The sequence below is a fragment of the Hephaestia caeni genome (assembly GCF_003550065.1).
GTDB classification, from domain to species: Bacteria; Pseudomonadota; Alphaproteobacteria; order Sphingomonadales; family Sphingomonadaceae; genus Sphingomonas; species Sphingomonas caeni_A.
In genome coordinates, this window is the sequence record NZ_QXDC01000003.1 from 741,796 (window position 1) to 1,192,272 (window position 450,477).

440 protein-coding genes, 4 tRNA genes and 1 riboswitch (1 of these 445 only partly in view) are annotated in these 450,477 nt (G+C 66.7%); of the genes, 219 read left to right on the forward strand and 225 right to left on the reverse strand.

The features are described 5' to 3' along the window. The first annotated feature begins 22 nt into the window (after positions 1-22). Together panC and DFR49_RS12020 are read left to right on the forward strand one after the other, a co-directional pair. Positions 23-877 (forward strand): pantoate--beta-alanine ligase, encoded by an 855-nt coding sequence (gene panC / locus DFR49_RS12015; RefSeq protein WP_119035893.1) that lies wholly within the window; start codon positions 23-25, stop codon positions 875-877. A gap of 70 nt (positions 878-947) precedes the next feature. Then, entirely contained in the window at positions 948-1,244 is a 297-nt protein-coding gene (locus tag DFR49_RS12020) for an SEL1-like repeat protein (RefSeq protein ID WP_119035894.1), read from the forward strand. Between the two features lie 130 nt (positions 1,245-1,374). Here the strand turns inward: DFR49_RS12020 and topA are convergent, their stop codons facing one another. The 3 genes from topA to plsY form a co-directional block, all read right to left on the reverse strand. Next, positions 1,375-3,954: a type I DNA topoisomerase gene (gene topA, locus DFR49_RS12025; RefSeq protein ID WP_119035895.1), complete on the reverse strand. Its 2,580-nt coding sequence runs from the start codon at positions 3,952-3,954 to the stop codon at positions 1,375-1,377. 74 nt (positions 3,955-4,028) lie between these two features. Continuing rightward, complete coding sequence (gene dprA, locus DFR49_RS12030; protein WP_119035896.1) at positions 4,029-5,111, reverse strand: DNA-processing protein DprA; 1,083 nt, start codon at positions 5,109-5,111, stop codon at positions 4,029-4,031. Beyond that, positions 5,104-5,697 (reverse strand): glycerol-3-phosphate 1-O-acyltransferase PlsY, encoded by a 594-nt coding sequence (plsY, locus tag DFR49_RS12035; protein ID WP_119035897.1) that lies wholly within the window; start codon positions 5,695-5,697, stop codon positions 5,104-5,106. Before plsY ends, dprA begins: the two co-directional genes overlap by 8 nt. 266 nt (positions 5,698-5,963) lie before the next feature. Here plsY and murI point away from each other — a divergent pair, with 266 nt between their 5' ends. Together murI and hemA are read left to right on the forward strand one after the other, a co-directional pair. After that, a complete protein-coding gene (gene murI / locus DFR49_RS12040; protein ID WP_119035898.1) occupies positions 5,964-6,758 on the forward strand; it encodes a glutamate racemase in 795 nt (264 codons plus the stop codon). Positions 6,759-7,068: 310 nt separating this feature from the next. Further along, positions 7,069-8,310, forward strand: coding sequence for a 5-aminolevulinate synthase (hemA, locus tag DFR49_RS12045; RefSeq protein ID WP_119035899.1), 1,242 nt, complete (start codon positions 7,069-7,071; stop codon positions 8,308-8,310). 46 nt (positions 8,311-8,356) lie between these two features. Here hemA and DFR49_RS12050 read toward each other — a convergent pair whose 3' ends face one another. Then, on the reverse strand, positions 8,357-8,962 hold the full coding sequence (locus DFR49_RS12050; RefSeq protein ID WP_245968393.1) for a DUF1579 domain-containing protein: 606 nt from the start codon (positions 8,960-8,962) through the stop codon (positions 8,357-8,359). Positions 8,963-9,092: 130 nt separating this feature from the next. Here DFR49_RS12050 and DFR49_RS12055 point away from each other — a divergent pair, with 130 nt between their 5' ends. From DFR49_RS12055 to nrdR, 4 genes are all read left to right on the forward strand, one after another. Continuing rightward, positions 9,093-9,836: a LytTR family DNA-binding domain-containing protein gene (locus DFR49_RS12055; protein ID WP_170151008.1), complete on the forward strand. Its 744-nt coding sequence runs from the start codon at positions 9,093-9,095 to the stop codon at positions 9,834-9,836. An 88-nt stretch (positions 9,837-9,924) separates the two neighbouring features. Then, positions 9,925-10,386: a ribose 5-phosphate isomerase B gene (rpiB, locus tag DFR49_RS12060; RefSeq protein ID WP_119035901.1), complete on the forward strand. Its 462-nt coding sequence runs from the start codon at positions 9,925-9,927 to the stop codon at positions 10,384-10,386. Continuing rightward, positions 10,383-11,690 (forward strand): serine hydroxymethyltransferase, encoded by a 1,308-nt coding sequence (gene glyA, locus DFR49_RS12065; RefSeq protein ID WP_119035902.1) that lies wholly within the window; start codon positions 10,383-10,385, stop codon positions 11,688-11,690. The genes rpiB and glyA overlap by 4 nt, the downstream gene beginning before the upstream one ends. 123 nt (positions 11,691-11,813) lie before the next feature. Further along, complete coding sequence (gene nrdR / locus DFR49_RS12070) at positions 11,814-12,275, forward strand: transcriptional regulator NrdR (RefSeq protein WP_119035903.1); 462 nt, start codon at positions 11,814-11,816, stop codon at positions 12,273-12,275. Between the two features lie 92 nt (positions 12,276-12,367). Here the strand turns inward: nrdR and DFR49_RS12075 are convergent, their stop codons facing one another. Further along, positions 12,368-13,192 carry a class I mannose-6-phosphate isomerase gene (locus tag DFR49_RS12075; protein WP_119036397.1) on the reverse strand — a complete coding sequence of 275 codons (825 nt, stop codon included), beginning with the start codon at positions 13,190-13,192 and terminating at the stop codon, positions 12,368-12,370. 141 nt (positions 13,193-13,333) lie between these two features. On the opposite strand from DFR49_RS12075, the gene DFR49_RS12080 reads away from it, so the two are divergent. From DFR49_RS12080 to DFR49_RS12090, 3 genes are read left to right on the forward strand one after another with little or no spacing between them, the layout of a single operon-like run. Next, positions 13,334-14,347, forward strand: coding sequence for an outer membrane protein assembly factor BamD (locus DFR49_RS12080; RefSeq protein WP_119035904.1), 1,014 nt, complete (start codon positions 13,334-13,336; stop codon positions 14,345-14,347). A gap of 27 nt (positions 14,348-14,374) precedes the next feature. Continuing rightward, a complete protein-coding gene (gene recN / locus DFR49_RS12085; protein WP_119035905.1) occupies positions 14,375-16,036 on the forward strand; it encodes a DNA repair protein RecN in 1,662 nt (553 codons plus the stop codon). A 34-nt stretch (positions 16,037-16,070) separates the two neighbouring features. Then, entirely contained in the window at positions 16,071-17,000 is a 930-nt protein-coding gene (locus tag DFR49_RS12090) for a cation diffusion facilitator family transporter (protein ID WP_119035906.1), read from the forward strand. A 23-nt stretch (positions 17,001-17,023) separates the two neighbouring features. On the opposite strand, the gene DFR49_RS12095 is transcribed toward DFR49_RS12090, so the two are convergent. The 3 genes from DFR49_RS12095 to hemC are packed head-to-tail and all read right to left on the reverse strand — an operon-like array spanning position 17,024 to position 19,577. Continuing rightward, positions 17,024-17,965 (reverse strand): hypothetical protein, encoded by a 942-nt coding sequence (locus DFR49_RS12095; protein ID WP_119035907.1) that lies wholly within the window; start codon positions 17,963-17,965, stop codon positions 17,024-17,026. 32 nt (positions 17,966-17,997) lie between these two features. Beyond that, the gene (locus DFR49_RS12100) at positions 17,998-18,666 is read right to left on the reverse strand and encodes a uroporphyrinogen-III synthase (RefSeq protein WP_245968398.1); all 669 of its coding nucleotides are present in this window, start codon (positions 18,664-18,666) and stop codon (positions 17,998-18,000) included. Beyond that, on the reverse strand, positions 18,663-19,577 hold the full coding sequence (gene hemC / locus DFR49_RS12105; RefSeq protein WP_119035908.1) for a hydroxymethylbilane synthase: 915 nt from the start codon (positions 19,575-19,577) through the stop codon (positions 18,663-18,665). Before hemC ends, DFR49_RS12100 begins: the two co-directional genes overlap by 4 nt. A 111-nt stretch (positions 19,578-19,688) precedes the next feature. Between hemC and tsaD the strand changes: the two genes are divergently transcribed. The 4 genes from tsaD to DFR49_RS12125 all read left to right on the forward strand — a co-directional run bounded on the left by tsaD (position 19,689) and on the right by DFR49_RS12125 (position 24,402). Beyond that, positions 19,689-20,720 carry a tRNA (adenosine(37)-N6)-threonylcarbamoyltransferase complex transferase subunit TsaD gene (tsaD, locus tag DFR49_RS12110; protein ID WP_119035909.1) on the forward strand — a complete coding sequence of 344 codons (1,032 nt, stop codon included), beginning with the start codon at positions 19,689-19,691 and terminating at the stop codon, positions 20,718-20,720. A gap of 11 nt (positions 20,721-20,731) precedes the next feature. Next, positions 20,732-21,709: an NAD(P)H-dependent glycerol-3-phosphate dehydrogenase gene (locus tag DFR49_RS12115; protein WP_119035910.1), complete on the forward strand. Its 978-nt coding sequence runs from the start codon at positions 20,732-20,734 to the stop codon at positions 21,707-21,709. Positions 21,710-21,862: 153 nt separating this feature from the next. Further along, positions 21,863-23,083, forward strand: a complete 1,221-nt coding sequence (locus DFR49_RS22260) for a parallel beta-helix domain-containing protein (RefSeq protein WP_245968404.1) — start codon at positions 21,863-21,865, stop codon at positions 23,081-23,083. A 71-nt stretch (positions 23,084-23,154) separates the two neighbouring features. After that, positions 23,155-24,402 (forward strand): SO2930 family diheme c-type cytochrome, encoded by a 1,248-nt coding sequence (locus tag DFR49_RS12125; protein WP_245968406.1) that lies wholly within the window; start codon positions 23,155-23,157, stop codon positions 24,400-24,402. A 239-nt stretch (positions 24,403-24,641) separates the two neighbouring features. Here DFR49_RS12125 and DFR49_RS12130 read toward each other — a convergent pair whose 3' ends face one another. Further along, positions 24,642-25,274, reverse strand: coding sequence for a TetR/AcrR family transcriptional regulator (locus DFR49_RS12130; protein WP_245968552.1), 633 nt, complete (start codon positions 25,272-25,274; stop codon positions 24,642-24,644). A gap of 216 nt (positions 25,275-25,490) precedes the next feature. Here DFR49_RS12130 and DFR49_RS12135 point away from each other — a divergent pair, with 216 nt between their 5' ends. Further along, positions 25,491-27,854, forward strand: a complete 2,364-nt coding sequence (locus tag DFR49_RS12135) for a TonB-dependent receptor (RefSeq protein ID WP_119035912.1) — start codon at positions 25,491-25,493, stop codon at positions 27,852-27,854. A gap of 97 nt (positions 27,855-27,951) precedes the next feature. Continuing rightward, complete coding sequence (locus tag DFR49_RS12140; protein WP_119035913.1) at positions 27,952-29,208, forward strand: spinster family MFS transporter; 1,257 nt, start codon at positions 27,952-27,954, stop codon at positions 29,206-29,208. Positions 29,209-29,214: 6 nt separating this feature from the next. Here the strand turns inward: DFR49_RS12140 and DFR49_RS22010 are convergent, their stop codons facing one another. Then, positions 29,215-29,358, reverse strand: coding sequence for a hypothetical protein (locus DFR49_RS22010; protein WP_170151009.1), 144 nt, complete (start codon positions 29,356-29,358; stop codon positions 29,215-29,217). A gap of 82 nt (positions 29,359-29,440) precedes the next feature. Here DFR49_RS22010 and DFR49_RS12145 point away from each other — a divergent pair. After that, positions 29,441-29,515, forward strand: a tRNA-Thr gene (locus DFR49_RS12145). A 116-nt stretch (positions 29,516-29,631) separates the two neighbouring features. Here DFR49_RS12145 and DFR49_RS12150 read toward each other — a convergent pair. Then, complete coding sequence (locus DFR49_RS12150) at positions 29,632-30,093, reverse strand: hypothetical protein (protein WP_119035914.1); 462 nt, start codon at positions 30,091-30,093, stop codon at positions 29,632-29,634. Further along, a complete protein-coding gene (locus DFR49_RS12155; RefSeq protein ID WP_119035915.1) occupies positions 30,090-30,728 on the reverse strand; it encodes a histidine phosphatase family protein in 639 nt (212 codons plus the stop codon). Before DFR49_RS12155 ends, DFR49_RS12150 begins: the two co-directional genes overlap by 4 nt. A 134-nt stretch (positions 30,729-30,862) precedes the next feature. Here DFR49_RS12155 and DFR49_RS12160 point away from each other — a divergent pair, with 134 nt between their 5' ends. The 4 genes from DFR49_RS12160 (at position 30,863) to recF (ending at position 34,771) form a co-directional block, all read left to right on the forward strand. Then, positions 30,863-31,522, forward strand: coding sequence for an outer membrane protein (locus DFR49_RS12160; RefSeq protein ID WP_119035916.1), 660 nt, complete (start codon positions 30,863-30,865; stop codon positions 31,520-31,522). Positions 31,523-31,663: 141 nt separating this feature from the next. Then, positions 31,664-32,776 carry a DNA polymerase III subunit beta gene (dnaN, locus tag DFR49_RS12165; RefSeq protein WP_119035917.1) on the forward strand — a complete coding sequence of 371 codons (1,113 nt, stop codon included), beginning with the start codon at positions 31,664-31,666 and terminating at the stop codon, positions 32,774-32,776. A gap of 65 nt (positions 32,777-32,841) precedes the next feature. Beyond that, the gene (locus tag DFR49_RS12170; RefSeq protein WP_119035918.1) at positions 32,842-33,621 is read left to right on the forward strand and encodes a Coq4 family protein; all 780 of its coding nucleotides are present in this window, start codon (positions 32,842-32,844) and stop codon (positions 33,619-33,621) included. A 79-nt stretch (positions 33,622-33,700) separates the two neighbouring features. After that, positions 33,701-34,771, forward strand: coding sequence for a DNA replication/repair protein RecF (gene recF, locus DFR49_RS12175; protein WP_119035919.1), 1,071 nt, complete (start codon positions 33,701-33,703; stop codon positions 34,769-34,771). Positions 34,772-34,784: 13 nt separating this feature from the next. Here recF and DFR49_RS12180 read toward each other — a convergent pair whose 3' ends face one another. After that, complete coding sequence (locus DFR49_RS12180) at positions 34,785-35,435, reverse strand: DUF4893 domain-containing protein (protein ID WP_119035920.1); 651 nt, start codon at positions 35,433-35,435, stop codon at positions 34,785-34,787. A 170-nt stretch (positions 35,436-35,605) separates the two neighbouring features. On the opposite strand from DFR49_RS12180, the gene DFR49_RS12185 reads away from it, so the two are divergent. After that, on the forward strand, positions 35,606-36,343 hold the full coding sequence (locus DFR49_RS12185; protein ID WP_119035921.1) for an RNA methyltransferase: 738 nt from the start codon (positions 35,606-35,608) through the stop codon (positions 36,341-36,343). Positions 36,344-36,388: 45 nt separating this feature from the next. Here DFR49_RS12185 and DFR49_RS12190 read toward each other — a convergent pair whose 3' ends face one another. Further along, entirely contained in the window at positions 36,389-36,694 is a 306-nt protein-coding gene (locus tag DFR49_RS12190) for a chorismate mutase (RefSeq protein WP_119035922.1), read from the reverse strand. A gap of 174 nt (positions 36,695-36,868) precedes the next feature. Here DFR49_RS12190 and rpsD point away from each other — a divergent pair, with 174 nt between their 5' ends. After that, entirely contained in the window at positions 36,869-37,483 is a 615-nt protein-coding gene (gene rpsD, locus DFR49_RS12195) for a 30S ribosomal protein S4 (protein ID WP_119035923.1), read from the forward strand. A gap of 55 nt (positions 37,484-37,538) precedes the next feature. Here rpsD and DFR49_RS12200 read toward each other — a convergent pair whose 3' ends face one another. Beyond that, the gene (locus DFR49_RS12200) at positions 37,539-39,527 is read right to left on the reverse strand and encodes an alpha/beta hydrolase family protein (RefSeq protein WP_170151010.1); all 1,989 of its coding nucleotides are present in this window, start codon (positions 39,525-39,527) and stop codon (positions 37,539-37,541) included. 184 nt (positions 39,528-39,711) lie between these two features. Between DFR49_RS12200 and DFR49_RS12205 the strand changes: the two genes are divergently transcribed. From DFR49_RS12205 to aguB, 4 genes are all read left to right on the forward strand, one after another. Next, positions 39,712-41,352, forward strand: a complete 1,641-nt coding sequence (locus DFR49_RS12205) for a M28 family metallopeptidase (protein WP_119035925.1) — start codon at positions 39,712-39,714, stop codon at positions 41,350-41,352. Between the two features lie 11 nt (positions 41,353-41,363). Beyond that, positions 41,364-42,335 carry an agmatine deiminase family protein gene (locus DFR49_RS12210; RefSeq protein WP_119035926.1) on the forward strand — a complete coding sequence of 324 codons (972 nt, stop codon included), beginning with the start codon at positions 41,364-41,366 and terminating at the stop codon, positions 42,333-42,335. Between the two features lie 477 nt (positions 42,336-42,812). Next, entirely contained in the window at positions 42,813-43,751 is a 939-nt protein-coding gene (locus DFR49_RS12215) for a cell wall hydrolase (protein ID WP_119035927.1), read from the forward strand. Between the two features lie 93 nt (positions 43,752-43,844). Beyond that, positions 43,845-44,693 (forward strand): N-carbamoylputrescine amidase, encoded by an 849-nt coding sequence (gene aguB / locus DFR49_RS12220; RefSeq protein WP_119035928.1) that lies wholly within the window; start codon positions 43,845-43,847, stop codon positions 44,691-44,693. 230 nt (positions 44,694-44,923) lie between these two features. Here aguB and DFR49_RS12225 read toward each other — a convergent pair whose 3' ends face one another. Further along, positions 44,924-45,712, reverse strand: coding sequence for a DUF72 domain-containing protein (locus tag DFR49_RS12225; protein ID WP_119035929.1), 789 nt, complete (start codon positions 45,710-45,712; stop codon positions 44,924-44,926). Between the two features lie 317 nt (positions 45,713-46,029). On the opposite strand from DFR49_RS12225, the gene DFR49_RS12230 reads away from it, so the two are divergent. The 4 genes from DFR49_RS12230 to DFR49_RS12245 all read left to right on the forward strand — a co-directional run bounded on the left by DFR49_RS12230 (position 46,030) and on the right by DFR49_RS12245 (position 48,848). Beyond that, positions 46,030-47,421 (forward strand): tyrosine-type recombinase/integrase, encoded by a 1,392-nt coding sequence (locus DFR49_RS12230; RefSeq protein WP_119035930.1) that lies wholly within the window; start codon positions 46,030-46,032, stop codon positions 47,419-47,421. Between the two features lie 265 nt (positions 47,422-47,686). Further along, positions 47,687-47,860 (forward strand): DUF465 domain-containing protein, encoded by a 174-nt coding sequence (locus DFR49_RS12235; protein WP_119035931.1) that lies wholly within the window; start codon positions 47,687-47,689, stop codon positions 47,858-47,860. 2 nt (positions 47,861-47,862) lie between these two features. Further along, positions 47,863-48,579, forward strand: coding sequence for a Bax inhibitor-1/YccA family protein (locus DFR49_RS12240; RefSeq protein WP_245968408.1), 717 nt, complete (start codon positions 47,863-47,865; stop codon positions 48,577-48,579). Between the two features lie 2 nt (positions 48,580-48,581). Further along, positions 48,582-48,848, forward strand: coding sequence for a TFIIB-type zinc ribbon-containing protein (locus tag DFR49_RS12245; protein WP_211325870.1), 267 nt, complete (start codon positions 48,582-48,584; stop codon positions 48,846-48,848). An 87-nt stretch (positions 48,849-48,935) separates the two neighbouring features. On the opposite strand, the gene DFR49_RS12250 is transcribed toward DFR49_RS12245, so the two are convergent. The 8 genes from DFR49_RS12250 to DFR49_RS12285 form a co-directional block, all read right to left on the reverse strand. Continuing rightward, complete coding sequence (locus DFR49_RS12250; protein ID WP_119036403.1) at positions 48,936-49,622, reverse strand: ZIP family metal transporter; 687 nt, start codon at positions 49,620-49,622, stop codon at positions 48,936-48,938. A gap of 296 nt (positions 49,623-49,918) precedes the next feature. Beyond that, entirely contained in the window at positions 49,919-50,881 is a 963-nt protein-coding gene (locus tag DFR49_RS12255; protein ID WP_119035932.1) for a cation diffusion facilitator family transporter, read from the reverse strand. Further along, complete coding sequence (locus tag DFR49_RS12260) at positions 50,878-51,213, reverse strand: DUF190 domain-containing protein (RefSeq protein ID WP_119036404.1); 336 nt, start codon at positions 51,211-51,213, stop codon at positions 50,878-50,880. The genes DFR49_RS12255 and DFR49_RS12260 overlap by 4 nt, the downstream gene beginning before the upstream one ends. A 10-nt stretch (positions 51,214-51,223) precedes the next feature. After that, positions 51,224-54,466 carry an efflux RND transporter permease subunit gene (locus tag DFR49_RS12265; RefSeq protein ID WP_147373684.1) on the reverse strand — a complete coding sequence of 1,081 codons (3,243 nt, stop codon included), beginning with the start codon at positions 54,464-54,466 and terminating at the stop codon, positions 51,224-51,226. Between the two features lie 3 nt (positions 54,467-54,469). After that, on the reverse strand, positions 54,470-55,636 hold the full coding sequence (locus DFR49_RS12270; protein WP_119035934.1) for an efflux RND transporter periplasmic adaptor subunit: 1,167 nt from the start codon (positions 55,634-55,636) through the stop codon (positions 54,470-54,472). Positions 55,637-55,724: 88 nt separating this feature from the next. Beyond that, the gene (locus tag DFR49_RS12275) at positions 55,725-56,987 is read right to left on the reverse strand and encodes a TolC family protein (protein ID WP_119035935.1); all 1,263 of its coding nucleotides are present in this window, start codon (positions 56,985-56,987) and stop codon (positions 55,725-55,727) included. Between the two features lie 71 nt (positions 56,988-57,058). After that, complete coding sequence (locus DFR49_RS12280) at positions 57,059-57,394, reverse strand: hypothetical protein (protein WP_147373685.1); 336 nt, start codon at positions 57,392-57,394, stop codon at positions 57,059-57,061. A gap of 11 nt (positions 57,395-57,405) precedes the next feature. Further along, positions 57,406-58,071 (reverse strand): cation efflux transmembrane domain-containing protein, encoded by a 666-nt coding sequence (locus DFR49_RS12285; protein WP_119035937.1) that lies wholly within the window; start codon positions 58,069-58,071, stop codon positions 57,406-57,408. 76 nt (positions 58,072-58,147) lie between these two features. Between DFR49_RS12285 and DFR49_RS12290 the strand changes: the two genes are divergently transcribed. Next, complete coding sequence (locus DFR49_RS12290) at positions 58,148-58,555, forward strand: MerR family transcriptional regulator (RefSeq protein WP_119035938.1); 408 nt, start codon at positions 58,148-58,150, stop codon at positions 58,553-58,555. A 56-nt stretch (positions 58,556-58,611) separates the two neighbouring features. Here DFR49_RS12290 and DFR49_RS12295 read toward each other — a convergent pair whose 3' ends face one another. The 3 genes from DFR49_RS12295 to DFR49_RS12305 are packed head-to-tail and all read right to left on the reverse strand — an operon-like array spanning position 58,612 to position 62,049. Next, complete coding sequence (locus tag DFR49_RS12295; protein WP_119035939.1) at positions 58,612-59,436, reverse strand: undecaprenyl-diphosphate phosphatase; 825 nt, start codon at positions 59,434-59,436, stop codon at positions 58,612-58,614. A gap of 10 nt (positions 59,437-59,446) precedes the next feature. After that, the gene (locus tag DFR49_RS12300) at positions 59,447-61,411 is read right to left on the reverse strand and encodes a cytochrome c/FTR1 family iron permease (RefSeq protein ID WP_119035940.1); all 1,965 of its coding nucleotides are present in this window, start codon (positions 61,409-61,411) and stop codon (positions 59,447-59,449) included. Beyond that, positions 61,411-62,049 (reverse strand): cation efflux transmembrane domain-containing protein, encoded by a 639-nt coding sequence (locus tag DFR49_RS12305; RefSeq protein WP_119035941.1) that lies wholly within the window; start codon positions 62,047-62,049, stop codon positions 61,411-61,413. Before DFR49_RS12305 ends, DFR49_RS12300 begins: the two co-directional genes overlap by 1 nt. A gap of 85 nt (positions 62,050-62,134) precedes the next feature. Here DFR49_RS12305 and DFR49_RS12310 point away from each other — a divergent pair, with 85 nt between their 5' ends. Next, on the forward strand, positions 62,135-62,542 hold the full coding sequence (locus DFR49_RS12310) for a MerR family transcriptional regulator (RefSeq protein ID WP_119035942.1): 408 nt from the start codon (positions 62,135-62,137) through the stop codon (positions 62,540-62,542). Here the strand turns inward: DFR49_RS12310 and DFR49_RS12315 are convergent. From DFR49_RS12315 to DFR49_RS12365, 11 genes are all read right to left on the reverse strand, one after another. Beyond that, entirely contained in the window at positions 62,511-65,684 is a 3,174-nt protein-coding gene (locus tag DFR49_RS12315) for an efflux RND transporter permease subunit (RefSeq protein WP_119035943.1), read from the reverse strand. The genes DFR49_RS12310 and DFR49_RS12315 overlap by 32 nt on opposite strands. Next, positions 65,681-67,180, reverse strand: coding sequence for an efflux RND transporter periplasmic adaptor subunit (locus tag DFR49_RS12320; protein ID WP_119035944.1), 1,500 nt, complete (start codon positions 67,178-67,180; stop codon positions 65,681-65,683). Before DFR49_RS12320 ends, DFR49_RS12315 begins: the two co-directional genes overlap by 4 nt. Beyond that, complete coding sequence (locus tag DFR49_RS12325) at positions 67,177-68,406, reverse strand: TolC family protein (RefSeq protein WP_119035945.1); 1,230 nt, start codon at positions 68,404-68,406, stop codon at positions 67,177-67,179. Before DFR49_RS12325 ends, DFR49_RS12320 begins: the two co-directional genes overlap by 4 nt. A gap of 96 nt (positions 68,407-68,502) precedes the next feature. Next, positions 68,503-68,832: a hypothetical protein gene (locus DFR49_RS12330; RefSeq protein ID WP_245968410.1), complete on the reverse strand. Its 330-nt coding sequence runs from the start codon at positions 68,830-68,832 to the stop codon at positions 68,503-68,505. 27 nt (positions 68,833-68,859) lie between these two features. Next, a complete protein-coding gene (locus DFR49_RS12335; RefSeq protein WP_147373686.1) occupies positions 68,860-69,300 on the reverse strand; it encodes a hypothetical protein in 441 nt (146 codons plus the stop codon). After that, entirely contained in the window at positions 69,257-69,898 is a 642-nt protein-coding gene (locus DFR49_RS12340; RefSeq protein ID WP_119035947.1) for a c-type cytochrome, read from the reverse strand. The genes DFR49_RS12335 and DFR49_RS12340 overlap by 44 nt, the downstream gene beginning before the upstream one ends. A gap of 13 nt (positions 69,899-69,911) precedes the next feature. Then, complete coding sequence (locus tag DFR49_RS12345) at positions 69,912-71,084, reverse strand: copper resistance protein B (protein ID WP_119035948.1); 1,173 nt, start codon at positions 71,082-71,084, stop codon at positions 69,912-69,914. Then, entirely contained in the window at positions 71,081-72,823 is a 1,743-nt protein-coding gene (locus DFR49_RS12350; RefSeq protein WP_119035949.1) for a copper resistance system multicopper oxidase, read from the reverse strand. Before DFR49_RS12350 ends, DFR49_RS12345 begins: the two co-directional genes overlap by 4 nt. Positions 72,824-72,934: 111 nt before the next feature. Next, positions 72,935-73,519 (reverse strand): RNA polymerase sigma factor, encoded by a 585-nt coding sequence (locus tag DFR49_RS12355; protein ID WP_119035950.1) that lies wholly within the window; start codon positions 73,517-73,519, stop codon positions 72,935-72,937. Beyond that, entirely contained in the window at positions 73,516-73,956 is a 441-nt protein-coding gene (locus DFR49_RS12360; RefSeq protein ID WP_119035951.1) for a periplasmic heavy metal sensor, read from the reverse strand. Before DFR49_RS12360 ends, DFR49_RS12355 begins: the two co-directional genes overlap by 4 nt. Continuing rightward, on the reverse strand, positions 73,953-74,231 hold the full coding sequence (locus DFR49_RS12365) for a hypothetical protein (protein WP_119035952.1): 279 nt from the start codon (positions 74,229-74,231) through the stop codon (positions 73,953-73,955). Before DFR49_RS12365 ends, DFR49_RS12360 begins: the two co-directional genes overlap by 4 nt. Positions 74,232-74,464: 233 nt before the next feature. Between DFR49_RS12365 and DFR49_RS12370 the strand changes: the two genes are divergently transcribed. From DFR49_RS12370 to DFR49_RS12440, 16 genes are all read left to right on the forward strand, one after another. Further along, complete coding sequence (locus DFR49_RS12370) at positions 74,465-76,825, forward strand: heavy metal translocating P-type ATPase (protein ID WP_119036406.1); 2,361 nt, start codon at positions 74,465-74,467, stop codon at positions 76,823-76,825. Beyond that, positions 76,822-77,208 carry a Cu(I)-responsive transcriptional regulator gene (gene cueR / locus DFR49_RS12375; RefSeq protein ID WP_119035953.1) on the forward strand — a complete coding sequence of 129 codons (387 nt, stop codon included), beginning with the start codon at positions 76,822-76,824 and terminating at the stop codon, positions 77,206-77,208. The genes DFR49_RS12370 and cueR overlap by 4 nt, the downstream gene beginning before the upstream one ends. Positions 77,209-77,797: 589 nt before the next feature. Further along, on the forward strand, positions 77,798-78,784 hold the full coding sequence (gene trbB, locus DFR49_RS12380) for a P-type conjugative transfer ATPase TrbB (protein ID WP_425454938.1): 987 nt from the start codon (positions 77,798-77,800) through the stop codon (positions 78,782-78,784). Continuing rightward, entirely contained in the window at positions 78,781-79,116 is a 336-nt protein-coding gene (locus tag DFR49_RS12385; protein WP_119035955.1) for a TrbC/VirB2 family type IV secretion system protein, read from the forward strand. Before trbB ends, DFR49_RS12385 begins: the two co-directional genes overlap by 4 nt. Beyond that, positions 79,116-79,388, forward strand: a complete 273-nt coding sequence (locus DFR49_RS12390) for a VirB3 family type IV secretion system protein (RefSeq protein WP_119035956.1) — start codon at positions 79,116-79,118, stop codon at positions 79,386-79,388. The genes DFR49_RS12385 and DFR49_RS12390 overlap by 1 nt, the downstream gene beginning before the upstream one ends. Further along, positions 79,385-81,859 (forward strand): conjugal transfer protein TrbE, encoded by a 2,475-nt coding sequence (gene trbE / locus DFR49_RS12395; RefSeq protein ID WP_119036407.1) that lies wholly within the window; start codon positions 79,385-79,387, stop codon positions 81,857-81,859. Before DFR49_RS12390 ends, trbE begins: the two co-directional genes overlap by 4 nt. Next, positions 81,856-82,572 (forward strand): P-type conjugative transfer protein TrbJ, encoded by a 717-nt coding sequence (trbJ, locus tag DFR49_RS12400; RefSeq protein ID WP_119035957.1) that lies wholly within the window; start codon positions 81,856-81,858, stop codon positions 82,570-82,572. The genes trbE and trbJ overlap by 4 nt, the downstream gene beginning before the upstream one ends. Positions 82,573-82,580: 8 nt before the next feature. After that, on the forward strand, positions 82,581-82,814 hold the full coding sequence (trbK-alt, locus tag DFR49_RS12405; RefSeq protein ID WP_170151011.1) for a putative entry exclusion protein TrbK-alt: 234 nt from the start codon (positions 82,581-82,583) through the stop codon (positions 82,812-82,814). Beyond that, on the forward strand, positions 82,811-84,106 hold the full coding sequence (gene trbL / locus DFR49_RS12410; protein ID WP_119035959.1) for a P-type conjugative transfer protein TrbL: 1,296 nt from the start codon (positions 82,811-82,813) through the stop codon (positions 84,104-84,106). Before trbK-alt ends, trbL begins: the two co-directional genes overlap by 4 nt. Positions 84,107-84,110: 4 nt before the next feature. Further along, on the forward strand, positions 84,111-84,794 hold the full coding sequence (trbF, locus tag DFR49_RS12415) for a conjugal transfer protein TrbF (RefSeq protein WP_119035960.1): 684 nt from the start codon (positions 84,111-84,113) through the stop codon (positions 84,792-84,794). Then, positions 84,791-85,798 carry a P-type conjugative transfer protein TrbG gene (gene trbG, locus DFR49_RS12420; protein ID WP_245968418.1) on the forward strand — a complete coding sequence of 336 codons (1,008 nt, stop codon included), beginning with the start codon at positions 84,791-84,793 and terminating at the stop codon, positions 85,796-85,798. Before trbF ends, trbG begins: the two co-directional genes overlap by 4 nt. Continuing rightward, positions 85,798-87,072, forward strand: a complete 1,275-nt coding sequence (locus DFR49_RS12425; RefSeq protein ID WP_119035961.1) for a TraB/TrbI/VirB10 family type IV secretion system protein — start codon at positions 85,798-85,800, stop codon at positions 87,070-87,072. Before trbG ends, DFR49_RS12425 begins: the two co-directional genes overlap by 1 nt. Further along, positions 87,065-87,280, forward strand: a complete 216-nt coding sequence (locus DFR49_RS12430) for a DUF2274 domain-containing protein (RefSeq protein WP_119035962.1) — start codon at positions 87,065-87,067, stop codon at positions 87,278-87,280. Before DFR49_RS12425 ends, DFR49_RS12430 begins: the two co-directional genes overlap by 8 nt. A 135-nt stretch (positions 87,281-87,415) precedes the next feature. After that, the gene (locus DFR49_RS22015; protein ID WP_170151012.1) at positions 87,416-87,553 is read left to right on the forward strand and encodes a hypothetical protein; all 138 of its coding nucleotides are present in this window, start codon (positions 87,416-87,418) and stop codon (positions 87,551-87,553) included. 27 nt (positions 87,554-87,580) lie between these two features. Then, positions 87,581-88,261, forward strand: a complete 681-nt coding sequence (locus tag DFR49_RS12435; RefSeq protein WP_147373687.1) for a lasso peptide biosynthesis B2 protein — start codon at positions 87,581-87,583, stop codon at positions 88,259-88,261. Positions 88,262-88,320: 59 nt separating this feature from the next. Continuing rightward, positions 88,321-89,985, forward strand: coding sequence for an asparagine synthase-related protein (locus DFR49_RS12440; RefSeq protein ID WP_211325871.1), 1,665 nt, complete (start codon positions 88,321-88,323; stop codon positions 89,983-89,985). On the opposite strand, the gene DFR49_RS12445 is transcribed toward DFR49_RS12440, so the two are convergent. From DFR49_RS12445 to DFR49_RS12565, 25 genes are all read right to left on the reverse strand, one after another. Further along, positions 89,982-92,159, reverse strand: coding sequence for a prolyl oligopeptidase family serine peptidase (locus tag DFR49_RS12445; RefSeq protein ID WP_119035965.1), 2,178 nt, complete (start codon positions 92,157-92,159; stop codon positions 89,982-89,984). The genes DFR49_RS12440 and DFR49_RS12445 overlap by 4 nt on opposite strands. Next, complete coding sequence (locus DFR49_RS12450; RefSeq protein WP_245968420.1) at positions 92,153-94,711, reverse strand: TonB-dependent receptor domain-containing protein; 2,559 nt, start codon at positions 94,709-94,711, stop codon at positions 92,153-92,155. The genes DFR49_RS12445 and DFR49_RS12450 overlap by 7 nt, the downstream gene beginning before the upstream one ends. A 93-nt stretch (positions 94,712-94,804) precedes the next feature. Continuing rightward, positions 94,805-95,896: a FecR family protein gene (locus DFR49_RS12455; RefSeq protein WP_119035966.1), complete on the reverse strand. Its 1,092-nt coding sequence runs from the start codon at positions 95,894-95,896 to the stop codon at positions 94,805-94,807. Then, positions 95,893-96,516, reverse strand: coding sequence for an RNA polymerase sigma factor (locus tag DFR49_RS12460; protein WP_119035967.1), 624 nt, complete (start codon positions 96,514-96,516; stop codon positions 95,893-95,895). Before DFR49_RS12460 ends, DFR49_RS12455 begins: the two co-directional genes overlap by 4 nt. Positions 96,517-96,737: 221 nt before the next feature. After that, positions 96,738-97,658 carry a nucleotidyltransferase and HEPN domain-containing protein gene (locus DFR49_RS12465; protein WP_119035968.1) on the reverse strand — a complete coding sequence of 307 codons (921 nt, stop codon included), beginning with the start codon at positions 97,656-97,658 and terminating at the stop codon, positions 96,738-96,740. 19 nt (positions 97,659-97,677) lie between these two features. Continuing rightward, complete coding sequence (locus tag DFR49_RS12470) at positions 97,678-98,115, reverse strand: type II toxin-antitoxin system VapC family toxin (RefSeq protein WP_119035969.1); 438 nt, start codon at positions 98,113-98,115, stop codon at positions 97,678-97,680. Next, on the reverse strand, positions 98,115-98,360 hold the full coding sequence (locus DFR49_RS12475; RefSeq protein ID WP_147373688.1) for a hypothetical protein: 246 nt from the start codon (positions 98,358-98,360) through the stop codon (positions 98,115-98,117). Before DFR49_RS12475 ends, DFR49_RS12470 begins: the two co-directional genes overlap by 1 nt. Positions 98,361-98,658: 298 nt before the next feature. Continuing rightward, positions 98,659-98,886, reverse strand: coding sequence for an EexN family lipoprotein (locus DFR49_RS12480; protein WP_119035971.1), 228 nt, complete (start codon positions 98,884-98,886; stop codon positions 98,659-98,661). Between the two features lie 78 nt (positions 98,887-98,964). Continuing rightward, positions 98,965-99,594, reverse strand: coding sequence for a GntR family transcriptional regulator (locus DFR49_RS12485; RefSeq protein WP_119035972.1), 630 nt, complete (start codon positions 99,592-99,594; stop codon positions 98,965-98,967). After that, positions 99,591-100,454, reverse strand: a complete 864-nt coding sequence (locus DFR49_RS12490) for a phytanoyl-CoA dioxygenase family protein (protein WP_119035973.1) — start codon at positions 100,452-100,454, stop codon at positions 99,591-99,593. The genes DFR49_RS12485 and DFR49_RS12490 overlap by 4 nt, the downstream gene beginning before the upstream one ends. Then, complete coding sequence (locus tag DFR49_RS12495) at positions 100,451-101,062, reverse strand: acyl-homoserine-lactone synthase (protein WP_425454939.1); 612 nt, start codon at positions 101,060-101,062, stop codon at positions 100,451-100,453. Before DFR49_RS12495 ends, DFR49_RS12490 begins: the two co-directional genes overlap by 4 nt. Before the next feature lie 111 nt (positions 101,063-101,173). Then, positions 101,174-101,947, reverse strand: a complete 774-nt coding sequence (locus tag DFR49_RS12500) for a helix-turn-helix transcriptional regulator (RefSeq protein ID WP_119035975.1) — start codon at positions 101,945-101,947, stop codon at positions 101,174-101,176. A gap of 144 nt (positions 101,948-102,091) precedes the next feature. Beyond that, positions 102,092-102,526, reverse strand: coding sequence for a ribbon-helix-helix domain-containing protein (locus tag DFR49_RS12505; RefSeq protein ID WP_119035976.1), 435 nt, complete (start codon positions 102,524-102,526; stop codon positions 102,092-102,094). Further along, the gene (locus DFR49_RS12510) at positions 102,523-104,577 is read right to left on the reverse strand and encodes a conjugal transfer protein TraG (protein WP_119035977.1); all 2,055 of its coding nucleotides are present in this window, start codon (positions 104,575-104,577) and stop codon (positions 102,523-102,525) included. The genes DFR49_RS12505 and DFR49_RS12510 overlap by 4 nt, the downstream gene beginning before the upstream one ends. A 31-nt stretch (positions 104,578-104,608) precedes the next feature. Next, positions 104,609-106,363, reverse strand: a complete 1,755-nt coding sequence (locus DFR49_RS12515) for a relaxase/mobilization nuclease domain-containing protein (protein ID WP_119036410.1) — start codon at positions 106,361-106,363, stop codon at positions 104,609-104,611. Positions 106,364-106,688: 325 nt separating this feature from the next. Then, positions 106,689-106,844: a hypothetical protein gene (locus DFR49_RS22020; protein WP_170151013.1), complete on the reverse strand. Its 156-nt coding sequence runs from the start codon at positions 106,842-106,844 to the stop codon at positions 106,689-106,691. 309 nt (positions 106,845-107,153) lie between these two features. Beyond that, complete coding sequence (locus DFR49_RS12520; RefSeq protein ID WP_119035978.1) at positions 107,154-107,942, reverse strand: lytic transglycosylase domain-containing protein; 789 nt, start codon at positions 107,940-107,942, stop codon at positions 107,154-107,156. Continuing rightward, complete coding sequence (locus tag DFR49_RS12525; protein ID WP_119035979.1) at positions 107,942-108,289, reverse strand: DUF736 domain-containing protein; 348 nt, start codon at positions 108,287-108,289, stop codon at positions 107,942-107,944. Before DFR49_RS12525 ends, DFR49_RS12520 begins: the two co-directional genes overlap by 1 nt. Then, a complete protein-coding gene (locus tag DFR49_RS12530) occupies positions 108,280-108,879 on the reverse strand; it encodes a S26 family signal peptidase (protein WP_119035980.1) in 600 nt (199 codons plus the stop codon). Before DFR49_RS12530 ends, DFR49_RS12525 begins: the two co-directional genes overlap by 10 nt. Next, positions 108,876-109,391 (reverse strand): DUF2840 domain-containing protein, encoded by a 516-nt coding sequence (locus DFR49_RS12535; protein WP_245968428.1) that lies wholly within the window; start codon positions 109,389-109,391, stop codon positions 108,876-108,878. The genes DFR49_RS12530 and DFR49_RS12535 overlap by 4 nt, the downstream gene beginning before the upstream one ends. Positions 109,392-109,599: 208 nt before the next feature. After that, the gene (locus tag DFR49_RS12545; protein ID WP_245968430.1) at positions 109,600-110,481 is read right to left on the reverse strand and encodes a replication initiator protein A; all 882 of its coding nucleotides are present in this window, start codon (positions 110,479-110,481) and stop codon (positions 109,600-109,602) included. A gap of 8 nt (positions 110,482-110,489) precedes the next feature. Next, complete coding sequence (locus tag DFR49_RS12550; RefSeq protein ID WP_119035983.1) at positions 110,490-110,747, reverse strand: helix-turn-helix transcriptional regulator; 258 nt, start codon at positions 110,745-110,747, stop codon at positions 110,490-110,492. Positions 110,748-110,860: 113 nt separating this feature from the next. Beyond that, positions 110,861-111,406, reverse strand: coding sequence for a DUF2285 domain-containing protein (locus DFR49_RS12555; protein ID WP_425454950.1), 546 nt, complete (start codon positions 111,404-111,406; stop codon positions 110,861-110,863). Beyond that, on the reverse strand, positions 111,357-111,668 hold the full coding sequence (locus DFR49_RS22545) for a transcriptional regulator domain-containing protein (RefSeq protein WP_119035985.1): 312 nt from the start codon (positions 111,666-111,668) through the stop codon (positions 111,357-111,359). Before DFR49_RS22545 ends, DFR49_RS12555 begins: the two co-directional genes overlap by 50 nt. A 92-nt stretch (positions 111,669-111,760) precedes the next feature. Next, entirely contained in the window at positions 111,761-112,078 is a 318-nt protein-coding gene (locus DFR49_RS12565) for a DUF736 domain-containing protein (protein ID WP_119036412.1), read from the reverse strand. 360 nt (positions 112,079-112,438) lie between these two features. On the opposite strand from DFR49_RS12565, the gene DFR49_RS21720 reads away from it, so the two are divergent. Beyond that, positions 112,439-112,618: a hypothetical protein gene (locus DFR49_RS21720; RefSeq protein ID WP_147373689.1), complete on the forward strand. Its 180-nt coding sequence runs from the start codon at positions 112,439-112,441 to the stop codon at positions 112,616-112,618. Between the two features lie 104 nt (positions 112,619-112,722). On the opposite strand, the gene DFR49_RS12570 is transcribed toward DFR49_RS21720, so the two are convergent. Further along, entirely contained in the window at positions 112,723-113,160 is a 438-nt protein-coding gene (locus DFR49_RS12570) for a hypothetical protein (RefSeq protein WP_147373690.1), read from the reverse strand. Positions 113,161-113,302: 142 nt separating this feature from the next. Next, positions 113,303-113,464, reverse strand: coding sequence for a hypothetical protein (locus DFR49_RS22025; RefSeq protein ID WP_170151014.1), 162 nt, complete (start codon positions 113,462-113,464; stop codon positions 113,303-113,305). A 442-nt stretch (positions 113,465-113,906) separates the two neighbouring features. On the opposite strand from DFR49_RS22025, the gene DFR49_RS12575 reads away from it, so the two are divergent. Further along, positions 113,907-114,182, forward strand: coding sequence for an HU family DNA-binding protein (locus DFR49_RS12575; RefSeq protein ID WP_119035987.1), 276 nt, complete (start codon positions 113,907-113,909; stop codon positions 114,180-114,182). 814 nt (positions 114,183-114,996) lie between these two features. Here the strand turns inward: DFR49_RS12575 and DFR49_RS12580 are convergent. The 16 genes from DFR49_RS12580 to DFR49_RS12655 form a co-directional block, all read right to left on the reverse strand. After that, positions 114,997-115,974, reverse strand: a complete 978-nt coding sequence (locus tag DFR49_RS12580) for a PDR/VanB family oxidoreductase (protein ID WP_245968435.1) — start codon at positions 115,972-115,974, stop codon at positions 114,997-114,999. Beyond that, positions 115,971-117,347 (reverse strand): NAD-dependent succinate-semialdehyde dehydrogenase, encoded by a 1,377-nt coding sequence (locus DFR49_RS12585; RefSeq protein WP_119035989.1) that lies wholly within the window; start codon positions 117,345-117,347, stop codon positions 115,971-115,973. Before DFR49_RS12585 ends, DFR49_RS12580 begins: the two co-directional genes overlap by 4 nt. 18 nt (positions 117,348-117,365) lie before the next feature. Next, on the reverse strand, positions 117,366-118,163 hold the full coding sequence (hpaI, locus tag DFR49_RS12590; protein WP_119036413.1) for a 4-hydroxy-2-oxoheptanedioate aldolase: 798 nt from the start codon (positions 118,161-118,163) through the stop codon (positions 117,366-117,368). A 23-nt stretch (positions 118,164-118,186) separates the two neighbouring features. Further along, positions 118,187-119,026: an FAA hydrolase family protein gene (locus DFR49_RS12595; RefSeq protein ID WP_119035990.1), complete on the reverse strand. Its 840-nt coding sequence runs from the start codon at positions 119,024-119,026 to the stop codon at positions 118,187-118,189. After that, complete coding sequence (locus tag DFR49_RS12600; RefSeq protein WP_119035991.1) at positions 119,026-120,126, reverse strand: cupin domain-containing protein; 1,101 nt, start codon at positions 120,124-120,126, stop codon at positions 119,026-119,028. Before DFR49_RS12600 ends, DFR49_RS12595 begins: the two co-directional genes overlap by 1 nt. A gap of 15 nt (positions 120,127-120,141) precedes the next feature. After that, positions 120,142-121,137, reverse strand: coding sequence for an ornithine cyclodeaminase family protein (locus tag DFR49_RS12605; RefSeq protein ID WP_119035992.1), 996 nt, complete (start codon positions 121,135-121,137; stop codon positions 120,142-120,144). After that, positions 121,134-121,691 carry a carboxymuconolactone decarboxylase family protein gene (locus DFR49_RS12610; protein WP_245968436.1) on the reverse strand — a complete coding sequence of 186 codons (558 nt, stop codon included), beginning with the start codon at positions 121,689-121,691 and terminating at the stop codon, positions 121,134-121,136. The genes DFR49_RS12605 and DFR49_RS12610 overlap by 4 nt, the downstream gene beginning before the upstream one ends. Positions 121,692-121,793: 102 nt before the next feature. Next, complete coding sequence (locus tag DFR49_RS12615; RefSeq protein ID WP_119035994.1) at positions 121,794-124,019, reverse strand: TonB-dependent receptor; 2,226 nt, start codon at positions 124,017-124,019, stop codon at positions 121,794-121,796. A 232-nt stretch (positions 124,020-124,251) separates the two neighbouring features. Further along, a complete protein-coding gene (locus DFR49_RS12620; protein ID WP_119035995.1) occupies positions 124,252-125,130 on the reverse strand; it encodes a VOC family protein in 879 nt (292 codons plus the stop codon). 216 nt (positions 125,131-125,346) lie between these two features. Beyond that, complete coding sequence (locus DFR49_RS12625) at positions 125,347-126,051, reverse strand: TetR/AcrR family transcriptional regulator (RefSeq protein WP_170151015.1); 705 nt, start codon at positions 126,049-126,051, stop codon at positions 125,347-125,349. 85 nt (positions 126,052-126,136) lie between these two features. Further along, positions 126,137-126,580: a nuclear transport factor 2 family protein gene (locus DFR49_RS12630; protein ID WP_119035997.1), complete on the reverse strand. Its 444-nt coding sequence runs from the start codon at positions 126,578-126,580 to the stop codon at positions 126,137-126,139. Further along, positions 126,577-127,572 (reverse strand): dihydrodipicolinate synthase family protein, encoded by a 996-nt coding sequence (locus DFR49_RS12635; RefSeq protein WP_119035998.1) that lies wholly within the window; start codon positions 127,570-127,572, stop codon positions 126,577-126,579. The genes DFR49_RS12630 and DFR49_RS12635 overlap by 4 nt, the downstream gene beginning before the upstream one ends. Then, entirely contained in the window at positions 127,572-128,792 is a 1,221-nt protein-coding gene (locus tag DFR49_RS12640) for a Gfo/Idh/MocA family protein (RefSeq protein WP_170151016.1), read from the reverse strand. Before DFR49_RS12640 ends, DFR49_RS12635 begins: the two co-directional genes overlap by 1 nt. After that, positions 128,789-129,778 (reverse strand): ABC transporter substrate-binding protein, encoded by a 990-nt coding sequence (locus DFR49_RS12645; RefSeq protein ID WP_170151017.1) that lies wholly within the window; start codon positions 129,776-129,778, stop codon positions 128,789-128,791. Before DFR49_RS12645 ends, DFR49_RS12640 begins: the two co-directional genes overlap by 4 nt. 7 nt (positions 129,779-129,785) lie before the next feature. Further along, positions 129,786-130,343 carry an aromatic-ring-hydroxylating dioxygenase subunit beta gene (locus tag DFR49_RS12650; protein WP_119036001.1) on the reverse strand — a complete coding sequence of 186 codons (558 nt, stop codon included), beginning with the start codon at positions 130,341-130,343 and terminating at the stop codon, positions 129,786-129,788. Continuing rightward, positions 130,336-131,694 carry an aromatic ring-hydroxylating oxygenase subunit alpha gene (locus tag DFR49_RS12655; protein ID WP_170151018.1) on the reverse strand — a complete coding sequence of 453 codons (1,359 nt, stop codon included), beginning with the start codon at positions 131,692-131,694 and terminating at the stop codon, positions 130,336-130,338. Before DFR49_RS12655 ends, DFR49_RS12650 begins: the two co-directional genes overlap by 8 nt. A gap of 300 nt (positions 131,695-131,994) precedes the next feature. Here DFR49_RS12655 and DFR49_RS12660 point away from each other — a divergent pair, with 300 nt between their 5' ends. The 3 genes from DFR49_RS12660 to DFR49_RS12670 all read left to right on the forward strand — a co-directional run bounded on the left by DFR49_RS12660 (position 131,995) and on the right by DFR49_RS12670 (position 136,692). Continuing rightward, positions 131,995-133,428 carry an MFS transporter gene (locus DFR49_RS12660; protein ID WP_119036003.1) on the forward strand — a complete coding sequence of 478 codons (1,434 nt, stop codon included), beginning with the start codon at positions 131,995-131,997 and terminating at the stop codon, positions 133,426-133,428. Between the two features lie 116 nt (positions 133,429-133,544). Next, positions 133,545-135,002, forward strand: coding sequence for an aldehyde dehydrogenase family protein (locus DFR49_RS12665; RefSeq protein ID WP_119036004.1), 1,458 nt, complete (start codon positions 133,545-133,547; stop codon positions 135,000-135,002). Positions 135,003-135,339: 337 nt separating this feature from the next. Continuing rightward, positions 135,340-136,692 carry an MFS transporter gene (locus DFR49_RS12670; protein WP_119036005.1) on the forward strand — a complete coding sequence of 451 codons (1,353 nt, stop codon included), beginning with the start codon at positions 135,340-135,342 and terminating at the stop codon, positions 136,690-136,692. 326 nt (positions 136,693-137,018) lie between these two features. Here the strand turns inward: DFR49_RS12670 and DFR49_RS22550 are convergent, their stop codons facing one another. Beyond that, positions 137,019-137,210 carry a DUF7668 domain-containing protein gene (locus tag DFR49_RS22550; protein WP_425454941.1) on the reverse strand — a complete coding sequence of 64 codons (192 nt, stop codon included), beginning with the start codon at positions 137,208-137,210 and terminating at the stop codon, positions 137,019-137,021. Positions 137,211-137,884: 674 nt separating this feature from the next. Further along, complete coding sequence (locus tag DFR49_RS12680; RefSeq protein ID WP_119036007.1) at positions 137,885-138,205, reverse strand: DUF736 domain-containing protein; 321 nt, start codon at positions 138,203-138,205, stop codon at positions 137,885-137,887. Between the two features lie 407 nt (positions 138,206-138,612). Between DFR49_RS12680 and pip the strand changes: the two genes are divergently transcribed. Then, positions 138,613-139,719: a prolyl aminopeptidase gene (gene pip, locus DFR49_RS12685; protein ID WP_119036008.1), complete on the forward strand. Its 1,107-nt coding sequence runs from the start codon at positions 138,613-138,615 to the stop codon at positions 139,717-139,719. Between the two features lie 68 nt (positions 139,720-139,787). Next, positions 139,788-140,069: a hypothetical protein gene (locus tag DFR49_RS12690; protein WP_119036009.1), complete on the forward strand. Its 282-nt coding sequence runs from the start codon at positions 139,788-139,790 to the stop codon at positions 140,067-140,069. 32 nt (positions 140,070-140,101) lie between these two features. Here DFR49_RS12690 and DFR49_RS12695 read toward each other — a convergent pair whose 3' ends face one another. The 3 genes from DFR49_RS12695 to DFR49_RS12705 all read right to left on the reverse strand — a co-directional run bounded on the left by DFR49_RS12695 (position 140,102) and on the right by DFR49_RS12705 (position 146,823). Continuing rightward, the gene (locus DFR49_RS12695) at positions 140,102-141,040 is read right to left on the reverse strand and encodes a DUF2493 domain-containing protein (protein ID WP_119036414.1); all 939 of its coding nucleotides are present in this window, start codon (positions 141,038-141,040) and stop codon (positions 140,102-140,104) included. A 362-nt stretch (positions 141,041-141,402) separates the two neighbouring features. Further along, on the reverse strand, positions 141,403-142,455 hold the full coding sequence (locus tag DFR49_RS12700) for a DUF7146 domain-containing protein (RefSeq protein WP_119036010.1): 1,053 nt from the start codon (positions 142,453-142,455) through the stop codon (positions 141,403-141,405). A 12-nt stretch (positions 142,456-142,467) separates the two neighbouring features. Next, a complete protein-coding gene (locus DFR49_RS12705; protein ID WP_119036011.1) occupies positions 142,468-146,823 on the reverse strand; it encodes a strawberry notch-like NTP hydrolase domain-containing protein in 4,356 nt (1,451 codons plus the stop codon). A gap of 185 nt (positions 146,824-147,008) precedes the next feature. On the opposite strand from DFR49_RS12705, the gene DFR49_RS12710 reads away from it, so the two are divergent. Together DFR49_RS12710 and DFR49_RS12715 are read left to right on the forward strand one after the other, a co-directional pair. Beyond that, entirely contained in the window at positions 147,009-147,278 is a 270-nt protein-coding gene (locus tag DFR49_RS12710; RefSeq protein ID WP_119036012.1) for an AbrB/MazE/SpoVT family DNA-binding domain-containing protein, read from the forward strand. Continuing rightward, on the forward strand, positions 147,244-147,651 hold the full coding sequence (locus DFR49_RS12715; protein WP_245968437.1) for a type II toxin-antitoxin system VapC family toxin: 408 nt from the start codon (positions 147,244-147,246) through the stop codon (positions 147,649-147,651). The genes DFR49_RS12710 and DFR49_RS12715 overlap by 35 nt, the downstream gene beginning before the upstream one ends. A gap of 61 nt (positions 147,652-147,712) precedes the next feature. On the opposite strand, the gene DFR49_RS12720 is transcribed toward DFR49_RS12715, so the two are convergent. From DFR49_RS12720 to groES, 10 genes are all read right to left on the reverse strand, one after another. Then, positions 147,713-148,591 (reverse strand): DUF7007 domain-containing protein, encoded by an 879-nt coding sequence (locus tag DFR49_RS12720; protein WP_245968440.1) that lies wholly within the window; start codon positions 148,589-148,591, stop codon positions 147,713-147,715. Continuing rightward, complete coding sequence (locus DFR49_RS12725) at positions 148,504-149,022, reverse strand: hypothetical protein (protein WP_119036014.1); 519 nt, start codon at positions 149,020-149,022, stop codon at positions 148,504-148,506. Before DFR49_RS12725 ends, DFR49_RS12720 begins: the two co-directional genes overlap by 88 nt. Before the next feature lie 113 nt (positions 149,023-149,135). Further along, positions 149,136-149,837 carry a hypothetical protein gene (locus tag DFR49_RS12730; RefSeq protein WP_147373692.1) on the reverse strand — a complete coding sequence of 234 codons (702 nt, stop codon included), beginning with the start codon at positions 149,835-149,837 and terminating at the stop codon, positions 149,136-149,138. A gap of 134 nt (positions 149,838-149,971) precedes the next feature. Then, entirely contained in the window at positions 149,972-150,349 is a 378-nt protein-coding gene (locus DFR49_RS12735) for a DUF6915 family protein (RefSeq protein WP_119036016.1), read from the reverse strand. Between the two features lie 10 nt (positions 150,350-150,359). After that, the gene (locus DFR49_RS12740; protein WP_119036017.1) at positions 150,360-150,830 is read right to left on the reverse strand and encodes a DUF6878 family protein; all 471 of its coding nucleotides are present in this window, start codon (positions 150,828-150,830) and stop codon (positions 150,360-150,362) included. Between the two features lie 98 nt (positions 150,831-150,928). Continuing rightward, entirely contained in the window at positions 150,929-153,040 is a 2,112-nt protein-coding gene (locus DFR49_RS12745; RefSeq protein ID WP_119036018.1) for a ParB/RepB/Spo0J family partition protein, read from the reverse strand. 85 nt (positions 153,041-153,125) lie between these two features. Then, positions 153,126-153,653, reverse strand: coding sequence for a hypothetical protein (locus DFR49_RS12750; protein ID WP_211325872.1), 528 nt, complete (start codon positions 153,651-153,653; stop codon positions 153,126-153,128). Continuing rightward, positions 153,646-154,521, reverse strand: coding sequence for a hypothetical protein (locus DFR49_RS12755; RefSeq protein WP_245968442.1), 876 nt, complete (start codon positions 154,519-154,521; stop codon positions 153,646-153,648). The genes DFR49_RS12750 and DFR49_RS12755 overlap by 8 nt, the downstream gene beginning before the upstream one ends. A gap of 488 nt (positions 154,522-155,009) precedes the next feature. After that, on the reverse strand, positions 155,010-156,629 hold the full coding sequence (gene groL, locus DFR49_RS12760; protein WP_119036020.1) for a chaperonin GroEL: 1,620 nt from the start codon (positions 156,627-156,629) through the stop codon (positions 155,010-155,012). Positions 156,630-156,683: 54 nt separating this feature from the next. Beyond that, a complete protein-coding gene (gene groES, locus DFR49_RS12765; protein ID WP_119036021.1) occupies positions 156,684-156,998 on the reverse strand; it encodes a co-chaperone GroES in 315 nt (104 codons plus the stop codon). A 269-nt stretch (positions 156,999-157,267) separates the two neighbouring features. On the opposite strand from groES, the gene DFR49_RS12770 reads away from it, so the two are divergent. The 3 genes from DFR49_RS12770 (at position 157,268) to DFR49_RS12780 (ending at position 158,126) form a co-directional block, all read left to right on the forward strand. Beyond that, a complete protein-coding gene (locus DFR49_RS12770) occupies positions 157,268-157,504 on the forward strand; it encodes a hypothetical protein (protein WP_119036022.1) in 237 nt (78 codons plus the stop codon). Continuing rightward, entirely contained in the window at positions 157,501-157,770 is a 270-nt protein-coding gene (locus DFR49_RS12775; RefSeq protein WP_119036023.1) for an usg protein, read from the forward strand. The genes DFR49_RS12770 and DFR49_RS12775 overlap by 4 nt, the downstream gene beginning before the upstream one ends. A gap of 74 nt (positions 157,771-157,844) precedes the next feature. Beyond that, positions 157,845-158,126, forward strand: a complete 282-nt coding sequence (locus tag DFR49_RS12780) for a hypothetical protein (protein WP_245968444.1) — start codon at positions 157,845-157,847, stop codon at positions 158,124-158,126. Positions 158,127-158,134: 8 nt separating this feature from the next. Here DFR49_RS12780 and DFR49_RS12785 read toward each other — a convergent pair whose 3' ends face one another. The 6 genes from DFR49_RS12785 to DFR49_RS12810 form a co-directional block, all read right to left on the reverse strand. Next, on the reverse strand, positions 158,135-158,767 hold the full coding sequence (locus DFR49_RS12785; protein ID WP_119036025.1) for a MarC family protein: 633 nt from the start codon (positions 158,765-158,767) through the stop codon (positions 158,135-158,137). A 104-nt stretch (positions 158,768-158,871) separates the two neighbouring features. After that, positions 158,872-159,474 carry a hypothetical protein gene (locus DFR49_RS12790; protein WP_170151019.1) on the reverse strand — a complete coding sequence of 201 codons (603 nt, stop codon included), beginning with the start codon at positions 159,472-159,474 and terminating at the stop codon, positions 158,872-158,874. Further along, entirely contained in the window at positions 159,437-159,826 is a 390-nt protein-coding gene (locus DFR49_RS12795) for an NADH dehydrogenase ubiquinone Fe-S protein 4 (protein WP_245968446.1), read from the reverse strand. The genes DFR49_RS12790 and DFR49_RS12795 overlap by 38 nt, the downstream gene beginning before the upstream one ends. A 106-nt stretch (positions 159,827-159,932) precedes the next feature. After that, positions 159,933-160,454, reverse strand: coding sequence for an Hsp20/alpha crystallin family protein (locus tag DFR49_RS12800; RefSeq protein ID WP_119036417.1), 522 nt, complete (start codon positions 160,452-160,454; stop codon positions 159,933-159,935). Between the two features lie 84 nt (positions 160,455-160,538). After that, positions 160,539-161,015, reverse strand: coding sequence for an Hsp20 family protein (locus DFR49_RS12805; protein WP_119036418.1), 477 nt, complete (start codon positions 161,013-161,015; stop codon positions 160,539-160,541). Between the two features lie 332 nt (positions 161,016-161,347). Beyond that, complete coding sequence (locus DFR49_RS12810) at positions 161,348-162,418, reverse strand: PAS domain S-box protein (RefSeq protein ID WP_245968447.1); 1,071 nt, start codon at positions 162,416-162,418, stop codon at positions 161,348-161,350. Between the two features lie 504 nt (positions 162,419-162,922). On the opposite strand from DFR49_RS12810, the gene DFR49_RS12815 reads away from it, so the two are divergent. The 7 genes from DFR49_RS12815 (at position 162,923) to arsB (ending at position 167,468) form a co-directional block, all read left to right on the forward strand. After that, a complete protein-coding gene (locus DFR49_RS12815; protein WP_211325873.1) occupies positions 162,923-164,155 on the forward strand; it encodes an IS1182 family transposase in 1,233 nt (410 codons plus the stop codon). Continuing rightward, positions 164,155-164,340, forward strand: a complete 186-nt coding sequence (locus DFR49_RS22555; protein WP_211325874.1) for a transposase — start codon at positions 164,155-164,157, stop codon at positions 164,338-164,340. The genes DFR49_RS12815 and DFR49_RS22555 overlap by 1 nt, the downstream gene beginning before the upstream one ends. A 215-nt stretch (positions 164,341-164,555) precedes the next feature. After that, positions 164,556-164,762 (forward strand): hypothetical protein, encoded by a 207-nt coding sequence (locus DFR49_RS12820; RefSeq protein WP_119036029.1) that lies wholly within the window; start codon positions 164,556-164,558, stop codon positions 164,760-164,762. A gap of 383 nt (positions 164,763-165,145) precedes the next feature. Continuing rightward, a complete protein-coding gene (locus tag DFR49_RS12825; RefSeq protein ID WP_119036030.1) occupies positions 165,146-165,496 on the forward strand; it encodes an ArsR/SmtB family transcription factor in 351 nt (116 codons plus the stop codon). Next, positions 165,493-165,963 carry an ArsI/CadI family heavy metal resistance metalloenzyme gene (locus DFR49_RS12830; protein WP_119036031.1) on the forward strand — a complete coding sequence of 157 codons (471 nt, stop codon included), beginning with the start codon at positions 165,493-165,495 and terminating at the stop codon, positions 165,961-165,963. The genes DFR49_RS12825 and DFR49_RS12830 overlap by 4 nt, the downstream gene beginning before the upstream one ends. Further along, positions 165,915-166,394 (forward strand): arsenate reductase (glutaredoxin), encoded by a 480-nt coding sequence (gene arsC / locus DFR49_RS12835; protein WP_425454942.1) that lies wholly within the window; start codon positions 165,915-165,917, stop codon positions 166,392-166,394. The genes DFR49_RS12830 and arsC overlap by 49 nt, the downstream gene beginning before the upstream one ends. A 15-nt stretch (positions 166,395-166,409) precedes the next feature. Then, on the forward strand, positions 166,410-167,468 hold the full coding sequence (gene arsB, locus DFR49_RS12840) for an ACR3 family arsenite efflux transporter (RefSeq protein WP_425454943.1): 1,059 nt from the start codon (positions 166,410-166,412) through the stop codon (positions 167,466-167,468). 5 nt (positions 167,469-167,473) lie between these two features. On the opposite strand, the gene DFR49_RS12845 is transcribed toward arsB, so the two are convergent. Both DFR49_RS12845 and DFR49_RS12850 read right to left on the reverse strand, forming a co-directional pair. After that, positions 167,474-167,698, reverse strand: coding sequence for a GDCCVxC domain-containing (seleno)protein (locus tag DFR49_RS12845; protein ID WP_119036033.1), 225 nt, complete (start codon positions 167,696-167,698; stop codon positions 167,474-167,476). Beyond that, positions 167,691-168,050: a mercuric reductase gene (locus DFR49_RS12850; protein ID WP_119036034.1), complete on the reverse strand. Its 360-nt coding sequence runs from the start codon at positions 168,048-168,050 to the stop codon at positions 167,691-167,693. The genes DFR49_RS12845 and DFR49_RS12850 overlap by 8 nt, the downstream gene beginning before the upstream one ends. A gap of 75 nt (positions 168,051-168,125) precedes the next feature. Here DFR49_RS12850 and DFR49_RS12855 point away from each other — a divergent pair, with 75 nt between their 5' ends. Continuing rightward, positions 168,126-168,554 carry a MerR family transcriptional regulator gene (locus tag DFR49_RS12855; RefSeq protein WP_119036035.1) on the forward strand — a complete coding sequence of 143 codons (429 nt, stop codon included), beginning with the start codon at positions 168,126-168,128 and terminating at the stop codon, positions 168,552-168,554. Between the two features lie 324 nt (positions 168,555-168,878). On the opposite strand, the gene DFR49_RS12860 is transcribed toward DFR49_RS12855, so the two are convergent. After that, a tRNA-Gly gene (locus tag DFR49_RS12860) sits at positions 168,879-168,953 on the reverse strand. 220 nt (positions 168,954-169,173) lie between these two features. Between DFR49_RS12860 and DFR49_RS12865 the strand changes: the two genes are divergently transcribed. The 4 genes from DFR49_RS12865 to DFR49_RS12880 are packed head-to-tail and all read left to right on the forward strand — an operon-like array spanning position 169,174 to position 171,249. After that, positions 169,174-170,067, forward strand: coding sequence for a tetratricopeptide repeat protein (locus DFR49_RS12865; RefSeq protein ID WP_119036036.1), 894 nt, complete (start codon positions 169,174-169,176; stop codon positions 170,065-170,067). Continuing rightward, entirely contained in the window at positions 170,064-170,693 is a 630-nt protein-coding gene (locus tag DFR49_RS12870) for an LON peptidase substrate-binding domain-containing protein (RefSeq protein ID WP_119036037.1), read from the forward strand. Before DFR49_RS12865 ends, DFR49_RS12870 begins: the two co-directional genes overlap by 4 nt. Next, a complete protein-coding gene (locus DFR49_RS12875; protein WP_119036038.1) occupies positions 170,690-170,869 on the forward strand; it encodes a Trm112 family protein in 180 nt (59 codons plus the stop codon). Before DFR49_RS12870 ends, DFR49_RS12875 begins: the two co-directional genes overlap by 4 nt. Continuing rightward, positions 170,866-171,249 (forward strand): hypothetical protein, encoded by a 384-nt coding sequence (locus DFR49_RS12880; RefSeq protein ID WP_119036039.1) that lies wholly within the window; start codon positions 170,866-170,868, stop codon positions 171,247-171,249. Before DFR49_RS12875 ends, DFR49_RS12880 begins: the two co-directional genes overlap by 4 nt. Here the strand turns inward: DFR49_RS12880 and DFR49_RS12885 are convergent. Beyond that, positions 171,246-172,463 carry a UbiH/UbiF/VisC/COQ6 family ubiquinone biosynthesis hydroxylase gene (locus DFR49_RS12885; RefSeq protein ID WP_119036040.1) on the reverse strand — a complete coding sequence of 406 codons (1,218 nt, stop codon included), beginning with the start codon at positions 172,461-172,463 and terminating at the stop codon, positions 171,246-171,248. The genes DFR49_RS12880 and DFR49_RS12885 overlap by 4 nt on opposite strands. 165 nt (positions 172,464-172,628) lie before the next feature. Between DFR49_RS12885 and DFR49_RS12890 the strand changes: the two genes are divergently transcribed. From DFR49_RS12890 to DFR49_RS12910, 5 genes are all read left to right on the forward strand, one after another. Beyond that, the gene (locus DFR49_RS12890) at positions 172,629-174,929 is read left to right on the forward strand and encodes an FtsK/SpoIIIE family DNA translocase (protein WP_119036041.1); all 2,301 of its coding nucleotides are present in this window, start codon (positions 172,629-172,631) and stop codon (positions 174,927-174,929) included. Positions 174,930-175,035: 106 nt separating this feature from the next. Continuing rightward, positions 175,036-175,668 carry a LolA family protein gene (locus DFR49_RS12895; protein ID WP_119036042.1) on the forward strand — a complete coding sequence of 211 codons (633 nt, stop codon included), beginning with the start codon at positions 175,036-175,038 and terminating at the stop codon, positions 175,666-175,668. A 258-nt stretch (positions 175,669-175,926) separates the two neighbouring features. Then, positions 175,927-176,721 carry an exodeoxyribonuclease III gene (locus DFR49_RS12900; protein ID WP_119036043.1) on the forward strand — a complete coding sequence of 265 codons (795 nt, stop codon included), beginning with the start codon at positions 175,927-175,929 and terminating at the stop codon, positions 176,719-176,721. After that, entirely contained in the window at positions 176,718-177,779 is a 1,062-nt protein-coding gene (gene ribA, locus DFR49_RS12905; RefSeq protein ID WP_119036044.1) for a GTP cyclohydrolase II, read from the forward strand. Before DFR49_RS12900 ends, ribA begins: the two co-directional genes overlap by 4 nt. A gap of 5 nt (positions 177,780-177,784) precedes the next feature. Further along, positions 177,785-178,459: a GNAT family N-acetyltransferase gene (locus DFR49_RS12910; protein WP_119036045.1), complete on the forward strand. Its 675-nt coding sequence runs from the start codon at positions 177,785-177,787 to the stop codon at positions 178,457-178,459. A gap of 7 nt (positions 178,460-178,466) precedes the next feature. Here DFR49_RS12910 and DFR49_RS12915 read toward each other — a convergent pair whose 3' ends face one another. Both DFR49_RS12915 and DFR49_RS12920 read right to left on the reverse strand, forming a co-directional pair. Next, complete coding sequence (locus DFR49_RS12915; protein WP_425454944.1) at positions 178,467-179,177, reverse strand: HAD family hydrolase; 711 nt, start codon at positions 179,175-179,177, stop codon at positions 178,467-178,469. Beyond that, the gene (locus DFR49_RS12920) at positions 179,174-179,842 is read right to left on the reverse strand and encodes a YggS family pyridoxal phosphate-dependent enzyme (RefSeq protein WP_119036046.1); all 669 of its coding nucleotides are present in this window, start codon (positions 179,840-179,842) and stop codon (positions 179,174-179,176) included. Before DFR49_RS12920 ends, DFR49_RS12915 begins: the two co-directional genes overlap by 4 nt. Here DFR49_RS12920 and DFR49_RS12925 point away from each other — a divergent pair. Further along, positions 179,841-180,395, forward strand: a complete 555-nt coding sequence (locus DFR49_RS12925; protein WP_119036047.1) for a thiamine phosphate synthase — start codon at positions 179,841-179,843, stop codon at positions 180,393-180,395. The genes DFR49_RS12920 and DFR49_RS12925 overlap by 2 nt on opposite strands. A gap of 12 nt (positions 180,396-180,407) precedes the next feature. On the opposite strand, the gene DFR49_RS12930 is transcribed toward DFR49_RS12925, so the two are convergent. Next, complete coding sequence (locus DFR49_RS12930) at positions 180,408-181,130, reverse strand: hypothetical protein (protein ID WP_342768472.1); 723 nt, start codon at positions 181,128-181,130, stop codon at positions 180,408-180,410. A gap of 174 nt (positions 181,131-181,304) precedes the next feature. Between DFR49_RS12930 and DFR49_RS12935 the strand changes: the two genes are divergently transcribed. The 4 genes from DFR49_RS12935 to holA are packed head-to-tail and all read left to right on the forward strand — an operon-like array spanning position 181,305 to position 185,766. Continuing rightward, the gene (locus tag DFR49_RS12935; protein WP_119036049.1) at positions 181,305-181,736 is read left to right on the forward strand and encodes a DUF3576 domain-containing protein; all 432 of its coding nucleotides are present in this window, start codon (positions 181,305-181,307) and stop codon (positions 181,734-181,736) included. Positions 181,737-181,754: 18 nt separating this feature from the next. Then, positions 181,755-184,259 (forward strand): leucine--tRNA ligase, encoded by a 2,505-nt coding sequence (gene leuS / locus DFR49_RS12940; RefSeq protein WP_119036050.1) that lies wholly within the window; start codon positions 181,755-181,757, stop codon positions 184,257-184,259. Then, entirely contained in the window at positions 184,256-184,750 is a 495-nt protein-coding gene (gene lptE, locus DFR49_RS12945; protein WP_119036051.1) for an LPS assembly lipoprotein LptE, read from the forward strand. The genes leuS and lptE overlap by 4 nt, the downstream gene beginning before the upstream one ends. Beyond that, on the forward strand, positions 184,747-185,766 hold the full coding sequence (gene holA / locus DFR49_RS12950) for a DNA polymerase III subunit delta (protein WP_119036052.1): 1,020 nt from the start codon (positions 184,747-184,749) through the stop codon (positions 185,764-185,766). Before lptE ends, holA begins: the two co-directional genes overlap by 4 nt. Positions 185,767-185,807: 41 nt before the next feature. Here the strand turns inward: holA and DFR49_RS12955 are convergent, their stop codons facing one another. From DFR49_RS12955 to DFR49_RS12980, 6 genes are read right to left on the reverse strand one after another with little or no spacing between them, the layout of a single operon-like run. Next, positions 185,808-186,704 (reverse strand): ParB/RepB/Spo0J family partition protein, encoded by an 897-nt coding sequence (locus tag DFR49_RS12955; RefSeq protein ID WP_119036053.1) that lies wholly within the window; start codon positions 186,702-186,704, stop codon positions 185,808-185,810. Then, positions 186,701-187,480, reverse strand: coding sequence for a ParA family protein (locus DFR49_RS12960; protein ID WP_119036054.1), 780 nt, complete (start codon positions 187,478-187,480; stop codon positions 186,701-186,703). The genes DFR49_RS12955 and DFR49_RS12960 overlap by 4 nt, the downstream gene beginning before the upstream one ends. Beyond that, a complete protein-coding gene (locus DFR49_RS12965) occupies positions 187,477-188,088 on the reverse strand; it encodes a 16S rRNA (guanine(527)-N(7))-methyltransferase RsmG (RefSeq protein ID WP_119036055.1) in 612 nt (203 codons plus the stop codon). Before DFR49_RS12965 ends, DFR49_RS12960 begins: the two co-directional genes overlap by 4 nt. After that, positions 188,085-189,926 carry a tRNA uridine-5-carboxymethylaminomethyl(34) synthesis enzyme MnmG gene (gene mnmG, locus DFR49_RS12970; RefSeq protein WP_119036056.1) on the reverse strand — a complete coding sequence of 614 codons (1,842 nt, stop codon included), beginning with the start codon at positions 189,924-189,926 and terminating at the stop codon, positions 188,085-188,087. Before mnmG ends, DFR49_RS12965 begins: the two co-directional genes overlap by 4 nt. Before the next feature lie 56 nt (positions 189,927-189,982). Continuing rightward, positions 189,983-191,269, reverse strand: coding sequence for a tRNA uridine-5-carboxymethylaminomethyl(34) synthesis GTPase MnmE (gene mnmE / locus DFR49_RS12975; RefSeq protein ID WP_119036057.1), 1,287 nt, complete (start codon positions 191,267-191,269; stop codon positions 189,983-189,985). Further along, positions 191,250-191,486 carry a DUF6489 family protein gene (locus DFR49_RS12980; RefSeq protein ID WP_119036058.1) on the reverse strand — a complete coding sequence of 79 codons (237 nt, stop codon included), beginning with the start codon at positions 191,484-191,486 and terminating at the stop codon, positions 191,250-191,252. The genes mnmE and DFR49_RS12980 overlap by 20 nt, the downstream gene beginning before the upstream one ends. 51 nt (positions 191,487-191,537) lie before the next feature. Between DFR49_RS12980 and DFR49_RS12985 the strand changes: the two genes are divergently transcribed. Further along, complete coding sequence (locus DFR49_RS12985) at positions 191,538-192,014, forward strand: methylated-DNA--[protein]-cysteine S-methyltransferase (protein WP_119036059.1); 477 nt, start codon at positions 191,538-191,540, stop codon at positions 192,012-192,014. After that, the gene (locus DFR49_RS12990) at positions 192,011-192,712 is read left to right on the forward strand and encodes a dienelactone hydrolase family protein (protein WP_119036060.1); all 702 of its coding nucleotides are present in this window, start codon (positions 192,011-192,013) and stop codon (positions 192,710-192,712) included. The genes DFR49_RS12985 and DFR49_RS12990 overlap by 4 nt, the downstream gene beginning before the upstream one ends. A 16-nt stretch (positions 192,713-192,728) precedes the next feature. Here DFR49_RS12990 and DFR49_RS12995 read toward each other — a convergent pair whose 3' ends face one another. Both DFR49_RS12995 and DFR49_RS13000 read right to left on the reverse strand, forming a co-directional pair. Further along, on the reverse strand, positions 192,729-193,352 hold the full coding sequence (locus DFR49_RS12995) for a YjbE family putative metal transport protein (protein ID WP_119036061.1): 624 nt from the start codon (positions 193,350-193,352) through the stop codon (positions 192,729-192,731). Continuing rightward, a complete protein-coding gene (locus DFR49_RS13000; RefSeq protein WP_119036062.1) occupies positions 193,343-194,005 on the reverse strand; it encodes a YjbE family putative metal transport protein in 663 nt (220 codons plus the stop codon). The genes DFR49_RS12995 and DFR49_RS13000 overlap by 10 nt, the downstream gene beginning before the upstream one ends. Before the next feature lie 100 nt (positions 194,006-194,105). Between DFR49_RS13000 and DFR49_RS13005 the strand changes: the two genes are divergently transcribed. After that, on the forward strand, positions 194,106-195,584 hold the full coding sequence (locus DFR49_RS13005; protein WP_170151020.1) for a serine hydrolase domain-containing protein: 1,479 nt from the start codon (positions 194,106-194,108) through the stop codon (positions 195,582-195,584). A 5-nt stretch (positions 195,585-195,589) separates the two neighbouring features. Here DFR49_RS13005 and rho read toward each other — a convergent pair whose 3' ends face one another. From rho to hemE, 3 genes are all read right to left on the reverse strand, one after another. Then, on the reverse strand, positions 195,590-196,846 hold the full coding sequence (gene rho / locus DFR49_RS13010) for a transcription termination factor Rho (protein ID WP_119036064.1): 1,257 nt from the start codon (positions 196,844-196,846) through the stop codon (positions 195,590-195,592). Between the two features lie 153 nt (positions 196,847-196,999). Further along, positions 197,000-197,455, reverse strand: a complete 456-nt coding sequence (locus tag DFR49_RS13015) for a CopD family protein (protein ID WP_119036065.1) — start codon at positions 197,453-197,455, stop codon at positions 197,000-197,002. Further along, complete coding sequence (gene hemE / locus DFR49_RS13020; RefSeq protein ID WP_425454951.1) at positions 197,452-198,411, reverse strand: uroporphyrinogen decarboxylase; 960 nt, start codon at positions 198,409-198,411, stop codon at positions 197,452-197,454. Before hemE ends, DFR49_RS13015 begins: the two co-directional genes overlap by 4 nt. Before the next feature lie 378 nt (positions 198,412-198,789). On the opposite strand from hemE, the gene DFR49_RS13025 reads away from it, so the two are divergent. The 11 genes from DFR49_RS13025 to DFR49_RS13075 all read left to right on the forward strand — a co-directional run bounded on the left by DFR49_RS13025 (position 198,790) and on the right by DFR49_RS13075 (position 205,739). Continuing rightward, entirely contained in the window at positions 198,790-199,608 is an 819-nt protein-coding gene (locus tag DFR49_RS13025; RefSeq protein ID WP_119036066.1) for a pyruvate, water dikinase regulatory protein, read from the forward strand. Beyond that, entirely contained in the window at positions 199,599-200,195 is a 597-nt protein-coding gene (locus DFR49_RS13030) for a Maf family protein (RefSeq protein ID WP_119036067.1), read from the forward strand. Before DFR49_RS13025 ends, DFR49_RS13030 begins: the two co-directional genes overlap by 10 nt. Next, complete coding sequence (locus DFR49_RS13035) at positions 200,192-200,998, forward strand: shikimate dehydrogenase family protein (protein ID WP_119036068.1); 807 nt, start codon at positions 200,192-200,194, stop codon at positions 200,996-200,998. Before DFR49_RS13030 ends, DFR49_RS13035 begins: the two co-directional genes overlap by 4 nt. After that, entirely contained in the window at positions 200,995-201,600 is a 606-nt protein-coding gene (gene coaE / locus DFR49_RS13040) for a dephospho-CoA kinase (protein ID WP_119036069.1), read from the forward strand. Before DFR49_RS13035 ends, coaE begins: the two co-directional genes overlap by 4 nt. Before the next feature lie 7 nt (positions 201,601-201,607). Continuing rightward, the gene (gene dnaQ / locus DFR49_RS13045; protein ID WP_119036070.1) at positions 201,608-202,300 is read left to right on the forward strand and encodes a DNA polymerase III subunit epsilon; all 693 of its coding nucleotides are present in this window, start codon (positions 201,608-201,610) and stop codon (positions 202,298-202,300) included. Positions 202,301-202,366: 66 nt separating this feature from the next. Beyond that, on the forward strand, positions 202,367-202,954 hold the full coding sequence (gene hpf / locus DFR49_RS13050) for a ribosome hibernation-promoting factor, HPF/YfiA family (protein WP_119036071.1): 588 nt from the start codon (positions 202,367-202,369) through the stop codon (positions 202,952-202,954). Positions 202,955-203,040: 86 nt separating this feature from the next. Then, the gene (locus DFR49_RS13055) at positions 203,041-203,508 is read left to right on the forward strand and encodes a PTS sugar transporter subunit IIA (protein ID WP_119036072.1); all 468 of its coding nucleotides are present in this window, start codon (positions 203,041-203,043) and stop codon (positions 203,506-203,508) included. Then, complete coding sequence (locus DFR49_RS13060) at positions 203,498-203,962, forward strand: PaaI family thioesterase (RefSeq protein ID WP_119036073.1); 465 nt, start codon at positions 203,498-203,500, stop codon at positions 203,960-203,962. The genes DFR49_RS13055 and DFR49_RS13060 overlap by 11 nt, the downstream gene beginning before the upstream one ends. Beyond that, positions 203,959-204,300: a DUF1491 family protein gene (locus DFR49_RS13065; RefSeq protein WP_119036074.1), complete on the forward strand. Its 342-nt coding sequence runs from the start codon at positions 203,959-203,961 to the stop codon at positions 204,298-204,300. The genes DFR49_RS13060 and DFR49_RS13065 overlap by 4 nt, the downstream gene beginning before the upstream one ends. Before the next feature lie 158 nt (positions 204,301-204,458). Then, positions 204,459-205,151 (forward strand): cell wall hydrolase, encoded by a 693-nt coding sequence (locus tag DFR49_RS13070; RefSeq protein ID WP_119036075.1) that lies wholly within the window; start codon positions 204,459-204,461, stop codon positions 205,149-205,151. A gap of 96 nt (positions 205,152-205,247) precedes the next feature. Continuing rightward, positions 205,248-205,739, forward strand: a complete 492-nt coding sequence (locus tag DFR49_RS13075) for an MmcB family DNA repair protein (protein ID WP_119036076.1) — start codon at positions 205,248-205,250, stop codon at positions 205,737-205,739. Positions 205,740-205,784: 45 nt separating this feature from the next. On the opposite strand, the gene DFR49_RS13080 is transcribed toward DFR49_RS13075, so the two are convergent. Next, positions 205,785-206,417: an ankyrin repeat domain-containing protein gene (locus DFR49_RS13080; protein ID WP_245968449.1), complete on the reverse strand. Its 633-nt coding sequence runs from the start codon at positions 206,415-206,417 to the stop codon at positions 205,785-205,787. 48 nt (positions 206,418-206,465) lie between these two features. On the opposite strand from DFR49_RS13080, the gene DFR49_RS13085 reads away from it, so the two are divergent. The 3 genes from DFR49_RS13085 to DFR49_RS13095 are packed head-to-tail and all read left to right on the forward strand — an operon-like array spanning position 206,466 to position 208,181. Then, complete coding sequence (locus DFR49_RS13085; RefSeq protein ID WP_119036077.1) at positions 206,466-207,071, forward strand: SCO family protein; 606 nt, start codon at positions 206,466-206,468, stop codon at positions 207,069-207,071. After that, a complete protein-coding gene (locus DFR49_RS13090) occupies positions 207,068-207,502 on the forward strand; it encodes a YcgN family cysteine cluster protein (RefSeq protein WP_119036078.1) in 435 nt (144 codons plus the stop codon). The genes DFR49_RS13085 and DFR49_RS13090 overlap by 4 nt, the downstream gene beginning before the upstream one ends. Further along, the gene (locus DFR49_RS13095) at positions 207,459-208,181 is read left to right on the forward strand and encodes a M48 family metallopeptidase (protein WP_119036079.1); all 723 of its coding nucleotides are present in this window, start codon (positions 207,459-207,461) and stop codon (positions 208,179-208,181) included. The genes DFR49_RS13090 and DFR49_RS13095 overlap by 44 nt, the downstream gene beginning before the upstream one ends. A 133-nt stretch (positions 208,182-208,314) precedes the next feature. Here DFR49_RS13095 and DFR49_RS13100 read toward each other — a convergent pair whose 3' ends face one another. The 6 genes from DFR49_RS13100 to DFR49_RS13125 all read right to left on the reverse strand — a co-directional run bounded on the left by DFR49_RS13100 (position 208,315) and on the right by DFR49_RS13125 (position 214,132). Beyond that, the gene (locus tag DFR49_RS13100; protein ID WP_119036080.1) at positions 208,315-210,486 is read right to left on the reverse strand and encodes a transglycosylase domain-containing protein; all 2,172 of its coding nucleotides are present in this window, start codon (positions 210,484-210,486) and stop codon (positions 208,315-208,317) included. Between the two features lie 88 nt (positions 210,487-210,574). Continuing rightward, positions 210,575-210,979 (reverse strand): peptide-methionine (R)-S-oxide reductase MsrB, encoded by a 405-nt coding sequence (msrB, locus tag DFR49_RS13105; RefSeq protein ID WP_119036081.1) that lies wholly within the window; start codon positions 210,977-210,979, stop codon positions 210,575-210,577. 32 nt (positions 210,980-211,011) lie between these two features. Next, positions 211,012-212,112, reverse strand: a complete 1,101-nt coding sequence (locus DFR49_RS13110) for an NAD(P)/FAD-dependent oxidoreductase (RefSeq protein ID WP_119036082.1) — start codon at positions 212,110-212,112, stop codon at positions 211,012-211,014. Then, on the reverse strand, positions 212,091-212,780 hold the full coding sequence (locus DFR49_RS13115; protein ID WP_119036083.1) for a methyltransferase domain-containing protein: 690 nt from the start codon (positions 212,778-212,780) through the stop codon (positions 212,091-212,093). Before DFR49_RS13115 ends, DFR49_RS13110 begins: the two co-directional genes overlap by 22 nt. Before the next feature lie 30 nt (positions 212,781-212,810). Continuing rightward, positions 212,811-213,881, reverse strand: a complete 1,071-nt coding sequence (locus DFR49_RS13120) for a type III polyketide synthase (RefSeq protein WP_119036084.1) — start codon at positions 213,879-213,881, stop codon at positions 212,811-212,813. Positions 213,882-214,045: 164 nt separating this feature from the next. Then, positions 214,046-214,132, reverse strand: a tRNA-Leu gene (locus DFR49_RS13125). A 278-nt stretch (positions 214,133-214,410) separates the two neighbouring features. Here DFR49_RS13125 and DFR49_RS13130 point away from each other — a divergent pair. Then, positions 214,411-215,769 carry an MATE family efflux transporter gene (locus DFR49_RS13130; protein WP_119036085.1) on the forward strand — a complete coding sequence of 453 codons (1,359 nt, stop codon included), beginning with the start codon at positions 214,411-214,413 and terminating at the stop codon, positions 215,767-215,769. On the opposite strand, the gene DFR49_RS13135 is transcribed toward DFR49_RS13130, so the two are convergent. After that, complete coding sequence (locus tag DFR49_RS13135; RefSeq protein ID WP_119036086.1) at positions 215,741-216,463, reverse strand: MJ0042-type zinc finger domain-containing protein; 723 nt, start codon at positions 216,461-216,463, stop codon at positions 215,741-215,743. The two genes, DFR49_RS13130 and DFR49_RS13135, sit on opposite strands and share 29 nt — an antisense overlap. A gap of 194 nt (positions 216,464-216,657) precedes the next feature. Here DFR49_RS13135 and ftsE point away from each other — a divergent pair, with 194 nt between their 5' ends. From ftsE to DFR49_RS13155, 4 genes are read left to right on the forward strand one after another with little or no spacing between them, the layout of a single operon-like run. Continuing rightward, the gene (gene ftsE, locus DFR49_RS13140) at positions 216,658-217,365 is read left to right on the forward strand and encodes a cell division ATP-binding protein FtsE (RefSeq protein ID WP_119036087.1); all 708 of its coding nucleotides are present in this window, start codon (positions 216,658-216,660) and stop codon (positions 217,363-217,365) included. After that, entirely contained in the window at positions 217,362-218,255 is an 894-nt protein-coding gene (locus DFR49_RS13145; RefSeq protein WP_119036088.1) for a cell division protein FtsX, read from the forward strand. Before ftsE ends, DFR49_RS13145 begins: the two co-directional genes overlap by 4 nt. Next, positions 218,252-218,794 carry a YdcF family protein gene (locus DFR49_RS13150; protein WP_119036089.1) on the forward strand — a complete coding sequence of 181 codons (543 nt, stop codon included), beginning with the start codon at positions 218,252-218,254 and terminating at the stop codon, positions 218,792-218,794. Before DFR49_RS13145 ends, DFR49_RS13150 begins: the two co-directional genes overlap by 4 nt. Then, positions 218,791-219,474, forward strand: a complete 684-nt coding sequence (locus DFR49_RS13155; RefSeq protein ID WP_211325875.1) for a lysophospholipid acyltransferase family protein — start codon at positions 218,791-218,793, stop codon at positions 219,472-219,474. The genes DFR49_RS13150 and DFR49_RS13155 overlap by 4 nt, the downstream gene beginning before the upstream one ends. 38 nt (positions 219,475-219,512) lie before the next feature. Here the strand turns inward: DFR49_RS13155 and DFR49_RS13160 are convergent, their stop codons facing one another. Together DFR49_RS13160 and hisC are read right to left on the reverse strand one after the other, a co-directional pair. Continuing rightward, complete coding sequence (locus tag DFR49_RS13160) at positions 219,513-220,421, reverse strand: prephenate/arogenate dehydrogenase family protein (RefSeq protein ID WP_119036424.1); 909 nt, start codon at positions 220,419-220,421, stop codon at positions 219,513-219,515. A 22-nt stretch (positions 220,422-220,443) separates the two neighbouring features. Then, positions 220,444-221,541 (reverse strand): histidinol-phosphate transaminase, encoded by a 1,098-nt coding sequence (gene hisC, locus DFR49_RS13165; protein ID WP_119036090.1) that lies wholly within the window; start codon positions 221,539-221,541, stop codon positions 220,444-220,446. Between the two features lie 68 nt (positions 221,542-221,609). On the opposite strand from hisC, the gene metX reads away from it, so the two are divergent. After that, the gene (gene metX, locus DFR49_RS13170; RefSeq protein ID WP_119036091.1) at positions 221,610-222,719 is read left to right on the forward strand and encodes a homoserine O-acetyltransferase MetX; all 1,110 of its coding nucleotides are present in this window, start codon (positions 221,610-221,612) and stop codon (positions 222,717-222,719) included. Further along, positions 222,716-223,303, forward strand: coding sequence for a methionine biosynthesis protein MetW (gene metW / locus DFR49_RS13175; RefSeq protein ID WP_119036092.1), 588 nt, complete (start codon positions 222,716-222,718; stop codon positions 223,301-223,303). Before metX ends, metW begins: the two co-directional genes overlap by 4 nt. A gap of 169 nt (positions 223,304-223,472) precedes the next feature. On the opposite strand, the gene ssb is transcribed toward metW, so the two are convergent. From ssb to DFR49_RS13200, 5 genes are all read right to left on the reverse strand, one after another. Next, complete coding sequence (ssb, locus tag DFR49_RS13180) at positions 223,473-223,994, reverse strand: single-stranded DNA-binding protein (protein WP_119036093.1); 522 nt, start codon at positions 223,992-223,994, stop codon at positions 223,473-223,475. A 16-nt stretch (positions 223,995-224,010) separates the two neighbouring features. Beyond that, positions 224,011-225,876 (reverse strand): ferrous iron transporter B, encoded by a 1,866-nt coding sequence (gene feoB / locus DFR49_RS13185; protein WP_119036094.1) that lies wholly within the window; start codon positions 225,874-225,876, stop codon positions 224,011-224,013. Continuing rightward, on the reverse strand, positions 225,876-226,142 hold the full coding sequence (locus tag DFR49_RS13190) for a FeoA family protein (protein WP_119036095.1): 267 nt from the start codon (positions 226,140-226,142) through the stop codon (positions 225,876-225,878). Before DFR49_RS13190 ends, feoB begins: the two co-directional genes overlap by 1 nt. 70 nt (positions 226,143-226,212) lie before the next feature. Continuing rightward, the gene (locus DFR49_RS13195) at positions 226,213-226,875 is read right to left on the reverse strand and encodes a COQ9 family protein (protein WP_119036096.1); all 663 of its coding nucleotides are present in this window, start codon (positions 226,873-226,875) and stop codon (positions 226,213-226,215) included. A gap of 61 nt (positions 226,876-226,936) precedes the next feature. Beyond that, positions 226,937-227,875 (reverse strand): DMT family transporter, encoded by a 939-nt coding sequence (locus DFR49_RS13200; protein ID WP_119036097.1) that lies wholly within the window; start codon positions 227,873-227,875, stop codon positions 226,937-226,939. A gap of 49 nt (positions 227,876-227,924) precedes the next feature. Between DFR49_RS13200 and DFR49_RS13205 the strand changes: the two genes are divergently transcribed. Continuing rightward, positions 227,925-229,016, forward strand: a complete 1,092-nt coding sequence (locus DFR49_RS13205) for an alkene reductase (RefSeq protein ID WP_119036098.1) — start codon at positions 227,925-227,927, stop codon at positions 229,014-229,016. A 98-nt stretch (positions 229,017-229,114) separates the two neighbouring features. Here DFR49_RS13205 and ribH read toward each other — a convergent pair whose 3' ends face one another. From ribH to gltX, 7 genes are all read right to left on the reverse strand, one after another. Continuing rightward, on the reverse strand, positions 229,115-229,534 hold the full coding sequence (gene ribH, locus DFR49_RS13210; protein WP_119036099.1) for a 6,7-dimethyl-8-ribityllumazine synthase: 420 nt from the start codon (positions 229,532-229,534) through the stop codon (positions 229,115-229,117). Between the two features lie 18 nt (positions 229,535-229,552). Further along, positions 229,553-230,692 carry a 3,4-dihydroxy-2-butanone-4-phosphate synthase gene (gene ribB, locus DFR49_RS13215; protein ID WP_245968452.1) on the reverse strand — a complete coding sequence of 380 codons (1,140 nt, stop codon included), beginning with the start codon at positions 230,690-230,692 and terminating at the stop codon, positions 229,553-229,555. Next, the gene (locus tag DFR49_RS13220; protein WP_119036100.1) at positions 230,679-231,287 is read right to left on the reverse strand and encodes a riboflavin synthase; all 609 of its coding nucleotides are present in this window, start codon (positions 231,285-231,287) and stop codon (positions 230,679-230,681) included. Before DFR49_RS13220 ends, ribB begins: the two co-directional genes overlap by 14 nt. After that, positions 231,288-232,289, reverse strand: coding sequence for a bifunctional diaminohydroxyphosphoribosylaminopyrimidine deaminase/5-amino-6-(5-phosphoribosylamino)uracil reductase RibD (ribD, locus tag DFR49_RS13225; RefSeq protein ID WP_245968458.1), 1,002 nt, complete (start codon positions 232,287-232,289; stop codon positions 231,288-231,290). Continuing rightward, positions 232,277-232,606, reverse strand: coding sequence for a hypothetical protein (locus tag DFR49_RS13230; protein ID WP_245968462.1), 330 nt, complete (start codon positions 232,604-232,606; stop codon positions 232,277-232,279). The genes ribD and DFR49_RS13230 overlap by 13 nt, the downstream gene beginning before the upstream one ends. Before the next feature lie 71 nt (positions 232,607-232,677). Then, complete coding sequence (locus tag DFR49_RS13235; protein ID WP_119036102.1) at positions 232,678-233,337, reverse strand: energy transducer TonB; 660 nt, start codon at positions 233,335-233,337, stop codon at positions 232,678-232,680. 137 nt (positions 233,338-233,474) lie between these two features. Beyond that, positions 233,475-234,806 (reverse strand): glutamate--tRNA ligase, encoded by a 1,332-nt coding sequence (gene gltX, locus DFR49_RS13240; protein ID WP_119036103.1) that lies wholly within the window; start codon positions 234,804-234,806, stop codon positions 233,475-233,477. A gap of 100 nt (positions 234,807-234,906) precedes the next feature. Here gltX and DFR49_RS13245 point away from each other — a divergent pair, with 100 nt between their 5' ends. Beyond that, positions 234,907-235,842 carry a ribose-phosphate pyrophosphokinase gene (locus DFR49_RS13245; protein ID WP_119036104.1) on the forward strand — a complete coding sequence of 312 codons (936 nt, stop codon included), beginning with the start codon at positions 234,907-234,909 and terminating at the stop codon, positions 235,840-235,842. Between the two features lie 54 nt (positions 235,843-235,896). On the opposite strand, the gene DFR49_RS13250 is transcribed toward DFR49_RS13245, so the two are convergent. From DFR49_RS13250 to DFR49_RS13260, 3 genes are read right to left on the reverse strand one after another with little or no spacing between them, the layout of a single operon-like run. Next, positions 235,897-236,211, reverse strand: a complete 315-nt coding sequence (locus DFR49_RS13250) for a PilZ domain-containing protein (protein WP_245968469.1) — start codon at positions 236,209-236,211, stop codon at positions 235,897-235,899. 18 nt (positions 236,212-236,229) lie between these two features. Continuing rightward, positions 236,230-236,643 carry a hypothetical protein gene (locus DFR49_RS13255; RefSeq protein WP_147373694.1) on the reverse strand — a complete coding sequence of 138 codons (414 nt, stop codon included), beginning with the start codon at positions 236,641-236,643 and terminating at the stop codon, positions 236,230-236,232. Then, positions 236,640-236,879, reverse strand: coding sequence for a hypothetical protein (locus DFR49_RS13260; RefSeq protein ID WP_147373695.1), 240 nt, complete (start codon positions 236,877-236,879; stop codon positions 236,640-236,642). Before DFR49_RS13260 ends, DFR49_RS13255 begins: the two co-directional genes overlap by 4 nt. Before the next feature lie 176 nt (positions 236,880-237,055). Here DFR49_RS13260 and sucC point away from each other — a divergent pair, with 176 nt between their 5' ends. The 4 genes from sucC to DFR49_RS13280 all read left to right on the forward strand — a co-directional run bounded on the left by sucC (position 237,056) and on the right by DFR49_RS13280 (position 241,012). After that, the gene (gene sucC, locus DFR49_RS13265; protein ID WP_119036108.1) at positions 237,056-238,270 is read left to right on the forward strand and encodes an ADP-forming succinate--CoA ligase subunit beta; all 1,215 of its coding nucleotides are present in this window, start codon (positions 237,056-237,058) and stop codon (positions 238,268-238,270) included. Positions 238,271-238,461: 191 nt separating this feature from the next. Beyond that, complete coding sequence (locus tag DFR49_RS13270; RefSeq protein WP_119036109.1) at positions 238,462-239,211, forward strand: electron transfer flavoprotein subunit beta/FixA family protein; 750 nt, start codon at positions 238,462-238,464, stop codon at positions 239,209-239,211. Further along, the gene (locus tag DFR49_RS13275; RefSeq protein WP_119036110.1) at positions 239,208-240,137 is read left to right on the forward strand and encodes an electron transfer flavoprotein subunit alpha/FixB family protein; all 930 of its coding nucleotides are present in this window, start codon (positions 239,208-239,210) and stop codon (positions 240,135-240,137) included. Before DFR49_RS13270 ends, DFR49_RS13275 begins: the two co-directional genes overlap by 4 nt. A 323-nt stretch (positions 240,138-240,460) precedes the next feature. Beyond that, complete coding sequence (locus DFR49_RS13280) at positions 240,461-241,012, forward strand: AAA family ATPase (RefSeq protein ID WP_119036111.1); 552 nt, start codon at positions 240,461-240,463, stop codon at positions 241,010-241,012. Between the two features lie 173 nt (positions 241,013-241,185). On the opposite strand, the gene DFR49_RS13285 is transcribed toward DFR49_RS13280, so the two are convergent. Together DFR49_RS13285 and DFR49_RS13290 are read right to left on the reverse strand one after the other, a co-directional pair. Continuing rightward, a complete protein-coding gene (locus tag DFR49_RS13285) occupies positions 241,186-241,713 on the reverse strand; it encodes a YceD family protein (RefSeq protein WP_119036112.1) in 528 nt (175 codons plus the stop codon). Continuing rightward, the gene (locus DFR49_RS13290; protein WP_119036427.1) at positions 241,710-242,219 is read right to left on the reverse strand and encodes a ubiquinol-cytochrome C chaperone family protein; all 510 of its coding nucleotides are present in this window, start codon (positions 242,217-242,219) and stop codon (positions 241,710-241,712) included. Before DFR49_RS13290 ends, DFR49_RS13285 begins: the two co-directional genes overlap by 4 nt. A gap of 114 nt (positions 242,220-242,333) precedes the next feature. On the opposite strand from DFR49_RS13290, the gene DFR49_RS13295 reads away from it, so the two are divergent. Continuing rightward, the gene (locus DFR49_RS13295; protein WP_119036113.1) at positions 242,334-242,816 is read left to right on the forward strand and encodes an outer membrane protein assembly factor BamE; all 483 of its coding nucleotides are present in this window, start codon (positions 242,334-242,336) and stop codon (positions 242,814-242,816) included. Between the two features lie 180 nt (positions 242,817-242,996). On the opposite strand, the gene pbpC is transcribed toward DFR49_RS13295, so the two are convergent. Both pbpC and DFR49_RS13305 read right to left on the reverse strand, forming a co-directional pair. Next, entirely contained in the window at positions 242,997-245,057 is a 2,061-nt protein-coding gene (gene pbpC / locus DFR49_RS13300) for a penicillin-binding protein 1C (protein ID WP_245968471.1), read from the reverse strand. A gap of 158 nt (positions 245,058-245,215) precedes the next feature. Next, positions 245,216-251,011, reverse strand: coding sequence for an alpha-2-macroglobulin family protein (locus tag DFR49_RS13305; RefSeq protein ID WP_211325876.1), 5,796 nt, complete (start codon positions 251,009-251,011; stop codon positions 245,216-245,218). 151 nt (positions 251,012-251,162) lie between these two features. On the opposite strand from DFR49_RS13305, the gene DFR49_RS13310 reads away from it, so the two are divergent. The 4 genes from DFR49_RS13310 to DFR49_RS13325 are packed head-to-tail and all read left to right on the forward strand — an operon-like array spanning position 251,163 to position 255,445. Beyond that, positions 251,163-252,572 carry a glycosyl transferase family protein gene (locus DFR49_RS13310; RefSeq protein WP_245968484.1) on the forward strand — a complete coding sequence of 470 codons (1,410 nt, stop codon included), beginning with the start codon at positions 251,163-251,165 and terminating at the stop codon, positions 252,570-252,572. Further along, complete coding sequence (locus DFR49_RS22265; RefSeq protein WP_245968486.1) at positions 252,569-253,711, forward strand: hypothetical protein; 1,143 nt, start codon at positions 252,569-252,571, stop codon at positions 253,709-253,711. The genes DFR49_RS13310 and DFR49_RS22265 overlap by 4 nt, the downstream gene beginning before the upstream one ends. Positions 253,712-253,766: 55 nt before the next feature. Then, entirely contained in the window at positions 253,767-254,681 is a 915-nt protein-coding gene (locus DFR49_RS13320) for a sulfite exporter TauE/SafE family protein (protein ID WP_119036114.1), read from the forward strand. After that, a complete protein-coding gene (locus tag DFR49_RS13325) occupies positions 254,678-255,445 on the forward strand; it encodes a TIGR02186 family protein (protein ID WP_119036115.1) in 768 nt (255 codons plus the stop codon). The genes DFR49_RS13320 and DFR49_RS13325 overlap by 4 nt, the downstream gene beginning before the upstream one ends. A gap of 287 nt (positions 255,446-255,732) precedes the next feature. Here DFR49_RS13325 and nagA read toward each other — a convergent pair whose 3' ends face one another. The 3 genes from nagA to DFR49_RS13340 are packed head-to-tail and all read right to left on the reverse strand — an operon-like array spanning position 255,733 to position 258,659. Continuing rightward, positions 255,733-256,863, reverse strand: a complete 1,131-nt coding sequence (gene nagA / locus DFR49_RS13330; protein WP_119036116.1) for an N-acetylglucosamine-6-phosphate deacetylase — start codon at positions 256,861-256,863, stop codon at positions 255,733-255,735. Then, positions 256,863-257,870, reverse strand: coding sequence for an SIS domain-containing protein (locus DFR49_RS13335; RefSeq protein ID WP_119036117.1), 1,008 nt, complete (start codon positions 257,868-257,870; stop codon positions 256,863-256,865). The genes nagA and DFR49_RS13335 overlap by 1 nt, the downstream gene beginning before the upstream one ends. A 54-nt stretch (positions 257,871-257,924) precedes the next feature. After that, positions 257,925-258,659, reverse strand: a complete 735-nt coding sequence (locus DFR49_RS13340; protein ID WP_119036118.1) for a GntR family transcriptional regulator — start codon at positions 258,657-258,659, stop codon at positions 257,925-257,927. A gap of 240 nt (positions 258,660-258,899) precedes the next feature. On the opposite strand from DFR49_RS13340, the gene DFR49_RS13345 reads away from it, so the two are divergent. The 5 genes from DFR49_RS13345 (at position 258,900) to DFR49_RS13365 (ending at position 268,704) form a co-directional block, all read left to right on the forward strand. Continuing rightward, on the forward strand, positions 258,900-261,644 hold the full coding sequence (locus tag DFR49_RS13345; protein WP_119036119.1) for a TonB-dependent receptor: 2,745 nt from the start codon (positions 258,900-258,902) through the stop codon (positions 261,642-261,644). A 158-nt stretch (positions 261,645-261,802) separates the two neighbouring features. Beyond that, positions 261,803-264,049 (forward strand): family 20 glycosylhydrolase, encoded by a 2,247-nt coding sequence (locus DFR49_RS13350; protein WP_119036120.1) that lies wholly within the window; start codon positions 261,803-261,805, stop codon positions 264,047-264,049. 130 nt (positions 264,050-264,179) lie between these two features. Continuing rightward, on the forward strand, positions 264,180-266,636 hold the full coding sequence (gene ptsP, locus DFR49_RS13355) for a phosphoenolpyruvate--protein phosphotransferase (protein WP_119036121.1): 2,457 nt from the start codon (positions 264,180-264,182) through the stop codon (positions 266,634-266,636). Continuing rightward, positions 266,633-268,330, forward strand: coding sequence for an N-acetylglucosamine-specific PTS transporter subunit IIBC (gene nagE, locus DFR49_RS13360; protein WP_119036122.1), 1,698 nt, complete (start codon positions 266,633-266,635; stop codon positions 268,328-268,330). Before ptsP ends, nagE begins: the two co-directional genes overlap by 4 nt. A 41-nt stretch (positions 268,331-268,371) precedes the next feature. Continuing rightward, the gene (locus tag DFR49_RS13365; RefSeq protein ID WP_211325877.1) at positions 268,372-268,704 is read left to right on the forward strand and encodes a hypothetical protein; all 333 of its coding nucleotides are present in this window, start codon (positions 268,372-268,374) and stop codon (positions 268,702-268,704) included. A 55-nt stretch (positions 268,705-268,759) separates the two neighbouring features. Here the strand turns inward: DFR49_RS13365 and galE are convergent, their stop codons facing one another. Further along, entirely contained in the window at positions 268,760-269,746 is a 987-nt protein-coding gene (gene galE / locus DFR49_RS13370; RefSeq protein WP_119036124.1) for a UDP-glucose 4-epimerase GalE, read from the reverse strand. Between the two features lie 59 nt (positions 269,747-269,805). Between galE and msrA the strand changes: the two genes are divergently transcribed. Next, positions 269,806-270,351 carry a peptide-methionine (S)-S-oxide reductase MsrA gene (msrA, locus tag DFR49_RS13375; RefSeq protein WP_119036125.1) on the forward strand — a complete coding sequence of 182 codons (546 nt, stop codon included), beginning with the start codon at positions 269,806-269,808 and terminating at the stop codon, positions 270,349-270,351. Between the two features lie 217 nt (positions 270,352-270,568). Here msrA and aqpZ read toward each other — a convergent pair whose 3' ends face one another. Beyond that, complete coding sequence (gene aqpZ / locus DFR49_RS13380; RefSeq protein WP_119036126.1) at positions 270,569-271,300, reverse strand: aquaporin Z; 732 nt, start codon at positions 271,298-271,300, stop codon at positions 270,569-270,571. Positions 271,301-271,380: 80 nt separating this feature from the next. Continuing rightward, on the reverse strand, positions 271,381-272,337 hold the full coding sequence (locus DFR49_RS13385; protein WP_119036127.1) for an L-threonylcarbamoyladenylate synthase: 957 nt from the start codon (positions 272,335-272,337) through the stop codon (positions 271,381-271,383). A gap of 47 nt (positions 272,338-272,384) precedes the next feature. On the opposite strand from DFR49_RS13385, the gene DFR49_RS13390 reads away from it, so the two are divergent. Next, a complete protein-coding gene (locus DFR49_RS13390) occupies positions 272,385-274,085 on the forward strand; it encodes an acyl-CoA dehydrogenase family protein (RefSeq protein WP_119036128.1) in 1,701 nt (566 codons plus the stop codon). Here the strand turns inward: DFR49_RS13390 and DFR49_RS13395 are convergent. The 3 genes from DFR49_RS13395 to DFR49_RS13405 form a co-directional block, all read right to left on the reverse strand. Continuing rightward, entirely contained in the window at positions 274,061-274,417 is a 357-nt protein-coding gene (locus tag DFR49_RS13395) for a Rap1a/Tai family immunity protein (protein ID WP_119036129.1), read from the reverse strand. The genes DFR49_RS13390 and DFR49_RS13395 overlap by 25 nt on opposite strands. A gap of 141 nt (positions 274,418-274,558) precedes the next feature. Beyond that, complete coding sequence (locus DFR49_RS13400; protein WP_119036130.1) at positions 274,559-275,251, reverse strand: histidine utilization transcriptional repressor HutC; 693 nt, start codon at positions 275,249-275,251, stop codon at positions 274,559-274,561. Continuing rightward, a complete protein-coding gene (locus DFR49_RS13405; protein WP_119036131.1) occupies positions 275,248-276,585 on the reverse strand; it encodes a formimidoylglutamate deiminase in 1,338 nt (445 codons plus the stop codon). The genes DFR49_RS13400 and DFR49_RS13405 overlap by 4 nt, the downstream gene beginning before the upstream one ends. Positions 276,586-276,646: 61 nt before the next feature. Here DFR49_RS13405 and hutI point away from each other — a divergent pair, with 61 nt between their 5' ends. From hutI to DFR49_RS13430, 5 genes are all read left to right on the forward strand, one after another. Further along, the gene (hutI, locus tag DFR49_RS13410) at positions 276,647-277,840 is read left to right on the forward strand and encodes an imidazolonepropionase (protein ID WP_119036132.1); all 1,194 of its coding nucleotides are present in this window, start codon (positions 276,647-276,649) and stop codon (positions 277,838-277,840) included. Then, positions 277,837-279,357, forward strand: coding sequence for a histidine ammonia-lyase (hutH, locus tag DFR49_RS13415; RefSeq protein WP_119036133.1), 1,521 nt, complete (start codon positions 277,837-277,839; stop codon positions 279,355-279,357). Before hutI ends, hutH begins: the two co-directional genes overlap by 4 nt. Beyond that, positions 279,354-280,142: an N-formylglutamate deformylase gene (gene hutG, locus DFR49_RS13420; RefSeq protein ID WP_119036134.1), complete on the forward strand. Its 789-nt coding sequence runs from the start codon at positions 279,354-279,356 to the stop codon at positions 280,140-280,142. Before hutH ends, hutG begins: the two co-directional genes overlap by 4 nt. After that, positions 280,139-281,788, forward strand: a complete 1,650-nt coding sequence (gene hutU, locus DFR49_RS13425) for a urocanate hydratase (RefSeq protein ID WP_119036135.1) — start codon at positions 280,139-280,141, stop codon at positions 281,786-281,788. Before hutG ends, hutU begins: the two co-directional genes overlap by 4 nt. A gap of 459 nt (positions 281,789-282,247) precedes the next feature. Then, positions 282,248-284,671, forward strand: coding sequence for a membrane-bound PQQ-dependent dehydrogenase, glucose/quinate/shikimate family (locus DFR49_RS13430; RefSeq protein WP_119036136.1), 2,424 nt, complete (start codon positions 282,248-282,250; stop codon positions 284,669-284,671). Between the two features lie 228 nt (positions 284,672-284,899). Here the strand turns inward: DFR49_RS13430 and DFR49_RS13435 are convergent, their stop codons facing one another. From DFR49_RS13435 to DFR49_RS13495, 13 genes are all read right to left on the reverse strand, one after another. Beyond that, positions 284,900-285,814, reverse strand: a complete 915-nt coding sequence (locus DFR49_RS13435) for a flagellar motor protein MotB (protein WP_119036137.1) — start codon at positions 285,812-285,814, stop codon at positions 284,900-284,902. 129 nt (positions 285,815-285,943) lie between these two features. After that, the gene (motA, locus tag DFR49_RS13440) at positions 285,944-286,807 is read right to left on the reverse strand and encodes a flagellar motor stator protein MotA (RefSeq protein ID WP_119036138.1); all 864 of its coding nucleotides are present in this window, start codon (positions 286,805-286,807) and stop codon (positions 285,944-285,946) included. Positions 286,808-286,913: 106 nt separating this feature from the next. Next, the gene (locus DFR49_RS13445; RefSeq protein ID WP_119036139.1) at positions 286,914-287,825 is read right to left on the reverse strand and encodes a flagellin N-terminal helical domain-containing protein; all 912 of its coding nucleotides are present in this window, start codon (positions 287,823-287,825) and stop codon (positions 286,914-286,916) included. A 4-nt stretch (positions 287,826-287,829) separates the two neighbouring features. Continuing rightward, complete coding sequence (gene flgK, locus DFR49_RS13450) at positions 287,830-289,179, reverse strand: flagellar hook-associated protein FlgK (protein WP_119036140.1); 1,350 nt, start codon at positions 289,177-289,179, stop codon at positions 287,830-287,832. Next, positions 289,176-289,535: a rod-binding protein gene (locus DFR49_RS13455; protein WP_119036141.1), complete on the reverse strand. Its 360-nt coding sequence runs from the start codon at positions 289,533-289,535 to the stop codon at positions 289,176-289,178. The genes flgK and DFR49_RS13455 overlap by 4 nt, the downstream gene beginning before the upstream one ends. Then, positions 289,535-290,629, reverse strand: coding sequence for a flagellar basal body P-ring protein FlgI (locus DFR49_RS13460; protein ID WP_119036142.1), 1,095 nt, complete (start codon positions 290,627-290,629; stop codon positions 289,535-289,537). Before DFR49_RS13460 ends, DFR49_RS13455 begins: the two co-directional genes overlap by 1 nt. Positions 290,630-290,646: 17 nt before the next feature. Then, the gene (locus tag DFR49_RS13465; RefSeq protein ID WP_119036143.1) at positions 290,647-291,312 is read right to left on the reverse strand and encodes a flagellar basal body L-ring protein FlgH; all 666 of its coding nucleotides are present in this window, start codon (positions 291,310-291,312) and stop codon (positions 290,647-290,649) included. Then, complete coding sequence (gene flgG, locus DFR49_RS13470) at positions 291,312-292,100, reverse strand: flagellar basal-body rod protein FlgG (RefSeq protein ID WP_119036144.1); 789 nt, start codon at positions 292,098-292,100, stop codon at positions 291,312-291,314. The genes DFR49_RS13465 and flgG overlap by 1 nt, the downstream gene beginning before the upstream one ends. 11 nt (positions 292,101-292,111) lie before the next feature. After that, positions 292,112-292,858, reverse strand: a complete 747-nt coding sequence (gene flgF / locus DFR49_RS13475) for a flagellar basal-body rod protein FlgF (RefSeq protein WP_119036145.1) — start codon at positions 292,856-292,858, stop codon at positions 292,112-292,114. 29 nt (positions 292,859-292,887) lie between these two features. Continuing rightward, the gene (locus DFR49_RS13480; protein ID WP_119036146.1) at positions 292,888-294,168 is read right to left on the reverse strand and encodes a flagellar hook protein FlgE; all 1,281 of its coding nucleotides are present in this window, start codon (positions 294,166-294,168) and stop codon (positions 292,888-292,890) included. A 24-nt stretch (positions 294,169-294,192) separates the two neighbouring features. Further along, positions 294,193-294,882 (reverse strand): flagellar hook assembly protein FlgD, encoded by a 690-nt coding sequence (locus DFR49_RS13485; protein WP_119036147.1) that lies wholly within the window; start codon positions 294,880-294,882, stop codon positions 294,193-294,195. 2 nt (positions 294,883-294,884) lie between these two features. Beyond that, positions 294,885-295,295, reverse strand: a complete 411-nt coding sequence (gene flgC, locus DFR49_RS13490; protein WP_119036148.1) for a flagellar basal body rod protein FlgC — start codon at positions 295,293-295,295, stop codon at positions 294,885-294,887. 3 nt (positions 295,296-295,298) lie between these two features. Next, positions 295,299-295,646, reverse strand: a complete 348-nt coding sequence (locus DFR49_RS13495) for a flagellar basal body rod protein FlgB (protein WP_119036149.1) — start codon at positions 295,644-295,646, stop codon at positions 295,299-295,301. 252 nt (positions 295,647-295,898) lie between these two features. Here DFR49_RS13495 and DFR49_RS13500 point away from each other — a divergent pair, with 252 nt between their 5' ends. The 8 genes from DFR49_RS13500 (at position 295,899) to fliA (ending at position 302,257) form a co-directional block, all read left to right on the forward strand. Further along, the gene (locus DFR49_RS13500) at positions 295,899-296,579 is read left to right on the forward strand and encodes a MotA/TolQ/ExbB proton channel family protein (protein ID WP_245968489.1); all 681 of its coding nucleotides are present in this window, start codon (positions 295,899-295,901) and stop codon (positions 296,577-296,579) included. Continuing rightward, entirely contained in the window at positions 296,576-297,103 is a 528-nt protein-coding gene (locus tag DFR49_RS13505) for a flagellar motor protein MotB (protein WP_211325878.1), read from the forward strand. Before DFR49_RS13500 ends, DFR49_RS13505 begins: the two co-directional genes overlap by 4 nt. Next, on the forward strand, positions 297,100-297,663 hold the full coding sequence (locus DFR49_RS13510; protein ID WP_245968491.1) for a hypothetical protein: 564 nt from the start codon (positions 297,100-297,102) through the stop codon (positions 297,661-297,663). The genes DFR49_RS13505 and DFR49_RS13510 overlap by 4 nt, the downstream gene beginning before the upstream one ends. A gap of 72 nt (positions 297,664-297,735) precedes the next feature. After that, positions 297,736-298,020 (forward strand): flagellar biosynthesis anti-sigma factor FlgM, encoded by a 285-nt coding sequence (flgM, locus tag DFR49_RS13515; protein WP_119036151.1) that lies wholly within the window; start codon positions 297,736-297,738, stop codon positions 298,018-298,020. Next, the gene (locus DFR49_RS13520) at positions 298,017-298,337 is read left to right on the forward strand and encodes a flagellar protein FlgN (RefSeq protein ID WP_211325879.1); all 321 of its coding nucleotides are present in this window, start codon (positions 298,017-298,019) and stop codon (positions 298,335-298,337) included. The genes flgM and DFR49_RS13520 overlap by 4 nt, the downstream gene beginning before the upstream one ends. A 200-nt stretch (positions 298,338-298,537) precedes the next feature. Further along, positions 298,538-299,407: a lysozyme family protein gene (locus DFR49_RS13525; protein ID WP_119036153.1), complete on the forward strand. Its 870-nt coding sequence runs from the start codon at positions 298,538-298,540 to the stop codon at positions 299,405-299,407. Positions 299,408-299,414: 7 nt separating this feature from the next. Further along, positions 299,415-301,496 (forward strand): flagellar biosynthesis protein FlhA, encoded by a 2,082-nt coding sequence (flhA, locus tag DFR49_RS13530; RefSeq protein ID WP_281271770.1) that lies wholly within the window; start codon positions 299,415-299,417, stop codon positions 301,494-301,496. Next, positions 301,493-302,257, forward strand: a complete 765-nt coding sequence (gene fliA / locus DFR49_RS13535) for an RNA polymerase sigma factor FliA (RefSeq protein ID WP_425454945.1) — start codon at positions 301,493-301,495, stop codon at positions 302,255-302,257. Before flhA ends, fliA begins: the two co-directional genes overlap by 4 nt. A 343-nt stretch (positions 302,258-302,600) precedes the next feature. Here fliA and DFR49_RS13540 read toward each other — a convergent pair whose 3' ends face one another. Beyond that, positions 302,601-303,413, reverse strand: a complete 813-nt coding sequence (locus DFR49_RS13540) for a flagellin N-terminal helical domain-containing protein (RefSeq protein WP_119036155.1) — start codon at positions 303,411-303,413, stop codon at positions 302,601-302,603. A gap of 261 nt (positions 303,414-303,674) precedes the next feature. Here DFR49_RS13540 and DFR49_RS13545 point away from each other — a divergent pair, with 261 nt between their 5' ends. From DFR49_RS13545 to DFR49_RS13630, 18 genes are all read left to right on the forward strand, one after another. Next, the gene (locus DFR49_RS13545) at positions 303,675-304,943 is read left to right on the forward strand and encodes a sigma-54 interaction domain-containing protein (protein ID WP_119036156.1); all 1,269 of its coding nucleotides are present in this window, start codon (positions 303,675-303,677) and stop codon (positions 304,941-304,943) included. Continuing rightward, positions 304,940-305,317: a flagellar hook-basal body complex protein FliE gene (gene fliE / locus DFR49_RS13550; protein ID WP_119036157.1), complete on the forward strand. Its 378-nt coding sequence runs from the start codon at positions 304,940-304,942 to the stop codon at positions 305,315-305,317. Before DFR49_RS13545 ends, fliE begins: the two co-directional genes overlap by 4 nt. 3 nt (positions 305,318-305,320) lie before the next feature. Next, the gene (gene fliF / locus DFR49_RS13555) at positions 305,321-307,018 is read left to right on the forward strand and encodes a flagellar basal-body MS-ring/collar protein FliF (RefSeq protein ID WP_119036158.1); all 1,698 of its coding nucleotides are present in this window, start codon (positions 305,321-305,323) and stop codon (positions 307,016-307,018) included. Continuing rightward, complete coding sequence (gene fliG / locus DFR49_RS13560) at positions 307,018-308,025, forward strand: flagellar motor switch protein FliG (RefSeq protein ID WP_119036159.1); 1,008 nt, start codon at positions 307,018-307,020, stop codon at positions 308,023-308,025. Before fliF ends, fliG begins: the two co-directional genes overlap by 1 nt. Next, the gene (locus DFR49_RS13565; protein ID WP_119036160.1) at positions 308,018-308,809 is read left to right on the forward strand and encodes a FliH/SctL family protein; all 792 of its coding nucleotides are present in this window, start codon (positions 308,018-308,020) and stop codon (positions 308,807-308,809) included. Before fliG ends, DFR49_RS13565 begins: the two co-directional genes overlap by 8 nt. After that, positions 308,803-310,137: a FliI/YscN family ATPase gene (locus DFR49_RS13570; protein WP_119036161.1), complete on the forward strand. Its 1,335-nt coding sequence runs from the start codon at positions 308,803-308,805 to the stop codon at positions 310,135-310,137. The genes DFR49_RS13565 and DFR49_RS13570 overlap by 7 nt, the downstream gene beginning before the upstream one ends. Before the next feature lie 44 nt (positions 310,138-310,181). Continuing rightward, positions 310,182-310,604, forward strand: coding sequence for a hypothetical protein (locus DFR49_RS13575; RefSeq protein ID WP_119036162.1), 423 nt, complete (start codon positions 310,182-310,184; stop codon positions 310,602-310,604). 39 nt (positions 310,605-310,643) lie between these two features. Further along, the gene (locus DFR49_RS13580) at positions 310,644-312,443 is read left to right on the forward strand and encodes a flagellar hook-length control protein FliK (protein WP_119036163.1); all 1,800 of its coding nucleotides are present in this window, start codon (positions 310,644-310,646) and stop codon (positions 312,441-312,443) included. 15 nt (positions 312,444-312,458) lie between these two features. Beyond that, positions 312,459-313,073 (forward strand): flagellar basal body-associated FliL family protein, encoded by a 615-nt coding sequence (locus DFR49_RS13585; RefSeq protein WP_119036164.1) that lies wholly within the window; start codon positions 312,459-312,461, stop codon positions 313,071-313,073. Positions 313,074-313,076: 3 nt separating this feature from the next. Next, positions 313,077-314,027 carry a flagellar motor switch protein FliM gene (locus DFR49_RS13590; RefSeq protein WP_119036165.1) on the forward strand — a complete coding sequence of 317 codons (951 nt, stop codon included), beginning with the start codon at positions 313,077-313,079 and terminating at the stop codon, positions 314,025-314,027. Further along, positions 314,024-314,320, forward strand: coding sequence for a flagellar motor switch protein FliN (gene fliN, locus DFR49_RS13595; RefSeq protein ID WP_119036166.1), 297 nt, complete (start codon positions 314,024-314,026; stop codon positions 314,318-314,320). The genes DFR49_RS13590 and fliN overlap by 4 nt, the downstream gene beginning before the upstream one ends. A gap of 7 nt (positions 314,321-314,327) precedes the next feature. Continuing rightward, positions 314,328-314,582, forward strand: coding sequence for a flagellar biosynthetic protein FliO (locus tag DFR49_RS13600; protein WP_119036167.1), 255 nt, complete (start codon positions 314,328-314,330; stop codon positions 314,580-314,582). After that, the gene (fliP, locus tag DFR49_RS13605; RefSeq protein WP_425454946.1) at positions 314,579-315,490 is read left to right on the forward strand and encodes a flagellar type III secretion system pore protein FliP; all 912 of its coding nucleotides are present in this window, start codon (positions 314,579-314,581) and stop codon (positions 315,488-315,490) included. The genes DFR49_RS13600 and fliP overlap by 4 nt, the downstream gene beginning before the upstream one ends. Positions 315,491-315,501: 11 nt before the next feature. After that, entirely contained in the window at positions 315,502-315,771 is a 270-nt protein-coding gene (locus DFR49_RS13610) for a flagellar biosynthetic protein FliQ (protein ID WP_119036168.1), read from the forward strand. Positions 315,772-315,911: 140 nt separating this feature from the next. Then, positions 315,912-316,685: a flagellar biosynthetic protein FliR gene (gene fliR, locus DFR49_RS13615; protein WP_119036169.1), complete on the forward strand. Its 774-nt coding sequence runs from the start codon at positions 315,912-315,914 to the stop codon at positions 316,683-316,685. Beyond that, a complete protein-coding gene (locus DFR49_RS13620) occupies positions 316,685-317,812 on the forward strand; it encodes an EscU/YscU/HrcU family type III secretion system export apparatus switch protein (protein ID WP_119036170.1) in 1,128 nt (375 codons plus the stop codon). The genes fliR and DFR49_RS13620 overlap by 1 nt, the downstream gene beginning before the upstream one ends. A 96-nt stretch (positions 317,813-317,908) precedes the next feature. Further along, complete coding sequence (fliD, locus tag DFR49_RS13625) at positions 317,909-319,372, forward strand: flagellar filament capping protein FliD (protein ID WP_119036171.1); 1,464 nt, start codon at positions 317,909-317,911, stop codon at positions 319,370-319,372. Between the two features lie 5 nt (positions 319,373-319,377). Then, the gene (locus DFR49_RS13630) at positions 319,378-319,779 is read left to right on the forward strand and encodes a flagellar export chaperone FliS (RefSeq protein WP_119036172.1); all 402 of its coding nucleotides are present in this window, start codon (positions 319,378-319,380) and stop codon (positions 319,777-319,779) included. 121 nt (positions 319,780-319,900) lie between these two features. On the opposite strand, the gene DFR49_RS13635 is transcribed toward DFR49_RS13630, so the two are convergent. After that, positions 319,901-321,463 (reverse strand): phytoene desaturase family protein, encoded by a 1,563-nt coding sequence (locus DFR49_RS13635; protein WP_119036173.1) that lies wholly within the window; start codon positions 321,461-321,463, stop codon positions 319,901-319,903. Positions 321,464-321,695: 232 nt separating this feature from the next. On the opposite strand from DFR49_RS13635, the gene DFR49_RS13640 reads away from it, so the two are divergent. After that, entirely contained in the window at positions 321,696-322,280 is a 585-nt protein-coding gene (locus DFR49_RS13640; RefSeq protein ID WP_245968493.1) for a response regulator, read from the forward strand. A 21-nt stretch (positions 322,281-322,301) separates the two neighbouring features. Here the strand turns inward: DFR49_RS13640 and DFR49_RS13645 are convergent, their stop codons facing one another. The 5 genes from DFR49_RS13645 to argH are packed head-to-tail and all read right to left on the reverse strand — an operon-like array spanning position 322,302 to position 326,908. Beyond that, on the reverse strand, positions 322,302-323,255 hold the full coding sequence (locus DFR49_RS13645; protein WP_119036174.1) for a CorA family divalent cation transporter: 954 nt from the start codon (positions 323,253-323,255) through the stop codon (positions 322,302-322,304). After that, positions 323,252-324,034, reverse strand: a complete 783-nt coding sequence (locus tag DFR49_RS13650; protein WP_119036175.1) for a precorrin-2 dehydrogenase/sirohydrochlorin ferrochelatase family protein — start codon at positions 324,032-324,034, stop codon at positions 323,252-323,254. Before DFR49_RS13650 ends, DFR49_RS13645 begins: the two co-directional genes overlap by 4 nt. After that, positions 324,031-325,293: a diaminopimelate decarboxylase gene (lysA, locus tag DFR49_RS13655; protein WP_119036176.1), complete on the reverse strand. Its 1,263-nt coding sequence runs from the start codon at positions 325,291-325,293 to the stop codon at positions 324,031-324,033. The genes DFR49_RS13650 and lysA overlap by 4 nt, the downstream gene beginning before the upstream one ends. After that, a complete protein-coding gene (locus tag DFR49_RS13660) occupies positions 325,293-325,529 on the reverse strand; it encodes a hypothetical protein (RefSeq protein WP_119036177.1) in 237 nt (78 codons plus the stop codon). Before DFR49_RS13660 ends, lysA begins: the two co-directional genes overlap by 1 nt. After that, on the reverse strand, positions 325,526-326,908 hold the full coding sequence (argH, locus tag DFR49_RS13665; RefSeq protein WP_119036178.1) for an argininosuccinate lyase: 1,383 nt from the start codon (positions 326,906-326,908) through the stop codon (positions 325,526-325,528). The genes DFR49_RS13660 and argH overlap by 4 nt, the downstream gene beginning before the upstream one ends. A 10-nt stretch (positions 326,909-326,918) precedes the next feature. On the opposite strand from argH, the gene DFR49_RS13670 reads away from it, so the two are divergent. Together DFR49_RS13670 and DFR49_RS21725 are read left to right on the forward strand one after the other, a co-directional pair. Beyond that, the gene (locus tag DFR49_RS13670) at positions 326,919-327,542 is read left to right on the forward strand and encodes a TlpA family protein disulfide reductase (protein WP_245968569.1); all 624 of its coding nucleotides are present in this window, start codon (positions 326,919-326,921) and stop codon (positions 327,540-327,542) included. 44 nt (positions 327,543-327,586) lie between these two features. Further along, entirely contained in the window at positions 327,587-328,012 is a 426-nt protein-coding gene (locus DFR49_RS21725) for a hypothetical protein (protein ID WP_147373697.1), read from the forward strand. A 55-nt stretch (positions 328,013-328,067) separates the two neighbouring features. Here the strand turns inward: DFR49_RS21725 and DFR49_RS13680 are convergent, their stop codons facing one another. Together DFR49_RS13680 and DFR49_RS13685 are read right to left on the reverse strand one after the other, a co-directional pair. Further along, on the reverse strand, positions 328,068-329,402 hold the full coding sequence (locus DFR49_RS13680) for a sensor histidine kinase (protein ID WP_119036181.1): 1,335 nt from the start codon (positions 329,400-329,402) through the stop codon (positions 328,068-328,070). Then, entirely contained in the window at positions 329,392-330,786 is a 1,395-nt protein-coding gene (locus DFR49_RS13685) for a sigma-54-dependent transcriptional regulator (protein WP_119036182.1), read from the reverse strand. Before DFR49_RS13685 ends, DFR49_RS13680 begins: the two co-directional genes overlap by 11 nt. Before the next feature lie 156 nt (positions 330,787-330,942). Between DFR49_RS13685 and DFR49_RS22390 the strand changes: the two genes are divergently transcribed. The 5 genes from DFR49_RS22390 (at position 330,943) to DFR49_RS13705 (ending at position 337,505) form a co-directional block, all read left to right on the forward strand. Continuing rightward, entirely contained in the window at positions 330,943-331,074 is a 132-nt protein-coding gene (locus DFR49_RS22390; RefSeq protein ID WP_281271771.1) for a hypothetical protein, read from the forward strand. 70 nt (positions 331,075-331,144) lie between these two features. Next, on the forward strand, positions 331,145-332,518 hold the full coding sequence (locus tag DFR49_RS13690) for an efflux RND transporter periplasmic adaptor subunit (protein WP_245968495.1): 1,374 nt from the start codon (positions 331,145-331,147) through the stop codon (positions 332,516-332,518). A 13-nt stretch (positions 332,519-332,531) separates the two neighbouring features. Next, positions 332,532-333,212 (forward strand): ABC transporter ATP-binding protein, encoded by a 681-nt coding sequence (locus DFR49_RS13695; RefSeq protein ID WP_119036184.1) that lies wholly within the window; start codon positions 332,532-332,534, stop codon positions 333,210-333,212. Between the two features lie 22 nt (positions 333,213-333,234). After that, positions 333,235-335,742, forward strand: a complete 2,508-nt coding sequence (locus DFR49_RS13700) for an ABC transporter permease (protein ID WP_119036185.1) — start codon at positions 333,235-333,237, stop codon at positions 335,740-335,742. An 83-nt stretch (positions 335,743-335,825) separates the two neighbouring features. Beyond that, positions 335,826-337,505, forward strand: a complete 1,680-nt coding sequence (locus DFR49_RS13705; protein ID WP_119036186.1) for an ATP-binding protein — start codon at positions 335,826-335,828, stop codon at positions 337,503-337,505. Positions 337,506-337,676: 171 nt separating this feature from the next. On the opposite strand, the gene DFR49_RS13710 is transcribed toward DFR49_RS13705, so the two are convergent. The 4 genes from DFR49_RS13710 to DFR49_RS13725 form a co-directional block, all read right to left on the reverse strand. Beyond that, complete coding sequence (locus tag DFR49_RS13710) at positions 337,677-338,216, reverse strand: SixA phosphatase family protein (protein WP_119036187.1); 540 nt, start codon at positions 338,214-338,216, stop codon at positions 337,677-337,679. 17 nt (positions 338,217-338,233) lie between these two features. Further along, positions 338,234-340,939: an ATP-dependent DNA helicase gene (locus DFR49_RS13715; protein WP_119036188.1), complete on the reverse strand. Its 2,706-nt coding sequence runs from the start codon at positions 340,937-340,939 to the stop codon at positions 338,234-338,236. An 82-nt stretch (positions 340,940-341,021) separates the two neighbouring features. Then, positions 341,022-341,720 carry a Crp/Fnr family transcriptional regulator gene (locus DFR49_RS13720; RefSeq protein WP_119036189.1) on the reverse strand — a complete coding sequence of 233 codons (699 nt, stop codon included), beginning with the start codon at positions 341,718-341,720 and terminating at the stop codon, positions 341,022-341,024. A gap of 9 nt (positions 341,721-341,729) precedes the next feature. Next, positions 341,730-342,050, reverse strand: a complete 321-nt coding sequence (locus DFR49_RS13725; RefSeq protein ID WP_211325880.1) for a DUF6522 family protein — start codon at positions 342,048-342,050, stop codon at positions 341,730-341,732. 105 nt (positions 342,051-342,155) lie between these two features. Here DFR49_RS13725 and DFR49_RS13730 point away from each other — a divergent pair, with 105 nt between their 5' ends. The 5 genes from DFR49_RS13730 (at position 342,156) to DFR49_RS13750 (ending at position 347,270) form a co-directional block, all read left to right on the forward strand. Beyond that, positions 342,156-342,632: a hypothetical protein gene (locus tag DFR49_RS13730; protein ID WP_119036190.1), complete on the forward strand. Its 477-nt coding sequence runs from the start codon at positions 342,156-342,158 to the stop codon at positions 342,630-342,632. A gap of 119 nt (positions 342,633-342,751) precedes the next feature. Then, positions 342,752-344,329 (forward strand): lysine--tRNA ligase, encoded by a 1,578-nt coding sequence (locus DFR49_RS13735; protein ID WP_119036191.1) that lies wholly within the window; start codon positions 342,752-342,754, stop codon positions 344,327-344,329. A gap of 133 nt (positions 344,330-344,462) precedes the next feature. Next, the gene (locus DFR49_RS13740) at positions 344,463-345,023 is read left to right on the forward strand and encodes a 2'-5' RNA ligase family protein (protein WP_119036192.1); all 561 of its coding nucleotides are present in this window, start codon (positions 344,463-344,465) and stop codon (positions 345,021-345,023) included. A gap of 37 nt (positions 345,024-345,060) precedes the next feature. Next, positions 345,061-346,266, forward strand: coding sequence for a Na+/H+ antiporter NhaA (nhaA, locus tag DFR49_RS13745; RefSeq protein WP_119036193.1), 1,206 nt, complete (start codon positions 345,061-345,063; stop codon positions 346,264-346,266). Next, positions 346,266-347,270, forward strand: a complete 1,005-nt coding sequence (locus DFR49_RS13750) for a histone deacetylase family protein (RefSeq protein ID WP_119036194.1) — start codon at positions 346,266-346,268, stop codon at positions 347,268-347,270. The genes nhaA and DFR49_RS13750 overlap by 1 nt, the downstream gene beginning before the upstream one ends. Before the next feature lie 15 nt (positions 347,271-347,285). On the opposite strand, the gene rpoZ is transcribed toward DFR49_RS13750, so the two are convergent. Further along, entirely contained in the window at positions 347,286-347,630 is a 345-nt protein-coding gene (rpoZ, locus tag DFR49_RS13755) for a DNA-directed RNA polymerase subunit omega (protein WP_119036195.1), read from the reverse strand. Between the two features lie 123 nt (positions 347,631-347,753). On the opposite strand from rpoZ, the gene DFR49_RS13760 reads away from it, so the two are divergent. Next, positions 347,754-348,932 carry a phospholipase D-like domain-containing protein gene (locus DFR49_RS13760; RefSeq protein ID WP_119036196.1) on the forward strand — a complete coding sequence of 393 codons (1,179 nt, stop codon included), beginning with the start codon at positions 347,754-347,756 and terminating at the stop codon, positions 348,930-348,932. Positions 348,933-349,047: 115 nt separating this feature from the next. Here DFR49_RS13760 and DFR49_RS13765 read toward each other — a convergent pair whose 3' ends face one another. Next, complete coding sequence (locus DFR49_RS13765) at positions 349,048-349,665, reverse strand: class I SAM-dependent methyltransferase (RefSeq protein ID WP_119036197.1); 618 nt, start codon at positions 349,663-349,665, stop codon at positions 349,048-349,050. A gap of 143 nt (positions 349,666-349,808) precedes the next feature. Here DFR49_RS13765 and DFR49_RS13770 point away from each other — a divergent pair, with 143 nt between their 5' ends. Then, the gene (locus tag DFR49_RS13770; RefSeq protein WP_119036198.1) at positions 349,809-350,129 is read left to right on the forward strand and encodes an antibiotic biosynthesis monooxygenase family protein; all 321 of its coding nucleotides are present in this window, start codon (positions 349,809-349,811) and stop codon (positions 350,127-350,129) included. Further along, positions 350,126-351,433: an MFS transporter gene (locus DFR49_RS13775; RefSeq protein ID WP_119036437.1), complete on the forward strand. Its 1,308-nt coding sequence runs from the start codon at positions 350,126-350,128 to the stop codon at positions 351,431-351,433. The genes DFR49_RS13770 and DFR49_RS13775 overlap by 4 nt, the downstream gene beginning before the upstream one ends. Before the next feature lie 147 nt (positions 351,434-351,580). Here the strand turns inward: DFR49_RS13775 and DFR49_RS13780 are convergent, their stop codons facing one another. Further along, entirely contained in the window at positions 351,581-353,869 is a 2,289-nt protein-coding gene (locus tag DFR49_RS13780; RefSeq protein ID WP_119036199.1) for a CDC48 family AAA ATPase, read from the reverse strand. 146 nt (positions 353,870-354,015) lie between these two features. Continuing rightward, a complete protein-coding gene (locus DFR49_RS21730) occupies positions 354,016-354,231 on the reverse strand; it encodes a hypothetical protein (RefSeq protein ID WP_147373698.1) in 216 nt (71 codons plus the stop codon). Here DFR49_RS21730 and DFR49_RS13785 point away from each other — a divergent pair. Continuing rightward, entirely contained in the window at positions 354,230-355,111 is an 882-nt protein-coding gene (locus DFR49_RS13785) for a LysR substrate-binding domain-containing protein (protein ID WP_119036200.1), read from the forward strand. The genes DFR49_RS21730 and DFR49_RS13785 overlap by 2 nt on opposite strands. Positions 355,112-355,206: 95 nt before the next feature. On the opposite strand, the gene DFR49_RS13790 is transcribed toward DFR49_RS13785, so the two are convergent. Continuing rightward, positions 355,207-355,662, reverse strand: a complete 456-nt coding sequence (locus tag DFR49_RS13790; RefSeq protein ID WP_119036201.1) for a peptidylprolyl isomerase — start codon at positions 355,660-355,662, stop codon at positions 355,207-355,209. 305 nt (positions 355,663-355,967) lie between these two features. On the opposite strand from DFR49_RS13790, the gene mgtE reads away from it, so the two are divergent. Next, a complete protein-coding gene (gene mgtE, locus DFR49_RS13795) occupies positions 355,968-357,368 on the forward strand; it encodes a magnesium transporter (RefSeq protein WP_119036202.1) in 1,401 nt (466 codons plus the stop codon). 31 nt (positions 357,369-357,399) lie between these two features. Beyond that, the gene (locus DFR49_RS13800; RefSeq protein WP_119036438.1) at positions 357,400-357,804 is read left to right on the forward strand and encodes a DUF1489 family protein; all 405 of its coding nucleotides are present in this window, start codon (positions 357,400-357,402) and stop codon (positions 357,802-357,804) included. Positions 357,805-357,844: 40 nt separating this feature from the next. Here DFR49_RS13800 and DFR49_RS13805 read toward each other — a convergent pair whose 3' ends face one another. From DFR49_RS13805 to DFR49_RS13820, 4 genes are all read right to left on the reverse strand, one after another. After that, positions 357,845-359,053, reverse strand: a complete 1,209-nt coding sequence (locus tag DFR49_RS13805; protein WP_119036203.1) for a DUF885 family protein — start codon at positions 359,051-359,053, stop codon at positions 357,845-357,847. Beyond that, the gene (locus DFR49_RS13810; RefSeq protein ID WP_119036204.1) at positions 359,034-362,867 is read right to left on the reverse strand and encodes a LamG-like jellyroll fold domain-containing protein; all 3,834 of its coding nucleotides are present in this window, start codon (positions 362,865-362,867) and stop codon (positions 359,034-359,036) included. The genes DFR49_RS13805 and DFR49_RS13810 overlap by 20 nt, the downstream gene beginning before the upstream one ends. Positions 362,868-362,966: 99 nt before the next feature. Then, on the reverse strand, positions 362,967-364,253 hold the full coding sequence (locus DFR49_RS13815) for an MFS transporter (RefSeq protein ID WP_119036205.1): 1,287 nt from the start codon (positions 364,251-364,253) through the stop codon (positions 362,967-362,969). A gap of 78 nt (positions 364,254-364,331) precedes the next feature. Further along, a complete protein-coding gene (locus DFR49_RS13820; protein WP_211325881.1) occupies positions 364,332-365,129 on the reverse strand; it encodes a 2-keto-4-pentenoate hydratase in 798 nt (265 codons plus the stop codon). 245 nt (positions 365,130-365,374) lie between these two features. On the opposite strand from DFR49_RS13820, the gene DFR49_RS13825 reads away from it, so the two are divergent. The 4 genes from DFR49_RS13825 (at position 365,375) to DFR49_RS13840 (ending at position 369,791) form a co-directional block, all read left to right on the forward strand. After that, a complete protein-coding gene (locus tag DFR49_RS13825) occupies positions 365,375-366,409 on the forward strand; it encodes a LacI family DNA-binding transcriptional regulator (RefSeq protein ID WP_119036206.1) in 1,035 nt (344 codons plus the stop codon). Between the two features lie 108 nt (positions 366,410-366,517). Beyond that, positions 366,518-367,360 carry a 5-dehydro-4-deoxy-D-glucuronate isomerase gene (kduI, locus tag DFR49_RS13830; RefSeq protein WP_119036207.1) on the forward strand — a complete coding sequence of 281 codons (843 nt, stop codon included), beginning with the start codon at positions 366,518-366,520 and terminating at the stop codon, positions 367,358-367,360. 113 nt (positions 367,361-367,473) lie between these two features. Next, positions 367,474-368,229: a 2-dehydro-3-deoxy-D-gluconate 5-dehydrogenase KduD gene (gene kduD, locus DFR49_RS13835; protein WP_119036208.1), complete on the forward strand. Its 756-nt coding sequence runs from the start codon at positions 367,474-367,476 to the stop codon at positions 368,227-368,229. Beyond that, on the forward strand, positions 368,226-369,791 hold the full coding sequence (locus DFR49_RS13840; protein WP_119036209.1) for a carboxylesterase/lipase family protein: 1,566 nt from the start codon (positions 368,226-368,228) through the stop codon (positions 369,789-369,791). Before kduD ends, DFR49_RS13840 begins: the two co-directional genes overlap by 4 nt. A 150-nt stretch (positions 369,792-369,941) precedes the next feature. Here DFR49_RS13840 and DFR49_RS13845 read toward each other — a convergent pair whose 3' ends face one another. Continuing rightward, positions 369,942-370,286: a cupin domain-containing protein gene (locus tag DFR49_RS13845; RefSeq protein ID WP_119036440.1), complete on the reverse strand. Its 345-nt coding sequence runs from the start codon at positions 370,284-370,286 to the stop codon at positions 369,942-369,944. Positions 370,287-370,682: 396 nt separating this feature from the next. Here DFR49_RS13845 and DFR49_RS13850 point away from each other — a divergent pair, with 396 nt between their 5' ends. The 3 genes from DFR49_RS13850 to DFR49_RS13860 all read left to right on the forward strand — a co-directional run bounded on the left by DFR49_RS13850 (position 370,683) and on the right by DFR49_RS13860 (position 376,121). After that, positions 370,683-373,451, forward strand: a complete 2,769-nt coding sequence (locus DFR49_RS13850; RefSeq protein ID WP_245968497.1) for a TonB-dependent receptor — start codon at positions 370,683-370,685, stop codon at positions 373,449-373,451. Positions 373,452-373,527: 76 nt separating this feature from the next. Continuing rightward, positions 373,528-375,144 carry a family 43 glycosylhydrolase gene (locus DFR49_RS13855; RefSeq protein WP_119036210.1) on the forward strand — a complete coding sequence of 539 codons (1,617 nt, stop codon included), beginning with the start codon at positions 373,528-373,530 and terminating at the stop codon, positions 375,142-375,144. Then, positions 375,141-376,121: an alpha/beta hydrolase gene (locus DFR49_RS13860; protein WP_119036211.1), complete on the forward strand. Its 981-nt coding sequence runs from the start codon at positions 375,141-375,143 to the stop codon at positions 376,119-376,121. The genes DFR49_RS13855 and DFR49_RS13860 overlap by 4 nt, the downstream gene beginning before the upstream one ends. A 215-nt stretch (positions 376,122-376,336) precedes the next feature. Here DFR49_RS13860 and DFR49_RS13865 read toward each other — a convergent pair whose 3' ends face one another. Further along, positions 376,337-376,807, reverse strand: coding sequence for an Lrp/AsnC family transcriptional regulator (locus tag DFR49_RS13865; protein ID WP_119036212.1), 471 nt, complete (start codon positions 376,805-376,807; stop codon positions 376,337-376,339). Between the two features lie 104 nt (positions 376,808-376,911). On the opposite strand from DFR49_RS13865, the gene alr reads away from it, so the two are divergent. The 3 genes from alr to DFR49_RS13880 are packed head-to-tail and all read left to right on the forward strand — an operon-like array spanning position 376,912 to position 379,660. Next, positions 376,912-378,042 (forward strand): alanine racemase, encoded by a 1,131-nt coding sequence (alr, locus tag DFR49_RS13870; protein ID WP_119036213.1) that lies wholly within the window; start codon positions 376,912-376,914, stop codon positions 378,040-378,042. Then, positions 378,039-379,295 carry a D-amino acid dehydrogenase gene (locus DFR49_RS13875; RefSeq protein ID WP_119036214.1) on the forward strand — a complete coding sequence of 419 codons (1,257 nt, stop codon included), beginning with the start codon at positions 378,039-378,041 and terminating at the stop codon, positions 379,293-379,295. The genes alr and DFR49_RS13875 overlap by 4 nt, the downstream gene beginning before the upstream one ends. Positions 379,296-379,306: 11 nt before the next feature. Further along, positions 379,307-379,660, forward strand: coding sequence for a RidA family protein (locus DFR49_RS13880; protein ID WP_119036215.1), 354 nt, complete (start codon positions 379,307-379,309; stop codon positions 379,658-379,660). Positions 379,661-379,934: 274 nt separating this feature from the next. On the opposite strand, the gene DFR49_RS13885 is transcribed toward DFR49_RS13880, so the two are convergent. After that, positions 379,935-380,021 (reverse strand) — tRNA-Leu (locus DFR49_RS13885). 93 nt (positions 380,022-380,114) lie between these two features. Here DFR49_RS13885 and DFR49_RS13890 point away from each other — a divergent pair. The 7 genes from DFR49_RS13890 (at position 380,115) to DFR49_RS13920 (ending at position 389,706) form a co-directional block, all read left to right on the forward strand. Further along, positions 380,115-381,056 (forward strand): complex I NDUFA9 subunit family protein, encoded by a 942-nt coding sequence (locus tag DFR49_RS13890; protein ID WP_119036216.1) that lies wholly within the window; start codon positions 380,115-380,117, stop codon positions 381,054-381,056. 49 nt (positions 381,057-381,105) lie between these two features. Then, positions 381,106-381,912: an undecaprenyl-diphosphate phosphatase gene (locus DFR49_RS13895; protein ID WP_119036217.1), complete on the forward strand. Its 807-nt coding sequence runs from the start codon at positions 381,106-381,108 to the stop codon at positions 381,910-381,912. A 164-nt stretch (positions 381,913-382,076) separates the two neighbouring features. Next, entirely contained in the window at positions 382,077-383,543 is a 1,467-nt protein-coding gene (locus DFR49_RS13900) for an NAD(P)-dependent oxidoreductase (protein ID WP_119036442.1), read from the forward strand. After that, positions 383,540-384,130 carry a DUF2059 domain-containing protein gene (locus DFR49_RS13905; protein ID WP_119036218.1) on the forward strand — a complete coding sequence of 197 codons (591 nt, stop codon included), beginning with the start codon at positions 383,540-383,542 and terminating at the stop codon, positions 384,128-384,130. The genes DFR49_RS13900 and DFR49_RS13905 overlap by 4 nt, the downstream gene beginning before the upstream one ends. Beyond that, on the forward strand, positions 384,127-388,647 hold the full coding sequence (gene gltB, locus DFR49_RS13910; protein WP_119036219.1) for a glutamate synthase large subunit: 4,521 nt from the start codon (positions 384,127-384,129) through the stop codon (positions 388,645-388,647). The genes DFR49_RS13905 and gltB overlap by 4 nt, the downstream gene beginning before the upstream one ends. A gap of 43 nt (positions 388,648-388,690) precedes the next feature. Beyond that, positions 388,691-389,362, forward strand: coding sequence for a glutathione S-transferase family protein (locus DFR49_RS13915; protein ID WP_119036220.1), 672 nt, complete (start codon positions 388,691-388,693; stop codon positions 389,360-389,362). Continuing rightward, positions 389,362-389,706 (forward strand): tRNA-binding protein, encoded by a 345-nt coding sequence (locus DFR49_RS13920; protein ID WP_119036221.1) that lies wholly within the window; start codon positions 389,362-389,364, stop codon positions 389,704-389,706. The genes DFR49_RS13915 and DFR49_RS13920 overlap by 1 nt, the downstream gene beginning before the upstream one ends. 36 nt (positions 389,707-389,742) lie before the next feature. Here the strand turns inward: DFR49_RS13920 and DFR49_RS21735 are convergent, their stop codons facing one another. The 5 genes from DFR49_RS21735 to DFR49_RS13940 all read right to left on the reverse strand — a co-directional run bounded on the left by DFR49_RS21735 (position 389,743) and on the right by DFR49_RS13940 (position 396,026). Then, on the reverse strand, positions 389,743-389,961 hold the full coding sequence (locus DFR49_RS21735; RefSeq protein ID WP_147373699.1) for a hypothetical protein: 219 nt from the start codon (positions 389,959-389,961) through the stop codon (positions 389,743-389,745). A gap of 148 nt (positions 389,962-390,109) precedes the next feature. Then, a complete protein-coding gene (phbB, locus tag DFR49_RS13925; protein WP_119036222.1) occupies positions 390,110-390,832 on the reverse strand; it encodes an acetoacetyl-CoA reductase in 723 nt (240 codons plus the stop codon). A gap of 53 nt (positions 390,833-390,885) precedes the next feature. After that, the gene (gene hemH, locus DFR49_RS13930) at positions 390,886-391,893 is read right to left on the reverse strand and encodes a ferrochelatase (RefSeq protein ID WP_119036223.1); all 1,008 of its coding nucleotides are present in this window, start codon (positions 391,891-391,893) and stop codon (positions 390,886-390,888) included. Next, positions 391,890-394,127, reverse strand: coding sequence for a xanthine dehydrogenase family protein molybdopterin-binding subunit (locus DFR49_RS13935; protein WP_119036224.1), 2,238 nt, complete (start codon positions 394,125-394,127; stop codon positions 391,890-391,892). The genes hemH and DFR49_RS13935 overlap by 4 nt, the downstream gene beginning before the upstream one ends. A gap of 183 nt (positions 394,128-394,310) precedes the next feature. Beyond that, positions 394,311-396,026, reverse strand: coding sequence for a class I adenylate-forming enzyme family protein (locus DFR49_RS13940; protein ID WP_119036225.1), 1,716 nt, complete (start codon positions 396,024-396,026; stop codon positions 394,311-394,313). Between the two features lie 64 nt (positions 396,027-396,090). Here DFR49_RS13940 and lgt point away from each other — a divergent pair, with 64 nt between their 5' ends. From lgt to DFR49_RS13965, 5 genes are all read left to right on the forward strand, one after another. Continuing rightward, positions 396,091-396,972 (forward strand): prolipoprotein diacylglyceryl transferase, encoded by an 882-nt coding sequence (gene lgt / locus DFR49_RS13945; protein ID WP_245968504.1) that lies wholly within the window; start codon positions 396,091-396,093, stop codon positions 396,970-396,972. A gap of 1 nt (position 396,973) precedes the next feature. Beyond that, positions 396,974-398,029 carry a class I SAM-dependent methyltransferase gene (locus DFR49_RS13950; protein WP_425454947.1) on the forward strand — a complete coding sequence of 352 codons (1,056 nt, stop codon included), beginning with the start codon at positions 396,974-396,976 and terminating at the stop codon, positions 398,027-398,029. Next, entirely contained in the window at positions 398,026-398,535 is a 510-nt protein-coding gene (locus DFR49_RS13955; protein WP_119036227.1) for a GNAT family N-acetyltransferase, read from the forward strand. Before DFR49_RS13950 ends, DFR49_RS13955 begins: the two co-directional genes overlap by 4 nt. Next, positions 398,532-399,296: a peptidoglycan editing factor PgeF gene (gene pgeF, locus DFR49_RS13960; protein ID WP_119036228.1), complete on the forward strand. Its 765-nt coding sequence runs from the start codon at positions 398,532-398,534 to the stop codon at positions 399,294-399,296. The genes DFR49_RS13955 and pgeF overlap by 4 nt, the downstream gene beginning before the upstream one ends. A 68-nt stretch (positions 399,297-399,364) precedes the next feature. Next, positions 399,365-400,684 carry a cystathionine gamma-synthase family protein gene (locus tag DFR49_RS13965; RefSeq protein ID WP_119036229.1) on the forward strand — a complete coding sequence of 440 codons (1,320 nt, stop codon included), beginning with the start codon at positions 399,365-399,367 and terminating at the stop codon, positions 400,682-400,684. Between the two features lie 114 nt (positions 400,685-400,798). On the opposite strand, the gene DFR49_RS13970 is transcribed toward DFR49_RS13965, so the two are convergent. After that, positions 400,799-402,511 carry an AcrB/AcrD/AcrF family protein gene (locus tag DFR49_RS13970; RefSeq protein WP_245968575.1) on the reverse strand — a complete coding sequence of 571 codons (1,713 nt, stop codon included), beginning with the start codon at positions 402,509-402,511 and terminating at the stop codon, positions 400,799-400,801. A 137-nt stretch (positions 402,512-402,648) separates the two neighbouring features. Between DFR49_RS13970 and DFR49_RS13975 the strand changes: the two genes are divergently transcribed. Beyond that, positions 402,649-403,071, forward strand: a complete 423-nt coding sequence (locus DFR49_RS13975) for a GtrA family protein (RefSeq protein WP_245968505.1) — start codon at positions 402,649-402,651, stop codon at positions 403,069-403,071. Between the two features lie 13 nt (positions 403,072-403,084). Continuing rightward, complete coding sequence (locus DFR49_RS13980) at positions 403,085-403,813, forward strand: class I SAM-dependent methyltransferase (protein ID WP_119036231.1); 729 nt, start codon at positions 403,085-403,087, stop codon at positions 403,811-403,813. Positions 403,814-403,864: 51 nt separating this feature from the next. Here DFR49_RS13980 and DFR49_RS13985 read toward each other — a convergent pair whose 3' ends face one another. Genes DFR49_RS13985 through crtY form a run of 4 tightly spaced genes read right to left on the reverse strand, consistent with a single transcriptional unit; the run spans position 403,865 to position 407,505 of the window. Further along, positions 403,865-404,257, reverse strand: coding sequence for an acyl-CoA thioesterase (locus DFR49_RS13985; protein WP_119036232.1), 393 nt, complete (start codon positions 404,255-404,257; stop codon positions 403,865-403,867). A gap of 34 nt (positions 404,258-404,291) precedes the next feature. Then, positions 404,292-404,876: an LOG family protein gene (locus tag DFR49_RS13990; RefSeq protein WP_119036233.1), complete on the reverse strand. Its 585-nt coding sequence runs from the start codon at positions 404,874-404,876 to the stop codon at positions 404,292-404,294. After that, the gene (locus tag DFR49_RS13995) at positions 404,876-406,348 is read right to left on the reverse strand and encodes a phytoene desaturase (RefSeq protein ID WP_119036234.1); all 1,473 of its coding nucleotides are present in this window, start codon (positions 406,346-406,348) and stop codon (positions 404,876-404,878) included. The genes DFR49_RS13990 and DFR49_RS13995 overlap by 1 nt, the downstream gene beginning before the upstream one ends. Beyond that, the gene (crtY, locus tag DFR49_RS14000; RefSeq protein WP_119036235.1) at positions 406,345-407,505 is read right to left on the reverse strand and encodes a lycopene beta-cyclase CrtY; all 1,161 of its coding nucleotides are present in this window, start codon (positions 407,503-407,505) and stop codon (positions 406,345-406,347) included. The genes DFR49_RS13995 and crtY overlap by 4 nt, the downstream gene beginning before the upstream one ends. Before the next feature lie 106 nt (positions 407,506-407,611). On the opposite strand from crtY, the gene DFR49_RS14005 reads away from it, so the two are divergent. The 3 genes from DFR49_RS14005 (at position 407,612) to thiC (ending at position 411,057) form a co-directional block, all read left to right on the forward strand. Beyond that, positions 407,612-407,797, forward strand: coding sequence for a hypothetical protein (locus tag DFR49_RS14005; protein WP_119036236.1), 186 nt, complete (start codon positions 407,612-407,614; stop codon positions 407,795-407,797). 100 nt (positions 407,798-407,897) lie between these two features. Next, positions 407,898-408,746, forward strand: coding sequence for a MipA/OmpV family protein (locus DFR49_RS14010; RefSeq protein ID WP_245968507.1), 849 nt, complete (start codon positions 407,898-407,900; stop codon positions 408,744-408,746). A gap of 160 nt (positions 408,747-408,906) precedes the next feature. Continuing rightward, positions 408,907-409,014: riboswitch (TPP riboswitch) on the forward strand. A 42-nt stretch (positions 409,015-409,056) separates the two neighbouring features. Beyond that, positions 409,057-411,057: a phosphomethylpyrimidine synthase ThiC gene (gene thiC / locus DFR49_RS14015; protein ID WP_119036238.1), complete on the forward strand. Its 2,001-nt coding sequence runs from the start codon at positions 409,057-409,059 to the stop codon at positions 411,055-411,057. Between the two features lie 360 nt (positions 411,058-411,417). Here the strand turns inward: thiC and DFR49_RS14020 are convergent, their stop codons facing one another. Then, positions 411,418-411,966, reverse strand: a complete 549-nt coding sequence (locus tag DFR49_RS14020) for a hypothetical protein (RefSeq protein WP_147373700.1) — start codon at positions 411,964-411,966, stop codon at positions 411,418-411,420. A gap of 280 nt (positions 411,967-412,246) precedes the next feature. Here DFR49_RS14020 and DFR49_RS14025 point away from each other — a divergent pair, with 280 nt between their 5' ends. Further along, positions 412,247-412,936 carry a DUF3108 domain-containing protein gene (locus DFR49_RS14025; RefSeq protein ID WP_119036240.1) on the forward strand — a complete coding sequence of 230 codons (690 nt, stop codon included), beginning with the start codon at positions 412,247-412,249 and terminating at the stop codon, positions 412,934-412,936. A gap of 11 nt (positions 412,937-412,947) precedes the next feature. Here the strand turns inward: DFR49_RS14025 and DFR49_RS14030 are convergent, their stop codons facing one another. Then, entirely contained in the window at positions 412,948-413,295 is a 348-nt protein-coding gene (locus DFR49_RS14030; protein WP_211325882.1) for an alkylphosphonate utilization protein, read from the reverse strand. A 126-nt stretch (positions 413,296-413,421) separates the two neighbouring features. On the opposite strand from DFR49_RS14030, the gene DFR49_RS14035 reads away from it, so the two are divergent. Next, positions 413,422-414,216 (forward strand): hypothetical protein, encoded by a 795-nt coding sequence (locus DFR49_RS14035; RefSeq protein ID WP_119036242.1) that lies wholly within the window; start codon positions 413,422-413,424, stop codon positions 414,214-414,216. A gap of 164 nt (positions 414,217-414,380) precedes the next feature. Beyond that, positions 414,381-414,608: a hypothetical protein gene (locus tag DFR49_RS14040; RefSeq protein WP_119036243.1), complete on the forward strand. Its 228-nt coding sequence runs from the start codon at positions 414,381-414,383 to the stop codon at positions 414,606-414,608. Positions 414,609-414,774: 166 nt separating this feature from the next. Here the strand turns inward: DFR49_RS14040 and DFR49_RS14045 are convergent, their stop codons facing one another. Beyond that, a complete protein-coding gene (locus DFR49_RS14045) occupies positions 414,775-416,838 on the reverse strand; it encodes a S9 family peptidase (RefSeq protein WP_119036244.1) in 2,064 nt (687 codons plus the stop codon). Between the two features lie 116 nt (positions 416,839-416,954). On the opposite strand from DFR49_RS14045, the gene DFR49_RS14050 reads away from it, so the two are divergent. Further along, the gene (locus tag DFR49_RS14050) at positions 416,955-419,330 is read left to right on the forward strand and encodes a GH92 family glycosyl hydrolase (RefSeq protein WP_119036245.1); all 2,376 of its coding nucleotides are present in this window, start codon (positions 416,955-416,957) and stop codon (positions 419,328-419,330) included. A gap of 3 nt (positions 419,331-419,333) precedes the next feature. Here the strand turns inward: DFR49_RS14050 and DFR49_RS14055 are convergent, their stop codons facing one another. After that, positions 419,334-420,434, reverse strand: coding sequence for an alpha/beta hydrolase (locus DFR49_RS14055; protein WP_211325883.1), 1,101 nt, complete (start codon positions 420,432-420,434; stop codon positions 419,334-419,336). Between the two features lie 256 nt (positions 420,435-420,690). Here DFR49_RS14055 and DFR49_RS14060 point away from each other — a divergent pair, with 256 nt between their 5' ends. Continuing rightward, positions 420,691-422,487 (forward strand): aminopeptidase P family protein, encoded by a 1,797-nt coding sequence (locus DFR49_RS14060; protein ID WP_119036246.1) that lies wholly within the window; start codon positions 420,691-420,693, stop codon positions 422,485-422,487. A 113-nt stretch (positions 422,488-422,600) separates the two neighbouring features. Here DFR49_RS14060 and DFR49_RS14065 read toward each other — a convergent pair whose 3' ends face one another. Beyond that, positions 422,601-424,133 (reverse strand): peptide chain release factor 3, encoded by a 1,533-nt coding sequence (locus DFR49_RS14065; protein ID WP_119036247.1) that lies wholly within the window; start codon positions 424,131-424,133, stop codon positions 422,601-422,603. A gap of 100 nt (positions 424,134-424,233) precedes the next feature. Here DFR49_RS14065 and DFR49_RS14070 point away from each other — a divergent pair, with 100 nt between their 5' ends. Then, the gene (locus DFR49_RS14070; RefSeq protein WP_119036248.1) at positions 424,234-425,325 is read left to right on the forward strand and encodes an alpha/beta fold hydrolase; all 1,092 of its coding nucleotides are present in this window, start codon (positions 424,234-424,236) and stop codon (positions 425,323-425,325) included. Here the strand turns inward: DFR49_RS14070 and DFR49_RS14075 are convergent, their stop codons facing one another. Both DFR49_RS14075 and DFR49_RS14080 read right to left on the reverse strand, forming a co-directional pair. Continuing rightward, complete coding sequence (locus DFR49_RS14075) at positions 425,326-426,201, reverse strand: aldose 1-epimerase family protein (protein ID WP_119036249.1); 876 nt, start codon at positions 426,199-426,201, stop codon at positions 425,326-425,328. Beyond that, positions 426,198-426,944: an SDR family NAD(P)-dependent oxidoreductase gene (locus tag DFR49_RS14080; protein ID WP_119036250.1), complete on the reverse strand. Its 747-nt coding sequence runs from the start codon at positions 426,942-426,944 to the stop codon at positions 426,198-426,200. Before DFR49_RS14080 ends, DFR49_RS14075 begins: the two co-directional genes overlap by 4 nt. Between DFR49_RS14080 and DFR49_RS14085 the strand changes: the two genes are divergently transcribed. Beyond that, positions 426,943-427,365 carry a GIY-YIG nuclease family protein gene (locus DFR49_RS14085; protein ID WP_342768473.1) on the forward strand — a complete coding sequence of 141 codons (423 nt, stop codon included), beginning with the start codon at positions 426,943-426,945 and terminating at the stop codon, positions 427,363-427,365. The two genes, DFR49_RS14080 and DFR49_RS14085, sit on opposite strands and share 2 nt — an antisense overlap. Positions 427,366-427,413: 48 nt before the next feature. On the opposite strand, the gene pheT is transcribed toward DFR49_RS14085, so the two are convergent. From pheT to purE, 6 genes are all read right to left on the reverse strand, one after another. After that, positions 427,414-429,786: a phenylalanine--tRNA ligase subunit beta gene (gene pheT / locus DFR49_RS14090; protein WP_119036252.1), complete on the reverse strand. Its 2,373-nt coding sequence runs from the start codon at positions 429,784-429,786 to the stop codon at positions 427,414-427,416. Continuing rightward, positions 429,783-430,859: a phenylalanine--tRNA ligase subunit alpha gene (gene pheS, locus DFR49_RS14095; protein ID WP_119036253.1), complete on the reverse strand. Its 1,077-nt coding sequence runs from the start codon at positions 430,857-430,859 to the stop codon at positions 429,783-429,785. The genes pheT and pheS overlap by 4 nt, the downstream gene beginning before the upstream one ends. A 201-nt stretch (positions 430,860-431,060) precedes the next feature. Further along, positions 431,061-431,426 carry a 50S ribosomal protein L20 gene (gene rplT / locus DFR49_RS14100; RefSeq protein ID WP_119036254.1) on the reverse strand — a complete coding sequence of 122 codons (366 nt, stop codon included), beginning with the start codon at positions 431,424-431,426 and terminating at the stop codon, positions 431,061-431,063. A 14-nt stretch (positions 431,427-431,440) separates the two neighbouring features. Next, positions 431,441-431,644, reverse strand: a complete 204-nt coding sequence (rpmI, locus tag DFR49_RS14105) for a 50S ribosomal protein L35 (protein ID WP_119036255.1) — start codon at positions 431,642-431,644, stop codon at positions 431,441-431,443. Between the two features lie 313 nt (positions 431,645-431,957). After that, positions 431,958-433,022, reverse strand: a complete 1,065-nt coding sequence (locus DFR49_RS14110) for a 5-(carboxyamino)imidazole ribonucleotide synthase (RefSeq protein ID WP_119036256.1) — start codon at positions 433,020-433,022, stop codon at positions 431,958-431,960. Beyond that, a complete protein-coding gene (gene purE, locus DFR49_RS14115) occupies positions 433,019-433,504 on the reverse strand; it encodes a 5-(carboxyamino)imidazole ribonucleotide mutase (RefSeq protein WP_119036446.1) in 486 nt (161 codons plus the stop codon). The genes DFR49_RS14110 and purE overlap by 4 nt, the downstream gene beginning before the upstream one ends. Before the next feature lie 131 nt (positions 433,505-433,635). On the opposite strand from purE, the gene DFR49_RS14120 reads away from it, so the two are divergent. After that, positions 433,636-434,031, forward strand: a complete 396-nt coding sequence (locus tag DFR49_RS14120) for a (R)-mandelonitrile lyase (protein WP_119036257.1) — start codon at positions 433,636-433,638, stop codon at positions 434,029-434,031. A gap of 7 nt (positions 434,032-434,038) precedes the next feature. Here DFR49_RS14120 and gpmA read toward each other — a convergent pair whose 3' ends face one another. From gpmA to DFR49_RS14140, 4 genes are read right to left on the reverse strand one after another with little or no spacing between them, the layout of a single operon-like run. Then, entirely contained in the window at positions 434,039-434,725 is a 687-nt protein-coding gene (gpmA, locus tag DFR49_RS14125) for a 2,3-diphosphoglycerate-dependent phosphoglycerate mutase (RefSeq protein ID WP_119036258.1), read from the reverse strand. After that, positions 434,707-435,186 carry a GNAT family N-acetyltransferase gene (locus tag DFR49_RS14130; protein ID WP_119036259.1) on the reverse strand — a complete coding sequence of 160 codons (480 nt, stop codon included), beginning with the start codon at positions 435,184-435,186 and terminating at the stop codon, positions 434,707-434,709. The genes gpmA and DFR49_RS14130 overlap by 19 nt, the downstream gene beginning before the upstream one ends. Then, on the reverse strand, positions 435,186-436,298 hold the full coding sequence (locus tag DFR49_RS14135; protein ID WP_119036260.1) for a M14 family metallopeptidase: 1,113 nt from the start codon (positions 436,296-436,298) through the stop codon (positions 435,186-435,188). The genes DFR49_RS14130 and DFR49_RS14135 overlap by 1 nt, the downstream gene beginning before the upstream one ends. Then, positions 436,295-436,897, reverse strand: a complete 603-nt coding sequence (locus tag DFR49_RS14140; protein WP_245968508.1) for a DUF4136 domain-containing protein — start codon at positions 436,895-436,897, stop codon at positions 436,295-436,297. The genes DFR49_RS14135 and DFR49_RS14140 overlap by 4 nt, the downstream gene beginning before the upstream one ends. A gap of 196 nt (positions 436,898-437,093) precedes the next feature. Here DFR49_RS14140 and ykgO point away from each other — a divergent pair, with 196 nt between their 5' ends. Then, a complete protein-coding gene (gene ykgO, locus DFR49_RS14145; protein ID WP_003046794.1) occupies positions 437,094-437,219 on the forward strand; it encodes a type B 50S ribosomal protein L36 in 126 nt (41 codons plus the stop codon). 1 nt (position 437,220) lies between these two features. Beyond that, positions 437,221-437,841, forward strand: coding sequence for an HAD-IA family hydrolase (locus DFR49_RS14150; RefSeq protein WP_245968510.1), 621 nt, complete (start codon positions 437,221-437,223; stop codon positions 437,839-437,841). A gap of 158 nt (positions 437,842-437,999) precedes the next feature. Here DFR49_RS14150 and pyk read toward each other — a convergent pair whose 3' ends face one another. Next, positions 438,000-439,457, reverse strand: coding sequence for a pyruvate kinase (pyk, locus tag DFR49_RS14155; protein WP_119036263.1), 1,458 nt, complete (start codon positions 439,455-439,457; stop codon positions 438,000-438,002). A gap of 127 nt (positions 439,458-439,584) precedes the next feature. On the opposite strand from pyk, the gene DFR49_RS14160 reads away from it, so the two are divergent. From DFR49_RS14160 to ruvC, 4 genes are all read left to right on the forward strand, one after another. Next, complete coding sequence (locus tag DFR49_RS14160) at positions 439,585-439,968, forward strand: DUF1244 domain-containing protein (protein ID WP_119036264.1); 384 nt, start codon at positions 439,585-439,587, stop codon at positions 439,966-439,968. Positions 439,969-440,107: 139 nt separating this feature from the next. Next, positions 440,108-440,350 (forward strand): DUF2312 domain-containing protein, encoded by a 243-nt coding sequence (locus DFR49_RS14165; protein ID WP_119036265.1) that lies wholly within the window; start codon positions 440,108-440,110, stop codon positions 440,348-440,350. 128 nt (positions 440,351-440,478) lie between these two features. After that, positions 440,479-441,219: a YebC/PmpR family DNA-binding transcriptional regulator gene (locus DFR49_RS14170; RefSeq protein ID WP_119036266.1), complete on the forward strand. Its 741-nt coding sequence runs from the start codon at positions 440,479-440,481 to the stop codon at positions 441,217-441,219. Positions 441,220-441,247: 28 nt separating this feature from the next. After that, the gene (gene ruvC, locus DFR49_RS14175; RefSeq protein ID WP_119036267.1) at positions 441,248-441,736 is read left to right on the forward strand and encodes a crossover junction endodeoxyribonuclease RuvC; all 489 of its coding nucleotides are present in this window, start codon (positions 441,248-441,250) and stop codon (positions 441,734-441,736) included. 83 nt (positions 441,737-441,819) lie between these two features. Here the strand turns inward: ruvC and DFR49_RS21740 are convergent, their stop codons facing one another. Next, entirely contained in the window at positions 441,820-443,028 is a 1,209-nt protein-coding gene (locus DFR49_RS21740; protein WP_147373701.1) for a hypothetical protein, read from the reverse strand. A gap of 361 nt (positions 443,029-443,389) precedes the next feature. Between DFR49_RS21740 and rpoB the strand changes: the two genes are divergently transcribed. Beyond that, complete coding sequence (gene rpoB / locus DFR49_RS14190) at positions 443,390-447,541, forward strand: DNA-directed RNA polymerase subunit beta (protein ID WP_119036270.1); 4,152 nt, start codon at positions 443,390-443,392, stop codon at positions 447,539-447,541. Between the two features lie 131 nt (positions 447,542-447,672). Beyond that, on the forward strand, positions 447,673-450,477 hold the 5' portion of the coding sequence (gene rpoC, locus DFR49_RS14195; RefSeq protein ID WP_119036271.1) for a DNA-directed RNA polymerase subunit beta'. The gene runs 1,476 nt beyond the window's last position; 2,805 of the gene's 4,281 nt are visible here — the first part of the coding sequence; the start codon lies at positions 447,673-447,675; its stop codon lies off the right edge, out of view.

Genomic DNA, 450,477 nt, shown 5'->3' on the forward strand with positions numbered 1-450,477 from the left:
TCTTGTCGAAGGATAGTGACGCGTGCTGACGATCCGTGACCTCCCCGCGCTGCGCGAAACGCTCGCCGCCTATGTTTCGGCCGGGGAGCGAATCGCGCTCGTACCGACGATGGGGGCGCTCCACGCCGGGCACATGGCGCTGATCGAGGCGGCCAAGCCGCTTGCAACCCGGATCGTCGTGTCGATCTTCGTCAACCCGACGCAATTCGGCGCGGGCGAGGATCTCGATCGCTATCCTCGCCGCGAGGGCGCCGACGTGCGGATGCTCAAGGCGGCGGGGATCGACCTGCTGTGGATGCCCGACGCCGAGACGATGTACCCCGCCGGCTTTTCCACGACGATCACCGTCTCGGGCGTCAGCGACGTGCTCGACGGCGCCGCGCGGCCCGGCCATTTCGATGGTGTCGCGACCGTCGTCGCCAAATTATTCAATCTGGTGCGCCCGGACGTCGCGCTGTTCGGCGAAAAGGATTTCCAGCAGCTCGCGGTGATTCGCCGGATGGCGGCCGATCTCGATACCGGGATCGAGATCGTCGGGGTGCCCACCCAGCGCGACGACGACGGTCTCGCGCTCTCATCGCGCAACGTCTATCTCGACGACGAGGACCGCCTGCGCGCGGTGGCGCTGCCGCGCGCGCTCGGCGTCGCGGCACGCGCGATCGGGCGCGGCGTCGACGCTGAGGATGCGCTCACCGCTGCGCGCGAGATGATCCTCGCCGCCGGGTATGAGACGATCGATTACGTGACGGTGGTCGATGCCGAAACGCTTCAGTCCTCGGCCGATCTCGCGCGGCCGCTGCGCGTGCTTGCCGCCGCGCGGATCGGCGGCACGCGGCTGATCGACAATGTTTCCGTGGACCTGCCCGAACAGGGTTAATCGCGTTAACCATTTGTTGAAACCATCCCGCCAGATTGCCGAGCAAGGGGTAATCCTGGGGGGTTTGATCATGGCCAACAGCCTGAAGACCGCACAATTTCTGGTGGAAAGCCGGTTGCGCGATGCGGCGCGTGGAGACAGCAACGCCTGTTTCGATCTCGGCATCCTTTATTCGACCGGCACCGGCGGCGAGACGATCGATCTCATCGAGGCGCACAAATGGTTCAATCTCGCTGCCGTCCACGGCAGTGAGGAAGCCCAGATGTGCCGCGCCGAAATCGCCGAGGACATGAGCGCGCGCGAGATCGCCGAAGCCCAGCGCCAGGCGCGCGCATGGCTGACCGCCACCGAGTGCCGCGCGGCCTGAGCCCGGTACCCATCGTCATGCCGGACTCGTTCCGGCATCCAACGTGCCGCAGAAAATAACGGTCGCGGTGTGCGGCACCTTGGACCCCGGAACAAGTCCGGGGTGACGGATATGGCGCTGATGTCTCCCTTTATTCCGCTGCGACCTTGTTGGGGGCGGCCTTCTTCTTCGCCGGCGCTTTCTTCTTCGCCGCGGGCTTTTTCGCGGCCTTGCGGCCCTTCTTCGCCGGCCCGGCCGCCGCGCGCGCATCGATCAGTTGCGCCGCTTCCTCGAGCGTCAGCGCTTCCTTCTCGATCGACTTGGGCAGCGTCGCGTTGGTCGTGCCGTCGGTGACATAGGCACCGTAGCGGCCTTCCATCAGCCTGATCTCCGCCTCGGTGCGCGGATGCTTGCCGAGCACCTTGAGCGGCTCGCGGCTGCCGCGCGCGCGCGGCCCCTTTTCGGCGGCCTCGGCGAGCTTGACGACGGCGGCGTTCATGCCGGTTTCAAACACCTCGGCGGTGGAGCCCAGTCGGGCATATTTGCCGTCATGCTTGAGATACGGCCCGTAGCGCCCGATCGCTGCCTCGATCGGCAGCCCCGTCTCGGGATGATTGCCGATCACGCGCGGCAGGCTGAGCAGCTTGAGCGCGATCTCGAGATCGAGGTCGCCCATATCCTTGGGGATCGAGGCGCGCTTGGCCTCCTTGCCCTCACCCAACTGGAGATACGGCCCGAACCGGCCGACCTTGCGCTCGACCGGCAGCCCGGTTTCGGGATCACTGCCGAGCGCTTCGGGGGTGCTGTCCTCCGCCCCCGGCCCGCCGGGCTGCGCGAAGGCGCGGGTATATTTGCACTCCGGGTAGTTCGAGCAGGCGACGAACGCGCCGTAGCGGCCGCCGCGCAGCGCCAGCCGGCCCTCGCCGCAATTGGGGCACAGGCGTGGATCGCTGCCGTCGGCATTGGCCGGAAACAGGTAGTTTTCGAGGAACTTATCGAGTTCGGCGGTCACTTCGGAGGGCTTGAAATCCATCACCTCGCTGGTGCGGGGCTTGAAATCGCGCCAGAACGATTCGAGCACCGCCTGCCATGCCGCACGCCCGCCCGAAACATCGTCGAGTTCGTCTTCGAGGTCGGCGGTGAAATCATACGCCACATATTTCTCGAAGAAGCGTTCGAGAAACGCCGTCAGCAGCCGGCCCGATTCCTCGGCGAAGAAACGGTTCTTCTCGATCCGCACATAGGCCCGATCCTTCAGGACCTGGATGATCGAGGCATAGGTCGACGGGCGGCCGATCCCCAGTTCTTCCAACCGCTTGACGAGGCTCGCTTCCGAAAAGCGCGGCGGCGGCTGGGTGAAATGCTGCTCGGCATCGACGCCCTTCTTCGCCGGCTTGTCGCCCTCGCGCAGCCGCGGCAGGCGCTTGCTGTCGTCATCCGCGGCGTCGGCCTGTTGGCCAGAGCCGCCAACAAAACCCTTGTCGTCGCTGCCCTCTTCGTAGAGCGCGAGATAGCCGGGGAAGAGCACGACCTGCCCGGTCGCGCGCAGCGCGGTGCGGCCGGTTCCCTCGGCAAGTTCGACGGTCGTGCGTTCCATCCGCGCCGACGCCATCTGGCTCGCCAGCGCGCGTTTCCAGATCAGATCGTAGAGCCGCGCATGGTCGCCCGACCCGGCGCGATCCTTGCCGAAATCGGTGGGGCGGATCGCCTCGTGCGCTTCCTGCGCATTCTTGGCCTTGGTCTGATATTGACGTGGCTTGTCGGGCACGTAGCTCGCGTCATAGCGATCGGCGACCGCGCGGCGTGCCGCGGAGATCGCGCTGCCGTCCATCTGGACGCCGTCGGTCCGCATATAGGTGATCGCGCCGTCCTCGTAGAGGCCCTGCGCGATCCGCATCGTGTGGCTGGCCGAGAAACCGAGCTTGCGCGCGGCCTCCTGCTGGAGTGTCGAGGTGGTGAAGGGCGGCGGCGGGTTGCGCGTCGCGGGCTTGGTCTCGACGCTCTCGACGGTGAAATTGCCGTCGAGCACCGCCTGTTTCGCGGCCTTTGCCTGCGCTTCGTCGCCGATCGTCAGCCGATCGATCCTGTCGCCGTTCCAGCGCACCAGCCGCGCGTCGAACCCTTGCCCGTCGGCTTCCAGATGCGCAGTGATCGACCAATATTCCTGGGGGCTGAACCCCTCGATCTCGCGCTCGCGCTCGACGATCAGCCGGAGCGCGACCGATTGGACGCGCCCCGCCGATTTGGCGCCCGGCAGCTTGCGCCACAGCACCGGCGAGAGCGTGAAGCCGACCAGATAATCGAGCGCGCGGCGCGCGCGATACGCATCGATCAGATCGGTATCGAGCGCGCGCGGCGCCTTCATCGCCTCGGTCACCGCCTGTTTGGTGATCGCGTTGAAGGTGACGCGATCGACCGTCTTGGGCAGCGCCTTCCTTTTGGCGAGGACTTCCTGGACGTGCCACGAAATCGCCTCGCCCTCGCGATCGGGGTCGGTCGCGAGGATCAGCCGATCGGCCTTCTTGGCCTCGTCGGTGATCGCCTTCAATTGCTTCGCCTTGTCGGCGTAATTTTCCCAATCCATCGCGAACCCGTCGTCGGGGTTCACCGAGCCGTCCTTGGCGGGCAGGTCGCGGACATGGCCGTAGGAGGCGAGGACGCGATAATCGCCGCCCAGGTATTTTTCGATCGTTTTGGCCTTGGCGGGCGATTCGACGATGACAAGCTGCATACGGGCTGGCTTTTCTCTCTCGTGTGTACGCGTGAAGATGGGGGGCGGCGCGCGAGATCGTCAAGCCGTGCTGATCAGCCGAGGCTCACGCGGCCGCCCGCATGGCGTTCGAGCCGCCCGGCAAGCTCGAGTTCGAGCAGCACCGTCTGCACCGCGGCAGGCGCGAGCCCGGCCTGGCGGATGATCTCGTCGACCGCCACCGGCACCGGCCCGAGCAACGCGCCGACGATGCGACGCTCGGCGTCATCGGCATCGACCGGCGGGGTGGGCACATAATCGCTGCCGGGCGCGCGGACCATGCGCGCGTCGATCGGCCGGATCGTCTCGAGCACGTCGGCCGCCGATTGTACCAAGGTCGCGCCGTCGCGGATCAGCCCGTTGCACCCCTGCGCACGCGGATCGAGCGGGCTGCCGGGCACCGCCATCACCTCGCGCCCCGCCTCGCCCGCCAGCCGCGCGGTGATCAGCGAGCCCGAGCGCGGCGCCGCCTCGACCACGACGGTGCCGAGCGCGAGCCCGGCGATGATCCGGTTGCGATAGGGAAAGTGGCGCGCGCGCGGCTCGATCCTCGGCGGCTGTTCGGCGATCAGCAGCCCGCCGTGCGCGATCCGTTCCTGCAATTCGGCGTTTTCAGGCGGATAGACGATATCGATCCCGCCCGCGATGACGGCGATCGTGCCGCCGGCGAGTGCGCCGACATGCGCGGCGGTGTCGATCCCGCGCGCCAGCCCCGAGATCACCGCCACCTCCTCGCGCGCCAATTCGCTCGCGAGCTGCCGCGCGAACCGGCAGGCGGCGGCTGAGGCGTTGCGCGCGCCGACCATCGCCACCGTGGTGCGCGCCGCCAGCCCCAGGTCGCCGCGCCAGGTGAGCGCCACGGGTGCGTCGTCGAGCGCGGCAAGCAGCGGCGGATAGGCGGGGTCGTCGAGGAAGAGATACGCCGCCCCAACCTTCTCCACGCGCGCCATTTCGCGCTCGATCGTGCGCGCGTCGGGGATGGCGGGGCCGGCGGCACCGCCGCGCCGGGCGAGATCGGGAAGCGCGTCGAGCGCCGATGCCGCATCGCCGAAGCGCGCGATCAACTGGCGATAGGTGACCGGTCCGATCCGGGGCGTGCGGAGGAGGCGGAGCCGCGCGACGTGCGCGGCGTCAGCCACGCGCGCGGCCGACGCGCGGCTCGGTGCCGTCGAGCAGGCGGCCGATATTCGCGCGGTGCTTCCACACCACGATCAGTGCGAGCGCGAGCAGCAGCAGCACGAGATCGAACCGACCGAGCAATGCCGCGCTGACCGGCGCACTGATCGCCGCGGCGATCCCGGCGACCGAGGAGATTCGCAGTCCTGCAAGCAGCCCCAGCCACACCAGCGCGTAGACCAGGGCGCACGGCCAATGGAGCGCAAGCACGATCCCCATCAGCGTCGCGACTCCCTTGCCGCCGCGAAAACCGAGCCAGACCGGATAGCAATGGCCGAGGAAGGCGGCGGCGGCGGCAAGCAGGCTGTCGCCCGGAAACAGCGCCGCGGCGATCGCGACCGCCGCCCATCCCTTGGCGAGATCGAGCAGCAACGTCGCCGCCGCCAGCCCCTTGCGGCCGGTGCGCAGCACGTTGGTGGCGCCGATATTGCCCGATCCGATCGCACGCAGGTCGCCCGCGCCCGCCAGCCGCGTCAGCAGCACGCCGAACGGGATCGAGCCCAACGCATAGCCGAGCAACAGGGCGCCGGTGGGCGCAACCCAGAGCATCTCACTACCCAAAAAAGGCCCCCTTTTCTCGACGGATCATAGCCGATGGTTGGCGAGGCGCAACAATCTGAGTCAAGGGTGCTGCCCCTTTGACTGGCGGCGGCGCGGCGGCTGCGATAGAGCCCGATTCAGCGGCGCTGAATCGGGTGCGACACCGGCCCGCTCCCCCACCCGACCACCCATAGGATAATCGCATTGGGTGGCCGGGTGGGGGAGTGGGCCGGTGCCGCTTCCACGTAAGTGCATCAAACTCTAGGAGCGCGGGAATGGCGGACGATCGGCCGATTCTGTTGTTCGATTCGGGCGTGGGCGGGCTCTCGGTGCTCGATGCCGCGCGCACGCTGCTGCCGCAGGCATCCTATGTCTATGTCGCCGACTCGGCGGGCTTTCCCTACGGCACCAAGAGCGAGCGCGAGATTGAGGCGCGCGTGCCCGCGCTGCTCGGGCGCCTCGCCGAACGCTATCGCCCGCGGCTGATCGTGATCGCATGCAACACCGCCTCGACGATCGCGCTGGCAAGCGTGCGCGCCGCACTCGATCTCGCCGTCGTCGGCACCGTGCCCGCGATCAAGCCCGCCGCCGCGCTGAGCACGACGCGCACGATCGGCGTGCTGGGCACCGAGGCGACGGTGCGCCAGCCCTATGTCGACGATCTCGCGGCGCGGTTCGCCGCTGATTGCACGGTGCTGCGCCACGGATCGGCCGCGCTGGTCGATCTCGCCGAGGCCAAGCTCCACGGCGCGGCGGTCGATCCGGCGGCAGTGCGCGCGGCGCTGTCCGGCCTGTTCGACCAGCCGGGCGGCGACGCGATCGATATCGTCGTCAACGCCTGCACGCATTTTCCGCTGCTCGCGCCCGAACTCGCCGCGGCGAGCCCGCATCGGGTGCGCTTCGTCGACGGCAGCGACGGCATCGCACGGCGCATTGCCGCGCTCACCGAGGGTCAGGAATGGCCGGCTTCGCGAGAGGGGATCGCCGTCTTCACCCGCCGCGACCCGTCGCTTCGGGCGCTGGCCCCCGCGCTTGCGGCACGCGGGCTCAACACAATCGAATCGCTCTGAACAGGCCATTCGACCCGAGGCGCCTCGCGCGCGAGATCGGCGTAGCAGCGCGCCATCTCGCGGTGCGCGTGGCGCGCGGTGCAATCGGCGGCGGCATCGGCGAGGCGGCGTTCCTGCGCCGCCCGACGCGAGAAATAGGCGCGATGATCGATCATGTTCATGGGGCGCTCCTCCTGCCGAAGTGCGCCGCGACTCGGAACCTTGGAGCCGTGGCAACCATCTATACCAGATCGCGCGCCAGCCGTCAGCGACGGCCCTGGGGCAAGATGTCCACTGGAATTCTGCCGCCCACGGCAGTAGGGGAACCCGTATGAGCCAGGAGTCGATCCCGCCCGCCATCGATTATTCGCGCGTTTTCTCGCAAGCGATCGATCGGTTGCACACCGAGGGGCGCTACCGCGTTTTCATCGATATCCTGCGCAACAAGGGCGCCTTTCCCAACGCGCGGTGCTTCGCCGGGCATAACGGACCGAAGCCGATCACCGTCTGGTGCTCGAACGATTATCTCTCGATGGGGCAGCATCCCGATGTGATCGCGGCGATGGAAGAGGCGCTGCACGATGTCGGCGCGGGCTCGGGCGGCACGCGCAACATCGGCGGCAACACGCATTACCACATCGATCTCGAAGGCGAGCTTGCCGATCTCCACGGCAAGGAAGCCGCGCTGCTCTTCACCTCGGGCTATGTCTCGAACGAGGCGACGCTGTCGACGCTGGCGCGGCTGTTCCCCGGCATGATCGTCTTTTCGGACGAGATGAATCATGCCTCGATGATCGCGGGCATCCGCCACGCGGGCTGCGAGAAGCGCATCTTCCGCCACAACGATCTCGCACATCTCGAACAATTGCTCAGCCAGGCCGATCCGGCCGCCCCCAAGCTGATCGCGTTCGAGAGCGTCTATTCGATGGACGCCGACATCGCGCCGATCGCGGCGATCTGCGACCTCGCCGACAAATATAATGCGCTCACCTATCTCGACGAAGTCCACGCCGTCGGCATGTACGGCCCGCGCGGCGGCGGCGTGTCGGAGCGCGACGGCCAGGCGCATCGCCTGACGGTGATCGAGGGCACGCTCGGCAAGGCGTTCGGCGTGATGGGGGGCTATATCGCCGCCGACCGCACCGTGATCGACGTCATCCGCAGCTACGCGCCGGGTTTCATCTTCACCACCTCGCTGTCGCCGGTGCTGGTCGCGGGCGCGCTGGCGAGCGTGAAGCATCTCAAGGCCTCGTCGGTCGAGCGCGAGGGCCAGCACGCCGCCGCCGCGACGCTCAAGGCGATGATGCGCGAGGCCGGGCTGCCGGTGATGGGATCGACCACGCACATCGTGCCGCTGATGGTCGGCGATCCGGTCAAGGCCAAGAAGATCAGCGACGTGCTGCTCGCCGAATACGGCGTCTACGTCCAGCCGATCAACTATCCCACGGTGCCGCGCGGCACCGAACGGCTGCGCTTCACGCCCGGCCCGACGCATGACGAAGCGATGATGCGCGATCTGGTTTCGGCGCTCGTCGAGATCTGGGACCGGCTCGACCTGCGCGCCGCCGCCTGACACGGCGCTGAAGGGACGTCAGGGGCGATCGCGCGCCCGCTGACGTTCATCGGACGCCGCCGACTTCCTTCCTCTCTTGCGCGCCCGGCCCGCCCGCCGTCGGCCAGGCGGTATCGCCCATCCGCGTCAGCCGCATCTCGAAGAAGCGCTGCGGCGCCTGTCCCGTGACGATCCGGTCGCCGACCTCGGTCCAGGTGCCGTCCGTGAGCGTCGCGGTATAGCGGATCGTCGCCGGACCCGCGGGAATCGTCCAGACATAGCCGGCGTCGGTGGGGGTCAGTGGGAAATCGCCCGCGCGGCCCTGCGCGTAGGAGTGCATCGTATAGGCCTCCGCCGCTGGATCGTAGGAGATGATGCCGAGCGCGTTGAAACCGACGCTGCCGTCGGCGTTGAACCCCTTGCCTTCGACCACGCGCACGTCGCCGTCGAGCATCGGCCCGATTCGCTCGGTCTGGGTGATGCGGCGTTCGCCGGCGGGGGTCTGCATCATCGCCTGCCCGCGCCAGACGCCGTCCATCCAGGCAAGTTTCGTCATCGCCGCGCGCTCGGCCGCCATCGCCTCGCGATCGGCGGTCTGCGCCTGCGCAGCGATCGGCAGCACAGCGACGAACAGCACCAGCGCGGCGCCGGATGGACGGAGGGCGATCGTCATTTCGGTTCTCCTTCGGGTTGCCCGCACGGGGCGCCGGTGGCAGCCTCTCCTCATGCAGGCTGCGGAAACGATCGTCGGAAAGCGTCGCCGCCACCGCAATGCGGTTTTCGCGAATCGTGTCCGGAACTTCGTGAATCGCGCGCTGGTGCGGCTGCCCGGCCTCGGGCCGCTGGCGGCGGCCTCGGCGGCGGCGATCGTCATCATGACAGTGGTCGGCGGGTTCGGCACCGGTGCGTTGCCGATCGCCGCGCGCGCGGGCCTCTGGGCGCTGTTGATCGGCTGGAACGCCGCCAAATGGCAACTCTGGTTCGCGATGCTGGTGCGCAAGCGCGCGGATTGGCCGCGCGCGGCGGCGATCGGCGCGATCGTGATCAATCTGCCGCTGCCGGCCGAGATCGCGCTGGCGCTTTCGCTGTTCGGCGCGGCGGGTCCGGTCCCCTCCGTCGAGATATGGGTGGAGGCACTTGCGATCAGCGCGGCGTTGTTCGCGCTGGTGATGCTCGCGCGTCGCAGCGCCGCTCCCGTCGCGGCCCCTTCGATGGCACTCCGCCCGGACGGCCTGCTCGATCGCGCCGGCCTGGCGTCGCCCGCCGATCTTCTCGCGGTCGAGGCGGAGGATCATTATTGCCGGATCCACGCCGTCGGGCGCGTGGCGGTGCTGGTCCACGGCCGCTTCGGCGACGCGCTCGACGAGGTGCGCGCGCTCGACGGCCTGCGGGTCCATCGGGGCGCCTGGGTCGCGGCAGGCGCGATTGCGGGGGCGGCGCGCGAGGGACGGCGCTGGCGGCTCGACCTCACCGGCCGACACCGCATCGTCGTCAGCGCCCGCTACCTGCCCGCGGTGCGCGATCGCGGCTGGCTGCGGCGCCGATGAAATCACAGTAGGATGCGTCGATCGGGTGTGGCGTTCGGCGCCGCCGTCGCCTAAAGAGCCCGCGTTCCCACAACCGAAAGGCGCCGCCATGCGCATCGCCATCGCGTCCGATCACGCCGCCTTCGCGCTCAAGGAGGCCCTGGCAGCCTGGCTGCGCGAAAACCACGAGGTGGTCGATCTCGGCACGCACGGCCCCGCCAGCGTCGATTACCCCGATTACGGTTACCGACTCGCAGCGGCGATCGCAGGGGGCGAGGCCGAGTACGGCGTCGCCTTGTGCGGCTCGGGCATCGGCATCTCGATCGCGGTCAACCGCAATCCGGCGTGCCGCTGCGCGCTCGTCAACGAACCGCTGTCGGCCGCGCTGGCGCGCGAGCATAACGACGCCAATGTCATCGCACTCGGCGCCCGCCTGATCGGCGAGGAGATGGCGCGCGCGTGCATCACTCGTTTCCTCGAGACCGATTTCGCGGGCGGCCGCCACCGCGCGCGCGTCGACAAGCTCGCCATCCCAGAAACCGTCCCGAAGACCGTCAAGGAATCCGCATGAGCACGAACCCGACCCAATTGTCCGACGTCCAGCCCGACGGCTTCTTCACGCGCGGTCTCGCCGATGCCGATCCAGCGGTGTTCGCGGGCGTCACCCACGAACTCGAACGCGAGCGCCATCAGATCGAACTGATCGCCAGCGAGAACATCGTCTCGAAGGCGGTGCTTGAGGCGCAGGGCTCTGTTTTCACGAACAAATATGCCGAGGGCTATCCCGGCAAGCGCTATTACCAGGGCTGCGCACCTTCGGACGAGGTCGAGCAGCTCGCGATCGACCGCGCCAAGCAGATCTTCAATTGCGGCTTCGCCAACGTCCAGCCGCATTCGGGCGCGCAGGCGAACGGCGCGGTGATGCTGGCGCTGACGAAGCCGGGCGACACGATCATGGGCCTCAGCCTCGATTCCGGCGGTCACCTGACCCACGGCGCGCGCGCAGCGATGTCGGGCAAGTGGTTCAACGCCGTCCCCTACGGCGTCGACCCCGAGACGCATCTGATCGACTTCGATCAGGTCGCGCGGCTGGCGAAGGAGCACAAGCCGACGCTGATCATCGCGGGCGGCTCGGCCTATCCGCGCATCATCGATTTCGCCAAATTCCGCCAAATCGCAGACGAAGTGGGTGCGACGTTCATGGTCGACATGGCCCATTTCGCCGGCCTCGTCGCCAGCGGCCACCACCCGACGCCCTTCGGCCACGCTCATGTCGTCACCACCACCACGCACAAAACGCTGCGCGGGCCGCGCGGCGGCATGGTGCTGACCGATGACGAGGCGATCGCCAAGAAGATCAATTCGGCGGTGTTCCCGGGGCTTCAGGGCGGCCCGCTGATGCACGTCATCGCCGCCAAGGCGGTCGCGTTCGGCGAAGCGCTCGATCCCTCGTACAAGAGCTACATCGCTGCGGTGGTCGAGAACGCCAAGGTGCTCGCCGCAACCTTGAAGGAGCGCGGCGCCAACCTCGTCTCGGGCGGCACCGACACGCACCTCGCATTGGTCGATCTCACCCCGCTCGGCGTCACCGGCCGCGACGCCGACGAGGCGCTCGAACGCTCGGGCATCACCTGCAACAAGAACGGCATCCCCAACGATCCGCTGCCCCCGGTCAAGACCAGCGGCATCCGCGTCGGCAGCCCCGCGGGCACCACGCGCGGCTTCGGGACGGCCGAATTCCGTGAGATCGGCAATATGGTCGCCGACGTGCTCGACGGCCTCGCCAAGAACGGCGAGGCCGGCGACGCGCAGGTTGAGGCCCAGGTCCGCGAGCGCGTCCGCGCGCTGTGCGAGCGATTCCCGATTTATGTGTAGTTTTGGGCGCTCACGCGCCAGCCGCACCGGCCCGCTCCCCCACCCGGCCACCCAACAGGGTATTCTATGGGTGGCCGGGTGGGGGAGCGGGCCGGTACGGCTCGTCCGTCAGGACAAAAAATAATGCGCTGCCCCTTCTGCGGCCATGAAGACAGCCAGGTGAAGGACAGCCGCCCCACCGAGGACGGGGCGGCGATTCGGCGGCGGCGCCAGTGCGAGGCGTGTGCGGCGCGCTTCACCACCTTCGAGCGCATCCAGCTTCGCGATCTCGTAGTGCTCAAGAGCGACGATCGCCGCGAGCCGTTCGAGCGCGACAAGCTCGTCCGCTCGGTCTCGACCGCGTGCCGCAAGCGCCCGATCGGCGCGGTGCAGATCGAAAAGCTCGTCTCGGGCATCCAGCGCCAGCTCGAGACGCTCGGCGACGGCGAAATCCCCTCGCAGCGCATCGGCGAACTGGTGATGGAGGGGCTAAAGGGCCTCGATTCGGTCGCCTATATCCGCTTCGCGAGCGTCTATAAGGACTTCCGCGAGGCCCGCGATTTCGAGGAATTCGCCGGCAGCGTCACCGAGGTCGGCAAGGGCTAGGCGTCAGCAGTGCTCCTGCGAAAGCAGGAGCCCAGTGCATCGAACGCCACCGCTTGCGACTCTGGGCTCCTGCTTTCGCAGGAGCACCCAGCTCAAATCCGCGCGTCGCCCGGATAGGCGAACAGGACGTCGCCGCCTTCCGCGATCTCGATCTCGGCGCTTCCCGTCACCGTCGCGCATTCGCCGGCACGAAACGCGACCCCGTCGGCGACGCCCTCACCCGTCACCGGCACCAGCCAGCCGGTCAGCCCCTCGGGCAGCGTTACCTTACGGTGCCCTGCGGGCCAGCGTTCGAGCACGAATTTGGGGCCTTCGGCGAGGATCATGCGGTCGCCCGATACCTTGCCCGGCGCAGGCTGCGCGATGAAGGGCGTGCCCTCGCTCACCGCGATCCCGGCATCGAGGTGCAGGTCGCGCGGCCGCCCGTAATCGTAGAGCCGGTAGGTCAGATCGACATTCTGCTGCACCTCGATCAGCGTGATCCCCGCGCCGATCGCATGCACCGTGCCCGCCGGCGAATAGAAGAAGTCGCCCGCCTTGACCGGTTTCCAGTCGAGCAGATCCTCGATCGACCCGTCGAGCGCGGCGTCGCGCAGTTCCTCGCGCCCCACCGGCCGCTTCGTCCCCAGCGCGATCGTCGACTCGGGTTCGGCGGCGAGGATCAGCCACGCCTCGTCCTTGCCCCTGGCATAGCCCGCCTTGCGCGCGGCCGCGTCGTTCGGATGGACCTGCACCGACAGCTTCTCGCTGGTGAAGAGATATTTGACGAGCAGGTCGGGATTGGCGTCGCCCGGTGTCTGGAACCATACTTCGCCCACCGGATCGGCGTCGGGCGCGGGATCGGGAAAACCCGGCCAGAGGATATGGCGGCCCCAGGGCTTGTCGACGCGGCGGGTGGCGAGCAGGGTGGCGGGCATAAGCGACTCCTTGGCCAGATAACGCAACCGGCCGCGCGATAGCTCCAATCGCGACATACCGCCAGCGTTGGGCCGGTGCCGGTCTCCATCAAGCGAAAAACCGTTGTTCGCACGAGGCAGGGTCGGCTAAGAACCGCAACCATGCGTACCCCTTCGTATCGCCGGGCGCTCGCCCGCCCGCTCGCGCTCACGCTGATTGCCGCGTTCGCGCTCCCGCTTGCCGGCTGCGCGCGCAACAAGACCAAGGCCGACATTCCCTATGTCGCGCGCGATGTGGGCACGCTCTACACCACCGCGCGCGAGCGGCTCGATCGTGATCAATACAAGCAGGCGGCGCTGCTGTTCGCCGAGGTCGAGCGCCAGCATCCCTATTCGATCTGGGCACGCCGCGCGCAGTTGATGAGCGCGTTCAGCTATTATCTCGATCGCGACTACACCAATTCGCTCCAGGCGGCGCAGCGCTTCATCTCGATCCATCCGGGCAGCCCCGATGCGCCTTATGCTTATTATCTGGTCGCGCTCGATTATTACGAGCAGATCTCGGATGTGACCCGCGACCAGAAGATCACCCAGCAGGCACTCGACGCGCTGGGCGAACTGACGCGGCGCTATCCCAACACCCGCTACGCCGCCGACGCGCGGCTCAAGATCGATCTCGTGCGCGATCACCTCGCGGGCAAGGAAATGGAGATCGGCCGCTTTTACCAGACGCGCGGCCAGTGGCTGGCGTCGACGCTGCGCTTCCGCCGCGTCGTCGACGAATATCAGCAGACGACACACGCCCCCGAAGCGCTGATGCGGCTGACCGAATCGTATCTCGCGCTCGGCATGCCGCGCGAGGCCGAACGGGCGGCCGCGGTGCTCGGCGCCAACTATGTCGGCACCGAATGGTACGAACACGCCTATGAGCTGATGCAGAAGCACCCGCCCAAGGAGGTCGCTGCCGCGACCCCGGGCCAGGTGCTCGCCCCCGGCGCGCCGGGCACCGGGACGACGGCGGAGGAAGCGGTGTTGCCCGATACCACCGACGCGCCCGACACGACCGACGCCACGCCCAGCGCCGAGGCGCCCGCACCGCCCACGCCGACCAGCCCCGGCGGCGATACGACGGGTGGCGCCACCGCTCCGGCGGGCGATCCCGATACCACCGGCTGATCCGATGGCCGATCGTCGGCGCGCGCGATGCTGAGCGCGCTCTCGATCCGCGACGTCGTGCTGATCGAGGCGCTCGACCTCGATTTCGAGGCCGGTCTCGGCGTGCTCACCGGTGAGACCGGGGCCGGCAAATCGATCCTGCTCGACGCGCTCGGCCTCGCGCTCGGCGCACGCGCCGATTCGGCGCTGGTCCGCGCAGGGGCAAGCCAGGCGGTGGTGACCGCGAGCTTCAATACCCCCGCGAGCGTCGGTGCAACGCTCGCCGACAACGGCATTACGATCGAGCCCGGCGAACCGTTGATGATCCGCCGCATCGTCAAGGCCGACGGTGGCAGCCGCGCTTTCGTCAACGATTCGCCCGCTTCGGCGGGGTTGCTGCGTGAACTCGGCGCGCAACTCGTCGAGATCCACGGCCAGCACGACGATCGCGGGCTGCTCAACCCGCGCGGGCATCGCGCACTGCTCGACGTATTCGGCCGGATCGACGCCGCGCCCGTCGCTGACGCCTGGCGCGGGTGGCGCACGGCCGAGGACGCGCTGGCCGAGGCGCGCGCCGAGCAGGATGCCGCCGCGCGCGACCACGATTTCCTCAGCCACGCCGTGGCCGAACTGCGCGCGCTGGCGCCCGAACCGGGCGAGGAAGAAACGCTCGCGGCACGCCGCGCGACGATGCAGCGCGGCGAGAAGATCGCGGGCGATCTCCAGGCGGTCGCCGATCTGCTCGACAGCGCCGAGGGCGGGCTGGCCCGGCTGCGGCAGGCCGCGCGCATCCTCGAACGCGTCGCGGGCGATCACGAAGCGCTGGCCGAGGCATTGGCCGCGATCGATCGCGCGATCATCGAAGGCGCCGCCGCCGAGGACAGGATCGACGCGGCGGCGAACGCGCTGGCATTCGATCCCGCCCGGCTCGACGCCGACGAGACGCGGCTGTTCGAGTTGCGCGGGCTCGCGCGCAAGCATCGCGTCCAGCCCGACGACCTCGCAGCGCTGACCGACGAACTGAGCGCGCGGCTCGATCGGATCGAAAGCGGTGACGAAGGCATCGCCCGGCTCGAACGCGAGGCGACCGAGGCGGCGCGGCGCTACGAAGACGCCGCCGATGCGCTGTCGCTGGCGCGCCGCGAGGCCGCGGCCCGGCTCGACGCGGCGGTGACCGGCGAACTCGCGCCGCTCAAGCTCGATGCCGCGCGGTTCCGCACCGCGGTCGCGCCGCTACCGGCCGAGCAATGGGGCGCCGCCGGGCGCGACCGCGTCGAATTCGAGGTTTCGACCAATCCCGGCGCACCCTTCGGGGCGCTGATCAGGATCGCCTCGGGGGGCGAATTGTCGCGCTTCATCCTCGCCTTGAAGGTCGCGCTTGCCGAACAGGGCGCGGCGGCGACGATGGTGTTCGACGAGATCGATCGCGGCGTCGGCGGCGCGGTGGCGAGCGCGATCGGCGAGCGGCTGGCGCGGCTGGCCGAGGGCGCGCAGGTGCTCGTCGTCACCCACAGCCCGCAGGTCGCCGCGCGCGGGCGCCAGCATCTGCTGATCGCCAAAAGCCATGACGGGTTCGTCACCCGCACCGACGTGCGCGCGCTCGACGAGACCGCGCGCCGCGAGGAGATCGCGCGGATGCTGTCGGGCATCGACATCACCCCCGAAGCGCGCGCGCAGGCCGATCGGCTGATCGCGCCCGCCATGTCCTAGTATCTCGCGGGCGTGCAATGATAGCGATCCGGCGATGAGCCACGATCATTCGCACGGCCACGCCCACGGCCACAATCATAGCCACGCCCCCGCGAGCTTCGATCGCGCGTTCGCGATCGGCATCGCGCTCAACCTCGGCTTCGTCGCGATCGAGGCGGGCTATGGCTTCGTCGCCGATTCGGTCGCGCTGCTGGCCGATGCCGGGCACAATCTGTCCGACGTGCTTGGGCTCGCGCTGGCGTGGGGCGGCGCGACGCTCGCCAAGGCGCCGCCCTCGAAGCGCTTCACCTATGGCTTGCGCGGATCGTCGATCCTCGCCGCGCTCGGCAATGCCGTGCTGCTGCTCGTGGCACTCGGCGCGATCGGGCTCGAGGCGGTCCAGCGCATCGGCGATCCGCCCCATGTCGCAGGGTTGACCGTATCGATCGTCGCCGGCGTCGGGATCGCCATCAACGGCGCCACCGCGTGGCTGTTCGCGCGCGGGCGCAAGGGCGACCTCAATATTCGCGGGGCGTACCTCCATATGGTCGCGGACGCGGCGGTATCGGCCGGGGTGGTGATCGCCGGGCTCGTGATCTGGCAGACCGGGCTGGGCTGGGTCGATCCGATCGTCAGCCTCGTCATCGCCGCACTGATCTTCTGGCAGACATGGGGGTTGCTGCGCGAATCGGTCGAGATGTCGCTGGCGGCGGTGCCGCGCGGGCTCGATTACGATGCGGTGGTCGATGCCCTCGGTGAGCTACCGGGCGTGGCCGCAACGCACGATCTCCATATCTGGTCGATGAGCACGACCGAAACCGTACTGACGGCGCATCTCGTGATGCCCGCGGGCCATCCCGGCGACGCCTTCCTCGCGCACGCGCAGGCGATACTCCACGAGCGCTTCGGCATCGCACACGCGACCTTCCAGATCGAGGTCGATCCCGATCGATCCTGCGCACACGCGCCCGACGACGCCGTGTAGCGGGGAGTACCGCTTCTCTTCCCCTATTGCGCGGTAGCGGCTGCCGCGTCGGGTTCGGCGACCGGCAGCGCCGGTGGGGTCTGGTCGGCCGCTGCGGGCGCCGCTGCACCGACAGTCGGAACGGCGGGGCCGCCCTGGCCGAGGATCGCAGCGGTTTCGATCACGTCGAGCGCGCGCCGCGAATCGACATAACGCTGCGCGGCGGCGATCCAGCGGTCGGCGCGCGGCGCGCCCGGCAGGCGGCGGACCTCGGCAAGCGCCGATTCGACCTGCCCGGCCTCGATCAGATAGCGCGCCCTCGCGAGCCGATCCGATGGCCGCGACGACAGCGTCCCTTCCTTATGGATCACGACGAGGCTCGACAGCTCGTCGCGCAGGCGATCGAACCAGCCCTTGGTATCGCCGCCGCTCACCAGATCACTGCCGATCGACGTGAGGCCGAGGCGCAGATCGTCCGCCGTCACCGGGTTGCGCGATGCCTGGATGATCGTCGCTACCGCGCGCGGTTGGGTCGCCCCGAAACGCTGGCGGAGCTGGCCCTCGACATAGCCGAGCCCAAGCCCGCGATCGAGCGCGCGGCGCGCGGCGAAGGCGACGAGCATCCCCTCGGCGCGCGTGGCGTTGCCGCCCGCCTGCTCGGCCTTGGTGTCGATCGTCGCCGCACGCGCCTCGAGATCGGCGAGCCGCGCCGCGAGCGCCGCCTCGCGCGCGTTGAGCGAATTGAGATCGGTGCTGGTCGCCGATGGTGCCGCGATCGCGTCGTCGTCGGGGACGGCCGGTTGCATCGCCGACGAGCGCGTCTTGACGGGGGTCGGCTGGCCCTCGAACCAATGGCCGTAATTCTTGATCGCATAACCGATCGCGATCGCGCCGATCAGGAAGGCGACGATGCCGACGATTCCCAGCGTGCGCAGCCCGATCCGGCGCTCGGGTTTCTCGTCGAGAGGCACATAGTCTCGGCTCATGGCGTGTCTTATCCCCGTGCTGGCCGGTGCGGTCAATCGGCGAGCGTGCGGGCAAGCGCCAGCAGCGCGGCATCGCTGGGCGCCGCTACCGCCTCGATCCGCGCCCAGCCGGTGCCGAGCGCGCCCGCCACCGCCGCGCTCAGCGCCGCGATACGCACCGATCCCCGGTCGATCGTCGCGGCAAGGTGATCGAGTCGCCGCGCGGCATTGGGCGAATGGACGAGCGTCACCGAACCTTCGAGTCGCGCCAGCGCTGCGGCCCCGATCGCCAGCGGCTCGCTCGCATAGACGGTGATCGCCGCCGCGATCGGCCCGCCCGCCTGCAACTTGCGCTCGCGCCCGCCAAGGTGGAGCGCGCGCGACACCCCGCTGCGCGCCGCATCGGCGATCAGCGTCACACCGTCGCTGTCCCCCACCGCCACCACCGAAAACCCCGCCTCGCGCGCTGCCGCCGCCGTGGCGCTACCCACCGCATGCACCGGCAGCGCCTTGAACCGATCGAGCCCGGCGCCGCCCAGCCGCACCGCATTGGCGCTCGTGAGCACCAGCGCGTCGAACCCGTCCGGCTCGGGCGCGACCCAATCGATCGCGCGCACCGCGAACAACGGCAGCCGGATCGTCGCCAGCCCCATCGCGTCGATGGCCGCCGCGGTCGCCGCATTGCCCGGTTCGGGCCGCAGGATGGCGATCGGCCGCATCATCCGGTGAACAAAGCGCAGATCGCGGGCGGCGCGCGATCGAGCAGGTCGCGCGCCAGCCGCGGGCCGATCGTCGCCTCGTCGGGGGCGCCTTCGATCGCCCCGGTCACGGTCTCGCGGCCGTCGTTCGAAAACAGCGCCGCCTCGATTCTGAGCCGCGTGCCTAGCGTCGCCAGCGCCGCGACCGGCGAATGGCAATCCGCGCCGAGCGCCGCGAGCAGCGCGCGTTCGGCCAGCACGCAGGTCGATGTCGCCGGATCGCCGATCGCCGCAATCAGCCGCCGCGCCGCGTCATTGGCGGCGAGCACCTCGACCCCGATCGCGCCCTGCGCCGGCGCCGGCAGCATGACATCGATGCCGATCGGCGCCCCCAGATCGTGCCGCCCCAACCGCTCCAGCCCGGCGGCGGCGAGCAGAGTCGCATCGGCCTCGCCCGCCGCGAGCTTGCCCAGCCGCGTATCGACATTGCCGCGGAACAGCACGGTCCTGAGATCGGGCCTGAGGTTCAAGAGTTGCGCGGCGCGGCGCGGCGAACTGGTGCCCACGATCGCCCCCTCGGGCAGCGCGGCGATGCTGTCGGCACCGATCAGCCGGTCGCGCACGTCGGCGCGCGGCAGCATCGCCGCGATCGCGATGCTGGCGGGGCGGATCGTCTCGACATCCTTCATCGAATGGACCGCGCAATCGATCGCACCGTCCGCCAGCGCGCGATCGAGTTCCTTGGTCCACAAGGCCTTGCCGCCGATCTCGGCAAGCGCGCGATCCTGCACGCGATCGCCCGTGGTCCTGACGGGCACGATCACGACCTGATCCGCTGCCCAGCCGTGCGCGGCGACAAGCGCGTCGCCCACCATATGCGCCTGCGCGAGCGCCAGCGGCGAGCCGCGCGTGCCGATGCGGAATATTCCGCGCAATTTTCATTCTCCGTTCGTGTCCGGCCGATCGATGCCGTGCACTCTATCGCGCCCGCCATGCAGAAACCGCAGCCCTTCGACAAGCTCGGTGCGGCACGATAAGGACAGCCGATGCTGATCCTGGGCCTCGAATCCTCGTGCGACGAAACCGCCGCGGCGCTCGTGCGCGGCGACCGCACGATCGTCGCGCATCGCCTCGCCGGGCAGGAAGCGGCGCACCGGCCCTATGGCGGCGTAGTACCCGAAATCGCCGCGCGCGCGCATGTCGAGATCCTCGCCCCGCTGATCGAACAGGCGCTCGCCGAGGCGCAGGTGTCGCTCGACGCGGTCGATGCGATCGCCACCACCGCCGGGCCGGGGCTGATCGGCGGGGTGATGGTTGGGCTCGTCACCGGCAAGGCGCTCGCGCACGCGGCGGCCAAGCCGCTGATCGCCGTCAACCACCTCGAAGGCCATGCGCTGTCGCCGCGGCTCGCCGATCCCGGCCTCGCCTTTCCCTATCTGCTGCTGCTCGTCTCGGGCGGGCATTGCCAGTTGCTGCTGGTCGAGGGGGTGGGCCGCTATCGCCGGCTCGCGACCACGATCGACGATGCGGCGGGCGAGGCGTTCGACAAGACCGCCAAGATCCTCGGGCTCGGCTTTCCCGGCGGCCCCGCGGTCGAGCGCGCCGCCACGCGGGGGAATCCCGCCGCGGTGCCGCTGCCGCGCCCCCTCAAAGGATCGGCCGAGCCGCATTTCTCGTTCGCCGGGCTCAAGAGCGCGGTCGTACGCGCGCATGCGGCGGGGCGCTGGTCGCCCGAGGATATCGCCGCGTCGTTCCAGGCCGCGGTGGTCGATTGCCTGATCGATCGCACCGCCCGCGCGCTGGAGACGATCGATGGCGCCACCGCGCTGGTCGTCGCGGGCGGAGTCGCCGCCAACGCGGCCGTGCGCGGCGCGCTCGAAGCGCTCGCGGCCAAGCACGGCCTGCGTTTCGTCGCACCGCCGGGGTGGCTGTGCACCGACAATGCGGCGATGATTGCCTGGGCGGGCGCCGAGCGTTTCGCCGCCGGGCTCACCGATCCGCTCGACACGCGCGCGCGGGCGCGGTGGCCGCTCGATCCGACGGCGGAAAAGGCGCGCGGCGCCGGGGTAAAGGCATGACGGGCAGAGGCATGAAGATCGGAGTGATCGGCGCGGGCGCGTGGGGCACTGCGCTGGCGCAAGTGGCGGCACAGGGCGAGCGCGAGGTCATGCTCTGGGCACGCGAGCCCGAAGTGGTAACCGCGGTCAACCGGGGCCATGAGAACCCGCTGTTCCTGGCGGGCGTGCCGCTGTCGCCCACGATCCGCGCGACCGGGTCGCTCGGCGATCTGGCGGGGCTCGACGCGTTGCTCGTCGTCGTCCCCGCGCAGCATGTGCGCGCCATCCTCGCCGAAACGCCCGTCGACGGCACCCCGCTGGTGCTGTGCGCCAAGGGGATCGAGGCGAAGACGCGCCTGCTGATCAGCGAGGTCGTGCGCGAAGTTGCGCCCGCGGCGCCGATCGCGGTGATCTCCGGCCCCACCTTCGCGCATGAGGTCGCCGCCGGACTGCCCGCGGCGGTGACGCTTGCCTGCGAGGCCGCAGCGCTGCGCACGCGGCTGGCCGAGCGGCTGGCGGGGCCGGCGTTCCGCCCTTACGCTTCGTCCGACGTCATCGGTGCGGAGATCGGCGGCGCGGTCAAGAACGTGCTCGCGATCGCGTGCGGCGTGGTCGAGGGCGCCGGGCTCGGCCAGAACGCCCGCGCCGCGCTGATCGCGCGTGGGTTCGCCGAGATGACGCGTTTCGGGCTCGCGCGCGGCGCGCGGGCGGAAACGCTCGCGGGGCTGTCGGGGCTGGGGGACCTCGTCCTGACCTGCTCGTCGGTCAGCTCGCGCAACTTCTCGCTCGGGGTCGGGCTCGGCCGGGGCAAGGCCGCTGCCGATCTGCTCGCCGACCGCAAGACGGTCGCCGAGGGCGCCTTCACCGCGCCCGTCCTGCGCGAGGCGGCAGCCGACGTCGGCGTCGACATGCCGGTCGCGGAGGCGGTCTGCGCGCTGCTCGGTGGCGCGGCCGTGCGCGGCGTGATCGACGACCTGCTGGCGCGCCCGCTGCGCGACGAGGCGCACTGACCGGCCAGACTCGGAACTCGAAGATTTCCGGATTGCCGGCCTGGTTCCGCTATTTTTGAACGCCCCCCGCCGAACCGCGAGAACCAAAACGCCGAAATTGCCCCTTCGCACCCGTGGCGGATTGCGATATGCAACCGAAAACGGCGGGAGAGGATGATGCGGCACACGATGATGCTGGCGCTGGCCGGCGGGTTGATTCTGGCAGGCTGCCACCAGGCACCCAAGACCGACGCGCAGGGCTTCGTCATCGATCCCGGCTTCGAACAGAAGCTCCAGCAGCAATTGCTCGACGCCAAGCCCGGCACGATCGTCGCGATCCCCGCAGGCAAATACGCGCTCACTCGCAGCCTTTCGGTCACCGCCAACGGCGTCACCATCAAGGGCGCGGGGATGGATAAAACCGTGCTGTCGTTCGCGAAGCAGATGTCGGGCGCCGAGGGGCTGCTCGTCACCGGCGACGATTTCACGCTCCAGGATATCGCGCTCGAAGACACCAGGGGCGACGCGCTCAAGATCAACGGCACGAAGAACGCGGTGATGCGCCGCGTGCGCGCCGAATGGACCGGTGGCCCGAGCACCGACAACGGCGCCTACGGCCTCTATCCGGTGCAGGTCGAAAACGTGCTGATCGAGGAAAGCGTGGTGAAGGGCGCATCGGACGCGGGCATTTACGTGGGCCAGTCGACCAACATCATCGTCCGCAACAACCGCGCCGAGGGCAATGTCGCCGGCATCGAGATCGAGAATTCGACCGGGGCGGACGTCTACGGCAACACCACGACCGGCAATACCGGCGGCATCCTGGTGTTCAACATGCCCGATCTGCCCGTGCCGGGCAGCAAGACGCGCGTCTACAAGAACACGATCACGGCCAACAACCACGCCAATTTCGGCGCCAAGGGATCGGCGGTATCGTCGGTGCCGGCGGGGTCGGGCGTGGTTATCAACGCCAATGACGATGTCGAGATTTTCGACAACGAGATCGCCAACAACAAGACCGCGAACATCATCGTCTCGAGCTATTTCTCGACCGGCTTCGACACCCAGCGGGGGCGCAGCGCGGCGTACGATCCCTATCCGCAGAACATCTATGTCGCGAACAACCGCTTTTCGGGCGGTGGCAACGATCCCACCGATCAGTTCAAGCCGCTGATGGCGCTGGGCGGCGGCAAACTGCCCGACGTGGTATGGGACGGCTTCGTCGATCCCAAGGTCACCGACGCGCGCATCTGCGTGCAGAATGGCGACGCGAAACTGCTCAACGTCGATGGCCCGCACCAGTTCAAGGGCGCGGCGATCGTCGCGGCCGATTGCGCGCCCGCCACACGCCTGCCCGAGATCGCGCTGCCCGCGGAGATGACCAGGGCCAGGTGACGGTGAACGGTTGGCGAGAAGGACTCGCGCAGAGACGCCGAGACGCAGAGAGGCTCCCTCAGGGGTCGCCGGTGCCATCCTGTCTGCGCGCCGTCGCGCATTTCTTCCGTCTCTGCGCCTCCGCGTCTCTGCGCGAACCGAATCCTTTCAACCTCCTGCGGAACACCGCTGCGATCCTGCTCCTCGCGCTTGCCGCCACCGCCTGCCACCGCGCACCGGACGCGGTGACCTTCCACGCCACGGATAATCCCGAAAACCTCGCCGATTGGGGGGTGTTCACGATGTCGAACGGCCGGCTCGCTCCGCGTGCTGGGCTGGTCACCTACGAACTCGCGACACCGCTGTTCAGCGATTACGCGCAGAAATGGCGCACCGTCTTCGTGCCCAAGGGCGCGAGCGCGACCTACGATCCCACCGGGCCGTTCGATTTCCCGGTCGGCTCGATCATCACCAAGACCTTCTATTTTTCGGTGCCCGCCGCGGCCGATCGGCCGGGCGAGACGGCCGAGGTGCTCAAGGTGACGCCGGCGACCTATCAGAACGGTGTCACCGGGCTCGATCTCGCGCATGTCCGGCTGATCGAGACGCGGCTGCTGGTGCGCCGCGCCGATGGCTGGGTGGGGCTGCCCTATGTCTGGAACGCGGACCAAACGAAGGCGACGCTCCAGCGCGCGGGCGCCGATGTGTCGCTGACCCTGCTCGATGACGGAAAGCGCACCAATTTCGTCTATTCGGTACCCAACGCCAATCAATGCGCGGGCTGCCACACGCTCGATCATCGCACTCGCGCGGTCGAGCCGATCGGGCTTCAGGCGCGCCATCTCAACCGGACGTTCCCCGGTGCAGGTGGGGAGATCAACCAACTCAAGCGACTGGCTGCGCTCGGTTATCTCACCGGAGTGCCCACGGCGGGCATCCCGCGCGATGCCGATTGGAGCGATGCGGCCGCGCCGCTCGACGCCCGCGCGCGCGCCTATCTCGACATCAATTGCGCGCATTGCCATTCGCCGACCGGCCCGGCGCGCGTGTCCGGGCTATGGCTCGATAGCGCCAACGCCGATCCGCGCGCGCTCGGCGTGTGCAAGCCGCCGGTCGCCGCGGGCAACGGCGCCGAAGGCCGCGCGTTCGATATCGTCCCCGGCGACGCCCCCGGCTCGGTCCTGTCGCACCGCATGGCGATCACCGATCCCGGCGCGAGGATGCCCGAAACCGGCCGCAGCCTCACCCATGCGGAGGGCGTCGCGCTGATCGATGCGTGGATCGATCAGCTCAAGGGTGAATGCCGCGTCGCCGACGCTCCCAAATTCGCGATGCGTTGAGGTGTTCGGGGATGCGCCTTTCGGCGCATGGCGGCACCGGCCCGCTAGAGTCAGACGATTTTGCGTTGATCCGTTCGTGCTGAGCTTGTCGAAGCACCGTACTCCGCGCCGCAAGCGATCAGCGGGTCCATCGCAGAACGGCCCTGTGACAAGTCAGCACGAACGGATTTGGGGAGCGGTTCGACTTAAAGACATCAGGCTCTAGGACATCGCTCTTCCGCGATTTCCCGAACAACTCCTCAGCGCACCGCGATGCCGTTGGCGAGCAGATCAGCGATCGTGTCGGCAACCTCGGTCGCGCTGCGATCGTCGGCCCAGACCCCGAAGCGCAGCCCGAGGAACACGTTCATCCCCATGATCGCCCAGGCGTGGATGTCGTCCACCCCCGCGCGCACCTCGCCGCGCTCGGCGGCGGCGGACAGGCGCTGCGCGATGCGCTCGGCGGTGGTCGCATAATGCGCGCGGAAACTTGTCGGATCGACGAACTCGGCCTCGTCGATGATCCGGTAGATCGCCTTGTTACCACGCACGAACTCGATGAATTCGAGCAGCCCCGCGCGCTCGGCGGATAGCTGGTCGGGTGCGCTCGCCAGCACCGGCGCCACCCGGTCGCGCACCTGCCCCGACATATCGCGCACCAGCGCCCGGAAGATCGCATCCTTGCTGTCGAAATAGGTGTAGAACGTGCCGAGCGCGACGCCCGCGCGACGGGTGATCGCGCTGATCGACCCGTCGTGGAAACCCTTCTCACCGAACTCCGCCGCCGCCGCGTCGAGCAGCGCGCGCAGCGTGCGGCGGCCGCGCTCGGTCCGCGGCGCCTTGCCGACGCTTGCGGCGGTATCGGGCACCCGCGCGGCGGCGGTATCGGGCATCGCCCGCGCGCCGGCTGTGTCGGCTACCGGCTCCCCGGCGGCCTTGTCGAGCCCCGGCCGCGCGGTCGCTGTTGCCCGAAGGCCACGCTTGCCCGTCATTGTCATCCTCTCCCCGCACGCACCAAGTTGAAAGTTGGTTCAGGTTTCATTATAGCGTGATCGACCGACGCACAACCCTGAGAGTTGTGCGCTTTTTCGAGGGAGGGGAGAACCATTATGTCCCGTCGCATCCGCTATCGCACCTTGCCCGTCGTTGGCCTCACCTTCGCGGCACTTTCCGGCGCGCCCGCGTTCGCGCAAGAGAGGGGCGGCGGCACCGAACAGGCCGCGCAGGCGGCGAACGACACCGCCGATGAGGCGAGCACGGGCGACATCATCGTCACCGCGCGGCGCCGCGACGAGCGCCTGCTCGACACGCCGGTCGCGATCACCGCCTTCACCGGCGCACAGCTCGAAAAGCAGGGCGCGATCGACATCACCGAGGTCGCGCAATCCACCCCCAACGTCACGCTCGAGCCGTCGCGCGGCACCAACTCGACGCTCACCGCCTTCATCCGCGGCGTCGGCCAGCAGGATCCGGTACCCGGCTTCGAGGCGGGGATCGGCGTCTATCTCGACGACGTCTATTTGAACCGCCCGCAGGCTGCGGTGCTCGACATCTACGACGTCGAGCGGATCGAGGTGCTGCGCGGGCCGCAGGGCACGCTCTACGGCCGCAACACGATCGGCGGCGCGATCAAATATGTCACCAAGCGTCTGCCCGACCATGTCGAGGTCAAGCTCCGCGCGACCTACGGCAGCTACGATCAGGCCGACGGCGTCATCAGCGCCTCGACGCCGATCGGCGACCTGTTCAAGGTGGGGATCGCGGGGGCGCGACTGTCGCGCGGCGGGTTCGGCGACAACCTCAACCTCGGCATCGACAATTACAACAAGGATATCTGGGCCGGGCGCGGCACGATCGAGTTCGAATCGCCCGACCAGGGCCTCTTCGTGCGTCTGACCGGCGACTACACCCACGACAAGTCGAACGCGCGCAACGGCCATGCGCTGTTCCCCGGCATGATCTCGGGCGATCCGGTGCTCGACAATGTCTATGATACCACCGCAGGGCTCAACAATCCGCGCGAGGACGTCAAGGCGGGCGGGCTGTCGATGACCGCCGAGGCGCATCTCACCGACACACTGACGCTCAAGAGCATCAGCGCGTGGCGCAAAGACACGAGCTATACCCCGATCGATTTCGATTCGCGGCCCGTGGTGGATGTCGATGTCCCCGCGGTCTATCGCAACGAGCAGACGAGCCAGGAATTCCAGCTCCTCTACGACAGCGATCGGCTGCACGGCATCTTCGGCTATTATTATCTCGGCGCGACCGCGCAGACCTCGTTCGACGTGCTGCTGGGGCTGACCGGCGACCTGATCGGGCTGCCGGGGCTCAACGGCTATACCTCGGGCGACGTGCGCACCGAAACCTCGTCTTTCTACGGCGACTTCACCTATGACCTGACCGATCAGCTCAGCCTCTCGCTGGGCGGCCGCTACACCTGGGATGAACGCAAGTCGCACATCCTCAAGCAGAACAAGGTCGGCGGCACCTCGCCCGAATTCGGCGGCACCGCGATGGTGATCCAGACGCTCACCGATTTCCGGGGCCGCGCGATGTTCCGCCGCTTCACCCCGCGCGCGTCAGTGAGCTTCAAGCCCGCGCCCGATCACCTGCTCTATGCCTCCTATTCGGAAGGCTTCAAGGGCGGCGGCTTCGATCCGCGCGGCGACGCCTCCAAGACCCCCGATTTCAACGGCGACGGCGCCGTGAGCCCGTCGGAAGTCTACGACTTCCTCTCGTTCGCCCCCGAAAGCGTCGACACCTATGAGATCGGCTGGAAGGCCGCGCTGTTCGGTCGGCGCGTGACCTTCGCGGTCGACGGCTTCTGGTCGAATTACAAGGACGTGCAGATCCCCGGTTCGGTCGGCGCCGACAGCGACGGCGACGGGGTGAACGACACTTTCGTCGGCGTCACCTCGAACGCGGGCAAGGCGACGATCAAGGGCCTCGAGTTCGAAGGCAACGCCGTGCTTGCCGAGGATTTCGCCGGGCTGGGCTCGACGATCAATCTCGCCGCGACCGCGGGGTATATCGACGCCAAATACGATCGCTTCATCGATGCCTTCGGGGACGACGTGGCGGACCAGCGCGCCTTCCAGAACACGCCCAAATGGACGCTGTCGGGCACGCTCGGTGCGCACATTCCGGTGGGCGACGGCGCGGTCGATGCCTCGACCAGCGTGTCGTATCGCAGTCTGACGCATCAATTCGAGGTGCCGATCCCGTGGCTCGACCAGCCCGGTTATGCCTTGTGGGATGCGAACCTGCGCTACAGCTTCGCCGACGATCGCTATTCGATCGGCCTCCACGCCAAGAACATCCTCAACAAGCGCTACATCACCTCGGGCTATAATTACCTCGCGCCCGATGGCGCGGGGGGATACACTTCGACGCTGGGGCTCGAGGGCGTCGCGACCGCTTTTTACGGCAATCCGCGACAGGTGTTCGTGACCCTGGGGGCGAAGTTCTGAACAACGGCCCTTTCGTCATGCCAGCGAAAGCTGGCATCTCGTCGTCACCGGGAGACCCCAGCCTTCGCTGGGGTGACGGTCTTTTGGGATCGTAACGATGCGCTCGACGCCGCTCCGCGCCCCTCCCTCCCGCGGCCTCGTGCTCGCGATGCTGCTTGTCGTCTACACCTTCAATTTCCTCGACCGGCAGATCCTCGGCATCCTCGCCCAGCCGATCAAGGCCGATCTGGGGCTCAGCGACGCCGAGTTCGGCGCGATCGGCGGGCTCGCCTTCGCGATCCTCTATTCGGTGCTCGGCGTGCCGCTCGCGCTGCTTGCGGACAAGACCAGCCGCTCATGGGTCATCGCGGGCGCACTCACCGTATGGAGCGGTTTCACCGCTTTGTGCGGGTTCGCGAACAGCTTCTGGCACTTCTTCATCTTCCGGCTCGGCGTCGGCGTGGGCGAGGCGGGCGGCGTCGCGCCGTCCTATGCGCTGATCGCCGATTATTTCCCGCCCGAGCGCCGCGCCCGCGCGCTCGCCATCTATTCGCTCGGCATTCCGATCGGGCTCGCGGGCGGGGTGCTGCTCGGTGCCTATATCGCCGCGTTGGTCGAATGGCGCGCGGCCTTCATCACGATGGGGATCGCGGGGATCGTGCTCGCGCCGATCTTCATCGCGGTGGTGCGCGATCTGCCGCGCCCGGCCAAGGCCGCCGAAACCCAGGCGGTGCCGCTCGGCGCGGTCTTCCCGATGCTCGCGAAGAAGCCGAGCTTCTGGCTGATGGCATTCGCCGCCGGGTGTAGTTCGCTTACCGGCTACGGCCTCGCCTTGTGGACCCCGGCGGTGTTGATGCGCAGCTTCGGCTTCGATCTCATCACCACCGGCCAGTTCATGGGATCGCTGCTGCTCGTCGGCGGCACCGCGGGCGTCTTCGCGGGTGGCTGGCTCGCCGACCGGCTCGGCACGGTCGACAGGCGATGGTATGCGCGGCTGCCCGCGATCGCCTGGCTGATCACCGCGCCCACCTTCGCCGCCGGGCTGGTGGTGCCGATGCCCGCCGCATCATGGGTGCTGCTGCTGATCCCCAACGCGCTCAACATCCTGTGGCTGGGGCCGGTCACCAACGCGGTCCAGCACCTCGTGCCGCCGCGGATGCGCGCGACCGCGAGCGCGAGCTTTCTGATGATCAACAATCTGATCGGGCTCGGCATCGGGCCGATGCTGATGGGCGGGCTGTCGGACTATTTCACGGCGAGCTACGGCGTGGATGCGTTGCGCAACGCGGTGATCCTGTGCCTTGGCTTCTATCTGATCGCGGCGGCGCTGATGATGCTCGCGATCCGGCCGCTCCAGCGCGATTGGGTCGATTGAGCGCGTTCAACCGCTACGCGAATCATCGCGTCCGACCACATCGGAAGCGCCGTCGTTCGCCCGCTCCTCGCGAGCGCGTCCCTTGCGGCGGCGCAGGTTCTCCCGCAACTGCCGGGCCAGCCGCGCCGCGCGATCGTCCTTTTCGGTCATGGCCGGTGATTATGTCGCGGCGCGCACCTTGACAATCCCGGCGCCCCGCGGCCATAGGCGCCGCTTCCCGACCGGGCCCCGTGCTGCCGTAGCTCAGTGGTAGAGCGCATCCTTGGTAAGGCTGAGGTCGTGAGTTCAATCCTCACCGGCAGCACCACGCCCTAGAGTTGGTCCACGTTTGGTGGAGGCGGCACCGGCCCGCTCCCCCACCCCGCCACCCAAGACATTATAGTTGCATGGGTGGCCGGGTGGGGGAGCGGGCCGGTGCCGCACTTAACCCAAACATGCCAGCGCCGCCGCGTCGATCGCGGACACCGCGCCCGGCAAGGCGTAGACGTCGGCGAACGCCCGGCCGGCGCCGCTCACGCCTTCGATGCTCATGCTCCGGCCCGATCGCATCGCGCCGACGATCGCGGCATCGGTCTCGCGATCGGGCGCCCAGGCCCGATCGCCGCGCGCAATCAGGTCGAAACGGCGGTCATTGATGCTGAGCGTCATCGGCGCGCCTTCACGTACCGTCCGGCTCAGCCGCGCGCCGAATTGATTGCGGATACCGCGCCCCGGCCACGTGGCGATGCTTGCATACGCCCCCGTCCGTGCCGCCGCGCTGCCGGGAACAGGCGTCGCAATCGCATAACAGCGCGCCTCGTCGGCAAACGCACCCCAGCCGTCATAGATGCCGACCGCCTGCTGGACGGCGGCGAGCGCGAGTGCGAGCGTCAACGCCGCGTTCATGCCGGCGCGTGTCCCAGCCCGCGATGCACCACCGTCTCGACGCCCTGGTCAACCATCACCACCGACCCCTGCGGCAGCGCCGGTGCGAACGGCGTGCCGATCGCGGGCGCGGGCGCCCGCCCGGTCATCAGCCCGCGCAGCACCGCGCTCGAGATGCCGTGCATGATGACCAGCCGGTCGCCGGGCGCATCGTCGGTATCGGCAAGCCACCCCGCGAGACGCGCGGCGATATCGGGGTAGCGCTCGCCGTCGGGCGCGGGCGTGAGGAACCCCGTTCGGGCATCGATGATCGGGCCGACCTCGGCGGCGAGTTCATGATAGTGGCGCCCCTCCCAGCTACCGACATCGATCTCGCCCAATCGCGGGTCGGTTTCGGCGCGGTGCCAGTCGAGATCGAGATGTTCGGCGATCACCGCGAGCGTCTGGAGCGCGCGTCCGGTGGGCGATGCCCACATCGTGAGCGCCGGTCGCGCTCCGAGCAGCGCGCGTAGCGCACGCCCCATCTCGTCGGCCTGCGCGAAGCCGGCGCGCGTCAACGGCGTATGGGGCTGGCGCCCTTGCAGGCGCCGCGCCGCGTTGAACACCGTCTCGCCGTGGCGAGCGATAAAATCGCGGCCGGATCGCTTGGAATTCATCGCCCCTCTTTCAAGCCCGTGTGGCGCAAAAGCAACGCTTTTCCGCGTTTATCTGAGGTTAATGCAACCTCGCGCGCGCCTACCTATTTCCCCAGTCCGCCCTGCCCCCGGGGCGCGACATGAATGGAGTTGTTATGCGTAAGCTTGTTTTGACCGCCCTCGCCGCCGCAACCGCGACGGGTGCGTTCGCCGCCCCGGCGTTTGCCCAGGACGCGACCTTCACCGGCCCGCGCATCGGCGTCATCGCCGGCTATGACGGCATCCGCCCCGGCAGCACCGAGGATTCGGACATCGCCGGCGACGATCAGACCGCCGACGGCCTGCTCTACGGCCTCGACGCCGGTTACGACGTCGATTTCGGCAGCGCAGTGATCGGTGCCGAGGGCGAGATTTCCGGCTCCACCGGCAAGGTGACCAATGAGACGGTCGATACCAACAATCTGGGCTACGGCCGCGTCAAGGCGGGCCGCGACCTGTATCTGGGCGTGCGCGCCGGCTTCAAGGCGACGCCCGCGACGTTGATCTACGCCAAGGGCGGCTATACCAACCAGCGGCTCGATCTGATCGCCGGCGCCGATGATGCCGAAACCGGCCGGCACTTCAACCTCGACGGCTATCGCCTCGGCGCGGGCGTCGAACAGAAGGTCGGCTCCAACGCCTATGCCAAGGTCGAATATCGCTATTCGAACTATGGCGACGCGCGGCTGGAGTTCGCCAACGGCGGCAATACTGATAACTTCAGCGTCGATACCGACCGTCATCAGGTGGTCGCGGGCGTCGGCTGGCGCTTCTGATCGCCGGCACGTCGATTCGTGACGCTTTTGAAGGGCCGGGGCGCTTGCTCCGGCCCTTTTTTGCGTTAAGGAAGATGTCTAAAATCGTCCCCGGCCACGGGCTTATAGGGGGACCAACGGGCACGACCCCGGGGGAATCAGATGAAGGCCACGATCGAACGCGCCATCCTGCTCAAGGGGCTCAGCCACGTCCAGTCGGTGGTCGAGCGGCGCAATACCATTCCGATCCTGTCGAACGTGCTGATCGAAGCGCGCGCCGACGGCACGCTCAGGCTGATGGCGACCGATCTCGACCTCCAGATCGACGAAAGCGTGGCGGCCGCGGTCGACCAGCCCGGCGCGACGACGGTGTCGGCGCACACGCTGTTCGACATCGCCCGCAAGCTCCCCGAGGGCGCGCAGGTCGAACTCTCCGCCGCCGAAGGCCGGATGGCGATCGTCGCGGGCCGCGCGCGCTTCAGCCTCGCGACGCTGCCGCGCGACGATTTCCCGATCATCGCCGAGGGCGAATTGCCGACGACGTTCGAGCTGCCCGCCGAAACGCTCAAGCAGATCATCGACAAGGCGCGCTTCGCGATCTCGACCGAAGAGACGCGCTATTATCTCAACGGTATCTTCCTCCACGTCTCCGACGATCCGCAACCGGTGCTCAAGGCCGCCGCGACCGACGGCCACCGCCTCGCCCGCGTCACCGTGCCGCGCCCCGACGGCGCCGAGGGCATGCCCGACGTCATCATTCCCCGCAAATGCGTGGGCGAGCTGCGCAAGCTGCTCGACGAGATCGACGGTTCGGTGGGCGTGTCGCTCTCCAATACCAAGATCCGCTTCGATCTCGGGCAGGCCGTGCTCACTTCGAAGCTGATCGATGGCACCTTTCCCGATTACAGCCGCGTGATCCCGACCGGCAACGACAAGATCCTCAAGATCGACCCGCGCAGCTTCGAGGAAGGCGTCGATCGCGTCTCGACGATCGCGACCGAAAAGACCCGCGCAGTCAAGATGGCGCTCGACAAGGACAAGATCACATTGTCTGTAACGAGCCCCGAAAACGGCACCGCCGCCGAGGAAGTGCCCGGCGACTACTCCTCGCTGGCGTTCGAGATCGGCTTCAATTCGCGCTATCTGCTCGATATCCTGGGGCAGCTCGAAGGCGATCTGATCGAGGTCCACCTCGCCGACGCCGCCGCCCCCACGCTGATCCGTGAGAACGACAAGGCGCCCGCGCTCTACGTGCTGATGCCGATGCGGGTGTAAATGTCTCCATATTGACTCGCTGACCGTCGATCCTTACTTACATTTGTGTAAATAAGGATCGACTCATGGCCAAGCTTCCCCCCTTTCCCGGCACCACCGGGCGGCGTGACTGGCGGACCGCGTTCGATGCGATCCGCAAATTGCTCGCAAATGGCGACGATACGACGCAGGTGTTCCGCATCATGAAGGCGCTCAACGCCGGCAATGCGGAGCGTAATTACGCGCGGCTGCTCGCCACCGAAGAGGGCGGGCGCACCGCGTATGACCGCGTCGAGTTGGCACAGCGTTTGACCGACAAGCACTGGGTCGACCAGTTCGCGCCCGGCACGGTCGGCGCCGCGTACCGCGAGTTTCTGGAGACGACGGGCTATTCGGCCGACGGGCTTGCCGAAGTCTCCAAGGTCATCCACGAGGACGAGCTGGCGCATCCCTATGCCTGGTTCGGCCGGCGGACCCGCGACGTCCACGACATCTGGCATGTGATGACCGGCTACAAGGCCGACGAAAGCCTGGGCGAGGCGTGCCTCGTCGCCTTCAGCTACGCGCAGGTCGGCGGGCTCGGCTGGGCGTGGATCGCCGGCGCGGCCTCGCTCAAGAGCCTGAAGGTCACGGGCAACCGCCTGTTCTCGAAGGCGGTGTGGGAAGGTTATCGCAACGGCCGCAAGGCCAAATGGCTGATCGGCGAGGATTATGAGGCGCTGATGGCCGAGCCGATTGAGGCCGCGCGGCGCCGGCTCGGAATTGCAACTCCGCACGCCTATCTGACCGCGCAGCGCGAACTCGGCCCCGAACTCGCCTCCTATCTCTCGGCGCAGAAGCAGCAGGCAGCGGCCGCGGTGGCCTGACTCACAAGGAACCACGCTTCATGGAAGCGGGCCGGGGCCGCTTCCACGCACGTGCAATAAACCCTAGACGTGCGCGAGCATGATCGCGCGCCTCGTCCTCACCGATTTCCGCAACCACGCCGATGCGGTGCTGACGCCCGGCAGGGGGTTCGTCGTGCTCACCGGCGAGAATGGCGCGGGCAAGACCAACGTGCTGGAGGCGGTGTCGCTGCTCGCGCCCGGCCGCGGCCTGCGCCGGGCGAGCCTCGCAGAGATGGCGCGGCAGGGCGGCGAGGGCGGCTTCGGCATCGCGGCGACGCTCGCCGGCGACACCACGCTTGCCACCGGGATCGAGCCGGGCGCTGCCAGCCGCCGCATCGTGCGCATCAACGGCGCGCCCGCGCCCGCGGGCACGCTCGCCGAATGGGTGACGATCCTGTGGCTCACCCCGGCGATGGACCGTCTGTTCGTCGATACCCCCGGTGACCGCCGCCGCTTCCTCGATCGCCTGACGCTCGCGCTCGCGCCCGGCCATGCAGCGCACGCCAGCCGTTACGAGGCCGCGATGCGCGCGCGCAACCGCCTGCTTGCCGACGATGCGCCGCCCGATGCCGACTGGCTCGCCGCGCTCGAAGCGCAGATGGCCGAGCATGGGCGCGCGCTCGCTACCGCCCGCCATGCGACCGTCGACGCGCTCACGACGGCAATCGCGGCCGAGCCCGACAGCGCGTTCGCGCGCGCCGGCCTCGCGATCGAGAATACCGACGACGCGCCCGATCTCGCCGCCGCGCTGGCCGCGAACCGGCGACGTGATGCCACCGCGGGCCGCACGCTCACCGGCCCGCACCGCGCCGATCTGGTGGTGACGCATCTCGCGAAAGGGCAGCCGGCGGCGCTATGTTCGACCGGCGAGCAGAAAGCGCTCCTGCTCGGCCTCGTGCTCGCGCATGCCGCGCTCGTCGCCGCGCGCACGCAGCACGCGCCGATCCTGCTACTCGACGAGGTCGCCGCGCATCTCGATCCCGTCCGTCGCGCCGCCCTGTTCGATCGGCTCGCCGGCATGGCAGGGCAGGTGTGGATGACCGGCACCGAGCCGGCCTTGTTCGACACGATCGCCGGCCATGCGACCCGCTACACCGTCGCCGACGGACGGATCGCGGCGGCAGGATGACGCGCGCGCAGGCTCAGGACGGTTGCTGGTCGGCGGGCACCGGCGTCAGTTCGTAGACGTCGATCCCCTTGCCGCCGTCGCGCGGCGCCACCAGTCGCCAGCGGAACGGCCCGACCCGCTCGACCACTCCGGCGACATCGCGATCGGGTTTGACACCATAGCCGAGCGAGACGTCGCCCGGCGCATCCTGTCGCGCGCCGAGAAAGACGTAGCGCTGCTCGCCATCGGCATAGAGATAGCCGGCCGGGAGATCGCTTCCCGATTGTTTGGTGAAGCTCAGCCCCTTTTCCTCGTCGCGGATGTAGCAGAATTTCGGCGCGAAAGATTCGATGAGGTTGCGGCCTGCGATCTTTCCGAGCCGCACGACGCGGCACCAATAGGAACCGGGCGGCAGCGCGGGATGATCGAGCGCGGCATCGGCCTCGAGCAGCGGTCCTTCGGCATCGATCTTCGCGGCGCTCCGTTTCCTCGCGGTCGCCAGCACCTGCGTCCAGATCGAGGGCAGTTCCTCGAGCAACGCCTGATCGGCGGGGGCGATCGTGTCGTGCCACGCTTGCTCGGATGGCGGCAGCGGGTCCGCATTCAGCGAAACGACCGGCGCGGGCGTCCGCGCACAAGCCGCGAGCGCGCACGGCAAGACGGCAGCGAAAACGAGCCATCGCATCGGAGATACTCCCTATACTTTTCCGACCCTTACGAATCTGGGGAGATTTGGTTAACAAATCGTAAACGCGTGCGCGGCGCGGCAGACGATTGGCGCGACCGCCCCCGACCTGATACGCGCCTCCCCGCGCCCGCCCGACCGCGGCGGACGGCGGCTCGGAACGAGGGACCATGACCGATCACACTCCAGGCGCACCGCCCGTCATCGTGCTGGTGCGCCCGCAACTGGGCGAGAATATCGGCAAGGCGGCGCGCGCGATGCTCAATTTCGGGCTCACCGAGTTGCGCCTCGTCGCCCCGCGCGACGGCTGGCCCAACCCCACGGCCGGGCCGGCCGCTTCTGGCGCAGACATCGTGCTCGAACGCGCCGCGCTGTTCGATCATCTCGCCGATGCCGTCGCCGATTGCGCGCACGTCCACGCAACCACGGTGCGCAAGCGCGGCGTCACCAAGCCGGTGCTGACCCCTGAGGCCGCCGCGCACGAGATTCACGGCGCGCCCGGCCGCTCGGCGATCGTGTTCGGCCCGGAACGCTCGGGGTTGGAGACCGACGACGTCGCGCTCGCGCGCACCATCGTCACCGTGCCGATCAACCCCGAATTCGGCTCGCTCAACCTCGCGCAGGCGGTGATGGTGATCGCCTACGAATGGTCGAAGGGCATGGATCTGGCGTCCCCGCCCGGCACCCTTCTCGATCCCCCCGCGCCGCAGGACGAATTCGAAGGCATGTTCGCCCAGCTCGATACGATGCTCGACGGCGCGGGATTCTTCCACCCGCCCGAGCGCACGTCGGCGACGCGGCGCACGCTGCGGACGATGCTCACCAAGCCGGGCTGGACGAGCCAGGAACTGCGCACGCTGCGCGGGGTGCTCTCCGCGCTCGACGGCAAGAAGCGGCGGCGGGGATAGGTGCGGGGAAGCGGACCGGTGCCGCTCCCACGTAGCCGAATCATCCTACCGCTTGTCGAATTCGTCGAACTCGTACGCGATCGAGGCTTCAACGAGTTGATCCCACAAGGCCGCGATCGGCGCCTCAGGGATGCCCGCGGCGCGGGCGCCTGCGCGGGCGTTGTCGATCACCTGGGCCTTGCGCACCTCGTCACGCACCTGGCCGCGCTCGGGCTTGATGCGCGCGGCGGCGTCCATATAGGCGAAGCGGCGTGCGATCAGCGCGATCAGTTCGCGGTCGACGTGGTCGACGCCGGCGCGCACCTCGGCCATCGTCGTGCAGGCCGCGCCGGGAAGGATGATGTTGGTCATGAAACCGCCTTTGCGCGCGCGCCGCGCGGCTGTCCAGCTTGACTCCGGGCCACCTGCTCGCTAGGCGCTCGCGCTTCGCAATTGGCCCCGCATCCCGGTGAAGCGGTGGCCCTGCCCGGTTTCCCGGACGCAGGCGGTACCGGGGACAACGTTAACGCATTTGAGGAATGACGCATGTCGAAGCGCAACAGCGCCAAGTACAAACTCGACCGCCGGATGGGCGAAAACATCTGGGGTCGCCCGAAGAGCCCGGTCAACAAGCGCGAATACGGCCCCGGCCAGCACGGTCAGCGCCGCAAGGGCAAGGTGTCCGATTACGGCATCCAGCTCCGCGCCAAGCAGAAGCTCAAGGGCTATTACGGCGACGTCACCGAAAAGCAGTTCAAGCGCGCCTATCAGGAAGCCGCGCGGATGAAGGGCGACACCGGTCTCAACCTGATCGGCCTGCTCGAGCAGCGGCTCGACATGATCGTCTATCGCGCCAAGTTCGCGCCGACGATCTTCGCCGCGCGCCAACTCGTCAGCCACGGCCATGTTCGCGTCAACGGCGTCAAGTGCAACATCGCCTCGCGCCGTGTGGTGCCGGGTGACGAGATCACCTTGGGCTCGAAGGCGCAGGAAATGGCGCTGGTGCTCGAAGCGCAGAGCCTCGCCGAGCGCGACATCCCCGATTATGTCGCGCCCGACGGCACGGCCAAGGTCACCTTCACCCGCGTGCCCTCGCTCGACGAGGTGCCCTATCCGGTGAAGATGGAACCGAACCTCGTCGTCGAGTTCTACTCGCGCTGATCGGCGCTTTCCGACGATACGAAGAGGGCGGCCCCGAGGGGCCGCCCTTTTTGTATCAGAGATGCAGCGCCTGTTCGAGGAACGCCGCTGATTTGGACAGCATGTCGGCCCGCGCCGCCGAATCGCGTAATTGATGGTCGAGACCGGGGTAGACGATCAACGTGCTCTGCTTGCCCGCTTTATCCAGCGCCGCGTCCATCGCCTGCGATTCCTTGATATCGACGTTCATGTCCTTGGTGCCGTGGAACATCAAGACGGGTGCCTTGAACGCGCCGACGTGGCGCAGCGGGGAGCCTGATTCGACGATTTCCGGGCTGTCGCCGATCTCGTCCAGCGCAAGCCGCGTATTGACATAGCCCTTGTGCTCATCGCGCAGCATGCCGAGATCGGTCACCGGGGCGACCGCCACGACCGCGTGGAAGAGCGCCGGATCGAGCACGTTCGACTGGAGCGCCGCATAGCCGCCGTAGGACCATCCGACGATCGCGAGCTTGGCGGGATCGGCGATACCCTGCTTCACGAGCCACCGGCCCGCATCATTCACATCGCCGATCGCGGTCTTCCACGAATGCCAGGCATTGTCGTTGAACCAATCATCGCCATAGCCCGTCGAGCCACGATAATTGGGCTGGAGCACGGCATAGCCGCGATTGACGAAGAATTGCGTCAGCCAATCGAACCCCCATTGGTCACGCGAGGCGGGGCCGCCGTGCGGCATGACGATCGCCTGAAGGTTCTTGCCGTCGCTGCCCGGTGGAAGCGTGAGATAGGCGGGGATCGCCGTACCGTCCGCCGCCGGATAGCTGACCGACGTCATCTTGCCGAGCGGCACACCCGCGAGCTGTGGCCGCTCGATCGCGATCTGCCGCAGCTTTTTCGCGCGCTCGTCGAAGAAGTAATAGCGGCCCGAATCGACATCCGATTCGGCGTAGATCAGATGTTTCGTGCCGTCGGCGCTCGAATCGACGATGTTGATCAGCGGCTGGTTCGGCAGGACCGCCGAAAGCGATGCGGTAAGCTTTTCATATTTGGGATCGAAGTAATGTGCTTGTTCGACGTCGCTCGAATAGGTCGCGGCGACGATATGCCCGCGCCGCCCCACCGTGATGACGCCCGCAACGTCATATTTCGGATTGGCATAGGCAAGCTCCTTCTTCATCGAGCCGTCGAGCGCGACGCGGAACAGCGCGTCGCGTCCGTCGACGCGCCCGATCGCATATGCCGTGTCGGTCGACCCATCGACCGCGATCGGCGCCATGCCCTCGTTCGTCACGCTGTTGTAGGTGGAAAAAGGCGTCCAATCGTCGCTACCCTGCTTGCGGTAGTAGAACGTCTCGACGCCCTTCGAGAAGACGTTGCGCCGCAACGATTCGTCGGTCTGCATGATCCGCACCGCACCGGTGCCGTCAGCGATATAGCGTTGCGCGACCGGATTGGGGCCAATGACGTGATCGACCTTACCGGTCTCGACGTCGATCAGATCGACGCCATAACCTTGCTTGCTATTGCCCATGCGCGCCATCCCCGCACGCACCGGCATATAATAGCGTTCGACGAGGACCTTCGGCGACGAGCCGTCGCGCCAATCGATAACGCGCCCGTCAGAGCCCTGCGCCCGATATTGGTTGCGCTGCTGCGCGGTGATGGCGCGCGCGTCGCTGCCGTCGGCGTTGAGCGACGCGAGCCGGAGGAAGACACGCTGGACTCCCTCGACCGTCGCGATGCCGTATTCGGTGCACAGGAGCCGCGTGTTCGATGCCCAGCCGCACGAAACGAGTGCAAGTGGGTTGCCGTCCGCGAAGTTGATCGGCTTCGACGCGCCGCTCGCGACATCGATCACGGCCAGCACGGTGCCCTGGCCCGGACCGGGAACGACCGTCGCGATTTTCGATCCGTCCGGCGACAGGCTGGCGTCGAGCACGCTTTCGCGCTTGCCGAAGGCCGCTGCCGCGTCCGCGTCGCTCATCTGCTGCGCCGACGCGGGACAGGCAATCGCGGCAAGCGACACCGCGGCGACGCCAAAACGGAGCGCTCTCGCGCGCATTCCAACATCGTACATTTGGAAAATTCCCCCCAATCGATTGGTTTCTATGCGGAAGATCGTGCTCCATCCAGCTACGTCACGCAAGGGACCACCCTGCGGCCGCATGCGTGGAGCCTTGCTTCATGTTTCATCCGAAGCGACGCGCCCGCTTGCGTGCGCGCCTGCCGGATGCGACAGATCGCGCATGTCACGCTGCTCGATTCCGCTGCTCCTCGCCGCGCTGCTGCTCGCCGCGCCCGCTGCCGGGCAGGACGCACCCACCCTCTCGATCGAGACGCTCAAGACCGTCACCGAGACGCTGTCGTCCGACGCCTATGAGGGTCGGGCGCCGACCACACCGGCCGAGGCGAAGACGACCGATTATATCGTCGCGCGGTTCAAGACGGCCGGGTTGCAACCGGGCAATCACGGATCGTGGTTCCAGGATGTGCCGCTGGTCGAGATCACCGCGCGCGACGTGGCGCCGATCACGATCACCGGCGGCACGACGCCGCTTTCGTTCGCCTATCGCACCGACATGGTGATCGCGACCTATCGCGTGGTGCCGCGGATCGCCGTTCGGAACAGCGACATGGTCTTCGTCGGCTACGGCATCAACGCGCCCGAGCGCGGCTGGAACGATTATGCCGGCGTCGACGTGAAGGGGAAGACCGTCGTCATCCTCGTCAACGATCCCGATTGGGAAACCGCCGGGAACGACGGCCCGTTCGAGGGCCGCGCAATGACCTATTACGGGCGCTGGACCTACAAATACGAGGAAGCCGCGCGACAGGGCGCCGCCGCGGCGATCATCGTCCATCAGACCGCGCCAGCCTCCTACGGGTGGAACGTCGTTCAGTCGTCATGGACCGGGCCGCAACTCGAGCTTGCGGCCGAGGGCGATCACATGGACCAGAGCGAGGCCATCGGCTGGGTCCAGCTCGATGCGGCGAAGCGGCTGTTCGCCAGCGCCGGCAAGGATTTCGAGGCGCTCGCGGCGACCGCCGGGAACAAGGGCTTCAAGGCGGTGCCGCTGGGGCTCAAGGCGAGCTTCACGTTCGACAACAGCGTCCGGCGGCAGGCATCGAAGAACGTGATCGGCGTACTGCCTGGCACCGAACGGCCGCAGGAGACGGTGTTCTACACCGCGCATTGGGACCATCTCGGGCGCTGCGACGCGGTCGATGGCGACGACATCTGCAACGGCGCGCTCGACAATGCGAGCGGGGTCGCCGGGCTGATCGCGATCGCCGAGGCGCAGGTGAAGGCCGGGCCGGCGGCGCGCACCCAGGCCTTTATGGCGGTGACGGCCGAGGAATCGGGGCTGCTGGGATCGCGTTATTATGCCGAGCATCCGATCTATCCGCTCGGGCTGACGGTGGGGGGCGTCAATATGGACGTGCTCAACGTCAACGGCCGGACCCGGAATGTCGTCGTCACCGGGTACGGCAAGTCAGACCTCGATGATCTGATCGTGCCGCTCGCCAAGGCGCAGGGGCGCCACGTCGAGCCCGAGGCGCATCCCGAGCGCGGCGGCTATTACCGATCGGACCATTTCAGCTTCGCCAAACTGGGCGTGCCGATGCTCGATGCGGGCAGCGGCGAGGATCTGGTGGAAGGCGGCACCGTGGCGGGTGAAGCGGCAGCGAAGGATTATGGCGAGCATCGCTATCACCAGCCCGCCGACGAATATGATCCGACATGGGATTGGTCGGGCGCGATCGACGACCTGACGCTCTATTATCGGCTTGGCCGCGGGCTCGCCGAAGGCGATAGCTGGCCCGCATGGAAGCCCGATGCCGAGTTCCGCGCGATTCGCGAGGCGTCTCGCGCGGCGGCACAATAGGACGTTCGCCAATGGCTCGAGTGGTGCAACCCGCCGAATGGGCGCGGCACAAGGCGGTGTGGATCGGCTTTCCGAGCCACGCGGAATTGTGGCGCGACGATCTGATGCCTGCCCGCGAGGAAGTGATCGCCTTTGCGCGCGCGGTCCACGCCGACGGCAAGGGCGAGACGGTGCTGCTGGTCGCCGCCGACGACGAAGCCGCTGCCGCTGCGCGAAAGGCCGCGCCCTTCGCCGAGGTGGTGGTCGAGCCGTTCGGCGATATCTGGCTGCGCGATACCGCACCGATCCTGGTATCGGACGGGACGGCACGCGATTTCGACTTCAACGGCTGGGGCGGCAAATACGATCTGCCCGGCGACGACGACATCGGCGAGCGGCTGGCCGCACGGTTGGGGATCGCGACCGAGACGTGCGGCTGGATCCTCGAGGGCGGCGCGATCGACGGCGACGGCACCGGGCTTGCCGTCACCACCGAGCAATGCCTGCTCAACCCCAATCGCAACGCCGGGCTGGGCAAGGCCGAGATCGAGGAGCGGCTCTACCACGATCTCGGCGTGGTCGACGTGCTGTGGCTGGGCGATGGGCTGCTCAACGACCATACCGACGGCCATGTCGACAACCTTGCGCGCTTCGTGGGGCCGGCGCGGCTGGCGATCCCCGAGCCGACCGAGAACGACCCCAATTGGCAAGTCTATCAGCGCGCCGCGCAGCGCGCCGAAAGCTTCGGCCGGGTCGAATTGGTGCGGCTGCCCTCACCCGGCCGAATCCTGCATGGCGACGAGGTGGTGCCGGCAAGCTACATGAATTTCTACATTGGCAATGCCAGCGTCGTGGTGCCGCAATATGGCGCCGAGAACGACGCCGCCGCGGTCGCCGCGATCGCCGACCTGTTCCCTACCCGCAACGTCGTGGGCCAGCGCGCCGACCATATCCTGACCGGCGGCGGCAGCTTCCACTGCATCAGCCAGCAGGTGCCCGCGTAGGGTATTGTTCGCGCGGCGCCGGCCCGCTCCCTCAAACAACCCTGAAGCGCGGAAGTTTAGGCGAAGGTGAGCCCAAGAACACTTGCTGCCGAGGCTGGGCGCCGGCGCGCACGAGATCGACCGAATCAAAGAGCGGTGCGAAGCATGGCATGACTGTGGGGTTGTAGGACAGCGAAAAGAACAAAGAGGGAATAACGCGGAGGCGCGAAGAAATCGTCACCCCAGCGAAGGCTGGGGTCTATTTCTGACTGTGGTGCCAGTCGCGAGAGACATGGACCCCAGCCTTCGCTGGGGCGACGGGGTCATTTTCTCTGCGCTCTCTGCGCTTCGGCGCGACCCTATGTCCTTTCTCGTCCTTATGCCGACCAGCACGAAGGCCGGGCATTGATCCGGCGGCGCATCGACATCGCGGTTAAGCAGATCACAACGGTTCGAGGGCTATGCCGCCAGCGGGGTTTTCCACCGCCGGGCGGGGACATGGACACGCGCATCGCCTTCGGGCTCGTCACGCTGATTGCCGCCACGTCGTGCGTCGCCACCGCGCCGCGCGAGCAAGCGCGTGTGACGATGCCGGTGCCGCCGCCCGCGCGGACGGCATCAAAAGTGGTGCTCGCCGTGCCGCCCGGCCCGTCCGAGGCGCTGCTCGCGCATGCCGGAGCGCCGACGCTTGCCGAGGCGATGGCGGTGACGGCGGCGCCGGCCTTTCTCGATACCGCACAGGGCGACGACGCTGCCCGTGCGCTCGATTGCCTGACGCAGGCGGTTTATTACGAAGCCCGCTCCGAGCCGATCGAAGGCCAGCAGGCGGTGGCGCAGGTGGTGCTCAACCGCGTCCGCAACCCGGCCTTTCCCAACAGCGTGTGCGGCACCGTGTACGAAGGATCGTCGCGCAGCACCGGATGCCAGTTCACCTTCACCTGCGACGGATCGCTGACCGCGCGGCGCGAGCCCGCGGCGTGGGAACGCGCGCGGCAGGTGGCGCAGGCGGCGCTGGCAGGCTTCGTCTACGCGCCGGTGGGATCGGCGACCTTCTATCACACCGATGCGGTGCACCCCGGCTGGGCAACGCGCGTCACCAGCGTCGGCACGATCGGCGCGCATATCTTCTATCGCCTGCCGGGGGTATGGGGCGGCGCACTCGCCTATCGCCAGCGCTATGGCGGCGTCGAACCCGGCGTGACGGCGGGTACGCGCTTCGCCGAAAAGGCGACCGAGGCGCTGATCGAGGCGATCGAGGGCGTGCGCATCCATCGCGGCGGCGTGGCGGCGGCGACAGACGCCGACAGCGCGGAGACGGCGAGCGCGGCTCGGCCCGTCGAGCATCGCAGCGGCGTCGCGATCCATCGCGGCCCTGCCGCCGCGGCCGTGCAGCACGGGGTGACGATCCATGCGGGGACGCCGGGCGACGACGCCTGATCAGGATGCCCGAACCCCTGCCTGCGCAGGGGCAGGCAATCCGGCATGACGAGACGGTTTCGATTCGCGCGCCGACCTACTAGATAACGACGCATGACCGAGATCACCGTCGCCGCACTCCAGCTCGCCTTTTCGACCGATACGCACGCCAACATCGCGCGCGTGGGCGAGATGGTGCGCGAGGCCGCGGGCAAGGGCGCTCAGGTGGTGCTGCCGCCCGAATTGTTCGAGGGCGAATATTTCTGCCGCGTCGAGGACGAAGGGCTGTTCGCGGCCGCGAAGCCGAGCGCCGAGCACCCCTCGGTGCTGGCGATGCAGCGGCTTGCCGACGATCTCGGCATCTGGATTCCGACCAGCTTCTTCGAGGCCGACGGGCCGCATCATTACAACAGCCTCGCGATGATCGCGCCGGGCGGCCGGATCGCGGGCGTCTATCGCAAGAGCCACATCCCCGACGGGCCGGGATATGAGGAGAAATTCTATTTCCGCCCCGGCAATACCGGCTTCAAGGTATGGGACGGGCCGGGCGCGACGCTGGGCGTGGGCGTGTGCTGGGACCAATGGTATCCCGAGGCCGCGCGCGCGATGATGCTGATGGGCGCGGACGTGCTGTTCTACCCCACCGCGATCGGCAGCGAGCCGCACGACGAGGGGCTCGATACCGCACGGCTGTGGCGGCGCGCGATGGTGGGACATGCAGTATCGAATGTGGTGCCGATCGTGGCGGCGAACCGCGTCGGCACCGAGCACGGCCAGACCTTCTACGGCACCAGCTTCATCACCGACGAGCGCGGCGACGTGCTCGCCGAACTCGATCGTCGGCAAGAAGGCGTGATCACCGCGACGATCGACCTCGACCGCGTGAAGCTCCACCGCGCCGCCTTCGGCTTCTTCCGCGACCGCCGGCCCGAGCTGTATGGGCGGCTGGTGGAGGACGTGTGAGGAGGCGAGGCAGCGCACGAACCATCATCCGTAACCCTGAACTCGTTTGGCATTTATCCTCTTCGGAGACGTCCTTCATGCACCTCCCCGGCGAAGGCCGGGGTCCAGCGGCGGGCCGGCCGTAACTGGGCCCCGGCCTTCGCCGGGGAAGTAGGTAGGAGGTGTGCAGTGATTACGTGCCTGAAAAGGGGGAATTACCAACGCGTTCAACATGGCGTGTTCGTGTCGCTTTACCCGGCGACCCGCGCGATCAGTGCCTGCGCGGCGGCGGGGGCGCGGATCTTGGCGCCGTTGATGCAGAAGATGAAGGTCTCGCGGCGGCGCTTTTCGGGGGGCGCGGGCGCGACATAGGGCAGCCCTTCGGGCGCGCCGCCTTGTGCCCAGCACCGCGCGGCGGCGGCCCAGCGATCGAGATCGGCGGGCGCATAGCCGGCGGGCTCGGCCTCGACCGCGTTTTCGAGCCGCGCGTAGACGAAATCGGCGGTGATGTCGGCGATCGCGGGATACTCATCCGATTGGGCGAAGACGATCGCCACCCCCGCCTTGCGCGCCATCGCCACGAATTCGGGGACTGCGAAACTTTCGTGGCGCACCTGGATCGCGTGGCGCAGCGCGACGCCCGCGTGCGCGGCCGGCAGCAGATCGATGAACGCCTGCATGTCGGCTGCGTCGAACTTCTTGGTCGCCATGAACTGCCACAGCACGGGGCCGAGCTTGTCGCCCAGCTCGACGATGCCCTGATCGACGAAGCGCTGCACCGATTCGCCCGCCTCGGCCAGCACCCGGCGATTGGTGCAATAGCGCGATCCCTTGACGGTGAAGACGAACCCATCGGGCGCCGTCCTGGCCCAGGCGGCGAAACTCTCGGGCTTTTGCCGGCCGTAATAGGTGCCGTTGATCTCGATCGCCGTCACCGCGCGACTGGCGAACTCAAGCTCCTTTTTCTGGACGAGCCCTTGCGGGTAGAAGCTCCCGCGCCACGGCTCATAGGTCCAGCCGCCGATTCCGATCCTGATCATGGCGAAAGACTAGGCGCGCCGCCCGGCGCCGTCACCCCGCGACGTGCCGTCAAACCCATCCGAGGCCGGCCGGGCCGGTATCGACCCGAAGTCAGCCGCTGAAAATCGTGTGACGGCTGGAGCGGGCGAAGGGATTCGAACCCTCGACCCCAACCTTGGCAAAGTTATACTATGCCTACTCCAGCATTCGCGATTCTACTCTATTCTTATAAAAATCAATTACTTGATCTATATTCTGTGCGCTGCCATACTCCAGAAATACTCTTCGTTTTCCTTCACGGTGGTGAACGGGTGGTGAACTGGAATCGGGCAAAAAGATGCGGAAAACTGCGGAAATTTCGCTGATCAAACGTGTTGTAGATGCCTCCAAACCACGAGCAAAGCGCTATCACGTCTGGGACAGCGAGCTGGCGGGCTTCGGACTGCGCGTCGAATCGACGGGCGTGAAAACATTTATCGCCAAGTACCGCGCGGAAGGCGGGGGGCGCCGCGCGCCCGAACGACGGGTTACGATCGGGCGCTACGGGACTTTGACACCGGAGCAAGCACGAAAGGAGGCGAAGAAAATTCTTGGCGGCGTAGCCATCGGCGCCGATCCCGCCGCCGAGATCAAGGCAAAGCGCCTTGAGATGCGTTTCAAGGAATTGATTGACCTTTACGAGAAGGAAGGCTGCTACATTCAGCGCGGCAAACGCCAAGGACAGGCGATGAAGCCGCGGACCAAGCGATATACGATGGCCCGGCTCCGCCATCACGTCGTTCCGCTGCTTGGACATCGCCGCGTCACCGAGGTCAACACTGGCGATGTGGAGCGGTTTTTCCGGGACGTTGAAGCTGGTAAAACCGCACGAGACGAAAAGGTTGCGCCGCGTAAGCGGATCATCGTGCGTGGTGGCGCGGGCGCAGCGCGCAAGGTCTTTCGCGACCTGTCTGCTGTCTTCAGCTTCGCCCAGCGTGGAGAAATCGTCACACGCAACCCTTGTGAAAAGGCGGCTGTGCCCAAAGCCGACAATCAGAACGATCGCTATTTGAGCTTGGACGAAGTCATGCGCTTTGGTGAGGCGCTCAAACAACTTGAGGCCGAAGGCGTCAATCGCAAGGCGCTCGATATCATGCGTCTATGGGCGCTGACCGGATGTCGGCGCGACGAAATCGCCAGCTTAAAGTGGAGCGAAGTCAATTTCAGTGAAGGTTGCCTCCGTCTTGGTGAAAGCAAGACCGGTAAATCGGTCCGACCACTCGGAGCAGCGGCGTTGGCTGTTTTGAGGTCGATAGGACCGGTCGATGATTCGGATTATGTGTTTCCGTCCGAGACCGGAAAAAGCTTCTTTCAGAGCTATCGGACGCCGTGGAAACGCGTCATCGAGAAAGCGGATCTGCCCGGTGTGACGCCACACACATTGCGGCATACGGTAGGATCGACAGCGATTTCTTCGGGAGAAGCGATGGCGTTCACTGGCGCGATCCTGGGTCATGTCAATCATCGTTCGACGGCCATTTACGCGCATGTCCAACAGAGCCCCGCTCGCCGCGCTGCCGATCGTGTTTCCGAGCGTATAGCTGCAGCCTTGGCAGGCATCTGCAACGATATTGAAGCGCCCGCGGCCGACGCGGATGAGGCGCTGTTGGAAAAGATAGCAGAACTCCTCTCGCAAGGTGGAGCCGAGGCCGACCGGCTTCGGATCGTGATGAACGCGCTGGCCTCGTGAAAGGATCGTCGCCGTCGTTGCGTTGCTGCGGCTATCAACGGGCGTGATCTCCTAGAAATTCAATTTCTCGGCAAAATAGCTTAGCCCACGGCCCTTGAAACTCGGCACGTGCGCCATAGGTTAACTCTTGCGGACCGGGCCCCTCTGGCGGCCGTTCTTCGGAACGACCGTGATGTCGGACCGCATCGGGAGTGTTCTCGATGCAGGTTCGGACATGCCGGCCCATCATAGCACCCCGATCCATCACATCGATTGGATAGAGGCTATGAACGCATTCACTTACAGACTGACCGTCATGCACCGGAAGCTCGATGACGAGATTCGGCGCGAACTCAAACGGCGCTTTCCCGATACGATGAGGCTGCTGCGACTCAAGAAGCTGCGGCTGGCGATCAAGGACCGGCTGCACAGCCGCCAGCTTCGCGCGGGGAGGGCCTGACCATGACAGACCTTTCCGCCATCCGGCCGGCACGCCGCGGCGCCGCCGTCGCGTTCGACGCGGGGCTACGCCGGCACATGCTGGGCATCTACAACAATATGGGTCTGGGGCTGATCGTCACCGGACTGGTCGCGATGCTGATCGCGAGCACCCCGGCGCTCTATCAGCCGATCTTCGGCACGCCGCTCAAATGGGTGGCGATGCTCGCGCCGCTCGCCTTCGTATTTTTCTTCTCGTTCCGCATTGATCGGATGACGCCGGCATCGGCGCGAACCGCCTTCTTCGCCTTCGCAGCGGTGATGGGCATATCGCTCGCGAGTATCTTCCTGGTGTTCACGGGGGCGAGCATCGCGCAGACCTTCTTCATCGCCGCATCGATGTTCCTCGGCGTCAGCCTGTGGGGCTATACGACGAAACGCGACCTAAGCCGGTGGAGCACCTTCCTGTTCATGGGCCTGATCGGCGTCGTGATCGCGAGCCTCGTCAACCTGTTCCTCGCATCCTCGGCGCTGCAATTCGTCGTCTCGCTGGCGGGCGTGCTGGTCTTCACCGGCCTCACCGCGTGGGACACACAGCGCGCCAAGTCCGACTATCTCGCTTATGCCGGAACGCAGCACGCCGATAAGCTCGCGATCATGGGCGCGCTGTCGCTCTATCTCAACTTCGTCAACCTGTTCCAACTGCTGCTGACCTTCTTCGGCCAGCACAAGGAGGCGTGAGCATGCGCACCGAACAAGATATGCAGGCGATGACCTGCCCGGTCGATGGCGCGGTGCTGGTCATGTCCGACCGGCAAGGCATCGAGATCGATTACTGCCCCACCTGCCGCGGCGTGTGGCTCGACCGCGGCGAGCTCGACAAGATCATCGAACGCAGCGCGCCGCCGGGGAGCAGTTCGTTCAGCGGGGGCCTGCGTGACCATGGCGACGATTATCGCGACAAACGCCGCCATAAACGCAAGTCGTTCCTCTCCGAACTCTTCGACTGAACAGGGTGGCCGCCGGTCGGCGGCGGCCACCTCACGGTCGAGTTGAGGTAGATAATCCCTGCTTCGCTCGCTTTAGGGACACTGCTGTCAGCCCATCAGCTCCTCGAGCAGCATCAGGCCAAGGAAGCCGATGAAGAACATTGCGCTGATCAGCGGCGTGTCGGGCTTCTCGTGTGCTTCCACCAGCAGCTCCTCGGTGACGAGATAGAGCAGGGCAATCAATCCGAAGCTCAGGAAGCCGGTGATGATTGCCGGCGGGAAGCCGGCGACGGGCAGCGCAAGCAGTGTTCCCAGGGGCAGTAGAAGGCCGAGTCCAAACGTGAGGGCAACGATGCGCGCTTTCGACGCGAGTGTGTCGCCAAGCTCCTCGGTCACTGTCACACCGAGAAACAGAACCTCCAATGTGAGGGCGACTGTAAGGAGAATGCCAGCCTCGGTGCCCGCGACGAACGCCAAACCGAGCACCAGTCCGTCGATCAACAGATCGACACCGACCGCGCCGATCAGTGCGAATGGACCTTCGACACGCTCTTCGAACATCTTGAGCGAGAGCATGGCGACCATGCCGGCCACGCCGCCGGTCAGCGTCGCAAGTGCCGAACCCTGATGCTTGACGTCTGGTAGAATTTCGGTGGCCGCCGCAGCGAACACGACTCCCGCGGCGAGGTGTTGGATCGCGCTGACCAGCGCCGGACCCGGCCGCCGCCATACGGCGACAACGGCGCCGGTAAGCACGGCGAGAACGGGTATGACGGTGTAGCCGATTGCGCTCATTGCCGCATCTTTCCGCACACCGACGCATTAAGAGGGGTCACGAAGTCGATCTTTCGTCATCCGGCCGTTTAATCCAAGCAGTGTAACCTGGTCGCCAAGGGCGTGTCGTCGAAGAGCGTGAGCTTGAGCTGTGAGGCCCGTCCACGGATCGCATCTTGGGTTCGCCCCCATGCCAGCGGCGACCGCGGACACGGTCTGGCGATGCTTGATCCGCTCCCGAAGCTCGTCGTCCGCCGTCTCGGTCCAGCGCCTTTTGCTATTGAAGCGTTCCATCTCGCTACATTCCCTGGTGACGGCTATACCACCTCGCCGGACTCGAGAACGCAAAGCGTATCGGCATCGGTTTCGATTTGAAGGGTCGCATGATCAATGCCGAACAGACCTTTGAGCAGTCGGACGATTTCGGCTGAGAAGCCGTCGCCGGGATAGCCCGCAGGAATTAGCAGATGTGCTGTGAGCGCCGTTTCGGTCGTACTCATGGGCCAGACATGCAAATCGTGGACGCCAGCAACGCCGGGCTGCTTGCTCAGGAAGAATTCGATCCGCTCAGGGTCGACGCCGACAGGGGCGGCCTGAAGACTCATGTTGACCGAATCGCGCAGCAAACTCCATGTCCCGACCGCCACGACAGCGACGATGATGAGACTCGTAACGGGGTCGATCCAGGTCCGGCCGGTTAGCACGATCAACAATCCGGCAATGACGACACCGGCAGACACACCCGCATCGGCCGCCATGTGCAGGAACGCGCCACGGATGTTGAGATCGCTTTTGCGTCCGCGCATGAACAGCAATGCCGTTGCGGTGTTGATGACGATGCCGACGCCGGCGACGATCATGACGGTCGTGCCGGCGACAGGTTCGGGGTCGGCAAACCAGCTAATCGCCTCGATCGCGATCACCGAGATCGCGACGAGCAGCAGCACCGCGTTGAACAGCGCCGCCAGGATCGACGAACTCCTGAGGCCGTAGGTGTAGCGTCCTGACGGCTTGCGCCTAGCAAGCGCCATCGCGCTCCAGGCGATCAGAAGCCCGAGCACATCGGAGAGGTTGTGACCGGCATCAGCCAGCAGCGCCATCGATCCGGCGATCAAACCATAGGCCGCTTCCACCACCACGAAGGTGAGATTGAGTGCCGTTCCGATGGCGAAGGCGCGGCCGAAACTCGACGGCGCATGGCTGTGGCCATGCCCACCGTGCCCATGCCCATGTTGGTGATCGTGCCCGGCGTGGTCGTGCGTATTGTCGCTCGCGATCATGCCGCCGATACTCCCTTCCGCGAGCCGCCGACGATTTCGACCGCTTCCAGGGTCATCAAACCGATACCTGGGATGTCGCCGAGCGAGGCTACGAATGCGCGCAGCGGTGCTTCAAGATCGATGATCTCGACCACCACCGCCCGATCGCTCTCGAGAACATGCCTTCGGTGGACATGCGCGGACGGACCGAAGCCCAGCAACGCCTCCAGCACGGTGGCGCCGCTGAGCTTCGCGTCGCGCGCACGTGACGCGACGACCTCGAACACCTTGCGGTCGCCGAAATAGGCCGCCTCGTCGGTGTAGATGCGGAGCAGCTTGGTGTCGTTCGTCATCATTCCCTCCTCATGCCTCTGTGGGCGATTGCTTGGGGCTTTCCTCGCGGCTGCGTCTGGCGACGCGCTGGCCTGCGCCGAGCACGACCTTGGCGATTGCTGGCAGCACAAGCAGCGTGAGAATGGTGGCCGCGACGAGGCCGCCGATCACAGTCGTCGCGAGTGGTTTTTGGACTTCGGCGCCGGTTCCATGCGCCAGCGCCATCGGAATAAAGCCGATCGCCGGCACGAACCCGGTCATCACCACTGCACGCATCTTCTCGCGGCAGCCCTCGACGATCGCCGCGCCCAATTCGGCGCCGGCCTCGATCCGTTCTCTGATCGCGCTCATGACGACGAGGCCGTTCAACACGGCGACACCGGCCAAGCAGATGAAGCCCACCGCCGCCGAGACGGAGAAGGCGATCCCCGTCAAAGCGAGCGTATAGACACCACCGGCAAGCCCGAGCGGCACCGCGAGGAAAACCGATACGGCGCGGCCGAAACTTCCAAGTGCCATGAACAGCAGTCCGAAAATGCCGAGGAAGCACAAAGGCACGACGATCGACAGTCGCTTGGAGGCGGCTTGGAGGCTCTGGAATTGTCCGCCCCATTCCAGATAATAGCCCGCGGGAAGCTCGATCTTGTCGACCTTGGCCCGAGCTTCCTCGACGAACGAGCCGACATCGCGGCCACTCACGTTCGCCTGGACGACCACGCGCCGCTTGCCATTTTCCCGGCTGATCTGGTTCAAGCCGTCGGTGAAGCGGAACTCAGCGACCGCAGACAACGGCACTGACTGGCGCTGCCGACCCTCGACCGCGGGGAGCATGACGGGAAGCGCCTTGACCGCATCGAGGTCAACGCGAGTCTCGTTCGGCACGCGCACGGTGATGTCGAAGCGTCGGTCGCCTTGGAAGAGCAGGCCCGATTCCCGGCCGCCCATCGCAGCCGCGACGGTATCGGCCACCTCTTGTACGGTGAGCCCGTATCGCGCGATCGCTGCCCGATCGAAACGAACATCAAGCGTCGGCGCGCCGCCGGTCTGGTCGGCTTTGACACTCGATGCCCCTGGAATGCCTTGTAGCACGCGGACGATCTCGTCGGCCGAGGCGGCCATCTTCTCGAGATCATCGCCGTAGAGCTTGATCGCGACATCACCGCGAGCGCCAGCGATCAGTTCGTTGAAGCGAAGCTGGATCGGCTGGCTGACCTCGAACAGATTGCCGAGCTGGCCGCCGGCGGTCTTCTCGATCTTGTCAAGAAGCTCGGCCTTGGTCTCGCCCTTGGGCCATTGGTCCTGCGGCTTGAGAATGACGAAACCATCGGAGAAATTGGGCGGCATCGGGTCGGTCGCGACCTCGGCAGTACCCGTTTTGGAGAACATTAGCTGCACCTCAGGCAAGCGGGTCACCGCCTTTTCGACGCCGCGCTGCATCCGCAACGACTGTTCGAGCGAGGTCGACGGCACGCGGCTCGACGCCAGCGCGATATTCCTCTCGTCGAGCTGCGGGATGAATTCGCGCCCGAGCAGCCCAAAGACCGGGGCGCAAGCGAGGAAGAAGGCGAAGCCGCCGACGATGAACGGCCAGGGCCGCGCCACCGCCTTGTCGAGGAACGGCAGATATCGATCCTTGGCCTTGGCGATCAGCCACACCTCCTTTTCGGAGACCTTGCCGCGGATGAGGATGGCGACAAGTGCGGGCACCAGGGTGATCGCCAGCACGAAGGCGGAGACCAACGCCAGCATGATGGTGATCGCCATCGGCGAGAAGGTCTTGCCCTCAACCCCGGTGAAAGTGAGGAGCGGCGCGAAAGCGAGCAGGATGATCGCTTGGCCGAACACGGTCGGCCGGATCATTTCCTGGGAGGCTCGCATGGTTTCTTCCAGCCGTTCCCGGAGCGCGAGCAGCCGGCCCTCATGTTTCTGCCGATGTGCCAGCCGTGCCAGACAGTTCTCGATGATAATCACCGCACCGTCGACGATCAGGCCGAAGTCGAGCGCGCCGAGGCTCATCAGATTGCCGGGCACGCCGAAAATATTCATGCCCGTCGCCATCATCAGGAACGAGAAGGGAATGACCAGCACGGCAATGATCGCCGCGCGCCAGTTGCCGAGCAGGAGGAAGAGCGCCGCGGCAACAAGGATGGCGCCTTCGGTCAGATTCTTCTCGACCGTCTCGACGGTCGCGCCGACGAGCTTGGCGCGGTCGAGCACCACTTGTACCTCGACGCCCGGCGGCAAGGTTTTGGCGACCTGCTGGAGCTTGTCGCCAGCCGCCTGGGCGACGACACGGCTGTTCTGGCCGATCAGCATCAATGCCGTGCCGATAACGGCTTCGCCGCCGTTCAGACTGCCCGCTCCTGTGCGCAGGTCACCGCCGACCTTGACGTTGGCAACCGATCCGACCGTCACTGGAATGCCGCCACGCGTCGCCACCACCGCGTTGCGGATTTCGTCAATCGAACGAATGCGAGCATCGGCGCGAACGAGATAGGCATCGCCACCGCGATCGAAATAGTTGGCGCCGACCGCGAGGTTTGCCGCTTCGAGCGCCTGACCGAGCTCGGCATAGGAAATGCCGTAACTCGAGAGTTTCACCGGATCTGGCTCGACCACGAAGGTCTTTTCATAGCCGCCGATCGAATCGACCCCGGCGATGCCGGGTACGTTGCGGAGCTGCGGCCTAATGATCCAGTCCTGCACAGTGCGTAGATAGCCCGCCTGGGCCACCTCGCCGACGAGGCGTTCGCCCTCCGCCGTCAGGAAGCTGCCGTCCGACTGCCAACCAGGCCGGCCGTCGACGATTTTTGCGCCTTTGCCGCCAGGATTGGTATAGCCGACCGTGTACATCAGAATTTCGCCGAGACCGGTCGTCACTGGCCCGATCTGCGGTTGGGCGTCGCCAGGCAGTGTGTCGCGCGCAGCGGTCAGCCGTTCGCCGACCTGTTGGCGGGCGAAGTAGAGATCAGTGCTGTCGGAAAAGATCGTGGTGACCTGGCTGAAGCCGTTGCGCGACAACGACCGGGTCGTCTCAAGACCGGGGATGCCCGCAAGCGCGGTCTCGATCGGATAGGTGACCAGCTTCTCCATCTCGACGGGCGAGAGTCCCTTGTCGACCGTGTTGATCTGGACCTGCTTGTTGGTGATGTCGGGAACGGCGTCGATCGGCAGCTTGGTGAGCTGCCACAGCCCGAAACCGGCAATGACCAGGAACAGAAGGAGGATTGCCCACCGCGCGCGAACCGCGAGGGCCATGAGTGTTGCAATCATCGCTTATTCCTCCTCGCCCGCGCCCTTGCCGAGCTCGGCTTTGAGCAGGAAGGCGTTCTTGGTTGCGATGGTCCGGCCCGCGGCGAGGCCTTCGGTGATCTCGACCCGACCGGCGCTGCGCTGGCCGATCGTCACGAATTGGGCCTTGAAGCCGTCTCCAGTGCGGACGAACACCGCATCCTTGCCGTCGACGGTCTGCACCGCCTCGTCGGGCACGACGATGGCACTGCTCTGCTTCCCGTTGCTGGGGAGAAGCCGGACGCGCACCGCGAGGCCAGGCTGGAGCGCAGGGCTGCGCACGTCGAGTACGGCTGTCGCCTGGCGGGTTTCGCCGTTGAGCGTCGGCGTGACCGAACGTACCTTTGCGTCGACGGTGCCGCCGGTCGGCAGTTCGACAATCGCGCGATCGCCTGAGCGGAGACGCGCGGCGTCGCTCGGCAAGATCGCCGCCTCAATCTGAATCTGGTTGGGATCGGCGACCCGGAACAACTCGGTTTCCGGCTGAACGAACGCGCCAAGGCTGACGTTCTCCGCAGTCACGCGGCCTGAAATCGGACTCGCGACAATCACACCGGTGCCGTCGCGCGTGACGTTCGCGGCGCCAGCCGCGACCTGTGCTCGGCGCGCTTCGGCTGTTGCGGCAGCCGCTTCGGCCTGGGCCTGCTCATAGTCGACCCGCGCCGACACCTTCTCATCATAGAGATAGCGTTCGCGCGCCAAATTCTTGCGGGCGAGCGTGGCCTTTGCCGCCGCTGCGGTGCGATCCGCGACGATCTGTGCGGCGTCCCGGCTGGTCACAACGGCAAGCGCCTCGCCGGCACTGACCGGATCGCCCAGACGCTTGAAGATGCGGGTGACCGCGCCGCCGACGCGCGCGGTCACGACGGCCTCGCCCATCGGCGCGGCGGTGACGGTCGCTTGCGACACGATCTCCGCACCGAGGCCGCCGGGCTGGACCGTCTCGGTCAGAATGGCCGCGTTCGTGATCGCCTCGGGCGTCATCGCGATGCTGTCGGCGGGCGCCGCTGCTTTCTCCTCGCTTGAGGTGCTTTTTGTCGTTTCTGTCGGAGGAGAGGATGTCGTGCATTTGGCGACGGAGAAGCCGCCGATCGCTGCAGCCAGCACGGCTGCGGCGATGCCGCCTGTCAGGCGCTTGTCCTGGGTCATCATGAGAGGTCTCCGGAAAGGGTAAGACGCGGGCACGGGTCGGCGAGCGACTCGGCGCTGGGCGCGATCGGGGGAAAGGTGAGCGCCATAATCAGCGAGCACCCGGTGCGGGCGCCGTCAGACGCGCAAGGCGCGCTTCCGCCTGGTGATAATCGACCAGCGCATTGGCGTAGGCGGCGCGTGTATCCGCCAGCGTCTGCTCGGCCTGTAGCAAGTCGAGCTGGCTGAACTTGCCTTGAGCGTAGCCGATGCGCGCGATGCGAGCGGCTTCCATCGCGGCGTTAAGAACCGGTCCACCGGTCGCGCGAGCAGCCTCTCGCGCATTGGTTAGATCGGCTTCGGCCGATGCAATATCCTGCTCGACATTGAGGGCGGCGAGCCGTCGTTCAGCGTCGGCCTGATCGCGTTCGGCCTGCGCCTGCCGCACTGCGGCCGCGCCGTTATTGAACAAGGGAAGCGGAACCGACAGGCCGACGACGGCCGCTGTATCGTTGGTCGCAGCAAGCCGACGCGCGCCGGCGCTGATCGTCACATCGGGAATGCGTTGCGAGCGTGCGAGCCGGACCCGCGCCGAAGCCGTGTTTACGTCGGTTCGCGCCGCCACGAACGCGAGCGTGCCCTCAGCTGCTGTCGGCGGCTGCGGACCATAAGTGAGGTGCTGGACGTTGGTGAACCAGGCGAGGTCGAGCGGCCCCGCGACCGGTTGTCCGACGAGGCGGATCAGGTTGGCGCGCGCCACCTCGGCGTCGCGTACCGCCTTCTGTTCGGCGACGCCGGTGTTGACCCGGAGGACATCTGCGCGTTGTTGATCGATCGGTGCGCCGGCGCCGGCCTTCACGCGCGTTTGCGCCGCCTTGAAGGCGTTCTCGGCGAGACGTGTCTGATCGCGTGCGATCGCCAGCCGCTGTTCCGCCGCAGCCGCTTCGATATAGGCTTGGGTGACCCTCAGCCTCAGATCGGCCGCCGCGATTGCTGCATTGATCTCGGCGCGGGCGCTCTGCGAATTGGCGACCGCGATTCGCGCAGAGCGCTTGCCGCCGAGCTCGATTGGAAGTTGCACGCTGGCGGTGGTTTCAGCGCTGCGCACGCCGCGATAATCGCCGGTGCCGACGATGTTCTCGCTCTCGACGACGAGCGAGGGATTGGGGCGCAGGCCGGCGACGGCGCGCCCTGCGCTGGCGGCTCGGACGCCGGCGGAGGCCGCTTCGACCGAAGGGGACGAGCCGGCGGCAAGGCTCAGCGCGCGTTCGAGCGTAAAGGGCGCTTCTGCCGCAGCCGGCAGCGAGGCCGTCTGCGCCTGCGCGATCGACGCGCAGGACGCCACGGCCGCAAGGGCCGCGATGACACGGTGCATGAAAAAATACTCCTGACGATACCAAGAAGCCCGCATCGCCGGTCAGGCGGGTGCGGATCAGTTCGGAAGCGTCAGGCTCTGGGAGGTCGCCGTAGCGATTCTGATGAGACGGCGTGCAGGGCGGCCGAACGGGACGAGAAGATCACGGCGACGAGTGTCTGGCCGGGCAATGGCGAATCGTTCGTCACGGGCACGCCAACAAAATGGCCTTGGCAGCCGCTGTGATGATGCGGATAGCCCTTCTCGGAATCGGCCGGAACCTGATCCGAATCGCCCGATATGTGACCAAGCAACGAAGCCTCGGTGGCATCGAGACAGCCGATCGGTTCGGCGGCATGCGCCAGCGATCCCGTTCCGATCGAGATCGCCAAGCCAAGACAAAGAAGAAGGGCCAACAGCCTTCGCATCGTCGGCGCCTTTAGCAAATGCCGCCGGGGTTGTAACCCGGTTCGGTAAGCGATTGCCTCGATCGAGCGCTGTTGAGGTCGGCACGGGCGTGGAGCAGGATTTGAATCCCGCCCCAGATACCGAGACTCGCCATGATTGCCGCAACCAGTATGTCGGGCCATGCGGTGCCGGTCCCGAACACGCCGAGCGCGGCAAGCAGCACCGCAGCGTTGCCGATGGCGTCGTTGCGCGAGCAGATCCACACCGATCGCCGGTTGGCGTCGCCCTCGCGGTAACGGTACAGCATGAATGCGACGACACCGTTTGCGACCAGCGCGATCGCACCGACAATTCCCATCGTGCCGGCGTGGGGCGACGTACTGCCAAAGGCGGCCAAGACCGTGGTTACGGCTATATATAGGCCGAAGGCGAGGATCGTGCCGCCCTTCACCATCGCGGCGCTGGCGCGCCACCGCAAGGCCGCGCCCGCGACCATGAGGCTAATCGCGTAATTGGCGGCATCACCGAGAAAATCCAGCGCATCGGCTTGAAGCGAACGCGAGTCCGAAACGAGCCCGGCGATGATCTCGCCGGCGAACATGGCGGCGTTGATGGCGAGCGCGATCCACAGGACACGGCGCCACAGCGCGTCGACCTTGCCGTCGGCATTCTCGGAAGCGCAGCTTGTACAGACCAACTGGTTTCTCGCACGACTTTCGTGAGAGCCCTATATGCACCCTGTAGCGACTACAGGGTCAAGACGGATTGCGACAATGTTGACCATTGGAAAACTGGCCAAGGCGGCTGGGACCAGCGTCGAGACGGTGCGGTGGTACGAACGCGAAGGGCTGATCGCCGCACCGCCGCGAAGCCGCTCCAATTATCGCAGCTACGGGCAGCGCGACCTCGCGCGGCTGTGCTTCATCCGGCGCGCGCGTGAGTTGGGTTTCTCGCTCGATCAGGTACGCGGCTTGCTCGACCTTTCCGAAAATGGCGGACGCGACTGTCGGCATGTCGATGCGCTGGCCAAGGAGCACCTCGACGCGATCGACCGCCGGATCGCGGATCTCGGCCGCCTTCGCGACGAGCTCGCCCGTTTGCTGAAGTCGTGCGATGGCGGTGCGCTCGCCGATTGCCGCATCGTCGAAGCCCTTTCTCCTGCCGGTCAATGGTTCGATTGAGGCCGACCCGGCGCAATCAAGCAGGGGCGTCAGTGGTGCAATGTATCGCCTTCCGATTATCTCGCGAGGAGCAGGACCAGCGCAATCGAGCCAGCCGCCATGCAATAGAAGGCAAAAGGCCGGAATGCCTCGGGCTCGTGTTGGCGAAACCATCGCATCAGCACCGACGCACTTATCCATGCGCAGATCCCTGCGACAACCCCGGCGAACAGCGCGACGCTACTGAAGTGTCCGCCTTGCTTGAGAAGCTTTGGAACTTCGAGCACGGCGGCGCCGACGATGATCGGGGTCGCGGTGAGGAAGGAAAAGCGAGCGGCGTCCTCGTGGTTCAGGCCGACGAGATAGCCGCCTGCCATCGTCATTCCCGAGCGCGAGAAACCGGGGATCAATGCCAGGCATTGGCAGAAACCGATCGCGAGTGCGTGATGCCAGCGCAAGGCAGCCAGGTCGCGCGAGACGATCGGCTTGCGCCGATCGGCGGCGAATAGCAGGAGACCGTTCAGGACCAGAATTGCCGCTGCGGTTCGCGGAGCGGCGAAGCCGGCGCGCAGGGCGTGTTCGAATAGCGCCCCCAGCACGGCGGCCGGGACGGTAGCGATCATGACCTTGCCGAAGATCGCTCGCTCTGCGCGGGCGTTCGGCGACGACTTCACCAAGATGGCTTGGCCGAAGCTCCACCAGTCGCGCGCAAAGTAAAGTAGTAACGCGACCGCTGTCCCGAGATGCATCACGACGAGAAAAGGCAGAAAACCTGGAGATGACTGATCAATACTCCAGCCCAGCAGAGCGGGGAGGATGACCGCATGTCCGAGACTGGAGATCGGAAAGAGCTCGGTGATGCCTTGGACGAGCGCCAGAAGGCCCGCCTGGAAGAAGTCCATTCGGTGTCTGCTACCGCGTGGCGTCCGACGTTTGGCTGGTCGCCTTGCGTCGGTTGAACGAGAAGCCGAGAGCGATTGCAATCAGCATTGCGGCTTGGGCCGCGAGCGATTGTACGGTGGGGAAGATGCCCAGCAGCGAGACGCGGGGCGCTGCCACGAGCGGTGCGATGTTGATAATTCCTGCTTCTTGCAGTGCCGCGACGCCCTTGCCGGCGAGCACCACGGTGAGCACCGCCATCAACCACGCGCTGTAGTTGAAGAATTTGGCGATCGGAAGATCTCGGCTGTAGCGCAACATCGCCCAGGCGATGATCGCCAGCGCTGCAACCGCCACCCCTGCGCCGGCAAGCATTGCGCCGCCATTCCCCTGCGTCCACAGCGCCGCATAGAAGAGGATCGTCTCGAACACCTCGCGATAGACGACGATGAAGGCGAGCCCGAACAGGAGCCAGGCCGATCGCCCGGTCAGCGCCTTGGTCATCTTGTCGCGGATATAGCGTTGCCACTGATCCGCCTGCGCTTTGCCGTGCATCCAGATTCCGACCGACAGCAGGACGACGGCAGCGAAGATCGAGCCAAAACCCTCGGTCAGTTCGCGGCTTGCGCCGCTAATTCCGATCGCATAGGTCGCCACCGCCCAAGTTGCGACGCCCGCCGTGAGTGCGCTGATCCACCCGCCGTGAACGTAGGGCAGCACCTCGACTCGCTCCGCCTTGCGCAGGAAAGCGATCATTGCGACGACGATCAGCAGCGCCTCCAACCCCTCGCGCAGCAGGATCGTGGCGGCACCGACAAAGGTGGTGAGCTCGCTTCCGCTGTTGGATGCGAGCGCCGCCTCCGCATCATCGAACAGGCCGTTGAGGATCTGAACGCGGCGGGTTGCGTCATCCGCGGAAACGTCCCGCCCAATTGCCGCCCGATACTGGCCCATCTCACTCTCGATCCGGGTCATCAACGTCGCATCGCGAGCGCCGAGCGTCGGCTCGATCGGCTCGAAACCGTCCAGATACGCGGAGAGCGCAAGATCCTGCGCTTGCTTGCGCTGTCCGGCACGATAGGCCGCAAGGCTATCGGCGAGGCGAGTCCGTACCAGATCGAGCGAGCCCGAAGGCTGCTGAACGACGGCATCCGGATGTCGACGGAGATAGGCGAACACTGCGTCAGCCTTGTCTTGTCCGATCGTTTTGGCGAGCGTCGCCGGCCGCAATCCGGCCAGCGTCTTGAGGTCCGGTACGAGCTTATGGAGCGAAGGGCCGCTCGCCCAAAGATGCTTGCCCTCGCTCACCTGCTGATCGGTGAAGGCGAAATGCCCCGCATAGAAAGCGAGCGCCCAGCGATCCTGGCTGGGAAGCGAATCCCAGCTCGGCATCGCGGTGCCGTCGATACCTTGGGTAATAACCTGATAGAGCGCGAAGATGCTGCGCTGCTCCGCCCGCGCCCGATCGGTGAAGGCGATCGGCGGTGTCGAGAGACTCGCGGCATTAGGGCCGTGACCATCGCCAGCGATACCGTGGCAGGCGGCGCAGTTTTGCGCGTAAAGCGCCTTGCCGCGCGCGAACGACGGCGCATTGGCCGGGGCGAGCGGAACCGGATAGGCGGCAAGCAATGCGGCGGCTAGACCATGTCCTGCCTGGGCAACGTCCTGCTTCGGCGCCTTGTCGGCGATCAGTCGTTGTAGCCGCGCTACACCGTCCACAAGCTCCTGACGCTGGGGATTTGCGGGAAGCGCCGCGATCTTCGCAGCAGCGGACGCCGAGAACTCGGTCATCTCGGCATATTCCGAAGGGCTGGTGATGCGGCCGTCCGAAACCGCACCGTCATAGTCGACGGCGATATAGTCGAGCAGCCGCCACGCGGTCTGTACCTCGTTGGGGTTCGCAGCGGCCCGGGCACTTGTCGGGGCCAGCACGAGCGCCAACGCCGCGAAAAAGAACGCAAGCAAGCACTGCCGATGGGCAGTGGCGGGAAACGACATCAGGACGCCTTCCTCAAGGTAGGGGGCGAGAGTTCGGCGAGCGCGCCGCGAACGATCTCGTAGGACGAGTGAAGGAACAGGCCGGCGATCGCAGCGGCGACGACGAGGTCGGGCCAGGCGCTTCCGGTCCACACGATGACTCCGGCGGCCAGGATCACGGCGATATTGGCGATCGCATCGTTGCGACTGAACAGCCAGATGGCGCGGACATTGGCATCGCCCTCACGAAAGCGTGCGAGCAGCAGCGCGGAGACGACGTTGACCGCCAGGGCGACGATGCCGATGCCGCCCATCAACGCCGCTTCGGGCGGAACGGCATGAAAGGCCCGCCAGATCGAGAAGCCGATCACGCCGAGGCCGAGGAGGCCGAGAAAGACTCCCTGGGTGAGGGCGACCTGCGCCCTCGCGCGCGTCGTCCAGGTCAAGGCGAGCAGTCCGAGAAGGCTGATCGAGCCGTCCCCCAGGAAATCGAGCGAATCGGCCTTGAGCGCCTGACTGGCTGCGGCGAACCCGCCGGCGAGTTCGATCGCGCCGAACCCGAGGTTGAGGATGACGACGGTGAGCAGCGCCCGCCGATACGCGGGATCGCGTTCGGCGCGAGTCGTATCGCCGTGGCAACCGCAGGAGGATTCGGTCATGACGCTTCCCCTACAATCTCCAGTCACTATAGATTCAAGCACTTTCTTGCGATAAAGTCGCATTAGCACTCAACAAGGAATGGGTATGGGCGACGCTTTCACGATCGGGCGGCTTGCCCGCGATACGGGCACCAAGGTGCCGACGATCCGCTTTTATGAAGAGATCGGATTGCTAGGGACGCCGATCCGTACGGCGTCGGGTCATCGCCGTTACGGCAGCGGCGATGTACGACGCCTCGCCTTTATTCGCAGCGCCAGAAAGCTCGGGTTCTCGACCGAAGAGATCCGGTCGCTGCTCGGTTTGACCGAGCATCCCGAGCAAAGTTGTGGCGCAGCGTCCGACATTGCCAGACGCCACCTCGGTGAAGTCGAGCGCCATATCGAACAATTGATCAAGCTCCGAGACGAACTCCGCGCGATCAGCACGGTTTGTCCGGGAAGCAACGTGTCCGATTGCGGCGTCATCGCCGCGATCGCCCATTCGCCGGCTTAATCGGACGCCCATCGGTTGCGGATTGCCGCATCCGCCGCCGCATCAGCAAAGTGTAGGTTGCGGGGATCACGAACATCGAGAGCAGCGGCGCGGTCAGCATCCCGCCGATCATCGGCGCGGCGATGCGGCTCGTGATCTCCGAGCCCGCGCCGTGACCGATCAGGATTGGCAGCAGGCCGATGACGATCACCGCCACGGTCATCGCTTTCGGCCGCACGCGGAGCAGCGCGCCTTCGCGGATCGCCTCGCAGATCTCGGCATCGCTCGGGTGTTCGCCGCGCGCAGCCAGTGCCTGCTTGAGGTAGATCAGCATCACCACGCCGAACTCGGCGGCGACGCCGGCGAGCGCGATGAATCCGACACCGGTCGCGACCGACTGGTTGTAGCCCAGTAGATAGAGCGCCCAGAACCCGCCGGTCAGCGCGAACGGCAAGGTGCCCATGATCAAAGCCGCCTCGTCGAACCGCCCGAAGGTGAAATAGAGCAGCAAGAAGATGATCGCGAGCGTCGCCGGCACGACCAGCTCGAGCCGCGCTTCGGCGCGTTTGAGATATTCGAATTGGCCGGCATAGCTGATCGACACGCCGGGGGGCGGCGTCACTTGCCGTGCGACGGCGCGTTGCAGGTCGCCGACCACCGAACCGAGCGCGCGGCCGCGAACGTCGACATAGACCCAGGTCGAGGGGCGCCCGTCCTCGGTCTTGAGCATCGGCGGGCCGTCGGCGATCGCGATGCGGGCGACGCTGCCCAGCGTGATCTGCTGGCCCGACGGCGTATAGATCGGCAACTGGCGCAGCCCGTCGAGGCTCTCGCGCAGGTCGCGTGGGTAGCGCACGCTGATCGGATAGCGCGCGACGCCCTCTACGGTCTCGCCGACCACCTCGCCGCCAACCGCGCCCGAGACGATCTGCTGCACGTCGGCGATGTTGAGCCCGTAGCGACCCGCCGCCGCGCGATCGATGTCGACATCGACATAGCGGCCGCCAGTCAGCCGGTCGGCAAAGGCCGAGGTGACGCCGGGCACGGTCTTGGCGACCTGCTCGATCTGCTGCGCGACGCGGTCGAGCTGGGCAAGATCGGCGCCCGTCACCTTGACCCCGATCGGGCTTTTGATCCCCGTAGCCAGCATGTCGAGCCGGTTGCGGATCGGCGGCACCCAGACGTTGGTGAGGCCGGGCACCTGGACGGTGCGGTCGAGCTCGGCGAGCAGCTTGGCCGGCGTCATGCCGGGCCGCCACTGGTCGCGCGGCTTGAACTGGATGGTCGTCTCGAACATTTCGAGCGGCGCGGGATCGGTGGCGGTATCGGCGCGCCCCGCCTTGCCGAACACGGTCTTCACCTCGGGCACGCTCTTGATCAGGCGGTCGGTGCGCTGAAGCAGGTCCGAGACCTTGTCGATCGAGATGCCGGGCAGCGCCGAGGGCATGTAGAGCAGGTCGCCCTCGTTCATATTGGGAATGAACTCGCTGCCGAGCCGCGCGAGCGGCCATGCGGTGGTCGCCAGCACCAGCGCCGCGAGTCCGAGCGTCAGCCACGGCCGCGCCAGCACGCGATCGAGCGCCGGGCGATAGGCGCGGGTCAGCCCGCGGTTGATCGGATTGTCCTCCTCGGCGGGAATACGGCCGCGGATCAGCCAGCCCATCAGCACCGGCACCAAAGTCACCGCGAGGATCGCGGCCGAGGCCATCGCATAGGTCTTGGTGAAGGCGAGCGGCGCGAACAGCCGGCCCTCCTGCGCCTGCAAGGTGAACACCGGCACGAACGAAAGCGCGATGATCAGCAGGCTGAAGAACAAGGCCGGACCTACCTCGATCGCGGCCTCGGTGACGACCTGCCAGCGTTCGTCGCCGGCGATCTCACGATCGGGATGATCGCTGCGCCAGTGTTCGAGCCGCTTGTGGGCATTCTCGATCATCACGATCGCGCCGTCGACCATCGCGCCGACCGCAATGGCAAGCCCGCCCAGCGACATGATGTTGGCATTGACCCCTTGGATGCGCATCACCAGCAGCGCGGCGAGAACGCCGAGCGGTAGCGTCAGGATCGCGACCAGCGCCGAGCGCGCGTGCCACAGGAACAGCGCGCAGACCAAGGCGACGACGATAAACTCCTCGATCAATTTGTCCTTGAGGTTGTCCACCGCGTGGTCGATCAGCTCGGAGCGGTCGTAGGTCGTCACAACCTGCACCCCCGCCGGCAGGCTGCGCTTCAGCTCGGCCATCTTCGCCTTGACCGCCGCGATCGTCGCGCGTGCATTGCCGCCCGAGCGCAGGATGACGACGCCGCCTGCCACCTCGCCTTCGCCGTTCAATTCGGCGACGCCGCGGCGCATCGCCGGGCCGGCCTGGATGGTGGCGACGTCGCCCAGCGTCACCGGCACCCCGCCGGCCGCGGTCTTGAGCGGGATGGCGCGGAAATCGTCGAGCGTCCGGAGATAGCCCGAGGCGCGGACCATATATTCGGCCTCGCCCATTTCGAGCACCGAGCCGCCGGCTTCGGCATTGGCGTGTCTGATCGCATCGACCGCCTGGCTGAAGGTGATGCCGTAGGCGGCGAGCTTCACCGGATCGACCTGGACCTGATATTCCTTGACCATGCCGCCGATGCTGGCGACCTCGGCGACGCCGGGCAGCGTCTTCAGCTCGTAACGCAGGAACCAATCCTGGATCGAGCGGAGCTGGGCGAGGTCGTGCCGGCCGCTGCGATCGACCAGCGCATATTCGTAGATCCAGCCCACTCCGGTCGCATCGGGGCCGAGCGCGCTGGTCGCGCCCTCGGGCAGCCGGCTTTGCGCCTGGTTGAGATATTCGAGCACGCGCGAGCGCGCCCAATAGAGGTCGGTGCCGGGCTGGAACAGGATATAGACATAGCTGTCGCCGAAGAACGAATAGCCACGCACGGCCTTGGCGCCCGGCACCGACAGCATGGTAGTGGTGAGCGGATAAGTGACCTGATCCTCGACGATCTGCGGTGCCTGGCCCGGCCAGTTGGTCCGCACGATCACCTGTGTGTCGGAAATATCGGGCAGCGCATCGACCGGCGTGTCGCGCATCGCCACCAGACCGGCGACGAGCAGCGCCAGCGCGCCGAGCACGACGAACAGCCGGTTCGCCACCGACCAGCGGATGACGCGCGCGATCATCGGCCTGTCTCGTGCGCGATGGAGGTCAGTGTCGGACCTTGCGGTGGCTGACTGAAGGCGAAGGCGACACTGTCTCCCGCTTTGTAACCAGCGACCAGCTTGGAATCAGGCACGCGGAAGGTCATCGTCATCGCCGGCCAGCCGAGCGCCGGCACCGGCTGGTGCGAGATGGTGATCGCGCCGGAATCGAGCTTCTCGATCCGGCCGCTGGTGCGGTAGGTCGCGGTGCTAACCTTTGGTGTGGCGGCTTCCTCGTCGCTGCCGCCAACCGCATCGACCGCGCGCGCTTGAATGCCGGTCAGGCTCGCCTCGGAATCGATCAGGAACTGGCCCGAGGCGACAATCTTCTCGCCTTCGCGCAAGCCCGCCAGGATTTCGGTCCGGCCGTCGCTTTCCGCCCCGGTACGCACTTCGGCGGGGCGGTAGCGGCCACCGGGTTCGGCGAGCATCACCAGCGTGCGCGTGCCGGTGCGGATCAGCGCCTCGCTCGGCACCAGCAACGCCTCGCGGCTGCCCTGGTTGAGCGATACGGTGGCGAACATGCCGGGCCGGAGCTTGCCGTTTCGATTGCTCAGCTCGGCACGAACCGTCAGCGTGTGGCTCGCCGTATCCGCCTGCGGCAGGATCGCCGAGATACGACCGGGGAAGGTCTCGTTCGGGAACGCGCCGACGGTGGCGCTGATCGGCGCGCCGACGCGCAGCTTGCCGGCGATCGTCTCGGGCACCGCCGTGTCGAGCCAGACGGTGGCGAGCCCATCGATCTCCGCGAGCGTCTGGCCCTGCGATACGGTCATGCCCTTGCGCACGCCGAGGCTCTTGATCGCGCCGCCGATCGGGCTGCGGATGGTGACGACCGGATGCGGCCGGCCGCTTCGCGCTACGCTGTCGATCAACCCCGGCGCCATGCCGAGCAGCAGCAGCCGCTCGCGCGCCGCCCGCGCCAGCGCCGCGTCGCCCGAGCGGCTGGCGGCGAGATATTCGGTCTGCGCGCCGCCCCATTCGGGCACCAGCAGGTCGGCGAGCGGCGCACCCGCGCCGATCACGTCGTCGGGCGCGCGGCCATAGACGCGCTCGACGAAGCCCGAGGCGCGCGGCTGGACCAGCGCGACGTTGCGCTCGTCATAGGCGATCGTCCCCGGCGCGGTGACCGCAGACGCGAGCGTGCCGCGCTTCGCCGTCACGATCCGCGCGCCCAACTGCTGCATCTCGGCCGGCGACACGATCACGCCCGGCGTTGCGGCCTTGCCCGCGCCCTGATCGGCATAACGAGGGACCATCTCCATCCCCATCGGCGACTTGCCCGAATGATCGAAATGCTGGTCCGGGATCATCGGATCGTACCAATAGAGCACCTTGCGGCCGGAATCGGCGGATGGCGGAGAAGCGGCGTGCTCGGTGAGCCGGGCGGCTGTGAACCCGACCGCGCCGCTCACGCCGATGGCCAAAAGGATGGCGCGGCTCGCGGCCGTGCGCGGAACGAGGTCGGCGGGTTTCATCGGTCTTCGCTCCGATAGGTGAGCACAAGTCGCGCGCCGTCCGCGGCGACGACGGCCTCGCGGTCGAGTGTGGTGAGAATGGCGTCGGCGAGCGCGGCATGCGCGTCGGCGATGTCGGCAAGGCTGGCGCGACCGGCCGCATAGCTTGCGGTTTCGAGCTTGACGCGTCGTTCGGCGAGCGGCTGGAGCGTATCGCGCGCGCGCAGCCATTGTTCGTGATGCATGACATGGTCGGCGATGTCGGAGGCGAGCTTGTCGGCCAGCGCCCGGCGCACGTCCTCCTGCGCCGCCCGCGCCGCAGCCGCTTCGGCTTCGCTGGCGGCGATCTGCGCATTCTGCCGATGGCGCGTAAATATCGGCAACCCGATCGTGACCCCTGCCGACACATAGTCGCCGAAGCGCGGATCGCGATGCTGATAGGCGAGGTTCACGCCAAAGTCGGGCCGGCGGTCGGCTTCGGCGAGGCGCAGATCGGCATTGGCCTGGTCCGCGCTTGCCGAAGCCACCTCGACCATCGGGTGCTGATCGATCGCGGCCCTGAGCGTGGCCGCATTGACGTCGAATTGCGGGATCGGCCCGGAGATCTCAGGCGCGGGATCACCCGTCCATCGGGTTAACGACGCTCGTGCCTGCGCGACCGCCGCTATGAGCTCGCTGCGCCGGTCCTGCATTTTGGCGACCGCTTCTTCGCCGGCGATGACTTGCGCGGGTCGGGCGGATCCGGAGGCAACCGCCTGCGGCGATGTGCGCACGATCTTTTGAAGGCGTCCTAATACATCGTCGAGCGCAGTTACACGCCGCTCAGCATAAGCGAGATTGATCCAGGCGAGTGCGGTCGCGACCTCGACATCGCGCGCCGTTGCGACAGCCTCGGCTTGTGCGGCCGCGATGTTGGTGTCGGCGCGCGCCTGTTGGGCGTGACGCTTGGCGAGGTTCGGGATGTCCTGCGACACGCCGACCTTGACCCACGTGAAATTGTCGCGGTTGGGCTCGAACGCGAGCGGCCCCGAAATCGGAAAGCTGTCGACGCTGAGCCCGAGCGTCGGATCGGGCAGCGCGCCCGCCGCGCCGCGCGCGGCTCGCGCCGCATCGATGCCATGTTCCTTTGCGCGCAGCGACGGCGCATCGGCCTGCGCAAGCCGCAGCGCCTGCTGGAAAGTGAGCGGGCCGGCCCTGGCCATGCTCGGTACAAGCATGGCGGCCAGCAAAAGACGAGATGCACGCATGCAGTCCCCCTTTTGTAAAATCATGAACCATCAGGTCGCGGGCGAGCGAGCCCGCGACCGTGCAGCCTAAGCATCAATGCGAAGTACGGTGTCGCCTCAGCGGTCGCCATGCTCCGCAGCCATGCAACTGTCTGGCGACATCTTCATCATCGCGCAGTCGCAAGACCCGCTCTTCGGCTGGTCGGGAACCCATACCCGTCGGGCGGGCTGAGGCGACGACCTGGGTCCGAATTGGGGCGGCGTCTCCCACTGCCAATGGCCGCCAGATTGCGGAGCGTTGGCCGAGACCGCCGAAGCGATGGCGGCGAGCATAATGGCGGCCGACGATGCCGCGATACGATATCTGATCATGACGAGTTCCGATCCATTTTCCCGACTGAAGCGGCGGATCGGCGAGGCTCCGGCGCGCAATGCGTCGAAGCTCATGTGGACCGATCCGCGGCGGAAAGCGGATCAGGCGGTCGGCGGATCGGGTTCCGGGTGCGAGGTGATGCCGTGGAGACGGTGAATGACCGGCATGGCCGGCACCATCGGTGTCAGCACCATCCGAGCGATCGGCGTTGGCTCCTGCGGTTGCGCCAGAGGAATGACGCAGCCCATCGCGGCGATGCAGCCCAGTGTCATGCTCTTGCAAGGCGTCGAGTCGGTTTGACGAGCGGGCATCGCGCGATCACCCATCGCCATGGCGCAATCATCCATGACGGCGGTTTTCGAAATAGGGGAAACCATCATCGGGCCGGCCGCATAGGCAGCCTGCTGCGCAAACAACCCGACCAGGGCCATTACCAACAATACAAGTGCAAACCGCGTCTTCATTGCAGAGAAAGCCTGCGCCTCATTCCGGTGCGCGTCAATTGTCATGATGTGCGTGAGCCGCGCCTTTCGCATGATCATCGTTCGATGCGGGCATGCCTTTCATCATCGGCATATCCTTCATCATCTCGTCATGGTCCTCGGGCGCGCTCGCGATGGTCGCTTTATATTGCTCGACCGACATGGCGGGCAGCTTCTGGATGAACGCGACCATGTCCCAGATCAGCGGATCGGGATGCGTCTTGCCCCAGGCTGGCATCGCGGAGAGCTTGACGCCGTGCTTGATCACCCAGAACTGCTGCGCGGGCGTGAGGTCGGTGCTCTTGGCGAGCTCGGGCGCCTGGGGATAGAGACCTTGCGAAATCTCGGTCTTCTCGACGCCGGGGCCGAGATGGCAGCCTTGGCACATCTCGACATAGAGCCCGGCGCCCGCCGAGACATGCTCGGGCGTCTCAAGATCGGCGGGCGGCTTGATGCCGCGCGCATGGACAGTGATCGAGCGATCACGCAGGCTCTCAAGCAGCCCGAACACCGGCCGGGTGTGCGGCGAGTCCGCGGCGATATTGTAAGCGCCGAACCAGACGAAGGCCGCGATCAGCAGCACGACGATGATTGCCAGCCCGGCGATGAAGGGGCCGCTCGGCAGGTGGTGACGCAGGCGCGATGGTGTGGCGGACATCGTTGGAATCCCTTTAGAACCAGGTACGGATGCCGAGCACGAGGCTCGTCGCGTGAGCGGATTCGCCGTTGCGCCGGGCGAAGGTCGCGGTGCGGCCGGTCTTCGCTTGATAGGAGACGCCGACATAGGGGGCGAACTCGCGCTTGATCTCGTAACGCAGGCGCAAGCCGAGCTCAGCGTCGGTCAGCCCCGCGCCGATCCGGTCCTCGGGCACGTCCTGCGCGGCGAAGTTGAACTCGACGCGCGGCTGGAGGATCAGCCGCTGCGTGATCCGCTCGTCATACCAGCCTTCGGCGCGTGCGAGCACGTCGCCCTTGGTCGACAGGAACAGCGCCGCCTCGGTATCGAACATATAGGGCGCGAGGCCCTCGACCCCGACCGTCGCATAGGTCCGGGTCGGCGACGGCTGGAAATCGTGGCGAACGCCGGCCTGGAGGTTGAAATAGGGACCGATCGCATGGCTGTAGAGCGCCTGCGCCTCGGCGCTGTCGACGCCGCGCCGAAAACTGCCTTCGCCTTCCGACTTTAGCACAAGCCGGTCGATGTCGCCGCCCACCCACGCCTCGCCGTCCCAGCGATAGCCGTTTCGGCCGTTTCGCACCTGAACTTCGGCGAGGTTGAACAGCACCTGATGAAATGTCTGTCCGCCGTCTTCGTGCATCATCTGCTTGCGCGCACGCTCCATCGCGGCAGTCGGGAAATCGCGATCGGCATAGTGATCGGTCGGCGGTGGCGGCGCAGGCGCATGTCCCACCGGCAGACTGGTGCCGGGGGCCGTTTTCATTTGCATCTCCGGCATCGCGCCATGGCTCATATCCATGCCCGGCATCGATCCCCGGCTCATGTCCATGCCAGACTTTGGGTGCTCCTGAGCGGGGGCGGCCTGTTGACCGGACGTGTCCATTCCCGTCATGTTGCCCGCCGACATATCCATGTCCGGCATCGGCTTCTTGGCAGCCGGCTTGGCGGCTTGGGCTGGTTTCGAAGCGGCGGCCTTGTGAGATGCTGCTTTGTGCGCCTGTTTTTTCTTCGGCACCGGCTTCCTTTCCGGAGGCTTCTTTTTCGCCGGCATCGGCTTCGACATGTCCATGCCCGGCATCTGCATGCCCGACATCGACTGCGCGGCGGCGGGAACGGCGGCGAGCGTCAGGGCAGCGGCCCCGGCAAGGAGAGCGACACGGATCATGCCGCGTCTCCCGGATTGCGGACGCTCACCACCCGCATCATTCCGGCCAACATGTGGTAGAGCAGATGGCAATGGAATGCCCAGTCGCCGGGCACGTCGGCGGTAAGGTCGAAGGCGACGATGCCGCCCGGCGCGACCAGCACGGTATGTTTGCGCGGTGCGTGATCGCCATGCCCCGTTACCAGCTCGAAAAAGTGACCGTGCAGATGGATCGGATGGGCCATCATCGTGTCGTTGATGAGCTTCACCCGGACCCGCTCGCCGTTGATGAACGGGATCGGCTCCATCGCGTCCGACATCTTCACGCCATCGAACGACCACATGAACCGCTCCATGTTGCCGGTCAGGTGAACGTCGATCGAGCGCGAGGGCGCGCGCACGTCAGGATTGCGATCGAGCGCGACGAGATCGGTATAGACGAGCACACGGTGGCCAACATTCTCGAGGCCCTGTCCGGGCTCGCCGGTGCGGTCCATCGGCATCGGCGCGATCGTCTGGACGCCCGGTCCCTTCTTGACCTCGGGCGCCTTGGAGAAATCGCGCATGTCCATGCTCTGCGTCGTGCCGGATTGGCCGCCATTCATGCCGGCCATGCCCTGCATATCCGAGCCGCCCTGGTGGCCCGCCATGTCCATGCCCATGTCCTTCATCGTCGCTATGGGGCGCGGGCGCAGCGGCGGGACCGGCGCCGCCATGCCGGCGCGCGGCGCGAGCGTGGCGCGCGCGAGGCCCGACCGGTCGACGCTTTCGCTGACAAAGGTATAGGCGCGATCCCCAGGGACGACGATCGCGTCATAGGTTTCGGCGACGCCGATCTGGAACTCGTCGGTCTCCACTGGCCGCACATTCTGCCCGTCGGCCTGGACGATGGTCATCGGCAGGCCGGGAATGCGCACGTTGAAGGTGGTCATCGAGGAGGCGTTGATGATCCGCAGGCGCACCCGCTCGCCGGGTGTGAACAGGGCAGTCCAATTATCCTCGGGCCCGCGGCCGTTGATGATGTAGGTATAGACCGAGCCGGTGACGTCGGCGATGTCGGTGGGGTCCATCCGCATCCCGCCCCATTGGATGCGCTCGTCGAGCGGCTGGTCCTTTCCCGCGAGCAACCCGGTGAACGTCTGCTTCTGATAGTTGAAATAGCCCGACCCCGCCTTGAGCCGGCTGAAGATCGTCTCGGGCGACATGTCGGGATGGTCGGCGAGCACGATGACATGCTCGCGGTCATAGGCGACCGGATCGGCGCCAGCCGGATCGATCACGATCGGGCCGTACAGGCCGAGCTGCTCCTGGAAGCCCGAATGGCTGTGATACCAGTAAGTGCCCGACTGCTTGATCGGGAACTCATAAAGGAAGGTCGAATGCGGCCGGATACCCGGAAACGAGATGCCGGGCACGCCGTCGAACTGCGGCGGCACCAGCAAGCCGTGCCAATGGATCGAGCTGTCCTCGTCGAGATCGTTGGTGACGCGGAGCCGCACGTTCTGCCCCTCGCGCAGCCGAATGATCGGCCCTGGAACAAAGCCGTTGATCCCGACGGCCTTGGAGGCGCGACCCTCGACGGTCAGCTTCTGGCGCGCGATGGTGAGCGCGATGTCGGCGCCGTTGAGGCTCGGCAGCGGCTTGGCAATGCCGCCGGTGCCGTTCTGCGCCCAGGCGGGCATCGCGGCCGCAACGGCGAGACCGCCTGCAGCGTAGCTGGCGCGGCACAACAACTGACGACGATCGATTGGGTTGGTCATGCGTGTCCCTGCTGGCGATGGCGTCCGCCCAAATCCGATTACGCGAGCGGCAAACGCTCCCCTCATCAGCCGGGCAATTTTTTTGAGATAGGGTCTGACACCGTGTCAGGGTCAAGCCGCGCCGCTCGCGTCGTCGGCGAGCACCCGCGACAGTCGCTCGCGCGCCCGGCGCAGTCGCGTCTCGACCGCCTTCTCGCTGATTCCAAGAGCCTGCGCGGTTTCGGCCTGCGACAGACCCTCGATCGTTCGTAGGATCAGTGGTTCCTTGAGAGCCGTCGGCAGAACCGTGATCGCGCGGGTGGCGCGTGCCAGTTCCTGTCGATCGGTGGCAATGCGGTCGGGCGGCGCGCGCTCGTCGGCGACCCGTGTTGCCTCGTCGTCGAGAATGCCCGTCGAATCGAAGAGCCGCCGCACCCACCGTTTGCGACCCCAGTCGCGGCTCTTGTTGAGCGCGATCGTCGAAAGCCACGCGCGCATCGGTCGCGCCGGATCGTAGCGCCCAAGCGCGCGATAGGCAGCGGCGAAACACTCCTGGACGAGATCGAATGCCTCGTCTGCGTCGCCGACATGCGCGCGGACCAGCCGATAGACCGGTTCGCGGTGGCGCCGCATGATCTCCGCGAAGGCGGCGTCTCGACCGCCCAGCGTCAGCGCCGCGAGCTCGCCGTCCGACAGACTGGAAAGCTCGAGGCTCACTTGGAGTCGGCGGTCAGCGCTTTCACCACCGCGCGATCGAACCTCGCGGCCTGGTCGGGTCGCAGAATCTGCCGCATCGCGAAGATGTGTGCCAGCGTCGCCTTCTGAAGCTCGCCCATCGCCTGATGCGAGGCGTCCACCGCCGCCGCGACCTGCGGCCCGTTGCCATGCTCGGCCTCGATGGCGGCGGCGAGCCGCGCATTGTCTGCGCGGATTTCGAGTTCCAGCGCTTGGCGACGCACCACGAAGCGCTGTTCAAGCACGTCGAGCGCCGCCTTCTGGCGGTCGTCGAGATCGAGATGGTGGTGGAGTAGCTCGTGAAGCTCGATCCCCGGCGGCTGTGGTGCGGGGATCAGCACGCGCCCCACGAACACGCCGGCGATCGCGGCGAGAAAAGCGGTCAGGACAATCCCGACCGTCCAGCGGCCGCGGTTCATCGGTCGCCGAGCAGCAGTGTCGAGGGTGCCAGCGGCGATGCCGCGCCGAAAGGCGACAGGCTGGCCGCCGACGCGGTTGCGACCGGCATGCCGCCGCCCGCAATGCCCATCGCCACGGCACCGATCGCGGCGGCGACAGCGATGTGGCTGGGCGCGCGCCGATCGCGCTCGTTCAGCTCATGAATGCGCGCGAACACCGCTTCGTCGAGCCGTTCCAGGCCGTCATGTACGGGCGCTGCGGCGAGCCGTCCCAATGCCTTATCGATGTCCATCATCCGATCCACTCCGCCCTGCCAACTTATATTACGTCGCTTTGCCGCCTGCCCCTCATATCTTTGTGTGCAGGCGTGCCGCGGTGGGCTGCGATCTCTCCGCTGAACCTCGACGAAGCATCTTTGCGAGGGAATGCTCGGTTCGGCGCGTAACTCCTTTGAAGCTACAGCCTGACGAAAGGGCTTGACCCTAACATGGTGTCAAACCCCATCTAAGAATGCTCTGGAGAATGAGCATGACGGAACACGCGCATCAACACACCCACGATGAAGGCCAATCCGCCTGCTGTGCCGGCCATGCCGGGCCGGCAGGCGTTAAGCCCGTCGATCCGGTGTGCGGCATGACGGTCGATCCCGCGAACACGCCGCACCACGCCGAGCATGACGGTCAGGCCTATCATTTCTGCAGCGCCGGCTGCCGCACGAAGTTCGTTGCGAATCCCGATGCATATCTCGGCGACCACCCCCGGCCCGAGCCCAAGGCGACGTCCGGAGCGATGTGGACCTGTCCGATGCACCCCGAGATCCGCCAGGAGGGCCCGGGCACCTGCCCGATCTGCGGCATGGCGCTCGAGCCGGAGGAGCCCTCGGCGGACGATCAGCCCAATCCCGAACTGGTCGATTTCACCCGTCGGGTTTGGGTTGCGGGCGTGCTCTGCGTGCCCTTGCTGATCGTCTCGATGGGCGCGGAGATGCTGGGGCTGCGGATCGTGGCCCCGGCGCTGTCGCCCTGGGTCCAGCTCGTCCTGGCCGCGCCGATCGTGCTGTGGGCGGGCGGGCCGTTTTTCGAGCGCGGTTGGATGTCGCTCAAGACGCGCCACCTCAACATGTTCACGCTGGTTTCGATCGGAGTCGGTGCGGCCTTCTGCTACAGCTTGGTCGCCACGGTCGCGCCGGGTCTGTTCCCTGCATCGTTCCGTCAGCACGGCATGATCCCCGTCTATTATGAGGCGGCGGGCGTAGTGGTGACGCTGATCCTTCTAGGTCAGGTGCTCGAGTTGCGCGCCCGCGCCGCCACCGGCCGCGCGATCCGCGCGCTGATGGACCTTGCGCCCAAGACGGCGCGCCGCGTCACCGATGGCGGCGAGGAGGAGGTTCCGCTCGGCGACGTCGTCGCCGGCGACCGGCTGCGTGTGCGGCCCGGCGAGGCGATCCCGGTCGACGGCGTGGTGGTCGAGGGCCGCTCGCCGGTCGACGAGGCGATGCTGACGGGCGAGCCCGTGCCGGTCGTCAAGCAGGCCGGCGACGCCGTCACCGGCGGCACCGTCAACACCACCGGCAGTCTGCTGATCGAGGCGCGCGCGGTCGGCGCGGACACGGTGCTGGCGCGCATCGTGCGCATGGTCGCCGAGGCGCAGCGCAGCCGTGCGCCGATCCAGGCCGTGGCCGATCGTGTGTCGGGCTGGTTCGTGCCGTTGGTGGTGGGGATCGCGATCGCCACCTTCATCGTCTGGAACCTGGTCGGCCCCGAGCCGCGCTTCGGCCATGCGCTGCTGAACGCGATCGCGGTCCTCATCATCGCCTGCCCCTGCGCGCTCGGTCTCGCCACGCCGATGGCGGTGATGGTCGGCACAGGGCGCGGCGCGCACGCGGGCGTGCTGGTCAAGAACGCCGAGGCGATCCAGCGCTTCGAAACCGTCGACACGCTGGTCATCGACAAGACCGGCACGCTGACCGAGGGCAAGCCCAAGCTGGTCGCGATCGAGCCAGCGGACGGCATCGCAGAGGAGGAGCTGCTGCGCCTCGCGGCGGCGGTCGAGGCGCATTCGGAGCATCCGCTGGCGCACGCGATCGTAACCGCCGCCGAAGCGCGCGGGCTGACGATCCCGGCGGCGGAGAATTTCGCCTCCGCAACCGGACAAGGCGTCTCCGCTAGCGTCGAGGGGCGCAAGGTTGCGATCGGCAATGCCGCGATGATGCGTGCGGCGGGGGCCGATCCCGCCTCGCTCGAAACCGCCGCCGACGCCCGCCGGCGCGAAGGCGTAGGCGTCATGCTGGTTGCGGTCGACGGCAATATCGCTGGGCTGCTCGCGGTCGCCGATCCGGTGCGCGAGGGCGCCAAGGAGGCGCTCGCCACGCTTCACCACGAGGGCTTGCGGATTGTCATGCTGACGGGCGATAGCCGCGCGACTGCCGAAGCTGTGGCGGCGAAGGTTGGCGGCGTGGACGAAGTGCGCGCCGAACTCCGGCCTGAGGACAAAGCCGCCGCGATCGCCGAGTTCCAGCGCATCGGGGGCAAGGTCGCGATGGCGGGCGACGGCATCAACGACGCCCCTGCGCTCGCCGCCGCCGATGTCGGGCTCGCAATGGGAACCGGCGCCGACGTCGCGATCGAAAGCGCCGGCATGACGCTGACCGGAGGCGACCTCGCCGCGATCGTCCGCGCCCGCCGGCTTTCCCGCGCGACGATGCGCAACATCCGCCAGAACCTGTTCTTCTCGTTCCTGTTCAATGGGCTTGGCGTGCCGATCGCGGCGGGCGTGCTCTATCCCGTGGCGGGCCTCCTGCTCTCGCCGATGATCGCGGGGGCGGCGATGGCGCTGTCCTCCTTCACCGTCGTCACCAATGCGCTTAGATTGAACGCGGTGAAGCTATGAACATCGGCCAGGCCTCGAGCGGGAGCGGCGTTTCGCAGCGGATGATCCGCCATTATGAGGCGATCGGGCTGATCCCGCCACCCGCGCGGCGCGACAGCGGCTATCGCGACTATGCCGAGGTCGACGTCGCGCGGCTGCGCTTCATCGCCAATGCTCGCGATCTCGGCTTTCCGATCGAGGAGATACGCGAATTGCTCTCGCTCTGGGCCGATCGCGATCGTTCGAGCGCGGAGGTAAAGACGCTCGCGCTCGCCCGCGCCCATGAACTGCACCGCAAGGCGGCCGCGCTCGAGGCAATGCGTCGAACGCTGCTCGACCTCGCAAAACGCTGTCAGGGCGATGATCGCCCCGACTGCCCGATCCTGGCCGAATTGGCGAAGTAGATTCGCCAACGATCGATAAGGCGCCATTCCGCCACGATCAATCTTGCGGCTGCCAACGGTTGATTGGCGCCACGAGATGGCTCGTCCAGATTGCTAAACTCGTCTCCGCCTTTTACATGCGCCCCTGCGGTTCATTGCATTCCCCCGGAACGAAGCCGCCACTTGCCGAACGACGACGGATATCGAATGCCCGCCCGCCAAGACGGTTGAATGCCACGATCAAACGTCACGATCAAACGTATCGGACGCTTAAGCATCGTTGACCTTCGTCAGGTGTAGGGTTGTCGTGCCACGAGATGCTGCGCCAAGCCGTCCCCGCTAATTCCCACGACGCAAATCTATTGGCCCGCGATGCCCATGCGCCGCAGAGGATCCAATATTCAAACGATCGGCTCGACGCGCAGTAGCAAAGCGACATCGTGATTGTGGATTCGCGTCATCGCCAAGCGACCTTGCCTACGCCATTCCCTGTCTTTCTTCGCCACGGCGCGATCGACATAAATAGCTGTTGAACTGCTTCATTTTCTGCGTCTCTTACTCATCCCCGACGTGTCGGAGACTTTGCTTCGGCATCGAAACGGGGATGAGCATGGCGACAGCAGCGATCCGATCGGAGGCCGTTGTGCGAGGGGCGCGGATGCTGCGCACCGCAATGGGGGCAGCGATCGCCGCCTGGCTCACTGATTCCAGCATTATCGAAGTCATGCTCAACCCCGACGGCCGGTTGTGGGTCGACCGCCTCGGCGATGGCATCACCAATACCGGCGAACGGCTGACGCCAGCAGAAGGCGAACGGATCATTCGCCTGGTCGCCCATCATGTAGGCGCCGAAGTCCATAGCCGTTTGCCTCGGGTGTCAGCCGAACTGCCCGAGACAGGCGAACGGTTCGAGGGACTGCTACCCCCAGTCGTCGCCGCGCCAACTTTTGCGATCCGCAAACCTGCTGTCGCCGTCTTCACGCTCGACGACTATGCGAAAAGTGGGATCATGTCGCGCCTTCAGGCCGCGCTGCTGCGCGCAGGCGTCACCGATCGGCGTAACATTCTGGTCGCGGGCGGCACGGGCACCGGCAAGACCACACTGGCCAATGCGCTCCTTGCCGAAATCGCCAAGTCATCGGATCGGGTGGTCCTGATCGAGGACACGCGCGAGCTGCAATGTACCGTGCCCAATCTGGTCGCGATGCGAACCAAAGATGGTGTCGCGTCGCTGTCTGACCTTGTCCGATCGAGTCTCCGCCTGCGCCCTGACCGCATTCCCATCGGCGAGGTTCGCGGGCGTGAAGCCCTCGATCTCCTGAAGGCCTGGGGCACCGGACATCCCGGTGGAATCGGCACCATCCATGCCGGTAGCGCGATCGGCGCGCTCCGTCGCATGGAGCAACTCATTCAGGAAGCGGTAGTGACGGTGCCGCGGGCCCTGGTTGCCGAGACGATCGACCTGATCGCGGTGCTTGTCCGGAGCGGCACCGGACGTCGGCTCACCGAGCTCGCCAGAGTGGACGGCCTTGACCCAGCAACAGGCGACTATCGGCTCTCTTCCCTCTCTTTTCACAACGATGGAGACATAGAATGACCGTCTCACGGCGGCAGCTCTCGCGCCGTATTTCATCTTCCGTGGCTGCGCTTGCACTCGGAACACAAGTGCTCATCAGCCCCGCTTATGCGTCAGGCTCGTCGATGCCCTGGGAGGCGCCGCTCCAGAGCATCCTCGATTCGATCGAAGGGCCGGTCGCCAAGATCATCGCAGTGATGATCATCATCATTACCGGGCTGAGCCTCGCTTTCGGGGAAACCTCAGGCGGGTTCCGGCGGCTGATCCAGATCGTGTTCGGCCTGTCGATCGCATTTGCCGCCAGCTCTTTCTTCCTGTCGTTCTTCAGCTTCAGCGGCGGCGCGCTGATCTGATGGCCGGAGCGAATGACATCGTGCCGGGCTATTTCGCGCCGGTTCATCGCGCGCTGAGCGAGCCCATCCTGCTCGGCGGCGCGCCGCGCGCGCTCGCTATCCTCAACGGCACGCTTGCCGGCGCGATCGGCCTCGGTCTTCGACTCTGGGTTGCCGGACTCGCGCTCTGGGCGCTCGGCCACACGCTCGGCGTCTGGGCAGCGCGGCGCGATCCGCAGTTCGTCGACGTCGCGCGCCGACACTTGCGCTACTCGGCATGGATGCGGCCATGATGAGCTTGCGCGAATATCGCGCGCAGGCCACCTGCCTCGCTGACTTCCTGCCCTGGGCGGCATTGGCGGCACCCGGCGTGGTACTCAACAAGGACGGCAGTTTCCAGCGCACGGCGCGCTTCCGTGGGCCAGACCTCGATAGCGCGACGCCGGCTGAGCTGGTGGCGGTGACGGCGCGCCTTAACAATGCGCTGCGTCGCCTCGGTACTGGCTGGGCAATGTTCGTCGAGGCGCAGCGCGCGCCGGCGCTCGTCTATCCTCAATCTTCATTTCCCGATCCAGCCTCGGAGCTGGTTGATCTCGAGCGACGCGAGCAGTTCCGCGAGGAAGGTACGCATTACGAGAACCACTATTACCTGACACTGCTCTGGATGCCGCCCGCGGAAGATGCCGCACGGGCGGAGACCTGGCTCTATGAGGGCCGCTCGACCAGCGGTGTCGATCCGCGGGAGCAACTCAAGCGCTTCATCGACCAGACGGCCCGCGTGCTTCATCTCGTCGATGGCTTCATGCCGGAAGCGAGCTGGCTCGATGACGGTGAAACGCTGACCTTCCTGCATAGTACCGTATCGACCAAGCGGCAGCGGGTGCGCGTCCCCGAGACGCCCGCCTATCTGGACGCCTTTATCACCGACGAGCCGTTCACCGGCGGGCTCGAGCCTCGGCTTGGCGAGCAGCATCTGCGCACGCTCACCATTACCGGCTTCCCCACCGAGACCTTCCCAGGTCTCCTCGACGAGCTCAACGCCCAGGCATTTGCGTATCGCTGGTCAACGCGAGCGATCATGCTCGACAAGACCGACGCGACCAGGCTGCTGTCGAAGATCCGCCGGCAATGGTTCGCCAAGCGCAAATCGGTCGCGGCGATCCTCAAGGAAGTGATGACCAACGAGGCGGCGGTGCTGACCGACAGCGATGCCGCGAACAAAGCCATGGATGCCGACCTGGCGTTGCAGGAGCTTGGCGCCGACTATGCCGGGATCGCTTATGTGACCGCAACGGTCACGGTCTGGGATCGAGATCCCGCACTCGCCGCCGAGAAGCTTCGTCAAGTCGAGAAGGTGATCCAGGCACGCGACTTCACCTGCATGGTGGAGAGCCTGAACGCCGTCGAAGCCTGGCTCGGTAGTCTGCCGGGCCAGGTTTACGCCAATGTCCGGCAGCCACCGGTCTCAACTCTCAATCTCGCCCACATGATCCCCCTGTCAGCCGTGTGGGCGGGGGCGGAACGGGACGACCATTTCGGTCAGCCCCCCTTGTTCTACGCAAGGACCGAAGGTTCGACCCCGTTCCGCTTTTCTTTGCACGTCGGCGACGTCGGCCACACGCTCGTCGTGGGCCCGACCGGGGCGGGCAAGTCGGTGCTGCTGGCGCTGATGGCGCTGCAGTTCCGGCGCTATGAGAACAGCCAGGTCTTCGCGTTCGATTTCGGCGGCTCGATCCGTGCGGCCGCGACGGCGATGGGCGGGGACTGGCAGGATCTGGGCGGCGCGCTGCACGACGGTGATGCCGATTCCGCCGTAGCGCTGCAGCCGCTCGGCCGGATCGACGAACCCGGCGAGCGCGCCTGGGCGGCCGAATGGCTGGCGGCGATCCTCGCCAACGAGAGCGTGCTTGTCGACCCCGACGCCAAAGAGCATCTCTGGTCGGCGCTGACCTCGCTCGCGACCGCACCGCGCGCCGAGCGCACCCTCACCGGCCTCGCTGTCCTGCTGCAATCGCAAGCGCTCAAACAGGCATTGGCGCCTTATTGCATCGGCGGCCCCTGGGGCCGCCTGCTCGACGCGGAAAACGAATTCCTCGGCGATGCGTCGGTCCAGGCCTTCGAAACCGAGGGGCTGGTCGGCGCGGCGTCGGCCGCAGCGGTGCTCAGCTATCTTTTCCATCGGATCGAGCACCGGCTTGATGGGCGACCGACCCTGATCATCATCGATGAAGGATGGCTCGTGCTCGACAGCCCGGCGTTCGCCGCACAGCTGCGCGAATGGCTTAAGACGCTGCGCAAGAAGAACGCGAGTGTCATCTTCGCGACACAGAGCCTCGCCGATATCGAGACCAGCGCGATCGCGCCGGCGATCATCGAGAGCTGCCCGACGCGCGTGTTCCTGCCCAACGAGCGCGCCGGCGAGCCGCAGATCGCTCGGGTTTACGAGCGGTTCGGCCTCAACGGCCGACAGATCGACATCCTCGCTCGAGCGACACCGAAGCGCGACTATTATTGCCAGTCGCGGCGCGGTAACCGGCTGTTCGATCTCGGGCTCGGCGAGGTCGCGCTGGCCTTCACTGCCGCCTCGTCGAAAGCCGATCAGCGCCGGATCACGGAGATCGTCGCCGCCCACGGCAAGCAAGACTTCGCCCGCGCCTGGCTACGCCATCGCGGGCTTGAGTGGGCCGCAGATTTGCTACCCGAACCCTCTGCCGCGCCCGACGAACCTTTGCTTTCCCACATCTTTGAGGAGGACATCGAATGACTCGATCCAGAAAGCGCGCGCGCTTGTCGCGAAGCGCGACAGCGTTGGCGATGCTGGCGGCGATCGCCGTATCTTCGCCAGCGACGGCGCAGTTCGGCGGCATCGTCTATGACCCGAGCAATTATGCACAGAATGTCTTGACCGCTGCGCGCAGTCTCGAGGCGGTCAATAATCAGATCCGGCAGATCGAGAACCAGGCGCAGTCACTGATCAATCAGGGCAAGAACCTCGCGACGCTGCCCGTCTCGACGCTGTCGACGCTTCAGCAGCAGATCCAGCAGACCCGTCAATTGCTCGGCGCGGCGCAGCGCATCGCCTATAATGTCCAGGACATCCAGACCACGTTCAGCGAGCGCTACAGCGGCACCAATCTGACCGCCCCGGAAAGCCAGATGGTCGCCGATGCCAACGATCGCTGGCAGGACAGCGTCGGCGCATTCGAGGATGCTTTGCGGGTCCAGGCCGGCGCGGTCGGCAACCTCCAGGGCACCAAGGGGTCGATCGATACGCTGGTAAGCGCAAGCCAATCAGCGAGCGGCGCGCTCCAGGCGGCACAGGCGGGCAACCAGCTGCTTGCGCTGCAATCGCAGCAGCTCGCAGACTTGACCGCGGTAATGGCGGCGCAAGGCCGGGCGCAGACACTCGCGGCTGCGCGCAGCGCGGCTGACGAAGCCGAAGCCCGTGAGCGCCTTCGCCGCTTCTTCAAGAAATGAGCCGTGCGGTGAAGCTGATCGGCGTTGTGGTCGTTGCGAGCCTGATGACTGCGGCACTCATCGCCGCGGGCGCTGCCTCGCATATGTCACCTACGCCAGCTGCCACGACCGTCGATCACCCAAATCACGCGACGCGCGTAGTAGCCCTCGAACACTGCCGCGCCACGACCGGCCCGGACGCAGCCTGTGAAGCGGCCTGGGGTGCCGAGCGCCGCCGGTTCTTCAGAAAGGCGAGCCAGTGAACGATACCGGCGTTATCGACGGCTTCCTCCAGGTCTACAGCCAATATATCGATTCGGGCTTCGGTCTGCTCGGCGGCGAGGTCGGATTCCTGTCCTCGACGCTGATCGTGATCGACGTGACGATCGCTGGCCTGTTTTGGGCCTGGGGTGCGGACGAAGACGTCCTGCAGCGCCTGATCAAGAAGACGCTCTATATCGGCGTCTTCGCCTTCATCATCGGCAATTTCTCCAACCTCGCCACCATCGTGTTCCACAGTTTCGCCGGGCTTGGCCTCAAGGCGTCGGGGAGCAGCCTGGCACTTGCCGATTTCATGAAGCCCGGCGCCATCGCGGCAACAGGGCTCAAAGCCGCCAAACCGCTGACCGATGAAATCTATCTGCTGGCAGGACCGATGGGCGTGTTCGTCAACCTCGCCCAGATCATCGTGCTGCTGGTCGCCTGGCTGATCGTGGTGCTCGCCTTCTTCATTCTCGCCGTCCAGATCTTCATCACGATCATCGAGTTCAAGCTGGTGACGCTCGCCGGGTTCGTGTTGCTGCCGTTCGCGTTCTTCGGCCGCACCGCGTTCATGGCCGAGCGCGTGCTCGGCCATATCATCTCCTCGGGCATCAAGGTGATGACGCTGGCGGTGATCACCGGCATCGGCACCACGCTGTTCGACCAATTCACCAATGCCGGCCTCGGCGACACCGCCGATATCGATCAGGCGATGACGGTCGCGCTCGCGGCCCTGACATTACTGGGACTCGGCATCTTCGGCCCGGGTATTGCTAACGGCATCGTCACGGGCGGTCCGCAACTCGGCGCCGGGAGTGCAGCGGGAACCGCGCTTGCCGCCGGTGCGACCGTGGCCGGCGGCGTCGCCGCCGCCGGCATTGCCGGTGGGGCGGCCGCGGGCGCGATCGGCGGCACGGCGATGGGCGGCGCACGGATGGCAGGAGCGGCGTCGGCCGCCTATCAATCGGGGGCAGCCGGCAAGACCGGTGGCGCCGCTGTAGCTGGCGGCGTCGCGAATGTGGCGAAGGGCGCCGCGAACGGCGCGACGTCGCCGCTTCGCAAGGCAGCGAGCACCTTTCGCGACAATTTCGCGTTGGGGCGCGCCGCCGCCTCCAACTTCACGAACGCTCCGTCAGCACCAGCGACCGGCGGCGAAAGTGCCGCGCCTGCCTGGGTGAAAGCGATGAAGCGGCGCCAGGCGATGACGCATGGAGCGACCTCGGCGGCGAACACCCTCAAGGCCGGCGACAGCCATAGCGGCGGTGCCGGCCCCGACATTTCCGAAAAGGACTGAGCGCATGTTCCGACGCCCCACGATCCGTTATGGCACGACGCCCGAGCCCGTGACGCCATACCAGCGCGCTGCGCAGGTGTGGGACGACCGGATCGGCTCGGCGCGTGTCCAGGCGCGAAATTGGCGGCTGGCCTTCTTCGGCTGCCTCGCCCTTTCCGGCGGGCTCGCCGCCGGCCTGGTCTGGCAGTCGGCACGCGGCACGATCATTCCGTGGGTCGTCGAGGTCGACAAGCTCGGCGAGGCGCAGACCGTTGCGCCGGCCGAAGCAGGTTATCGGCCGACCGATCCGCAGATCGAGTTCCATCTGGCGCGCTTCGTCGAGCATGTGCGGTCGCTACCGGCCGATCCGATCGTGCTGCGCCGGAACTGGCTCGAGGCGTACGATTTTGCGACCGACAAGGGCGCCGCCGCCCTCAATGACTATGCGCGAAAAAACGATCCCTTCGCCCAGGTCGGCAAGGTTCAGATCGCGGTTGATGTGTCGAGCGTGATCCGGGCGTCGCCCGACAGCTTCAGGGTCGCGTGGGTCGAGCGCCGTTATCAGGACGGCGCGCTCACCGACACCTCGCATTGGTCAGCGATCCTGACCGCGTCGATCCAGCCACCGCGCACCGCCGAGGGCCTGCGCAAAAACCCGCTCGGCATTTTCGTCGACGCCTTCAACTGGTCGAAGGAACTCAGCCAATGATCACTCTCATGCTGCCCGGCGCTCGCCGACCGATCGCATTCCTACTTGCCGGCTCCCTTCTCGTCGGCCTGGCAACACCCGCCTGGCCGCAGATCCGGGCGGCGACCTCACCACCGCCGGCCGCAGCCACACCCAAGCCGGGCGGCGGCCTGCGGATCATCACCATCCCCACCCCGCTCCCGCTTCCCGGCCAATTGAAGCCGATCACAGCGTCGCAGCGATCGCACGCTAGCCCCGATCCGAAAGCCCGGGTCAACCGAGCCAATACCGCCGCGCGTGTCGAGCCCGATCGCGTGTCCTGGCTGAACGCCATCCAGCAATATCCCTATGCCGACGGTGCGCTCTACCAAGTCTATGCCGCGCCGGGCCAAGTGACCGACATCGCTTTGCAGCAAGGTGAGGAACTCGCCGGCACCGGTCCTGTCGCCGCCGGCGATACGGTTCGCTGGATTATCGGCGACACCGAAAGCGGCGCAGGCGCCGCCAAGCGAATCCACATTTTGGTGAAGCCAACGCGCCCCGACCTCGAAACCAATCTCGTCATCAACACCAGCCGGCGAACCTATCATCTCGAGTTGCACGCAACGGCTGGAACCTATATGGCTGCGGTGTCCTGGACCTATCCGCAGGACCAGCTGATCGCCTTGCGCAAGGCGGACGCGCAAGCGGCGCGCGCCGCACCGATCGCCACGGGGATCGATCCCAGCGCGCTCGATTTCGATTACCGGATCGATGGCGACAAGCCCGATTGGCGGCCGGTTCGGGCGTTCGACGATGGCCGACAGGCCTATATCGAGTTTCCGGTGACGATCGGCACGAGCGAGATGCCCCCGCTGTTCGTGCGCGGCGTCGATGGCAAGGACGAGCTGGTCAATTACCGGGTGCAGGGCCGCTACATGGTCGTCGACCGGTTGTTCGGTGCGGCCGAACTGAGGTTGGGCACCAAGAAAAGCGAGCAGCATGTGCGCATCACGCGCGAGAGCGCCAAGCGGGGTCGGTCGTGATGATCGAGGCGACGGACGATGCGCCAGAACAGCTGCCGGAACCGGCCGCGGTCGATCATGGACAACCCGCACCGGGAAACCCGGAAGCCTTTCGCTTGCGGGGATCACCACCACAGGTGACCCGATTGTCGCGCAAGGCGATGGCGATGCTCGGGATTGCTGCCGGTGTCGGCATCGGCGGTTCGTTGATTTATGCGCTGCAACCGCGACCGCCCGTAACAGCGCCGCAGAACGTATCGAGCGGCGATACTGCTGCCCGATCCGAGCTCGTGACCGGTGCGCCAGCCGACTATTCGAAAGTGCCGAAGCTCGGTCCGCCGCTTCCGGGCGATCTCGGCCGGCCGATTCTCAATGCGCAGGCCGACGGCAAGACGGTGGCTATTCCGCCGATGGGGGCACAGACCGACCCGCGGGCAGCGGCGGCGGAGCAAGCGCGGCAACGGTTAGTGCAGGAAAAGGAATCCGCGCGAACCAGCCAGTTGTTTCTCGCAAATGGTCGCCAGATATCCCGGACGACGACATCGGCAGCCGAATTGCCAGTCGACGGCAGTCCGCGGCCGACCCTACCCCTGCCGGCCGCGAATGCAGGCGATCGCTTGGGAAGCAACGACGGCGGATCGCGACTGGCCGGCAAGCAGGCGTTCTTTCAAATCGCCGCCGATCGATCGACGGAAAGTACCCAGCGGCTCACTGCGCCGACATCGCCTTATATCCTTCAAGCCGGGAGCATCATTCCCGCCGCGCTGATCACGGGCATTCGATCTGACCTGCCCGGCCAGATCACCGCCCAAGTGACCGAGAACGTCTATGACAGTCCGACCGGTCGTACCCTTCTGATCCCGCAGGGCTCACGCCTGATCGGCAATTATGACAGCGACGTCGCGGCCGGTCAGGATCGCGTTCTGCTCGCCTGGGATCGGCTGATCCTGCCGGGCGGCCGGTCAATCCTGCTCGACAAGATGCCGGGAGCGGATGCGGCCGGCATGGCGGGGTTGCAGGATCACACCGATTACCATTGGGGTAATCTGTTAAAGGCGGCTGTCATCTCGACGCTGATGGGCGTCGGAGCAGAGCTTGCCACGAACGATGATGATCAATTGCTCCGTGCGCTACGCTATGGAAGCCAGGATACGATCAACCAAACCGGCCGCCAGCTCGTCCAGCGCGGGATTGATGTCGCGCCGACGCTTACAATACGGCCCGGTTACCCGCTCCGGGTGATGGTAACGCACGACCTGGTCCTCGCACCGGTTCCGGGAACCGATAATGGCTAGGTTGAAGCTCGGTCCCATCCTCGACGACAAACCCGTCAAACTTACGATCGAATTGCCCGCGACGGTTCATCGGGATTTGCTGGACTATTCTCGTGTTCACGCGGCGGAAACCGGACTTGGAGAGCCGTTGCCGCCAGAACGCCTCATTCCGTCAATGGTTGAGCGCTTCATGGGCAGTGACAGGGGGTTTACCCGCACGCGAAAATGATAGTTGTGTACCTCCGCGCACCATCGTCGCGTGCCAACAAGGCGATTATAATTCAATTATAAAATAGATAGTTCGCGTCCGCTCTGTGACGCTCCGTTCGCGACCAACTGAGTCGCGTTTAAAGGAGTGATGATAATGGATCGCATCGACATCGAAGACATCGTCGAGCTCGGCGAGGCAACCTCCCTTACCCGTGGCGGAGAGCCGAGCGGCGTGCTCGACACGGACGGCATCATGTTCGCGAAACACACTGGTCTCAGCGAAGACGACTGAGAGCATGACGGGGCGCGCTACTGTAATGTGACGCGTCCCGCCATCGAGGATCTGGCGTCGATGGTGACCGTTAGGCCTAATCTACATTTCGCCTGGGTATGCGGCACGCCGATATTTCTTGACCTGTCCGCAGGCCGCTATTTTCTCCTATCCGGAAACGCAGCGGCGCATTTTACGGCCTTCGCGGCGGGGCAGGCTATGCCTGCCGACATTAAATCGCTCTTGCAGCTGAATATCCTTGTTGATGGTCCGGGCATCCCAGAGTCGCGGCAGGATATCCCATCCGCGCGCTCGAGCTATATCGATGCGGCAATCGCTCCGGCATCGATGACCATGCTTGCGCGCGCAATCGCGCTGCAAACGGTCCATTCGTTCCTTTTGGCCCGGCGAGGCCTGTCCAAAACGCTGGATGTCGCGAAGGCAGCGCAAACCCGACCAGGTTTTCCATACCGATCGAGTACGAAAATCGACGAAGCAGTCGTCGCTTCAGCATTTTTTCACGCGCAACGCATCTTCCCTTCGGCGAATAAATGTCTGCCGCGCAGCTTTGCGATCGCTGATCTGCTGCGGCGCACCGGTCATAGACCGACCATAGTCATTGGCGTTCAGCTACCCTTCGCTGCCCACTGCTGGGTCCAGTGTGAGGATCGGCTCGTGAGCGATCCACTCGAACGAGTAGGAACTTTTGTTCCAATCCTCGCGGCATGAACACTCCTCGTTTCGTCGCCTGGACACATGGTAGGGAATTTCAGGCGACGAGAGCCGAGTTGGATGGGCTTCCGCTGATTTTTGAAGGCGACAGGATGAATGTTTGGGGCTCCGAGCATTTCATCAGCATCAAAGACCAAGGCTGCCTAGTTGGCCATCTCTTTACCCGATCGCTGCCAAGCCGGCGCATTACATCGTTCTCGAAGGCAGAGGCCGACCGGATCATTGCATCAAAGGGCGCAAGTCTCATTCGAGAATATTGGGGCGGATATGCCGCATTCCTTCAAACTCGCCTCGGAGTGACGAGGATCGTTCGCGATCCATCGGGTACGCTCCCCGTTTATTGGCGCCGCGTAGCAGACGAAGTCGTGCTCGCCGCAGAACTCGGACGTATGCCTTTTCGCCGCGAAGATGGCCTTCGGGTCGATTCCGATGCGCTGGCCACTTTTCTTTGGTCGCCACAGTTCGCAGGGCGGCAGACGTGCATCGCCGGCGTCTCGGAATTGCTACCGGGCTTCGCGATCGACTTCGTGGCGAAGCAAGCGATCGAAAAATGCCTATGGTCCCCTTGGGATTACGTTGGGACGTGCCATCGTAGCGCGGTCGACAACGCCGAGATGCTGCGAAGCATCGTCCTTGATACAATTCGGGGCTGGAGCAGTTGCTTCGAATCAATCCTGCTGGGAATGTCAGGCGGTCTCGATTCCACAATCGTTGCTGCAGCGCTTGCGAACGCGGGGGCGACCACCCACGGACTGACCATGTTCGGGCCCGATCACAATGGAGACGAGCGATCCTATGCAACGATCGCAGCCGACGCATTTGGCATTTCGCTTAGGGCCGAAGCGTATAGTGACTGGCCAGCCCGCCTGGACACTCCTGTTGTCAGCGATTCACCGCGGCCGTTTCTAGCCCATTTCGTTCAGCCGATCGCTCACGTTCGCGACCAGATATTCCGTGAGAAGTCGCTGGATGCGTTTTTCTCCGGAAACGGCGGCGATAATGTGTTCTGTTCGCTCAATTCCGTTACGCCAATTGTCGATCGCATTCTTGCACGCAATCGGCCGGGTGCGATTATAGAAACCTTCGGCGACGTCGCGCGCCTGACCAATGCCGACATGTTTACTATCGGTCGTTTTGTGCTTGCCCGCTTTGCAAAGAGGCGACGCGAGTTGACCAATGGCGACGCAAGTTTCCTCGACCCCGATCGGCTGGCTCGAGCCGCGGCACACATGTCACCTCACCCCTGGCTCGAAGCCAAGCCCGGTACCCTTCCCGGGGCGAATGTACACATCAGGAAGTTGCGCCACGCATTGGGCAACGATGGCTTCCACAGTCGCGCGACCCACCCACCTTCCATTGCTCCGCTTCTCGCCCAGCCGATCGTCGAACTATGCCTAACGATCCCATCCTGGCAATGGGTCGGCGGCGGGGTCGATCGCTCCGTTGCACACAAGGCGTTTAGCGGGTTGATTCCCAAAGCGCTGTTAGAGCGGAAATCCGGAGGCGGTCCGAGCGGGTTTGTCCATCAATTATATCACCAGAACGAGGCAGTTGTGCTGCGGCGATTGCAATCTGGATTCTTGCAGGAACACGGTATTCTCTCAGCGTCAGGAGACGCGTTGCGGTCTCACGTCCGCGCCGGATACCATTCGCTCAACGCGCAGCGTTTGCTTGCTCTCCTTGCGGCGGACACCTGGGCCAACCATTGGGAACGCGGCTAGTCCGTCTCCTTTCGCGCGACCGCAGCCCTCGAACGCATCGCTTTCCATCGCGCAGCCCTTTTCGGGTCGGACGTGGGTGTCTTTCCACGCAACCAGAAGTCGAACCACTCCAGGTTTTCAACCAGCGCTGCGCGGCGATTGGAGGGAATGTGGAACAAATGGGTCTCGTCGGACGCCGGCGTTTCGCCCGGATATAATGTAATTTCGGTGGGAACGCCTGCCACCTGGAGCGCTTGATAGAAGTCAACGGCGCCCGCCCGTGGTTCAGCGAGTTGCTGCAGTACGGGCGTCGTTGTGTATCTGGCGCGATATGATGGCGCGAGAGCAAGATAGTTCGGGATTGCTCGAGGATCCCCAGGCGCACCGCCATAGACGGCGCGATAGCTGCATTGCAGATAACGGTTCGCGGCGGGTTCCAAATAGGCTCCGTCCCCACTTGATGCAGCCTTGAACAAATGGGTTTGCGTAACGGCCACGTTCACCATTTGCGATCCAGCGCTGTAGCCTGCAATGCCGAGCCGATCTCGATCAATCAGTCCCTCGCCATTCAACCTGTTGATGAGGCTGCGATAGCTTTCGACTGTGTTGAGCCAAATTAGCCGCTGCACCTCCCACGGTGGTGTCCGGCCATCGCAACTGTTCCAAGTGGCTTGCGCCCTATCAAGCGCCTCACTCGGGAAGGAAGAAGGATCATTGACCAGCAGGACTACGTAGCCGCGCTCCGCGAACAAATATGCTGGATAGTTCCATTGCAGGTCGGCAGCGGCAAATCGCTGATCGGCATCAGATGAATGCGTAATGATAATCGCCGGATAGCGCTGCCCATGACGATAGCCACGCGGGTAGATCACGAAACCGTTATCCGTGTAGCCGAAGCTGTTGGTCCAACTAAGCGTCGACATCTCTAGCGGCTTAATCGCCGCGTAGTGCGGCGATATTTCGCTGACTGAACGGACGCTGCCGGTCCGCGTCGAGACGGCGACAAGTTCCGGTGATTCGACCAGCCCCTCATGAATACAGACGCCCTGCATCGCGTCGGAGGTAAAAGCACAGTGGCGCAGGCTGTTTTTCGCTGGGAATATTGTGGATTTTCCGTCTCGATCGATCCTCACCAGGACATATCTGGCTTCGTCCAGCAGGCGTACCGCAAGAACCACGGCGCCGTCGGCTGATCTCCAGAACCCGTGAGACCCTACGCCGGATAAAGCGATATTCATCGCGCCATAATCAATTGATGTTCCATTCGGGAGTTGCTCGGTTAGGCGGGGCTTGCCGCCTATCCTCGTAACGCTGATTGCTCCGCCGTGCGGGCCAGTCGGCACTTCGCCCGCGACAAGGCTCGCGCCGCCAGGAAGCAATGTCGATTTACTACCTCCGAATTGCCAGCGGTACTGCCACGCCGACGGCGTTGGATTGTCGACTGCCTGGAGTGAATAGTCGATGTGATTGCTCGACCATTTAGGGAGCCCGCCCAGATAGCGCGCGACACGATCCTGAGTCGGGGCGGACGCAATCCGCACAGCTTCTCCCGTCTCGCCTCGGAGGTAGAAGCTGACCTTCACCTGGGGAGACCATCTCCGCCGCGCACTTGCCGCGGTGACCTCCGCACCGGTAAGAATCCGACGATCGGCCTTCATCTCCTCGAGGGTCGAATAGAACAAATGTTTTCCATCGGGCGACCAGTCGTAGAACGGAATACCAACCAGCATCGGCGGAACTTCGTCATAGCCAAAGTTTGCCCCATCGGCGCTGCCCACCAACACTTTTGTCTTACTCTCAGCAATCAACGAGATATGGCCATCATCCGTCGCCCGATAGAGTTGAAGACCTTGCCCGAAATTGGCGAGCAGGCTCCATGACGATTGGCCTGGAATCCTTTTCAGTCGGCTGAGGAACGCCGACGAGGCCACCATCCGATCGTGGCGTTCGCGGATATTTACGATATGAAGTTCGAAAATGGGCTGATCCTTTGCGAGATCGACCGTTCGCAGCAAATAGGCAGCTCGACTGCCGTCACCCGAGATCGCTAGATCCGTCACCTCTGGAGCGGCAACGGCGTCGTCGAGCGTCCAAACCCGCCCGCTGGCTGGGGGCTCTGCGATCGCTGGACTGGACTGCCAGGGAAGCGCGACAACGAAGAGGCCCAAGGCCTGCAGGTGCGATTTTACTACCACGATTTGCGCACCGAAACAGAAACAAAGCGCCCAAGCGGCGAATAGTTCGTAGTGTCGAACGGCGTCTGATATGCGGACGCCGTTACGATAGTCTTCGGCTTCTGGTTGAACAGGTTGCTGATCGTTGCTCCCAGTTCGAACCCGTTGCCGCCCTTGAATTGCGCTGAGAGATCAAATGTCGACGGGCCGGCGAACTCTGCGACCGCAGCGGTACGGTTGTCGGTGAGGTGCGACGATAGGTTGGCATAGCCAGAAAGCGACAGCATGTCCGTGCTATAGCTAACGCCGGCGCGCGCTCTTAAGTGGGGTGGGTTGAAGATTGTTCCCGCCAGGTCAACGTACGGCAATCCTGCAAGCAATTGCTGATCGCTCGCGATCCACGTTCCGTCGAGCGTGAAATCTAGGCTCCGATTGTGCGGAAGCCTGGCCAAATAGCGGACTGCCAAGTTGATGCCGTGAAAATTTTGGCGCGCGACATTCCGATCGCGGGTATCGACGAGCGCCACGACATCCGCCGGATCATACGGTTGGCCCGCAGCGTTCTGAAGCCCGACCGTCGCACCAGAGATTTCGGCTTGGAGCAACGCTGCCGTCGGAGACAGCGTAACTAGCGACGAATAAATTGGGTTGTCCAATATGCCCGCCGACGAGGAGATCGGCGTGGCCACGCGGTTCGTATAGTCGAAATTGAAATAGCTGAAGGTTGCGGACAGCGCGTCCAGCGCGGCCGGTTTGATTTCGGCGCTGATCGTCCAGTTTTCGGAGCGCTCCGGCTTCATGTTCGGCCCAGCGCCGCCAAGCCACAGAACAGTGGCTCCTGTAGGCAGACCCGTTCCATAACTGGTCGCCGGATCAAGTACCGCCGCGTAGCCCGAATATTGCTGATATAATGTCGGCAACCGGAACGAGCGGCCCCAACTTCCCTTTAGCGTCAGCCCACCTACGGGGCTGTAGATGACGCCAATCTTTGGAAGGGCAACTGAGCCGGTCCCCCCATTTTCTTCGTACCGGAAGGCAGCGCTAAAGGACAGTTCTCGGCCGAAACGCGAGCGCTGGTTGGGAGACAGGATAGGAAAATATAGTTCGCCGTAGGCGAACCGGTTATCTCGATGCTTGCTGAACTTTTGGAGGGTGATCCCGGCGTTGGTCCCGACGAGGTTGAGACCGACATCACGGTACCCGAGCCCGAATGCGGCCCTAAGTGGCCCAGCAGGCAACTCGCCAATGCTCCCTTGAGCCCCCAGTTCAATGGATATCGACGAATTTTTGTAACGCCGGGTACCGGCAGAAATAATCGCGCCCGCCGAGTAGACGTTGGACGCAATGTCCGTGTCATCCCGCGCATAGGCGGTCACCAATCGCGCGAGCCAATCGCCGCCGAGTTTGACGGTGGCATTTGGCGCGATCGAGAACGTCGTGGTTTTCGCCAGGGCGTCGGCACCACTGGCGAAATGGGATTGCCCGCTTACGAAGCCCTGGATGATTTGCTGCCGGCTATTCTTGTAAAGCGAGTCGATGGTGAACGAAACCAGATCGCCAACGTCCTGATTTAGGCTCACTAAAGCGCTGTGGCGCGTCAGCGCTGGATAGAGGGTAGCATCTGACGCCATCTTCGCCGCGTAAATCCGTTGTGAGGCGAAGACCGGGTTGTTGGATAGGTAATCGTAAGTGGCCAATATGCCACCGCTCGTCCATTTGCGGCCACCAACAATGTTATATTGCTGCTGAAATCCCCCTCCGTCAGTGGCGCCGCCGATCCGACCCATGACCGAAGCGCCATTATAGTCGCGTCGCAGGCGCACATTGACGACCCCGGCTACGGCGTCGGCGCCGTAGATCGCCGATGCGCCATCGGCCACAATCTCAATACGGTCGACAGCTGCTACGGGAATGGCGCTGATATCGACTGCAGCATTGACGCCCGTGTAGCTCAACCGGTTGCCGTCCAGCAGCGTCAGCGTGGCGTTTGGCCCGAGGCCAAGGAGATTGACGGAAGATGCGCCGTTGACGTTTGTATTCGCGCTTCCTTGATCGGTCCCGATTCCTGGACTCTGGCCGCCGGCAAAATTCAGCGGCAGGCTTCGCATGACTTCGCCGAGATCCGCGTGTCCCGCCTTGCGGATATCGGCTGACGTGACCGTCGTCACGGGAGCCGCTACTTTACCTCCTTGAATGCGGCTTCCCGTCACAACAATGTCGGTTTGCGCGGCAGAATCGGATTCGGATTTTTGTGTGGGTCGGCCCCGGATAATCACTGCCCCTTTGTCAAAACGGGCGCGAAGGTTCGTCCCCGCAAGCAGCCGTTCGATAGCTTCTCGGGCAGTCATGCGCGCCTGAAGCCGTGCCGCCGGGATGTTGTTGACGTCATCCGCTCGGGCATAGAGTTCCAAACCAGCTTTGGCGGCCACTGTGCGTAGTGCGTCGCCTAAGTTCTGCGCCGGCAAGTCGAATTGATATACCTGCCGATCGCTCGCCGAAGCAGGCACGGTCGCGAGAACGCCCGCCGCGCTCGCCATCAATACCGCGATCACATGAATTCGATTGGGCGCCATAGTCCCCGTCCTCCCTTGGCGAGCACGATCGGCTTGCCTGCAGGATGGAAGTTGACGCCGCGGATGGTCGAGGGGTGGCGCCCTCAGAATTTTTTATCGGCTCAGGTGAATCCCGTCGCTGCGTCGAGACACTCGCAAGCCGAAGGGCTCCGCAATGCGGGCCGTGAACTTTTCGGTATCTGTAAGCTTGAAGCGGCCAGACGCCTGCAGGCTCGCGAGACTTGGATCATCGAGGACGATCGGCACTTTGGCATAGCGATTGGCCTGCGCGATCAGCGCGTCGAGCGAAATCGACCGATACTCGACCCAGCCCGTCGGCCAATCGCGCGTGCCGGCGGCGGGCTCCGTTACGGCTGTCGGAACGGGGTCATGGGCGGTGTAAATCACAGGCTGATCGATCACCAGCGGCTTTGCTTCATAGCCATCTCCCTGCACGCTTGCCGCGCCGGCTCTAAGCCGAATATCGGCGCGACGTGCCTTGTCGATCTCGACATCGATCGTGCCTTGCTGCGCGACGACCGCTCCGTTCGCGGCTTCAATCGTGAATGGCCTCGGGTCAGCTTTCACGATGAATCGAGCGCGGCCCTGGTGAAGCAGAGCGTGACGGCGAGCACGATCTATCGTCACCTCGACGCGGGTATCGGAATCGAGCGTGATGTCGGTTCCATCCGACAAGGCGAACGAGCGAATCTCGGCGTGCCCGGTTTCAAAGGTCTTTGCCACGGCTGGGCTCGCGATTGGATTGAAGACGGAATTCGAGGGAAGATTGATCCCCAGCACGACGATCGCCGCAGCGGCAGCGGCACCCCCGACCCAGACCGCTTTGCGCCTTCGCGTCCGTTCGCGAGCCGGTGCCTGTTCGCCGGACCCGCGCGCGCCCCATGGCTGCAGGTGAGCGGCCGGGACACTGCGCTTCCGAGTCTCGGCACCAGCGCCGGGCAGGCTCGGCATCATCGTGAATTCGCGACCCAAGGCGGTTTCAATCCGGCGGCGAACGTCGTCCGACATGTCGGCAGTGAACATAGCAGAGGCAAACGCCTGCTGGTGATCGGCGTACCGATCATACCATGCCTTCAGCGCGGCGAGGTTGTCATCCGACGGATCCGCATCGAAGTCGACGATGAGCGACACTGCTTGATCTGAGAGCGACTTCGGCCGGAATTCGTCAGCGTTCTCATCGCTCATCGATGCGCCTCCACCATCGCGACGATGTGGGCATTCGCTCGCTTGATGTGATATTTGACCGTGTCCACCGCGATTCCGAGATCCTCACTTATCTGCTGGTACGACCGCCTGTCGTCCCGGCGCATCAGGAATACCCGACGCGTCTTTTCTGGCAAGCAAGCGACGGCATCATTATAAATCCGAAGAAGGTCCTGCGCTTCAATCTGCAGGCCCTGATCGGGCGGAACGCTCAGTTCACGCTCCTCATCCAGCGGGAACATGACGATCTTGTTCCTCTCGCGGCGGCGCGCCCTGTCGATGAGCAAATTGCGTGTGATCCTTCTGATGAACCCGACCGGGTTGGCGAGCTGGCCCGCCTGCCGGCTGCCGGCGGCGCGCACGAACACCTCTTGCACCATGTCCGACGCATGATCGCTTCCCACCCGCCGGGTCAGGTAGCGCAGCAACTTGCCTCGCTCGGCGCGAAACACCTCCTCGAGCGTCGGGACGAGCAAGGGGTCGGCCTCTAGCGAGATCGCGCCGGACGGGCTGTTATGGCAGCCGGAAGACACTGAAAGCGGCGGCCGGTGCGACGCGGGTGGGCAAGGCGAGGAAGACAAACGAATAACCTGACGCGGCATCGTCCAGGCCGAACGCCGTCGGCCTGCCGCATTCCCAGGGCCATGCCGCCATCAGGCGATAATCGACGCCGTGATCTCAGTGCGGCCGACAGACCGTTCTGGTCTGTCGTTCATAATGCCTGGCTATGGTCGAGACGCCGAGACTGCCAGAGTGCCGCAGCGTAGAGCGAGAATGATTCAGGCGGATCGAAATTGCAATAAGCTGACGGGATGGCTGACGCCTATCCAACCGCCTTTTCAAGTTCTTCGATCCGCTCGGAGCAGATTTCATGCACGACACGGCCGAGTTCGGCGATCCGCTGGCTCAGCCACTCGAGTTCGGCTTCCGAGATTCGATAATGTTTGGAGTACCGCGCCTTCACATAGGCTTCCTTGAGCTTCTCCCATGTCCGTTGTTCGAACCGGTTCTCGCGGGGCCACGCGTCGACAAGCCGGCGGTCGAGCCGTTCGGCTTGCGTCCGGAGGAAACCGATATTGTGAACGTGGGGGGTGTAGAATGTCATCACCAGCAGGACACAGTTATAGAGCCGCTCAGTTGTCTGATGGAGATCGAAGGCAGCGTCCTTCAGGTATTCCTTTTCGATAGCAGTTTTCGCGAGATCAAATCGCTTCATCGAGGACGGAAACCACTCCTCGAAATATTCGCGCGCCATCTCCAGCGCCTTTGGAGGCGTTTTAGGTTTCGGCTCATGCAACTCGGTCGGCAGGGTCTGGTAGATCGCAATGCCATCGCGCTTCAGGTCCATGAAGAAGTAGCGGCCATGGGCCAGACCGTCGTTCACTTCCTGGAGCGTGTGGACGATGAAATTAACCGGCGTGTGCAACGTCTTGGTAATCGCCAGCTCACGGTTGAGGCGTTCCTCCAATGTGAGCCAGTAATCCACCCGATCGGTCAGACGCTTGTCGTTGACGATGATCAGGAGATCATAATCCGATTGATACCCTTTTGCGGTGTGCGGCTCGTCGACCCAGCCGCCACGCGCATAGCTGCCGTAGAGAATGATCTTCTCAATCCGCCCTTGCTTCTTCCATTGATGCTTGGCGAGCGCGAGCGCGTCGTCAAATTCCTCGAACACGATCTGGATGACCCGTTCGAGCTCGCGGCGCTTGTTCGGCGGAAGGTGATCGAGATCAGTACGCACTGGCAGCCTCCCTCCTCTACTAGCCGGCAGATGGGACAGGCGCGTCCCAAGGATTGAGCAACGCTACGCCCGTCTGCGCGAAATCGGCGACATTGCGCGTGACCACCGTCAAATCATGGACCAGCGCCGTCGCCGCGATCCAGCTGTCCCGCTCGCTACACGGATCGGGCACATGGAGGCGCGCACATCGGGTCGCAACGTCGGCGGACATCGGCAGGATGCGGCCTTCGAAGGCGGGCTGCACCGTCTCGGTCAGCCAGCGCCGCAGCATCGTGCCCTGCGTCTTGTCGCGCCGTTCCATGAGAAGGACGCCGTGTTCGAGCTCGAACCAGGAAATCGCCGCAAGGAAAGTGAATTCGGGATCGATCGATTCCATCCATGCCGCCACATTGGCGTCCGCCCGACTCGCTGCGAGCTTCCGGCTTTCCGAGACGACGTTGGTGTCGAGCAAATACATCAGTCGGAAAGGTCCGCAGGTCGAAATGCCGGGTTTGCGCGCGGTGGTTCCCAATCGAAATCGAGCGCGACGCTGGGCGTAAGCGCCGCAGCAAGAGACTGGCGACCGGCCGCCATCTGCTCCAATGCCTGCTCTATCACCTCCGCCTGACTGTGGCCGGGCTTGACCAGCTTGCGAAGCAATTCGGTCGCTCGCGCGGAGCGGATGGTGATCGCCGGTTGCAGGCGTCTGGCCATGTTACCCACGAGACACTCCTTTGAATGTCCAGAAGATAGCGACGTGCTTGCACATATGCAAGCACGCCAACTCCATCGCACCCACGACAAACGTCGCCAATCTGGCGGTATTCCCATTGCAGTGTTGGGCGATACCTCCACATTTATCTCGCGTTCCGAGGTATCGGAGCGTGTGACCGGGCATTGGCACGCATGTCCAGGCCATTTGCGCTAAAGGTGCCAATACGCGCCCCCAACGGTGCGTTTTCCATGGCCCGGTCACTTCTTATGCCGCAATCTTCTCCGCCGAGGCTGTCGGCGCCGCAGCTCAACGATCTTTCATAAAGAAATGATCGCGCAATGCTTGAGCGCGGGCGAGCTTCACGGCGTAATCCGCGTTGCCGCATTCCTCCCCGCGGATTGAACCCCTTCGGCATTCGGCAACCACCTGGCGGGCTTCGTCCAGATGAGCGCTGAAATATTCTTCGCTCCGCGGCTGTCGGTTGCATGCGCTCAAGATCACCAAAATCGCAACCGCGAGAAGAGGCAGTTTCATTTTCGATCTCCTTGGGAATGGGTCCACGATGACGGATCGCCGACTGGCGCTGGGGCGGTCGAACGATGAAGAGGATGCTCAGTCGAGATTGGCCCGGCTGTCCGCTTCGGCGGTCGCGCTCATGGCCAGGAGCCGGACGAAGGTGGCAGCGTGGCGCTTTCGCTCGTCGTGATAGCGGGTCAGGATCTCGCCGATGACCGCAATGTCGGCTCGCGTGGCGAAGGCTCGATCCATCTCCTCCAGCATGACGCCTGGGTCGGGTAGAACCTTCGCTTCGAGGCGCCGGACGGCCGACAGCCGCGAACTGATGCTGGCGACGGCTTCAGCGATTTCGTTATTGCCCGCTGCCCGCGCCAGTCGAAGAAAGCGCCGTGATGCAGAATCGGGCGCGTCATCAACGGCAATTGTTGCCGGCTCGATCAAGAGCCCGGACTGCAACGCGATCAGCAACAGGTGCAGATTAAGATCGAGTAAATCCTTCAGCTGCGTTTCGTCGAGACGCGGAACGTGAAAGCCCACGCCCGGCTCGAACGCTATCAGCCGCTCACCGGCGAGATGGTTGAGGCTGTCGCGAACCGGGCTTTTGCTGACGCCGAGGTCGTCGGCGAGACGAGCCGTATCGAGATGATAGCCGGGTGACCATTGGCCCGCCATGAGCCGCTGCCGGATCGCCTGATAGGTCGGTTCGAGGACATGCGCCGGGCTCATGGAAGGGCCTCCGCCGATTTCCGGTAATCCGCGAGCGCCGCCTCCTGATCGGGGCGCAACGCATCGATCGCACCAATATGGTCGGGCACCTCGTCGCCGAGCAGGATCGATGGGCATTGCCCCTCATAATTGCCGAGATTGGGACGATGCTGGGCGTAGCCGGCAAGCGCGGCCAACTCCGGCGAGAAGTGACGCGCCACCTCAGGGGGATAAGCGAGCCACGGATTCTCATAGGGCTTGAGCCAGCCAAGGCTGTAGCCGATCACGAGGCCGCGACGGACATCGCTCGTGACATTGGCGCCGGCGCCATGTGCGGTCGAGCCGAGGAAACAAATTGCGGCGCCGGGCAGGCATTCGGCAACGATGGGTTTGCCGGGGTCCTCTCTGGCTATGCCGTCGGCCCCGTGGCTGAACGGATAGATGTGGGTTGCGCCATTGTCGGCGGTAAACGGCGTCAGCGGCCACATCACATTGACGAGATATTCGTGCTCGCCCTTGGCGCCGTTCCACATATCGTGGTCGCGATGGGGAAATTGCTGGACCTCACCTGGGTGGATCTCGATCGCTTGCGCGACGTTGAGCTGGATGCGGTCGCAAGCCGCGCCGAGCACGGCTTCCGCCATCGCCAGAATGGTCGGCGCCAGCGTGATCGCCTCGGCATGGCGCGATCGCTTGAGCAAGCTCCCGAACCGCTTGGTCCGATAGCCGTAGAAATGGCCCTGGCCGAAGGGCGTTGCGGCAAACACCGGATCGAGATCGGCGGCGAGCGCAGCAATCGTTGCCGCGGGAACCGCGTCGGGGATGATGCAATAGCCCTGATCCAGGAGCTGCGCGGTCCATGGGCAATCAATCGTGCTCATGCCACACCGCCTTCCGCGCCGATCAGGCGGAACGCGGCGGGCTCGTAAACGCCGCCCCGCTTCAAGCCATCCATCGTCCGCTCGTCCACGTGGATATGGAGGCCGACCAGCGAGCGCGCGCCTTCGCGGGCGATTCCCCCAAGCGGTATGCACTGCCAGCCGAAACGAAGAATCTGGGTGAACCATGGCAGTTCGGCGACGCCGGTATAATCGGTGATGCCGGTCTGCAGCGCATGCTCGGCAAGCGCGGTAACGAGCTGGTTGCGCGCCGACCGCCGCTCGCTCGCGGTTTGATGGCGGTCGAGGCAGAAGCGCGTGATTTCCCGGATCGTCGGCCCCGTCGGCACCGGCCCGTCACACAGGAAGGGATAGAGGTCGCCAAGAAGGTGGGGCTGATCGGTTCTGAGCAGGCGCGCAGAGGCGTGATGCCGGCCGCCCCGGTCGAGCAGAATCAGATATTCAGCGTCGGGATCGTCGAACTGGTCGAGCTCGTACACGCCGGCAAGCACCGGCAAATCCCATTTCAGCAGGTCGATGAAGACCTCCTTGCGCGCCGTGAACATGGCACGCAGGGCGGCGCTCTCGAGCGCAGGCGGCGCCCGATCCAATAACAGCTCCATGAAAGCGGCTCCCCTTGATAGCTGGAGCCGCTATTGGATCACGCGGGCGGGGTCTCGCGTATCTCAACAAATTGGGATGAATTGGCGAAATGCCCGCGCTCAGGCCGCGGCGCGATATCCGCCACGCACGTTCCGGTGAACGTCGGCGAGGCAAAACAGGCCATCGGCGATCGCGCAGACGAGGAGCGCTTCGGCGCAGTGAACGTCATATCGTTCTCTCGCGATCCGCAGATGGTGGATCACCGTTCCCTTGCCGATGCCGAGTTCCGAGGCGATCTGGCCCGCAGTCAGTCCCCGCGCCGACAGAAGCGCGCAGTCGCGCTGGCGATCGCTCAAAACCGACCTCGCCTTCGACTTGGGCACGGCGACGCCGGCGATGCGCCGCGCCGTCGTCAGCGCCACCGCGCCGACGCCTTCGGCAATCGCGAGCATATCGACCGGCAGTCGGGTGCCTGGTCCCACCGCGAATGTGCAGGCCGCATTGGCTTGTCCCGGCAGATGACGCGGCACCGTGAATCCATCGGCGATACCGTTGTCTTGCCCGACCGCGAACATCCGCCGATCGCCGCGCGTCAAGGGGATCAATCGGTCGATATCCCGCCAGACGAACCCCTGGAAACTTTGTTCGCAGGCGCGCCTAACCGGATCGCGGCCGCTCAAATCGAAGCTGACATAGGTTCTGGCCCAGCGATCGGGATAATTATGGATCAGGAGATTGGGACCAGGCGTACACCCGATCCATTGATCGTAGGCGACGGCGAAGTGGTCGAAGCCCATTCTTCGCGCGGCAGAGGTCATTGCCTTGAAGAGTTGATCAGCCGTGGTCGGGCTGGAAATTTCGTAGCCGAGTTCTTCCAATAGTTTGAGACGCATCGTTCAAGCCATTCGATCGCTGGCGCGTTCCCAACCCGTTTGCCATGCCGATCGCTCCGGTTGTGCTTCCCGGGACCAGTTTCCCTCTGGGGACGAGAAGCCGCTTCGAGAGGACTGGCGACAATCCTGTCGCGGAGCCGGGGCTCACGATTGCCGCCCGTTTGCACGCTCACCTACTTCGAGGCCAACTTCCTGCCTCAATTCAGGGCCGATTTCCATCCGTTTATGAAGGCTTTCGACGAATTTCGTCCAGCGTTCCCGGCCCATCGCCTGGGCTGCTTTCATTGCCGTGTCGGGGAGCGGTGGATTGGTGGTGAGCCAGAAGCGAATGAACAGCGCCAGCGTCTCGTTGGTGAGATCGACGTGCCACGCGAGCCGATCGAGCTGGCGCGTGACGCGATCGAGGCGCCGGCTCACCGCAGTCTCCAGCCGATCGCTGCCGTCCGGTGACAGAAAGGCTGCCAGCGCCGCCTCGACGATCGCGGTGCGCGGCACGTGCCGGGCGGTAGCGGTGGCATCGAGCCGGCGGACGAGTTCGGGCGGTAGCCGGAAGCTGTATTTCTCACGACTGGCGGTCACAGGGCCATTCCGTCGTCGGGATCGAGCGACGCATTGCGCGCGGTGCGCACCATTAGTTGATCGGCCTGCTGTAGATGCTGCGCTGCTCCGCCGTCGTCTTCCTCGGTATCGAAATCGAACTCGCCTTGCGGCACTCGGGCAGGCGAGACGATCTCTTCGTGTTCCGCCAGCTCAGGTTCGCGCCGAAGTCCCGCATTATCCGAATCCGAGGACGTGGGTTTGGGCTTCTCGTCATCGCCGCGGGAAGCATCCGGCGCATCGCTGGTTGCTGGCGTCGCGGGCACGGCGGATTGTTCCGGCGATAGTGTGGCCGATGCGTGGGCATCCGACGCGGTCCAATCGTCTTGCGGCCGACGCGCCAGCACCCGCGAAGGCACCCTTGGCGGCATCAAGATCCGCGCCATGAGCCTCTTGTCGGTATAATAGCGCGCCTTCGCCGTGCGGATCGGCGGCACGCCGGCGACCATGACGATTTCCTCACTTGGCGGCAGCTGCATGACCTCGCCGGTGGTGAGGAGCGATCTCGCGGTTTCCTGCCGAGAGACCATCAGATGACCGAGCCAGGGCGACAGGCGATGCCCGGCATAATTCTTCATCGCGCGCAGTTCGGTGGCAGTGCCGAGCGCGTCGGAGATGCGGCGCGCCGTGCGTTCGTCATTGGTGGCGAACGCGACGCGGACATGGCAATTATCGAGGATCGCGTTGTTCTGACCGTAAGCCTTCTCGATCTGGTTGAGGCTTTGCGCGATCAGGAACGCCTTGATGCCATAGCCGGCCATGAAGGCGAGCGCCGACTCGAAGAAGTCGAGACGGCCCAGCGCCGGAAACTCGTCGAGCATCAAAAGCAGCCGCTGCGGGCGAGCGTTCGCGTTGAGTTCTTCGGTCAGGCGGCGCCCGATCTGATTGAGAACGAGCCGAATGAGCGGCTTGGTGCGGCTGATGTCCGAAGGCGGCACCACGAGATAGAGCGAGACCGGTGCGGCACTGTCGACGAGATCCCTGATCCGCCAATCGCAGGCGCGTGTAACCCTGGCCACAACGGGATCGCGGTAGAGGCCGAGGAACGACATGGCGGTCGACAGCACGCCCGATCGTTCGTTCTCGGATTTGTTGAGAAGTTCTCGCGCCGCGGAGGCAATGACGGGATGGACACCCGCTTTACCGAGATGCGGGGTGGTCATCATTGCGCGCAGCGTCCGCTCGATCGGCCGCCGCGGGTCGGACAGGAACGAGGCGACGCCCGCCAGGGTCTTGTCGGGTTCGGTATAGAGGACATGGAGGATGGCGCCGACCAACAGCGCGTGGCTGGTTTTCTCCCAGTGGTTGCGCTTTTCGAGGCTCCCCTCAGGATCGACCAGTACGTCGGCGACGTTCTGGACGTCGCGCACCTCCCATTCGCCTTTGCGCACTTCGAGCAGGGGATTGTAGGCCGCCGAAGCCGGGTTGGTCGGATCGAACAGCAGCACGCGGCCCTGTCGCGCGCGGAAGCCCGCGGTGAGCTGCCAATTCTCACCCTTGATATCGTGGACGATGACCGAGCCGGGCCAGGTCAGCAGCGTCGGGACGACGAGCCCCACCCCTTTTCCCGATCGGGTCGGCGCAAAGCAGAGCACATGCTCCGGTCCGTCATGGCGAAGATAATGCTGGCCATAGCGCCCGAGCACCACCCCGTCGTCGGCGAGCAGACCAGCTCGAGCGACCTCATGTGGGCTGGCCCAGCGCGCCGAACCGAACGTCTCGGCCTTGCGCGCTTCGCGTGCCCGCCATACCGACATGGCGATCGCAACGATGACCGACATGACACCGCCCGAGGCAGCAATATAGGCGCCGGTGACGAAGACATGCGGCGCATAAGCATCGAAGCTGAACCACCACCAGAAGAAGGCCGGCGGCGGATAGATCGGCCAGGACCCGAGCCAGAACCAGGGATGACCCAGCTCGGGCTGATAGGCCAATGCCTGTGCGGTCCATTGGGTCGCCGCCCAAATGCTGGCGATTACGATGGCCAGAACGACGCAGACCTGGCCCCATAGAATTTTCATGGCGTTCATGCTGCGATGCTCCAGATGGCAGCCAAGCTCCTCACAGGCCGAGCTCCTTGCCGCGACCGAGCGCCCAATCGACCCGGCCGCCGGGCGCCATTGTGCCGGTGACATGACGACCGAGATGCGGTTCGAGCGCCGGGCGCCAAGGTACAAGCTGGAAACCGAGCCCATCGTCGACCATCGCGAAACGCCCCGAGGAAAGCGTCACCCGCTCGCGATAGATGCCGCTCACATAGTCACCTTCAGCGGACGGACGATGCGCCAAGCCGGTGCGCTGGGCGATCGCGCTGGCGACTTCGCCCATCTCGCGCTCGCGCAGCGTTGCGATCAGATTGGGTTCGAACCTGAAACCACTGTCCTGCCGGCGCGCGAGCCCGGCCGCCTCCAGTTCCAGGCTCCGCGCCGCCATCGCGTTACGAATGTCGGCGCCAAAGCCGCTACCGGTCGCGACGGACTCGCGCGCGAGCAGCTGGCGGTCGAGCCAGGTGGCGCCGGGCGCCGTGATCTGCTCGGCGAGCGACTGATCGGATCGCGTGGCGAGCGAGAGCCGCGTTCGATCCTTGTTGTCCTGCCAGGATCTAAGCTCGACGATCGCCCCGGGCCGGGCGTCGCCGGTCATCTCAAGGTCATCGAAGCGGAGATGGTGGGTGCGGCCGTCGGCGCCATCGATCACGGCATAAGCGGTGCCCTCGAGTTCGTCGTAAAGGCCGCGCTCGACAAGGCGCCCGACGATCGGATCGGATGGCGGCTCGTTGTGGAGCGCGAAGGCGCCGGCGTCGGGCGCGCGCCCGCTCTGGCCCATCGCGAGATGGATCGTCTTGATGATGTCGGTGCGGATCGCAAGGTCGCGCAGCGTCCGTTCCGTGTCGGCCCCGATCGACCAGAGACCTGGCTCGATCTCGTCGGCTAGACCCAGCCGTTCGAGCTTGGCGACCCGCCCGCACAGCAGGAGCCGCGCCGGCTCGTCGCCTTCGCCACCCGGCCGCCAGCCGACTGTGCCGGTGATCTCGTCGACCATCCCGACCAGACGCTGGTCGAGACTGGTCCAGCGATCGGCCTCGACCTCGCGTTCGAGAGCAGAGCGGATATCGCGTTCGCTGCGCGGCCCGAGCTCAAGCGTCGCCCGCTCCTCGGCGCGGCCGCGAATGCCCTCCTGTATATAGCGACCATCGATGACCAGGTCGCGACCGTCATCGGCGCGGCCGCGCACCAACACATGGATGTGGGGATTGTCGGTATTCCAATGGTCGATCGCGACCCAGTCGAGATCAGTTTCGAGGTCGCGCGCCATGTCGTCGATCAACTCGCGGGTGAAGGCGCGCAGGTTCGCCATGTCGCGCGCATCCTCGGGCGATACGATGATGCGGAAATGATGGCGGTCGTCCTCGCAGCGCTCGGCAAAGGCGTCGCCGTCGACCTCGTCGCCGCGCGCGTCGAACAGGGTCGCGTCACGTCCGTCGCGGGTCACGCCATCGCGCTTGAGATAGGCAATGTGACGAGCAAGTGGCGCTGCGCGGAAGCGAACCCCCTTGTGTCGCACGATGCGGGCAATGGCGGCAACGCGGCGGGCATTGGGCGGATGATAGATCCGCAGCAATGCGTTGCGGCCGCGCCCCCGCACGCCGACCCGCCGGCCGCGGCGGCCGGCCCTGCCGAGCGAGCGGGTATGACCTGCGCTGGCGCCCGCCCGCCGAACCTGCGCGGCAAGGCTCGAAGGCCGGACATTGGCCGTTCCGCCGGAATCCCTGCTCCGTCCCGGCCGCACCTCAAACTCGTTGTCGTCGCGGCTCACGACGACGACCCCGGACCTGCCCGACACCAGGCAGTCGTTATGCCGGCGGTGGTGCATGAGCCTGTCCGACGCCCTGCCGCGCAGTCGGACAAGCAACTCCTTCTCTTCCAACCACAAAAGCGTCGATGTCCGACGCGCCTTTTATCTTGCGATGTCCCCCGCTTCCCTGCTGCCCTCAACTGCCCTTCGAATGCGCGCCACCTCAAACCTCCAGGCCTCCTCCAGCCAAGACGGTACGGATAGCGCTGTCGCGACACAGAGAGCCGCCCGAAAAGGGGCGGAAGCGCTGCTCGTTGAGCCCCGCTTCCGCTTTGGATCGACAGCGTCAGAGCGCCGCCATCTCGGTGTCGAATGCTGCGGTGATGCGGATCATTTCCGCCAGCGCGGTTTCGAGCTCGCGCCTGATCTGCCTGATTTCCTTCGCGCTGCAGCTCGCTGCCAGTTCGGCCCTGAGTTCCTGAATGTGGTCGTAGAGCGCCATCGTCACCTCCTGATGATTGAAAAGGTGACGTCGTCGCCCGGCGTGGAGCGGGTCGGGTCAAGGATCGCGAAGCGACCGCGCCAGCGGCGATGGGGGTCACGATTTTTTCCGGCGCGGCGCTGTCCTGGGTGCGGAAGAACCAACGCTCGATCGCCGGAAAAAATGGTGGGGCCCCGTCGTCCTTGAGGCGAGCCGCTCCACGCTGGATGCTGGGTCCGTCTGAGCAGACATACCCCTCTCCACGCACGCTGCCGCGCTGCAAGCGGTCACCAGCGCACGGCGTTGTGACGGAGATCGGCGCGGCGACTGTCATGAGCGCGCCCCGGCAAGGGCGACGAACAGGTCGTTACGAGGCGCGCCACCGGCAGTCTGGCTGTCATCTGCGCGCACGGATGACATCGCCGGTTCTGCTGCGTCAGCGTCCATTGATCGTGCAGGGGGCGGCGTTGCAACCGCCGCGGATGGGTCGGAGATTGAACCGGATCGCGGCGCGAACAGCGCCGCGCGTGTCCAAGCGAGCGGGTCAGGACGTGCCGGCGTCGGATCATCAGTGATCGCGCTACCCGTCACCACAGGCGCAAGCCGGCCGAGATAAGCGAGGGTCTCGGCCGGCAGCGGACGACCGCGGCGATAATAATCCTCATACCGCCCAGGACCGGCATTATATGCCGCCAGCATGCCGATCGCGCCGTAACGTGTGCGCATCGCGCGGAGAAAATCGGTGCCTGCGAGGATGTTGTCGCGCATGTCGAAGGGATCGTTGCCAAGCCGCAATCGCGCGCGTTCGGTCGCCCAGGTATCCGGCATGATCTGCATGAGGCCCATTGCGCCGGCCGGCGACATCGCGCGCGGATCGCCGCGGCTCTCGACGCGGATCACCTCCCGGATCCACGCTTCGGGCATGCCGAAGCGCTCCGCCGCTTCCGCGACGAAGGCGTCGTAGGATGGTGTGATGACAGCAGGGGCCGTTTTCCGGTGTGGCATCGCCGCCGCGCTCGAACCGGCAGCAACGCCGCCAAGCGATATTGCGACAAGGACGCTTCCGATCGCCAGCCGCCCGCCGCGGCATCGGCGTCGCTGGATACTGCGTGTGCGCATCACTCGGCCTTCGGGCGCCGCAGCCGCGGCGACCAGAGCAGTACATGTTCGTCATCGGCCTGCTTCGACGGCAGCAGATTGGCGTGCACGGGCCGCGCAAAACTGGGGCAGTTGAGTTGGAGCTTGATATAGTGGCCGATTGTCGGGCGGTTGTGCGTCCAGCCCGATCCCACTTCGAGCCCGATACAGCCGGGTCGCGCTTCATCGTCGAGGTGAACACGCCAGTCAGGCGCACGGCCGTGGTCGACGAACCCCGTTGGAACGAGCCTGACGGCAATGTCGAGCGTGAGCGTTTCGACGCGGCCGACGAAGCCGGCGCCGTCCGCGCGAAAGCGGCCTATCTGCATGCCGAATGTCCTTTCTTTGACGATGAAGAAGCTGCCGCGACGCCGATTCCGCGCCAACGCAGCGGCGCGCCCGGTGCATCGCGCGTGAGGATTGGCGTGGCGCGGCCGATCAGGCCGCTGGCCGGGATCGGGCCGAAATAGCGCCCGTCCATGCTGTCAGCGGCGGCGTTAAGCACGAAGAGCTGGCCCGCCGCGATGGTGCGACAGCCGCGCCAACGCGGCAGCAGGCGACCGCGGGTATCACGGCTGAGCGCGACTGCGGCGACGTGCCCGTCGATCGTGACACGCGCTCCGAACCGACAAATGCGCGCGCCGGGCCGGGCGGCGACATGCTTGAGCAATGGCACGCCGATGGGAAGATAGCGGCGTTCATCGAGGAAGCGGGCGAGGCTCATCGGCGGCACGATCACCACCAGCATGCCAACCGCAGGATGGGAGACAGCCGACAGGCGGTAGAGGCCTATCGGCGCACTCGCGCTCGCGTTCCAGACCAGCCGCGGACGTGGTCCAGCCAACGCGGTCGCGATGAACAGGGCCGCGAAGAGCACGGCAGCGAGCAGCGTCATGAGGACGTATCCGGAGCGCCTCACGGCTCGATCGCCTTGCGTTTGAGCCAGGCTCGGTGGCGCTCGGCCGTGTAGGGGCGCGGCCGTTCGCCCGCCGACAGGCGGCTGTGGACGTGACGCCAGTGGTCGGGCGCGACATCGCAGGGATCGACGCCCGCCGCTTCGATCGCGGCGAGCGCCTCCAGCACAATGCGAACGTCCGGCCAGCCCTGGATCGACAGATAGAGTTTGCCGCCGGGCCGCACGAATGGCGCGGTCGCATGGCTTTCGCCCGGCCGCACCGCGCGCATGATGTCGATACGTGAATGGATCTTGCCCAATTCATTCGAAGACCAGCGGACGAGCGCGAATGTCGCCTCGGGCCGGAATGATACGACCCGCGTCGTGCTGCTGACGATACGCTCTGCGGCGATGCGGCCGAAGCGTAGCCAATGCTCGAGCCGCTTCTCGACCCGGATCAGTTCGACCTCGGTCATGGCGTTGCGCGAGGACAGTGCGGCGGTCGCGCTCCCGCACCCGCGATGCGAAAGGTTCATGGGACTTCTCGACGAACGGACGCGGACCCGAAATCCACAGCCGCGTCGGCCGTTAGCAAGAATCCGAAGGATTCTTTTCTATTAGGATGGTTAGAAGGACCACGATTTGGCGCGGTTTTCTGCGGGTTTTCGGAGATCTCGCGTTCCCGATAGTCCGAACTTGCCGTTCCCGATGGTCCGATCCAGCATGTTCCCGATCGTCCGAATCTCATGGCCGGTTATCCACAGGCCGGAGACGGACGCGGCGCATGGCTGCGTCGAGCGGATCGACGGGAAGCGGCACGAATGCGAGCCGCTCGCGGCCAAGTTCGTGATCGAGCTTCAGCGTATAGCCGGGAAGCGGCTGGCGCTGGACGATCGCGCGCAGTTCGAAAGCGAACCGACGGCGCGGCGAGAGCACACCGGATTTCAGATGGAGATGCTCGACGTCGAAGCTCCAGCCGCCTGCCTGGCGACCGCCATGCTTACGCACGAGACGGTAGAGCCAGCGCTCGAGCCCGCCGGTCAGCGCGAAATAGGAGCGGTCGATCGTCAGGACGAGCGCGCGGTCGAGCACGCCGGCATAGAACCAGTCGGGCAGGATGAGTTCGATGCCGAACGCGCGGCCGCGCTCGTCGGCGAGCTCGCGCCATTCGTTGATCCATGAGAAGCGATGGCGACGGCGCTGATGCTGCTGCCGGATCGAGGTAGCGACGGTGGTCGATTGCAGCCGGTCGAGCGCAGCCTTCAGGCGGTCATAACTGGCCTTGCCGGTGCCGCGCCGGGTGAACGTCAGGATTTCGTGAGGCGTAGTCGCCATCAGGCGCGACGTCGGGCGTCCGGCATCATGTGCTTGAACGAGTTGGCTCGCCGCCCAGATCAGGACGTCGGCATCCCAGATCGTGGCCATGCCATGCTCGGGCACCGCTTCGACTGAGATCCACGTCTGCCCCATGCGGAAGTCGATCGGCGCCACGCGCCTCGACTTGGCGAGGCTGAAGAACGGCCAGGTCATCAGGTCTTGCGCATCGCGCGCCGCGACATCGCCCGGTATCGAGCGGAACAGGTCGAGCTGGGCGCGTTCACCGACGCGAAGGGATGCGTTGCGCACCACGGGGCTCAGCCTTCGGCCGGGCGGCGCTTGGCGGGATAGACGATGCCCACGCCGGGATCGGAGGTGGAGCGGCGAAGCCCACGCGCCGCCCAGGCGTCGAGGTCGTCGATCGCATAGACGATCCGGCCGCCGAGCCGGCGATAAACCGGGCCGGTCCCATAGCAGCGGTGCTTTTCGAGCGTGCGCGGCGACAAGCCCAGATGCGTCGCGGCATCCGGCGTTCTGAGATAGCGGGGCGTAACCACAGGCACGGCGGCGTTCATGAGCGTCCTCCTTGGCGAAACCGGCGGGCAGAGGCCGGGCCGGGTCGATTTGGCGGGGGATGGCGGAGAAGCGCCGGCGTGGTGGAGTGGCGAGGTTGGGCAGCCGATTTTTGTCACCCCTTCACAACGCCCTGAAGCAGGGCGCGGTAGCCGCCGTTCATCAGGTGTCGGGCCTGGCCGATCAGTCGGAGCGTTCGGCGTCGCTCGGTCGAGGCCTTCCATTCCGACCCGCGCCCGGTCGTCGTATTGCGATAGATCAGGCGACGCGCGATCTCGTAAGACGTCGGTCGTCCGTCGAGCGCCTGCGTCATGTCCAGAATGTCGAGCAGCAGGTTGAGGCGCTGTCGCTGAAAAAGCGTGGGCCGAAAGCCGGTGCGCTGTGATGAGGGCGTCCCGGCAAGGCGGCGATCGAGCCGCCAGGCAGCTTGGCGGCGGGTCTCGATCGCAGCGTCGCGGACGACGACATAGGCCAGCGACCGGCCACGACTGGTGTTGCGTAACCAGACGTGATGCGGGCCGTCATGGTCGCCCAGCACCATGTGGCGACCATCGGACAAGATGCGGTCGGCAACGATCGCGGGCCAGCGATCGAGATCGAATGGAAATGGTTCAGCGAAGCCTGGCGGCGCTACATCGAGAATGACGGTGGCGGGAAACAGGGTGGCGAGCCACGACGCCGGCGCATCGGCGGGCGGCGCTTCCGGCTGACACGGGAAAGCACAATCCCCATATGCGGGCCATCACCTCCTGTCCGTCTGGCGGTGCATCGTGGATGATGCGATAATCCCGGACGTAATCGGGATTTCGACGGAGAAATTCCTGTGCGAACCCCGCAAAATCGAGATCGGCTCTTCGGTTCGCGTTAGTCCCGCGCCCATTGTTCATCGCGTACCCCATCGAAAGGACGCGCAGCATCGACATCGTTGGAAGCACCGGATATTTCAACAATTTGAGGGAAGCATCTCAAGGAATAGGGAGAGCTCGCCCGACAAGTCGGGCGAGCCTGAACCCCATCAGTCGCTGCTGCGCCGTGTCGGGCGGTTCCACACCAGGTCGAACGCGCCTTCGCTGTTCTCGAAGAGTTGCGCGAAGATCGGACCCACGAAACTGGGATCATCGAGCTTGACCGAAAGATAGGGACGGTCGTCGGTGGTGCGCTTGCTCCAGGCGGCGCCGACCTCGACGTCGCCGATCAGAACCCGGTGGCTGGGAGCATTGCCGGTCGGGTCGGACTCAGGCGCGATGCGGACCGATTTTGCCTGCACCGAAAGCGTGATGATCTGGCCGCGAAACTCGCCCGAGACCTTTTTGAAGCTGCCGATTGTCGTCATGACGTACATCCTTTCCGTCGTTCGGGCCGCGCCCTTGCGGCCTCGATGCGCATGGAAAGGCAGCAGGCGCCCAGCGCCGCAGCGTCAGCCCGAAACGAACGTGAAGGACGGCGTCAGCGGACTTTCTTGGGCCGCGAGGAACGGCGCAGCCGGGGGGAAGAAAGTTCGCTGACGCCGTTGCGGTGCTGGGCGAGCGTCGGCGTCCTGCTGACAGATGCGCGTTATCGAAAGGCCGTTTGGGCAGCGGCGCCTGATGGAGAAAGACGGTGACGAAGGGTAAGTGCAAAAAAGATTTCGGTTGCGATACGGACTCAAAATCAGGCGTGCTTCACCCTATTTAAGCGGCTTGAGGGGAGGAGAATGCCCGTCCTGATGGAGCATGAATATCACGAGCGGCGTGAAGCGCAGGAGCGCAGTCAGGCTGAACAAGCGACGGATGAAATCGCGCGGAAACTCCACAATGAAATGGCCGACCACCACGCGAGCGAGAGGGCGCGCAAGGCGAAGCTCGGGCTGTTCCAGGCTCAAGCCAAGGATTGATGCGGCGTTTTTTGGCCCGTGCTGAACTTGCGATGATGACCATGTTGATGCTGCTATCCATGGCAATCGGTATCCGGGGATGGATCGAGTAATTCCGCCGACTATCAGCTTGTATAGCGCGCCGCCGAAGGGCGAGCGGCAAATGACGGCGATACCAATTGCCTCCAGGCGGCGCTGGCGACAAATCCGCCGCCGACCATGCTCAGCAGCGTAAGGGCGAGCCCTTTTCCGATCACCATGCCGGCGATGCCATTGATCAATTGGTAGCCCGCGACCCCGGCGGGAATCACGAACAGAACCGCAATTGCCAACCGTAATGCGGGCGAGCGGATGGCGTCGAACAGCAGCTGGCCGATCACCAGCGTGATGACGCCAACAAGCAAGCCAGCGGCGATCGACGTGACAAAACCATGATCGTGATGAAGCATCCACATGGAAAGGCCCAGTCCGACATAAAAAGGAAGGGCATGAGCCGCCAGATTGAAGAGCAGCCAAAGCAAGTAGAGGCCGATAAACAGGCCAAGCACGAGGATGATAGTCACAGGCGTCCTCCATGACGAATGCTCGTCGGACGCGCCCGCCACCTCCTCCACAGCGCAATCTGCGAAAATGAAGATAGCAAAGCCGCGCGCTGGCGAAAACCGCTATTCGTCTGAGAAGCAAAGTTCGTCGAACCCTTCGCGATCACGACCATGGGTCGTACTCGCATATGATCCGGTCGGGATCGCCGTCGAATTCGTCGCTCGGCATGGCGACATAGCCCCGGTCGGTCTCGATCAGGACGATGATGGTCATCAGGGTCTTGGCGAGATTCCAGGCGAACGACTGAGCGGTCGTGAGCGGCATGATGTAGGGCTCCTGTCCGGGGAGCGGGACCATCCCCGCTCGACAGCGCCTCGCTGGCCGGGGTCTGGCCGCAATCACCGCGCGCCAGCGCGGCCGCACGCATAGCGTAGCGGACCCTTTACGGGTTGATTGAAGGAGGCCGGACTTCGCGCCAAGAGATCAGCGCGTCATTGGAGCGAGGATGGTCCCCGTGCTGCGATGGAGTGCAGAATTCGTGCCACGCTGCCCTCGTCGTGAAGCCGCTCAGCCAAAATGGTGAGCACTCGTTTGAGCGTCGGCGCCGGCTACCGTCCCGAACCCTGACCCGAGTTTCCGGTATCGTGCTGACCGATATATCGGGGCGGTTCTCGCATCGCGACTGGCATTCGGCTCACTATTGCTGATAGCGCCTGCTGGTCGCCCGGCCGAATGGGCCGATCGACACGAAAGGGAGACAGAATCGATGAATAACAGCGACGTTGCCGAAGCGCTCGCCGCCTCTAACGGGCTCACCAAGGCCGATGCCCGCAAATACGTCGATGGCGTTTTCGCCGCAATCGCCGATGCCGCCGCCAAGGGCGACGAGATCAATCTGCATGGCTTTGGAAAGTTCAAGGTCAAGGACAATCCCGCGCGCGAAGGCCGTAATCCGGCGACCGGCGAGAAAATCCAGATCGCGGCGTCGAAGAAACTAACCTTCGCCGCGGCCAAGGCGCTGAAGGACAAGGTCAACGGTTGACGATATCGCGCGCCGGTGCGGAAAAAACGCATCGGCGCGCTGTCTATTTGGCAGCGGCGCGCTCTGCCTGGGACAGACGGCGCAACGTCGATCGGACGATTTCCGGATAGCGCCTCAGTCCCAATTATCTTGGATGGTCATTTCCTGAAAGCGGACACCAGTTGGGTGCCGTTGGAGCGGCAGCTACGGGGACTGACCGGAACGTCTCCTTTCGAGAGCGTAAATTGGGAAAGCGGACATTCCGGCCGGCGAACCGGCGCGTCAGCTTCGCGCCCCAATTCCGGACGTTCGACCTGCCCACGGGAGACCCTGAAAGCGGCCGTTCGACAATGCAGAGGGCTGTCGGCAGTGTGATCCGCTGTTTTGCGGCTGCCTGGCGCGAGGAATTCGGCGCGAGCATCGACGAAACTCGTACCTTCGTCGACTTTGTTTAGGATCTAGGTGTCGAGCGCGGCAAAGCCGTCTTGACGATACAGCGCAGCCAGCTGCGCGGAGTGAACATCGTGGATAACGTGTTAGGCGCCCCGCTCAAGTCGGTCGTGAGCCAGCAACGCCTGCGCAGAAGCAGACGCTCATATAGGTGGCCACCTCAAGGCAATATTTTCGTCGTCTGACCATGTTGTTCATCCATACGGCATTCTTTGTACCCAGCAGGCGCCAGATTGATGTCAATCAGCAGATGATCACTGACGGTCTAGCCTTCGATCTGGCCATCCCGCGCGAAAGAGGGGTGTCCTCGCATCCCGATCCGCCGCCGTTGCCGCGGACCCTTGCGGCCAGACGGATTGGATGCAACCAACGACACAGTCGTAGCTCAGATATCGAGAACGAGACGGGCGGATTGCGACCCTGAGCAGCAAACCATTATCCGGTCGTTCGCCGCCTGCTCGTCTGGCGTAAGCACCGAATCGCGATGGTCAGGGACACCTTCAAGGACCTTGCATTCGCACGTGCCGCATATGCCTTCGCTGCAAGAATAGGCGATGTCGATGCCGGCATCGATCATTGCGTCGAGAATGCTCTGACCGTGCTCAATGTGGAGCTCGCGGCCGGACTTCGCGCACATCACCGCGAACCCGCCACCCAGCGCCGCCTCTTCCTTGGCTGCAAAATACTCGACATGGATATGGTCTAGCGGACGCCCAAGGTGGACCGCGGCGGTCTCGAATGCCTGCAGCATGGGATTGGGACCGCAGCAGTAGAGATGGGCATTTTGCGGCGTGCCGGCAATCACTTGCTCAAGATCCAGCATGCGCCCGCCCGGCTCCCGATCGAAATTGAAATTGACGCGGCCGGGTTTGGCGAGCTCGAGCGCTTCCAGGCGTTCGCGAAAAGCACACATGCTACGCTGCCGACAGCTATACCACAGCTCCCACGATCGCTGCAGGCGTTCGAGCCGCTGAATCATGCAGTACATCGGCGTGATGCCGATGCCACCGGCGATCAGCACGACATGCTCCGCGTCCTCCACTAGCGGGAAGTGATTGCGCGGCGCAGAGAGCGCGATGCGGTCGCCGGGCTTCACCGTATCATGGATGAGCGTCGATCCGCCTCGACTGTTGGGATCGCGATTGATCGCGACGACGTAATGGTCACGATCCTCTTGCGCGTTGCACAGAGAATAGCTGCGCGACATGCCGTTACCGAGCCGAAGCTCGATGTGCGCCCCTGCGGTGAACGCGGGCAGGAGACCGCCGTCGGCGCGGCGGAACTCCCATGAGCTTATTCCGTCGGCTTGGCGCTCCACGGCCGCGACCACTGCGTCGATATAGTCGACGTCGGCATTCATCATGGCCTTACCCACCGCAGCTGCGCGTTGCAGAATTCACGCAGGCCGAAATGCGACAGCTCGCGGCCGTAGCCGCTCTGCTTCACGCCGCCGATCGGCACGCGCGGATCGGAAGCGGACATGCCGTTGACGAAGACCGCACCGGCTTCAATGTGCAGCGCCAGCCGGGTGCCCGCCTCTACATCGGCCGTCCACAGCGCTGCCGACAGGCCAAAGACGCTGTCGTTGCCGATGCGCACTGCGTCCTCTGCGTCCGCGGCGGACATGATCGCGGCGACCGGCCCGAATGTCTCTTCCGCGCAGACCGGCATGTCCGCGGTTACCCCGACGAGGACGGTAGGCGGGTAATAGCTTCCCGGGCCGTCCGGGATCTCGCCGCCGAGCAGCACGCGGGCGCCCATCGCGACGCTACGGCGGACCTGGTCGTCCAGCTCGGCGCGGGCGCGCACCCGCGCCATCGGGCCCATGTCCGTCGCCGGATCGAGCGGATCGCCGATGCGGATGACGCGCGCCGCCTCGACGAACCGCGCGACGAACGCTTCCATGATCGGCGCGGCGACGATGATCCGCTTCGCGGCAATGCACACCTGGCCGCAATTCTGGAAGCGCGCGTCGATCGCGGCGGCGACCGCGCGATCCAGATCGGCGTCGGCCAGCACGATAAAGGGATCGGATCCGCCCAGTTCGAGCAGCGACTTCTTGATATGGCGCCCGGCCTCGCTGGCAAGCGCGGCGCCGGCAGTAACACCTGCCGTGACAGTGACGCCGACGATGCGCGGATCGGCCAACAGACCGGTGACAAGCGCACGATCGGCATGGACGACACCGAACAGGCCGGGTGGGAAGCCCGCCGCTTCAAAGCACTCGGCGAGCGCCCAGGCGCTGCCTTGAACATTGTCCGCATGCTTGAGCAGGAAGCCGTTGCCGGCGCACATGATCGGCACGGCGGCGCGCAGCACCTGCCACAGGGGGAAGTTCCACGGCATCACGGCCAGCACCACGCCGAGCGGACGATAGCTGACGACCGCCTGGCCATCGCCGCCGACATCTGGGGTTTCATCGGCAAGCAGATCGATTAGATTATCCGCATACCAACGCGCCAGCCAGGCGCATTTGTCGACCTCTGCGCGCGCCGCGGTGATCGGCTTGCCCATTTCCAACGTTATCAGACGGGCGAGGGTTTCGTGACGGGCGTCGAGCGTATCGGCAAGGCGACGGAACGCTTGACTGCGCCGCTTTATATCGCTCGTTCGCCAATCGGCGAAAGCCACGCTGGCCGCCGCCACCCTTTGCTCGAGCGCGGGCCCGTCGAGCATAGGATAGCGTGCGATTTCCGCACCGGTGGCAGGATTGATCGAGATGGCCTCGGTCCGCATGGAAGGACTTCCTGACTTTCAGTAAACGCTGGATGGGGCGGGGGCGGCGCCCGGCGGTATATCGCGAAAGCGGGCGGCGAGCGCCTCCGCTCCGCGCGCGAGTAGCGTCACATCGGTGCCCACCGCGACGAAACTGGCGCCGAGCGCCAGATACCGGCGCGCGGCCTGTTCGTCTGCGATCAGCAGCCCGACGGGCTTGCCCGCGGCGCACACCGCGGCGATGCCGGTTTCGATCGCTGTCTGGACATCCGGGTGCATAGGATCACCGAGATGTCCGAGATCGGCGGCAAGGTCCGATGGCCCGATGAAGACGCCGTCGACACCATCGATGCGCGCGATCGCCTCGATGGCGGCGAGTGCCGTTCGGCTTTCGACCTGGACGAGCAGGCAGATCTCATCCGTCGCGTCCCGCAGATAGCCTGGGGTCCGGTTCCAGTTGCTGGCCCGGCCGATCGCCGAACCGACGCCGCGCACGCCATTGGGGGGATATCGGGTGGCGCGAACCATCGCTTCGGCGGCCGCAGGACTTTCGATCATCGGCACCAGCAGCGTTCGTGCCCCCACGTCGAGATATTGCTTTACCAGGACCGCATCGTCCACCGGCAGCCGGACCACCGGTTCGACGGGATAAGCGGCCGCTGCCTGCAATTGCGCCAGCACGGATCGCAGGTCGTTGGGGGCATGCTCACCATCGATCAGCAGCCAGTCGAAGCCGGCGCCGGCGCAGATCTCGCAGCAGTAAGGGGAGGCGAGAGCTTGCCACAGCCCGATCTGGGCACGCCCTTCCGCGATCGCTTTCTTGAAGGAATTATGCATGTGCGCCCGATCCTGATCCAGTTTCAAAGGAAATGGCAGAAAACGCGGCCGAAACTGCCGAAATCCCCCTCAATCACGCTCCCCGAAGACTCGACCGGACGAATGAACGATCCCGACAGGACGATCTGGCCCGCCTCAATGCGGTTTCCGTACGCCGCCAGCCTTTCGACAAGCCAGCCGAGTGAGACCAGCGGGTCGCCGAGCACGCCGGCGCCGAGCCCCGTTTCTTCTACCTCCCCGTCGCGGGACACGACCGCGCCCACGAAGCGAAGATTCAGATCACGCAGATCACGCACCGGATCGCCAAGGACGATGCCACCATTGGCGGCGTTGTCCGCGATCGTATCGCAGACGGTCCGGGGCCGGCCCGTATCCGGATTTCGGCGGACGATGCGCGTGTCGAGAATTTCGAGCGCGGGAGCGACATAGTCGGTCGCGGCGAGGATCGCCTCGACCGACGCGCGGGCGGGGTCAATCGTCTCCTTCATGACGAACGCAATTTCCGCCTCGACCCGCGGCTCGATGAAACGCCCTGCTGGAATTTCAGCACCACTCGCGAACGCCATGCTGCGCAGCAGCACGCCTGAATCCGGAATGTCGATCGCGAGCGCCGCCTGCATCGCCTTAGAGGTGAGGCCGATCTTCCAGCCGATTATTGGGTCGCCGGCAGCCTGCTTCATCCGGACCCAAGCGGCCTGAATGGCATAGGCATCGTCCATCGTCATTCCGGGATAGATGTCGCTGAGCAGCGGGATCTGATTCCGGTCCCGCTCGGCAGCCGCCAACGCGCCCGCCGCGTCCTCGATCGCCGCCTCGTCAAGCGTGACGCCGCCGAAATCGTGAATACGGCGGGCTTCCACCATCAGCCCGCAACCACGGTGCGATTGGTTGCGAAGCCTTCCTCCGCGCCCAGCAGCGCGGGTGGCTCCTTCAGGCTTTCCTGCCACAGCAGTGATTCCATCGCTATATTGAGCGGCTGGTCTTGAATGGTCAGTTCGTACACCGGCTCATCGTAGCTGGCGTGGTTGTGGATCGACCAGCCGGGCGCCGACAGCATCAGATCGCCAGCCTTCCATTCATAGGTCTTGCCCTCAACGGTCGACCGGCCTGCGCCGGAGAAATAATAGTTCACCGCCGCCGAGGAATGGCGATGCGGGCGATCAACGATCTTGGGCGGGCGCACGGTCATCGTGGCGAAGAAGCTGGGCGTCGTGCCGTTGGTGCGGCCGGTCATCGGATTGTACAGCAAGTAGAGGCGACGGCCGGCATAGTCCTTGCCCAGCGCCTCGAGCTTATCCAGATGCGCCTTAACTTGTTCCCAAGGCCAATAAAGCGCTGGGCTGGTGACCGAAGGCGGGTTGATCAGCCGCTCATAAGGCATCAGCCACGCGCCGTCCTCGGTCAGCTGGAACGTGCCATAAGGGCTGGTGCGGCGCCTGTTATCGGCCTCGTCAGCGCTTTCCTCATCACGGTCGATCGACTTGAGCAACGGCTGCGGGTTTTCCTCGACGACATGGATGTTGAGCATGTCGAGCAGCGCACCGTTCGAATAGGTGAGCCGTGCATAGACCTCATCGCCAGTATTCTTATGGCGATAGATCCGCATCGACGGCGTATTCCACACGTCGTACAACGCGGTGGCGCGGCGCTGGCCGCTGATCTCGGTCTCGCCGCTGCCGCGGATGACGAAGTTCACCTGGGTCGAATTCTGGCGGAAGGTGGCGGTTTCTTCGCCCGGCAGCAGCACGTCCAGCGCCACCTCGATGCCTGGAGCCAGCCCGTTCGAGCGCCGGTTCATCGGATGGCGGAAATAAGAACGGCGGCGGCCGTTCGTCGGCGTGGAGAGCGCGGCGAGACGCTGAATCTCGTCATCGATCGTCTCCTTGGAAATGACGATCGGTTCCCAGGGCGCATCCTTGGCCGGGATCGGGCCGGTGGCGTCGACGAAAACGCAGCTGCTCATAGCGGAAGGTTCCTTCTACGGGTTCAGCGTCAGGCGCGGCGCCTGGCGGGTGATCGGGGCAATGGGGCGGCCGAGTCCGGCAGCGCGGACACGACGTAAGATCTCGATGCCCAGCGACAGGTCCGAAATGCCCATGCCCATCGCCTTGAAGACGGTGAGATCGGCATCGGCGGGTCGGCGCTGGTCGCGCGCGACCAGCGCCGACAGCGGCTGAAGCCGGGCCCACTGCGCTTCGTCGTCGCCAAACGCGGCCATGAACTCCTGGCTGAGCCTGCGGACCTGAGGCACGCTGTCGGCGCCGGTCACGGTGGCGCGATCGAGCAGCGCGGGTTCGAACTCCACTCGCTCAGGCGTGATCGCGCCTACGGCGTTGAGGTGCACGCCGCGCGCCAGCATGTCGCGCGTAATCACCGGCGCGCGCGCGCGGGTGACCAGGGTGACGATGTCGGCCGCGTCGAGCGCCTCGTCCAGCGTCTGGGCGGCGATCGCCTCGATCCCGAGCTTCTGCTCGACCTTCTCGGCAAGCGCCGCGCGATTGGCAGCGGTTGGGCTCCACACCGTCACCCGATCGAGCCGGCGGACCGCGGCGACCGCCGCGATCTGCGTGATGCTCTGCTTGCCTGCGCCGATCATAGCGAGGCGCGATGCATCGGGCCGCGCCATCACATCCGTTCCGACGCCGCTGATTCCGCCGGTGCGCATCTGCCCGAGCGCAAACGCCTCGATCATTGCCACGATCGCGCCGGTGCTGGCGTCGAGCAGCACCAGGAGCGGCATCGCGCCGCCCGCCGTGTGGGCCCAGGTTTTCGTGCCGACGATGTTCCACCCCTCGAACACCGCGCCGATCGCATGCAGGTTTGAGCCGTTCGCCCAAGTCGCGTGTGTCTTCGCCATGTTGGTCGCGCGGCCTTCGGCCTCCTCGCGAAGTCCAGCGCGCAGCGCATCGATCGCCTCTGGCAACGCCATCACCGAAACGACCTCGGCCTCGGAAATCCAGATTCCCTGGGTCACGCGCCCACCCCCTCGAAAATCGAGGGCACCGGCGGCGCCAGTTCCAGCGCGTTCACGATCATTGCATGAGTGATGTACCGGCCGACCAAGAACATGATGGCGATCGTTTGCTCGGGCCCGATCGCGTCGATCAGGGCTTCGCGTTCGGTCGAAACACCCCGCCCGCTGCGCTCGACCATCGCGACGACGAGGCGCTGAACGGCACGCTCTGCTTCGGAAAGGTGTGGCGCGTCGAGCGGCGAGAGTAACTCGACCGCCGCCACCCAATCCTCGCCGAAGCCCAGCTTTTTGGACAGGCGCTCGTGCTGGTGGAGTTCGTAACGGTTGTCGAATAGCTTGGCAACGGTCAGCGCGCCGGTTTCGGTCAGGCGATCGGGCAGCGCCTTCTTCAGTGCCTCGGTCATTTCCATGAAGGGCGCGAGCACATCGGGTTGCGCGCCGGCACATCTGAAGAACTCACCAAGATACCCGAGCCGCTCGACCCGCGCGCGAAGGACGTCCTGAACGTGTGGCGCAAACGCCTCGAACGCCAACCTTGCGATACGATCACTCACTGCGGCGTCTCTTTCGTTCTGTATCTGGAGCATCTCAGGGATGGCGATCGGGGGCGGCGTCGCAAGCGTGCGCCGCCGCCCGGGGGGTGTGCAAGGGCGCGATTAGAAATTGAAACGAATCGTTCCCTTAAGTTCGCGTGGCTTCTCAAGGATGCCGTCGGTACCATTCGGACTGACGCGAAGCGATTGAAAGACGACCGTATTGGTGATGTTGGTCATCGCCAAGGTAAAGACGAACTTTTCATCGGGTGGCGTGAACGAAATCTGGCCGTTGAGCAGAGAATAGGGCTTTTGCGAAAAGTTGTTCGTGAAATCGTAGTAGATTCGATCGCTGTGGTAGAAGTTAAGCCGCGCGCCGATGCGGCCCATCGCATAAGCGTGCGACCAATCTGCGGCGAGGTTCACTGCCGTCCGTGGCGCCAACACGATGCGATTTCCCGACACGTCGGCAATGACGGCGGTGTTGCCGACGCCGTTCGGGTTAGGAGTAAAGCCTTGAGCGAGAGGAAATTCCCCATATTCGCCATGAAGATAGGAAAACTTGCCGGTGAGATTCAGGTCGTGCATCGGCACGAGGGTGAGTTCGAGTTCGCCGCCGTATATTTTGGCGGTCGCTGCATTTTGGAGCAGCACCAGATTGGTAATCGGATCGCGCGCGCTGACCTGCAGATCCTTGTAATCATAGTGAAAGACCGACAAGTTCGTGCGCAACCAACGGGCCGGATCGGCTTTGATGCCGCCCTCGATCGAGGTCAGGTTCTCGGGACGGGTGGGCGTGGGCGAGGTGCCGACGCCGTTGTAGACGCCACTTTTGAAGCCGGTGCCGTAATTCAGATAGATGTTGGCGTCGGGAGCGAACTGCCAGCGCAGCGCGCCGCGATAGGTGAATTTGTCAAAACGGCTGCGTTGCTGTGGAAATAGCGGCACGCCGTTCGTGGCCTGCTCGAACTTCCGCACCTCGGTGGTGTATCGACCGCCAGCCGTCAGAAACAACGTGCTGGTCAGCGAGTACGTGCCCTCCGCGAAGCCGGCGAGCGAGGACACGCGCACATCGGGCGACGTCGTCGTTGTCGACAGGGTCGGCAATGTCGGTGGCGGCACCTTCGCAGGCGTCGTTGTGGGTACGATGCCGTCGAGATGGCTTGTGTAGTAATAGGCGCCGGCGAGCCACTGAAATGGGCCCGGGGTGTCTGAGAGGACGCGGACTTCCTGCGAGAAGGTGCGCTGGCGGGTGTCGACCTGCCCCAACCCAAGATTGATGTTGGTGGAATCGCGGTCCTGTTGCTGGTAGATTTCGCCATTCTGATAAGAACTGGCGGTTTCGACCCTGATCGCACCTATATCGAGCCGCGATTGCAAGGTGATGCCGAACCGCTCTAAGTTGAGTTGAGGATCGTAATTGTAGGCGGCCTGCCACGGCCCGGTGGGGAGGATCACGCCCGGGTAGGAACGGGCAACCGTATTGTTCTGATAGATCTGGTTAGCGTTGGAACCGCCGTCGCGCTTGGCATAGTCGCCGGTGAGCACAAACTGCGCGCTGTCACTCGGCCTAAACAGCAATTTGCTGCGCAAAGAGTAATATTCATCCTCGCCGTAACGCTTACCGCCGTGGACCAGGTCGGTGATATAATTGTCGGTCTTCTTGTAGAGACCCGCAAAATCCATCGCGAACTTATCGGAAAGCCCGCCGGTCATATAGCCGCGCAGGTCATAGTCCCCAGCACCTCGCAATACTCCCGCCGTCGCTGCGACATGGCCGCGGAAATCAAAGCTGGGATCGGGCGTAATGATATTGATCAGGCCCCCGGTAGCATTACGTCCGAAGAGCGTTCCCTGCGGCCCGCGCAGTACCTCGACGCGCTGGATCTCGACCAGATCGAGGTTCGTGGTCCAAGGATCGGGTTGGTAAACGCCGTCGATATATGTCGCGATGCTCGATTCGTCGCCAACCACGCCGCCGCTGCCGACGCCGCGGATCACCGGTTGGTTCACACCGGCGTTCCGGCTTCCGACGAGGCCGGGAACGACCTGGGTCAGTTGGCGGGTGTCGAGCACGCCGCTCGATTCAAGCGCCCCGCCCGTGATCGCAGTGACAGTAACGGGAATTTTTTGAAGGCGTTCCTCGCGGCGGGTCGCGGTTACCACGATATCGCCGATGCCGTTATTGTCCTGGTCGGCGACGGCCGTCATCGCATCGGGATCGCCAGGAGCTGGCGCGGCTGCTTCGGCATCCACCGTCGATGACGTGCCGACGGGCGGCACCGTCTGCGCCATCGCCGGGAAACTGACCGACGCGCAGAGAACCGCGATCGATACCAACCTCTCCATATCATCCTCCCAAATCGACTTTTGTGATTATGAACATGTCCATTAAACGGTAAAAACGGACCTGTCCATTAATAAAATTAGGGGTGTCTCGATATGGAGAAACTCTCGCTAGTGGCAGGCACACGACCGCGCCGACGCGACGCATAAATGCCGAGTGCAGCGATGCAGGATTGCAATGGATTGACAAATCGCCCCGGCTTAATCCGAGGGACGGACCTGAGAGGGCGTTGGCCTATTCTCTAAAGCTCAGCGGCGGGATACCGGCAACGCCCCAGACGTCGCCTTTGTGTTCGGGCCCCCAGATGTGCGCTTCGACCGACGCATCGACGTCGAACTGCTCCATATCGCCGTAATATTCGATGTAATTCCCCGCGGGGTCAGCATAATAGCTGAATATGTTGTTCCCTGGGCCGTGGCGCCCGACGCCCCACGCGCATTCAACTCCCAAATCGCGCAACCGCGCAAAGTTACGCATGACGTTGTCGAGCGAGCCTACGTCGAAAGCGATATGCTGGATTCCGGTCTTGTTCTTGCCGCTCTTCATCAGCGCCAGCGAATGATGATCCGAGTTACAGCGTAGGAAGGACATTCCGGCGTTGGTGCGATCGGTAACGTAAAAGCCTAGCAGCGTGTAAAAACGTTCAGCCGCCGCCTGCGCGGGTGTCCAAAGGACGACGTGGCCGATACGGTTTGGGGCCAAGGGATGACCCGAACCCGCGGCGGCCGCTCCCGGACGGGGCGCGACAAGCCAGATCTCACGGCCGTCGGGATCCGTGACAGCAACGGCCATCGCGTCGGCGCGAAAGAGCGTTTGGTCCGCAATTCGCCGGGACGGGAATCCCGCCGCTTCCAGACGCGCGGCCATTGCAATCAGATCGTCCGGCGAACCCACCGCGAAGGCGACGTGCGCGATTTGCGAAGGGCCTTCGCCAAGCAGCAGGTCGTCATGGTTCTCCGACGGGCTGCGAAAGGCCGTGAACTCGCCATCGCGACCTTGGTCGCGCAGGAGCCAGATGTCGCGGTAGAAGCGCCGCGCTGCGGGCAAATCCGGCACATGGAGCGCCAGCCGGTGAATTCCCTGAACGCGTTGTTCACGCCCCTGCGCCGCCATGCCGCCTCTCCCGTGTGCTTTCGATGCTTGTCGCCTTCCGGACGCCGGTGCGCGACAAAGCGGATCGCGCCGGGATGCGCCCGCTGGCGGCGACCCCGGCAGTCATCCGCTATCGAAATTACAAGGACATGTCCAGTTTTTCAGAAGACAAAAATGAATATGTCCATCTATTCAGGCGCGCGGTTGCATCTGCATCGGTGGGGCGGATCGACGAGTCTAGCGCTCGTGTGCACCCGTTGACGAGCGTTTGCGGGGCGATCGGGGCGTGGCTGCACCTGCTTTCGCGCGCGTGTTGGAGCGCTGCGAAGTCGCCGCGGCACGCGGTGAAAGGCCGTTGATCTGGAGCCGGATCAAGCGGCGCAGATAGTCGATGCCCTCCTCGGCAACGGGATCGTCGCCGCCTACCCACCAGCGCGCCGTCGCCGAGAAAATCAGGAAGAAATGCTGGGCGACGACATCTGTCGTCTCCAGCGGCCGGATTTCGCCGCGATTGATCGCATCTTCGACGATGAACTCAAGCTGCCGCGCGATGGCCCGGCGAGTGCGTGTATATTCCTCGCCGTGCATCCCGCCGGAATAATAGTTGATTTGCAGGAAGATGCGGGCGAGCCGCGGGTTGTTGGCCCAATCCTGGTAGAAGGGGGCGAAGAAGGCGAGGATCCGTTCCCCGAGCGGCATATCGCGCGATCGTGTCATATCGATCGCGATCTCCATCATCTCGACGGTGATCTCATTGAACACGAGCAGCGTGAGATCGCGCTTATCCGCTGCGTAGAGCGACAGAGTGCCCAAGGCGACATGCGCCTCGCGCGCAACGTCGCGTAGCGTGGTCGCGTCATATCCATGTTGCGAAAAGAGCTTGAGGGCCGCACGCCTGATGCGCTCGCGCTTTTCCGCCTTGTTGCGCTCTCGAACCTGCAAGCCGTGCTCCTCTCCAGTCAAGAAGCACGCATATCACAATGTTCCTGCATTATTTACCACGAAAATCCATCCGCCGTCGCTCGACTCAACGGGATTTGTGGGCGGCCGATTCGAACGACAGGACAACGCGGCGTTCTTTCAGACGCCACACCCCGTCCGGACAACGTCGGTAGATATCGTGCGCGTCGGCGAGCGCGATGGGCTCGGCCGGCGTCAGGTCCGGCCCATTCGAGCGGAACAACAGAATGAAACAGACCCCGCGCGCCTGATCGGGACCGTCCTCCCAGAAACGGAAATTCGTACAGACATGGCGGACACGGCGATCCTTGGCCGCAGCGCGGTCACGGCCATAGGCATTGATCGCATCGGGTCCCTCGCAGGCGAAGCCAGGAGCGATGAAGCAGCCGTCGTCAGTGTAGAGTTCGGCGAGATTTTCCGAACAGTTCATATCGAGCCGATAAGCATGTTCGGCGATCAGCGCTTCGAGCTCGGCGCGCAGCGCTGCATCCTTGATGAGAACGGCCGTCATGACGCCGCCTCCGTCGCTATATTCAGTCTCGCTGGGGTGAGTTCCTCCCGGAGCTGGCGCCAACGTCGCCCGGCCTCACGCGAGGCTTCGACATACTCCGCTGGAAACACGTCGTAAGGCGGGCGAACGGGCCCGGGATCGCAATAGCCGGCCGCGGCGATGCGCGTCTTTTCCATTTGGGTGTTGTAGCTTGCGAATAGCTCGGGATTACCCAACATCGGCCCGAGCGGCGCGATGCTCCACGCGATCCGCTCGTCGATATGCTTCGTTCGGTCGGCATCACCGGCCAGGATCGCGTCGATCAGCGCGCGCGATGGTTCCGGTCCCATGCCGGCGGCGGTCGCCCAGCAGGATGTGGTCGTTGCCGGCGAGATCGCCTGGAACTTCGCCGCGACCATGTCACTCGGCATGAAGTGAATTCGGCCGCCGGTAGCGGCGATGTTCTCCGCAAGATTGGTGGGTTGCGACGACTTGGCCGACGTCACCGTCGGCGCTTCCTGCGCGATCCGTGCCCAAAAGTCGGTTGGAAAGGAGAAGCGGAAGGCGCGGGCATTGGCATAGACCATCACCGCCAGATCGGGAAACGCGCGTCCAACCTCGGCATAGAAGCGGACAGCCATATCTACGGTGCAGGGTTGCCACATCGGCAGGCCGAGCAGAGTCCCGTCGGCGCCGCGATCGCGCGCGACGGCGAGCCGCTTGTAAACTTCATGGCCGCCCATCGCGGTCGCCCCGACGAACAGCGGGATGCGCTTGCCCACGGTCTCGGCGACGGTGGCGACGAAGCTGCCATAGTCCTCATTCGAGATGGTCGCGCATTCGCCGGTGGTGCCCAGCACGATCAGGCCATTGGCGCCGTCGGCGATCAACGCGCGGACGAGCCGTTCGGTCTCGTCGAGCGCCACGGTATCGACGGCGTCGATCGCCTGCGCGCCAGCCCGCGACGGTGTCGGGATGATTGCGTAAAGTCCCTTGAAATCCTGCGCCTGCATCAATTTGGCTCTCCCCAATCCCGGACCGGTACCTGGTGCGACATGCCGATTTCGCGACCCTCCCGCGCGGATCGCAAGATCGCTTCGCTGACTTCCATCGTCGCGCGGCCCCAGGCCCCGTCGTGCAGGATCGGGCGCAACCCGGCAAAGGCGTCGTACATCTCGTAGACGACGCCGCTTTTGTCTGGAAAGGCGCGTGGCGGATCGAGCGGATGCTCGACCGCGCCCCGCCTGCCATAGTGGGTGACACCGCGCGCCGTCTGGCGCAGATCGCCGTCAGGGCCGCTGACGATCGTCACGCCGAAATGGGGATGGTTCCATTCGTCCGGCGGGGGGACGGCGAGGCGCCGGTCGCCGCCGAAGCCACCGGCCGCCTTGGCCGCGACCTCCGAGCCGGTGTCCGCAATCGCCTCCAGGGTCATGCGCGAGGCGGCATGGCGATCGGGCCGCTTGGGCTCGCCCAGCTCGCCGATCCAATAGTGGAATTCATCGGTGTCGAAATAATCGTAGCCGCTATAGGCCAGAGACGCAGCGCTGCCATTCTCGAACTGCAGGAAGGTTACGTGCGCACCCTCGGTCGGCCGGGCGGGATCGAGTGTCCATGCCATCGAGCGCACGCTTCGCACCATGCCGCCGCCGAGCAGCCGCACCACGTCCACCTGATGTGGAACCTGGTTGTAGATGATGCCGCCGCCCGCATCGGTGCGCAGCTCCTCGGGCCGGCGGGGCCGGTAGAGAAAGTTTCCGTAGTTCCACGAGTTGATCATCGACACGGGCCCGATCGCGCCTTCGCAAATCAGCGACCGCATCTTGAGGACCGGCGCGTTGAAGCTGTGGGTGTGGCCAACCAGCAGATGGACCCCGGTTGCCTTCGCGGCGGCGATAATATCGCCGCATTCGTCCAGGGTCAGCGCCATGGGCTTTTCGATGATGATATGCTTTCCCGCGCGCGCCGCGAGCGCAGCATGATCGCGATGCATCTGATGTGGCGTCGCGATGTAGACCACGTCCACTTCAGGATCGGCGCACAGTGCTTCCGCCGTTAGATGGGTGCGCGCGCCGAACTCGGCCCCAAAGGCGCGGCGCGCCTCTTCGCGGGAATCGGCGGCCGCGGTGATCGCAACATGCGGATGGCTGAGGAAGCTCGGCATCATCTGCTTGGCGGCGCCGCCAAGGCCGATGATTCCTAGCCGCATCGTTGGCGGTGCGCAGTCGCTCACAAGTGAATCCCGGCGCTTGTCGCAATATTGGGCGCGAACAGTTTGTCGACCTCCACCCGGTGCTGCGCCAATCCCTGTTCTTGAAGGAAGGCGCATAGCGCCTCGATGGTGGGCCGGTTGGATTCGATGCCATAAGGCCAGAAATCGTCGCCGAAGGTGTCGCGGATCGAGCGAACATAGTGCCCGATCCAAGGGAGCGAAATCGGCAGGGGCTCATCGATCGTCAACGCGGCGAGGCAATTCGCCTTGCTCCGTTCGAACGCCTGCTGAAGGCTGACCGCGATCCAGGGATCGCGCTCCCAGACATCGCGGCGGATCACGACGGTGTGCATGATCGGGAAGACGCGTGTCTTGGCGAAATAGGCGCGCTCGACGCCGACCACGTCGGCAAAGAGGTAGCGGACTCGCCGATCCCCCGCGAGCAGCGCCGGAGGCACTTGGGGGGCGATCAACGCGTCGATGGCACCCTCGGCGAGCATATCGTTCAGCGCCTGCTCCGCCTCATGTTCGATCGTGACGCCGTCGATCTGCGCGTCGGTGAGCGGTCGTCGCCCGCCCGAATTCAGACCGCCTGTCACCCAGTGGATATCGCCCGGCTGGACGCCGTATTCGTGCATCAGCGCGCCGCGCGCCCATACCGCGGCAGTCATCGAATATTCGGGCACGCCGACGCGCCGTCCCTTCAGGCCGGCAGGCTCGGTGATGCCGGCATCGGCATTCACGTAGATCGCGCCGTGGCGAAACGTGCGCGAGGGAAACACCGGGATCGCAACGAACGGGGCATTCCCTTGCGCAACGCGCAAGACATAGGTGGAAAACGACATCTCAGCGCAAGCGAACTCGCCGTGAAGCATCCGGTTGAACGCCTGCACCGGCGACATCGGCAGGAAGTGCAGATCGATGCCGTCGGGCGCCACCGCCCCGGTATAGAGATCGCGGACGCGATCCGAGAGGTGGCCGGCATAGCTGAGCGACAGTCTTCCCACACGCGCCTCAGATGAAGATTGAAAGCGATTTGAGGCCGAGCACGGCGGCATCAAGGATGGCGGTGCGCTTGACGAGCCGTGGCTCGCCCGTGCCGATCCGGACCGCATCGAAGCGCTCGGCTGTGAGGATCTGGGGATGCGCCGCATCGCCCCGATGGCAGAACACCGCGAGGTTGCTGCGCACCGCCATCAACGTCGGATTGCCATCATGACGCGCGACACGGATGTTGGAGACCAGCCGCCGCGTACGGGTCGCCGGGCTTTCAGACCAAGCATAGCGCGAGCGCAAACGCTTCACCCGCGTCTCGATCGAATCGTAATCCTCCTTCAGATAGAAGGCGGTGGCGCTGATGCCGGAGCCGTCCCAATTCTCGCGCACGGTGCGGACCGGCGCCTCATAGTCGATCGCCGGATCGAGCAGTGCAAACCAGTCGGCAAAACGCCGATCGTCAAGATATTCCGCCTCCAGCTTCAGGAATTCCTCGCAGAGACGCTGGACACCGATCTCGACCAACTGGATGGTCGAGATCGGCACAGCGTGCGCGGCGATCGCGGCATCAGTCATGGTCGCTGATCTCGACCGTGGTGTTGGTCATACGTTCGAACCACGTCTTGTGGAAGGTCCGCAGGCCGCCTTCGCCGGCATTCGTCGAATTGGCGACGCCGGGACCGACCCAATCAGCCAGCGGCTTGCTGCTGCTCATATCCCCCATTCCCATCTGATAATTGAACCGAACATCGTTCATCTCGGCGAACACGGTGCCCGCCGAGCGGGTGACGCCCGGCCACACCGCGACGTCGTCCTGCTCGAAGCTGCCCGAGGGACTGAAACTGCTCATCCCCACTTGATAGGCGCGGCGCTTATATTCGGGCGACGCTTCCTTGGGCGCGAGCACCCAGCTCCAGATTTCCATCTGACCTGGCCCCTTGGGCTGCCAGACGCGCAGCGTCAGGAAGCCGGCCTGCGGCTTTTCCGGGCTGTCGCTCAGCCCGATATGGAGAAACGAGAAATTGGGGAACAGCGTGCCGTTTTGCAGTAGCGAGCGCTTGGCCAAATCGAACTGGTCCTGGTTCAGCACGCCCGGGTGGAAATGACGCGTCACCTCTTCGGGATAGGAGATGAAGGGCGCTTCCCCCGGAATCTGGCGGATGCTAATCGCATGACCGCTGCAATCATGGATATGCAGGCCGGTGCCCTCCTTCGGCGCGCCGGCCGCAGCGCTTCCGATGATGCCCACGTCCAGTACCGATCGGTGAGTCATCTGGGTGTGCGAGCTATCCCCGCAGAAATTTTCGGCGCCTTGCTTCCAGTTGGCATCGACCAGCCAGCGATGCGGTTCGCCCAGCACCTCCATCCCGCCATCGGATAGCGCGAACTGGATGTCGAAATACCACTTGTAATCGCCGAGATACTGTTCGAACGGCATCGCATCCGGATCAAGATTGGCGAAGACCAGCCCCATGTAGTTGATGACGTGCGGCGCCGCGAAGAGGCCCCATTCCTTGAGGTCGAGCGCGGCATAGCCTTGGGTTCGTACCGGCGCGCCGACCAGCTCGCCGCTGTTGCGATAGGTCCAGCCATGAAACGGGCAGACGAAGCCCTTCGTGTTGCCGGCCTGCACTCGGCACACTTGCGCGCCGCGGTGGCGGCAGGCGTTGAGCAGCACGCGCAACTCGCCCTGTTCGTCGCGGATCAGAATGAAGGGATCTTCGCCGATGTTGCGAGTGACGAAGTCGCCGCGGCTCGGGATCTCGGTTTCATGACCGATATACACCCAGGATTTCGCGAAGATGCGTCGCAGCTCGAGATCGTAGACGTCGCGATCGTGGAACACCGCGGGCGGGAGCAGCCCCTCGCGTAGATCGTCCACCATACCTTCGATCGAAGCGGGAACAGCAAAGACTTGCTCGGTCACACTACACTCTCCACTGGCGACCCGTCGGTTCGGGTCTGTGATTAACGGCCGCATCACGTTCAAGCCCGGCAAGCAGGTGCGCTGCGCAATACGCCGCCGAATTCGAGAAGCGCCGTTCGCTGATCGCATCGCGAAGCCTCAAACGATGCTCCACCGCTTTCAATTACAAATGAACATGTCCATTAAGTTGGATGATGTCAAGGCGATTGCGAGTAGCTTTTTGGAGGTCGCCGCGCCCCGGGGTTGGCGCAAGGGTCTGGCAACGGCCTTTTAAATAGAGCGAACGGAGGGCGCGTTTTGATGGACGATGGCAATATCGGCGCTGGCAGCAGTCCGGCAAAATCCCCGCGCGGTGCCGTCGCCAGCCTATCCGCCACGATCTTTCTGTCATCGCTGGGCGGCAGCGTGGCAAATATCGGCCTCCCGACATTGTCGCGCAGCTTCGCGATCAGCTTCGCGCAAACGCAGTGGATCGTGCTCGCTTATTTTCTCGCCGTCATCAGCCTGCTCATAAATGCCGGTCGGCTTGCGGACAGCGTGGGCCGCCAGCGATTGTTGTTCGTCGGACTGTTGCTGTTCGGCGTGGCTTCGATCGGCGCGGGTGCGGCATGGAACTTCTGGTTTCTGATCGCTGCGCGGGCGCTGCAAGGCATGGGCGGTGCGATCATGCTCGTACTGGCGATCGTGCTGATCTGCGACATCGTGCCGCCGGCGCGACTGGGCAGCGCGCTAGGGTTGCTCGGCGCGATGTCCGGCCTGGGCACCGCTGCCGGCCCGTCGCTGGGTGGGCTGTTGATCGCAGCGTTCGGCTGGCGCGCGCTGTTCCTGATCAACGTACCGATCTGTGCCGCGATCGTCTGGATGATCCATCGCACGGTTCCCCTAACATTCCATCCGGTGGCGCGGCGGTGGCGGACTGACTGGACCGGCACCTTCCTGCTCATCGCGGCGCTGTGCGCTTATTGCTACGCGGCTACGCCCATCGGCGGGCGATTCGCCGGCGGCAATGTCGTCGCTCTGGCGTTCGCGATCCTGGGCGCGGCGGGTTTCGTGCTGGTCGAGCGGCGCGCCGACGATCCGCTGCTGCGTCTCGAGACTTTCCGCGACGTTTCTTTGTGCGGCAATCTGGGAATGAGCGTGATCGGCTCGACGGTGATCATGGCGACGCTGGTCGTTGGCCCCTTCTATCTGGTCTACGGCCTGCAGATGACGCCCGCGTGCGCCGGGCTGGCGCTTTCGGCAGGCCCGATTACCTCGGTTGTCGCCGGCGTCCCGGTCGGGCGGCTGGTGGACCGTCTGGGCGTATCGGTAATGACCATGGTTGGTCTGTTTGTCATGGGCGCGGGCTCAGCGGTACTCGCATGCGGTGACGGCATCGTCGGACTGCCGCGCTTCATTGCCGCGATAATCGTGGTCATGGGCGGCTATGGCTTGTTCCAGATCGCCAATAATGCCGCGGTGCTGGCGAAATCCGACACGGAAACACGCGGTACTTATGCGGCGCTGATTAATCTCTCGCGTAATGTCGGGCTGGTGACCGGGGCGTCGGTGATGGCCTCGATTTTCTCCGCAGCCGCTCATGGCATGCCCGGCGAATCATTTGCCGCCAGCGCGGCCGCGCACGGGTTGAAGATCACATTCGCGGCGGCGGCCGCACTGATCGTGCTGGCGGTCGCCATCGGCCTCGGCAGCGGCGCGATCCCGCTTTCGTCACAGCCTCGTCTCGGTCGCTGACCCGGAATTCGGGCCGGGCGATCCGGTAGGTTGACGTCGTCATACGATCCATTAAAAACGGACACGTCCATAAATAAACGCGACCGCTAGATTCTCTGGGCGGCAGGAGGGGCCTAATGAATCGGGTGACGACAGCGTCGCACATGCTGATCGGCGGCGAACTGGTGACAAGCGAAGGCGGCGAATGGATCGATTCTATCGATCCGGCAACCGAGGCAGTGATCGGGCGCGTTCCCGCAGGCAATGACCGCGACGTCGCACGGGCTGTTGAGGCGGCAGACCGTTCTTGGGAGGCTTGGAACGGGATCGGCGTCGCCGCACGCGCCGAGGCGCTCCGCGCGTTCGGCCGAAAGATACTCGACCGCGCTCAAGAGTTGCTCGAAGTCGAGGTCCGCGACACTGGCAACACGATCGCACCGATGCGCGGCGATGTGCGCACCGGCGTCGACGGGCTGAACTATTATGCCGGCCTCGCTTACGAGCTGAAAGGGGATACAATCCCCGCGACCCCAGGTAATCTTCATTTCACCGTGCGTGAGCCCTACGGGGTGGTGGCGCGGATCGTGCCGTTCAACCATCCGGTGATGTTCGCCACAGCGCGTACCGCGGCCGCGCTGATGGCGGGCAATTCGGTGGTGGTTAAGCCCCCCGAGACGAGTTCGCTTTCGGCGTTGATTCTATCGGAGATCGCGCGCGAGGCGCTGCCGCCGGGCGTGTTCAACATTGTCACCGGGACCGGCGTCGGGGCAGGGGCGCCGCTGGTTCGCCATCCCACCGTCAAGCGCATCGCATTCATCGGATCGGTTGAGACCGGCATGGCCATCCAGCGCATGGCGGCGGAGAGTGCCGTCAAGCACGTCACGCTCGAACTCGGGGGAAAGAACCCGCTCATCGCCTTCCCCGATGTGGACCCGGCGACCGTGATCGACGCCGCGATCGCCGGCATGAATTTCTCGTGGCAAGGCCAGTCTTGCGGATCGACCAGCAGGCTGTTGCTCCATGAATCGATCTATGACGCTGTCGTCGCCGGGCTGGTGGAGCGCATCAGCAAAATTCGCGTGGGCGACCCGATGGACCCGGCAAGCCAGATGGGCGCAATCAACTCAAAGGGTCAGTACGACAAGGTCCTGGGCCATATCGCAGCGGCGCGTGAGGATGGCGCCCGGCTGCTGGCTGGTGGCGGCCGGCCCGAAGGCGAGGGGTTCCGCAGGGGCTTCTGGGTCCAGCCGACGCTGTTCGGCGATGTCGAGCAATCGATGCGTATTGCGCAGCAGGAAGTTTTTGGCCCGGTTCTTTCTGTAATGAAGTGGTCGACGCTCGATCAGGCGATCGCGATCGCCAACGCGACTGATATGGGGCTGACCGCCTCGATCTATGCCAACGATATCGACGACGCCTTCGCCGCCGCGCGGCGCGTGCGCGCCGGCTATATATGGATCAATAGCGTTGGGCCGCATTATCCCGCCATGCCCTACGGCGGCATGAAGAACAGCGGCACCGGACGCGAAGAAGGCATCGAGGAGATGCTGAGCTATACCGAGCAAAAGGCTTATAATCTGGCGATGCGCAAATAGCAGCAGGTCGAGGAAGCCCGGCGGTTGCCGCTTCGCGTGACCGTCGCTTTGTTGCCGGTACAGCCGGGCAGCATGCATGAGCCTTCGCAATGAACCGATCGCGATTAAAATGGACATGTCCACCCAAATGGGATTACCGAACATGTCCAACTTTTTAGAAAGAAGGGATCGGCGTTCGACATGCGAGATTCCCTTTCCGCTGCGAGATGCACTGCATCCTCGCGTGGGACGGACGCAGCGCCGCCGCCGGCGCCACATGTTCGGGAGCGTAGTAGCCTGCATCCCACGGGTCTCTCCCTTAAAAGCTGGCAACAGCCCCATGCGCAGGGAGTGAGAGATGCTTGATACCGCTACGGTGACCTCGGGTAGCGCTTTCCAGGAGAGACTCGATGAGGGAAGGCTGCGCGCGGTTCAGATTCGCGTGTTTGTGCTTTGTATGCTGGTCACGATGCTCGACGGTATCGACAACCAGTCGATCGGCGTCGTCGCGCCGTTGATGAGCAAGGATCTGGGGCTGGATAAGACAGCGCTCGGATCGATCTTCTCGGTGACCCAGATCGGCGCGACGGTCGGCGCGCTCCTGTTCGGCGTCGTGGGTGATCGGTTTGGCCGCAAGACGGCGATCATGATCTGCGTATCGGTGATGACGGTGTTCACGCTGCTGACCGCGGTCGTTCCGACGTTCGAGCTTTTGATGATCAGCCGCTTTTTCGCCGGTCTTGGTCTGGCGGGCGTGTTCTCGTCCGCGCTTGCCATCACATCGGAATTTGCGCCTGGACGGCTACGCGGCACGATGGTCTCGATCGTCTATGCCGGCTATCCGGCCGGGGCGGCGCTCGGCGGCATCATGGCCGCGGCGATCCTGACGTCACACGACTGGCGCACGGTGCTCTACATCGCTGCATTGATGGGGGCGATCACCCTGATCCTAGTGGTTGGCTGGTTGCCCGAATCGATCCGCTATTTGATCTCGAAGGGTGGCCGCTCGGCAAATCTCGACCGCCTGCTAGGCCAGCTCGATCTCGACCGGTCGGCGTTGGCGGAACCGAAAAACGAGGCTGCCGCACCGACGTCGGAGCGGGCGGGCGGCTTCTGGTCGGTGTTCCGCAACGACCTTGCGCCGCTTACGGTGCTGCTCTGCATCATCAACCTCTTCATCTCGGCGACGACGAAGATCATGGTCGTTTGGTTTCCGACGATCCTTACCGAGCACGGCCTCACCGTCTCGCAAGCGGCGCTGGCTCAAGCGGCGTTCAATATCGGGTGTCTGGCGATCATGATGATCGCGGGCTGGCTCGTCGATCGCTTCGGCTCGCTCCGCATCGTTGCTCCGGCACTGGCGCTGGGCGGGGTGTGCGTCGCAGCGCTGGGCGTCGCCGGCTCCAGCTTGCCAATGGTCATGATCGCTGCGGCTCTGATCGGTGTGTTCGTCGGCACTGGCGCGGCCGGCGCTCAAGCGATGGCGACCCGGCTGTTCCCAGTGTCGTCGCGCTCGACGGGCGTCGGCTGGTGCACGTCTTCGGGCCGGTTCGGCCAAATGCTATCGCCGATGCTGATAGGCATCGTGCTCGCGGGCGGTACCAATATCGCCTATGTTTTCACCGGCCTTGCCTTCGCTCCATGGCTCGCTGCGGCCTTTGCCGTCGCGTTCGTGGTGGTGGCGCGTCGAAAAGGCCGTAAGGGTTTCTGATTCCATCGGCGGCTCGCGCGCCGGGAGTCGAACGTTAGCGATATTTGGTTGGAGCGCTCGATCTGATTAACGCACAATTTTTTCGTCGCTCGAGTAGTACGGCCATTGTCCGACCAGACCGTTCGTTATCGTGCGTCGGAACGCCAGGCGGTGATTGTTGGCTGTCGCGGAACGGCGTCAATGCCATTCGACCAATTGGGCAGCCGCCGTCGCCCGCGCCTGCTCATGAGACAGTTTAGCCGAAATGGTGCGAAGCTGGTGCACGAATTCTTCGGGCGGTTGGCTATCGGAGATTAGGCGGCGTGGACATATTGGGCGCGTCGTTTTCAGGGGACGTGAACTGACTGAACTTCGAGGCGTGCATCCGATGCATCAGCCAATTTGGCATGAAGGGTCAGATCGCTAACTTCCTCGTCCTTGGTCGTCAGATCGACAAGGAACAGCCAATACCCGTCCAACCAGCGATAGACGGACCTTTCCAAGTGGCGGTGTACAATGCGGTCAGCGAAGCGCCGCATGCGCTTACATTGCACACGATGGCTTTCGCCGTTGCTGGACTGACGGGGGCCACCCGGTCGATTGGGTGATCGGAGAGCTGAAAGTCATTTAGGAGAAAGGCATCGACAATCCGTTGAAAACGTATGCGCCATTCCGATGGCACCTCATGCTCATCGCCGTCTCATTGCAGCATTGATAATCGCTCCGCCCAATCGCGATTTTTGCCTTCTGGAGCAAAGCCATAGGGAGGGGCAAGCGGCCTGATCCGCTCAATGTGCGCGACGTCACCTTAGACAACATCCATGATTGAGCTTAAGATGGTTAAATCCGCGGTAACTGTCACTCGAGCCAGTTAGAATGAGAAATCAGGTAAGGGCAGCTTTCATTATGGTTCGGCTTAAACCTGCCCGACGGCTCGCGGCCCAGGAGGCGCCATGATCGGTCGTATGAACGAACGACCGGTTTCAGGCGCCCGCCCAAAAGCCTCGAACGACAGCTATGTCGGCGGCGGCTGACCGGGGCGTTGGTTCAAACGAACGGCAGCTTCACCGATTTTCGCACCTTGAACCAGACAGGAACGAGGCGACCCAGTTGCTGCCGAAAATTGGCCGGTCGGCATTACGCCCATAATCCGGCCCAGCTCCCCGCGACATATAGCCGGCCCCGCCCGAAGGCGGGGCCGGTGCCAGCGGGCTCAGGCCGGCGGGTTCCAGATGATCACCTTCTTGCTCGGGTCATCGCCAGGCGCATTGGCGACGTTGCCATAGATCGTGCCGAACTCGGGCGCCGACAGCGACACCGAGACATATTCCGCGCCGGTATTCTGCGAAAAGCGATTCCAGCCGGCGCCCAGTTCGAAACCGTTCTTGCGGCTGATGATGCGGAAGTCAGGTTCGTTCTCCTTGGTCTTGCGGACGTTGGGAACGATCGAGATCGGCGCGGTCACGTTGAGTGTCGCAAGCGTGCCGTCCATCGAACCATCGGACTTCACGGTAAGGTTGGCAATGGTAGCCATGTCGATTTCTCCTTCGGTTGCTCGGGGACCATCCCCGATGGCGCCACCGAAAGGGGTCGGACGCCGCCGTCACCGCAGCAAAGCGGAGGGCGAACCCCGCACAGGGGTTGACGGCATAGGCGACCGCACCCCGAACCCAGGCGACAAGCAAGGGGTGGTCCAAAACGACCGAAGGCATCCGCTGGCTTCCCGGCATGCCACCGCCGTGGTGGCGCGAGGTTCAGCTGTCGGCATGTTTCTTTACTTGTCGAACTGCGCTGTAGCGGTTTCCAACAGCCCCGCCTGATCGTTCTCGCTGCGCTCCGCCGAGATCTGCATCGCTTCAACGTCCGTCATGAAATGGCGTCGCGCTATTCCCTGCCACCAACGCTCGCTATGCCGACACTCAAGAGGCAGGAGAACGAAGGATGGATTTCTCGGCACTGCAGCGCACCAGCAAGATCACCGACGAGTGGCGCTATCCCGAGGCGGCGGCGCGGGCGAGCGGGCTATTGCAGGTCGACCGTGAGCCCGACCATCGCCTCTATTGGGAAGAATACGGCAATCCCGCCGGCGAGCCGGTCATGGTCCTCCACGGCGGGCCCGGCGGCGCGTGCAGCCCTGTGATGGCGCGCTATTTCGATCCGGCGCGCTATCGCATCGTCCTGTTCGACCAGCGCGGCTGCGGCAAGAGCATGCCCACCGTCGCCGCAGATGGCCCGGCGATAGCGCTGGCCAACAACACCACCGCGCATTTGATCGCCGATATCGAGCGCCTGCGCGATGCGCTCGGCATCGCCGGGCAGATGCACGTCTTCGGCGGCAGCTGGGGCAGCACGCTGGCAATGGCCTATGCCATCGCGCATCCTGAACATTGCGCTAACCTGATCCTGCGCGGCATCTTCCTCGGCGCGCCCGAAGACCTGCACTTCATGTACCAGGGCAATGCAGCGACCTTTGCCGAGGCGCCTTATGCGCTCACCGAGCCGGGCTCCTACGTCAGTTATCCCGAAGCCTGGGCACGTTTCCTGGCTCCGATCGGGGCGGCCGATCGCGGCGACGTGATGAAGGCCTACAAGGCAATCTTCGACATGGTGCCGACGTCCGACGTCGAGCGGCGGCGCCAGCTCGGAGCCGCACTGGCATGGTCGGTGTGGGAGGGCACGATCTCCAACTTGATCCCCGACGAGACCGACGAGGGCAAGTTCGGCGAGGCCGCTTTCGCGCTGAGCTTCGCCCAGATCGAGGCACATTATTTCGCTAACCGCCTGTTCATGGCGCCCGACCACATCATCGACAACGCCGCGACGCTGGCGCGCATCCCGATCCATATCGTCCATGGCCGCTTCGATCTGGTTTGTCCGCTGACTCAGGCGTCCCGGCTGATCGCGGCGCTGCAGGCGGTGGGCACGCAACCCGCCACCTTCGTGGTTACCAACGCCGGCCACAGTGCGATGGAGCGCGAGACCGCGCTGGCGCTGACCGCGATTATGGATGGCCTGCCGCCGCTCGACGCTAGCTCAAAGCCTCGCTGACGACATCTTTCTTGATCATATTTCTTGATCATAATTGCATAGTGCTGTGGATGTGTAACACTGGCTGAATGAGCGCGACGGAGCCCGATCCACATCTGAGCATGAATTTTGCGCCCGATCTGCCGCATTTCGGCAAGGCATTCGTCTATCACGGCCGCGCCGGCATTCTGACGTTTCGCATCGATATGCAGGATTATACCCATGACGGGCTTGTCCGGCTTGGCGGTATCATCCTCCATGGGACGGAGACATTTGAAACCGAGCATGTCGAAGATTGTACCGGCGAGTTCCTCACGGTGTTCGTGACCGAGAGTGAGTATATGCGCCTCTCCAACGCACGACTGGACTGAGCGCATTTGTTGTCGAACCGCCCGAAATGGCGTCAACCGCGGCTCCGGAAGTCCCAGCGGGTGATGCCCATGGCCCGCGCCTTGTCGAACAAATTGTCCTGGATGCCGCCCCCGGGGAACACGATGACGCCGACCAGATTCTGCTGGAGCACTTCGTCATTGCGCTTGAACGGCGCCGATGCCCGGCTGTGCTTCTTGAAGTCGGGCGCAAACGGAACTTGCGGAACACCTCGGATGCCGGCCCAGCTCTTCGCGATCTTCTCGGCACCGGTCTTTGCGTCGCCGTGCAGCAGGATCATGTCGGGGATCTTGGCTAGCGTTCTGTCGAGCACTTCGAAAATCAACGCGTGATCGTTATAGGCGGCACCGCCTGAGAAATAGATGCGCTTACCAGGTGGAATGAGCACCTGCTTGTCAGCCCAACGCTTCGCGTTGATGAAGTCGCGGCTGTCGATCACCGCCGAGGTGAGCGCCTTGCGGTTCACCTTCGAGCCTGAGCTGGGGAGCCAGGGCTTGCGGATATAGGCGCGGAACTGGTCGGCGAAGGCGTCACGGAATGCCTCCATCGCGTCGCGCCGCTCGATCATCGTGCGGCCGATCGCCACCGCTGCCTCGAGCTCGACCGAGCGAACTTCCGAGCCGTCCTGCTCGCGCTGAAGCCGACGCTGCGCCTGCTCGTTGATGTCGAGCTCGCGCTCGACCCGTTCGACCGCGCGCTGGAACACATTGGTCATGTGCCAGAGCAGGTCTTCGAGATCGGATTCGAGCCGGGTGTCTTCCAGCGCCGAGACCATCGCATCGAACGTGTCGGCGGCGACGCCCGCGACTTGGCGGTAGCTTGGAAGCGGTCGGGGGTCGGTTTCGTCTTCGAACGGCCGCGTGGCGTAGAGTTCCAGCTCGTCGAGCAAATGCGCGAACGACGGGGGCTCGTTCTCGGGCTCGTCGTCATGGATGTCGGGGTCGGTGCTCATTGCTGCCTCCGTCTTGCCGGCCGCGCCACTCGCGGCCTTCGTGGCGACGACAGACGGCGGGCGGCCCAGCCGGGCATCCCCGAGCGTCAGCGGTCCGGCGGACACTGCCGGACGGGGACCGAAGCGATCAGCGAAGGACGGCAAAAGCCGCGGCTATTTTGCCTCGCGATGCAAAGCGGGCCGGAGGACCGCGGCGGAAAATAGTCGCGCGCAGCCGTTGCGGGGCCGGGCCGCTTGCCGTTCCGTCGCCCTCTCAAGAAGGCCGATGGCGCGGACTCCCCGGCAAAAGCGGACGGCAACGATAGTGCCCGACCGGAAAGGAGGTGACGGCGAGACCCGAAAACGCTTTCTCGTCCCGGCCTTCAAGCTACGTCGAGCAGAAACTGCCTGCGGTCCTCGGGGCGAAGCTGAATCCCGACATTGTGACGCAGCCGATCGAGCCCGAGACGCCGGAGATCGGTGTTGAAATCGTCGCAGCGGGGTTCGAGCGGGACCATCTCGATCCCGGCCGCGTCAGCACGTTCAGCCAATGTTGTCACCGCATGGGTGCCGGCGGGATCGTCATCGCGTGCGACATAGAGCCTGCGCAGCACCGGCGGAAAGGCGATCGCGGCAAGGTGCGCGCCCGAGAGACCAGCGATCGGCGACAGCGCGGGGATCGCCTCGCGCAGCGAGAGCATCGTCTCGATGCCCTCGCCGGCAACCATGATAGGCGCCATTGGTCCCAAGCGAACCGCATGTTCAAGAAGATGGCCCATGGCGCGACGCGGATAGGAGACCGCGGCCTTGCCTGCGGTGGTCGGATCGAGCCAGGTTCGGTGAACCCCGGTGATCGTACCGGACAGGTCGGTGACGGCGGCGATGATACCCGGAAACGCGGTCGGCGTGTCCGGCGCATCGTCCTTCGATGGACGATACCAGCAATGCGGGTGAAAGCGCAGGGCGGTGCAGTTCGCCGCGGTGAACAGAAGTCGACCGCGCAGATAGCGATCCCCGGTCGTGCGCCGGAGCGGCTGTGTCGCCGCGAACAGACGCCGTGCCGCTTCGGGCGATCCGGTCGGCGCTCGCGTCGGTCGACGGGTTGGCTCGCGGTCCTCTTGCGGTTCGACGGGCATGCTCAGGAAGCGCCGTGCCTCGTCGAGGGTTTCGCGGAGCGTGCGAGTCGCGCGCGTGGCGGCGATGATGTCGAGCAGGTCGCCATGTTCGCCGCTCTGCGCGTCGGTCCATTTCCCCGCACGGCCCTTGCCGTCGGGGGAGTCGACGAGGCGCAGGAAGAGACTGCGCCCCGGCGTGTTGCAGCGATCGCCCACCAGCCAGTAACGCCCCTCGCGACGGCCGTTCGACAGGTAATGGCGGCACGCGGCCTCCACGCGCTCGGCGAGAAGGCGGGCAATCTGGGTGGCGGGCGATTTCATCGGGCCATCTCCTCAGGCGGCACGCGCCGGCTGACGCTCGACCACCCGTTCGAGCGGATAGCGCTCGATCAGGCGGGCGAGGATGTTCGGACCCTCGGCCCCCGTGGGAACGAACAGACGCAGTTTCCACGAGACGATTTCGGAGATCAACCCGACCGATTTTAGCCGATCGACACCCAAATCATTGAACCCGGTCAACTCGATGCGCGGCGTGCCCATCGCGCGGACCTGTTTCAGGACATGGCCCTCGGCGAGATGGATTTCGACAGAGCCGCCGGTCAATGCCTGCCAGACTTGATCGGCCGACAGTTTCGGCGCCTGGTCGCCAAGCGTCGATGCCACCCAGGCGGGCGAGACCCGGCGACCGATGACGCGCTCGCCATCGTCGGTCTGGAGCCGATAGACGTGGGTCGATTCCTCCGGAAGCCGCCGCCAGATCGGCAGCAGCAGCCCCGCGACCATGTGCATCGTGCTGGTCACGAGCTCGGGCACTTCGGCGAGTTCGGCTTCCCAGGCGGCGGTGAACGTCTCGCGATCGACCTCCTGCCAATGGGTCGAGGGCATCTTGTCGAGCGGCACTGCCGTCGACTCGGTTGGCCGGACCAGCCGCACACGCCGTTCGAGCGTGCCGTCGTCGAGCAAGAGGCTGCGGGTCGGTACGCGAACCGCCGCGCGGCCCGAGCGGCTGTTGACCATCAGCGCCGCACCCTGCTCGCGGCGGCGGAACAGCGCCTCGTCGAGCGTCACCGGCCGATTGCGATCCTGCCGCTCAATCGTCAGCAAGCTGGTCTCGGCGCCGGTGCCCGGATGGGTGTAGATGATGCGGCGGTCGGTGATGCGGAAGCTCTCGGCGGTGAGCGTCTCCAGCCCGACCTCGTAGGTGCCGCTGGCGATCGCACCCTCGATCCGCGCGACTAGCAGTTCCTCAAACACCGTGAAGAGGATGTTCTGAAGGTCGATCGGCAGCGCCAGCATCCGGTTGAGGAACGTCGTGATCGGTGGCAGCTCGTCCTTGAGCCCGCCCGTGCCGCTGTCGATCAGGCGAAGCCCGGTCGCATCCTCGAAGCGGTGGAGCGAGCAGCCGTCGACCTTGCCGCGAACCAGCAGGACGTAGAGCTGGCGGAGCGCATCGCGGCCGTAGAAGGATTCGAGATTGTCCTCGGGGCGATACATATTCTGCCCGCCGGTCTGCCGCTGGCCGCGCGTGATCGCGCCCATCGTGTCGAGCCGGCGCGCGATAGTCGAGGTGAAGCGCTTCTGCGCCTTCACGTCGGTCGTCACCGGCTTGAACAAGGGTGGCTGCGCCTGGTTCGTGCGGTTGGTCCGGCCGAACCCCTGAATGGCGTTGTCGGCCTTCCAGCCCGCCTCGAGCAGGTAGTGGATGCGCCGCCGCTGATTCCGGCACCCGAGATCGGCGTGATAACTGCGCCCGGTGCCGCCCGCATCGGAGAAGATCAGGATGCGCTTCTCGTCGTCCATGAACGCGGACGTCTCGGCAAGGTTGGCCGAGCCGGGCCGGTTCTGGACCGCATAGCGCACCGCGCCGCGATCATGCCGCGCGACGATCCGCCGCGTGCGCCCTGTCACCTCGGCGACCTGATCGTCACCGAAATGATGCAATATCTGATCGAGCGCCCCCGGCACCGGCGGCAGTGATGCGAGCTTCTCGATCATCGCCTCGCGCCGTTCGACCGCCTCGCGGCATTCGACGGGCTGGCCATCGGCGTTCTGGACGGGGCGCGAGAAGACATTGCCCTCGCCATCGGAGAACGGTTCGTAGAGCTGCACCGGGAAGCTGCTGGCGAGATAGTCGAGGACGTATTCGCGCGGGGTAATGTCCACGGACACGTCATCCCATTCTTGCGTAGGGATGTCGGCCAGACGGCGGTCCATCAGCGCTTCGCCGGTCGAGACGATCTGGACGACGGCGGCATGGCCGTCTTCGAGATCGCGCGCGATCGACTTCACCACGGTCGGCGTCTGCATCGCGGTGATGAGGTGATTGAAGAAACGCTGCTTGGCGGATTCGAACGCCGAGCGCGCCGCCGACTTGGCCTGCGCGTTGAGCGTCCCGTCCGAGCCGGTGATGCCAGCCGCCCGCATCGCGGCGTCGAGATTGTTATGGATGACCTGGAACGCTCCAGCGTAGGCATCGTAGATGCGGAGCTGCTCGGGCGTCAGGGCATGCTCGACCAGTTCATATTCGACGCCATCGAACGAGAGCGAGCGCGCCGCATAGAGGCCGAGCGCCTTGAGGTCGCGCGCAAGCACTTCCATCGCCGCGACGCCGCCATCCTCGATCGCCGCGACGAAATCCGCTCGCGACGCGAACGGGAAATCCTCGCCGCCCCAAAGGCCGAGCCGCTGGGCGTAAGCGAGATTTCGCACCGTGGTCGCGCCGGTCGCCGAGACATAGACGATGCGGGCGTTGGGGAGCGCATGCTGGAGCCGTAGCCCGGCGCGGCCCTGCTGCGAGGGCGCGACGTCGCCGCGCCCGCTTTTGCTGCCGGCGGCATTGGCCATCGCGTGCGCCTCGTCGAAGACGATCACCCCGTCGAAATCGCGGCCCAGCCAGTCGATGATTTGCTGGATGCGCGACGCCTTTTCGCCGCGCTCCTGCGAGCGAAGCGTCGCATAGGTCGTGAACAGCACGCCTTCATCGAAACGGATCGGCGTGCCCTGCCGGAACCGCGACAAGGGCGTGACGAGCAACCGTTCCTGGCCGAGCGCCGACCAATCGCGCTGCGAATCCTCCAGCAATTTATCGGACTTGCTGATCCACAGCGCGCGGCGCCGGCCCTTCAGCCAGTTGTCGAGGATGATGCCGGCGACCTGGCGACCCTTGCCCGCGCCGGTGCCGTCGCCCAGGAACCAGCCGCGCCGGAAGTGGATGGCGTCCTCGGCATCGTCGGATGCGGCCGAGACGGTATCGAAGGTGTCATCGACCGTCCACGCGCCCGAGATGAAGCCCGCATGCGCCTCGCCGGCATAGATGACCGATTCGAGCTGCGCGTCCGACAGGATGCCCAAGGTCACGAACGCGGGCGGCAGGTGCGGCAGATAGCTCGGCTTGGGCGGCGCGACCGATGCCATCGCCGCCGACTGAACCAACGGCGTCGGGTGCGGTTGCGCGCCGGGAATCGCGATCGACTGGAGCCGATAGGGCTCATAGATCGCGGCGCTCAGCCGGTCGGCCTGGTCGGGCACTGCGTCGAGCAGCGTGTAGTCGAGCGCTACGCCTTGCGGCTCGGCCGATGCCCTCGGCACGGCCTGCGATGAGGGCTTGGCGAGACGCGGCGAGCGGACCGGCGATATGCCGGCCGAGACCGGCAGCGACGGCGCCACACCGGGCGGCGGAGTCGGGCGCGGCGGCACATGCGCCTCGACCAGCGCGAGCAAGGCGGCAGTGTCGGCGGCCTGCTCCAGCACCGGCGGCATCCGCGTCGGATCGTCGGCCGGCACGTGGTCGATGACCGTGAGACGGGTCGCGATGCTGGTGCCGTGCTTGGCATAGACGCTCCCGTCGATCGTCGCCGAGAACAGGATGCGGCCGCGCTCCTGCAGCCGGACGAAGGCGTCGGTCCATTGCGGCATCTCGGGACCGCAACCGGCGCCGGTGATGGCGACCAGCCGCCCGCCGGGGCGGAGCCGCGTGAGCGCGGAGGAAATATGGCGGAGTGCCGCGTCCTTCACGGCCTTGTCGACATTGGCGACGGCCGAGAATGGCGGGTTCATCAGCACCACGTCCGGGATCAGCGCCGGATCGAGTCGATCATGGATCTGCGCGGCGTCGTGCCGCGTGACGGGCGCGGCCGTGAACAGGCGCTGGGCGAGCTCCGTACGAACGTCGGCAAGCTCATTGAGCGAGACGCGCGCGCCAGCCAGTTCGGCGTGAATCGCCAGCATGCCGGTGCCGGCCGAGGGTTCGAGCACGATTTCGCCCGGATGGATCGAGGCGGCGCGCGCCGCGACGAAGGCGAGGCCCGCCGGGGTCGAGAATTGCTGGAGCGCCTGGCTGGTCTCGGACCGCCGCGTGTGCGTCGGCAGCAACCCGGCCAGGCGCTCGATCATCGCCAGCGTCGACGCCGGCGCGCGTGCAAGGATGGCGGCGCCGAACCGGCGCAGGAACAGGATCTCGGCGGCCTCGCAGGCGTCATAGGCCGATTTCCAGTCCCACGCGCCATCCGCGTCGCTGGCGCCGAACGCCCCTTCCATCGCGGCGCGCAGCGCACGCGCGTCGATCGCGCGGCCCTGTTCGAGATCGAGGACAAGACGGCGGGCGGCGTCGAGCAGGCGCTCGGCGGTTGCGGTGAAACCGGATGCGGCAACGGGCGCGGCCGAAGCTGCCGCGGAAGCGGAAGAGGTCATGGCAGAATCTCCGGGAGAGCATGGCTCAGGAAGGGGCCGCCCGGACGCTCTCTCTCAACCCGGCCCGGCCCGTCCGGGACCGGCCGCTCTTTCCTCTTTCCGGTCAGCGCTACGTCCCGACCCATGCCTTGCCGATCGATCGCGAAGGGACTATCTTACATTCGTCTTACCAAGGAGATTCGACCATGGCCGCTACAGCGCTGACGACGGTGGTGTCCACCAAGGGGCAGGTGATCCTGCCCAAGGCGATCCGCGAGCAGCGGCATTGGCCAGCTGGCACGCGGCTGACGGTGGAGGAGACGCCCGAAGGCGTGGTGCTGAAGCCCGCGCCGCTGTTTCCCGAAACCAGCGTCGCCGCGTTATTCGGGTCGCTTGCCTATAAGGGATCCGCCAAGTCGATTGCCGAGATGGATGAAGCGGTTGCAGCCGAAGCGCGGCGTCGTGCGCGCGGTTGATACCAACGTCCTCGTCCGCTTTCTCGTCGCCGACGATGCCCGGCAGGCGAAACGAGCGCGTGCAGCGATCGAGGCGGGAGACATCTTCATTGCGACCACGGTGCTGATGGAGACCGAATGGGTATTGCGCGCCGCCTATGATTTCGATGGCGAGGCGGTCGCCAGGGCGCTGCGCGGCTTGGCAGGCCTGCCCGGCGTGCGCGTGGAGGAACCGGCCCGGCTCGCCCAGGCGCTCGACTGGATGATGAAGGGGATGGACTTCGCCGACGCGCTCCATCTGTCGCGCACCGAGGACTGTGCCCTGTTCCTCAGCTTTGACAAGGACCTGGCGAAGCGCGCGCCCAAAGGGGCAACGGCAGTCGAGGCGCCCTGATCGGCCTCGGTCTCCAGTCGTCAAAAAAGGAGCGGCCCCAAGGAAGGCCGCTCCGATGACGTCAAATTTGCGAGTGCCGCTGCTCGTCGATCACGAAACCGTGCCGGCCGATACTGTATTCGTCGCGCGGCACGAGGAAGTTGCGCACCGGCACATTGCCGCGCTTTCCGCCCAGGGTCGCGGGGCATTCGATCTGACCGGGATGGTCGTCCGACCGCGAGGCTGAGATCACAACCCAGTCATGCGCGTGGACGGCTTCGAAATGCTGCCGATCGCGCATGAAGGACTCGCAAAGGTCGAGCTTGCGACCGTTCACGGCCTCCCAGGCGTCCGGATTCCAGTCGCGCAGCGTGCGCTCGGCATGTTCGCGCTCATAGTCCGTAAACAGGTCCGGGAAGGCGATCGCGACCTTGGCCCATTCGCAATCCTCCTCATACCAGCCGTCGGCGTTGCGAAGCGCCGCCGGCATGACGGCGCTGCGCTCCGCATCGACATGGAATCCGCCGTGGCTCGGTGTCGAATAGCAGATGATGCCTTCGGCGTAGCGAACAGCATGGTCGGGCCGCCCCCACGGGGTTTCGATTCCGAGATCGCCTGTCTCGCGCGCGAGCGCGGGCAATTGGCGGCGATGCTCGGCAATGGCCTGCACATGTGCGCGAAAACCGGCCTCGTCAGCGACCACGCCTTCGGCGCCATGAAAGTCCGCAGGCGTCCATTGCGACAGCGGCTCGATCAGTCGCCACGCGCTGGCGATCCTGATGCCGCTGTCCACCGGGACGGCTAGCCAAGCCAGATCGTCGACGCGGGCCGCGAGCAGACCCGCGGCGGTGCGAACGAAAAGATCGGAGATCGTCATGCCGCCCTCCCAAGATTGGCGGAAAGTTCGGCGGCGCCGACGATTTTGGTGACGAGGTTGGAATAACGGTTCCGCTGCATCCACGCCTCGGCCGCAGCCATGTCGGGCGCGAGATATTTGAGCTCATCGCGCCCGTTCCGGCGATGAAGCACGCGAACCATGCCGGGCTGCGGCCATTCGATGACCTCAAAGCGCTGCGCCGTCGTGACCTGATAGATGGTCCGCACCGTCAGGACGGTAACCCCATTCGAGCCATAACTGCCTTGATCCAGCGTAAAGCCCGCGGGATAGGTCGAATTACCGATCGTCGATGGAAGCGACTTCTCGACCAGGCGGCCGGTGCCGTTGCGGCTGCGCCAGACGTGCAGCTTGCGGGTGAAGCGCGCGGGCGGCTGCGGCGTCCCGTCGAAATAGCGCAAAACCGCGCCGAGCGGGACGGTATCATAAACGGCCTGACCGTCGAGGACGGCCGGGACCGTGCCCGCCGCAGTGGGGGACGTGATTGGATTGGACATGGATCGTCTCCGAGAGAGCGAGGAAAGAACGAGCCGCCGACCGCTCTCTCTCCAGCCGAGCAGCTCACCTGCCGGTGATCTTTCTCTCGCTCTCACCGTCGCTCCCGCGGCAATCAGCCGCCGGCTCGTTTGCGCTCGGCCGCGGTATTCAGCGCACGCAACGCAGCCGCGAAGACGAGTTCGCCATGCTCGTGGCTGAGATCGCGCCCCTCGATGGCGGCGAGGCACGCGACCCGGATGTCATCATCGGTCACATCGTCCTCGACCAGGCCGGGCGATGCTTCGGTCTCGAATATCTCGACCATCGTGCCCCGAACTTCCTCTTCGGAGAGGCGAAGGACGACATGATGTCCATGTCCCGGCGCGCAGGCGAGCTCGCCATAGTCGGCGCGGTCGAGCAGGCTGCACAGCATTTCGCCGGTCGAGCTGGACAGAACCTGGTCGCCGGTGATCACCGTCACCATGCCGCCGAATCCATCCGGGCGCATTTTGCTGCAGGTGAAGGCGGTGGTGACGGTGACATGAGTGATCGTCGCCGATCGACGGATGATATCCTGAAAGAGAAATTCCCAGGACTCCATCGACAAGTCGAGCTCGACGTCCTCGGCGCCGAGTTCGAGCTCCGCCAGTGCCGCCGCCACGAGGTCATTCGCCTTGCTCGCGCTGCTTTGCGATTGGGCAAGCGCGTCGCGGGCCTCGCCAGCGTCGAGCCAGAGCATGTCGCTGGTTGACTGCTCCTCGAAGAAATAGAGAGCATCGTCGATAATTTCGGAATCGAATATCTGCGTGAGGAGCAACTGCTCCAGCGCGGTCATGTCGCCGAACGGGATGGCCGGATCGACGACGGTCGGGGAATAATAATCAGCCATTTCATGTCTCCTGAAACACGAAAGCCCGGCATCTGCGGCCGGGCTTTCGAAGGCTTGAAGGTGAAATCGGATGAGGCGGATCAGGCCGCTTCGCGCTCGGGAACGGCGAAGGGGTCGACCAGCTTGTGGATCGGCTGGGCGCGACCCATCCAGGGCTCCGGCCGGATGCAACGCACCCAGTCAGCAAAACTCGGAATGAAGCCGAGATCCTCGAGGATATGCTGCTCGCCGATCAGCCGGACCGGCACGACACGTCCAGTAGAGATCGTGATCGTCTCGCCGAAAAACCGCTCCAGCATGAACACGCCTTCGGCATGATGACGCAGCGCCCGGTGCCGAAAGTCGGCAGTGATGAGCTTTGACGGCTCGTCGAACCATTGGTGGATCGGCAGATAATCTTGCGGATCACCACCCCATTTGCGCACCGAGGAGAGCGCGTGATGATAACAATGTCCCATTACGCCCTCCTCAAATTTCGTGCGTGTGGTTTTCGGAGTTCTCGATCCGATAATTGAAATCGAGCACGATGCGGTCCGCGGCGACGTCGAACACGAACTCGCCATAGGCGCCCTCGTTATTCTCCCACCCGTCGTGCTTCTCTTCGAGAAGCGCGTAGCAGAGCGTTTCGATCGCATCGGCGAGCGGCTCGCTCAGCCTCTCGGGTGCCTCCGAATCCAAGCTGGCGCGAGCGATCTCGACTGCGCTGTCGGGAAGCTCGGTGTCGGTATCGCCAGCCTTGACGGCGATACTGTCGATCTGGCCACTGTCGCCATAGCCGTTGAAGGTCACCGTCACCTTGCTGATGCCGGCATCGCGCAATACGGCGAGGACTGTAGCCTTATTGCCGGCGTGAAGTTCGGCGGCGCGTGCCTGATAAGCACGATAACGAGCCATGAATTCGTCCGGGTCAAATGCCGGAGCCGGGGTTTCATCGGTCATCGTCTATCTCCTGAAATGCAAACAGCCCGGCGCGTGGCCGGGCCGAAGAGGTGATTGGAATGGATTGGCGGGGCGACCGGAGCCGCCCCGCCAGTTGGTCATTCGGCGGCGATCGCCATGTCGTCGTCGCCCGACGCGTCGGCATCACCGTCGAGGAAAGCCGGCAGCGCTTCCGGCTCAGGCTCGAGCGCCAACGGCTCCTCGACCACCGGGAGCCGCAGCGGCTCGGGGAGCCATCCGGACTCGGCGAGCAGCCGTTCGGCCTCCCGCGCCATGTCGCCCTTCTTCAGATGGTCGATCAGGCTCGCCTTCTGCGGATCGGTGCCCTCGGCCACCGCTTCGAGAATGCGCGGCTTGGTGACACGGCCGAGATAATTCTCGACCGTCGGCCGCCAGCCCGTCGCTACCATGTCGAACCCGACCGCGCGGGCGAGGACATTGGCATGTTCGATCCGGCGCTCGACGCCATAGGCCGAGACGCGGCCACTGCCATGCTTGGGTACCGGCTCCCAGAGCGCGTTCACCGCACCGGCGGCGCAATGCGCGAATAGGGCCGCCTGGTCGGCGCCGTTGAGTTGCTGGATCGCATCCCACACGTCCTTGTCCTCGTTGGGGAGCCGCTCCTTCCACGCGGCATGGCGTTCGGCCATGGCCTTGACCGGCGCGCTTTCCCTGAGGCCCGCCGCCTGGAACGGGAAATAGACCCGGTTCAGCGACAGCTCGACGCAGCTCTCGGTACGCATGTGACAGAAGGTGGTGAGCACCATCGCGTGCAGCACCGCGGCGAAGGCGACCGACGGATTCTGCGCGAACGCATCCTGCAACGCGACCGTGCGCGACGCGGTGAGCTCGGCCACGAGCCGATCGGGAAGCGGCTTGATGACATCATCGTCATCATCATCCGCCACAGTGATCGGAGCCGTGGCCGCTTCGGAAGGCGCTTCACCGACAGGCGCATCACCCGCGTCCGGCGACGCCGTGTCAGCAACGTCATCGTCGGGTTCGTCGACCTGCTCCTCGGGCTCGTCCCCGGGCAGCACATTGCCGCGATCGACGTAGAGCGTGCCATCCTGCTCGATGCCGACGAACACACCGGCACGGGCCTGTTCCTCGGGATCGAAAAGACGGCGACCCTGCGACAATCGGCCGATCTCGACGTCGATGGCGTGGGTGCGCGCCTCGACCTCGGCCGGAACGTCCTCACGGCCGGACCATTCGGCTTCGAGAGCATCGGCCTCGGCGCGAAGCTCGGCGATGCGCGCTTCGTCCGCTTCGGTCGGCGGTTCGAGCGTACCTTCGATATAGCGGCAATCCTCATCGTAGCCGTAAGGCAGGTCGACCATCGCTTCGACCCACTTCCAGCCCTCGGCCTTGATCGCGGCGGCGTCTGCCTCGAGCTTCTCGGCAACGAGCCGGTCGACCAGCGCGGGATCGGCCAGCCAGCCGCCGTCATCGGGCTCGAACAAGTCGCGCGCCGGCGCCGAGCCGCCCGCCGCGAAATAGGTGTCGACGCCAATATAGCGCACGCGCCTGTCCCCGACCGGCACCATATCCTCGTTGAGCTTGTCCTTGATGAACTGCGGCGACTGGTCGCGGCTATGCGGGAGCAAATCCCAGACCTGTTCTTGGCGGGCATGATCGTCGCTGATGGTGAACGCCATCAGATGGTCGAGGGTCATGTCGCCTGCGGCATAGACTTCGTGCAGTTTCGGGGAGACCGAAGCCAGTTTGAGGCGCTGCTTCACGACGGCGGGCGTCACGCGAAAGTGCGCGGCGATCGCCTCCTCGCCTTCGCCCTGATCGCGCAGGCGCTGCATGCCGCGGAACTCGTCGAGCGGATGCAGTGGTTCACGGAAGGTGTTCTCCGCGAGCGAGTCTTCCTCCGCGAGGACGGGATCGTTGGCCGCCTTGACCACGCACGGAACCGGAACGGTCGGCACGGCGCGCTTGCGTTTGACGATCAGTTCGATCGCGAGATAGCGCCGACCGCCGGCCGGAATCTCGAACATGCCGGTTTCGTTGCCATCGGCGTCGAGCTGGGGACGGACATTGAGGCCGGTGATCAGACCGCGACGTTCGATATCATCGGCGAGATCGGCGATCGTCACGCCGAACTTGATTCGGCGGACATTCGACTGGGACAGGATCAGCTTGTTGAACGGGATGTCCCGCGACTCGTTGAGGCTGATCTTCGGTAGGGCTTTCGCCATGACATTTCACTCCATGACGGGCCGCCGAGAAACTCTCTCCCGGCTCTCGAGCCCGTCACGGAAACCGAAGGTTCCTCTCTCCCTCTCATGCGGCGGCGCCACGCGCGCGGCCCCGGCGGGCATTGCGCAGCGCCCGATCCTCGGACCATCCCCAGATGGTCTTGTCGCGCCCGATCCGGCCGGTGCGCGAGTCGATGCCCGATCGCGATCGGGCAAGCGGCACCCAGCCGTCGAAGCGATAAAGATTGCCGCTGTGATGGATGGCGTCCTGATAGCTGACCGCCCAGGAACAGCCTCGGGCGCTGGCGAGAGCAGGAAACACGAAGGCGCGCCAGAGCCGCAATGCGACCCGGCAAAGGTCCGGTCGGTCGGCGCAAAGCCGCGACAGCTCGATCGCCTCGCCTCGCGTGAGTCCCGCGACGGAGGGCCGGATCAACGTATCGGCCGAGGCGACGGCGACGAGGCGGCCGTCGTAGCGAAGACCATGCGCCCAGCCGCGCGTGGGGCGCCGGAGCGGTCCCATCCGGTGACCCCAGGCGATCAGGCAGGCGTTCAGTTCGATGCGCGTGATCGCCTCGAACAGGACCGGCGGGACGTGCGGCCGGTCAGACACCACACATCCCCTCGCACTCATTGTCCCACAGGTCGAGCTGGCCGTGATCGGCGAGCGTGCTGAGATCGGCCTCGTCGAGCGGCACCGCGGAGCGATGGAGGAATACTTGCCCACGAATGCCGCGAAGCCCGGTGCGCATGGCGTGGTCGACCTCGACCGCCTCGGCCCAGCTCTCGGGGTCGCGATCGCGAATCGCGCGCCAGCGATCGTCGGAATGGAAGGGACAGCAGACGCAGGCGCTCTTGGGCGGGATCGTATAGTCATGGCGTTCGAGCCAGGCGATGCAATCGCGCCGCGTCATGGCCTTTTCGACTAGCGGCCAGCGGTTGACCATCCAGCGCTCGAAGCTCGGCTTCATGCGCACCACCTCGTCGAGCGAGATGCCAATCCATTGCTCGACGATCGGGGCATCGGGCGACTTGCGCCGCGTGAGCCCGACAAGCTCGCGAACCTTCCGGCGGATCGGGACGATCTTGTAATCCTTGGTGCATTGACGTCGGATCATGCCGACCTCGACGCGGCCGCGCTTGACGGTGCGCGTGAACGCCGGGATCGAGGCCCAGCGCGCGCCGGAGCTTGCACGCAAAAGGTCGGCGCGGATATCGCCAGCCGAGACGACATGGACCGGGAACGGAAGGACGTTGCCCGATCGCAGCCAGGCGAGATGCTGGTACACCGCAGCCGGCTCCCAGCCGGTGTCCGAGAAGATTGCGCAATCGGGCATCGGACCGATCTCGCCATGCGCCGCCATCAGGGCGAGGGTTGAAGACTGGACGCCGGCACCGAGGCTGAGGACGCGCAGACGGATCGAGGAATGAAGTTGAGGGTCGGACCCCGGAATCGGGAAGTCCGGGATAGGCGTGGCCACCGCAGGTCTCCGCGACGGGCCACGGCGAGCCTCTCTCGCCGTGTCTCAACCCGTCACGGCGGTCACGGCCAAACTCTCACTCTGACGGCGGCGAAGCCGCGCCGACAAAGACAGCGCCCTTGGCGAAGCCGGCCGGCGCGGCGACGTGCGCGCGGACCTGTGGGCCAGCCGCCGCCGCGCCCCCCGGGCCCGAGCCAAGAGCGTCCGCGCCGGGCAAACAGACGCGCGACCCCTGGCGGCGCCTGCCGCCGCCAGAGTGCGCACCACAAAAACCCGCGCTCTTCATGGGGGCGTTGCGGGGCAGGCTGTGCGAAAACTATCAGTTACGCCTCACCAGTTTGGATCCGCTATCGGCCGTTCATCCCTCAACAGCCGGGTTAGCCGCCGTAACACCCCAAATTGGTGTGGACGATGCTCATGACCTTTGACTCAATGCCGTTCATACTCGGCGAAAATCAGGAGGCCCGGCGTGCCGGGCCTCCCGACAATTAATAATCCATCGCCGGCATCGGCGCGGATTTCTCCTCCTTGGGAAGCTCAGCGACGAGCGCCTCCGTCGTGATGAGCAGCGAAGCGACTGACGCGGCGTCCTGGAGCGCGGTGCGCACGACCTTGGCCGGGTCGATCACGCCCGCCTGGACGAGATCCTGATACTCAGCGGTGGCCGCATTGAAGCCCCAGTTATAGTCGGAGCTTTCGAGCAGCTTGCCGACGATATAGGCGCCGTCCTCGCCGGCATTCTCGGCGATTTGCCGCGCCGGTGCGCGCAGCGCCCGGCGGATGATGTCGATGCCGGACTGCTGGTCGTCATTGGCGGCCTTAAGCCCATCGAGCGCCTTGATCGCGCGGAGCAGCGCGATGCCGCCGCCCGGCAGGATGCCTTCCTCGACCGCGGCACGCGTGGCATGGAGCGCGTCGTCGACACGGTCCTTCTTCTCCTTGACCTCGACCTCGGTTGCGCCGCCCACCCGGATCACCGCCACACCGCCGGCGAGTTTGGCCACGCGCTCCTGCAGCTTCTCCCGGTCATAGTCGGATGTCGTGGTCTCGATCTGCTGGCGCAGTTGCGCGACTCGACCATCGATATCGGTTTTCTGCCCGACGCCATCGATGATGGTCGTATTGTCCTTGTCGATCACGACCTTCTTGGCGCGGCCGAGCATGTTGATCGTAACATTCTCGAGCTTGATGCCGAGATCCTCGGAGACCACATTGCCGCCGGTCAGGATCGCAATATCCTCGAGCATGGCCTTGCGGCGATCGCCGAAGCCCGGTGCCTTGACCGCGGCGATCTTGAGCCCACCGCGCAGCTTGTTGACGACCAGCGTGGCGAGCGCCTCACCCTCGACATCCTCGGCGATGATCAGCAGCGGCCGACCGGACTGGACGACCTTCTCGAGCAGGGGCACGAGCGCCTGCAGGTTCGAGAGCTTCTTCTCGTGGATCAGGATGTAAGGATCGTCGAGTTCGACCTTGAGCTTCTCGGCATTGGTGATGAAGTAGGGCGACAGATAGCCCCGGTCGAACTGCATGCCCTCGACCGTCTCGAGCTCGGTCTCGAGGCTCTTGGCCTCCTCGACCGTGATCACGCCTTCGTTGCCGACCTTCTCCATCGCTTCCGCCAGGATGCGCCCGACCTCCTCGTCGCCGTTAGCCGAGATGGTCGCGACCTGCGCGATCTCACTGTTGGCGTCGACCTTCTTGGCGTGGACTTCGAGATCCTTGACCACCGCGCCGACCGCGAGATCGATGCCGCGCTTGACGTCCATCGGGTTCATGCCGGCGGCGACCGCCTTCGATCCCTCGCGCACGATCGCCTGGGCCAGCACGGTTGCGGTGGTGGTGCCGTCGCCCGCCTTGTCGTTCTGCTTGTTGGCCACTTCGCGCAGCATCTGTGCGCCCATATTCTCGAACTTGTCGGCAAGCTCGATTTCCTTGGCGACGGTGACACCGTCCTTGGTGATACGGGGCGCCCCGAACGACTTCTCGATGACGACATTGCGGCCCTTGGGACCGAGCGTCACCTTCACGGCGTTGGCCAGCGTATCCACACCGCGCAGCATGCGGTCACGCGCGTCCGACGCAAACTTCACTTCCTTGGCAGCCATCTGCCTACTCCTTTCTCAAATTCCTTCCTGATGGTTAGAGGGATGGCAGGCGGCTCAGGCCGCCTGCTTGAGAGGCACGACGTTGTCGATCACGCCGAGGATGTCGCTCTCCTTCATGATGAGCAGATCCTCGCCGTCGATCTTGACCTCGGTGCCCGACCATTTGCCGAACAGGATGCGGTCGCCGGCCTTGACGGACAGCTCGACAAGCGTTCCGCTATCGTCCCGCGCGCCGGGGCCGACGGCCACGACTTCTCCTTCCTGCGGCTTTTCCTTAGCGGTGTCGGGAATGATGATGCCGCCCGAGGTCTTTTCCTCGGCTTCGATGCGGCGGACGACCACACGGTCGTGCAAGGGGCGGAAATGCATGCATAACCTCCAGATGCAAAACAGGTTGTGATGTCCCTGCCGTTCATCTGAACGACAGGTTCGCGTGAACTAGGAAAAGAGATTTTCGGGTTCAAGAGGGCGAATGAAAATTTCTGGCACTCGCCTTCTCAGAGTGCCAATTCAGCTCTTTTCAGCAACATGCGATGATATCTCCCTCTTGACGCGACTCGGATCAGCACCAAATTCTCGTGCCGCGTGCGGCGCCGCACGCATGAGGAAGGAGCGACACAAGGAAAGGAGCCACGGCCATGTCGCAGCCATTTTCCCGTTTCTTGCATCCCTTCGACGTTGCACACCACCCGAGCCTGGAGCCGGAAGTCAAACGCGCAATCCTCGCCTCCTGGGCGTCCGACCGCTCCGCGGTAAAGGACCAGCCGGCGATGCGAAAGCCGCCCGGCGCCAAGCGCGCCGTTCCGATCGACGAGGTCTTCGCCGCCATGCGATCGCTCGATGAACCGCGGACTGACGGCCGACAGCTGCAATGAGTGATCGCGGCTTCATCGCGCAGCTGGAGGGCTACGGTCTCACCACAGCCGAGATCCATTACTACCGGCCCGATGCGCCGTCGCTTCTCCAGCTGTTCATATGGCAGGAATATGATCTTGCGCCCGACTTCCCCACGCTGTTCGATTTCCTCGACCATTGGCGGCGCGAGATCGAGGCCGCACTCCATTCGGTCCGGATCGCCCATGGCCGGCTGATCGGACCCACCGAATGGCGCGCGGTCGATGGCATCATCCCGCTCCCATGACACGCGGTCTTGGCGAGCGCTGGCGCAGGCGAGGCGGACGGACAGTCCGCCTCGTCCTTGTCTTCGACGACATCATGGAATTCGCGCTCGCACTGCTGTCAGTGCCGCCCGATGAGCTTGAGACGCTGGGCTGGACCTTCGCCGACCGTAAGCGGCTCCTCGATCATTTCCTGCGGTCCGGCAAGGCAGCGCAGCGCATCCCGCGCGATGCGTTGGGGCAAAGCCTGATCACGCTGCGGCTGCCGCGACGGGACCTCGCGCCGCTTCAGCGCTTCGCCCGCCGCGAACTGCCGAAGGCCGCTTCCAATGCCGCGATGCTCGATCGAGTTCTTCGGGTATTGGACGAGGCCGCATAGCGGCGGATTCAACCGGCCAGGAACGGCGCGGCCGCGAGACCGTCGAAGACGAACTGGACAGCGAGGCCGGCGAGAAGCACGCCGGAGATGCGGCCCACGACGTCGGCACCGGTGCTCCCCAGCAGCAGAACAAGGCGGTCGGCTGCGAGCATGGCGAGCCAAGTTAGAATCATGCACGCGACGATCATCGCGAGCACGCTGCCGCCCGCGATCCAGTTGTCGGTGCGGCCCATGACGAGCACGGCGGCCGATAGGCTTCCGGGGCCCGCGATCAAGGGAAACGCCAGCGGAAAAACGGCGATGTCGCCAGGCCCTTCGGCTTCCCGGCGCTCGCCCTCGCTAATCGACGAGAGTCCGGGACTGGAGAAGGTGAGCGTCAAGGCCTGGAGGAACAGCAGCACGCCGCCTGCCACCCGGAATGCGGGCAGCGAAATATGCAGGAGCGAAAGAACGACGCCACCCGCCACTGCGAACAGCAGCAGCACACTGGCAGCGATCGTGACCGAGCGCGTGGCAAGGCCGATCCGCTCGCTGCGGTGAATTCCGGCCGTCAGGCTGGCGAAGACCACCGCCGTCTCGATCGGACCGATCGTGACGAGCAGGGTGATAAAGGTGGAAAGGATGCTGGGTGATATGTGCATGGGTCAAGCAACGGAAAACTTGCAAAGGGAGCGGCACCCACGCCGCTCCCTTATGACTCAGGTGGCTTTGAATGAGCTGCCGGGATGGCCGACAGCAGGCTGCGTCATGTGCGGCGCATTCCATCCGTTCGGTTCGGGTGCGCGACAGCCGCGGGTGGTCCTTCACGGCAGTCACCGGAGCTGTTTGACACGACCTTCGGTGGCTGCCCCGAGCCAAGCGAGTTGACCTGAACGCTGCGGCTGCAGGTGCTTCCGCCGTTGGTCGTCGAGACGAAGCTGTAGCTGACGGTCCCCGGAGGCAGGCTGCGCAACGCCGTCAGGTCGATCTTCCCGTCATCGGCCATTGCTGGGAGCGGCAAGGCGCGAACCCGACGCATCATCAGGTCGCTCTGCCGGTCCATGTCGGCCGCGATCCGATCGAACGGCGCGAATGCGGCCGGCTCGAATGGATCGAGGCAGGCTATCGGCGCAACGCTGGAAGCAGGCGCGACCGTGACCTTGGGCGCGACATCTCCCTCATATTCTACGCGGGCGACCGTACCGTCCGGCAGGCCGACCTTCATCACATGGCTGTCATGGCTCGCCGCAAGCGCGGTACCGATGGCGGCGACCGCCGCCACGCCGGCCAGGACGGCTGTACGGATTTTTCGCATCAATCCTCTCTTCTGATCATGGTGAATGTGAAAATGCCATCCCCCCGACGCCAACCGCGCTTCCCGAGCCCAGCGCGCTTTCAAGCGCGGCCGGATAGCGGCAGCAGCATCGTGCGTGCGGACCTGTTGGCCAGCAGCACAGCACCGGCGTCGGTTCCGCTGGCAGGCGACTGGGAAGCGGATGCTGGCGACCCGGCGCGCCATGGAGCGAGAAGTCCAATCCCTGGCGCCGGCAATAGCCCGCTGCGGTCTCCAGATCGGAAAAGCGCAGCTCGATCGCCTCGAGCGGATCGCCGCCGCCGGTCCATCCGGTCAGGGGATCGGCCACGGGCTGCCAGCGCGGCGCGAAGCGCACCCGCCATTGCCCGCGCCCGCCGCGTCCGCCTTGGTTAGTCGCGCGCGGCACCGGCTCGATCACGGCTCGCGTATCTGGCGGTAGCGCGCTCGACGGGCATGACCCAGCGTGATTATCATTGGCAATTGGCCCGGAACCGAAGTCCCGGGCCAGGCCGTCAGGCCGCCTTGCCATTGACCGGGATGCGGCGAACATTTTCGTTCGCCGCCTCCGTCTTCGGCAAGGTGACTGTCAGCACGCCGTTCCTGAAAGTTGCGGCGGCGTGGTCACGGTCGATGCCCTGGGGCAATCCGATACGGCGTTCAAAGCGGCCGTAGCTGCGCTCGGTATAGCCACGATCGTTGTCTTCGACCTCGGACCGCTTCTCGCCGCGAAGCGTGAGCACACCATCCTCGACGGTAATCTCCACGTCCTTCTCGTCGAGACCCGGCAGTTCCGCCGTGACGCGGATTTCCTTGTCGGTCTCGCCGAGCTCGACATGGGGCCAGCCGGCAACGCGGTCGAACCCGGCTAATGCGGGCACGCCGAAGCCGCGGAAGACGTCGTCGAACAGTCGGTTCACCTCGCGGTGGAGCGAGAGCAGCGGGATGGTATCACTGTCGCGGCCGCGCTCGGCGCTGACCGGGACGGGGAGCCGGTTTTCCTGCCGGCTCCAGGGAATGAGATCACGAAAAGCCATGATGGTCATCTCCTTTTCTGGCTGGAAGGGGCAAGGCCTGCCGGCCCGCCTGGGGCGGCGCCGGCAAACCTGTTAATCAGGGTATCAGGCCGCTTCGCGGGCCTCATCCCTGTGCGCTTCGATCTGATCCTGGGCAGCCTTGCCGCCGCTGATCTCGATCCGGCGCGGCTTCATTGCCTCGGGCACCACGCGCTTGAGCGCGATGCTCAGCAGGCCGTTCTCGAAGCGGGCATCGCCGGCTTCCACGAAGTCGGCAAGCTGGAAGCGCCGCTCGAACGCGCGTGCGGCAATGCCGCGATGCAGATATTCGCCCTGGCCGTCGTCCTCGGCACGCTTGCCGGTGACGGTGAGCTGATTCTGCTGGGCCACCACCTCGATGTCCTCGGGGCGGAAGCCGGCGACCGCCAGCGTGATGCGATAGCTATCGTCGCCTTCTCTCAGAATGTCGAATGGCGGATAGCCGTCGTCTTCGCGCGTGCCGGCTTCGAGCAGGTTGAACAGCCGATCGAAGCCCACGGTCGAGCGCCGGTAAGGTGCAAAGTCAAAAGCAGTGGTTCTCATTTCCAAATCCTCCTGATTGAGCAATTCGGGCATGAGACGCGCCGGAGAGAGCCGGCGCTCTCAATGTCCACCGGACCCGGTTTCCAGCGTCCGGCGAGAAAAATTTAGGAAACAGCAAAACGGTTTCAAGAGAGATTTTTCGATTGGCCGACGCCCCCGTGCCGTCTGCGGTAAGACGATCCGGCCAGCCGCTAAAACCGCTTGATATCGGCCCTTCGCTCCATAGGCGCGGCAAGATCATCGGCGGGAATAGAGCGATTCTGGCACCCGGGGGCGGTGAGCTCGGCATCGAATTGGGCGTGCCGCCATGCGTCGAGCCACGGCCGCGGAACTCAGATGAGGTTTGGTCCGCCAAGGCGCCCGCGTGCCATTGTCAGAACGATCCGCACGCCGTCCGGCCGCCATTCGCGCTCGATGCGGCCGCCGAGTTGTACCGTGGCCAGCCGTTCGAGCTGCCTTCCGAAGCCCTCCCTCTTCGGCCCTGCATCAAGCAACGCTCCACGTTCGTTCCAAATCAGCGAAACGGTATCATCTTCCGCGATGACTTCGATCGTTACGACACCTGATGGCGACGTCAAAGCGCCGTATTTGGCGGCATTCGTGGCAAGCTCATAGAAAATCAGCGCGAGCGCCGTAACGGCTCCGCCGGCGAGGTCGAGGTCATCACCGATGATCCGGATGCGAGGGTGATCGGCCCGCATTTGATAAGGAGCGACGATCGTCTCGAGCAGGGCATGCAGCCCAACGGTTTCGCCGGCTCCCCCGAAGGGGGTTTTTGATATCGTAAAGGCATGCGCTCGCGCCAACGCCCCCAGTCGATCTTGCACGATGGTCGCCAATTCCTCGACACTGCCGGTCTCGCCCGCGCTCAAGCGCACTAGACTGGCGGACAGCGTGAACAGGTTCCTGATGCGATGATCCATCTCGCGCAGCAGCAGCTGTTGCTGCTCCTCGGCACGTTTGCGTTCCGTGATATCCCGGGCGATCGAGGATGCGCCGATGATCGTGCCGGTGGCGTCGCGCAGCGGCGAGACGCTGAGCGAGATATCCACCAGGCCGCCATCCTTGCGTCGCCTCACGGTTTCATAATGACGCACGCGCTCGCCACGGCGCAGGCGGGCTAGGATCGGCGCTTCCTCGTCCTGCCGATCGGCGGGCAGAAGAAGCGTAATCGACTTTCCGATAATCTCGCGCGCGGGATAGCCGAACAGCCGCTCTGCTGCTGAGTTCCAGCTGGTGACAATCCCATCCAGATCCTTCGTCAGAATGGCGTCATCCGAGGATTCGACGATCGCCGCGAGGTGCTCCGCGGCATCGTGTGTCCCAGGCGGTCGAGTGTGCGAACGATCGGTCATCGACGCCGCTCGGGCGGGACCGAGATCGATTTCATCAACGCTACGCATCCTTCTTCCCGCTCATCGAATTGAACTTCGCCCGTTTGACCGCGGGGTGTGGCGCGCTCGGGCGTGACCGTGCTGCGAGCGCCATGGGCCAATCCGCATGGGAGTTTCGACTCGCGCCGAAGCCGCAGAGTCAGGCGCCACCTCAGGGGTCGGCGGGTTTGCCTAGCAAAAACAAGCTGATCGGACAACCGCCAGCGCTTCATGCGCTAGGTCGTCTCCGTCAGTCCCTCGAAAGTAGGGCAAGCTATCGCATGGAAAACCCCTCGCGCCCTTCCGGTGGGGGCGTGCGGCCGAATATCGAGGCCGGTTGGCGGGCAGCCGACGCCGCCTGGGAGCTGCCGGTCCGCGTTAATCCTATAATACCCTCCTGGGTATTTGTCCCGTGCGCTTGGGGATGCACATACTGACTCGCCTCAGCCACGACTCACCCGGTTTTGGTCTGCGTGACCGTCTCCGAAGTGAGGAATTTCTGTATACTGATGATCGTTGGGGCGGGAGGCGCGAATGGGATTTATCGAAGGCGTGGATCGCCGACAGGAAGCTCTCCTGCCATCTTGCGTTGATGACTATATCGCTCCCGACGCGTTGGTGCGCGTCGTTGATGCCTTTGTCGCCAATCTCGACTTGGCCGACCTCGGCTTCGATCGCGCGGTCAGCGCTGCCACAGGCAGACCCGGCTATCACCCCGCCGACATGCTCCGCCTTTACATCTGGGGCTATCTCAACCAGGTCCGCTCCTCGCGTATACTGGAGCGTGCCTGCGGGCGTGACCTTGAGGCGCTATGGCTGATGCGTCGTCTCGCACCGGACTATCGAACCATCGCGGCCTTCCGGCACGACAATCCCGAGGCGATCGTCAGAGCTAGCGCCACCTTCGTGCAATTTTGTCGCGAGCAGGGCCTGATCGGTGGCCGAACTGTTGCGCTTGACGGGACGAAGATGCGGGCGGTCGCCAGCGCCAAGAACATCGCCGGTGCCGATCGTCTGGCGCGTGACATTGCCCACACCGAGCGTGAGATCGCCTATTATCTCGATCGCTTGGACGTGATCGACGAGCAGGTGACGCAGGGCTTTGATGACCAGCCGGCACACCGTGAGGCGTTCGCTGGAGCAATCGCGTCGCTTCAGCGCCGCAAAGACCGTCTCGCCAAGCGCCAATCCGAGTTGGCCAAACGTGAGGAAAAGGTGATCGTTTTTGGCGAGCCGGAAGCCAGACCGATGGGCTACGGACGCGCGCCGAAGCTGCCGTCTTACAACCTTCAAAGCGTGGTCGATGTGAAGAGTGGGCTCATCATCCATCACGACGTGTTCAACGACGCGAACGACAGCCATCTCCTCCACCCGGTATCGTTGGCGGCCAAAGATGTCCTGGACGCTGACGAATTGCACGTCCTGACCGACGGCGGTTACTCCAACGCCGAGGAGGTCGCCCGCTGCGAGTCCGAGGCGATCATCGTGTCCGCGCCGATCAAGCGCGGCGCGATGAATACGGAGCACTTCCGGCCGACTCAATTTGTCTATGACGACGAAAGCGACACGATCAGGTGCCCAGCCGGTCAAACATTACGCCGGTCCGGAAAGCACACTCGCAACCGCGCGATTCGATACCGGACATCAGCGTGCAAGAGCTGCGCCCTCAAGCCTCGCTGCACGCCAGGCGTCCAACGCACGATCCATCGACTGTTCGATCAGAGCGCGCTTGATCGAATGGAGGCGCGGATTTATGCCGGAGCCTGATGCGGACCAGGCGATGTACGGTCGAGCATCCGTTCGGAACCATCAAACGAATGTCTGGTGGAGGTAGGTTCCTCACCAGAGGGTTGCGGAGAGTGAAGGCGGAAGCGGCGCTGTCGGTGCTGGCCTTCAACATGATCCGCGTAGTGAACACTCTCGGAACCGGAGCATTGGTCCGGCCGAGCTGAACGGAGTCGTGCCGCTTCGAGACTGAAGGGCCTGGCTCGCGGCATCGCCGTCGTGGCGAGTTTCTGCACAGCCTGGGGGGGCTGAGCCCCCTGCAGATGGGGTCGCCGGGGACCGCAAGGGCTCCCGCTCAGGGGAAGGCTTTTCCCTCCCGGTCGCAACCAAGGCTTATACACCTATCGTTTGGCCGACTCGCTCAAGGGGGTTAGGATGTCGCATGGCCAACGAGCTCGACGGCATCAGAGCGCAAACGACGTGTCCGGTCTGCGATCGGGAACTGAACGTGCCCTATCGGACGTTGCGTCTCAAACGCACCATCGAGTGCCCGGGCTGTGGTGAAACCATCCGGCTGATTGACGATACGCCCATCGGCACGGTCCAGCGTCTGATCGACGAACTTGGCGAAGACCGGGACGAGATTTAGCGACTTTGATAATCTGCCCATGACGCCGGCAGGACAAGTCGCGTGGGGTACTCGCGAAACGACATCAAAGCGACGGTTGTCGTGGCGCGCGAGAGGAGCACTGTCCGTCACCTACCCCCTTGACACCCAGCTTCTCGCGACGCTCTCAGCGACGATGATTCCATATTCGTGGAAATATAGTATTGACGCGCATTTATATGACCATTATTTCCACATTCATCGAAATGATGGAGATCATCGATGTCCTGGAGCATCGCCCGGTTCGTCGAACGGCTGCTGCTAGCGAGCGAAGAGCCGCCCGCGCCTTGCGACCATCCCGATAGGACGGCCTTCCCGTCGGGAAAGAACGGTCGCAATACCCGCCTCTTGGGGCAGTTCCGTTGATGGAGGCCGCAGCGGCGATCGGGGCGTTGGGCGCGCTCGCGCAGGAGCATCGGCTGGCCGTGTTCCGTTTGCTGGTACAGGCCGGCGAGGACGGCATGCCGGCGGGGGCGATCGCGGACGCCCTGGGCATCCCCAACTCGTCGCTTTCGTTTCATCTCGCCCAGCTTTCCCGGGCGGGGCTGATCAGTCAGGAACGGCGGAGCAGGTCCCTCATCTATACCGCCGATTATGCCGCGATGAACGCGCTGCTCGGCTATCTCACCGAAAATTGCTGCGCCGGCGCGACCTGCGCCCCGGACGCGATCTGCGGTTCGCAAGACAAGCCCGTTCTGGAAAGGAAATCAGCATGAAGCGTCTGCACGTCCATGTCGGGGTCAACGATCTCGACCAGTCGGTCGGCTTCTATTCGACGCTGTTCGGCGCAGAGCCGGCCGTCGTGAAGCCGGACTATGCCAAATGGATGCTCGAGGATCCGAGGGTCAACTTCGCCATCTCGGTCGGGCAGCACGCGACCAAAGGCATCGAACACCTCGGCATCCAGGTGGAGAACCAGGACGAACTGGCCGAAGTCTATGGCCGGCTCAAGGCCGCCGACCGTCCGGTACTCGAGGAAGGCGCGACGACCTGCTGCTACGCCAAATCCGAAAAGAGCTGGATCGCCGATCCACAAGGCGTCGTCTGGGAAGCCTTCTTCACCAACGGTGAAGCGACCGTCTATGGCGACAGCCCCGCCCTGTCGGCGATTTCGGACAATGCCGGCGAGACGACTTGCTGCGCGCCGACGATGCCGGCCCAGAACGCCGGCTGCTGCGAGTGAACGTCACCATCTATCACAATCCGGCCTGCGGGACGTCGCGCAACACGCTCGGCCTGATCCGCAACGCAGGCATCGAGCCGACCGTCATCGAATATCTGAAGACGCCGCCGACACGCGCCGAGCTGGTGTCGCTGATCGCGCAAATGGGAATCCGCCCGCGCGACCTGCTGCGCCAGAAGGGCACTCCTTATGGCGAGCTGGGGCTGGATGACCCGAATCTTAGCGACGACCGGCTCATCAACGCGATGATCGAGCACCCGGTCCTGATCAACCGGCCCGTGGTGGTGACGCCGCTTGGCGTGAAGCTGTGTCGTCCGTCCGAGGCCGTGCTCGATATCCTGCCCCGCCCGCAGCGCTCCGCCTTCCACAAGGAAGACGGCGAACTGGTGATCGACCAAGCCGGGCACCGCGTCACCGGGAAAGAGAGCTAAGCTGTGGCGACCACAATGATCGCTTCCGGGCGTCCGGCGATATCGACCTTCGAACGCTATTTGTCGGTGTGGGTGGCGTTGTGCATCGTCGCCGGGATAGCCTTGGGCGCTGCAATACCGGGCGCGTTTGCAGCGATCGCCGCGGCGGAGGTCGCGCATGTGAACCTGCCGGTTGCGCTGCTCATCTGGCTGATGATCATCCCGATGCTGCTGAAAATCGACTTCGGCGCGCTCGGCCAGGTTCGGCAGCATCTGAGGGGCGTCGGCGTGACGCTCTTCATCAACTGGGCGGTCAAGCCGTTCTCGATGGCGTTGCTCGGCACCGTCTTCATCGGCTGGCTATTCCGGCCGCTGCTCCCGGCCGGTCAGATCGACAGCTACATTGCCGGCCTGATCCTGCTAGCCGCCGCGCCCTGCACCGCGATGGTGTTCGTCTGGTCGAACCTGTGCGAGGGGGAGCCGCACTACACGCTCAGCCAGGTCGCGCTCAACGATGTCATCATGGTGTTCGCGTTCGCGCCTCTGGTGGGGCTGCTGCTCGGCGTCGCCTCGATCACCGTGCCGTGGAATACGCTCCTGCTGTCGGTGCTGCTCTATATCGTCGTGCCGGTGATCATCGCGCAGACGGTGCGCCATACGCAGCTTTGCAGCGGTGGACAGCCGGCGCTCGATCGGCTCCTCAAGGCGCTCGGGCCGGTGTCGCTGGTGGCCCTGCTGGCCACCTTGGTCCTGCTGTTCGGGTTTCAGGGCGAGGCCATTTTGGGGCAGCCGCTGATCATCCTGCTCCTCGCCGTCCCGATCCTGATTCAGATCTATTTCAATGCCGGCCTGGCCTATTGGCTGAGCCGCCGCTTCGGCGTTGCATGGTGTGTGGCCGCGCCCGCGGCGCTGATCGGCGCGTCCAATTTCTTCGAGTTGGCCGTGGCCGCCGCGATCAGCCTGTTCGGCCTGCAATCGGGCGCGGCCCTCGCCACGGTCGTGGGCGTGTTGGTCGAAGTGCCGGTGATGTTGTCGGTGGTCGCCATCGTGAAGCGGACACGAGGTTGGTACGAAAGAGCCGCAATGGTCGGCTGACAATCCTAGCCGCAGCAGCTTTTGGCGCCGCTCTCCTGGATCGGCGGGCATGGCATTGTTGCATAGGAGCAGAAGACGCAGCAATCGCCTGCCTTGGGACGCAGGATGGCGCCGCATCCGGTGCAGTCGTAAAAATATTGGCAGGCATTGGTCGGCATCGTTTCCGTCGCCTGATGACCGCAGATCGGGCAGGTGATCGTTGAGCGCAGTTCGAGGCCGTCGTCAGACATAGCGATAACCCGCCCACAATAGGGCCGCACCAAGTAGCAGCCCGGCCAGCGTCAGAATTCGCATCGCGCGGGGAGTACGCACGCCGGCGCGACCGCAGTGCACCGCGCTCCTTTGTTGGCGGACCAACAATACGGCACCGACAATGAGGCAGGCTGTCCCGATCAGAAGAAGCGGCATGCGATAGGGCGCAGTGACGGCGGCGATGCCGCCGAGCCACGCGGCGCTGCCCCCGGCGGAGATGAGCAGTATCGGTAGTGCACAGCACGAAGCGACACCAAAGGCAGCGGCAAGACCAGTGAGTGTGAACGCCGCGGCGCTGGTGCCCTTGGGCGGGGTTGGCGGTTGTGTCACGGGTCGACTCCTTGTGCCGGGTACGCGACGGCCCTACCATCTGTAGCGACTACAGACTCAAGAGGTATTTTGACGATGAGCGGAACGGGCGCGATCCAGATCGGCGAGCTCTCGCGCCGCGCCGGCTGCAACATCGAGACGATTCGCTATTATGAACGAATCGGACTGATCCCGGCCCCGCCACGGCGAGGTCGCTTCCGCAGCTATGACAGGGAGGATGTGGCGCGCCTGGGGTTCGTGCGACGCGCCCGCGAGCTCGGGTTCACGCTCGATGAGGTGCGCGCTTTGCTACGGTTAGCGGCTGGGGGACCAGCCTCCTGCGCCGACGTACGCGATCTTGCCGCGTCGCACCTCAAGGACGTGCAAGCGCGAATCGCCGACCTCAAGCAGATGGAGCAGGTCCTTTCCGATTCGGTGAGAGCCTGCGACGCCGGCCAGGATCCCGGCTGCCCGCTGCTGCAGACGCTCCATGCCGAGACGCCGAACGCCCAAGGCCAAGGCTGACGAGCATGGATTGAATCAGCCGTAGTATCTTTCCCACCGGGGTGAAGGCATCGTTGGGCCACCGCAGAACGCGATGTGGCACGCCTCATTGCGGGGCTTCGCGAGGGCCGCCGGAGAGCTTTTGCTCCAGCACGCTACTTATGCCTTTTATGGCATTGCCGGGCGACGTCCTATCAAAGGGGTATGGCGAGATAGGTGAACGCCGACAGGCGCCTATTGTCGATTCTACCCTCAGCGGTGGTGAACTGGTGGTGAACTGAGCCAAAAACGCGAGAGAGTGGCCTCAGCCGCACCCTCGTAAGTCATCGATTTTCTTAGGAAACCTGGAGCGGGCGAAGGGATTCGAACCCTCGACCCCAACCTTGGCAAGGTTGTGCTCTACCCCTGAGCTACGCCCGCTCTTGGCGCCGGTCCGCGAGGATGCGGACCCGGGTAAGGCGGCGGCCCTAGCATCGGCGCCGGGGGTGGGCAAGCCCCCTTGGATCAGGACTTATCAATTGCGCGGATCGTGATGGCGCCATGCGGGTTCGTGGCGCGGAAAGGGCTTGGCTATGCGCGCTTTCGCCCCACATAAGGGCCGGACCACCGGATATGGGAGCAGATCTTGGCGACACTCGGCATGAGCCCGCAGGAAAATGAAGCGGTCGAGGCGTTCCGGCGCGACGTTGTCGAGCCGTCGATGACCAAGCTGGTCATCGTCGATTTCTGGGCCGAATGGTGCGGCCCGTGCAAGGCGCTCGCCCCGGTGCTGGAGAAGGTCGCGGCCGATTACGCCGACAAGGGCGTGGTGCTGGCCAAGGTCGATACCGACAAGAACCAGTTCATCGCCGCGCAATTCCAGATCAAGTCGATCCCGACCGTCTATGCGATGTTCCAGGGCCAGCTCGTCGCCGACCTGACGCAGGCGCGCACCGAATCGCAATTGAAGGCGATGCTCGACCAGATCCTGCGCCAAGTGCCCGTCGAAAGCGCCGAATCGCAGACCGAGGCCGAACTCGAACCGCTGATCGCGATGGGCGAGCAGGTGCTGGGCGAGGATCCGGCGCGCGCGCTGTCGATCTTCGACCAGCTTATCGCGATGGCGCCCGACCACCCGGCGATCGCCTCGGGCCGCATCCGGGCGCTGATCGCGCTCGATCGCGACGACGAGGCCGAAGCGGCGATCGCGGCACTGCCCGAGGAGATCGCCGGGCTGCCCGAGATCGAGCGCGCCAAATCGGCGCTCGCGCTGAAACAGGATGCCGAGCCGGTCGAAGACCTGTCGGGCCTGCAAGCCGAGGTCGCGGCCAACCCGCAAGATCTCGACGCGCGCTACCGGCTGGCAGGCGGACAGATGGCGGCAGGCGACCGCGACGCCGCCGCCGACAACCTGCTCGCCATCATCACCGCCGAGCGCGACTGGAACGAGGGTGCGGCACGCGACCGGCTGCTCAAATTGTTCGAAGTGACCGGGCTCGAGGATCCGTGGGTTTCGGCGCAGCGGCGACGATTGTCGGCGATCCTGTTCGGATGACGACGACGCGGCTCTCGGTGTTCCCGCTGCCCGGTGCGCTGTTGTTTCCGGGGATGCACCTGCCGCTCCATATTTTCGAGCCGCGCTACAAGGCAATGGTATCCGACGCGATGGCGCGCGACCGACGGATCGGCATGATCCAGCCGCGCCCCGGCACGCTGCGCCGCGATGGCGAACCCGCGCTGTTCGACCTCGGCTGCGTCGGACGGATCGCCGAGATCGAGGCGTTGGACGAGGGCCGCTACAACCTCGTCCTGCGGGGCGTATCGCGCTTCCGCATCGTCCGCGAACTCGAGGTGACGACGCCGTTCCGCCAGGTCGAGGCCGAGTTGCTCGACAGCGGTGACGAGGAGACCGAGATTCTCGCGCTGGGGCAGCGCGCCGCGCTCGAACTCGAATCGCGCCGCTTCGCCGATACGCAAGGCTATGCGGTCGATTGGGAAGCGGTCGGCCGGCTCGACGACGAAGCGCTGGTCAACGGCATCGCGCAGATCGCGCCGTTCGATGTCGCCGCCAAGCAGGCGCTGCTCGAATCGCCCGACCTCGCGACGCGCGCCGAACTGACCATCCAGCTCATGCAGTTCTTCGGCCGCCACGACGGCGACGACATGGTGACGCTGCAATGAGCGGCGCGATCGATCCCTGGCTGCTCTCGATCCTCGTCTGCCCGGCGACGCGGACCCCGTTACGCTACGACGAGGCGCGGCAGGAACTGGTGTCGGAGGAAGCCGGCCTCGCATATCCGATCCGCGACGGCGTGCCCGTGCTGCTGATCGAGGAAGCGCGGCGGATCGAGCAATGAGCAGCGACCGCGCGCTGACCGGCGAGTGGGACGGCATCTTCAACTATCCGCACACGCTCCCGTCGGTCGCCTTCGGCGCGATTTTTCGCGACGACGGCGGCATGCTCTCCGGCGAAACGACCGAGACCGGTGATGGCGGGTCGCTCCATGCGTTGCTGCAAGGCACGCGGACGGGCGCAGCGATCGCGCTCGTCAAAGTCTATGACGACGGCCATCAGACGCCGATCGCCTATACCGGCACGGCAAACGACGATTCGTCCGAAATTACCGGCCGCTGGAGCATCGCCGGGCAATGGAGTGGAACCTTCATCATGGTCCGCCGCCCCGACGCGAGCGCGCAGATCGACGTGCGAATCGCGGAGATCGTTGGTCGGCCCTAGATCGCCTCACCCATCAATAGCCTGGGTAGCTCGCCCGATTCACCGCGTGCCTCCGCCATGAACCGATCTTTGAGCGGCGGGATGCGATCGACCGCGGAGATGCCGAAGCGCCGGATCGCGCTTGCCGCCTTGCCGCGTACGCCGAACAGCCGCGTCAGCCCGTCGGTGGCGGCGGCGACCATGAGATTATCGAGCCCGCGCCAGCGCTGGTAGCGGGCGAGCACCTGGGCGTCGCCAAGATCCATCCCGGTTCTTTTCGCCTCGACGAGCACCTGCGCCAGCGCGGCGGCATCGCGGAAGCCGAGGTTGAGCCCCTGCCCCGCGATCGGGTGGATGCCGTGCGCCGCATCGCCGACCAGCGCCAACCGATCGGCGGTGATCGTCGCGGCGTGGTGGAAGCCGAGTGGATAGCTCGCGCGCGGCCTGAGGGTCGACAGCGCGCCGAGAAAGCCGCCCATGCGCTTTTCGGCCTCGGCAAGGAAAGCGCGATCGGAGAGCTTGAGCATCCCGGCGGCGTCCTTCGCGCGCACGCTCCACACGATCGCCGAGCGGTGGCCGGCAGCGTCGTCGGGCAGCGGCAGCAGCGCAAACGGGCCGGCGGGATAGAAGATTTCGTAAGCGATATTCTCGTGCGGGCGGGCATGGTTGAACGCCGAGATGATCGCGGCGTGATCATATTGCCAGCGCGCGACCTGGATACCCGCGGCCGCGCGCGTCGGCGAATTGCGCCCCTCGGCCGCGATCAGCAGCGGCGCCGACACCGTCTCGCCGCTCGACAGCCGCGCAGTGACGCCGCCGGCCCCGCGCGCGACGTGATCGGCGCGCGTCTTCATGCGCAGATCGACATGCGCCGCGCCGCGTGCCGATTCGAACAGCGCGCGCCGCAGCAGACGGTTCTCGTACATCGTCCCCAGCGCGCCATCATCGGCATCGGGAATGAAATCGAGCTTGCCCGGCGCGAGCCCGTCGCTCACCCGGATGTGCCGGATCTCACAGCCCTTGCCGGCAAGAGCTGTGCCCACGCCGATCGCGTCGAGCATCCGCCCGCTCGCACTCGCCACCGCCGACGCGCGGCCGTCGAAACCGGGCGCCAGCATGTGATCGGGATCGGCGGGATCGACGATGATCGACGACAGGCCATGCGCATCGAGCGCGACGCCGAGCGCACTGCCGACCAGCCCGCTGCCCAGAAGGATGACATCTGCCTGTTGCATCGCCGTGATGTAGCCCGCCCGGTCGCGGCCTCCAACCCTCTCATTGAGCCCGACGATCGCCGGACTCGGCCCACCGCGCGCCTTCTTGACGCCGGACTCGCAAGCGGGGACAATAGGAACATTGGGTGTACGGCCGCGCACAGGCGGCGTTTCGGGGGTCGGATCATGGCCAGTCGCGCGCAACCGTCGCTGTGGCGGGAATCGGTGAAGGCGGGCGCGGCGCGTTCGGGCGCGCTGTTCGCCGCGATCGGAATCGCGCTCGTCACGCTTGCGATCGCCCTCGCGCTTGCCACCTACAATGCCGGCGATGCCGCGCTGAACACCGCCGCCGGCGGGCCGACCCGCAATCTGCTCGGCGTGCCCGGCGCCTGGGTGAGCGATCTGTTGCTGACGATCGCGGGGCCGCTGGTCGCGCTGGTGCTGCCGATCGGGCCGATCATCGCGAGCCGATTGTGGCGCGACCGGCCGATCGGCCCGTGGCGGCGGATGGTGCGCGGCACGATCGGCGGCGTCGCGCTGATGGCGATCGCGGTCGGCTTCATATTCGGTTCGGCGCGGATGTGGCTTCCCGCCGGATGGGGCGGGGTGATCGGCCTCGGCGTCAGCGGCTGCGCGGAATGGGCGCTGGCCTATATCGGCGACGCGGCGATCCGCGACTGGGCCACCGGGCTGCTCGCGGCGGTGGCGGGGGTGAGCGGGCTGGTGATCTGGATCCGCAGCCTCGATCTCGACCTTGCCGACCGGCAATGGCGCCGGCGTCGCGTGCGCGACGACGATGACGGCGCGACGGCCGATGACGACATGCCCGCGTTGCGCGATTCGTTGAAGCGGACGCCGCAGCCGCGCCCGGTGGCCATTCCCGAGAGCCGCCCCGCGCCCGTCATCGCCGATCGCCAGCTTTCGCCTTCGGCAGCCGCGCGGCCCAAGGCGAAGCAGGCGTCGCTTGATCTGCGCGACAATTACCAATTGCCGCCGATCGACCTGCTCAAGGCCGCGCCCGCGACCGGCAATACGACGATCGACAAGGCCGCGCTCGAGCGCAACGCGCGACTGCTCGAAAGCGTGCTCGACGATTTCAACGTCAAGGGATCGATCGTCGAGGTCCGCCCCGGCCCGGTGGTGACGATGTACGAACTCGAGCCGGCGTCGGGGATCAAGGCGAGCCGGGTGATCGCGCTCGCCGACGATATCGCGCGCAACATGTCGGCGGTGTCGGCGCGCGTCGCGACGATCCCGGGGCGCAGCGTGATCGGGATCGAGCTGCCCAACGTCAAGCGCGAGATGGTCAACCTGCACGAACTGGTCGCGAGCCAGAATTTCGAGGATCTGACCGCGCAACTGCCGATCATCCTCGGCAAGAATATCGCCGGCGATCCGGTGATCGCCGATCTCGCGCCGATGCCGCATCTGCTCGTCGCGGGCACCACCGGCTCGGGCAAGTCGGTGGGCTTGAACTGCATGATCCTGTCGCTGCTCTACCGGCTGACGCCCGATCAGTGCAAAATGATCATGATCGATCCCAAGATGCTCGAACTGAGCATGTACGAGGATATCCCCCACCTGCTCGCCCCCGTCGTCACCGAACCGCCCAAGGCGGTGCGGGCGCTCAAATGGGCGGTCGAACAGATGGAGGATCGCTATCGCATGATGGCCTCGGTCGGCGTGCGCAGCCTGTCATCGTTCAACGACAAGGTGAAGGCCGCCAGGGCCAAGGGCCAGCCGCTCGGCCGCAAGGTGCAGACCGGTTACCACCCGGAGACCGGCCAGCCGGTCTATGAGGAGGAGCAGCTCGATTATCCGGTGCTGCCGCAGATCGTCGTCGTCGTCGACGAACTGGCCGATCTGATGATGACCGCGGGCAAGGAGGTCGAATTCCTGATCCAGCGGCTCGCGCAAAAGGCGCGCGCGGCGGGCATCCACCTGATCATGGCGACGCAGCGCCCCTCGGTCGACGTCATCACCGGCGTGATCAAGGCCAATCTGCCGACGCGGATCAGCTTCCACGTCACCTCGAAGATCGATTCGCGCACCATCCTGGGCGAGCAGGGCGCCGAGCAACTGCTGGGCAAGGGCGACATGCTCTACATGCCCGGCGGCAAGCAGATCGCGCGCGTCCACGGCCCGTTCGTCTCGGACGAGGAAGTGCAGGCGGTCGCCAACCACTGGCGCGCGCAAGGGAGCCCCGATTATATCCAGTCGGTCACCGAGGAGCCCGAGGACAGCTTCGCGCTCGATGGCGCGCCGACCGGCGAGGATTCGGCCGAAGACCAGCAATACCGCCAGGCGCGCCAGCTCGTCGCCGAAAGCCAGAAGGCCTCGACCTCGTGGCTGCAACGGCAATTGCGGATCGGCTACAATTCGGCCGCGCGGCTGATCGAGCGGATGGAGAAGGAAGGGCTGGTTTCCAAACCCGATCACGTCGGCCGCCGCGAGGTGCTGATGGATCAGGACGGGCGGCCGCTCTAGATAGGGCGGCAACCAAAGCTGAACCGTCGCGTTCTGCCCGGTTCACAGCGCGTTCAATGCGTTCCTGTAACAATCCCGGACACGTCGATTAAGGAGCATTCTCCCCGTGAAGGTCCGTTTTCTCGCTTTGGCCACCGCCATCGCCGCGCCGGCGATCGTCATCCCCGCCGCGACCGGGATCGCCGCGCCCGCGGCGGGCGATCTCGCCACCGTCCAGCACTATCTGGGATCGGTCGACACGATGACCGCGCATTTCACCCAGACCGACCGCGCGGGCAAGGTGCTTACCGGCACGCTGAGCCTCAAGAAGCCCGGCAAGATCCGCTTCCAGTACGAAAAGGGCGTGCCGATCCTTATCGTCGGCGACGGCAAGGCGCTGTTCTTCATCGATTATTCGGTGAACCAGGTGCAACGCTGGCCGATCGGCGATTCGCCGCTGTCGGTGCTGCTCGATCCGGGCAAGGACATGAGCAAGGTCGCGCATGTCGTACCCGGCGGCGATCCGCGGGTGATCTCGGTCGAGGCAAGCGATCCCAAGCATCCGCAATACGGCCGGATCACCTTGGTCTTCGCCCGCGACACCGGCGCGACCGGCGGGCTGACGCTCCAGGGATGGGTCGCGCTCGATTCGCAGAACAACCGCACCACGGTTCGCCTCAGCGACCAGAAGATCAACGTGCCCGTCTCCGACAACACGTTTCGCTGGAACGATCCGCGGAGGACGACGCGCGGGCGATAAGCGCGCCATTCATATTGGCGACAGGTTCCCGACGCTAATAGGGGCTCGCGGATTCGGGGTGATCCGGGATTCCCCCCTGTTGCCCGGATGCTTACGCCCCGGTTCCCGCCTGCGTGACGAACGCTAGGTTGGCCCCCGTTCCATGCCCCCGGAGCGGGGGCCTTTCTTTTTGTCGGAGAACGGTGTTTTTGTTCGGTGCGGTGCCGGCCCGCGCCCTCGCACTGGCGCGCGATGACCGATACGACTACATCGCGCGGCATGGCCGACACGCTCAAGATCGTCTCCTGGAACATCAATTCGGTTCGTTTCCGTATCGAGATCGTCGAGCGCTTCCTGAAGGAAGCGCAGCCCGATATCCTCTGCCTCCAGGAAACCAAGGTTATCGACGGGGACTTCCCCGCCGCCCCGTTCCGGCGGCTGGGCTATGAGCATATCGTCCTCCACGGCCAGCGGATGCACCACGGCGTCGCGATCCTCTCACGATTGCCGATCGTCGAGGACGACCGGCTCGACTGGCAGGCGAACGGCGAGGCACGGCATATCGGCGTGCGGCTGCCGAACGGGATGCGGATCGAGAATGTCTATGTGCCCGCCGGCGGCGACATCCCCGATCGCACGCTCAACCCCAAATTCGGGCAGAAGCTCGATTTCGTCGAGCGGATGACGCGCTGGTCCGAGACGCTCGCGGTGCCCACCCTGCTCGTCGGGGATTTCAATATCGCGCCGCTTCCCAGCGATGTCTGGGGCCACAAGCAATTGCTGAAGGTCGTCAGCCACACGCCCATCGAAGTCGATGCGCTGGATGCGCTCAAGGCCAGCAATTCGTGGGTCGATCTCGGCCGCCATTTCCATCCCGCGCCCGCGCGGCTTCACACCTGGTGGAGCTATCGCTCGCCCGACTGGACCAGGAACGATCGCGGCCGCCGCCTCGATCATATGTGGGCGACGCGCGAGATTGCCGACAAGGCCGTGGCACACCACGTCTTCGAGGATTGCCGAAGCTGGCTGAAGCCATCGGACCATGTGCCGATCATGACCGAGTTCACTGCATGAGCGCGCGCGCCGCGGCCCGGGCGATCGACGCGCTGCGCCGTGGCTGGCCGGTGGCGATCGGCGACGGCGCAGCGGTGCTGAGCCTGCTCGCGATCGAGACCGCCGATCCCGCGCGCCTCGCAAGCTTCGACCCCGAGGCGCGCGCGCCGGTGCTGCTGTCGGCGGGCCGTGCGGCAACCCTCAAGCTCGCCAACCAGCGCGAGGCGGCGACCCCGGACGCGCCGGTGATGGTCGATCGCGCGCCGTGGCTCGACCTTGCCGTCGCGACCGCGCTCGCCGATCCGCAGCTCGATCTTGCGACGCCGATGAAGGGGCCGTTCGCCGCGATCCCCGTGATCGCGCCCGATCTTGCCGCCGCCGCGCTGCAACTCGCGCGGATCGCCGGCATCCTGCCCGCATTTTTCGTCCGCACCGATGCCGCCGACAACGAGGTCTCGATCACCCCCACCGATATCGCCGCGCATGAGGACGCCGCGCGGCTGACGATCGCGGCGCGCGCGCGCCTGCCGGTCGAGGGCGCAGAGGCGACCGAGATCGTCGCCTTCCGCACCCCCGAAATGCCGGGCGAGCATGTCGCATTGCTGATCGGCGCGCCCGATGGCCGCCCGCCGCTGGTGCGGCTCCACAGCGAATGTTTGACGGGTGACGTACTCGGCAGTCTCAAATGCGATTGCGGCCCGCAATTGCGCGCGGCGATCCGCGAAATCGAGCGCAGCGGCTGGGGTATCCTGCTCTATCTGCGGCAGGAAGGGCGCGGGATCGGGCTGATCAACAAGCTGCGCGCTTATGCGCTCCAGGATCAGGGGTTCGACACCGTCGATGCCAACACCCGACTCGGTTTCGCGATCGACGCCCGCGACTTCGCGGTCGCGGCGCGGATGCTGACCTTGCTCGGACAATGCGAAATCCGGCTGCTGACCAACAATCCGGCCAAGGTCGCCGGGCTCGAGGCCGCAGGCGTGCGCGTGATCGAACGCGTACCACATCATCTGCCGCCCAACCCGCACAACGAGCGCTATCTCGCGACCAAGCGCGATCGCACCGGCCACCAGCTCTGACAGCGATGGCGCATCCGCTCGATCGGCCGGTCTGGAGCGCACTGACGACGCGGCAAGCGGGGTTTGCGATCGGCGATGCGGGCGCGCTGCGCTTCGATCCCGCGGTGGCGGTGTTCGCCGCGGCAAGGGATACGACCCCCGAAAGCCTTGCGGCGCTGGCGCGGCTCGTTCCCGAAGGCGGAACGATCGGGCTGGTCGAGCACGGCGCGCCCGCGCTTCCCGACGCGCTTCATGTCGTCAAACAGGTCGCATGCGTCCAGATGATCGCGCCGCACCTGTCGGTGCCCAAACCCGGTTTCAACGTCGTGACGCTCGGCGATGCCGACGCCGCCGAGATGCTCGATCTGGCAACGCTGACCGAACCCGGCCCGTTCTTCGCGCGCACGCACGTCTTGGGCGGCTTCGTCGGAGTGCGCGAGGCGGGCCGGTTGGTCGCGATGGCTGGCGAACGGCTCAAGGCGCCCGGCTTCACCGAGGTCAGCGGCGTGTGCACGCGGCCCGGCTGGCGCGGCCGCGGGTTCGCCGCAGGGCTGCTGAGGCTCGTCGCCCGGCGGATCGCGGCGCGGGGCGAAACCCCGTTCCTCCATGCCTATGCCGATCACGCCGCGACGATCGCGCTCTACGAACGGCTCGGTTTCGCGGTGCGCGCGCAGATGACCTATACCATCCTCAGGCGCTGACCGCTCCTCAGCCGATCCCGATCAGCCGCGCCACGCTCGCGAAATCACCGGCGACGGCATCGACGCCGATCGCGCGCAGCGTCTCGGCGTGGCCGGGCGGGCAGTGACGCCCCGCGCACAAGCCGATCACGCTCGCCCCCGACGCGACCGCACCGGTCGCGCCGACGGGCGAATCCTCGATGATCGTGCAGCGATCGATCCTCACCCCGAGCGCGCGTGCGGCATGGAGATAGACGTCGGGCGCCGGCTTGCCGCGCGCCACATGCTCACGGCCCGAGAACACCATCGACCCGAAATCGGCGCGCAGGCCGAGATGATCGAGATGCGTTTCGATCCACGCGCTCGAACTGGACGAGGCGATCGCCCGGGGCAGGTCGGCGGGCAGCGCCCGGACGAACGCGATCGCACCCGCGACCGGATCGAGCCCTTCGGCGAGAACGCGTGCATCTTCCTCGGCGCGCGCGGCATGGAAATCGTGCGGCAGCGGCCGGCCGATCCGGCGTTCGATCGCGGCGACGAAATCCGCGCCCGCCAGCCCCATATAGTGCGTCATCGCTTCTTCGGGCGTGTGCGGATGGCCGATCGCGGTCAGATAGCGCGCGATCTGCGCGTTGCCGGCATATTCGCTTTCGAGCAGCACGCCGTCGAAATCGAAGATCAGCGCGTCGGCCGGCAGGACGGCAACGGAGTGACGATCGGCACCCGTGACAACGCTCACGCGCGCGTACCGAACAAGGCCGTGCCGACGCGGACATGCGTGGCGCCGAGCGTCACGGCGGTTGGATAATCGCTCGACATGCCCATGCTCAACCCGGCCACGCCTTCGTCACGCGCCAGCCTGGCGAGCAGCGCGAAATAGGGCGCCGGCTCGACGGCGGCGGGCGGAAGACACATCAGCCCCGCGACCGGCAACTCCGCCCCGCGCGCCTCGGCGAGCAGCGCGGGAAGGTCTGCGATCGCCACCCCGCCCTTCTGCTCCTCGGCGCCGATATTGACCTGGACGAAGCACGCGGGCCGCCGCCCGGCCTTGTCCATCGCCTTCGCCAGCGCGGTGACGAGCGAGACGCGATCGACCGAATGGATCGCATCGAACAGCGCCACCGCCTCGTCGGCCTTGTTCGACTGGAGCTGCCCGATCAGGTGAAGCGAGATATCGGGCGCCGCCGCGCGCAACGCGGGCCATTTCGTCTGCGCTTCCTGGACGCGGTTCTCCCCGAATACGCGCTGGCCGGCGTCGATCAACGGCCGGATCGCCGCTATCGGATGCGTCTTGGAGACCGCGATCAGCGTCACCGCATCACGCGGGCGACCGGCCGTGCGCGCGGCCTTGGCGATGGCGGCATGAACCTCGGCGAGGCGGTGGGCGGGATCGTCGGCGGGCATGCGCGCTGCTATAGGCATCGCCGTGCCCCGCCGCCACCCACCTCGCCTCTGGCTGATGACCGACGAACGGCTCGGCGAGTCGCTATGGACGGCGCTCGACAACCTGCCGCCCGGCGCGGGAATCGTGTTTCGCCACTATCGCACCCCGCTTGCCGAACGGCGGCGACTGTTCGCGGCCGTGCAGGCGATCGCCGATCGGCGCGGGCTGGTGCTGGTGCGCGCCGGCGCCGACCGGCTCGCCGCGCGCGAGGACGGGGTCCACAATGCCGCCCGGCGCCCCGAGCGAGGGTTGCTGACGCGCGCCGTCCATGCGCGGCGCGAGGCAATCGCCGCCGCACGCGTGGGTGCCGACCTGATCTTCGTCTCGCCGGTTTTTGCGACACGATCGCATCCGGGCGCCGCCGTGCTCGGTGTCGCGCGGGCTCGTGCGATCGCGCGCACCTTTCCCGGTGCGGCAATCGCGCTCGGTGGCGTCACACCGGCACGCGGGCGACGGATGATGCGATTCGGATTTTACGGCTGGGCGGCGATCCAGGCCTGGATCGCCGAATAACGGCGCGATCCGTTAGAAGCGGAAGGCGGTGCCGATATAGACGGCCTGGCTGTCGTGGCGGTCGTCGGCGAGCCGCTGGAGCCGATCACGATCATGTTCGGACTTGTAGCGCACGCCCGCGGTCAGATCGAGATTGCGGGTCAGCGAATACGAGCCGCCGACATCGATCGAATAGCTCGGATCGTCGGCGATCAGGCGCGGCGTATCGGCGAGCGGTCGCGTCGCGGTCGCCTTGACGCGGCCCGAGGCGCGGCGCCCCGTATAGCTCAACCCCATGTCGACCGACTGGGCGCTGCCCGGCTTGCCGCCGAGATCGACGTGGGTGACATCGCCCGACAGCGCGAATCGCTTCCAGCCGACCGCGACGCCGAGATTGTAGGCGATCGGCGCGACGCTGACCGTGCTCGCCGGCGCCACCGTGCGCGCGCTGCTCTCATCGCTGCTGCGCGAGACGCGCTTGCGCACGGCCACCGTCACGCGATGCTGCTCGCCCTTGCCCGCCTCCGAGGGCGTGAAACGGAAGCCGCTGGCGTTGAGGCCGCTGCGGGCCAGCGCCGCCGCGAGCTTGGGATCCGCCGAGGCCGGGGTGAAGGATCCGATGCCGTCTTCCATACCGATCGTGAGCGGCCGGGACGGCGCCAGACGGTCGGGAGCGCCAAGTGCGGGAGACACGGCGATGCCGGCAGCGACAAGCGCCACCAGTCCCATGCCCCCGAGGACTCGACCATCGACCACGATTGACCCTTCGTTATCGCTATCGCGACTACCACGATTCGGGCGCGCGGTTCCACCACCAAAGAGTCGTTTCCGCAGCAGTGTTGCCCCATCTCCACAGCAGCGCCGCGCTTGCGGCGACGGCGGACCATCTATAGAGGCGTAGCGACCCCCATTTCGCTCAGGGAACCGCCAATGAACCGCCCGTTGCGCACCGCGATCGTGGTCTCGCTCTTTCTTCCGCTGGTCGCCTGCGGCGGTGGCCGCGAGCGCCCGAAAGCCGATCTCGCCGCCGCGCGCACCACCACGATCGGCGTCAACGCCTATCTGTGGCGCGCCAGCCTCGACACCTTGTCGTTCATGCCGCTGCTGCAGACCGATTCGAACGGCGGCGTCATCGTCACCGATTGGTACGTCAATCCCAACACCCCGGCCGAGCGGATGAAGGTGACGGTATCGATCCTCGACCAGGATCTGCGCGCCGATGCGCTGCGCGTCGCCGCCCTTCGCCAGATCAACCAGGGCGGCACCTGGGTCGACGCGCCGGTCAAGGCGGCGACGACGCAGAAGCTCGAAGACATCATCCTCACCCGCGCCCGCGACCTGCGCCGCGCCGCGATCAGCTAACCAGAGTATCGTCACCTCATGGCCTCTCGCTTCAACGCGCTGAAGGCGGACGCGGCCTGGCAGAAAGTGTGGGACGACAACCGCACCTTTGCCGCGCGCAACGATTCGTCCAAGCCCCATGCCTATGTGCTCGAGATGTTCCCCTATCCGTCGGGGCACATCCATATGGGCCACGTGCGCAACTATACGATGGGCGACGTGCTCGCGCGCTTCAAGCGGATGACCGGGCACGAGGTGCTCCACCCGATGGGGTGGGATGCGTTCGGGATGCCCGCTGAGAATGCGGCGATGGAAAAAGGCGTCCACCCCGGCGGCTGGACGCGTGCCAATATCGCGACGATGAAGGCGCAGTTGAAGCGGCTGGGCTTCGCGCTCGACTGGACGCGCGAACTCGCGACCTGCGATCCCGACTATTACGGCCACGAACAGGCGCTGTTCCTCGATCTCTATGCCTCGGGGCTCGTCTATCGCAAGGAATCGGCGGTCAATTGGGATCCGGTCGACATGACCGTGCTCGCCAACGAGCAGGTGATCGACGGGCGCGGCTGGCGCTCGGGCACGCTGGTCGAGAAGCGCAAGCTGAACCAGTGGTTCCTCAGGATTACCCAGTTCGCCGATGAGCTGCTCGAGGGGCTGAAGGCGCTCGATCACTGGCCCGACAAGGTCAAGCTGATGCAGGAGAACTGGATCGGCCGGAGCCGTGGACTGACCTTCGGGTTCGAGATCGCCGGCGGCGCCGAACGGATCGAGGTGTTCTCGACGCGCCCCGACACGATCTTCGGCGCCAGCTTCGTCGCGGTCGCGGCCGATCACCCGATCGCGCAAGCCCACGCCGCCGACAGCCCCGAGGTCGCGGCGTTCATCGCCCGCTGCAAGCAGGGCGGCACCACCGCGGCCGAGATCGAGACGCAGGAGAAGCTCGGCTTCGATACCGGGCTCAAGGCGATCCACCCGCTCGATCCGGCGATCGAACTGCCGGTCTATATCGCTAATTTCGTGCTGATGGAGTACGGCTCGGGCGCGGTGATGGGCGTGCCCGCGCACGACCAGCGCGACCTCGATTTCGCACGCAAATACGGGCTCGAGGTCCGCCGCGTCGTTGCCGACGGCGACAAGACGGGCGCGGTGTTCGACGGCGATGAGGCCTATAGCGGCCCCGGCGCGCTGGTGAATTCCGGCTTTCTCGACGGGATGCCCGTCGAGGAGGCCAAGCGCGCCGTGATCGCGCGCGCTGAGGACGAAGGCTGGGGCGAGGGCTCGACCGTCTACCGCCTGCGCGACTGGGGGGTGAGCCGCCAGCGCTATTGGGGCACGCCGATCCCGATCGTCCATTGCGCGGCCTGCGGCCCGGTGGCGGTGCCCAAGGATCAGTTGCCCGTGACGCTGCCCGAGGACGTCAGCTTCGATGTGCCCGGCAACCCGCTCGATCGCCATCCGACGTGGAAGCATGTCGCGTGCCCAACGTGCGGTGCGCCCGCGCTGCGCGAGACCGATACGCTCGACACCTTCGTCGATTCGTCGTGGTATTTCATCCGCTTCGCCAGCCAGCCCGACGACAGGCCGTTCGACAAGGCGACCGTCGAGAAGTGGCTGCCCGTCGGCCAGTATATCGGCGGGGTGGAGCACGCGATCCTGCACCTGCTCTACGCGCGCTTCTGGACGCGCGCGCTCAAGCATCTCGGCATGATCGACGTGGACGAGCCGTTCGCGGGCCTGTTCACCCAGGGCATGGTGACGCACGAGACCTACAAATCGGCCGCCGGCGCCTGGCTCAGCCCGACCGAGGTCGAGGACGGAATCGAGACCGCGACCGGCAAGCCGATCACGGTGGGCCGCGTCGAGAAGATGTCCAAATCGAAGAAGAACACCGTCGATCCAGGACCGATCGTCGACCAGTACGGCGCCGACGCGGTGCGCTGGTTCATGCTGTCCGACAGCCCGCCCGAGCGCGACCTGCCGTGGAGCGAATCGGGGATCGAGGGCGCGTGGCGCTTCGTCCAGCGGCTGTGGCGGCTGTTCGACGATGAAAAGTCAGGCGAAGGTGAGGCCAAAGACGCCACGATCGACCGCAAGCTGCACCAGACCATCGCCGGGGTGGCCGAGGATATCGAGGCGCTGTCGTTCAACAAGGCGGTCGCCAAGCTCTACGCGCTGGTCGGCCTGCTCGAAAAGGCGCCGCCTTCGGCCTCACGCGCCGAAGCGACGCGGACGCTGATGCGCCTCGTCGCGCCGATGGTGCCGCACGTCGCCGAGGAGGCATGGGCGGCCGCGGGGCATGAGGGGCTGGTCGCCGACGCCGCCTGGCCGGCGGTCGATCCGGCATTGCTGGTCGAGGACGAGGTGACGATCGCGATCCAGATCAACGGCAAGCTGCGCGACACGCTGACGCTCCCCAAGGGCACCGAGCGCGGCGATATCGAGGCCGCCGCACTCGCGAGCGACAAGATCGCGCGGGCACTCGACGGCAAACCACCGCGCAAGGTGATCGTCGTGCCCGACCGGCTGGTCAACCTCGTCGCATGAGGCGGCTCGCGCCCCTGATGCTGCTGGGGCTGGCGGGCTGCGGGCTGCATCCGCTCTATTCGGGCGGCGCCAGCGGCCCCGTCGCGATGACGCTGGCGCGCGTCGAGGTGGCGCCGATCGCGGGCAAATCAGGCTGGCTCGTCGCCAATGCGCTGCGGGACCGGCTACCCGAACGCGACGGCAGCGCGCCGCTGTATCGGCTTCAGGTCACGCTCGACGACCAGATCACCGGGCTCGGCGTGCGCCGCGACGACAGCGTGACGCGCGAGCGCCGGAGCCTGCGCGCGCGCTATCAACTCGTTGCGCTCGATGGCAGCAAGGTCGTGATCGACGATACCGCGGGATCGGACGCCGGGGTCGATGTCGTCGGTTCTGAATATGCGACGATCGCGGCCGAGAACAGCGCGCTCGAACGGTTGTCGGAAACGGTCGCCGACCAGATCGTGACCCGGATCGCGACCTATGCGCGGGCGCCGCGTCCGGCGCCGTGAAGGCCAACGCCAACCAGATCCGCGCCGCGCTCGACGCCCCCGGCGCCGACATCCGCCTCTATCTGCTCCACGGCCCCGACGAAGCGGGCGCCGCCGAACTCGGCCAGCGGCTCGCGCGCGCGATGGGGCCGGAGGCGGAGCGCGTCGACCTCGACGCCGGCACGCTCAAGAGCGATCCGGGCCGGCTTGCCGATGAAGCCGCCTCGATCTCGCTGTTCGGCGGTGCGCGCCACTTGCGGATCACGGGCGTCGGCGAGGATGCGATCGAGGCGTTCACGCTGCTACTTGCGGCCGAACAGGCGGGCAATCCGGTGGTCGCGATTGCGCCGAACGTCAAATCGAGCGGCAAGATCGTCAAGCTCGCGCTCCAATCCCCGCGCGCGCTGGCGTTCGCTTGCTACGTCCCCGACGGCGCCGATGCCGATCGGATGGTGGCGCAGATCGCGCGCGATCACGGGCTGCGCACCACCGGCGACACCGCGCGGCGGCTGGCGAGCGCGAGCGGGGGCGATCGCGCGATCGTCGCGCGCGAGATCGAGAAGATCGCGCTCTATCTCGACGCGGGGGCCGATCGCCCGGGCGAGATCGACGATGCCGCGCTCGACGCGATCGGCGCCGACCTCGGCGACGCCGAGATGAGCCGCGCGATCGCCGCGGCGGTGGGCGGCGACACGGCCGCGATCGGCCCCGAATTGACGCGGTTGCGCGATGCGGGCGTCTCCCCGATCCCGTTGCTGCGTGGGCTGGTGCGCCGGCTGATGACGATCGCGGCGTTGCGGGCCGAGAGCGACGCGGGCGGCGCGATCGACGCGGTGATGGAGCGCAACCGCGTCTTCTTTCGCGAGAAAGCCGCGACCGCGCGCGCGGTGCGGACCTGGTCGCCCGACCGGATCGCCGTCGCGATCGATCGCATCCGCGCTACCGAGCGTGCGATCATGGCCCCGGCGACAGCGGGCGATATCCTGGCCGAACAGACCTTTCTGGGGGTAGCGCGGCTGGCGGCGAGAAATCGCTAAGAACCTGTTATTTCTTAGCAATTATCCGGGAATGATCGGACCTAGATGGTCTCGCCGCTGAGGCGCTGGCAGATCATGTCGAGCTGGTCGAGCGTCGAGTAGGCGAGCGTCAGCGTGCCGCCCTTGTCGCCGTGGCTGATCTTGACGTTGAGGCCGATCAGATCGCCCAACTGGCGTTCGAGTGCAGCGATATCGGCATTGCGCTCACCGCCGCCGCGCGCAGCCGTTTCCACGCCCGTGCCGCCGGCCTTGACCGCGCGCGCGAGTTTTTCAGTCTCGCGCACCGAGAGATCGCGGTCGATGACTTCGCGCGCGAGGCGTTCGGGATCACGTGCGCCGATCAGCGCGCGCGCCTGCCCCATGCTCAGCCGCCCATAAGCGACGTGCTCGCGCACCGGCTCGGGCAGATCGAGCAGGCGGATCAGATTGGCGATATGGCTGCGCGACTTGTGAACGAGCTTGCCGAGCGCTTCCTGCGTGTGCCCGAACTCGTCGATCAGCTTGCGATACGCCTCCGCCTCTTCGATCGCGTTGAGGTCTTCGCGCTGGATATTTTCGAGCAGCGCGATTTCGAGTGTTTCGGAATCGTCGAAATCTCGAACGATTACAGGTACTTCGTGCAATCTCGCTCGTTGCGCCGCGCGCCAGCGCCGTTCGCCGGCGACGATCTGATAATCATGGCCGTGCGGGCGGACGACGATCGGCTGGATCAGCCCGCGCGCGGCGATCGATCGCGCCAGTTCGTCGAGCGCATCCTCGTCGAAATAGCGGCGCGGCTGTTCGGGATGCGGCGCGAGCGAGGCGACCGGCAGCGTGCGAATGCCCGCCACGCTCGGCACCGCCCCCGGCGTCACCGGCGCTTCGTGCGCGATATCGCCCATCAGCGCGGAAAGCCCACGCCCGAGACCGGGTTTCGGTTTGCGCGCGCCCTCGCTCATGCCGCCTTCGCCGGCTTCGGCAGGCGCCCGATCAACTCGCGCGCGAGCGCCATATACGCCTCCGACCCCGCGCAGCGATGATCGTAGATCAGTGCCGGAACACCGTGGCTCGGCGCTTCAGACAGCCGCACGTTGCGGGGAATAACGGTTTCGAACACGACGCGACCCAGAACGGCACGGACATCGTCCGACACCTGTTCGGTCAACCGGTTGCGGCGATCGTACATCGTCAGCACGACGCCGAGGATCGACAGCCCCGGATTGAAGCGCGAGCGGATGCGCTCGACGGTATTGAGAAGCTGGCTCAACCCTTCCAGCGCGAAAAATTCGCACTGGAGCGGCACCAGTAGCGAATCGGCGGCGACCATCGCGTTGAGGGTCAGCAACCCCAGCGATGGCGGGCAATCGATCAGGATCACGTCCCACGCGCCGTCATGCGCGGCCAGCGCGCGATCGAGCCGATGCGTCCGCGCGTCGTAATCGACCAGCTCGATCTCGGCGCCCGACAGATCCTCTGTCGCCGGAATGACGTCGAGCCGCGGCACGCGCGTCGCGACGGCCGCCTCCTTCAACGACACCTCGTTGATCAGCAGATCGTAGCTCGATTTGGCACGCTCGGCGCGCGGAATCCCGAGGCCTGTCGAGGCATTGCCCTGCGGATCGAGGTCGATCAGCAACACCCGCAACCCGACCGCCGCGAGCGCGGTGCCCAGATTGATCGCGGTCGTCGTCTTGCCGACGCCGCCCTTCTGATTCGCCACTGCGATACACGTCATCGGGGGTATACGCCTCTCGCCACGATGATCAGCGCGTCGGGATCGGTCACGCTGCGTTCCACGTGAAACGAACCATGCCATGCCTTTCGCGCCGATGCCACCTCTTCGCGCGCGCTCCGCCCCTTTGGAAGTACCCAGACGGTATCGCGCCCCGCATTATGGCATGCAGCGGCGAACAGATCGGGAAGCGCGGCGACAGCCCGGGCCGAAATCACGGCGAACCGGCCCGACAGCGCCTGAACCTTCGTGGCCGCGACCGTCACGCGATCGGCGATATCGAGCACGGTTGCCGCGCGCTCGAGAAATGCGGCGCGGCGCTTGCGCGGCTCGCACAGCGTGACCGGGCGATCGCTGAGCAAGGCGACGACCATCCCCGGAAATCCGGCCCCTGCCCCCACATCGAGCCACGGTCCGTCGCGATCGGCCCAGTCGAGCAATTGCGCCGAATCGACGACGTGGCGCTGCCACATCGAGTCGAGCGTCGATGCGGCGATCAGGTTCTGTTCGGTCGATTCGGCGCGCACGAGATCGCAAAAGTGCGCGACCAATGTTTCACGTGAAACACCATATCGATCGCGCACCCACGCCCGGGCATCGTCCTCGATCATGCCGCACGGCGGCGAACGTGAAGCAGAATCGCCGACAGCGCCGCCGGGGTCACACCGCGCAGCCGGCCCGCAGCGCCGAGCGTCGCGGGGCGCGCTGTGCCAAGCCGCTCGACCATCTCGTTCGACAGACCGGCAATCGACCCGTAATCAAGCGCGGGCGGCAGACCAATCGCGTCGCTGGCACGCATCTCGGCGATCTCCGCCTTCTGGCGCTCGAGATAGGGCGCATAGCGCGCATCCTCAATCGCCTCGGCGAGGATATCCGGATCGGCGTCGATCGAGCCATCGGGCATCAGATGATCGAGCGCGACATCGGGAAAACGCAGCCACTCGGCGAGCGAGCGGCGGATGCCGTCCTGCTTGACGGGCGCACCAGCGCGCGCGACCTCGGCGGGGCTCGCCGTGGTTGCGAGGCGTTGGTCGATCGCCTCGCGCTGCTTCACCCGCCGGCGCTGGTGACGCAACCGCGCCGGCCCCACGCAGCCGAGCGCGGCGGCGATCGGCCCGAGGCGGGTTTCGGCGTTATCGACACGCAAGCGGAGCCGGTATTCCGCGCGCGCGGTCAACATCCGATAAGGCTCGGTAACACCCTGAAGCACGAGATCGTCGATCATCACGCCGATATACGAATCAGCGCGATCGAGCGTGAGGGGCGCGAGATCGCATGCGGATGCCGCGGCGTTGATGCCGGCGACGAGCCCCTGCGCTGCCGCCTCCTCATAGCCGGTCGTGCCGTTGATCTGGCCGGCGCAGAACAGGCCGGGCACGGCGGCGACTTCCAATGTCGGCGATAGCGCACGCGGATCGATATGATCATACTCGACCGCATAGCCGGGGACGACGATCCGCGCGCGCTCGAGCCCGGCGATACTTGCGACGAGCGCGGCCTGGATGTCGGCGGGAAGCGATGTCGAAATGCCGTTGGGATAGACCAAGGCGTCGTCGAGCCCTTCAGGTTCGAGGAAAACCTGATGGCCGTCGCGATCGCCGAAGCGGACGATCTTGTCCTCGATCGAGGGGCAATAGCGCGGCCCCAGCGCCTCGATCGCGCCCGAGAACAGCGGCGAGCGATCGAGACCGTTGCGGATGATGGCGTGGGTGCGCGCGTTGGTGCGCGTGATCGCGCACGCAAGCTGCGGCAAGGCGCGCCCGGCGCTCATCGGCGACATCGTCCAGCCCTCGCTGTCCGACGGCTGGCATTCGAGCGCGGCCCAGTCGATCGTGCGCCCGTCGAGGCGCGGCGGCGTGCCCGTCTTGAGCCGGGAAATCGGCAGATCAAGAGCGCGAAGCTGGATTCCGAGCGCAGTGGCCGCGCGATCATTGGTGCGCCCGCCCTCGGCACGTTCCTCGCCGCAAAACAGCCGGCCGCCGAGGAAGGTGCCGGTCGCGAGAATGACGGTCGGCGCACGCAGCCGCGCACCATCGGCGAGCGTCACGCCCGAGACGCATCCGCCGACGAGGTCGAGGCCAATCGCCTCACCCTCGATCACCCGGACATTGGGCTGGGCGGCGACCATCGCCTGGATCGCCCGCGCGAACCGCCGGCGGTCGGCCTGGACGCGCGGCCCCTGGACCGCGGCGCCCTTGCTGCGATTGAGCATCCGGTAATGGATTGCGGCCGCATCCGCCGCGCGGGCGATAAGGCCGTCGAAGGCATCCACCTCGCGGACGAGGTGGCCCTTCCCCAACCCACCGATCGCGGGGTTGCAGGACATCGCCCCGATCGTCGCGGCGTCGAAGGTCAGCAACGCGACGCGGGCGCCACGCCGTGCGGCGGCGCACGCTGCCTCGGTGCCGGCGTGCCCGCCGCCGACGACGATCACGTCAAAGCTCGTCATGGCGCGGCGCTATGCCGGCGCGCGCGCAAAGTCAAAAGCGTTCCACGTGGAACATCTCACTTGCCGATGCAGAAGCGCGAAAAGAGCGCATCGAGCATCGCTTCGGTGCCCGCCGCGCCGGTGATCCGATCGAGCGCGGTGCGCGCGCGCCGAAGATGTTCGGCGACCATCAGCGGATCGGAATCGGTGGTGATCGCGGCAAGCTCGCCATGCGCCTGGCGACACAGATCACGCTGGCGAAGATTGAGCACGGGTTGATCGAGGCGCGGCAAGAGACGGCCCGCGCGCACGGCGAGCGCCCGCCACAGCGCGGCAATCCCCTCGCCCGTCAACGCCGATACCGCCAATCGACCTTCTGGTGCTGCCGATCGACCGGGAAGGTCGGCGCGGGCATAGATCGACACCGCACCGGCCGGGGGCGGCGCGTCGTCGAGCCACAGCACGATATCGGCCGCGCCGATCGCCTCGCGCGCGCGATCGATGCCGATCGCCTCGATCGGATCGTCGCTCGCGTCGCGCAAGCCGGCGGTGTCGGTGAGCAGATAGGCGATGCCGTCTCGCGCCACGGGTATGTCGATTCGATCGCGAGTCGTTCCCGAGATCGGCGATACGATCGCGGCATCGCGTTCCGCCAATGCATTGAGCAAGGTCGATTTTCCGGCATTCGGCGCGCCGGCGAGAACGACCCGGATGCCGTCGCGCAACCGCTCGATCGTCGGCGCATCGAGGAACGCCGCCATCTCGCCGGCGAGCGCGCCGACACCGGCGGTAACGCTCGCGAGATCGACCGCGACATCGTCTTCGTCGGCGAAATCGAGCGCCGCCTCCACTTGGGCGGAGAGTATCACCAGGCGCTGCGTCCATGCGCCGACAGCGCGGCCGATCGCGCCCTCGGCCGAGGCGATCGCCGCGCGCCGCTGGGTTTCGGTCTCGGCCATGAGGAGATCGCCCAGCCCCTCGGCCTGCGCGAGATCGATCCGCCCTGCGGCGAGCGCGCGCCGGGTGAACTCTCCCGGTTCGGCGCGGCGAACGCCAGGGTGGCGGAGGAGCGCCTCTTCGACCGCCGCGACGACGGCGCGGCCGCCGTGACAGTGAAATTCAACAAGATCCTCGCCGGTCGCGGTCGCGGGACCTGCGAACACCAGCACCAGCGCCCGATCGAGCAGCGCGCCATCGTCGCCTCGCAGCGCGCGCAACGCCGCTTCGCGCGGCGCCGGCAGCGGTCCCGCCACCACCGCCGCCACCGCGAAGGCATCGGGGCCGCTCAATCGGATGATGCCGATCGCCGCGGGCGGCGCGCCGCTCGACAGCGCGACGATCGTGTCAGCCGCCGGTGCCGCCATCACGCCCCTCGAACATCCGCCGCCAGAAGGTCATCGCCCCCTCCCCCATCGGCGCCCAGCTCCGCATCATCTGCTCGATCAGTTCGGGATGCGCGGCGGGGTCCATCATGTCGCCCATCGTCGCGACATATTTGTCGTGCAGCGGCGTCAGATCGGGAAGCCCCATCACGCGGCGTGCCTCTTCGGGCGTGCAATCCACCTCTATGTTGATCTTCATTCGTCGTCTCTCCGCTTGAGCGCAGCGCGCCGAGGCTGCATAGCGTCTGCCATGTATGCGCAGGACGAAGCGGTGATCGCAACGCCGATCGGTGCGGTGCGGATCACAGGGGACGATCGCGCGATCACGCGGATTGCGATCGATAGCGCGGGCGCGCCGTCATCGGGGCACGCCCAGGCCGTGCGCGCCGCCGCCGAGCAATTGGCCGCGTGGTTCGCAGGCGCGCTGACCGCGTTCGACCTGCCGCTTGCCCCTGCGGCGACTCCACGCGGGCAGGCGCTGCGCGATGCGATGGTTGCGATTCCGTACAGCGACGCGATGAGCTATGGCGCGCTTGCGCGGGTCGCGGCATCGAGCCCGCGGGCGATCGGGCAGGCGTGCGCGCGCAATCCCTTCCCTATCGTCGTGCCCTGCCACCGCGTGCTGGCTGCCGGAGGCGCGCTGGGCGCCTATTCAGCGGGCGACGGCCCGGCCACCAAACAATGGCTGCTCGACCACGAGCGCCGTATCCGAGGAGCGCAAGGATGACCGAGATGCTGACGATCACGCCGCTGGACGGCAAGGGTGAATTCGCCGCGTATTGCGCGCGTCCCCAAGGCACGGCGCGCGCGGCGATCGTCGTCATCCAGGAGATTTTCGGGGTCAATGCCGGCGTCCGACGCAAGTGCGACCGGCTGGCCGAGGCGGGCTATCTCGCGATCGCGCCCGACCTGTTCTGGCGGCTCGAGCCAGGCGTCGAACTCGATCCCGATATCGCCCCCGAATTTGAACGCGCCCTGGGGCTGATGGGCAAGTTCAACCAGGATGCGGGCGTGCGCGACATCGAGGCGACGATCCGCGCCGCGCGCACGGCGCTGGGCGGCAACGGCAAGGTCGGCGCGGTCGGCTACTGCCTTGGCGGACGGCTCGCCTATATGACCGCCGCACGCACCGATATCGATGCCAGTGTTGGTTATTATGCGGTCGGTATCGATAACCTGTTAGGTGAAAAGAACGCGATCGCCCATCCGTTGATGCTGCACATCGCCGGCGCCGATCACTTCGTCGACGCCGCCACACAGCAGCAGATGCACGCCGGGCTCGATGATCACCCCAAGGTGACGCTGTTCGACTATCCCGGTGAAGATCACGGCTTCGCGACCGAGTTCGGCAAACGCCGATCGGACGCGGCAGCGACGTTGGCTGACCAGCGTACGGCGCAGTTCTTCGCGGACCATCTCGGTTGAACGATCGGCGCGCGCGTCACGCCAATAAGCGGATCAGCCCCAGGTCGCGGTCGAGCAGGCCGCCGTGGATCATCTTGAGCGCGACCCAGACGATCACCGCCAACCCCAGATAGCCGATCCAGCGATAGCGATCGACCACGCGCGCGATCAGGCTTGCCGCGAGCCCCATCACCGCGACCGAGAAAACCAGCCCGAAGACGAGGATCGTGGGATGATCGCGCGCCGCGCCCGCGACTCCCAAAACATTGTCGAGGCTCATGCTCACGTCGGCGAGCGCCACCGCCCACGCCGCCCCCGCGAACGTCTTGGCCCGCGGGGCGATGTCGGATTGCGTCGCGTGCGCGTCGTGCGCGCGCAGCTCGCGCCACATCTTCCACGCCACCCACAGCAGCAGCAGGCCGCCCGCGAACAGCAGGCCGATGACCTGGAGCAATTGCGTCGCCGCCAGCGCGAAGACGATCCGCAGCACGAGCGCCGCGGCAACGCCGACGAACACGACCTTCTTCTGCTGCGCCTTCGGCAACCCCGCCGCGATCGTGCCGACGACCACGGCATTGTCGCCCGCGAGCACGAGATCGATCATCACGACCTCCGCGAGCACCGCAAGCGCAGCCGGGGTGAAGAGCGAGGTCAGATCCATGCGCGGAACAGATGGCCGACACCGATCTCGGGATCAACCCAGCCGTCGAAAATCATCGATCCGGCGACGTAGAGGATCACCGCCAGCCCGATATAGGCGATCCAGTGATAGCGTTCGATGATCCGCGCGATCAGGTTGGCGGCGACTGCCATCAGCGTCACCGACAACGCCAGGCCGAAGAACAGGACGGTGGGATGATCGCGCGCCGCGCCCGCCACCGCGAGCACGTTGTCGAGGCTCATCGACAGATCGGCGATCGCGACCTGGATCGCGGCGCGGGCAAAGCTCTTGGCAGGCTTGCCGCCTTCGATCGCGGGCGTGTCGGGATCGTCGACCGGCGCCGCGACCTTGGGAGGATGAATCTCGCGAAACAGCTTCCAGCCGACCCACAGCAGCAGCAGGCCGCCCGCGAACAGCAGGCCGACGACATGGAGCAACGTCGTTGCGAGAAACGCGAAGCCGACGAGGCAGACCAGCGCGATACCGACCCCGAGCCCGAGCACGCGCTTGCGTTCGCGCGGCGGCAAACCGGCGGCGAGCGTGCCCAGCACGACGATATTGTCGCCCGCGAGCATCAGATCGATCATGATCACCTGCCCCAGCGTCGCCAGCCCCGCACTGGTGAAGACGTCGGCGATGCTGAGAACGGGCATAAAGCGCCCCTAGCAGGGCCGGCCGTCCACGAACAGTTGCGATTGTCCGCTTGACAGGTGTGTTATCCAAACAATACGGATGCCGTCGGAGGTGACCTGTATGTGTAATACACTTGCGCGCGGCGCGGCCTTGCTCATCGCCTCGCTCACGACCGCGGCGGCATGGGCGGCGGACGAGACCCCGACAACGCAAGCCTTCCGCACCTATCTCGACCATTGCCATGCCGCGCATGTCTGCAACGGCGCGTATCTGGCGGCGCGCGGCGGAAAGACGATCTTCGTCGGGGCGGTGGGCGATGCCGGCGATGCCGCGCGGACGCCGCTGACTGCCGACAGCGCGTTCGACATCGGATCGGTATCGAAGGAATTCACCGCCGCGACCGTGTTGCGACTCGTCGACGATCATCGACTCGCGCTGGACGACGCAGTCGCCTCGCACCTGCCGGGATTTCCCTATCCCGACATCACCGTCAGGCAACTTCTGTCGCACAGTTCGGGCATTCCCGAGGTGCTCGATCATTACGGGATGCAACTTGATGCGGGTCGACCAAGCGAACCGATCACCACGCGCGATGCGGTCGCGGTGTTGGCCGAGGAGCACAAGCCGCTGCGGTTCACGCCGGGCACGCGCTTCGAATATTCGAACACCGGCTATATCGTCCTGTCGCTGCTGGTGGAGCAGATGACCGGGCAGCCCTTCGCCGCCTATCTGAAAACGACGCTGTTCGATCCGCTGGGGATGGATCACACCCGGTTGCGCACCCCCACCGACGATGCGATCCCGAACCGCGCTTACGGCTTCCAGGAATCGCCGCTGGGCGATCGTCGCGCCTATGATCAAATTCCCGATTTCTTCGTTCAGGGCGCCGGCGGTGTCTATTCGACCGTCGGCGATCTCGCGCGTTGGCAGCACGCGCTCAATACCGGCCGCGTGATCTCATCCGCGCTCTACGCACAAGCCACCACGCCGGCGACGCTTCCCAACGGCAAGGTATCGCCCGAGGGCCTGGGATTCGGCCTACGTCCCGACACCGCCGGCCATGCCCGGATCCAGCATGGCGGCGACTGGCGCGCGTTCAAGGCCGACCTGTCCTATCTGCCCGACGAGCATCTGACACTGGTACAGCTCACCAACAATGCGCAGGACGACAGCGTGGACGATCATGTCGCCGTGCTCGCCGCGCTGGCGATGGGCCAGCCCGCGCCATCCGTCCAGCCGTCGATCGCCTGGGCTTTGCCCGACCGGCTCGGCAAAGGCGACGCCGCATCGGTCGCGACGTGGTTCGATCGCGAGCTTGCCGCCGCGCCGCGCCGCTATGTGATCGACGACCGCGATCTCAACCAGCTCGGCTACGATCTCCTGCGGCACAAACGCCCGGCGGACGCCGTCACGGTGTTCGATCTCCTCACCCGCGCCTATCCGGGCAAAGCCAACAGCTATGACAGCCTGGCCGACGGCTATGAGGCGCTCGGCAAGCGCGAGGACGCGATCGCCGCGATGCGCAAGGCGGTGTCGCTCGACCCCGCGTCGATCCGGTATCAGCGCCATCTCGCGACGCTGACCGACGGGAAGGACTGACGCTTCTACTGATTCATCGAATCGAAGAAGTCCTCGTTGGTCTTCGAGTCCTTCATCTTGTCGAGCAGGAACTCCATCGCGTCGATCGTGCCCATCTGCATGAGGATGCGGCGCAGCACCCACATCTTGGAGAGCTTGGCCTTGTCGACGAGCAACTCTTCCTTGCGCGTGCCCGACTTGCCGACGTCCAATGCCGGGAAGATGCGCTTGTCGGCCACCTTGCGGTCAAGCACGATTTCCGAGTTACCGGTGCCCTTAAATTCCTCGAAGATCACTTCGTCCATGCGGCTGCCGGTATCGATCAGCGCAGTGGCGATGATCGAGAGCGAGCCGCCTTCCTCGATGTTGCGCGCGGCGCCGAAGAAACGCTTGGGGCGCTGGAGCGCATTGGCGTCGACGCCGCCGGTCAGCACCTTGCCCGACGAGGGCACGACGGTGTTGTAGGCACGGCCCAGGCGAGTGATCGAATCGAGCAGGATCACCACATCCTTCTTGTGTTCGACGAGGCGCTTGGCCTTCTCGATCACCATTTCGGCGACCTGGACGTGGCGGTTGGCGGGCTCGTCGAAGGTCGAGGACACCACCTCGCCCTTCACGCTGCGCTGCATGTCGGTCACTTCCTCAGGCCGCTCGTCGATCAGCAGCACGATCAGGAAGACTTCGGGATGGTTGTCGGTGATCGCCTTGGCGATGTTCTGGAGCATCACCGTCTTGCCGACGCGCGGCGGGGCGACGATCAGCGTGCGCTGGCCCTTGCCCTGCGGGCTGACGATATCGATGACGCGCGCCGACTTGTCCTTGATCGTCGGGTCCTGCGGATCGAGCGTCAGCTTGCTCTCGGGATAGAGCGGCGTCAGATTGTCGAAATTGACGCGGTGGCGGACGACGTCGGGATTGTCGAAATTGATGCTGGTGAGCTTGGTCAGCGCGAAATAGCGCTCGCCGTCCTTGGGGCCGCGGATCTCGCCTTCCACGGTGTCGCCGGTGCGCAGGCCGAATTTGCGGACCTGGTTGGGCGAGATGTAGATATCGTCGGGGCCGGCGAGATAATTCGCCTCGGGGCTGCGCAGGAAACCGAAACCGTCGGGCAGCACCTCGATCGTGCCGAGCCCCATGATCTGGTCGCCGAGATCGGCCTGTTCCTTGAGGATACCGAACAGCAGATCCTGCTTGCGCAGCGTCGAGGCGCCCTCGACCCCCAGCGCTTCGGCCATTTCGACCAGTTCGGCGGGAGTCTTCTTCTTTAGGTCTTTGAGATGCATGGAGAAAGTCCGGCTGCGGGCTTGTGATGAAAGCGCGTCGGTCGACGGAAAGGCGACGAGGCGGAAAAAGGAGGGCCGGCAACGGGCGATCCACCGCGCACCGGATATCCGGCGAATTAAGTGCGGCCTCCCGTCAAGTCAAGCGCGTGCCGCTCAGAACGGCCGCACGACCACCAGGATGACGACGAGGATCACAATCAGCGCCGGGAATTCGTTGGCGATCCGCAACTGACGGTCGGTCAGCCGTGCTTCCCCGCGCGCGAGTTTCTTCGAATAGCCGACCGCCCAGCCGTGATAGCCCGACAGGATGAACACGAGCGCGATCTTGGCGTGAAGCCAGCCAAGCCCCGCCTGCCCGTCGAACAGGCCCAAATTGACAGCGAGCAGCCCCCCCAGCACCCAGACCATCAGGATCGAGGGCGTGACGATCATCTTCCGGAGCTTCGCCTCGCGATCGATCCACAGCGCCTCCTGCGCGGGATCGCCGAGCGCCTGCTGATGATGGATCAGATAGCGCGGCAGCATGAACATGCCCGCCATCCAGAAGATCACGAACACGACGTGCGCGGCCTTTACCCAGAGATAGGCGGTTCCGAGAAAACCGATCATGCTTTCCCCCTCACCCGCGTCAGCAGGCGTTCGACATGCGCGATCGGCGTGAACTGGCCGATGCCGTGGCCCAGATTGAAGACGTGCGGGCGATTGTGGAACGCGGCGAGGATGCGGTCAACGCCCGCATCAAGCGCGGCGCCGCCGGCAAGCAGCGCGAGCGGATCGAGATTGCCCTGCACCGGCAGGTCATCGGGCAGGATTGCATCCGCCCACGCCGGATCGACGGTCTCGTCGATCCCGATCGCATCGACTCCTGTCTCGCGCGCATAGGCCACGAGCTTGCCGCCCGCGCCTTTGGGGAAGCCGATGATCGGCACATCCGGATGGCGCGCCTTCAACCCGCCGACGATCGCCGCGGTCGGCGCGATCACCCAGCGTTCGAACTGATCGGGCGAAAGGCTGCCCGCCCAGCTATCGAACAATTGCACCGCCTCGACGCCCGCTTCGATCTGGCCGCCGAGATAATCGATCGTCATCGCGACGATCGAGTCGATGATCGCGCCGAACTTTTGCGGATCGCCATAGGCAAGCGCCCTCGTCTCGGCCTGATCGCGGCTGCCTTGTCCCGCGACCATATAGGTCGCCACCGTCCAGGGCGATCCGGCAAAACCGAGCAAGGTGGTGGTGGCGGGCAGCGATGCCGCCACGCCGCGCACGGTGGCATAGACCGGATCGAGCCGTTCGGGACGGCACACGAGGCTGTCGAGGACGGTCTCGACCAGCGGCGGGGCCAGTCGCGGCCCCTCGCCTGCCTCGAAGCGCAGATCCTGCCCCAGCGCCCAGGGGACGATCAGGATATCCGAAAACAGGATCGCACCGTCCATCCCGAAGCGGCGGATCGGCTGAAGCGTGATCTCGGTCGCGGCCTCGGGGTCCATCGCAAGGTCGAGGAATCTGCCCTTGGTCTCCCGCAGCGCGCGATATTCGGGCAGATAGCGCCCCGCCTGGCGCATCAGCCAGATCGGCGGTACCGGCTGGCGGATACCCCGCAGCGTTGCGAGCAGCGGCTTGGCTTCAGGCGATCCCGACAGGTTGGGCACTCCCTTCTTCTATCCAAGAAATAAGATTCAAAGAGGATGTTGATGTGGTTGGCGCGTGGATGCCGGGGCTTATGCGGTCGTGCCCGATATGCCAACAGCTTGACCCTGCGAGGCCGCGACCGTCGCGCGATTCGATTCGTTCGTCCCCGTTATCCACAGCCTGTGCAGCGTACGAGCGGCTGTCGACGAGATTGTGGATGATTCGAAGGTTATCCGCCACGTGCCCGTCGCTTGGCGGGCGGGGGATGTTGCGCTAGCGGTTGCGGGCATGTTGTCCACAGATCTGTGCCCATGATGCGGCTGCACCTCCATCTGCTGTCCGATTCGACCGGCGAGACGCTGGAAAACATCGCCAAGGCCGCGCTGGCGCAATATGACGACGTCGAGACGATCCGTCACTTCTGGCCGATGGTGCGCACCGAAACCCATCTCGAGCGTATCCTCCAGGAAATCGCCCAGAATCCCGGGCTCGTCATCTATACCCTCGTCAACAGCACGACGCGGCGTATCCTCGAACAGCGCTGCCGCGCGCTCGGGTTGCCCGCGGTGGCGCCGCTCGATCCGGTCAACGACGCCTTGTCGGCGATGCTCGGCCAGCAGGCCAAGGCGCGCCCCGGGCGGCAGCATGTGCTCGACGCCGCGTATTTCGCGCGGGTCGATGCGATCCAGTTCACGATCGCGCATGATGACGGGATCGGCGCGGAGGACTGGGAAGAGGCCGATGTTGTGCTCGCGGGCGTCTCGCGATCGTCCAAGACGCCAACCTCGATCTATCTCGCCAACCGCGGCTACAAGACCGCGAATATCCCGATCGTGGTCGAAAGCCCGCCGCCGGCGGCCTTGTTCTCGCTCAAGAACCCGCTCGTCGTCGGGCTGACGACCAGCGCCGACCGGCTGATCCAGGTCCGCCGCAACCGGTTGCTGTCGCTCAACCAGGCACCCGAGACCGATTATGTCGATGCCGATGCGGTGCAGCGCGAGGTCGCGTTCGCGCGGCGGATGTTCGCCGACAACGGCTGGTCGGTAATCGACGTCACCCGGCGCTCGATCGAGGAGACCGCCGCCGCGGTGATCGCGCTCGTCCAGCAACGCGATGCCTTATGCGTCTGATCCTGGCCTCCAAGAGCGCGTCGCGCCGCTCGATGCTCGATGCCGCCGGGGTGCCGTATGAGGCGATCGCGGCCAATGTCGATGAGGAAGCGGTCAAGATAGCGATGCGCGCCGAAAACGTCGCGCCGCGCAATCTGGCCGACGCGCTCGCCGAACTGAAGGCGGTCAAGATCGCACAGGCGATGCCGGGCGCGCTCGTGCTCGGTTCGGATTCGCTGGTCGCGCTCGATGACGGGACGATGCTCGACAAGCCCGAAAGCCGCGAGCAGGCCGCGGCGCACTTGCGGGCGATGTCGGGCCGCCGCCACGATCTGGTGAGCGCGGCGGTGATCGCGGAGAACGGCCGCCCCGTCTGGCGCGTCGTCGATCGTGCCAAGATGTTCGTGCGGCCGCTGTCGGAGGCGTTCATCGCCGACTATCTCGATAAGGAATGGCCCGCGATTTCGGGCTGCGTCGGCTGCTATCGGATCGAAGGGCCGGGCGCGCAGCTCTTTTCCAGGATCGAGGGCAGCCAGTTCACCGTGCTCGGGATGCCCTTGCTGCCCGTGCTCGATTATCTGCGGACGCGGGGAGTGTTGACGTCATGAGCTACGCCGAGGTGATCGGCGATCCGATCAAGCACAGCAAGTCGCCGCTGATTCATGCTTTCTGGCTCGACGCGCTCGGGCTCGACGCATCGTATCGCGCAACCCATGTGATGCCCGACGGGCTGGCCGGATTCTTCGAGGAGCGGCGCGCCGATCCCGATTGGCGCGGGTGCAACATCACGCTGCCGCACAAACAGGCCGCGCTCGATCTGGTCGAGGATCGGGGCGACGTCCGCGGTACGATCGGCGCGATCAACACCGTGTTCCGCGCCGAGGATGGGGCATTGGTGGGCACCAACACCGATGCCGGCGGCTTCTTCGCGCCAATCGCCGATCTCGACCTCGCCGATGCGCCGGTGGTGGTGATCGGCGCGGGCGGCGCGGCGCGGGCGGTGTTGTTCGCGCTGGCGACGATGCGGGTCGGCCGCGTGACCCTGCTCAACCGCTCGCCGCTCAAGGGCGCCGCGTTGCTCGCGTCGTTCGGATTGAAGGGCGATGCGCTGTCGCTCGATGCGGCGCTGCCGCCCGCCGCGCTGCTCGTCAACACCAGCCCGCTGGGCATGACCGGCCAGCCACCGCTCGCGCTCGATTTGGCGCCGCTGCCCGAGAAGGCGGTGGTGTACGACATCGTCTACGCGCCGCTTGAAACCGGCTTGCTCGCCGATGCGCACGCGCGCGGTCTCGACACGGTCGACGGGCTCGAGATGCTCGTCGCGCAGGCCGCGCTCGCGTTCGAGATCTTCTTCGGTGCCGAGCCCCCGCGTGCGCGCGACGACGAATTGCGCGCTCTGTTGACGTCATGACCGCGCGGCCGCTGACGCTCGGGCTCACCGGTTCGATCGGGATGGGCAAATCAACCGTCGCGGCGATGTTCGCCGATGAAGGCGTCCCGGTGTTCGATGCCGATGCCGCCGTGCATCGCCTCCAGGGGCCGGGTGGCCGCCTCGTCGCGCGAATCGAGGCGGTGTTTCCAGACACGACCGGGCCCCAGGGGGTGAACCGCACCGCGCTTGGCGAAGCGGTGCTCGGCGATCCTGAAAAGCTGCGGCGGCTCGAAGCGCTGGTCCACCCCGTCGTCGCCGAGGAACGCGCGCGCTTCCTCGCTGCCAACGCCGGGGCGTGGTTGGTGGTGCTCGATATCCCGCTGCTGTTCGAAACCGGCGGCGACGCGGGTGTCGACAAAGTCGTGGTCGTCTCCGCGCCCGAACCGGTGCAGCGCGCGCGCGTGCTCGCGCGGCAGGGCATGACGGCGGCGCGATTTGAGGCGATCCTGGCGCGCCAGACGCCCGATGCGGAGAAGCGCGCGCGCGCCGATTTCGTGATTTCGACCGATTGCCCGAAAGAGGAGACGCGCGCGCAGGTTCGTGGCCTGATCGCTTGCCTCGCGGAGGCTTCGGGGCGATAGTATCGGAATGCGTGAAATCGTCTTCGATACCGAAACGACGGGGCTCAGCTTCGGCGGTGGCGACCGGTTGGTCGAGATCGGCTGCGTCGAAATGATCAACCGCGTCGAAACCGGGCGCACCTTCCACGCTTATTATCATCCCGAACGCACGATGCCCGCCGAGGCGCAGGCGATCCACGGCATCAGCGACGCCTTCCTCGCCGACAAGCCGCTGTTCGCCGATGCGGTCGAGGCGCTGCTCGATTTCCTGGGGGACAGCCCGTTGATCGCGCACAATGCCGGGTTCGATTTCTCGTTCATCAACGGCGAGCTTGGCCGTTGCGGGCGGGTGACGATCGGCGGTGAGCGGATGGTCGATACGCTCGCGATCGCGCGCCAGCGCCATCCCGGCGCCAAGCACACGCTCGATGCCTTGTGCTCGCGCTTCGGCATCGATCGCAGCCACCGCGTCCTCCACGGCGCGCTGCTCGACGCGCAATTGCTCGCGCAGGTCTATGTCGAGCTGACCGGCGGCCGGCAGATCGGTCTGGGGCTGGTGGTCGAGGCCGGAGATTCGTCGGCGCCCGCGCGCGCTGCGCCGGCGCCCGCGATCGTGCGCCCGCCGCGCACTTTTGCGCCAAGCGAGGCGGAACTTGTGACGCATGCGGCGTTTCTGAAGGATATCGTCAATCCGCTCTGGAACACCGGCGCGCCGGGTTGACGATCCCCGGGGACGTGCCCACGTCCCTTATTGAGGCTGGCCTCATTCAGAATGGAGAAGATGGCTATGGATATCCGGGTTTCGGGCCACCAGGTCGATGTCGGCGACGCGCTCAAGCAGCAGTGTCGAGACCGTCTCCAGGGTATTGCAGGTAAATATTTCTCCCGCGCGATCGCCGCCCAGGTCACTTTCGGCCGTGGCCCGCACGACAATCGCTTCACCTGCGACATCGTCGCGCATGTGATGCAGGGGCTGGTGCTCAAGGGCGCCAACGACGGCACCGACGCTTATGGCGCGTTCGACGGCGCCGCGCACAAGATCGAAAAGCAGTTGCGCCGCTACATGCGCCGGTTGAAGGACCGCAACCAGGGCGAGGCGCTGGCCACGGCGGACGCTTTCTCCTATGACAATGCCGGTTACACGATCTTCTCCGAAATCGAAGGCGAGGAGGAGATCGCGATCGATCATCCGCTGATCGTCGCCGAAACGCGCGCCAATATTCCCGAGGCCAGTGTGTCGGATGCGGTGATGATGCTCGACCTGCGCAACACCGCGGCATTGCTGTTCAAGAACAGCGGCACCGGCGTTTACAACATGGTCTATCACCGCGGCGACGGCACGATCGGCTGGGTCGAGCCCAACCGCGCCGGTTGAAATCCCCACACCCGATCGACCTTCCCTGCTTTTGTGACCCGCGCCCGATCAAGAACGGGCGCGGGTCACGCCAGACGGTAAATATAATGACTGATTTCAGTGATATTCTCCGCCCCGACACCGCGCTCGCACAGGTGCCGGCCCCGACCAAGAAGCATTTGTTCCAGGCGCTGGCGACGGCGGCGGGCGAAGCTTACGGGCTCGATCCGCGGGCTGTGACCAAAACGCTGGCCGAACGCGAAAAGCTCGGCTCGACCGGTTTCGGCGGCGGGGTCGCGATCCCGCACGGCCGCGTCGAGGGGCTCGATCGCGTGGTGGCCGTGGTCGCGCAGCTCGCGCAGCCGATCGATTACCAGGCCATCGACGACCTGCCGGTCGATCTCGCCTTCATGCTGCTCTCGCCGCCGCAGGCGGGCGCCGATCATCTGAAGGCGCTCGCGCGGGTGTCGCGGGGGCTGCGCGACGCCGGTTTCGTCGCCAAGCTGCGCGGCGCGGGCTCGCCCGACGCGCTCTATGCGCTGCTCACCGACAGCGAAGCCCGCGATGCCGCCTGAGGTGCCGGCGGGCGAGGACGCGCATTTCCGTGCGCTCGAATCGCTCTACGCCGCGGCCCCGATCAACGGCCTGTTCGATTCGCGGCTCACCATCACCGGCCCTGGCACCTCGCGCATTGCCTTCACGATCGAGCCCCGGCATTTCCATGCCGCCGGCGCGGCGCACGGGACGAGCTATTTCAAGATGCTCGACGACGCCGCTTTCTATGCCGCGAACAGCCTCGTCACCGATCGCTTTCTGCTGACCACCGCCTTCACCCTGCTGTTCACCAAGCCGCTGCGTGAAGGCCCCGTCACCGCCGAAGGGCGCTGGGTGAGCGGGCAGCGGCGCGTGTTCGTCGCCGAAGCGCGGTTGATCGATGCCGCCGGCGAGGAAGCGGCGCGCGGCACCGGCACCTTCATGCGTTCGCGAATCCCGCTCGCGACGCTCGCCGGCTATCGTCCGAACACATGAGCGCGCGGCTGCCGAGCGGGATCGTGGTCGGCGCGCTGCTCAGGCGGGTGAACGATTCGGGCGGGCTCGGCATGGTACTCGCCAAGGGCGACGCCCAGGCGGGCGCGATCCTCGTTCTCGCGCGCGAGAACGGCGCCAATCCGTGCTTTCTGGAACGTGGGCTCGACTTTGATGGTGCCGGGACGCTGGTGACATCTGGTCCACAAAATACTGATAATGAAGAAGAAATATCGGAATATTGGGCGCGGCGCCGGCGATCCGATCCCGATTTGTGGGTGATCGAACTGGATATCCCGGCGGCAGAACGGTTCGCCGCTGAAACGATCCTGGGTGATTGACTCTTTTGGGGCGCACAACCACAGCGTTCAGCAACGAGAAAGACGCGTTGTGCCGTCGGGGTCAGAGGCCGCCGGTGACGCAGTCGGGGGGTGACCCGGCGGATCGACTGTCGAACGAATGATCCGGCCGCGGGCCAACCGCATTCAATTTGTGATCAATGACCATATCCCAGCGCGTCGCGGCCGCCGCGGCGTTTCTGCTTTGCGTGGGTGGTGCGGGCACCCTCGCCCTCGCGTCTCCAGGCGCCGCGTCCGAGCTGGCCAAGGCCGCGCTCGACGGATCGACTACCGCCGCTGATCTTCCCAACGTTTCGGCATCGGTGACGGTTCCCCGGATCGATACCACGACCGTGATCACCGCCGAACCGGTGCCTGCGCCCGATGGTGTCCATGTCCAGATGATCCCCACCGAAGAGGTCGCCGCCGACGCCGATTATGCGTCGCTCGCCGAGGCGGTTGCCGCGCAGACGATGCCCGATGAGGCCGATCCCCAGCTCAATTGCCTTGCCGGTGCGATCTATTTCGAATCGAAGGGCGAGCCGCTTTCGGGCCAGCTCGCGGTTGCCAATGTCATCATGAACCGCGTCGAATCGGGGCGCTTTCCGTCGACGATCTGCGGCGTGGTGACCCAGCGTGGCCAGTTCTCGTTCGTCCGCGGGGGCAAGATCCCCGCGATCGACACCAACCGTAAGGCGTATCGCACCGCGATGGCGGTCGCGCAGGTCGCGATGGCCGACGACTGGAGCAAGGATCCGGCGCCCGAGGCGCTGTTCTTCCACGCCAAGCGCGTTCGCCCCGGCTGGGGCAAGGCCCAGGTCGCGACGATCGGCCACCACGTCTTCTACCGGTAGGTTTTTCCGCCTTTCCGTTGAAGCCGCACCGGTCCACTCCCCCACCCGGCCACCAGCGGGTTGGCGTCGTTCGCCTCTTGTTCTAGTATCGGCGGGATGATCACGCCGCCTGCCTCCTGTATCGACGATCCGAGGGGGCCATTGTGTGCCGCCGATGTCGCACGCGGGGTGACGCGGCTGCTGCTGCGTCACGGGCTGGTCGCGATGGGCGAGGTGCCGCTCGATGGCGGACGCCGCGCCGACCTGATGGCGATCGATGCCAAGGGCGGAATCGTGATCGTCGAGATCAAGGTCGCGCGGGCCGATCTGCTCGGGGACGCCAAATGGACCGAGTATCTCGATCATTGCGACCGCTTCTTCTGGGCATTGCCGGCGGGATTCGACGCGAGTCCGCTCGATGGTGAGGCGTTCCTGCCGGCGCGCACGGGGTTGATCGTCGCCGATCGCTACGATGCGGCGATCGTGCGTGAAGCAGGCAGGATCGCCATGCCCGCACACGCCCGCAAGCGCTGCACGCTCGCCTTCGCGCGCCGCGCCGGACGGCGGTTGATCGGTGCGCTCGATCCTGAGGCGGCATTGCTTTTTTGAGGTTGTTTCGGTTTTGCCGAAACAGGGCCGGCGCCGCGCTTCACATCATAACGTCGGGCCGGAAACGGCCTTGCGGCCCGGTTGCTCGGTCGTCTCGATCGCCTGGAGCAGCGCCGGGCTGCGGCTGTCGTTGCGGGCGTAATCGCGCGCCGACAGGCCGGCGAGGTGATCGGCCTGATCGGGATCGGCGCCTGCCTTGAGCAAGGTGCGCACGAGATCGAGGTTGCGGAGCTGCACCGCGCGGATCAGCGGGGTCTCGCCGCTGCCGTTGGCGAGGTTGACGTCGGCGCGCCTACTGCCGGCGGGCGGATTGAGCAGCGCCGCGACGCAAGCAGGTGCGTTCTGGGTGACTGCCAGCATCAGCGGCGTCGTGCCCTGATTGTCGCGAATGTCGGGATTGGCGCCGTGTTCGAGCAGGAAGCGGACATAGGTGGGGTCGTTGCGCCTGACGACGATGTGGAGCGCCCCCTCCCCGTTCTTGCGATCGTGCGAATTGATCACCGTCGTACCCGGCTTGGCGAGCAGATCGGTGACGTCCTGCCCCTTGGCGTCGCGCACCGCCTCCAGGAATTTGTATCCGTCGGAATAATTGAGCTGCGCGTGCACCCCCGTCGCCGAGGCGAGCAGCGCGCTCGCGAGTGCGATCCGAACAAAGCCCACCGCCATGATGCTTCCCATTCCCTGCTCTTGCGCCGCGGGTCTTAACCGATCATGGCTGGCCGCGCCATGAACGAGCTGCGTCGCGCCCTTTTACCAGCCTTCCTCCTAGCGGTTGCCGCCTGCTCGCCGCAACCCGATGCGGCAAACACCGCCCAGGCCGATCCGCCGCTTGCCGGCGCGGCCATCGGCGGACCGTTCACGCTGACGGGCGAGGACGGTACGCCGGTGAGCGATCGCGATTTCGCCGGGCAATATCGGATCGTGTATTTCGGCTACACCTTCTGCCCCGATGTGTGCCCGGTCGATATGCAGAATCTGGGCGCGGCGATGCGACTGCTCGATCAGAAGGATCCGGCGCTGTCGGCCCGCATCCAGCCGATCTTCGTGACGGTCGATCCTGCGCGCGACACGCCCGCGGTGCTGCGCGAGTTCACCGACGCTTTCTATCCGCGGCTGCTCGGCCTGACGGGTGATCCCGCGACGATCGCCAAGGTCGCGAAGGAATATGCGGTCTATTACAAGGCGCAGCCGTCGGGACCGGGCGGCGGCTATCTCGTCGATCATACCCGCATGGCGTATCTGATGAGCCCCGAGGGCAAGCCGCTCGCGCTGCTCCCCGTCGAAGGCCCGCCGCAGCCGATCGTCGACGAGATCGAACGCTGGGCGAAATGAGCGCGCGCTTCTGGGAAGACGTGCCGATCGAGAAGCTCGATCGCGCTGAGTGGGAGGCGTTGTGCGACGGCTGCGGCAAATGCTGCATCCACAAGCTCGAGGATGACGAAACCGGCGAGCTGGTCGCGACCAACGTCGCCTGCCGGCTGCTCGATCGCACGAGCGGGCAATGTTCGAACTATCGCCACCGCCACGCCTTCGTCAGCGAATGCGTGCGGCTGACGATCGGCAACGTCCGCGATATCGACTGGCTGCCCGCGACCTGCGCCTATCGGCTGCGCGCGGCGGGGAAGCCCCTGCCCGATTGGCATTATCTGGTGTGCGGCGATCGCGAGGCGGTGCACCGGGCGGGGCAATCGGTGCGCGGCTGGACGATCTCCGAGGACGATGCCGGCGATCTCGAACACCATATGGTCGATCGCGAGCTTTGACGCCGTGACGCACGCGATCCGCATCGTCCGCCACGCGCAAGCACGGCGGGCGCGGCTGTCGATCGATCCCACCAGTGGCGAAGCAAGGCTGACGGTGCCCGCGCGTGGCTCGGTCAAGGCGGCGCTGCGCTGGGCGGAGACCCAGCGCGACTGGATCGCCACGCAGCAATCTCGCTTGCCCGAGCGGCGGCCGTTCGCGCCGGGTGTCGCGATTCCGTTCGGCGACACGGACCTCGTGATCGATTGGGAGGCCGGCCGATCGCGGCGCGTGGTGCGCGAGGGCCACCGCCTCGTCTGCGGTGGGCCGCCGGAAGGACTCGCGCGGCGGATCACATCATGGTTGCGGCGCGAGGCGTTGCGCGTGCTGAGCGAGGACACCGCTTTCTACGCGGGCCGCGCCGGCGTCGTCGTATCGCAAGTGGCGGTGGGCGATCCGCGCGGACGGTGGGGAAGCTGCGCGGCGTCGGGCGCGATCCGCTATAGCTGGCGGCTGATCCTCGCCCCCGATCATGTCCGCCGCGCGACCGTGGCGCACGAGGTCGCGCATCGGCTGCATATGGATCATAGTCCTGCTTTCCATGCCGCTGCCGCGCGAATCCTGGGGGACGATCCGGCACCGGCGCGCGCGTGGCTGCGCGCCAACGGCGCCGCGCTTCACTGGATCGGCCGTGAATCCTAGAGTCGATTCAGCTTTGCTGAATCGGGCGGCACCAGCCCTCTCCCCCACCCCGCCTCCCACGGCATCATCCTGAATGGGAGGCGGGGTGGGGGAGAGGGCTGGTGCCGCTATCCACGCAAGTGGATCAAAACACCTAGGGCCCGCGTGAACGATCGTTCGGTGGCGGCGTGCGCGCCGGCGCCGGTGCGGCGCGCCGGTCGGGATCGGGGGTGCGGCCGAGCACGCGATCCATCCAGTCCTGGTCGAGCCGTTCGGGAGGTTGCTGGACGGGCGGCTGCTCCGGCGGGGCCGTCCTGCTGCCATCGGGCGGATAGGTGCCGCCCGGATAGGCGTCGGGATAGCCTTGCTGCGGTGGCGGGCCGGTGGGCGTGTCGCCGGGATAGGTGCCGGGTGCGATCGGATAGCCGTTCTCGTCGACGAACATGCCGTTGTCGGGCTGGCCGAAATAGCTCTCCTCGTCGGGCTCGAGCTGCCATTCGGGCAGCGTCACCTGCGTGTCGAACTGCTCGACCGGGCGCCCGGCGACGGCCTTGATCATGTAATCGTGCCAGGCGCGCGCCGGTGCATGGCCGCCGGAGAGGCCGCCGACGCGTTTGGCGTCGTCGCGCCCCATCCATACGCCGGTGGTGAGGCCGCTCGAAAAGCCGAGGAACCAGCCGTCCTTGTTCGAGGTCGTGGTGCCCGTCTTGCCCGCGACCGGGCGCCCGATCTGCGCGGCGCGGCCGGTGCCGGTGGCGACCGCGGTCTGGAGCAGGTCGGTCATCTCGGCGGCGACATAGGGCGCGACGAGGACGTGGCTGCGATCGACCTCATGTTGGTAGATCGTCACGCCGTTCGCGGTCACCTTGGTGATGCCGTAGGGCGTGACGGCGATGCCCTTGTTGGCGACGCTCGCGAACGCGCGCGTCATGTCGATCAGATGGACCTCGGAGGTGCCGAGCACCATCGCCGGGGTGGTGTCGATCGGCGTGGTGATGCCGAAGCGGCGGGCCATATCCGCCACGGTATGGAAGCCGACATCCTGGCCGAGCTTCGCGGCGATGGTATTGACCGAATAGGCGAGCGCGGTGCGGATTTTCATCGCGCCCGAGAAATGCCCCGAATCGTTGCGGGGGCTCCAGCCCTGGATCGTCACCGGCTCGTCGACGACCATGTCGTCGGGCTTGTAGCCCGCCTCGAGCGCGGCGAGGTAGACGAACAGCTTCCACGACGAGCCCGGCTGGCGCACCGCGGTGGTGGCGCGGTTGTAGATCGACGAGACGTAATCCTTGCCGCCCACCATCGCACGCACCGCGCCGTCGCGGTCGATCGAGACGAGCGCCCCCTGCACGCCTTTGGGCACATCGGCCTTGATCGCGGTGTCGGCGGCGCGCTGCATCGACAGGTCGAGCGTCGTCCACACGTCGAGCGGTGCGTTGGTCTCGTCGATCAGCATGTCGAGCTGAGGCAGCGCCCAATCGGTGAAATAGCGCACGCTGTTCTGGTGCGGCTCGGGGGCAAGCGCGACCGATTTGGGATCGGTGTCGGCGGCCTGTTCGGGCGTGATTGCGCCGGTTTCGGCCATCAGTTGCAGCACCACGCCGGCGCGGCCGATCGCGGCCTCGGCATCGGCGGTGGGCGAATAATGCGACGGCGCCTTGACCAGCCCGGCGATCACCGCCGCCTCGCCGAGGCTCAGTTGCTTCGCCGAATGGCCGAAGAACTTGCGTGACGCTGCGTCGATGCCATAGGCGCCGCCGCCGTAATAGACCTTGTTCATGTACAGCTCGAGGATCTGGTCCTTCGAGAACTTGCGCTCGAGCGCGAGCGCGAGAATCGCCTCATGGGCTTTGCGCGACAAGGTGTATTTGTTCGACAGGAAGATCGTGCGCGCGACCTGCTGGGTGATCGTCGAGGCGCCCTGGATGCGGCGATCGGTGCCCCAATTCGCGATCATCAGCTTGACCGAGCGCAGCACGCCGATCGGATCGATGCCGATATGCGAGCGGAAGCGGCGATCCTCGACCGAGACCGTCGCATCGCGCATGACCTTGGGAATCTCGTCGTAGCTGAGCCATTCGCCATAGCTCGGGCCGAGCGACACGATCACGGTGCCGTCGGCGGCATGGACGCGGATCATCTGGCCGTTGGGCGACGATTTGAGCTGGTCGAAGCTCGGCAGTTGCGCGCGCGTCGTATAGACGGTGACGGCGAGCGCGATGACGCCCAGCGCAGCGATGACGCCCAGGATCTTGAGCGCAAGGATCAGCCGGCGGCGCCACGGCCGCCGGGAAGGCTTTCTTTTGGGAGAGGACGCACGGGCCATGAGGTCGTTTGGCGGGATAGCGTCTTAACCTGTGCCGAACAAGCGTCCCGATAAGGGGCTCGTTAGCCTCCAAACAAGCGTAATAATCCTATTCGCTCTCGTCGCGACTGTGGAAATCGAGCGACAGCGAGTTGATGCAATAACGCAGCCCCGCAGGCGGCGGGCCATCGGGAAAGACATGGCCGAGATGCCCGTCGCAGCGCGCACAGCGGGCCTCGGTGCGGGTCATGCCGTGGCTCGAATCGCGGTGCTCGGTCACCCGATCAGGCGCGGTTGGCCGGGTGAAACTGGGCCAGCCCGATCCCGAATCATATTTGTCGGCGCTGTCGAACAGGACGTTGCCGCAGCCCGCGCAGCGATAGATGCCATCAGCCTTGTTATGGTAATAATGGCCCGCAAACGCGGGTTCGGTTCCGGCCTCGCGCAGCACGTGATATTGGGCGGGCGACAGCCTGGCGCGCCATTCGGCCTCGGAAAGCGTGACATGATCCATGACGGGACCTTTCGGCTGTGGAAACACCCTCGTCAAATGGGGATCGACCCGATCCGGGTCAATCGTGCGGCGATCCGGACCAGGCCCGGCCATGCGGCGGCCAGCGTGACGAGGGGCGGTGCGGCGACGGGGCTTTCGGCGAGCTGCCGGGCGACCCCTGCGACGCGCATCGCGCGCGCGTTGCGGCGGGCGAGCATCGGTTGCCACGCACATGACGCGGCAGCGCCGTCGCGCAGATAGGTCCGCGTCGCCGCCGCCGCGCTCGCGATGGCGATGGCGATGCCTTCGCCGGCGAGCGAGGGGATGACCGCCGCCTGATCGCCGAGCCGGAAAAATCCCGGCGCGCCACAGGTCTCGCGCCAGCCATAGGGGACGTTGGCGACCGCATCGATGATCGCGGGTCCGCGCCACGTGAGCCGTTCCCCAAGCGCTGGATTCCGGGCGGCGAGCCGGTCGAGCAACGCAGCGGGGCTTCCCGCCTCGGCCAGCAGCGAACGGTGTACCGCGAGGCAGCAATTGGCGGTGCCGTCTTCCTGGAGAACGACCCCGGCATAGCCGCGATCGAACAGGTGCAGTTCGATGCGATTGGCGATGAGGCGGTCAAGCGCGGGCGCCGGGGCGAGCCGCACGCGCAAGCCGAGAACGCGATCCGAATCGCGCGCCGGTGTCGGGCGCGCCGCACCGCGCAGATCGTGCTTGCCGGTGGCAAGAAACAGCGCGTGGGCGGCGATCTCGCTGCCGTCATCGAGGCGGAGGCCGCCGTCGGTCGTCGCGCGCGCGCCGATCCCGCGCTCGATCCGGGCTCCGGCGCGGGCGGCATGATCGAGCAGCAGCGTATCGAGCCGCCGCCGCGAGACGGCCGCGCCGGGCTGCGGCAAGGCGATCGTCGCGCGGCGCGTGCCCGCGAACAGCGCGACGTGCGTCACCCGCCGCGCGCCGATCGCGTCGTCTTCGATGCCGAGCCGTGCGAGCAAGGCGAGCGTCCGCCAGCTCAGGAACCCGCCGCACAGTGCGTCGCCGGTTTCGGCCTGGCGCTCGATCAGCAGATGCGGCGCCCCGGCGCGCGCGAGCAGCAGCGCGGCGACCGCCCCGGCGGGGCCGCCGCCGACGATCAGCGCAGGTGTTCGACGCATAACCGGAACGGGAAGGCACGGAACACACGCGCGCGCTCGATCCCCGCTTCGGCAAGGATCGGCGGCCATTCGGCGGGGCGATACGACCGGGCGATCGAGAGCGTGCCATCGCGCCGCACGATCTCATGCCAGCGCATCGCCCGCGCGAGCAGCGGGAAGACGGCGTGCGCGAAACCGTGGCGGTGGAGATCGTTGACCAGCCAGCCACGCGCGGCCTCGGCGTGCATGAAGCGCAGGAAGGCGACGAGTTGCGCGTGCGTCATATGGTGCGCGACGAGGCTCGAGATGACGACATCCCAGCCGCGACCGGCCAGATCGGCATAATCGCCCGTCACCCAGCGGATCGGCAATCCGGGCGGGGTGTGTAGCCGCGCCGCCCGCTCGCTGCGGGGGTTGAGATCGACCCCCACCAGCTCGGCCGCGATCCCGCGCGGCGCGGCCCAGCGCGCGATTCGGCGCAGCATGTCGCCGTCGCCGAAGCCGACATCGAGCACGCGCACCCGCGTCATCCCCCGCGTCGCGCGGGCGAGAAAGCCGAGCGTCGGCCGCGCGGCCATCGTCACCACATTGACCCTGGCGAGGTCGCTCACCACCGCGGCATAGGTGTCGGCATCGAGGTCGGCGGCGTCCATCCGTTCCTCGGCGACGGCGCGGATGGCGAGGCTCATGGGATGACCCCGATCATCGGGCGGCCCCGATCATCGGGCGCTCGCGAAGCCGAAGCCCTCGGCGGCAAGGCCGGGGCCGAAGGCGAGCGCGATGCCGTTCTCGATTGGTGGCCCGTCGAGCAATCGCGCGAGCACCGCCATCAAGGTCGACGACGACATATTGCCGTAATCGCGGAGCACCCCACGCGAGGCCGCAAGCGCGTCCGGCGGCGGATCGAGTGCATGTTCGACCGCGTCGAGGATCGAGCGCCCGCCGGCATGGACAGCCCAGCCGTCGATCTCGGCCGGTGCGCGGCCGCCGGTGGCGGCGTGGGCGACATCGGGATCGCCGAGACCGGCGGCGATCCGCGCGGGGACTTCGCCCGACAGGTGCATCGCGAAGCCGGTATCGGTGATCGTCCAGCGGATCAGCGCCTCCGATTCGGGCAGCGTCGTGGCGAAGGGCAGCCCCAGTTCGACCCCGCCGGGATCGCCCGTCACCAGCGCGGCGGCGGCGCCGTCGCCGAACTGGAGCGCCGCGAGCAAGGGCTCGAGCGCGGTCTCATCCTGAAGGTGGAGCGTCGACAATTCGACGGTGAGCACGAGGATGCGGGCCCTGGGTTCCGACCGGACGATGTGGCGCGCGCTCCTAAGCGCGGTGATCGCGGCATAGCAGCCCATGAACCCGATCAGCAGCCGCTCGACACCGGGATCGAGCCCCAGCCGTGCGGCGATGATCTGGTCGATCCCCGGTGCGACGAAGCCGGTGCAGCTCGCCACGATCAGATGGGTGATGCCGTCGAGCGAGACCTGCGCCCGCAACGCCTCTATCGCGGCGAGCCCGAGCGCGGGAGCGGCCGCGGCATAAAGCGCCATCCGCGCCGCGGTGCCGGGCATTCCCCTGGCGTAGAAGCCGCCGGGCATGACCGGCGACCCGCCGCCGGGCGCGCGATCGAGCACCGACCAGCGGTGTGCGATCCCCGATCGTGCCGCCATCCGATCGAACAACGCCGCCTGGCGCGGATCGTCGATGCGGGTTTGCGCCCAATCGATGAAGGGCTGGTGGATATCATGATCGGGAACCGCGATGCCGACGGCATTGAGGAAGGCGGGATGAGCCACGGGCACCTTTCCGTCGACGCAAACGTGCCGACATCGCCACAGCGCGCGCGCATCCGAATCGTTCCGAGACGCGGCCGATAGCGGATCGCGCGCGCATGGACGTTTGCACGCCGAGTGGCGGATCGATGCTCGATTCTGTTCTGGAACAACCCCGATCAGGGGAATGGTGCGGTCGAGAAGACTCGAACTTCCACGGGCTTTCGCCCACAACGACCTCAACGTTGCGCGTCTACCAGTTCCGCCACGACCGCACGTGATAAGCACCGGCGAGAACCGCCGGTGGCTGGCAGGCGCGAGCCCCTAGCATCGCGTGCGCGGGCTTGCAACAGATTGCTTCCTTGCCTGATCGCAGCCCGCTAAGAGCCCGTTTGGAAATGCGCCTTTCGGGCGCATTGCGGCACCGGCCCGCTCCCCCACCCGGCCACTCATAGGATAATTGCATTGGGTGGCCGGGTGGGGGAGCGGGCCGGTGCCGCTTCGGAAATCGCCCTTTCGCGATTTCCCAAACAGCCGCTAAGCAGCGCCTCCCATGCCCGATCGCCGCTTCCTCACTGCCGAGACGCGCCGCATTCTCGCGCTGGCCTGGCCCGTCGTGCTCACCAGCCTCAACTGGACGATCCTCCACGTCACCGACATCGTCGTCGTCGGGCTGGTCTCGACCGAGCAGGTCGCCGCATTGGGGGCGAGCCGCACGCTCACCTTCATCCTGATTGTCGCGGCGCTGGGGGCGATGTCGGGGGTGCTCGTGTTCGTCGCGCGTGCCGATGGCGCGGGTGATCTCGGGCGCACCGGGCGCGTGTTGCGCGAAGGATTGGTGCTCGGGCTCGGTTTCGGCGTGGCGGCGGGGCTCGTGCTGTTCGGCTTCGCCTCCGAATTGCTCGCGGCGGTGGGGGTCGCGCCCGCGCTGGTGCCCGATGCCGCGCGCGTCGTGCGGGTGATGGCGTTCGGCTTCCCGTTCCAACTCGTCATCGTCGCGGCGAGCTATTTCCTCGAAGGGATCAGCCGCCCGCGCCGGGTGATGGTGGTCAATCTCGGCGTACTGCCGTTCAACGCCTTGCTTGCCTGGATACTCGCGGACGGCCTGCTCGGCTTTCCCAGGATGGGCGCGGTGGGCGCGGCGACCGCAACCGTGCTTGCCTCGGCGCTCGGCGCGGTGGCGATGCTGGTGGCGGTGTGGACGCTGCGTCATGCCGATGCGCGCGGCGTGCATGATCTCGGCCGTGCGGCGTGGGCGGGCGTCGGGCGTGGTGCGCTGGCGCTGGCGCGGTTCGGGCTGGTGCCCGCGATCGCCTCGGCGCTCGAACTGGCGGGCTTCTCGATCCTGATCGCGCTGTCGACCCAATTGGGCGATGCGACAGCGCACGCCTTCCAGATCGTGTTCTCGGTCCACAACGTTACCTTCGGGCTCGCGCTCGGGCTCGGTTCGGCGGCGGGGGTGCGGACCGGCAACGCGGTGGGCGAAGGCCATCCCGGAGCGGCGATTCCGCGCGCGGGGATCGCGATCGGGCTGGCGGGCGCGGCGATGACGGTGCTCGCCGCGCTGCTCGTCCTGGCATCCCCCCTGATCGTCGCCGGCTTTCCCGCGACCGGCGAGGTTCACGCGCTGGCCGCGGCGATGCTACCGGTCTGGGCGCCGTTCATCATCTTCGACGGGTTGCAGATCGTGCTGGTCTACACGCTGCGCTCGCTTGGCGATCAGGTGGTGGCGGGGATCAACTCGATCATCGCCTATTTCCTCGTCACCGGCGGGCTCGGCTGGGCGCTGGTCGACCACGGCGTCGGGCCGATGGGGCTGGTCTATGCCTCGGGAACGGGGATGCTCGTCGCCGCGTTGCTCAACGGCAGCCGCTTCTGGCGGCTCAGCCGCCGCTTTCACCGGCAAAGCTGAGTTCGAGCATCTTCGAATTGGCGGGCACGTCGAGCTTGCCCGAGTTGAATTCGATCGTGCCGCGCGGCCCCAGCGTGCGCTGCTGCGGGGTGATCGTCCAGCTATAGACGAGCCGCCCGTGCGCATCGCGCAGTTCGGCGCGGATGTCGGGGACGCGCTGGCGCTCGGCGGTGGGGTTCACGACGGTGCCCGAGACCGCGAACAATTCGGCGCCCGAGGGCAGGTTGCGGCGGTCGATCGCCTTGTCGGCGAAGCGCAGCGGCGTCTCGACCGGGCCGATCGGGATGCCGAGCCCGGCGACGATCCCCGGCGCGCCCGAATAGAGGATCGCGCCGGTGCCCGCGAGCAGCGCGATTCCGGTCGCGACCGCCGCGATCGTCCAGCGGCGCGCGGGGTTGCGGCGCGGGCGGAACGGCGGCTGATGCGCGAACGCGTCGTAATCGCGCGCGGTGGCGGGCTTGGTATAGCCCGGCTCCTCGTCGAACACGCGCGCGGCGGGCGCGGGCGGTGCGGGCCTGGGTGGCGGCGCCACAGGAGATGGAGCTGGGGTTGGCGGCGGTGCGTCGTCCGCCGCCGCGGCGGCCTGATACCAACTGAACTTGCAGCTTGCGCACCGCACCGTGCGGCCGTCGGCGCCGATGGCGCTGTCGGGAACGAGGTAGCGGGTGTGGCATTCCGGGCATTCGAGGATCATGGGCGGACAATTACCTGTGGACGCCGGATGGCGATAGCGGCGCCGCGTGGCGCTGACGATGGGAAACTGGTCTGGCGGAATCTAGTCCGCACGCGGCCACGCGCGCAAGGGGCGCCGGCGCGCTTGAAGCGTATCGCGGCCCGTGCGATGGCACGAGACGGGTCAGCAATCGAACCGAGAGCGTCTGGCGCCGCATGGCGAATATCGTGCAGTTCGAAAATGTGGGGCTGCGCTACGGCACCGGCCCGGAGACGCTGTCCGACGTCAGCTTCACGCTCGAGGCGGGCGCGTTCTATTTCCTCACCGGCACGAGCGGCGCGGGCAAGACCTCACTGCTTCGGCTGCTCTATCTCGCGCAGCGGCCGAGCCGCGGCATCATCCGGCTGTTCGGCGAGGATGCGGTAACGCTGCCGCGGCGTCGGCTGCCCGGATTCCGGCGGCGGATCGGGGTGGTCTTCCAGGATTTCCGCCTCGTCTCGCATCTGTCGGCCTATGACAATATCGCGCTGCCCTTGCGGATTGCGGGCGTGCCCGAGCCCGATATCGACACGCCGGTGCGCGAGATGCTCGCCTGGGTCGGGCTCTCGGACCGGATCGAGGCGCGCCCGCCGACGCTGTCGGGCGGCGAGCAGCAACGCGTGGCGATCGCGCGCGCGGTGATCGGCCGGCCCGAAATTCTCGTCGCCGACGAACCGACGGGCAACGTCGATCCCGACATGGCCGAACGGCTGCTGCATCTGTTCGATTCGCTCAACCGGCTCGGCACGACGCTGGTGGTGGCGACGCACGACCTCCATCTCATCAGCCGCATTTCGGGCGCGAAGATGATGCGGCTCGACAAGGGGCGGTTGAACGATCCCACCGGCGCGCTGCGCTTTCCGCCGCGGCGTGACGAGACATGAAGCTCGGCATCCTCACCCGGCCTGCCGACCGGCGCGTGCTCGACGACGATCGCCACACCCGTGCGATGCGTTGGATCATGGCGGTGATGCTGTTGCTGACGGTGCTCGCCGCCGCGCTCGGGCTGGGCATGCGCGGCGCCGCGCAATCGCTCGATCGCCAGCTCGCGGGGCGGCTGACGGTGCAGATCGTCGAGGCCGATGCGCGGGTGCGCGAAACGCATGCCGCTGCGGCGCTGGCGCGGTTACGGGCGATGGGCGAGGTCGCCTCGGCCAAGGCGGTCGATCGCGCCGCGCTCGCCGAATTGCTGCGGCCGTGGCTCGGGGCCGACGGCGTCGATCCCGATCTGCCGATGCCCGCGCTGATCGACGTCGACCTCGCCGATGCGAGCCCGGCCGCGATTCGCCGGGTCGACGCGGCGATAACGCGCATCACCCCTGCCGCGCATGTCGATCGGCACCAGCGCTGGATGTCGCCGGTGAGTCGCTTCATGGACACGCTGGTGTGGCTCGCGGTAGGACTCGTCGTGCTGATGGCGGGGGCGACCGCGGCGGTGGTGATCCTCGCCGCGCGCGCGGGGCTGGAGGCGCATCGCGAGACGATCGAGGTGCTGCATATGATGGGTTCGACCGACATCCAGGTCGCGCGGCTGTTCCAGCGCCGGATCGCGCTCGATACGCTGGCGGGCGGGATCGTCGGCACGGTCGTCGCGGCGGCGATCATCGCGCTGGTCGGCTGGCGGATCGCGGCGCTGGGATCGGATCTGCTCGGGGGCGTCGCGCTGGGGGCGGGCGACTGGATCGTGCTCGTCGCGCTGCCGTTCGCTTTCGCGCTGCTCGCGCTCGGGGCGGCGCGCGTCGCGGTGCTCGTCGCGTTGGGGAAGCGGCTGTGATCGTTCGCGCGCTCGGGGTGCTCGTCCTCGCCTGGACGCTCGGTTTCGCGGCGTTCATGCTTGCGCTACCTGCCCCGCTCGATCCCGCGCACACGACCGATGCGATCGTCGTCCCGACCGGCGGCGCGGGGCGGATCGATCGCGGCATCGCGCTGATCGAGCGCCACGCCGCGCGGCGGATGCTGGTGAGCGGCGTCGCGCCGACGGTGCGGCCGATCGAGCTCGCCGTCGAATACAAGACCCGGCCCGCGGTGTTCGAATGCTGCATCGATCTCGGCCATGAGGCGGTCGATACGCGCTCGAACGCCGAGGAGACGGCGGCGTGGGTGCGCGATCATCGCTATCGCTCGGTCCGGCTCGTGACGTCGGACTGGCACATGGCGCGCGCGCGGATGGAACTGCGCCACGCGCTCGACAGCGATGTCGAGCTGGTGTCCGACGGTGTGCCCCAGAAGGAGCCGAGCCTGTCGCTGCTGCTCGCCGAATACAACAAGCTGATCCTGCGTCGGATCGCGCTGTGGACGGGGATCGGCGGATGATCGCCTGGGGTCGGACGATCGCCTTCATGATCGTCTTTTACAGCCTGTCGGTCGCCATCGTCCTCGCCGCGCCGATCCCGGCACTGATCGGGCGTCCGGCGATGATCGGCTATGCGCAGGTCTGGGCGCGCGTCCACCGATGGACGACGCGCTGGATCCTCGGTATCCGGACGCGCGTCGAGGGTGCGCGCCCGGATGCGCCCGTGCTCTATGCCGCGAAGCACCAGGCGATGTTCGAGACGATCGAGTTCGCGCTCATGCTCGATGCGCCGGCACTGGTGATGAAGGCCGAACTGGCGCGGATTCCGATCTGGGGATGGGCGGCGCGGCGCTATGGCATCATTGTCATCGATCGCCAGTCGTCGGGCGCGGGGTTGCGCCGGATGATGCGCGAGGCGCAGGCGGCGCTCGCCGAGGGGCGCTCGATCGTCCTCTTTCCCGAAGGCACGCGCGTCCCACCCGGCGAGCGTCCGCCGCTGCGCGCGGGCTTTGCCGGCCTTTATCGCGCGCTGGGGGTCGAGGTGGTGCCGATCGCGCTCGATTCGGGGCGGATATGGCCGAGGAAGGGCGCGAAGCGCGCCGGCGTGGTGACGTTCCGCTTCGGCGCGCCGGTCCCTCCCGGCCTGTCGCGCGCGGAAGCGGAGGCGCGGGTGCATGCCGAGATGAACGCGCTCGATTGAGCGCCGTCATGCCAGGCTTGGGGTAACGGGAGATGTCTTTACTCGTGCGTGCGGCCGAAATCGGGCTTGGCGTCGTCCTGACCCTGCTCGACGATCCCGCGCCGGATCGCGCGGGTGCGGGTGAACAGGTCGAACAATTCGTCACCCTTACCCCAGCGGATCGCGCGTTGCAGCGCCGTTAAGTCCTCGGAGAAGCGCTGGAGCATCTCGAGCACCGCCTCGCGATTGGTGAGGAAGACGTCGCGCCACATCGTCGGGTCCGACGCGGCGATGCGGGTGAAGTCGCGGAAGCCGCCTGCCGAATATTTGACGACCTCGCTCTGCGTCACTTCCTCCAGGTCGCTCGCAGTGCCGACGATCGTATAGGCGATGAGGTGCGGCAGATGGCTGGTGATCGCAAGCACGCGATCGTGATGGTCGGGCGCCATTTGCTCGATCTCCGCGCCCAACCGGCGCCAGAAATCGGCGACGCGGTCGATCGCCGCGGGATCGGTGCCCTCGGGCGGCGTCAGGATGCACCAGCGGCCGTGGAACAGCGAGGCGAAGCCCGATTCGGGGCCGCTCTGCTCGGTGCCTGCCACCGGGTGCGCGGGCACGATCACCGCCTCGGACAGCGCCTCGCGCAGCGCCGTGGCGACGGCCTGCTTGCAGCTTCCGACGTCGGAGACGATCGCCCCGGCGGGCAGGTCGCCGGCGATCTCGGCGGCCGCGGCGCCCATCGCGCCTACCGGCACGCACAGCACGACCAGATCGGCTTCGGCGACGCTCGCCCCGGCCGAATCGGCCACGGTATCGCAAAGATCGATTGCGCGCGCGGTGTCGCGCACCTCGGCGCTGGCGTCGTACCCCGTGACGCACACATCCGGCATGCGCGCGCGAATGCCGCGCGCGATCGACGAGCCGATCAGGCCGAGGCCGATGACGGTGACGCGGGAGAAGGGGGGCATCAGTGTGCCGCTTCCATCATCGTCACGCTGCGCCCACCAGTTCGCGCAGCGCCTGCGCGACACCGCGGGTCTCATCCTCGGTGCCGATCGTGATGCGCAGCCCGTTGGCAAGCCCCTGGCCGGGCAGCCAGCGGACGATATATCCCTTTTCCATCAAGCCCCTATACGCCTGCTCGGCGGTCACATCGCCTTCGAACAGCACGAGCACGAAATTGGCCTTGCTCGGCACCGCGCGCAGCCCCGCATTGCCGAGCTTGCCGATCTCGTCGCTGAACCATGCGCGCCACCGGGCATTGTGCGCGCGGGTGTGATTGACGAACGCCTGATCGCCCAGCGCCGCCACCGCCGCGCGCTGGCCGGCGATCGTCATGCTGAAGGGCAGCCGGATACGGTGCATCGCCTCGATAATGTCCGCGTGCGCATAGCCCCAGCCGATCCGTTCGGCGGCGAGCCCGAAAATCTTCGAGAAGGTACGCGTGACGAGCACATTGGCGGCGGTTTTCGCCAGCGCCATCCCGCCATCCTCCTCGCCCGCGTCGAGATATTCGGCATAGGCATGATCGAGCACCAGCAGGACATGGCCGGGCAGCCCGGCGTGGAGCCGTGCGATCTCGTCGCGCGGCGCGAAGGTGCCGGTCGGGTTGTTGGGATTGGCGATGTAGACGATCCGCGTGCGCTCGGTGACACAGGCGAGCACCGCGTCGACATCGGTGGCGTAATCCTTGTCGGGGGCGATCACCGGGGTCGCGCCCACGCGCCGCGCGGCGATCTCGTAGACCGCGAAACCGTAATGGACGAAGATCACCTCGTCGCCCGGCCCCGCGAAGGTGCCTGCGGCGAGGTGCAGCACCTCGTCCGAACCGTTGCCGTAGATGATCCGCGCCGGATCGAGATCGTATGTCGCCGCGATCGTCTCGCGCACGATCGCGCCCGAGGCGTCGGGATAGCGTTCCAGTTCGCCGGCGGCGCTCGCGAAGGCGTCGCGCGCGGCGGGGCTGGTGCCGAGCGGATTCTCGTTCGACGAGAGCTTGGCGACCTTGCGGCCGTCGTCTGTGGTCGAGCGGCCGGGAATGTAAGGCGCGATGCCCATGATCCAGGGCTTGGGTTGCGGTGCGGTCATGGTTGCGGCGCATAGCCCCGCGCCTCCCGCGTTGACAAGGCGACGCGCGGCTTCCAAGCGCGCGGGCAATGGATCAACGTTTCGGCCTCAACGCCCATGTGACGCTGCCCGGGCCGCTGGTGCTCGATAGCGGCGCGATGCTCGCGCCCGTCGAGATCGCGTACGAAACGTACGGCACGCTTAATGCCGATGCGTCGAACGCGATCCTGATCTGCCATGCGCTGACCGGCGATCAGCACGTCGCCTCGCCCCATCCGCGCACCGGCAAGCCGGGCTGGTGGGCGCGGATGGTGGGTGCCGGGCTGCCGATCGATCCCGCGCGGCATTTCATCGTCTGCGCCAACGTGCTCGGAAGCTGCATGGGCTCGTCGGGGCCGGCGAGCACCAACCCGGAAACCGGCACGCCGTACGGCATGGCGTTTCCGGTGATCACCATCCGCGACATGGTGCGCACGCAGGCGATGCTGCTCGATCATCTCGGCGTGAAGCGGCTCGAGGCGGTGGTCGGCGGGTCGATGGGCGGGATGCAGGCGCTGTCATGGGCGGCGACCTATCCGGCGCGCGTCGCGGCATGCGTCGTGATCGCCGCCACCGCGCGGCATTCGGCGCAGAACATCGCCTTCCACGAGGTCGGGCGGCAGGCGGTGATGGCCGATCCCAATTGGCGCGACGGCGATTATTACGACGCCGATCCCCCCGCCGCGGGCCTCGCGGTCGCGCGGATGGCGGCGCATATCACCTATCTTTCGGAAGCCGGGCTGACCGCCAAGTTCGGCCGCAAGCTCCAGGATCGCGGCGCCAAGACCTTCGGGTTCGACGCCGATTTTCAGGTCGAGAGCTATTTGCGGCATCAGGGGCTGTCGTTCACCGACCGGTTCGATGCCAATGCGTATCTCTACATCACCCGCGCGATGGACTATTTCGATCTCGCGGAGGAACATGGCGGGATGCTCGCCCATGCCTTCCGCGGCACGTCGACGCGTTTCTGCGTCGTCAGCTTCGATACCGACTGGCTCTATCCGACGCGCGAATCGCGCACGATCGTCCAGGCATTGAACGCCGCGGGCGCGCCGGCAAGCTTCGTCGAATTGTCGAGCCCGTTCGGCCATGACGCCTTCCTGCTCGAATCGCCCGAGTTGCGGCGCATCGTTGATGGCTTCCTGCGGGCAGGGGCATGAGTCTGCGTCCCGATCTCGCGATCATCGCCGATCATGTCGAGCCGGGCGCGCGCGTGCTCGATATCGGCTGTGGCGACGGCGCGCTGATGGCGGCGCTGCGCGATGGCCGTCGGGTCGATGCGCGCGGGCTCGAGATCGACTCCGCGAACGTCTCGGCGGCGATCGCGCGCGGGCTGTCGGTGGTGCAGGGCGATGCCGATGTCGATCTCGCGGGCTATCCCGACAAGAGCTTCGATTACGCGATCCTCAGCCAGACGCTGCAAACCGCGCGCAACCCGCATCTGGTGCTCGATCAATTGCTGCGGATCGGCGAGCGCGCCTTCGTCTCCTTCCCCAATTTCGCGCATTGGCGCGTCCGCGCGTCGCTGCTCTGGGGCGGGCGGATGCCGGTGACGAACGTGCTGCCCGAGCGCTGGTACGACACGCCCAACATCCACCATGTCACGATCGACGATTTCCGGGCGCTGCTCAAGGAACGTCGTATCGCGGTCGAGGGGGCGTGGTTCCTCAACCGCGGCCGCCCGACCAGCTCGGCCGCCGCCAACTTCCGCGCCGAACACGCGGTGTTTCTGCTGAAGCGGTAAGGTTTTGAAGCCAACCTCAGATCGCTCCGAGAGCGGCGACTATCAAACCTGAACCGTTCGCCCTGAGCTTGTCGAAGGGCCGCTCTTCTTCTTTCAAATGAAGAACGGTGCTTCGACAAGCTCAGCACGAACGGGGATAGGTGGGCCAGAACTCAACCCAGCCGACTCTTTAGAACGGCACGTCGTCGTCGAGGTCATCGGCGAAGCCGCCGCTCTGGCCGAGACCGGTGGACCCCCCGCTCGGACCATTGCCGCCGCCAGACCGGCCGCCGCCGAAATCGTTGCTGCCGCCGCCCCAATCGTCACGGCCGCCGCCCCCGCCGCCCTGGCCGCCGCCGGGGGCGCCGTCGAGCATCGTCAACACGCTGTTGAATCCCTGGAGCACGACCTCGGTCGAATAGCGGTCCTGCCCGTTCTGGTCCTGCCATTTACGCGTCTGGAGCTGGCCTTCGATATAGACCTTGCTGCCCTTGCGCAGATAGCGCTCGGCGACGTTGGCGAGGCCTTCGTTGAAGATCGCGACCGAATGCCATTCGGTCTTTTCCTTGCGCTCGCCGGTGTTGCGGTCCTTCCATGATTCGGACGTGGCGATGCGCAGATTGACCACCTTGCCGCCGTTCTGGAACGTCCGGCTTTCAGGATCGCGGCCGAGATTCCCGACCAGGATCACCTTGTTAACGCTGCCGGCCATGTCGTCTCCCGTGTCGCTACAAACCGATTGCCGATGCGATCCAATAGGTCGCTCCAGAAGCGATGTAAGCGAGCACGAACAAATAGCCAACCATGAACGCGGGCCATTTCCAGCCGTTGGTCTCGCGCCGCGTGATCGCGATCGTCGAGATGCATTGCGGCGCGAACACGAACCACATCAGGAAGGCAAGCGCGGTCGGCAGCGTCCAGCGCTTGCGCAAATTCTCGATCATCGATTCCTGACCCGCAGGTGCGTCGGGATCGTCGATCGCGTAGACCGTGCCGATCGCCGCCACCGCCACTTCGCGCGCCGCCATCGCGGGGATCAGCGCCAGCGTGATGTCGCGGTTGAAGCCGATCGGTTCGAAGGCGGGGGTGATCGTGTTGGCGATCCGGCCCGCGACCGAATAATTGACCTCGGAGATGTCGCTGCCCGCGGGCGGCTTGGGAAAGCTCAGCAGCGCCCACAGGATGATCGTCGAGAACAGAATGATCGTGCCCGCGCGCCGGAGGAAAATCCACGCGCGCTGATACAGGCCGATCAGCACGTCGCGCGCGCGCGGCCATTGGTATTTGGGCATCTCCATCATGAAGCCCGACGAGGCGCCCTTGGTTACCGTCCGCCGCAGCACGAGCGCGGCGAAGAACGCGCCGACGATCCCCATCATGTAGAGCGAGAACATGACGAGCCCCTGCAACCGCACGAACCCGAATACGGGATTGTTGGGGATGAAGGTGCCGATGATCAGCGTATAGACCGGCAACCGCGCCGAACACGTCATCAGCGGCGCGATCAGGATCGTCGTCAGCCGGTCCTTCTCATCCTCGATCGAGCGCGTCGCCATGATCCCTGGCACCGCGCACGCGAACGACGACAGCAAGGGGATGAAGGCGCGTCCCGACAGCCCGACCGCGGCCATGATCCGATCCATCAGGAACGCCGCGCGGACCATATAGCCCGAGGCTTCGAGCAGCAGGATGAAGAAGAACAGGATCAGGATCTGCGGCAGGAACACCACCACCGCGCCGACGCCCGCGATCACGCCGTCGGCGATCAGCGATCGCAGCACGCCGTCGGGCATGGTCGCGCGCACCGCATTGCCGAGGTCCGCGAAGCCGGCGTCGATCGCGTCGGCGGGGACGACCGCCCAGGTGAATACCGCCTGGAACATCAGGAACAGGATCGCGGTCAGCAGGATCAGCCCCGCGACCGGATGCAGCGCGATCGCATCGATCGCGTGCGTCCAGCGACGGACCGGTGTTTCGGATATGGTTCCCGCCAACGCGATCGCGCGCGCGCGGCGCTGGAGCGCGACGATATCGTCGGTGACACTGCCGTCGCCGGCAGCGAGCCGCACCGCCGTGCCGTGCCCGATCACCCCGGCGAGCGCCTGTTTGAGATCGTCGATCCCGCGCCGCCGCACCGCGACGGTCGGCACCACGGGAACGCCCAGTTCGCGTGCCAGCGCTTCTGGATCGAGCGTCAGTCCGTCGCGCGTCGCAAGGTCGATCATGTTGAGCGCGACCACCACCGGCAGGCCGAGCGCGATCAATTGCAGCGCGAAGCGCAGATGGTTGTCGAGATTGGCGGCATCGACGACGACGATGATCGCGTCGGGCAGCCGCTCGCCGGCTTGTGCGCCGGTGATGACGTCGCGCGTCACGCGCTCGTCGGGCGACGACGGCTCGAGGCTGTACGCGCCGGGCAGGTCGAGCAGTTCGACCGGGCGGCCATCGTCGAGCGCCATCCGGCCCGCGTGGCGCTCGACCGTGACGCCGGGATAATTGCCTACCTTCTGCCGCGCGCCGGTGAGCGCGTTGAACAGGGCGCTTTTGCCGGAATTGGGATTTCCGACCAGCGCGACCAAAGGGGCCGGCGTCATCAGGGGGTCGAGACGTGGATCGCGCCGGCGACCGCGCGCCGCAGCGCCACCGTCATCCGCCCGATCCGGCACGCGATCGGCCCACTGCCGAGCGTCGCGCGGTGGAGCACCTCGATCGCCACGCCCTCGTCAAAGCCGAGTTCGCGCAAGCGCCGCGCCTCGGGCACCGCGAGTTGCGCCCAGTCGATACCCGCCACGGTTGCCGGCTGGCGGCGCGGCAGCTTTTCGAGAGTCACCGAAATCATCACGCTGGTGGACATATCCATGCTGCGAGTGATTATCAATAACGGCGGGCGAAGGAAAGCCCCCTGATTACGTCTCCGGTTGGGCGAATTGTCACACCACCGGATAGCGTAGCCGGCCGATGAAGCGCGACAGGCTCGGGCGGTGCTCGACGCGTTTGAGGAAGCCGGCCTTGGCCTTTTCGAATCGCATGATTCCCTCAATCCGGCGGGCGAGGAAAGCGCGCGTATCGGCCCAGCCCTCGCTCTCGTCGTCGAGGAACACGGTGATCGTCGCGGCATAGATGCCGCCCAGCATCGCGCGTTTAGTGTAATGATTGTAATCGGTCGCCTTGTCGCCCGCGGCGCGCCACATGACATCGGCCGCGCGCCAACCGAGCTTGCCGGCGCGGATGACGTGCGGCGGCAGCGCGAGGATCGCGATCGCGCGGCGCAGCGATTCGCGATGGGGCGCGAGCAGCGCGAGCCGTGCCTCGACCAACGCGGTGATCTTGCCGCGGACGTTCATCACCGCCAGCCGTTCGGGCGGCACCGCGGCGAGCATCGCGCGGTCGACATGCGCGAACCAGGCGTCGATCATGTCAGATGCGCCGCCGGCGAAGGCGAGCCGCGCGACATCGATATCGACGCCCGCACCGGTCGCCGCGGCGACGATCGCCTCGTCACCCCAGCCGTCGAACGCGGCATTCCCGGCGATGTCGGATGCGAGGCCGTCGCGGATTTCGTCGAGCGTCGGATCGGGGGGAAGGCTGGTCATCGTGCGTCTCCTGTATGCCTTCTACCCGGTGGCCCGGCGCGAAGTCGAGCGGTGGGCGCCGCTATCCGCGCCGATCGTCGCGCTCGCAGCCCACCGGTGCGAGCTGGACCGGCACAGGCGACCGGCGCCGCACCAGCACCAGCGCGAGCCCGACCAGCAGGGCGCCGGCAAAATCGGGCGCACCCAGCACTTCGTCATAGGCGAACCAGCCGATCGCGCCCGAGACGACCGGCTGGGTCAGCAGCGCGATGCCGATGACGAGCGGCGGCAACTTGCCGAGCGCGTAGATCATCAACCCCTGCCCCACGACCTGGCTGAGCAGCGCGAGCGTGATTAGCGGCGTCCAATCGCCCGGCCAGATCCGCTCACCCAGCGTCAGTGCGAACAGCAGCAGCGGCACGGTGCTGACCAGCGACGACAGCGCGAGCGCAGGGAGCGGCGCGATCGTCGTGCTGACGCGCGCCATGATGATGAAATAACCCGCGTAGAGCACGCCCGCGAACATGCACAGCAGGTCGCCCGCGAAATTGTCGGGCGACAATTCGTAGCTTCGGCCCATCAGCAGCGCGCCGCCGGCAAGCGCCATCACCAACGCCAGCGCCTGCATCCGCGTCGGCCAGGCGCGCGCGATCAGGAAACCGTAGAGGGGATAGATCAGCGTCGCCGAATTGCCGAACAGCGTGGCGTTGGCCATCGTCGTCTTGAGGATGCCGACATGCCATGCGCCGAGATCGCCCGCGAAGAACAGCCCCGCGACCGCGAGCGGGAGCCAGATCGCGCGGTGCATGTCCCGCGGGCGCCAGCCGCTCGCGACCGCCCCTGCGAACAGCAAGGGCACCGCCAGCGACAGCCGCCAGAATCCCGCGGCGACCGGGCCGACATCGGCCAGCCGCACGAACCACGGGCCGAACGCGAGCGCGATATTGCCGACTATCAGCGCGATGACGGGCATCAGGCTTGGCCGGTCGGTAGATTTTCTTGAAGCGGTCGCGTCGTGCATGACGCCTCCCAGCGCCTATCTCAGGCGGCTAGTAGCAAAAGGAAACCCGATGCCAAGCCTCTTTGATCCGGTGCAGCTCGGCGCGATCACCGCCCCCAACCGCATCCTGATGGCGCCGCTGACGCGCGGCCGCGCGACCCGCGATCATGTGCCGACGCCGATCATGGCCGATTATTATGCCCAGCGCGCGAGCGCGGGGCTGATCATTTCGGAAGCGACCGGGATCAGCCGCGAAGGGCTCGGCTGGCCCTATGCGCCCGGGCTGTGGAGCGACGAACAGGCCGAACACTGGGCGCCGATCACGCGTGCGGTCCACGATGCGGGCGGCCGGATTTTCGCGCAGCTCTGGCATATGGGGCGGATCGTCCACCCCGATTTTCTCGATGGCGACAAGCCGGTCTCGTCATCGGCGACGACCGCGCCGGGCGAAGGCCATACCTATGCCGGCAAGCAGGCCTATGCCGAGGCGCGCCCGCTCGACGTCGCGGAAATCCCGCGGCTGCTCGACGATTATGCGCGGGCGACCGAAAACGCGCTCGCCGCGGGGTTCGACGGTGTCCAGCTCCACGCTGCGAACGGCTATCTGATCGACCAGTTCCTGCGCGACGGCGCCAATTTCCGCACCGATCGCTATGGCGGCAGCCCAGAGAACCGCTTTCGCCTGCTGATCGAGGTGGTCGAACGGATCGCCGCCATCGCCGGGGCGAACCGCACTGCGGTGCGCTTCTCTCCCAATGGTGATTCGCAGGGCGTGCAGGATAGCGATCCCGAAGCGGTGTTCGTCCCCGCCGCCAGGGCGCTCGACGAGATCGGGATCGCCTTTCTCGAGCTGCGCGAACTCGGCCCCGAGGGTACGTTCGGCCGGTCGCGGCAGCCCAAGGTATCGCCCGCGGTGCGCCAGGTCTTTGCGCGCCCGCTCGTGCTCAATCAGCAATTCGGGGCCGAGAGCGCGCAGGCCGCGCTCGATTCGGGCGTCGCCGATGCGATCGCGTTCGGCCGCCCGTTCCTTGCCAACCCCGATCTGCCCAAACGCTTCCGCCACGGCGCCGCGCTCAACCCCGACGTGATGGCGACATGGTACGGCCGTGGGGCCGAAGGCTATACCGACTATCCGGCGCTGGAGGCCGTCACGGCGGCGTAAAGGGCGCTCTTCTGCCCGTGTCGGGCCTCAGAGGCTGTTTGAGAAATTGCGGAAGGGCGTTTCCGCAGCGCGCCGAAAAGGCGCACTCAAAAAGACCCTCAGCCGAACCGGTCGCGCAGCGCGAGCATCGCGAGCGCTGCCTTGGCCGCCTCGCCGCCCTTGTCCTTCTCGTCGGGCCGGGCGCGCGTGAGCGCCTGCGCTTCGTTCTCGACCGTGAGGATGCCGTTGCCGATCGCCAGGCCGTCCATCGTCAGCGCCATCAATCCGCGCGCGCTCTCGCCCGCGACGATCTCGAAATGATAGGTTTCGCCGCGGATCACGACGCCGATGGCGACATAGGCGTCGTAACGGCCGCTCTCGCTCGCGAGTGCGACCGCGCCGGGGATTTCGAGCGCGCCGGGCACCGTCACCGTCTCGTGGATATGGCCGGCCGCGTCGATCGCGGCGCGTGCGCCGGCGAGCAGCAGGTCGTTGAGATGCTCGTAGAAGCGCGCTTCGACGATGAGAATGTTGGCCATGTCTGTTTCCCGTAAAGGTCAGCTTTCGGTGATCGGCCGTTCGCCGACGATCGACAGCCCATAGCCGTCGAGGCCGACCAGCGTGTGGTGCGAGTTGGTGAGCAGCACCATTTCCTCGATGCCGAGCCCGGTCAGGATCTGAGCGCCGACGCCGTAATCGCGCAGCTCGTCCATATCGGCGGGCTCGAGCTTGCCCGCCTTGGCCTGCACCGCGCGGGTGAAGACGTCGCCGCGATGGCTGGCGAGCAGCACCACCACGCCTGCGCCTTCCTCGCCGATGATCTCCATCGATCGGCGCAGCATGTCGCCGCGCTCGCCGCCCTCGCCGAACATGTCGGTGAAGGGCGACAGAACGTGCATCCGCACCAGCGTCGGCGTCGCGGGATCGACCTTGCCCTTCACCAGCGCGATCTGATCGGTGCCTTCGGCCTTGTTGAAGAAGCTGATCGCGTTCCATTCGCCGCCCCAGCGGCTGGTGAAGCGCGTCTCGGCGCGGCGCTCGACGAGATGGTCGTGGCGGCGGCGATAGGCGATCAGATCGCGGATCGTGCCGATCTTGAGCGCGTGGCGCTGCGCGATCGGGACCAGATCGTCGAGCCGCGCCATCGTGCCGTCCTCGTTCATGATCTCGCAGATCACGCCCGAGGGATTGAGCCCCGCGAGCCGCGCGACATCGACCGCGGCCTCGGTATGCCCGGCGCGCACCAGCACCCCGCCCTCGCGCGCGACCAGCGGGAAGACGTGGCCCGGCGTCACGATCTCATCGGGGCCGTTGGCCGAATCGATCGCGACCGCGACGGTGCGCGCGCGATCGGCCGCCGAAATCCCGGTGGTGACGCCCTCGCGCGCCTCGATCGAGACGGTGAAGGCGGTCTCGTGCCGGGTCCCGTTCTTGCGGCTCATCAGGTCGAGCCCGAGCCTGTCGACGCGGGCCTTGGTGAGCGCGAGGCAGATCAGCCCGCGCCCGTGCATCGCCATGAAGTTGATCGCGTCGGGGGTCGCCATCTGCGCGGGGATGACGAGATCGCCCTCGTTCTCGCGATCCTCGTCGTCGACGAGGATGAACATGCGGCCGTTCTTCGCCTCGTCGATGATCTCTTCGGGGCTGGAGAGGAAGGCGTGGCGCAGATGCGCGAGCGTGGGGTTAGGATTGGCCACGGTAATGCTCCATGCGTTGCAGGTAGCGGGCGAGCACGTCGATCTCGATATTGACCGGCCGGCCGGGCACGAGCGTGCCCAGCGTCGTCACCGCCTGCGTGTGCGGGATGATGTTGATCGTGAAACGGGTGCCGTCGCGTTCGTCCGTGACCTCGTTGACCGTCAGCGATACGCCGTCGAGCGTGATCGAGCCCTTGGCGGCGACGAACGGGGCAAGTGCGTGCGGTAGGCGGATCGTGACGCGTTTCGAATCGCCCTCGTCCTGCACCTCGATCACCTCCGCGACGCCGTCGACATGGCCGGTGACGATATGCCCGCCCATTTCGTCGCCCAGCTTCATCGCGCGTTCGAGGTTGAGCGCGGCGCCCTCGATCCACTGGCCCGCGGCGGTGCGCGACACGGTTTCGCCTGACACGTCGACCGCGAACCAGCCGGGCGCCTTGTCGATCACGGTAAGGCACACGCCCGAGCACGCGATCGAGGCGCCGAGATCGATGCCTGCGGTATCGTAGTGCGTCGCGATGACGGCGCGCAGGTCGCCGCGGTGCTCGATCGCGGTGATCGTGCCGATATCGGTGATGATTCCCGTAAACACTCAGGCCTCCCTGGCGCGCTCGTAGACCTCGAGCCGGTCGCTGCCAAGCTGGCGTGCGTCGGTCTGTTGCCAGCGGCCGTGCGCCTCGGCGAGCGCGCCGAGCCCGATATCGCCCAGCGCGGGCAGGCCTCCCCCGATCAGGATCGGCGCGCGATAGAGCAGCAGCCGATCGACCAGATCGGCGGCGAGAAAGGCGCTTGCCGCACCCGCGCCGCCTTCGACCAGCACGTGATCGACGCCGGCGAGCGTGGCGATGTCATGAGGCGATCGAATCTTATGCCATCCATTGCCCTCCGCGCTTCCGTGGGGGTGACGCCTGGAGAGCAACAGGCGTCGGGGTGCCCGGTCCTCGAGCCCCGCCAGCCGCACGTCGAGCGTCGGCGTGTCGGCTTGCCACGTCCCGCGCCCCACCAGGATCGCCTCGTGCCGTGCGCGTTCGAGATGCGCGTGCGCGCGCGCCTCGGCGCCGGTGATCCAGCGGCTTTCGCCCGAGGCCAGCGCGATACACCCGTCGAGCGAAGTGGCGAGCTTGAGTGTCACCTGCGGTCGGCCCAGCGCCTGCCGCGTCAGGAATCCGGCCATCGCCGTGCGCGCTTCCGCCGCCAGCATGTCTTGCGCAACGGCGATCCCCGCGGCTTCCAACCGCGCGATACCGGCGCCGTGCGTGCGCGGATCGGGATCGCCGCGCGCGATCGCCACGCGCGCCACACCGGCCTCGATCAACAGCGACGAACAGGCCGGCCCTCGGGCGCTTTCATGCGCGCACGGTTCGAGCGTGACATAGACGGTCGCGCCGCGTGCCTCCTCGCCGGCCTGCGCCAGCGCCATCGCCTCGGCATGGGGCCGGCCGCCGGGTTGCGTCCAGCCACGCCCGACCACACGGCCCCGGTTCACGATCACGCAGCCGACATTGGGGTTGGGCGCGGTGCGTCCACGGCCGCGCGCGGCGAGAGCCAGCGCCGCGCCCATCCAGCGCGCGGCGTCCGGGTTCAGAGGCCCCATGCGTCAAGCTGGTTGTCGAGCCGCTGGAATTCGGCCTGGCGCTTCTTCTGCGCGGCCTCGATCTCGGCCATCCGCTTCGCCTTGATCTTCATGTCGATCTTCTGCTGCGCGAGGATTTCGGCCTCGCTGCGATCGGCGCGCCATTGCTCGACATAGATGATGTTGCGTTTGTAGGGCGTCGGGATGTGCGAATCGTGGAAGAAACCCGCGACGATCAGCCCCGTCACCGCGATCGCGAGGAAGCCGAACAGCAATTGATGCGGATGGCGCTGCCCCAGGAATACCCGCAGATCGCGATACGCCCGCAGCGGCGACATGAACCGAAGAATTTTCACAGAACGCTAGATAGGCCCCCGGCGCCGGTCGTGCCAGCCCCGGGGGATGGGGCTCAATCGCTCATCACGAAGCGCACCGATTTGGTGATCCAGCTTTCCTGCGGCACCCCGCCACGCGTTGCCGGCTTGAACCGCCAATGGCCCAGCGCCTGGCGCCGCGTCGCCTCGTAAAAGGCGTCGCTCGTCGCCGAGACGCGCTCGACGCGCTTCACGCGGCCATCGGTGCCGATCAACACCTTGATCACGACATTGCCCTCGCGATTCGCGCGCCGCTCGGCCGAGGGGTAGGGGGGCTGGAGCGCGGCGGCGTAGCGCGGATCGGTTTGCGCCGGGATCAGCGGGGGCAGCGGCGGCGGTGGCGGATCGACCGTGACCGGATCGGTGCCGGTGCCGGTCAGGGTTCCCGTCGAGGGGCCGATATCGATCACCAGCGGGCCGGGATCGGGGCGCGTCACCTCGACCTCGACATGGCGCGGCACGGTGATGCGTTCGGGTATCGGATCGGCGTTCGCGCGCGGTTCGGGGGTCGGGATCGGCTCGGGCGGTGGCGGCTCCTTGACGGGGTAGAGGATGAAGGGGCCGTGGGCCGCGATCTTTTCGACAATGGGCGCCGAAAAGACCAGCGCGCCCATCACGGCGCCGTTGATCGCGATCGCCAGGGCGATGCTGACAGGGTTGAGCCGGTGGGGGCTCGCATAGCGGTCCGCATACATCTGCCTCTCCTTCGTATCATCTCCTTCGGGTCGGCGCGCTTCCTGGGCGTCTGCCGGATTGAAATGTTACAACATAACGTTACGAAGCGGAAGCCTTTGATTCGAGTGAGGGTCGCTTGCGACCGGGCGCGCGGACTTCAGTTGATGGCGAGCCGCTCCAGCGCGCGTTCGCGGCCGATCAGCGGCAGCAATTGCGCCATGTCCGGCCCCGAGTCGCGGCCCGTCAGTGCGCGGCGCAGCGGCAGGAACAGCGGCTTGCCCTTGCGCCCGGTCGCTGCCTTGAGGTCGCCCGTCAATGCGTGCCAGGGGTCGCCCGCCCAGTCGATCGTGCCCGCGATGCGGTGCGCCTCGGCAAGGAAGGCGCGGTCGTCGGGGTCGAATTCGGTCGCCGCGACCGGCCCCTCGACGACGTGCCACCAGTCGGCGGCGTCGGCGATGCGGGTCAGGTTGGGCCGCACCGTTTCCCAGCCCGCCGCGTCCATGCCGGCGGGCAGCGCCCCGGCGACGCGGTCATAGGGCAATTGGTGGACGATCCGGGTGTTGAGCGCGCGCAATTCCTCCTCGTCGAACCGCGCCGGCGCGCGCCCGAACCGCGCGAAATCGAATGTGTCGACCAGCGCGTCGGCCTCCACGATCGGCTCTACGGAATCGCTGGTGCCGATCCGCGCGAGCAGCGCGCGCACCGCCTCGGGCTCGATCCCCGCCTCGCGGAACGCGTCGACGCCCAGCGAGCCGAGCCGCTTCGAGAGCTTGCCCTCGCTTCCCGTCAGCAGCGCTTCGTGCGCGAAGGCCGGCGGCGGCGCGCCCAGCGCCGCGAACATCTGCAATTGCAGCGCGGTGTTCGAGACATGATCCTCGCCGCGCACGACGTGGCTGATCGCCATCTCGGCATCGTCGATCGCCGAGGGGAGCATGTAGAGCCACGATCCGTCGGCGCGCCGCACCACGGGATCGCTCATCGTCGCGGGATCGAAATGCTGGGGGCCGCGGATCAGGTCGTCCCATTCGATCGGGGCGTCGTGATCGAGCCGGAAGCGCCAGTGCGGCGCAATCCCCTGGGCGGCATATTGCGCGCGATCGGCATCGGTCAGCGCCAGCGCCGCGCGATCGTAGATCGGCGGCAGCCCCCGCCCGAGCTGGATCTTGCGCTTGAGATCGAGTTCCTGCGCGGTCTCGTAGGCGGGATAGACGCGGCCCGCCGCGCGCAAATTCTCGAACCGCGCCTCATAGAGCGCAAACCGCGCCGATTGCCGTTCCTCGCCATCAGGCACCAGCCCCAGCCAGCCCAGATCGCGCCGAATCGCTTCGACGAACCGTTCCTCGCTGCGTTCGGCGTCGGTATCGTCGATCCGCAGCACGAAGCGCCCGCCGTGCTTGCGCGCCCACAGCCAGTTGTGGAGCGCGGTGCGGATGTTGCCGACGTGCAATTGCCCGGTGGGCGACGGCGCGAAACGCGTGATGACGGTCATGGCGCCGCTCTAGCACTCGGCCGGGCGGCGGCAATGCCCCCTTTTCGATTTCGATCCTGCCGCCTAAGGGGAGGGCCAGGGACCGCGGGAGCTTCACACCATGAAATTGATGGCCGGCAATTCGAATCTGCCGCTTGCCCAGGCGATCGCCGACTATCTCGAGCTGCCGCTCACCAACGCCAATGTGCGGCGCTTCGCCGACGAGGAGATTTTCGTCGAGATCCTCGAGAACGTCCGCGGCGAGGACGTGTTCGTGCTCCAGTCGACGAGCTTCCCCGCCAACGACAATCTGATGGAATTGCTGATCATGGTCGATGCGCTGCGCCGCGCCTCGGCCAAGCGGATCACCGCGGTGCTCCCCTATTTCGGCTATGCCCGGCAGGATCGCAAGCCGGGGCCGCGCACGCCGATTTCGGCCAAGCTCGTCGCCAATCTGGTGACGACCGCGGGCGCCGATCGCGTGCTCTCGGTCGATCTGCATGCCGGGCAGATCCAGGGCTTTTTCGATATTCCGACCGACAATCTCTACGCCGCGCCGGTGATGTCGGCCGATATCAAGGCGCGCTTCGCCGACCATAATCTGATGATCGTCTCGCCCGATGTCGGCGGCGTGGTGCGCGCGCGCGCGCTCGCCAAGCGGCTCGACAACGCGCCGCTCGCGATCGTCGACAAGCGCCGCGAGCGCGCGGGCGAATCAGAGGTGATGAACATCATCGGCGAGGTCGAGGGCCGCTTCTGCATCCTGATCGACGATATCGTCGATTCGGCGGGGACGCTGTGCAACGCGGCGGCCGCGCTCAAGGCGGCGGGCGCGGAAGACGTGATCGCCTATTGCACTCACGGCGTGCTCTCGGGCGGCGCGGTCGCGCGCGTCGACGGCTCGCAATTGCGCGAACTCGTCATCACCGATTCGATCGGCAGCCATGAAACGATCACGGGCTCGGCGCGCATCCGCCACCTCACCATTGCGCCGCTGCTCGCCGAAGCGATCCGCCGCATCGCCGATGAATCGTCGGTTTCCAGCCTGTTCGATTAGGGTTTGATCGTTGCGGGCCGGCGCCGCCTCGGAAATCGCCGCTCCGCCGATTTCTCAAGCAGCTTCCGACAAACTCACGATATGATTGAACACCGCTGGGTGGAGCGGGCGCGCGAAGGCGCAGCCGTACAGCAGGCCGTCGCGCCACGCGACGGTCGCCTCCAGGCTCGCGAGCCCCGGCAGCGTCAGCCAGACGATATGGCCTTCCCACAGCGTGAAGCTGGTCTCGGCGCGAAAGCCCGTGGTCGAAAGATCGATCACGTCGATGTCGAACTTGGCGGTGCCGCGATCGCGCAGTTGCGCCTTCAGCCGCACCGGCTTGCGTAGGGCACGGCGGTTGTCGCCGGAACCGCCTGCGATCGGACCCATCGGCGCCATCCGTTCTTGCTAGCGCCGATCGGCGATCGCGCCAAGGTGCGCGGTCGCACGCATCGCGACGATCGCGAGCACCGCGACGAAGCCGGCAAGGCCGAGCACCGCATAGGTCAGCGCGCGCAGCCAGCGGATCAGGTCGGGGGTCCGTTGCGGTGCCGGCATGGCCATTTGCCCGTCGCCCACGCCGCCGTTCCCGATGCTGTCCGGCGCCGCAACCGGCGTCTGTGTCACACCGGTGGGATCGGGCGTGGGCACCGGTTCGATCGCCATTTCGCCGGTGGCCTCGCCGTGTTCGGGGCCGCGTTCGGGGCCGCGTTCGAGGACGTCCGGCGCCGATACCGACACCAGCGAGCCGACGATCGCGAGCGTGGCGAGCGTGCTCAGCACCAGCACCGCGACGCGGCCGATCCAGTCGAGCACCCTCATGCGGCGGGCGCCGGTTGTTCGTGCGCCGCGCGCCGCCGCGCGAGCGCGGCCTTTAATGTCGCGGATGCCGCCGCGTGGAGATCGCCGCATCCCCGGAACCGGTCGCGCGGGCAGTGGCGGCTCGCGTGCAGGAAGCGGCCGGGGCCGTGCGTCACCCCACGGCATATGGCGCAGGCAACAGCTTCCATGCCGCGCACGGTCGCAAGAAACAGCGGGATGCCGAGCCAGAGCGCCATGCGCGTCTTATAGCCGCCGCTGTGGGCAAGCACACGGCAAAACCGGGCGACGGTGATTATTGATAACGCAACGCAATACTAACAGCGGATCAAATTGCGGCCGTGGGGGTGGATTTGCCCGCGCGGCTGTGCTTAAGCGCCCCGCAAACCGTTCCGTCGTGAAGGACAAGTCTCCGATGAACATCCACGAATATCAGGCCAAGGAACTGCTCGCGAAATTCGGCGTGCCGGTGCCCGCCGGTTATGCCGCGCTGAGCGTTGAGGAGGCGGTCGCCGCCTCGAAGAAGCTTCCCGGCCCGCTCTACGTGGTCAAGGCGCAGATCCATGCCGGCGGCCGCGGCAAGGGCAAGTTCAAGGAACTCGGGCCTGATGCCAAGGGCGGCGTCCGCCTCGCCCGTACCGAGGAGGAGGTTCGCGCTGCCGCGGCCGACATGCTCGGCAACACGCTGGTCACGGTGCAGACCGGCGACGCGGGCAAGCAGGTCAACCGCCTCTACGTCACCGACGGCGTCGATATCGCGCACGAATTCTACCTCGCCCTGCTCGTCGATCGCGTCACCGGCCGCGTCGCGTTCGTCGTCTCGACCGAAGGCGGCATGGATATCGAGACCGTCGCGCACGACAGCCCTGAAAAGATCCACACGTTCGACGTCGATCCCGCGACCGGCTTCATGCCGCATCACGGCCGCGCGGTCGCGAACGCGCTCGGGCTGACCGGCGATCTCGCCAAGCAGGCGCAGCGCCTCGCCGGCAAGGTCTATGATACTTTCCTCGGCACCGACGCCGCGCAGATCGAGATCAACCCGCTTGCCGTCACCGAAGCTTCTGGTGATTCTGGGGCAAAGCTGCTGGTGCTCGATGCCAAGGTCGGCTTCGATTCGAACGCGGCTTTCCGCCACAAGGACCTGCTCGAGCTGCGCGACGAGACCGAGGAAGACCCGCAGGAGCTGGAGGCGTCGAAATATGACCTCGCCTACATCAAGCTCGACGGCAATATCGGCTGCATGGTCAACGGCGCCGGGCTCGCGATGGCGACGATGGATATCATCAAGCTGAACGGCGAGTTCCCTGCCAACTTCCTCGACGTCGGCGGCGGTGCCAACAAGGAAAAGGTGACCGCGGCGTTCAAGATCATCCTTTCCGATCCGGCGGTGAAAGGCATCCTGGTCAACATCTTCGGCGGCACCATGCGCTGCGACATCATCGCCGAAGGCATCGTCGCTGCCGCCAAGGAAGTGAATCTGTCGGTGCCGCTGGTCGTCCGGCTCGAAGGCACCAACGTCGACAAGGGCAAGGAAATCCTCGCTAATTCGGGCCTTGCGATCGTGCCCGCCAACGATCTGGGCGATGCGGCGAAGAAGATTGTCGCCGAGGTCCGCAGCGCGGCTTGACAAATTTTCCCCTCTCCCGTCGGGAGAGGGTTGCGTAGACTTGGGTCGGGCGTGACCGGACCATAGTCGAAGCTGGGTGAGGGGATCACCCTGTCGAAAGCACACCCCCTCATCCAATTGCGACTGGCACCGCCTTCGCGGGGCAAGTCTCCGTACCCTTCTCAAAGAGAAGGTTTGGAGGAGAGTGAAGCATGAGAGTCCTGGTACCGGTGAAGCGGGTTCTTGACTATAATGTGAAGCCGCGTGTGAAGGCGGACGGGTCGGGTGTTGATCTCGCGAACGTGAAGATGAGCATGAATCCGTTCGACGAGATCGCGGTCGAGGAGGCGATCCGGTTGAAGGAGAAGGGCGTCGTCACGGAGATCGTGGCGGTGTCGGTGGGCGAGGCGAAGTGCCAGGAGACGCTGAGGACGGCGCTGGCGATGGGCGCCGACCGCGCGATCCTGGTGCAGACCGACGATCGCGTCGAGCCCTTGGGCGTCGCCAAGCTGCTGGCGAAGATCGTCGCGGAGGAAGCGCCTGAACTGGTGATCCTGGGCAAGCAGGCGATCGACGACGACAACAACCAGACCGGGCAGATGCTCGCCGGGCTGCTCGGCTGGGGGCAGGGCACCTTTGCGAGCGCGGTCGAGATCGCCGACGGCCATGCCAAGGTGACGCGTGAAGTCGATGGCGGGCTCGAGACCGACGACCTCAAGCTGCCCGCGATCGTCACCACCGATCTGCGCTTGAACGAGCCGCGCTACGCCTCGCTGCCCAACATCATGAAGGCCAAGTCGAAGCCGATGGCGACCAAGACGCCCGCCGATTACGGCGTCGATGTCGCGCCGCGGCTCACCGTCACCAATGTCGTCGAGCCGCCCAGGCGCAGCGCGGGCGTCAAAGTTGCCGATGTCGATGAACTGGTGACGAAGCTGAAGGCGCTGGGAGTTGCGAAATGAAGACGCTGGTCTGGGTTGAGCATGACGGCAAGGCCGTCAAGGACGCCACGCTGTCGGCGGTCACCGCGGCGGCGAAGCTGGGCGAGGTCCACCTGCTGGTGGCGGGGCAAGGCGTCGACGGCGTCGCCGCCGAGGCGGCGGTCATCGCGGGCGTGGGCAAGGTCCATGTCGCCGACGATGCCGCCTATGCGCATGGGCTTGCAGAAAATGTCGCGCCGCTGGTCGCTGGCCTGATGGCGACGCACGACGCCTTCGTCGCACCGGCGACCACGACCGCCAAGAACATCGCCCCGCGCGTTGCCGCGCTGCTCGATGTCATGCAAGTGAGCGACATCCTGTCGGTGGAGGGCGCCGACAGCTTCACGCGGCCGATCTACGCGGGCAATGCGATCGCGACGGTCAAGACCAGCGACAAGAAGCTCGTCCTTACCGTGCGCACCACCGCGTTCGACAAGGCGAGCCCCACCGGCGGTACGGGCAGCGTCGAGAAGGTGGCGAGCACCGGCGACGCGGGTCTCTCGAGCTTCGCGGGCGCCGAGATCGCCAAGCTCGAGCGGCCTGAGCTGACCAGCGCCAAGGTGATCGTCTCGGGCGGCCGGGCGCTGCAATCGAGCGAGAATTTCAAGACGCTCATCGAACCGCTCGCCGACAAGCTCGGCGCCGCAGTGGGCGCAAGCCGCGCGGCGGTCGATGCGGGCTATGTCCCCAACGATTACCAGGTCGGCCAGACCGGCAAGATCGTCGCGCCGGAAGTCTATATCGCGATCGGCATCTCGGGCGCGATCCAGCACCTTGCCGGCATGAAGGATTCGAAGACCATCATCGCCATCAACAAGGACGAAGACGCCCCCATCTTCCAGGTCGCCGACATCGGCCTCGTCGGCGACCTCTACAAAATCGTCCCCGAACTCACCGATAAACTCTGACACCGTCGGGATTGCGAGGACCGCAACACCCCTTCGTCACCCCGGACTTGTTCCGGGGTCCAAGCCGCCGCGCACCTCATGCGGCCCGTTGGATGCCCGAACCAGTCCGGCATGACGAAAAGGGAGTCGCGGTCCCTCTACCAATGTTGGGGAATTCCTGTCACACCGTTGCCCATGCGCGGCCGGTCGACTCCCGTTTCCGCTATCTCCCGCCCCGATAGCCCCGTTTCGGCCCAGCCGCGTGATTCCTTCCAGACCGTCAACTTGGTCAACTTAGCGCGCCGCGAGCAGGCGTTTTCAATCATTTGCCGGAGGCACCCTGCGTGACCCCCACCGATTCGCTCCATGTCGTCACCGGCGGCCCCGGCTCGGGCAAGTCAACGCTGATCGACGCGCTTGCGGCGGCGGGATTCGCCACGTCGCCCGAAGTCGGCCGTGCGATCATCCGGGAGGAGATGGCATCGGGCGGCGCCGCCTTGCCGTGGGTCGATCACCTCGCCTTCGCCGAGAAGATGCTGGTACGCGAAGTCGCCGCGCACGATGCGGCGCTGGCCGCCGCCGGGCCGGTGGTACTCGATCGCGGGGTTCCCGATGTGGCGGGTTTCCTGCGCATCTCGGGGCTGGCGGTGTCGCCTGCGATCGATCGCGCGGCGCGCGAATGCCGCTACAACCCCCGCGTTTTCATCGCGCCGTGGTGGGAGGATATCTTCACCGCCGACGCCGAACGCAAACAGACGCCCGGCGAGGCGCGCGCCACCTTCGCGGTGATGGTCGAGACCTATCGCGACTATGGCTATCGGCTTGTCGAGTTGCCGCGGGCAGCCGTTGTGGATCGGGTCGCCTTCGTCCGCGCGCATCTTGAGGACATGCAATGATCGGCATGACCTGAAAAAAGGTAAGCCCCGTCGCGTTGGCGGCGGGGCTCCCTTTGATGATCGTCCACCGTGAGGCTTCGGATCGATCAAATTGCTCGTTCTTTCGTTCAAGCCTGTCATCAACGCGCGGGCACGCAGCGGGTTCCCGCCCACTCGCGAAAAGTTTTCGCGCGTCAGCCGCCACCGCGCGCGAGCTTTTCCTTGAGCTCGGCGAGCGCGCCGAACGGCCCCGCTTGCTCCTCGCTCAGCACACCCGCGTCGCGCAAGGCAGCCTCGGCGCCGGGCGCGCGCGGGAACGGTTCGAGCGCGAGCGCCATCGTTTCCGCCGCCGCCTCGCCCAGATCGATCGCGCCGCCCATGATGGCGATCGTATCGAGCGCCTCGCCGCTCAATTCGATCTCCTCCTCGTCGGCCGTTTCCTCGTTGACGAAGCGGAGCGCGACCGGCTCGTCGAGCGTGGCGGGCACGGGCTCGCTGGTGACGACGCACGCCTGGCTGACGGCGCCTTCGACATTGCCCCGCGCGACGATACCGCCGGCCTCGCGGTGCAGCGTGAACGCGGCGGCGAGGCGGTCGATCGCGATCAGCCCGAAGCGGGCGGCGAGCGCCGCGCGTTCGGCCGCGTCGGCCTCGATCTCGATTCGGCGCGGCTGGTCCCCGATCGTATCGAGGCGGATGGGACGCGAAAATTCGGGCGTCACGGCAATCGTCCTTCGAGCACGGCTTGCGTCGGCATGGCATCGAGCGCGGTGCGAAAGGCGGCCAGCCGGTCGCGGGTGTGCGTAAGCGCGGCGGGCGCGGGGGCCGTGCCCCGATACAGGTTGCGCTCTAGCGCGGGGCCGAGATCGCCCTCGGCGAGCCCGGCGCGATACGCGCCCAGCCGGCCGCCGAGCATGCTCATCATCCGGCCGATATGCTTGCCGACGACGATGTCGCCGATCCCGATCTCGCGCAACTGGCCGTCCATGTCGTCGACGAAGCGCTCGGCGAGGTGCGTGCTCGGCACGCTGCCGGCCGGATCGCCTTCCAGCCGCAGCAACACCATCGCCAGCACCGCGGCGATCACGTCGAACCGGCCGTCGACCGTATCGGGCACCCCGCCGTCGACATACCAGTGCGGCGCCCGCGCGCGTGCGACGATCGCGGCATAGAGTACTGCCGTCTCGCGGTCGTCGCTTCTGCCCAACAGGCGGTCGATCAATCCCATCGTGTCGTTCTTTCCGAATGCCTGCGGCCTTGTTCGGCGGGCCGCCAGCGCATATTGAGGCGATCGGCGCGCGATGCAATCCGCGCCGGGTTCCACCGCGCCCGGGAGATCGGCATGCGTTTCAGTTCCACCATTCTGTCGGGTGCCGCGCTCGTTCTTGCCGGCGTCGCGGCCGGCGGCTGCACCCCGCTCAGGTCGCACCAGGGCTATGTGGTCGATGTCGATCTCGTCAATTCGGTGCAGCCCGGCGTCGATAATCGCGAATCGGTGCTGGCGACGCTCGGCACGCCGACCTTCACCAGCCAGTTCAACCAGGGCGACTGGTATTATGTCGCGCGCGACAGCCGCAACCTTGCCTTCAACAATCCCCGGCCGGTCAATCAGAACACGCTCCAGATCAGTTTCGACAATGCGGGGACGGTCAGCAGCATCCGGCGGATCGGCCTCGAACAGGTGGCCTCGATCCATCCGCTGGGCAAGAAAACGCCGACGCTGGGCCGCGAGCGCGGATTCTTCGACGAGCTGTTCGGCAATATCGGCGCGGTCGGCGCGCCGGGCGCGGGGCAGGTCGGGGGCGGCGGCCGCGACACGCCCTGACGCTGCTGGAGTTTGATCCACTTGCGTGGATGCGGCACCGGCCCACTCCCCCACCTGGCCACCCACAGGATCATGCTGGATGGGTGGCCGGGTGGGGGAGTGGGCCGGTGCCGCATCCGGTTCAGCGAAGCTGAATCCGGCGAAGCAATCCGATCGGCCGCGACACGCCCTGACTTTTGACTACCGCACCGTGAAAAGCACCTGATCGACGACGTCGCCGCCGAGATCGACGAGCCGCAGCCGGTGCTTGCCGGGGGCCGCGAAGATCAGCGGATTGGTGTCCGCCGCCCCCAGCTCGCGCCCGTCGAGCGTCAATCGGTGCGCGGTCACCTCGCCCGACACGCCGATCGCCAGCCGCTGGCGATCGATCGGAATATCGGGATCGATCGCATAGACGCTCCCCGACACCGGGTTGGTGATGTGCGGCCGTCGTGCGGTCGCGGGCGCGGTCGCGATCCGCGTCTGGCCGGTGCCGGCGATGAAATAGTCGGTACGCGGCTGCTCGGCGGTGCCCGTGAACGCGACGCGCTGCGCCACCACGCGTCCGGGCCGTTCGGGCGCGCGCGGGCGAGCGCCGTCGTGGATCGCGAGCATCACGTCGCGCCACACCGGCGCGGCGCCGCTGGTGCCCGAGACGGCACGCATCGGATCGCCTTCCTTGTTCCCCACCCAGACGCCGACGGTGTAGCGGGTCGAATAGCCGATGCACCAATTGTCGCGCATCGCCTTCGACGTGCCGGTCTTGACCGCGGCCCAGAACGGCAGCCGCAGCGCGTTGTCGAGCCCGAAGGTTGCGACCCGCGCATTGGGATCGGCGAGCATGTCGCCGACGATCCAGGCAGCGGCCGGCGTCGTGATCGCGCGCGGTTCGGCCTCGGGATCGTCCTCGGTCAGCCGCAGCGGCGACCAGCGCCCGCCTTCGGCGAGGCTGCGAAAGGCGGCGACCTGCTGCATCAGCGTCACTTCGGCCGAGCCGAGCGCGAGCGAATAGCCGTAATATTGGCCATCCTCGGTCAGCCCGCGATAGCCGGTGTCCCACAGCCGGTCGCGGAACTGATCGACGCCGACGAGGACGAGCGTGCGCACCGCGGGCACGTTGAGCGAGCCCGCGAGCGCGGTCCGCGCCGATACCGGCCCCTTGAACGCGCGATCGTAATCCTGCGGCACGTAGAGCCCGCTCGCGGTATCGAGCTGGACGGGCGAATCGTCGAGGATCGACGCGGCCGTCAGATAGCCTTTCTCGATCGCGTCGGCGTAGAGAAAGGGCTTGAGCGTCGATCCCGCCTGGCGATAGCTGTCGGCGGCATCGACCGCGGGCGCGGTGGAGGCGGTGCCCGCGCCGCCGACATAAGCGAGCACGTCGCCGGTCGCGTTATCAACGACGATCACCGCGCCGTCGCGCGCGCGCCCGGCAAGGCCGTGAAGCTGGCGTGCGAGGCTCGCGGTCGCGATCCGCTGGAAACGCGCGTCGATCGTCGAGGTGAGGCGCATCCCCGCTTTGGTCAGCAGCTTGACCGCGAGGTGCGGCGCCAGCTCGGGATCGAGCTGGAGGCTGCGCGCGGGCGCCAGCATCCCCCAGGCGGCGGCTTCGAGCCGGTCGCACGGCACGCGTCCGTGGCCGAGCGCGCAGGCGCGCCGCGCGACCGCATCCGCCGACCCTTGCGGATCAGGGAGCAGCGCGGTGAGCAGCAGTGCATCGTCGCGGCCGATCGCGTCGGGGGTCTTGCCGAACAGCCCCAGCGCCGCCGCGCCGATCCCCTGCGCCTCGCCGCGGAAGCCGGCCAGGTTGAGGTAGGCTTCGAGGATTTCGTCCTTCGACCAGTGCGCCTCGATCTCTCTTGCGGCGCGCATCTGCCGGAGCTTGTCGAGCCAGCCGCGCGCGCCGGGTGCGGCGAGGCCGGGCGAGAGGAAGCCCGCGAGCTGCATCGTCAGCGTGCTCGCGCCGCGCCCGCGCCGTCCTTCGATCCGATCGCGCACCGCGCCGATAACGGCGAGCCAGTCCACGCCGTGATGGCGACGGAAGCGCTGGTCTTCCGAGGCGATCAGTGTGTCGCGCATCATCGGCGACACCTTGTCGAGCGGCGTCCAGGCGAGCCGGCGGACCTGGAAATCGACACGCACGCTGTCGATCAGATGGCCGTTGCGATCGTAAAGCCACGCCTCGGAAGGGTGCCACGCCGCTTTGACCGTCTTGTACGAGGGCAGCAGCGGCGGGCGAGTGACGTAATCGCCGATCGCCACCAGCGCGGCGATTAGGAGGATGGCGCACAGCGCGAGCCGCGGGCCATCCCATTTCCACCGTTCGCCCTGAGCTTGTCGAAGGGCTGCTCTTTCTCGCCATCGAGCGAAGAAAGAACGGTGCTTCGACAAGCTCAGCACGAACGGAGATTTGGCAAACCTCACCGCTGGCGTACCGTCACCGGCTTGTTGGGCAGATCGGCGTGGATTTCGGGCGAATACATCGCCTCGACATGCGTCGGCGGAAGCTGGAAATGGCCTGCGCCGTTCAGCCGCACCAGATACGACACTTCGAACCGCCCGCGCGGCACCCAGTCGAAATAGGCGCGCCAGGCATCGTTGCCGCGCTCGACATAGGCGGCGCGTACGCCCGCCTGGATATTCCACAGCTTGCCGGTGCCGTCGGTGGCGAGGAATTCGATCCCCGGGCCGTCGCTCCCCTGTTCGGCGAGCATCTGCGATTGGCCGCCGAGATCGCCGACGATCGTCGCGCCCGCCGGGATCGGGTCGCTCACCACCACCCAGTTGCGCTCGGCGGTCGCCTCGACCTGGATCGTGACCTTGAGCACGTCGCCGCGCGTCAGCACGCCCTTCTGGCGCTGGCTCACCACTGAGACCTTGCGCTTGACCTGATAGCCCGCCGCCAGCGGTTTGGTGAGCGGCACCGCCGCCGATACCGCCACGGTGGCCCACGGCCCCTCGCCACCCGTCTGCCGGAGCAGGAGCGGGGTTTGCGCGGACGGCAGCGGCAGCGAAACGGTGCGCTGGTCGGCCGCCAGCGGCCAGCCACGGCTCACCGAGCGTGCCCCCAGGGCCAGCGTCGTCGTCCCGGTGATCGCGGTCGCGGGATAGGCTTGCGCAAACTTGCGCACCGCGATCGTGCCCCAGGCGTTCGAGGTCGTCGTGTCCCAGCGGCCGTGAAGCTGGCGCTGGGCGACGCCGACCATCATCTTCGGCGTGTCGTCCTGCCAGCCGGGGCGGCCGAGCGTCGCGATCAGCGCCTTGATCGCGGCTTCGTCGTTCGACGACATCAGCCACCACGGCGCCTTGCTGCTGTCCGAAATGTCGAGCCGCGTGCCTTCGTAGACCAGCCGGGTGCGCAGCACCTGCCCGACACTCGCCCGGAGCTGCGTGCCGTTGGCGAGCCCTTCGATATGATCGAGCGTCATCAGATAATCGGCGAGCACACCGGTCGGCATCTCGGCCGGCGGCATGCCGATCTGGCCGAGCATCGCGGGGGTCGCGGCGCCGGCACGCGCGAGCGCGGCCAGAGCGGCGAGCTTGGTGATTCTGCGGTCGCCGTAGTTTTCGTTGCGCAGCCGCCCGTCGAGCACCGCCGTCAACGCGTCGATCATGCGCGATCGCACGCCCTCGGGCAGGCTCAGCCCCGCCTCGCTGCTGATCGACAGCACATAAGCGGTGAGCGCTTCGGAGCCCTGGAGCGAATCCGAGGGGAAATAGCGCAGCAGCCCGTCGGGCGCCTGATAGGTCGGCAACTCGGCGGCAAGGCTCTGCCATGAACCCTGGTCGTCGAGCACGATCGCGCGCGACAGAAGCTGTTCGATGCAATTGTACGGATAGGCGGCCATGAACGCGCGCACCCCGGCCATCGGCGGGGCCAGCGTGTCGTTGAGCCGGATGTCGACCGTGCCCCGGCCCGGCAGCGCGCCGGCGGGCGGGGCGATCGGGATGCTCTCCCCCGAAACGCGCGTCAGCGTCGCCGCCCACACCGAGGTCGGCACCGTGGGCACGACTTCCTGATCGACGGTGATCTGATCGGTCTTGCCGTCCTCGGATCGCGCGGTGACGTGCCACTTGAGATGGGCGACGCCCTCCGGTGCGGTGAGGTTCCACGCGACCGGCGCCGCGCCGCCCGCGGGGATCGTCACCGTCAGCGGTCGACCGGTGGCGAGATGCGGTTGCAGATCGACTTTCGCTGTAACCTTCATCGGCTTGTCCGAGCCGTTCCTGAGCGTGAAGCTGGCCGCGAACCAGTCGCCGCTGCGCACCAGCGGCGGCAGCCCCGAATAGATCGACAGATCCTGCGCGGTGCGCACGCTCGTCGATCCCGTGCCGAACAGTTCGGCGCCGTCGGTCGCGATCGCGACCAGCTTGAACGACGACAGCGAATCGGAAAGCGGCACCTGCACCCGCGCACGGCCGTTGGCGTCGAGTGCGACATGGCCCTTCCACAGCAGCACCGGCTGGAAGTTAGTGCGGTTGAGCCCCGACAGGTCGCCCGTGCCGCCGCCGCCGCCCGGCGTCAGCGCCTTGCGGCCGTAATGCCGCTTGCCGACGACCTGCATCTGCGCGGTCGAGGTGAGCACCGACAGCGGCCGCTCGCCCATCATCGCGTCGAGCACGTCCCAGCTCTCGTTGGGCGCGAGTTGCAGCAGCGCCTCGTCGACCGCGGCGAAGGCGACATTGGCTGCGCGCGCGGGCGTGCCGTCGGGGTGCTTGACTGCCACGTCGACAGTGGCCGTGCCGCGCGCCGCGTAGCGTTCGTGATCGGCCTTGACCGCGACGTCGAGCCGGTGGGCCTCCCAGCCCACCTTCACCTTGGCGATGCCGAGCCGGTAGGCGGGCTTGGCGAGATCGACCGTCGCGGTGGGTTTGGTCGCGACCGGCGATCCGAACGGCAGCCCCCATTTATAGGCGAGGTGCGACAGCCACGACCAGAAACCGTCGACGCGCCCGCGCACCGCGAGCACCGAGACATAGACGTCGGGCGCGTAGCTGCCCGGCATCTTGACCTCGATCACCGGATCCTTGCCCGAAATCTCGGTGACGTAGCTCGCGAGCACGCCCTCGCGCTCGACCGTCACCAGCGCGTGCGCCGATCGGAACGGCATCCGCACCTGGAAGCGCGCGGTCTCGCCGGCCTTATAGTCCTGTTTCTCGGGAATGACGTCCATCCGGTCGCCATTGTCGCCGCCGAACCACCAGTCATCGTCGCCCGCCAGCCACACCGATCGCGTCGCCCGCGCGACATTGCCTGCGCTGTCGGTGGTGGTCGCGACGACATAGACTTCGCCCGACACGTCGGGCGCCAGCGTGCAGCCGGCGAGCCCCTGCGCGTCGGTCGTATCCGAGCATGAGGCGTCGAGCTTCGTGGTCTTCATCTGGTTGTCGTACGCGTAGAAGCCGCCGATCAGCCGCCGCCGCGCGGTCAGGATCTGCCGGCTGTAGACCGCGACCGAGACCTTGCGGCCCTTGGCCGGCTTGCCGTCGGTATCGAGCGCGACGAACTTCAGCCGCAGGTCGTCCTGCTTCATCATCCAGCCATCGGTCTTGACGCCGAGCTGGATCGCGGACGGATAGAGCGGGATCTGCTGCGAGGCGGTAAGCGTCTCGCCGTTCGCGTCCTGATAGTCCATCTCGACCCGCATGCTCGCGGGGCCATCGAGACTTGTCGGCACGTCGACCGCGCTGTGTGCGGTGCCGTCGGCGCCCAGCGTCAGCGGAATCGTCTGCGTCGGCGGCAGCGGGCTCGCGGTCTCCTCGCCATTGGGGTTGAGCGGCTTGACGCCTTCCTCGACCTTCTCGCCGCCGAAGCTGTAGGCGTCGTAATTCGCCGGCGACGGCACGGTGTCGAACCAGCCGACCCGCAGCGCCACCGGAAGCCGCGACGCGCCGCCGCCCGAAAGATAGCCGACGAACAGGTCCAGCGGCACGGTCTTCGGCTTGATCTGCGCTTCTTTGGGGCCGGTGATCGTCGCGCGCATCGTCGGCAGGCGATATTCGTCGACGCGGAAGCTCTGGCCGGTCCAGATCGTCTTGTTGCCGGCCTCGACGGTGAGGTCGTAATCGCCCATCGGCGCGCCCTTGGGCACGCTCCAATCGGTCTCGCCGGTGCCGTTGGCGTCGATCGTCAGCGGCAGCTCGAATTGCGTGTCCGATCCGCGGTGCGACAGCCGCAGCGTGCCCTTGAACGCCGGTGTCATCGCGAAGCCCGTCGCCACCGGCATGCGCACGATATGCTTCATGTGGATCGTCTCGCCCTGGCGGACGAGCGCGCGATCGAACACGGTGTGGAACACCTGCTCGGTATCACCATAGCCATAAGGCAGGTCGAAATCATACGGGCGGATGCCTTCGCCCCATTCGCTCAGCACGAAGCTCATGTCGCCGCCCTTGCGCGCGGTGACGATCAGCGGGTGCGGGGCGCTCTCGCTTTCGCAATTGCCGTAGGTTTCGGGATCGGGAAGCCCGGCGGGAACGTTGAGGCCGCCGCTGCGATCGGTCACGCCCCGGGCGAGCAATTCGCCGGTGCAACTGTCGCTGATCTGGACGCGGGCGTCGGCGACCGGCGCGCCGGTGTCGAGCGCCGTCACCCAGACGAGCGAGCGATCGCGCCCCCATTTGAAATGGACTGTCATGTTGGTGACGAGCGCTGCCGCCGCGACATAACGCGGCGTATCACGGCCGAGCAGCGCCTGCCCCAATGTCGGGCTCGCGAGTTCGACGACGTAGAAGCCGGGTTGCTTCAGCGGTATCCCGACGACCTCGAAGGTCTTGCCCTTGCCGGGCAGGCCGATCTTGATCGGATTACCGGTATCGCCCGTCAGAATCGGCTCGGAGCCGGTGTCGTTGATGCGCATGCTTTCATCGCCGCGTTGTTTCTCTTCGTGGCTCTTGTAATCGTCGGCGTGGTCGACCTTGCGGAGCCATTCGGCGATGTCGCCGTCCGATCCGTCGACACGCAGGCTCTGGCCGTTGATCGCCAGGTTGCGCCCCTGGAGCGCGGGCTCGACGTTGCGCACGGTAACCGGCAGCACGCCGCCCTCGCTCGCCTCGAGGATGCCGAAATCGGCCGCGAACTTGACCAGCGGCGGCGCCTCGTCGATCCGCACGTCGAGCGGGAAGCGCTCGGCGTTTGATAGTGGCCGGCCGCTTTCGTCTTTGATGTCGGCGGGCAAGACCACCCTGGCGGTGACGGCGGGGGTGAACGGCGCCTTGAAGGTGAGGTCGGCGATCGTCGCATCGCCCTTGGCGTCATCGTCGATCGTCGGCGCAACTTGCTTGCCGTCGGGCAGGACGAGGCGAATCGCGCTCGCCTTTGCCATCGCGATCGGCGCGGAGAAGCGGACATGCGCGTCTTCGACCGGGTTGCACCCGGCCTGCGGATTGACGCGGCTGCACTCGAAGCGTGCCGCGAACGCCTTGCGCACGGTGAAGTCGAAGCGCTGATCGGCGCCTGCGGCCTTGCCATTGGCACCCTTGATCCCCGCGCCCCAGACCAGCGCCATGTCGCGCCCCGGCGGCAGCGGCCGACGGCATTTGAGCGCGGTGACGCTGGTGAGCGCCTGCCGCCGCGCCGCGGCGTCCTCGGGCAGCGTTTCGGGCAGCCCTGCGGAATCGAGGAAATTGCGCACCTGCCACTGATCGGTCCCGAGCGCGCCGAGCAGTTTCGCGGGCAGAGCCGCGTCGAGCACGTCGACCGCGATCTTCTCGCCGATGCCGTCGACCGCGCAATAGGCGCCGGCGGCCACCGAGGCGCGCGTTGCGGGCATGTTCGATGCGACGAGGAAGACCTGATCCTCCTCGATGTCGCTGCCGTACCGGCTCGGCAGCACGGCGCGCGCGACTGGGCCGCCGCTGTCGACGGTGAAGTGCCGCTGGCCGCCGATCGCATAGCCCGACAGGCTCTTGAGATCGTCGCGCAGATCGAAGCTGCACGTGACGCCGCCGGGTAGCGGTTTCGAGAATTCGTGGACGAATGTCGTCTGATCGACCCAGCGCCCCTGGCCCTCGATCGGGCACTTAACCGCGAAGGGCGAGGCCGCGCGCGGATCGCCCAGCGGCACCATCGCCTGGTTGAAGCGCACCGTGAAGCGCTCGATCGCGCCGTCGCCGATTCCCGGCGAGGCCATCACCACCTGCGGCCCGCTGTCGCCCAGCGCTGCGAACGGGGCGAGCACGGCGGCGAACAGCGCCAGTCGAGCGAAAAGCGTCATCGATCGGTTCCCCGTTCAGTGCCCTCAGCGTGCAAGGCTACCCCGTGTGCCCGGCAAGTCCAACGGCAAGTTTTTCGTAAAATACGAAAAACTTGCCTGTTCCCCCCGCAACGCGAACAATCGCGGTTTCCGACTCGGGGGAAATCGGAAGGTGGACTGGGGCTGGATCGTCTGGGGGCTTGATGCCGCCGTGCATGAGGCACTGCTCTTCGCAGCGGTGGGCTTCCTGGTCGGCGGCATCGACGATCTCGCGATCGATGCGATCTTCCTCGTCCGCACCGCCTGGCGCCGGGCGTCGGTGATGCGGCGTTACCAGCGTGCCAGGCTCAGCGATTTCATGGTCCGCCGCGACGCGGGCAGGATCGCCATCTTCGTCGCGGCGTGGGACGAATCGCGGGTGATCGGCGCGATGCTCGCCACCGCGCTGGCGCGGATCGAACACCCCAATTACCGGCTCTATGTCGGCACCTATCCCAACGATCGCGCGACGATCGACGCGGTGATCGAGATTGCACGGCGCGATGCGCGCGTACGCCTCGTGATCGGGCCCCATTCCGGCCCGACCACCAAGGCGGATTGCCTCAATGCGCTGTGGCGCGCGCTGCTGCGCGACGAGGCGGCGGAAGGCGCGCGCGCAAAAGCGGTGGTGCTCCATGATGCCGAGGATGTCGTCCACGCCGGTGAGCTGGCGATCTTCGATCGGCTGATCGATCGCCACTGGGTGGTTCAATTGCCGGTGCTGCCGCTGCCCGATCAGCGCTCGCGGCTTGTTTCGGGTCACTATCAGGATGAGTTTGCGGAGGTCCATGCGAAACAGCTCGTCGTCCGCGAAGCGCTCGGGGCCGGCTTGCCGCTCGCTGGAGTCGGCTGCGCGATTGCGCGCGCCGCGCTCGATGTGATCGCGGCCTCGCGGGGCGGCGCCCCGTTCGATGAAACCAGCTTGACCGAGGATTATGAACTCGGCCTGCGGATCGGCGCGTTGGGGGGCCGGGGCATTCTGGCCCGCGTACCCGAATATCCCGGCGGGCCGGTGGTGGCGGTTCGCGCCTATTTCCCCGCCACGCTCGACGCCGCGGTGCGGCAGAAGGCACGCTGGCTGTTCGGAATCGCGCTCGCGGGGTGGGATCGCACCGGCTGGGGCCGTCGGCGCCACCTCGGCGAACTCTGGATGCGAATGCGCGATCGCCGCGCCCCGCTTGCGGTGCTGGTGCTCGCGGCCGCTTATCTGGCGTTGGGGGCATGGGGAATGGGGGCGGCGCTCCATTGGCTGACCGGGATTCCGCCCCCGCCACTCGCGCCGCTGCTCCATGCCCTGCTCTCGATCAATGCAATCCTGCTGGCATGGCGGCTTGTGATGCGCGGCAGCTTTACCGCGCTCGCCTACGGCCGCCGCGAGGCGCTATGGGCGCTGCCGCGCACGTTTGTCGGCAACCTGATCGCGATGCTCGCGGTGCGCCGTGCGATCATCCGCTATTTCGGCACGCTCGCCGGCCGGGCGCCGCGGTGGGAAAAGACCGCGCACCATTTCCCTGCCGACAATGCGGACGAGCAGGTATCGTGACCGCCGATGGCCGTCCGCTGCGCTTTCTCGCGGTCGTGCTGGTCGGTTGGACAATGGTGCGCGTGGCGATCCTGTGGCCGCCAATCGAGGCGTCCGCCGACGCGACCGATGCCATAGCCTCGCGTCTGGCCGCAGCCGAACGGACGGGGCGCGGCCGTGTGGCGAACGTCGTGGAGCACCGTCTACCGATCGAGCAGGCGGCCATTCTGTCGACGATTCCCGGCGCGCGGGTTATCCGGCACCCGCCATCCCCGCACCTGCGCTTCGATGCTGCTGAGACCGCGATCGCCGGAGCGACCCCCTCGGCGGCCGTTGGCGTGTGTTTGGAAAATCGCGCAAGAGCGATTGCCGAAGCGGCCCCGGCCCACTCCCCCACCCGGCCTCCTATCGATTGTATGCTGTTGGAAACCGGGTGGGGGAACGGGCTGGGGCCGCAACGCGCCGAGACGCGTATTCCCGAACAGCCGCTGGGCCTTCCGCTTGCGCCGCGCACATCGTCGTCGGACGCGCGCTGGTCGGGCAGCGGATGGGGCGTGCTGCGCGGCGACGGTGCAGCCGGCGCCGCCTTCGGTGGCAGTCAGCTCGGCGGCAGTCAGGCTGGCGCGCGGCTTGCCTATGCGATCGATTCGGCGCACCGCCTGCAACTCGTCGGCCGCGTGGCAAGCCCGCTTCGGGGACGCGGGCGCGAAGCGGCGATCGGCGTCGCGTGGCAACCGACCCGGGCACCGGTGCGCGTCGTCGCCGAACAGCGTTTCGCGATCGACGGCGGCCGGGGAGGCCCCACGATCGGCGTCATCGGTGGTGTCGGGCCGGCCGCCGTCGCGCCGGGCGTCACGCTCGAAGCCTATGGTCAGGCGGGCGCGATCGCTCGGGACGGCGTCGAGGGGTTTGTCGATGGCGCGGCGCGGGTCGCGCATCCGGTCGCTGCGATCGGCAAGGTCCGGTTCGATCTTGGCGCCGGCGCCTGGGGTGCCGCGCAGCGCGCCGCCGCCCGCCTCGATGTCGGGCCCTCGCTCGCCGCCGATCTGCCGCTCGGGCGACGTGCGCATGTCCGCGTTGCGCTCGATTGGCGCGCGCGGATCGCGGGCGATGCGCGGCCGGGCTCGGGGCTGGTGCTCTCGCTCGGCACCGATTTCTGATGCACTGCCGCATGGCGGTGCTTTCGCCGCGGCGGCGAACGCGATACCATCGGGGATGGACGTCTACCTGCCCATCGCCAACCTGTCGGTAAATGCGTTCGTGATCGTGCTGCTGGGCGGTGGTGTCGGAATCCTCTCGGGCATGTTCGGCGTCGGCGGCGGCTTCCTGACGACGCCGCTGCTGATCGTCTACGGCATCCCGCCCACGGTCGCCGCCGCGACCTCGGCCAGCCAGGTCACCGGCTCCAGCGTCTCGGGCGTGCTCGCGCATGTCGGGCGCAAGGGCGTCGACATGAAGATGGGGGTGGTGCTCGTCATCGGCGGCATCGTCGGCACGATTGCCGGCGGCTGGCTGTTCGCGCTGCTCCAGGCGACCGGCCAGATCGATACCGTGATCGCGCTGATCTACGTGGTGCTGCTCGGCGGCATCGGCGGGCTGATGGCGATGGAATCGCTCCAGGCGATCGCGGTCTTGCGCGGGGCCACGCCGCGCCGGCCGCGCAAGCGCCGGCATCATCCGATGATCGCCGCCTTGCCCTTCCGCACGCGTTTCTACGCCTCGGGCCTCTACATCTCGCCGCTGGCACCGTTGCTGCTCGGCTTCTTCACCGGCATCCTCACCGTATTGCTCGGCGTCGGCGGCGGCTTCGTGATGGTGCCCGCGATGCTCTACCTGTTGGGGATGAGCACTGCGGTGGTGGTCGGCACCTCGTTGTTCCAGACGTTGTTCGTCACCGTGATCGCGACGATGGTGCACGCCACCACCACCAAGGCGGTCGATATCGTGCTCGCGGTGCTGCTGCTCGTTGGGTCGGTCGCGGGGGCGCAGATCGGGGCGCGGTTCGGAACGCGGATCAAGCCCGAATATCTGCGGCTGCTGCTCGCGGTGATGGTGCTCGCGGTCGCGGTCCGGATGGCGGTGGGGCTGGGCTGGCGGCCGCCCGAAATCTATTCGGTCGACCTGTTGTGAAGCGCCGCGCCTGGCCGCTCGCGCTGCTCGCGCCGCTTCTCGTCAGCGCCGAGAAACCGACGTTGGTGCCCGACGTGTCGCAGCGCGATATCGAGATCGCCTATAGTTTCACCGGCGCCGAATTGCTGCTGTTCGGCGCGATCCTCTATCCCGGCGGGCGTATTCCCGACGCGAAGGATGAACCCGCCGAAGTGGTCGTCGTCGTCAAGGGCCCCACCCAGTCGATCCTGCTGCGCGAGAAGCAGAAGATCGCGGGGATCTGGATTAACGCCGCGAGCATGCGCTTCCGCTCGGCGCCGTCCTTCTATGCGATCGCCTCGCCCGAACCGATCGCCAAGCTGGTCGATGCGCGCACCCGCGCGATCTATGAACTCGGGCTCGACAGCCTCCAGCTCTCGCCCGCCTCGACCGCGCCGATCGCCGAGCAGACGCGCTTCGCCGAGGGACTCGTCGACGTGCGCCATCGTGCCGGCCTCTATGTCGAGGAGCCCGAGGCGGTCGAGATCACCGACGGTGTGCTCTATCGCGCCCGGATCGCGATCCCCGCGCGCGTCCCGGTCGGCAAATTCACCGCTGAAACCTTCCTCATCCAGGACGGCCGCGTGCTCGCCGCGGCGGTGCGCGATATCGATATCCGCAAGTCGGGCTTCGAGCGTTTCGTCGCCAGCGCGGCCGAGAATGCGTCGATTCTCTACGGCCTCACCGCGGTGGTGCTGTCGGTCGCGCTCGGCTGGTTCGCCGGCTGGGTCGCGCGGCGTATCTAGGGTCAGGACCCATTGATTGCACGGTCGTGACGGAGGCGGGAAAGATGGCGCGAGAAGGCGCGAGTGCGGGCCATAGCAGCGCTATGGCCCAATCGAGCAACGCCGTCGCGGCGCTTTCCCGCCCCGCCCTTCGGGTGCCGCCATGCAGGTCCGTGGCAGCGTCGACGCGCCTCGACGGGGCAAAAACCCCGCCTTCGTCGCTTCTCCTCGCCACGAACCCGCATGGCGACATCACGATCCGCGCAATCAATGGGTCCTGACCCTAGCTAGGCCGGTGCCGCTCTACCTCAGGCAACCTCCCCGGCGATCCAGGTCTTTTGGACGATGAGGTCGTCGTCGACGAGGACCAGGTCGGCGGCGAACCCGGGGGCGATCGTGCCGGTGCGGTCGGCAAGGCCGAGGAACGCGGCCGGCGTCGCCGACGCCATCGTGACCGCGGTGCGCAGCGAGACGCGGCCTTGCGCGATCATGTTGGCGACCGCCCCCGCCATCGTCAGCGTCGATCCCGCCAGCACGCCGTCGTCGCCGCGCAGGATGTCGCCCTCGCGCCGGATCGTGCGACCCTGAAGCTCGAAGGTCGGCGCCGCTGAGCCGACGCTCGGCATCGCATCGGTGACAAGCATCAGCCGGTCGGCACGCTTGGCGCGCACCGCGACGCGCACCGTCGCGGGGTGGAGGTGATGCCCGTCGACGATGATCCCCGCCCAGGTCGAATCGTCCTCGAGCGCGGCGCCGACCATGCCGGGCGCGCGGTTGGCGAGCTGCGACATCGCGTTGAACAGGTGGGTGAAGCCGGTGAGCCCGGCATCGATCGCGCCGCGCACGGTCTCGTAATCGGCATCCGAATGGCCCGCGGCGACGATCACGCCGGCATCGACCAGCCGCGCGATCTGGGCGGGCGTCGCGCGTTCGGGGGCCAGCGTCACCAGCGTCTTGCCGCGCTGCGGTGCCGCAAGCAGATCGACCAGATCGTCCTCGAGCCGGCGCAGCTTGGCTTCGGCGTGGATGCCGCGCCGCGCGGGGTTGAGGAACGGGCCTTCGATATGGATGCCGAGGATGCCGGGCACCCCCTGGGCGATCGCCGCGTCGACGGCCGCGATCCCGCGCTCGACCACCGACAGGTCGTCGCTGATCAGCGTCGGCAACAGCCCGGTGGTGCCGAAGCGGCGGTGCGCGGCGGCGATCGTCGCGATCGTCGCGACGCTGGGGTCGGTATTGAACAGCGCGCCGCCGCCGCCGTTGACTTGGCAATCGATGAAGCCGGGCAGCAGCAGCTTGCCGCCGAGATCGACGATCTCGGCATCGGCGGGCGGCGACGACGAGACCGCGCGGATGCGCGCGCCCTCGATCACCACGCAGATATCGTCGCGCAGCCCCAAGGGCAGCAGCACGCGGGCGTTGCAGAGCGCGGTCGCCATCAAACGGTCTCGGTAACCTTGGCCAGATGCGGCGGCGAATCGGGATCGCGCCCGCGGGCAACGGCAAGCGCATTGGCGAGGCGATAGAAGCTCTCGATCATCAGGAGCGGCTGGATCGCGGGATCGGCATCGATCGCTGGCAGCGCGATTCCGGGCGCGTCGCCAAGCCCGGCGTGGAGCAATGTCGCGCCGCGCGCGGCGAAATCGTGCGCGAGCGCGGCCACGCTGTCGCGGGTCTCGTCGTCCTGCGCCAGCAACAGCACCGGAAAGCCCTTGTCGACCAGCGCCATCGGGCCGTGGCGAACCTCGGCGGCGCTGAACGCTTCGGCGTGGAAGCCGCACGTCTCCTTGATCTTGAGCGCGGCCTCCTGCGCGATGGCGTAGCCGGGGCCGCGGCCGACGATATAGAGGCTGGCCGCGCGCTCGAGCGGGGCAAGCGCCGCCGTCCAGTCGAGAACCCAGGCGCGATCGAGCGCGTCGGGAAGCGTCTCGAGCGCGCGCGCCAGCGCGGCGTCGCCGGCCCAGTGCGTGACAAGATCGAGTATCGCGGCAAGGCTCGCGACGAACGACTTGGTCGCCGCCACGCTGCGCTCGGCGCCGGCATGGAGCGGCAGCGCCAGATCGGCCCCGGCGGCGAGTGGCGAAGCATCGGCATTGACCAGCGCGATGCCATAGGCGCCGCGCGCACGTGCGGCTGCCAGCCCGGTGACCAGATCGGGGCTCTTGCCCGATTGCGAGATCGCCAGCATCACCGCGTCGGTCATGTCGGGCGCGGCGGCGTAGACCGACGCGATCGAGGGGGCGACCGAACTGGTCAGCACGCCCACGCGGGTTTCGATCAGATAGCGCGCGAAGGTCGCCGCATTGTCGGAGCTGCCGCGCGCGAGCGTCGCCACCGCGCGCGGCGGCGAGGCCCGCAACCGTTCCCCGAGCGCCGTCAGCGCCAGCCGGTTGGCGTCGCGCTGCCGCTGCACCACCGCGCCCGCCTCGGCGGCTTCGCGAAACATCAGCGTATGATCGGGGGAGGGGGGCAAGGACGCGAACTCCGGCTTGGGGGCGATCTATACGGGGCCGACGCTCAGCTCGGCCACGAAATCATATGCGTCGCCGCGATAATAAGAGCGCGTGAATTCGACCGTGCGGCCATCGGCCGCAAAGCCGCGCCGTTCGATCTCGAGCCCGGCCGAGGCGGCCGCGATCCCGAGCAATTCGGCCTGTTCGGGTGTGAACAGCACCGCGCGCAACCGCTGGAGCACGCGCACCGGGCGGTTGTCGCCGAGCGCCTTGTAGAGCGAATCGGCCACCATATCGCGCGATTCGAGCACGCGCGCGGGGATCGTCGCATGTTCGAGCGCCATCGATTGGGTGTCTGCATAGCGGATGCGGGTAAAGCGATAGACCGGGCTGCCAGGGCTCAATCCCAGCGCCATCGCTTCCTCGGGCGTCACGCTGCCTTCGGATCGCGACAGCCATTCGCTGCGCGGCGCGCGCCCGCGCGACAGCATGTCCTCGGTGAACGACGAGATGGTGGCGAAATTCTTCTCGACCCGCGTGGCGACGAAGGTGCCCGCGCCCTGCCGCCGCGTCAGCAACCGTGCGTCGACGAGGCCGTCGAGCGCCTTGCGCACGGTGACGCGCGAGACCTTGTACGCCTCGGCGAGGTCGCGTTCGGGCGGCAGCGCTTCGTCAGGGCCGAGCACACGGCGCTCGATCGCGTCGCGCAACACGCGCTGAAGCTGGAGATAGAGCGGCGCCGCGCTCTCCGCTTCCAGCCGTCCGATCCGTTCGACGATCATGTTCGATGCCCCCTGCACCAACACACCTTAGAGCGAGATATAATGCCTATTCAATACCAAAATGGAAAAAAAGTGCATTGGCATCATTTTTGGTATTGCATTCGACGCCCGATTTGCGCCTTATGAGAGCGCAGAAGGCCAACCGGAGCCTATAACCGCCGAAATGGGCGGGCTCGCCGACAAGGTTGGTCGTATTTTGGTCCTGTCCATTGATGCGGGGCCGGAGAAGGGGGAGAGGACATGTTGCACACCTGCAGGATGATGTTCGCCGGCACCGTGAGCGCGCTTGCGCTCGGTATGGCCGCGCCAGCCTATGCGCAGGACACGACCGGCGCCGCGACCGCCGATCAGGGCGAGGCGTCGAGCGAGATTGTCGTCACCGGCATCCGCGCCTCGTTGGAGGCCGCGCTCGACGCGAAGCGCAACGCCAACGCCATCGTCGATTCGGTCTCGGCGGAGGATGTCGGCAAATTTCCCAACACCAATGTCGCCGAGGCGCTGACGCTGGTGCCCGGCGTCACTGTCGATCGCCAGTTCGGCCAGGGTGAGAAAGTGTCGATCCTCGGCACCGATCCGGCGCTCAACCGGACGCTGCTCGACGGCCAGACGGTCGCGTCGGCGGATTGGTTCATCCTCGATTCGCCGGGACGCACCTTCAACTACGCCTTGCTCGCACCGCAGCTCGTCAACCGCGTCGACGTGTACAAATCGCCTGAGGCGCGGATCGACGAGGGCTCGATCGGCGGCACCGTCAACGTCGTCACGCGCAAGCCGCTCGATCTCGAACCGTTCACCGGCGCCGCGTCGCTCGGCTATCTCTACAACGACCGTTCGAAAAAGGGCGACCTCCAGGGCTCGGCACTGCTGAGCTGGCACAATGAGGCGGGCACGATCGGGCTGCTGGCATCGTTCCAGCGCGCCAAGGATCGCCTGCGCCGCCACGGTCTCGAAAGCTACGGTACGATCACGGCCGATTTCTGGGACGGCATCAACGACGCCAAGGCCGGCTCGCGGCCGCAGGATGCCTATCCCGTTCCTACCGATCCCGCGGAGGCGAGGGTGTCCGGGTCGGGCAATTGCATCGATGCGTGCGCGGCGACGCTCGCCGGCAATCCCGGCGCGCGGTTCCCGAACGCGTTCGGCACCAGCTATTTCGAGCAGGGGCGCGAGCGATTGACCTATTCGGCAACCGCGCAATGGAAGCCGGTCAGCCAGCTTACGCTCACTGCCGACTGGCTCAGGGTCGACGCCGATTACGATAATTTCAACCAGTCGCTTTATGCGTTTCCGGGCAATGTCTGGAACAGCTCCAACAAGCTGACCGGGCTCAATGTCGAAGACGGCATCGTCACCAGCGCTAGCTTCACCAACGCCCTGTCGGTGTTCGACGCGCAATATCGTATCGCCTCGATGCATTCGCAGACCTGGCACGGCAAGGCCGAATGGGACGACGATCATTGGGGGCTCAATGTCGAGGCCGGCAGCTCGAAGGCCGACGGCGGCAGCAAGCACCAGGTGTTCCTCGAATTCCTCAACTGGTCCGATTACACGGTCGATATCGGCGGGGCGCCCAAGGCCCCCGGCACGATCAGCTATCCGGGCGACGTGCTCGGCAATGCGGCCGCGTTCGCGACCGATCCGGGATGGAGCGGCAACCTCGTCGACAAGCCGACCAGCGACAAGGAACGCTACGCCCAGGCCGATCTGACGCTCAAGTTCGACGGCAGCCTCAAGAGCATCCAGTTCGGCTACAAATACCGCGATCACGAGACCAGCCAGACCTATGCGGGCGTCACCGTCGCGGGTGTCAGCGCGCCGGCCTCGCTGTTCGATCCCAGCGGCGCGGGCGGCAATTATCTGAGCGGCTTCGACGGCGTGAACGATCAGATGACGGGGCGATTCAAAATCGATGGCGGGGCGATGGTCGATTATGTCGAGGGCGGGGATTGGCTCGCGCCCGGCGCCTCTTTCCCGGTGCCGTCGATGTTCGCCGCGGCCGAATTCACCGCGGGCAATTGGGACGTGACCGAGAAAATCCACGCCGCCTATGTCCAGGCCAATTTCGAATCGGGGCCGCTGCGTGGCAATGTCGGCGCGCGTTACGTCGATACCAAGAGCGCCAGCGCGGGCTTCGTCTGCAATCCGGGTGCGCCCTGCAATTCGGAGCCCGACTGGACCTGGCAGACGACGTCCAAACATTATTCGAACGTGCTGCCGAGCGTGAACGTCGCGATCAACCTGAAGCCCGATCTGATCTTCCGCTTTGCGGCGTCGCAGGTGATCGCGCGGCCCAATTATGCCGACATGACCAATTATTTCTGGCTGTCGGATCAGATCCTGACCGGCGGCGGCGGCAACCCCAACCTCGATCCCTACGAATCGAGCAATTACAACGCCTCGCTCGAATGGTATTTCGCGCCGCGCGCGATCCTCGCGGCGGAGGTCTTCTACAAGGATATCGGCAATTACATCCTCCAGAGCACGGCGCCTGAGGATTATTTCAATCAATCCAGGGGGATCGTCACCACCTACGATATCAGTCGCCCGTACAATGCGGGATCGGCCGATGTGAAGGGCTTCGCGATCGCCTATCAGCAAAGCCTGCCGATGGGGTTCGGCATACTCGCCAATTACACCTATTCGAACGGCAACGGGAAGGATGGCGCCGATCTGCCGTTCAATTCGCGGCATCAGGCGAGCCTAAGCCCGTTCTTCGAAAGCGGCCCGGTGGCGATCCGCGGCACCTATACGTGGCGGTCGAAATATTTCACCGGCATCGATCGCGGCGATCAGATGTACGTCCGCGACAGCGCCAATCTCGACGTCTCAGCGACCTATAATTTCACGAAGAATCTGGGGCTGACGCTGTCGGGCATGAACCTCACCGACAGCCAGTATTACGCCTATGCCAATACCCCGCGGCTGCCGCGCGGCGTGTACAAGAGCGGGCGCAAGTTCCTCGCGACGGTCAATTTCAACTTCTGATCATGCGGGCGGCGGCGAGTCTTGACGCCGCCGCCCGTCGTTTCCGGCGATCGGCACCTGAACTATCGTCACCGTCGCCAAGCGATCCGCGGGATTGGCGGCGCACGGCCTTTTCGCGATATGTCGTCGATCGCACGCCGCTCGAAAGGGTTTTGCACATGCGTACCATCGTGGCCGCCGCCGTCCTGTCGCTGGCGATACCCGCGGTCGCCCACGCGCAATCGACGCTGCCGCTGCTGCCCAGCCCCGCAAGCGCGATCGAACACAGCGGCAGCTTTGCGGTGGCAGATGCCGGCATCGCCGTCGTCGATGAGGGGGCGCTGGCGGCAGCGGGGCGATTGCGCTCGCTGCTCGAGCGCACCGGCGGGCCGGACCTGTCGCTCACGGCGCGCGGACGCATCCGCTTCGAGCGCGATCCGAAGATCGCGGGCGCGGAAAGCTATCGGCTGGTGGTGACGCCGGCGGGCGCGACCGTTTCCGCCGCGAGCGACGCGGGGCTCTATTACGGTGCCGAAAGCCTGTGGCAGCTCATCGCCGCGAGCACGGACGGCCGCATCCCCGCGGTCACGATCGACGATGCGCCCGCCTTCGCCTGGCGTGGGGTGATGCTCGATTCGTCGCGCCATTTCCAGCCGGTCGAGTATGTGAAGCAGCTCATCGACCGCATGGCGCTCGCCAAGCTCAACACGTTCCATTGGCACCTCACCGACGACCAGGGCTGGCGGATCGAGATCGACCGATACCCGAAGCTCACCAGCGTCGGCGCGTGGCGGCAGCCCGCGGGCGCGGCTGGCGTCGACGCCAATGGCAAGCCCGTGCGCTATGGCGGCTTCTACACCAAGGCCGAGATCCGCGACGTCGTCGCTTATGCGGCCACGCGTCACATCACGATCGTGCCCGAAATCGAGATGCCGGGCCACGCGACCGCCGCGATCGCCGCCTATCCCGAGCTCGCCTCGACCCCCAATCCGCCCACCGCGCCGACCCACGATTGGGGCATCCTCCCCAACCTCTTCAACCCCGACGAGCCGACCTTCACCTTCCTCGAAAACGTGCTCGACGAGGTGATGGCGCTGTTCCCGGGCCGCTACATCCATGTCGGCGGCGATGAGGCGATGAAGGATCAATGGAAGGCGAATCCGGCGATCCAGGCCAAGATCAAGGCGCTGGGATTAAAGGACGAAAACGCGCTCCAGGGCTGGTTCACGGCGCGGATCGGCGCCTATCTCGAAAAGCACGGCCGCAAGCTGATCGGCTGGGACGAGATCCTTGAAGGCCAGGTGCCTGCCGACGCGACGGTGATGTCGTGGCGCGGCATCGACGGCGCGATCACCGCGGCCAAGGCGGGCCACGACACCGTGCTCTCGCCCGCGCCGACGCTCTATTTCAATTACCGGTCGAGCACCTCGCCCGACGAACCCGGCGCGCAGGGAACGCTTGTCGATTGGCGCACGCTCTACGCCTTCGATCCGGCCCCTGCCGAGCTCACACCGGCCGAGCGCAGGCACATCATCGGCCTCCAGGGCAACCTCTGGACCGAGCATCTGAGCACCACCGCCGCCGCCGATCGCATGCTCTGGCCGCGCGCCGCGATCCTGGCGGACATGGCCTGGTCCAGGGCGCCGCGCGATTGGAACGGGCTGTCGGATCGGCTGGTCGCCGCCTTCGGCCGCTGGCACGAACTGGGCTGGGCCTACGATGCCACGCCGCTCGTCCCGCTCGCCACTTTCACCGGCCGCGACGGCAGGATCGACGTAACGCTGAATCAGCCCGCGGGAATGGGCACGATCCGGGTCACCACGGACGGCAGCGCGCCGACGCCCGCTTCCCCCGCCTACGCTGCGCCGTTGACGCTCGCCTCGGACACGATCTTGCGCGCGCAGTCCTTTCTCGGCGAGGCCGCGCTTGGCGATGCCGTGCGCTGGACGGTATCGCCCGCGCTGTTGCGCACCCGCGGCGCTACCGAAATGGAGCTGTGCAGCAACGCGATTCCCTTGCGGCTGGAGGATGACGGGCCGACCGACGGCGTCCGCCGCGTCCACTGGGTCGATATCATGAAGCCGTGCTGGATCTGGAAAGACGCCCCGCTCGACGGGGCAACGCGGATCACCGCCGAGGTCGGGCAGATGCCGTTCAACTTCGCGATCGGCGACGACGTGAAGCACATCACGCACGAAGACCCGGCGACCCCGGCGGGCGAACTCAAGGTGCGGCGCGATAGCTGCGACGGCCCGGTGATCGCCACCGTCCCGCTCGCCGCCGCGCTCGACAACAGCGGCGTCACCACGGTCTCGGGCGCGCTCGCACCGCAGCGTGGGACGCATAACCTTTGCCTCACCTTCGCGCAGCACGGGATCGATCCCTATTGGGTGCTCGACCGGCTGACGCTGGAGGCGGGGCAATAGTGTCGGCCGCGTCGGCAGCCACACCCGCTTCCCCGGCGAAGGCCGGGGTCCAGTATCGGGCCGGCCGTAACTGGACCCCGGCCTTCGCCGGGGAGGTAGAAATGGACGGATTCAGCGCGAGCGCCACACGATGATCATCATCGCGGGCCCGCTTGCCGGCTGGGTGACGCCGCTCGACGAGGTTCCCGATCCGGTGTTCGCCGATCGCATGCTGGGGGACGGCGTTGCGATCGACCCGACGGACGGCCGACTGGTGGCGCCCGGCGACGGCACGATCGAGAGCGTCCACCCCGCCGGCCACGCCGTGACGATCGCGCTCGATGCCGGGCCGGTGCTGCTGCTCCATGTCGGGCTCGACACCGTCGCGCTCGATGGTGAGGGGTTCACGCCCGGCGTGAAGGCGGGTGACCGGGTGGCGACGGGCGATCTGCTCGTCACGATCGATCTCGACGCGGTGGGGCGGCGCGCGCGCAGCCTGGTGACGCCGGTCGTGGTCACCAACGGCGACGCATTCGCGATCGAGGAACCGGCCGCACCGGGAGTGATCGCGGCGGGCGCGCCCTTGTTCGTGCTGCGCCCGACCGGGGCGGCGGCGGTGCCGGCGGTAGCAAAGGCGATGCCCGAGGCCGAGCGCACGCTCGCGCTGCCGCTTGCGCACGGGCTTCACGCGCGGCCGGCGGCGCGGATCGCGGCGCTCGCCGCCGAAACCGGTGCTGCCGACCTCGTGACTGCCGACGGCCGCACTGCGTCGGCGAAGAGTGCGGTGGCGATGCTCGCGCTCGCGCTTCGCCACGGCGACATGGTGACGGTGCGCGGCGATACGGCGGCGGTCTCCGCGATCGCCGAACTGCTCGAAACGGGCATGGGCGAGCATCGCGCCGTGGCCGCGCCGATGCCGGCAGCGCCGGTCACGCTGCCTGACCGATTGACCGGGATCGCCGCGGTGCCCGGTCTCGCGATCGGCCCCGCCTTCCGGTTACGGACGACCGCGATCGCGGTGCGCGAGGAAGGGCAAAGCCCCGCGCTCGAACGCCAGGCGCTCGGCGCGGCGCGCTTCAAGGTGCGCAAGGCGCTCGAGGAAGTGGCGCGGCGGGCGGGGGACGGTGCCGGGATCGCGGCCGCGCATCTCGCCTTCCTCGACGATCCCGAAGTGTCGGCCGCGGCCGAGCGGACGATCGACGCGGGCAAGAGCGCGGGCTTCGCGTGGCGCGCGGCGATCGAGGGTTTCGTGGCGCCGCTTCTGGCGAGCGCCGACCGGCGCTTCGCCGAGCGGATCGACGATCTGCGCGACCTCGAACATCGCGTGCTCGCCGCGCTCGACGGCGGCGCCGCCGCCGCGCCCGCCTTGCCCGAGGCGGCGATCCTCGTCGCCGACGATCTGCTGCCGTCGCAATTGATGGCGCTCGACACGCGGCCGGCGGGAATCGCGCTGGCGCGGGGCGGGGCGACCTCGCACGTCGCGATCATCGCTGCGGGGATGGGGGTGCCGATGACGATCGGGCTCGGCCCCGCGCTCGGGCTGGTGGAAGACGGCACCGACCTGATTCTCGCCGACGGCGCGCTCACGATCGCACCGTCTGCGGCCGTGATGGCGGCGACGCGCGCCGATGCCGACGCGCGCGCCGTCCGGCGCAAGGCAGCCGAAGCACGCGCGCACGAGCCCGCCGTGACCACCGACGGCATCGCGATCGAGGTCGTCGCCAACCTCGGCTCGGCGGCCGACGCGCGCGCGGCGGTGGCGGCGGGTGCCGAAGGGTGTGGCCTCCTGCGTACCGAATTCCTGTTTCTCGATCGCGCGCAGCCGCCCGGCGAGGCCGAACAGCGCGCCGCCTATCAGGCCATCGCCGACGCGCTCGGCCCGCGCCCGCTGATCGTGCGCACGCTCGATATCGGCGCCGACAAGCCAGCGCCCTGGCTCGCGCTCGCGGCCGAGGAAAACCCGGCGCTCGGGTTGCGCGGCATCCGGCTCCAGCTTGCGCGCCGCGATCTGCTGGAGACGCAATTGCGCGCGCTGCTCGGGGTGCGCACCGAGGGCGCGCTCAGCATCATGCTGCCGATGGTGGCCGACAGGGCAGAGCTTAGCGCGGTGCGCGCGCTGCTGGTGCGGCTCGCGGACGACGCCGGGGTCGCGCTGCCCGCGCTCGGCATCATGGTGGAAACCCCCGCTGCCGCGCTCACCGCCGCGAGCCTTGCCGAAGACGCCGCCTTCTTCTCGATCGGCAGCAACGACCTCAGCCAATATGCGCTGGCGCGCGATCGCACCAATCCGGCCGTCGCCGCGGGGCTCGATGGGCTCCATCCCGCCGTGCTGAGGTTGATCGACGAGACGGTGCGTGGCGGCGCGATCCACGGCCGCTGGACGGGCGTGTGCGGCGGGCTGGCGAGCGTGCCCGAGGCGGTGCCGGTGCTGCTCGGGCTCGGCGTCACCGAATTGTCGGTGCCGCCCGCCGCCGTGGCCGAGATCAAGGCGCTGGTGCGCGGGCTCGATATGGGGCGGTGCCGCGGCGCCGCGCGCGCCGCACTGATCGCGCCCGATGCCGATACGGTGCGCGCGCTCAGCCGGCCGCTGATGGAGGATGCCGCATGAGGCTTTCGTTGCAATCGCTCCAGCCGCTCGGACGCGCCTTGATGCTGCCGATCGCGGTGCTGCCGGTGGCGGCGCTGCTGCTCCGGCTCGGCCAGCCCGATCTGTTCGACGTGCCGTTAGTCGCGGCGGCGGGGGCGGCGATCTTCGACAATCTGGGGCTGCTGTTCGCGCTCGGTATCGGTGTGGGGCTGGCGAAGGACAATAATGGCGCGGCGGGGCTGGCGGGGCTGGTCTGTTTCCTCGTCGCGACGCGCGGGAGCATGACCCTGCTCACCGTCCCGCCCGATGCGATGGCGGGCTTGTCGGCCGATGCCACCGCGCTGGCCGCTGACGCGTGGCGCACCAAGGCGATCGCCAAGCTCTCGGTGCCGATCGGCATCCTCTCGGGCCTGATCGCGGGGGCGTTCTACAATCGTTATGCGACGATCCGGCTGCCCGAATATCTCGCCTTTTTCGGCGGGCGGCGGTTCGTGCCGATCCTATCCGGGGTCGCCGGGCTCGGCCTCGCTTTGGTGTTCGGCGGGCTCTACACGCCGATCGATACGGGGATGGATGCGCTGTCGAAGGGGGTGATCGGCTCGGGCGAGGCGGGGCTGTTCTTCTACGGGCTGCTCAACCGGCTGCTGATCGTCACCGGGCTGCACCATATCCTCAACAACCTCGCCTGGTTTCTCGTCGGTGATTATCATGGGAGCACGGGTGACCTGAACCGCTTCTTCGCGGGCGATCCCAGTGCGGGCGCGTTCATGGCCGGGTTCTTCCCGGTGATGATGTTCGGCCTGCCCGCGGCGTGCCTCGCGATGTATCGCTCGGCCTTCCCCGAGCGGCGCAAGGCGGTGGGCGGGATGCTGCTCTCGATGGCGCTGACCGCGATCCTGACGGGCGTGACCGAGCCGATCGAGTTCAGCTTCATGTTCCTCGCGCCGCTGCTCTATGCGCTCCATGCGGTGCTGACCGGGCTGGCGATGGCGGTGATGGATCTGCTCGGGATCAAGCTCGGCTTCGGCTTTTCGGCGGGGCTGCTCGATTACGCGCTCAATTTTTCCAAGGCGACGCGGCCGCTGCTGCTGTTGCCCGTCGGGATCGTCTATTTCCTGCTCTATTACGGCGTGTTCCGGTTCGCGATCCTGCGCTTCAATCTCAAGACGCCGGGGCGCGAGGATGAGCCCGTGGGCGAGGAGATCGCGCCTGTCGCAGGATCGCGCGGCCCCGCCTTCGTCGCGGCGCTGGGCGGCGCGGCCAACCTTGCGAGCATCGATGCCTGCACGACACGGCTCAGGCTGGTGGTCGCCGATCAGGGCGCGGTGGACGAGGCGCGGCTCCGCGCGCTGGGCGCCAAGGGATTCGTGCGCCCCTCGGCACAGGCGCTGCAAGTGGTGCTCGGCCCCGAGGCCGATCTGGTCGCGACCGAGATGCGTGCGGCGGCGGGACCGCTCGGGACGGTGGCGGAGATACCCGAAACGAAGGTCGCGCCGGCCGCGGACGTGACGCCGTGGCTTACCGCGCTCGGCGGGCGCGACAACCTGGCCGAAGTCGCCGCCAACCCCAGTCGCCTGATGCTCCGCCTGCGCGACGATGCGGTCGACGACACTGCCCTCACCGCGCTCGGCGTGCGTGCGGTGGCACGCACCGAAGGAATGCTGCACCTGATCGTCCCCGACGCCGAACCGATCGGCCGCGCCCTCGCGGCGTGAGCGGGCATCGCGGGTCGGGTCGTGGAGCTATAAAAATCCAAGTGGCAGGAGCCGCCCCAATTGTGGTCATTCGCTTAACGCGGCATGCTGACGTTATGGTCAAAACTTTGAATGGATTGACGATAGCGGCTATTGCCGCGTGGTCGGCCTACCTGCTGTGGCTGCTGGCAATGGTCCTGCGCCTATCCGCTTGGCTTTCCACGTCCGAGACCATCGCCGGTTTAGCCATACCGATCGCAATGATTGCAGCAGTACTATGGATTCGCTTCAGCCTTGCCGCACGGCTGCCAGGCCGCGTTATCGCATTGTTTCAATTGTTCATCTTGGCCGTCGCTTGTCTATTCCTCGTCTCCGTGCTCACTCCGAAGATCTAAGGCCGGCTTTCCACCCATAGCGCCGCGACAATAACGACGGATCGGTGCCGCGGATCTAGCCGCGCTCGGCGAGCGTGCGTTCCCAAGCGAGCGCGTCGCTGACGATCCGGTCGAGATCGGCGTAGCGCGGGCGCCAGGGCAGCGTTTCGAGGATGCGGCGGTTGTCGGAGACGAGCGCATCGGGGTCGCCCGCGCGGCGGCCTTCCATGCGGCGCTCGATCGTGATGTTGGTCACCCGATCGACGGCGTCGAGCACCTCGAGCACCGAATAGCCGCGACCATAGCCCGCGTTCATCGTCAGGTTGCGCGTCGGCTCGGCGATCAGCGCGGCGAGCGCATCGACATGCGCGGCGGCGAGGTCGCTGACATGGATATAGTCGCGCACCCCGGTGCCGTCGGGGGTGGCGAAATCACTGCCGAACACCGCGACATGCCCGCGCTTGCCCGTCGCCGCCTCGACCGCGACCTTGATGAGATGCGTCGCGCCGGCGGTCGACTGGCCCGAGCGGCCTTGCGGATCGGCGCCCGCGACGTTGAAATACCTGAGCGCGCAATAGTTGATCGGATGTGCGGCGGCGGTGTCCTTGAGCATGATCTCGGTCATCAGCTTGGACATGCCGTAAGGGTTGATCGGCCTGGTCGGGCTGTCCTCGCGAACCGGCACGACGTCGGGGATGCCATAGGTCGCGGCGGTCGAGGAGAAGATGAAATGCTTCACCCCTGCCGTCACTGCGCTCTCGATCAGCGTCCGGCTCGCGGCGGTGTTGTTGCGGTAATATTTGAGCGGATCGGAGACCGATTCGGGCACCACCACCGATCCGGCGAAATGCATGATTGCTTCGACACCGTGCCCGGCGATCACATCGCGCACGCGATCATCCTCGACCGCCATCTCGACGAAGGCGGCGCGGCGGTCGACCGCCCAGGCGAAACCGGTGACGAGGTTGTCGATCACCACGACCTGATGCCCGGCGTCGAGTAGCGCCAGCACCGCATGGCTGCCGATATAGCCCGCTCCGCCCGTCACCATCACGCTCGCCATCGGTTTTCCTTTGCTGTCAGGCGCCCTATTTATATCCCCAAGAGCGAAAGGAACGGTTGATGGCAAGCGAAACGGCGATCCTGGCGGGCGGTTGCTTCTGGTGCACCGAGGCGGTGTTCAACGACGTGATCGGCGTCGAAAAGGTCGAAAGCGGCTATATGGGCGGCACGACCGCGAACCCGACCTACAAGCAGGTATGCGGCGGCGACACCGGCCATGCCGAGGCGATCCGCATCACCTTCGACGCCGACCAGCTACGCTATGGCGATCTGCTCGACATCTTCTTCGCGACGCACGATCCGACCCAGCTCAACCGGCAGGGCAACGATGTCGGCACGCAATATCGCTCGGCGATCTTCCCGCAGGATCAGATGCAGCACCACGCCGCGCTGGCTGCGATCGAGCGCAACCAGGCGGAATGGCCGCAGCCGATCGTGACCACGATCGAGCTTGCCGACCGTTTCTGGCCCGCCGAGGACTATCACCAGGAATATTGGGAAGGCGAGGGCCGGCGCAATCCCTATTGCATCGCGCATATCCCGCCCAAGCTCCAGAAGCTGCGCAAGCGCTTTGCCGATCGTGCCAAGGAAGGCGCGGCCGCCTGAGAGTCGGTTTGAGAAATCGCGAAAGAGCGATTTCCGAAGCGGCACCGGCCCACTCCCCCACGGGGTCCCCGCAAAGTAATACTTTGCGGGGTTACACCCCCACCCGGCCACCCATAGGATACTGGCGTTGGGTGGCCGGGTGGGGGAGTGGGCCGGTGCCGCAATATAGACTCAGCAGCGGAAGCGCCGGCAATTCGGCGCCCCCGCCGCGGATCGATCAGAGCGGTTCGCCCGTCACATCGGGACGCTTGCTCGCGTCGGCGCCGAGCGTCTTGTAAATGAGGCCGCCGAGCACGCCGCCGACGATCGGGGCCACCCAGAACAGCCAGAGTTGCTGCAACGCCCAACCGCCCGCGATCAGCGCCGGGCCGGTGCTGCGCGCCGGGTTGACCGAGGTGTTGGTCACCGGGATGCAGATCAGATGGATCAGCGTCAGCGACAGCCCGATCGCGATCGGCGCGAACCCGGCGGGGGCGCGGCTGTCGGTCGATCCCATGATGACGAGCACGAAGAACAGCGTCAGCACGATCTCGAGCAGCAACCCCGACGTCAGCGAAAAGCCCTGCGGCGAATGCTCGCCGAAGCCGTTGGCCGCAAGCCCGTTGGTCGCGAGCGAATAATCGGCCTTGCCGCTGGCGATCAGATAGAGAAGCGCTGCCGCCGCGACCGCGCCGATGACCTGCGCGATGACGTAAAGCGGAATGTCCTTCGCCGGAAAGCGGCCGCCGGCCCACAAGCCGATCGTCACCGCGGGGTTGAGGTGGCAGCCCGAAATGTGGCCGATCGTATATGCCATCGTCAGCACCGTCAGCCCGAACGCGAGCGCGACGCCCGCATAGCCGATCCCGAGCGCAGGCACGCCCGCGGCGAGCACCGCGGCGCCGCAGCCCCCCAATACCAGCCAGAATGTCCCGATAAGTTCCGCAAGCCCCCGTTGTACGTTGGTCATGGCACCCTCCTGTTCTCCCGCGTCTTGAAATATCGCGGAATGAGGGCAGCCTAACCGTCGTTGCGCCGACGTAAAGACCGTTATCGATGCGCGGCGCGGCGCAGCCGATCGTTGATCGCGATGCCGATGCCCTCGGCCGGCACCGGGGCGACCGCGATGCGGGATCGAGGCGCGGCATCGGCGTGGTGGAGGGCATCGAACAGCCGCGCCGCCGCTTCGACGGGATCACCCGTGGCGGAGAGCGTATCGTCGCCGGCGATCGCGCCGAAACCGATCAGCCATTCGTCATCGGCGGCATCGGTCGCGTGCAGGCGCAGCGGCTTGGACGGCGCATAGTGACTGGGCAATTGTCCGGGTGATTCCAATCCCCCTCCCGGCCGATTCGAAACCGGACCCCGGCCTTCGCCGGCGACATATTGTCGTACGTCGATTGCCGTAATCGGCCCCGGCCGGAGGATCGTGCAACCCTTCACGATCGTCGATTCGAGCCCCGCCTCGGTCGCGCCGTCGTCGATGACGAGCGGAATCCGGCCGCCGAGGCTTGCCACGACATGCGCCGCGCGGGTCGGGCTGATCGACCCGCTGGCATTGGCCGAGGGCGCGGCGAGCGGCTTGCCCGTTGCGTCGAGCAAGGCCTGCATCGCGCGGTGGCGCGGCACGCGCAGCGCGATCGTATCGAGCCCGGCGGTCACCAGCGCGGCGATTTCCGCATCGGGCTTGAGCGGGACGACCAGCGTCAACGGCCCCGGCCAGAATCTGCCGGCAAGCGCGCGCGCGTCGGCGTCGAACATGCCGATTCGTTCGGCAGCCGCGACATCGCGAACGTGGACAATCAGCGGGTTGAAGCTCGGCCGGTCCTTGGCGGCATAGATGCGCGCCACGGCATGTGGATTGGTCGCGTCGGCGGCGAGCCCGTAGACCGTCTCGGTCGGCACCGCGACAGGCTCACCCGCCGCGATCAGCGCCGCTGCCTCGGCGATCGCAGCCGTGCCGTAGCGTAAGGTGCGCGTCGTGCCGGGGGTGTTTGGAACGAGCATTTTGTCGCGCTATATCGCGCCGCAGCCAAGGACAAGAGAGGATACCGATGCCCTTCACCCCCGCCATTGCCGATCAGCGCTTCGTGCTCGATCACATCGTCGGCATCGCGGCGCTGGCCGCCGAGGCGCGTTTCGCCGGTGCCAGTGCGGACGTGGTCGATGCGGTGCTCGACGGGATCGGCGCGTTCGCCGCGGGCGAATGGGCGCCGCTCAACCGGCTGGGCGATACCGTGGGCGCGCGCTGGACCCCGGCGGGCGTGGTGATGCCCGATGGTGTCGCCGCCGCGTACAAGGCCTATGTCGAGGGCGGCTGGGGGACGATCGGCGTTCCCGAGGCCTGGGGCGGGCAGGGGCTGCCGTTCGCGATCCAGACGGCGGTGCTCGAAACGCTGGGGAGCGCCAATATGAGCCTCGCGCTTGCACCGACGCTGACGGTGGGGGCGATCGAGGCGTTGCTCCACCACGGCACCCCGACGCAGCAGGCGCTCTATCTTCCCAAGCTTGCGACCGGTGAGTGGACCGGCACGATGAACCTCACCGAGCCGCAGGCGGGCTCTGATGTCGGGGCGCTCAAGACGCGCGCGACGCCGCGCGGCGACGGCACATGGTCGATCCAGGGGACCAAGATCTTCATCTCGTTCGGCGATCACGACATGGCCGACAATATCGTCCACCTCGTGCTCGCGCGCACCCCCGATGCGCCCGCGGGGACGCGCGGCATCTCGCTGTTCCTTGTCCCCAAATACCGGCTCGATGCGGACGGGAATCCGGGTGAAGCGAACGACATCCGCGTGGTCTCAATCGAGCACAAGATGGGGTTGCACGGCTCGCCCACCTGCGTGCTCGCCTTTGGTGACGAGGGCGATTGCGTCGGCGAGCTGATCGGCGACGAGCTGGGCGGGATGGCGGCGATGTTCACGATGATGAACAACGCGCGGCTCAATGTCGGCCTGCAAGGCGTCCAGATCGCCGAGGCGGCGACGCAGCAGGCGGTCGCCTATGCGCGCGAGCGGATCCAGGGGCGGCGCGAGGGGCGCCCGGCGGCGATCATCGAATTTCCCGACGTCCGCCGGATGCTGATGCGGATGACCGCCGAAACGCAGGCCGCGCGGGCGTTGGTCTATTACGCCGCCGCGCAGGTCGATCGCGCTGCGCTTGGCGATGCGGCGGCGCGCGCGCGGCTGGAACTGCTCACCCCGCTCGCCAAGGCGCACGCGACCGATATCGGCTGCCTCGTCACCAGCCTCGGCGTACAGGTGCATGGCGGGATGGGCTATATCGAGGAGACCGGCGCCGCGCAGTTCTTCCGCGACGCGCGGATCACGCCGATCTACGAAGGCACCAACGGCATCCAGGCGGCCGATCTGGTTGGGCGCAAGCTGCCGATGGCGGGCGGCGCGGCGTTCGCATCGCTGGTCGCCGACATGCGCGCCGAGGCGGAAGCGGCGCCGCTGCGCGCGCTGATCGATGCCTGTGAAGCGACCGCGCGAACATTGCTCGACGCGGTCGACGACGATCGGCTGGCGGGCAGCACGCCGTTTTTGACGATGCTGTCGGTCGCGGTGTGCGGTTGGTTGATGGAACGCAGCGGCCGCCTGGCCGATACGGCAGGCGATCCGGCGTTCACCGCGCTCAAGCAGGCGGCAGCGCGCTTCTATGTCGGGCAGGTCGTGCCCGAGGCGATGGGGCTTGCCGCCGCAGCGACGGCGCCCGCCGCCGATCTCTATCCGTTGGGATCGACCGGCTGAGTGCAGGGAAGCGCGGTGGCGACCGCGGCTTTGACCGCGCTCGCGGCCGATTCGGCACGGCGTTCGGGATGCGCGGTGAGATAGGCGGTCACCAGCTCGGCGGCCTTCTGGTTGGTGATCGGCGCGCGGCAGATCGTCTCGTCGCCGGTGCGGGCCTCGGTCAGGAACACGCCGTCGATCACGCCCGCGACATACATCGAGCATTGGCCGTGATTGGGCCGGGTGCAGATGTCGTAGAGCGTCTGGGCGGTGAAGAAGGCCGGGATGAGCGGCGGCTCGACCGGCGTCTGCGCGGCGGCGCCCAGCATCAGCATGATGGTCAGCACGTGCATCTCCCGTCCCCCAGTTCTCCACCGGCTTGAACGAAATCGTGCGCGAATTCAAACCGACAGCGGCGAGTGACGGCAAGCCGTCGTCGGTTGGAGTCGGATTCGATGGATCCGGTTAGGGCAGGGCCGCCTTCGCAAAACTGCTCAAACACTGAACGGCTTGAACTCGGCGACGAGATCATAGCGCGCGCCGGGAAAGACCTGCCGGACATAGGTGACAAGCGCACCGCCGCGCCAGGTCCAGCGCTCGAGCTTGAGGCACGCCTCGCCGGGCGCGAGATCGAGCGCGGCGGCCTGGTCCGCCTCGGCGCCGATCGCCGAGATGCGGTGGCGCGCGTCGCTCCATGGCACATGCGCGAGCAGCCACGACCCGGGGGCGGTGGCGGTGAAATCCTGCGCTGCCGCCTCGGGCGTGGCGTCGAGCGCGATCCAGCGCCGTTCGATTGCGAACGGATCATCATCGGCGCGGTGGAGCCCGGTGACGGTGAGATGTGGCCCGACGCGGCCGACCTCGGGCAGGTCGGCGTGATCGCCGCGATGCTGCTCGGTCAGCACCCAGCGATAGGCTTCGCCGCGCGCTTCGATCACCGCACGCAGATCGGGCACGTCGAGCACCGTCGCATGGATCGGGGGATGCGCGACGAAGCTGCCCGCGCGCTTGCGGCGATCGATGAAGCCCGCGCGCGCCAGCGCCCCGAGCGCCTTGCTGACGGTCGCGCGCGAGCATCCATAGGTCGCGGTCAATTCGTGCTCGAAGGGGATACGGTCGCCCGGCTTCCAGGCACCCGAGCGGATGCGCGCCTCGATATCGGCGCGGATGCGGGCGTCGAGGCTCATGCGAGCAGCCGCGCGAGCGTCGCGCGGTACCGTGCGGCGATGGCGTCGCGTGCGACGTGGCGGCCGTCGGCCACGACCTGCCGTCCTCCGCGCCAGACGTGCCGGACGGTATCGCGGCCGGCGAAGATCCAGCCGTCAAGCAGCGCGTCGCCGCTGCGCCCCACAAGCGCGGGGTCGTCGGCGTCGAGCGCGACCAGATCGGCAGGCGCGCCGACGGCGATTCCCGCCTCGACCCCGAGCGCCTGCGCGCCACCGGCGAGCGCGCCGGCAAAGAGCCGCGCGCCGATCGAAGGATGCGCGTGGTCCGCCAATACGTTGCGTCGCCGGCGCGTCAGGCGCTGCGCATATTCGATCGTGCGCAATTCGTCCGCCGCATCGATGCGGATGTTCGAATCGGTGCCTGTTGCGACCGTGCCGCCCGCGGCAAAATAGCGCGCGGCGGGAAAGATGCCGTCGCCCAGGTTAGATTCGGTGACGGGGCACAGCCCGGCAACCGCGCCCGAGGCGGCGAGTGTGTCACATTCGGCATCGGTCAGATGTGTGGCGTGGACGAGACACCAGCGCGCATCGACGGCCGCGTTGGCGAGCAGCCATTCGACCGGCCGTGCGCCGGTGGCGGCAAGGCACGCCTCGACCTCCTTCACCTGTTCTGCGGCATGGATGTGGATCGGGCCGCCATCGGCGAGCGGCAGGATCGCCGCGAGTTCGTCGGCGGTCGTCGCGCGCAGCGAATGCGGGGCGATTCCAAAAGTGGCGTCATGCGGCAGCAGTGTGCGCGATGCTTCGGCGAGGCGCGCGAAACCGTCGATGCCCGACACGAAGCGGCGCTGCCCCAGCGTCGGCGGCGCTCCCCCGAAATCGGCGTGTGCGTAGAAGACCGGCAGCAGCGTGAGACCTATTCCCGATTCGTCGGCGGCAGCGACGATGCTCGCGGCGGTCGCAGCGGGATCGGCGTAGCGGCGGCCGTCGATATCGTTGTGGAGATAGTGGAACTCGCCGACGCGCGTGTAGCCCGTCTCGAGCATCTCGACATAGGCGAGCGCGGTGATCGCGGCGATGTCGTCGGGGGTCAGTCGGTCGAGAAAGGCGTACATCACCTCGCGCCAGCTCCAGAAATCGTCGTCCGCGCGGCCGCGGCGTTCGGAAAGCCCCGCCATGCCGCGCTGGAAGCCGTGACTATGCACGTTGCAAAGGCCCGGCAGCCCGATCGCGTGGCGCGCGTCGCCGGGCGATGCGTCCCGCTCGACCGAGACGATACGACCATCCGCCACACCGATCCGCACGCCTGTCGCCCAGCCGTCGGGAAGCAATGCCGTCTCGAACCACAAATCCATGCGCGGGCGTCCTCGTCGATTATGTCTAGACATATTAGCAGAGCGGCGCGAGGATAGCGAGATGGTTCGGCCCGATCGACTCTGGCGCAACGCACGGCTCGCGACGATGACGGGCGACGGCCTCGGCGTGGTCGAAGGCGGCGCGGTGGCGGCGACGGACGGGCGGATCGTCTATGCCGGGCCGGCCGACGACGCGCCGACCGACGCGGCCGAGGTGAAGGATTGCGACGGGCGCTGGATCACGCCCGGATTGGTCGATTGCCACACGCACCTCGTCTACGCCGGCAACCGCGCGACCGAATTCGAGCAGCGGCTCGAAGGCGCGTCGTATGAGGAGATCGCGCGCGCCGGCGGCGGTATCGTCGCGACGATGCAGGCGGTGCGTGCTGCTGACGAAGCCGCGTTGATCGCCGAGAGCCTGCCCCGGCTTGATGCGCTGATCGCCGAAGGGGCGACGACGATCGAGATCAAATCGGGTTACGGCCTGTCGCTCGATGCCGAACTCAAGCTGCTGCGTGCCGCGAAGGCGCTGGGTGGGCGGCGGCCGGTGCGGATCGCGACGACCTTCCTCGGCGCGCATGCGGTGCCGCCCGGTATCGACGCCGATGCGTATATCGACGCGGTGTGCGGCACGATGATCCCGGCGATTGCCGATGCCGGGCTCGCCGATGCGGTCGATGCCTTTTGCGAACGCGTGGGGTTCACCCCCGCGCAGACCGAACGCGTGTTCAAGGCCGCCGCCGCGCACGGCCTGCCGGTCAAGCTCCACGCCGAGCAATTGTCGAACAGCCACGGCGCCGCGCTTGCTGCGTGCTACGGTGCGTTGTCGGCGGATCATCTCGAACATCTCGACGCGGCCGGGATCGCCGCGATGGCGAAGACGGGGACAGCCGCGGTGCTGCTGCCGGGCGCCTTCTATTTCATGCGCGATACGCAGGTGCCGCCGATCCGGGGGCTGCGCGAGGCCGGTGTGGGAATCGCGCTCGCGACCGACTGCAATCCGGGCACCTCGCCGCTCACCTCGCTGCTGCTGGCGATGAACATGGGCGCGACCTTGTTCCGCCTGACCGTCGCCGAGTGCCTGGCGGGCGTGACTCGCGAGGCGGCGAAGGCGCTCGGCCTCGGCGGTGAGATCGGTACGCTCGAAGCCGGAAAATCGTGCGATCTCGCGATCTGGGACATCGAGACGCCGGCCGAACTGGTCTACCGAATCGGGTTCAACCCGCTTCATCAACGCATCTGGAGGGGGCAATGAGCGTGACGATCCGGCCGGGCGCGATGGCGCTTGCCGACTGGCGGGCGATCTGGCGCGGCGCGGCGGTGGTGCTCGATCGCGCCGCCGATGACGCCATTGCGGCGAGCGCGGCGGCGGTCGCGCGCATCCTCGGCCGGCATGAACCGGTTTATGGGATCAACACCGGTTTCGGAAAGCTCGCGAGCGTCAGGATCGGCGACGACGAGCTGGAGATGCTCCAGCGCAATATCGTGCTGAGCCATGCCGCCGGTGTCGGCGATCCGATGCCGATGCCTGTCGTGCGGTTGATGCTCGCGCTCAAGCTCGCGAGCCTCGCGCAGGGTGCCTCGGGCGTGCGGCCCGCGACGATCGCGATGCTAGAAGCGATGCTCGCGCAAGACCTGCTGCCGGTGATCCCCGCGCAGGGCTCGGTCGGTGCGTCGGGCGATCTCGCGCCGCTCGCACACATGGCGGCGGCGATGATCGGGGTCGGCGAGGTGGCGTGGCGCGGCAAGACCCGCCCGGCGGCGGAGGCATTACGCGAGGCGGGGCTGGCGCCGCTGACGCTCGGCCCCAAGGAGGGGCTCGCGCTGCTCAACGGCACGCAATTCTCTTGTAGCTATGCGCTTGCCGGGCTGTTCGAGGCCGAGGCGTTGTTCCGCGCGGCACTGGTGACGGGCGCGCTCTCGACCGAGGCGGCCAAGGGCTCCGACACGCCGTTCGATCCGCGTATCCACGCGCTTCGCGGGCACCAAGGTCAGATCGAGACGGCCGGGGCGCTGCGCGGCCTGATGGCGGGCTCGGCGATCCGCGCGAGCCATGTGACGGGCGATGCGCGCGTTCAGGATCCCTATTGCCTGCGCTGCCAGCCGCAGGTGATGGGCGCGTGCCTCACGCTGCTGCGCCAGGCCGGCGCGACGCTGGAGACCGAGGCGAACGGCGTCACCGACAATCCGCTGATCTTCGCCGACACCGACGAAGCGCTGTCGGGCGGCAATTTCCACGCCGAGCCGGTCGCCTTCGCCGCCGATACGATCGCGCTCGCGCTGTGCGAGATCGGCTCAATCGCCGAACGGCGGATCGCGATGCTGGTCGATCCGGCGCTGTCGGGCTTGCCCGCGTTCCTGACGCCGAAGCCGGGGCTCAATTCGGGCTTCATGATCCCGCAGGTGACGGCTGCCGCGCTGGTGTCGGAGAACAAGCAGCGCGCGCATCCCGCCTCGGTCGATTCGATCCCGACCTCGGCCAATCAGGAGGACCATGTGTCGATGGCGGCGCACGGGAGCCGGCGGTTGCTGGCGATGACGGACAATCTTGCGCATGTGATCGGGATCGAGCTGCTCGCAGCGGCCCAGGGGTGCGATTTCCACGCGCCGCTGACGTCGAGTGACGCGCTGGAAGCGGCGCGCACGCTGATCCGCGCAGAAGTGCCGATGATGCATGACGATCATCATTTCGCGCCCGACATCGCCAGGGCGACGGCACTGGTGCGCGACGGCAGCATCGCGGGCGTCGCCGCGCTGCCGGGGGTGGCATGACCGACTGGCTGACCGTCGAGCGCGGTGCCGCGCCGCTGATCGTCAGCGTGCCGCACGCCGGCACCGATATCCCCTCGCCGCACGATGCGGGGATGCGCTCGGTGGCGCTGGCCCGGCGCGATGTCGACTGGAACGTCGACCGGCTCTATGCCTTCGCGCGCGCGTTGGACGCGACCGTCATCCGAACCGCGATTTCGCGCAGCGTGATCGACGTCAATCGCGATCCGAGCGGCGCGTCGCTCTATCCCGGGCAGGCGACGACGGGGCTGTGCCCGACGACGACCTTTATGGGCGAGTCGCTTTACGAGGACGGGCGCGAGCCCGATGAAGCGGCGATCGCGGCGCGGCGCGCGACCTATTTCGATCCCTACCACGCGGCCATCGCGGCGGAGATCGCGCGGTTGCGGCGCGACCATTCGCCCATCGTCCTCTACGACGCGCATTCGATCGTCGGCGAGGTGCCGCGACTGTTCGAGGGTAGGCTGCCGCAATTCAACATCGGGACGAATGATGGCCAGAGCTGCGATCCCGCGCTTGCGATCGCCGTGGCGGCCGCTTGCCCCGAACCGAAAGTAATCAACGGCCGCTTCAAAGGCGGGTGGATCACGCGGCATTATGGACGTCCCGAGCGCGGCGTGCACGCCATCCAGATGGAGTTGGCGATCCGCGGCTATGCCGACGAGGCCGCGCCCGATCGCTGGGACGCGGCACGCGCCGCGCCGATGCAGGCGACGTTGCGCGGCGTGCTCAAGGCTTGCCTCGATTTCGCGAAAGGACGCGCATGACCCGCCTCGACAACAGCCGCAACATCCGCGCGCCGCATGGAACCGAGCTATCCGCCAAAAGCTGGCTCACCGAGGCGCCCTTGCGGATGCTGATGAACAATCTCGATGCCGAGGTCGCGGAGAACCCGCACGAACTCGTCGTCTATGGCGGGATCGGCCGCGCCGCGCGCGACTGGGAGAGTTTCGACCGGATCGTCGACGCCCTGAAGCGGCTCGAGGGCGATCAGACCCTGCTCGTCCAGTCGGGCAAGCCGGTCGGCATCTTCCGCACGCACGAGAACGCGCCGCGCGTGCTGATCGCCAATTCGAACCTCGTACCGCATTGGGCGACGTGGGAGCATTTTCAGCAACTCGATCGCGCCGGGCTGATGATGTACGGCCAGATGACCGCAGGCTCGTGGATCTACATCGGTAGCCAGGGCATCGTTCAGGGCACCTACGAGACCTTCGCCGAAGTTGCGCGGCGTCACTTTTCGGGCGACCCGTCGGGCAAGTGGATCCTGACCGCCGGGCTCGGCGGGATGGGCGGCGCGCAACCGCTGGCGGCGGTGATGGCGGGGTTTTCGTGCCTTGCGATCGACTGTCAGCCGAGCCGGATCGAGATGCGGCTCAAGACCGGCTATCTGGACCGCGAGGCGCGCGATCTGGACGAGGCGCTGGCGATCGTTCGCGACGCGACAGCGCCGGTCTCGGTCGGGCTGCTCGGCAATGCTGCCGACCTCTATCCCGAACTGGTGAAGCGCGGCGTGCATCCCGATGTCGTCACCGACCAGACCTCGGCGCATGATCCCGCCAACGGCTATCTGCCGCAAGGCTGGAGCCTCGATCGCTGGTTCAGCGAGCGCGAGCGCGATCCGGCGGCGGTGGCCGCGGCGGCCAAGGCATCGATGGCGGTGCAGGTCCGCGCGATGCTCGATTTTTACCACGCGGGCGTGCCGACGCTCGATTACGGCAACAACATCCGCCAGATGGCGCAGGACGAGGGCGTCGCGGACGCCTTCGATTTTCCCGGCTTCGTGCCCGCGTACATCCGGCCGCTGTTCTGCCGCGGCGTCGGGCCGTTCCGCTGGGCGGCGCTGTCGGGTGATCCCGAGGATATCTACAGGACCGACGCAAAGGTGAAGGAACTGATCCCCGACGATCTGCACCTCCACCGCTGGCTCGACATGGCGCGCGAGCGCATCCACTTCCAGGGCCTGCCCGCGCGCATCTGCTGGGTGGGGCTCGGCGATCGCGACCGGTTGGGCGTCGCGTTCAACGAGATGGTGGCATCGGGCGAGGTGAAGGCGCCGATCGTGATCGGGCGCGACCATCTCGATTCGGGTTCGGTCGCGAGCCCCAATCGCGAGACCGAGGCGATGAAGGACGGCAGCGACGCGGTGTCGGACTGGCCGCTGCTCAACGCGCTTCTCAACACCGCGTCGGGTGCGACCTGGGTGTCACTCCACCACGGCGGCGGGGTCGGCATGGGCTATTCGCAGCACGCCGGGATGGTGATCGTGGCGGACGGCACCCCGGAGGCCGCCGAGCGGCTCAAGCGCGTGCTGTGGAACGACCCCGCGACCGGCGTGATGCGCCACGCCGACGCGGGTTATGACGAGGCGCGTCGCTGTGCCGACGAGATGGGGCTCGACCTGGTGCGTTAGGGTCAGAACCTATCAATTAGCGCGGTCATGCCGGACTTGATCCGGCATCCCGCTTCTTCTTTGCTCGGCTCCAGGAAAGCGGGACCCCGGATCAAGTCCGGGGTGACGTTTAAACTGATCGCGAGCAATCCAGCGATGGGTGCGCAGGGGCGCGGAAGGTTACAAAGGTTACACTAGGTCTCCCTTGTCTTGCCTTCCCCTGCGCGTCGTGCGCACCGGGCGCGGCGGGGCGGGCCGGCAACGCGCCGACGCGGGTGGGATCGACCGATTCACAGAGCAGCGGGCATTATGCCACGACGGCGGGGTTGTAGGACAGCGAAGAGAACAAACAGGGGGTGAGCTGTCGTACGCCCTGCGATGGCCATGTCGTCTCGCGATATTTCTCACAGGGGCGGCGGAGCGATCCGTGGGATGCAACGTTTTCCTCTTTCGACACAATGGCACGAGGGGAAGTGCGTCATGTGGGAACGGATCAAGGCGGCGCCGGCGATCACCGGCGCGGTGTTCGCGATCATCGGGATCATCCTGGCGGTGGGCGGCGCCCAGCTCGTCCAGCTCGGCTACACCTGGTATTATCTGCTGGCCGGCCTCGGGCTGATCGCGAGCGGCGTGCTGTTCGCGCTGGGGCGGCGCGAAGGCTATTGGCTCTATGCTTTCGTCTTCGTCGCGACGCTGATCTGGGCGCTCGTCGAGGTCGGTTTCGACGGCTGGAAGCTGATGCCGCGCGTGCTCGCCCCCGCGGTGCTGCTGCTGTGGGTGTCGATGCCCTGGGTGACGCGGCGGCTGGCGCGCGGGCAGGATTTCGGCCGCTGGACGGTCGGGCGCTGGGCCGGCGGCGCGCTGGCATTGCTCTCGATCGTGCTCGTCTTCGCGAGCGGCTGGTGGATCACCTGGACGCGCTGGGACCGCGACGGGCAGGTGGCGCAGGCGCTGCCGACGCCCGCGGTCGGCATTCCGGTCGCGGCGGGGGACTGGCGCTATTACGGACGCGATCAGGCGGGGACGCGCTTCAGCCCGCTCGCGCAGATCACGCCGGACAATGTTGGCGCGCTCGAACGCGTCTGGGAATATCATTCGGGCGACCTGCCCCGGCCGGGCGAGAACAAGGGCGGCAAGGAGTTCAATTTCGAGGCGACCCCGATCAAGATCGGCGATTCGGTCTATTTCTGCACCCCGCACCGCGACGTGATCGCGCTCGACGCGGTGACGGGCAAGGAGCGGTGGCGCTTCGATCCCAATAACGACACGTCGGCGAATACGTATCTCTCGTGTCGCGGCGTCGCCTATTACACGCCGCCGGCGGGCGCGACGGGGGTGTGCGCCGAGGAGGTCATCTCGACCACCGCCGACGCGCGCCTGTTCGCGCTCGACGCGCGGACGGGCAAGCTGTGCCCCGGCTTCGGGCAGGGCGGCTACGTCTCGCTGCGCGAGAATATGGGGCCGACGCCGCCGGGGTTCCACTTCATCTCGTCGCAGCCGATGGTCGCGGGCGGCAAGATCATGCTGTCGGGCTGGGTCGCCGACAACATCGCCGAGGGCGAAACCTCGGGCGTGATCCGCGCTTTCGATGCGCGCACCGGGCAGCTCGTCTGGGCGTGGGACATGGGCCGCGTGCCGCAGACCGCGCCGCTCAAGCCGGGCGAGACCTATACGCGCGGCACCCCCAACGGCTGGGGCACCTTCACCGCTGACGAGGGGCTGGGGATGGTCTATGTGCCGCTCGGCAACCCGACGCCCGATTATTACGGGGCACAGCGGCGGCCGTTCGATGATACCTATTCGAGTTCGGTGGTCGCGCTCGACATCGCGACGGGGCAGGAACGCTGGCATTACCAGACCGTCCACCACGACGTGTGGGATTTCGACCTGCCGATCGGCCCCAGCCTCGTCAACCTGCCCGACGGCAACGGGCAGGTGATCCCGGCGCTGATCCAGTCGACCAAGCGCGGCGAATTCTTCGTGCTCGACCGGCGAACCGGCCGGCCGATCGTCGAGACGGTGGAGAAGACGGTGCCGCAAGGCGGTGTGGCGGGCGAGACGCTGTCGCCGACCCAGCCCTATCCGGTCGGCATGGCGAGCCTGACGCCGAAGGACCTGACCGCGAAGGACGCCTGGGGCGCGACCCCGATCGACCAGATGGTCTGCCGGCTGCAATTCGCCAAATACCGCTATGAAGGCCAGTTCACGCCGCCGACGGCGGGGTACGGCAATATCGGCTATCCGGCGTTCGATGGCATCATCGACTGGCATGGCGCGACGATCGATCCGACGCGGCGGCTGCTGATCGCCAACGCCAGCTACATCCCCTTCACCTATCGGATGATGAAAACGCAGGAGGCGATCGACAAAGGGCATATCAAGCCCTGGGCCGGGTGGGAGAGCGGCAAGGCGCCGCCGCCGGCCGAGCCGTGGTGGAACCCGCAATACGGCACCCCGTTCGCGGTGCGCATCCAGCCGTGGCTCAATTTCTTGGGCGTGCCGTGCAACGCGCCGCCCTGGGGTACGCTGACCGCGATCGATCTGGTGACGAAGAAGATCGTGTGGATGCGGCCGATGGGCACCACGCGCGACCTCGGGCCGTTCGGGCTCAACGTCAATCTGCCGCTGCCGACGGGCATGTTCAACATCGGCGGCAATATCGCGACCGCGGGCGGGCTGATCTTCGTCGGCGCGTTCGGCGACGATTACCTGCGCGCGGTCGACGAGCGCACCGGCGCGGTGGTGTGGAAGGCGCGGCTGCCCGCCGGCGGGCAGGCGACGCCGATGACCTATCAAGGCGCCGACGGCCGGCAATATGTCGTGATCGCCGCCGGCGGACACGGCGGGCTGGGCACGACCGCGGGCGACGCGGTGGTGGCCTATGCGCTGCCCAAGCGGGAGTGAGGCGGGTTCGGTAAGAAGAAGGGAGTTGTTCGCGCAGAGACGCGGAGGCGCAGAGACGTAGAGAGGATCGGCAATGCGCGGCGAGAACCCGCCGTCGAGGTCGAATTTTTCCTTATGTTCCCGCGAAGGCGGGAATCCAGAGTCGCCTGTGTGACGCTTTTGACTCTGGGTTCCCGCTTTCGCGGGAGCACTGCTTCGCCGAGAACCGACAGCGCTCTGCGCTAGATTCTATTGCCCGAACACGCCGCGCCGGTAGAGGAGGGTGACGGCGACGCGGCGGTTGCGCGGATCGGCGGGGTTGTCGGCAATCATCGGTTCGCGCTCGGCGACGCCTTCGATCCGCTCGAAGCGCTTCTCGGCGATCCCGCCCGCCGCCAGCCGGCGGCGCACCGCCTCTGCGCGGCCCGACGACAGCATCCAGTTGTTCATGTTGGCCGGGTTGCCGTAGGCGAGGCTGTCGGTATGGCCGCGGATCATGATCGGGTTCTGGCTCGGCCGAATCGCGCCCGCGACGAGCGCGATCAGCTTGTCGGCCTCGGGCTCGAGCGCGGTCGTCCCCAGCGCGAACATCGAATAATCGGCATCGTCGATCAGATCGATCCGCATCCCGTCGCGCGTGCGCACGAAATGGATGTGCTTGGCGAGCCTGGCGAGCCTGGCGTTGCTCGCGATCTCGGCCATCACCTGGCGGCGCATCGCCTCGAAATTCTTGCGGTCCTCGGCGGCGAGCGCCTCGCGGGTGGGGTTCTTGAGCGAACCGGCCTCGCCGTTCCCCGAATCGGGGCCGCCGATCGCGCTGAACGGCACCGTCAGCGCGCGCGTGCCGGTCTGCGTCGCCTTGTGCTGGTAATTGTCGCGGTCGACGATCGATTCGCCGCCGAACAGCCCGTTCGAGCCGGCGCTGTTCTCGCGTAGCTCGACCAGCGTGGGGGCGAAATAATCGGCGATCGACTTGCGCTGCTTCTCGGTGGTGGCGCCGAGGATCCACAGCAAGAGGAAGAACGCCATCATCGCGGTCACGAAATCGGCATAGGCGACCTTCCACGCGCCGCCGTGATGCCCGGCGCCATGCCCTTCGACATAGACTTTGCGGACGATGATCCTGGGCGGCTGGTTCGAACCGTGGGGTGCGCGGGCGGCCATTTATTTGGCTCCCTGCGGTCGCAGGCCGCACCAGCCCGCTCCCCCACCCAACCACCCACGACCGTACACTGAATGGGCGGTCGGGTGGGGGAGCGGGCTGGTGCGGCTATCCAACAAAAACAGCATTCCTCAGCGCCCGCGCAAGCCGTCGAACACCTCGGCGAAACCGGGCTGGTTCGAGTGCGCGATGCCCGAGCGCGCGGCTTCGATCACCAGTGGCTGCGGATGGCCGTGGAGCGACGCGATGATGATCTGCTTGACGGTGTGATAGATCGCCGAATCGGCGTCGATCACTTGCTGGAGCCTCGTTGCGAGCGGGCCGACCAGCCCGTAGGCGAGCAGCACGCCGAGGAAGGTGCCGACGAGCGCCGAGCCGATCATCGCGCCGAGGATCGCGGGCGGCTTGTCGATCGAGCCCATCGTCTTGACCACGCCGAGCACCGCGGCGACGATGCCCAGCGCGGGCAGCGCGTCGGCGAGGCTCTGGAGCGAGGTTTGCGGGCGCTGCACCTCCTGGTGGTGCGTCTTGATCGCGTTATCCATCACCTCCTCGACCGCATGGACATCGAGCGTGCCCGACGACACGACGACGAGCCGGAGCGTGTCCGCGATCAGATCGACCAGCGTGTGATCGGCGAGCAGCCGGGGATATTCGGCGAAGATCGCGGAGGACTTGGGGTCTTCGACATGCGGCTCGAGCGCGATCGGCCCTTCCATCCGCAGCATCTTCATCAGCTTCGAGACGAGGAAGATCGTGTCGAGATAATCCTGCTTCTTGTATTTCGGCCCCTTGAACACCTTGGCGAGCCCGCCGGCGAGCGCCTTCAACTCCTTGCCCGAATTGCCGATGATGAGCGCGCCCGCCGCGGCGCCGCCGATGATGATCAGCTCGTGCGGGATCGCTTCCATGACCGGCCCGAGCGCGCCGCCGGTGAAGACGAAGCCGCCGAACACCATGACGAGCAGAACGACAAGACCGATTGCAGGAAACATGGTACCGGTACTTCCCCCTTGGCGCACGCGCGGCTCATATCGGATAACGACCGCGACGCCCGAGGCTTGACCTCATTTCGTCGCTATTTGGTTACCGGCGCCGTAATTACTTGATGTAGTTGAACAGCGAGAGCTGGGTGAGCTGGGTGAAGCTCGCCTGCGTCGCTTGCAGGATCGTCATCGTCTTTTGCAGTTCGGTGATCGCGGCGGTGATGTCGGTATCCTCGATCGCCGAGCGATCGATCTCGCGTGCCGCGCCGGCGTCGGCGGCGCGCGTTTGTTCGAGATCGAGCCGCGCGCCGCGCGCGCCGATCGACGCGCGCACGCCGGTCAGATGATCGACCGATGCCTTGAGGTCGCCGAGCGCGGTCGCCGCCGCCGCCCCGACATCGCCGCCGTTTTCGAGCGTGTCGGCGAGCGCGCCGATGATCGCGAACACATCGGTGGGGCCGCCCGCCCCCGCGATGCCGCCGAACACGCGCTCGGCGCTGTCGGTCGGCTGGATGCTGACGGTATCCGACACCGGGATCGCTATCGGATCGCCGCTGCCGGCGAAGCCGACGCTGCCGTCGGTCGCGCGGGTGACGCCCGTCTGGGCCGAGCCCGCGCCGAACAGCGGCTGGCCGCGCGCGTCGGTGGTGTTGGCAAGGTTGACCAGATCGTCGAGGATCGCGCGCAACTGCACCGCAATCGACGCGCGATCCGAATCGGAAAAGGTGTCGCTGCCCGCCTGGACGGCGAGTTCCTGCGCGCGCTGGACCTGATCGAGAACGCTTTCCAGCGTCGCATCCGATTGCCCGAGCAGGGTCTGCGCGAGCTGGACGTTGGTCGCATAGGCGGACGCGTCGGCGCCGGTGCGCGCGATCCCCTGCAAGCGCTGATAGGCGATGATGTTGTCCGACGGGGCGGCGTATTTCTTCGTCGTCGAGATCTGCGCCTGGAGCGTGTCGGCATGCGCGGACAGCGCCGCCATCTGCGATGTCGAGCGGGCGAAGAACAGGCTGGTGCTGATCTGCATGGGGCTAGCTCACGTTGAGGATCGATTGGAAGATTTCGCGCGCGACCTGGATCACGCGGCTCGAGGCCTGATAGGCCTGCTGGTAGCGCATCAGATCGACCGCCTCGGAATCGAGATTGACGCCCGACATCTGATCGCGCGCGGCGATTGCGCCGTCATGGATCGAGGTCTGCGCCGCCGCCACCGTCCGGCGCGAGCTGAGCGCGGCGCCGTTTTCGGCGACGAGCGCGGTGACGGCGCCTTCGGCGCTGCCCGAGGCGCGCAGCGTATCGAAGCTGGCGAGGTTGGCGTTGTCGCGCGTGCCGCCGCCGGGGGCGGCCGCGGCGATCCCGCGCGGATCGGTGAGCGTGACGGTGATGCTCGCGGCATCGGCACCGATCGCGAACATCGCCCCGCCGGCATGGCCGTCGAGATCCTCGCCTGCGGCCTGAACCGCGTTGACGCCGTCGACGAATTCGGTGGCGACGCGATCGATCTCGGTGGTCGCGGCGGCGAGCCGCTGCGCGGCGTCGGCGATCCCCGCCAGCGCACCGCCCGAGGGCGATACCGACTGGGTGACGCCATTACGCCGCAGCCCATAGGAAACCGCGCCGTCCACGTTGCGGCTGTAGAGAATCTTGCCCGGATCGACCCCCGGCGTGACGAAGACGGGGCCGCTCGCGCTGCCGAGCCTGACCGTCGCGCGCCCGGCGACATCCATCGTCACGCTGATGTCGCTCAAGGCGCTCATCTGTTCGAGGATCTGGTCGCGCTGGTCGAGCAGTTGCGCGCTGCCGGTCGAGCCCGGCGTGGCACGGCTCAGTCCGTCGTTGATGCGCGCGAGACCGGTGGCGAGATCGTTGAGCGTCGTCACGGCATTGCCCGCGGTCGCATCGAGATCGCGGCCGAGCTGGGCGAGCTGCGACGCGGTGCCCTTGAAGGCATCGGCCAGCCCCGAGGCCGAATCGAGCATCGCGAGGCGCGGGGCGCTCGCGCTCGGATCGGCGGCGATCGCCCGGGTCGCGTTGAAGAAGCCGGTGAGCGCGCCCGAGAGTCCGCTGCGCGTGAGCGCCTGCTCGATCTGGTCGAGCCAGGTGACCGCGGTTTCGCTGCGCGCGAGATCGGCGCCGGCGCTGCGCACCGCGACCTGCCGCAGTTCGTCGCTTTCGCGTGCGATCCCGCTGACGACCACGCCCGAGGCGACCAGCGGCGCGTTGCCGTTGATGCCGCGCGACGCGGCGGCGACCTCGTTCATCGTGGTGGTCCGGCGGACATAGCCCGCGGTGCCCGCGTTGGCGATGTTTTCGGAGGTCGTGCCGATCGCGGTCTGATAGGCGCGGACGCCCGAGGCGCCGATGCCGAGAAGGTCGGTCATGTGCGGTTCCCCGAGCTATCTGCCGAATCGGGCGCGGCGGCGGGATCGGCCTGCAACGCCGCATCGGCGCGCGCCAGGAACTCGACCATCGCCTTGCCGATCCCGATCGGCGCGTGGCTCGCCATCGTCTCGGCGACCTTTTGATCCTGCATGTCGCGGAAGGTATCGAGCGCCTTCGAATCGAACAGGTCGTCGGCGAGCTTCGCAGCCCGCATCGATTTGAGCATCATGCCCGTGAAGATCGCCTCGAACCGCTGGCCCGCAGCGTCGAGATTGTCGCGCGTCGCCAGCCGTTTGGTATCGGCGGAGACCTTGGGCGTCAGCGACGCGATCTGGGAGGCGGCGGTATCGACCATCACAGCACGATCAGGTCGGCGTTGAGCGCGCCGGCTTCCTTGAGCGCTTCGAGGATCGCAACGAGATCCGCCGGCGACGCGCCGATCGCGTTGACCGCCTTGACGATGTCGGCGAGCTGCGGGCCGGGATCGAGCAGGAACATCGGGCGCATTTCCTCGTCGATGGCGACGGTGCTGTTCTGTTCGAGCGCGGTCTGGCCCTTGCTGAACGGCGCCGGCTGGCTGACGCGCTGCTGCTCGTCGATGCGCACGGTGAGCTTGCCGTGGCTGACCGCCGCCGGGCCGACGCGCACCGCATTGTTGATGACGACGGTGCCGGTGCGTGCGTTGACGATGACGCGCGCGGGCGGATCGGCCGAGACGACGTTGAGATTCTCGATCTCGCTCATCAGCATCGTGCGCACGTCGGCGCCCTGTGGTGCCGCGATCGCGACCGAGACGGCATCGACCGCTTCGGCGCGGCCGTTGCCCAGCCGCGAATTGATCGCGGCGGCGACGCGCTGCGCGGTGGTGAAATCGGCGCGCGCGAGGTTGAAGGTGAGCCGCGGCGCGGTGGCGAAACCGGTGTTGACCGCACGCTCGACGGTCGCGCCTTCGGGGATGCGGCCGCTCGAGGGGATGTTGATCACGATCTTCGAGCCGTCGGCGCCCTGTGCGCCGAGCCCGCCGACCGCGAGGTTGCCCTGCGCCATCGCATAGATCTGCCCGTCCGCGCCGAGCAGCGGGGTGAGGATCAGCGCGCCGCCGCGCAAGCTCTTGGCCTTGCCCATCGACGACACGGTGATGTCGAGCTTCTGCCCCGGCTTGGCAAAGGCGGGAAGCTCCGCCGTCACCATCACCACCGCGGCGTTCTTGAGCGCGGGATTGACCGCAGGCGGCAGTTGCAGCCCGAAGCGCGACGCGACCGACTTCATCGACTGGATCGTGTATTCGAGATTGTCGTCGCCCGTGCCCGGCAAGCCGACAACGATGCCGTAGCCGGTGAGCTGATTGGTGCGGATGCCCTGGAACGCGCCCAGATCCTTGATCCGGTCCGCATGAGCGGGCTGGGCCAGGAGCAGGGCGGCGAGACAGGCGAGAAAGGTGCGGATCATGACCGGCTTGCGCTCCGTCAGAAGGGGCTGATGATCTGGAAGAACCGGCTGAGCCAGCCCTGACGGCTGGCACGGGCGATATCGCCCTTGCCGGTGTACGAGATCTGCGCATCGGCCACCCGCGTCGAGGCGACGCGATTCTGCGCGTCGATATCGGCGATGCGGACGATGCCCTTGATCTGGATGAATTCGTCGCCGCGGTTGAGCGTGACGCGCTTCTGCCCCTGCACCAGCATCGTGCCGTTGGGATAGACCTGCGCCACGGTGACGCTGATCTCGCCCGAGAGCACGTTCTGCTGCCCGGCGGTGCCCTTGCCGTCAAAGCCGCGCTTGCCGCCGAAAGTCGCGTCCGATTCGCCGAACAGCGCCAGGGCGCCCGTGGTCGGCGGGATGAGCCCGAACTGGCCCTTCGAATCGAGCTGCGAGGTCGAGGATTTGGACGCGACGGTGCGTTCGACCAGCACGATCGTCAGCGGATCGCCGACGCGGCGCGCCTTCCAGCCTTCGTAGAGCGCGGCATAGCCGGCATCGGCCTGGAAGATCGCGCCGTCGGCCGATGGCGGCGGCGGCGGCGGGGGCAGCGTGAGGCTGTAATCCTCGCGATGCTTGTCGCGTGCGTGCGCGGCGCCGGCGACGAGCGCGACGGCGGCCAGACCGAGCGATAGGGTGCGAAGCGTGCGCATCAGATGTTCTGGTTGACGTATTTGAGCATGTCGTCGGTCGCCGAGATCATCTTCGAATTGACCTCATAGGCGCGCTGCGTCTCGATCATGTCGACCAGTTCCTCGACGACGTTGACGTTCGAGCCTTCGAGCATCCCCTGGCGGATGTTGCCGCGGCCCTCTAGGCCGGCGATGCCGAGGCTGACCGGGCCCGAGGCCGCGGTCTCGACAAGGTAATTGTCGCCGATTTCCTGCAAGCCGGCGGTGTTGGGGAAGCTCGCGACCTGAATCTGGCCGATCTCACTCGGCTCGGTCTGGCCGGGGATCGTCGCCGAGACGGTGCCGTCGGTGCCGATCGTGATCGCGGTCGTGCCTTCGGGCACGGTGATGCCGGGCATCACCTGATAACCTTCGCTCGTGATCAGCAGCCCTTCGGGCGAGCGCGAGAAATTGCCCGAGCGCGTGTAGCCCAATTGGCCGCCGGGCAATTGCACCTGGAAATAGCCGTCGCCGTCGAGCGCGAGATCGAGCGCGTTGCCCGTGGTCTGCATGTCGCCCTGCGTGTCGATCCGGGCGGTGCCCTGGATCTTGACGCCGGTGCCGAGGTTGAGGCCGGTCGCGTATTTGCTCTCCGACGTGCTCGCCGAACCCGGCGCGGTGATCGTCTGATAGGCCAGCGTTGCGAACGCGGCGCGGCCTTTCTTGAACCCGGTCGTGTTGACGTTGGCGAGGTTGTTCGAGATCACCCGCATGCGCGTATCCTGGGCGTCGAGCCCGGTCCGCGCGATGTGCATGGCTGCGCTGCTCATATCCTGTTTCCTCAGCTAGGCATGCGCATCACCGATGCGCCGCTCTCGTCCATGTTCTTGGCCTCTTTCAGAAGGTTGGCCTGTACCTCGTAGCTGCGCTGGTTCTGGATCATGTCGACCAGTGCCTGCGTCATGTCGACGTTCGAGCCTTCGAGCGCGCCGACCTCGACCTTGGCGTCCATATTCTCGGGCAGCGTGCCGCCGCCGTTGACATGGAGCAGGTTGTCGAGCCCCTTGAGCGTGTCCGAGCCTTGGGGGCTGACCAGCCTGAGCTTGTCGATGACCTGCATCTCGGTGCCCTTCTCGGCGCCCAAAGGCAGGATCGAGATCGTGCCGTCGGCGGCGATCTGCACCTTGTCGGCGGGCGGCACGGTGATGGGCCCCCCCGAGCCCATCACCGGGAAACCGTCTCCGGTTTCCAAGACGCCCGATGCCGCGATCGAAAGATCGCCGCGCCGTGTATAGGCTTCGCTGCCGTCGGTCGCCTGCACCGCGAGCCAGGCATTGCCCGCCATCGCGACGTCGAGCGGGCGGCCGGTCTGCTGCACGGTGCCGGGGTTGCGATCGGCGTCGATCACCTCTTCCGAGGTGGGCCGGCGCGTCTCGAGCCCCTGGCCGATCAGATAGAGCTGGTCGAACCGGACGCGATCGGCCTTGAACCCGGTGGTCGAGGCGTTCGCCATGTTGTTCGCGATCGCCGCCTGCGCCGCCATGTGCGCGCGCAGGCCCGATGCCGCGGTGTAGACCAGCTTGTCCATCTATCGTCCCCGGTTCCCCTTGTCCGCGATCAGCGGATGTTGAAGATCGTCTCGGAAATCTGGCTCGACGTATCGAGCGCCTTGGCGTTCGCCTGGAAGTTGCGCTGCGCCGCGATCAGGCTGACGAGTTCCTCGGTGATGTCGACGTTCGAGCTTTCGACCGCCCCCGACATCAGCGCGCCGAGCCCGTCGCCATTGGCTTCGCCATAAGTGGGCTCGCCCGAAATACCGGTCGACGCCCAGGTCGAATTGCCGAGCTGGCGCAACCCCGAGGGGTTGGAGAAGTTGACGAGCGCGACCTTGCCGAGAATCTGGTTGTCGCCGTTCGAGAAGCTCGCCTTGACGAAGCCGTTCTCGTCGATCGTCACCCCCTGCAATTCGCCCACCGCGACGCCGTCCTGCGTCTGGGTCAGCACCTCGCCCGCGGCGGTGCGCTGGGTCGTGCCGGCGAGATCGATCGTGATCTGCTGGTTCGATGCGGTGGCCGACGGCGTGAACACGCCGAACTGGATCGGCGCCGCCGGATTGGTCAGCGTGCCGGCATTGTCGAAGCTGAGCGCGATATGATCGCCCGCGCCCGATTGCATCTGCTGATCGCCGACGAAGGTATAGGCTTCCCAGGTGCTCGACAGATCGGGCGCCGCGGGCGGCACCGTCGCGACGGGGGCCGAGGTGCGCTTGTAATAGGTCGTCATCGTCATCGGCGAGCCGTTCGAATCGTACACGGTCGTCGTCACGGCCTTGTTGTAGCTCGACGCGTCGAAGCGATCGAAGGTCGCGGTGGTGGGAACCTCGGTGGTCGCGCCGAGATTGACCGCGAGCGCGACGTTCTGCGTCGGGTTGGGCGTGCCGCTGGTCGCGGGCAGGCGCAGGCTGGCGAGCGCGCTCGCGCTGGTCGCGACGACATTGCCCGAGCCGTCGACCGGATAGATCTGGACGTGGCTGCCCTGGCCGTCGACGACATAGCGATCGGCATCGACGAGGAAGCTGCCGTTGCGGGTGTAGTTGACCTGCGCGCCGCCGATGTTCGGCTTGACCGCGAAGAAGCCGTCGCCGGTGATCGCGAGATCGAGCGACGATTCGGACTGGACGAGATTGCCCTGGCTGAACTGCTGGCGGATTGATTTTACCACCGTGCCCGAGCCGATCATCTTGGTCGGGTTGACCGACACGCTCGACGCGATGACGTCGGCGAATTCGGTGTCCGAACGCTTGAAGCCGTTGGTCGAGACGTTCGCGAGGTTGTGCGAGATCGTCGACATTTCGGTCTGCGAGGCCTTGAGGCCGCTGAGCGAGGTATAGAAGGACATGGGTGTTGCTCCTTGACGAAGAGATCAGCCGACCTGGCGGATGTCTGAAATCGGCACCGAGCCGAGGCCCGGCAGCGTGAGTAGGGGATCGCCGGTGGCGGGCAACGACACCGCCGCGACCGGCGCCCAGACGAGCGGCTGGCTGGCGATCTCGGCGCTGCCGTTGATCGCCATCGTGGTGACGAGGAACGGACCGTCGCCGGCATCCTCGCCGGTGTCGGTGGTGCCGTCCCAGTCGAAGGCGACGGTGCCGGCATCCTGCGCGCCGAGCGAGAAGCTCTTGAGCACCGTGCCATCGGCATTGGCGATCGTCACCATGACGTCGCTGGCGTCCTTGGCGAGTTCGACCGCGCCGGCGATGCCGCCGTCGGTGCGCCCATACCCAACGTTGCCCGGCGTCAGCACGGTGCGGCCGACATAGGACAGCGCGTCGCTGGTCGAGCCGCCGGCGAGCTTGTCGGAGATCGCCTTCAGCGTCGAGTTCATCTCGGCAATGCCCGCGACGCTCGAGAATTGCGCCATCTGGGCGACCATCTGTGTGTTGTCGACGGGGCTGAACGGATCCTGGTTCTTGAGCTGCGCGGTCATCAGTTCGAGGAAATCGGACTGATCGAGCGTCTGCTGCTGCTGGCGCGTCTGCACCGCCGGCGCATTGCCCGCGTTGGTGCGGCCGATGCCGAGGCTGGCGAGCGTCGAATCGAAAGCGGTGGTCATGATCAGCGTCCGAGCTTGAGGGTGTCGAGGATCAGCGACTTGGCGGTCTGCATGACCTCGACATTGTTCTGGTAGCTGCGCGCGGTCTCCATCATGTCGACCAGCTCGCGCGTCTCATCGACCGCGCTTTCCCAGATGTTGCCGTTCTCGTCGGCCATCGGGTTGGTGGGGTCGTAGCGCTTGGTGGGCTCCTCGCCCGCGGTGACGATGCGTTCGACGTTCACCGTCGCGAGGCCGGTGGCATTGTCATATTGGGTGCGGAAGACGGGCTTGATCGTCTTGTACGCGGCGTCCGCGCTCGACGCGATGCCGCCGGCATTGGCGAGGTTCGACGCGGTCGTGTTCATCCGCACGAGCTGCGCGGACATCGCGCGCCCGGCGACCTGGAAGATGGTGAGCGGCGAATCGGTCATGGCTTATTCTCCCCTGAGCGCGCGCGTGATCGTGGAGAGGCGGCCGTTCAGGAACGACAGCGTCGTCTGATACTGGACGGCATTCTCCGCGAACGCGGTCTGCTCGGTCGAGAGATCGACGGTGTTGCCGTCGAGCGACGGTTCGAGCGGCACGCGATACTGGAGCGCGCCGTCGAGCGATGCCGGATTGCCGGTCCGTTCGACCGCGGCGAGCGCGGCCTGGAAATCGATGTCCTTCGCCTTGAAGCCCGGCGTCGAGACGTTGGCGATGTTCGAGGCGAGCAGCCCCATGCGCTTCGAACGCACTTCGAGCGCTGCTGCATGAACGCCGAAAAGAGTGTCGTTGGGCATGGGTGTCCCCTCGCGCAAATGTATCCGCGCCCTTTCCAGCAAGGGGCGTGCCAAATGCGCAAAGGCGGCGGCGGGGGCGTGGCTTGCGCGGAATCGGCAAGCCGGGGCCGGGCCGGGCGGCAAGATGTTGCCGGCCAGCGGCAAGCCCGCGCCGCGTGGGTGGCGGATCGGATGCTTGTGGCGGCGGCTTCGCGCGGGTGGCCGGTTTGGCGCGCGGCTTGCAACGCCCGGGCGAAACGCGAAGGAGCAATGATGAGCACCACCCTCACCTTCACGCCGATGCTGGGCGCCTATCTCGACCCGAGCGCGATCGCGATCGTCGTCGGCGGCACCGCAATCGGCACGGTGCTGAGGACGCCGCGCCGCGATCTGGCGCGCGCGCTGGCGGCGGTGCGCGTACTGTTCCGTCGCCGCTTCGATGCCACCGCGCTGGTCGCGCAGGTCGCCTCGCTCGGCCGAATCGCGCAGCGCCACGGGGTGATCGCGCTCGATCGTTCGGTGATCCGCGATCCCGATGTCGCCGCCGCGGTCGCCGCGATCGTCGATGGTGCCGGCCCCGACGAGATCGCGACGCTCCTCGCCGAGCAGCGCGAGACCCGCGACGAACGCCACGCCACCGCCGCCGACGTCTGGGCCGCCGCCGCCGAACTCGCACCGGCGATGGGGATGATCGGCACGCTGATAGGGCTCGTCGGCATGTTCACCGCGATGGACGATCCGCAATCGATCGGCGGGGCGATGGCGATCGCGCTGCTGACCACGCTTTACGGTGCGGTTCTCGCGAGCCTGGTCGCGATGCCGATCGCCGCGCGGTTGCGCCGCGCCGCGCGGATCGAGGCGAGCGAACGCCAACGGATCGAGGCGCCGCTGATCGGCCTCGCCGAGCGCGAGCGCCCGCGGCTGCGCGCCGTCCCCAACGAGGCCGCGGCATGATCGCGCCGCATTCCACCGAGCGCGCCGGGCGCCCGATCTGGCTGACCACGCTCGCCGATCTCAGCCTGCTGCTGGTCGGCTTCTTCGTGTTCATGCAGGCGACGCAGCATCTCGACAAGCGCGCGCTCGCCAACGGTTTCCGCGAAGGCTTCGGCGGAGAGCCGGCGCCGGCCGCGCCCGAGCCGATGCCGGTCGCGGCCGCGGCGATGCTCAATTTCGTGCCCGGATCGGCGGTGTTGCCGAGTGCACCCGACGGCCTGATCGCCTGGGCGCGCACCGCGACCAGCGACCCGCGCGTGACGCTGAAGATCGCCGGCAGCGTCGACGGCAGCGCCGCCGATGTCGATCCCGCGACCGGCAACGGCGCGGTGCTCGCGGCCGATCGCGCGCGCGCGGTTGCCGCCGCACTCGCGGGTACGCGCGTCGCGCCCGGGCGGATGACGATCGTCAACGCCGCCGACCGGCCCGGCGCGAGGCGCCGCGAAGTGATCGTCACGCTCGGCTTTGCCGGAGGCCCGAAATGACCCGTATTGCCTTGAGGGAGACCAAGATGTTCCGCCTGATCATGCCCGCGCTGCTGATCGCTGCGCCCGCCGCCGCCGCTGATTTCCAGGACATTGCCGCGCTCGACCGCGCGGTCGCCGCGTTCGCCGGGCATGGTATCGGCGAGGACGGCGGCGCGCGCGCGCCCGTCGACAAGCGGCTCAAGCTCGCGCAATGTCCCACCGTCGCCCTGTCGTGGCGCACCGATCGGCACGACGCGGTCGTCGTCGCTTGCTCGGGGCCGAACTGGCGCATCTTCGTGCCCGTGCACCACGCCGCGCCGGTGACGGTCGCCGCTGCCAGCGCGGTGGTCGCCGTGGCGCCGCCGGTGAAGCAGCAGCCGGTGATCAAGCGCGGCGATCCGATCGTGGTCGCGGCGGGATCGCCGGGCTTCTCGATCTCGCGCGAGGCGATCGCGATGGGCAATGCCGCCCCCGGCGAACGCTTTCTGGCGAAAGGCGATGGCGACAAGACCCAGTTCCAGGCGATCGCGGTCGCCCCCGGTCGCGCGACGCTGCCGGGCTGGGCGGATCAGCCATAGGAAAAAAATGCTAAAGCGCCGCGCGCGTCGGTCGTTGAATGCGATGTCGGCATAACAGAAGGCTCCGCAGACATGGTTGCTCCCGTCGGTTCAAAGCCGGTTCTGCCCGTCCACGGCCTCGCGCCGTTGGCGAAGGCGGCGGCGGTGCGCCCGGCGGGATCGAACGTGGGGAGCGCCGACGAGACGGCGCGGTCCGCCGTCGCCAGCCTGGCGCGCGACATGGCCGCGAGCGCCCCGGTTGATGCGGCACGCGTCGCGCGCTTTCATCAGGCGATCGCCGACGGCAGCTTTTCGGTGCAGCCCGATGCGGTCGCGGGCAAGCTCGTCGCGATGCGCAACGCGTGGAGCGGCCAATGACCCGGCGCGACGCCCTGATCCGCGTGATCGATTGCCTCCACGCCGAGATCGCGGCGCTGAAGGCGAACGACATCGTCGCGCTCGAGCGCGCGACCCGCGACAAGCTGACAGGGATCGAGGCGGTTGCCGCCAATGACGACGAAGCGCCGCCGAGCGCCGACGTGCGCGAGCTGGCCGAGGAGGCGAACCGCCTCAACGAGACCTGCCGGATATACGTCAACCTGATGACGGCAAATGTTCGCCGCCGCCTGCAACAATTGGCCGGCACCAGCGGCAACGCCTATGCGCCCGGCGCGGGCGGCTACGCCTGCGCGTAACGCGCACGAAAACATCCATTTCCGTCATGCCGGACTTGTTCCGGCATCCAACCATCCACAAGCGGTAGCGCTTGTGGGACGTTGGACCCCGGAACAAGTCCGGGGTGACGGGGGCTGTTGAAGGTCTCTTCAGGAGCGCAAATTTTTTGGCACGATCCTTGCTGAATTGTCCCTGACACGGACAAGGCAGTCAGGATCCGATGAGCGTCCCTTCGATACCGCCCACAGGCAGCGTCCAGTCAGCGATCGCGCTGGCGAGCCGCAAGACCGGAATCGACTTCAACTATCTGCTCGGCCAGGCGCAGGTCGAAAGCGGGCTGCGCCCTAATGCGCGCGCCGGCACGTCGAGCGCGACCGGGCTCTATCAGTTCATCGACCAGAGCTGGCTCGCGGTGGTCAAACAGCACGGCGCCGAACACGGGCTCGGCTGGGCAGCCGACAGCATCGCAGACAATAACGGCCGGATGACCGTCGCCGACGGCGCGATGCGCCAGGCGATCCTGGGCTTGCGCAACGATCCCAAGGTCGCCTCGCTGATGGCGGCCGAACACGCATCGGACAACAAGGCGGCGCTCGAAGGCGCGCTCGGCCGGCCGGTGACGGGCACCGACCTTTATATGGCGCACTTCCTTGGGCTCGGCGGTGCGCGCAGCTTCCTGTCGACGATGGCGAGCGATCCCGATCGCGGCGCTGCGAGCCTGTTTCCGGCCGCAGCGCGCGCCAATCGCGGCATCTTCTATGCCGCTGACGGCCGGCAGCGGACGATGGCGGACATCTATCAGCGCTTCGCCGACAAGCTCGATCGCGGCGCCGCCGCGGTTGGCGGCACCGGGCTCGCATCCGATTCGGCCGGCGGCGGTTTTGCCGCGCAGGTGCGCGCGCTCGGGCTCGGCGGCGAATCGACGGTGATCACCGGCAACGGGGTCGCCGCCGACGATGCCGTGCAATGGGCTGCCGCGACGCTCGATCGCTTGAATGGCAAGACGCAGCTCGCTGACGCCAATCTGTTGCGGCCGACGCCCGAGACCGCGCGGCTCGCCTATATGATGCTCGCGAGCATGGGGGGCTGACGCGGTGGTGACTGCCCTGTCGCGGCGCAATTTCGGCCCGCTCGCCCGCAACGCCGCGCTTCCCGTTGCCATCCTGCTGCTCGTGCTGTTGATGGTGGTGCCGATTCCGGCGGCGATGCTCGACATCTTCTTCATCATGAACATCACGATCAGCCTTGCGGTGCTGATGGTCGCTCTGAACGCGCAGAAGCCGCTCGATTTCTCCGCCTTCCCGACCGTGCTGCTGTTCGCCACGCTGTTCCGGCTGGGGCTCAATGTCGCCTCGACGCGCGTCGTGCTCGTTCACGGGCACGAGGGCGAAGCGGCCGCGGGGCATGTGATCGAGGCGTTCGGCACCTTCATGATCGGCGGCGATTACGTCGTCGGCCTGTTCGTGTTCGCGATCCTCGTCATCATCAACATGATCGTCGTCACCAAGGGCGCGGGCCGCGTATCCGAAGTGTCGGCGCGCTTCACGCTCGATGCCCTGCCGGGCAAGCAGATGGCGATCGACGCCGACTTGAATGCCGGGCTGCTGACGCCCGAGGAAGCCAAGGCGCGCCGCGTCGAGGTGTCGACCGAAGCCGATTTCTACGGATCGATGGACGGTTCGTCCAAGTTCGTGAAGGGCGACGCGATCGCGGCGCTGCTGATCCTCGGCGTCAACATCATCGGCGGGCTGATCCTGGGCATGGTGAGCCACGGCATGGCGGTGGGCGACGCGGCGCGCGCCTATCTGCTGCTCGCGATCGGCGACGCGCTGGTCGCGCAGATCCCCGCGCTGATGCTCTCGATCGCGGCCGCCGCGATCGTCACCCGCGTCGCCTCGAACCACGATCTCGCCGGCCAGATCGGCAGCCAGTTCGGCTCGGCGCGGACATGGACGCCGGTGGCGGTGATCCTCGCGCTGCTCGGCGTGCTGCCCGGGATGCCGCATCTCGTGATCCTGCCCGCGGCGATCGCCGCCGGCGCGTTCGCGTGGAAGATCAACCGCGATGCCGGGCGCCCGGCGGTGGCCGACGCGCCCGAGGATGCCGAGCCGGTCGATCTCGCGCGGATCGGCTGGGACGAAGTCACCGATACGATGCAGGTCAATCTCGACATCGGCTACGGGCTGGTGCCGCTGGTCGACGAGCGCCGCGGCGCGCCGCTGATGGGGCGGATCACCGGGGTGCGGCGCCAATTGTCGAAGGAACTGGGCTTCGTCGTGTCGCAGGTGCGCGTGCGCGACGACATCAATATGCAGCCTTACGCCTATCGCGTTGTCGTCGGCGGCGTCGTCGTCGCCGAGGACAGCGTCTCGCCCGACGAGATGCTCGCGCTCGATACCGGGCAGGCGGTGGGTCAGCTTTCGGGCAAGAAGGCCAAGGATCCGACCTTTGGGCTCGACGCGGTGTGGATCGCGCCGGGCGATGCCGATGCCGCGACCGGGCAGGGTTATCTCGTCGTCGATCCCGGCACGGTGATCGCGACCCATCTCAACCACAAGCTCGCACAGCATTCGGCCGAACTGCTCGGCCCCGACGAGGTCCAGAGCCTGCTCGACGGCCTCAAGGAACGCGCCGAGCATCTGGTCGCCTCGCTGTCGCCGCAGCCGCTGCCGCTCACCACGCTGACGCAGGTGCTGCGTGGGCTGCTCGCCGAGAACATATCGTTGAAGGAATTCCGCCGCATCGCCGCCGCGATCTCGGTCGCCGCGCAGAAGACGGTGGATGCCGACGAGATTATCGAGCTGATCCGTCCCGAACTGGGCGCGCTGATCATCCAGCGGCTGTGCACCGTCAACGAACCGCTGCGTGTGATGACGCTTGAGGGCCAGCTCGAAGGGCTGCTGGGGCAGGCGGTGCGCGGCGATCCGGCGCAGCGCCACACGATCGAGCCCGATCTCGGCCGGCGCATCGTCGACGCGCTCCAGCGCGCGGCGCAGCCGCTCGTCGCCGAGGCCAAGCCGTTCGCGCTCGTCGTCCAGCCCGCGATCCGCGTCGCGATCCGCAAGCTGGTCAAGACGTGCCTGCCCGACACGCCGGTGATGAGCTTCTTCGAAGTCCCCGAGGACAAGTCGGTCGAGGTCGTCGCCGTGATCGGCGCGCCCGAGGCGATCCCGGCATGAACGCGCAGTCGATGAAACGCGATTTCTACGCGCCCTCGCCCTCGCCCGCGCCGCTCACTTATGCGCGCGACGGGGCGAACCGGACTGCGATGGAAGCGCTCGCGCACAAGCATCTGCCGCTGGTGCGGCGGATCGCGTGGCATATCCACGGCACGATGAGCAGCATCGTCGAGGTCGAGGACCTGATCCAGATCGGGCTCGTCGCGCTCGTCGAGGCGGCGGCGGCGTTCGAGGATCGCGGGCAAGTGACCTTCGACCAATATCTCGCGACCCGCGTGCGCGGGGCGATGATCGACGAATTGCGCCGCCAGGCGACGCTGACGCGCGGCGCGATGAAACGCCGCCGCCAGTATAACGACGCGATCGCCGCGCTCACCGACCAGAGCGGCAATGCGCCCGACGAGGTGGCGGTTGCCGAGCGGCTGGGCGTTTCGGTCGAGAAACTGCGCGCCGAATATGCGACCGCCGAGCCGCTGCGCTTCGAGACGATCGACGATGTCTATTCGGATGAAGCGCCGTGGTTCGCGAGCGACGAGCCCGATGCCTTTGCACAGCTCGCCGATGCCGATCTGCGCGACGCGCTGGCATCCGCGATCGCAGGGCTGCCCGAGCGCGAGGCGCAGGTGGTGCAGCTTTATTATGTCGAGGAATTGAACCTCGAGGAGATCGGCCAGGTGCTCGGCGTTGGCGCCGCGCGCGTATGCCAGATCAAATCCGCCGCGCACGCCAGGCTGAAGAAGGTGCTCGCCGAGCGGGTCTGAGCAAAGCCGCGCCCATTCGAGCCAGGCGTTGTTTTGATTGCCGCGATTTCCTGATTCGCCCGGCCTAATCGTCACCCCGGACTTGTTCCGGGGTCCAACGTGCCGCGGACGCTACGCTCGAACCTCTGCGTCGGCACTTGCCGCCCATTGGACCCCGGAACAAGTCCGGGGTGACGACGTGGAGGCACTGGGATGACGGAATGGCGAGCCTGGTCCCTCACGCAAAGCAAAACCCCGGCGGCGCGGACGCCACCGGGGTTTCGGTTTGCACTCCCGCGCCGCGGGAGAGCCGGTCGGCCCCTGCACCCTTGAAGGGGGGCGGCGCCGGGGCCGTACGCTTTACTTAGCGCAGCAGCGTCAGAACGTTCTGCTGGCTCTGGTTCGCCTGGGCGAGCATCGCGGTCGATGCCTGCGACAGGATCTGCGCCTTGGCGAGGTTGGTCGTCTCGGCCGAGAAGTCCGTATCCTCGATGCGGCTGCGCGCATCGGTCAGGTTCGTGGCGTTCGACGTCAGGTTGTTGACCACCGAGGTCAGGCGGCTCTGGCCGGCGCCGAGCGTGGCGCGAGCGGTCGAGACCGTGTTGATCGCGGTCGTCAGCGTCGCGAGCGCGCCCGACGGATCGTCGAACAGGTCCGAAGCAACGGCGTCGTCGAGATCGATCTCGGTGAACGAGAGATCGACCGTGTCGGCGGCGTTGGCGCCGACCTGCACCGTGACCGTGCCCGAGGTGCCGGCGGTGCCGTCGAACAGCTTGATGCCGTTGAACTCGGTGTTGGATTTGATGCTGGTGATCTGCGATTGCAGCTCGGTGACCTCGGCCTTGATGTTGGTCAGGTCGTCGGTCGAATAGGTGCCGTTCGACGCTTGGACCGCCAGCTCACGAATACGCTGGAGCATGTTGGTCACTTCGTCGAGCGCACCTTCGGCGGTCTGCGCCATCGAGATGCCGTCGTTGGCATTGCGCACGCCCTGGTTCATGCCGCGGATCTGCGAGGTCATCGACGCCGCGATGGCGAGGCCGGCCGCGTCGTCCTTGGCCGAGTTGATGCGCTTGCCGGTCGACAGGCGCTGCATGCTCTGCTGGAGCGAGGCGTTCGCCGTCGTCGACGCGTTGGCCGCGCGGAGCGCTCCGATGTTGGTTCCGATAACAGTCATTGTTCCGATCTCCGTATTGCCTGGCGATCCCCGCCGCCCCCTTTTCGGCGGAGGGCCGAGCCGCCAAACCAGCTAACGACCGTCGGCGGAGCGGCTTTAGGCCCAATCGACATTCGACGTCGTGGTGCGCGCAAAATCATGCCGCCTCGCGCGTGGGCGCATACGCGGCTGGCAACAGGCAGAATTTTGCCGGGCGGCCGGTAAACTTAACTCTGCGTTTACCAACAATCGGGCAAGAGGCGGTCAAGGGGGAACTCATTGATGCGACCGCTCTTTCCGTCAGCCGCCGTGCGCGAGCAGAAATACGCGCTCATCTCGTCCTTGCGGGCGCAAGGATCACCGATCCGGTCGCTCGAGGCGGATCAGCCGGGGCCCGATTCGGTGTTCCTGATCGCCGAGGGCGAGACGCCGCCGGTGCCGGCGCGGACGCTGATCGTGTCGCCGGAAGGGCGGTATCTCCATCCCGCGCGCGACGGCGGCCCGGCCCGGATCGGCTATGGCAGCGACGACGCCGCGATCGGCAACGCCTTCGCCCGCGCGCTCGTCACCGATCCCGAAACGCCGACCGCGGCCGACCCCGAAAGCCTTGCGCTCTACGCGCTCGCCGACCGTGTCGCCGCCGCCGACATCACCGTGCTGATCAACGGCCCGACCGGGACCGGCAAGGAAGTGCTGGCGCGCACGATCCATCTGCGCTCGAGTCGCCGCGACGGCCCCTTCATCGCGATCAATTGCGCGGCGCTGCCCGAGACGATGCTCGAGGCACTGCTGTTCGGCCACCAGAAGGGCGCCTTCACCGGCGCGTCGTCGGGCGGCGAAGGCTTTTTCCGCGCCGCGAACGGCGGCACCTTGCTGCTCGACGAAGTGTCGGAGATGCCGCTGACGTTGCAGGCCAAGCTGCTGCGCGCGCTCCAGGAACGCGAAGTCATCCCGATCGGCGCGACCACGCCCGAGGCGATCGACGTGCGCGTGATCGCCTGCGCCAACCGCGATCTTCAGGACGAAGTGGCGGCCGGGCGCTTCCGCGCCGATCTCTATTACCGCCTCAGCGTCTTTCCGCTGGCGACCCGCCCGCTCGTCGAGCGCCCGCAGGATATCCCCGCGCTCGCCGCGGCGCTGATCCTGCGTCACGCCGGCACGCGCGAGGCGGTGCCCTGGCCCGACGCCTCGGCGATCGACAAGCTGGCCGCGCACGACTGGCCCGGCAATGTCCGCGAGCTTGAAAACGTGATCCAGCGCGCGCTGCTGTTCGCCGCCGGCGATACGATCGACGCGAGCCACATCGTGTTCGACCGGGTGACGTCGGCGCCGGCATCGGCACCCGCAGCGTCCGGCGACGACGCGCCGGAGACGCTCAGCAACATCGTCCAGATGAGCGAATTCGCGCATATCCGCGAGACCTTGAAGGCGTGCGGCGGTAGCCGGATCGAAACCGCGAAGAAGCTCGGCATTTCGGAGCGCACCTTGCGCTATCGCCTCGCCAAGGCGCGCGAACAGGGCGATGATATCGCCCGGGTGGCGTCGGCATGAGCGGCGTCGGCGGTATCGGTGCGGGCGGCGGCGGTGGCGCGATCGATCGCGTGATGGCGCTGCGGGCCCAGATCCTCGAACGCAACGAGGCGCTCCAGCGCGCCGGTGCGGCCGGCGGGGCATCGCCCGTCACCTCGGCACCGGCGACCAAGCCGGCGAGCTTCGCCGCGACGCTCGAAGACGCGCTCCAGAGCGTCAACGCGCAGCAGCGGCAGGCGGGTGCGCTGTCGGAAAGTTACGAACGCGGCGAGACGATCGACATCGCCAAGGTCATGCTGGCGCGCCAGCAGGCCTCGGTCGGGTTCGAGGCGACGCTACAAGTCAGAAACAAGCTGTTGTCCGCCTATAAGGACATCATGAGCATGCCGGTGTAACCCATGACCACAGCCGTCACTCCCGCCGTCGCGCCCGCCTTGCCGGAGCGTTTCGCCAATCCGCTGAAGCAGATCGGTTCGCTGATCGCGCAGCCCGCGGTCAAGCGCAGCCTGCCGCTGATCCTGATGATAGGGCTGATCGCCGCCGCTGGGCTCGCCTGGATGATGCTGTCGACGCCGCCGCAGCGCACCTTGTTCTCGGGGCTTCCCGATGCGGACAAGGCCGCGGTCGTCCAGGCGCTCGATCAGGCCAATATCGACAACCATATCGACAACGGCACCGGCGCGGTCACCGTCGCCAACGACGATTACAGCCGCGCGCGGATGCTGCTCGCGAGCCAGGATCTGCCCAAGTCGGCGCCAGGCGGCTATGCCATCCTCGACAATCTGCCGATGGGGGTCAGCCGCGCGGTCGAAGGCGAGCGGCTGCGCCAGGCGCGCGAATCGGAAATGGCGCAATCGATCGAGGAGATCGACGCCGTTGCCGAGGCGCGCGTCCACCTCGCCATGCCCGAACATTCGGTGTTCGTGCGGGATCAGGCGGCGCCGTCGGCCTCGGTGATCCTCAAGCTCCAGCCCGGCCGCGCCTTGTCGGACGCGCAGGTGCGCTCGGTCGTCAACCTCGTCGCCTCGTCGGTGCCCGGGATGACGCCTGATGCGGTGACCGTCGTCGACCAGATGGGGGCCTTGCTCACCAAACATGACGGCAGCGGGTCATCGACCGCCGCGGGCAACGAACGGATCGCCTTCCAGCAACGCGTCGAGGACAAATACCGCCAGCAGCTCGCGCAGTTGCTGACCCCGCTCGTCGGCGCGGACAATTTCTCGACCGAGGTCCAGGCCGAGGTCAATCTCGACGAAACCCAGGCCTCGAGCGAAAGCTATAACGACGGCGCGCTGCGTGCCGAACAGGGCAATTGGACCACCAAGGGCAGCGATACCGCGCCCGCCGGCGGCATCCCCGGCGCGCTTTCCAACACGCCGCCGCCCGCAAGCACGATCGCCGCCGCAGCGCCGCCGCCGGCGGCCGCACCCGCTGCTGCTACGCCCGCGCCGACGGCAACCGCCGCGGGAACGACTCCGGCCGGGCCGATGCCCGACGCGATGAAGGCGAGCGACAATTATTCGCGCGATTACGCGCTCGGCAAGCAGGTCTCGGTGACGCGCCAGGCGCCCGGCGAGATCAAGCGGCTGTCGGTCGCGGTGCTGCTGCGCCAGCCCGACGGCAAGCCGCGCGGCAAGGCCGAGATCGCGCAGATCGAACAGCTCGTGAAGGCCGCGGTGGGCTATGACGCCAGCCGCAGCGATCAGGTCACCGTGATCAGCCGCAGCTTTGCCGACGCCGCCGAAAGCGACGCGGGCCAGCCCTGGTACGAGGCCGGATGGCTGCCGATGGTGGCGCGCAACGTCACCGCGATCCTGATCGCGCTGCTGGTGCTGATCCTCGGCGTTCGCCCGCTCTCCAAGGCGCTGCTCAAGAAGCGCGAGGAAGCCGGCGTGCGCGCCGCGCTCGGCCGCCCGATCGGCAGCCCGCAGGGCGGCGGTGACGGTGGCGCGCACGGCGGCGAGGTGAGCATCGACATGCTCGAAAGCAGCCGCGGCTATGACGATCGCGTCGGCCTCGTGCGCGGCTTCACGCGTGACAATCCCACCCGCGCGGCGCTTGCGGTGCGCGACATGATCAAGGCGGACGCTGAGTGATGGAAACCGCGCTACGCAATTATTCGGGCGTCGAACGCGCCGCAGTGCTGATGATGCTTGTCGGCGAGGAGGAAGCCGCGGCGATCCTCCAGAAGCTCGAACCCGAAGAAGTCCGCAAGCTCGGCAGCGCGATGTTCGCGGTCGCCGACGTGCGCGAGGACGAGGTCGAGACCGTGCTCGACGATTTCGTCGCCAAGGCGCGCGAGCGGACCGCGATCGGTTTCGATCCGCGCCCGCAGATCGAAACGATGATGACCCGCGCGCTCGGCCCCGAAAAGGCGGAGAATGTGCTCGCGCGCATCATCCCGACGCAGGATGCCTGCCAGATCGACCTGCTCGACTGGCTCGAACCCGGCGATGTCGCGAGCATCGTCGAGAAGGAGCATCCGCAGGTCGCAGCGCTGCTCATCGCCAATCTCGATCCGGCGGTCGGCGCCAAGGTGCTCGAACTGCTGCCCGACGGTATGCAGCCCGACATCATGCACCGCATCGCGCGGCTGGGGCCGATCACGCCCGAGGCGGTCGAGATGCTCAACGCGCTGCTCGCGGTTCGGCCCAGCACGCGCCAGCAGCCGGCGGGCTTCGTCCTCGGCGGCACGCGCGAGGCGGCGAAGATCATGTCGAGCGCGCGCAAGGCGACCGGCGAACGCGTCATGCCCAAACTCGCCAAGATCGATCGTGAGACCGCCAAGGCGATCGAGGAAGCGATGTTCGTGTTCGAGAATCTGCTCGAAATGGACGACAAGAATCTTGGCACCTTCATCCGCAACGTCGACGGCGACGTGCTCACCAAGGCGCTCAAGGGTGTCGACGAGAGCGTGCGCAACCGCTTCCTCGGCTGCATGTCGCAGCGCGCGGCGGACGGCATCCGCGACGAGATGGAAGCGCGCGGCCCGATGCGGCTCACCGAGGTGCTCGACGCGCAGAAGACGATGATCCAGATCGCGCGCGCGCTCGCCAAGGACGGCACGATCATGCTCGGCGGGGGCGAGGACGATTATGTCTGACGCGCGCCGGGCGGCCGTCCAGCCCGATTTCACCGCCGGTTTCGCCTCGCGTCACGAGCTTGCCGCCCATATCCTGGCGCAGGCCTTCGCGCCGCGCGAGCGCGATTTTGCGCCGTCGGACATCAAGCAGCGGGCGGGCGGCCGGAACAAGGCCAAAGGCCCGGTCGGCTTCGCGCCGCAGGAGACCGGTGATGCGACGCCCAGGCATTTCGCGCCCGCCGATCCAGACGCCAACCCCACCGAGGGCTGGGATCCGTTCGATCCCGACCCCAACCAGCAGGATCGCGCGGGCTTCGTCGATCCGGTCGCCGCCGCGCATGCCGCCGGCCATGCCGAAGGCAAGACCGCCGCGCTCGCCGAGGCAGCCGAGGCGGGGCTGCGCGATCGCGCGCTGATCGAGGGTATCGCGGCCGCGCTCGGGAATGGCGAGCGCTACGATCGCGAGCGGATGGCGGCGCAGCTCCGGCAGACGGTGCTGCTACTCGTACGCCGCCTCGTCGGCGAGGCCGAGATCGATGGCGCGCTGCTCGCACGGCGGATCGAGGCGGCCACCGACATGCTCGCCGACGCCGCCGAATCGGCGCTGCTCCGGGTCAACCCGGCCGATGTCGCGCTGCTCGACGGCAAACTGCCCAAGAATGTGTTCGCCGCGGGCGATGATGGTGTCCAGCGCGGCGCCTTCGTGCTCGAATCGGCATCGACCATCGTCGAGGACGGCCCCGATCTGTGGCTCGAACAGCTCGGCCAGGTGATCGATCGGATCGCGGTGCCGCCGCTGTGCTGAACGTTTTTGCCGAAGATTATCTCGCGACGATCGGCAGCGCCGATTTCGCGCCGCGGCCCAAGGTATCGGGGCGGCTCGCCTCGTTCGACGGGCTGCTGATGGAAGCGGTGGGTTTGCAGCTTCCGGTCGGCACGGTGTGCGCGGTCGGCGGCGACAACGGCGCGAGCCGCGTCGAGGCCGAGGTGATCGGTTTCCGCAACGGCCGCACGCTGCTGATGAATCTCGGCGGTCCCGCGCCGCTGCTGCCCAAATCGCCGGTGCGCCCGCTCGGGCCTCCGGGCGAGGCGGAAGTCGGGGCGGCGCTGCTTGGCCGCGTCGTCGACGGCGCGGGCAAGCCAATCGACGGATTAGGGCCGATCCGCGGCGCGACCCGCTGGCCGCTCGCGGGCAAGCTCCAGAACCCGCTCGATCGCGGCCGCGTGCTCGAATCGCTCGACGTCGGCGTGCGCGCGATCAACGGGTTGCTCACCATCGGCCAGGGCCAGCGCGTCGGCATCATGGCCGGCTCGGGGGTGGGCAAATCGGTGCTGCTCGGGATGATCGTGCGCGCGGCCGAGGCCGATGTCGTCGTGATCGGGCTGATCGGCGAGCGCTCGCGCGAGGTCGCCGACTTCCTCGAAACCAAGGTCGCCGGCGCGGCGCGGCAGCGGTCGGTGGTGGTGGCGGTGCCCGCCAACCACTCACCGGTGCTGCGCATCCGCGGCGCGCTGCGGGCGACTGCGATCGCCGAGGCGTTCCGCGCCGAGGGCAAGAAGGTGCTCCTCATCATGGATTCGCTGACCCGCGTGGCGCACGCCGGGCGCGAGATCGGGCTGGCGCTGGGTGAACCGGCGAGCGCGCGCGGCTATCCGCCCAGCGCGATCGCGATGCTGCCCAATCTGATCGAACGCGCGGGCACCTCGGTATCGTCGGGCGGCTCGATCACCGCGATCTACACGGTGCTCGCCGATGGCGACGACGGCAACGATCCGGTGGTCGATTCGGCACGCTCGATCCTCGACGGGCATATCGTGCTGTCGCGTCAGCTCGCCGAACGCGGCGTCTATCCCGCGATCGACCTCGGCCCCTCGGTCAGCCGCGTGATGACCGATATCGCCGCGCGTGATCACGTGCACGCCGCGCGCGTGCTGCGCCGGCATCTCGCGACCTATGAGGAAAATCGCGATCTGGTGCTGATGGGCGCGTATCGCGCGGGCGCCGATCCGGCGATCGACGCCGCGATGGCGTGCCACCCGGCCGTGATGGACTATATCCGCCAGGACGCCGACGAGGTCGTGCCGCTGGAGGCGTCGGTCGCCGAGCTGACCGGCGTGTTCGGCGATGGTTGAGGTGGGTTTTCGGGTAGGGAGCGGGCCGGTGCCGCAACCAAACAATGACCCCGCCGCGTAAACTCGACCGAATCCTGCGTGTGCGCACGCTCCAGCTTGGCCTGTCGCGTGCCGACGAGGCGCGGGCGCAGGCCAAGGTCGACAGCGAGGCGACGCTGCGCAGCCGCATCGCGCAACTTTCCGAAGGCGTCGCTCCTGCTGAAGCCGAGGCCGCGACGGCCTTATCGTTCGTCGCCGCGGCGCATTTTCGGGACCGGCTGCATCAATCCGCCGCCGCCGCCGACGAACGGCTGCGCGCCGCGAAGGCGGTGCTCGAACGCGCCGGCGAAGCGCGCAAACAGGCCAAGCGCGACCAGAGCGCGATCGAGAAGCTGATCGCGCGCGACGATGCGCACGCCGCGCTCAAAGCGATCCGCGCGCTCGAGGAGGCGCCGCCGCTACGAAAGATTCGGCACGATCCTTGCTGAGGTCCGATCCGGTATCAGCCCGGACGGAACGAATCATCCATGCTTTCCTTGTCGCCAACCCTGCCGCCGACCGCGCTTCGTGTGCCCGGGAGCACGACGACGCCCGTGCCGCCGGGCGATTTCGCGGCGGCATTGGCGGGGTTGCTCGGGGCGCCGGGCGCTGTCGTCGCGCCGCCGGTCGCGCCGGCCGATCGGCAGATCGCTGCCATGCCCGGCAAGGATTTGCCGGCCGTTGTCGTGGCGGCGGGCGCGATCGACGCCGCACCGGAAACCGGAACGCTTGTTGACGAGACGGTCTCGGCTGAGGCCGTGCCGCACCCGGCTGAAGGGCCGCATTTCCCCGTTCTGCCGGCACCGGCCGCGCCGCCGGTCGCAGCCCCTGTCGATGCCGTCCGCGTGGAGGAGGCGACGCCGCCGACCCTTCCCGAAGCACTGCCGACACCTGCTGTCGCGCCGGCGCTCACCGTTGAGCGCGAGGCGATCGCGCCGCCGATGACGAGCGATGCCGCCACGCCGCCCACGTCGCCCGGCAAGCGGGCGCAAACCCGCAAGGAGGCGATCGCCGCCTTGCCGCTGCCGATTCCCGGCACGGCCGCGCTGATGTCGCCCGTTGCCGACGGTGTTTCCGCCCCCCCTGCGCCGATCGCGGCCGATCATGCGTCGATCGATGCCGGATTGGCTGCCGTGTCGACCGGGGAACCGGAGACTGGAGTTCCGGGAGCGGAAGTGTCGCTGCCCGACGTGGTGCCGGCCGCAATCGACACGATGCCCGCTCACGTTACCGATTCCGAGGCTCACGAGGTTACCGATGACGCTCGTGTTGCGATCGATGCACCCGGCCAGCCCGCTGCCGTCGATTCCGCGTCACCGCTCGTCGTCCTGTCGACGATTGCCGCAGCGCTCGATGGCGTGGCGCCACCGCCTGCCGGGAAGGCGCCGACCCGGCCGCCGCGCTTCGCCGCGCCGATCGCCGCGACTCTGTCGTCGCCGATCGCGATCGAGCGGCCGCAGACTCCCGCGCCTGCTATCGTCGCGCCGGCGCCTGTGTCCGCCGGCGCACCCGAGCCGCCGCCCGCTCGCGCGATCGGTGATGCGATCGTCTCGACGCCGATCGATGGCGCGAAGAACGTATTTGCGCGCGCGGTCGCAACCGACAGCGCGCGGCCCGCACCCGCCATCAGGGCCGATTCCGCCGCACCATCGGTGGTCCGCGGATCGGCGCGCGCGCCCGGTGATGTGATCGGCATAACGCAGGCACCGCCGCTCGCGCCGGCTGCGGGGGCGATTCCCCTCGTCGCGGCGTCGGCCGCGCCGCGCCCGGTTGGGTTGCGCAGGGCGGTCATCGATGCCGCCGAACCGTCGATCCCGACCGTTGCGAGCCACGCGGCCGCGCCTGTCGCCGGCCCTGCCGCACAGGCACCGGCGCTGCATCGCACCCCGCTCGACATGCGGCGCGATGATTGGACGCGCCAATTGATCGACCGGATCGAGACGGTGCGCGACATGGCCAACGCCGCCGACACGCGGATCAAGCTGATGCCCGATGCGCTCGGCAAGATCGACGTGACGATGCGCAAGGACGGCGACACGATGCACGTCAGCTTCACCGCCGATGTCGCCGCGACCCGCGCGATGCTGGCCGAGGCGCAGCCCCGGCTCGCCGAGCTGGCCCAGCAGCGCGGGCTCCGGCTCGGCCAGTCGTCGGTCGATGCCGGCGCGGGCGGCCACGGCCAGCCCAACCAGTCACACCAGCCCGGCGCCTCGCGGGCGCCGCTGCCTTCCCGTCCGATGCGTGCCGAGCACGACGAGGATGTCCTCCAAACCGGCCGCCTGGCCTGAACCAAGGATTGAACGATGAGCGACGATAGCAATGCGACCGCGCCCAAGAAGAAGGGCGGATTGAAGAAGGTGCTGATGATGACCGTGGCGTTGGTCGCGCTCGTCGGCGGTGGGGTCGGTGCGGGGCTGTACGCGGCCTCGTCGGGATTGATCGGTGGTGGTGGCGGTGCGGCCGCGGTCGAGAACGGTCCGCGGCTGGTGCCCAAGGCGGAGGAAAAGCGCGCGCCGGCGCCGGGCGAAGGCGAGGGCCACGGCGAATCGAGTTCAAGCGGTTCGGGCGAATCGACCCCGCTGGGCGTCGGCGGAGACAAATATGCCTCGACCTATTATGCGATGGACAAGGAGTTCACCTCGAACCTCCGCGACAGCGCGCATTACGTCCAGGTCGGGATCGCGGTCGGCACGCATTACGACGACCGCGTGATCGAGAATCTGCGCACGCACGAGATTGCGGTGCGTTCGGCGGTGCTGATGACGCTCGGCGACGCGACCGAGGACGATGTCTTCAGCTCCGAGGGCAAGAAGCACCTCCAGACCAAGATCGTCGCCTCGATCAACAATGTGCTCAAACAAAAAGAGGGCTTCGGGGGGATTGGTAACGTCTACTTTACCAATTTCGTTGTTCAGTGAGACATGGTTAACGAGCCAGCAACCACGGCCAAGGCCGATCGGCGCGAACGCCCCCGCGATAGCGCGGAGCCGTCGTCCGCGCTGGGCGTCGCCAACCTCAATCCGTTCGGCGATCTGCACACGATGCAGCATCTGTCGGCGCGGCTGGCGCGGTCGCTGCGCGGCGTGTTCGAGCCGCTGCTGCGCGCCGAAACGCGCGTCTGGGCCGAACCGCTCGTCGTCCAGCGCTTCGCCGATTACCGCGCCGAGCGCCCCGAGGGGCTGACGGCGTGGGTGCCGCTCAAGATAACGCCCGGCACCGGCCGCGCGCTCGCAGTGCTCGATGCCGGGTTCGTGCTCGAGATGCTCGACCGGTTCTTCGGCGGCCCCGGGGTAGCGCCGGCCGCGATCCCCAACGAATTTTCGGCGACCGCCGAGATGATGGCGGCGCGTGTCGCGCGCCAGCTCGCGGCACCGCTCACGGTCGCCTGGGAACCGCTGGTGCGGCTCGGTTTCGAGGCGGGCAATGTCGAGGTCAACGCCTCGATGCTCGCCGATCTCGACGCCGACGACGCGATGGTCGTCACCCGCTTCGGCATCGCCGCGGGCGACGGCGAGCATCGCCGGCTTGATCTCGTCTATCCGGTCGCCGCGCTGAAGCCGCACACGCTATCGCTCACCGGCAAGGTCCACACCAAGAGTGCCGAGCCCGAGCCCGAATGGCGCAATGGAATCACCCGCGCGGTAATGGCGGTGCAATTCCCGGTCCGCTCGGTGCTCGCCGAGCCCGTCATCTCGCTCGCGCGGCTGATGGAGCTGAAGGAAGGCGACGTCATCCCGATCAGCTTCGGCCCCGAAGTACCGGTGATGATCGGCACCGACCGGTTCGGCGCCGGCACCGTCGGCACCTCCAACGGCCGCGCCGCGATCCGGCTCAATTCGATCGTTCGAATCAACGAGGAAGATTTCCGATGAACGACATGACCGGCGGTATCCCCGCCGACGGCGCGATCGCCGCCAATTTCAAGCTGCTTCAGGATGTCGACGTCAAGCTGACGGTCGAGATCGGGTCGACCCAGCTCACGCTGCGCGAATTGCTCGCGCTCGGCGAATCGAGCGTGATCGAACTCGACCGCCAAGCCAACGAACTGCTCGACGTGTTCGTCAACGGCACGCTGATCGGGCGCGGCGAGGTGGTGACGGTGGGCGAGCGCTTCGGCGTGCGGATGACCGAACTCGTCTCGCCTGAAAAGCGCGGCAAGGCGTAACCGACCGATGATGTGGTCCTACATCCTCAAGCTCGTCGTGCTGCTGCCGCTGGTGTGCGGGCTGATGATCGGCTGCCTCTATTTATGGCGCCGGCTGGAGGCGCGGATGCCGGGCCAGCCCGCCAACCGCCTGCTCGCGGTCAAGGAAACGATGATGATCTCGCCGGGGCTCAAGCTCGCGGTGCTCGAATTCGAAGGGCGCAAGCTGCTCGTATCGGTCGGGCGCGGCGGCGTCACCCTGATCGATCGGGGCAATCAGTGAGCCAGCCCGTGATCCGCCGCCTGCGCGCCGATGCGCCGGTGCTGTTCAGCCAGCCGCGCGCAGCCCGTGAGGTGCGCGGCGGCGGGCTCTCGCTCGGCCGGCTCGTCCTGATCGTGCTCGCGTTTGCGCTGGTCGCGGTCATCGCTGCGCCTGCCTTCGCGCAAAGCACGCCCACCGCCCCGGTGGCACAGGCGCCCGCCACGCCCGGCGTTGGTGATGCTATCGATCGCGCGCTCGGCGATCTCGGCAGCGCCTCGAACGCGGGGCAGGGCGACGCGCCGATGGCGCTCAGCCTGCAAATCCTCATCATCATGGGGCTGCTCACGGTGCTGCCGGGTATCGTGCTGATGATGACCAGCTTCACGCGGATCATCATCGTGCTCGCGATCCTGCGCCAGGCGCTCGGGCTCCAGCAGACGCCGCCCAACCAGGTGCTGATCGGGCTGGCGCTGTTCCTCTCCTTCTTCGTGATGTCGCCGGTGATCAGCCAGATGAACACGACCGCGATCGAACCCTATTCCGCCGGCAAGATCGGCGCGACCGAGATGATCAAGGCCGCGGGCGCGCCGCTGCATGATTTCATGATGAAGCAGACGCGCACCAAGGACGTGACGATGTTCGCGCAGATGGCCAAATCCGGCCCCTATGCGACCCCCGCCGATGTGCCGTGGTCGGTCGCGCTGCCCGCGTTCGTCACCAGCGAACTCAAGACCGCGTTCCAGATCGGCTTCCTCATCTTCCTGCCCTTCATCGTCATCGATCTCGTCGTCGCGACGGTGCTGATGAGTCTGGGCATGATGATGCTGTCGCCGACGATCATCTCGCTGCCGTTCAAGCTGCTGCTGTTCGTCCTCGTCGATGGCTGGGCGCTGACGATGGGCAGCCTCGCCAATTCGTTCATGACCTGAGCCGCGATACGATGGACGCCGATTATTTCCTGACGGTCGCGCATGAGGCGATGTGGGTGCTCGCGCTCGCCGCCGCGCCGATCCTGATCCCGATCCTGCTCGCCGGGCTGATCATCGGCATGATCCAGGCGGCGACCTCGATCAACGAACAGACCTTGTCGTTCATTCCCAAGCTGATCGTCACCGCGGTGTCGGTGCTGATCTTCGGCAGCCTGATCATGGGGCTGCTGAGCGATTTCACGCTCGGAATCTACGATCGCATCCCGGATCTGGTGCAGTGATTGCACCCTCTCCCCTTGGGAGAGGGAGGGGCCCGCTCGGCGCAGCCGAGTGGGAGGATGAGGGTGGTCGCCGTTCGCTTTTCGCCCTCACCCTCCCGCGGCTTCGCCGCTCCTTCCCTCTCCCAAAGGGAGAGGGATAAATGCTCGGCTTCGGCCTTGCGATCGAGCCGCAGCTCTGGGCGCTGATCTTCGTCATGGTGCGGATCGGCGCGGCGTTCATCGCCGCACCCGTGTTTGGCGCGGTCTCGATTCCGCTGCCGGTCCGCGTCGCTTTGTCGGGGGCGATCGGGGTGCTCGTGCTCGGCACGCATCCGGTGACGCCGCCGACGGAGGTGTTCGCGCTCGCCACCTTCCTGTCGATCGCCGGCGAGGCGCTGGTCGGGCTCGCGATCGGCTTCATTCTCCAGATCGCCTTCGCCGCGCCGCTTGTCGCAGGCGAGATCATCGGCAATTCGATGGGGATCGGCTTCGCCTCGATGATCGATCCGCAGACCGGGCGGTCGAGCGCGGCGCTGAGCAATTTCCTGTCGACGATGCTGACCTTGCTGTTCCTGTCGGTCAACGGCCACCTCGTGCTCGTCGACATGCTCGTCAAAAGCTATGATGCGATGCCGCCCGGTGCGGCGTGGATGGCGCCCGAGCGGTTCCGGGACATCGCCTTTTTCGGCAGCTACGCCTTTGCGGCGGGGTTCCTGCTGGCGCTGCCGGTCGGCTTCCTGCTGCTGTGCCTCAACCTCATCGTCGGGATGCTGTCGCGCTCGGCGCCCGCGCTCAACCTGTTTGCGATCGGGCTGCCGATGAGCCTCGGCGTCGGCGTGATCGCGCTCGCGATCGCCTTCCCCGCGATGGGCGATTACATGATCATCATCGTCGACGAAGGGCTTCGCGCCGCGCAGAATCTGGTGTTCGGCTGATGGCGGAGGAGTTCGGCGAAAAGACGGAAGCCCCGACACCCAAGCGCAAGCGCGATTCGGCCAAGGAAGGCAATATCCTCAAGTCGCGCGAATTCGCGACGGCATTGGTGGTGCTCGCGGGATGCGGCTGGATGATGTTCTTCGGGGGCGCGCTGCTCGACGCGTGCAAGGCGGTGATGGCGGCGAGCTTCCAGTTCGGGCGCGGCGACGTCGAGGATTTCGAGCCGTTCCGGCCGCTCGCCGAGGCGGGGTGGAAACTCGCACCGTCGCTCGGCACCCTGTTCGCGATCACGATCCTGGCGGGGATCGCCAGCCAGGCCGGGCTCGGCGCGTTCCAGTTCAACGCCGGGCTGTGGGCACCCAAGGCCTCGCGCGTCAATCCGTTGTCGGGACTCAAGCGCATCCTGGGGCCGCAGGGGTGGATCGAGCTGGGTAAGTCGCTGCTCAAGGTTGCGCTGCTGGCGGGAATCGGGGCGTATATGCTGCTCGCCGCCGGGCATCGCTCGATCGGCATGGCGGGCACCGACGTCAACGGCGCGGTCGCCACGCTCGGCTCGACGCTGATCGGGATCATGTTCGCGATGGCCGCCGGGCTGGCGCTGATCGCCGCGATCGACGTGCCGATCCAGATCGTCCGCCTGCTCGGCAAGCTTCGGATGAGCAAGCAGGAAGTGAAGGACGAGCACAAGGAAAGCGAAGGCTCGCCCGAGGCCAAGGGCGCGATGCGCGCGCGCCAGCGCCAGATGGCGAAACGCTCGGTCAAACAGGCGGTGGCGGGCGCGCACGTCGTGCTCACCAACCCGACCCATTTCTCGGTCGCGCTGCGCTACGAGCGCGCGACCGATCAGGTGCCTGTCGTGGTCGCCAAGGGACGCGGCGTCACCGCGCTCGCGATCCGCGAGGTCGCGGGCGAGGCGGGGGTGCCGGTGCTCGAATATCCGGCACTGGCGCGCGCGCTTTACTACACCAGCCAGGAAAACCAGGAGATCCGCGACGATCTCTACATGGCAATCGCGACCGTGCTGGCGTTCGTCTTCAACCTCAACCTCCAGGCCGGTGGCACGCCGCCTGTGGTCACCGTGCCGCCGGGCGCGCGGTTCGACGAAAACGGCGTGTCGCTTGGTTAGGGAGCGGGCCGGTGCCGCCGCCCGAATAAGCCAAACAACCCTAAATATTTCCGCCGCGCGGTCGCTCTTTGGGATAGCGCGACAAGGGGCTTGCGGATGACCACGACCAGTTCGACCGATCCGACGGCCTCGGCCACATCGCAGATCCTGACCTCGCTCAACAGCGGTTCGGGGATCGATACGCCCAATCTCGTCTCGTCGCTGGTGGCGGCGCAATATGCGGTCAAGCGCGACCAGCTCTCGGCGCGAAGCGACGCGCTCTCCACGCAGATTTCGGATGCCGCCGCGCTGCTCAGCGGTATCCAGACCTTCTCTTCCTCGCTCAAGACGCTCGTCGGCAGCGGTTCGCTGTCGACCCAGCCGACCAGCTCGAACGCCAGCGTCCTTTCGGTCAGCGCGCTGTCGGGCGCCAAGCTCGCCGGCCTGTCGGCCTCGATCGAGGTCCAGAAGCTTGCCATCGCGCAGACCAGCGCCACCGCCGTGGTCGCCGATCGCACCGCGACGATCGGCACCGGCAGCTTCACGCTGACCTTCGGCACCGCGACCGTCGCCGGTGGGGCGATGACGGGCTTCACCGCGGGCAGCGGCACCCCGATCGATATCGCGATCGACGCCGATCATGCCAGCCTCGACGGCATCGCGAGCGCGATCAACGCCGCCAAGGCGGGCGTCACCGCGACGATCGTCACCGATTCAGGCGGTGCGCGGCTGATGCTCAAGAGCGCGACCGGTGCCGAACAGGCGTTCACGCTGACCGCGAGCGCCGGCTCGGACCCCGCGCTCGCCGCGCTCAATGTCGGTGTCGGGGCGACGGGCACGACGATCGGCACCGCCGCGCAAGACGCGGTGGTGGTGCTCGACGGCATCGCCGTGACCCGCAGCACCAACAGCGTCGACGATCTGATCGAGGGGGTGAAGATCGATCTGCTCGCCGCATCGCCGGGCACGCCGGTGACGATCGGCAGCACGCGCCCGATCGCGAGCCTCGAACAGGTCGTGACCGACTTCGTCGATACCTACAATCACATGCTCGCGCTGTTGAAGGAAGACACCAACCCGATATCGGGCACGCTCGCCCGCGATGGCGCGGCGCGCACGCTCAAGACGTCGCTCGCGGCGCTGACGCTGACGCCGCTGACCTCGGGCGGGGCCGCCGGCGTGCCGGCGACGCTGGCCGAGATCGGCGTCACTACCAATCGCGACGGCACGCTCAGCGTCGATTCGACCAAGCTGTCGCGCGCGCTGGCGGCGACGCCCGATGCGATCGAGGCGATGTTCGCGAAGGGGAGTGCGGCGACCGGCGACGGGCTTCCCGCCGCGCTCGACGCGATCGCCAAGGCGGCGGCCGACAAGAAATACGGCCTCGTCGCGAGCCAGGCCACCTATGACAAGGCGCTCGGCGCGATCGCCGACCAGCAGACACGGATCGAGGATCAGGCCGAGGCGATGACGACGCGGCTGACCCGGCAATTCGCGAGCATGGACGCGCGCGTCGCGGCGTATAAATCGACCCAGACCTTCCTCGAGGCGCAGATCGCGGCCTGGAACAAGAAGGACTGACGCGCATGGGGGCGTATGCGAGCAGGATCGGGCGCGACCCCGAGGCGACCTATCGTCAGATCGACGCCGCCGGCCGCACGGGCGAGGCCGATCCGCACGCGTTGGTGCAAGTGCTCTACGAGGAACTCGTGCGCGCGCTGCGGGTTACCGCCTGGGCGGCCGAACACCGCCAGTTGCGCGTGCGCAGCGAAAAGGCGACGCGATCGATCGCGATCCTGTTCGCGCTCGAATCGGGGCTCGATTTCGAACGCGGCGGCGAGGTCTCGAAAACGCTTGCGCGGCTCTATCAGGGCGCGCGCCAGACGGTGATCAACGCCAGCCTCGGCCACGATCCCGCGCCGTTTGTCGAGGTCGCCGACAATATCGAGGAAATCGCCGAAGCCTGGCGGCAGGTACGCGGGGGGTGAGGCGTTCAGCCCTTTTCCGTTCGTGCTGAGCTTGTCGAAGCACCGTTTTTCCTATTCGGCGGCAGAAGGAAGCGGAACGGCCCTTCGACAAGCTCAGGGCGAACGGAAAATTTAATTCCGCCTACCGCCCTCGCAGTATCGTGCGTGCGGCGTTGCGGCCCGGGCGACCGCTCACCCCGCCGCCGGGGTGCGCGCCCGATCCGCACAGCCACAGCCCCGCCAGCGGCATGCGATAACCCGCCATCCCCAGCATCGGCCGCGCGCTCCACAATTGGTCGAGCGACATCCGGCCGTGGAAGATGTCGCCGCCGACCAGCCCGAAGCGCGCTTCGAGATCGTCGGGCGCCAGCGCGAGGTGGCCGATCACCGATTGCCGGAAGCCCGGCGCGGCGGCCTCCACCGTATCGAAGATCGTCGCCACCGCGGCATCGCGATGCATGTCCCAGCCCCCGGTGATCGCGGGGTCGAAATGCTGGCAGAACAGGCTCGCGACATGCTGGCCGGGTGGCGCAAGGCTGTCGTCGACGAGGCTCGGGATCAGCATCTCGACGATCGGGCGGCGCGACCAGCCGTGCGCGCGCGCGTCGGTGAAGGCGCGATCCATGTAATCGAGGCTGGGCGCGAGGATGATCCCGCTTTTGAGGTGGTCGCCCGGCTCGGACAGCACCGCGAAACGCGGCAGTGCCGAGAGCGCGACGTTGATCCGGAACGTCCCCGATCCGTTGGCGTGCCGCGCCATTCGCGCGCGCAGCCCGGCGTCGAGCGTATCGGGCGGCACCATGTAGAGCAGCAGCGCCTTGGGGTGGACGTTCGAGACGATGATCCGCGCCCCGATCCGGCTGCCGTCGGCCAGTTCGACTCCGTCGGCGCGCTTGCCCGTCGCCAGCACGCGCGCGACCGGTGCGTCGGTGCGGATCGTGACGCCGGCGCCCTCGCACGCGCGCGCCATCGCCTGCGTCACCGCGCCCATCCCGCCGATCGCATGGCCCCATTGCCCGGCCTTGCCGTTCACCTCGCCGAACACATGGTGGAGCAGCACATAGGCGCTGCCGGGCGTGTCGGGGCTGGCATAATTGCCGACCACCGCGTCGAAACCCAACACGGCCTTGATCGGGTCGCTTTCGAAGAACCCGTCGAGCACCTCGCGCGCCGAACGCGTGAACAGATCGAGCGCGTCGCGCTTGGCCTCGATCGGCAGCCGCAGCAGCCGCCACGCCTGATTGATCGCGCGCGCGACGTCGCCCGGCCCCCCGCCGACATCGGGCGGCGCGCGATCGGCGAGCATCCGCAGCACGCGCGCGACCGCGTCGAGCCGCCGCTCATAATCGGGCAGTGCCGCGGCGTCGCCTTCCGAAAAGCGCGCGATCGCCGCGCGGCTCTGGTCACCGCCCATCAGCAGGTAGCGGCCGTCGTCGGTGGGCAGGAAATTCGCATAAGGCCGCTCGACGATGCTGAGGCCATGCGCATGGAGGTTCATGTCTGCAATGATGCGCGGATCGAGCAGCCCCAAAGTATAGCTCGCGGTCGAATTACGGAATCCGGGCACGAATTCCTCGGTCACCGCCGCGCCGCCCACTACGCCACGCCGTTCGAGCACGAGCACGCGCTTGCCGCCGCGCGCCAGATACCACGCGCACACCAGCCCGTTATGCCCGCCGCCGATCACGATCGCGTCGACATCCATACGCGCGATCCTGCCACCGACATTGCCCGACTCGCAAGCGCCGGGCACAGACACGCTTGTGTCTCCCACACCGCGAGGCACCTCCCCGGCGAAGGCCGGGGTCCAGCATCGGACCGGTCGTAACTGGACCCCGACCTTCGTCGGGGAGAGGCTTCCGCCGATATGGTTGCGCGCCGGTTTACCGAATCGTGACGATCGCGCGGCATAGTCGCGCACCTGGGGAAGGGGCTGGATGGATCGATTCGACGATATCGACGCACCGCGCATGCGCCAACGGCCGGTTCGCACCGTGCTGGCGGTCGACGACAGCCGCGCGACGCTGGAGATGCTCGGCGAGCAATTGTCGCGGCGCGGCTTCCTCGTCGTGCAATGCGGCGACGGCGGCGAAGCACTCGATCTGCTCGCGGCGCGCGGGGTCGATCTCGTCCTGCTCGATATGGTGATGCCGGGGCTGACCGGGCTTCACGTCCTCGCCGAAATTCGCGCCAGCCGCGAAACCGCGGATTTGCCGGTGATCATGCTGACCGGCCATAACGACGCCGCCGCGGCGGTCGAGGCGCTGGCGACGGGCGCCGACGATCTCCTCGCCAAGCCGGTCGCGGTCGATCTGCTCGCCGCGCGGATCGAGCGCACGATCGATCGCGCCCAGCGCATCGCCGAACTCAAGCGCTCGAACGCGATGCTCGACGCCCGCATCGCGACGCGCGCGATCGAGCTGGGCGAAGCGCGTACCGAGCTTGCCGAACGCCGCGAGGAATGCCGCCGGCTTACCCAATCGGTCGCCGCGCTCAATGCACGGCTCTCGGTGAGTATTTGATCCACTTGCGTGCAACCAGAGTCACCTCCGAAACCAGTGCCGTTGCAGGAAATAGATGATCACGCCTGCGGCGATCGCGGCGCATATGCCGAAGATCGCGTCGAACGCCCAGGGCTCCTTGGCATAAGGCAAGTTTTCGACGTTCATCCCGTAGAGCCCGGTGATGAAGGTGACGGGCAGGAACACCAGCGCGACGATCGAGATCAGCAGCGATCGGCTGTCGATCTGTTCGGCGCGCAGATCGGTGAGCGCCTCGTGCATCAGCGCGGCGCGTTCGCGGATGCTGTCGAGTTCCTCGGCCATCCGCGCGGCGCGATCGGCAGCGGCGGCGAGGTGGAGCCGATCGTCGTCATGGAGCCAGTCGACCGGTAGCGCGGCCAGCTTTTCCAGCGCGGCGCGCTGCGGCGACAGGAACCGGCGATAGCGGATCGCCTCGACGCGCACATGCGTCACCGTGCGGCGCAGCTCGAACACCTGGTCGGCGTCGAGATCGGCTTCGCAATCATCGAGTTCGTCGCCCAGGTCGGCGACCTCGGGATCGAGTTCTTCGGTGATCGTCGCGGCGAATTTGGCGATCAGATCGCCGGGATCGCCGATCTCGCCCGCGTCGATCGCGTCGACGACCGCGTCGAGCGCGGTCAGCGGCTTGCGCATCGCCGAAAACACGCGCGGCCCCGACGCCCAGATACGGACCGACGCCAGCGCATCGGGAAGCGCGGCCTTGTCGGCGACGTTGCCGCGCAGGTTGATGAACGCGCCCGTGCCCACCGCCTCGCAGCGCGGCCGGCTTTCGGTCGCGGTCAGCGCATCGACGATATAATCGGCGAGCCCGGCCTTCTCGCCGAGCCAGTCCTGCGCCTCGATATTGTTGGTCGAAAGATGGACCCAGACCAGATCGCCGTCGGCGGTGAGCGCGGCCTCGGGTGCGATCTTCCCGGCCGCGCCCTTGACGACGCGATAGGCGAATCCGGTCATGGCAGGGTCTCCGGCAGGTCCATTTCGAGCACCACGGTCAGCCCCGGTTGTGGCGCGGCCGGCGCGGGGCCGCAAATCCTTGCCGCATCGGCGCGTGCGCGATCGAGGATCGCGGCGGGCACGCGCGCGTGGTGATAGACGCGGTCGGCCTGCCCCAGCCACCGCACCTCGCGCAGCGTCAGATCGTCGGGATCGGCCGAGCGCAGGCGGATCGTTTCGCGGCGCGCAAGGATCGCGGCATCGGCGTCGAGCCACCGCGGCACGGCGTTCCCGTCCGCCGCCATCGGATCGAGCGCCCCGCCTTCGGCCAGCGCCGCGCCCAACGCGCGCCGTCGCGCGCCGTCATCGGGATAGCGGGTGCGCAACGCCTCGCGCGCGGCGAACAGCGCGCGCGCGAGCCCGCCCAGCGCGGTGGGCAGCATCGCTTCGAGCCGCTGGCGCAGCGCTCCCGCCAGCCCCGCCGAGGCGCCGCCGGTGCCGATCGCGATCAGCACCGGATCGCGCTCGACGATCGCGGGCATGGTGATATCGCACCAATCGGGCCGGTCGACCGCATTGACCAGCACGCCGCGCGCGCGCAGCCGATCGACCGCGGCGCGCGCGTCATCCTCGTTCTCGATCGCGACGATCGCGAGGCGGGCGTCGGCATGATCCTCGACCACAATCGCCCCCGCCCGGTCGAGCAGCCGCCGCTTGGCCTCGGCCGCCGCGCCGCTGCCGAGCAGGATCACCGGCTTGCCTGCCAGCCTGACGAACAACGGCAGGCTGTGGAGGCTCACCGCGTGAGCCACTCGGGCACGCGCTCGGCGGCGAGGATCGTCTCGGCGGCGATGCGATCGGCGACCACGGCGAAGCGGTCGCCGTCGACCAGTACCTCGGGCACCAAGGCGCGGCTGTTGTACGTCGAGGCCATCGTCGCGCCATAGGCGCCCGCGGTGCGGAAGATCGCGAGATCGCCCGAGGCGACCTTGTCGATCGTGCGGCCCATCGCGAAGGTATCGCCGGTCTCGCATACCGGCCCCGCGATATTGGCGACCATCGTCTCGCCGGTCGGGTGGACTGCCGCGAAATCGTGCCAGGCGTCGTAGAGCGCGGGCCGCGCGAGGTCGTTCATCGCCGCATCGACGATGACATAGGGATGGGTGACTCCGGGCTTGACCCAGATCACGCGCGTCAGCAGCACCCCGGCATTGCCCGCGATCACGCGGCCGGGCTCGAACATCAGTTCGACGTCCCAGCCCTTGGTCGCCCTTGCGATCATCGCGCCGTATTCGGCGGGGCTCGGCATCACATCGCCCTGCTTGTAGGGCACGCCCAGCCCGCCGCCGAGATCGACCCGGCTGATCGTGTGGCCCGCCGCGCGCAGCGCGGCCACCAACTCGCCGATCCGCGCATAAGCGGCCTCGAGCGGCGCGAGATCGCCGAGCTGGCTGCCGATATGGATCGCCACACCGCGCAGATCGAGCCCGGGAAGCCTCGCCAGCCGATCGAACATCGCCGGCGCGCGGTCGATCGGCACGCCGAACTTGTTCTCCTTGCGGCCCGTGGAGATCTTGGCATGGGTGCCCGCATCGACATCGGGGTTGACGCGCAGCACGGCGTGCGCGGTCATCCCCTTTGCCGCCGCGATCTCGGCGAGGACGCGGCCTTCTTCCTCAAGTTCGAGGTTGAACTGGCCGATTCCGGCGTCGAGCCCGCGCGCCAGCTCGTCGCGGGTCTTGCCGACGCCCGAAAAGACGATCTCGCTCACGGGCATGCCAGCCGCCAACGCGCGCGCCATTTCCCCGCCCGAGACGACATCGGCGCCATAGCCCTCATCGGCAAGCAGCCGCAGCACGGCGACATTGGGATTGGCCTTGATCGCATAGGCCAGATGCACCCGCCCGAGCGGCAGCAATGCGTCGCGAAAGACGCGCGCGTGGCGGCGAAAGGTCGCGGCCGAATAGACGTAGACGGGCGAGCCCACCTCGTCGGCGATGCGCGCAAGCGGCACCTGTTCGGCGTGGAGCGCGCCGTCGATCAGCGTGAAATGGTCCATCAGTTCTCGGGCGGCAGGTCGAAGGGGTCGGGCGCGCGCTCGTGCGAATCCTTGAGGAGTTCGTCGTCGCGGCGCGGGCGGGTCTGGGGCGGCGGGGTGAGCAGTTCGCTGGCGGCGGGCCGCGCGTCCTCACCGTAGGGCGCGACGGGCAGGGGGGCGCCGTCGGCGGGCTTGAGCCCCGCCGACGAGCCGCAGCCCGTCAGCGCGATCGCGGCGATCAGGATCACCGGTTTCATCGGCCCATCTCCTCGTCACGCCGCGCGCGCGCCGCGGCGATCGCCTCGCGCACGCGCACCGGCGCGGTGCCGCCCAGGCTCGTCCGGCTCGCCACCGACGCATCGACCGACAGAACGTCGAACACGCGCGCATCGATCCGCGCGTCGATCGCAGTCAGCGTGTCGAGCGGCAGTTCGTCGAGCCGCACGCCCGCATCCTCGGCCGCCTTGACCGCGCGCCCGGTGATGTGGTGCGCCTCGCGGAACGGCACGCCGGCCTCGCGTACCAGCCAGTCGGCAAGGTCGGTCGCGGTCGCGAACCCCGATTCGGCCAGCGCGCGCATCCGATCGTTGCGAAAAGTCGCGCTCTCGACCATCCCGGTCATCGCCGCGATCGACAGCCCGAGCAGGTCGTGCGCCTCGAACACCGGCGGCTTGTCGTCCTGCATATCCTTCGAATAGGCGAGCGGCAGCCCCTTCATCGTCATCACCAGCGCGGTCATGCACCCCGCGATCCGCCCGGCATGGCCGCGCACCAGTTCGGCGGCGTCGGGATTGCGCTTCTGCGGCATGATCGACGAGCCGGTCGACCATTGGTCCGATAGCGACACGAAGCCGAACGGCTGCGACGCCCAGATGATGAATTCCTCGGCGAGCCGCGACAGATGCAGGCTCACCTGCGTCGCCGCCATCAGATAGTCGAGCGCGAAATCGCGGTCCGATACCGAATCGAGCGAATTCGCCGTCGGTCGGTCGAAACCGAGCGCGGCGGCGGTTGCCTCGCGGTCGATCGGGAAGCCCGTTCCGGCAAGCGCGGCGGCGCCCAGCGGGCATTCGTTGGCGCGCGCGCGCGCATCGGCGAAGCGGCTGCGGTCGCGCGCGATCATCGCGTGATACGCCATCAGATGGTGGCCCAGCGTCACCGGCTGCGCGCTCTGCAGGTGGGTGAAGCCGGGCATCACGCTATCGGCATGGTCTTCGGCGCGCGCGATCAGCGCGTCCTGAAGCGTGCCGAGTGCAGCCAACACCTCGTCGATCGCGGCGCGCGTCCACAATTTGAAATCGGTCGCGACCTGATCGTTGCGCGAGCGCGCGGTGTGGAGCCGCCCCGCCGCCGCGCCGATCTTTTCGGCCAGCCGCGATTCGGTGACCATATGGATGTCTTCGAGGGTGAGATCCTCGGGCACGCCCTGTGCTTCGTATTCGACCGCGATCGCGTCGAGCCCGCCGCGGATCGCCTCGGCATCCTCGGCCGATACCACGCCCTGCGCCGCCAGCATCGTGACGTGCGCCTTCGATCCGGCGATGTCCTCGCGCCACAGCCGCTTGTCGAAGGGGATCGAGGCGTTTATCTCGCGCATCACCGCGGCCGGGCCTTCGGCGAAGCGCCCGCCCCACATGGCATTGGAGGTGTCCTTGCGCGCGTTGATCCCGTTTCTCCTCGTGGCAACGCTGATGATCGGCGGCTGCGATAGGGCCAAGCCGGGCGCGGAGCAAGCAAGCGGCGCTTTGGCCGACGCCAACCAGGCTTCGCCCGACGAGGTCGCCGCGAGCCCCGACGAGGTGGCGCCCGGCGGCGCATCGGCGGTAACGCAGGGCGAGGTCGATCGCAGCCACAAGGGCGAGGCCGCGTCCGCGGTATCCTTCACCGCGCCCGACGGCAAGACGGTGACGCTCGCCGATTTCAAGGGCACGCCGGTGCTGCTCAACCTGTGGGCGACGTGGTGCGCGCCGTGCGTCGCCGAACTGCCGACGCTCGATGCGCTCGCGGTGCAGAAAGGCGCGGCGCTCCATGTGCTGACGGTCAGCCAGGATATCGAAGGCAAGGCCAAGGCGGCGCCCTTCCTCAAGCAAAAGGGCATCACCCATTTGCCCGCCTACACCGATCCCAAGCTCGAATTCAGCCTCGCCTATCAGGCCAATCTGCCCACCACGATCCTGTTCGACGCCGAAGGCCGCGAAGTCTGGCGCCTGTCGGGCGGCTTTGACTGGATGGGCAAGGAAGCCGCCGCCCTGATCGCCGAGGCGGGCTGAGCTGTCACCTCGGCGCAGGCTGGGGTCCAGTTACGAGCGGCCCGATGCTGGACCCCGGCCTTCGCCGGGGAAGTATGCAGGGTGATTTAGCGGCGACGTTCCCGAAGAGGATACGCGCCTCCGTCACCCCGGACTTGTTCCGGGGTCCATCGAGCCCAAAGCGATTCGCTACTTGGTGCATTGCTGAACCGATGTGCGTCGTGCATGTTTCGTTGATGGATATCCGCTCTATCGGTCTGATATTGTTAGGGGTCTTGCTGCTCGTCTGGCCGACCCTTGTAGCCCGACGTCTTGTCGATCGCCATGAGCGACGATTGGGTGAATTGCAGCGCGGCGAGAAGGAAGAATTTTTTGAAGAGCGTCGGTCGCTTGAAACTTACGCACCTCTTCGCAGGCTTTGGGTCTTGCGGCTTCTCGGGCTTATGAGTTTGCTTGTCGGTGCCGGAAGTTTGGTTTTTGCCCCCCATTGATGGAGACCAAAGGATTGTCGGCAACTGGGCGCCAGCCGTCGGCTCAACCCCAGCCCTAAATCACAATCTCGAACTGCGCCCCACCGCCGGCCGCGTCGGTCACCTCGATCCCGCCGCCGTGCGCCACCACGATCTGGCGCGCGAGGTTGAGCCCCACCCCGGTCCCCTTCGCGCGCGTGGTGAAGAAGGGCAGGAACACCTCCTGTCGGATCGCGAGCGGCACGCCGGGGCCGTTGTCCGCGACGATCAGCCGCCGCCCGCCGCCCTCGATCGTCGTGATCGACAGTCGTAGCTTGGGCGCATCGCTGTGCTGGCGCGCGGCCTCGGCGCCGTTGCGTAGGAGATTGATCAGCACTTGCGCGAGCAGATCGGGGTCGGCGTCGAGCGCGAGACCGTCGGGCGCGATCTCGATACTTATCGGCACATCGGGCCAGTCGGCGGCGAGCAGGCGCTGGAGTTCGGCGGCCCAGGGCTCGGCGGCGAACACCTTGCGGGCGATCACCGGCGGCCGCGCGACCGCGCGATAGCTTTCGATGAAATGTCCGAGGCCGCGCGTGCGCCGCATCAGCGTGCCGACCGCCATGCGCGCATCGGCGACGCGCGGATCGGCCTCGAGCGTGGGCGCATCGAGCAGGTCGCTGGCGGTCTCGGCGAGCGAGGTGATCGGCGTCAGCGAATTGAGGATTTCGTGGGTCAGCACGCGCACGAGGTCGCTTTGCGCGGCCATTTCGATGCTGTCGAACGCGCCCTGCACCGGCTGGACGGTGACGACGCGGGTCTGGCCGTCGAGCCGCGTCAGCTCGGCCGACCGTACGATCGCGCGCTCGGCACGCCCGCCGAAGGTGAGCAGCAATGTCTCCTCGCCGCCGCGGCTCTCGCCCGCCAGCCGTTTGGCGAAGGTCGCGCCGTAGATCGCGTAGTCCTCGGCCCGCGCGCCCGAAAGATGCGCGCCGAACAGCCGCCGCGCGAGCTTGTTGCCCGGCGTCACCGCGCCGCGCGCGTCGATCGTCAGTACCGCGATCGGCATGTCGTCGACCAACGCCTGCTGGAACCGCTCAGCCCTGGCGGCGCTGTCGCGCTCGGTGCGCGCCCGCGCGATCGCCGCGTCGAACGCCGCGCCCAAAGCATCGAACCCGGCACCGCCACCCGCGGCGAAGCGCACGCTGGTGTCGCCCGCGTTCAGCGCCTCGACAAAGCGCGTCAGCATCATGTTGGTGCGCGTGACGTGCCCCCAGAGCAAGGCGACCGCGCCGATGACGAGCAGCCCGGCAAGCACCCGCGCCGCCGCCAGCCCCGGCGTCAGGCATGCCGCGATCAGCAGCGCGATCGCGGTCGCGAGCAATGCGATCCGCAACGCGAGGCCGATCAGGAAGCGGCGGTCAGAGGCCATGTTTCTCCATGCGCCGATAGAGCGCGCCGCGCGAGAGCCCCAGTTCGGCGGCGGCGAGCGAGATGTTGTAGCCGTGCTTCTTGAGCGCCTCCTCGACCAGCCGCCGCTCGGCGCGGTCGAGGTTGAGATCCTGGCGCGACGACGGCGCGACTACCGCCTCCGGGCGCAGCCGTGACGCGGTGGCACCGATCGGGAAGTCGTGCGGCTGGAGCGGCTGGCCGCCCGACAGGATCACCGCGCGTTCGACGGCATGGCGCAGCGCGCGGACATTGCCCGGCCAGTCGTGATGCCTGAGCGCGGTCATCGCCTCGGGGGTGATCGCGGGCACCGGCTGGCCGTAGCGTCTGGCGTAGAGAATCAGGAAATGTTCGAGCAATTCGGGCACGTCCTCGCGGCGGTCGCGCAAAGGCGGCAGGTCGATCTCGACGGTGTTGAGCCGGAACAGCAGGTCTTGGCGGAAATAGCGGTCGTCGGTGAGCATCGCGGGCGCCATGTTGGTCGCGGCGATCACCCGGATATCGACCGGCACCGGCGTGTTGGCACCCACCGGCGTCACCTTGCGCTGTTCGAGCACCGACAGCAATTTGGGCTGGAGATGGAGCGGCAGGTTGCCGATTTCGTCGAGGAAAAGCGTCCCCCCGTTGGCCGCCTGGATGCGCCCCACGCGATCGCTCTTGGCGTCGGTGAAGGCGCCCTTCACATGGCCGAACAGTTCCGAATCGATCAGATCCTCGGTGATCGCGCCCAGATCGACCGTCAGCATCGGCGCGTCGGCGCGGTGCGACGCGCCGTGGAGCGCGCGTGCGACCAGTTCCTTGCCGGTGCCGTTCTCGCCGAGGATCAGGACGTTGGCGTCGGTCGGCCCCGCGCGCGCGATCAGCGACTGGACGCGCGCCATCGCGGGCGAGCGCCCGAGCAGCAGCGTGCTCCCCGGCGTGCCGCCACTCGCGAGCGGATGCTGGCGCTCGGGGGGCGCGTCGCGGCGCGACCGGCGCAGCGTCGCGGCGGTGCGCACGCTGGTGAGGAGTTTCTCGTTCGACCACGGCTTGGAGACGAAATCGGTCGCGCCGCGCTTCATCGCCGCGACCGCGACCTGAAGCCCCGCATGCGCGGTGATCATCACCACCGCCATGTCGGGATCGTAGGCGAGCAACCGGCCGAGCCACGCCAGCCCCTCGGCGGCGTCGGTCGCGCCGCGCGCGAAATTGGCGTCGAGCAGGACGACATCGGGCAGCCGCCCGCCGAGCATGTCGAGCGCGGCCTGCGGATTGGGCGCGGTCAACACCTCGGCGAACATCCGGCGCAGCAGCAGCGTCGCGGCGGTCAGGATGTCCTCGTCGTCGTCGATGACCACGGCGAGGTCGAATTCGGGTTTGTCGCTCATCTTGTCCGCTCTCGTACAGGGGCTGCCCGTTTCCGGACAATCAAGTTGTGTGCCAGCCGGGGCTATGACGTGGCCGATGGCGGAAAACCGCGGGAAATGGGTTTGGCACGCCTGCTGCAACGTTCGGCACGTAACGCCAGATATTCGGAGGACGTCATGCATATCATCGCTTTCCGCCGCATCCTGAGCCTCGTCGGCGCGGTCGCCGCGACCTTGTGCCTCACGCTCGCATCGGCGCCGCCGGTGCTTCCCGGCGTGCCCTCGGCCGTCGTCCGGTCGAACGCCTGAGCATCGGAATCGCGATCATGTCCGATCGTGGACAGATGTGTCCGATAACGGACACTGCCGGCAGCGGCCGGTGACCGCGATTCCGCGCCTGTGCGCCGATCGCCGGGCTGGCACGCCGCTTGCGTCTGACAGGCGCATGAGCGTGGTGCCGATCGAAAAGGAAGATGTCGTGCCGCCGGCGAGCGGCAGCGGCATGGATCGCGTGGTCGCGAAAAAAGGGCTCCCGACCAGGCTGAAGATCGCGGCGGGCGCCGTTGTGGTGGTGGTGCTCGCCGCGATCTTCTATTGGCTGGCGCCGCGCGCGGGGACGCAGAATGTCGCGGCCGATCACGTCACCATTTCGCCTGTCGCCAAGGGCACGTTCGACGATTTCATCCCGCTGCGCGCGCGCGTGACGCCGCTCGTCACGGTCTATCTCGACGCGGTCGAGGGCGGGCGGGTCGAGGAGGTGCTGGTCGAGGATGGCACCAGCGTCACCAAGGGTCAGATGCTCGCGGTGCTCTCCAACCCCGATCTCGCGCTCAACCTGCTCGCCCGCCAGACCGAGGTGACGCAACAGATCAACAACATGCGCAGCCAGGAACTCGCGCTCGAACAGACCCGGCTCGCCAATACGCGCGCGGTGCTCGAGGCGCAGCTCGAAACCGCCAAGGCGCGCCGCCAGTACGAGCGCGAGCAGCCGCTTGCCGCCAAGGGCTTCGTCGCGGGCAAGCAGTTCGCCGACACGACCGATCAATATGCGTACGAGCGCAAGCGGCTCGCGGCGGTGAAGAACAGCCAGGCGACCGACGAGCGGCTCCAGGCGAGTCAGCTCGCGCAACAGAGCGCGGCGGCGCAATCGCTCGAATCGGGGCTGGAGATCGCGCGCCGCAACCTCGATGCGCTCAACCTGCGCGCGCCGGTGACGGGGCAGCTTTCGGGCTTCTCGATCCAGGTCGGCCAGTCGCTGCAACAGGGCGAACGCATCGGGCAGGTCGATTCGCCGGGGCGCAACAAGCTGATCGCCGGAGTCGACGAATTCTATCTCGGGCGGGTCGCGGTCGGGCAGAAGGCGACCGTCGATTGGGGCGGCAAAAGCTATCCGACGCGCGTCACCAAAATCTATCCGCAGGTCCAGAACGGCCAGTTTCAGGTCGATCTGCAATTCCTCGGCGACGAGCCCGGCGATCTCCAGCGCGGCCAGACGCTCCAGGCGAAGCTGACGCTCGGCGATCCCACGCCCGCGCTGCTGATCCCCAACGGCGCCTTCTACAACGAAACCGGCGGCAATTGGGTGTTCGTGGTCGCCCCCGACGGCACCAGCGCGGTGCGTCGCCCGGTGCGGCTGGGGCGCCGTAATTCCGAATCGATCGAGGTGCTCGACGGGTTGGAGCCGGGCGAGCGCGTGATCACCTCACCCTACACCGGCTTCGCCGACAAGAACCGCCTCGATCTCGACGACTGAAAGGACGAACACGATGCTGAGCATGCGCGCGCTATCGCGGGTTTACCGCGCCGATACGGTCGAGACCACCGCGCTCGACGCGATCGATCTCGACATCGCCGAGGGCGAATTCGTCGCGATCATGGGGCCATCGGGGTGCGGCAAATCGACGCTGCTCAATCTGATGGGGATGCTCGACAGCCCGTCGAGCGGTTCGTACATTTTCGACGGCAAGGAAGTCGCTGGATTGCCCGAGAGCAAGCTTGCCGAAGTGCGCAAGGCCTCGATCGGTTTCATCTTTCAGAGCTTCAACCTCGTCGACGAATTGACGGTGCGCGAGAATGTCGAGCTGGCCTTGCTCTATCACGACGTCTCGGCGAGCGAGCGCCGCCGGCGCGCCGATGTCGTGATGGATCGCGTCGGCATCGCGCATCGCGCGCGCCACCGTCCGAGCCAGCTTTCGGGCGGCCAGCAGCAGCGCGTCGCGGTCGCGCGTGCGCTCGTCGCCAGCCCGCGGCTGATCCTCGCCGATGAGCCGACCGGCAACCTCGATACCGCGCATGGCGAGGAAGTGATGCGGATGCTTCAGACGCTGAACGCCGAAGGCTCGACGATCGTGATGGTCACCCACTCGCCCGCGCACGCCGATTATGCCGGCCGCGTCGTCCAGATGCTCGACGGCCGAATCCTCCAGCAACACCGCCGCGCGGCCTGAGACGAGAGGAGGGGTCGGTCCGATGTGGCGCAACTATCTCACGGTCGCCTTGCGCGCGCTTGCCAAGAACCGCGCGTATACGATCATCAACATCGCCGGGCTGTCGCTGGGGATCGCGGCGTGCCTGCTGATCCTGTCCTATGTGCGCTACGAATTCAGCTACGACGAGTGGCTGCCCGATTCGGACAATGTCTTCCAGCTTCAGGATTTCTACCACGCCACCGACGAAGGCGGCGAGGAGATGAAGCTCCAGCAGACCAGCTATGTCACCGGCCAGCGGCTCAAGAAGGATTTTCCGCAGGTCGAAAACGCGGTCTATTTCACCAGCCAGGCGATCGTCGTGCTTCAGAACGGCCAGCCGAGCACGGTGCCCGGTGCGCTGTTCGTCGACGGCAATCTGTTCGACGTGCTCCATGTGCCGTTCGTGCGCGGCGATCCCGCCCATGCGCTCGACGACCCGCATTCGCTGGTGCTCGGCGAGAAGGCGGCGGCGAAATATTTCGGCAGCGACGATCCGATCGGCAAGACGCTGACGCTCGCCAGCCGCGATCTCAAGGAGGATTATCGCGTCACCGGCGTGTTCCGCGACCTGCCCAAAAACTCGTCGCTCGGCTTCGGCATGGTCGCGCGTTTCGATCCCGCGTCATACTGGCAGGCGACCCCCGGCGCGCTGACGAGCTGGAGCTGGCAGGAGGGCGGCTATTGGCTGCGGCTCAAATCGTCCGCCGACGCCGCCGCGATCGAAGCGCAGCTTCCGGCGTGGGAAAAGCGCAACATCCCCGACGAGAATGATGGGGTACGGATCAGCAATCCGGGCGAGTTCCAGGACTGGAAACTCGTCAACATCCGCGACGTCCATCTCGGTGCGGCGCAGGGCGGCGCGCAGACGCCGGGCAACGACAAGACGTCGATCGTCACCTTCGCGGTGATCGCGATGCTCATCCTCGGCATGGCGTGCGTCAACTTCACCAACCTCGCCACCGCCCGCGCCACGCAGCGCGCGCGCGAGGTCGCGCTGCGCAAGGTGCTGGGGGCCACGCGCCAGCAGCTCATCACGCAGTTCCTCGGCGAATCGATCCTCGTCGCGGCGGCGGCGATGCTCGTCGCGCTCGCGCTGGTCGAGCTGACGCTGCCCGCGCTCAACGGCTTCCTCGATGCCCAGATCGCGGTGCGCTATGTCGCTGCCGACGGGCTGATCCTGCCGGTGATCGCGCTGACGCTGATCGTCGGGATCGCCGGCGGGCTCTATCCCGCGCTCGTGCTGTCGCGGTTCGAGCCCGCGCGCGTGCTCAAGGCGAACCGCTCGGCCGCCGGCGCGGAAGGATCGGGGCGGTTGCGGGGTATGCTCGTCGTCGCGCAATTCGCGGTGTCGATCGGGCTGATCATCTGCACCGCGATCGTCTATGCGCAGACCAGCTATGCGCGCAACGTCGATGCCGGCTACAAGCGCGACGGGCTGCTCCAGCTCGACGGGATCGGCCGCCCGCAGGCCGAACAGGTTGCCGACGCGCTGATGCAACAGGTGCGCCGCATTCCCGGTGTGGTCGCGGTCGGCCGTACCAACATCGCGGTGGCGAACGGCCACAATTCGGTGACCGACGTGCAGGTGCCGGGCAGCCCGAACCATGTCGCACTGGGCGTCTACGGCACCGATCAGGGATTTTTCGACGCGATGGGGATCAGGCTGCTCGCGGGGCGCACGCTTTCCGACGCGCGGCCGATGGATGACGCCACCACGCCGTCCCCCGCCCTGCCCGAGGCGCAGCAGGCGCTTGCCGCGCGCGGGGTGAACATCCTCGTCAGCCGCGAGGCGGCGCGGCGGCTAGGCTTCGCGCGCCCGCAGGACGCGATCGGCAAGCAGATCAAGACCCCGATCGTCGACAGCGAATATGGCCTGGTGCCGTCGACGATCGTTGGCGTGGTCGACGATGTTCGCTACCGCTCGGTGCGCGATCCGCTCCAGCCGATCTTCTATCTCTACGACACCGGCATCGTCTCGCAGCTCATGATCCGTTTCCAGGGGCGCAGCCCCAGCGCGGTCTACGATCAGGTCGAGACGGTGTGGCAGCGGCTGGTGCCCGACATTCCCTTCCAGGCGCGCTTCGTCGACGACATCGTCAACGATCTCTACAACCGCGACGAGCGCCGCGCGCAGCTTTTCGGGGCGTTCGCGGTGCTCGCGGTGGTGATCGGCTGCCTCGGGCTGTTCGGGCTCGCCGCCTTCACCGCCGAGCGCCGCACGAAGGAGATCGGCATCCGCAAGGTGCTGGGTGCGCGGACGCGGGATATCGTGCGGCTCTTGGTGTGGCAGTTCAGCCGGCCGGTGCTGATCGCCAATGTGATCGCATGGCCGGTCGCGTGGTGGGCCATGCGTTCGTGGCTCAACGGTTTCGAGGTGCGGATGCCGCTCGGGCCGGTGCCCTTCGTCGCGGCGGGCGTGCTCGCGCTCGTGATCGCGATTCTGACGATCGGCACGCACGCCTGGCGCGTCGCGCGGACCAATCCGGTCAAGGCGCTGCGCTACGAATGATCGCGCGCCGGCACATGCGGAAAACACTATCTTTACCTTCCGCAGGCATGGTTGCCGCCGTTTGACCATCGGGGACGTGGTTGATGGCGGAAATTTTGGGCGCGCAGGATCTGACGGGTGTCGACCCGGAATCGACCGGCGCGCCGGCCACGCCGGTGGGATTCAGCCCGCGCGGCATCGGCGCGGTCGCCGAGATCGGCGGCAGCGGCAGCCAGATCGTGCTCGATGCGGCAGCGCTCGATACGATCGCGCAGAGCAGCGATCCGGCGATCGCGGCGGCGGGGCAGGTCGGCAGCCAGGTCAAGGTGCGCGTCGGTGGGGTGTGGCTGATCGCCAATATCCGCGCGCTCAAGCTCGCTGCCGGATGTGACGACCGTATCGTCGCCGAGGTTGATTTCCTCGGCGAAGGCGATGAGGAAAAGCTGACCGGCAAGCTCTACAAGTTCCGCCGCGGCGTCACTCGCTATCCGCGGCCCGGGGCGCCGGTGTTTCCGGCCTCGACCGCCGATCTCAAGCAGATCTACGCCGCCGACGATCGCGCCAATATCGAGATCGGCACCGTCTATCCGACGCGCGACATCCGCGCCGCGCTCTATATCGACGCGATGCTGGGCAAGCATTTCGCGCTGCTGGGCTCGACCGGCACCGGCAAATCGACCGCCGCCGCGCTGATCCTGCACCGCATCTGCCAGCGCGCGCCGCAGGGCCATATCGTGATGGTCGATCCGCACGGCGAATATGGCGCCGCGTTCAAGACGGCGGGCGCGGTCTACGACGTCGGCAACCTCCAGATGCCCTATTGGCTGATGAATTTCGAGGAACATTGCGAAGTGTTCCTGACCAGCCACGGCGCCGATCGGCAGGTCGATGCCGATATTCTCGCCAAATGCCTGCTCGCGGCGCGCGCCAAGGGCCGGGTGGGGCAGGAGATCGCCAAGCTGACGGTCGACGCGCCGGTGCCCTATCTGCTCAGCGACCTGACCAACATCATCCAGCTCGAAATGGGCAAGATGGATCGCGCGGGCGATACCGCGCCCTATCTGCGGCTCAAGACCAAGATCGACGAGATCAAGGCCGATCCGCGCTACGGCTTCATGTTCTCCGGCATGCTCGTCGCCGATACGATGGGCGATTTCATCGGCCGCGTCTTCCGCCTGCCGGGCGACGGCAAGCCGATCTCGATCATCGACGTCTCGGGCGTGCCCTCGGAAATCACCTCGGTGGTGGTGTCGGTGCTCGCGCGGATGGTGTTCGATTTCGCGATCTGGTCACGCAACGAACCGCAGCGCCCGATCCTGCTCGTCTGCGAGGAAGCGCATCGCTACATCCCGAGCGGCGCCGATGCCGAGAAATCCTCGGTCGGCCGCATCCTCAGCCGGATCGCCAAGGAAGGCCGCAAATACGGCGTCTCGCTGGGGCTGATCACCCAGCGCCCGTCGGATCTGGCCGAGGGCGTGCTGTCGCAATGCGGCACGATCATCTCGATGCGCCTGAACAACGATCGCGACCAGGCGTTCGTTCGCGCCGCGATGCCCGAAGGCGCGCGCGGCTTCCTCGATTCGATCCCCGCGCTCAGGAATCGCGAATGCGTGATCTGCGGTGAGGGCGTCGCGATCCCGATCCGCGTCGGCTTCGACGCGCTCGAGGAGCACAAGCGGCCGGCTTCGGGCGATCCGCTGTTCTCCGAATTGTGGAGCGAGGTCGGGCAGGAAGATCAGATCATCGCCCGCACCATCCGCCGCTGGCGCGCGCAGGGGCGATAACGCAATCTCGGATACGGGCTTTCATTCACCTCCCCGGCGAAGGCCGGGTCCAGCATCGGGCCGGCCGTAACTGGGCCCCGGCCTTCGCCGGGGAAGTGAACAGGGTTAAAGGGGGTAGTTCGGGCTGGCGGCGCCAAAAGCGGGCGACCGTCGATGGTTAGGGGCAGAATCCTATGCCTGATCCGGCCCCAGCGCTGGATCGAGATCGCGCGGGCGGATGAAGCGTGTCAGCGTGCCCGTCGCCGCGCTCACCGCAGGCCAATCGCCATCGAAACGGATTTCGGCGACGGTCGCGGTGGGATATTTGGCCGCCGCCTCGGCGCGCAGCGTATCGCGCGCATCGTCGGGCACCAGCAGCAGCACCAGTTCCTCCAGCCCCGGATTGTGGCCGATCAGCAGCACGCGGTCCGCGTCGCGGGGAAGGCCGTGGATCACGTCGAGCAGCGTCGCGGGCGACGCGAGGTAGAGCCGCCGATCCCAATCGGGCGCGAACGTGCGGCCGTATCCGATCGCGAGCTGGTCGATCGTGTCGCCGACGCGCGCCGCGGGGGAGGCGACGACGTGATCGAACGCCAGCCCCAGCGATCGCAGGTGCCGTCCCACGAGCTGCGCCGCGCGCTCGCCCTTGGCGTTGAGCGGCCGATCGAAATCGCGCTCGACCGGATCGTCCCAGCTCGACTTGGCGTGCCTGAGCAGCGTCAAGGTTTTCATGGGGGCCGCAGTCTCCGTCAGGCGTGTTCGCCCGTCTCTTGCCCGATCGGCGCGCCGGATGAAAGACGCGTTTCGACCCGCGCGACCGCCTCGTCGAGCGTGACGCGCGCAATCCCCACCCCCGGCGGGAACGCCGCGAGCAGGCGCGAGGGCATCGCCGCGGACAGCAGCACGAACGCCCCGCGATCGCGCGACGACCGGATCAGCCGCCCGAAGGCTTGCGCCAGCCGCGCGCGCACCAGCCGGTCCTCATACGCCGCCCCGCCATCGGCGAGCCGCCGCGCGGCGTGAAGCACGCTCGGCTTGGACCAGGGCACGCCTTCCATCACCACCAGCCGCAGCGAATGGCCGGGCACGTCCACGCCATCACGTAAGGCGTCGGTGCCGAGCAGTGAGGCATGCCCGTCGTCGCGGAAGATATCGACCAGCGTGCCGGTATCGATCGGATCGACATGCTGCGCGTAGAGCGGCAGCCCTTCGCGCGCGAGCCGGTCGGCGATTCGCCCATGCACCCCGCGCAGCCGCCGGATCGCGGTGAACAGCCCCAGCGTGCCGCCGCCGGCCGCGACGATCAGCCGCGCATAGGCGCCCGCGAGCGCCGCCACGTCGCCGCGCTTGACGTCGGTGACGATCAGCACCTCGGCCTGGGCGGCGTAATCGAACGGGCTCGCCGCCTCGAAACGCTGCGCGGGCTGGGCGAGGTGCGGCGCGCCCGCGCGCGCCTCCGCCACCGCCCAGTCGCCGCCCGCGCGCAGCGTCGCCGAGGTGACGAGCGCGCCGTGCGCGGGCTTGAGCACCGCCTCGGCGAACGGCCGCGTCGGATCGAGCCAGCGGCGGTGCAACCCGATATCCCATTCACGTCCCTCGATCCGATCGACCGCGAGCCAATCGACGAAATCGGGATCGGCCGGCCCGCCGATGCGCGCGAGCAGGGCCAGCCACGCTCCCACCGTCTCCGCGCGCCAGCCGAGCGAGGCGATCGCGCCCTCGATCCGCGCGCGCGCCGGGCCGTCCATCCAGTCGGGCGCTTCGCCCAGCACCGCGTCGAGCCGCCGCCCCAGCGTCACCAGCGGGCGATAGAGCGCGTCGAGCGCCTGCGCGGCACCAGCGGCGGCGTCGATCAGCGCCGCGTCGGGTTCGGCCAGCTCGGTCTCGAGGCCGTAGCCCGCGTCGCTCTTGGCGGTGTCGCGCGCATAGACGAGCCCGCGGACGGCCGCGAGCAGCGCCTCGATCGCGCCGAACGGATCGCCGTCGGCCAGCCGCTGGAGCCAGCCGTCGGAGGGCAGTGCCGCCGCCGCTTCGCCCGCCGCCTGGATCGCGAGCGCGCCCTGTTCGTCATAGCTCGCGACATCCGACAAACGCGCCGCCAGCCCGCGCCGCCGTCCTCGGCTGCGCGATTCGGGGCCGATCACCCAGCGCCGGATCTCGATCGCCTCCTGCCCGGTCAGCGCGGTCGCGAACATCGAATCGGCGGCGTCGAACAGGTGATGGCCTTCGTCGAACACATAGCGTGTCGGGCGCGTCGCGGTCTCGCGGCCGCGCGCGGCGTTGACCATCACCAGCGCGTGGTTGGCGATCACGATATCGGCCTCGGCGCTGGCGCGCGCGGCGCGTTCGATGAAGCATTTGCGGTAATGCGGGCAGCCGGCATAGACGCACTCGCCGCGCCGGTCGGTCAGCGCGGTCGCACCCGCGCGGCGGAACAGCGTCGTCAGCCAGCCGGGCAGGTCGCCGCCGACCATGTCGCCGTCGGCGCTATACGCTGCCCAGCGCGCGACGAGCTGGGCGAGGATCGCGGCGCGCCCCGCAAACCCGCCCTGCAACGCATCCTCCAGATTGAGCAGGCACAGGTAATTCTCGCGGCCCTTGCGCGTCACTACCCTGGTGCGCCGCACCGCTGGATCGGGATAGACGCGCGCGGTCTCGTGCCCCAATTGGCGTTGCAGCGCCTTGGTGTAGGTCGATACCCACACCGCGCCGCCCGCTTTGTCCGCCCAGAGCGTGGCGGGCGCGAGATAGCCCAGCGTCTTGCCGATCCCCGTCCCCGCCTCGGCGAGAACCAGATTGGGCGTGTCGCGCATCGTCCGCGGGGCAAAGGCCTGCGCGGCCGCCTCGGCATAAGCGCGCTGGCCCGGTCGCGCCTCGGCCGCCGCGCCGGTGAGCGCGGCCAGCCGCTCCTGCGTCTCGGCCGAGTCGAGCGTCACCGCGCGCGGCGCCGGGCGCGGGGCGCCCTCGTGCCATTCGGGGAGCTTCGAGAACAGCCAGCGTTCGTTCTGCGCGGGCCGCGCGAGGCGATCGATCAGCGCCGGCGCCCACGGCCAGCGCAGCCGCGACATGGATTGTGCCGCCGTCCATGCCCCCTCGCGCTCGGGCCAGTCGCCCTCGGCGACGCTGAGCAACGCCGCCGCCGCCTCGCGCAGAAAGGGCGCCACGTCCTCGTCGCGCGTCGGCGGCAGCAACCCGGTGGCGCGCGCGAGCCCCTTGGGCGTCGGCACCATGAAGCGCGCCGGGTGGAGGAACGCGAACAGTTCGAGCAGATCGAGCCCCGACAGATCGGCATAGCCCAGCCGCTGCCCCACCACGGCGGCCCCCAGCAACAGCACCGACGTATCGGCCGCCACCCGGATCGCTTCGCCGCGCGCCAACGCTCGCGTCTCGCCGTCGGGCGTGGCCAGCCAGGTGCCGCCGTGGCTGGCGTGAAGCGCGGGATAGGGGAGCGACATGGCCGCCCTTGTCGCGGCTATGGAACAGATTGGCAACAGCAAGCCGGGTGCACGGTGCGGGCGATGCGCGGCCCGGTCGCCGTCATCCGAGCGCGATCCGCCCGATCCCGGCCATCGACACCAGCGTCAGCGCGCGGCGGTCGTCGGCGATCAAGCCCTGGCGCCGCCAGTCGTTGAGCGTTCGGCTGACGGTGAAGAGCGTCGTCCCCGAAATGTCGGCGATGTCCTTGCGCCGCAACGGGAAGCCGATTTCGGTGCCCGCGCCGGTCGCCCGCCCAGCCTGCCGCGCGAGCCGCAGCAGCGTGTTGGCGATGCGGCGTTCGGCGCGCTGGGTTGCCATCTCGCGCACCCGATCCTGCAACTCGGCAAGCCGGCGACCGACGATCGTGATCAGGTTGAGCGCGATCCTCGGATACCGCTCGATCAGGTCGAGCCAGTCGGCGCGCGCCCAGCTCGCTTCGGTCGAGCCGACCATCGCGATCCCGTCGGCGGGGTAAAGGTGATCGGTGAAGATCGCGACGCTGCCGAAAATCTCGCCGGGGCCGATGAAGCGGAGCACCACCTGTCCACCGTCGCTCCCCGCCTGCGCGATGCGGATCGCGCCCGACAGCAGCACATGCGCGCGTTCGACCGGCTCGCCCTGATCGAACATCCGCGCGCCGCGCCCCAGCGTCCGCACGCGCGCCCGCGCGGTGACCTCGTCGAGCGCGGACGCGGGCAGCCCGGCGAACAGATCGAGCGCCGTAATCGCGGCCGTCACCTCGGGATCGTGCGGGTGCATCGCCTGATCCTAGCCGCCCGAACGCGCGCGGCGAAGGGGGTGATCGATCGCGGCGCGCGCCCCGTCGTCGGCCGGGGGCTCGGCGGTGGTGAGCGTCGCGCGCCGGAGCACCTCGCCCGCCTCGGTCACCGTCACGCGGAAGCGCCGGTTGCCCGCGAAGAAGCTCAGCCGATACGTGCCCGCGTCGTCGTCGATGCCGCGCTCGCAGCGCGCGGTGATCCGCCCCGACCGCATTTCCGCGGCCACGCGCTCGGGGGTCGTTCGCAGCCCCTCGGCGATCACGTGCGCGTCGACCTCGATCGCTCCGTCCTCGAATCTGATCCGCGCCATCGCGGCAACATAATGCGACCGCTGCGCACGTATTTGCGCCAGCGCAACTTCCGCGCGCACAAACGGCGTACACCGGCGATCGATTTCTGGAAGGAGCCTGTGATCATGGATGATCTCGCCTTCGCCCGCGCGCTTCATGTGCTTGCGGTCGTCATCTGGATCGGCGGCGTCGCAATGGCGACCACGGTGGCACTTCCCGCGGTGCGCCGCGGCGATCTCGGCAGCGACCGGCTGCGCGCGTTCCACGCGATCGAGCATCGCTTCGTCTGGCAGGCGCGCGCCGCCGTTCTCCTGGTCGGGGCGAGCGGGCTCTACATGGTGGCAAAGCTCGATCTGTGGGATCGCTTCCGCAGCCTCGATTTCTGGTGGATGCACGCGATGGTGTGCGTGTGGGCCATCTTCACGTTCCTGCTGTTCGTCGGTGAGCCGCTGATCCTCCATCGCCGCTTCCCGCGCTGGGTGGCGCGCGATCCCGATGCCGCCTTCGCCCGGCTCCATCGCATGCACGTCGTGCTGCTGACGCTCGGGCTGATCACCGTGTTCGGCGCGGTCGCCGGAAGCCACGGCTGGTCGATTTTCTGAGAGATTGTTTGGGACATCGCGGAAGGGCGATTTCCGAGGCGGTCCCGGCCCGCTGAATCGATCCCGCGCCACTTCAACATTTGCGATTTTGCGCGGTACGCGCCACAGCCACGCGCATCATGACCGACACACACGATCTCCGCGCCGAAGCGCTCGTCTCCAAGGCCTGGCCCTATGAAGAGGCACGCAAGCTGCTCAAGCGCTATCCGCAGGGCAAGCCCGGCGGCGCGGTGCTGTTCGAAACCGGCTATGGCCCCTCGGGCCTGCCGCATATCGGCACCTTCAACGAGGTGCTGCGCACGACGATGGTGCGCAACGCCTTCCACGCGCTCTCCGACCAGCCGACCCGCCTCGTCGCCTTCTCGGACGATATGGACGGGTTGCGCAAGGTGCCCGACAACGTCCCCAACAAGGAGATGCTAGCTGAGCATCTCGGCAAGCCGCTGACGCGCATCCCCGATCCGTTCGAAAAGTACGAAAGCTTCGCGCACCATAACAATGCGATGCTGCGCGCCTTCCTCGATCGCTTCGGCTTCGATTACGAGTTCGTCTCGTCGACCGATTACTACGCCGGCGGCCGCTTCGATGACGCGCTCAAGGGCGTGCTGCGCCATTTCGACGCGATCATGGACGTGATGCTGCCGACGCTGCGCGCCGAGCGCCGCGCGACCTATTCGCCTGTGCTGCCGATCAGCCCGACGACGGGGGTGGTGTTGCAGGTGCCGGTCGAGGTGGTCGATGCGGACGCGGGCACGATCGCCTTCACCGACGAGGATGGCGCGCGCGTCGAGCAATCGGCGCTCGGCGGCATGTCGAAGCTGCAATGGAAGGTTGATTGGGCGATGCGCTGGGTCGCGCTGGGCGTCGATTACGAGATGGCGGGCAAGGATCTGATCGATTCGGTCACCCAATCGTCGAAGATCGCGCGCGTGCTCGGCGGCCGCCCGCCCGAGGGCTTCAACTACGAGATGTTCCTCGACGAAAAGGGCGAGAAAATCTCCAAATCGAAGGGCAACGGCCTCAGCCTCGACGAGTGGCTGACCTACGGCCCCGACGAGAGCCTCGCTTTCTACATCTATCGGGAGCCGAGGAAGGCCAAGGCGCTGCACATGGGCGTGATCCCCCGTGCGGTCGACGATTATTGGCAGTATCGCGCCAATTATCCGGGGCAGGAGCTGAAGCAGCAGCTCGGCAATCCGGTCCACCACATCCACGACGGCCGCGTGCCGGGCGAGCAATTGCCGGTCACCTTCGGGTTGTTGCTCAACCTCGTCGGGGTGATGGGGGGCGAGGCGACGCGCGATCAGGTGTGGGGCTATCTCGCCAATTACCTGCCCGACGCCTCGGCCCGGGCCTATCCCGCGCTCGATCGGCTGATCGATTACGCGCTGGCGTACCACCGCGACGTCGTCGCGCCGACGCTCCAGCGCCGCGCGCCCGAGGGCGCGGAGATCGACGGTCTCCGGCGCCTCGACGCCGATCTCGCCGCCCTGCCCGCGACCGCGACCGCGGAGGAGATCCAGAACCTCGTCTACGAGATCGGCAAGACCGGCGGCTTCGAAAGCCTGCGCGACTGGTTCAAGGCGCTCTACGAGACGCTGCTCGGCTCGAGCCAGGGCCCGCGTATGGGCAGCTTCATCGCGCTCTACGGCATCGACAACACCCGCAAGCTCATCGCCGAGGCGCTGGCGAGCTGATCCCCCCGTCAACCCGTGCCGGGGGTAACTGCCTCGCACCATAACTCGTTGATTTCTCGAATCATTGGCGACATAGATTGTAAGAACATATCCAGAACAATATTCTGGCCGGCCCGACTCGGAAACACGAGATATGCCGTACCGCACGACCATCGGTCACCGCCATTTCTTCGCGCTCCTCCCGCCGGCCGCCGAAGCCGGCCGTATCGCGCTCATGGCCGAACGCTGGTTCGCTGACGCGGGCAGCCCGGTCCGTCGCGATCGGCTCCACATCACCCTGTTCGCCCTGCCTGCGGCGATCGAGGTGTCTTCGGGGCTGGAGGAGCGATTGTGCGAGGCTGGCGGCACGATCGCCGCCGCGCCGGTCGCGGTGACACTCGATCGCCTTTCGGGCGGCGGCGGCCCGATCGTGCTGCGTCCGTCGCGGCGGATTGTCGCGCTGGGCGCGCTGCACCGTGCGATCGGCGACCGTATCCGTGCGGTCGGATTGCGGCCGCGTGCGGGCTATCGCTTCCAGCCGCACCTCACGGTGGGGTATCGCAACGGGCTGGCGCTTAACGAACCGACCGCACCGATTGCGTGGCGCGCAACCGATATCGTTCTGATCCACAGCCATGTCGGGCGCACGCGACACGATCTCGTCGGCCGCTGGCCGCTCACCGGCGCGGTCGATCCGCAACTCAGCCTGTGGTGAGGATTGCGCGCGCCGTGTCAGCCGATAGGAAGGGACGATGGTCGGCTTCCGCTTCCCCCGCTCGGTGCTGCGCGCGTTCCTTGCCAATGAGGCGGCGGGCGGGATCGTCCTGATCGTCGCGGCGGCGTTGGCGATGGTCGTGGCCAACCTGCCCGCCACCGCGCACGCCTATCACGCGTTCGTCCATGCCCGAACCGGCCCCGTCATTGCCCCTGCGATCGGGCCGATGACGGTGCATCTGTGGATCAACGACGCACTGATGGCGCTGTTCTTCCTGCTCGTCGGGCTCGAGATCAAGCGCGAGTTCATGGACGGGCGGCTCTCGACATGGGAACGGCGGCGGCTGCCGGTGATCGCCGCCGGCGCGGGGATGGCGCTGCCCGCGCTGGTCTATCTCACGGTGACACGAGGTACGCCGGGCCTGCACGCGGGCTGGGCGATCCCCGCCGCGACCGACATCGCCTTTGCGATCGGTGTCCTCGCGCTGCTCGGCAGCCGCGCGCCGACCTCGCTCAAACTGTTCCTGACGACGGTTGCGATCGTCGACGATATGGGCGCGGTCGCGATCATCGCGCTCGCCTATACCGATCAGATCAGCACGATCGCGCTTGGCGGCGCGGCGCTGGTGCTCGGGCTGCTCTATGTGCTCGGCAAGAGCGGGGTGGGCGCGCTGCCGGTCTATGCGATCGGCGTCACTGTCTTGTGGTATTGCGTGCTGCTGTCGGGCGTGCACGCGACGATCGCGGGGGTGGCAGCCGCGCTGGTGATCCCGATCACGCCCTCGCCCGGCGCGCCCGACGATGCCGCGTCGCCACTCCACCGGCTCGAACACGCGCTGCATCCGTGGGTGGCATTCGCCATCGTGCCGCTGTTCGGCTTCGCCAATGCCGGCGTCGATCTCAGCGGCATGGGGCTCGATACGCTGCTCGCGCCGTTGCCGCTGGGGATCGCCGCCGGGCTCGTCGTGGGCAAGCAGCTCGGCATCTTCGGCGCAGTCTGGGGGACGGTGAAGCTGGGGCTGGCGAGCAAGCCCGCGGGCGCGACGTGGCTCCAGATCTACGGCGTCGCGCTCTTGTGCGGGATCGGTTTCACGATGAGCCTGTTCATCGGCGGGCTCGCGTTTCGCGGCGACGTGGAAGGCGAGGTCAAGCTCGGCGTGCTTGCCGGATCGATCGTGTCGGCGTGCGCGGGCTTCGTGGTGCTGCGGTTCGCGCCCGCGCTGCAACCGGCCGAGCCCGCCTGATGCGCGGCTTCTTCGATCCCCGCCAGCGTGCGCACGCCCCGGCGCAGGAACTGCATAACGGCGGCTTCGTCGCCTATGCCGAAACCCCGGCGCGCGCCGATGCGATCCTCGCCGCGCTCGGGCCGCTGGAGACGCCCGCCGACCGCGGCGAGGCGCCGATCCTCGCGGTACACGACGCGGCCTATGTCGATTTCCTGAAAACCGGCCCTGCGCGCTGGAAGGCGGCGGGGCGGCCGGGCGATCTGGTCGGCTATATCTGGCCGATCGTCGGGCGGCGGCCGCTCGCGCTCGATCGGATCGACGCGCTTGCGGGACGGTTCAGCCTCGATGCCGCGACCCCGCTCACCGCCGATACCTGGACGTCGGCTTATTGGAGCGCCCAGAGCGTGCTCGCCGCGCTCGATGCGGTGCTGGGCGGCGATCGCGCCGCCTTCGCCTTGTGCCGCCCGCCCGGCCATCATGCCGGGCGCGATTATCTGGGCGGCTATTGCCATCTCAACACCGCCGCGATCGCCGCGCAGGCGGCCATTTTCGGCGGCATGGCCCCAGTCGCGATCCTCGATGTGGATTACCATCACGGCAACGGTACGCAGGATATCTTCTGGAACCGGGGCGACGTGTTCTTCGCCTCGCTCCATGCCGATCCGGCGACCGATTATCCGTTCTATTGGGGCCATGCCGACGAGACCGGCGAGGGCGCGGGCGACGGCACCACGCTCAACCTGCCACTGCCGCAGGGCACCACGCGTGACGCATTCCGCGCCGCACTGGCGACCGCGCTCGATCGAATCGCGCGCTTCGCGCCCGATCTGCTGATCGTCAGTTATGGCGCCGATACCTGGGCCGGCGATCCGATCTCGCGGTTCGGGATCGAGACGGCGGACTATCGCCTGCTCGCGGCCGACATCGCCGCGTGCGGCTGGCCGACGCTGATCGCGATGGAAGGCGGCTATGCGTGCGACGCGCTGGGTGCGAACGTCGCGGGCTTCCTCAGCGGTTTCTGATCGCAGACGAGAGCCTCAGCCCTCGTAGTCGCCGCCGACATTGGTGTTGCGCGGGGGCGCCGCCGCGGTCAGGCGCAGCGCTTCGGCCGAGGCGGCGAGGCTGCCGATCTCGTCGGGCGTGTCGTCCTCGTCGACCTGCACCTTTTGCAGGCCCGAGACGACCGATTCCTCAAGATGCTTGGGCTTGACCGTCTGTTCGGCGATCTCGCGCAGAGCGACCACCGGATTTTTATCGCGGTCGCGATCGAGCGTCAGATCGGCGCCACCCGAAATCTGCCGCGCACGCTGCGCAGCGAGCAGCACCAGATCGAACCGGTTGGGGATTTTGTCGACGCAATCTTCGACCGTGACGCGCGCCATGGACGTTGTCCTCGTTCAGCTTATTCTCGGAAATCCAAGCGCGCGATCTAGGGTTGGCCCACCCCGATGTCAAGAAATGCCGAGGGGTTGCCGCGCCGATCGGCACCGGGCATCACCCTCTACATGGAGCGTCCGCCGCCGCAACCGACCTTCACGATCGCCGGCAATCGCTTGCGGCTGCTCGATATCGGTCCCGACCGGCTCGACGCGCTGGTCGCATTGATCGAGGGCGCGCGGCACTCGCTCAGGATCATCTATTACATCTATTCGGACGACGCCTCGGGGCGGCGGGTGCGCGATGCCATGCTCGCGGCGGCGCGGCGCGGCGTGACGGTGTCGCTCATCGTCGATGCGTTCGGCAGCGACGCCGCCGAGCATGAGCATTTCTTCGCCCCGCTCGAAGCGGCGGGCGCGAGCGTCTGCGAGTTCGAACCGCGATTCGGGCGGCGCTATCTGCTGCGCAACCACCAGAAGCTCGCGCTTGCGGATGCCGAGGGCGAGGCGCGTGTTATCATCGGGGGATTCAACATCGATGACGATTATTTCGGGACGCGCGCCGAAGACGCCTGGCGCGATCTCGGCCTCATCGTCGAGGGGCCGGCGGCGGGGCGGATTGCGGGCTATTTCGACACCTTGTCACACTGGGTGCGGCAGCCGCAAGGCAGCTTCGGCGAGTTGCGGCGCACGCTCAACCGCTTCAGCGAAGAAACCGGGGCGCTGCGCTGGCTGATCGGCGGGCCGACGCGGCGGCTGTCGGCCTGGGCGCGCACCATCCGGCAGGATATGCGCGCGGCCAGGCGCATCGACATCATCGCCGCCTATTTCTGCCCGACGCCGGGGATGCTGCGCCGCTTCGACAAGGCCGGGATCAAACGCGGCAGCCGCGTGCGCATCATCACCGCCGGAAAATCGGACAATAATGCCACGATCGCGGCGGCGCGCTTCACCTATGCCGGGCTGCTGCGCAAGGGAGTCGAGGTCTACGAATATCGGCCGACCAAGCTCCACACCAAGCTCTACGTCATCGACGACGCCGTCCATGTCGGCTCGGCCAATTTCGACGTGCGCAGCCTGTTCCTCAACCTCGAGCTGATGCTCAGGATCGAAGACCCCGCCTTCGCCGCGCACGTCCGCGCCTATGTCGATCACGAGATCGCCGACAGCGAGCGGATCACCAGGATGTGGTGGAAGCGCCATGTCGGGCTGTGGCAGCGGATCAAGCAGGCGACGGCCTATTTCGTCGTCGCGGTGCTCGATTACAATCTGACGCGGCGGCTCAATTTCGGCCCGGACGGGAAGTGATCTGTTGAAGCGGCACCGGCCCGCTCCCCCACCCCACCTCCCATGCAAGTATGATGACTTGGGAGGTGGGGTGGGGGAGCGGGCCGGTGCCGCGATCAAAATCAAAGAAGCCGCTTCAATCCTTCCACGCCCAGTAAAGCTGCGCGGGCGGCACGTTCCACCATTCCATCGCATGATCGATGCGATCGGCATGGGGGGTGAGGAAATCCTTCACCTTGGGCGAGAATTGATAGACGAGGAAGGCGCCGCCGGGGCGCAGCGTCTCGAAGGTCGCCTTGGCGATCGCGGGGCCGACGCCGGGCGGCAGCGTCGAAAACGGCAGGCCCGACAGCACGTAATCGGCGGCTTCGTGGCCATGATCGGCGACGATCTGCGCGACGTCGGCGGCCGAACCGTTGACCGCGGCAAAGCGCGGATCCTGGATCGTCTGGCGCAGATAGCGGATGAAATCGGGGTTGGTGTCGATCGCGATGTACTGCGCGTCGGGCGCCATCCGCTCGAGGATCGAACGACAGAAGGTGCCGACGCCTGGGCCGTATTCGACGAACAATTTGGTGTTCGCCCAATCCACGGGGCCGAGCATCTTGCGGATCAGCCGATCGGAGGACGGGACGATCGAGCCGACCATCACCGGATGTTTGAGAAAGCCCTGGAAGAACATGCCCCAGGGGGAGGGGACCCCGGCTGCGCGGCGTTCACGCCTGCGCGTGGCAGCAGTGGTCGAACTTGTCATCGCTATCCTAACGCTGATGTTATCACAGAGGAACACACGCGGGTCGTGACTTTCCAATGAACAGGCAAGCGCGTCGGCCTCACGCGTGCGCCCTTAGGACTTTCCGATCTTGCGTGCCAGTGCAAAGCGCTTAATCGAAAGCGATGGACGATCGTGCAGGGCAAATCGCCGTCATCTTCGTGTCGCAGCGCACGCAAGCGGATGCCGACGGCTATGACCGCGCGGCGCAGGCGATGGCGGGGCTCGCCGCGCGCCAGCCGGGCTATTGCGGGATCGATTCGGTGCGTGGCGCCGACGGGCACGGCATCACCGTCAGCTACTGGGCCGACGAGGCGAGCGCGCTCGCGTGGCGCGATCATCCCGAGCACGTACCGATCCGCGGCCAGGGCCGCGCGCATTGGTATCGCAGCTACCAGGTGTTCGTGACGCAGGTGACGCGCGGCTACGCGTGGCCGCGCGGGTGAGCGCGACCACGACCTTCCGCGGCGCCGACCGAAAATTCATCCTGCTGTTCCTGGTCATGCTGACGATCGCGGCGGGCAACACCGCGCTGCAATCGGTGCTGCCCGCGCTCGGCCGGTCGCTCGGCGTCGCCGACAACAATGTCGCGGCCGCCTTCTCGGCATCGGCGCTGCTCTGGGTGATCGCCGCGCCGTTCTGGGCGAAGCGTTCGGATCGGCACGGGCGGCGCGCGATGATCCTGATGGGGCTCGGCGGCTTCGCGGTCTCGCTGCTGATCTGCGGGGTGTTCCTCGCGATGGGGATCAACGGCTGGATCAGCGGCAGCGCGGCGTTCCTCGCGTTCATCGGCGGGCGGTTGGTCTACGGCAGTTTCGGCGCCGCCGCCCCGCCGGCGGTGCAGGCGCTGGTCGCGGGCGCGACGACCCGCGAGGACCGGACCAAGGCGCTGACGCTGCTCGCCTCGGCGTTCGGGCTGGGGACGATCCTCGGCCCCGCGATCGCGCCCTATCTGATCCTCGGCGCGATCGGGAAGATCGAGATCGGGCTCGCCGGCCCGACCTTCGTGTTCGCCTTGTTCGGCCTGGGCGTGTGGCTGGCGGTGCGCCGGATGCTGCCCGACGATCGCGGCGTCGGCGGGGGCGATGCGCACGGTGCGGCGACCGCCTATCCCTCGATCGGCGGGCAATCGTCGGGGGCGAGCGTCACCGCGGCCACCGCCGATCGCGATGCCGAACAGGTCGGCTATGCCGATCCGCGCATCCGCGCGTGGATGATCGCCGGGCTGGTGATGGGCCACGCGCAGGCGATGACCGGGCAGACGATCGGTTTTCTCGTCATCGATCGGCTCCACGTCGCCCCCGAAGATGCGCTCCAGCCGACCGGGCTGGTGCTGATGATGGGCGCGGGCGCGGCGCTGCTCGCGCAATGGGGAATCATCCCGCTGCTCAACCTGTCCCCGCGCAAGCTCGTGCTGAGCGGGCTGGTGATCGCCGCGATCGGTTGCGTGGGCACGGGGCTCGCGACCTCGCTCTACGGCATCGCGACCAGTTACGCGCTCGCCTCGCTCGGCTTCGGTTTCACGCGGCCGGGCTTCACCGCCGGATCGTCGCTTGCGGTCGGGCCCGATGCGCAGGGCTCGGTCGCGGGCAAGGTGACAAGCGTCAACGGCGCCAGCTTCGTGCTCGGCCCGTCGATCGGCGTCGGGCTGTACGGGTTGACCAAGCCGCTGCCCTATCTGATCGCCGCGGCCGCGTTGGCGGCGATGCTCGTCTATGCCTGGGTGGCGCTAAAGGACCGCAAGCAATAGGCCACTCCCCACCCGGCCACCCAATGCGATTATCCTATGGGTGGCCGGGTGAGGGTGTAACCCCACAAAGTAATGCCTTGTGGGGACCCGTGGGGAGTGGGCCGGCGCCGCTTCCACGCCAGTGGATCAAACTCCGGATGCGGCGGATCAGCCCTTCGGCCCGTGCGGGTTGAGCATCCCCGGCGCGATGAAGCCGATCGGCTGGATGGCCGATGCCTCCTGCTTCAGCTTGGCGGCCATCTGCTCGTATTCCTGCTCCATCTCGGGCGTCACCGACGCGCGCGATTCGTGCAGCGCCGCGTCGAAATCGGCCATCGTCACGGATTCTGTGGCGAGCGATTTGCGCAGAGCCACCAACCCGGCGCGCCGCACCAGATCCTCCAGATCGGCCCCGGTGAAGCGATCGGTGCGCTCGGCGAGATCGTCGAGATCGACATCGTCGGCGAGCGGCATCCGCTGCGTCTGGATCGCCAGAATCCGCCGACGCCCGCCCTGATCGGGCACCGAGACATAGATCAGTTCGTCGAACCGGCCGGGGCGCAGCAGCGCGGGATCGACCAGATTGGGCCGGTTCGTCGCGCCGATCACCACCACCGATTGCAGTTCCTCGAGCCCGTCCATTTCCGACAGGATCGTGTTGACCACGCGTTCGGTGACCTGCGGTTCGCCCAGGCCGCCACCGCGCGCGGGCACCAGCGAATCGAGTTCATCGATGAAGATCACGCACGGTGCGACCTGGCGCGCGCGCGCGAACAGCCGCGCGATCTGCTGTTCGCTCTCGCCATACCATTTGCTCAGGAGGTCGGACGATTTGGTGGCGATGAAATTCGCCTCCGCCTCGCGTGCGACCGCCTTGGCGAGCAGCGTCTTGCCGGTGCCGGGAGGGCCGTAGAGCAGGAAGCCCTTGGCCGGCCGGATGCCCAGGCGCCGGAACGCGTCGGGGTCTTTCAGCGGCAGCTCGACGCCTTCCTTCAAGCGCTCCTGTGCCTGGTCGAGCCCGCCGATATCCTCCCAGCGGACCTCGGGCGCCTGCACCATCACCTCGCGCATCGCCGAGGGCTGGATGCGCTTGAGCGCCTCCATGAAATCCTCGCGCGTCACCGACAGGTCGTCGAGCACCTCGGGCGGGATCGTCCCTTCCTCGAGATTGAGCCGCGGCATGATCCGCCGCACCGCCTCGATCGCCGCCTCGCGGGTCAAGGCCGCAAGATCGGCGCCGACGAAGCCGTAGGTCGTGCGCGCAAGCTCGTTGAGGTCCACCTTGTCGCCCAGCGGCATGCCGCGCGTGTGGATGCCGAGGATCTCCTTGCGCCCGCGCTCGTCGGGCACGCCGATGATGATCTCGCGGTCGAACCGGCCGGGGCGTCGCAGCGCCTCGTCGATCGCGTCTGGGCGATTGGTGGCGGCGATCACGACCAGATTGGCGCGCGCCTCCAGCCCGTCCATCAGCGTCAGCAATTGCGCGACGAGGCGCTTCTCGGCCTCGCCCTGCACGCGGTCGCGCTTTGGCGCGATCGAATCGATCTCGTCGATGAACACGATCGAGGGCGCCGCCTTGGCCGCTTCCTCGAAGACGCTGCGCAGCCGCTGTTCCGACTCGCCATAGGCCGAGCCCATGATCTCGGGGCCGTTGATCAGGAAGAATTCGGCCGCGCTCTCGTTGGCGACGGCGCGCGCGAGCCGCGTCTTGCCGGTGCCGGGCGGGCCGTGGAGCAGCACCCCCTTGGGCGGATCGACGCCGAGCCGCTGGAACAATTCGGGATAGCGCAGCGGCAGTTCGACCATCTCGCGGAGCTGGTCGATCGTGTGGCTCATCCCGCCGATGTCGTCATAGGTGACGTCGGCGCGGCGCGATTGCTGCGGTTCCTCATATTCGGAGCGCAATTCGATTTCGGTATGCTCGTCGATATGGACGACGCCCTTGGGGGTCGTCTGGACGACCGACAGGCGGATTTCCTGCAAGGCATAGGCCGGTGCGCGCAGATATTGCGCGACATTGGGCGGGATATTGTCGACGCGCTGTTGCCCCGCGGTCGCGACGACATCGCCTTGGCACAGAGGCCGGCCGACGAAGACGCGCTTCAACGCATGGCTCGATCCCTGGAGCCGCAGATTCTGTTGCGCGGGTGCAAAGACGACGCGTGTCGCGGGCTTCGATTCGATCTTGCGGATTTCGACATATTCGCCCGAGCCCGCCCCGGCGTTGGCGCGCTGGAGCCCGTCGATGCGGATGATCTCCAGCCCTTCGTCCTCGGGATAGGGATAGACCGCGCGTGCCGGCGTCGAGCGTTTGCCGACGATTTCGATCACGCCCCCTTCGGCAAGCGCGAGCTGCGCCATCAGCGCGCGCGGCAGGTGCGCGATCCCGCGACCCGAATCCTCAGGCCTTGCATTGGCGACCTGGAGCTTGTGGACCGGCGGTTCGCTGTCGGCCATGTGCGTTCCCTCTCGTGCAATCGTGCAAGCGTGCGAGATAGGGGACTGGTTCCGGCAATGCGAGGGGGGCAGGCGATTCTGTCCGACAATCGCCTCGGCGCCGGTTCACGCGGCCGGCCGTGCCGCGGCGCGACATGTGGAACCGCTTACGCGCAAAAAAAGGGCCAGCCCCGAAGGGCCAGCCCGTATAAGTTTTTAGGAGAGGATGCCTGAAAGGCCTGCTCTATGTGCAGTGCAGCGTAATTTTGTGCAAGTGCGAAAAGAACGATTGCAGTTGCAAGAATTGCAATCGAGGGCATTGCGCCTGCGCCGCTGATCGCCGATGGTGGCATTTCCGCCTGAACTTCGTGGATTTCCGCCATGCGCCGCTTGCCTCCGCTGACCGCTATCGAGGCGTTCGTCCAGGTCGCCCGTCTCGGCTCGATCAAGGCGGCCGCGCAGGAACTCGCGCTGTCGGCGCCCGCGCTCAGTCGCCGCATCCAGGCGCTCGAACGCTTCATCGGCCGCCCGCTGTTCGATCGCCGCCATCAATCGATGCAGCTCAACAGCGACGGCGAGCGGCTGCTGTCGCAGATCGCGCCCGCACTCGACAGCCTGTCCGACGCGGTCGAGGCGATGACGAGCGGGATCGAGGTACTGCGCCTCCGGCTCGGCATCCTGCCGCTCTATGCGGCGCAGCGGCTTTTCCCCCGGCTCGCCGATCTGCGTGCGCGGCATCCCGAACTTCACCTCGATATCGATACCGCGGGGCACACCGTCGCGCGGCTGGGCGAGGGGCTCGACGTCGCGATCGCGCTGGCGCGCGAGATCGATCCCGCGCTCTACGCCAAGCGGCTCGATCGCAACCGCGTCTATGCGATCGGCGCGCGCGCGCTGGTCGAGGGGCCGAATCCGATCACCCATCCCGAGCAACTCGCGGGGCTGACGGCGGTGCTCCACCGTGACATGCCCGATAATTTCGCCGCGTGGCGCCGCGCCGCCGGGGTCGAGGATATCGAGCCTGCCGCGATCGATCATTTCGATTCGGGCGCGTTGATGCTCGAGGCCGCTGCGCAGGGGCTGGGCGTCGCCTTCATGCTCGCCAGCCATTTTGAAGACGCGCAGGACGATCGGCTGGCGCGGCTGTTCGATATCGAGGTCGAGAGCCCCTACAGCTATTGGTTCGTGTGCCGCCCGCGCGCGCTGATGCAGCGCCCGGTGCGGCTGTTCCATGATTGGCTGATCGACGCGCTGGGGGCGTAATTTGATTGCCGCACCGGCCAGCTCCCCCACCCCGCCTCCCATTCAGTATACTGCCGTTGGGAGGTGGGGTGGAGGAGTGGGCCGGTGCCGCAACATCAGGAAGCTCGCGCTTTCTCGATCTTGCCGGGTTCGCGCGGGGGCTCGCCGGTGGGCAGCGCATCGATATGCTCCATGCCCGACGTCACTTCGCCCCACACGGTATACTGGCCGTCGAGGAAGCCGGCATCGTCGAAGCAGATGAAGAATTGCGAATTGGCGCTGTTGGGGTTCATCGTCCGCGCCATCGAGCAGACGCCGCGCACATGCGGTTCACGGCTGAATTCGGCGGGCAGATCGGGCTTGTCCGAGCCGCCGGTGCCGGTGCCGGTCGGGTCGCCGCCCTGCGCCATGAAGCCGGGGATGACGCGGTGGAAAACGACGCCGTCGTAAAAGCCTTCATTGGCGAGTTCGCCGATCCGCGCGACGTGCTGCGGGGCGAGATCGGGGCGCAGCTTGATCACGACATCGCCGTCGGCAAGCGTCATCGTCAGCGTTTCGAAGGGTTCGGCCATCGGGGGTGCTCCTGAAGGATTGAAGGGCCGCGACGTAGTGATCCGCGACGCCGCTGGCAAATCGGGCCGTTGGCAGACGCGTCGCGCTTGGTTAGAGTCTTTGTCAGCTTTGCTGAATCGGCGCCGGCCCGCTCCCCCACGGGGTCCCCGCAAAGTAATACTTTGCGGGGTTACACCCCACCCGGCCACCCATAGGATACTGGCGTTGGGTGGCCGGGTGGGGGAGCGGGCCGGTGCCGCAACTGTTTCAGCGTCGCTGAAACAGCATCTGATGCGCACGGGACCGCAACGAGGGAGGTCGGACGATGAGCGACGCCGAGCTTCCCCAGCCCGAAACCGAATCGACCCAACTCGACGAGGACGATCGGCTCAAGCCCGAATTCGTCGATGCCGTGCTCGACGCGGTCGAGGACGGCGACGACGAGGCCGTCCGCCAGCTCGTCGAGCCGCTGCACCCCGCCGACATCGCCGATCTGTTCGAATTGACGCCCAGCGAGCGCCGCCCCGCGCTTGCCAAGGCGATCGCCGATCTGCTCGACGGCGAGGTGTTCGCCGAGATGAACGATTACGTCCGCGAGGATCTGATCGACGCGCTCGAGCCGCACGAGGTCGCCGACATCGCGTCGGAACTCGATACCGACGACGCGGTCGCGATCATCGAGGATCTCGACGCCGACGATCAGCGCGAGGTGCTCCGCGCGATGGAGCCCGACGATCGCGCCGCGATCGAGGAAGCGCTGTCCTACCCGGAAGAATCGGCCGGCCGCCTGATGCAGCGCGAGCTGATCGCGGTGCCCGAGCATTGGACGGTCGGCGACGTCATCGATTATCTGCGCGCCGACGACGCGCTGACGACCGATTTCTGGGAAGTGTTCGTCGTCGATCCGAGCCACAAGCCGGTCGGTACGTGCAAGCTCTCGTGGATCATGCGCACCCCGCGCCCGGTGCCGCTGAGCGACGTGATGCAGCGCGAACAGACGTTGATCGCGGTCGATATGGATCAGGAGGAGGTCGCGCTCCGGTTCCAGAAATACGCGCTGATCTCGGCCGCCGTGGTCGACGGCAGCGGGCGGCTGGTCGGCATGGTCACGGTCGACGACATCGTCCACATCATCTCCGAGGAAGCCGGTGAGGACGCGCTGCTGCTGTCGGGCGCGGGCGAAGGCGATATCAACGAGCCCGTGATCACCAGCTATCGCGCGCGCGTGCGCTGGCTGATCGCCAATCTCGCGACCGCGCTGGTCGCGGCGACGGTGATCACGCTGTTCGAAGGCACGATCAGCAAGATGGTGGCGCTCGCCGCGCTGATGCCGATCGTCGCCGGGGTCGGCGGCAATGCCGGCACCCAGACGATGGCGGTGACGGTGCGCGCGCTCGCCACCAACCAGCTCACCGAATCGAACACGCTGCGCGCGATCCGCCGCGAAATCTCGATCGCGTTGCTCAACGGCGTGACCGTCGCGATCGTGATCGGTATCGCGGTCTCGCTCTATTACCAGCATATCGAGCTTGGCGGCGTGATCGCCGCGGCGATGATGGCGAATATCCTGATCGCGGGGCTGGCAGGCGTGGTCGTGCCGCTGACGCTCGAGCGCTTGCGCGCCGATCCCGCGGTCGCCTCGTCGATCTTCGTGACGATGACGACCGATTCGATGGGGTTCTTCGTCTTTCTCGGATTGGCGTCGGCAAGCGGGCTGGTGGGTTGATCGCGGCGCCTTGCGGGGCCACATCGCGCGCGTGGCGCTTCACATCACCAAGGTCGCCTTCGGCAATCATTCGGTCGACAACCTCGCCGAGCGGCTGGCGGCGCGCGGGCGCGAGGGGCCGGTGTTCCTGACGACGCGCTATCTGCCCAAGCGGCATGAGGAGATCGCGGGCACGGGCTCGCTCTACTGGATCATCAAGCACCAATTGGTCGCGCGCTCGCCGATCCTGCGCTTCGGTGAGGCCGAGGGCGGGCGCGTCGCGATCCATATCGACCCGCGGCTCGTGCTCGTCCATGCCCGCCCCAAGCGTGCGCATCAGGGCTGGCGCTATCTGGAGGCGGCCGACGCGCCCGCCGACCTCGCCGGTGATGCCTCCGGGCTCGCCGATCTGCCGCCGGCCCTTGTGGGGAAACTCGCCGAACTCGCGCTGATCTGAAAGGCGCGCGCTTTCAGGTTCGCGCTTTCCGCGTCCGGGTTCAGCCGAGCATTGCGGCGGGGCAGCGGCCGCCCGTCAGCAGGCTGGCCAGTGGCACCGTGCGCGAAGCAAGGGCTTCGAACCGCAGCCAAAAGGCCGCCTCGGCAAGCCGGATGCCTGGATCGGCCGCGATGCGCGCGGTATCGGCGGCGAAATCGACGAAATAGATCGGCCGCCCCATTGCCCGGTGCCAGAAATCCAGCGCCCGTGCGCCGTCCCAGCCGTCGGCATGGAGGGCGATGTCGATCCGGCCGCGCAACGCGCGGAACAGCAGCCAGTGGAGCGCGCCCAGTTCGCCGGCCGGATCGTCGCCAAAAAGCCCGCGCTCGATCGCCAGCGCCTCGGCAAAGGTCGCCCAGCCCTCGACATAGCCGCCCGAATAGCGCGCGCGCACCGGGTGCGGCGGCGCCAGCGCCTCGATCGGCAATTGCACCATATGGCCGGGAAGCAGTTCGTGATGGACGACGCTGCGCAGGCTCCAGCGCGGGCGGCGCGCGATCTGCTTCAGATCGACGACGTAGAAGCCGCGCGAATCGGCACCCGGCACGATCCGATAGCCGCCCTTGCCCGCGGCGATTTCCTGTGGGCTGAGGCGGCGCACCGCGACGTTGGCGCAGGCGGGGGGCAGCGGCCCCAGCCAATCGGCCAGATGCGGGCGCACCGCGTCGAGCCAGCGGTTCATGTCCGCCACCGCGCGGTCGCGCCCGGCATCGCTGTCGGCGTAGTGCCAGCGTGGGTCGTCGAACGCGGCGTCGAACCGCGCGGCGATCGCGCCGGGGGCGATATCGAGCCGGTTCATCACCGCGTGCGCGCGGCGGTGCAATGCCGCGATCCGCGCATCGAGCGTGGCGCGCGCCTCGCCAATATCGATCGGTGCCCCGAACGCGCGTTCGGCGAGCAGCGGGAAACGGCGCGACGGCGCATCGCCGGCAATCGCCAAGCGGGCGTCGATCGCGCAGCCGAGCCGTGCGGCCTCCAGATCGCGCCGCGCGGCATCGGGCAGGTCGGCCGCATCCAAGCCCTCCAGCGCGCGCAACCGCGCCGCCGGGGTCGCCAGCGCGTCCCAGCGATCGAGCACCGCCGCCAGCCGCGCGGCCGCGCCCGAGGCGTTCGCCGCGGCGGGCCATTGCACCGCTATCCCCGCCCCGATCAGGCCGCCGAGCAATGCCCGGCGCGACGGCGCTGCTGTCTTACTCGCCGAGATGCGCATCGATCGTGACGCTGTTGTTGAGCCGCGTGACCTCGGGCGCGTCGCCGTCGATCGCCACCGTCACGCGCGCGCCGCTCGGCAAACGGCCGGCGTAGGCAAGCTGCACCGTAGCCGTCTTGGGTTCGAGATCGATCGGGGCGGCGAGCGCGGCGATCGGGGCAGTGGCGAGCACGCGGCCGTCGGCCGCTTCGAGCCGCGCGGTGCCGCCGGCGACGGGAAGCGCGCCGAGGCTGTGGACCGTCAGCGTGACGCTATCCTTGCCGATTGCGACATCGTCGCCGCCTATCCCCAGATCGGGCCGCTGGTTGGTCGGCGTCGTCGCCGCGATCAGCCGGAAATCGAGGATCGTGGTCGTGCCGGGTTCGAAGCGGACATCGGTCGCGGCGCTGCGTTCGAGCGTCAGCGATCGCGGGCCGCCGGACCAACGCACCGTCTTGCCGCCGTCGGCGCTGGTGCCGACGCGCATTTCCCACCTTCCGGCGGTGACGTTCCAGGTCGACATCGTCGCCGCGAGCGGTGCGTCGGTGACGTTGTAGCCGAGCACGCGGAAGGCGTCGCGCGTCGCATCGGGCACCAGGATCGCGGTGTTGACCGCGCCATCGGGGTCGGCGAAGCGCCAGCTTACCGTGTTGCCGGGATAGGTCTGGTTGCGCTTGAGCGCGATCCCGCCGAGCCGCTCGCGCTGGAGGGTCTCGTTGGGCTGATCGACCCGATCCGACCACCAATGGCCTTCGGTGTACATATATTGATATTGCGATTTCTCGGCGATCGCGTCGGCGTGGAGCGCGTCGAGCCAGGTCTTGTCGCCCGTCGCCTGCCACGCGGCGTAGCGCGCGAACGCGCTGCCGTCGTCCTTGCCGCCGGGGATGATCTCCTGCGCGTAGCGTTTGCCGTCGGGCAGCGCCTCGAAGGCGTTTTCGTTGAACTGGGCGAGCAGCTTCGGCCCCGCGACCGCCAGCCGCGACCGGATCGGCGCGAGATATTTGTCGTCGCCGGTGAAGCGCCACGCGGCCCACGCCGATTGCAGCGGCGTATCGAGCCCGCCGCCGTCGCCCTTGCGCTCTTCGTCGGTGTTCCAGTTGATTTCGTTGGGGAAGACGAGCCGCCCCTCGGCATCCTTCTTCGCGTGCGCGGCCCAGCCGTCCATCAGGCCGGTGATCAGCGCTTCGGCTTGCGGATTGCCGTTATAGACCCCCATCAGGATCGGCGCGTGGGTGACGACGAAACTGTACGGTTTCTGCCACGCCCAGGCATCCTCGCGATACATCTTGGTGCCGCCGTACCAGTTGCTCGCGAAATGGAGGTGGCCGGCCTTGTTGGTCATGATGACGCGCTGGAGCGCCTTGCTGGTTTTCATCAGCCGTTCGACCGATCTGGGCTCGCCCCAGTTGAGATACAGCCGCTCGGCGTCGGCGTTCATCCCCTCCTCATAGGCGTGAAGTTCGTCGGTGGTGATCGTCGCCAGCCCGTCGGTGTGCATCCCGTTGCGATACGCGGCCTCGGAAAGCGCGCGCAGCGACGCGTTGATCTTGTCGGGATCGACCCCCATCAGCGCGAGCCCGGGCCATTGCTGCGTCAGATCGGTATCATCCGAAATTCCGCCGCCGAAATCGCCATAGGGAACCTGGCGCTCGTCGATCCACCAATTGACGAAATGGCGCACGAGCTTGAGGTCGGTAAGCTGGCGGAACGCCCACAGCGGTTGGCCGGCAGGCGGCACCGGCTGCGTGAATTTGGGCATGTTCTCGGGGCGATAATTGATGTCCGCCCAATATCGCCGCGCCTCCGCATGATCGGGGGCGACGCGCAGCAGATCGGAAATGTCGGCGAAGACGCGCCGGTATAATCCCTCGCGCTTCGAAGCGGTGTGTTCCTCGACGAGGAAGCCCCAATTGTCGCGCACCTGATTGAAGCGATCGGCGATATGGTCGGGCAGCGCAGCGGCGCGATCCTTGAACACCAGCCGGATGCCGGCGCCGTCGATCGCCCGCGCGTCGAAGCCCGGCGCCCCCGAGGCGATCGAGAGATAGAGGCTGTCGTTCGAGAGGATGCGATCGCGCAGGTCGAGCCAGAGCGTGCGCGCTTCATGCGGGCGGACCGAGACGGTGGCGTCGATCATGTCGCGCCCCGGCCAGATCGGATCCTTGATGCGGATGTCGAGCGGGATCAGCCCATCCTTTACCGGCGGCAGATCGAGCGCGGGGAGATCGATCGCGATCCCGTCAAGCCCGTCGTGGAGGTTCTGCCAGCCATAATCCCAGGCGCGCGCCAGCGGCTTGCCCGGAAAGGCGTCGCCGAAGCTCGCCGGGATCAGGATATGGACGATCGGTTCGCCGCCGCCGGTCCGCGCGATGTGCCCCGAATCGGCAGCGCTGCCCGCGCCCGCGGCGGCCTTCGCGCCGCTGGCGGGTAGCGCGACGACGGTCGTCCGTTCGCCGGCGGGATAGCGGCCGGCGATATAGGCGTTGAGATCGGTGAGCGCCGCGAAATCGGGCGATGCGTCTGCCTGCACGCGATAATCGAGGCTGAAATTGTCTTTGGGCACCGCGCCGGCAGCGACGTCATACGCCCAGATCTCCTGGATCGGCTCTTCCTGCTGCGCGTTGGTGAAATGGAGCGTGCCGCCGGTCAGCGTGTCGGTGTCGGTGACGCTGCGCACGACGCCTTGCGGGCGCTTGTCGAGCGTGCGCGTCTTGCCGTCCGGCCCCGTCCAGCGCAGGTCGCCGAACGCCGCGCCGCGCAGTTCGACGCGGTTGAAGCGCGCGCCTTCGGGCAGCGTCAGATCATATTGCTTGCCGCCTTCGACATAGACGTTCCAGTCGGGCAGCGTGAAATAGCCGTTGCGCCCCGGCAGGCGCGATCGGTTGTAGACGCCGGGCCAGGTCGTCTCAGGAATGCCGTCGACGCCCTTCCACATCCATTCCTTCAAATCCTTCGCGTCGGCGAATTCGATCTTTCGGATCGTGGTGACGGCTGCGTCGAGCGGCCTGGGCAGCGCGCGATCCCAGCCGAAACGGTGCAGCCAAGCCGCGCGGCGTGCGGCGGCATCGTCCTGCGTGTCCGCGGTCGGTTCGCGCTTGGCGGCAAGTGCTGCAATCTCGCGTGCACCGAGCAGGTGATCGTAGACGCGGATCTCGTCGAAATCGCTGCCGCGCATGAAGCTGTAGCGGCTCTGCACCTGATGCGGCGAGATGATCCGCCCCGCCATCCCGAACTGATCGAGCCCGGCATCGAGATCGGCCGTCGCGTCGTCGCGCGCCACCTCGCGGCCGTTGACGTAGAGGCGCACGCCCTTGGTCCCGTCCCAGCCGAAGGCGATATGCTGCCACGCGTCGGGATCGGGCGCCGCGGTCGTCCACGAGATGCGGTGGCGGGCGAGATTGGCGTCGGTGACGAAGGCTTCGAACCCGTGGCCGTTCCAGTCGATCCTCAGGAACGTCATGTCCCAGCTCGAATGATCGGCGAATCCGACGCGGAAGATGACGAAGGGCGTCTCCCCGGCGGGCGTATGCGACCGCCAGAAGAACGAGAGCGTGCCGCGTTGCGCGTACATATTGCCCGGCGCTTGCCACGCGACATAGCCGCCGTCGCTCCAGCGGATCGCCGAACCGATCGCGCCGTCGGGGATGATCGACATCGCGCTTTCGAAATTGGGGATCGCGGCCCCCTGCGCTTCGTCGGCGACCAGATTCTCGTCCCCCGAGACGCGGAAAAGCAGCCCGTCCCCGCCGCCGTCCTGCGCCGATGCGGCTGGCGGCGCGGCGGCCGCGGCGACGAGCGCGAGGGTGGATACCAGACGCAGTTGGACCGACATGCCCAAGGGATTCTCCTGTCGCTATCGGGCGGCCTTCGCGCGGGCCGCTCCGGGGGGAAACCGGCGCACGGCATCGTTGCCGTGCGCCGTAACCGGGGTTCAGATACCGTCGACGCGCGCCAGCCGCGGGCTGAGCAACTGGACGGCGGCAAGCGCGACGAAATAGGCGCCCGCGCAGATCGCGAACAGCGTCGCATAGCTGTGGGTGGCGTCAAGGATGTAGCCCGTGAACCACGCCATCCCCATGCCGCCGATCGCGCCGACGGTGCCGCCGATGCCGACCACCGATCCCACCGCGCCGCGCGGAAAGATATCCGACGGCAACGTATAGAGATTGGCCGAGAACGCCTGATGCGCGGCGGTCGCAAGCCCGATGACGAGCACCGCCAGCCAGACGCTGTCGATCGACTGCGCGAAGAAGATCGGCAGCACACAGATCGCGCAGACGAGCATCGTCAGCTTGCGCGCGGCGTTCGCGCTCCAGCCCGCCTTCATCAGCCGCGACGACGACCAGCCGCCGGCGACGCTGCCGACGTCGGACAGCAGGTAGATCGCCGCGAGCGGCAAGCCGAAGGTCGTCAGATCCATGTCGTAGCGCTCGAACAGATAGCCGGGCAGCCAGAACAGGAAGAACCACCAGATCGGATCGATGAAGAACTTGCCGAGCGCATAGGCCCAGGTCTCCCGGATCGTGATCAGCTTTGCCCACGGAATCGGGGTTACCGGATCGGCCGGATCCTGTTCGATCCAGGCGAGTTCGCCGGGGGTCACGCGCGGGTGCTCGCGCGGGTGGCGGTACATGATCCACCAGGCGACCAGCCACGCGACCCCCAGCAGGCCGGTCACGTAGAAAGCGACGCGCCAGTCGAACGCGAGGACGAGCACCGGCACCAGCAGCGGGGTAATGATCGCGCCGACATTGGCGCCGGCGTTGAAGATGCCGATCGCGAAGGCGCGCTCGCGCTGCGGAAACCAGTCGGTGACGGTGCGGATGCCGGCGGGGAAATTGCCCGATTCGCCGATGCCGAGGCCGAACCGCGCCATCGCGAACTGGGTGACGGTGCTGGCGAGGCCGTGCGCCATGTGGCTGATCGTCCAGATCAGGATCGCGATCGTGTAGCCGAGCCGCGCGCCGACCCGATCGACGACCCTGCCGAAGCTGATATAGCCGAGTGCGTAGGCGACCTGGAACCAGAAGACGATCGCGGCGAAATCAACCTCGGTCCAGCCGAACTCTTCCTGCAATGTCGGCTTGAGCACGCCGATCATCTGCCGATCGACATAGTTGATCGCCGTCGCTGCGAACAGCAGGCCGCAGATTACCCAGCGATAGCGGCCCACGCGTTGGGCCGCTCCGGCGACCTCCGGCGGTGCTGTCGATGCCATAGGTGCCTCTCCCTCTTGGAGCTTTCTCGTCTTCTTTTATCTTTATTGTCGTTGCTATTCAGGGGTTTGTTCTCGCCGTTACGTGGCGGCTGTGATCGCGCAGCGCACGACGCGATCGCCGTCGAAACGCGCTTCGATCGAATCCCCCACCGCGACCGGATGGACACCGGTCACTGCGCCGCTGGAAATCCACGACCCGCGCTCGATTGCGATGCCGCGATCGGCGAGCAGTTCGAACAGGAAGCGCGCGGCGCCGAACGGCCCGTCGAGCATCTCGGCGGCGCGTGCGGCGCCCGCTTCGCGGCCGTTGATCAGCAGCGACACCGGCCAGTCGGCGATATCGGCGCCCCGCCAATCGGCGATCGCGGGACCGATCACGAGGCCGTTGTTGTTGCCGAAGTCGGAGATCGTCACCGTCGGGCCGAGATCGTTGATCGTCGGCAGCGGCGAACTGGCGATCTCGATGCCGAGATGGACCATGTCGATATGCGCGGTCGCTTCCTCGGTCGTGAACCGCTTCCGGCCCGGCGGCGGCGGGGTGCCGACCCGGAGCAGGAATTCCGCCTCAGCGGCGGCGAACCCGTCGGCGAAGACCGGCATGGCGACGGGGGTGTCGGCCTGCGCGACAATGTGGCGCATGAAGATCGGCCCCGCCAGCCGGTTGGCGCCGTCGAGCGGGGGATCGATCTTGCCGACCTTCCAGCCGCCGATCGTGGTGCCGTCGAGCGCGATCGCGGCATCCTGAACCGCATAGGCGGCGTCGAGCGTGGGCGGAATGGCGCTCGGATAACTGGCGAGGCCGCGTGCCTCGCGTCGCGCGGAGACGAAGGCTTGCGCGATCAGGCCTGCATCATCGGAAAAATCGTTGCAAGCCACCCTAATCCCCTCGTTTGCCGCGACGCGGCCATCTTTCCGCCTTGGCTAATGGAAACCGGTGTCATTGACAAGAAGGATCGTGGAAACTTTGCGTGATTGGTGGATAAATATCTAATGTTAAACCGTAATTCGTCCGACTTCGAAATCGGGGAGCGGGGCGCGCGATCGCCGCTCGACTCGTCGTTGACGGTCGCTTTTGTGTCTTCGCTTGGCGTCGATCGGCCATTCGCGCTAGACCTCTGCCGATGCAAAAGACCAACCGGCCGACCATCAACGATGTCGCGCGCGTCGCGGGCGTTTCCAAGAAGACGGTGAGCCGGGTCATCAACCGCTCGCCGCTGCTCAGCGGCGACACGCGCGAGCGGGTCGAGCAGGTCATCGCCGATCTCGGTTATATCCCCAATCCGCAGGCGCGCGCGCTCGCGTTGCGCCGCAACTATCTGATCGGGCTCGTCCACGACAATCCCAACGCGCAGACGGTGATGAACGTCCAGCAGGGGATGCTCGAGGCGCTGTACGGCACCGAATTCGAGATGGTGGTGCGCCCGCTCAACCGCGGCTCGGCGACGATGCTCGACGATCTGCGCCATTTCCTCGAACGCCAGCGGCTGTTCGGCGTGCTGCTGATGCCGCCGGTCAGCGAGAACGATACGGTGGCGGAATTGTGCGATTCGATCGGCTGCCGCTATGTCCGCATGGGGTCGGCGGCGCTCGATACGGCTGAGCATATGGTCGCGTCGAACGACCGCGAGGCGGTGCGCGCCGCCACCCAGTATCTGATCGGCGAGGGGCATCGCCGGATCGGGCTGGTGCTGGGGCCGCACGGTTTCCGCTCGGCGCGCGAACGGCGGCTGGGGTTCGAGGATGCGCTGAAGGCGGCCGATATCGCGCTGCCGCGCAGCCTCATCGCCGACGGCAATTACACCTTCGAATCGGGCATCGTCGCCGCGGAGCGCCTGCTCGATCTGATGCCGCGGCCGACCGCGATCTTTTCGAGCAACGACGAAATGGCCGCAGGCGTGGTCCACGCCGCCCGCCAGCGCGGCCTCGATATCCCGCGCGACCTGTCGGTGATCGGGTTCGACGACACGCCGATCGCGGGGCATCTCTGGCCGCCGCTGACGACGGTGCGCTGGCCGATCGCCTCAATGGCGCGTTCGGCGGCGCTCAAGCTGATCGCCGGGGTCGGCGACAACCCCGAACCCGAGGTCAGGGAGCCGTCGATGTTCCTGTCGACGCTGATCCGACGCGCGTCGGTGGCGGCACCGGGCGATGGATGAGCGCCGCTTGGACGAACGGCCATTGAACTAATATCTGACACCGGTTACCAACGTTGGATCACCACCCGCGCCCAGGCGCGACATCGCCATGACCGAAGGAGAGGCCCGATGTTCGACCGCACCTATTATGCCACGCATCCTGACATGATGGAGTGTGTTTCCAACGAGGAACTGCGCGATCGCTATCTGATCCCGGGCCTGTTCCGCGCCGGCGAGTGCGTGCTCAACTACACCCATGCCGATCGCTTCGTGATCGGCGGCGTCGCGGTCGCGACGGGTGAGGTGCGCCTGCCCGAACAGGCCGAGCCGCCGTCTGCCGCCGGCCATCCGTTCCTCGAGCGGCGCGAACTCGCGATCGTCAACGTCGGCAAGGCCGATGGCGTCGTCACCGTCGACGGCGAGGCGTTTGCGCTCGGCAACAAGGATTGCCTCTACGTCACGATGGGGGCGAAAGACGTCGTGTTTTCCGGCGACGGCGCGCGCTTCTATCTGGCGTCGTGCCCCGCGCACAAGGCATTCGAGACGCGCAAGCTTGGCATCGCGGACGCCAATGCGCTCGATCGCGGCAGCCTCGAGGAATCGAACGAACGCACGATTTTCCAGCTCGTCATCCCCGGTGTGTGCGATTCGGCACAGCTCGTGATGGGGCTCACCGTGCTCAAGCCGGGCAGCGTGTGGAACACGATGCCGCCGCACATCCACGAGCGCCGATCGGAAATCTATTTCTACTTCGAACTCGACGATCTCGATGCCGATCGCGTGATGCACTTCATGGGCGAGGGCGAGGCCACGCGGCACATCGTCGTCCAGAACGAGGAAGCAGTGATCTCGCCGCCCTGGTCGATCCACATGGGCGCGGGCACCAAGGCCTATGCCTTCATCTGGGCGATGGCGGGCGAGAACCAGGACTATACCGATATGAACGTCCTCGACATCTGCCAGTTGGCGTGAGGCCTTGCGCCCCTCGCCCAGAGCGAGGGGCCAGGGTGGGGCGCTCCCCGCGTGCGGCGCCCCGTTCCTATCCACCCCCGGCCCCTCCCGTTCGGGGAGGGGAGGAGTTGCACATGACCAATCCCTTCGACCTTTCGAATCGCGTCGCGATCGTCACCGGCGCCAATACCGGCATCGGCCAGGGCATCGCGCTCGCGCTGGCCGAGGCGGGCGCCGACATCGCCTGCGTCGGCCGCACGCCCGCCGAGGAGACGGTGGCGCAGGCGCGCGCGTTCGGCCGTCGGGCCGAGATCGTCTCCGCCGATCTCTCGACGATCGCGCCTGTGGGCAGGATTGTGGACGAAACGGTGGAAAAACTCGGCCGTCTCGACATTCTGGTCAACAATGCCGGCATCATCCGCCGCGCCGACAGCCTCGATTTCACCGAGGAAGATTGGGACGCGGTGATCGACACCAACCTCAAATCGCTGTTCTTCCTCGCCCAGGCCGCCGCGCGGCACATGGTGGCGCAGGGCCGCGGCAGCATCGTCAACATCGCTTCGCTGCTGAGCTTCCAGGGCGGCATCCGCGTGCCGAGCTATACGGCCGCCAAATCGGGCGTGGCGGGGCTGACGAAGCTGCTCGCCAACGAATGGGCGGCCAAGGGCGTCAACGTCAACGCGATCGCGCCGGGCTATATCGCCACCAACAATACCGCCGCGTTGCAGGCGGACGAGACGCGCAACCGCCAGATCCTCGAACGCATCCCCGCGGGCCGCTGGGGCGAGGCATCCGATCTCGGCGGCGCGGCGGTGTTTCTCGCCTCGGACGCGGCGCGCTACGTCCACGGGCATATCCTCGCGGTCGACGGCGGGTGGCTCGCCCGATGAGCGCGATCGGGCGGCGCTCGGTGCTCGCAGCGGCCGGCGCGGCCCCGCTGCTGCTGGCACCGGGCGCCGCCCGGGCCGCGGCGCAAGCCGCCGTGGTCACCGCGCCGGCGGGGCGGTTCGAGGGCGATCGCGATCGCGGCGTGCTGCGCTTTCGCGGCATCCGTTACGGGCGCGCCGAACGCTTCATGGCGCCCAAACCGCTCGCCGCCGGTCGCGAGGTGATCGCCGCCCGCGCGTTCGGGCCGGTCTGCCCGCAGCGCAACGATCGCTATGCGCCGCAATCCGAAGACTGTTTGTTCCTCAACATCTGGACGCCCGAAGTCGACCCCCGCGCGCGCCGGCCGGTGATGCTCTACATCCACGGCGGCGCCTATTCGAACGGCAGCGTCACCGATCCGCTCAACGACGGCTACACGCTCGCCGCGCGCGGCGATTGCGTGGTCGTGACGGTCAACCACCGGCTCAATGCGTTCGGCTATCTCTATCTCGCGCGGTTCGATCCGCGCTTCGCCGACAGCGGCAACAACGGCCAGCTCGATCTGATCCTCGCGCTTCAATGGGTGCGCGACAATATCGCCGCGTTCGGCGGCGATCCGACACGGGTGATGGTGTTCGGCCAGTCGGGCGGGGGCGCCAAGATCGCGACGATGATGGGGATGCCCGCGGCGCGCGGACTGTTCCACCGCGCCGCGACGATGAGCGGTCAGCAGGTCACCGCCTCGGGGCCGCTCCACGCGACCGCGCGGACACGCGCGTTCCTGGGCCGGCTGGGGATCGCGGAGGGCGATCTCTCGCCGCTCCTTGCCGCCCCCGCCGAACGGCTGGTCGAGGCCGGCGAGGCGACCGATCCGATCCTCGGCGGCAATGTCTATTTCGGCCCGGTGCTCGACATGAAATGGCTGACGCGCCATCCGTTCTGGCCCGATGCCAACCCGCAATCGAACGCGATTCCCATGCTGCTCGGCAACACGCATGACGAGACGCGCGCGTTCATCGCCCCCGATAGCGCCAAGCTCGCCGGGCTGAACTGGGATAATGTCGCCGAGCGGATGGCCCCCGAACTCAAGGTCGATATCCTGCCCGAATGGGTGGTCGCCCAATATCGCGCGCACTTCCCCGACTGGAGCCCGCGCGACGTCTTCTGGGGCGCGACGACGGCGGGGCGGAGCTGGCGCGGGCAGGTGATCGAGGCCGAGGCGCGCGCGCGGGCGGGCACGCCGACATGGGTCTATCAGGTCGATTACGCCTCGCGGGTCGATCCGGTGCGCGGTGCCTTCCACACGATGGATATTCCACTGGTGTTCGGGACGCTCGATGCACGCAGATCGCAGACCGGCACCGGCGCCGATGCGCGCGCGGCCTCGACAACGCTACAGGATGCCTTCGTCGCGTTCGCAACCCGCGGCGACCCCAATGCGCCCGGCGTGCCGGCATGGCCGCGCTACGATCTCGATCGCCGCGCGACGCTGATCGTCGATGCCGAGAGCCGGGTCGAGAACGATCCGCGCCAGTGGCAGCGCGAATTGTTCGCGCGCGTCCCCTATATCCAGCCGGGCACCTGATCGGCGCCAGGCTGTATCGCCATTCGGTTCTGGCGGCCTACAAATGGTGGTCCCCCGAGCTTCCGGTGCCCACGGACCTTCAGTCCGCTGCGCGCCGGGTCTCGGAAAACCACCATTTTCGGCGCGCCATCTCCTGAATGGCGATACAGCCTAGTCGCGCGGCAGTGGATAGGCGATGATCAGCGTCAGCGGGCGCGTGCCCTGCTGCGTGATCCCGACGACCGCGCCGTCGAACAGATAGGCGGCCGAGCCGGGACGCAGCGCCTGCCGTTCGCCATCGGAGATCACCTCGCCCGCGCCGTCGAGCACATAATAGACCTCGTCATGGGCGATCCGATGCGGGCCGATCGCCGCGCCGGGATGGAGCACGCGCTTGCGGAACTCCATCGTCCGGCCTTCGATGCCGTCGGAAATGCGATACGCGGTGCTCATCCCGATCGCGCCGTGCGGCGGGGGCTCGTCGCGGACGGTTTCGCGCTCGTCGACCACGACCATGCGCGAGGCGGTGCGCTGGCCGGCCGCCGTGGCGTACGGCGTCAGCGTTGCGGCAAGAAGAATGGAAAACAGCGCAAACCGGCGCTTTTTCGGGCTCGATCCAGACATAATCGATCCTCTCGGCTACGACCTATTGACACACCAAAGGTTTACGTTCACCGTTCTGACACCGGTTACCTAAAAAGAAAAGGGGCTGGTCGCCACCTCGGTGGCGTGAGCAAGAATAGCAGTGCCGACGAAGAATCGCGGGCTTGGGGTGCCTTGGCACCGCCCGTTTCGCCGGTTTCGTGGGGTCGAACCGCTCGCGGTGTTCATAACGCGAGGTCACCGGTGTCAGAGCCGGTGTCGGGGACAGGATCAAAGACGAGTCGCGTGACGCGACCGGAAGGGGAGAGGATGATGAAGGAAAAGGGTGCGACGATCGGTCGCTTTGCGGGAAGCTCGATCATTGCCTTGACGCTGGGGCTCGCCGCGCCGGCATTCGCCGAGGATCAGCCGGCACAGCCCGCGCAGGCCGCGCCGGCGCCGCAATCGGCGGGCGCGGAGGATGATGCGACATCGAGCATCGTCGTCACGGGTTTCCGCGCCTCGCTCAACCAGGCGCTCGATATCAAGCGCGACTCGACCGCTGCGGTCGATGCCATCATCGCTGAGGATATCGCCAAGTTTCCCGATCAGAATCTCGCCGAATCGCTCCAGCGCATTCCCGGCGTCTCGATCGAGCGCGATGCGGGCGAGGGGCGTGCGATCACCGTGCGCGGCCTCGGCGCGCAGTTCACGCGCGTCCGCGTCAACGGCATGGAGACGATCGCGACCTCGACCGACGGCGCCTCGGCCAACCGCGATCGGGCGTTCGATTTCAACGTCTTCGCTTCCGAACTGTTCAACTCGATCGTGGTCCACAAGACGGCCGAAGCGGCGCTCGACGAAGGGTCGCTCGGCGCGGTGGTCGATCTCAACACCGGCAATCCACTCAGCTTCCGGCCGGGGGTGACGCTCTCGGCGTCGGCGCAGGCGCGCTACAACGATCTCAACGACAATGTCGGCCCGCGGCTTGCGGGGCTGCTCGGCTGGACCAATGCCGATCAGACGTTCGGCGTGTCGGCGTCGGTCGCCTATTCCAAGTACAAGACGGCCGAACTGGGCAACAATTCGGTGCGCTGGGCACAGGCATCGTTCCGATCGGTCGATGGCACGGCGTGCGACCTGAAAAACCCCGTCGGCGCCTGCGCCGAGGTGGCGGACGCCTTCCATCCGCGCATCCCGCGCTATGGCCTGGTGTCACACGATCGCGAGCGGCTGGGCGCGACGGCGTCGATCCAGTTCAAGCCGACCGACCGCACCACGGTTTCGATCGACGGGCTGTATTCGAACTTCAAGGAGGATCGTGACGAACATTGGGGCGAAGTGCTGCTGCGCAGCGAAGAAGACAATATCGACATTTCCAACTATGTGATCGACGATCACAACAGCATCATTTCCGCCGATCTCGACAACGTCTACGTCCGCACCGAGCGCTATCATCGCGAAAGCGAGACCAAATTCTACCAAATTTCGGGCACGATCGACCACGAGTTCAGCGACGCGTTCCGCGCCAAGCTGCGCGGCGGTTTCTCGCGATCCGATGCCGATATTCCGGTCGAGACCTCGCTGATGTTCGACGATCGCGACGCGACCGGCTACAGCTTCGATTACAGCGACATGAAGAGCCCGCTGCTGGTGTTCGGCGCAGGCATCGACGATCCCACGGCGTTCCAGTTCGCCGAGTTCCGCGATCGGCCCTCGAACGTCACCAACAAGTTCCGCACCGCCGCGCTCGATCTCGAATGGAAGATCGCCGACGGGTTCAGGCTCTCGGGCGGCCCCTTCTATCGCCGGTTCGATTTCAAGACGATCGGCTATCGTCGCGACGGCGTCTATTGCAGCACCTTCGATTGCCCGCCCGGCGCCTATGGCGCGCCGGTGACCGGCGATATTTCCGACATCTTCAAGCTCGGCGATGCCGGCCAGCCATCGGGGAACACCAATAGCTGGGTCGAGCCCAACCTCGAGGCGGCGACCGATTTCATCGATCTCTACAGCCAGAACCTAGTGCTCGATCAGGGCGGCCAGCGTTCGGTGGCCGAAAAGTCGAGTGGGGGCTGGTTCCAGGCCGATTTCGAGACGCGGCTTTTCGGGCTGCGCTTCACCGGCAACGCCGGCATGCGCTACGCCCACACCGCCCAGTCGTCACAGGGCTTCGTGAGCGACACCTACGTCACCGTGAAGCGCAGCTATGACGATTGGCTGCCGGCGATGAACCTGAACCTCTATCCGGCCGACAATCTGATCCTGCGCGGCGCCATCGCCAAGGTGATGACGCGGCCCAGCCTGGGCTCGCTGACGCCGGGCGGTTCGGTCGATCAGTTCAACTTCCGCATCACCTCGGGCAATCCGTTCATCGATCCGTATCGCGCGACCAATTACGACGTGGCGCTCGAATGGTATTTCGCGCCCGGCGCGCTCGCCTCGGTGGCGCTGTTCGCGAAGGATATCGTGAGCTTCCCGCTGAGCAGTTCGCGCGACGGCACCTATGCCTCGAGCGGCTTGCCGACATCGCTGCTGACGCCGGGAACGCCGGCCTATCAGGCGATCGTCGATGGCGAGAAGCCGGATCGCGCCTTCGAGTTCCGGACCACGCTCAATGGCCCCGGCGCGAATCTGAAGGGGATCGAACTGGGCCTCAACCTGCCCTTCTCGGTCTTCTCGCAGTCGCTCAGCTCGTTCGGTGCACTCGGCAACGTCACCTTCATCAAGAGCGACGTCGATTATACCGTCGGCGGGACGGTCTATACGCGGCCGCTGCTCGGGCTTTCCAAGAAATCGGCGAACGGCACGGTCTATTATGACAACGGCACCTTCTCGGTCCGCGTGTCGGGCGCGTATCGTGAGGGCTATCGCACCAGCACGAGCGGCAACGCGAATATCTTCGAAGGGTTCGCCAGCTCGTTCAACCTCGACGCGGCGATCCGCTACCAGCTCAACGAGCATATCGAACTGTCGCTCGACGGCACCAACCTGACCGACGATTATCGCTATCGCTGGGTCGATGATTTCGCGGACCGCAATTACGAGAACAACCATTTCGGCCGCGTGATCATGGCGGGGGTGCGCTTCAAGCTGTGATCGATATCGCCTGACCTTCCTCCCACTTGCGGCGTGCCCTGGAAAAGGGTGCGCCGTATTTTTATGAGGCACATTGATGAACCGTCGCGATACGTTGAAGGGACTGCTGACGACCGGCGGCGCGATGATGATCGCCCCGCGCGCGGCCACGCAGGGGCCGGCCGCCTCGGCATCGCTCGATCCTTATGCGGACATGCACTGGGGCAAGGGTTTCGAGGGCCAGCGCCGTGCCGATCTGGGTGACGGCACGTTCCTCAATCCCGTCTTCGCCGGCGATCATCCCGATCCCAGCATCGTGCGCGACGGCGACGATTATTACATCACCTTCTCGACCTTCGATGCCTATCCCGGCATCGTCATCTGGCACAGCCGCGATCTGGTGAACTGGCGGCCGGTGACGGCGGCGCTGACGACGCCAATCGGCTCGGTCTGGGCGCCCGAACTGACCAAGCACGACGGCCGCTTCTATTGCTACATCCCCGCGCGGACACCCGAGCGCCGCTCGATCTACGTCATCCATGCCGATCGCATCGAGGGGCCGTGGTCGGCGCCGATCGATCTCGATCTTCCCGATCATATCGATCCCGGCCATGCCGTCGGGGCCGACGGACGACGCTGGCTGTTCCTGTCGGGCGGCGATCGCGTGCCGCTGACCCCCGATGGGCTCGCGACGGCCGGGCCGGTCGAGCATGTCTACGATCCCTGGCACTATCCCGAGGATTGGGTGGTCGAGAGCTTCTCGCCCGAAGGCCCCAAGATCATGCAGCGCGGGGGTTATTACTATCTGATCACCGCGGTCGGGGGCACGGCGGGGCCGCCGACCGGGCATATGGTGATCGCCGCGCGCTCGCGCTCGCTCGACGGGCCGTGGGAGAATGATCCCGCCAACCCGCTGGTGCGCACCGTGAGCGCCGCCGAGAAATGGTGGTCGCGCGGCCACGCCACCGTGTTCGAAGGGCCGGGGGGCAAGTGGTGGACGGTCTATCACGGCTATGAAAACGGCTATTGGACGCTTGGCCGCCAGACGCTGCTGGCGCCGGTGACGTGGAGCGACGACGGTTGGCCGCGCTTCGGCGGCGGCGATCTCTCGCACCCGATCGCCAAGCCGCTGGCGGGGCCGCAGACGCCGCACGGGATGCCGCTCAGCGACGATTTCTCGCAAGACAGGTTCGGGCCGCTGTGGGCGTTCTACGATCCCGCGCCCGACGAGAAGCGGCGCGTGACCTTCGGCGATCGCGCGATGCGGCTGGCGGGCAAGGGGGCGAGCCCCGCGGATTGCTCGCCGGTCTCGCTGATCGCGGGCGACCAGCGCTATCGCATCTCAGTCGAGGTGGCGCTCGACGGCGCGGTCGAGGCCGGGTTGCTGCTGTTCTACAGCCGGCGGCTCTACGCCGGGCTGGGGATGGATCGCGACGGGCTGGTGATGTCCCGCTACGGCCGGCAGCGTCGGGCCGGGCCGTCGGGGACGGCCACGGGGCCGATGCGCATCCGCATCACCAACGATCGCAACATCGTGACGATCGAGACGAGCCTGGACGGCGGCCGTAGCTGGCGGCGGTTCGGGGTGCAGATGGAAGTCTCGGGGTATCACCACAATGTCGCGGGCGATTTCCTGTCGCTGCGCCCCGCGCTCTATGCGGCGGGCAAGGGGATCGCGACCTTCCGCGATTTCCGCTACGAAGCGCTGTCATGACGCTCGATCGCCGCACGCTTGTTCTCGCCGGCCTCGCCGCGCCCGCCATCGGCGGTGTGGCGCGCGCCCAATCGTCGCCGCCGCTCGCCGATTTGCCGGGGCCGGACGAGGAGATCGATCTCTGGCCGGGCGCGGCGCCGGGTATGCCGGCGGTGCCGCCGCGCGAAGTGATCATCGATCGCAGCAAGGATCACGCTTTCCAGGATCGCGCCGTCGAGCATGTCGCGCGGCCGCGGCTGGGGATTTTTCGCGCCGCGCGGCCCAATGGCGCGGCGCTGCTGATCGCGCCGGGCGGCGGCTATCAGCGCGTGGTGGTCGACAAGGAAGGCAACGAACTGGGCCGCTGGCTGTCGGCGCGTGGGATCACCGCCTATGTGCTCACCTATCGGCTGCCCGGCGACGGCTGGAAGGCGGGGCCGGATGTCGCGCTCGCCGACGCGCAGCGGGCGATGCGGCTGATCCGGGGGCGGGCGCGCCGCGATGCCGTCGATCCCGAACGCGTCGGGGTGATGGGCTTTTCCGCCGGCGGCCATGTCTGCGCCGATCTCGCGACGCGGTTCGCGCGGGGCGTCTACGATCCCGTCGATGCGAGCGACCGCCTCTCGGCACGGCCCTTCGTCGCCGCGCCGATCTATCCGGTCCAGTCGATGCACGCGCCGCTCGCGCATCCGGGCTCGCGCGATTTGCTCATCGGCGCGAATGCCTCGCGCGCGCTCGAAAGCGCGCACACCCCGGCCGAGAACGTGCCCGCCGACGCGCCGCCCTTCTTTCTCTGCCATGCCGAGGACGATGCGACGGTGCCCGTCGGCAACACGATCGAGCTGCGCGCGGCGGTGCGCGCGCGCGGGATCGTGGCCGAGACGCATCTGTTCACCGAAGGCGGCCACGGCTTCGGGCTGCGCAGTGTGGTCGGCAAGCCCGCCGGCGCATGGCCGGATCTGTTCCTCGCGTGGGGCCGGATGCGCGGCTTCTGCTAGCGGGAACGCCCTATTGGGTCCACGGTCGTGACGAAGCCGGGAACGATGGCGCGATGGGTGACGAGGTGGGCACGGGGCGCGCGGCACAGCAGCGCTATAGCCCGATCGAGCGATGCCGTTGCGGTGCTTTCACGCGCCGCCCATCGGGTGTCGCGATCCGCGTAATCATATAGATCCTGCCACCGAGCGATCGCCGACAATAATCGACGGCCAGCCTATCGATGAGCGGCCTTGCGTTGGTGCTTGAGCGCGTTGCGCATCGCGAAGCTGGATTGGATGCGGGTCACGCCAGGTAGCCGAGATAACACCTCACTATGAATCGCCTCATAGCGAGCGGCATTATCGACGTGAACACGCAACCAGTAATCGACCTCGCCGGTCATTAGGAAGCATTCTCGAATCTCAGGATATTTGCGCACTGCTCCCTCGAATCGGGCGAGATAATCCTCGGTCTGCCGCTCGAGCGTGACACCGACCACCACATTGACGCCCCCGCCCTCCGTCTCGGCATCGGTAACGATGGTGTAACCCCGAATGACGTCATGATCCTCCAACAGCTTGATGCGGCGGTGGCAAGAGGAGGGTGACAGACCGACGGCGGCGGCGATCGCCGCGTTGGATTGACGGGCATCCTGCCGCAACAGGCGCAGGATCGCACGATCGATCTCGTCGAGCCGGGCGGTCATTTTGACTGAATCATTCGAATATTGTCCCGTTTATAAGCAAAATATCGTTCATCGTTCGACATTTTGCGTCCTTATTCCGTCGTGTGTTGCATATCTATGGCGGAATGAAAACCACATCCGATTCGCGGGTTCGCGCTGCCGGTGCCGTGCTGAGGATCGATCTCAACGCGCTGGTTGAAAATTATCGCATTCTGCAGCGCCAGACCGGTGCGGCCGAGGTTGGCGCCGTCGTAAAGGCGGATGCCTATGGTCTCGGCGCGATCCCGGTCGCGGATGCGTTGGCGGGGGCAGGTTGCCGCCATTTCTTCGTCGCCCATCTGGGCGAGGCGATTGCGCTCAGAGACGGGCTCGACGGCGGGCAGCCCATCTACGTCCTGAATGGGTTGCAGCCGGGCGCCGAAGCCGTCGCCGCGGCCGCGGGGGTCGTTCCTGTCCTCAACTCCCTCGACCAGATGGCACGCTGGGCGGCGCAGGCTCGCGAGCATGGCGCGGTGTTGCCGGCGGTCCTGCAGGTAGACAGCGGCATGGGCCGGCTGGGCCTGTCGCCGGAGGAGACGGACCAGCTTGTGGCCGAGCCCGACCGACTGGAGGGCATCGCGTTGCAGCTCGTGATGAGCCACCTCGCTTGCGGCGACACGCCCGATGCCGAGGCGAACGCGCAACAATATGCGCGGTTTACGGATCTGGCCTCGCGTTTCCCCGGCGTGCGCCGCTCGCTCGACAATTCGGGCGGCGCCTTCCTCGGCCGAAACCATTTCGATCTGGTCCGCGCCGGCATCGCGCTCTATGGCGGCGCGCCACACGTGGGACGCCCCAATCCGATGCGCGCGGTCGTCTCGCTCGACGCGCACATCATCCAGGTGCGCGATCTGCCCGCGGGCGCCGGTGTCGGCTACGGCCTGACCTCGGTTGCGGAGGCGCCGCGCCGGATCGCCACGATCGGCGTCGGCTATGCCGATGGCTGGCCGCGATGCGTCAGCAATCGCGGATCGGCCTATATCGGCGGCCGGAGGGTGCCCGTAGCCGGCCGCGTGTCGATGGACAGCATGACGCTCGACGTGACCGGCATCGAAGAGAACCTGCTGCAGCCGGGAGCGCCGGTCGAATTGCTCGGCCCCCATCAGGGGATCGATCACGCCGCCGCCGACGCGGACACGATCGCCTATGAGATCCTGACTCAGCTCGGCGCGCGTTATGCGCGCGACTATCTGCCGGCGGGGAGCACGCCGGTATGAAGATCGCGATCCTCGGCAGCGGTGTTATCGGCGTCACCTCCGCCTGGTATCTGGCGGAGGCCGGGCACGAGGTCGTCGTGATCGACCGGCAAAGCGGGCCGGCGCTCGAGACCAGTTTCGCCAATGCCGGTGAGATTTCGCCCGGCTATGCCTCGCCCTGGGCTGCCCCCGGGGTGCCGCTGAAAGCCTTGCGCTGGCTGCTCCAGGATCATGCCCCCCTGATTCTGCGACCGCGCGCCGATCTTGCGATGCTGCGCTGGCTGATCGCGATGCTCCGGAATTGCACCGCCGACGCCTATCAGACAAACAAGGAGCGGATGGTTCGTCTCGCGGAATTCAGCCGCGATCGGCTGGATGATCTCCGGTCCGCGACCGGCATCACCTATGACGAGCGCTGCCGGGGTACGCTGCAGTTGTTTCGCAAGCCCGAGCAGATCGACGCGGCTGCCAAAGACATTGCGGTCCTCCGGGCGGACGGGGTGCCTTTCGAACTGCTCGACGCGGCGAACTGCATCACCGCGGAGCCCGGCTTGGCGTACACAGATGTCGCCATCGCCGGCGGCCTGCGCCTGCCGAACGATCAGACGGGCGATTGCTTCAAATTCACCAATGCCTTGGCCGCGCTGTGCCGGGGCAGGGGCGTGGTTTTTCGCAACGATCACACTATCCAGCGACTGTTGGTCGAGGACGGCCGGGTTGCCGGGGTCCAGACCGACCACGGCCTCATCAAGGCGGACGCTTATCTGGTGGCGCTGGGCAGCTATTCTCCGCAGTTGGTGGCGCCACTCGGGATTCGCCTGCCGATCTATCCCGTCAAGGGATATTCGATCACGGTGCCGATCGTCGGGGAGAGTCGCGCGCCCGTCTCCACGATCATGGACGAAAGCTACAAGATCGCGATCACCCGGCTCGGCGATCGAATTCGCGTGGGCGGCATGGTCGAGGTGTCGGGGTTCAGCCGGGACTTGCCGCCGGCCCGCCGCGCGACTCTCGAAATGTCTTTGAGGTCGCTTTTCCCAGGCGCCGGCGATCTCGCTGCGGCAAGCTTCTGGAGCGGTTTGCGTCCGATGACGCCCGACAGTACCCCCGTTATCGGGCCGACCCGCGTCGCCAATCTTTTCATCAACAGCGGTCATGGAACGTTGGGATGGACGATGGCCTGCGGCTCCGGGCATGTCATCGCCGATATCATGTCAGGCCGATCGCCCGCCATTGCCGCGGCGGATCTCGCTATTTCTCGCTACCAATCCTGAAGGAGCGACAGATGACCATCCAGCGTATCGAGCGCGGTTCACGCATGAGCCAGGCCGTTATTCATGGGGACACGATCTATTTGGCCGGGCAGATCGGCACACCCGGCAAAAGCGTTGCCGCGCAGACCCAAGAGGTTCTCGCCAAGATCGAAGGGTTGCTTGCCACTGCCGGCAGCAGCAAGGATCATATCTTAATGGCGACGATCTGGCTCTCGGATATGGCCGATTTCGCAGAGATGAATACGGTTTGGGATGCGTGGATTGCCGATGCCGCCGCCCCTGCCCGGGCAACCGGCGAGGTCAAACTCGCGACACCTGATTATAAGGTCGAGATCATTGTTGTCGCCGCCAGGATGGATAAGTAATTCATGCGAGATGCGTACCGGCCGTTCTCGGTAAGGACGTTGGCATCTTTCCCGGCATGTTGATGTAGCCCGGCATCATCGCCGGAGCCCGCCCCCGCAACGCGCTTGCCGCCACGTCCCAGCCGAACCTCCCTCGGCGAGGCCGAAGACGATCGCGCCGACCTCCGTCGTGCCATAGCCGCCGGTAACGGTAGCGTTGGGAAGGCCGAGCGCGCGACGTCACCTGGCCCGCGACTGCGCGTGAGACGTCGACGGACATCAATCGACTGGAAAATGGTGCCCAGAAGAGGACTCGAACCTCCACGCCCTTGCGAGCGCCAGCACCTGAAGCTGGTGCGTCTACCAATTCCGCCATCTGGGCACGGGGTAGGCGGCGCGCTCTAGGTGAGCGTGGCGCGCCTTGTCAACTGCCTGCTCGGTGGGGCAAGGGGATCGCGAACGACACGAGGCGGACATGAACGACAGACTGGTTACGCTCATCGGTGGTGGCGGGTTCGTCGGCCGCTATGCGGCGCAGGCGCTGCTCAAGGCCGGCGCGCGCGTGCGGATCGCGCAGCGCGATCCCCGCCAGGCCTGGTTTCTGAAGCCGCTCGGCGGGCTTGGGCAGACGCAATTCGTCGCCGCCGACGTGCGCCGGCCCGATAGCATCGCGCGTGCCGTCACCGGCGCGGATGCGGTGATCAACCTGGTCGGGGTGCTGAATGGCGATTTCCAGGCGCTCCATGTCGAGGGCGCGCGGCACGTCGCCGAAGCCTGTGCCGCCGCCGGGGTCGAGGCGCTGGTGCAGCTCTCGGCGATCGGCGCCGATCGCGAGTCGCCCGCGGCCTATGGCCGGTCGAAAGCGGCCGGCGAGGCGGCGGTGCGCGCGGCTTTCCCCGCCGCCACGATCGCGCGGCCGTCGATCGTGTTCGGGCGCGAGGATCGCTTCGTCAACCGGTTCGCGGAGATGATCGCGGCGGCCTCCGCGATGCCGCTGGCGCGGATCGTGCCGGTGGTGCGCGCCGATACCAGATTCCAGCCGGTTTATGTCGGCGACGTGGCGCGCGCGCTGGTGACCGCGCTCGCGGCACCCGAGGCGTTCGGCGGCAAGACGATCGAACTGGGCGGGCCGGACGTATTGTCGATGCGAGCGCTGCTGCAATGGATCGCGGGCGCGATCGGCCGCGATCCGACGTTCGTCGACCTGCCCGACCCGGTCGCGCGGATCGTCGCGGCGTTGCCGGGTACCCCGATCACGCGCGATCAACTGCTGATGCTCGCGCGCGACAATGTGGTGACCGGCGCGAACGGCCTCGACGCTGTGGGGGTGGTGCCGACGCCGCTCGCCGCGGTCGCGCCTGCCTGGCTCGTCCAGTATCGCCGCAGCGGCCGCTTCGGCACGAAGGCCGTAGCCTGACATTCTCTCCCGCGCCTGCCGCACCGACGGCGGCGCCCTGTTCGAGGAAATGCCTTTGAGCGATCTTCTCGTCGTCATCCTCCTCGGTATCGTCGAGGGGCTCACCGAATTCCTGCCGGTGTCGTCGACCGGCCATCTGATCCTCGCGGGCGAATTGCTCGGCTTCAAGGGCGCCGTCTCGACGACGTTCGATATCGTCATCCAACTGGGCGCAATCCTCGCGGTGATCGTGCTCTACTGGCGGCGCTTCTGGCATGTCGCCGCGGGGTTGCTGGGGTGGCAGCGGGGCGCGGTCGCGTTCACGCGCAACATCCTGCTCGGCTTCCTGCCCTCGGCGGTGATCGGCCTGTTCGTCTACAAGATGGTCAAGGCGATGCTCGAACAGCCGATCATCGTCGCGGTGATGCTGATCGTCGGCGGGGTCGCGATCCTGCTGATCGAACGCGCGGTCAAACGCACCCCGGTGGACAGCGTCGAGGCGATGCCGACCCGCACCGCGCTCGGTATCGGTATTGTCCAGTGCCTGTCGATGATCCCCGGCGTCAGCCGGTCGGGGGCGACGATCATGGGCGCGCTCGCGCTCGGGGTCGATCGCAAGACCGCGGCCGAATTCAGCTTCTTCCTCGCGGTGCCGACGATGCTCGCCGCCTCGGGCTACGATCTGCTCAAGAGCCACGAGGCGCTGACGAGCAACGACTGGCTGGCGATCGCGATCGGCTTCGTGGTCTCGTTCATCGTCGCGCTGCTGGTGATTCGCTGGTTCGTCGGCGTCGTCACGCGGCACGGTTTCGCGCCCTTCGCCTGGTATCGGATCGTCGCGGGCGGCGTGGCGCTGGTGTGGCTGCTGGCAAGATGATTCCGTATCGGACCTATAATGACGAAAGGCGTCGCGATAAACCAACGGGAATCCGAGGCATCGCATAAATAAGGACATATATACTGTCCTAAAGACCGTTTTGTTCGTGACTCGGCCGCGTTCGCGCACTAAAGCACCCGCATTCTCTTGGATGTGGGGCGATGATGGCGCACGGCACGATGCAAAGGTTCGTGGATCGCGAACAGGCCTATCCGGCCAAGCGCTCGGCCGAGGAGCGTGCGCGTGACTTTCGTGAGATCGCCGACCGTTACGATACCGACACCGCGCGCAAGCAATCGGCGCGCTGCTCGCAATGCGGGGTGCCGTTCTGCTCTGTCCACTGCCCGCTGCACAACCACATCCCCGATTGGCTGCGGCTGACCGCCGAGGGCCGCGTGCGTGAGGCGTATGAGCTGAGCAACAGCACGTCGACCATGCCCGAGATCTGCGGCCGCATCTGCCCGCAGGATCGGCTGTGCGAGGGCAATTGCGTCACCGAATTCACTGGCCACGGCGCGATCACGATCGGCGCGGTCGAAAAGTTCATCACCGATACCGCGTGGGATGAAGGCTGGGTCGAGCCGCTCCATGCCGGGCCGGCACGCGGGCAATCGGTGGGCGTGATCGGCGCCGGGCCTGCGGGGCTGAGCGGGGCCGAATATCTGCGCGCGGCCGGATACGAGGTCCACGTCTACGATCGCTACGATCGGCTCGGCGGGCTGCTGACCTATGGCATCCCCAGCTTCAAGCTCGAAAAATACGTGATCGATCGGCGGATCGAGCGATTGCGCGAAGGCGGGATCGTCTTCCACGAGAATTTCGAGGTCGGCCGCGACGCCACGCTCGAGCAATTGCGCACCCGCCACGATGCGATCCTCGTTGCCACCGGCGTCTACAAGCCGCGCGCGATCCGCGCGCCCGGCGTCGGCAGCGCGGGCGTGGTCGAGGCGCTCGACTACCTCATCGCCTCGAACCGCAAGAGCTATGGCGATGCCGTGCCTGCGTTCGACGACGGCCGGCTCGATGCGGCGGGCAAGCGCGTGGTGGTGATCGGCGGCGGCGATACCGCGATGGATTGCGTGCGCACCGCCATCCGGCAAGGGGCAAGCTCGGTCAAATGCCTCTATCGCCGCGACCGCGCCAACATGCCCGGCTCGCAGCGCGAGGTCGGCAATGCCGAGCAGGAAGGCGTCGAGTTCGTCTGGCTTTCAGGCCCGGTGGCGTTCGATGCCGAGGGCGATGACGCCGCCGGCGCCGTCACCGGTGTTCGCGCGCAGCGGATGCGGCTGGGGCCGCCCGACGCCAGCGGCCGGCGCGCGCCCGAGCCCGATCCGGGCAACACCTTCGTCGAGCCCGCCGATCTCGTCATCAAGGCGCTCGGCTTCGATGCCGAGGATCTGCCGGTGATGTTCGACGCGCCCGAACTCGGCGTCACGCGCTGGGGCACCTTGCTCGTCGATCGCCGGATGATGACCAATCTCGACGGCGTGTTCGCCGCCGGCGACATCGTGCGCGGCGCCAGCCTCGTCGTCTGGGCGATCCGCGACGGCCGCGACGTCAGCGAGACGATGCATGACTGGCTGAAGGCGAAGGCGGTGTCGGATGCCGCACGGGAAAGGGCTGCGGCATGATCCCGCGATTGGCGACGATCGCTGTCGCACTCGCGATCCCGGCGACAGCGCAGGCGCAGGATGCGGCATCGCCGGCCATCGAGCGCGCCGCTGCCGTCGATCCCGCGGCGTTGGCCGCTGCGAAGCACCTGATCGTGACCATGAAGCTCGATGCGACGCTCGATCGCATGTTCGTCGGGATGAGCCCGCTCTTCGCGGAAAGCGTGATCGGCATGCTGAGCCAGAATCCCGCGACCAAAGCCGGTATGGACAATCTGCTTGCCAATGGCGAGGGCGGGCACGACCGGTTCGTCGCGATCCTGTCGCAGGAATTCATGACCTCGCTCAAGGCACGCTACCCCGAGATCGAGGCGGCGGTCGCGCACGAATATGCCGCGCGCTTCACCGCTGTGGAACTCGACGAGATCACGGCATTCTACTCGAGCGGCACCGGGGCGAAGGTGCTGCGGCTGATGCCCGAAATCCAGCAGGTGACCGCCGCCGCGGGCCGCACGATCGGCCAAAAGGCGGGTGAGGAAGCCGGCAGGCGCGCCTTCGAGCGCGCGGAACGTGAAATGCTCAAGATCAACGATCGGCCCTCGACATGACCCAGACCGACCAACGCACCCGCCTCGCCCGTGAGGGCATGTACCGCCCCGATCTCGAATCGGATGCCTGCGGCGTCGGCCTCGTCGCCGCGACCGACGGGCGCGCGTCGCGGCGCGTCGTCCAGTCTGCGATCGATGCGCTGAAGGCGGTGTGGCACCGCGGCGCGGTCGATGCCGACGGTAAGACCGGCGACGGCGCGGGGCTGCATATCGATCTGCCGACCGCCTTCTTCGACGATGCGATCACCTCGTCGGGGCACAAGGCGATGCCCAATCGCCTCGCGGTCGGCATGATCTTCCTGCCGCGCACCGATCTCGGCGCGCAGGAAACGTGCCGCACGATCGTCGAAACCGAAGTCATCAGTGCGGGCTACACGATCTACGGCTGGCGGCAGGTGCCGGTCGATGTGTCGGTGATCGGCCAGAAGGCGCAGGCGACGCGCCCCGAGATCGAGCAGATCATGATCGCCGGGCCGATGCCCGACGAACAATCGGCGGCCGAATTCGAAAAGAACCTCTATCTGATCCGCCGCCGGATCGAGAAGCGCGCGATCGCCGCGCAGGTGCAGGGCTTCTACATCTGTTCGCTGTCGTGCCGCTCGATCATCTACAAGGGGCTGTTCCTCGCCGAATCGCTGTCGGTCTTCTATCCCGATCTCGTCGACGATCGTTTCGTCAGCCGCGTCGCGATCTTCCACCAGCGCTATTCGACCAACACCTTCCCGCAATGGTGGCTGGCGCAGCCGTTCCGCTGCCTCGCGCACAATGGCGAGATCAACACGATCCGCGGCAACAAGAACTGGATGGCGAGCCACGAGATCAAGATGGCGAGCCTCGCCTTCGGCGCGCATTCGGAAGACATCAAGCCGGTGATCCCGGCGGGCGCGAGCGACACCGCCGCGCTCGACGCGGTGTTCGAGACGATCTGCCGTGCGGGGCGCGATGCCCCCACCGCCAAGCTGATGCTGATCCCCGAGGCATGGGGCGAGCAATCGCACATGCCGCCCGCGCACATCGCGATGTACCGCTATCTGGCGAGCGTGATGGAGCCGTGGGACGGCCCGGCTGCGCTGGCGATGACCGACGGCCGCTGGGCGGTCGCGGGGATGGACCGCAACGCGCTGCGCCCGTTGCGCTACACGCTCACCGACGACGGCCTGCTCGTGGTCGGCTCGGAAACGGGGATGGTCGTGGTGCCCGAGACGAGCGTGGTCGAAAAGGGGCGGCTCGGCCCCGGCCAGATGATCGCGGTCGATCTCGACGAGGGCCGCGTCTTCCACGATTCAGAGATCAAGGATCGGATCGCGGGCGATGCCGATTACGCCGCGATGGGCGCCGATTTCATGACCATCGCCGATCTCGACGATCCCGCCGCACCATCGCCCGCCTGTCCGTACGATCGCGCCGAGCTGGCGCGGCGTCAGGTCGCCGCCGGGCAGACGCTCGAGGATATGGAATTGATCCTCGCGCCGATGGTCGAGACCGCCAAGGAAGCGGTCGGCTCGATGGGCGACGATACCCCGCTCGCGGTGATTTCGGACAAGCCGCGGCTGATCAGCCAGTTTTTCCGCCAGAATTTCTCGCAGGTCACCAACCCGCCGATCGATTCTTTGCGCGAACGCCATGTGATGTCGCTCCACACGCGCTTCGGCAATCTCGCCAACATTCTCGATCCGGCGGGGCGGCAGAGTCGCGTGCTGGTGCTCGATTCGCCGGTGCTGACGTGTGCCGACTGGGATCGACTCAAATCGCATTTCACCGCCGCCGCGGCCGAGATCGATTGCACTTTCGAAACCGGCGGCGGGCCGGAGACGCTGCGCGCCGCGATCCAGCGCATCCGCGACGAGGCCGAGCAGGCGGTGCGGCAGGGCAAGAGCGAAATTTTCCTCACCGACGAAAATGTGGGGCCGGATCGCGTAGCGATTCCCGGCGTGCTCGCCGCCGCTGCCGTCCATACGCACCTCGTCCGCAAGGGGCTGCGCTCGTACGCCAGCGTCAACATCCGCACCGCCGAATGCCTCGATACGCATTATTACGCGGTGCTGATCGGCGTCGGCGCGACCACGGTGAACGCCTATCTCGCCGAAGCCGCGATCCTCGATCGCCACGCGCGCGGGCTGTTCGGCGATCTCGCCGCCGCCGATTGTCTTGCCAACCACCGCAAGGCGATCGAGGAAGGACTGCTCAAGATCATCTCGAAGATGGGGATCGCGGTGATCTCGTCGTACCGCGGCGGCTATAATTTCGAGGCGGTGGGCTTGAGCCGCGCGCTGGTCAACGATTTCTTCCCCGGCATGCCCGCGAAGATTTCGGGCGAGGGCTATGCCTCGCTCCACCTGAATGCCACGCTGCGCCACGAAAAGGCGTTCGATACCGCGGTCGCGACGCTGCCGATCGGCGGCTTCTACCGCCAGCGCCACACCGGTGAGACGCACGCCTATTCGGCGCAGTTGATGCACCTGCTCCAGACCGCGGTCTCGACCGACAGCTATTCGAGCTATCTGCAATTCTCGCGCGGGGTGGCCGATCTGCCGCCGGTCTATCTGCGCGATCTGCTCCAGTTCAACTTCCCCGATGAAGGCGTCGCGGTCGATCAGGTCGAGCCGATCACCGAGATCCGCAAGCGCTTCGTCACGCCGGGGATGAGCCTCGGCGCCTTGAGCCCCGAGGCGCATGAAACGCTGGCGATCGCGATGAACCGGATCGGCGCCAAGGCGGTCTCGGGCGAGGGCGGCGAGGATAAGGCGCGCTACACTCCCTATGAGAATGGCGACAACGCCAATTCGGCGGTCAAGCAGATCGCCAGCGGCCGGTTCGGCGTGACGGCGGAATATCTCAATTCCTGCGACGAGATCGAGATCAAGGTCGCGCAAGGCGCCAAGCCCGGCGAGGGCGGGCAGCTTCCCGGCTTCAAGGTCACCGAATTCATCGCGAAGCTGCGCCACGCGACGCCGGGGGTGACGCTGATCAGCCCGCCGCCGCACCATGACATCTATTCGATCGAGGACCTGGCTCAGCTCATCTACGATCTCAAGCAGATCAATCCGCGCGCGCGCGTCTGCGTCAAGCTCGTCTCGTCGGCGGGGATCGGCACCGTCGCGGCAGGAGTCGCCAAGGCGCATGCCGACGTCATCCTGATCGCCGGGCACAATGGCGGCACCGGCGCGTCCCCGCAGACCTCGATCAAATATGCCGGCACGCCGTGGGAAATGGGGCTGTCCGAGGTCAATCAGGTGCTCACGCTCAACGGCCTGCGCGGCCGCGTGCGGCTGCGCACCGATGGCGGCCTCAAGACCGGGCGCGACATCGTCATCGCCGCGATCCTCGGCGCCGAGGAATACGGCATCGGCACATTGAGCCTCGTCGCGATGGGCTGCATCATGGTGCGCCAGTGCCATTCGAACACTTGCCCGGTGGGGGTATGCACGCAGGACGAGCGGCTGCGCGCCAAGTTCGTCGGCACGCCCGAAAAGGTCATCAACCTGATGACCTTCATCGCCGAGGAAGTCCGCGACATCCTCGCGCGGCTCGGCGTACGCAGCCTCGACGAGGTGATCGGGCGCACCGAATTGCTGCGTCAGGTCAGCCGCGGTGCGGAACATCTCGACGATCTCGATCTCAACCCGATCCTCGCCAAGGTCGATGCCGACGAGAACGAGCGCCGCTTCTCGCTGCCCGGCTTCCGCAACGAGGTGCCCGACAGTCTCGACGCGCAGATCATCAAGGATGCCGCCGCGGTGTTCTCGCGCGGCGAGAAGATGCAGCTCACCTATTCGGTCCGCAACACCCACCGCGCGGTCGGCACGCGGCTGTCGAGCGAGATCACGCGCACGATCGGCATGGCGAAGCTTGCCGACGGTCATGTCACCGTGCGGCTCCGTGGCTCGGCGGGGCAATCGCTGGGCGCGTTCCTGTGCAAGGGCATCACGCTCGAAGTGTTCGGCGACGCCAACGATTATGTCGGCAAGGGGCTGTCGGGCGGAATCATCGCGGTGCGCCCGGTGGTCAGCTCGCCGCTCAAGAGCCAGGACAACACGATCATCGGCAATACCGTGCTCTACGGCGCCACCGCGGGCGCGCTCTATGCGGCAGGGCAGGCGGGTGAGCGGTTCGCGGTCAGGAATTCGGGCGCGCATGTCGTCGTCGAGGGCTGCGGCGCCAATGGCTGCGAATATATGACCGGCGGCATCGCGGTGGTGCTCGGCGTGATCGGCGCCAATTTCGGCGCCGGGATGACCGGCGGCATGGCCTTCGTCTACGATGCGGACGACAGCTTCGCCCGCAAGGCCAACCCCGACAGCATCGTCTGGCAGCGGCTCGCCTCGGCGCACTGGGAAACGATATTGCGCAACCTGATCGACGCGCATGTCGCCGCAACCGACAGCGCCTGGGCGGCGGGGCTGCTCGACGATTGGGATCGCGTGCGCGGCCGGTTCTGGCAGGTGATACCCAAGGAAATGCTGGAACGCCTCCCGATGCCGCTCGACGAGACCGAGCAATTGGTCGCCGCCGAATAGCGAGGCCTTCCGCTTCGTCGGCGGGTGCAGTAACGCCAGGGGCATGTGGCAACTCTATCAATTCCCGCTGTGTCCCTTTTCGCGCAAGGTGCGCCTCCTGCTCGGCGAAAAGGGCGTGGGGTACGAACTCGTGCGCGAATCGCCGTGGCAGCGCCGCGACGAATTCCTCGATATGAACCCCGCCGGGCAGACGCCGGTGATGGCCGATCCGGACAAGAACCTGCTGCTCGTCGATTCGATGGCGATCTGCGAATATTTCGAGGAGACGGTCGAGAAATCGTCGATGATCAGCGGCACCGCGGCCAACCGCGCCGAGATCCGCCGGCTCGTCTCGTGGTTCGATACCCAATTCTACGGCGATATCGTCGCGCCGCTGCTCCACGAACGGATGATCAAGCGGCTCGTCCATCGCGCCGCGCCCGACGCCAAGATGCTGCGCGAGGCGATGAAGGCCGCGCTCCAGCATCTCGATTACACCGATTACCTGCTCGATCATCGCCACTGGCTCGGCGGCGCGACGATGACGCTCGCCGATCTCGCCGCCGCCGCGCAGATCTCGGTCGCCGATTATCTCGGCGGGATCGACTGGAAGGGGCACGAGGCGACCGCGGGCTGGTATCGCGGGTTCAAGAGCCGGCCGAGCTTCCAGCCGCTGCTTGCCGAGCGGATGGAGGTGATCAGCCCGCCCGCGCATTACGCGGTGCATGATTTCTGATGGCCACCGCGCAAGCCAGCTTCGACCATTTCCTGAAAATCGACATCCGCGTCGGCACCGTCGTCGCGGCCGAGCCGTTCCCGGAGGCGCGCAAGCCCGCGTTCAAGCTGGTGATCGATTTCGGCCCCGAGATCGGCCGCAAGCGCTCGTCGGCGCAGATCACCGATCACTACACGCTCGAATCGCTGGTCGGGCGTCAGGTCGCGGCGGTGGTCAATTTCCCGCCGCGCCAGATCGGCCCGATGATGTCGGAAGTGCTGACGCTGGGCTTTGCCGATGCTGCCGGCGGCATCGTCCTGATCGCGCCCGACCAACCCGTGCCCGACGGCGCGCGGTTATGTTGATGCTGGTTTGATCCATTTGCGTGGTGATGGCGTAGCTTACAAACCTTCGGGTGATTCAATCGGGCGGCATCGATAGCTGGACGGCATTGTAGGATCGGCGCCATCGATTAGCTCCATATCGGAGCGTACTCCGCAACTCTCTGCCGCCTCCGCCACCGCATCGGCCTGCGCCTCAATGCGCGCAACCATCCGATCGCGTTCGGTGGATACGCAGGCGGCGAGCATGGCACATGCGATGATGACCGCAAGCCTCACTCCTGCCTCTCCTTTGGCTTATGCTGCACCAGCTTCCCCAGCCGCTCTTTGAGGCGTTCGGGGGTCGTCGTCGGTTTTAAGGTTGCGCGCGGCTCACTTGAATTTGTCGAGCTGCGAAAGTTTGTCGGCCCCGTCCGCTCCGCTTCAATCAATACATATGCTGGCCGCCGTTGATCGACAGCGTTGATCCGGTCACGAACCCCGCATCCTCGGCGCACAGGAACGCGACGCCACGCGCGATCTCGTGCGCCTGGCCGAGCCGCCCGACCGGGATTTTCGCGACGATCTTCTCCAGCACGTCGGCGGGGACGGCGGCGACCATATCGGTATCGATATAGCCCGGCGCGATCGCATTCACCGTGATCCCGGCGCGCGCGCCCTCCTGTGCCAGCGCCTTGGTGAAGCCGTGAATGCCCGATTTGGCGGCGGCGTAATTGACCTGGCCATATTGCCCGGCCTGGCCGTTGATCGAGCCGATGTTGACGATCCGTCCCCATTTGCGCTCGCGCATCCCCGGAAACACCGCCTTGGCCATGTTGAAGCAGCCGCCCAGGTTGGTCCGCATCACGTCGTCCCACATCTCATAGGTCATCTTCGGCATCGTGCCGTCGCGCGTGATCCCGGCATTGTTGACGACGACGTCGATCGGGCCAAGCTCGTCGGCGACCTGCTGGCAGCCCTTCTGGCAGGCGTCGAAATCGCCGACATCCCATTTGTATGCCTTGATGCCGGTGCGTGTCGTGAACGCCTTCGCGCGCTCGTCATTGCCCGCGTAATTGGCGGCGACGGTCATGCCCGCTTCCTTGAGCGCGAGGCTGATCGCCTCGCCGATGCCGCGGGTGCCGCCGGTAACGATCGCAACGCGTGCCATGCCTCTCTCCTTGTCTCGGGTGCGGCGCCGGACGGCCCGCCTACCCCCGAAAGCTATGCCGGACCGGCCCACCCTTCAAGCTCGCGCGCGAGCAATGTTTCGAGCAGCGCGATTCCGTCCGCGCTGTCGTTCAGGCACGGCAGATAGGCGAAATCGGTGCCGCCCGCCGCGTGGAAAGTCTCGCGGCCCCGAATCGCGAGTTCTTCCAGCGTCTCGAGGCAATCGGCCGAAAACCCCGGCGCGACGATCGCGACGCGGGTGACGCCCTTGGCGGGCAGCGCGGCGAGCGTCGCGTCGGTCGCGGGTTCGAGCCATCGGGCGCGGCCGAAGCGCGATTGGAACGCGACCGTCAGCTCGTGCCCCAGCGCCTCGCCCAGCAGCCGCGCGGTCTTGCGGCAATGGCAATGATAGGGATCGCCGAGGTCGAGCGTGCGCTGCGGCATGCCGTGGAAGCTCGCGACGATCGCCTCCGGCACGAAATCGAGCTGCCCCAGCGCCGTCTCCACCGACGCGGCGAGCGCGGCGATATAGGCGGGGTCGTCGTGATAGGGCGGCAGCGTGCGCACCGCCGGCTCCCAGCGCATCTGCGCCAGGCTCGCGAACGCGCGGTCGTTGGCGGTCGCGGTCGTCGCCGCGCAATATTGCGGATAGAGCGGGGCGAGCAGGATGCGCTCGCACCCGGCCGCCTTCATCGCGCGCAGCCGATCGGGGATCGCGGGGTTGCCGTATCGCATCGCCCAGTCGACCAGCACGTCCGCCCCGAACGCGCCGTTCAGCGCATCGGCCTGCGCGCGCGTGATCACCGCGAGCGGAGAGCCCTCGTCGCGCCAGATCTGAGCGTAAGCGTGCGCCGACTTCTTCGGCCGGGTGTTCAGGATGATCCCGCGCAGGATCGGTTGCCAGACGATCGGCGGGATTTCGATCACCCGCCGATCGGACAGGAATTCGGCCAGATAGCGCCTGACGGCCCCCGGCTCGGGGGCGTCGGGGGTGCCGAGATTGATCAGCAGCACGCCGATGCGCGCGGGCGGCAGCGGCGGATGATCGGCGGGCGGCGTCATGCGTCGTCGGGCCGCAGCGGCAGCGATCGCAGGCGCATGCCCGTCGCCGCCTGGATCGCGTTGGCGATCGCGGGCGCGACCGCGGGCACGCCGAGTTCGCCGACGCCGCCCGGATCGGCCTCGCTTCGGATCAGCTCGACGGTGATGTCGGGCGTGTCGGCGAGCAGCGGCAGGCCGAGATCGCCGAAGCCGCGCGCATCGGCGAGGTTGTCGGTGAAGCCCGTGGCGGCCCCCAGCGCGGTCGCCATGCCGAAGATCAGCCCGCTTTCGATCTGCTGGCGGACGACGTCGGGGTTGATCAGCCGCCCGCAATCGACCGCCGCCACCAGCCGGTCGACGCGCGGGCGCCCGCCCTCCAGCCGCGCCTCGGCGAGCACGGCGATATAGCTGCCCCGGAAGCGGTGGCACGCGATCCCCTGTCCGCTGCCCGCGACGCCCCCTTGCCAGCCGCCGAGCGCGGCGGCGGTCGACAGGCAGCGCGCCAGCCGCGCGTCGCCGCCGAGCATCGAAATCCGGAACGACAGCGCCTCGGTGCCGGAGACATGCGCCAGCTCGTCGACGAAACATTCGTTGAAGAAGGCCGTATAGCCGTGCGCCCCCCCGCGCAGATGGCCGGTGGGCACGCCGATCTCGGCGGGGTGGTGATCGACCGCGTAATGCGGGATGCGATAGAAGGGTTCGGCGCCCGCCACCGCATAAGCGTCGCCCATGCCGGGCAGCGCGCGCGCCGCCGTGATCGCGGGGTCGCGCGGCAGCAGCCGTCGGGCGAGCGCCGTGCCAGTGGCGGGCGCGGCGATCTTGGCGAGCCAACCCAGCAGCCCGCCGTTGGCGCCGAGCCTTCCCGCCATCCGCGCCGCGGCGGCGGGGCGGTAGCGATCGTGGCGCAGATCCTCGATCCGCGACCAGACGAGCTGCACCGGCCGCTTGAGCCGGTCGGCGAGCAACGCCGCCTGTTCGGCCACCTGATGTTCCAGATTGGCGCCGAACCCGCCGCCGACCAGCATCGGATGCACCGTTACGCGATCCTCGGCGATCCCCAGCGTCGCTGCCGCCGCCGCGCGCGCGAGGCCTGGCGCCAGCGTCGGCAGCCACAATTCGAGGCCCTTGTCGGTGCGCTCTGCGGTCGCGGTCATCGTCTCGATGCCGGCGTGGACGCCCAGCGCGACGCGGTAATCGGCGGTGACGATCTGCGCGTCGCGGAACGCGGTCGAAAGGTCGCCCGCCTTGGCCATCCGCTCGCCCTTGCCGTCGAGCGCAGCGTCGAGCGCGGCGTCGATCGACGCCGAATCGACGATCGCGCCCTTGGTTTCGAAGCGCGGGGCGAGCGCGTCGAGCGCGCGGTTCGCGGCCCACCAATTGTTGGCGACGGCGGCGACCCAGCGCGGATTCTCGATCACCGCCGATACGCCGCGGATGCGATCGGCTGCGTCGCGATTCGTCCGGACCAGCCGTGAATCGCCCACCGGCCCTTGCCGGATCGCGGCATAGACCATGCCGGGCAGCCGGATGTCGCCCGCGAAATTGGCCGATCCGTCGACCTTGGCGGGGACGTCGATCCGGGGCAGCGACTGGCCGTATAGCCGGTCGCTCTGGCCGCCGCGCAGCGGCAGCGGATCGGGCACGTCCTCGGCGGCCGCGGCGGCGGCGAGATCGCCGAAGCGCAGCCGGTCGGCGCCGTGGACGACGAAGCCGCCGGCGGTGCCGCACGCCTGCCAGTCGACGTTCCAGCGCCGCGCGGCGGCCTTGCACAACGCGACGCGCGCGGCCGCCCCGGCGACGTGGAGCGCGCTCTCGAACCTCCGCACCGAACTCGATCCCGCCGTCAGCATCAGCAGCGCGTGTTCGGCGTGCTGCGCGCGCAGCCCCTTGGGCAAGGCGTCGAACAGATCGCCGAACAATTCGCCGGCGGCGATCGGGTTGGCGTAGAGCGGGTTGAGCGGCGCCGCCTCGACGCCGACGGTGCGCCAGTCGGCGCCAAGCTCGTCGGCGATGATTTGCGGCAGCGTGGTATACACGCCTTGGCCATGCTCGGCCTGCGGCACCGCGACCACGATATGCCCGTCCTCGCCGATCTTGAGCCACGCGCCCATGATATGCTCGCCGCGCGCCGCGGTCAGGTTGGGCGCATAGGTGCGTGGCCACACCGCCCAGGCGATCAGCAGCCCGACGCCGGCGCCGCCGCCGATCAGCAGCGTGCGGCGGCTGAACTGCCCCTGTTTGTCGTCATCGGCCATGCACCCGACGCTGTAGCCGATCGCCCGCGGCACTCAAACCGTTCGTGCGGCACCTGTCGAATCGCTTCTCCTACCTCCCCGGCGAAGGCCGGGGTCCAGTATCGGACCGCTCGTAACTGGACCCCGGCCTTCGCCGGGGAGGTGAATGAAGGGTGGCTCCGCAGGCGATAAGCGCCCACGCGTTCAGCGCGGTAAGGGAGAATCGCCTTCAGCCGCGGCCAGCGCCCGGTAATGCGCGCGCAAGGACACCTTGTCGATCTTCTCGGTGCCCAGCCGGGGCAGCGGATCGGGCGATATCCACAGACGCGCGGGCAGCTTGAACGCCGCGATATGCTCGGCCAGATACGCGCACAATTCGTCATCGGTCGGATGATCGCCCGCGCGATAATGGATGACTGCCCCCGGCACCTCGCCATATTTGTCGTCCGCCAACCCGAACACCGCGCATTCGGCCACCGCGGGGTGGTGATAGATCGCCGCCTCGACCTCCAGGCACGAGATGTTCTCGCCGCCGCGGATGATGATGTCCTTCTTGCGATCGACGATGAACAGATAGCCGTCCTCGTCGAGCAGGCCGATGTCGCCGGTCAGGAAATAGCCGTCGTCGGTCACCGCGCTGCGCGTCGCGCCCTCGTCGTTCCAATAACGCTTGAAATTGCATACCGATCGGATCGCGATCTCGCCGCGCGCACCCTGTGGCACCGGCCGCCCGGCGCCGTCGAGGATCGCGAGATCGACCAGCGGCGCCGAGGCACGCCCGGTCGAATCGGGCTTGGCGAGATAATTGTCGCGCCAATTGCCGCAGCCGACCGCGTTGGTCTCGGTCAGCCCGTAGCCGATCAGTGGCGCCGCCCCGCCCATTTCGTCCTTGATTCGCCGCACATGCTCCACCGGGCGCGGCGCGCCGCCGGCCGCAAAATCGGTGACTTTCGAAAGATCGTATGTCGCGCGGTCGGGATGCGTCAGGATTTCGTAGCTCATCAGCGGCACGCCGACGAAATAGGTGATCGCCTCGGCCTCGATCAGCCGCATCGCCTCGCCGGCATCCCATTTGGGCATCAGCACGAGCTTGCGCCCCATCGCGAAGCTCTGGAGCATCACCGGAATCTCGGCGGTGACGTGGAACAGCGGCACCGTGAGCAAGGTCGCCGGCTGGCCCTCGGGCGGGTTGCCCTGTTCGGTCGCGATGCCGAGCATCACCAGCGCCTGCGCCAGATAATTGTAGGTCGCCTGCACCACCGCGCGGTGATCGGAGAGCGCGCCCTTGGAGCGCCCCGTCGATCCCGAGGTGAACAGGATCGTCGCATCGTCGTCGCCGGTCAGCGCGGGCAGCGCCGCGTCTCCGCCTGCGGGACTCGTGACCGGCGCCAGCGCCTCGGCGAGCCGGGGGCGATCGTCGATCGCGATCACTGTCGTCGCCAATCCGGCCCCGGCGATGCGCTCGCGGCGCGGCGGATCGGCGAACACCAGCCCGCAATCGACGTCGCGAATGGCCTCGGCCAGTTCCTCGGCCTGCCACCAGCCGTTGAGCAGGCACGCGATCCCGCCCGCCATCAATACGCCCATGTAGAGCGCGATCCACGATGGCGAATTGCGCATCGCGATCCCGACGCGGTCGCCCTTCGCGACGCCGAACCCGGTCACCAGCGCTGTCGCCACCCGCTCGGCTTGCGTGTAGATTTCAGCGAAGGTGATCCGCTCGTCGCCCGCGACAAGGAAGGTCGCGTCGGCGTGCTCGCGGCAATAATGCGCGAAATAGTGCGGCAGCGCGGGCGGGGCGCTGGCGATCATCGGCAGGCGCCGGCCGCCCAGCACGATATCGGCCAGCGGCAGCGGGCCGCCGGCACCGGTCAATCGTGCGATTCCCGCATCCATCCGCCGGTCCAGATCGGTCGCCATGCCTCTCCCCTTGGTCTTGTCGCCTCTGCTCCTTATGAAGGCGTGCCTCTTCGGGGAAAAGCCTTTGATCCTGACCCTTCTCGCCCAAGCCGTCACCGATACCCAGCATATCCGCTGGACCGATCTCGGCCTCGATCCCGTCCTGCTCTCGATTCGCGGGCACGCGATCCTGCGCTGGTATTCGCTCGCCTATATCGGCGGCATTCTCATCGGCTGGTGGTATCTGCTCAAGCTGCTCGAACAGCCCGGCGCGCCGATGGCCAAGCGCCATGCCGACGATCTCGTCTTCTACGCGACGATCGGCGTCATCCTCGGTGGCCGGATCGGCTATGTGCTGTTCTACGCCCCGGGCATGCTGCTCGATCCGCTCCAGGTCTTCAAATTGTGGGATGGCGGGATGTCGTTCCACGGCGGCGTCATCGGCACCAGCCTCGCGATGATCGTGCTTGCCCGCCGCAAGGGGCTCGATTGGCTGCGCGTCCACGATTATGTCGCGTGCTGCGTGCCGTTCGGGCTGTTCCTGGGGCGCATCGCCAATTTCATCAACGGCGAATTGTGGGGTAAGCCGAGCAACGTCGCCTGGGCGATCATCTTCCCGCGTACCGGCGACGACGTCGCGCGCCACCCCAGCCAGCTCTACGAGGCCGGGCTCGAAGGACTCGTCCTGCTGGCCGTGCTCTGGTTCTTTTTCTGGCGCACCAAGGCGCGCTACGATCCGGGCAAGCTCACCGGCATCTTCCTCGTCGGCTACGGTTGCGCGCGCTTCTTCATCGAATTCTTCCGCGAACCCGATTCGCAGTTCGCTGACACCATCTTCGCGACCACCATCCATATGGGCCAGGTGCTGTGCATTCCGATGATCCTCGGCGGCATCTACCTGATCGCCACCAGCGCCCGCCGCCGCCAGCGCGTCGTCCCCATCGCCGGGGACGAGAGCGTCGCGTGACGTGACCGACGATACCGACGGCAGCCTGCCCGATCGTCTCGCGCGCGCGATCACGCTCGCGGGGCCGATTCCGCTCAGCCGCTTCATGGCCGCCGCGAACGCGCATTATTACGCGACGCGCGATCCGTTGGGCGCGGGTGGCGATTTCGTCACCGCGCCCGAGATCAGCCAGATGTTCGGCGAATTGCTCGGGCTCGCGCTCGCCGATCTGTGGCAGCGCGCAGGGCGGCCCGAGGTCGCCTATGTCGAGTTGGGGCCGGGGCGCGGCACGCTCGCGGTCGATGCGCTGCGCGCGATGGCGAATGTGGGGCTCAGCCCTGCGGTCCATCTGGTCGAGACCAGCCCGGTGCTCCGCAGCCTACAGCAGGAGCGGCTGCCCGACGCGATCTGGCACGCCGATCTCGCGACCTTGCCCGATGACGTGCCGCTGCTCGTCGTCGCCAACGAATTCTTCGACGCGCTGCCGATCCGCCAGTTGGTGCGCGCGGGCGACCATTGGCACGAGCGCCTCGTCGCGTGTCAGGACACATTGTTCTTGCCCATCGGCGGCCCGCCGCTCCCCGCCGAGGTGATTCCCGAACATTTGCGCGACGCCCCCCACGGCGCGGTGCTCGAAACCGCACCCGCCGCCGTCGCGCTGATGCGCGCGCTCGCCGCGCGGCTGGCGGCGCAGGGCGGCGCGGCGCTGGTGGTCGATTACGGCTATGACGGCCCCGCGCTCGGCGACACGCTGCAAGCGGTGCGCGGCCACGCCTATGTCAATCCGTTCGAAGCGCCGGGCGAGCACGATCTCACGGCGCATGTCGATTTCGGCACGCTCGGCGCGGCGGCGCGGGTCGCGGGTGCAGCGGTCCACGGCCCCGTCGATCAGGGCCAGTTCCTCACCGCGCTCGGGATCGGCGCGCGCGCGTCCAAACTCGCGGCCTCGGCGCCCGAGCGTGCCGCCTCGATCCATGCCGATCACGATCGCCTCACAGCGCCCGATCAGATGGGCACGCTGTTCAAGGTGCTCGGCGTGACCGGCACGGCCTGGCCGGCACCGGCGGGGTTCGCATGATCGCCTATCGCGATGCGCTGCCCGCCGACGGGCCGGAACTGGCGCGGATGGCCGCGCGCAGCTTCACCGAGACCTTCGGCACGCTCTACCGCGCGTCCGATCTCGCCGCTTTCCTCGGCGCGGCGTTCGGCGACGAAGGCCTGCCCTCGCAGATCGCCGACCCCGGCTACGCGATCCGGCTCGCCACCGAGGACGGCAAGATCATCGGCTTCGCCAAACTGGGGCCGGTTGATTTCCCCGGCGACTGGCCGGAGGCCGCGATCAGCCTCCACCAGCTCTACGTTCTCGGCGGCTGGCACGGTGAAGGCGTGGGCCCCGCGCTGATGGATTGGGCGATCGCGCACGCGCGCGGGGCTGGCCACAGCGACATGATCCTGTCGGTCTATGTCGACAACCACCGCGCCCGGCGCTTCTACGAACGCTACGGCTTCGTCGAGGTCGGCGCCTATACCTTCATGGTCGGCGATCACGCCGACGACGATCGCATCATGCGGCTGGCGCTGTGAGCGCGATCGACATTATCCGCGCTCGCGCGCTCGGTGATGTGCCGCATGGCTTCCTCGGGCGCAGCGGCGGGGTGTCGCAAGGCGTGCACCACGGGCTCAACGTCGGCCTCGGCTCGGATGACGACGCGCGCGCCGTCGCGCAGAACCGTCACCTCGCGGCCGAGGCCGTGCTCCCCGGCGCGGCGTTGGTCACGCTTCACCAGGTCCATTCGGCCGAGGCACTGGCCGTCACCGCGCCCTACGCCGACGATGCGCGCCCCCACGCCGACGCGCTCGTCACCGATCGGCCGGGGCTCGTTCTCGGCATCCTCACCGCCGATTGCGCGCCGGTGCTGTTCGCCGATGCCGCCGCGGGCGTGGTCGGCGCCGCCCATGCCGGGTGGAAGGGCGCGCTCGGCGGCGTCACCGATGCGGCGCTGGCCGCGATGGAAGGCCTCGGCGCCGATCGCACACGGATCGCGGCGGCGATCGGCCCGTGCATCGCGCGCGCCAGCTACGAGGTCGATGCCGGTTTCGTCGCGCGGTTCGAGGCTGCGGACGCCGCGAACGAACGCTTTTTCGTCGCCGGCCGCGCGGGCCATGCCTGGTTCGACCTCGAAGCCTATGTCGCGCACCGCCTCGCCGCCGCCGGGGTCGCGCGCGTCGAGATGCTGGGTGAGGACACCTATGCGCAAGCGGCGCGTTTCTATTCATACCGCCGCGCGACGCATCGCGGCGAACCGAGCTACGGCCGCCAGATCTCGCTGATCGGCCTCCGCTGACGGCTATCGCGCGACGGATAGTATCGTTAGATACCATATATTCGCAGCGACAGAATCACGAGGACGACATGCCCGACAAGAACAACGACGCTGAGGCGGTCCTTCCCGCCACCACGCCGCGCCGCAACCCCAAGCCCGAAATCGATGAGATCGGCGGGCGAAAATTGAAACCCTCGACGCTGATGATGGGCCACGGCTTCGATCCGGCGCTGTCCGAAGGCTCATTGAAGCCGCCGATCTTCGCGACCTCGACCTTCGTTTTTCCCAGCGCCGCGGCGGGCAAGCGCCATTTCGAAGGCATCACCGGCAAGCGCCCCGGCGGCGCCGAGGGGCTGGTCTATTCGCGCTTCAACGGCCCCAATCAGGAAATCCTCGAGGATCGCCTCGGCGTGTGGGAAGATGCCGAGGACGCGCTGAGCTTTTCGAGCGGCATGTCGGCGATCGCCACCTTGTTCCTCGCGATGGTCAAGCCGGGTGACACGATCGTCCATTCGGGGCCGCTCTATGCCGCCACCGAAACGCTGATCGCGCGCGTGCTCGGCAAGTTCGGCGTCCACTTCCTCGATTTTCCCGCCGGTGCCAGCCGCGCGGAGATCGATGCGGTGCTCGCCAAGGCCAATTCGGGCCGCGTCGCGTTGATCTATCTCGAAAGCCCCGCCAACCCCACCAACGCGCTGGTCGATGTCGAGGCGGTGCGCGCCAGCCGCGACGCGATCTGGGGGAACAGCGAGGAAAAGCCGCCGATCGCGATCGACAACACCTTCCTCGGGCCGCTGTGGCAGAAACCGCTCCAGCACGGTGCCGAGATCGTCGTCTACAGCCTCACCAAATATGCCGGGGGGCATAGCGATCTGGTCGCGGGCGGCGTGCTCGGCACCAAGAAGCATATGGACGTGATCCGCGCGATGCGGAACACGATCGGCACGATCACCGATCCCAACACCGCGTGGATGCTGCTGCGCAGCCTGGAGACGCTCGAACTGCGGATGACGCGCGCGGGCGAAAACGCCGCCAAGGTGTGCGAATTCCTGCGCGATCATCCCAAGATCGAGCGCGTCGGCTATCTCGGCTTTTTGAAAGACGACGCGCAGGCCGATATCTTCCGCCGCCACTGCACCGGCGCGGGTTCGACCTTCTCGCTCTACGTCAAGGGCGGCGAGAAGGAGAGTTTCGCGTTCCTCGACGCGCTCAGGATCGCCAAGCTCGCGGTCAGCCTCGGCGGCACCGAGACGCTGGCCAGTCACCCCGCCGCGATGACGCATTTGTCGGTATCGGACAGCCGCAAGCAGGCGCTCGGCATCACCGACAACCTCGTGCGCATCTCGATCGGGGTCGAGGATGCCGACGATCTGATCGCCGATTTCGACGCCGCGCTGAAGAAGGTGTGACGCGAACCGTCATGCCGGACTTGTTCCGGCATCCAACCCTCCGCGGGCGTTAGTGCCTGAGGCACGTTGGACCCCGGAATAAGTCCGGGGTGACGGCATAGGTCGGGGTTGGCTCTATTTGATCTTCCACACCCGGATCGGCGATTTGGCGGGCATCGCCACCGGTTCCAGCCAGTCGAAACTTTTGCCGTGCGCGAGCTGGTCGTAGAACCCGCCCGGCGATCGCGCGCGATAGACGGTCGATTCGGGCATGTTGGGACACACCATCAGCAGCGTCGCATGGTGCCGTTTGGCGATGGCGCGGAATTGCTCGGGGCTGCCGCCGAAGCCGTGCTGGACGTCGAGGATCGCGTCGCCGTTGCGATGATATGGCCCGGCGATCGCGTCGTGGTGCGTCACCGTGATCAGCCGCGGCCCTAGGTCGACGAAGGTGAACACCACTTGCGGCGGCAACCGGTCGAGCGGCTTGAGCGACGGGATCGTCGGGCACGTCCGGCTCGCGCGGTTGATGATCTTCGTGCGCGCGTTCGGCTGGTCGATGTGCAAATACTGGATCATCAGGCTGGCGAAGAATCCCGACAGCAGGATGAACCCCGCCACCGGCCCCAGCACGCGCACCAGCACCGATCGCTGGCGGCGGAACCACGGCAGGATGAGCCACGCCAGCGCGGTCACGCCGGGCACCGCGAGCAATTGCGCCGCCGGCCCCGCGCGCACCTGCCACAGCAGCATCGCGGTGGCGAAGGCGCTGAACAGCGTCACCGCCACCCAGCCGACCACATTGTCGTTCGCCCGCGCGCGCCAGGTCGCGATGATCCCGCCGATCAGCCCGATCACCGGCAGCGCGGCGATCGGGAAGGCGACGCGCAGCGGATGCTCGTAGATCGGCTTGGCCTCGCGGACATGGTCGAGCCAGGTGCGCGCGAGTTCGGGCGAGACCTGTTCGGGCCGTCCCAGGCATTGCGGGAAGACGAGCGCGAAGCCGATCGCGATCGCGCCGCCCGCGACGATCGCCAGCCCCAGCCGCACCCAACGCGCGCCGGGATTGGCCAGCGCGAGCACCAGCAGCAGCGCGCCCGCGGCCACCATCACGCTCAGCCACACCGGGGTCAGCGCGTCGCAGCGCAGCACCTGATTGGCGTTCGAGGCGAAGGCCGCGAACCCCGCCGCGCTCCCCCCGCCCAGCGCCACCGCATAGGCCGCGAGTCGGGGCGCTTCGGCCCGGTCCCAGATCCAGCGCAGCGCGAGGATCGCCCCCGCCATCGCGCAATAGGGCAGCATCTCCAGCCCGATCGTCAGCGACGCCGCGCTCGCCAGCCCGACCAGCAGCCCGCCGCGCCGCCGCGCGTCATCGGCTAGCCCGGCCACGGTCAGGCTCAGCATCGCGAGCTGCCAGCCGTGATGGTCGATCCGCATCGGCAGGAACATCGGCAGCATCACCCCGCAGAACAGCAGGAAGACGAGCGCGAGCGGCCACAGCAGCGGATGCACCAGCCGCCGCACGGTGAAGGCGACGCCGCCCATCGTGATACTCAGCGGCAGCAGCGGCGCGATCCCGCACGCCAGCCGTTCGGCCTCGCCGGTGCCGACGAACGGCTTGAACAGCAGGATCAGCCCCGCGATCGGCAGGTCGACCAGCCTTGACCAGTGGATGTCGAACCCGGCCGGCGGGTTCAGTCGATACTGGCGCAGGTCGTACCAGCCCTGTCCACCCAGCAGCCCGCGCACCTGCATCAGCCGCATATTGTCGTCGGTGTCGCCCAGCGACAGCCAGTGGATCGCGCCCCAGCGCTGCGCGATGTACCAGATCGCGATGCCCGCCCACATGATCAGCGTCAGCCGCAGCCAGTGGCGATCGAGTTCCTCGAGCGGCTTGAGACCGCCGTTGCGCTGTCCGGTCAAAATGCTTCCCTCACGCTGCGGCGCGCATTAGGGCGAGTGCCACGCAAAAGGCAAAGGCGAACGTGACGGCACTTCTCCGGCAAGTCGAATTGTGGCGGACGAACGGGCTGCTCGGCCAGCTCGTGCGGTTCGCCATTTCGGGCGGAATCGCGACCTTGCTCTATGCGGCGGTCTATTCGCCGCTGGCCGGGTTCGCGATCACCTCCGAACAGGTCGCCAATATATGCGGTTATCTGGTCGCGGTCGTCTCGGGCTATGTGCTTCACAGCACGTGGAGTTTCCGTGGCCACGGCGCCGCCGCGACGCAAACGAGCTGGCGCTTCTTCCTCGTCTCGCTGGTCAGCTATGCGATGAACGCCTTCTGGGTATGGCTCTTGACCGACGACGCGATCCTCGCCGGGCCGTGGTGGTGGCCGCTGATCCCGGTGCTGTTCGTGACGCCGCTCGTCACCTTCGCGCTCAACCGCGTCTGGGTGTTCGGCTGATGGCCAGAGTTTGATGGAACGCATCGTCTACGATCGCATGGCGGCGCACGATTCGACCCATTGGTGGTATCGCGCGCGCCGTGACGTGCTTGCCGATTACATCGCCCGCTATGCCGCCTTGCCCGAGCACGCGCGCATCCTCGAAATCGGCTGCGGCACCGGCCATAATTTGCCGATGCTCGCGCGCTTCGGCGAGGTGGATGCGATCGAAATCGACGCCGCCGCCCGCGCCATCGCCGCCCAGCGCCTCGGCAAGCCCGTCGGCGACGCGCCGCTGCCCGCGCTCCCCGGCGTTCCGCGCGCTTCGTACGATCTGATCGCGGTGCTCGATGTGGTCGAACATATCGAAGACGACGTGGCGGCGCTCCGCGGCATGGCTGATTGCCTCGCGCCCGGCGGCAAGATCCTGATCGCGGTGCCCGCGCACCAATGGATGTGGAGCGCGCACGACGTCGTCAACCACCACCATCGCCGCTATTCGAAAGCGAGCCTCGGCAAGGCGATCGCCGACGCCGGCCTGACGCACAACGGCCTGCGCTGGTTCAACTCGCTGCTTTTCCCCGCCGCCGTCGCCGCCCGCGCGCTCGGCAAGCTCACCGGCAAGGACGACAGCGACGATTCGCCCCCGCCCAAGCCGATCAACGCCCTGTTCGAGGCGATCTTCCGCACCGAACGCCACCTGCTCGGCCGCGTGCCCCTGACGCCGGGCCTGTCGCTGATCACGCTGGCGGGGAAGAGATAACCATCATCGTCACCCCGGCTCAAGGCCGGAGTGACGAAACCGGAACTCAGCCTATTCCAGAAACGGCGCCGCCACCTCATCCCTAACCCGCAGCAGCCGCCCGGTCACGCGGTCGAGCAGTGCCCAGGTCGTCACCGCCTCCACCTTCACCGCCCCGTCGGCGCCGGTGAAGCGCACATGCCGGTCGAAGCGCGCGCCGCGGGGCGGATCGGCCACCCAGGTCTCGCCGGTCGCCGCCTCGCCTTCGCGCAAATTGCCGCGATAATCGATTTCGTGGCGGGTCACGACCCAGATGTACGCCGCCTGCTGGTCCGCCGGCGCCACCGCTTCCCAATGCGCCACCGCGAGCGTCTGAATCCACTCGACCCACACCGCATTGTTGACGTGCCCCAGTTCGTCGATATCGGCGGCGGTCGCGGTGAAGCTCCGGCGGAACCTGCTCATGGCGCGGCCGCGCCGATCGCATCGGGCAAGGTCTTCACAAATCCGCCGCCTTCATCCGCGTGATCGGCGCGGCGAGCGGCTGGTGCGCCGTCATCCGGTCGATCAGCCCGCCCAGCGTCGCATCGACGATCAGCAGCCCGCGATGCTGCGGTCGCAGGAACCCCACCTCGGCCATCCTCTCCCAGAAGGCGATCAGCGGATCGTAATAGCCGAACGCGTTGAGCAGCCCCACCGGATCGGCATGATAGCCGAGCTGCGCCCAGCTCAGCGCCTCCCACAATTCGTCCATCGTCCCCGTGCCGCCGGGGATGGTGACGAAGCCGTCGGCGAGATCGGTGAAGCGCTGCTTGCGCTCATGCATCGTCTCGACGACGTGGAGTTCGGTCAGCCCGCGATGCGCCACCTCGGCGTTGACCAGCGCCTGCGGGATCACCCCGATCACCTCGCCGCCGGCCTGAAGCGCGCTGTCGGCGATCGCCCCCATCAGCCCCAGCCGCCCGCCGCCATAGACCACGCCGATCCCCCGCTCGGCCAGCGTCCGCCCCACGCCGCGCGCCAGCTCGAGATAGCGCGGATCGCCCGGCGTCGCGGAACCGCAATAGATCGCCAGCCGCTTCATCATCGTGCCTCCAGCATCAGCGTTGCGGTGGCCTTGGCGCTCGCCACCACGCCGGGAATCCCCGCGCCGGGATGCGTTCCCGCGCCGACGAAATAAAGGTTGGGGATATGGTCGTCGCGATTGTGAACGCGGAACCACGCGCTTTGCGCCAGCGTCGGCTCAAGGCTGAACGCGCTTCCCAGATGCGCGTTCAGGTCGCGCGCGAAATCCGTGGGCGCGTAGGTGAATTTGGTCACGATCCGCTCGTGGATGTCGGGGATCAGCCGCCGCCCCACCTCGTCGAGGACGCGCTTCTCCAGAATCGGCCCGATCGCGTCCCAATCGACCGGGAACTTGCCCAGATGCGGCACCGCCGCCAGCGCGGTGAAGGTCGAATGCCCCGGCGGCGCCAGGCTCGGGTCGGTCACCGACGGATGGTGGAGATGGATCGCCAGATCCTCCGCCAGCACGCCGTGGTCGTGGATGTCGGTGAACAGCCCTTCATAGCGCGGCCCGAACAGCACGCTGTGGTGCGCAATCCCCGGCCACGTCCCCTTGATCCCGAAATGGACGATGAACATCGAGGGCGAGAAGCGCTTGCGCTCGATCCGCGCGCGCACCCGCTGCGCGCTGCGCGAGCCCGCCAACAGGTCGCGATAGCTGTGCATCACGTCGGCGTTGCTTGCCACCGCATCGGCCTCCGCGCTCCAGCCGCTCGCGGTCGTCACGCCGGTCGCGCGGTCGCCCAGCGTCGCGATTCCCGTCACCGGATCGCCGAGCCTGAGCGTGCCGCCGAGCCGCTCGAACTGTGTAACCAGCCCCGCGACCAACCGGTTGGTGCCGCCTTGCGCGCACCAGACCCCGCCGTCGCGCGCCCGCTTGTGGGCCAGTGCGTGGATCGCACTCGTCGTGAACGGGTTGCCGCCGATCAGCAGCGTGTGGAACGACAGCGCCTGGCGCAGCTTTTCGTTGCGCACGAACCGCGCCACGATGCCATAGACCGATCGCCACGCCTGATGCCGGGCTAGCGCGGGCGCCGCGCGCGCCATCGATCGCAGGTCGAACGCGACATGGCCGAGCTTGGCATAGCCCTCCTCATACGCGGCCCGCGAATAATCGAGGAACCGGCGATAGCCCGCGACGTCGCTCGCGTCGAGCTTGACGATCTCGCCCGTCAGCGCGGCATCGTCGTTCGAATAATCGAAATGCGTGCCGTCGATCCAGTGGAGCCGGTAGAAGGGCGACACCGGGCGCAGCGTTACGTCGTCGGCCATGTCGCGGCCAGACAGCGCCCACAGCGCGCGCAGGCCGTCGGGATCGCTGATCGCCGTCGGCCCGGCGTCGAAGGTGAAGCCGTTGCGTTCCCACGAATAGGCATGCCCGCCGGGCTTGTCGCGCGCCTCGACGATTACCGTCTCGACGCCCGCCGATTGCAGCCGGATGCCCAGCGCCAGCCCGCCGAAACCCGATCCGACGATGATCGCGCGGCTCATGGCGTCCGGCCCAGGATGGCGGTGATCGCGCGCCCGATCGGTACGGGCGGCTTGCCGGTCAGGATGCGCATCTGGTCCCCTATGGTCGAACGGCCGGCATGGAATCGTCCGACCAGCGCCGGATCAAGCCTGTAGAAGCGTTCGGGCAGCTTGTAACGTGCCTCGGGCTCGGCGGCGCGAAACAGCATCCGCGCAAGCATCCGGTAGAATCCCCGCCGCGCCCACGCCGCGCGGGCGGCGCCGTACAGCAGGTCGTGCAGCGCCGCGCCCGAATAATCGTGCTGGCGGGCGATCAGCGCGGCGGTGCGCACCGCATCGGGCAGGGCATCGCCGGTGGTCGGGTGGAACAGCCCCGCGCGCATCCCCGCCTTGGCGACATTGTGCCCGCCCGATTGCCAATAGCCCTCGAAATCGCCGTCCTGCACCACCGGCAGCGCGCCGGCTTCCTCGCGCCGCACCGCTGTCACCTGCCAGCCCCTGGCGGCGGCATAAGCGTCGATCCGCGCGACCATGCCGTCGCGATCGATCGCGCGCGTGTCGCTGTAACAGCACTCCTCGACGACCATGCGCGTCGCCGAAAAGGGCACGCTACAAACGAAGCGATAACCGTCCTCTTGCGCGACGGTCGCGTCCACGATCACGGGCGCGTCGATGTCGTGCGGGGTGGCCAGCTCCAACTCGCGTCCGACGGTTTTCCGCCAGCCGAGGTCAAGCAACGAAAGGTCGCCCGCCCCGCGCGCGTCGATCACCCCTCGGGCCTCGATCCGGCGGCCGTCGGCGAGCACCACCGCGTGCTGATTTGCGGCGAGCGCCTTGCACCCCGTCATCGCCTTCGCGCCCAGTGCCGCGCGCACCACCGCGTCGAGCCGCGCCGATTCGATCGTGCGATAGCCGGTGCCGATCCGCCGTTCGTGCGCGGGAAAGCGCACGCGGTGCGCGGGCCAGCGATGGCCGATCAGCGGCGCGACGATCCAGTCGTCGTCGGCGTCGATATCGCTCGCGAAGAACGGCCACAGATGGTTGCCGCCGATACGATCGCCGCTCTCGATCAGCCGCACGTCGAGCGCGGGGCATCTCTCGGCGAGCGCGAGCGCGATCAGTCCGCCCGCCAGCCCACCGCCGACGATCGCGACATCGCAGGGAAGAACGGCGACCATATCCCGCGCTCTAGATCGTATTCCGCACCCGTGGAAGCGGCCGCGGGGCGTGGGGCTCTACCGCCGGGCATCGCCAACGGCACCACCGGGCGCTACAGGGGCAATCATGGCCTCCATTTCCAGTTCCGGGATCGGCAATGCGGCGTCGGGGCGGTCGATCGGCCGCGTACACCGCTTCGTGCGGCGGCTGGCGGCGGCGTTGATCGTGGTCGCGCTGCTGCCGGGCGCCGTGCCGGCCGGCGCGCGCGGGGGTGCCGCCGACGGCGCGATGGCCGCGCGCCATATTCCTTGATTCTCCAGCAGGTTCGGCACTCCGCGGGGAGCCAATGGGCGTGGAGCCAATGGCGCGCTGCCGCGTTGCTGCAAGACGTCCTTTTGCACGGAGTATTTGCTTGATCCGCCATCTTCTTTTCGTGCCCGCCGTCAGCGCGGCCGCCGCGCTCGCCCCCCAATCCGCTGCCGGGCAGGATGCCGATGCCCCGGCGCCCGACGATAATGTCACCGTCGGCCTCGGCCTCGCTTACCTGCCCGATTACGAAGGCTCGGACGATCATCGCGTCGCCATCGGCCCCGGCGCGATCGGCTCGGTGGGCGGCTTTGCCTTCACGCTGGCGGGCAACCGCGCCAGCCTCGATCTGATCCGCAACGCGTCCGGCCCCGGTTGGGATGTCCAGGCCGGGCCGATCGCGGTCGTCAATTTCGACCGCTCGAGCATCAAGAACATCGACGACGCGCGCATCAAGGCGCTCGGCAAGGTCGATACCGCGATCGAACTCGGCGGCTATGTCGGCATCGGCAAGACGGGGGTGATCACCTCGCCCTACGACAAACTCTCGGTCTCGCTTAGCTATCGCCACGACGTCTCGGGCGGCCACGACAGCGCGATCCTGCAACCGACGATCAACTATTTCACGCCCTTGAGCCGCAAGGCCGCTATCGGCCTGTTCGCCTCGGCCGAGCATGCCGGCAAGGGCTATGCGCGCACCTATTTCGGCATCACCCCCGGCCAGTCGGCGGCGAGCGGCCTGCCCGTCTACACCGCGTCGAGCGGCTGGAAGAACTACACGATCGGCACGATCGCCACTTATGCGCTGACCGGCGATCTACTCCACGGCGTCAAGCTCGTCGCGGCGGGCACCTACAAGCGGATGCTGGGCGATTTCGGCGATTCGCCCGTCGTCTCGATCGCCGGCGACCGCGATCAATGGATGGGCGCCGTGGGGCTGGCGTATACGTTTTGAGTTCGCCGCACCGGCCCGCTCCCCCGCCCGGCCACCCAACGGCAGTATACTGAATGGGTGGCCGGGTGGGGGAGCGGGCCGGTGCCGCCCCTGTTTCAGTGAAACTGAAACAGCACCAGGGCACCCCCCTTGCCCTTTCGCGGACGGGGGCTAGACTGGCTGCTTATCCCCGGGGGGCCGCTGTTGGCGGCTGAGAGGCGGACCTGATCCGCGACCCGCTGAACCTGATCCCGTTAGCGCGGGCGGAGGGAGGGAAGCGGCTTTCAGGCGAAATCCGTCCTCGCTCCACATTTTTGAGGAGCGATCACGCATGGCCGATATCCCCGCAAAAACCGAAATAGGCGTCACAACCGGCCCGATTCGTGGCAGCCGCAAGGTCCATGTGCCCGCGCGCACCGACAGCGGCATCCGCGTCGCGATGCGCGAGATCGATCTCGAACCCGGCTGCGGCGAACCCCCCTTACGCGTCTACGATACCTCCGGCCCCTACACCGATCCGGCCGCGAACATCGACATCATGGCCGGCCTCCCCGCACTCCGCCGCCCGTGGATAGAGGCCCGCGGCGACGTCGAGAGCTACGACGCCCGCGCCGTGCGCCCCGAGGATAACGGCTTTCTGGCATCGAGCCGGCTCGGCCTCGATCGCACCGCGACTGCGGCAGCAACGAGCGGCAACAAAGATTCCGGCGTCCCGCAATTCCCCAACCCGACTCGCCGTCCCTTGCGCGCGCGCGCCGGCGCCAACGTCAGCCAGATGCACTATGCGCGGCAGGGCATCATCACGCCTGAGATGGAATATGTCGCCGAACGCGAGAATCTCGGCCGCGAGATCGCTCGCGACGGGCAGGCCAGAGACGGTCAAAGCTTCGGCGCCGCCATCCCCGATTTCGTCACGCCGGAGTTCGTCCGCGACGAGGTCGCCCGCGGCCGCGCGATCATCCCGTCGAACATCAACCACCCCGAATCCGAACCGATGGCGATCGGCCGCAACTTCCTCGTCAAGATCAACGCCAATATCGGCAATTCCGCCGTCGCCAGCGATGTCGCGAGCGAAGTCGACAAGATGGTCTGGTCGATCCGCTGGGGCGCGGACACGGTGATGGACCTCTCCACCGGCCGCAACATCCACGACACCCGCGAATGGATCATCCGCAACAGCCCCGTGCCGATCGGCACCGTTCCCATTTACCAGGCGCTGGAGAAAGTCGGCGGCATCGCCGAAGACCTGACGTGGGAAATCTTCCGCGACACGCTGATCGAGCAGGCCGAACAGGGCGTCGACTATTTCACCATCCACGCCGGCGTCCGTCTGCCCTATGTCCCGCTCACCGCGAAGCGCGTCACCGGCATCGTCTCACGTGGCGGCTCGATCATGGCCAAATGGTGCCTCAGCCACCACAAGGAGAGCTTCCTCTACGAGCGGTTCGACGAGATCACCGAGATCATGAAGGCGTATGACATCGCCTATTCCTTGGGCGACGGCCTGCGCCCCGGCTCGATCGCCGACGCCAATGATGAGGCCCAGTTCGCCGAGCTCTACACGTTGGGCGAGCTGACCAAGCGCGCCTGGGCGCAGGACGTGCAGGTGATGATCGAGGGTCCCGGTCATGTGCCGATGCACAAGATCAAGGAGAATATGGACAAGCAGTTGGAGGCGTGCGGCGAGGCGCCCTTCTATACGTTAGGCCCGCTCACCACCGATATCGCCCCGGGCTACGACCATATCACCAGTGGCATCGGCGCCGCGATGATCGGCTGGTACGGCACCGCGATGCTCTGCTACGTGACGCCGAAGGAGCATCTCGGCCTCCCCGACCGCGACGACGTGAAAGTCGGCGTCGTCACCTACAAGCTAGCCGCCCACGCCGCCGATCTCGCCAAGGGCCACCCCGCCGCGAAGGTCCGCGACGATGCCCTGAGCCGTGCGCGTTTTGAGTTTAGATGGCGCGACCAATTCAACCTATCGCTCGATCCCGACACGGCGGAGCAATATCACGACCAGACGCTTCCCGCGGAGGGCGCCAAGACCGCCCATTTCTGCTCGATGTGCGGCCCGAAATTCTGCTCGATGAAGATCACGCAAGAGGTGAGGGATTTCGCGGCGAAGCAGAATGCCGGCATCGACAGCTTCCTCGCCACCACCAATTCCTCCCCGAGCTTGCTCGGGGAGGGGGACCATTCGGCGCAGCCGAATGGTGGAGGGGCGCTCAACGAAGCCGAGGCCGAAGCCGGCATGGCCAAGATGAGCGACCTCTACAACGAAACCGGCCGCGAGCTGTACATGGGCGCCGGCGGACGGGAGCACGATTGAAAATTGACGAATGGGCGATGAATTTGACTTCATCGCCCATCCGCTCGTCCATTAAACCGGAACGAGAAGCGGCCACGCTTTGAACCCGTAGTCCTTAGCGTATAGCACGTCGCCCGTATCCGGACACCTCCGCGAAGCGCGGAAAATGTACCGGAAACCCGGCGGCGCTGGAGGAAGCTTCGGCTTCATCCCACTGCCTTTCCCGGGGCGCTGTTTACCTTGAAAAAACCGGTTCGTGCTTTATAAGAGACATTGCGGTGATGTCTTCTCGAACTCTGGGGTTCCAAGGCTTCTACGCCAGCAAGCCCCGTTCGAGCCTGACGCAGAAACTAATCGGCCCGAGCCTAGCTCGGGCCGTTTTTACGACGTGGGGTTGACCATAGCCAAAACCACGTTTGCAATTTTTCTCGCTTCATTCTCCGTCATATCAAATGGCAGACCTTGAATTCGGACCACTAGATCAGATCTCAAAGGTATCGGCAGAATACTTACGGATTCGAATGATGTTGTCGTTGACTTGGGAACGATTTCAGTTGGCGTCGTCGAATCGACCTTTTGTACTTGCGGTTTATCGGATTTGGACGACCGGTCGCGTCGGTTGATGTTAGGTCGAAACCCAAGTGGGTTGGACAGATAAGCTTCGAAATCTTCGAGGGCCGCTTTGACCCTACTTTTGTAGGTATTCATGCTTCCTGGGGTGTAATCTTTCCCCTGTAGATTGCTGAAGCGAAGCATGACGTCGTCGAGGTGAATCTTTGTCACATCCTCCGCTTCTTCATCGGGAAGAATCCCAAGAACTTTCCCCAGGGCAGCCTTACGCGCCATGGCGGTCCCTTTGGCCAGCAATCCCTTGGCGGCTTGATAATCCTGGAACTCCAAAATGGCTTCCCTATTGCGCTTTCCGTTCATCAGGCATCTCCCATTCTGTATATAATACAGCGGCACCGTCCCAATGTCAATCATTTTGTCTATCGGACATATCAATAGTCGGTATAGACAGCAAAGGGCAAATTTAAGTGGCTCGGGATTACGGTGACTAAAAGCACCAAGGGCCAGCACCTCGCTCGTTCGACAATGATACGGGCGCTACGCCATTCGAGCGCTTGGCATCACGGACCGCGCGTCCTAATGCCAGCGTCGTCGCAAAGCACCGCGATCAGGCGCATCCGACGACACACGGAGAGATGACATGATCGTAACGACGGCACTCGCCCTGGCCGCGTCCGCCATATGCCCCGCCCAGCCCGCCGCGGCGCTCCTGCAAACCGGCACATTCGTCTATGTCGATTTCGAGCATGGGAAAACGATCGGGCACGATCGTATCGTCATCGCCGCGCAGCCCGACGGGCGCTACCGCTTCTCCAACACCGCGATCGGCTACGCCGATCAGGCGTGGACCGCCGTCACCCGCGCGGATTTCTCGCCGCTGTCGGCCGTCCTCGAATTCGGGCCGGAGGGCCATCGGCGGCCGATGTTCGATATCCGCTACGCGCCGGGTCGCGTCACGGGCCTGCGCTATCCCCGCCACCCCGCCGGCACCGCACCCGTTACAGTCCACGATACGGTCGGGCCGTGCGTCATCGATCAGCGGATCGATTGGGCCTCGGTGATGGCGCGCAAGCTGGAGGACGGCGCGCGCTTCACCTTCCAGGTCTACGATCCCGCGATCGGCATCAGCACCGCCAGCGCGACGGTGGAAGACGGCGGCACGATCCACGTGCCCGCCGGCGATATCGACGTCTTCAAGATCACCTATCGTATCGAAAAGAAGACGGGATCAGAGCAATATGTCGTCTTCGCCAGCAAGGCGCTGCCCCGCATCATGGTGCGCGAGGATTTTCCCGACGGCGTGTCGTCGCAGCTCGAAAGCCGGCAATAGCCCCCCGCCCCTCACCGTTTCCGCACGAACTCCGCGCGCAGCACCAGCCCCTTGATCCCGTCGAACTTGCAGTCGATCTCCTGATCGTCGCCGGTCAGGCGGATCGATTTGATCAGCGTGCCGCGCTTCAGCGTCTGGCCCGCGCCCTTCACGTCCAGATCCTTGATCAGCGTCACCTGATCGCCGTCGGCCAGCACATTGCCCACCGCGTCGCGCACCTCGACCGTGTTCGCCGCCGCGCGCTTCGCCGCCAGTTCGCTCGCCGGCATCCATTCGCCGCTTTCGTCGTCGAACACATAATCGTCGTCGCTCACCGCGCGCCTGCCTTTCGGTTGATGGGGCCGTCTTCCCGCAGCCATACGGCCGCAAGCGCGGCCGATGTCAATCGCGGACCGCCCCCTTGATGGATGCCCCAAAGCCACGCCCGCCCGCCAAACCATCCAACACGCTGTCCTACACGGTCTTTCCATGTTCTATCCTGCCCGATGGCACAGGATGATCCCACACCCCCGCCGCCCGCCGGCCCCGATCGGCAGGCCCCCGCGCCGCTCGACGATGATCGCGCGCTCGATCCCGATCCGCCGGTCGATCTCGACGCCTTCGATCCCGACGAGTTCGAATGGCGTCCGGTCCCGCGCCGCCCGCGTGCGGATGGCTGGTCGCCCGAGGTCCAGCGCGCCTTTATCGAGGCGCTCGCCGATACCGGCATGGTCGAACACGCCGCGCGCGCGGTCGATATGTCGGTGCAGAGCGCCTATCGCCTGCGCCGCGCGGCGGGGTCGGAAGGGTTCGCGCGCGCCTGGACGGCGGCGGTGGAGGCCGCCTCGCACCGCCTGATCGATCTCGCCTTCCGCCGCGCGATCGAGGGCGAGGAGGTGCCGGTGTTCGATCGCGACGGCTGCCGGATCGGCGCGAAATGGCAGCACAGTGATCGGCTGCTGATGTTCCTGCTGCGCGCCTATCAGCCGGCACGTTTCCGCCACGCGCACCAAAGCATCCGCCGCCCGGAGGAGCCGCTCCCCGCGGCCGCGCCGCCTGTCGCCGATGCGGTCGCCGCGCTCGCGCCGCCGTGCCCGGCCGCGCCGCACCGGCTGATGCCGCCCGATCGCGCGGTCGATGCGATCGCCACTGCGCGCGCGGTCGCCGAGGCGCAGGCGCGCTACCCGCGCGACGATCGCGAACATTACCGGCGCGTGCCCGTCGAGCCCACGCACCCCGCCGCCCACCAACGCGCCCACCGCCGCCACCAACGCGAGGCCGGGCGCGACGATTCCGACTGATCGGCCCGGCTGATCGACGCGCCTGATCGCAAGGGCGCGTTTTGGCCTCACCTTTGCCTCACCTTCCGCGTTGCGGGGTGGCGCCATCGGCGTCGTCATCCTGCGACGGATTGAGGAACCCTTGCGATGGTCTGATCGTTGGCGGGCTTGACGGGAAGGAGAATATGGAACCCATCGTGTATCTTATCGCGATCCTCGGCTGCGGAGACGGGTCGCAAATGTGTCGCCAGCAGCGCGTCGAGCCCACGCCCTATGCGACGATGCAGGCGTGCCGCGAGGCGATGCCCGCCGCGCTCGCGCGCAATACTGATATCGATTATCCCACGATCGCCGCCGATTGCCGCCCCAGCGGCCCGCTGATCGCTGCGCGTGCCGCCACCCCGCGCGGCTGAAGCTTTATTTGGTGGACCAGCGTCTGCCCTTGAATCGATACGCACCCGTCTCCGTTCGCCCTGAGCTTGTCGAAGGGCCGCTCTATTCTTCCAACAAAGAACGGTGCTTCGACAGGCTCAGCACGAACGGGTGGTCAGGGCGACCGGGTTTCACCCCGCCGCTCAACTAACCCTCCACCCCCAATTGCCACAGCACGAAGGCATGTTCCTCGGCGCCCTCGCGCAAACTCTCGAACCGCCCCGATTTGCCGCCATGGCCAGCGCCCATATTGGTCTTGAGCAGCAATAGGTTGTCGTCGGTCTTGGTCGCGCGCAGCCTGGCCGCCCATTTGGCGGGCTCCCAATAGGTCACGCGCGGATCGTTGAGCCCGCCTGAAATGAACAGCGGCGGATAGGCCTGCGCCACCACATTGTCATAGGGTGAATAGCTTCGGATCAGCTCGAACGCCGCCTGGTCGGTGATCGGATTGCCCCATTCGGGCCATTCGCCCGGCGTCAGCGGCAGCTCGGCGTCGAGCATCGTGTTGAGCACGTCGACGAACGGCACGTCGGCGATCACCGCGCCCCACAGATCGGGGTCGGAATTGACCACCGCGCCCATCAATTCGCCCCCCGCCGATCGCCCCGCGATCGCGATCCGGCCCTTGGCGGTCCACCCCCGGTCGATCAACCCTTTGGCCACATCGACGAAATCGGTGAAGGTATTGGTGCGCTTGTCGAGCTTGCCGTCGTGATACCATTGCTGGCCCAGATCGTCGCCGCCGCGGATATGCGCGATCGCATAGGCGAAGCCGCGATCGAGCAGGCTCAGCCGCCCGGTCGAAAATCCCGGCGGGATCGCCATGCCGTAAGCGCCATAGGCATAGAGGAACAGCGGCCGCGATCCGTCCTTGGGAAAGCCCCTGGGATAGACGATCGACACCGGCACTTCCGTCCCGTCGCGCGCCGCGATCGTCAGGCGCTCGGTCGCGTAGTGCGCGGCGTCATAGCCGCTCGGGATCTCCTGCACCTTGAGCGTTTCGAGCGTGCCGCTCGCGACGTGGTAATCATACACCGTCCCCGGCGTGACCATCGATTCATATCCTAGCCGCAGCGTCGGGCAGGCATATTCGGGGTTGTTGCCCAGCCCGGCGGCATAGCTCGCCTCGGGAAAGGCGATGCGGCGCGGCGGCACCGCGGGATCGTACGCATGGATCTCGATCTGGTCGAGCCCGTCCTCGCGTCCCTCGACGACGAAATAATCGGCGAAGCACGCCATTCCGGTCATGTAAAATCGCGGGGAGGGCGCGATCCGCTCGGTCCATTCGCCCGGATTGTCGATCGGCGCGGTCACCAGCCGCCACATCGGATCAGTATCGTTGGTGTGGATGAACAATGTGCCGTCATGCTCGTCGACATCATATTCGCGCCCCGGCTGGCGTGGGGCGACGAGGATCGGCGCGGCGGTGGGGTCGCTCGCGGGGACGAGCCGCACTTCGCTCGTCACATGGTCGCCGGTCGCGATGATGATCCAGCGCCTCGATTGGGTCTCGGACACCCCGACGCGATAGCCTTCGTCGGCCTCGCGATAGAGCACGATATCCTCGGCCGGGTCGGTGCCCAGCCGGTGCAGGCGGGCATTGTCGGTCCGCCACTGCGCGTTGGCGAGGCCATAGAGGAAGCCGCTGTCGTCGGCGGTCCACACGATCTCGGAAAGCATCCCCGGGATCACATCGGGTAGATGCTCGCCGGTCTCGAGATTCTTGACATGGATGGTGAAGCGTTCGGAGCCGTTGTCGTCGATCGCATAGGCCAGCAACGTGCCGTCGTTCGACACCGAAAACGCGCCGAGTCGGAAATACTCCTTGCCCTCGGCCAGCGCCGGCTCGTCGAGCAGCAACTGGTCCTCACCTCCGCTGACGGGCTTGCGCCACCATTTCACATATTGCCCGCCGGTCTCGAACGCGGTCCAGTAGAGCCAGTCGCCGTCCTTTTGCGGCACGCTCGCATCGTCTTCCTTGATGCGCGCTTTCATCTCTTCGTAGAGCCGATCGACCAGCGGCCGGTGCGGCGCCATCGCGGCCTCGAAATAGGCGTTCTCCGCCTCGAGATAGCCGAGCACGTCCTTGTCGGTGACCTCGGGATACCCCGGATCCTTCAGCCACGCCCAAGGATCGTCGATCGTCACCCCATGCGCGGTGAACGAATGCGGGCGCGTGGCCGCGACGGGCGGGGGAAGGCGATCGATCATGCCCGCAGCCCTATCGCGGCCGCCCCCTCGGCGTCGAGAGGGGCATCGCCGATTGACGGCACCGGCCTCGCGGCCTTAGGGAAAACGACTTGCGTTAATGGTGGGCTGGGGGCGGGATGATCCGAAGATTGGCGTTCGCCGGGCTCGCCCTGTTCGCGGCCGCGCAGGTCTCGGGCGAGGATATGATTCCCCCCGACCTCGCCGCTGAGGTTAATCCCTTCATCGGCACCACCAACGGCGGCAACGTCTATCCCGGCGCCACGATGCCGTTCGGGATGGTCGCGTTCAGCCCCGAGGCGACCCCGCTGCCCGGCAGGAGCTTCCCGATCGCCGCGCCCGGCGGGTACGAATGGCGCGCCAACGGCATCCGCGGCTTCGCGCTCACGCATCTGTCGGGCACCGGCTGCACCGGCGCCAGCGGCGATATTCCGATCATGCCGGTGACGGTGCCGGTCGAACGCTCGCCGTCGTCGGTCGCGGCCGGGCTCGGCTATGCCAGCCTGCTCGATCACGCCAGGGAAAGCGCAAGCCCCGGCGCCTATACGGTGACGCTCGACAATCGCGTCCGGGTCGAACTCGGCGCCACCAATCGCACCGCGGTCGGCCGCTTCACCTTTCCGCAGGATCGCCCCGCCAACCTGCTGTTCCGCACCTCGGACAGCGAGGTCGGCAGCACCGCCTCGACGATCCGCATCGACGCCGACCACCGCACCGTCACCGGCTCGGTGACGAGCGGCAATTTCTGCGGCTATCTCGCCCCCGATCGGCGCGAGAGCTATTATACGCTCCACTTCGTCGCGGTGTTCGATCAACCCTTCGAGGTCGGCGGCACCTGGCGCGACGATCAGGTCGCCAAGGGCGCGACCGAAGGGAGTGGCGGCACCACCTACGGCACGCGCGGCCACCCGCCGGCGGGCAAGGGCGCCGGCGGCTGGATCGCCTTCGACGCCGAAAAGACGCCTGCGGTCACGATGCGCGTCGGCATCTCCTATGTCGATGAAGCCGGTGCCCGCGCCAATCTGAACCGCGAAAGCCCGGCGGGCACCACGATCGAGGAAACCCAGAAGGCGACGCGCGCCGCGTGGAACCGCGCGCTCGGGCAGATCCGCATCACCGGCGGCAGCCGCGACGATCGCACCGTCTTCTACACCGCGCTCTATCACAGCCTGCTGGGTGAGACTCTCTACAGCGATGCCGACGGCCGCTACCGGGGCTTCGACGGCGCGATCCATCGGCTCGCCAAGGGGCAGCACGCGCAATATGCCAATTTTTCGGGCTGGGACGTGTACCGCTCGCAACTCCAGTTGGTGACGCTGCTCGATCCGCAGCGCGGGTCGGATATCGCGCAGTCGCTGCTCAATCAGGCCGATCAGAACGGCGGCGTGTGGGATCGCTGGACGCATCTGACGGGCGCGACCAGCGTAATGAACGGCGATCCCTCGCCGCCCTCGCTCGCTGCGATCTACGCCTTCGGCGGCCGCGCGTTCGACGTGAAGGCCGCCTATGCCTCGCTCAAACGCGCCGCGACGGTGCCGACGGCGAAGGATCTCAGCCGCACCGGCTGCCCGGTGCTGTGCGTCGGCCAGCGCCCCGGCCTCGATCAATGGCTCAAGCTCCATTACATGCCCGTGGGCGCGCCCGGCTGGGGCTCGGCCGCCGACACGCTCGAACTCGCCGCCGCCGATTTCGGCCTCGCCGAGCTTGCGCGCGCGGCGGGCGATGAAGCGGGTGCGCGCCAGTTCCGGGAACGTTCGGGCTGGTGGCGCAACCTGTACAACCCCAGGGCGACGCCCGAGGGCGGCTATATCCAGCCGCGCAACGCCGATGGGAGCTGGCCCGCGTTCGATCCTTCCTCGGACGAGGAATTCGTGGAAGGTTCGGGTGCGCAATATCTGTGGATGGTGCCCTTCGATCCCGCCGGGCTGATCGAAAAGCTCGGCGGCAAAGCGGCCGCGACGCGCCGCCTCGACGCCTTCTTCCGTACCTCCACGGGCGGCTGGGCGGTCACCAAATCGGGGCCGCTCCACGCCGAACTCGACAACGAACCCTCGATCGCCTCGCCCTGGCTCTACAATTTCGTCGGTCAGCCGTGGCAGACGCAGGCCACCGTCCGCGCAGCGATGCGCCGGATCTGGACCAACAGCCCCAGCGGCATTTCGGGCAATGACGATCTCGGCCAGATGTCGTCCTGGTATGTGTGGTCGGCGCTCGGCCTCTACCCGCTCTACCCCGGCCGTGCCGACCTGGTGATCGGCAGCCCGCTGTTCCCCGCCGCGACGATCGACCGCCCCGGCGGCCGGATCGACATCCGCGGCGAGGGGGCGGCCCCCGATGCGCCCTTCGTCCAGTCGCTTACCGTCAACGGCAAGCCGAGCGATCGCGCGTGGCTACCGGCGAGCTTCGTCGCCAGCGGCGGCACGCTCGATTTCACGCTCGGCACCAAACCCGATCGGGGCTGGGCCAGCGCCACCACGCCGCCCTCGTTCCACTGATCGCTACTTGCGCAGATGCTTCGCGAAGAAGCGCGTGACCACGTCGTACACCTGCTTCGATTCGGGCAGGTCGGGGTCCATGTGGAACGCGTGTGGTAGCCCCTCCCACACATGCAGTTCGGCATCGACGCCTTGCGCCACCAGCCGCGAATGCGTGTAGACGGTCGAGCTCAGCGCGAAATCGCGCGTCGCGGTGACGAGCAGCGTCGGTGGAAACTTAGCGAGCAGCGCGAGCGACCGCGCCGGAAAGACCAAAGGATCGTCGGCCGAGGTGCCGCTGAAATAGGGGTTTACCGCCATCGTGCTCGCCGATGTATCGTAGACCATCCGCGACGAATCGCCCTCGGTCCAATAAACCCCGCCTTCGCATAGCATCGCGATCGCGCCGGGCAGCGGCAGCTTCTTGTCGATCAGCCACGCCACGCTCTGCGCGGTGAGCAGCCCGCCCGCCGAACAGCCGTAAATGCCGATATTGCGCGGATCATATTGCTTGATCAGCTCACGATACACCGCCGCGACATCTTCGCTCGCGGCGGGGAAGGTGAAATCGGGGCCTTGCCGGTAATCGACGCTGATCACCTTGATCCGCCCGATCGCCGCGATCGGCATCGATTCCATCCGGCTCAGCGTTCGCGCGCCGCCGATGAACGCGCCGCCATGCACGTTGATCAGCACGCGCCGCCGGTTCTCGGGCGCCACGCCGCCGCGCGGCTCGACCACCTCGGTCCGGACGCCGCCGATCACCCGATCCTCGATCGAGACGTCGAACAGCGTCTGCAACCGCCGGTACGCGTTCGACACGTAGAAGGCCTGCGCCTCGCATTCGCGGATGGCGGGGATCTGGTCGTTGGGGGCGCCGGCCATCGACGGGCACGATCGCGGCTGGCTCTGCTCGCGCGGCGGGTTGCGCTGCTCGGCGAGGTGGCGCCGCGTCTCCGCGCTCAGCAATGTCGATTCGGGGATCGCGATCGCGGGGACATGCACCGTCCCTTGCGCATCCACCGTCTGCGCGGCGGCAGGGGTGATCAGGGCGAACAACGTGGCGGCGGCCAGCATGATGTGGCGCCCGATCCGGCGTGTCGGCGTATTTCCTCGATGGCGCATCGGTGTCCTCCCCACAGGCGCTATAGCAGCAATGGTTCCATACAAGAAATACTATTTCGTGTATGAGACATGGTGGCAGGGCGCGATCGGATGCTTCGGATCGGTGCAGCCTGTCCTGCCCGCTGGAAATCTGCCACAAGGTCCGCATCAGTTGTGCCCGTCGCGCGCCCGTGTCCGGGGTGGCGAGCGGGCGCCGCGCCAGAGCGTCGACCTGGTCGACCTGGGGCGCTCGCCAACACCAGTTCGAGGAACCCGAATGTCCACTTATACGGCCCGGCTCGAGGCCCTTCGCGATCAATTGAAGCGCCAGTCGCTCGATGGCTTCGTGGTGCCGCTCACCGATGAACATATGAGCGAATATGTTGGTGCCTATGCGCAGCGGCTGGCGTGGCTCACCGGCTTCGAAGGCTCGGCGGGCAGCGCGGTGGTGATGCCTGAACAGGCCGCGATCTTCACCGATGGGCGCTATACGCTCCAGGTGCGCCAGCAGGTCGACGGCAATCACTGGCAATATGTTCCCGTGCCCGATGTCACCATCGCCGATTGGCTGGCGGAGCACGCCGCGGAAGGTGCGCGCGTGGGCTATGATCCGTGGCTGCACACGCGCCAATGGGTCGAGGAGGCCACGCAAGCGCTCGCCGAAAGCGGGGCGACGCTGGTGGCGGTCGAGAGCAACCCGATCGATGCCGTCTGGGCCGATCGCCCCCGGCCGTCGGAGGCCAGACTCGCGGTTCAACCCGATGACGCCGCGGGCAAATCCTCGGCGCAGAAGCGGCAGGAGATCGCAGACTGGCTCGCCGCGAAGAAGGCCGACGCGGTCGTGCTCTCCGCGCTCGATTCGATCGCCTGGGCGCTCAACGTGCGCGGCGGCGACGTCGCTCATACCCCGGTCGCGCTTGCCTATGCGATCGTCTCGGCCGACGGCACCGCCGATCTCTATGTCGCACCCGACAAGCTGACCGATGCCGTGCGCCAACACCTCGGCAACGCGGTGCGCCTCCATGATCGCACCGCCTTCGCACCCGCGCTGGCCGGGTTCGCGGGCAAGCGGATCGCCGCCGATCCCGACAATGCCGTCGCCGCGATCTTCGACGCGCTCGATGCCGGCGGGGCGACCGTGCTGCCCTTGCGCGATCCGGTCGTGCTCGCCAAGGCGATCAAGAACGCGGCCGAGATTGCCGGCCACCGCGCCGCGAGCGTCCGCGACGGCGCCGCGCTCAGCCGCTTCCTGCGCTGGGTCGAGGAGACCGCGCCCAAAGGCGGGCTCACCGAACTCGATTGCGTCGCCAAGCTGCTCGAATTCCGTCAGGCGACCGGCGTTCTCAAGGACACCTCATTCGACACGATCTCGGCGACCGGCGCGCACGGCGCGAGCCCGCATTACCATTCGACGCCCGAATCGAATGCCGAACTCAAGCCCGGTGAATTGTATCTGGTCGATTCGGGCGGCCAATATGAAGACGGCACCACCGACGTCACCCGCGTCGTGCCCGTGGGTGAGCCGACGCACGAGATGAAGGACCGCTTCACCCGCGTCCTCAAGGGCAACATCGCGCTCGATACCGTGCGCTTCCCGCGCGGCACCAACGGCGGCCAGCTTGATAGCTTCGCGCGGCGGCCGCTTTGGGAAGCCGGGCTCGATTATGCGCACGGCACCGGCCACGGTGTCGGCGCGTACCTCTCGGTCCACGAAGGCCCGGCGCGGATCGCCAAGCCCAATTATCCCGGCGGCGGTCCCTCGGTCCCGCTCGAACCCGGCATGATCCTCTCGAACGAGCCCGGCTATTACAAGGCGGGCGAATACGGCATCCGCATCGAGACGCTGGTGCTGGTGGTCGAACGCGCAATATCAGGCGGCGACAGCCCGATGCTGGGTTTCGAAACGCTCACCTTCGTGCCGATCGAGCGGTCGCTGATCCTGCCCGACCTGCTCACCCCTGAGGAACTGGCCTGGCTCAACGCCTACCACGCCAAGGTGCTCGAAAAGATCGGCCCCGAACTCGACGCCGACGATCGCGCCTGGCTGGCCGCCAAATGCGCGCCGATCGGGTAGAGCCTTTCGTCATGCCGGACTTGTTCCGGCATCCAACTCTCCACGAGCGTTAACGCTTGAGGCACGTTGGACCCCGGAACAAGTCCGGGGTGACGGGGTATCGATGGGAAAGCTTAACGCTCGCGCGTCGCCGCGAATCGCACCTTGGGATAGCGATCCGCGACATAGCCGACTTCCCACGCGGTCTTGGCCATGAACACGGGGTTGCCGTCGCGATCCCTGGCCATCGCCGCGCGGTTCAAATCGGCGAACGCCTTGAGGTCGGCGGGATCGTCCGCCGATACCCAGCGCGCGGTCTCGAACGGCGCCATTTCCAGCCCGGCGGCGACCTTGTATTCAGCCTCGAGCCGGCTCAGCAGCACATCGAGCTGGAGCTGCCCCACCACGCCGATCACCCAGTTGGCGCCGATCTCGGGATAGAAGACCTGCGTCACGCCTTCCTCGGCCATGTCGTCGAGCGCCTTGCGCAACTGCTTGGTCTTGGTCGGGTCTTTCAGCACCACGCGGCGCAGGATTTCGGGGGCGAAATTGGGCAGCCCGGTAAAACGCACCGCCGCTTTCTCGCTCAGCGTATCGCCCACCCGCAGCGTCCCGTGGTTGGGAATGCCGATGATGTCGCCCGGAAACGCCTCGTCGGCCAGCTCGCGGTTCTGCGCGAAGAACAGGATCGGCGAATGCACCGCGATCGGCTTGCCGTGCCCCGTCGGCGTCAGCTTCATGCCGCGCCTGAAGGTGCCCGAACACAGCCGCATGAACGCGATTCTGTCGCGATGCTGCGGGTCCATGTTCGCCTGCACCTTGAACACGAACCCCGTCACTTCGCTGCCCTCCGGCGATACCGGCGCGGGCTCGGCCGGCTGCGATCGCGGCCCCGGTGCATAGGCCGCCAGCGCGTCGATCAGCTCGGCGACGCCGAAATCCTTGAGCGCCGACCCGAAATAGACCGGCGTCAGGTCGCCGTGCCGGTACGCGCCCTCGTCGAACGCGGCATAGCCCGCCCGCGCCAGTTCGATCTCGTCGCGCGCCGCCTCGGGCAGCGCGGGGGCCGCCTCGATCTTGCCGTGGAATTCGCGGCTCGGCCCCTCGGGCCGCGCGGCGCGATCGTGCGCGATGTCGTACACGCCTTCGAAGGTGCCGCCCATACCCACCGGCCAGCTCATCGGCGCGACATCCAACGCCAGCACGTCGGCGATCTCGTCGAGCAGCTCGAACGGCGCGCGTCCTTCGCGGTCGACCTTGTTGACGAAGGTGATGATCGGCACGCTGCGCAGCCGGCATACCTCGAACAGCTTGCGCGTCTGCGCCTCGATCCCGCGCGCCGCGTCGATCACCATCACCGCCGAATCGACTGCGGTCAGCGTGCGGTACGTATCCTCCGAAAAATCCTCGTGCCCCGGCGTGTCGAGCAGGTTGAAGGTGATCCCGTCCTTCTCGAATGTCATCACCGACGATGTCACCGAGATGCCGCGCTGCTGCTCGATCTTCATCCAGTCGGAACGCGCGCGCCGGTTCGCCCCGCGCGCCTTGACCTCGCCGGCAAGATGGATCGCGCCGCCCGCGACGAGCAGCTTTTCGGTGAGTGTGGTCTTGCCGGCATCGGGGTGCGAGATGATCGCAAAGGTGCGGCGATCGGAAATCCTGGTCATCGGGCGCGCTCTAGCGGGGCCGCGCCGATGCGTCGAGACGCCGCCTTGCTTTCGATGCGCTGACTGTATTACCAATGCAATACAGCTTGGAGAGGAAAGAATGCGCTTGACGGTTCTGCTGTTCGCCATCGCCGTCGCCCTGCCGGCGCAAGCGCAGAGCGACCGACACAAAGCCGATGCCTATGCGCAGGGTCGCGAGATCATCGCCGACATCGACAAGATCGTGACGCCCGACGGCATTCAGGAAACTTTTACGGCGACGCTCGGCGGTGCGCCCCAGGTCATCAACGTGCGCGGCGCGGATCGCGACAATCCTCTCCTGCTTTTCATACATGGCGGTCCCGGCTCGGTCGAAATGCCGATCGCCTGGAGCTTTCAGCGCCCGTGGGAAGACTATTTCGCCGTCGTTCAATGGGACCAGCGCGGCGCCGGGCGTTCGTATCGCCTCATCGATCCGGAAAAGCTCGCGCCGACGCTCTCCGTCGATCGCTATCGCGACGACGCGATCGCGTTGATCGAGCTGCTGCGCCGGAAATACGGCAAGCGCAAGGTGGTTCTGGTCGGGCATAGCTGGGGCTCGGCGATCGGGCTGGCCGTGGCTGCCAAGCGGCCGGATCTGATTTCGGCCTATGTCGGGATCGGGCAGCTCATCGATGTGCGAGAGAACGAACGGTTGGGCTTCGCCTGGACGCTTGCGCGCGCCAAAGCCGATGACAACCAGGAAGCGGTTGCAGAACTCGAGGGCATTCGTCCCTATCCCGGTCCGGGCGCGCTGGACGTGAAGAAGCTGCAAATCGAACGCAAATGGTCGATCCGCTACGGCGCGCTCGCCGCGTATCGCGAGGATGCCGCCTTTTATTTCAACGCCGCGGCGCTTTCGCCGGAATACGCGCCGGCGGACATCGAAGCGATCGACGATGGAAGCGAGTTGGCGTTTCGCGCCCTGTTTCCGCAGTTGGTCGATCTGTCGTTTCTGGGGCTGACGCGGGTCGACGTGCCGGTGTTTCTCTTCCTTGGGCGCCACGATCATACCTGCGATTCCGCGCTTGCCGCGCGCTGGCTGGGAAAGCTCGATTCGCCGGAAAAGAAGATCGTCTGGTTCGAGCATTCGGCCCATCTGCCGATGCTCGAACAGCCCGGGCGCGTCCTTACCGCCCTCGTCGACGATGTCCGTCCGCTCGCGACGCCCTGATCAGGTCGACAGCGCGATGCTCATGCGCAGTCGCTTGTCCTCGCCCGGTGCGACCACGAACGCGCCGGGTTTGTCGCGAAGCTCGCCCGCAAAGCCTTCGAGATCGGCTAGCCCATGCCACGGCTCGATGCACACGAAGCGCGCGCCGGGCTTGGTCCACACGCCGAGCCGCGGCGTATCGGGAAAGCCCATCTCGATCGCTGCCCCCTCGGCCGGGCCATAGCGAACCTTGTCCGAATGGACGGGGTCCCACACCAACGCATCGTCGGTGAACAGCGCATCGTCGAGGTGAAGCGAGCGGCCGTCGAGCGGGCTGTCGCGGCGCTCGGGCGCGATCAGTCCGTCGGGTGCGATCCGCAGCAGCCGCTCGGGCTCGTCGGCGTCGAAGGTGATAATGTGCTCGTCGCGCGCCGCGCCGAACGGCAGTGGCCAGGCGAGCGCCGGGTGGAAGCCGAACTGCGCGGGCATCGGCCGCTCGCCGCGATTGGTGATCCGCGCTTCCACCGTCAGCCTCGTGCGGTACAGGGCGAAGTCGATGTCGAGCCGGAAAGCGAACGGATAGTGTTGTCGCGTCGCCTCGCTGTCGGCGAGCCGGAACACCGCGCGATCGCGCTCGTGCCGCACCACGTCGAACGTGGAATGCCGCGCGAAACCGTGCTTGGGCATTGGATGCGCGGTGCCGTCCACCCGGATCACGCCGCCATTGGTCACCCCGATCACCGGGAACAGGATCGGCGCCGTGTGCGACCAGAAGGCGGGGTCGGCGTCGCTCATCAGCTCGCGGCGCCCGGTGTCGCGCAGGTGCGTCAGCTCGGCGCCGAACGGGTTGATCGCCGCGAGCAACCCGTCGCTCGCGATCTCGACGAGATCGGTCACTGGGCGCGTGCCACCTGAAAGCCCGCGAACGACTGGCTCACCGGCATCAGTTCGAGCGTGTTGATGTTGAGATGCGGCGGCAGCGTGGCGACCCACAGCATCGTGTTCGCGATGTCCGCACCCGTCATCGGGTTTGCGCCGCCATAGAGCGCGTCCGACGCCTGCTGGTTGCCGCCGGTGCGCACCACGGTGAATTCGGTTTCGACCATCCCCGGTTCGATCGAAGTGACGCGCACGCCCGTGCCGGCGAGATCGGATCGGATCGCGAGGCTGAACTGGCGCACGAACGCCTTGGTGCCGGCATAGACGTTACCGCCCGTATAGGGATAGCTGCCCGCGACCGACGCCAGGTTGATGATCGCCCCCTTGCGCGCGATCAACGCGGGCAGCAGCGTGCGCGTGATCGAGACGAGCGCGGTGACATTGGTGTCGATCATCGTCTTCCACTGATCGAGGCTGGCCTCCTGCGCCGGGACCGTCCCGAGCGCGAGCCCGGCATTGTTGATCAGCAGATCGATATCGCGAAACCCCTCGGGCAAGGCAGCAAGCGCGGCATCGCGCGCGCCCTCGTCGCGGATGTCGAACGCCGCGCCGTGGAAGGCGGCCCCCAACTCACCCGCCAGCGCGTCGAGCCGCGCGCGCCGCCGCCCGGTGCCGATCACCCGCCATCCCGCGCCCACGAAGGCCCGCGCCGCCGCCTCGCCGATCCCCGCGGTCACGCCGGTGATGAGAGCTGTGCGCATGGATGGTCCTTTCGTCTTCGAGTGGCGTGCTTTAGCGCCTGCGGGGTCGCAGTCCAACCGTCACCCCGGCCTTGTGCCGGGGTCCGCCTGGATGCAGGCTCGTCGCGTGACGATAGAGCGAACCCCGTGCGTCTACATTCTCGCGCGAAGCTATCACGGCACGCTCTATACTGGCGTGACCTCCAACCTCATCGGCAGAATCATTCAGCATCGTGAGGGCTCATTCGAAGGCTTCACCAAGCGTTACGCCATCCGCAGGCTGGTCCATTACGAGGTCGCGGAAACGATGGAAGTGGCGATCCATCGCGAAAAGCAGATCAAGCGCTGGCCCCGCGAATACAAATACAATCTGATCGAGCGCCTCAATCCGACGTGGAACGACCTCGCGGTGGGCTTGGGCTTGCCGCCCTTGCCAACGTGAATGTGGCGCGGCGGAGGACCCCGGCACAAGGCCGGGGTGACGTAATCCTCAACCCCTGAGAACCGCCCCCACCTTCCCCGCCGCCGCGACCACCTTGTCGGCGATGCCCTTGATCTCGGCATCGGTGAAGCTCTTCTCGGCCGGCTGCAACGTCACCTCGACCGCCATCGAGCGCACGCCGTCGCGCTCGAACAGGTCGAATAGCCGCGTCGCGACGATCGCCTGCTTGTCGGCGCCCTTGATCGCGCGCACCAGCGTGTCGGCGCTGAGATCGGCCGCGACGGTGAACGCGAAGTCGCGCGTCACCGCCTGCAACGCGGGCGGCGCATAGGCCGGGCGCATGAAGCCGGTGGAACGCTTGCCCGGAATCGCATCGAGATACAGCTCGACCGCCGCCACCGGCCCGTCGAGGTCGAACGCCTTGAGCGTCGCCGGATGCACCATCCCGAACGCCGCAAGCACCGTCTTGGGGCCAAGCCGAAGCGTTCCCGATTGCCCCGGATGCCATGCCGTGCCCGCGTCGCCGAACACCTGCACATTGTCCACCGGCGCGCCCGCCGCGGCGAGCAGCGCCAGCGCCTCGGCCTTGGCGTCGAACGCATCGAAGCCTTGCGCCTTGCCGGTCGCCCAATGCCGCGCCCGGCGATTCCCGGCGAGCACCACGCCCAGGCTCGGCCGCTCGGCATCGGCCAGGTAGCGCCGCCCGATCTCGAACAGCCGCACGGCTTGCGCCCCGCGCTTCAGGTTACGCTCGGCCGCCGCGAGCAAGCCCGGCAGCAGCGAGGGCCGCATCACTTTCAGATCCTCGCTGATCGGATTGGCCAGCGTCCACGCGCCGCCACCGAACGGCGCGGCTTCGCTTTCGGCGAGGAAACTCCACGTCACCGCCTCGTCGAGCCCACGCGCGGCGGCCGCGCGGCGTGCCCGGCGTTCGAGCTTCTGCTCGGGCGTCGCGGTCGGCCGGGCAACGCCCGGTGTGCGGTCGAGCGGCACCGGCGCCACCTTGTCGATGCCCTCGATACGGATCACCTCCTCGACCAGATCGGCGGCGCCATCCACGTCACGGCGCCAGCTCGGCACCGCCACGGTCCAGTCGCTATCGACCGTGAAGCCGAGGCTTTCGAGAATCGCCTGCTGGCGATCGGCCGGAATCGCGAGTCCGCCCAGCGTCTCGCTGCGCACCGGATCGTAGTGGATCGTCCGTGCTTGCGTCGGCGGCGTGCCCGCGCGCGTGACGCCGCTTGGCCGACCGCCGCAATGGTCGAGCACGAGCTGCGTTGCAATCGCCAGCCCGTCGTCGAGAAAGGCGGGATCGACCCCGCGTTCGAAGCGTGCCCGCGCATCGCTGGTCAGCCCCAGCTTCTGCCCGGTGCGCGCGACGTGATCGGGGTCGAAATAAGCGCATTCGATCAGCACGTCGGTGGTGCTGTCGGTCACGCCCGATTCCTCGCCGCCCATGACACCGCCGATGTCGTGCGCCTGCGTATCGTCGGCGATGACGGTCATCCCTGCGTCGAGCGTATAGGTCTTGCCGTTGAGTGCGAGCACGGTCTCGCCCGCGGTCGCGGCCCGCGCCACCAGCGCGCCCTTGATCGTCGCGCGATCATAGACGTGGAGCGGCCGCCCCAGGTCGATCATCACGAAATTCGTGATGTCGACCAGCACCGAGATCGGCTTCTGCCCGATCGCGTTGAGCCGCCGCGCCATCCATTCCGGAGCGGCGCCGTTGCGCACCCCCGACACCGCCTGCGCGTAGAAAGCGGGGCAGCCTTGCGGGTCGTCGGTGCGCACGTCGGGGCCGGGGCCTTCGCCCTCAACCGGCGCGATCGCGTCGCGGCGATAGACCTCGGCCAGCGGCCTGAGCGTCCCCAGCCCGGCCGCCGCAAGGTCGCGCGCGATGCCGCGCACGCCCATGCAATCCTGCCGATTGGGGGTGATCGACACGTCGATGACGGGATCGTTCAGCCCGGCATAATCCGGGTAAGCGGCGCCGACGGGGGCGTCCGCGGGCAATTCGATAATGCCCTCATGCCCCTCGCCGATCTCCAGCTCGCGCGCCGAACACATCATCCCGTTCGAGGTGACCCCGCGGATCGCCGCGACCTTCAGTTCGAACCCGCCGCCCGGCACGAACGCGCCCGGAGGCCCGAACACGCCGATCAAACCGCTACGCGCATTGGGCGCGCCGCACACGACCTGCAGCGGGCCGTCGCCTGCATCGATCGACAGCACCTGCAATTTGTCGGCATCGGGGTGCGGCGCCGCGCTCAACACCCTGGCGACCTTGAACGCGGCCAGTTTCTCGCCCGGATTGTCGACACCCTCGACTTCCAGCCCGACGCGCGTCAGCGCCTCGACGATCGCGTCGAGCGTGGCGTCGGTGTCGAGATGCTCCTTGAGCCAGGAAAGCGTGAACTTCATGCGCCGACTCCCCCCGACAGTGTCGGCACGTCGAGCGTCGAGAAGCCGTAATGTTTGAGCCAGCGCAAATCGCCGTCGAAAAACGCACGCAAGTCATCCATCCCGTATTTGAGCATCGCCAGCCGATCGATCCCGCACCCGAATGCAAAGCCTTGCCATTCGTCGGGATCGAGCCCGCACGCGGCGATCACCTTGGGGTGGACCATCCCCGAGCCGAGCACTTCCATCCAACCATCACTGCCGCCGATGACGCGCTTGCCCTTCTGAATCGAGAAGCCGACATCGACTTCGGCCGACGGCTCGGTGAAGGGGAAATAGCTCGGCCGCAGCCTCAGCACGATATCGTCGCGCTCGAAGAATGCCTTGAGGAAGGTCTCGAGCGTCCATTTGAGGTGCCCCAGCGTGATCCCCTTGTCGATCACCAGCCCTTCGACCTGATGGAACATCGGCGTGTGGGTGGCATCCGAATCGGAGCGATAGGTGCGCCCCGGCGCGATGATCCGGATCGGCGGCTTCTGCGCCATCATCGTGCGGATCTGCACGGGCGACGTATGCGTGCGCAGCAGCATCTTCCCCGCGCCGTCGTCGCCGTCGGGGAAATAGAAGGTGTCGTGCATCGCCCGTGCGGGATGGCTTTCGGGGATGTTGAGCGCGGTGAAATTGTGCCAGTCGTCCTCGATCTCCGGCCCGGTCGCGACTGCGAAGCCAAGATCGGCGAAGATTTCGGCCAACTCATCCATCACCTGGCTCACCGGATGCACCGTGCCGCTCAGCGGCGCGTCGGCCGGCAGCGTCATGTCGAGCGTCTCGGCGACGAGCTTCGCGTCGAGCGCGGCGCGTTCGAGCGCGTCCTTGCGCGTCGCGATCGCCCGCGTCACCGCCTCGCGCAACGCGTGGATGCGCGGGCCCTCGGCCTGCCGCTCGTCTGGGCTCATCTTGCCCAGTGACTTGAGCAGCGCGGTGATGCTGCCCTGCTTGCCGAGCGCCGTAACCCGCACCGCCTCGAGCGCGTCGAGATCGGCGCTTTCAATCCGGGCCAGCAAGTCGCGCTGCATCTGATCGCGTTCGCTCATTCGATCCTCATTGAAACCGGTCGCCTAAGAGCTTGTCGAAGAGCCGCTCTGCAACGGACGGGGCAGAATCGGGCGTCGATGGACTCAGGCGCGCATCGGATTGGGTACGTCGTGTGTCGTTAGCCATGCCGTGCCGAAACGAAAAGGGGCGCCGGTGATCGCCACCGACGCCCCTTGTCATTCGGGTCGCTACAGGTCGCTTCAGGCGGCCTGGGGCAGCGCCGCCTTCGCCTGCGCGACGATGGCGCTAAACGCTTCCGCCTCGTGCATCGCGATATCGGCCAGAACCTTGCGGTCGAGTTCGACGCCCGCGAGCTTGAGCCCGTGCATGAATTGCGAATAGGTGAGGCCTTCCGCGCGAACGCCGGCGTTGATCCGCTGGATCCAGAGCGCACGGAAGCTGCGCTTCTTCACCTTGCGGTCGCGATAGGCGTATTGGCCGGCCTTCTCCACCGCCTGGCGGGCGATGCGGATGGTGTTCTTGCGACGGCCGTAATAGCCCTTCGCCTGTTCCAGGATGTTCTTGTGCTTGGCGCGGGTGGTTACACCCCGTTTGACGCGTGCCATGGTCTAGTTCCTCCTCAGTCCAGCCCGTAAGGCGCCCAGGCCTTGACGGTCGCCGTATCGGCCTTCGACAGCACGCTGGTGCCGCGGTTCTGACGGATATATTTGGCGTTGTGGCTGATGAGGCGGTGGCGCTTGCCGGCCACGCCGTGCTTGATCTTGCCGGTGGCGGTGAGTTTGAAGCGCTTCTTCACACCGCTCTTGGTCTTGAGCTTGGGCATTTTCGTCTCCTTCGTTGCGCGACGATCACGAACAGCCACGGCAGCCCATACCGGCCGGGCAGTCCTTCCTTGCATCTCGCGGGAAGGCGCGCGCTTAGCCGAAGGCACCGCGCGATGCAAGCGGGGGTGAGTCTGTTTGGAAATGCGCGGGCGCGTATTTCGGCGGCACCGGCCAACACCAACAGCGCCCCTTCCGCTTGCGTCACCCCAGCGAAGGCTGGGGTCGATATCTTGAGCGGGTGGCACGTCGATCAGCCATAGACCCCAGCCTTCGCTGGGGTGACTGCTGATGGAAGCTACCTTCGACCGGGAATCACCGCATCAGCCGCGTGACGTGCCCCATCTTGCGCCCCGGCCGCACCGTCTTGCCATAGAGGTGGACGTGCGCGCCGGGCTCGGCGAGCAGGTCGGCCCAGCGATTCGCCTCGTCGCCGATCAGATTCTCCATCGTCACCCCAGGGGCGGTCAGCCCGGTATCGCCCAGCGGCAGCCCGCAGATCGCGCGAACATGGTTCTCGAATTGCGAACAGCGCGCGCCTTCGATCGTCCAATGCCCCGAATTGTGGACGCGCGGCGCCATTTCGTTGAACACCGGGCCTTGCGGCGTCGCGAAATACTCGCCCGTCAGCACCCCGACATGCCCCAGAGCCTCGGCGATTCGGCCCGTGAGCGCCGCCGCCTCGGTCCATTGCGCGGCGATCTCGGCGGGCGCGGGCAGGGTGGAGCGGTGCAGGATGCCGTTCTCATGCTCGTTGCGCGGCGGCGCGTAACTCGTCATCGCGCCGTCCTCGCGCCGCGCGAGTACAATCGAGAATTCATGGTCGAAGCGCACGAACCCTTCGAGCACCGCCGGCCCGCCGCCGATCGCCTCCCACGCCGCATCGGCATCGTCGGCCGAGGCGAGCCGCGCCTGGCCCTTGCCGTCATAGCCGAATCGCGTCGTCTTGAGGATCGCCGGGCACCCGATCTCCGCGATCGCGGCGTCGAGTTCGGCCCGGCTCGTCACCGCCGCGAACGGCGCGGTCCGGCCGCCCAGATCGCGCGCGCAATTCTTCTCGTTCATCCGGTCGCGCGAAATCTCCAGCGAGCGCTTGCCCGGCCGCACCGGCACGCTGGCCGCCAGCCGGTCGACCACGTCCAGATCGACATTCTCGAATTCGTATGTGACGACGTCGACCACGCCCGCGAACGCATCGACCGCGTCCAGATCGTCCCACGCCGCGGCGGTGAAGCTGCGCGCCACGTCGCACCCCGGCCCCGGTGACGGCGCGAAGATATGGCAGCGATAGCCGAGCTGCGCGGCGGCGACCGCGATCATCCGCCCGAGTTGCCCCGCCCCGAGAATCCCGATCGTCGATCCCGGCGGCAATGGCGTCATTCGGGGCGATCCGCGACCGATTCGGTCTGCGCCGCGCGCCACGCCGCAAGCCGCGCGCCCAGCGCTTCGTCGGCCGTCGCCAGGATCGCGGCGGCCAGCAGCGCGGCGTTGATCGCCCCCGCCTTGCCGATCGCCAGCGTGCCGACCGGAATGCCCGCGGGCATCTGCACGATCGAGAGCAGGCTATCCATCCCGTCCAATGCCTTCGACTGGACGGGCACGCCGAGCACCGGCAGCGCGGTCATCGATGCGGCCATCCCCGGCAGGTGCGCCGCCCCGCCCGCGCCCGCGATCACGACCTTGAGCCCGCGCCCTTGCGCGCTTTTTGCGTATTCATAGAGCCGATCGGGCGTGCGGTGCGCAGAGACCACCCGCGCCTCGTGCGCCACGCCCAGCGCGTCGAGCGTCTCGGCGGCATGGCGCATCGTCTCCCAGTCGGAGGTGCTGCCCATGATGATGCCGACCAGAGGTGCGTCCGCCATCGCCTCGCCCATGCTCGCGTGAGGAAAGCGCGACGGTTAGCGGCGCGCGCGGGCGAGGGCAAGCGGAGTGGCCGCGTGAAGCAAACAGCGGCCTGAAACGTTGGTCGACCAATGTGGATAGGAAATCGCCAATGGACATCACACGCAGCGGCACGCAGCCATCAAGCAAAGGGCCGGATGACTGGTTCACCGGTACAGTACGGGTCGATCCGTTGTTCTCTGCCCCGGCACCGGCGCGGGTCGCGGGTGCCCATGTCACCTTCGAGCCCGGCGCACGTACGGCATGGCACACGCACCCGCTCGGCCAGACGCTGATCGTCACCTTCGGGCGCGGCCGCGTCCAGCGCGACGGCGGCGCGATCGAGGACATCTTTCCCGGCGACGTCGTGTGGTTCGCGCCCGGTGAGAAACATTGGCACGGCGCCGCGCCCGACACGGCGATGAGCCACATCGCGATCCAGGAACAACTCGACGGGAAGGCGGTCGATTGGCTCGAACAGGTCAGCGACGCGCAATATCGCGGCTGACCGGCGCCTACCGTTCGCTCAGATAATAGCGCTCGCGCGCCGCCAGCCCCTCGTCCAGCTCGTATACGATCGGCTGCCCCGTCGGAATCTCCAGCCCGGTGATCTCGTCGTCCGAAATCCCCGACAGATGCTTCACCAGCGCACGCAGCGAATTGCCGTGGGCGGAGATCAGCACGCGCTTGCCGGCCTTCAGTTCGGGCGCGATCCGGCCTTCCCAATAGGGCAGCACGCGCGCGATCGTGTCCTTCAGGCTCTCGGTCGCGGGGATGGCGATCCCGGCATAGCGGCGATCCTGCGACAGGTCGTAGGCGCTTCCTGCCTCCAGCGGCGGCGGCGGGGTATCGAAGCTGCGGCGCCAGATATGCACTTGCTCGTCGCCGTGGCGTTCGGCCGTCTCGGCCTTGTTGAGGCCCGTCAGCCCGCCGTAATGCCGCTCGTTCAGCCGCCAGTCCTTCTCGGTCGGCAGCCAGAGGCGGCCCATCTTCTCGAGCGCGATGTTGAGCGTGCGGATCGCGCGCGTCTGCACGCTGGTAAAGGTCAGGTCGAAATCGAACCCCTTCCGGCTGAGCATCTCGCCCGCGGCTTCGGCCTCGGCGACGCCCTTGTCGGTCAGGTTGACATCCCACCAACCGGTGAAGCGGTTCTCGAGGTTCCAGGCCGATTGGCCGTGGCGGATCAGGACGAGCGTGGGCATGGAGTCTCCAGATCAAGCGTCATGAATCGGTTGTGCGCGCTCGCCGGATAGCCGCCGAACGCGGCGCAGTCCACGAAGCCCGCCGCTTCGTACATCCGGTTGGAGGGAGCGAACATCGGCGCGGTGCCGGTCTCGAGGCTCAGCCGGTGATAGCCGCGCGCGCGGGCGACCGCGATCAGATGCGTCAGCATCGCCCGCGCCACGCCGCGGCGCAGATGCGCGGGCGCGGTGCGCATCGATTTGAGTTCGCCGTGATCGGGCGCCAGTTCGTGGAGCGCGCCGATCCCGAGCAACGCCTCGCCGTCCCAGGCCGCGAAGAAGGCGATGCCGGGCGCCGCGAGCCCGGCAAGGTCGAGCGAATGCGCGTTGCGGCTCGGCGTGCTCGCGCGCGCCTCGGCGCGGTGATGCCGCACCAGCGCCGCGACGCGCGGATCGTCCAGCCCGCCCTCGCGAATCTCCATCAGAACGTATCGATCAGCCCGGCCAGCGTCTCCAGGCACGCCTGCGCGAGCTTCTTCGATCGCTCGCCCGACCAGCCGGCCTCGGGGTCGGGGTTGGCGTCATGGTCCTTGAACGGCATTTCGAGCGTCATCGATATCGCGCCGAACCGTTCGGCGAGCTGGTTGGTCGACATCGACAGATTGGCCTCGCCCGGCGCCGATTTCGGATAGCCTTTCTCGGTCTGGAAGTCGGGCGTGGCGGCCGCGAGCGCGTCGGCGAAGCGATAGAATTTATCCCCCAGCGCGTCGGTCCAAGACGGAATCCCTTCGAAGCCGGCAAGGAAATTGGCCGGGATCGCCTCGTCGCCATGCACGTCCATTGCGACGTCGACGCCGGTCTCGTCCATCGCATTGCGCACCACGAGCACCTCGGGGCTCCGCTCGGCGGAGGGCGTATGCCATTCGCGGTTGAGGTTCACGCCCGCCGCGTTGGTGCGAAGGTGGCCGCGATACGAACCATCCGGGTTCATATTGGGCACGATGTGGAAGGTGCATGTGCCGAGCAGCGCGGCCGTGGTCGCGTTGCCTGTATCGGCGAGCATTTCGAGCGCGCCTTCCATCCACCATTCGGCCATGCTCTCGCCGGGGTGCTGGCGCGCGTAGAGCCACACCTGCTTGGCGCCGGTGCCGGTGGTGAGATAGTCGATCGACCGCCCGTCGAGACTGGTCCCCAATTCGCGATGCGCGAAGCCGGGCCGCGCCGCGTAATCGGCGATCAACTGGTTGTGGCGCTCGACCGGATAGGGCGCGAAATAGGCGAACCAGACCAGCGGCGCGCCGCCCGGCCAGCGCCATTCGAGCACGCCGTTCGCGTAGGTCGTCTCCACCTGCCGCCACGTCTCGCGGTCGGTGCTCGCGCGCACCTTGTAGCCGGGCCAGCCGTCGGGATAGGCCGATCCGCCCGCATTGGTGATGCGCAATGTCGCGGCATCGCCGCCCGCGACGCGGAAATAGAACCATTGGTAGAAATCGGACTGGTGATCGTGCGCGATCTCCAGTTCGGCCGTGTCGCCGGTGATCGAAAGGACACGGATGTTGCCGCCGTCGAAGGCGCTCGTGATCTGAATGCTCATTTGACCTCGATAGTCACCCCCGACAGCCCGGGAAAGTCCTTGAACAATGCCTGTGCCATCCGTGCGGCGGCGGCGCTGGCGGTGGCATCGGGCGCATCGCTGGTCGATTCGCGTTGCGCGCGCCCTTCCCAGATCACCGTGTCGTCGGCGCGCCTTTTGATCTGTACGGACAGTTCGGAGACGATCAGCTCGCGCGTCCGGCGCTTGCCGATCGGCACGCTCAGCCCGCCGCCGACGCCGACATTGCGCCCGAACGACGCGCCGCCGAGCCCGATCGAAAAGGGCGATTTGCGCTCGATCACCCCGCGCGAGGCGCGCATGAAATTGACGATCGCGACATAGGCCGCCTCGCCGCCGGGGGGCGGCACGGTATAGCCGTTGCGCATCAGTTCGGTCTGCACCGCGGCGGCATAGGTCTTGTATTCGAGGCTTGCGGGGCCGGCGGGCGCGAACGGCTCGACGACGATCGTGCCGCGTTCGAGCGGCGCGTCGGCGCGGCCGAGGTGGAACCGCGTCACGTCGACCGGCGCCGGGCCGCTGGCGCAGGCGGAGAGCATTCCGGCCAGCGCGATTGCCATGATCGTCCCGCTCTTGTGCATTGTTCCCGCCTTTCGTCGCGCCGTCCGGTCTGTCGGCCGTGCGCTTCCTCCATACAGACTGCTGGACGTGGTATCCGGTTCCAACCCGTAACGACAGCATGCAAAATGCCGGGGCCACGCCTTGACTTGGGCTGGGCGCGACGATAGGCGAGCGCCACATTTCCAGACATCCTCATTTTGCAGAAGCGAATCGATCATGAAGATCCGCAATTCCCTCAAGTCGCTCAAGGATCGCCACCGCGACAACCGCGTGATCCGCCGTCGCGGCCGCACCTATGTCATCAACAAGACCAACCGTCGCTTCAAGGCCCGCCAGGGTTGATGTGACGCGCCCGACGGCGATTATATTCGACGTCGGCAAGGTTCTGTATGATTGGAGCCCCCGGTTCCTCTACGAGCGCCTGATCGCTGACGATCGGGCGCTCGATGCGTTCCTGCGCGATGTCGTCACGCACGAATGGCATTTCCAGCACGACGCCGGCCGGCCTTTCGCCGAGACCTCGGCTGAGCTGATCGCGCTCTTTCCCGAGCACGAATCGCTGATCGCCGCCTGGGGATCGCGCTTCGGCGAGGCGATTCCCGGCCCCATTCCCGGCATGCCCCAACTCGTCGCCGATCTCGATTCGGCCGGCGTGCCGCTTTACGCCATCACCAATTTCTCGGGCGAGTTCTGGCCGCCCTTCCGCGCACGCGAAGCCGCATTGTTCGATCGCTTCCGTGACATCGTGGTCTCCGGCGACGAGCGGTTGGTGAAGCCCGATCCCGCGATCTATGCGCTCGCGCTTCGCCGCTTCGGCGTCGTGCCGGACGAATCGGTGTTCATCGACGATAACGCCGCCAACGTCGCGGCCGCCGCCGACGCCGGCCTGATCGCGCTGCGCTTCATCGACGAACCCACGCTGCGCCGCGATCTGGAGCGGCTGGAATTGCTCCCGCGATCGTGACTGGTGCTCCCGCGAAAGCGGGAGTCCAGGAGTCACAAGCGATGCGTTCGGCGACTCCGGCCCCCCGCTTGCGCGGGGGAACAGGTGCTCGGTTCGAGTCGGGGAGCGGGCCGGCGCCGCTCCAGAAATCGCTCTTTCGCGATTTCTCGAACAGCCGTTCAGCCCTCGTGGTTCTTCAATTCGTCGCCGATGATGCGCACGACGTGGATCACATTGGTCGATCCAGGCGTCTTGAAGGGCACGCCGGCGATGATGATCACGCGGTCGCCCGCTTGGGCCATATGGTGCCGCAGCGCCATCCGCTTGGCCTTGGCGACCATATCCTCGAACGAATTGACGTCGCGCGTATGCACCGCATAGGTGCCCCACAGGATTCCGGCGCGCCGCGCGGTGTCCATCCTCGGGGTCAGCATCAGGATCGGCACCGACGGGCGCTCGCGCGCCACGCGCCGCGCGGTCGATCCCGAACTGGTGAAGCAGATGATCGCGGAGGCGGAGACGGTGCTCGCGATCGTTTTGGCGGCTTCCGACAGCGCGTCGGCGGTGGTCGGATCGGGCTTGAGCGCGGTGAAATGCACGCGGTCGCCGTGCGCGGGATCGCGCTCGACCGCATCGGCGATCGAATCCATCATCGCCACCGATTCGACGGGCCAGGCGCCCGCCGCGCTTTCGGCCGAGAGCATGATCGCGTCGGCCCCGTCATAGACCGCGGTCGCGACGTCGGAGACTTCGGCGCGCGTCGGCGAGGGTGAGGTGATCATCGATTCGAGCATCTGCGTCGCGACGACGACGGGGCGCCCCATCCGCCGCGCCACCTCGACGATCCGCTTTTGCAGCGGGGGCACGCGCTCGGGCGGCAGCTCGACGCCCAGATCGCCGCGCGCGACCATCACGCCGTCGCACATCTCGACGATCTCCTCGAGCCGGTCGATCGCGGCGGGCTTCTCGATCTTGGCGAGCAACGACGCCTTGCCCTGGATCAGCCGCCGCGCTTCGGCGAGGTCCTCGGGCCGCTGGACGAACGACAGCGCGATCCAGTCGACCCCCTGATCGATCGCGAAGGCGAGATCGCTGCGGTCCTTGTCGGTCAGCGCCGCCATCGGCACGACGACATCGGGCACGTTGAGGCCCTTGTTGTTGCTGAGCGCGCCGCCGACCTCGACCCGCGTCACGATCCGCGCATCGTCATGCTCGATCACGCGCAGCACCAGCTTGCCGTCGTCGAGCAGCAGCCGCGCAGCCGGTTCGATCGCCTCGAAGATTTCGCGATGCGGCAGCTCGACGCGGGTGGCGTCGCCCGGCGTCGAATCGCGGTCGAGCACGAAGATCGTCCCCGTCTCGAGCATCGCGCGCCCGCCGTCGAACCGGCCCACGCGCAGCTTCGGCCCTTGCAGGTCGGCGAGGATCGTGCTCGGCCGCCCGAGTTTCTTCTCCAGCCCGCGGATCGCCTCGATCACGGCGACCTTCGATTGCTGGTCGCCGTGGCTCATGTTGACGCGGAACGCGTCGGCGCCCGCGAGGAACAGCTTCTCGATCATCTCGGGGGTGCTGCTCGCAGGGCCGAGCGTTGCGAGCACGCGCACCTTGCGCGTCCGGGGGCTGGGAGCCTTGGTCATGTAAATTCCTGCGGGTTGTGCGCTCGTCGCTCTAGGACCGGGGCCGGCAAACGGCAATGACCGTTGCGGTTTGCGGGGCCGGGCCCGCATCCCTATCTCGAAGCCATCTACCGCTGGAGAGCAGAACATGGCGAGCCTCGAAGAAATCGACGACCGGGTGGCAGCCGCGGCCTTTCGACGCCTGGTCAGGCACCTGCGTCAGCGCGCCGACGCGCAGAATGTGGATTTGATGGGGCTGGCGGGTTTCTGCCGCAACTGCCTTGCCGATTGGGTCCGGCAGGCGAGCGCCGAGACCGATCGTCCGCTCGATGCGGACGAAGCCCGCACCGCGATCTACGGCATGTCCTATGCGGTGTGGAAGGCCGCGCACCAGAAGGACGCGACGCCCGAACAGCTTGCGCGGATGCAGGAAAGCATGGCGAAGAACCGTCTCGAGCACGATCTCGACGACGCGCTCGACGACAGTTTCCCGGCCAGCGACCCGCCCTCGATGACCCAGCCCGGCGGCTGATCCGCCCGGTTGCGGGAATCGGGCGGGCGTTCTAGACGCGCTGGCTCGCGCCGGCGCCCTGCCGGCGCCTTTTCCATTTTTGCAGCAGCGCCCGCCGGGCGCCGGCGGAGGATTCATGACGGACGAGCGTAGCGAAGGAATGGGGGGCGGCCGCGTCGCCGCCGACGAACTGCGGCTGCTGATCGAGCGCGCCGAGCGGCTCGAAGAAGAAAAGAAGGGCATCAGCGACGACATCAAGGACGTGATGGCCGAAGCCAAAGCCCGCGGCTACGACGCCAAGGCGATCAAGAAGATCATGGCGATCCGCAAGAAGAAGAAAGAGGAATATCAGGAGGAGGAGGCGATCCTCGAAACCTATATGCACGCGCTGGGGATGCTGTAACCGGGCGGCGGATATTGTTGAATCGCGTCTTCGTCGATATCCTCGCGCGATAGCCGCGGCCTGAGCCCAGCCCAAGGTTGAGGCAGAGGCGCCGCGGTCGGAGCAACCACCTTAGTTGAAAGGCGCCGATGGCAGGCCATTCCAAATTCAAGAACATCATGTACCGCAAGGGTGCGCAGGACAAGAAGCGCTCGGCGCTCTTTTCCAAGCTCAGCCGCGAAATTACCGTCGCGGCGAAGATGGGCACCCCCGATCCGGACATGAACCCGCGCCTGCGCGCGGCGGTGGGCGCCGCCAAGGCGCAGTCGATGCCCAAGGATAATATCCAGCGCGCGATCGACAAGGCATCGAAAGGCGACGGCGAGAATTACGAGGAAATCCGCTACGAAGGCTTCGGCCCCGGCGGCGTCTCGCTGATCATCGAGGCGCTGACCGACAATCGCAACCGCACCGTCACCAACGTACGCACCGCGGTATCGAAGAACGGCGGCAATCTCGGCGCGCCGGGCTCGGTCAGCCACGGCTTCGACCGGATGGGTCTCGTCACCTATCCGGCGAGCGCGGGCGACGCCGACACGGTGTTCGAGGCCGCGCTCGAGGCCGGCGCGGAGGATGTCGCGTCGGAAGACGACCACGAAATCTGGACCGCGCAGGACACGCTGCACGAGGTCGCCCGCGCGCTCGAACCGGTGCTCGGCGAGCCCGAAAGCGCCAAGCTGGCGTGGCGCCCGCAGACCACGGTCGATCTCGGCGAAGGTGAGGCTGCGACGCTGCTCAAGCTGCTCGACGCGCTCGACGACGATGACGACGTCCAGACCGTCTGGGGCAATTACGAGATTTCCGACGCGGTAATGGAGAAGCTCGGCTGATGGCATACCGCCCCGGCACGGGGAGGATATGATCATCCTCGGCCTCGATCCCGGGCTCGGCACCACCGGCTGGGGGCTGATCCGCGCCGAGGGCAACCGGCTGTCGCATCTCGCCAACGGTCGTCTCAAAACCGATAGCGCCGCGCCTTTGCCGCGCCGGCTCGCGCATCTCGATGCGATGCTGGGCGCGCTGATCGTCGATCACGCGCCCGATGCGGCGGCGGTCGAGGAGGTGTTCGTCAACGCCAATCCCCAATCGACGCTGAAGCTCGGCCAGGCGCGCGGCGTGGCGCTGTGCGCGGCGGCGCGCGCCGGGCTCGAGGTCGGCGAATATGCCGCGCGGCTGGTCAAGAAGGCGGTGGTCGGCGTCGGTGGCGCCGAAAAGGCGCAGGTCCACGCGATGGTCGCGCGGCTGCTGCCGGGCGTGACGATCGACGGCGCCGACGCGGCGGACGCGCTCGCCGTCGCGATCTGCCACGCCCACCACATCGCGAGCCGTCGCGCCGGGCTGGGATAGTTCGTGATCCACTCGCGTGGAGAGCGGCCCGACGCGCTGTCACGCCACCAGCGCCGGCACCGCGCTCGCCGAGCCGATCAGCCCTAACGCGTCACCGCGATCGCATGAGCGTGCTCGCCGACGCCGTCGTACATGCGCGGCGGCGCGTCGAGCCAGAAGGGCTGCATCTTCGCGGCGCCCGGCTGGGCGATGCCGACGACATGGCTGGTCGCCGTCTGCCCGTCGCCGCCGTCCCAATGATAAACCGCGTTGATCGCGACCAGCGGCACGAACATCGGCCGCCCCTGGACGGTGACGACGTTGACCGCTTCCTTGGGCAGCAGCGCGATCGCGCGCATCGTCTTCGCCTCGCCGGGGGCAAGGTCGAAGGCGGTGACGATCGGGGCGTCGACGGGTGCGTCGAGATAGTCGCGCAGTTCGGTATCGTGATGCTCGCCGGCGGTGAAAAGCTGCAACGCGATCCGCACGCCTTGCGCCTCGGCTGCGCCCCGGTTGCGCACCACCAGTTCGTAATCGACCGCGGCGCTCAGCACGTTCATCCCCGCGCGCCGGGGGGTGAAGGCAAGGTCGAGCCGCGGCCGCGCGCCGGGTTCGGTCGGCGGGGACGGCCGCGGCGGCGCGACCGGTACCGGTTCGATCGCCGCCTCGTCGGCATCGGCCTCGCCGCCGCGCCGCGCCAGCCATAGCCAGACGAGCCCGGCCGTCGCCGCGATCGCCAGTAGCGCCAGCACGAGCAAGAGCCGGGAGCGGCCGTTTGCGTCATCGGCCGCGCCCGCCGTCGGCTGAGGGGCGGCAGGCGCGGAGGCCGGGGCGGGGATGGATGTCGGGGACGGGGCGATGGCCGGCGCCGCGCTCGGGGTCGCCTCGGCCTGCGGTTCGGTCGTGGGCGCGGCGGCCGGTGTCGGCGTCGATGCTGGAGTCGCGGTCGCCCGCGGCGGCGGTTCGCGGTTCGCGGGTCGCGCCGCGCCTGGTGTCGGCGTCGGCAACGGCTGGATCATCAGCGGCGGCGGCGTGGCGGGTCGTTGGGCCGGTGTCGCGCGCGATGCCGGTGGGGGTGTCGGTGTGGGAATCGGGCTGGCGCGCGGCGTCGGTACGGGCGTCGGCGCGCTCTGCGGCAGGCGCAGCCGGTCGTTCGACGGCGGCAGGCTGAAATTCTCAAGGCCGGGGATGGTCTGCGGCAGCGTGGCCTCGGGCGGCTGGTCCTGCGCGGCGCTGTCCTGCGCGCGCGCCGAGGCGCCGGCGAACGCCAGCGCGGCAAGGCTTGTCGTCGTGAGCAGTCGGTACGAGATCATCGCATCCCCGGTTGGGCAGCGGTTAGCCGCGTCAAGCTGAATGCTTGCCAACCATTTGGCGCCGATGGCAACGCCTGCGCCGAGGCGGGGCGACCGCGCGGCGAATCGTGGACGCCGGTGTGGCGCAATTGACACGCTCGGGCCGCGCTCCTATATCGCAGCCCGTCACGGTCCCCGGGAAATGATGTGCCGTCGCGCAGCGCATCGGGCGAATGGGGGGCCGCGGTTTCATACGACGCTTGAAAGCTGCCGTCTTCCGGCGAGGGAGGCGCGCGGCTTTTTTGGCGTCGTTTTGCGTGCACGACCGCCGGCGAACGGGCCGGCGACACAACGATTCTTTATTGTGAGGGCGACACTCCACATGGCGACCAAGGTGATCGACGGCGGCACGCGCAAGCGCCGCATCCGTAAGGTGTTCGGCGACATCCACGAAGTGGTGCAGATGCCGAACCTGATCGAGGTTCAGCGCGAATCCTACGAACAGTTCCTGCGGTCCGATTCCTCGATCGGCTATGTCTCGGGCTTGGAGAAGACGCTGCGCAGCGTTTTCCCGATCCGCGATTTCGCCGGCACCGCCGAGCTTGATTTCGTCAATTACGAGCTTGAGCCGCCCAAGTTCGATACCGACGAATGCCGCCAGCGCGGCATCACCTATGCCGCCCCGATGCGCGTCACGCTGCGCCTGATCGTGTTCGAGGTCGATCCCGATACGGAAGCCCGGTCGGTGCTCGATATCAAGGAGCAGGACGTCTACATGGGCGACATGCCGCTGATGACGTCGAACGGGACGTTCATCATCAACGGCACCGAGCGCGTGATCGTGTCGCAGATGCACCGCTCGCCCGGTGTGCTGTTCGATCACGATCGCGGCAAGACGCACTCGTCGGGCAAATATCTGTTCGCGGCGCGGGTGATCCCGTATCGCGGCTCGTGGCTCGATTTCGAGTTCGACGCCAAGGACATCGTCAACGTCCGCATCGATCGCAAGCGCAAGCTGCCGGTCACCGCGCTGCTCTATGCGCTCGGCCTCACCAGCGAGGAAATCCTCAACCATTTCTACAACCGCGTCACCTATGTGCGCGGCGAGGGCGGCTGGCAGATTCCGTTCGCCCCCGAGAACTGGCGCGGCGTCAAGCCGACCTACGACATCGTCGATGCCAAGACCGGCGAAGTGGTGTTCCCCGCAGGCCAGAAGATTTCGCCGCGCGCCGCCAACAAGGCCGCCAAGGACGGCCTCACTGATCTGCTGATCCCGACCGAGGAAATCTACGGCCGCTATTCGGCGCTCGACCTGATCAACGAGAAGACCGGCGAGATCTATATCGAGGCGGGCGACGAAGTGTCGGCCGAGAATCTCGAAAAGCTCGACGCGGCCGGGATCGACCGGATCGAGCTGCTCGACATCGATCACGTCACCACGGGGCCGTGGATCCGCAACACGTTGAAGGCCGACAAGGCCGAGGAACGCGAGCAGGCGCTCTCCGACATCTACCGCGTCATGCGCCCCGGCGAGCCGCCGACGCTGGAGACCGCCGAGGCGCTGTTCGCCGGGCTGTTCTTCGATCCCGACCGCTACGATCTGTCGGCGGTGGGCCGCGTCAAGCTCAACATGCGCCTCGATCTCGACGCCGAGGATACGGTGACGACGCTGCGCACCGAGGATATCCTCGCGGTCGTCAAGACGCTTGTCGATCTGAAGGACGGCAAGGGCGAGATCGACGATATCGACAATCTCGGCAACCGCCGCGTCCGCTCGGTCGGTGAGTTGCTGGAGAACCAGTATCGCGTCGGCCTCTTGCGCATGGAACGCGCGGTCAAGGAGCGCATGTCGTCGGTCGACGTCTCGACGGTGATGCCCAACGATCTGATCAACGCCAAGCCCGCGGTCGCCGCGGTGCGTGAGTTCTTCGGCTCAAGCCAACTCTCGCAGTTCATGGATCAGACCAATCCGCTGTCCGAAGTGACGCACAAGCGCCGCGTCTCGGCGCTCGGGCCGGGCGGCCTCACCCGCGAGCGCGCGGGCTTCGAGGTCCGCGACGTTCACCCGACGCATTACGGCCGCATCTGCCCGATCGAGACGCCCGAAGGCCCGAACATCGGCCTGATCAACAGCCTCGCCTCGTTCAGCCGTGTCAACAAATACGGCTTCATCGAGACTCCGTACCGCAAGGTCGTCGACAACAAGGTGACCGACGACGTCGTCTACCTGTCGGCGATGGAGGAGCAGAAGCACACCATCGCGCAGGCGAACGCCGAACTGGATGCCGAAGGCCGCTTCGTCGAGGAGATCGTCTCCTCGCGTCAGGCGGGCGAATTCCTGATGGCGATGCGCGACACGATCACGCTGATGGACGTGTCGCCGAAGCAGCTCGTGTCGGTCGCGGCCTCGCTGATCCCGTTCCTCGAGAACGACGACGCCAACCGCGCGCTGATGGGCTCGAACATGCAGCGTCAGGCGGTGCCCTTGGTGCGTGCCGAGGCGCCGTTCGTCGGCACCGGTATGGAAGAAACCGTCGCGCGCGATTCGGGCGCGGCGATCGCGGCCAAGCGCTCGGGGATCGTCGATCAGGTCGATGCCGCGCGCATCGTGATCCGCGCCACCGGCGAGGTCGATGCCGGCAAGTCGGGCGTCGACATCTATTCGCTGATGAAGTTCCAGCGCTCGAACCAGTCGACCTGCATCAACCAGCGTCCGCTGGTGAAGGTGGGCGACGTCGTCAACGTCGGCGACGTCATCGCCGATGGTCCGTCGACCGAATTCGGCGAGCTGGCGCTGGGGCGCAACGCGCTGGTCGCGTTCATGCCGTGGAACGGCTATAATTACGAGGATTCGATCCTGCTCAGCGAGCGGATCGTGAAGGATGACATCTTCACCTCGATCCATATCGACGAATTCGAGGTGATGGCCCGCGACACCAAGCTCGGGCCGGAGGACATCACTCGCGACATCCCGAACGTCGGCGAGGAAGCGCTGCGCAACCTCGACGAGGCGGGGATCGTCTATATCGGCGCCGAGGTGGAGCCGGGCGATATCCTGGTCGGCAAGATCACGCCGAAGGGCGAATCGCCGATGACGCCGGAGGAAAAGCTCCTCCGCGCGATCTTCGGTGAAAAGGCCTCGGACGTGCGCGATACGTCGCTGCGCCTGCCGCCGGGCGTCTCGGGCACGATCGTCGAGGTGCGGGTGTTCAACCGCCACGGCATCGACAAGGACGAGCGCGCGATGGCGATCGAGCGCGAGGAGATCGAGCATCTCAAGAAGGATTCGGACGACGAACGCTCGATCCTCAACCGCGCCACCTGGAGTCGCCTCAAGGAGATGCTGCTCGGCCAGGTCGCGACCGCCGCGCCCAAGGGCGTCAAGAAGGGCTCGGCGATCACCGAGGATCTGCTCGACGGCGTCGATCGCCACGAATGGTGGAAGTTCGCGGTCCAGGACGACAAGGTCCAGGCCGATCTCGAAGCCGTCAAGGCGCAGTATGACGACGCCGCCAAGGTGATCCGCGAGAAGTTCGAGGATCGCCGCGAGAAGCTCGAACGCGGCGACGAGCTGCCGCCGGGCGTGCTCAAGATGGTCAAGGTGTTCGTCGCGGTGAAGCGCAAGATGCAGCCGGGCGACAAGATGGCCGGCCGCCACGGCAACAAGGGCGTGGTCAGCCGCATCCTGCCGCAGGAGGACATGCCCTTCCTCGCGGACGGCACGCCGGTCGATATCGTGCTCAACCCGCTGGGCGTGCCCAGCCGCATGAACGTCGGCCAGATTTTCGAGACCCATCTCGGCTGGGCGGCGCGGCAGCTCGGCCACCAGGTCGCGCAGGCGCTCGAGGATTGGCGTGAGGCCAATCCCGATCCGGCGGTGGGCGCGATGCCGGAGGCGGTCAAGGCGCGGTTGAAGGAGATCTACGGCGATCATTATGCCGACGACATCGAGTCGCGCGACGGCGCCCAGATCATCGAACTCGCGCAGAATGTGGCGACGGGCGTGCCGATGGGCACGCCGGTGTTCGACGGCGCGCGTGAAGGCGACGTGTCGACGATGCTGGCGATGGCCGGGCTCGATACGTCGGGCCAGTCGGTCCTCTACGACGGCCGCACCGGCGAGCAGTTCGATCGCAAGGTGACGGTGGGCATCATCTACATGCTCAAGCTGCACCATCTGGTGGACGACAAGATCCACGCGCGCTCGATCGGGCCGTACAGCCTCGTCACCCAGCAGCCGCTGGGCGGCAAGGCGCAGTTCGGCGGCCAGCGCTTCGGCGAGATGGAGGTGTGGGCGCTCCAGGCGTACGGCGCCGCCTATACCTTGCAGGAAATGCTGACGGTGAAGTCCGACGACGTGGTCGGCCGCACCAAGGTCTATGAGGCGATCGTCAAGGGCGACGACACCTTCGAGGCCGGCATCCCCGAGAGCTTCAACGTGCTCGTCAAGGAAATGCGCAGCCTCGGTCTCAACGTCGAACTCAGGAACGACGAAGCCGACGAGGACGACACGCCGGCGATCGCGGCGGAGTGATGTGATCCAATCTCCCTCTCCCCTTCAGGGGAGAGGGTCGGGGAGAGGGGCAGTTTCATACCGCGCCTCTCCGGACTTCCCCTCTCCCAACCCTCTCCCCTGAAGGGGAGAGGGCTTGAACGGAGCGAAAAATGAACGAACTGACCCCCTTCGCCAATCAGGCTCAGAAGCCCGAGACCTTCGACCAGATCCAGATCGGCATCGCCTCGCCGGATCGCATCCGCTCGTGGTCGTTCGGTGAGATCAAGAAGCCCGAGACGATCAACTACCGCACGTTCAAACCCGAGCGTGACGGCCTGTTCTGCGCGCGCATCTTCGGCCCGATCAAGGATTACGAGTGCCTGTGCGGCAAGTACAAGCGCATGAAGTACAAGGGCATCGTCTGCGAGAAGTGCGGCGTCGAGGTCACCGTCTCGAAGGTCCGTCGTGAGCGGATGGGTCATATCGAGCTGGCCGCACCGGTCGCGCACATCTGGTTCCTGAAGTCGCTGCCGTCGCGCATCGGCCTGCTGCTCGACATGCAGTTGAAGCAGCTCGAGCGCGTGCTCTATTTCGAAGCCTATATCGTCATCGAGCCGGGGCTGACCCCGCTTGAGAAGTACCAGCTCCTCACCGAGGACGAACTGCTCGAAGCGCAGGACGAATATGGCGAGGACGCCTTCTCCGCCGGGATCGGCGCGGAGGCGGTGCGCGTCATGCTCGAAAGCCTCGATCTCGAAGGCGAGAAGCAGCAGCTTCTCGATGAGCTTGCGACCACCAAGTCCGAACTCAAGCCCAAGAAGATCATCAAGCGCTTGAAGGTCGTCGAATCGTTCCTGGAGTCCGGCAACCGCCCCGAATGGATGATTCTCGAAGTCATCCCGGTGATCCCGCCCGAGCTGCGCCCGCTGGTGCCGCTCGACGGTGGCCGCTTCGCGACGTCGGACCTCAACGACCTTTATCGCCGCGTGATCAACCGCAACAACCGCCTGAAGCGCCTGATGGAGCTGCGCGCGCCGGACATCATCGTCCGCAACGAAAAGCGCATGTTGCAGGAAGCCGTCGATGCGCTGTTCGACAACGGCCGTCGCGGCCGCACGATCACCGGCGCCAACAAGCGTCCGCTGAAATCGCTGTCGGATATGCTCAAGGGCAAGCAGGGCCGCTTCCGCCAGAACCTGCTCGGCAAGCGCGTCGACTATTCGGGCCGCTCGGTGATCGTGACGGGGCCGGAACTCAAGCTGCACCAGTGCGGCCTGCCCAAGAAGATGGCTTTGGAGCTGTTCAAGCCGTTCATCTACGCCCGCCTCGACGCCAAGGGTCTGTCGATGACCTTGAAGCAGGCCAAGAAGTGGGTCGAGAAGGAGCGCAAGGAAGTCTGGGATATCCTCGACGAGGTGATCCGCGAGCACCCGGTGATGCTCAACCGCGCGCCCACGCTCCACCGCCTCGGCATCCAGGCGTTCGAGCCGGTGCTGATCGAGGGCAAGGCGATCCAGCTCCATCCGCTCGTCTGCTCGGCGTTCAACGCCGATTTCGATGGCGACCAGATGGCCGTCCACGTTCCCCTGAGCCTTGAGGCGCAGTTGGAAGCGCGCGTGCTGATGATGTCGACCAACAACATCCTCAGCCCCGCCAACGGCAAGCCGATCATCGTGCCGTCGCAGGATATGGTGCTCGGGCTCTATTACATCTCGATGCTCAAGGAAGGCGAGCCCGGCGAGGGCATGATCCTCGCCGACATGCAGGAAGTCCATCAGGCGCTCAACGCGGGCGCGGTGACGATGCACACCAAGATCACCAGCCGCGTGCCGCAGACCGATGAGGACGGCAATTCCTACCTCAAGCGCTACGAGACGACGCCGGGCCGCATGTTGCTCGGCGAGTGCCTGCCGAAGTCGCACAAGGTGCCGTTCGACATCGTCAACCGCCTCCTCACCAAGAAGGACGTCGGCGACGTGATCGACGAGGTCTATCGCCACACCGGCCAGAAGGAGACGGTGCTGTTCGCCGACGCGATCATGAGCCTCGGCTTCCGCAACGCGTTCAAGGCGGGCATTTCGTTCGGCAAGGACGACATGGTCATCCCCGCCGCCAAGGACGGGATGGTCGAGGAGACGCGCACGCTCGTGAAGGATTACGAGCAGCAATATCAGGACGGCCTGATCACCCAGCAGGAAAAGTACAACAAGGTGATCGACGCCTGGAGCCGCTGCGGCGATCAGGTGGCGAACGCGATGATGGACGAGATCAAGGCGGTGAAGCGCGATCCCGAGACGGGTCGTGAACTGCCGATCAACTCGATCTACATGATGGCGCACTCGGGCGCCCGCGGTTCGCAGGCGCAGATGAAGCAGCTTGCCGGCATGCGCGGCCTGATGGCCAAGCCTAGCGGAGAGATCATCGAAACGCCGATCATCTCGAACTTCAAGGAGGGCCTCACCGTCCTTGAATATTTCAACTCCACCCACGGCGCCCGCAAGGGGCTGGCCGATACCGCGCTCAAGACGGCGAACTCGGGTTACCTGACCCGCCGTCTGGTCGATGTCAGCCAGGATTGCACGATCGTCGAGGAGGATTGCGGCACCGAGCGCGCGCTCGAGATGAAGGCGATCGTCCAGGGCGGCAGCACGATCGCGTCGCTTGGGGAGCGTATCCTCGGCCGTACCACCGCCGAAGATATCGTCGATGCCAAGTCGGGCGAGGTCGTCATCGCGTCGGGCACGCTGCTCGACGAGGCGATGATCGCCGAGATCGAAGCAATCGGCGTCCAGGGCGTCAAGATCCGCTCGCCGCTGGTGTGCGAGGCCAAGATCGGCGTCTGCGCCAAATGCTACGGGCGCGATCTCGCTCGCGGCACGCCGGTCAATATCGGCGAGGCGGTCGGCGTCATCGCGGCGCAGTCGATCGGTGAGCCGGGCACCCAGCTCACGATGCGGACCTTCCACATCGGCGGC

Excerpts from the sequence above, each read along its gene's own strand:
- lptE (WP_119036051.1), top strand. The coding sequence starts at position 184,256 with ATGAGGCGGCTCGCGCCCCTGATGCTGCTGGGGCTGGCGGGCTGCGGG.
- DFR49_RS13275 (WP_119036110.1), top strand. The coding sequence starts at position 239,208 with ATGAAGACGCTGGTCTGGGTTGAGCATGACGGCAAGGCCGTCAAGGAC.
- DFR49_RS13455 (WP_119036141.1), bottom strand. The coding sequence starts at position 289,535 with ATGGTCGATACCGCCGCCTCCCAGATCGCGTCGCTGACGCCCAAGGTC.
- DFR49_RS13720 (WP_119036189.1), bottom strand. The coding sequence starts at position 341,720 with ATGCACCCGCACGATCCCGAGGTGACGGCCGCGATTACGGCGCTCGAT.
- DFR49_RS12245 (WP_211325870.1), top strand. The coding sequence starts at position 48,582 with ATGCGCACCGAACAAGATATGCAGGCGATGACCTGCCCGGTCGATGGC.
- fliN (WP_119036166.1), top strand. The coding sequence starts at position 314,024 with ATGAACGACATGACCGGCGGTATCCCCGCCGACGGCGCGATCGCCGCC.
- msrB (WP_119036081.1), bottom strand. The coding sequence starts at position 210,979 with ATGGATCATGTCACGCTTTCCGAGGCCGAATGGCGCGCCAGGCTGTCG.
- DFR49_RS12680 (WP_119036007.1), bottom strand. The coding sequence starts at position 138,205 with ATGGCTACCATTGCCAACCTTACCGTGAAGTCCGATGGTTCGATGGAC.
- DFR49_RS12450 (WP_245968420.1), bottom strand. The coding sequence starts at position 94,711 with ATGGCGCCCAATCGAATTCATGTGATCGCGGTATTGATGGCGAGCGCG.
- alr (WP_119036213.1), top strand. The coding sequence starts at position 376,912 with ATGAAAACCACATCCGATTCGCGGGTTCGCGCTGCCGGTGCCGTGCTG.
- DFR49_RS12775 (WP_119036023.1), top strand. The coding sequence starts at position 157,501 with ATGAGTGATCGCGGCTTCATCGCGCAGCTGGAGGGCTACGGTCTCACC.
- DFR49_RS12135 (WP_119035912.1), top strand. The coding sequence starts at position 25,491 with ATGTCCCGTCGCATCCGCTATCGCACCTTGCCCGTCGTTGGCCTCACC.
- DFR49_RS13145 (WP_119036088.1), top strand. The coding sequence starts at position 217,362 with ATGAAGCTCGGCATCCTCACCCGGCCTGCCGACCGGCGCGTGCTCGAC.
- DFR49_RS13090 (WP_119036078.1), top strand. The coding sequence starts at position 207,068 with ATGAGCGCGCGCTTCTGGGAAGACGTGCCGATCGAGAAGCTCGATCGC.
- DFR49_RS13070 (WP_119036075.1), top strand. The coding sequence starts at position 204,459 with ATGACCATATCCCAGCGCGTCGCGGCCGCCGCGGCGTTTCTGCTTTGC.
- DFR49_RS12960 (WP_119036054.1), bottom strand. The coding sequence starts at position 187,480 with ATGACGTGTATCGCAGTGGCGAATCAGAAGGGCGGCGTCGGCAAGACG.
- DFR49_RS22260 (WP_245968404.1), top strand. The coding sequence starts at position 21,863 with ATGATGCGGCACACGATGATGCTGGCGCTGGCCGGCGGGTTGATTCTG.
- DFR49_RS12290 (WP_119035938.1), top strand. The coding sequence starts at position 58,148 with ATGTTGACCATTGGAAAACTGGCCAAGGCGGCTGGGACCAGCGTCGAG.
- DFR49_RS13000 (WP_119036062.1), bottom strand. The coding sequence starts at position 194,005 with ATGCCCGTTCTCAGCATCGCCGACGTCTTCACCAGTGCGGGGCTGGCG.
- DFR49_RS13630 (WP_119036172.1), top strand. The coding sequence starts at position 319,378 with ATGGGGGCGTATGCGAGCAGGATCGGGCGCGACCCCGAGGCGACCTAT.
- motA (WP_119036138.1), bottom strand. The coding sequence starts at position 286,807 with ATGTTTCCTGCAATCGGTCTTGTCGTTCTGCTCGTCATGGTGTTCGGC.
- DFR49_RS13130 (WP_119036085.1), top strand. The coding sequence starts at position 214,411 with ATGCCCGATCGCCGCTTCCTCACTGCCGAGACGCGCCGCATTCTCGCG.
- DFR49_RS12225 (WP_119035929.1), bottom strand. The coding sequence starts at position 45,712 with ATGATCAGGATCGGAATCGGCGGCTGGACCTATGAGCCGTGGCGCGGG.
- DFR49_RS14065 (WP_119036247.1), bottom strand. The coding sequence starts at position 424,133 with ATGACCAGGATTTCCGATCGCCGCACCTTTGCGATCATCTCGCACCCC.
- plsY (WP_119035897.1), bottom strand. The coding sequence starts at position 5,697 with ATGCTCTGGGTTGCGCCCACCGGCGCCCTGTTGCTCGGCTATGCGTTG.
- DFR49_RS12910 (WP_119036045.1), top strand. The coding sequence starts at position 177,785 with ATGGCGCATCCGCTCGATCGGCCGGTCTGGAGCGCACTGACGACGCGG.
- DFR49_RS13765 (WP_119036197.1), bottom strand. The coding sequence starts at position 349,665 with ATGACAAGTTCGACCACTGCTGCCACGCGCAGGCGTGAACGCCGCGCA.
- DFR49_RS13810 (WP_119036204.1), bottom strand. The coding sequence starts at position 362,867 with ATGTCGGTCCAACTGCGTCTGGTATCCACCCTCGCGCTCGTCGCCGCG.
- DFR49_RS13880 (WP_119036215.1), top strand. The coding sequence starts at position 379,307 with ATGACCATCCAGCGTATCGAGCGCGGTTCACGCATGAGCCAGGCCGTT.
- gltB (WP_119036219.1), top strand. The coding sequence starts at position 384,127 with ATGACCCAGACCGACCAACGCACCCGCCTCGCCCGTGAGGGCATGTAC.
- DFR49_RS14050 (WP_119036245.1), top strand. The coding sequence starts at position 416,955 with ATGATCCGAAGATTGGCGTTCGCCGGGCTCGCCCTGTTCGCGGCCGCG.
- DFR49_RS13505 (WP_211325878.1), top strand. The coding sequence starts at position 296,576 with ATGATCGCGCCGCATTCCACCGAGCGCGCCGGGCGCCCGATCTGGCTG.
- DFR49_RS12140 (WP_119035913.1), top strand. The coding sequence starts at position 27,952 with ATGCGCTCGACGCCGCTCCGCGCCCCTCCCTCCCGCGGCCTCGTGCTC.
- DFR49_RS13290 (WP_119036427.1), bottom strand. The coding sequence starts at position 242,219 with ATGGGATTGATCGACCGCCTGTTGGGCAGAAGCGACGACCGCGAGACG.
- DFR49_RS12770 (WP_119036022.1), top strand. The coding sequence starts at position 157,268 with ATGTCGCAGCCATTTTCCCGTTTCTTGCATCCCTTCGACGTTGCACAC.
- DFR49_RS14085 (WP_342768473.1), top strand. The coding sequence starts at position 426,943 with ATGGATGGTCCTTTCGTCTTCGAGTGGCGTGCTTTAGCGCCTGCGGGG.
- DFR49_RS13875 (WP_119036214.1), top strand. The coding sequence starts at position 378,039 with ATGAAGATCGCGATCCTCGGCAGCGGTGTTATCGGCGTCACCTCCGCC.
- DFR49_RS21720 (WP_147373689.1), top strand. The coding sequence starts at position 112,439 with ATGCCCGTCCTGATGGAGCATGAATATCACGAGCGGCGTGAAGCGCAG.
- DFR49_RS12500 (WP_119035975.1), bottom strand. The coding sequence starts at position 101,947 with ATGCGTCTCAAACTATTGGAAGAACTCGGCTACGAAATTTCCAGCCCG.
- DFR49_RS13520 (WP_211325879.1), top strand. The coding sequence starts at position 298,017 with ATGACCCGGCGCGACGCCCTGATCCGCGTGATCGATTGCCTCCACGCC.
- DFR49_RS12350 (WP_119035949.1), bottom strand. The coding sequence starts at position 72,823 with ATGACCAACCCAATCGATCGTCGTCAGTTGTTGTGCCGCGCCAGCTAC.
- DFR49_RS13590 (WP_119036165.1), top strand. The coding sequence starts at position 313,077 with ATGGTTAACGAGCCAGCAACCACGGCCAAGGCCGATCGGCGCGAACGC.
- DFR49_RS12050 (WP_245968393.1), bottom strand. The coding sequence starts at position 8,962 with ATGACGATCGCCCTCCGTCCATCCGGCGCCGCGCTGGTGCTGTTCGTC.
- DFR49_RS12090 (WP_119035906.1), top strand. The coding sequence starts at position 16,071 with ATGAGCCACGATCATTCGCACGGCCACGCCCACGGCCACAATCATAGC.
- DFR49_RS14120 (WP_119036257.1), top strand. The coding sequence starts at position 433,636 with ATGGACATCACACGCAGCGGCACGCAGCCATCAAGCAAAGGGCCGGAT.
- DFR49_RS12490 (WP_119035973.1), bottom strand. The coding sequence starts at position 100,454 with ATGAGCACGATTGATTGCCCATGGACCGCGCAGCTCCTGGATCAGGGC.
- kduD (WP_119036208.1), top strand. The coding sequence starts at position 367,474 with ATGACCAATCCCTTCGACCTTTCGAATCGCGTCGCGATCGTCACCGGC.
- nagA (WP_119036116.1), bottom strand. The coding sequence starts at position 256,863 with ATGGCGACCGCGCTCTGCAACGCCCGCGTGCTGCTGCCCTTGGGGCTG.
- DFR49_RS22020 (WP_170151013.1), bottom strand. The coding sequence starts at position 106,844 with ATGGCGCTCTACGACCACATTCAGGAACTCAGGGCCGAACTGGCAGCG.
- DFR49_RS14030 (WP_211325882.1), bottom strand. The coding sequence starts at position 413,295 with ATGGCTGCGGGAAGACGGCCCCATCAACCGAAAGGCAGGCGCGCGGTG.
- DFR49_RS13480 (WP_119036146.1), bottom strand. The coding sequence starts at position 294,168 with ATGTCCTTCTATACCTCGCTCAGCGGCCTCAAGGCCTCGCAGACCGAA.
- fliA (WP_425454945.1), top strand. The coding sequence starts at position 301,493 with ATGAACGCGCAGTCGATGAAACGCGATTTCTACGCGCCCTCGCCCTCG.
- DFR49_RS13845 (WP_119036440.1), bottom strand. The coding sequence starts at position 370,286 with ATGGTCGTGGTCGACGAGCGCGAAACCGTCCGCGACGAGCCCCCGCCG.
- DFR49_RS12260 (WP_119036404.1), bottom strand. The coding sequence starts at position 51,213 with ATGACGAACGACACCAAGCTGCTCCGCATCTACACCGACGAGGCGGCC.
- nhaA (WP_119036193.1), top strand. The coding sequence starts at position 345,061 with ATGGTCGGCTTCCGCTTCCCCCGCTCGGTGCTGCGCGCGTTCCTTGCC.
- DFR49_RS12825 (WP_119036030.1), top strand. The coding sequence starts at position 165,146 with ATGGAGGCCGCAGCGGCGATCGGGGCGTTGGGCGCGCTCGCGCAGGAG.
- ptsP (WP_119036121.1), top strand. The coding sequence starts at position 264,180 with ATGATCATCATCGCGGGCCCGCTTGCCGGCTGGGTGACGCCGCTCGAC.
- DFR49_RS13990 (WP_119036233.1), bottom strand. The coding sequence starts at position 404,876 with ATGAAGCGGCTGGCGATCTATTGCGGTTCCGCGACGCCGGGCGATCCG.
- DFR49_RS12920 (WP_119036046.1), bottom strand. The coding sequence starts at position 179,842 with ATGCCCGCCGACGATCCCGCCCACCGCCTCGCCGAGGTTCATGCCGCC.
- DFR49_RS22545 (WP_119035985.1), bottom strand. The coding sequence starts at position 111,668 with ATGTCGATGCTGCGCGTCCTTTCGATGGGGTACGCGATGAACAATGGG.
- DFR49_RS12335 (WP_147373686.1), bottom strand. The coding sequence starts at position 69,300 with ATGATCATGCGAAAGGCGCGGCTCACGCACATCATGACAATTGACGCG.
- DFR49_RS12345 (WP_119035948.1), bottom strand. The coding sequence starts at position 71,084 with ATGATCCGTGTCGCTCTCCTTGCCGGGGCCGCTGCCCTGACGCTCGCC.
- DFR49_RS13645 (WP_119036174.1), bottom strand. The coding sequence starts at position 323,255 with ATGACCGGATTCGCCTATCGCGTCGTCAAGGGCGCGGCCGGGAAGATC.
- DFR49_RS12745 (WP_119036018.1), bottom strand. The coding sequence starts at position 153,040 with ATGGCGAAAGCCCTACCGAAGATCAGCCTCAACGAGTCGCGGGACATC.
- DFR49_RS12730 (WP_147373692.1), bottom strand. The coding sequence starts at position 149,837 with ATGACCGCGCTGGAGCAGTTGCTCCTCACGCAGATATTCGATTCCGAA.
- DFR49_RS13250 (WP_245968469.1), bottom strand. The coding sequence starts at position 236,211 with ATGGGTCCGATCGCAGGCGGTTCCGGCGACAACCGCCGTGCCCTACGC.
- DFR49_RS12190 (WP_119035922.1), bottom strand. The coding sequence starts at position 36,694 with ATGACCAACATCATCCTTCCCGGCGCGGCCTGCACGACGATGGCCGAG.
- DFR49_RS12210 (WP_119035926.1), top strand. The coding sequence starts at position 41,364 with ATGGCTCGAGTGGTGCAACCCGCCGAATGGGCGCGGCACAAGGCGGTG.
- DFR49_RS13270 (WP_119036109.1), top strand. The coding sequence starts at position 238,462 with ATGAGAGTCCTGGTACCGGTGAAGCGGGTTCTTGACTATAATGTGAAG.
- DFR49_RS13740 (WP_119036192.1), top strand. The coding sequence starts at position 344,463 with ATGCCGTACCGCACGACCATCGGTCACCGCCATTTCTTCGCGCTCCTC.
- DFR49_RS12595 (WP_119035990.1), bottom strand. The coding sequence starts at position 119,026 with ATGGTGGAAGCCCGCCGTATTCACGATTTCGGCGGCGTCACGCTTGAC.
- trbF (WP_119035960.1), top strand. The coding sequence starts at position 84,111 with ATGTTCCGACGCCCCACGATCCGTTATGGCACGACGCCCGAGCCCGTG.
- DFR49_RS12665 (WP_119036004.1), top strand. The coding sequence starts at position 133,545 with ATGAATCGGGTGACGACAGCGTCGCACATGCTGATCGGCGGCGAACTG.
- DFR49_RS12535 (WP_245968428.1), bottom strand. The coding sequence starts at position 109,391 with ATGAACCTTTCGCATCGCGGGTGCGGGAGCGCGACCGCCGCACTGTCC.
- DFR49_RS13155 (WP_211325875.1), top strand. The coding sequence starts at position 218,791 with ATGATCGCCTGGGGTCGGACGATCGCCTTCATGATCGTCTTTTACAGC.
- DFR49_RS13445 (WP_119036139.1), bottom strand. The coding sequence starts at position 287,825 with ATGCAGATCAGCACCAGCCTGTTCTTCGCCCGCTCGACATCGCAGATG.
- DFR49_RS12095 (WP_119035907.1), bottom strand. The coding sequence starts at position 17,965 with ATGAGCCGAGACTATGTGCCTCTCGACGAGAAACCCGAGCGCCGGATC.
- DFR49_RS13305 (WP_211325876.1), bottom strand. The coding sequence starts at position 251,011 with ATGACGCTTTTCGCTCGACTGGCGCTGTTCGCCGCCGTGCTCGCCCCG.
- DFR49_RS14165 (WP_119036265.1), top strand. The coding sequence starts at position 440,108 with ATGGGGGGCGGCCGCGTCGCCGCCGACGAACTGCGGCTGCTGATCGAG.
- DFR49_RS12170 (WP_119035918.1), top strand. The coding sequence starts at position 32,842 with ATGGCCAAGCTTCCCCCCTTTCCCGGCACCACCGGGCGGCGTGACTGG.
- DFR49_RS12235 (WP_119035931.1), top strand. The coding sequence starts at position 47,687 with ATGAACGCATTCACTTACAGACTGACCGTCATGCACCGGAAGCTCGAT.
- DFR49_RS14130 (WP_119036259.1), bottom strand. The coding sequence starts at position 435,186 with ATGGAGATTCGCGAGGGCGGGCTGGACGATCCGCGCGTCGCGGCGCTG.
- DFR49_RS12780 (WP_245968444.1), top strand. The coding sequence starts at position 157,845 with ATGGAATTCGCGCTCGCACTGCTGTCAGTGCCGCCCGATGAGCTTGAG.
- DFR49_RS13525 (WP_119036153.1), top strand. The coding sequence starts at position 298,538 with ATGAGCGTCCCTTCGATACCGCCCACAGGCAGCGTCCAGTCAGCGATC.
- fliG (WP_119036159.1), top strand. The coding sequence starts at position 307,018 with ATGGAAACCGCGCTACGCAATTATTCGGGCGTCGAACGCGCCGCAGTG.
- DFR49_RS13685 (WP_119036182.1), bottom strand. The coding sequence starts at position 330,786 with ATGAGCGACAAACCCGAATTCGACCTCGCCGTGGTCATCGACGACGAC.
- nrdR (WP_119035903.1), top strand. The coding sequence starts at position 11,814 with ATGCGCTGCCCCTTCTGCGGCCATGAAGACAGCCAGGTGAAGGACAGC.
- DFR49_RS12615 (WP_119035994.1), bottom strand. The coding sequence starts at position 124,019 with ATGGAGAGGTTGGTATCGATCGCGGTTCTCTGCGCGTCGGTCAGTTTC.
- sucC (WP_119036108.1), top strand. The coding sequence starts at position 237,056 with ATGAACATCCACGAATATCAGGCCAAGGAACTGCTCGCGAAATTCGGC.
- DFR49_RS13860 (WP_119036211.1), top strand. The coding sequence starts at position 375,141 with ATGACGCTCGATCGCCGCACGCTTGTTCTCGCCGGCCTCGCCGCGCCC.
- pheS (WP_119036253.1), bottom strand. The coding sequence starts at position 430,859 with ATGAGCGAACGCGATCAGATGCAGCGCGACTTGCTGGCCCGGATTGAA.
- DFR49_RS12620 (WP_119035995.1), bottom strand. The coding sequence starts at position 125,130 with ATGGCGGCGCAGGGGCGTGAACAACGCGTTCAGGGAATTCACCGGCTG.
- DFR49_RS12830 (WP_119036031.1), top strand. The coding sequence starts at position 165,493 with ATGAAGCGTCTGCACGTCCATGTCGGGGTCAACGATCTCGACCAGTCG.
- DFR49_RS13385 (WP_119036127.1), bottom strand. The coding sequence starts at position 272,337 with ATGCTCGTTCCAAACACCCCCGGCACGACGCGCACCTTACGCTACGGC.
- DFR49_RS12800 (WP_119036417.1), bottom strand. The coding sequence starts at position 160,454 with ATGGCTTTTCGTGATCTCATTCCCTGGAGCCGGCAGGAAAACCGGCTC.
- DFR49_RS13495 (WP_119036149.1), bottom strand. The coding sequence starts at position 295,646 with ATGCCCAACGACACTCTTTTCGGCGTTCATGCAGCAGCGCTCGAAGTG.
- gpmA (WP_119036258.1), bottom strand. The coding sequence starts at position 434,725 with ATGCCCACGCTCGTCCTGATCCGCCACGGCCAATCGGCCTGGAACCTC.
- DFR49_RS12695 (WP_119036414.1), bottom strand. The coding sequence starts at position 141,040 with ATGAGCACCGACCCCGACATCCATGACGACGAGCCCGAGAACGAGCCC.
- dnaQ (WP_119036070.1), top strand. The coding sequence starts at position 201,608 with ATGCGTGAAATCGTCTTCGATACCGAAACGACGGGGCTCAGCTTCGGC.
- groES (WP_119036021.1), bottom strand. The coding sequence starts at position 156,998 with ATGCATTTCCGCCCCTTGCACGACCGTGTGGTCGTCCGCCGCATCGAA.
- DFR49_RS22025 (WP_170151014.1), bottom strand. The coding sequence starts at position 113,464 with ATGCCGCTCACGACCGCTCAGTCGTTCGCCTGGAATCTCGCCAAGACC.
- hutI (WP_119036132.1), top strand. The coding sequence starts at position 276,647 with ATGGTTCGGCCCGATCGACTCTGGCGCAACGCACGGCTCGCGACGATG.
- DFR49_RS12180 (WP_119035920.1), bottom strand. The coding sequence starts at position 35,435 with ATGCGATGGCTCGTTTTCGCTGCCGTCTTGCCGTGCGCGCTCGCGGCT.
- DFR49_RS13025 (WP_119036066.1), top strand. The coding sequence starts at position 198,790 with ATGATGCGGCTGCACCTCCATCTGCTGTCCGATTCGACCGGCGAGACG.
- DFR49_RS13080 (WP_245968449.1), bottom strand. The coding sequence starts at position 206,417 with ATGGGAAGCATCATGGCGGTGGGCTTTGTTCGGATCGCACTCGCGAGC.
- DFR49_RS13850 (WP_245968497.1), top strand. The coding sequence starts at position 370,683 with ATGATGAAGGAAAAGGGTGCGACGATCGGTCGCTTTGCGGGAAGCTCG.
- DFR49_RS13790 (WP_119036201.1), bottom strand. The coding sequence starts at position 355,662 with ATGGCCGAACCCTTCGAAACGCTGACGATGACGCTTGCCGACGGCGAT.
- DFR49_RS13750 (WP_119036194.1), top strand. The coding sequence starts at position 346,266 with ATGCGCGGCTTCTTCGATCCCCGCCAGCGTGCGCACGCCCCGGCGCAG.
- rpiB (WP_119035901.1), top strand. The coding sequence starts at position 9,925 with ATGCGCATCGCCATCGCGTCCGATCACGCCGCCTTCGCGCTCAAGGAG.
- DFR49_RS22015 (WP_170151012.1), top strand. The coding sequence starts at position 87,416 with ATGGATCGCATCGACATCGAAGACATCGTCGAGCTCGGCGAGGCAACC.
- DFR49_RS12585 (WP_119035989.1), bottom strand. The coding sequence starts at position 117,347 with ATGCGGACCGAGGCCATCTCGATCAATCCTGCCACCGGTGCGGAAATC.
- DFR49_RS13390 (WP_119036128.1), top strand. The coding sequence starts at position 272,385 with ATGCCCTTCACCCCCGCCATTGCCGATCAGCGCTTCGTGCTCGATCAC.
- DFR49_RS13905 (WP_119036218.1), top strand. The coding sequence starts at position 383,540 with ATGATCCCGCGATTGGCGACGATCGCTGTCGCACTCGCGATCCCGGCG.
- DFR49_RS12300 (WP_119035940.1), bottom strand. The coding sequence starts at position 61,411 with ATGTCGTTTCCCGCCACTGCCCATCGGCAGTGCTTGCTTGCGTTCTTT.
- DFR49_RS12430 (WP_119035962.1), top strand. The coding sequence starts at position 87,065 with ATGGCTAGGTTGAAGCTCGGTCCCATCCTCGACGACAAACCCGTCAAA.
- argH (WP_119036178.1), bottom strand. The coding sequence starts at position 326,908 with ATGTGGGGCGGGCGCTTCGCCGAAGGCCCGGCCGCGGTGATGCGCGAG.
- DFR49_RS12185 (WP_119035921.1), top strand. The coding sequence starts at position 35,606 with ATGACCGATCACACTCCAGGCGCACCGCCCGTCATCGTGCTGGTGCGC.
- DFR49_RS13430 (WP_119036136.1), top strand. The coding sequence starts at position 282,248 with ATGTGGGAACGGATCAAGGCGGCGCCGGCGATCACCGGCGCGGTGTTC.
- DFR49_RS12215 (WP_119035927.1), top strand. The coding sequence starts at position 42,813 with ATGGACACGCGCATCGCCTTCGGGCTCGTCACGCTGATTGCCGCCACG.
- DFR49_RS13335 (WP_119036117.1), bottom strand. The coding sequence starts at position 257,870 with ATGTTTCGCGAAGCCGCCGAGGCGGGCGCGGTGGTGCAGCGGCAGCGC.
- DFR49_RS12525 (WP_119035979.1), bottom strand. The coding sequence starts at position 108,289 with ATGCAGATAGGCCGCTTTCGCGCGGACGGCGCCGGCTTCGTCGGCCGC.
- DFR49_RS12330 (WP_245968410.1), bottom strand. The coding sequence starts at position 68,832 with ATGAGCTTCGACGCATTGCGCGCCGGAGCCTCGCCGATCCGCCGCTTC.
- DFR49_RS14025 (WP_119036240.1), top strand. The coding sequence starts at position 412,247 with ATGATCGTAACGACGGCACTCGCCCTGGCCGCGTCCGCCATATGCCCC.
- ruvC (WP_119036267.1), top strand. The coding sequence starts at position 441,248 with ATGATCATCCTCGGCCTCGATCCCGGGCTCGGCACCACCGGCTGGGGG.
- DFR49_RS13135 (WP_119036086.1), bottom strand. The coding sequence starts at position 216,463 with ATGATCCTCGAATGCCCGGAATGCCACACCCGCTACCTCGTTCCCGAC.
- flgK (WP_119036140.1), bottom strand. The coding sequence starts at position 289,179 with ATGACCGACCTTCTCGGCATCGGCGCCTCGGGCGTCCGCGCCTATCAG.
- purE (WP_119036446.1), bottom strand. The coding sequence starts at position 433,504 with ATGGCGGACGCACCTCTGGTCGGCATCATCATGGGCAGCACCTCCGAC.
- msrA (WP_119036125.1), top strand. The coding sequence starts at position 269,806 with ATGGCAAGCGAAACGGCGATCCTGGCGGGCGGTTGCTTCTGGTGCACC.
- DFR49_RS13345 (WP_119036119.1), top strand. The coding sequence starts at position 258,900 with ATGTTGCACACCTGCAGGATGATGTTCGCCGGCACCGTGAGCGCGCTT.
- DFR49_RS13060 (WP_119036073.1), top strand. The coding sequence starts at position 203,498 with ATGCCGCCTGAGGTGCCGGCGGGCGAGGACGCGCATTTCCGTGCGCTC.
- DFR49_RS12815 (WP_211325873.1), top strand. The coding sequence starts at position 162,923 with ATGGGATTTATCGAAGGCGTGGATCGCCGACAGGAAGCTCTCCTGCCA.
- DFR49_RS12205 (WP_119035925.1), top strand. The coding sequence starts at position 39,712 with ATGTCACGCTGCTCGATTCCGCTGCTCCTCGCCGCGCTGCTGCTCGCC.
- hisC (WP_119036090.1), bottom strand. The coding sequence starts at position 221,541 with ATGACCGCACCGCAACCCAAGCCCTGGATCATGGGCATCGCGCCTTAC.
- DFR49_RS13890 (WP_119036216.1), top strand. The coding sequence starts at position 380,115 with ATGAACGACAGACTGGTTACGCTCATCGGTGGTGGCGGGTTCGTCGGC.
- groL (WP_119036020.1), bottom strand. The coding sequence starts at position 156,629 with ATGGCTGCCAAGGAAGTGAAGTTTGCGTCGGACGCGCGTGACCGCATG.
- DFR49_RS13725 (WP_211325880.1), bottom strand. The coding sequence starts at position 342,050 with ATGGCGCGGATCAGATTCGAGGACGGAGCGATCGAGGTCGACGCGCAC.
- metW (WP_119036092.1), top strand. The coding sequence starts at position 222,716 with ATGAGTCTGCGTCCCGATCTCGCGATCATCGCCGATCATGTCGAGCCG.
- DFR49_RS12635 (WP_119035998.1), bottom strand. The coding sequence starts at position 127,572 with ATGCAGGCGCAGGATTTCAAGGGACTTTACGCAATCATCCCGACACCG.
- nagE (WP_119036122.1), top strand. The coding sequence starts at position 266,633 with ATGAGGCTTTCGTTGCAATCGCTCCAGCCGCTCGGACGCGCCTTGATG.
- DFR49_RS13735 (WP_119036191.1), top strand. The coding sequence starts at position 342,752 with ATGACCGACACACACGATCTCCGCGCCGAAGCGCTCGTCTCCAAGGCC.
- DFR49_RS12550 (WP_119035983.1), bottom strand. The coding sequence starts at position 110,747 with ATGAACGCCGCCGTGCCTGTGGTTACGCCCCGCTATCTCAGAACGCCG.
- DFR49_RS12510 (WP_119035977.1), bottom strand. The coding sequence starts at position 104,577 with ATGAACGCCATGAAAATTCTATGGGGCCAGGTCTGCGTCGTTCTGGCC.
- DFR49_RS12250 (WP_119036403.1), bottom strand. The coding sequence starts at position 49,622 with ATGAGCGCAATCGGCTACACCGTCATACCCGTTCTCGCCGTGCTTACC.
- DFR49_RS13110 (WP_119036082.1), bottom strand. The coding sequence starts at position 212,112 with ATGCGTCGAACACCTGCGCTGATCGTCGGCGGCGGCCCCGCCGGGGCG.
- DFR49_RS13055 (WP_119036072.1), top strand. The coding sequence starts at position 203,041 with ATGACTGATTTCAGTGATATTCTCCGCCCCGACACCGCGCTCGCACAG.
- DFR49_RS14035 (WP_119036242.1), top strand. The coding sequence starts at position 413,422 with ATGGCACAGGATGATCCCACACCCCCGCCGCCCGCCGGCCCCGATCGG.
- DFR49_RS13100 (WP_119036080.1), bottom strand. The coding sequence starts at position 210,486 with ATGGCCCGTGCGTCCTCTCCCAAAAGAAAGCCTTCCCGGCGGCCGTGG.
- DFR49_RS13935 (WP_119036224.1), bottom strand. The coding sequence starts at position 394,127 with ATGGCCGATGACGACAAACAGGGGCAGTTCAGCCGCCGCACGCTGCTG.
- DFR49_RS13900 (WP_119036442.1), top strand. The coding sequence starts at position 382,077 with ATGGCGCACGGCACGATGCAAAGGTTCGTGGATCGCGAACAGGCCTAT.
- lysA (WP_119036176.1), bottom strand. The coding sequence starts at position 325,293 with ATGGACCATTTCACGCTGATCGACGGCGCGCTCCACGCCGAACAGGTG.
- rpmI (WP_119036255.1), bottom strand. The coding sequence starts at position 431,644 with ATGCCCAAGCTCAAGACCAAGAGCGGTGTGAAGAAGCGCTTCAAACTC.
- gltX (WP_119036103.1), bottom strand. The coding sequence starts at position 234,806 with ATGACCGTCATCACGCGTTTCGCGCCGTCGCCCACCGGGCAATTGCAC.
- DFR49_RS13230 (WP_245968462.1), bottom strand. The coding sequence starts at position 232,606 with ATGTCGCCGCTGCGGGCGTATCGCGATCTGCGGGTATTCCTGGGGCAG.
- DFR49_RS13460 (WP_119036142.1), bottom strand. The coding sequence starts at position 290,629 with ATGATCCGCACCTTTCTCGCCTGTCTCGCCGCCCTGCTCCTGGCCCAG.
- DFR49_RS13340 (WP_119036118.1), bottom strand. The coding sequence starts at position 258,659 with ATGATCGTCGAACGGATCGGACGGCTGGAAGCGGAGAGCGCGGCGCCG.
- DFR49_RS12340 (WP_119035947.1), bottom strand. The coding sequence starts at position 69,898 with ATGTCCGCCACACCATCGCGCCTGCGTCACCACCTGCCGAGCGGCCCC.
- DFR49_RS12150 (WP_119035914.1), bottom strand. The coding sequence starts at position 30,093 with ATGAACGCGGCGTTGACGCTCGCACTCGCGCTCGCCGCCGTCCAGCAG.
- DFR49_RS12275 (WP_119035935.1), bottom strand. The coding sequence starts at position 56,987 with ATGCACCGTGTCATCGCGGCCCTTGCGGCCGTGGCGTCCTGCGCGTCG.
- DFR49_RS12870 (WP_119036037.1), top strand. The coding sequence starts at position 170,064 with ATGACGACGACGCGGCTCTCGGTGTTCCCGCTGCCCGGTGCGCTGTTG.
- DFR49_RS12320 (WP_119035944.1), bottom strand. The coding sequence starts at position 67,180 with ATGAAACCCGCCGACCTCGTTCCGCGCACGGCCGCGAGCCGCGCCATC.
- DFR49_RS13030 (WP_119036067.1), top strand. The coding sequence starts at position 199,599 with ATGCGTCTGATCCTGGCCTCCAAGAGCGCGTCGCGCCGCTCGATGCTC.
- DFR49_RS13955 (WP_119036227.1), top strand. The coding sequence starts at position 398,026 with ATGATCGCCTATCGCGATGCGCTGCCCGCCGACGGGCCGGAACTGGCG.
- DFR49_RS13840 (WP_119036209.1), top strand. The coding sequence starts at position 368,226 with ATGAGCGCGATCGGGCGGCGCTCGGTGCTCGCAGCGGCCGGCGCGGCC.
- murI (WP_119035898.1), top strand. The coding sequence starts at position 5,964 with ATGGCGGACGATCGGCCGATTCTGTTGTTCGATTCGGGCGTGGGCGGG.
- DFR49_RS22555 (WP_211325874.1), top strand. The coding sequence starts at position 164,155 with ATGCGGACCAGGCGATGTACGGTCGAGCATCCGTTCGGAACCATCAAA.
- DFR49_RS12855 (WP_119036035.1), top strand. The coding sequence starts at position 168,126 with ATGAGCGGAACGGGCGCGATCCAGATCGGCGAGCTCTCGCGCCGCGCC.
- DFR49_RS13350 (WP_119036120.1), top strand. The coding sequence starts at position 261,803 with ATGCGTACCATCGTGGCCGCCGCCGTCCTGTCGCTGGCGATACCCGCG.
- DFR49_RS13805 (WP_119036203.1), bottom strand. The coding sequence starts at position 359,053 with ATGCGCATCTCGGCGAGTAAGACAGCAGCGCCGTCGCGCCGGGCATTG.
- DFR49_RS13500 (WP_245968489.1), top strand. The coding sequence starts at position 295,899 with ATGAGCACCACCCTCACCTTCACGCCGATGCTGGGCGCCTATCTCGAC.
- DFR49_RS13320 (WP_119036114.1), top strand. The coding sequence starts at position 253,767 with ATGGACGTCTACCTGCCCATCGCCAACCTGTCGGTAAATGCGTTCGTG.
- DFR49_RS14110 (WP_119036256.1), bottom strand. The coding sequence starts at position 433,022 with ATGACGCCATTGCCGCCGGGATCGACGATCGGGATTCTCGGGGCGGGG.
- DFR49_RS14060 (WP_119036246.1), top strand. The coding sequence starts at position 420,691 with ATGTCCACTTATACGGCCCGGCTCGAGGCCCTTCGCGATCAATTGAAG.
- DFR49_RS13985 (WP_119036232.1), bottom strand. The coding sequence starts at position 404,257 with ATGAGCAGGTTCCGCCGGAGCTTCACCGCGACCGCCGCCGATATCGAC.
- DFR49_RS13770 (WP_119036198.1), top strand. The coding sequence starts at position 349,809 with ATGGACGATCGTGCAGGGCAAATCGCCGTCATCTTCGTGTCGCAGCGC.
- DFR49_RS13465 (WP_119036143.1), bottom strand. The coding sequence starts at position 291,312 with ATGCGCACGCTTCGCACCCTATCGCTCGGTCTGGCCGCCGTCGCGCTC.
- DFR49_RS12935 (WP_119036049.1), top strand. The coding sequence starts at position 181,305 with ATGAACCGCCCGTTGCGCACCGCGATCGTGGTCTCGCTCTTTCTTCCG.
- DFR49_RS14170 (WP_119036266.1), top strand. The coding sequence starts at position 440,479 with ATGGCAGGCCATTCCAAATTCAAGAACATCATGTACCGCAAGGGTGCG.
- DFR49_RS13700 (WP_119036185.1), top strand. The coding sequence starts at position 333,235 with ATGTGGCGCAACTATCTCACGGTCGCCTTGCGCGCGCTTGCCAAGAAC.
- DFR49_RS13200 (WP_119036097.1), bottom strand. The coding sequence starts at position 227,875 with ATGCACGACGCGACCGCTTCAAGAAAATCTACCGACCGGCCAAGCCTG.
- DFR49_RS12370 (WP_119036406.1), top strand. The coding sequence starts at position 74,465 with ATGACGGAACACGCGCATCAACACACCCACGATGAAGGCCAATCCGCC.
- DFR49_RS21740 (WP_147373701.1), bottom strand. The coding sequence starts at position 443,028 with ATGATCTCGTACCGACTGCTCACGACGACAAGCCTTGCCGCGCTGGCG.
- cueR (WP_119035953.1), top strand. The coding sequence starts at position 76,822 with ATGAACATCGGCCAGGCCTCGAGCGGGAGCGGCGTTTCGCAGCGGATG.
- aqpZ (WP_119036126.1), bottom strand. The coding sequence starts at position 271,300 with ATGACCAACGTACAACGGGGGCTTGCGGAACTTATCGGGACATTCTGG.
- flgG (WP_119036144.1), bottom strand. The coding sequence starts at position 292,100 with ATGAGCAGCGCAGCCATGCACATCGCGCGGACCGGGCTCGACGCCCAG.
- DFR49_RS13245 (WP_119036104.1), top strand. The coding sequence starts at position 234,907 with ATGAAATTGATGGCCGGCAATTCGAATCTGCCGCTTGCCCAGGCGATC.
- DFR49_RS12925 (WP_119036047.1), top strand. The coding sequence starts at position 179,841 with ATGCGCGCTGCTATAGGCATCGCCGTGCCCCGCCGCCACCCACCTCGC.
- DFR49_RS12820 (WP_119036029.1), top strand. The coding sequence starts at position 164,556 with ATGGCCAACGAGCTCGACGGCATCAGAGCGCAAACGACGTGTCCGGTC.
- DFR49_RS12280 (WP_147373685.1), bottom strand. The coding sequence starts at position 57,394 with ATGCGAAGGCTGTTGGCCCTTCTTCTTTGTCTTGGCTTGGCGATCTCG.
- fliR (WP_119036169.1), top strand. The coding sequence starts at position 315,912 with ATGCTCGGCTTCGGCCTTGCGATCGAGCCGCAGCTCTGGGCGCTGATC.
- DFR49_RS12865 (WP_119036036.1), top strand. The coding sequence starts at position 169,174 with ATGAGCCCGCAGGAAAATGAAGCGGTCGAGGCGTTCCGGCGCGACGTT.
- rpsD (WP_119035923.1), top strand. The coding sequence starts at position 36,869 with ATGTCGAAGCGCAACAGCGCCAAGTACAAACTCGACCGCCGGATGGGC.
- DFR49_RS13190 (WP_119036095.1), bottom strand. The coding sequence starts at position 226,142 with ATGGATATGTCCACCAGCGTGATGATTTCGGTGACTCTCGAAAAGCTG.
- DFR49_RS13920 (WP_119036221.1), top strand. The coding sequence starts at position 389,362 with ATGGCCACCGCGCAAGCCAGCTTCGACCATTTCCTGAAAATCGACATC.
- DFR49_RS13815 (WP_119036205.1), bottom strand. The coding sequence starts at position 364,253 with ATGGCATCGACAGCACCGCCGGAGGTCGCCGGAGCGGCCCAACGCGTG.
- DFR49_RS12740 (WP_119036017.1), bottom strand. The coding sequence starts at position 150,830 with ATGACCGATGAAACCCCGGCTCCGGCATTTGACCCGGACGAATTCATG.
- trbB (WP_425454938.1), top strand. The coding sequence starts at position 77,798 with ATGGCGACAGCAGCGATCCGATCGGAGGCCGTTGTGCGAGGGGCGCGG.
- metX (WP_119036091.1), top strand. The coding sequence starts at position 221,610 with ATGGATCAACGTTTCGGCCTCAACGCCCATGTGACGCTGCCCGGGCCG.
- leuS (WP_119036050.1), top strand. The coding sequence starts at position 181,755 with ATGGCCTCTCGCTTCAACGCGCTGAAGGCGGACGCGGCCTGGCAGAAA.
- DFR49_RS12900 (WP_119036043.1), top strand. The coding sequence starts at position 175,927 with ATGGCCGACACGCTCAAGATCGTCTCCTGGAACATCAATTCGGTTCGT.
- DFR49_RS12310 (WP_119035942.1), top strand. The coding sequence starts at position 62,135 with ATGGGCGACGCTTTCACGATCGGGCGGCTTGCCCGCGATACGGGCACC.
- DFR49_RS13695 (WP_119036184.1), top strand. The coding sequence starts at position 332,532 with ATGCTGAGCATGCGCGCGCTATCGCGGGTTTACCGCGCCGATACGGTC.
- feoB (WP_119036094.1), bottom strand. The coding sequence starts at position 225,876 with ATGACGCCGGCCCCTTTGGTCGCGCTGGTCGGAAATCCCAATTCCGGC.
- fliF (WP_119036158.1), top strand. The coding sequence starts at position 305,321 with ATGACCACAGCCGTCACTCCCGCCGTCGCGCCCGCCTTGCCGGAGCGT.
- DFR49_RS12230 (WP_119035930.1), top strand. The coding sequence starts at position 46,030 with ATGCGGAAAACTGCGGAAATTTCGCTGATCAAACGTGTTGTAGATGCC.
- fliE (WP_119036157.1), top strand. The coding sequence starts at position 304,940 with ATGAGCGGCGTCGGCGGTATCGGTGCGGGCGGCGGCGGTGGCGCGATC.
- DFR49_RS13260 (WP_147373695.1), bottom strand. The coding sequence starts at position 236,879 with ATGGCGCTCTGGCTCGGCATCCCGCTGTTTCTTGCGACCGTGCGCGGC.
- DFR49_RS13005 (WP_170151020.1), top strand. The coding sequence starts at position 194,106 with ATGTGTAATACACTTGCGCGCGGCGCGGCCTTGCTCATCGCCTCGCTC.
- ssb (WP_119036093.1), bottom strand. The coding sequence starts at position 223,994 with ATGGCCGGCAGCGTTAACAAGGTGATCCTGGTCGGGAATCTCGGCCGC.
- tsaD (WP_119035909.1), top strand. The coding sequence starts at position 19,689 with ATGCTGATCCTGGGCCTCGAATCCTCGTGCGACGAAACCGCCGCGGCG.
- mgtE (WP_119036202.1), top strand. The coding sequence starts at position 355,968 with ATGAGCGACGCCGAGCTTCCCCAGCCCGAAACCGAATCGACCCAACTC.
- DFR49_RS13540 (WP_119036155.1), bottom strand. The coding sequence starts at position 303,413 with ATGACTGTTATCGGAACCAACATCGGAGCGCTCCGCGCGGCCAACGCG.
- rpoB (WP_119036270.1), top strand. The coding sequence starts at position 443,390 with ATGGCGACCAAGGTGATCGACGGCGGCACGCGCAAGCGCCGCATCCGT.
- DFR49_RS12650 (WP_119036001.1), bottom strand. The coding sequence starts at position 130,343 with ATGACTGATGCCGCGATCGCCGCGCACGCTGTGCCGATCTCGACCATC.
- DFR49_RS12265 (WP_147373684.1), bottom strand. The coding sequence starts at position 54,466 with ATGATTGCAACACTCATGGCCCTCGCGGTTCGCGCGCGGTGGGCAATC.
- DFR49_RS13865 (WP_119036212.1), bottom strand. The coding sequence starts at position 376,807 with ATGACCGCCCGGCTCGACGAGATCGATCGTGCGATCCTGCGCCTGTTG.
- crtY (WP_119036235.1), bottom strand. The coding sequence starts at position 407,505 with ATGGTCGCCGTTCTTCCCTGCGATGTCGCGATCGTCGGCGGTGGGCTG.
- DFR49_RS12240 (WP_245968408.1), top strand. The coding sequence starts at position 47,863 with ATGACAGACCTTTCCGCCATCCGGCCGGCACGCCGCGGCGCCGCCGTC.
- DFR49_RS12735 (WP_119036016.1), bottom strand. The coding sequence starts at position 150,349 with ATGGGACATTGTTATCATCACGCGCTCTCCTCGGTGCGCAAATGGGGT.
- DFR49_RS12160 (WP_119035916.1), top strand. The coding sequence starts at position 30,863 with ATGCGTAAGCTTGTTTTGACCGCCCTCGCCGCCGCAACCGCGACGGGT.
- DFR49_RS13760 (WP_119036196.1), top strand. The coding sequence starts at position 347,754 with ATGGAGCGTCCGCCGCCGCAACCGACCTTCACGATCGCCGGCAATCGC.
- DFR49_RS13640 (WP_245968493.1), top strand. The coding sequence starts at position 321,696 with ATGGATCGATTCGACGATATCGACGCACCGCGCATGCGCCAACGGCCG.
- DFR49_RS13205 (WP_119036098.1), top strand. The coding sequence starts at position 227,925 with ATGCCAAGCCTCTTTGATCCGGTGCAGCTCGGCGCGATCACCGCCCCC.
- DFR49_RS13235 (WP_119036102.1), bottom strand. The coding sequence starts at position 233,337 with ATGTATGCGGACCGCTATGCGAGCCCCCACCGGCTCAACCCTGTCAGC.
- pyk (WP_119036263.1), bottom strand. The coding sequence starts at position 439,457 with ATGACCAAGGCTCCCAGCCCCCGGACGCGCAAGGTGCGCGTGCTCGCA.
- aguB (WP_119035928.1), top strand. The coding sequence starts at position 43,845 with ATGACCGAGATCACCGTCGCCGCACTCCAGCTCGCCTTTTCGACCGAT.
- topA (WP_119035895.1), bottom strand. The coding sequence starts at position 3,954 with ATGCAGCTTGTCATCGTCGAATCGCCCGCCAAGGCCAAAACGATCGAA.
- DFR49_RS13855 (WP_119036210.1), top strand. The coding sequence starts at position 373,528 with ATGAACCGTCGCGATACGTTGAAGGGACTGCTGACGACCGGCGGCGCG.
- DFR49_RS13510 (WP_245968491.1), top strand. The coding sequence starts at position 297,100 with ATGACCCGTATTGCCTTGAGGGAGACCAAGATGTTCCGCCTGATCATG.
- DFR49_RS12365 (WP_119035952.1), bottom strand. The coding sequence starts at position 74,231 with ATGATGGACATCGATAAGGCATTGGGACGGCTCGCCGCAGCGCCCGTA.
- DFR49_RS12295 (WP_119035939.1), bottom strand. The coding sequence starts at position 59,436 with ATGGACTTCTTCCAGGCGGGCCTTCTGGCGCTCGTCCAAGGCATCACC.
- DFR49_RS12700 (WP_119036010.1), bottom strand. The coding sequence starts at position 142,455 with ATGAAATCGCCCGCCACCCAGATTGCCCGCCTTCTCGCCGAGCGCGTG.
- DFR49_RS12480 (WP_119035971.1), bottom strand. The coding sequence starts at position 98,886 with ATGAAACTGCCTCTTCTCGCGGTTGCGATTTTGGTGATCTTGAGCGCA.
- DFR49_RS13160 (WP_119036424.1), bottom strand. The coding sequence starts at position 220,421 with ATGCCCCCCTTCTCCCGCGTCACCGTCATCGGCCTCGGCCTGATCGGC.
- DFR49_RS12805 (WP_119036418.1), bottom strand. The coding sequence starts at position 161,015 with ATGAGAACCACTGCTTTTGACTTTGCACCTTACCGGCGCTCGACCGTG.
- DFR49_RS14005 (WP_119036236.1), top strand. The coding sequence starts at position 407,612 with ATGGCCTCCATTTCCAGTTCCGGGATCGGCAATGCGGCGTCGGGGCGG.
- DFR49_RS12305 (WP_119035941.1), bottom strand. The coding sequence starts at position 62,049 with ATGACCGAATCCTCCTGCGGTTGCCACGGCGATACGACTCGCGCCGAA.
- DFR49_RS12670 (WP_119036005.1), top strand. The coding sequence starts at position 135,340 with ATGCTTGATACCGCTACGGTGACCTCGGGTAGCGCTTTCCAGGAGAGA.
- hpaI (WP_119036413.1), bottom strand. The coding sequence starts at position 118,163 with ATGCATAATTCCTTCAAGAAAGCGATCGCGGAAGGGCGTGCCCAGATC.
- DFR49_RS12710 (WP_119036012.1), top strand. The coding sequence starts at position 147,009 with ATGGCCGCTACAGCGCTGACGACGGTGGTGTCCACCAAGGGGCAGGTG.
- DFR49_RS22390 (WP_281271771.1), top strand. The coding sequence starts at position 330,943 with ATGCATATCATCGCTTTCCGCCGCATCCTGAGCCTCGTCGGCGCGGTC.
- DFR49_RS12460 (WP_119035967.1), bottom strand. The coding sequence starts at position 96,516 with ATGCCGCGTCAGGTTATTCGTTTGTCTTCCTCGCCTTGCCCACCCGCG.
- DFR49_RS14080 (WP_119036250.1), bottom strand. The coding sequence starts at position 426,944 with ATGCGCACAGCTCTCATCACCGGCGTGACCGCGGGGATCGGCGAGGCG.
- hutU (WP_119036135.1), top strand. The coding sequence starts at position 280,139 with ATGACCCGCCTCGACAACAGCCGCAACATCCGCGCGCCGCATGGAACC.
- flgF (WP_119036145.1), bottom strand. The coding sequence starts at position 292,858 with ATGGACAAGCTGGTCTACACCGCGGCATCGGGCCTGCGCGCGCACATG.
- DFR49_RS13610 (WP_119036168.1), top strand. The coding sequence starts at position 315,502 with ATGGACGCCGATTATTTCCTGACGGTCGCGCATGAGGCGATGTGGGTG.
- DFR49_RS12270 (WP_119035934.1), bottom strand. The coding sequence starts at position 55,636 with ATGATGACCCAGGACAAGCGCCTGACAGGCGGCATCGCCGCAGCCGTG.
- hemH (WP_119036223.1), bottom strand. The coding sequence starts at position 391,893 with ATGACGCCGCCCGCCGATCATCCGCCGCTGCCGCCCGCGCGCATCGGC.
- DFR49_RS21725 (WP_147373697.1), top strand. The coding sequence starts at position 327,587 with ATGCTGGACCCCGGCCTTCGCCGGGGAAGTATGCAGGGTGATTTAGCG.
- fliD (WP_119036171.1), top strand. The coding sequence starts at position 317,909 with ATGACCACGACCAGTTCGACCGATCCGACGGCCTCGGCCACATCGCAG.
- DFR49_RS13405 (WP_119036131.1), bottom strand. The coding sequence starts at position 276,585 with ATGGATTTGTGGTTCGAGACGGCATTGCTTCCCGACGGCTGGGCGACA.
- hemA (WP_119035899.1), top strand. The coding sequence starts at position 7,069 with ATGAGCCAGGAGTCGATCCCGCCCGCCATCGATTATTCGCGCGTTTTC.
- DFR49_RS12985 (WP_119036059.1), top strand. The coding sequence starts at position 191,538 with ATGTATGCGCAGGACGAAGCGGTGATCGCAACGCCGATCGGTGCGGTG.
- DFR49_RS12565 (WP_119036412.1), bottom strand. The coding sequence starts at position 112,078 with ATGACGACAATCGGCAGCTTCAAAAAGGTCTCGGGCGAGTTTCGCGGC.
- DFR49_RS12360 (WP_119035951.1), bottom strand. The coding sequence starts at position 73,956 with ATGAACCGCGGCCGCTGGACGGTCGGGATTGTCCTGACCGCTTTTCTC.
- DFR49_RS13035 (WP_119036068.1), top strand. The coding sequence starts at position 200,192 with ATGAGCTACGCCGAGGTGATCGGCGATCCGATCAAGCACAGCAAGTCG.
- DFR49_RS12890 (WP_119036041.1), top strand. The coding sequence starts at position 172,629 with ATGGCCAGTCGCGCGCAACCGTCGCTGTGGCGGGAATCGGTGAAGGCG.
- DFR49_RS13195 (WP_119036096.1), bottom strand. The coding sequence starts at position 226,875 with ATGACCAGCCTTCCCCCCGATCCGACGCTCGACGAAATCCGCGACGGC.
- DFR49_RS12155 (WP_119035915.1), bottom strand. The coding sequence starts at position 30,728 with ATGAATTCCAAGCGATCCGGCCGCGATTTTATCGCTCGCCACGGCGAG.
- DFR49_RS12785 (WP_119036025.1), bottom strand. The coding sequence starts at position 158,767 with ATGCACATATCACCCAGCATCCTTTCCACCTTTATCACCCTGCTCGTC.
- pheT (WP_119036252.1), bottom strand. The coding sequence starts at position 429,786 with ATGAAGTTCACGCTTTCCTGGCTCAAGGAGCATCTCGACACCGACGCC.
- DFR49_RS12130 (WP_245968552.1), bottom strand. The coding sequence starts at position 25,274 with ATGCCCGATACCGCCGCCGCGCGGGTGCCCGATACCGCCGCAAGCGTC.
- DFR49_RS22010 (WP_170151009.1), bottom strand. The coding sequence starts at position 29,358 with ATGACCGAAAAGGACGATCGCGCGGCGCGGCTGGCCCGGCAGTTGCGG.
- DFR49_RS12885 (WP_119036040.1), bottom strand. The coding sequence starts at position 172,463 with ATGCAACAGGCAGATGTCATCCTTCTGGGCAGCGGGCTGGTCGGCAGT.
- DFR49_RS13395 (WP_119036129.1), bottom strand. The coding sequence starts at position 274,417 with ATGCACGTGCTGACCATCATGCTGATGCTGGGCGCCGCCGCGCAGACG.
- DFR49_RS12485 (WP_119035972.1), bottom strand. The coding sequence starts at position 99,594 with ATGAGCCCGGCGCATGTCCTCGAACCGACCTATCAGGCGATCCGGCAG.
- rpoZ (WP_119036195.1), bottom strand. The coding sequence starts at position 347,630 with ATGGCGCGCGTCACGGTCGAAGATTGCGTCGACAAAATCCCCAACCGG.
- DFR49_RS12325 (WP_119035945.1), bottom strand. The coding sequence starts at position 68,406 with ATGCGTGCATCTCGTCTTTTGCTGGCCGCCATGCTTGTACCGAGCATG.
- recN (WP_119035905.1), top strand. The coding sequence starts at position 14,375 with ATGCTGAGCGCGCTCTCGATCCGCGACGTCGTGCTGATCGAGGCGCTC.
- DFR49_RS14020 (WP_147373700.1), bottom strand. The coding sequence starts at position 411,966 with ATGAACGGAAAGCGCAATAGGGAAGCCATTTTGGAGTTCCAGGATTAT.
- ribA (WP_119036044.1), top strand. The coding sequence starts at position 176,718 with ATGAGCGCGCGCGCCGCGGCCCGGGCGATCGACGCGCTGCGCCGTGGC.
- DFR49_RS13915 (WP_119036220.1), top strand. The coding sequence starts at position 388,691 with ATGTGGCAACTCTATCAATTCCCGCTGTGTCCCTTTTCGCGCAAGGTG.
- DFR49_RS12075 (WP_119036397.1), bottom strand. The coding sequence starts at position 13,192 with ATGCCCGCCACCCTGCTCGCCACCCGCCGCGTCGACAAGCCCTGGGGC.
- DFR49_RS12575 (WP_119035987.1), top strand. The coding sequence starts at position 113,907 with ATGAATAACAGCGACGTTGCCGAAGCGCTCGCCGCCTCTAACGGGCTC.
- DFR49_RS14055 (WP_211325883.1), bottom strand. The coding sequence starts at position 420,434 with ATGCGCCATCGAGGAAATACGCCGACACGCCGGATCGGGCGCCACATC.
- DFR49_RS12965 (WP_119036055.1), bottom strand. The coding sequence starts at position 188,088 with ATGATCGAGGACGATGCCCGGGCGTGGGTGCGCGATCGATATGGTGTT.
- DFR49_RS13715 (WP_119036188.1), bottom strand. The coding sequence starts at position 340,939 with ATGTCGCTCCCCTATCCCGCGCTTCACGCCAGCCACGGCGGCACCTGG.
- DFR49_RS13710 (WP_119036187.1), bottom strand. The coding sequence starts at position 338,216 with ATGAAAACCTTGACGCTGCTCAGGCACGCCAAGTCGAGCTGGGACGAT.
- coaE (WP_119036069.1), top strand. The coding sequence starts at position 200,995 with ATGACCGCGCGGCCGCTGACGCTCGGGCTCACCGGTTCGATCGGGATG.
- DFR49_RS13565 (WP_119036160.1), top strand. The coding sequence starts at position 308,018 with ATGTCTGACGCGCGCCGGGCGGCCGTCCAGCCCGATTTCACCGCCGGT.
- DFR49_RS12100 (WP_245968398.1), bottom strand. The coding sequence starts at position 18,666 with ATGATGCGGCCGATCGCCATCCTGCGGCCCGAACCGGGCAATGCGGCG.
- DFR49_RS12020 (WP_119035894.1), top strand. The coding sequence starts at position 948 with ATGGCCAACAGCCTGAAGACCGCACAATTTCTGGTGGAAAGCCGGTTG.
- DFR49_RS12880 (WP_119036039.1), top strand. The coding sequence starts at position 170,866 with ATGAGCAGCGACCGCGCGCTGACCGGCGAGTGGGACGGCATCTTCAAC.
- DFR49_RS13600 (WP_119036167.1), top strand. The coding sequence starts at position 314,328 with ATGATGTGGTCCTACATCCTCAAGCTCGTCGTGCTGCTGCCGCTGGTG.
- trbG (WP_245968418.1), top strand. The coding sequence starts at position 84,791 with ATGATCACTCTCATGCTGCCCGGCGCTCGCCGACCGATCGCATTCCTA.
- rplT (WP_119036254.1), bottom strand. The coding sequence starts at position 431,426 with ATGGCACGCGTCAAACGGGGTGTAACCACCCGCGCCAAGCACAAGAAC.
- dnaN (WP_119035917.1), top strand. The coding sequence starts at position 31,664 with ATGAAGGCCACGATCGAACGCGCCATCCTGCTCAAGGGGCTCAGCCAC.
- phbB (WP_119036222.1), bottom strand. The coding sequence starts at position 390,832 with ATGGCACGCGTTGCGATCGTTACCGGCGGCACCCGCGGCATCGGCGAG.
- DFR49_RS13075 (WP_119036076.1), top strand. The coding sequence starts at position 205,248 with ATGATCACGCCGCCTGCCTCCTGTATCGACGATCCGAGGGGGCCATTG.
- ribD (WP_245968458.1), bottom strand. The coding sequence starts at position 232,289 with ATGGGGCCTCTGAACCCGGACGCCGCGCGCTGGATGGGCGCGGCGCTG.
- DFR49_RS13825 (WP_119036206.1), top strand. The coding sequence starts at position 365,375 with ATGCAAAAGACCAACCGGCCGACCATCAACGATGTCGCGCGCGTCGCG.
- DFR49_RS12470 (WP_119035969.1), bottom strand. The coding sequence starts at position 98,115 with ATGTATTTGCTCGACACCAACGTCGTCTCGGAAAGCCGGAAGCTCGCA.
- DFR49_RS12630 (WP_119035997.1), bottom strand. The coding sequence starts at position 126,580 with ATGACGGCCGTTCTCATCAAGGATGCAGCGCTGCGCGCCGAGCTCGAA.
- DFR49_RS13015 (WP_119036065.1), bottom strand. The coding sequence starts at position 197,455 with ATGATCGGTTTTCTCGGAACCGCCTATCTCTGGGTAAAGGCCGCGCAC.
- ftsE (WP_119036087.1), top strand. The coding sequence starts at position 216,658 with ATGGCGAATATCGTGCAGTTCGAAAATGTGGGGCTGCGCTACGGCACC.
- DFR49_RS12455 (WP_119035966.1), bottom strand. The coding sequence starts at position 95,896 with ATGAGCGATGAGAACGCTGACGAATTCCGGCCGAAGTCGCTCTCAGAT.
- DFR49_RS12425 (WP_119035961.1), top strand. The coding sequence starts at position 85,798 with ATGATCGAGGCGACGGACGATGCGCCAGAACAGCTGCCGGAACCGGCC.
- DFR49_RS12520 (WP_119035978.1), bottom strand. The coding sequence starts at position 107,942 with ATGCGCACACGCAGTATCCAGCGACGCCGATGCCGCGGCGGGCGGCTG.
- DFR49_RS13965 (WP_119036229.1), top strand. The coding sequence starts at position 399,365 with ATGCCCGACAAGAACAACGACGCTGAGGCGGTCCTTCCCGCCACCACG.
- DFR49_RS12875 (WP_119036038.1), top strand. The coding sequence starts at position 170,690 with ATGAGCGGCGCGATCGATCCCTGGCTGCTCTCGATCCTCGTCTGCCCG.
- DFR49_RS13730 (WP_119036190.1), top strand. The coding sequence starts at position 342,156 with ATGGATGATCTCGCCTTCGCCCGCGCGCTTCATGTGCTTGCGGTCGTC.
- DFR49_RS14140 (WP_245968508.1), bottom strand. The coding sequence starts at position 436,897 with ATGCACAAGAGCGGGACGATCATGGCAATCGCGCTGGCCGGAATGCTC.
- DFR49_RS12980 (WP_119036058.1), bottom strand. The coding sequence starts at position 191,486 with ATGAAGATCAACATAGAGGTGGATTGCACGCCCGAAGAGGCACGCCGC.
- DFR49_RS13085 (WP_119036077.1), top strand. The coding sequence starts at position 206,466 with ATGAACGAGCTGCGTCGCGCCCTTTTACCAGCCTTCCTCCTAGCGGTT.
- DFR49_RS13660 (WP_119036177.1), bottom strand. The coding sequence starts at position 325,529 with ATGAAACCGGTGATCCTGATCGCCGCGATCGCGCTGACGGGCTGCGGC.
- mnmG (WP_119036056.1), bottom strand. The coding sequence starts at position 189,926 with ATGACGAGCTTTGACGTGATCGTCGTCGGCGGCGGGCACGCCGGCACC.
- hpf (WP_119036071.1), top strand. The coding sequence starts at position 202,367 with ATGGATATCCGGGTTTCGGGCCACCAGGTCGATGTCGGCGACGCGCTC.
- rho (WP_119036064.1), bottom strand. The coding sequence starts at position 196,846 with ATGCATCTCAAAGACCTAAAGAAGAAGACTCCCGCCGAACTGGTCGAA.
- DFR49_RS12660 (WP_119036003.1), top strand. The coding sequence starts at position 131,995 with ATGGACGATGGCAATATCGGCGCTGGCAGCAGTCCGGCAAAATCCCCG.
- hemE (WP_425454951.1), bottom strand. The coding sequence starts at position 198,411 with ATGCGCCAGGCGGGGCGCTATCTGCCCGAATATCGCGCGCTGCGGGAG.
- DFR49_RS14040 (WP_119036243.1), top strand. The coding sequence starts at position 414,381 with ATGGAACCCATCGTGTATCTTATCGCGATCCTCGGCTGCGGAGACGGG.
- glyA (WP_119035902.1), top strand. The coding sequence starts at position 10,383 with ATGAGCACGAACCCGACCCAATTGTCCGACGTCCAGCCCGACGGCTTC.
- DFR49_RS12255 (WP_119035932.1), bottom strand. The coding sequence starts at position 50,881 with ATGATCGCGAGCGACAATACGCACGACCACGCCGGGCACGATCACCAA.
- DFR49_RS12385 (WP_119035955.1), top strand. The coding sequence starts at position 78,781 with ATGACCGTCTCACGGCGGCAGCTCTCGCGCCGTATTTCATCTTCCGTG.
- DFR49_RS13620 (WP_119036170.1), top strand. The coding sequence starts at position 316,685 with ATGGCGGAGGAGTTCGGCGAAAAGACGGAAGCCCCGACACCCAAGCGC.
- DFR49_RS12995 (WP_119036061.1), bottom strand. The coding sequence starts at position 193,352 with ATGGATCTGACCTCGCTCTTCACCCCGGCTGCGCTTGCGGTGCTCGCG.
- ykgO (WP_003046794.1), top strand. The coding sequence starts at position 437,094 with ATGAAGATCCGCAATTCCCTCAAGTCGCTCAAGGATCGCCACCGCGAC.
- DFR49_RS12705 (WP_119036011.1), bottom strand. The coding sequence starts at position 146,823 with ATGACCTCTTCCGCTTCCGCGGCAGCTTCGGCCGCGCCCGTTGCCGCA.
- DFR49_RS13995 (WP_119036234.1), bottom strand. The coding sequence starts at position 406,348 with ATGAGCCGCGCGATCATCGTCGGATCGGGTTTCGGCGGGCTGGCGCTG.
- recF (WP_119035919.1), top strand. The coding sequence starts at position 33,701 with ATGATCGCGCGCCTCGTCCTCACCGATTTCCGCAACCACGCCGATGCG.
- DFR49_RS14045 (WP_119036244.1), bottom strand. The coding sequence starts at position 416,838 with ATGATCGATCGCCTTCCCCCGCCCGTCGCGGCCACGCGCCCGCATTCG.
- DFR49_RS13780 (WP_119036199.1), bottom strand. The coding sequence starts at position 353,869 with ATGGCCGACAGCGAACCGCCGGTCCACAAGCTCCAGGTCGCCAATGCA.
- DFR49_RS13545 (WP_119036156.1), top strand. The coding sequence starts at position 303,675 with ATGCGACCGCTCTTTCCGTCAGCCGCCGTGCGCGAGCAGAAATACGCG.
- hutG (WP_119036134.1), top strand. The coding sequence starts at position 279,354 with ATGACCGACTGGCTGACCGTCGAGCGCGGTGCCGCGCCGCTGATCGTC.
- DFR49_RS12390 (WP_119035956.1), top strand. The coding sequence starts at position 79,116 with ATGGCCGGAGCGAATGACATCGTGCCGGGCTATTTCGCGCCGGTTCAT.
- flgM (WP_119036151.1), top strand. The coding sequence starts at position 297,736 with ATGGTTGCTCCCGTCGGTTCAAAGCCGGTTCTGCCCGTCCACGGCCTC.
- DFR49_RS12810 (WP_245968447.1), bottom strand. The coding sequence starts at position 162,418 with ATGCGTAGCGTTGATGAAATCGATCTCGGTCCCGCCCGAGCGGCGTCG.
- DFR49_RS13065 (WP_119036074.1), top strand. The coding sequence starts at position 203,959 with ATGAGCGCGCGGCTGCCGAGCGGGATCGTGGTCGGCGCGCTGCTCAGG.
- DFR49_RS14135 (WP_119036260.1), bottom strand. The coding sequence starts at position 436,298 with ATGAGCATTCAGATCACGAGCGCCTTCGACGGCGGCAACATCCGTGTC.
- DFR49_RS13635 (WP_119036173.1), bottom strand. The coding sequence starts at position 321,463 with ATGGATGTCGACGCGATCGTGATCGGCGGCGGGCATAACGGGCTGGTG.
- DFR49_RS13585 (WP_119036164.1), top strand. The coding sequence starts at position 312,459 with ATGAGCGACGATAGCAATGCGACCGCGCCCAAGAAGAAGGGCGGATTG.
- DFR49_RS13575 (WP_119036162.1), top strand. The coding sequence starts at position 310,182 with ATGACCCCGCCGCGTAAACTCGACCGAATCCTGCGTGTGCGCACGCTC.
- DFR49_RS12315 (WP_119035943.1), bottom strand. The coding sequence starts at position 65,684 with ATGATCGCGCGCGTCATCCGCTGGTCGGTGGCGAACCGGCTGTTCGTC.
- DFR49_RS13705 (WP_119036186.1), top strand. The coding sequence starts at position 335,826 with ATGGCGGAAATTTTGGGCGCGCAGGATCTGACGGGTGTCGACCCGGAA.
- arsB (WP_425454943.1), top strand. The coding sequence starts at position 166,410 with ATGATCGCTTCCGGGCGTCCGGCGATATCGACCTTCGAACGCTATTTG.
- DFR49_RS22550 (WP_425454941.1), bottom strand. The coding sequence starts at position 137,210 with ATGCGGCGCTTCGCTGACCGCATTGTACACCGCCACTTGGAAAGGTCC.
- galE (WP_119036124.1), bottom strand. The coding sequence starts at position 269,746 with ATGGCGAGCGTGATGGTGACGGGCGGAGCGGGCTATATCGGCAGCCAT.
- kduI (WP_119036207.1), top strand. The coding sequence starts at position 366,518 with ATGTTCGACCGCACCTATTATGCCACGCATCCTGACATGATGGAGTGT.
- DFR49_RS13435 (WP_119036137.1), bottom strand. The coding sequence starts at position 285,814 with ATGGCCGCCCGCGCACCCCACGGTTCGAACCAGCCGCCCAGGATCATC.
- DFR49_RS12690 (WP_119036009.1), top strand. The coding sequence starts at position 139,788 with ATGAGCGCGACGGAGCCCGATCCACATCTGAGCATGAATTTTGCGCCC.
- ribH (WP_119036099.1), bottom strand. The coding sequence starts at position 229,534 with ATGGCCAACATTCTCATCGTCGAAGCGCGCTTCTACGAGCATCTCAAC.
- mnmE (WP_119036057.1), bottom strand. The coding sequence starts at position 191,269 with ATGGCGGCACCGGCGGCTGACACGATCGTCGCGCTGTCGAGCGGCGCG.
- DFR49_RS12115 (WP_119035910.1), top strand. The coding sequence starts at position 20,732 with ATGAAGATCGGAGTGATCGGCGCGGGCGCGTGGGGCACTGCGCTGGCG.
- thiC (WP_119036238.1), top strand. The coding sequence starts at position 409,057 with ATGGCCGATATCCCCGCAAAAACCGAAATAGGCGTCACAACCGGCCCG.
- DFR49_RS12845 (WP_119036033.1), bottom strand. The coding sequence starts at position 167,698 with ATGTCTGACGACGGCCTCGAACTGCGCTCAACGATCACCTGCCCGATC.
- DFR49_RS13580 (WP_119036163.1), top strand. The coding sequence starts at position 310,644 with ATGCTTTCCTTGTCGCCAACCCTGCCGCCGACCGCGCTTCGTGTGCCC.
- DFR49_RS13095 (WP_119036079.1), top strand. The coding sequence starts at position 207,459 with ATGCCGGCGATCTCGAACACCATATGGTCGATCGCGAGCTTTGACGCC.
- DFR49_RS13485 (WP_119036147.1), bottom strand. The coding sequence starts at position 294,882 with ATGACCACCGCTTTCGATTCGACGCTCGCCAGCCTCGGCATCGGCCGC.
- DFR49_RS12080 (WP_119035904.1), top strand. The coding sequence starts at position 13,334 with ATGCGTACCCCTTCGTATCGCCGGGCGCTCGCCCGCCCGCTCGCGCTC.
- DFR49_RS12200 (WP_170151010.1), bottom strand. The coding sequence starts at position 39,527 with ATGCGCGCGAGAGCGCTCCGTTTTGGCGTCGCCGCGGTGTCGCTTGCC.
- DFR49_RS13970 (WP_245968575.1), bottom strand. The coding sequence starts at position 402,511 with ATGTGGGCGGGCATCGCGATCTGGTACATCGCGCAGCGCTGGGGCGCG.
- DFR49_RS21730 (WP_147373698.1), bottom strand. The coding sequence starts at position 354,231 with ATGGCGGAAATCCACGAAGTTCAGGCGGAAATGCCACCATCGGCGATC.
- DFR49_RS13115 (WP_119036083.1), bottom strand. The coding sequence starts at position 212,780 with ATGAGCCTCGCCATCCGCGCCGTCGCCGAGGAACGGATGGACGCCGCC.
- trbE (WP_119036407.1), top strand. The coding sequence starts at position 79,385 with ATGATGAGCTTGCGCGAATATCGCGCGCAGGCCACCTGCCTCGCTGAC.
- DFR49_RS13680 (WP_119036181.1), bottom strand. The coding sequence starts at position 329,402 with ATGGCCTCTGACCGCCGCTTCCTGATCGGCCTCGCGTTGCGGATCGCA.
- DFR49_RS12600 (WP_119035991.1), bottom strand. The coding sequence starts at position 120,126 with ATGAGCAGCTGCGTTTTCGTCGACGCCACCGGCCCGATCCCGGCCAAG.
- DFR49_RS14160 (WP_119036264.1), top strand. The coding sequence starts at position 439,585 with ATGGCGAGCCTCGAAGAAATCGACGACCGGGTGGCAGCCGCGGCCTTT.
- DFR49_RS13895 (WP_119036217.1), top strand. The coding sequence starts at position 381,106 with ATGCCTTTGAGCGATCTTCTCGTCGTCATCCTCCTCGGTATCGTCGAG.
- DFR49_RS12725 (WP_119036014.1), bottom strand. The coding sequence starts at position 149,022 with ATGTCCAATCCAATCACGTCCCCCACTGCGGCGGGCACGGTCCCGGCC.
- hutH (WP_119036133.1), top strand. The coding sequence starts at position 277,837 with ATGAGCGTGACGATCCGGCCGGGCGCGATGGCGCTTGCCGACTGGCGG.
- DFR49_RS13255 (WP_147373694.1), bottom strand. The coding sequence starts at position 236,643 with ATGAGGGTGCTCGACTGGATCGGCCGCGTCGCGGTGCTGGTGCTGAGC.
- DFR49_RS13940 (WP_119036225.1), bottom strand. The coding sequence starts at position 396,026 with ATGGCGACCGATCTGGACCGGCGGATGGATGCGGGAATCGCACGATTG.
- DFR49_RS13295 (WP_119036113.1), top strand. The coding sequence starts at position 242,334 with ATGCGTTTCAGTTCCACCATTCTGTCGGGTGCCGCGCTCGTTCTTGCC.
- DFR49_RS12955 (WP_119036053.1), bottom strand. The coding sequence starts at position 186,704 with ATGAGCGAGGGCGCGCGCAAACCGAAACCCGGTCTCGGGCGTGGGCTT.
- DFR49_RS12580 (WP_245968435.1), bottom strand. The coding sequence starts at position 115,974 with ATGATGAATGCCGACGTCGACTATATCGACGCAGTGGTCGCGGCCGTG.
- DFR49_RS13400 (WP_119036130.1), bottom strand. The coding sequence starts at position 275,251 with ATGAGCCTCGACGCCCGCATCCGCGCCGATATCGAGGCGCGCATCCGC.
- pip (WP_119036008.1), top strand. The coding sequence starts at position 138,613 with ATGGATTTCTCGGCACTGCAGCGCACCAGCAAGATCACCGACGAGTGG.
- flgC (WP_119036148.1), bottom strand. The coding sequence starts at position 295,295 with ATGACCGATTCGCCGCTCACCATCTTCCAGGTCGCCGGGCGCGCGATG.
- trbJ (WP_119035957.1), top strand. The coding sequence starts at position 81,856 with ATGACTCGATCCAGAAAGCGCGCGCGCTTGTCGCGAAGCGCGACAGCG.
- DFR49_RS12990 (WP_119036060.1), top strand. The coding sequence starts at position 192,011 with ATGACCGAGATGCTGACGATCACGCCGCTGGACGGCAAGGGTGAATTC.
- DFR49_RS13785 (WP_119036200.1), top strand. The coding sequence starts at position 354,230 with ATGCGCCGCTTGCCTCCGCTGACCGCTATCGAGGCGTTCGTCCAGGTC.
- DFR49_RS13980 (WP_119036231.1), top strand. The coding sequence starts at position 403,085 with ATGGAACGCATCGTCTACGATCGCATGGCGGCGCACGATTCGACCCAT.
- DFR49_RS14070 (WP_119036248.1), top strand. The coding sequence starts at position 424,234 with ATGCGCTTGACGGTTCTGCTGTTCGCCATCGCCGTCGCCCTGCCGGCG.